442 protein-coding genes, 17 pseudogenes and 2 riboswitches (2 of these 461 cut by a window edge) are annotated in these 461,373 nt (G+C 45.0%); of the genes and pseudogenes, 321 read left to right on the top strand and 138 right to left on the bottom strand.

Annotated elements, in window-relative coordinates; translation table 11 throughout:
* From K7I13_RS08990 to arfB, 5 genes are all read left to right on the top strand, one after another.
* Positions 1-2,009: the 3' portion of an efflux RND transporter permease subunit gene (locus K7I13_RS08990; RefSeq protein WP_255944932.1), read on the top strand. The gene continues 163 nt to the left of window position 1, outside the view; 2,009 of the gene's 2,172 nt are visible here — the last part of the coding sequence; its start codon lies beyond the left edge, outside the window; its stop codon occupies positions 2,007-2,009.
* A 37-nt stretch (positions 2,010-2,046) separates the two neighbouring features.
* Positions 2,047-2,859 (top strand): TolC family protein, encoded by an 813-nt coding sequence (locus tag K7I13_RS08985; protein WP_255944931.1) that lies wholly within the window; start codon positions 2,047-2,049, stop codon positions 2,857-2,859.
* A 62-nt stretch (positions 2,860-2,921) separates the two neighbouring features.
* Complete coding sequence (locus tag K7I13_RS08980) at positions 2,922-3,614, top strand: TolC family protein (protein ID WP_255944930.1); 693 nt, start codon at positions 2,922-2,924, stop codon at positions 3,612-3,614.
* Between the two features lie 166 nt (positions 3,615-3,780).
* Positions 3,781-4,476 carry an SGNH/GDSL hydrolase family protein gene (locus K7I13_RS08975; protein ID WP_255944929.1) on the top strand — a complete coding sequence of 232 codons (696 nt, stop codon included), beginning with the start codon at positions 3,781-3,783 and terminating at the stop codon, positions 4,474-4,476.
* 3 nt (positions 4,477-4,479) lie between these two features.
* Entirely contained in the window at positions 4,480-4,902 is a 423-nt protein-coding gene (gene arfB, locus K7I13_RS08970; RefSeq protein ID WP_255944928.1) for an alternative ribosome rescue aminoacyl-tRNA hydrolase ArfB, read from the top strand.
* A 37-nt stretch (positions 4,903-4,939) separates the two neighbouring features.
* On the opposite strand, the gene K7I13_RS08965 is transcribed toward arfB, so the two are convergent.
* The 8 genes and pseudogenes from K7I13_RS08965 to K7I13_RS08930 form a co-directional block, all read right to left on the bottom strand.
* Positions 4,940-5,278, bottom strand: coding sequence for a hypothetical protein (locus K7I13_RS08965; protein ID WP_255944927.1), 339 nt, complete (start codon positions 5,276-5,278; stop codon positions 4,940-4,942).
* The gene (locus K7I13_RS08960; protein ID WP_255944926.1) at positions 5,275-5,634 is read right to left on the bottom strand and encodes a hypothetical protein; all 360 of its coding nucleotides are present in this window, start codon (positions 5,632-5,634) and stop codon (positions 5,275-5,277) included. The genes K7I13_RS08965 and K7I13_RS08960 overlap by 4 nt, the downstream gene beginning before the upstream one ends.
* Positions 5,635-5,930: 296 nt before the next feature.
* A complete protein-coding gene (locus K7I13_RS08955) occupies positions 5,931-6,839 on the bottom strand; it encodes a hypothetical protein (RefSeq protein WP_255944925.1) in 909 nt (302 codons plus the stop codon).
* Positions 6,840-7,081: 242 nt separating this feature from the next.
* Complete coding sequence (locus K7I13_RS08950) at positions 7,082-7,705, bottom strand: class I SAM-dependent methyltransferase (protein WP_255944924.1); 624 nt, start codon at positions 7,703-7,705, stop codon at positions 7,082-7,084.
* Between the two features lie 118 nt (positions 7,706-7,823).
* Entirely contained in the window at positions 7,824-8,345 is a 522-nt protein-coding gene (locus K7I13_RS08945) for a DUF998 domain-containing protein (RefSeq protein ID WP_255944923.1), read from the bottom strand.
* Between the two features lie 63 nt (positions 8,346-8,408).
* A complete protein-coding gene (locus K7I13_RS08940) occupies positions 8,409-9,944 on the bottom strand; it encodes a GGDEF domain-containing protein (protein ID WP_255944922.1) in 1,536 nt (511 codons plus the stop codon).
* On the bottom strand, positions 9,941-10,609 hold the full coding sequence (locus K7I13_RS08935; RefSeq protein WP_255944921.1) for a hypothetical protein: 669 nt from the start codon (positions 10,607-10,609) through the stop codon (positions 9,941-9,943). Before K7I13_RS08935 ends, K7I13_RS08940 begins: the two co-directional genes overlap by 4 nt.
* Before the next feature lie 176 nt (positions 10,610-10,785).
* Positions 10,786-12,047 (bottom strand): annotated as a pseudogene (locus tag K7I13_RS08930) (MFS transporter).
* Positions 12,048-12,405: 358 nt separating this feature from the next.
* Here K7I13_RS08930 and K7I13_RS15905 point away from each other — a divergent pair.
* Together K7I13_RS15905 and K7I13_RS15900 are read left to right on the top strand one after the other, a co-directional pair.
* Positions 12,406-12,951, top strand: a complete 546-nt coding sequence (locus K7I13_RS15905) for an alpha/beta hydrolase (RefSeq protein WP_439647427.1) — start codon at positions 12,406-12,408, stop codon at positions 12,949-12,951.
* On the top strand, positions 12,918-13,310 hold the full coding sequence (locus K7I13_RS15900; RefSeq protein ID WP_439647426.1) for an alpha/beta hydrolase-fold protein: 393 nt from the start codon (positions 12,918-12,920) through the stop codon (positions 13,308-13,310). Before K7I13_RS15905 ends, K7I13_RS15900 begins: the two co-directional genes overlap by 34 nt.
* A gap of 70 nt (positions 13,311-13,380) precedes the next feature.
* On the opposite strand, the gene K7I13_RS08920 is transcribed toward K7I13_RS15900, so the two are convergent.
* Together K7I13_RS08920 and K7I13_RS08915 are read right to left on the bottom strand one after the other, a co-directional pair.
* Entirely contained in the window at positions 13,381-13,980 is a 600-nt protein-coding gene (locus tag K7I13_RS08920) for a DUF308 domain-containing protein (protein ID WP_255944920.1), read from the bottom strand.
* A gap of 13 nt (positions 13,981-13,993) precedes the next feature.
* Positions 13,994-14,410, bottom strand: coding sequence for a secondary thiamine-phosphate synthase enzyme YjbQ (locus tag K7I13_RS08915; RefSeq protein WP_255944919.1), 417 nt, complete (start codon positions 14,408-14,410; stop codon positions 13,994-13,996).
* A 155-nt stretch (positions 14,411-14,565) separates the two neighbouring features.
* Here K7I13_RS08915 and K7I13_RS08910 point away from each other — a divergent pair, with 155 nt between their 5' ends.
* Positions 14,566-14,991, top strand: coding sequence for a MarR family winged helix-turn-helix transcriptional regulator (locus tag K7I13_RS08910; protein ID WP_255944918.1), 426 nt, complete (start codon positions 14,566-14,568; stop codon positions 14,989-14,991).
* A 906-nt stretch (positions 14,992-15,897) separates the two neighbouring features.
* Here the strand turns inward: K7I13_RS08910 and K7I13_RS08905 are convergent.
* Positions 15,898-16,260 (bottom strand): type II toxin-antitoxin system VapC family toxin, encoded by a 363-nt coding sequence (locus K7I13_RS08905; RefSeq protein ID WP_255944917.1) that lies wholly within the window; start codon positions 16,258-16,260, stop codon positions 15,898-15,900.
* A complete protein-coding gene (locus K7I13_RS08900) occupies positions 16,247-16,549 on the bottom strand; it encodes a FitA-like ribbon-helix-helix domain-containing protein (RefSeq protein ID WP_255944916.1) in 303 nt (100 codons plus the stop codon). The genes K7I13_RS08905 and K7I13_RS08900 overlap by 14 nt, the downstream gene beginning before the upstream one ends.
* A gap of 457 nt (positions 16,550-17,006) precedes the next feature.
* Here K7I13_RS08900 and K7I13_RS08895 point away from each other — a divergent pair, with 457 nt between their 5' ends.
* The 45 genes from K7I13_RS08895 to K7I13_RS08680 all read left to right on the top strand — a co-directional run bounded on the left by K7I13_RS08895 (position 17,007) and on the right by K7I13_RS08680 (position 45,769).
* Complete coding sequence (locus K7I13_RS08895) at positions 17,007-17,495, top strand: hypothetical protein (protein WP_255944915.1); 489 nt, start codon at positions 17,007-17,009, stop codon at positions 17,493-17,495.
* Positions 17,496-17,566: 71 nt separating this feature from the next.
* Entirely contained in the window at positions 17,567-18,400 is an 834-nt protein-coding gene (locus tag K7I13_RS08890) for an OmpH/Skp family outer membrane protein (RefSeq protein ID WP_255944914.1), read from the top strand.
* Positions 18,401-18,460: 60 nt separating this feature from the next.
* Entirely contained in the window at positions 18,461-19,048 is a 588-nt protein-coding gene (locus K7I13_RS08885) for a hypothetical protein (protein WP_255944913.1), read from the top strand.
* Positions 19,049-19,072: 24 nt separating this feature from the next.
* Positions 19,073-19,510, top strand: coding sequence for a hypothetical protein (locus K7I13_RS08880; protein ID WP_255944912.1), 438 nt, complete (start codon positions 19,073-19,075; stop codon positions 19,508-19,510).
* Between the two features lie 33 nt (positions 19,511-19,543).
* Positions 19,544-20,074, top strand: coding sequence for a hypothetical protein (locus K7I13_RS08875; protein ID WP_255944911.1), 531 nt, complete (start codon positions 19,544-19,546; stop codon positions 20,072-20,074).
* A 107-nt stretch (positions 20,075-20,181) separates the two neighbouring features.
* Complete coding sequence (gene yidD, locus K7I13_RS08870; RefSeq protein WP_255944910.1) at positions 20,182-20,646, top strand: membrane protein insertion efficiency factor YidD; 465 nt, start codon at positions 20,182-20,184, stop codon at positions 20,644-20,646.
* A 14-nt stretch (positions 20,647-20,660) separates the two neighbouring features.
* On the top strand, positions 20,661-21,389 hold the full coding sequence (locus K7I13_RS08865) for a CFI-box-CTERM domain-containing protein (protein WP_255944909.1): 729 nt from the start codon (positions 20,661-20,663) through the stop codon (positions 21,387-21,389).
* 55 nt (positions 21,390-21,444) lie between these two features.
* Positions 21,445-21,705 carry a hypothetical protein gene (locus tag K7I13_RS08860; protein ID WP_255944908.1) on the top strand — a complete coding sequence of 87 codons (261 nt, stop codon included), beginning with the start codon at positions 21,445-21,447 and terminating at the stop codon, positions 21,703-21,705.
* Between the two features lie 191 nt (positions 21,706-21,896).
* Positions 21,897-22,784: an SPFH domain-containing protein gene (locus K7I13_RS08855; protein WP_439647425.1), complete on the top strand. Its 888-nt coding sequence runs from the start codon at positions 21,897-21,899 to the stop codon at positions 22,782-22,784.
* Positions 22,766-22,837 (top strand): hypothetical protein, encoded by a 72-nt coding sequence (locus K7I13_RS15665; protein ID WP_369413744.1) that lies wholly within the window; start codon positions 22,766-22,768, stop codon positions 22,835-22,837. Before K7I13_RS08855 ends, K7I13_RS15665 begins: the two co-directional genes overlap by 19 nt.
* A gap of 12 nt (positions 22,838-22,849) precedes the next feature.
* Positions 22,850-23,527, top strand: coding sequence for a hypothetical protein (locus tag K7I13_RS08850; protein ID WP_255944907.1), 678 nt, complete (start codon positions 22,850-22,852; stop codon positions 23,525-23,527).
* 180 nt (positions 23,528-23,707) lie between these two features.
* Positions 23,708-24,661: a hypothetical protein gene (locus K7I13_RS08845; protein ID WP_255944906.1), complete on the top strand. Its 954-nt coding sequence runs from the start codon at positions 23,708-23,710 to the stop codon at positions 24,659-24,661.
* A 167-nt stretch (positions 24,662-24,828) separates the two neighbouring features.
* Positions 24,829-25,563, top strand: a complete 735-nt coding sequence (locus K7I13_RS08840) for a leucine-rich repeat domain-containing protein (RefSeq protein WP_255944905.1) — start codon at positions 24,829-24,831, stop codon at positions 25,561-25,563.
* A gap of 128 nt (positions 25,564-25,691) precedes the next feature.
* Positions 25,692-26,465 carry a DUF3788 domain-containing protein gene (locus tag K7I13_RS08835; RefSeq protein WP_255944904.1) on the top strand — a complete coding sequence of 258 codons (774 nt, stop codon included), beginning with the start codon at positions 25,692-25,694 and terminating at the stop codon, positions 26,463-26,465.
* Positions 26,466-26,504: 39 nt separating this feature from the next.
* Positions 26,505-27,068, top strand: a complete 564-nt coding sequence (locus tag K7I13_RS08830) for an epoxide hydrolase family protein (protein WP_255944903.1) — start codon at positions 26,505-26,507, stop codon at positions 27,066-27,068.
* 39 nt (positions 27,069-27,107) lie between these two features.
* Positions 27,108-27,641, top strand: a complete 534-nt coding sequence (locus tag K7I13_RS08825; RefSeq protein ID WP_255944902.1) for an alpha/beta fold hydrolase — start codon at positions 27,108-27,110, stop codon at positions 27,639-27,641.
* 127 nt (positions 27,642-27,768) lie between these two features.
* Entirely contained in the window at positions 27,769-28,221 is a 453-nt protein-coding gene (locus K7I13_RS08820; RefSeq protein WP_255944901.1) for a GNAT family N-acetyltransferase, read from the top strand.
* A gap of 122 nt (positions 28,222-28,343) precedes the next feature.
* Positions 28,344-28,835: a pyridoxamine 5'-phosphate oxidase family protein gene (locus K7I13_RS08815; protein WP_255944900.1), complete on the top strand. Its 492-nt coding sequence runs from the start codon at positions 28,344-28,346 to the stop codon at positions 28,833-28,835.
* A 222-nt stretch (positions 28,836-29,057) separates the two neighbouring features.
* Positions 29,058-29,447, top strand: coding sequence for a hypothetical protein (locus K7I13_RS08810; protein WP_255944899.1), 390 nt, complete (start codon positions 29,058-29,060; stop codon positions 29,445-29,447).
* A gap of 144 nt (positions 29,448-29,591) precedes the next feature.
* Positions 29,592-30,539 (top strand): helix-turn-helix transcriptional regulator, encoded by a 948-nt coding sequence (locus K7I13_RS08805; RefSeq protein ID WP_255944898.1) that lies wholly within the window; start codon positions 29,592-29,594, stop codon positions 30,537-30,539.
* 119 nt (positions 30,540-30,658) lie between these two features.
* Positions 30,659-31,261, top strand: coding sequence for an outer membrane beta-barrel protein (locus tag K7I13_RS08800; protein ID WP_255944897.1), 603 nt, complete (start codon positions 30,659-30,661; stop codon positions 31,259-31,261).
* 118 nt (positions 31,262-31,379) lie between these two features.
* Entirely contained in the window at positions 31,380-31,871 is a 492-nt protein-coding gene (locus tag K7I13_RS08795) for a GNAT family N-acetyltransferase (protein ID WP_255944896.1), read from the top strand.
* A 35-nt stretch (positions 31,872-31,906) separates the two neighbouring features.
* The gene (locus K7I13_RS08790) at positions 31,907-32,335 is read left to right on the top strand and encodes a GNAT family N-acetyltransferase (RefSeq protein ID WP_255944895.1); all 429 of its coding nucleotides are present in this window, start codon (positions 31,907-31,909) and stop codon (positions 32,333-32,335) included.
* 57 nt (positions 32,336-32,392) lie between these two features.
* Positions 32,393-32,935, top strand: coding sequence for an AAA family ATPase (locus K7I13_RS08785; protein ID WP_255944894.1), 543 nt, complete (start codon positions 32,393-32,395; stop codon positions 32,933-32,935).
* Between the two features lie 52 nt (positions 32,936-32,987).
* On the top strand, positions 32,988-33,734 hold the full coding sequence (locus K7I13_RS08780) for a hypothetical protein (RefSeq protein WP_255944893.1): 747 nt from the start codon (positions 32,988-32,990) through the stop codon (positions 33,732-33,734).
* A 27-nt stretch (positions 33,735-33,761) separates the two neighbouring features.
* Positions 33,762-34,166: a hypothetical protein gene (locus K7I13_RS08775; RefSeq protein ID WP_255944892.1), complete on the top strand. Its 405-nt coding sequence runs from the start codon at positions 33,762-33,764 to the stop codon at positions 34,164-34,166.
* 11 nt (positions 34,167-34,177) lie between these two features.
* Complete coding sequence (locus K7I13_RS08770; protein WP_255944891.1) at positions 34,178-34,636, top strand: hypothetical protein; 459 nt, start codon at positions 34,178-34,180, stop codon at positions 34,634-34,636.
* 32 nt (positions 34,637-34,668) lie between these two features.
* On the top strand, positions 34,669-34,854 hold the full coding sequence (locus K7I13_RS08765) for a nitroreductase family protein (protein WP_255944890.1): 186 nt from the start codon (positions 34,669-34,671) through the stop codon (positions 34,852-34,854).
* 394 nt (positions 34,855-35,248) lie between these two features.
* Entirely contained in the window at positions 35,249-35,776 is a 528-nt protein-coding gene (locus tag K7I13_RS08760; protein WP_255944889.1) for a CPBP family intramembrane glutamic endopeptidase, read from the top strand.
* Between the two features lie 118 nt (positions 35,777-35,894).
* Positions 35,895-36,068 (top strand): hypothetical protein, encoded by a 174-nt coding sequence (locus K7I13_RS08755; protein ID WP_255944888.1) that lies wholly within the window; start codon positions 35,895-35,897, stop codon positions 36,066-36,068.
* Positions 36,065-36,394, top strand: coding sequence for a hypothetical protein (locus tag K7I13_RS08750; protein WP_255944887.1), 330 nt, complete (start codon positions 36,065-36,067; stop codon positions 36,392-36,394). The genes K7I13_RS08755 and K7I13_RS08750 overlap by 4 nt, the downstream gene beginning before the upstream one ends.
* Before the next feature lie 61 nt (positions 36,395-36,455).
* A complete protein-coding gene (locus tag K7I13_RS08745) occupies positions 36,456-36,701 on the top strand; it encodes a hypothetical protein (protein WP_255944886.1) in 246 nt (81 codons plus the stop codon).
* Positions 36,692-36,943 carry a GNAT family N-acetyltransferase gene (locus tag K7I13_RS08740; RefSeq protein WP_369413743.1) on the top strand — a complete coding sequence of 84 codons (252 nt, stop codon included), beginning with the start codon at positions 36,692-36,694 and terminating at the stop codon, positions 36,941-36,943. The genes K7I13_RS08745 and K7I13_RS08740 overlap by 10 nt, the downstream gene beginning before the upstream one ends.
* Positions 36,944-37,414: 471 nt before the next feature.
* The gene (locus K7I13_RS08735) at positions 37,415-37,654 is read left to right on the top strand and encodes a dihydrofolate reductase family protein (protein WP_439647424.1); all 240 of its coding nucleotides are present in this window, start codon (positions 37,415-37,417) and stop codon (positions 37,652-37,654) included.
* 54 nt (positions 37,655-37,708) lie between these two features.
* Complete coding sequence (locus tag K7I13_RS08730) at positions 37,709-38,266, top strand: DUF1697 domain-containing protein (RefSeq protein ID WP_255944885.1); 558 nt, start codon at positions 37,709-37,711, stop codon at positions 38,264-38,266.
* 485 nt (positions 38,267-38,751) lie between these two features.
* Positions 38,752-39,252: a tetratricopeptide repeat protein gene (locus K7I13_RS08725; RefSeq protein ID WP_255944884.1), complete on the top strand. Its 501-nt coding sequence runs from the start codon at positions 38,752-38,754 to the stop codon at positions 39,250-39,252.
* 29 nt (positions 39,253-39,281) lie between these two features.
* A complete protein-coding gene (locus K7I13_RS08720; RefSeq protein WP_255944883.1) occupies positions 39,282-39,884 on the top strand; it encodes a type 1 glutamine amidotransferase family protein in 603 nt (200 codons plus the stop codon).
* Between the two features lie 126 nt (positions 39,885-40,010).
* Positions 40,011-40,361: a hypothetical protein gene (locus tag K7I13_RS08715; RefSeq protein WP_255944882.1), complete on the top strand. Its 351-nt coding sequence runs from the start codon at positions 40,011-40,013 to the stop codon at positions 40,359-40,361.
* A 209-nt stretch (positions 40,362-40,570) separates the two neighbouring features.
* Positions 40,571-41,464: a hypothetical protein gene (locus K7I13_RS08710; protein ID WP_255944881.1), complete on the top strand. Its 894-nt coding sequence runs from the start codon at positions 40,571-40,573 to the stop codon at positions 41,462-41,464.
* Between the two features lie 41 nt (positions 41,465-41,505).
* Positions 41,506-42,009 (top strand): GNAT family N-acetyltransferase, encoded by a 504-nt coding sequence (locus K7I13_RS08705; protein ID WP_255944880.1) that lies wholly within the window; start codon positions 41,506-41,508, stop codon positions 42,007-42,009.
* A gap of 20 nt (positions 42,010-42,029) precedes the next feature.
* Complete coding sequence (locus K7I13_RS08700; RefSeq protein WP_255944879.1) at positions 42,030-42,680, top strand: hypothetical protein; 651 nt, start codon at positions 42,030-42,032, stop codon at positions 42,678-42,680.
* A 41-nt stretch (positions 42,681-42,721) separates the two neighbouring features.
* On the top strand, positions 42,722-43,222 hold the full coding sequence (locus K7I13_RS08695; RefSeq protein WP_255944878.1) for a hypothetical protein: 501 nt from the start codon (positions 42,722-42,724) through the stop codon (positions 43,220-43,222).
* 300 nt (positions 43,223-43,522) lie between these two features.
* On the top strand, positions 43,523-44,182 hold the full coding sequence (locus K7I13_RS08690; RefSeq protein ID WP_255944877.1) for a CPBP family intramembrane glutamic endopeptidase: 660 nt from the start codon (positions 43,523-43,525) through the stop codon (positions 44,180-44,182).
* Between the two features lie 50 nt (positions 44,183-44,232).
* Positions 44,233-44,742 carry a YcxB family protein gene (locus K7I13_RS08685; RefSeq protein WP_255944876.1) on the top strand — a complete coding sequence of 170 codons (510 nt, stop codon included), beginning with the start codon at positions 44,233-44,235 and terminating at the stop codon, positions 44,740-44,742.
* Between the two features lie 34 nt (positions 44,743-44,776).
* Positions 44,777-45,769 (top strand): serine hydrolase domain-containing protein, encoded by a 993-nt coding sequence (locus tag K7I13_RS08680; RefSeq protein ID WP_255944875.1) that lies wholly within the window; start codon positions 44,777-44,779, stop codon positions 45,767-45,769.
* Between the two features lie 44 nt (positions 45,770-45,813).
* Here the strand turns inward: K7I13_RS08680 and K7I13_RS08675 are convergent, their stop codons facing one another.
* Positions 45,814-47,001, bottom strand: coding sequence for a winged helix-turn-helix domain-containing protein (locus tag K7I13_RS08675; protein ID WP_255944874.1), 1,188 nt, complete (start codon positions 46,999-47,001; stop codon positions 45,814-45,816).
* A 106-nt stretch (positions 47,002-47,107) separates the two neighbouring features.
* Between K7I13_RS08675 and K7I13_RS08670 the strand changes: the two genes are divergently transcribed.
* Positions 47,108-47,380 carry a hypothetical protein gene (locus K7I13_RS08670; RefSeq protein WP_255944873.1) on the top strand — a complete coding sequence of 91 codons (273 nt, stop codon included), beginning with the start codon at positions 47,108-47,110 and terminating at the stop codon, positions 47,378-47,380.
* A gap of 234 nt (positions 47,381-47,614) precedes the next feature.
* On the opposite strand, the gene K7I13_RS08665 is transcribed toward K7I13_RS08670, so the two are convergent.
* The 5 genes and pseudogenes from K7I13_RS08665 to gyrB form a co-directional block, all read right to left on the bottom strand.
* On the bottom strand, positions 47,615-48,499 hold the full coding sequence (locus tag K7I13_RS08665; RefSeq protein ID WP_255944872.1) for a carbon-nitrogen hydrolase family protein: 885 nt from the start codon (positions 48,497-48,499) through the stop codon (positions 47,615-47,617).
* A gap of 66 nt (positions 48,500-48,565) precedes the next feature.
* On the bottom strand, positions 48,566-49,081 hold the full coding sequence (locus tag K7I13_RS08660; protein ID WP_255944871.1) for an EXPERA domain-containing protein: 516 nt from the start codon (positions 49,079-49,081) through the stop codon (positions 48,566-48,568).
* Positions 49,082-49,210: 129 nt separating this feature from the next.
* Positions 49,211-49,567, bottom strand: a complete 357-nt coding sequence (locus K7I13_RS08655; protein WP_255944870.1) for a VOC family protein — start codon at positions 49,565-49,567, stop codon at positions 49,211-49,213.
* An 80-nt stretch (positions 49,568-49,647) separates the two neighbouring features.
* A pseudogene (gene gyrA / locus K7I13_RS08650) lies at positions 49,648-52,234 on the bottom strand (DNA topoisomerase (ATP-hydrolyzing) subunit A).
* Positions 52,235-52,315: 81 nt separating this feature from the next.
* Complete coding sequence (gene gyrB / locus K7I13_RS08645; protein ID WP_255944869.1) at positions 52,316-54,226, bottom strand: DNA topoisomerase (ATP-hydrolyzing) subunit B; 1,911 nt, start codon at positions 54,224-54,226, stop codon at positions 52,316-52,318.
* 155 nt (positions 54,227-54,381) lie between these two features.
* On the opposite strand from gyrB, the pseudogene dnaA reads away from it, so the two are divergent.
* From dnaA to K7I13_RS08530, 23 genes and pseudogenes are all read left to right on the top strand, one after another.
* Positions 54,382-55,784, top strand: a pseudogene (gene dnaA / locus K7I13_RS08640) (chromosomal replication initiator protein DnaA).
* A 287-nt stretch (positions 55,785-56,071) separates the two neighbouring features.
* Positions 56,072-57,175, top strand: coding sequence for a DNA polymerase III subunit beta (dnaN, locus tag K7I13_RS08635; RefSeq protein ID WP_255944868.1), 1,104 nt, complete (start codon positions 56,072-56,074; stop codon positions 57,173-57,175).
* Positions 57,176-57,184: 9 nt separating this feature from the next.
* Positions 57,185-57,490: an AAA family ATPase gene (locus K7I13_RS08630; protein WP_255944867.1), complete on the top strand. Its 306-nt coding sequence runs from the start codon at positions 57,185-57,187 to the stop codon at positions 57,488-57,490.
* Positions 57,385-58,278, top strand: coding sequence for a DNA replication/repair protein RecF (gene recF, locus K7I13_RS08625; RefSeq protein WP_369413742.1), 894 nt, complete (start codon positions 57,385-57,387; stop codon positions 58,276-58,278). The genes K7I13_RS08630 and recF overlap by 106 nt, the downstream gene beginning before the upstream one ends.
* Complete coding sequence (locus K7I13_RS08620; RefSeq protein WP_255944866.1) at positions 58,268-58,747, top strand: DciA family protein; 480 nt, start codon at positions 58,268-58,270, stop codon at positions 58,745-58,747. Before recF ends, K7I13_RS08620 begins: the two co-directional genes overlap by 11 nt.
* A gap of 103 nt (positions 58,748-58,850) precedes the next feature.
* Positions 58,851-59,006: a 50S ribosomal protein L34 gene (gene rpmH / locus K7I13_RS08615; protein ID WP_255944865.1), complete on the top strand. Its 156-nt coding sequence runs from the start codon at positions 58,851-58,853 to the stop codon at positions 59,004-59,006.
* A gap of 19 nt (positions 59,007-59,025) precedes the next feature.
* Positions 59,026-59,373 carry a ribonuclease P protein component gene (rnpA, locus tag K7I13_RS08610; protein WP_255944864.1) on the top strand — a complete coding sequence of 116 codons (348 nt, stop codon included), beginning with the start codon at positions 59,026-59,028 and terminating at the stop codon, positions 59,371-59,373.
* Positions 59,374-59,377: 4 nt separating this feature from the next.
* Complete coding sequence (yidD, locus tag K7I13_RS08605) at positions 59,378-59,596, top strand: membrane protein insertion efficiency factor YidD (protein ID WP_255944863.1); 219 nt, start codon at positions 59,378-59,380, stop codon at positions 59,594-59,596.
* 19 nt (positions 59,597-59,615) lie between these two features.
* Positions 59,616-61,382, top strand: a complete 1,767-nt coding sequence (gene yidC, locus K7I13_RS08600) for a membrane protein insertase YidC (RefSeq protein WP_255944862.1) — start codon at positions 59,616-59,618, stop codon at positions 61,380-61,382.
* A 24-nt stretch (positions 61,383-61,406) separates the two neighbouring features.
* Positions 61,407-62,117, top strand: a complete 711-nt coding sequence (gene jag / locus K7I13_RS08595) for an RNA-binding cell elongation regulator Jag/EloR (protein ID WP_255944861.1) — start codon at positions 61,407-61,409, stop codon at positions 62,115-62,117.
* Complete coding sequence (locus K7I13_RS08590; protein ID WP_255944860.1) at positions 62,118-62,927, top strand: DUF6675 family protein; 810 nt, start codon at positions 62,118-62,120, stop codon at positions 62,925-62,927.
* Positions 62,911-64,337, top strand: a pseudogene (glpK, locus tag K7I13_RS08585) (glycerol kinase GlpK); the annotation flags it as partial. The gene K7I13_RS08590 and the pseudogene glpK, both read left to right, overlap by 17 nt.
* Before the next feature lie 121 nt (positions 64,338-64,458).
* Positions 64,459-65,550: a peptidylprolyl isomerase gene (locus tag K7I13_RS08580; protein ID WP_255944859.1), complete on the top strand. Its 1,092-nt coding sequence runs from the start codon at positions 64,459-64,461 to the stop codon at positions 65,548-65,550.
* Positions 65,551-66,170: 620 nt separating this feature from the next.
* Positions 66,171-68,021 carry a SpvB/TcaC N-terminal domain-containing protein gene (locus K7I13_RS08575; RefSeq protein WP_255944858.1) on the top strand — a complete coding sequence of 617 codons (1,851 nt, stop codon included), beginning with the start codon at positions 66,171-66,173 and terminating at the stop codon, positions 68,019-68,021.
* Positions 67,975-72,036 (top strand): autotransporter outer membrane beta-barrel domain-containing protein, encoded by a 4,062-nt coding sequence (locus K7I13_RS08570; RefSeq protein ID WP_255944857.1) that lies wholly within the window; start codon positions 67,975-67,977, stop codon positions 72,034-72,036. Before K7I13_RS08575 ends, K7I13_RS08570 begins: the two co-directional genes overlap by 47 nt.
* Positions 72,033-76,058 (top strand): RHS repeat-associated core domain-containing protein, encoded by a 4,026-nt coding sequence (locus K7I13_RS08565; protein ID WP_369413741.1) that lies wholly within the window; start codon positions 72,033-72,035, stop codon positions 76,056-76,058. The genes K7I13_RS08570 and K7I13_RS08565 overlap by 4 nt, the downstream gene beginning before the upstream one ends.
* 65 nt (positions 76,059-76,123) lie before the next feature.
* The gene (locus tag K7I13_RS08560) at positions 76,124-76,873 is read left to right on the top strand and encodes a hypothetical protein (RefSeq protein WP_255944856.1); all 750 of its coding nucleotides are present in this window, start codon (positions 76,124-76,126) and stop codon (positions 76,871-76,873) included.
* 41 nt (positions 76,874-76,914) lie between these two features.
* A pseudogene (locus K7I13_RS15895) lies at positions 76,915-77,110 on the top strand (RHS repeat-associated core domain-containing protein); the annotation flags it as partial.
* Between the two features lie 468 nt (positions 77,111-77,578).
* Positions 77,579-78,013 (top strand): hypothetical protein, encoded by a 435-nt coding sequence (locus tag K7I13_RS08550; protein WP_255944854.1) that lies wholly within the window; start codon positions 77,579-77,581, stop codon positions 78,011-78,013.
* A gap of 335 nt (positions 78,014-78,348) precedes the next feature.
* The gene (locus tag K7I13_RS08545; RefSeq protein WP_255944853.1) at positions 78,349-79,488 is read left to right on the top strand and encodes an RHS repeat domain-containing protein; all 1,140 of its coding nucleotides are present in this window, start codon (positions 78,349-78,351) and stop codon (positions 79,486-79,488) included.
* 158 nt (positions 79,489-79,646) lie between these two features.
* On the top strand, positions 79,647-79,868 hold the full coding sequence (locus K7I13_RS08540) for a hypothetical protein (RefSeq protein ID WP_255944852.1): 222 nt from the start codon (positions 79,647-79,649) through the stop codon (positions 79,866-79,868).
* 510 nt (positions 79,869-80,378) lie between these two features.
* On the top strand, positions 80,379-80,921 hold the full coding sequence (locus K7I13_RS08535) for an IS110 family transposase (protein ID WP_255944851.1): 543 nt from the start codon (positions 80,379-80,381) through the stop codon (positions 80,919-80,921).
* A gap of 12 nt (positions 80,922-80,933) precedes the next feature.
* On the top strand, positions 80,934-81,488 hold the full coding sequence (locus K7I13_RS08530) for a transposase (protein ID WP_255944850.1): 555 nt from the start codon (positions 80,934-80,936) through the stop codon (positions 81,486-81,488).
* A gap of 102 nt (positions 81,489-81,590) precedes the next feature.
* Here K7I13_RS08530 and K7I13_RS08525 read toward each other — a convergent pair whose 3' ends face one another.
* The 3 genes and pseudogenes from K7I13_RS08525 to K7I13_RS15890 all read right to left on the bottom strand — a co-directional run.
* A complete protein-coding gene (locus K7I13_RS08525) occupies positions 81,591-85,433 on the bottom strand; it encodes a transglutaminase domain-containing protein (RefSeq protein ID WP_255944849.1) in 3,843 nt (1,280 codons plus the stop codon).
* Positions 85,417-87,036, bottom strand: a complete 1,620-nt coding sequence (locus K7I13_RS15660) for a hypothetical protein (protein WP_439647487.1) — start codon at positions 87,034-87,036, stop codon at positions 85,417-85,419. Before K7I13_RS15660 ends, K7I13_RS08525 begins: the two co-directional genes overlap by 17 nt.
* A gap of 228 nt (positions 87,037-87,264) precedes the next feature.
* Positions 87,265-87,731 (bottom strand): annotated as a pseudogene (locus K7I13_RS15890) (AAA family ATPase); the annotation flags it as partial.
* Positions 87,732-88,011: 280 nt separating this feature from the next.
* On the opposite strand from K7I13_RS15890, the gene K7I13_RS08510 reads away from it, so the two are divergent.
* The gene (locus K7I13_RS08510; RefSeq protein ID WP_255944848.1) at positions 88,012-88,548 is read left to right on the top strand and encodes a GNAT family N-acetyltransferase; all 537 of its coding nucleotides are present in this window, start codon (positions 88,012-88,014) and stop codon (positions 88,546-88,548) included.
* 42 nt (positions 88,549-88,590) lie between these two features.
* Here the strand turns inward: K7I13_RS08510 and K7I13_RS08505 are convergent.
* Positions 88,591-89,204 (bottom strand): annotated as a pseudogene (locus tag K7I13_RS08505) (zinc metallopeptidase).
* Positions 89,205-89,321: 117 nt separating this feature from the next.
* Here K7I13_RS08505 and K7I13_RS08500 point away from each other — a divergent pair.
* Genes K7I13_RS08500 through K7I13_RS08490 form a run of 3 tightly spaced genes read left to right on the top strand, consistent with a single transcriptional unit; the run spans position 89,322 to position 92,376 of the window.
* Positions 89,322-90,308: a hypothetical protein gene (locus K7I13_RS08500; protein WP_255944847.1), complete on the top strand. Its 987-nt coding sequence runs from the start codon at positions 89,322-89,324 to the stop codon at positions 90,306-90,308.
* Entirely contained in the window at positions 90,305-91,621 is a 1,317-nt protein-coding gene (locus K7I13_RS08495; protein ID WP_255944846.1) for a hypothetical protein, read from the top strand. The genes K7I13_RS08500 and K7I13_RS08495 overlap by 4 nt, the downstream gene beginning before the upstream one ends.
* Positions 91,570-92,376: a DUF4139 domain-containing protein gene (locus tag K7I13_RS08490; RefSeq protein WP_255944845.1), complete on the top strand. Its 807-nt coding sequence runs from the start codon at positions 91,570-91,572 to the stop codon at positions 92,374-92,376. Before K7I13_RS08495 ends, K7I13_RS08490 begins: the two co-directional genes overlap by 52 nt.
* Positions 92,377-92,562: 186 nt before the next feature.
* On the opposite strand, the gene K7I13_RS08485 is transcribed toward K7I13_RS08490, so the two are convergent.
* The gene (locus K7I13_RS08485) at positions 92,563-93,381 is read right to left on the bottom strand and encodes an acetate and sugar kinases/Hsc70/actin family protein (protein WP_255944844.1); all 819 of its coding nucleotides are present in this window, start codon (positions 93,379-93,381) and stop codon (positions 92,563-92,565) included.
* 354 nt (positions 93,382-93,735) lie between these two features.
* Between K7I13_RS08485 and K7I13_RS08480 the strand changes: the two genes are divergently transcribed.
* The 3 genes from K7I13_RS08480 (at position 93,736) to thrH (ending at position 98,084) form a co-directional block, all read left to right on the top strand.
* Positions 93,736-95,100, top strand: a complete 1,365-nt coding sequence (locus tag K7I13_RS08480) for an extracellular solute-binding protein (RefSeq protein WP_255944843.1) — start codon at positions 93,736-93,738, stop codon at positions 95,098-95,100.
* A 141-nt stretch (positions 95,101-95,241) separates the two neighbouring features.
* Positions 95,242-97,404: a sensor domain-containing diguanylate cyclase gene (locus tag K7I13_RS08475; protein WP_255944842.1), complete on the top strand. Its 2,163-nt coding sequence runs from the start codon at positions 95,242-95,244 to the stop codon at positions 97,402-97,404.
* A gap of 77 nt (positions 97,405-97,481) precedes the next feature.
* The gene (gene thrH, locus K7I13_RS08470) at positions 97,482-98,084 is read left to right on the top strand and encodes a bifunctional phosphoserine phosphatase/homoserine phosphotransferase ThrH (protein WP_255944841.1); all 603 of its coding nucleotides are present in this window, start codon (positions 97,482-97,484) and stop codon (positions 98,082-98,084) included.
* Between the two features lie 7 nt (positions 98,085-98,091).
* Here the strand turns inward: thrH and K7I13_RS08465 are convergent, their stop codons facing one another.
* Together K7I13_RS08465 and K7I13_RS08460 are read right to left on the bottom strand one after the other, a co-directional pair.
* Positions 98,092-99,660, bottom strand: a complete 1,569-nt coding sequence (locus tag K7I13_RS08465; protein ID WP_255944840.1) for an ATP-binding cassette domain-containing protein — start codon at positions 99,658-99,660, stop codon at positions 98,092-98,094.
* Positions 99,661-100,161: 501 nt separating this feature from the next.
* Positions 100,162-100,491, bottom strand: coding sequence for a carcinine hydrolase/isopenicillin-N N-acyltransferase family protein (locus K7I13_RS08460; protein ID WP_439647423.1), 330 nt, complete (start codon positions 100,489-100,491; stop codon positions 100,162-100,164).
* Positions 100,492-100,785: 294 nt separating this feature from the next.
* Between K7I13_RS08460 and K7I13_RS08455 the strand changes: the two genes are divergently transcribed.
* Positions 100,786-100,998, top strand: a complete 213-nt coding sequence (locus K7I13_RS08455) for a hypothetical protein (protein WP_255944839.1) — start codon at positions 100,786-100,788, stop codon at positions 100,996-100,998.
* Between the two features lie 373 nt (positions 100,999-101,371).
* The gene (locus tag K7I13_RS08450; protein ID WP_255944838.1) at positions 101,372-103,066 is read left to right on the top strand and encodes a S1C family serine protease; all 1,695 of its coding nucleotides are present in this window, start codon (positions 101,372-101,374) and stop codon (positions 103,064-103,066) included.
* 63 nt (positions 103,067-103,129) lie between these two features.
* On the opposite strand, the gene K7I13_RS08445 is transcribed toward K7I13_RS08450, so the two are convergent.
* Together K7I13_RS08445 and K7I13_RS08440 are read right to left on the bottom strand one after the other, a co-directional pair.
* Positions 103,130-104,017 (bottom strand): MBL fold metallo-hydrolase, encoded by an 888-nt coding sequence (locus K7I13_RS08445; RefSeq protein WP_255944837.1) that lies wholly within the window; start codon positions 104,015-104,017, stop codon positions 103,130-103,132.
* A 27-nt stretch (positions 104,018-104,044) separates the two neighbouring features.
* Positions 104,045-105,646 (bottom strand): ATP-binding cassette domain-containing protein, encoded by a 1,602-nt coding sequence (locus K7I13_RS08440; protein WP_255944836.1) that lies wholly within the window; start codon positions 105,644-105,646, stop codon positions 104,045-104,047.
* 197 nt (positions 105,647-105,843) lie between these two features.
* Here K7I13_RS08440 and aspS point away from each other — a divergent pair, with 197 nt between their 5' ends.
* Positions 105,844-107,616, top strand: coding sequence for an aspartate--tRNA ligase (aspS, locus tag K7I13_RS08435; RefSeq protein ID WP_255944835.1), 1,773 nt, complete (start codon positions 105,844-105,846; stop codon positions 107,614-107,616).
* Positions 107,617-107,667: 51 nt separating this feature from the next.
* On the opposite strand, the gene K7I13_RS08430 is transcribed toward aspS, so the two are convergent.
* A complete protein-coding gene (locus K7I13_RS08430; RefSeq protein WP_255944834.1) occupies positions 107,668-108,366 on the bottom strand; it encodes a CDGSH iron-sulfur domain-containing protein in 699 nt (232 codons plus the stop codon).
* Positions 108,367-108,703: 337 nt separating this feature from the next.
* Here K7I13_RS08430 and K7I13_RS08425 point away from each other — a divergent pair, with 337 nt between their 5' ends.
* Positions 108,704-109,642, top strand: coding sequence for an FAD:protein FMN transferase (locus K7I13_RS08425; protein WP_255944833.1), 939 nt, complete (start codon positions 108,704-108,706; stop codon positions 109,640-109,642).
* Here K7I13_RS08425 and K7I13_RS08420 read toward each other — a convergent pair.
* Positions 109,626-110,399, bottom strand: coding sequence for an SAM-dependent methyltransferase (locus tag K7I13_RS08420; protein ID WP_255944832.1), 774 nt, complete (start codon positions 110,397-110,399; stop codon positions 109,626-109,628). The genes K7I13_RS08425 and K7I13_RS08420 overlap by 17 nt on opposite strands.
* Before the next feature lie 363 nt (positions 110,400-110,762).
* On the opposite strand from K7I13_RS08420, the gene K7I13_RS08415 reads away from it, so the two are divergent.
* The 12 genes from K7I13_RS08415 (at position 110,763) to K7I13_RS08360 (ending at position 122,038) form a co-directional block, all read left to right on the top strand.
* Positions 110,763-111,770, top strand: coding sequence for a suppressor of fused domain protein (locus K7I13_RS08415; protein WP_255944831.1), 1,008 nt, complete (start codon positions 110,763-110,765; stop codon positions 111,768-111,770).
* A gap of 23 nt (positions 111,771-111,793) precedes the next feature.
* Positions 111,794-112,369, top strand: coding sequence for an HD domain-containing protein (locus K7I13_RS08410; RefSeq protein WP_255944830.1), 576 nt, complete (start codon positions 111,794-111,796; stop codon positions 112,367-112,369).
* Positions 112,370-112,471: 102 nt separating this feature from the next.
* Positions 112,472-112,627, top strand: a riboswitch (M-box (ykoK) riboswitch).
* A gap of 276 nt (positions 112,628-112,903) precedes the next feature.
* A complete protein-coding gene (gene mgtA, locus K7I13_RS08405; RefSeq protein ID WP_255944829.1) occupies positions 112,904-115,645 on the top strand; it encodes a magnesium-translocating P-type ATPase in 2,742 nt (913 codons plus the stop codon).
* A 160-nt stretch (positions 115,646-115,805) separates the two neighbouring features.
* Entirely contained in the window at positions 115,806-116,045 is a 240-nt protein-coding gene (locus K7I13_RS08400) for a CopG family transcriptional regulator (RefSeq protein ID WP_255944828.1), read from the top strand.
* 16 nt (positions 116,046-116,061) lie between these two features.
* Entirely contained in the window at positions 116,062-116,298 is a 237-nt protein-coding gene (locus K7I13_RS08395) for a type II toxin-antitoxin system RelE family toxin (protein ID WP_255944827.1), read from the top strand.
* Between the two features lie 96 nt (positions 116,299-116,394).
* A complete protein-coding gene (locus tag K7I13_RS08390; protein ID WP_255944826.1) occupies positions 116,395-117,351 on the top strand; it encodes an MrcB family domain-containing protein in 957 nt (318 codons plus the stop codon).
* A 179-nt stretch (positions 117,352-117,530) separates the two neighbouring features.
* The gene (locus K7I13_RS08385) at positions 117,531-118,115 is read left to right on the top strand and encodes a DJ-1/PfpI family protein (protein ID WP_255944825.1); all 585 of its coding nucleotides are present in this window, start codon (positions 117,531-117,533) and stop codon (positions 118,113-118,115) included.
* 36 nt (positions 118,116-118,151) lie between these two features.
* A complete protein-coding gene (locus K7I13_RS08380; RefSeq protein WP_255944824.1) occupies positions 118,152-118,901 on the top strand; it encodes an aminoglycoside phosphotransferase family protein in 750 nt (249 codons plus the stop codon).
* 80 nt (positions 118,902-118,981) lie between these two features.
* Positions 118,982-119,557 carry a transglutaminase-like domain-containing protein gene (locus K7I13_RS08375; protein ID WP_255944823.1) on the top strand — a complete coding sequence of 192 codons (576 nt, stop codon included), beginning with the start codon at positions 118,982-118,984 and terminating at the stop codon, positions 119,555-119,557.
* Positions 119,558-119,597: 40 nt separating this feature from the next.
* Complete coding sequence (locus K7I13_RS08370; protein ID WP_255944822.1) at positions 119,598-120,152, top strand: dihydrofolate reductase family protein; 555 nt, start codon at positions 119,598-119,600, stop codon at positions 120,150-120,152.
* Between the two features lie 348 nt (positions 120,153-120,500).
* Entirely contained in the window at positions 120,501-121,523 is a 1,023-nt protein-coding gene (locus K7I13_RS08365; RefSeq protein ID WP_255944821.1) for a mechanosensitive ion channel family protein, read from the top strand.
* A gap of 26 nt (positions 121,524-121,549) precedes the next feature.
* Positions 121,550-122,038, top strand: coding sequence for a hypothetical protein (locus K7I13_RS08360; RefSeq protein WP_255944820.1), 489 nt, complete (start codon positions 121,550-121,552; stop codon positions 122,036-122,038).
* Positions 122,039-122,438: 400 nt separating this feature from the next.
* Here the strand turns inward: K7I13_RS08360 and K7I13_RS08355 are convergent, their stop codons facing one another.
* From K7I13_RS08355 to K7I13_RS15655, 7 genes are all read right to left on the bottom strand, one after another.
* Complete coding sequence (locus tag K7I13_RS08355; protein WP_255944819.1) at positions 122,439-123,797, bottom strand: TolC family protein; 1,359 nt, start codon at positions 123,795-123,797, stop codon at positions 122,439-122,441.
* Positions 123,794-125,512, bottom strand: coding sequence for an efflux RND transporter permease subunit (locus K7I13_RS08350; RefSeq protein WP_255944818.1), 1,719 nt, complete (start codon positions 125,510-125,512; stop codon positions 123,794-123,796). The genes K7I13_RS08355 and K7I13_RS08350 overlap by 4 nt, the downstream gene beginning before the upstream one ends.
* Positions 125,485-126,879 carry an efflux RND transporter permease subunit gene (locus K7I13_RS08345; protein WP_255944817.1) on the bottom strand — a complete coding sequence of 465 codons (1,395 nt, stop codon included), beginning with the start codon at positions 126,877-126,879 and terminating at the stop codon, positions 125,485-125,487. The genes K7I13_RS08350 and K7I13_RS08345 overlap by 28 nt, the downstream gene beginning before the upstream one ends.
* Before the next feature lie 3 nt (positions 126,880-126,882).
* Positions 126,883-127,941 (bottom strand): efflux RND transporter periplasmic adaptor subunit, encoded by a 1,059-nt coding sequence (locus K7I13_RS08340; RefSeq protein ID WP_255944816.1) that lies wholly within the window; start codon positions 127,939-127,941, stop codon positions 126,883-126,885.
* A 75-nt stretch (positions 127,942-128,016) separates the two neighbouring features.
* Positions 128,017-128,901 (bottom strand): efflux RND transporter periplasmic adaptor subunit, encoded by an 885-nt coding sequence (locus K7I13_RS08335; RefSeq protein ID WP_255949266.1) that lies wholly within the window; start codon positions 128,899-128,901, stop codon positions 128,017-128,019.
* The gene (locus K7I13_RS08330) at positions 128,835-129,095 is read right to left on the bottom strand and encodes a hypothetical protein (RefSeq protein WP_255944815.1); all 261 of its coding nucleotides are present in this window, start codon (positions 129,093-129,095) and stop codon (positions 128,835-128,837) included. Before K7I13_RS08330 ends, K7I13_RS08335 begins: the two co-directional genes overlap by 67 nt.
* A gap of 366 nt (positions 129,096-129,461) precedes the next feature.
* On the bottom strand, positions 129,462-129,545 hold the full coding sequence (locus K7I13_RS15655; protein ID WP_369413739.1) for a hypothetical protein: 84 nt from the start codon (positions 129,543-129,545) through the stop codon (positions 129,462-129,464).
* Between K7I13_RS15655 and K7I13_RS08325 the strand changes: the two genes are divergently transcribed.
* The 3 genes from K7I13_RS08325 (at position 129,506) to K7I13_RS08315 (ending at position 133,135) form a co-directional block, all read left to right on the top strand.
* The gene (locus K7I13_RS08325) at positions 129,506-130,345 is read left to right on the top strand and encodes a prenyltransferase/squalene oxidase repeat-containing protein (RefSeq protein WP_255944814.1); all 840 of its coding nucleotides are present in this window, start codon (positions 129,506-129,508) and stop codon (positions 130,343-130,345) included. The two genes, K7I13_RS15655 and K7I13_RS08325, sit on opposite strands and share 40 nt — an antisense overlap.
* Before the next feature lie 634 nt (positions 130,346-130,979).
* Entirely contained in the window at positions 130,980-132,005 is a 1,026-nt protein-coding gene (locus K7I13_RS08320; RefSeq protein ID WP_255944813.1) for an SPFH domain-containing protein, read from the top strand.
* Positions 132,005-133,135, top strand: coding sequence for a diacylglycerol kinase catalytic domain-containing protein (locus K7I13_RS08315; RefSeq protein ID WP_255944812.1), 1,131 nt, complete (start codon positions 132,005-132,007; stop codon positions 133,133-133,135). Before K7I13_RS08320 ends, K7I13_RS08315 begins: the two co-directional genes overlap by 1 nt.
* A gap of 30 nt (positions 133,136-133,165) precedes the next feature.
* On the opposite strand, the gene K7I13_RS08310 is transcribed toward K7I13_RS08315, so the two are convergent.
* Positions 133,166-134,623 carry a glutamate synthase subunit beta gene (locus tag K7I13_RS08310; RefSeq protein WP_255944811.1) on the bottom strand — a complete coding sequence of 486 codons (1,458 nt, stop codon included), beginning with the start codon at positions 134,621-134,623 and terminating at the stop codon, positions 133,166-133,168.
* Positions 134,623-139,166: pseudogene (gene gltB, locus K7I13_RS08305) on the bottom strand (glutamate synthase large subunit). The gene K7I13_RS08310 and the pseudogene gltB overlap by 1 nt, the downstream one beginning before the upstream one ends.
* 631 nt (positions 139,167-139,797) lie before the next feature.
* Here gltB and K7I13_RS08300 point away from each other — a divergent pair.
* Together K7I13_RS08300 and K7I13_RS08295 are read left to right on the top strand one after the other, a co-directional pair.
* Complete coding sequence (locus K7I13_RS08300; RefSeq protein ID WP_255944810.1) at positions 139,798-140,490, top strand: amino acid ABC transporter permease; 693 nt, start codon at positions 139,798-139,800, stop codon at positions 140,488-140,490.
* The gene (locus K7I13_RS08295) at positions 140,483-141,235 is read left to right on the top strand and encodes an amino acid ABC transporter ATP-binding protein (RefSeq protein ID WP_255944809.1); all 753 of its coding nucleotides are present in this window, start codon (positions 140,483-140,485) and stop codon (positions 141,233-141,235) included. The genes K7I13_RS08300 and K7I13_RS08295 overlap by 8 nt, the downstream gene beginning before the upstream one ends.
* Before the next feature lie 19 nt (positions 141,236-141,254).
* On the opposite strand, the gene K7I13_RS08290 is transcribed toward K7I13_RS08295, so the two are convergent.
* Positions 141,255-142,106 (bottom strand): GRP family sugar transporter, encoded by an 852-nt coding sequence (locus K7I13_RS08290; RefSeq protein WP_255944808.1) that lies wholly within the window; start codon positions 142,104-142,106, stop codon positions 141,255-141,257.
* A gap of 399 nt (positions 142,107-142,505) precedes the next feature.
* Between K7I13_RS08290 and K7I13_RS08285 the strand changes: the two genes are divergently transcribed.
* The 11 genes from K7I13_RS08285 to ilvC all read left to right on the top strand — a co-directional run bounded on the left by K7I13_RS08285 (position 142,506) and on the right by ilvC (position 153,988).
* On the top strand, positions 142,506-142,913 hold the full coding sequence (locus K7I13_RS08285) for a hypothetical protein (protein ID WP_255944807.1): 408 nt from the start codon (positions 142,506-142,508) through the stop codon (positions 142,911-142,913).
* Positions 142,838-143,086, top strand: a complete 249-nt coding sequence (locus K7I13_RS08280) for a hypothetical protein (protein WP_255944806.1) — start codon at positions 142,838-142,840, stop codon at positions 143,084-143,086. The genes K7I13_RS08285 and K7I13_RS08280 overlap by 76 nt, the downstream gene beginning before the upstream one ends.
* Before the next feature lie 243 nt (positions 143,087-143,329).
* Positions 143,330-144,211: a sulfide/dihydroorotate dehydrogenase-like FAD/NAD-binding protein gene (locus tag K7I13_RS08275; RefSeq protein WP_255944805.1), complete on the top strand. Its 882-nt coding sequence runs from the start codon at positions 143,330-143,332 to the stop codon at positions 144,209-144,211.
* A complete protein-coding gene (gltA, locus tag K7I13_RS08270; protein WP_255944804.1) occupies positions 144,208-145,695 on the top strand; it encodes an NADPH-dependent glutamate synthase in 1,488 nt (495 codons plus the stop codon). Before K7I13_RS08275 ends, gltA begins: the two co-directional genes overlap by 4 nt.
* Positions 145,696-146,227: 532 nt before the next feature.
* On the top strand, positions 146,228-147,331 hold the full coding sequence (gene rsgA, locus K7I13_RS08265; protein ID WP_255944803.1) for a ribosome small subunit-dependent GTPase A: 1,104 nt from the start codon (positions 146,228-146,230) through the stop codon (positions 147,329-147,331).
* 185 nt (positions 147,332-147,516) lie between these two features.
* Complete coding sequence (locus tag K7I13_RS08260) at positions 147,517-148,017, top strand: COG1470 family protein (RefSeq protein ID WP_255944802.1); 501 nt, start codon at positions 147,517-147,519, stop codon at positions 148,015-148,017.
* Positions 147,998-148,393: a hypothetical protein gene (locus K7I13_RS08255; protein WP_255944801.1), complete on the top strand. Its 396-nt coding sequence runs from the start codon at positions 147,998-148,000 to the stop codon at positions 148,391-148,393. Before K7I13_RS08260 ends, K7I13_RS08255 begins: the two co-directional genes overlap by 20 nt.
* Positions 148,394-148,541: 148 nt before the next feature.
* A complete protein-coding gene (locus K7I13_RS08250; RefSeq protein WP_255944800.1) occupies positions 148,542-149,270 on the top strand; it encodes an SIMPL domain-containing protein in 729 nt (242 codons plus the stop codon).
* Positions 149,271-149,552: 282 nt separating this feature from the next.
* Positions 149,553-151,424 (top strand): methyl-accepting chemotaxis protein, encoded by a 1,872-nt coding sequence (locus K7I13_RS08245; RefSeq protein ID WP_255944799.1) that lies wholly within the window; start codon positions 149,553-149,555, stop codon positions 151,422-151,424.
* 115 nt (positions 151,425-151,539) lie between these two features.
* Positions 151,540-152,364, top strand: a complete 825-nt coding sequence (locus tag K7I13_RS08240; RefSeq protein ID WP_255944798.1) for a hypothetical protein — start codon at positions 151,540-151,542, stop codon at positions 152,362-152,364.
* Between the two features lie 154 nt (positions 152,365-152,518).
* The gene (ilvC, locus tag K7I13_RS08235; protein WP_255944797.1) at positions 152,519-153,988 is read left to right on the top strand and encodes a ketol-acid reductoisomerase; all 1,470 of its coding nucleotides are present in this window, start codon (positions 152,519-152,521) and stop codon (positions 153,986-153,988) included.
* A 105-nt stretch (positions 153,989-154,093) separates the two neighbouring features.
* Here the strand turns inward: ilvC and metK are convergent, their stop codons facing one another.
* Positions 154,094-155,263, bottom strand: coding sequence for a methionine adenosyltransferase (gene metK, locus K7I13_RS08230; RefSeq protein WP_255944796.1), 1,170 nt, complete (start codon positions 155,261-155,263; stop codon positions 154,094-154,096).
* Positions 155,264-155,348: 85 nt separating this feature from the next.
* Between metK and K7I13_RS08225 the strand changes: the two genes are divergently transcribed.
* Positions 155,349-155,657, top strand: coding sequence for an isoamylase early set domain-containing protein (locus tag K7I13_RS08225; RefSeq protein WP_255944795.1), 309 nt, complete (start codon positions 155,349-155,351; stop codon positions 155,655-155,657).
* Between the two features lie 98 nt (positions 155,658-155,755).
* On the opposite strand, the gene K7I13_RS08220 is transcribed toward K7I13_RS08225, so the two are convergent.
* Together K7I13_RS08220 and K7I13_RS08215 are read right to left on the bottom strand one after the other, a co-directional pair.
* Positions 155,756-157,624 (bottom strand): methyl-accepting chemotaxis protein, encoded by a 1,869-nt coding sequence (locus K7I13_RS08220; RefSeq protein WP_255944794.1) that lies wholly within the window; start codon positions 157,622-157,624, stop codon positions 155,756-155,758.
* Positions 157,625-157,729: 105 nt separating this feature from the next.
* Entirely contained in the window at positions 157,730-158,260 is a 531-nt protein-coding gene (locus K7I13_RS08215; protein ID WP_255944793.1) for a flavodoxin domain-containing protein, read from the bottom strand.
* Between the two features lie 303 nt (positions 158,261-158,563).
* On the opposite strand from K7I13_RS08215, the gene K7I13_RS08210 reads away from it, so the two are divergent.
* The gene (locus tag K7I13_RS08210; protein WP_255944792.1) at positions 158,564-159,301 is read left to right on the top strand and encodes a tRNA threonylcarbamoyladenosine dehydratase; all 738 of its coding nucleotides are present in this window, start codon (positions 158,564-158,566) and stop codon (positions 159,299-159,301) included.
* 55 nt (positions 159,302-159,356) lie between these two features.
* Positions 159,357-160,610 carry a mechanosensitive ion channel family protein gene (locus K7I13_RS08205; RefSeq protein WP_255944791.1) on the top strand — a complete coding sequence of 418 codons (1,254 nt, stop codon included), beginning with the start codon at positions 159,357-159,359 and terminating at the stop codon, positions 160,608-160,610.
* A gap of 22 nt (positions 160,611-160,632) precedes the next feature.
* Here the strand turns inward: K7I13_RS08205 and K7I13_RS08200 are convergent, their stop codons facing one another.
* The 5 genes from K7I13_RS08200 to K7I13_RS08180 form a co-directional block, all read right to left on the bottom strand.
* A complete protein-coding gene (locus K7I13_RS08200; RefSeq protein ID WP_255944790.1) occupies positions 160,633-161,421 on the bottom strand; it encodes an oxygen-binding di-iron domain-containing protein in 789 nt (262 codons plus the stop codon).
* A 149-nt stretch (positions 161,422-161,570) separates the two neighbouring features.
* Positions 161,571-162,620, bottom strand: a complete 1,050-nt coding sequence (gene mnmA / locus K7I13_RS08195) for a tRNA 2-thiouridine(34) synthase MnmA (protein ID WP_255944789.1) — start codon at positions 162,618-162,620, stop codon at positions 161,571-161,573.
* Positions 162,621-162,748: 128 nt separating this feature from the next.
* The gene (locus K7I13_RS08190) at positions 162,749-164,152 is read right to left on the bottom strand and encodes an MATE family efflux transporter (RefSeq protein WP_255944788.1); all 1,404 of its coding nucleotides are present in this window, start codon (positions 164,150-164,152) and stop codon (positions 162,749-162,751) included.
* Positions 164,145-164,996 carry a GNAT family N-acetyltransferase gene (locus K7I13_RS08185; RefSeq protein ID WP_255944787.1) on the bottom strand — a complete coding sequence of 284 codons (852 nt, stop codon included), beginning with the start codon at positions 164,994-164,996 and terminating at the stop codon, positions 164,145-164,147. Before K7I13_RS08185 ends, K7I13_RS08190 begins: the two co-directional genes overlap by 8 nt.
* A 248-nt stretch (positions 164,997-165,244) precedes the next feature.
* Positions 165,245-165,712 (bottom strand): TetR/AcrR family transcriptional regulator, encoded by a 468-nt coding sequence (locus tag K7I13_RS08180; protein ID WP_255944786.1) that lies wholly within the window; start codon positions 165,710-165,712, stop codon positions 165,245-165,247.
* A gap of 132 nt (positions 165,713-165,844) precedes the next feature.
* Here K7I13_RS08180 and K7I13_RS08175 point away from each other — a divergent pair, with 132 nt between their 5' ends.
* On the top strand, positions 165,845-166,900 hold the full coding sequence (locus K7I13_RS08175) for an acyltransferase family protein (RefSeq protein ID WP_255944785.1): 1,056 nt from the start codon (positions 165,845-165,847) through the stop codon (positions 166,898-166,900).
* Positions 166,901-167,031: 131 nt separating this feature from the next.
* On the opposite strand, the gene K7I13_RS15650 is transcribed toward K7I13_RS08175, so the two are convergent.
* Positions 167,032-167,319: a PIN domain-containing protein gene (locus K7I13_RS15650; RefSeq protein ID WP_439647486.1), complete on the bottom strand. Its 288-nt coding sequence runs from the start codon at positions 167,317-167,319 to the stop codon at positions 167,032-167,034.
* A gap of 90 nt (positions 167,320-167,409) precedes the next feature.
* Positions 167,410-167,682 (bottom strand): FitA-like ribbon-helix-helix domain-containing protein, encoded by a 273-nt coding sequence (locus K7I13_RS08170; protein WP_255944784.1) that lies wholly within the window; start codon positions 167,680-167,682, stop codon positions 167,410-167,412.
* A 363-nt stretch (positions 167,683-168,045) separates the two neighbouring features.
* Between K7I13_RS08170 and K7I13_RS08165 the strand changes: the two genes are divergently transcribed.
* Positions 168,046-168,534 (top strand): TspO/MBR family protein, encoded by a 489-nt coding sequence (locus K7I13_RS08165; RefSeq protein ID WP_255944783.1) that lies wholly within the window; start codon positions 168,046-168,048, stop codon positions 168,532-168,534.
* Between the two features lie 138 nt (positions 168,535-168,672).
* Here K7I13_RS08165 and K7I13_RS08160 read toward each other — a convergent pair whose 3' ends face one another.
* Positions 168,673-168,969, bottom strand: coding sequence for a helix-turn-helix domain-containing protein (locus tag K7I13_RS08160; protein WP_255944782.1), 297 nt, complete (start codon positions 168,967-168,969; stop codon positions 168,673-168,675).
* 110 nt (positions 168,970-169,079) lie between these two features.
* Between K7I13_RS08160 and K7I13_RS08155 the strand changes: the two genes are divergently transcribed.
* Positions 169,080-169,307 carry a hypothetical protein gene (locus K7I13_RS08155; RefSeq protein WP_255944781.1) on the top strand — a complete coding sequence of 76 codons (228 nt, stop codon included), beginning with the start codon at positions 169,080-169,082 and terminating at the stop codon, positions 169,305-169,307.
* Positions 169,308-169,310: 3 nt separating this feature from the next.
* Here the strand turns inward: K7I13_RS08155 and K7I13_RS08150 are convergent, their stop codons facing one another.
* A complete protein-coding gene (locus tag K7I13_RS08150) occupies positions 169,311-169,886 on the bottom strand; it encodes a hypothetical protein (protein WP_255944780.1) in 576 nt (191 codons plus the stop codon).
* Positions 169,876-170,382: a hypothetical protein gene (locus K7I13_RS08145; RefSeq protein WP_255944779.1), complete on the bottom strand. Its 507-nt coding sequence runs from the start codon at positions 170,380-170,382 to the stop codon at positions 169,876-169,878. The genes K7I13_RS08150 and K7I13_RS08145 overlap by 11 nt, the downstream gene beginning before the upstream one ends.
* A gap of 423 nt (positions 170,383-170,805) precedes the next feature.
* Between K7I13_RS08145 and K7I13_RS08140 the strand changes: the two genes are divergently transcribed.
* The 5 genes from K7I13_RS08140 to K7I13_RS08120 all read left to right on the top strand — a co-directional run bounded on the left by K7I13_RS08140 (position 170,806) and on the right by K7I13_RS08120 (position 177,751).
* Entirely contained in the window at positions 170,806-172,287 is a 1,482-nt protein-coding gene (locus tag K7I13_RS08140; RefSeq protein WP_255944778.1) for a type I restriction-modification system subunit M, read from the top strand.
* 4 nt (positions 172,288-172,291) lie between these two features.
* Positions 172,292-173,188, top strand: a complete 897-nt coding sequence (locus K7I13_RS08135; protein WP_255944777.1) for a restriction endonuclease subunit S — start codon at positions 172,292-172,294, stop codon at positions 173,186-173,188.
* Entirely contained in the window at positions 173,182-173,469 is a 288-nt protein-coding gene (locus K7I13_RS08130; RefSeq protein ID WP_369413659.1) for a restriction endonuclease subunit S, read from the top strand. Before K7I13_RS08135 ends, K7I13_RS08130 begins: the two co-directional genes overlap by 7 nt.
* Positions 173,466-176,573: a type I restriction endonuclease subunit R gene (locus tag K7I13_RS08125; RefSeq protein WP_255944775.1), complete on the top strand. Its 3,108-nt coding sequence runs from the start codon at positions 173,466-173,468 to the stop codon at positions 176,571-176,573. Before K7I13_RS08130 ends, K7I13_RS08125 begins: the two co-directional genes overlap by 4 nt.
* A 239-nt stretch (positions 176,574-176,812) precedes the next feature.
* Positions 176,813-177,751: a hypothetical protein gene (locus tag K7I13_RS08120; protein WP_255944774.1), complete on the top strand. Its 939-nt coding sequence runs from the start codon at positions 176,813-176,815 to the stop codon at positions 177,749-177,751.
* Between the two features lie 22 nt (positions 177,752-177,773).
* Here the strand turns inward: K7I13_RS08120 and K7I13_RS08115 are convergent, their stop codons facing one another.
* The 3 genes from K7I13_RS08115 to K7I13_RS08105 form a co-directional block, all read right to left on the bottom strand.
* A complete protein-coding gene (locus K7I13_RS08115; RefSeq protein ID WP_255944773.1) occupies positions 177,774-178,046 on the bottom strand; it encodes a YARHG domain-containing protein in 273 nt (90 codons plus the stop codon).
* Positions 178,047-178,170: 124 nt separating this feature from the next.
* Positions 178,171-178,929 carry a hypothetical protein gene (locus K7I13_RS08110; RefSeq protein WP_255944772.1) on the bottom strand — a complete coding sequence of 253 codons (759 nt, stop codon included), beginning with the start codon at positions 178,927-178,929 and terminating at the stop codon, positions 178,171-178,173.
* A 32-nt stretch (positions 178,930-178,961) separates the two neighbouring features.
* Positions 178,962-179,198, bottom strand: a complete 237-nt coding sequence (locus K7I13_RS08105; protein ID WP_255944771.1) for a hypothetical protein — start codon at positions 179,196-179,198, stop codon at positions 178,962-178,964.
* A gap of 177 nt (positions 179,199-179,375) precedes the next feature.
* On the opposite strand from K7I13_RS08105, the gene K7I13_RS08100 reads away from it, so the two are divergent.
* From K7I13_RS08100 to K7I13_RS08090, 3 genes are all read left to right on the top strand, one after another.
* The gene (locus tag K7I13_RS08100) at positions 179,376-179,552 is read left to right on the top strand and encodes a hypothetical protein (protein WP_255944770.1); all 177 of its coding nucleotides are present in this window, start codon (positions 179,376-179,378) and stop codon (positions 179,550-179,552) included.
* A 283-nt stretch (positions 179,553-179,835) separates the two neighbouring features.
* Complete coding sequence (locus K7I13_RS08095; protein WP_255944769.1) at positions 179,836-180,456, top strand: superoxide dismutase; 621 nt, start codon at positions 179,836-179,838, stop codon at positions 180,454-180,456.
* A gap of 25 nt (positions 180,457-180,481) precedes the next feature.
* A complete protein-coding gene (locus K7I13_RS08090; protein ID WP_255944768.1) occupies positions 180,482-180,919 on the top strand; it encodes a Dps family protein in 438 nt (145 codons plus the stop codon).
* 37 nt (positions 180,920-180,956) lie between these two features.
* Here K7I13_RS08090 and K7I13_RS08085 read toward each other — a convergent pair whose 3' ends face one another.
* Positions 180,957-181,286 carry a hypothetical protein gene (locus K7I13_RS08085; RefSeq protein WP_255944767.1) on the bottom strand — a complete coding sequence of 110 codons (330 nt, stop codon included), beginning with the start codon at positions 181,284-181,286 and terminating at the stop codon, positions 180,957-180,959.
* A 14-nt stretch (positions 181,287-181,300) separates the two neighbouring features.
* Positions 181,301-181,783, bottom strand: a complete 483-nt coding sequence (locus tag K7I13_RS08080; RefSeq protein ID WP_255944766.1) for a MerR family transcriptional regulator — start codon at positions 181,781-181,783, stop codon at positions 181,301-181,303.
* Positions 181,784-181,867: 84 nt separating this feature from the next.
* Between K7I13_RS08080 and K7I13_RS15645 the strand changes: the two are divergent.
* From K7I13_RS15645 to K7I13_RS08065, 3 genes and pseudogenes are all read left to right on the top strand, one after another.
* Positions 181,868-182,337 (top strand): annotated as a pseudogene (locus K7I13_RS15645) (MATE family efflux transporter); the annotation flags it as partial.
* An 18-nt stretch (positions 182,338-182,355) separates the two neighbouring features.
* Positions 182,356-183,192, top strand: a complete 837-nt coding sequence (locus K7I13_RS15640; protein WP_439647485.1) for an MATE family efflux transporter — start codon at positions 182,356-182,358, stop codon at positions 183,190-183,192.
* 98 nt (positions 183,193-183,290) lie between these two features.
* Positions 183,291-185,879, top strand: coding sequence for a response regulator (locus K7I13_RS08065; RefSeq protein ID WP_255944763.1), 2,589 nt, complete (start codon positions 183,291-183,293; stop codon positions 185,877-185,879).
* A 15-nt stretch (positions 185,880-185,894) separates the two neighbouring features.
* On the opposite strand, the gene K7I13_RS08060 is transcribed toward K7I13_RS08065, so the two are convergent.
* Both K7I13_RS08060 and K7I13_RS08055 read right to left on the bottom strand, forming a co-directional pair.
* The gene (locus tag K7I13_RS08060) at positions 185,895-186,719 is read right to left on the bottom strand and encodes a hypothetical protein (protein WP_255944762.1); all 825 of its coding nucleotides are present in this window, start codon (positions 186,717-186,719) and stop codon (positions 185,895-185,897) included.
* Between the two features lie 62 nt (positions 186,720-186,781).
* Positions 186,782-187,615, bottom strand: a complete 834-nt coding sequence (locus K7I13_RS08055; protein WP_255944761.1) for an arginase family protein — start codon at positions 187,613-187,615, stop codon at positions 186,782-186,784.
* 199 nt (positions 187,616-187,814) lie between these two features.
* Between K7I13_RS08055 and K7I13_RS08050 the strand changes: the two genes are divergently transcribed.
* Both K7I13_RS08050 and K7I13_RS08045 read left to right on the top strand, forming a co-directional pair.
* Complete coding sequence (locus K7I13_RS08050) at positions 187,815-187,958, top strand: hypothetical protein (RefSeq protein ID WP_255944760.1); 144 nt, start codon at positions 187,815-187,817, stop codon at positions 187,956-187,958.
* 41 nt (positions 187,959-187,999) lie between these two features.
* A complete protein-coding gene (locus tag K7I13_RS08045; RefSeq protein WP_255944759.1) occupies positions 188,000-188,962 on the top strand; it encodes a metallophosphoesterase in 963 nt (320 codons plus the stop codon).
* A 36-nt stretch (positions 188,963-188,998) separates the two neighbouring features.
* Here the strand turns inward: K7I13_RS08045 and K7I13_RS08040 are convergent, their stop codons facing one another.
* Both K7I13_RS08040 and K7I13_RS08035 read right to left on the bottom strand, forming a co-directional pair.
* Positions 188,999-189,925: a DUF1848 domain-containing protein gene (locus K7I13_RS08040; protein ID WP_255944758.1), complete on the bottom strand. Its 927-nt coding sequence runs from the start codon at positions 189,923-189,925 to the stop codon at positions 188,999-189,001.
* Complete coding sequence (locus tag K7I13_RS08035; RefSeq protein ID WP_255944757.1) at positions 189,922-190,389, bottom strand: Rrf2 family transcriptional regulator; 468 nt, start codon at positions 190,387-190,389, stop codon at positions 189,922-189,924. Before K7I13_RS08035 ends, K7I13_RS08040 begins: the two co-directional genes overlap by 4 nt.
* Before the next feature lie 202 nt (positions 190,390-190,591).
* Here K7I13_RS08035 and K7I13_RS08030 point away from each other — a divergent pair, with 202 nt between their 5' ends.
* The gene (locus K7I13_RS08030; RefSeq protein ID WP_255944756.1) at positions 190,592-191,026 is read left to right on the top strand and encodes a flavodoxin family protein; all 435 of its coding nucleotides are present in this window, start codon (positions 190,592-190,594) and stop codon (positions 191,024-191,026) included.
* Between the two features lie 51 nt (positions 191,027-191,077).
* Here K7I13_RS08030 and K7I13_RS08025 read toward each other — a convergent pair whose 3' ends face one another.
* Complete coding sequence (locus tag K7I13_RS08025; RefSeq protein ID WP_255944755.1) at positions 191,078-191,527, bottom strand: UCP014422 family protein; 450 nt, start codon at positions 191,525-191,527, stop codon at positions 191,078-191,080.
* Between the two features lie 485 nt (positions 191,528-192,012).
* Between K7I13_RS08025 and K7I13_RS08020 the strand changes: the two genes are divergently transcribed.
* The 11 genes from K7I13_RS08020 (at position 192,013) to K7I13_RS07970 (ending at position 201,393) form a co-directional block, all read left to right on the top strand.
* Positions 192,013-193,266, top strand: a complete 1,254-nt coding sequence (locus K7I13_RS08020) for a TolC family protein (protein ID WP_255944754.1) — start codon at positions 192,013-192,015, stop codon at positions 193,264-193,266.
* 14 nt (positions 193,267-193,280) lie between these two features.
* The gene (locus K7I13_RS08015; protein ID WP_255944753.1) at positions 193,281-194,183 is read left to right on the top strand and encodes an HlyD family secretion protein; all 903 of its coding nucleotides are present in this window, start codon (positions 193,281-193,283) and stop codon (positions 194,181-194,183) included.
* Positions 194,184-194,195: 12 nt separating this feature from the next.
* On the top strand, positions 194,196-195,089 hold the full coding sequence (locus K7I13_RS08010; RefSeq protein ID WP_255944752.1) for an ABC transporter ATP-binding protein: 894 nt from the start codon (positions 194,196-194,198) through the stop codon (positions 195,087-195,089).
* The gene (locus tag K7I13_RS08005; protein ID WP_255944751.1) at positions 195,077-195,823 is read left to right on the top strand and encodes an ABC transporter ATP-binding protein; all 747 of its coding nucleotides are present in this window, start codon (positions 195,077-195,079) and stop codon (positions 195,821-195,823) included. Before K7I13_RS08010 ends, K7I13_RS08005 begins: the two co-directional genes overlap by 13 nt.
* Positions 195,820-196,926, top strand: a complete 1,107-nt coding sequence (locus tag K7I13_RS08000; RefSeq protein WP_255944750.1) for an ABC transporter permease — start codon at positions 195,820-195,822, stop codon at positions 196,924-196,926. The genes K7I13_RS08005 and K7I13_RS08000 overlap by 4 nt, the downstream gene beginning before the upstream one ends.
* 3 nt (positions 196,927-196,929) lie before the next feature.
* Positions 196,930-198,039: an ABC transporter permease gene (locus tag K7I13_RS07995; protein ID WP_255944749.1), complete on the top strand. Its 1,110-nt coding sequence runs from the start codon at positions 196,930-196,932 to the stop codon at positions 198,037-198,039.
* 71 nt (positions 198,040-198,110) lie between these two features.
* Complete coding sequence (locus K7I13_RS07990; RefSeq protein ID WP_255944748.1) at positions 198,111-198,863, top strand: exodeoxyribonuclease III; 753 nt, start codon at positions 198,111-198,113, stop codon at positions 198,861-198,863.
* A 7-nt stretch (positions 198,864-198,870) separates the two neighbouring features.
* Positions 198,871-199,227, top strand: a complete 357-nt coding sequence (locus K7I13_RS07985; protein ID WP_255944747.1) for an MGMT family protein — start codon at positions 198,871-198,873, stop codon at positions 199,225-199,227.
* A gap of 282 nt (positions 199,228-199,509) precedes the next feature.
* On the top strand, positions 199,510-200,133 hold the full coding sequence (locus K7I13_RS07980) for a DUF4004 family protein (RefSeq protein ID WP_255944746.1): 624 nt from the start codon (positions 199,510-199,512) through the stop codon (positions 200,131-200,133).
* A gap of 76 nt (positions 200,134-200,209) precedes the next feature.
* Positions 200,210-200,761 (top strand): hypothetical protein, encoded by a 552-nt coding sequence (locus tag K7I13_RS07975; protein ID WP_255944745.1) that lies wholly within the window; start codon positions 200,210-200,212, stop codon positions 200,759-200,761.
* A complete protein-coding gene (locus tag K7I13_RS07970) occupies positions 200,758-201,393 on the top strand; it encodes a hypothetical protein (RefSeq protein WP_255944744.1) in 636 nt (211 codons plus the stop codon). The genes K7I13_RS07975 and K7I13_RS07970 overlap by 4 nt, the downstream gene beginning before the upstream one ends.
* Before the next feature lie 114 nt (positions 201,394-201,507).
* Here the strand turns inward: K7I13_RS07970 and K7I13_RS07965 are convergent, their stop codons facing one another.
* On the bottom strand, positions 201,508-202,242 hold the full coding sequence (locus tag K7I13_RS07965) for a nuclear transport factor 2 family protein (protein WP_255944743.1): 735 nt from the start codon (positions 202,240-202,242) through the stop codon (positions 201,508-201,510).
* Positions 202,243-202,499: 257 nt separating this feature from the next.
* Here K7I13_RS07965 and K7I13_RS07960 point away from each other — a divergent pair, with 257 nt between their 5' ends.
* Positions 202,500-202,955, top strand: coding sequence for a hypothetical protein (locus tag K7I13_RS07960; protein WP_255944742.1), 456 nt, complete (start codon positions 202,500-202,502; stop codon positions 202,953-202,955).
* A gap of 6 nt (positions 202,956-202,961) precedes the next feature.
* Here K7I13_RS07960 and K7I13_RS07955 read toward each other — a convergent pair whose 3' ends face one another.
* The 6 genes from K7I13_RS07955 to K7I13_RS07930 are packed head-to-tail and all read right to left on the bottom strand — an operon-like array spanning position 202,962 to position 207,824.
* A complete protein-coding gene (locus K7I13_RS07955) occupies positions 202,962-204,203 on the bottom strand; it encodes a class I SAM-dependent methyltransferase (protein ID WP_255944741.1) in 1,242 nt (413 codons plus the stop codon).
* Positions 204,178-204,531, bottom strand: coding sequence for a hypothetical protein (locus tag K7I13_RS07950; protein WP_255944740.1), 354 nt, complete (start codon positions 204,529-204,531; stop codon positions 204,178-204,180). The genes K7I13_RS07955 and K7I13_RS07950 overlap by 26 nt, the downstream gene beginning before the upstream one ends.
* On the bottom strand, positions 204,528-205,082 hold the full coding sequence (locus K7I13_RS07945) for a gamma carbonic anhydrase family protein (RefSeq protein WP_255944739.1): 555 nt from the start codon (positions 205,080-205,082) through the stop codon (positions 204,528-204,530). The genes K7I13_RS07950 and K7I13_RS07945 overlap by 4 nt, the downstream gene beginning before the upstream one ends.
* Positions 205,076-205,981, bottom strand: coding sequence for an ABC transporter ATP-binding protein (locus tag K7I13_RS07940; protein ID WP_255944738.1), 906 nt, complete (start codon positions 205,979-205,981; stop codon positions 205,076-205,078). The genes K7I13_RS07945 and K7I13_RS07940 overlap by 7 nt, the downstream gene beginning before the upstream one ends.
* On the bottom strand, positions 205,978-207,030 hold the full coding sequence (locus K7I13_RS07935) for a FecCD family ABC transporter permease (RefSeq protein ID WP_255944737.1): 1,053 nt from the start codon (positions 207,028-207,030) through the stop codon (positions 205,978-205,980). The genes K7I13_RS07940 and K7I13_RS07935 overlap by 4 nt, the downstream gene beginning before the upstream one ends.
* Positions 207,027-207,824, bottom strand: coding sequence for an ABC transporter substrate-binding protein (locus K7I13_RS07930; protein ID WP_255944736.1), 798 nt, complete (start codon positions 207,822-207,824; stop codon positions 207,027-207,029). The genes K7I13_RS07935 and K7I13_RS07930 overlap by 4 nt, the downstream gene beginning before the upstream one ends.
* 773 nt (positions 207,825-208,597) lie before the next feature.
* Here K7I13_RS07930 and K7I13_RS07925 point away from each other — a divergent pair.
* From K7I13_RS07925 to K7I13_RS07915, 3 genes are all read left to right on the top strand, one after another.
* Complete coding sequence (locus K7I13_RS07925) at positions 208,598-211,939, top strand: PAS domain-containing hybrid sensor histidine kinase/response regulator (protein WP_255944735.1); 3,342 nt, start codon at positions 208,598-208,600, stop codon at positions 211,937-211,939.
* A 157-nt stretch (positions 211,940-212,096) separates the two neighbouring features.
* Positions 212,097-212,450, top strand: coding sequence for a PadR family transcriptional regulator (locus K7I13_RS07920; protein WP_255944734.1), 354 nt, complete (start codon positions 212,097-212,099; stop codon positions 212,448-212,450).
* Entirely contained in the window at positions 212,434-213,348 is a 915-nt protein-coding gene (locus K7I13_RS07915) for a permease prefix domain 1-containing protein (RefSeq protein WP_255944733.1), read from the top strand. Before K7I13_RS07920 ends, K7I13_RS07915 begins: the two co-directional genes overlap by 17 nt.
* A gap of 100 nt (positions 213,349-213,448) precedes the next feature.
* Here the strand turns inward: K7I13_RS07915 and K7I13_RS07910 are convergent, their stop codons facing one another.
* Positions 213,449-216,349: an ATP-binding protein gene (locus tag K7I13_RS07910; RefSeq protein ID WP_255944732.1), complete on the bottom strand. Its 2,901-nt coding sequence runs from the start codon at positions 216,347-216,349 to the stop codon at positions 213,449-213,451.
* 236 nt (positions 216,350-216,585) lie between these two features.
* On the opposite strand from K7I13_RS07910, the gene K7I13_RS07905 reads away from it, so the two are divergent.
* The 4 genes from K7I13_RS07905 (at position 216,586) to K7I13_RS07890 (ending at position 219,228) form a co-directional block, all read left to right on the top strand.
* Complete coding sequence (locus K7I13_RS07905) at positions 216,586-217,446, top strand: TraB/GumN family protein (RefSeq protein ID WP_255944731.1); 861 nt, start codon at positions 216,586-216,588, stop codon at positions 217,444-217,446.
* Positions 217,447-217,644: 198 nt separating this feature from the next.
* On the top strand, positions 217,645-218,373 hold the full coding sequence (locus K7I13_RS07900; protein ID WP_255944730.1) for a metallophosphoesterase family protein: 729 nt from the start codon (positions 217,645-217,647) through the stop codon (positions 218,371-218,373).
* Positions 218,366-218,854 carry a YmdB family metallophosphoesterase gene (locus K7I13_RS07895; RefSeq protein ID WP_255944729.1) on the top strand — a complete coding sequence of 163 codons (489 nt, stop codon included), beginning with the start codon at positions 218,366-218,368 and terminating at the stop codon, positions 218,852-218,854. The genes K7I13_RS07900 and K7I13_RS07895 overlap by 8 nt, the downstream gene beginning before the upstream one ends.
* Complete coding sequence (locus K7I13_RS07890; protein WP_255944728.1) at positions 218,851-219,228, top strand: YmdB family metallophosphoesterase; 378 nt, start codon at positions 218,851-218,853, stop codon at positions 219,226-219,228. The genes K7I13_RS07895 and K7I13_RS07890 overlap by 4 nt, the downstream gene beginning before the upstream one ends.
* Before the next feature lie 109 nt (positions 219,229-219,337).
* On the opposite strand, the gene K7I13_RS07885 is transcribed toward K7I13_RS07890, so the two are convergent.
* The 4 genes from K7I13_RS07885 to K7I13_RS07870 all read right to left on the bottom strand — a co-directional run bounded on the left by K7I13_RS07885 (position 219,338) and on the right by K7I13_RS07870 (position 221,517).
* Positions 219,338-220,423 (bottom strand): alpha/beta hydrolase, encoded by a 1,086-nt coding sequence (locus tag K7I13_RS07885; RefSeq protein ID WP_255944727.1) that lies wholly within the window; start codon positions 220,421-220,423, stop codon positions 219,338-219,340.
* A gap of 52 nt (positions 220,424-220,475) precedes the next feature.
* The gene (locus tag K7I13_RS07880; RefSeq protein ID WP_255944726.1) at positions 220,476-221,123 is read right to left on the bottom strand and encodes a flavodoxin; all 648 of its coding nucleotides are present in this window, start codon (positions 221,121-221,123) and stop codon (positions 220,476-220,478) included.
* A gap of 63 nt (positions 221,124-221,186) precedes the next feature.
* Positions 221,187-221,324, bottom strand: a complete 138-nt coding sequence (locus K7I13_RS07875) for a hypothetical protein (protein WP_255944725.1) — start codon at positions 221,322-221,324, stop codon at positions 221,187-221,189.
* 37 nt (positions 221,325-221,361) lie between these two features.
* On the bottom strand, positions 221,362-221,517 hold the full coding sequence (locus tag K7I13_RS07870) for a cyclophilin-like fold protein (protein WP_439647422.1): 156 nt from the start codon (positions 221,515-221,517) through the stop codon (positions 221,362-221,364).
* A gap of 632 nt (positions 221,518-222,149) precedes the next feature.
* On the opposite strand from K7I13_RS07870, the gene K7I13_RS07865 reads away from it, so the two are divergent.
* Positions 222,150-222,824 (top strand): response regulator transcription factor, encoded by a 675-nt coding sequence (locus K7I13_RS07865; protein WP_255944724.1) that lies wholly within the window; start codon positions 222,150-222,152, stop codon positions 222,822-222,824.
* Positions 222,802-224,274 carry a sensor histidine kinase gene (locus K7I13_RS07860; protein WP_255944723.1) on the top strand — a complete coding sequence of 491 codons (1,473 nt, stop codon included), beginning with the start codon at positions 222,802-222,804 and terminating at the stop codon, positions 224,272-224,274. Before K7I13_RS07865 ends, K7I13_RS07860 begins: the two co-directional genes overlap by 23 nt.
* Before the next feature lie 47 nt (positions 224,275-224,321).
* Here the strand turns inward: K7I13_RS07860 and vapC are convergent, their stop codons facing one another.
* The 4 genes from vapC to K7I13_RS07840 all read right to left on the bottom strand — a co-directional run bounded on the left by vapC (position 224,322) and on the right by K7I13_RS07840 (position 227,757).
* Entirely contained in the window at positions 224,322-224,669 is a 348-nt protein-coding gene (vapC, locus tag K7I13_RS07855; RefSeq protein ID WP_439647421.1) for a type II toxin-antitoxin system VapC family toxin, read from the bottom strand.
* 50 nt (positions 224,670-224,719) lie between these two features.
* Positions 224,720-224,923, bottom strand: coding sequence for a type II toxin-antitoxin system VapB family antitoxin (locus K7I13_RS07850; RefSeq protein WP_255944721.1), 204 nt, complete (start codon positions 224,921-224,923; stop codon positions 224,720-224,722).
* A gap of 116 nt (positions 224,924-225,039) precedes the next feature.
* The gene (locus tag K7I13_RS07845) at positions 225,040-226,638 is read right to left on the bottom strand and encodes a (R)-mandelonitrile lyase (RefSeq protein ID WP_255944720.1); all 1,599 of its coding nucleotides are present in this window, start codon (positions 226,636-226,638) and stop codon (positions 225,040-225,042) included.
* Between the two features lie 78 nt (positions 226,639-226,716).
* On the bottom strand, positions 226,717-227,757 hold the full coding sequence (locus K7I13_RS07840; RefSeq protein WP_255944719.1) for an alpha/beta hydrolase: 1,041 nt from the start codon (positions 227,755-227,757) through the stop codon (positions 226,717-226,719).
* A gap of 294 nt (positions 227,758-228,051) precedes the next feature.
* Between K7I13_RS07840 and K7I13_RS07835 the strand changes: the two genes are divergently transcribed.
* Positions 228,052-228,195, top strand: a complete 144-nt coding sequence (locus tag K7I13_RS07835; protein ID WP_255944718.1) for a hypothetical protein — start codon at positions 228,052-228,054, stop codon at positions 228,193-228,195.
* A gap of 292 nt (positions 228,196-228,487) precedes the next feature.
* The gene (locus K7I13_RS07830; protein ID WP_255944717.1) at positions 228,488-229,354 is read left to right on the top strand and encodes a hypothetical protein; all 867 of its coding nucleotides are present in this window, start codon (positions 228,488-228,490) and stop codon (positions 229,352-229,354) included.
* Between the two features lie 206 nt (positions 229,355-229,560).
* Here K7I13_RS07830 and K7I13_RS07825 read toward each other — a convergent pair whose 3' ends face one another.
* Positions 229,561-230,349 carry a GerMN domain-containing protein gene (locus tag K7I13_RS07825; RefSeq protein WP_255944716.1) on the bottom strand — a complete coding sequence of 263 codons (789 nt, stop codon included), beginning with the start codon at positions 230,347-230,349 and terminating at the stop codon, positions 229,561-229,563.
* Positions 230,350-230,453: 104 nt separating this feature from the next.
* Here K7I13_RS07825 and ptsP point away from each other — a divergent pair, with 104 nt between their 5' ends.
* The 5 genes and pseudogenes from ptsP to K7I13_RS07800 all read left to right on the top strand — a co-directional run bounded on the left by ptsP (position 230,454) and on the right by K7I13_RS07800 (position 235,384).
* Entirely contained in the window at positions 230,454-232,205 is a 1,752-nt protein-coding gene (gene ptsP, locus K7I13_RS07820; RefSeq protein WP_255944715.1) for a phosphoenolpyruvate--protein phosphotransferase, read from the top strand.
* Positions 232,198-233,617 (top strand): annotated as a pseudogene (gene der / locus K7I13_RS07815) (ribosome biogenesis GTPase Der). The gene ptsP and the pseudogene der overlap by 8 nt, the downstream one beginning before the upstream one ends.
* A 132-nt stretch (positions 233,618-233,749) precedes the next feature.
* On the top strand, positions 233,750-234,097 hold the full coding sequence (locus K7I13_RS07810) for a MerR family transcriptional regulator (RefSeq protein ID WP_255944714.1): 348 nt from the start codon (positions 233,750-233,752) through the stop codon (positions 234,095-234,097).
* A gap of 70 nt (positions 234,098-234,167) precedes the next feature.
* On the top strand, positions 234,168-235,166 hold the full coding sequence (locus K7I13_RS07805) for a small ribosomal subunit Rsm22 family protein (protein ID WP_255944713.1): 999 nt from the start codon (positions 234,168-234,170) through the stop codon (positions 235,164-235,166).
* Between the two features lie 20 nt (positions 235,167-235,186).
* On the top strand, positions 235,187-235,384 hold the full coding sequence (locus K7I13_RS07800; protein ID WP_255944712.1) for a hypothetical protein: 198 nt from the start codon (positions 235,187-235,189) through the stop codon (positions 235,382-235,384).
* Positions 235,385-235,427: 43 nt separating this feature from the next.
* Here the strand turns inward: K7I13_RS07800 and K7I13_RS07795 are convergent, their stop codons facing one another.
* Positions 235,428-236,189 (bottom strand): RluA family pseudouridine synthase, encoded by a 762-nt coding sequence (locus K7I13_RS07795; protein ID WP_255944711.1) that lies wholly within the window; start codon positions 236,187-236,189, stop codon positions 235,428-235,430.
* 198 nt (positions 236,190-236,387) lie between these two features.
* Here K7I13_RS07795 and K7I13_RS07790 point away from each other — a divergent pair, with 198 nt between their 5' ends.
* Positions 236,388-237,194, top strand: coding sequence for a histidinol-phosphatase (locus K7I13_RS07790; protein ID WP_255944710.1), 807 nt, complete (start codon positions 236,388-236,390; stop codon positions 237,192-237,194).
* Positions 237,195-237,238: 44 nt separating this feature from the next.
* On the opposite strand, the gene K7I13_RS07785 is transcribed toward K7I13_RS07790, so the two are convergent.
* Positions 237,239-237,646 carry an acyl-CoA thioesterase gene (locus K7I13_RS07785; protein ID WP_255944709.1) on the bottom strand — a complete coding sequence of 136 codons (408 nt, stop codon included), beginning with the start codon at positions 237,644-237,646 and terminating at the stop codon, positions 237,239-237,241.
* 65 nt (positions 237,647-237,711) lie between these two features.
* Here K7I13_RS07785 and mutT point away from each other — a divergent pair, with 65 nt between their 5' ends.
* The gene (gene mutT, locus K7I13_RS07780; RefSeq protein WP_255944708.1) at positions 237,712-238,116 is read left to right on the top strand and encodes an 8-oxo-dGTP diphosphatase MutT; all 405 of its coding nucleotides are present in this window, start codon (positions 237,712-237,714) and stop codon (positions 238,114-238,116) included.
* Positions 238,117-238,187: 71 nt separating this feature from the next.
* Here mutT and K7I13_RS07775 read toward each other — a convergent pair whose 3' ends face one another.
* Positions 238,188-238,790: a hypothetical protein gene (locus K7I13_RS07775; RefSeq protein ID WP_255944707.1), complete on the bottom strand. Its 603-nt coding sequence runs from the start codon at positions 238,788-238,790 to the stop codon at positions 238,188-238,190.
* Between the two features lie 216 nt (positions 238,791-239,006).
* On the opposite strand from K7I13_RS07775, the gene K7I13_RS07770 reads away from it, so the two are divergent.
* The 15 genes and pseudogenes from K7I13_RS07770 to K7I13_RS07700 all read left to right on the top strand — a co-directional run bounded on the left by K7I13_RS07770 (position 239,007) and on the right by K7I13_RS07700 (position 252,339).
* Positions 239,007-239,201 (top strand): hypothetical protein, encoded by a 195-nt coding sequence (locus tag K7I13_RS07770; protein ID WP_255944706.1) that lies wholly within the window; start codon positions 239,007-239,009, stop codon positions 239,199-239,201.
* Between the two features lie 79 nt (positions 239,202-239,280).
* Positions 239,281-239,523 (top strand): hypothetical protein, encoded by a 243-nt coding sequence (locus K7I13_RS07765; protein ID WP_255944705.1) that lies wholly within the window; start codon positions 239,281-239,283, stop codon positions 239,521-239,523.
* Between the two features lie 186 nt (positions 239,524-239,709).
* Positions 239,710-241,284 carry a hypothetical protein gene (locus K7I13_RS07760; protein ID WP_255944704.1) on the top strand — a complete coding sequence of 525 codons (1,575 nt, stop codon included), beginning with the start codon at positions 239,710-239,712 and terminating at the stop codon, positions 241,282-241,284.
* 172 nt (positions 241,285-241,456) lie between these two features.
* The gene (locus K7I13_RS07755; protein ID WP_255944703.1) at positions 241,457-242,041 is read left to right on the top strand and encodes an NfeD family protein; all 585 of its coding nucleotides are present in this window, start codon (positions 241,457-241,459) and stop codon (positions 242,039-242,041) included.
* Positions 241,932-242,855 carry an SPFH domain-containing protein gene (locus tag K7I13_RS07750; protein ID WP_255944702.1) on the top strand — a complete coding sequence of 308 codons (924 nt, stop codon included), beginning with the start codon at positions 241,932-241,934 and terminating at the stop codon, positions 242,853-242,855. Before K7I13_RS07755 ends, K7I13_RS07750 begins: the two co-directional genes overlap by 110 nt.
* Complete coding sequence (locus K7I13_RS07745; RefSeq protein WP_255944701.1) at positions 242,852-243,772, top strand: SPFH domain-containing protein; 921 nt, start codon at positions 242,852-242,854, stop codon at positions 243,770-243,772. The genes K7I13_RS07750 and K7I13_RS07745 overlap by 4 nt, the downstream gene beginning before the upstream one ends.
* Positions 243,773-244,291: 519 nt before the next feature.
* Complete coding sequence (locus K7I13_RS07740; protein WP_255944700.1) at positions 244,292-246,127, top strand: ABC transporter ATP-binding protein; 1,836 nt, start codon at positions 244,292-244,294, stop codon at positions 246,125-246,127.
* A pseudogene (locus K7I13_RS07735) lies at positions 246,127-246,923 on the top strand (ABC transporter transmembrane domain-containing protein); the annotation flags it as partial. The gene K7I13_RS07740 and the pseudogene K7I13_RS07735, both read left to right, overlap by 1 nt.
* The gene (locus K7I13_RS07730) at positions 246,900-247,865 is read left to right on the top strand and encodes an ABC transporter ATP-binding protein (protein ID WP_369413736.1); all 966 of its coding nucleotides are present in this window, start codon (positions 246,900-246,902) and stop codon (positions 247,863-247,865) included. The pseudogene K7I13_RS07735 and the gene K7I13_RS07730, both read left to right, overlap by 24 nt.
* A 302-nt stretch (positions 247,866-248,167) precedes the next feature.
* Positions 248,168-248,419, top strand: a complete 252-nt coding sequence (locus K7I13_RS07725) for a TM1266 family iron-only hydrogenase system putative regulator (RefSeq protein ID WP_255944697.1) — start codon at positions 248,168-248,170, stop codon at positions 248,417-248,419.
* A gap of 8 nt (positions 248,420-248,427) precedes the next feature.
* The gene (gene hydG / locus K7I13_RS07720) at positions 248,428-249,960 is read left to right on the top strand and encodes a [FeFe] hydrogenase H-cluster radical SAM maturase HydG (RefSeq protein WP_255944696.1); all 1,533 of its coding nucleotides are present in this window, start codon (positions 248,428-248,430) and stop codon (positions 249,958-249,960) included.
* 37 nt (positions 249,961-249,997) lie between these two features.
* On the top strand, positions 249,998-250,981 hold the full coding sequence (gene hydF / locus K7I13_RS07715) for a [FeFe] hydrogenase H-cluster maturation GTPase HydF (RefSeq protein ID WP_255944695.1): 984 nt from the start codon (positions 249,998-250,000) through the stop codon (positions 250,979-250,981).
* Positions 250,982-251,018: 37 nt separating this feature from the next.
* Complete coding sequence (locus tag K7I13_RS07710) at positions 251,019-251,273, top strand: hypothetical protein (protein ID WP_255944694.1); 255 nt, start codon at positions 251,019-251,021, stop codon at positions 251,271-251,273.
* A gap of 183 nt (positions 251,274-251,456) precedes the next feature.
* Entirely contained in the window at positions 251,457-251,987 is a 531-nt protein-coding gene (locus K7I13_RS07705) for a radical SAM protein (protein ID WP_255944693.1), read from the top strand.
* A 64-nt stretch (positions 251,988-252,051) separates the two neighbouring features.
* Complete coding sequence (locus K7I13_RS07700; RefSeq protein ID WP_369413658.1) at positions 252,052-252,339, top strand: hypothetical protein; 288 nt, start codon at positions 252,052-252,054, stop codon at positions 252,337-252,339.
* 271 nt (positions 252,340-252,610) lie between these two features.
* Here K7I13_RS07700 and K7I13_RS15635 read toward each other — a convergent pair whose 3' ends face one another.
* The 8 genes and pseudogenes from K7I13_RS15635 to K7I13_RS07665 form a co-directional block, all read right to left on the bottom strand.
* The gene (locus K7I13_RS15635; RefSeq protein WP_369413657.1) at positions 252,611-252,739 is read right to left on the bottom strand and encodes a hypothetical protein; all 129 of its coding nucleotides are present in this window, start codon (positions 252,737-252,739) and stop codon (positions 252,611-252,613) included.
* 37 nt (positions 252,740-252,776) lie between these two features.
* Positions 252,777-252,965 carry a hypothetical protein gene (locus K7I13_RS07695; RefSeq protein ID WP_255944692.1) on the bottom strand — a complete coding sequence of 63 codons (189 nt, stop codon included), beginning with the start codon at positions 252,963-252,965 and terminating at the stop codon, positions 252,777-252,779.
* Positions 252,935-253,141: an HAD hydrolase-like protein gene (locus tag K7I13_RS07690; RefSeq protein WP_255944691.1), complete on the bottom strand. Its 207-nt coding sequence runs from the start codon at positions 253,139-253,141 to the stop codon at positions 252,935-252,937. Before K7I13_RS07690 ends, K7I13_RS07695 begins: the two co-directional genes overlap by 31 nt.
* Positions 253,141-253,320, bottom strand: a complete 180-nt coding sequence (locus K7I13_RS07685; protein ID WP_255944690.1) for a manganese efflux pump — start codon at positions 253,318-253,320, stop codon at positions 253,141-253,143. The genes K7I13_RS07690 and K7I13_RS07685 overlap by 1 nt, the downstream gene beginning before the upstream one ends.
* Before the next feature lie 79 nt (positions 253,321-253,399).
* Positions 253,400-253,554 (bottom strand): annotated as a pseudogene (locus tag K7I13_RS07680) (manganese efflux pump).
* A complete protein-coding gene (locus K7I13_RS07675) occupies positions 253,554-253,694 on the bottom strand; it encodes a hypothetical protein (RefSeq protein WP_255944689.1) in 141 nt (46 codons plus the stop codon). Before K7I13_RS07675 ends, K7I13_RS07680 begins: the two are co-directional and overlap by 1 nt.
* A gap of 394 nt (positions 253,695-254,088) precedes the next feature.
* A complete protein-coding gene (locus tag K7I13_RS07670; RefSeq protein ID WP_255944688.1) occupies positions 254,089-254,241 on the bottom strand; it encodes a hypothetical protein in 153 nt (50 codons plus the stop codon).
* Positions 254,242-254,629: 388 nt separating this feature from the next.
* Positions 254,630-254,860, bottom strand: coding sequence for a hypothetical protein (locus K7I13_RS07665; RefSeq protein ID WP_255944687.1), 231 nt, complete (start codon positions 254,858-254,860; stop codon positions 254,630-254,632).
* A gap of 483 nt (positions 254,861-255,343) precedes the next feature.
* Positions 255,344-255,422, bottom strand: a riboswitch (Fluoride riboswitch).
* A gap of 709 nt (positions 255,423-256,131) precedes the next feature.
* On the opposite strand from K7I13_RS07665, the gene K7I13_RS07660 reads away from it, so the two are divergent.
* From K7I13_RS07660 to K7I13_RS07650, 3 genes are all read left to right on the top strand, one after another.
* A complete protein-coding gene (locus tag K7I13_RS07660) occupies positions 256,132-256,320 on the top strand; it encodes a hypothetical protein (RefSeq protein ID WP_255944686.1) in 189 nt (62 codons plus the stop codon).
* Positions 256,321-257,175: 855 nt separating this feature from the next.
* On the top strand, positions 257,176-257,340 hold the full coding sequence (locus K7I13_RS07655) for a DNA methyltransferase (RefSeq protein ID WP_369413656.1): 165 nt from the start codon (positions 257,176-257,178) through the stop codon (positions 257,338-257,340).
* The gene (locus K7I13_RS07650; protein WP_255944685.1) at positions 257,261-257,506 is read left to right on the top strand and encodes a DNA methyltransferase; all 246 of its coding nucleotides are present in this window, start codon (positions 257,261-257,263) and stop codon (positions 257,504-257,506) included. Before K7I13_RS07655 ends, K7I13_RS07650 begins: the two co-directional genes overlap by 80 nt.
* A 21-nt stretch (positions 257,507-257,527) precedes the next feature.
* Here K7I13_RS07650 and K7I13_RS07645 read toward each other — a convergent pair whose 3' ends face one another.
* Entirely contained in the window at positions 257,528-257,872 is a 345-nt protein-coding gene (locus tag K7I13_RS07645) for a secondary thiamine-phosphate synthase enzyme YjbQ (RefSeq protein ID WP_255944684.1), read from the bottom strand.
* A gap of 217 nt (positions 257,873-258,089) precedes the next feature.
* Between K7I13_RS07645 and K7I13_RS07640 the strand changes: the two genes are divergently transcribed.
* The 5 genes and pseudogenes from K7I13_RS07640 (at position 258,090) to K7I13_RS07620 (ending at position 261,737) form a co-directional block, all read left to right on the top strand.
* Positions 258,090-258,440 carry a hypothetical protein gene (locus K7I13_RS07640; protein WP_255944683.1) on the top strand — a complete coding sequence of 117 codons (351 nt, stop codon included), beginning with the start codon at positions 258,090-258,092 and terminating at the stop codon, positions 258,438-258,440.
* Positions 258,440-259,218 (top strand): annotated as a pseudogene (locus tag K7I13_RS07635) (PTS transporter subunit EIIC). The gene K7I13_RS07640 and the pseudogene K7I13_RS07635 overlap by 1 nt, the downstream one beginning before the upstream one ends.
* Entirely contained in the window at positions 259,179-260,210 is a 1,032-nt protein-coding gene (locus tag K7I13_RS07630; RefSeq protein ID WP_255949178.1) for an EAL domain-containing protein, read from the top strand. Before K7I13_RS07635 ends, K7I13_RS07630 begins: the two are co-directional and overlap by 40 nt.
* Before the next feature lie 52 nt (positions 260,211-260,262).
* Entirely contained in the window at positions 260,263-260,973 is a 711-nt protein-coding gene (locus K7I13_RS07625; RefSeq protein WP_255949177.1) for a CASTOR/POLLUX-related putative ion channel, read from the top strand.
* Positions 260,910-261,737, top strand: a complete 828-nt coding sequence (locus K7I13_RS07620) for a hypothetical protein (protein ID WP_255949176.1) — start codon at positions 260,910-260,912, stop codon at positions 261,735-261,737. The genes K7I13_RS07625 and K7I13_RS07620 overlap by 64 nt, the downstream gene beginning before the upstream one ends.
* Positions 261,738-261,853: 116 nt before the next feature.
* Here K7I13_RS07620 and K7I13_RS07615 read toward each other — a convergent pair whose 3' ends face one another.
* Both K7I13_RS07615 and K7I13_RS07610 read right to left on the bottom strand, forming a co-directional pair.
* Positions 261,854-262,612 (bottom strand): M23 family metallopeptidase, encoded by a 759-nt coding sequence (locus tag K7I13_RS07615; protein ID WP_255949175.1) that lies wholly within the window; start codon positions 262,610-262,612, stop codon positions 261,854-261,856.
* A gap of 250 nt (positions 262,613-262,862) precedes the next feature.
* Positions 262,863-263,458 (bottom strand): annotated as a pseudogene (locus tag K7I13_RS07610) (SAM-dependent methyltransferase).
* A 25-nt stretch (positions 263,459-263,483) separates the two neighbouring features.
* Here K7I13_RS07610 and K7I13_RS07605 point away from each other — a divergent pair.
* The 6 genes from K7I13_RS07605 (at position 263,484) to K7I13_RS07580 (ending at position 268,097) form a co-directional block, all read left to right on the top strand.
* On the top strand, positions 263,484-264,548 hold the full coding sequence (locus K7I13_RS07605) for a polyprenyl synthetase family protein (protein ID WP_255949174.1): 1,065 nt from the start codon (positions 263,484-263,486) through the stop codon (positions 264,546-264,548).
* Positions 264,545-265,066, top strand: coding sequence for a tetratricopeptide repeat protein (locus K7I13_RS07600; protein ID WP_255949173.1), 522 nt, complete (start codon positions 264,545-264,547; stop codon positions 265,064-265,066). The genes K7I13_RS07605 and K7I13_RS07600 overlap by 4 nt, the downstream gene beginning before the upstream one ends.
* Positions 265,067-265,273: 207 nt before the next feature.
* The gene (locus tag K7I13_RS07595; RefSeq protein WP_255949172.1) at positions 265,274-266,083 is read left to right on the top strand and encodes a TIGR00282 family metallophosphoesterase; all 810 of its coding nucleotides are present in this window, start codon (positions 265,274-265,276) and stop codon (positions 266,081-266,083) included.
* A gap of 3 nt (positions 266,084-266,086) precedes the next feature.
* Positions 266,087-266,485 (top strand): SoxR reducing system RseC family protein, encoded by a 399-nt coding sequence (locus tag K7I13_RS07590; RefSeq protein WP_255949171.1) that lies wholly within the window; start codon positions 266,087-266,089, stop codon positions 266,483-266,485.
* Positions 266,486-266,794: 309 nt separating this feature from the next.
* Complete coding sequence (locus tag K7I13_RS07585; RefSeq protein ID WP_255949169.1) at positions 266,795-267,070, top strand: hypothetical protein; 276 nt, start codon at positions 266,795-266,797, stop codon at positions 267,068-267,070.
* A 34-nt stretch (positions 267,071-267,104) separates the two neighbouring features.
* Positions 267,105-268,097, top strand: a complete 993-nt coding sequence (locus K7I13_RS07580; protein WP_255949168.1) for a hypothetical protein — start codon at positions 267,105-267,107, stop codon at positions 268,095-268,097.
* A 197-nt stretch (positions 268,098-268,294) separates the two neighbouring features.
* On the opposite strand, the gene K7I13_RS07575 is transcribed toward K7I13_RS07580, so the two are convergent.
* Entirely contained in the window at positions 268,295-269,527 is a 1,233-nt protein-coding gene (locus K7I13_RS07575; protein WP_255949167.1) for a protein-glutamate methylesterase/protein-glutamine glutaminase, read from the bottom strand.
* An 18-nt stretch (positions 269,528-269,545) separates the two neighbouring features.
* Positions 269,546-270,361: a CheR family methyltransferase gene (locus K7I13_RS07570; RefSeq protein ID WP_255949166.1), complete on the bottom strand. Its 816-nt coding sequence runs from the start codon at positions 270,359-270,361 to the stop codon at positions 269,546-269,548.
* A gap of 117 nt (positions 270,362-270,478) precedes the next feature.
* On the opposite strand from K7I13_RS07570, the gene K7I13_RS07565 reads away from it, so the two are divergent.
* The 5 genes from K7I13_RS07565 (at position 270,479) to K7I13_RS07545 (ending at position 275,333) form a co-directional block, all read left to right on the top strand.
* A complete protein-coding gene (locus K7I13_RS07565; RefSeq protein ID WP_255949165.1) occupies positions 270,479-271,117 on the top strand; it encodes a hypothetical protein in 639 nt (212 codons plus the stop codon).
* Between the two features lie 30 nt (positions 271,118-271,147).
* Positions 271,148-271,972, top strand: coding sequence for an LptA/OstA family protein (locus K7I13_RS07560; RefSeq protein ID WP_255949164.1), 825 nt, complete (start codon positions 271,148-271,150; stop codon positions 271,970-271,972).
* Positions 271,965-272,693, top strand: a complete 729-nt coding sequence (gene lptB, locus K7I13_RS07555; RefSeq protein WP_255949163.1) for an LPS export ABC transporter ATP-binding protein — start codon at positions 271,965-271,967, stop codon at positions 272,691-272,693. The genes K7I13_RS07560 and lptB overlap by 8 nt, the downstream gene beginning before the upstream one ends.
* A 252-nt stretch (positions 272,694-272,945) precedes the next feature.
* Entirely contained in the window at positions 272,946-274,472 is a 1,527-nt protein-coding gene (gene rny / locus K7I13_RS07550; RefSeq protein ID WP_255949162.1) for a ribonuclease Y, read from the top strand.
* 534 nt (positions 274,473-275,006) lie between these two features.
* The gene (locus K7I13_RS07545) at positions 275,007-275,333 is read left to right on the top strand and encodes a hypothetical protein (protein ID WP_255949161.1); all 327 of its coding nucleotides are present in this window, start codon (positions 275,007-275,009) and stop codon (positions 275,331-275,333) included.
* Positions 275,334-275,350: 17 nt separating this feature from the next.
* Here the strand turns inward: K7I13_RS07545 and K7I13_RS07540 are convergent, their stop codons facing one another.
* Complete coding sequence (locus K7I13_RS07540) at positions 275,351-276,256, bottom strand: PfkB family carbohydrate kinase (protein WP_255949160.1); 906 nt, start codon at positions 276,254-276,256, stop codon at positions 275,351-275,353.
* A 127-nt stretch (positions 276,257-276,383) separates the two neighbouring features.
* Between K7I13_RS07540 and K7I13_RS07535 the strand changes: the two genes are divergently transcribed.
* From K7I13_RS07535 to mnmG, 5 genes are all read left to right on the top strand, one after another.
* On the top strand, positions 276,384-277,049 hold the full coding sequence (locus tag K7I13_RS07535) for a type 2 periplasmic-binding domain-containing protein (RefSeq protein ID WP_255949159.1): 666 nt from the start codon (positions 276,384-276,386) through the stop codon (positions 277,047-277,049).
* Positions 277,046-277,645 carry a thiamine ABC transporter substrate-binding protein gene (locus K7I13_RS07530; protein WP_255949157.1) on the top strand — a complete coding sequence of 200 codons (600 nt, stop codon included), beginning with the start codon at positions 277,046-277,048 and terminating at the stop codon, positions 277,643-277,645. Before K7I13_RS07535 ends, K7I13_RS07530 begins: the two co-directional genes overlap by 4 nt.
* A gap of 235 nt (positions 277,646-277,880) precedes the next feature.
* Positions 277,881-279,329, top strand: coding sequence for an ABC transporter permease (locus tag K7I13_RS07525; RefSeq protein ID WP_255949155.1), 1,449 nt, complete (start codon positions 277,881-277,883; stop codon positions 279,327-279,329).
* Positions 279,326-279,949 carry an ABC transporter ATP-binding protein gene (locus K7I13_RS07520; RefSeq protein ID WP_255949153.1) on the top strand — a complete coding sequence of 208 codons (624 nt, stop codon included), beginning with the start codon at positions 279,326-279,328 and terminating at the stop codon, positions 279,947-279,949. The genes K7I13_RS07525 and K7I13_RS07520 overlap by 4 nt, the downstream gene beginning before the upstream one ends.
* Positions 279,950-280,246: 297 nt before the next feature.
* The gene (mnmG, locus tag K7I13_RS07515; protein WP_255949152.1) at positions 280,247-282,157 is read left to right on the top strand and encodes a tRNA uridine-5-carboxymethylaminomethyl(34) synthesis enzyme MnmG; all 1,911 of its coding nucleotides are present in this window, start codon (positions 280,247-280,249) and stop codon (positions 282,155-282,157) included.
* Positions 282,158-282,264: 107 nt separating this feature from the next.
* On the opposite strand, the gene K7I13_RS07510 is transcribed toward mnmG, so the two are convergent.
* The 3 genes from K7I13_RS07510 to K7I13_RS07500 form a co-directional block, all read right to left on the bottom strand.
* Positions 282,265-282,405 (bottom strand): hypothetical protein, encoded by a 141-nt coding sequence (locus tag K7I13_RS07510; protein ID WP_255949151.1) that lies wholly within the window; start codon positions 282,403-282,405, stop codon positions 282,265-282,267.
* A 219-nt stretch (positions 282,406-282,624) separates the two neighbouring features.
* On the bottom strand, positions 282,625-284,040 hold the full coding sequence (locus K7I13_RS07505) for a helix-turn-helix domain-containing protein (RefSeq protein WP_255949150.1): 1,416 nt from the start codon (positions 284,038-284,040) through the stop codon (positions 282,625-282,627).
* 367 nt (positions 284,041-284,407) lie between these two features.
* Entirely contained in the window at positions 284,408-284,761 is a 354-nt protein-coding gene (locus tag K7I13_RS07500) for a helix-turn-helix domain-containing protein (RefSeq protein WP_255949149.1), read from the bottom strand.
* A gap of 133 nt (positions 284,762-284,894) precedes the next feature.
* Between K7I13_RS07500 and K7I13_RS07495 the strand changes: the two genes are divergently transcribed.
* The 4 genes from K7I13_RS07495 to K7I13_RS07480 all read left to right on the top strand — a co-directional run bounded on the left by K7I13_RS07495 (position 284,895) and on the right by K7I13_RS07480 (position 287,519).
* On the top strand, positions 284,895-285,080 hold the full coding sequence (locus tag K7I13_RS07495) for a hypothetical protein (RefSeq protein WP_255949148.1): 186 nt from the start codon (positions 284,895-284,897) through the stop codon (positions 285,078-285,080).
* A gap of 285 nt (positions 285,081-285,365) precedes the next feature.
* Entirely contained in the window at positions 285,366-286,229 is an 864-nt protein-coding gene (locus K7I13_RS07490; protein ID WP_255949147.1) for a zinc ribbon domain-containing protein, read from the top strand.
* Between the two features lie 121 nt (positions 286,230-286,350).
* Positions 286,351-286,815 (top strand): hypothetical protein, encoded by a 465-nt coding sequence (locus K7I13_RS07485; RefSeq protein WP_255949146.1) that lies wholly within the window; start codon positions 286,351-286,353, stop codon positions 286,813-286,815.
* Positions 286,816-286,949: 134 nt separating this feature from the next.
* Positions 286,950-287,519, top strand: a complete 570-nt coding sequence (locus tag K7I13_RS07480; RefSeq protein ID WP_255949145.1) for a hypothetical protein — start codon at positions 286,950-286,952, stop codon at positions 287,517-287,519.
* Between the two features lie 110 nt (positions 287,520-287,629).
* Here the strand turns inward: K7I13_RS07480 and K7I13_RS07475 are convergent, their stop codons facing one another.
* On the bottom strand, positions 287,630-288,127 hold the full coding sequence (locus K7I13_RS07475) for a hypothetical protein (RefSeq protein ID WP_255949144.1): 498 nt from the start codon (positions 288,125-288,127) through the stop codon (positions 287,630-287,632).
* A 266-nt stretch (positions 288,128-288,393) separates the two neighbouring features.
* Here K7I13_RS07475 and K7I13_RS07470 point away from each other — a divergent pair, with 266 nt between their 5' ends.
* From K7I13_RS07470 to K7I13_RS07460, 3 genes are all read left to right on the top strand, one after another.
* Positions 288,394-288,999: a TetR/AcrR family transcriptional regulator gene (locus tag K7I13_RS07470; protein WP_255949142.1), complete on the top strand. Its 606-nt coding sequence runs from the start codon at positions 288,394-288,396 to the stop codon at positions 288,997-288,999.
* An 87-nt stretch (positions 289,000-289,086) separates the two neighbouring features.
* Positions 289,087-289,443, top strand: coding sequence for a hypothetical protein (locus K7I13_RS07465; RefSeq protein WP_255949141.1), 357 nt, complete (start codon positions 289,087-289,089; stop codon positions 289,441-289,443).
* Complete coding sequence (locus K7I13_RS07460) at positions 289,440-290,348, top strand: hypothetical protein (RefSeq protein ID WP_255949140.1); 909 nt, start codon at positions 289,440-289,442, stop codon at positions 290,346-290,348. Before K7I13_RS07465 ends, K7I13_RS07460 begins: the two co-directional genes overlap by 4 nt.
* Positions 290,349-290,528: 180 nt before the next feature.
* Here the strand turns inward: K7I13_RS07460 and K7I13_RS07455 are convergent, their stop codons facing one another.
* From K7I13_RS07455 to K7I13_RS07440, 4 genes are all read right to left on the bottom strand, one after another.
* Positions 290,529-291,437: an amidohydrolase family protein gene (locus K7I13_RS07455; protein ID WP_255949139.1), complete on the bottom strand. Its 909-nt coding sequence runs from the start codon at positions 291,435-291,437 to the stop codon at positions 290,529-290,531.
* Between the two features lie 100 nt (positions 291,438-291,537).
* The gene (locus K7I13_RS07450; RefSeq protein WP_255949138.1) at positions 291,538-291,972 is read right to left on the bottom strand and encodes a PD-(D/E)XK nuclease family protein; all 435 of its coding nucleotides are present in this window, start codon (positions 291,970-291,972) and stop codon (positions 291,538-291,540) included.
* A 284-nt stretch (positions 291,973-292,256) separates the two neighbouring features.
* Positions 292,257-294,920, bottom strand: coding sequence for a UvrD-helicase domain-containing protein (locus tag K7I13_RS07445; protein WP_255949137.1), 2,664 nt, complete (start codon positions 294,918-294,920; stop codon positions 292,257-292,259).
* Complete coding sequence (locus tag K7I13_RS07440; RefSeq protein ID WP_255949136.1) at positions 294,917-297,703, bottom strand: PD-(D/E)XK nuclease family protein; 2,787 nt, start codon at positions 297,701-297,703, stop codon at positions 294,917-294,919. The genes K7I13_RS07445 and K7I13_RS07440 overlap by 4 nt, the downstream gene beginning before the upstream one ends.
* A 91-nt stretch (positions 297,704-297,794) precedes the next feature.
* Between K7I13_RS07440 and glgX the strand changes: the two genes are divergently transcribed.
* The 76 genes and pseudogenes from glgX to K7I13_RS07060 all read left to right on the top strand — a co-directional run bounded on the left by glgX (position 297,795) and on the right by K7I13_RS07060 (position 370,085).
* On the top strand, positions 297,795-299,945 hold the full coding sequence (gene glgX, locus K7I13_RS07435) for a glycogen debranching protein GlgX (RefSeq protein ID WP_255949135.1): 2,151 nt from the start codon (positions 297,795-297,797) through the stop codon (positions 299,943-299,945).
* 46 nt (positions 299,946-299,991) lie between these two features.
* Positions 299,992-302,445 (top strand): glycogen/starch/alpha-glucan phosphorylase, encoded by a 2,454-nt coding sequence (locus K7I13_RS07430; RefSeq protein WP_255949133.1) that lies wholly within the window; start codon positions 299,992-299,994, stop codon positions 302,443-302,445.
* 126 nt (positions 302,446-302,571) lie between these two features.
* A complete protein-coding gene (locus tag K7I13_RS07425) occupies positions 302,572-303,090 on the top strand; it encodes a hypothetical protein (RefSeq protein ID WP_255949132.1) in 519 nt (172 codons plus the stop codon).
* 225 nt (positions 303,091-303,315) lie between these two features.
* A complete protein-coding gene (gene gdhA / locus K7I13_RS07420) occupies positions 303,316-304,662 on the top strand; it encodes an NADP-specific glutamate dehydrogenase (protein WP_255949131.1) in 1,347 nt (448 codons plus the stop codon).
* Positions 304,663-304,944: 282 nt separating this feature from the next.
* Entirely contained in the window at positions 304,945-306,099 is a 1,155-nt protein-coding gene (locus tag K7I13_RS07415) for a tyrosine-type recombinase/integrase (RefSeq protein WP_255949130.1), read from the top strand.
* Positions 306,100-306,335: 236 nt separating this feature from the next.
* On the top strand, positions 306,336-306,569 hold the full coding sequence (locus K7I13_RS07410; RefSeq protein WP_255949128.1) for a C2H2-type zinc finger protein: 234 nt from the start codon (positions 306,336-306,338) through the stop codon (positions 306,567-306,569).
* Positions 306,570-306,633: 64 nt separating this feature from the next.
* A complete protein-coding gene (locus K7I13_RS07405) occupies positions 306,634-307,182 on the top strand; it encodes a DUF262 domain-containing protein (protein ID WP_255949126.1) in 549 nt (182 codons plus the stop codon).
* Positions 307,167-308,330, top strand: coding sequence for an HNH endonuclease family protein (locus K7I13_RS07400; protein ID WP_255949125.1), 1,164 nt, complete (start codon positions 307,167-307,169; stop codon positions 308,328-308,330). The genes K7I13_RS07405 and K7I13_RS07400 overlap by 16 nt, the downstream gene beginning before the upstream one ends.
* Before the next feature lie 264 nt (positions 308,331-308,594).
* Complete coding sequence (locus K7I13_RS07395) at positions 308,595-309,482, top strand: hypothetical protein (RefSeq protein WP_255949124.1); 888 nt, start codon at positions 308,595-308,597, stop codon at positions 309,480-309,482.
* 233 nt (positions 309,483-309,715) lie between these two features.
* On the top strand, positions 309,716-310,036 hold the full coding sequence (locus K7I13_RS07390; protein WP_255949123.1) for a hypothetical protein: 321 nt from the start codon (positions 309,716-309,718) through the stop codon (positions 310,034-310,036).
* Between the two features lie 706 nt (positions 310,037-310,742).
* Positions 310,743-311,207: a DUF1643 domain-containing protein gene (locus K7I13_RS07385; RefSeq protein ID WP_255949122.1), complete on the top strand. Its 465-nt coding sequence runs from the start codon at positions 310,743-310,745 to the stop codon at positions 311,205-311,207.
* Positions 311,208-311,628: 421 nt separating this feature from the next.
* Positions 311,629-312,282, top strand: coding sequence for a three-Cys-motif partner protein TcmP (tcmP, locus tag K7I13_RS07380; protein ID WP_255949121.1), 654 nt, complete (start codon positions 311,629-311,631; stop codon positions 312,280-312,282).
* Complete coding sequence (locus tag K7I13_RS07375; RefSeq protein WP_255949120.1) at positions 312,273-312,743, top strand: class I SAM-dependent methyltransferase; 471 nt, start codon at positions 312,273-312,275, stop codon at positions 312,741-312,743. The genes tcmP and K7I13_RS07375 overlap by 10 nt, the downstream gene beginning before the upstream one ends.
* Positions 312,744-312,747: 4 nt before the next feature.
* On the top strand, positions 312,748-313,458 hold the full coding sequence (locus K7I13_RS07370; RefSeq protein ID WP_255949119.1) for a DUF5131 family protein: 711 nt from the start codon (positions 312,748-312,750) through the stop codon (positions 313,456-313,458).
* 213 nt (positions 313,459-313,671) lie between these two features.
* A complete protein-coding gene (locus K7I13_RS07365) occupies positions 313,672-315,474 on the top strand; it encodes a DUF4365 domain-containing protein (protein WP_255949118.1) in 1,803 nt (600 codons plus the stop codon).
* A 212-nt stretch (positions 315,475-315,686) separates the two neighbouring features.
* A complete protein-coding gene (locus K7I13_RS07360; protein WP_255949116.1) occupies positions 315,687-316,394 on the top strand; it encodes a hypothetical protein in 708 nt (235 codons plus the stop codon).
* Positions 316,395-316,623: 229 nt separating this feature from the next.
* Positions 316,624-317,565, top strand: coding sequence for a PD-(D/E)XK nuclease domain-containing protein (locus tag K7I13_RS07355; RefSeq protein WP_255949114.1), 942 nt, complete (start codon positions 316,624-316,626; stop codon positions 317,563-317,565).
* Entirely contained in the window at positions 317,558-318,649 is a 1,092-nt protein-coding gene (locus tag K7I13_RS07350; RefSeq protein ID WP_255949113.1) for a hypothetical protein, read from the top strand. Before K7I13_RS07355 ends, K7I13_RS07350 begins: the two co-directional genes overlap by 8 nt.
* A 294-nt stretch (positions 318,650-318,943) precedes the next feature.
* Entirely contained in the window at positions 318,944-321,007 is a 2,064-nt protein-coding gene (hsdR, locus tag K7I13_RS07345; protein ID WP_255949112.1) for an EcoAI/FtnUII family type I restriction enzme subunit R, read from the top strand.
* Complete coding sequence (locus K7I13_RS07340; protein ID WP_255949258.1) at positions 320,893-321,342, top strand: type I restriction-modification enzyme R subunit C-terminal domain-containing protein; 450 nt, start codon at positions 320,893-320,895, stop codon at positions 321,340-321,342. The genes hsdR and K7I13_RS07340 overlap by 115 nt, the downstream gene beginning before the upstream one ends.
* Positions 321,343-322,776, top strand: a complete 1,434-nt coding sequence (locus tag K7I13_RS07335) for a class I SAM-dependent DNA methyltransferase (RefSeq protein WP_255949111.1) — start codon at positions 321,343-321,345, stop codon at positions 322,774-322,776.
* Positions 322,769-324,670, top strand: coding sequence for a restriction endonuclease subunit S (locus tag K7I13_RS07330; RefSeq protein WP_255949110.1), 1,902 nt, complete (start codon positions 322,769-322,771; stop codon positions 324,668-324,670). The genes K7I13_RS07335 and K7I13_RS07330 overlap by 8 nt, the downstream gene beginning before the upstream one ends.
* A 562-nt stretch (positions 324,671-325,232) precedes the next feature.
* Entirely contained in the window at positions 325,233-325,517 is a 285-nt protein-coding gene (locus K7I13_RS07325; RefSeq protein WP_255949109.1) for a hypothetical protein, read from the top strand.
* Positions 325,490-325,930: a hypothetical protein gene (locus K7I13_RS07320; protein ID WP_255949108.1), complete on the top strand. Its 441-nt coding sequence runs from the start codon at positions 325,490-325,492 to the stop codon at positions 325,928-325,930. Before K7I13_RS07325 ends, K7I13_RS07320 begins: the two co-directional genes overlap by 28 nt.
* Positions 325,931-326,169: 239 nt before the next feature.
* The gene (locus tag K7I13_RS07315; RefSeq protein WP_255949107.1) at positions 326,170-326,589 is read left to right on the top strand and encodes a hypothetical protein; all 420 of its coding nucleotides are present in this window, start codon (positions 326,170-326,172) and stop codon (positions 326,587-326,589) included.
* 4 nt (positions 326,590-326,593) lie between these two features.
* Positions 326,594-327,001: a hypothetical protein gene (locus K7I13_RS07310; protein ID WP_255949106.1), complete on the top strand. Its 408-nt coding sequence runs from the start codon at positions 326,594-326,596 to the stop codon at positions 326,999-327,001.
* A 315-nt stretch (positions 327,002-327,316) separates the two neighbouring features.
* Positions 327,317-327,871: a toll/interleukin-1 receptor domain-containing protein gene (locus tag K7I13_RS07305; protein ID WP_255949104.1), complete on the top strand. Its 555-nt coding sequence runs from the start codon at positions 327,317-327,319 to the stop codon at positions 327,869-327,871.
* A gap of 564 nt (positions 327,872-328,435) precedes the next feature.
* On the top strand, positions 328,436-328,747 hold the full coding sequence (locus K7I13_RS07300; RefSeq protein WP_255949102.1) for a DUF4317 domain-containing protein: 312 nt from the start codon (positions 328,436-328,438) through the stop codon (positions 328,745-328,747).
* A complete protein-coding gene (locus K7I13_RS07295) occupies positions 328,708-329,397 on the top strand; it encodes a hypothetical protein (protein WP_255949100.1) in 690 nt (229 codons plus the stop codon). The genes K7I13_RS07300 and K7I13_RS07295 overlap by 40 nt, the downstream gene beginning before the upstream one ends.
* Positions 329,398-329,612: 215 nt before the next feature.
* Positions 329,613-330,152, top strand: a complete 540-nt coding sequence (locus tag K7I13_RS07290; protein WP_255949098.1) for a hypothetical protein — start codon at positions 329,613-329,615, stop codon at positions 330,150-330,152.
* Entirely contained in the window at positions 330,149-330,934 is a 786-nt protein-coding gene (locus K7I13_RS07285; protein ID WP_255949096.1) for a PLP-dependent cysteine synthase family protein, read from the top strand. Before K7I13_RS07290 ends, K7I13_RS07285 begins: the two co-directional genes overlap by 4 nt.
* On the top strand, positions 330,889-331,146 hold the full coding sequence (locus K7I13_RS07280; protein WP_255949094.1) for a hypothetical protein: 258 nt from the start codon (positions 330,889-330,891) through the stop codon (positions 331,144-331,146). Before K7I13_RS07285 ends, K7I13_RS07280 begins: the two co-directional genes overlap by 46 nt.
* Positions 331,147-331,444: 298 nt before the next feature.
* Positions 331,445-331,729, top strand: a complete 285-nt coding sequence (locus K7I13_RS07275) for a hypothetical protein (RefSeq protein ID WP_255949092.1) — start codon at positions 331,445-331,447, stop codon at positions 331,727-331,729.
* A gap of 8 nt (positions 331,730-331,737) precedes the next feature.
* Positions 331,738-332,202 (top strand): hypothetical protein, encoded by a 465-nt coding sequence (locus K7I13_RS07270; protein ID WP_255949090.1) that lies wholly within the window; start codon positions 331,738-331,740, stop codon positions 332,200-332,202.
* A gap of 224 nt (positions 332,203-332,426) precedes the next feature.
* The gene (locus tag K7I13_RS07265; RefSeq protein WP_255949256.1) at positions 332,427-332,846 is read left to right on the top strand and encodes a DUF262 domain-containing protein; all 420 of its coding nucleotides are present in this window, start codon (positions 332,427-332,429) and stop codon (positions 332,844-332,846) included.
* 170 nt (positions 332,847-333,016) lie between these two features.
* A complete protein-coding gene (locus K7I13_RS07260; RefSeq protein WP_255949089.1) occupies positions 333,017-334,099 on the top strand; it encodes a DUF262 domain-containing protein in 1,083 nt (360 codons plus the stop codon).
* Positions 334,100-334,313: 214 nt separating this feature from the next.
* Entirely contained in the window at positions 334,314-335,171 is an 858-nt protein-coding gene (locus K7I13_RS07255) for a DUF4238 domain-containing protein (RefSeq protein ID WP_255949088.1), read from the top strand.
* A gap of 222 nt (positions 335,172-335,393) precedes the next feature.
* Positions 335,394-336,083, top strand: coding sequence for an HNH endonuclease (locus tag K7I13_RS07250; protein ID WP_255949087.1), 690 nt, complete (start codon positions 335,394-335,396; stop codon positions 336,081-336,083).
* A 222-nt stretch (positions 336,084-336,305) separates the two neighbouring features.
* Complete coding sequence (locus K7I13_RS07245; protein ID WP_255949086.1) at positions 336,306-336,542, top strand: hypothetical protein; 237 nt, start codon at positions 336,306-336,308, stop codon at positions 336,540-336,542.
* A gap of 32 nt (positions 336,543-336,574) precedes the next feature.
* Complete coding sequence (locus K7I13_RS07240; RefSeq protein WP_255949085.1) at positions 336,575-337,120, top strand: hypothetical protein; 546 nt, start codon at positions 336,575-336,577, stop codon at positions 337,118-337,120.
* Between the two features lie 51 nt (positions 337,121-337,171).
* Positions 337,172-338,464: an HNH endonuclease gene (locus K7I13_RS07235; protein WP_255949084.1), complete on the top strand. Its 1,293-nt coding sequence runs from the start codon at positions 337,172-337,174 to the stop codon at positions 338,462-338,464.
* A gap of 251 nt (positions 338,465-338,715) precedes the next feature.
* Positions 338,716-339,693 carry a Fic family protein gene (locus K7I13_RS07230; protein ID WP_255949083.1) on the top strand — a complete coding sequence of 326 codons (978 nt, stop codon included), beginning with the start codon at positions 338,716-338,718 and terminating at the stop codon, positions 339,691-339,693.
* A 202-nt stretch (positions 339,694-339,895) separates the two neighbouring features.
* On the top strand, positions 339,896-340,822 hold the full coding sequence (locus tag K7I13_RS07225; protein WP_255949082.1) for a hypothetical protein: 927 nt from the start codon (positions 339,896-339,898) through the stop codon (positions 340,820-340,822).
* Positions 340,823-341,064: 242 nt separating this feature from the next.
* Positions 341,065-341,217: a hypothetical protein gene (locus tag K7I13_RS07220; RefSeq protein ID WP_255949081.1), complete on the top strand. Its 153-nt coding sequence runs from the start codon at positions 341,065-341,067 to the stop codon at positions 341,215-341,217.
* A gap of 165 nt (positions 341,218-341,382) precedes the next feature.
* Positions 341,383-341,901 (top strand): DUF4145 domain-containing protein, encoded by a 519-nt coding sequence (locus K7I13_RS07215; protein WP_255949079.1) that lies wholly within the window; start codon positions 341,383-341,385, stop codon positions 341,899-341,901.
* Positions 341,902-342,174: 273 nt separating this feature from the next.
* Positions 342,175-343,218, top strand: coding sequence for a nuclease-related domain-containing protein (locus K7I13_RS07210; RefSeq protein ID WP_255949078.1), 1,044 nt, complete (start codon positions 342,175-342,177; stop codon positions 343,216-343,218).
* 254 nt (positions 343,219-343,472) lie between these two features.
* Positions 343,473-344,408 (top strand): GNAT family N-acetyltransferase, encoded by a 936-nt coding sequence (locus K7I13_RS07205; protein WP_255949077.1) that lies wholly within the window; start codon positions 343,473-343,475, stop codon positions 344,406-344,408.
* A 228-nt stretch (positions 344,409-344,636) separates the two neighbouring features.
* A complete protein-coding gene (locus K7I13_RS07200; RefSeq protein WP_255949076.1) occupies positions 344,637-344,951 on the top strand; it encodes a hypothetical protein in 315 nt (104 codons plus the stop codon).
* A gap of 23 nt (positions 344,952-344,974) precedes the next feature.
* Entirely contained in the window at positions 344,975-345,319 is a 345-nt protein-coding gene (locus tag K7I13_RS07195) for a hypothetical protein (RefSeq protein WP_255949075.1), read from the top strand.
* A gap of 379 nt (positions 345,320-345,698) precedes the next feature.
* The gene (locus tag K7I13_RS07190; protein WP_255949074.1) at positions 345,699-346,394 is read left to right on the top strand and encodes a nucleotidyltransferase domain-containing protein; all 696 of its coding nucleotides are present in this window, start codon (positions 345,699-345,701) and stop codon (positions 346,392-346,394) included.
* A 289-nt stretch (positions 346,395-346,683) separates the two neighbouring features.
* Positions 346,684-347,073, top strand: a complete 390-nt coding sequence (locus K7I13_RS07185) for a hypothetical protein (protein ID WP_255949073.1) — start codon at positions 346,684-346,686, stop codon at positions 347,071-347,073.
* Between the two features lie 378 nt (positions 347,074-347,451).
* Positions 347,452-348,081, top strand: coding sequence for a DUF6273 domain-containing protein (locus K7I13_RS07180; protein WP_255949072.1), 630 nt, complete (start codon positions 347,452-347,454; stop codon positions 348,079-348,081).
* 174 nt (positions 348,082-348,255) lie between these two features.
* Positions 348,256-348,612: a DUF6713 family protein gene (locus tag K7I13_RS07175; protein WP_255949070.1), complete on the top strand. Its 357-nt coding sequence runs from the start codon at positions 348,256-348,258 to the stop codon at positions 348,610-348,612.
* A 119-nt stretch (positions 348,613-348,731) separates the two neighbouring features.
* Complete coding sequence (locus K7I13_RS07170; protein WP_369413732.1) at positions 348,732-349,241, top strand: class I SAM-dependent methyltransferase; 510 nt, start codon at positions 348,732-348,734, stop codon at positions 349,239-349,241.
* A 288-nt stretch (positions 349,242-349,529) separates the two neighbouring features.
* Positions 349,530-349,943 carry a VOC family protein gene (locus tag K7I13_RS07165; protein ID WP_255949068.1) on the top strand — a complete coding sequence of 138 codons (414 nt, stop codon included), beginning with the start codon at positions 349,530-349,532 and terminating at the stop codon, positions 349,941-349,943.
* A gap of 345 nt (positions 349,944-350,288) precedes the next feature.
* Positions 350,289-351,044 carry an NERD domain-containing protein gene (locus K7I13_RS07160; protein ID WP_255949066.1) on the top strand — a complete coding sequence of 252 codons (756 nt, stop codon included), beginning with the start codon at positions 350,289-350,291 and terminating at the stop codon, positions 351,042-351,044.
* A gap of 229 nt (positions 351,045-351,273) precedes the next feature.
* On the top strand, positions 351,274-352,020 hold the full coding sequence (locus tag K7I13_RS07155) for an alpha/beta hydrolase (RefSeq protein ID WP_255949064.1): 747 nt from the start codon (positions 351,274-351,276) through the stop codon (positions 352,018-352,020).
* Between the two features lie 74 nt (positions 352,021-352,094).
* Positions 352,095-352,406, top strand: coding sequence for a DUF1905 domain-containing protein (locus K7I13_RS07150; protein ID WP_255949062.1), 312 nt, complete (start codon positions 352,095-352,097; stop codon positions 352,404-352,406).
* A gap of 379 nt (positions 352,407-352,785) precedes the next feature.
* Positions 352,786-353,397: a hypothetical protein gene (locus tag K7I13_RS07145; RefSeq protein WP_255949060.1), complete on the top strand. Its 612-nt coding sequence runs from the start codon at positions 352,786-352,788 to the stop codon at positions 353,395-353,397.
* Between the two features lie 220 nt (positions 353,398-353,617).
* Positions 353,618-353,974: a hypothetical protein gene (locus K7I13_RS07140; protein WP_255949058.1), complete on the top strand. Its 357-nt coding sequence runs from the start codon at positions 353,618-353,620 to the stop codon at positions 353,972-353,974.
* A gap of 5 nt (positions 353,975-353,979) precedes the next feature.
* Positions 353,980-355,443: a leucine-rich repeat protein gene (locus K7I13_RS07135; RefSeq protein ID WP_255949056.1), complete on the top strand. Its 1,464-nt coding sequence runs from the start codon at positions 353,980-353,982 to the stop codon at positions 355,441-355,443.
* Between the two features lie 348 nt (positions 355,444-355,791).
* On the top strand, positions 355,792-356,316 hold the full coding sequence (locus K7I13_RS07130; RefSeq protein WP_255949054.1) for a pyridoxamine 5-phosphate oxidase: 525 nt from the start codon (positions 355,792-355,794) through the stop codon (positions 356,314-356,316).
* Positions 356,317-356,717: 401 nt separating this feature from the next.
* On the top strand, positions 356,718-357,521 hold the full coding sequence (locus K7I13_RS07125; RefSeq protein WP_255949052.1) for a hypothetical protein: 804 nt from the start codon (positions 356,718-356,720) through the stop codon (positions 357,519-357,521).
* 79 nt (positions 357,522-357,600) lie between these two features.
* Positions 357,601-358,926, top strand: a pseudogene (locus K7I13_RS07120) (methyl-accepting chemotaxis protein); the annotation flags it as partial.
* A 720-nt stretch (positions 358,927-359,646) separates the two neighbouring features.
* Positions 359,647-360,048 (top strand): GNAT family N-acetyltransferase, encoded by a 402-nt coding sequence (locus tag K7I13_RS07115; protein ID WP_255949050.1) that lies wholly within the window; start codon positions 359,647-359,649, stop codon positions 360,046-360,048.
* 47 nt (positions 360,049-360,095) lie between these two features.
* Positions 360,096-360,866 (top strand): class I SAM-dependent methyltransferase, encoded by a 771-nt coding sequence (locus K7I13_RS07110; protein ID WP_255949048.1) that lies wholly within the window; start codon positions 360,096-360,098, stop codon positions 360,864-360,866.
* 351 nt (positions 360,867-361,217) lie between these two features.
* On the top strand, positions 361,218-362,156 hold the full coding sequence (locus tag K7I13_RS07105) for a GNAT family N-acetyltransferase (protein ID WP_255949046.1): 939 nt from the start codon (positions 361,218-361,220) through the stop codon (positions 362,154-362,156).
* Between the two features lie 213 nt (positions 362,157-362,369).
* Positions 362,370-363,266, top strand: coding sequence for a class A beta-lactamase, subclass A2 (gene bla, locus K7I13_RS07100; protein WP_255949044.1), 897 nt, complete (start codon positions 362,370-362,372; stop codon positions 363,264-363,266).
* 15 nt (positions 363,267-363,281) lie between these two features.
* Positions 363,282-363,968, top strand: a complete 687-nt coding sequence (locus K7I13_RS07095; protein ID WP_255949042.1) for a hypothetical protein — start codon at positions 363,282-363,284, stop codon at positions 363,966-363,968.
* Positions 363,969-364,079: 111 nt separating this feature from the next.
* The gene (locus K7I13_RS07090; protein ID WP_255949040.1) at positions 364,080-365,297 is read left to right on the top strand and encodes a GNAT family N-acetyltransferase; all 1,218 of its coding nucleotides are present in this window, start codon (positions 364,080-364,082) and stop codon (positions 365,295-365,297) included.
* A 603-nt stretch (positions 365,298-365,900) separates the two neighbouring features.
* Positions 365,901-366,161 (top strand): GNAT family N-acetyltransferase, encoded by a 261-nt coding sequence (locus K7I13_RS07085; protein WP_255949038.1) that lies wholly within the window; start codon positions 365,901-365,903, stop codon positions 366,159-366,161.
* Complete coding sequence (locus K7I13_RS07080) at positions 366,158-366,295, top strand: hypothetical protein (protein ID WP_255949036.1); 138 nt, start codon at positions 366,158-366,160, stop codon at positions 366,293-366,295. Before K7I13_RS07085 ends, K7I13_RS07080 begins: the two co-directional genes overlap by 4 nt.
* Positions 366,296-366,340: 45 nt before the next feature.
* Entirely contained in the window at positions 366,341-366,964 is a 624-nt protein-coding gene (locus K7I13_RS07075) for an adenylate/guanylate cyclase domain-containing protein (protein WP_255949034.1), read from the top strand.
* Between the two features lie 95 nt (positions 366,965-367,059).
* Positions 367,060-367,458, top strand: a complete 399-nt coding sequence (locus K7I13_RS15885) for a DUF4105 domain-containing protein (RefSeq protein WP_255949032.1) — start codon at positions 367,060-367,062, stop codon at positions 367,456-367,458.
* 14 nt (positions 367,459-367,472) lie between these two features.
* Complete coding sequence (locus K7I13_RS07065; protein ID WP_255949030.1) at positions 367,473-368,339, top strand: DUF4105 domain-containing protein; 867 nt, start codon at positions 367,473-367,475, stop codon at positions 368,337-368,339.
* 282 nt (positions 368,340-368,621) lie between these two features.
* The gene (locus tag K7I13_RS07060) at positions 368,622-370,085 is read left to right on the top strand and encodes an alpha-amylase (RefSeq protein WP_255949028.1); all 1,464 of its coding nucleotides are present in this window, start codon (positions 368,622-368,624) and stop codon (positions 370,083-370,085) included.
* Positions 370,086-370,254: 169 nt separating this feature from the next.
* Here the strand turns inward: K7I13_RS07060 and lysS are convergent, their stop codons facing one another.
* Positions 370,255-371,844 carry a lysine--tRNA ligase gene (lysS, locus tag K7I13_RS07055; protein ID WP_255949252.1) on the bottom strand — a complete coding sequence of 530 codons (1,590 nt, stop codon included), beginning with the start codon at positions 371,842-371,844 and terminating at the stop codon, positions 370,255-370,257.
* Between the two features lie 248 nt (positions 371,845-372,092).
* A complete protein-coding gene (locus tag K7I13_RS07050; protein WP_255949026.1) occupies positions 372,093-372,929 on the bottom strand; it encodes an MBL fold metallo-hydrolase in 837 nt (278 codons plus the stop codon).
* Between the two features lie 145 nt (positions 372,930-373,074).
* Here K7I13_RS07050 and K7I13_RS07045 point away from each other — a divergent pair, with 145 nt between their 5' ends.
* From K7I13_RS07045 to K7I13_RS07020, 6 genes are all read left to right on the top strand, one after another.
* Positions 373,075-375,852, top strand: coding sequence for a CHASE2 domain-containing protein (locus tag K7I13_RS07045; RefSeq protein ID WP_255949025.1), 2,778 nt, complete (start codon positions 373,075-373,077; stop codon positions 375,850-375,852).
* 188 nt (positions 375,853-376,040) lie between these two features.
* Entirely contained in the window at positions 376,041-376,202 is a 162-nt protein-coding gene (locus K7I13_RS07040; RefSeq protein WP_255949024.1) for a hypothetical protein, read from the top strand.
* A gap of 125 nt (positions 376,203-376,327) precedes the next feature.
* Positions 376,328-376,513 (top strand): hypothetical protein, encoded by a 186-nt coding sequence (locus K7I13_RS07035; protein WP_255949023.1) that lies wholly within the window; start codon positions 376,328-376,330, stop codon positions 376,511-376,513.
* A gap of 453 nt (positions 376,514-376,966) precedes the next feature.
* Positions 376,967-377,422, top strand: a complete 456-nt coding sequence (locus K7I13_RS07030; RefSeq protein WP_255949022.1) for a MarR family winged helix-turn-helix transcriptional regulator — start codon at positions 376,967-376,969, stop codon at positions 377,420-377,422.
* A 40-nt stretch (positions 377,423-377,462) separates the two neighbouring features.
* The gene (locus K7I13_RS07025) at positions 377,463-378,800 is read left to right on the top strand and encodes an MATE family efflux transporter (RefSeq protein ID WP_255949021.1); all 1,338 of its coding nucleotides are present in this window, start codon (positions 377,463-377,465) and stop codon (positions 378,798-378,800) included.
* Between the two features lie 100 nt (positions 378,801-378,900).
* Positions 378,901-379,215: an ArsR/SmtB family transcription factor gene (locus K7I13_RS07020; protein ID WP_255949020.1), complete on the top strand. Its 315-nt coding sequence runs from the start codon at positions 378,901-378,903 to the stop codon at positions 379,213-379,215.
* A gap of 37 nt (positions 379,216-379,252) precedes the next feature.
* Here the strand turns inward: K7I13_RS07020 and K7I13_RS07015 are convergent, their stop codons facing one another.
* From K7I13_RS07015 to K7I13_RS06945, 15 genes are all read right to left on the bottom strand, one after another.
* A complete protein-coding gene (locus K7I13_RS07015; RefSeq protein WP_255949019.1) occupies positions 379,253-379,486 on the bottom strand; it encodes a thioredoxin family protein in 234 nt (77 codons plus the stop codon).
* Positions 379,487-379,498: 12 nt separating this feature from the next.
* A complete protein-coding gene (locus K7I13_RS07010) occupies positions 379,499-380,503 on the bottom strand; it encodes a permease (protein WP_255949018.1) in 1,005 nt (334 codons plus the stop codon).
* 243 nt (positions 380,504-380,746) lie between these two features.
* Positions 380,747-381,235 carry a flavodoxin family protein gene (locus K7I13_RS07005; protein WP_255949017.1) on the bottom strand — a complete coding sequence of 163 codons (489 nt, stop codon included), beginning with the start codon at positions 381,233-381,235 and terminating at the stop codon, positions 380,747-380,749.
* Positions 381,236-381,345: 110 nt separating this feature from the next.
* Positions 381,346-381,705: an FMN-binding protein gene (locus K7I13_RS07000; protein ID WP_255949016.1), complete on the bottom strand. Its 360-nt coding sequence runs from the start codon at positions 381,703-381,705 to the stop codon at positions 381,346-381,348.
* A gap of 96 nt (positions 381,706-381,801) precedes the next feature.
* Positions 381,802-382,383, bottom strand: coding sequence for a TetR/AcrR family transcriptional regulator (locus K7I13_RS06995; protein WP_255949006.1), 582 nt, complete (start codon positions 382,381-382,383; stop codon positions 381,802-381,804).
* 214 nt (positions 382,384-382,597) lie between these two features.
* A complete protein-coding gene (locus tag K7I13_RS06990) occupies positions 382,598-383,020 on the bottom strand; it encodes an Rrf2 family transcriptional regulator (RefSeq protein ID WP_255949005.1) in 423 nt (140 codons plus the stop codon).
* Positions 383,021-383,190: 170 nt separating this feature from the next.
* Positions 383,191-383,364: a hypothetical protein gene (locus tag K7I13_RS06985; protein ID WP_255949004.1), complete on the bottom strand. Its 174-nt coding sequence runs from the start codon at positions 383,362-383,364 to the stop codon at positions 383,191-383,193.
* The gene (locus K7I13_RS06980) at positions 383,313-383,993 is read right to left on the bottom strand and encodes an MBL fold metallo-hydrolase (protein ID WP_255949003.1); all 681 of its coding nucleotides are present in this window, start codon (positions 383,991-383,993) and stop codon (positions 383,313-383,315) included. The genes K7I13_RS06985 and K7I13_RS06980 overlap by 52 nt, the downstream gene beginning before the upstream one ends.
* Positions 383,994-384,119: 126 nt before the next feature.
* Positions 384,120-385,013, bottom strand: a complete 894-nt coding sequence (locus tag K7I13_RS06975) for an SIR2 family NAD-dependent protein deacylase (RefSeq protein ID WP_255949002.1) — start codon at positions 385,011-385,013, stop codon at positions 384,120-384,122.
* Positions 385,014-385,049: 36 nt separating this feature from the next.
* Positions 385,050-385,454: a pyridoxamine 5'-phosphate oxidase family protein gene (locus K7I13_RS06970; RefSeq protein ID WP_255949001.1), complete on the bottom strand. Its 405-nt coding sequence runs from the start codon at positions 385,452-385,454 to the stop codon at positions 385,050-385,052.
* 103 nt (positions 385,455-385,557) lie between these two features.
* Positions 385,558-386,442 (bottom strand): protein-ADP-ribose hydrolase, encoded by an 885-nt coding sequence (locus K7I13_RS06965; RefSeq protein ID WP_255949000.1) that lies wholly within the window; start codon positions 386,440-386,442, stop codon positions 385,558-385,560.
* Between the two features lie 154 nt (positions 386,443-386,596).
* Complete coding sequence (locus K7I13_RS06960) at positions 386,597-387,661, bottom strand: tetratricopeptide repeat protein (protein WP_255948999.1); 1,065 nt, start codon at positions 387,659-387,661, stop codon at positions 386,597-386,599.
* Between the two features lie 23 nt (positions 387,662-387,684).
* Positions 387,685-390,231 carry a LuxR C-terminal-related transcriptional regulator gene (locus tag K7I13_RS06955; protein ID WP_255948997.1) on the bottom strand — a complete coding sequence of 849 codons (2,547 nt, stop codon included), beginning with the start codon at positions 390,229-390,231 and terminating at the stop codon, positions 387,685-387,687.
* Positions 390,232-390,400: 169 nt separating this feature from the next.
* Positions 390,401-391,780 (bottom strand): MFS transporter, encoded by a 1,380-nt coding sequence (locus K7I13_RS06950; RefSeq protein ID WP_255948995.1) that lies wholly within the window; start codon positions 391,778-391,780, stop codon positions 390,401-390,403.
* Between the two features lie 420 nt (positions 391,781-392,200).
* Positions 392,201-392,650, bottom strand: coding sequence for an Hsp20/alpha crystallin family protein (locus K7I13_RS06945; protein ID WP_255948993.1), 450 nt, complete (start codon positions 392,648-392,650; stop codon positions 392,201-392,203).
* Between the two features lie 399 nt (positions 392,651-393,049).
* On the opposite strand from K7I13_RS06945, the gene K7I13_RS06940 reads away from it, so the two are divergent.
* From K7I13_RS06940 to K7I13_RS06925, 4 genes are all read left to right on the top strand, one after another.
* A complete protein-coding gene (locus K7I13_RS06940; RefSeq protein WP_255948991.1) occupies positions 393,050-405,487 on the top strand; it encodes an Ig-like domain-containing protein in 12,438 nt (4,145 codons plus the stop codon).
* Positions 405,488-405,681: 194 nt separating this feature from the next.
* Positions 405,682-406,677, top strand: coding sequence for an aminopeptidase (locus K7I13_RS06935; RefSeq protein ID WP_255948989.1), 996 nt, complete (start codon positions 405,682-405,684; stop codon positions 406,675-406,677).
* Positions 406,678-407,150: 473 nt separating this feature from the next.
* Positions 407,151-407,693, top strand: a complete 543-nt coding sequence (locus K7I13_RS06930) for an NAD(P)H-binding protein (RefSeq protein WP_255948987.1) — start codon at positions 407,151-407,153, stop codon at positions 407,691-407,693.
* Between the two features lie 125 nt (positions 407,694-407,818).
* A complete protein-coding gene (locus K7I13_RS06925; protein WP_255948985.1) occupies positions 407,819-408,445 on the top strand; it encodes an Rrf2 family transcriptional regulator in 627 nt (208 codons plus the stop codon).
* Between the two features lie 27 nt (positions 408,446-408,472).
* Here the strand turns inward: K7I13_RS06925 and K7I13_RS06920 are convergent.
* Positions 408,473-410,133, bottom strand: a pseudogene (locus K7I13_RS06920) (Na/Pi cotransporter family protein).
* 167 nt (positions 410,134-410,300) lie between these two features.
* Between K7I13_RS06920 and K7I13_RS06915 the strand changes: the two are divergent.
* Positions 410,301-411,110 (top strand): DUF3798 domain-containing protein, encoded by an 810-nt coding sequence (locus tag K7I13_RS06915; RefSeq protein ID WP_255948983.1) that lies wholly within the window; start codon positions 410,301-410,303, stop codon positions 411,108-411,110.
* The gene (locus tag K7I13_RS06910; protein ID WP_255948981.1) at positions 411,107-411,775 is read left to right on the top strand and encodes a YfcE family phosphodiesterase; all 669 of its coding nucleotides are present in this window, start codon (positions 411,107-411,109) and stop codon (positions 411,773-411,775) included. The genes K7I13_RS06915 and K7I13_RS06910 overlap by 4 nt, the downstream gene beginning before the upstream one ends.
* Here K7I13_RS06910 and mazG read toward each other — a convergent pair.
* The 3 genes from mazG to pth form a co-directional block, all read right to left on the bottom strand.
* Entirely contained in the window at positions 411,772-412,596 is an 825-nt protein-coding gene (gene mazG / locus K7I13_RS06905) for a nucleoside triphosphate pyrophosphohydrolase (RefSeq protein ID WP_255948979.1), read from the bottom strand. The genes K7I13_RS06910 and mazG overlap by 4 nt on opposite strands.
* A 175-nt stretch (positions 412,597-412,771) precedes the next feature.
* Entirely contained in the window at positions 412,772-413,107 is a 336-nt protein-coding gene (locus K7I13_RS06900) for a helix-turn-helix domain-containing protein (RefSeq protein WP_255948977.1), read from the bottom strand.
* 149 nt (positions 413,108-413,256) lie between these two features.
* Positions 413,257-413,841 (bottom strand): aminoacyl-tRNA hydrolase, encoded by a 585-nt coding sequence (gene pth / locus K7I13_RS06895; RefSeq protein ID WP_255948975.1) that lies wholly within the window; start codon positions 413,839-413,841, stop codon positions 413,257-413,259.
* A 149-nt stretch (positions 413,842-413,990) separates the two neighbouring features.
* Here pth and K7I13_RS06890 point away from each other — a divergent pair, with 149 nt between their 5' ends.
* The gene (locus tag K7I13_RS06890; protein ID WP_255948973.1) at positions 413,991-414,779 is read left to right on the top strand and encodes an RluA family pseudouridine synthase; all 789 of its coding nucleotides are present in this window, start codon (positions 413,991-413,993) and stop codon (positions 414,777-414,779) included.
* Between the two features lie 6 nt (positions 414,780-414,785).
* Here the strand turns inward: K7I13_RS06890 and K7I13_RS06885 are convergent, their stop codons facing one another.
* The 5 genes from K7I13_RS06885 to K7I13_RS06865 form a co-directional block, all read right to left on the bottom strand.
* A complete protein-coding gene (locus K7I13_RS06885) occupies positions 414,786-415,973 on the bottom strand; it encodes an ABC transporter permease (protein WP_255948971.1) in 1,188 nt (395 codons plus the stop codon).
* Positions 415,966-416,658, bottom strand: a complete 693-nt coding sequence (locus K7I13_RS06880) for an ABC transporter ATP-binding protein (RefSeq protein WP_255949250.1) — start codon at positions 416,656-416,658, stop codon at positions 415,966-415,968. The genes K7I13_RS06885 and K7I13_RS06880 overlap by 8 nt, the downstream gene beginning before the upstream one ends.
* Positions 416,659-416,663: 5 nt before the next feature.
* Positions 416,664-416,858 carry a hypothetical protein gene (locus K7I13_RS06875; protein ID WP_255948969.1) on the bottom strand — a complete coding sequence of 65 codons (195 nt, stop codon included), beginning with the start codon at positions 416,856-416,858 and terminating at the stop codon, positions 416,664-416,666.
* Between the two features lie 80 nt (positions 416,859-416,938).
* The gene (locus tag K7I13_RS06870; protein WP_255948968.1) at positions 416,939-417,526 is read right to left on the bottom strand and encodes an efflux RND transporter periplasmic adaptor subunit; all 588 of its coding nucleotides are present in this window, start codon (positions 417,524-417,526) and stop codon (positions 416,939-416,941) included.
* A gap of 112 nt (positions 417,527-417,638) precedes the next feature.
* Complete coding sequence (locus K7I13_RS06865; protein ID WP_255948967.1) at positions 417,639-419,048, bottom strand: TolC family protein; 1,410 nt, start codon at positions 419,046-419,048, stop codon at positions 417,639-417,641.
* A 43-nt stretch (positions 419,049-419,091) separates the two neighbouring features.
* Between K7I13_RS06865 and K7I13_RS06860 the strand changes: the two genes are divergently transcribed.
* Both K7I13_RS06860 and K7I13_RS06855 read left to right on the top strand, forming a co-directional pair.
* On the top strand, positions 419,092-419,289 hold the full coding sequence (locus tag K7I13_RS06860; RefSeq protein WP_255948966.1) for a hypothetical protein: 198 nt from the start codon (positions 419,092-419,094) through the stop codon (positions 419,287-419,289).
* A 182-nt stretch (positions 419,290-419,471) separates the two neighbouring features.
* Positions 419,472-420,830, top strand: a complete 1,359-nt coding sequence (locus tag K7I13_RS06855; RefSeq protein ID WP_255948965.1) for an MATE family efflux transporter — start codon at positions 419,472-419,474, stop codon at positions 420,828-420,830.
* A gap of 40 nt (positions 420,831-420,870) precedes the next feature.
* On the opposite strand, the gene K7I13_RS06850 is transcribed toward K7I13_RS06855, so the two are convergent.
* Positions 420,871-421,335, bottom strand: coding sequence for a bacteriohemerythrin (locus K7I13_RS06850; protein WP_255948964.1), 465 nt, complete (start codon positions 421,333-421,335; stop codon positions 420,871-420,873).
* Positions 421,336-421,676: 341 nt separating this feature from the next.
* Positions 421,677-422,519: a transporter substrate-binding domain-containing protein gene (locus K7I13_RS06845; RefSeq protein WP_255948963.1), complete on the bottom strand. Its 843-nt coding sequence runs from the start codon at positions 422,517-422,519 to the stop codon at positions 421,677-421,679.
* Between the two features lie 380 nt (positions 422,520-422,899).
* Here K7I13_RS06845 and K7I13_RS06840 point away from each other — a divergent pair, with 380 nt between their 5' ends.
* On the top strand, positions 422,900-428,560 hold the full coding sequence (locus K7I13_RS06840; protein WP_255948962.1) for an Ig-like domain-containing protein: 5,661 nt from the start codon (positions 422,900-422,902) through the stop codon (positions 428,558-428,560).
* 78 nt (positions 428,561-428,638) lie between these two features.
* Here K7I13_RS06840 and rpiA read toward each other — a convergent pair whose 3' ends face one another.
* Entirely contained in the window at positions 428,639-429,352 is a 714-nt protein-coding gene (rpiA, locus tag K7I13_RS06835; protein WP_255949248.1) for a ribose-5-phosphate isomerase RpiA, read from the bottom strand.
* The gene (locus K7I13_RS06830; protein ID WP_255948961.1) at positions 429,348-430,835 is read right to left on the bottom strand and encodes a type I 3-dehydroquinate dehydratase; all 1,488 of its coding nucleotides are present in this window, start codon (positions 430,833-430,835) and stop codon (positions 429,348-429,350) included. The genes rpiA and K7I13_RS06830 overlap by 5 nt, the downstream gene beginning before the upstream one ends.
* 278 nt (positions 430,836-431,113) lie before the next feature.
* Between K7I13_RS06830 and K7I13_RS06825 the strand changes: the two genes are divergently transcribed.
* The 8 genes from K7I13_RS06825 to K7I13_RS06790 all read left to right on the top strand — a co-directional run bounded on the left by K7I13_RS06825 (position 431,114) and on the right by K7I13_RS06790 (position 443,410).
* The gene (locus K7I13_RS06825; protein ID WP_255948960.1) at positions 431,114-432,760 is read left to right on the top strand and encodes an alpha-amylase family glycosyl hydrolase; all 1,647 of its coding nucleotides are present in this window, start codon (positions 431,114-431,116) and stop codon (positions 432,758-432,760) included.
* A 539-nt stretch (positions 432,761-433,299) separates the two neighbouring features.
* Complete coding sequence (locus tag K7I13_RS06820) at positions 433,300-436,104, top strand: alpha-amylase family glycosyl hydrolase (protein ID WP_255948959.1); 2,805 nt, start codon at positions 433,300-433,302, stop codon at positions 436,102-436,104.
* A gap of 77 nt (positions 436,105-436,181) precedes the next feature.
* Positions 436,182-437,186 (top strand): sugar ABC transporter substrate-binding protein, encoded by a 1,005-nt coding sequence (locus K7I13_RS06815; protein ID WP_255948958.1) that lies wholly within the window; start codon positions 436,182-436,184, stop codon positions 437,184-437,186.
* Positions 437,187-437,215: 29 nt separating this feature from the next.
* Positions 437,216-437,371: a hypothetical protein gene (locus tag K7I13_RS06810; RefSeq protein ID WP_255948956.1), complete on the top strand. Its 156-nt coding sequence runs from the start codon at positions 437,216-437,218 to the stop codon at positions 437,369-437,371.
* A 93-nt stretch (positions 437,372-437,464) separates the two neighbouring features.
* Positions 437,465-438,853: a carbohydrate ABC transporter permease gene (locus K7I13_RS06805; RefSeq protein WP_255948955.1), complete on the top strand. Its 1,389-nt coding sequence runs from the start codon at positions 437,465-437,467 to the stop codon at positions 438,851-438,853.
* Between the two features lie 44 nt (positions 438,854-438,897).
* Positions 438,898-439,758, top strand: coding sequence for a sugar ABC transporter permease (locus tag K7I13_RS06800; protein WP_439647483.1), 861 nt, complete (start codon positions 438,898-438,900; stop codon positions 439,756-439,758).
* A gap of 209 nt (positions 439,759-439,967) precedes the next feature.
* Positions 439,968-441,596 carry an alpha-amylase family glycosyl hydrolase gene (locus K7I13_RS06795; RefSeq protein WP_255948953.1) on the top strand — a complete coding sequence of 543 codons (1,629 nt, stop codon included), beginning with the start codon at positions 439,968-439,970 and terminating at the stop codon, positions 441,594-441,596.
* 206 nt (positions 441,597-441,802) lie between these two features.
* On the top strand, positions 441,803-443,410 hold the full coding sequence (locus K7I13_RS06790) for a putative ABC transporter permease (protein ID WP_255948952.1): 1,608 nt from the start codon (positions 441,803-441,805) through the stop codon (positions 443,408-443,410).
* Here K7I13_RS06790 and metA read toward each other — a convergent pair.
* On the bottom strand, positions 443,403-444,320 hold the full coding sequence (gene metA / locus K7I13_RS06785) for a homoserine O-acetyltransferase MetA (RefSeq protein ID WP_255948951.1): 918 nt from the start codon (positions 444,318-444,320) through the stop codon (positions 443,403-443,405). The genes K7I13_RS06790 and metA overlap by 8 nt on opposite strands.
* Positions 444,321-444,507: 187 nt before the next feature.
* Here metA and K7I13_RS06780 point away from each other — a divergent pair.
* Both K7I13_RS06780 and rsmG read left to right on the top strand, forming a co-directional pair.
* Positions 444,508-446,879 (top strand): annotated as a pseudogene (locus tag K7I13_RS06780) (helix-hairpin-helix domain-containing protein).
* Between the two features lie 2 nt (positions 446,880-446,881).
* Complete coding sequence (gene rsmG / locus K7I13_RS06775) at positions 446,882-447,670, top strand: 16S rRNA (guanine(527)-N(7))-methyltransferase RsmG (protein WP_255948950.1); 789 nt, start codon at positions 446,882-446,884, stop codon at positions 447,668-447,670.
* Between the two features lie 30 nt (positions 447,671-447,700).
* Here rsmG and K7I13_RS06770 read toward each other — a convergent pair whose 3' ends face one another.
* Positions 447,701-449,044: a tetratricopeptide repeat protein gene (locus K7I13_RS06770; protein ID WP_255948949.1), complete on the bottom strand. Its 1,344-nt coding sequence runs from the start codon at positions 449,042-449,044 to the stop codon at positions 447,701-447,703.
* Positions 449,045-449,155: 111 nt separating this feature from the next.
* Between K7I13_RS06770 and K7I13_RS06765 the strand changes: the two genes are divergently transcribed.
* From K7I13_RS06765 to K7I13_RS06750, 4 genes are read left to right on the top strand one after another with little or no spacing between them, the layout of a single operon-like run.
* Positions 449,156-450,139 (top strand): LysM peptidoglycan-binding domain-containing protein, encoded by a 984-nt coding sequence (locus tag K7I13_RS06765; protein ID WP_255948948.1) that lies wholly within the window; start codon positions 449,156-449,158, stop codon positions 450,137-450,139.
* A gap of 1 nt (position 450,140) precedes the next feature.
* Positions 450,141-452,294, top strand: coding sequence for a flagellar assembly lytic transglycosylase (locus K7I13_RS06760; protein ID WP_255948947.1), 2,154 nt, complete (start codon positions 450,141-450,143; stop codon positions 452,292-452,294).
* A 17-nt stretch (positions 452,295-452,311) separates the two neighbouring features.
* Positions 452,312-453,115 (top strand): undecaprenyl-diphosphatase UppP, encoded by an 804-nt coding sequence (gene uppP / locus K7I13_RS06755; protein ID WP_255948945.1) that lies wholly within the window; start codon positions 452,312-452,314, stop codon positions 453,113-453,115.
* A 31-nt stretch (positions 453,116-453,146) separates the two neighbouring features.
* Positions 453,147-455,864 carry an FtsK/SpoIIIE family DNA translocase gene (locus K7I13_RS06750; RefSeq protein ID WP_255948943.1) on the top strand — a complete coding sequence of 906 codons (2,718 nt, stop codon included), beginning with the start codon at positions 453,147-453,149 and terminating at the stop codon, positions 455,862-455,864.
* 83 nt (positions 455,865-455,947) lie between these two features.
* Here the strand turns inward: K7I13_RS06750 and K7I13_RS06745 are convergent, their stop codons facing one another.
* On the bottom strand, positions 455,948-457,177 hold the full coding sequence (locus K7I13_RS06745) for a dicarboxylate/amino acid:cation symporter (protein WP_255948942.1): 1,230 nt from the start codon (positions 457,175-457,177) through the stop codon (positions 455,948-455,950).
* A 123-nt stretch (positions 457,178-457,300) separates the two neighbouring features.
* Between K7I13_RS06745 and K7I13_RS06740 the strand changes: the two genes are divergently transcribed.
* The gene (locus K7I13_RS06740; protein WP_255948941.1) at positions 457,301-458,002 is read left to right on the top strand and encodes a hypothetical protein; all 702 of its coding nucleotides are present in this window, start codon (positions 457,301-457,303) and stop codon (positions 458,000-458,002) included.
* A gap of 51 nt (positions 458,003-458,053) precedes the next feature.
* On the opposite strand, the gene mnmE is transcribed toward K7I13_RS06740, so the two are convergent.
* On the bottom strand, positions 458,054-459,478 hold the full coding sequence (mnmE, locus tag K7I13_RS06735; protein WP_255949246.1) for a tRNA uridine-5-carboxymethylaminomethyl(34) synthesis GTPase MnmE: 1,425 nt from the start codon (positions 459,476-459,478) through the stop codon (positions 458,054-458,056).
* An 84-nt stretch (positions 459,479-459,562) separates the two neighbouring features.
* Here mnmE and K7I13_RS06730 point away from each other — a divergent pair, with 84 nt between their 5' ends.
* Positions 459,563-460,432, top strand: a complete 870-nt coding sequence (locus K7I13_RS06730; RefSeq protein ID WP_255948940.1) for a UTP--glucose-1-phosphate uridylyltransferase — start codon at positions 459,563-459,565, stop codon at positions 460,430-460,432.
* 185 nt (positions 460,433-460,617) lie between these two features.
* Positions 460,618-461,373, top strand: partial view of a hypothetical protein gene (locus K7I13_RS06725; RefSeq protein WP_255948939.1) — the 5' portion only. The gene runs 48 nt beyond the window's last position; only the first 756 of its 804 coding nucleotides appear in the window; it begins with the start codon at positions 460,618-460,620; the stop codon falls past the right edge of the window.

Here is a 461,373-nt window from a genome sequence, read left to right as displayed (position 1 = left end):
CAACTCTCATTATCGGTATATCAATTCCCTTTTCAGTTCTCTTTTCCTTTGTTCTGATGAGCATAAAAGGACAGGGGCTGAACCTGATGACTCTGGGCGGCCTGACGGTCGCGATCGGAATGATTGTCGACAATTCCATTGTCGTGCTTGAAAATATACATAAACAGTATCTTCTTTTGGGTGACGCAAAAAAAGCCGCCTCAAAAGGAACGGCGGAAGTCGGCGGCTCGATTGTTGCTTCAACAACGACAACGCTTGTCGTATTCATTCCCATTTTATTTGTCCGGGGGTTTGCCGGAGTAATCCTTTCGGATGTAGCGCTTACCATAGTATGGGCAATTGGGGCGTCAATGATAGTCGCGCTGGTTGTTGTCCCGATGCTCTGCGCCTATCTCCTGAAACCGGACGATAAGAGCAGATATTTGCTGCAGCAGCGCGCAGCGGATACATGGGAACGCGGATACGGAAAAGTCGAAAACTTTTACCGGAAAACGCTTAATCTGGCATTAAAAAACAGGGGCTTTGTATTAACGCTCACCATCCTTTTGCTTGGAATCAGTGTTTTATCCGTACGTTTTCTCGGTTTTGAATTTTTAAGTGAAACGGATATGAATGAGATAAATCTATCCATGGACTTTCCATCAACATATACCATAGAAGACACAAGAAATAAAATGATGGAAATTGACCAGTTTTGCAGGGCGCTGATTCCCGATGAAATTGAAACCTCCGCCTTTTATGCAGGGGTCGGAGATTCCTTTGCCATATCCACAAAACCGAACATAGGATACGCAAGGATCAGGCTGGTTCCGAACCGGCAGAGAAAGCGGACTGTTTTTGAACTTATACCTCTGCTGCGAAGGGAAATAGCCGCGAATATAACCGATATAGACTTTTCAATCGAAAACGGAGGGCTGGCCCAGCTCGTAAATGTAGCGACCGGCGGCGCCGGTTTCCGGCTGGAAGTTTTCGGGTCAAACCTTGATGATATATACCAGTCGGCGCAGGCTATCGCGGCAGTAATGAAACAGGACCCCAGCGTTGAAACGGTTAATCTGAATATCAATTTCAATGAGAGGGAACTTGTTTCAACTCTGAGTACGGACTATATGGGTTCGCTCGGCGTCACCGCACAGGAAGCTGCGATAACTTCCCGCGTCATTTTTAACGGAATTGAAACAGGTATTTTCAGATACAATGATAAAACGTATGACATGGTTCTCCGCTCAACTCTCGCGGGCGAGGAAATAACCGACGATATCCTGAACACCATTACATTACAGTCCCAGACCGGAAACATGATTTCCTACGCGAATTTTTCCGACCTGAGTCTGCAGAATGCGGTAAATGTTATTTCCAAAGAAAACAAAATGAAAACGATTACCGTTACGGCAAGTCTTAACAATCCGGATTTGCGCGGCATCCAGAACAGGGTCCTTCCCCAGATTGAAAAACTCGATTTTCCATTTGGCGTGAACTGGATGGTTGCGGGAAGCGCGGCCTCAATGCAGGAATCATTTTCTTCCCTTTTTTCCATGCTGCTGATAGGGGCTTTCCTGGTATATATGGTAATGGTTATCCAGTTTGAACGCTTTATCCAGCCTCTGATTATCATGGCGTCCATTCCGTTCGCGGCGATAGGTATTGTTGCGGCCCTGATGGCGTTCGGCTCAACGCTTTCAATAGTTTCAATCATGGGAATCATTACGCTCGCGGGGACCGTTGTAAATACGGCCATTGTTCTCATTGACTATACAAATCTGCTCCGCTCGCCCGAATATAACCAGTCGCTGGAAGACGCGGTAGTAAATGGCGGGGTAAGCCGCCTTAAACCGATATTGATGAGTGTTCTGACCACCCTTATAGGACTTTTGCCTATGGCTATCGGTATAGGCGAAGGAAGTGAAATTTACGCTCCGCTCGGACAGGCAATATTCGGGGACTTATTTCATCAACCTTTATTACACTGTATATTATTCCCGTTCTGTATTATAAAATTGAGTCAATGACTTTGAAAAGGCGTAAAAAACCAGAGGCTGTTCAGACATGAAAAAATATGTTTCGGTTCTGATTTTCATAACTGTATTTCTCGCCTGGCCTGTTTCTGTTTTCTGTGAGGAACTGTCCGCGGCCGGAAAAATACTGCCGGACCAGGTTATGCAGTCAATCAGCCGGTATAACGCTTCTGCGGCGGAAGCCCTCTCAAAAAAAGTATACGGAGAAACGCAAAGCGCGGCGGAAACCAATCAGCAGGCGATAAGCATTTATGAGCTGCAGAATATTTCCGGTTTATCCAACGCAGATTTGCAGATACTCCGGTTTGAAAAAAGAGCTGCCGAACAGCAGAAAAAAGCGGCCTTTGGAAATTTTCTGCCGACGATCAAAGGTTCATACGGCCTTGCCTATCTCGCAAATCCGACAACTTTCAATTCCCTTCTGGAAGACCTCGGCGTTGATTTATCGCCGATTACCTTTCCCCCGCCATATGATTTTATTACGATAGATCCGGCGCAGCTTTTTAGTGAGACGGGAGAACCGTATTACTGGATGAACAGTTTTTCCCTTTCCGCGATGCAGCCTGTTTTTACCTGGGGAAAAATCACAAACGGATACCGGATGAGCAAAAAAGCCCTGGACGCAAAGGCTTTGCAGTATGACATGTCCTCACGCCAGATTGAAGCCCAGATTGCGGCCAATTATATCGCATTGCATTATCTGTCCCAGCTGGAAACCGCTCTTGAAATCCAGCAGATAATCGGGTCCCGTCTGGTACACCTGTCGGATGACGGAATGAGGACAGGAATGATGATCGCCGTGGAAGCCGGAAAAACCCGCCTGGAAGTAAAAAAATTGACGTAGCAGTCCAGAAGCTATATGAGGAAAAAAACAAGGTCCTGTTTTCCCTGAGGGAACTGACCGGCTTGCCTGATCTCGCGGTCGAAGATATTGATTTTTCGTGGATACCGGAAAACCCCGGAAACAGACACCTGCCGCCGCCGGGAGAAATCATCGCATATGTACATACGGCGGGCAGGGAACAGCAGCTTTTGACAATTATGGATGAAATTGCCGATCTGCAGTTCCGCATCGCTCGCGGAAGCGCTTTTGCCAATCCTGATATAGGACTTTCCGTGGATGTCAGTTTTACCACACCCTATCTTCCGGGGACATCGGGCTTCGGAAACAACTGGCAGTGGAATGTTACGACCGCAATCGGAATATCATCCACCTTTTTTGACGGCGGGAAATCATACCGGGAAATGAAAATCCAAAAAGAAAAGCAGAATATCTCCCGCGCCGAGCACCGGAAAAAAATGGAAGAAATAGACCGGACCATTTATTCCCTGCATAATTCCCTTATAACATTGTGCGCGGAACTCGAATTTTCGGACCTGCAGCTGGCCCATACCCTGCAGGAAATCGAACAGAAAAAAAATGAATGGGAAACCGGGTATACAGGCGAAACGGAATATTTAATGAAACAGCTTGATTATTATTCCGCGCTTACCGGAAATATTCAGCAGCAGATATCTTTTTATGCAAATTACTGTTCCCTTCTCTACCTAAGCGGAAAAAACATTCTCGATCAATTAACCGGCATACCAGAAATGTAGCCGATCTTATACTGAAATCCGGTATCATTCCGCATTTTTTGCCCCTGAAACCGCCTTTTTTCCGGGCCGCGGAATTTTTAAAAATAATGCAACCATTTTAACTTCTGTTTGTCCCTTATAATATAGGACATTCCTATAATGATTTTCAGAATTTACAGGGAAATTTATGAATATAAGAAACCGGCATATAAGTATTTGGGGAGACTCTATTCTTAAAGGAGTCGTCCTGGACGACGCAACCACCAGATATTGCGTTCTTGAAAATAACTGCGTATCCAGGTTTGCGCAGGAAACAGGCGCCAGCATTTCAAATCACGCCTGCTTCGGCATGACAACAGGAAAAGCATACGAACGTATCCGGAAATCAATAGAAAGAAACCCGCCGTCAAAAGATGATATTGTATTGATCGAATACGGGGGCAATGACTGCGATTACAAGTGGTCAGAAATCGCCGAAAACCCGGAAGCGCACCATGAGCCGAAAACCCCCATTCACAGATTTATCGGACAGCTCCAGGGAATTATAGATATATTCAAATCCTTTTCCATCTCGCCGATCCTTATGTCGCTTCCTCCGCTTGAACCATTCAGATATTTTGAATGGCTTTCCCGGGGCCTGAATAAAGAGAATATTATGAAATGGCTGAATGATATCAATAAAATTTACCGCTGGCAGGAAGCCTATAATGATATTGTTACCGATACCGCGATAAAAAACGATCTCCGTCTCATAAACGTAAGAAGGAATTTTCTTGTTTCCGATCATTATACTTCAAAAATCTGTTCCGACGGGATTCATCCGAACCAGGCCGGACATGAAAGTATTTTCAATTCCTGCCTGTCCTATCTTCAAAGCGTTTAATGCATGAATTACAGGACGCTGCACGCATCCATACTCCGTGAAACAACGTTCACCTTTGCCCGCTCCGGCGGGCCGGGCGGACAGAATGTAAACAAGGTCAATACAAAGGTTTTTGCTTCCGTTAATATCCAGAATCTGGCCGGCCTTTCCGGTGAAGAAAAACAGTGGATTATTTCCCGTCTCGCGAATAAAATCCATGACGAGTCTGTTTTATCCGTTTCCTCGGAAAAAGAACGGTCCCAGCTGCGTAACAGGGAAATAGCTTTGGCTCAGCTGGAAAAAATAATAATCCAGGCCGGCAGAAAGCCGAAAAAAAGGCTGCCGACGAAGCCCGGAAAAAAAGCGGTTATGGAACGTCTTCAGACAAAAAAACGCCATTCCGAGGTAAAAAAGGGGCGGGGGCGTTTTACGGGCGATGAGGAATAAATTCCTGTTCCTGAAAAGCAGCTTTCATTATTGTTTGCTATACATGTGCATTCATATATTTTATTGTCCAGGGACAGAATATCATACATTTCATACAGGTCGTGCAGTTATATACATCCAGCATTTCCTCCCTTTGAAGGGAAGGATTCCATTCGCGGCCTCTTAATACCCCGGGGCCGCAAACATCCGCACAGACACAGCAGTTTCCGCATTTTGCTTTTTTGTATGTATATGCTGTTATTTCCAGCGTGGCATCGGTTAAAACAACCCCCAGGCAGAGGCCGCTTCCATATTCGTCAGTGACTAACAGATTGTTTTTCCCTATCCATCCTATCCCGGCCAGTACGGCTATTGTTTTATGCGGCAGCGGGGTCAAGCCATAAACACCGTCAAAAAACCTGTTTCAATCTGGTTTTTATCGGAATGGGAGTACGCGCTGAATCCTTCATGCTTAAAAAAATCCGATAGTGAATCGGATACCCGGTCTGTTTTGAGTTCGGTCAAATACAATTCATCATCCGAAAAGTCCGGGCTATTATGTATTTTTTCCTGCACATAATCCGGGCAGCCGGTTACTTTCCGGATATACTGAGGGCTTAATGGTATAGTAAAGATAACAGCCCGGGAAAATCCTTTATTCTGTTCTTCCGGCAAACCGCTGATATCGGTAAAATAAACAGACGCCGCTCCGTTTGCTTTCAGACAGGAGGTGATGCTTTCTTCAAGGTTCATGCAAATCTCTTTCCCAAAATTGGTTTCCGGATGGATTTTCCCCTGATTCATTATTTTACGCAAGACCAGTATAAACACGCGGGAAGTATATTTTACATATTTCCCGCCGCATAAACTGAAAAGGCATGTTATTTTTCTGTCTTACCGCGAAAAGGCTGCTTTAAGCACGACCCCGTGTCTGAATAAATACGGAAATGCCTGCGGCGATATTTCAGTCAGTGAGGGCTGGCCGCCGCCGAATGTCACCATGGCCCGGCCCGAAATATTATATCCGACCCCTATTCCAAGCATGGAATTCAGTATTTTTTTGACCAGCCGAGACCGACTGTTAAATCATACTGCACGCCGGCCAGAAACAGATTCGTCGAGGTTATGGTTTTCCCCGGATTTGCCTCATTCAGCCGTCGGACACCTTCATCGGTCAAATGCAGCGGACTTCCGAAAAAAGTATCCTGGGTATATATCCAGAGAAAAAATCCTTCACGCCTTGTCAGGATCTGCCAGTTAAGCGTTTCAAAACCAATAATAAGACCATACGAATGAAATGCGATACTGTCTTCATAAGCGGGATAGGCCCACCGGTCTTTTGCAAGCGCCTGAAATTCCAGAGGCATTTCGTATCTCGCATATGACAAACCAAAGTACCGGCCGAGGTTATACACCCCTTCAGATTCATTATCTTTAATCCACCACATGGGAATAAGCAAATCGATACTTAAATACTTTGTATCCACACGCGCGTCATCAGGCTGTCCGAGGATATTGGCCCGGTCCCAATGGGCGTCTCCGGTAACCTTTCCTCCCGATACCCTGATAGCGATATTTTTATATCCTATTCTGCCGAGAAAACTGTACAGGTTTCCGATAAAGTTATTATCAAGATCAAGACTCAATCCAATATTGATTCCCGATTTATGCCAGAGTTCGCCTTCATAAGTTGTAAAACTGTTCGGGTCCAGCTCATAAATCAGACCGTCCTTATCAGAGAAATATTCGTAGGAGTTATCCGTATAATGGCGAACCCATTGGCCTGAATGCCAAAAGGCATATGGCTGAAAGGAAATTCCGATAAGGCCCTTTAACGAGGCCTGTTTTGACGGGGCGCCTGTTTTTTCAGCTGTTACTGCTTCATCCGCTGTCTGGGAAAATATATTAAGACTGACAATGAAAAAAAATGCGATTATAAAAATTGTTGGTTTATGCATAAAACCCGCCTTTTCATAACGGTCACTGGTTTATGACAGTTTGAATAACTATGCCCGGCTTTCTCTTGCTATTCTGACTCCGCCGTCCGCACGGAATATATACTTTATTATTTACCATTTTATTTTACCACACCTATTCGCTTTTTTCAGTATTATTTCCGTAAATAATTGGTTAATCCTGCCTTTAGGCATATAAAAACACAGAGAATTTGGGGAACGTTATCCGGACGCGGGACGGGCGTTTATTTTTTTCCAATTAGTATTATATCCTTGGTTATTTCTCCGTCCGGTTCCGTATAATCCAGAATAAATTCTTTTATTACCATTATGCCGTTTTTACGCAATAGTTCTGTTACTTCTGTTTTGGTATGATAATACAGGTAAAAATCATTATTTCCGCCGAATGATGTTTTTTCAAATCCTTCATTTTTTCCTTCCATAAAACTTACATATATATGACCGTCGTCCGCTAATAAGGAAACACTGTTTTCAATGCATTCCCTGACTTCTTCTTTTTTTAAATAGGGTATCCCGAATCCGATAACTACTGCATTAAATCTTTTTCCCGGCTGAAACCGTATTATCGAGTCTTCAATAAAAGTACCGCCGGGTATATTTTCCCGGGCGAGCCTCAGCATTTCCGACGACAGGTCCACGCCCGTAATATGTACCTTTATTCTTTCGGCAATATATTTGCTTATCTGGCCGGGACCGCAGGCGAGATCAAGGATGTCATCATTTTTATTTATTTTTGATATAAGATAATCATATGTAGAATTATAATTGTTCAGCGTTCCGATTTTTTTCATAAAATCTTCCGCTGTTTTATTGTATGATTCAATTGTTCTTATCTGGTTTTCATTCATAAACAGATTCCTGTCTTATTCTCCGGTTAATTATTTGCCAGGTTTTTTACCGCTATAAGCAGCAAGGGGAAATACATACTTCCCAGTAAGATTCTCTGCCATAACCCGGTCTTTCCTATTATGGTCCCCTTAAAAGATTCTTTTTCCGACATAACAAATACTGCAAAAAACAGTATGCCTGCCGCAAAAAAATTAATGAGATAACTCCGGTCAAAAGAGACTGCCTCTTTATGCTTATTAATCCGATTATCAGGGGCATAAAGGCCAATGCCATAAAACCTGTTCCGGCGCTTATCCCATGAATTTTTTCCGGCAGGCTTTCAAGTTCCTTTGTTTCATTTACGCTGAATATGCCGGAAAGAATACATCCCCCGATGCCGTACATAATACATATAACCGCTCCGGCCGCGGCCAGAATTCCGGACGTTTCATAATAGGTTTTATAAAACAGGATTCCTGAAAGGATCATCAATACGCCAAGGATAACCAGCCAGATATTATAAATAATACGGACAGGGCTTTTTACACAGCCCAATACACTCATGCTCATTTCCATATGACTGTATCCCGGATAAAACAATGCGAGAAAAAATGCCGCGAGAAAATCTACCACGACCGCTATTATCAGTAATGTCCACATGTATTTCACCTCTTATACGCCGGAATAAATTGTAACAACTATTTCCGCGCCGGGAAAGAAAACCTAATCGGAGTCTCTGCCTTCAAGATAATGCTTGCTCTTCAGATATTCCTCCCTGTTGAATTCCTGGATTTCAGGGGTTCCGCTGTATTTGGCGTTGTACATGGCAAAGTCGGCGTAATTGAGCCAGTCGCTTATTTTTGTCGTATCTTCAGGATACCAGGAAAGTCCGCCGGATGCGCTTATCGGATGTGAGGTGCCGTCGGGCATTTTAAGATACATATGCAGAATATTTTTAAAGACCTTATCAATTATGGTATGGATCTGTTCCTTGGTATCAAAATTCATAAAAACAACAAAGAACTCGTCACCGGAGCGGCGGACAATAGTCGCGTTATACTTTTCAAATTCCCTCAGCCCGTCCGCAAAGGCGACAATATATTTATCGCCTATCTCATGTCCGTAAGTATCATTAACATGTTTGAGATTATCCAGATCAAACATCAGCAAAGCGGAGACCTTAGTAACATCAATAGCGGGGAAAAAAACATCATCAATAAAATTCCGGAAACCTCTTCTGTTGTATATGCAGGTCAGCTGGTCATAATCCCTTTCATACGTGATCTTCTGCTTTTCTTCCATTTCATTCGTAATATCAGTAACAGTCCCGTATGTCCGGAGACCTTCTTTTAAATCAACCAGCTGGAGCCACCTTGACGCCGTCCCCTGCCCGTCCGGAATTTTATAAATCTTCTTGTTGTCGTCCGCTGAAAAAATATGCCCTTCTATTTTTTCAAGATGATTCAGGAAATCCTGTTTCGCTACCTGCCCGCTGTTATCGGTCTGGATACTGCTATCCAGGATACGGTATAAATTTGAACTGCATTGGACGGTCCCGCTCCTGTCGTCCATCATGAAAACGGCTATGGGAATTTTTGTCATGCTTATTACATTGGAAAAAACGGACGCACAATCCGCAACGGCATGGCTTAAATCCTCTATTGACTGGCTGAGTTCATCAATTTCCGCAATATCTGTCCGCTGTAAAACCACGGACCCGTACGGATCAATATGATTAAGATTGTTGACAACCGATTTAATCGGATCAGTAATTTTCCTGCTGGCAAAGGCAATAACAAATAAACCCCACACAAGACAGATGGCGGCAACAATATAAACAGCCAGCTGCATCCGGTCAGAAAATGCCAGTAAATCTTTTTCAGCGTCAAGACCAATCAGGACCCATTGCCGGCCGGCATAGGGCGTATCGGAAGCATACAGGGAAAGGGGCTGAATACTCCCGAAATAAACGCCCAGGCCGGTGTCAAAGGAAAACACATTTTCATCAACCTGTTTTCTTTCACCGAACACATTCCGGATACTCTCAGCGGTATCATCATTTGAAAGGGTATTCGCGCAAACGATTTCTATTTCAGACAGCGCCGCGTCGGTCAGGGCAAGAATATATAATTCCTTTTTATCTGTTTCCGTTTCCGAATAATTCAAATCCGGCAGGAGCGCGGTTACGGCAATATCCACGCCAAGTACTCCAAACACATATCCGTCCGTATGAATGAGCGGAACGGAATATGTTATCACGGGGTATCATCTCCGGAAATCAGAAAAGGCGGAGACCAGTAGCCGAGCCTGAAAAGACTGCTGTCCTGGTTCAGCAAAGCGGCGTTAAGCGGTTTATAATAAAAAAACTCGTCGGGTGTTTTTCCTCCTGCCGGAAATTCAAAAACCGTTTTCCGGTACAAAGCGGGATACGGATTGAATTCTTTCAGCAGTCCGGATATTCCTCTTTCGGGAAACCATCCGGCGCCGGCATTGACGGGATCGGAGGAACCAAAGTCCCTGATATATATGCCGGGGAAGGCGGTAACGGATTCTTTTTCCGGAGGACTTTTTCCGTTTAAAATGCAGAACGCGCCTGTTACATCATTTTTCCGCAAAAGATACATAACCGCTGGAGTAATTCTGGAAATGATACTGTCAACAAGCCTGTCATTAACTGCCATATCCGGAATGACCGCGTCCTGCTCCGCCAGAACGGCGTCAACCTGGCGGCTGATCAGAATAACTCCATCCTCAAGATTTCCCCACCGGTCTGACATTTCATTTTCAAGGTGCTGACTTCTGTTTTTGACCCGCCCGGTCAGTATATCAAAAGAATTTTTTTTCGCCTGGGGCAAAATAAAACCGTATAATAATACCACCGAAAAAAGAACTATCTGGAAAAATATTACAACAAGCAGGGCCATAATAATTTGAAAAAGATGCTCTTTTTCCTGTCAGCTTTGTCTTTCAAAGAAGCCTCGGTACCGGTATAGTTTAACGCGGACCGGAGGCCGCTTTCCCGGATATCCGGTATAATAGCATAATTCAAATAGTTTTTTCAAACCGCCGGCTGTATACGGCGGCGGGTCCGGGACCTTTTTTATCCGGAAATATGGTCCTTTTTTTCCATCATTTCCAGATATACCTTTTCCGAAATGGGATAAGCAAACAGAAGTATAATGCCGCACAGCAATACCGCGGCCGGGACCGGACCGAAAAACAGCCGGATAACCTGTATTGTTTCAGGCCCCTGCGGGACATCGGCAATGTATCCGCTGAAACCGAGAAAAAGTCCGGAAAGGCCTATGGATACCGCCTGCCCGCATTTCGAGAGAAAGGTCCAGAAACCATAGTAAACGCCCTCTTTTCTGATCCCTGAAGTAACCGTGTCCCATTCTATCGCGTCCGCAAGCATAGACCAGGGGACCGCATAAGTAAAGCCAAGGCCGATCCCCGCGAAAGGAATGGCGGCAAAAAAGAAAGTGCTGCCCAGCCTGTGCGCAAAAAAATACATTACCAGACAGGTAAGCGCGAGGACCCCGAAGCCGGTCTGATAGGTAAGCCTTTTTCCGAACCTTTTGAGAAAACCAGCGAAACAGGTATAAATATCATTGAAATAACTAGCATGACAATCATGGCTATCCCGGCTTTGTTTTCTTCGTTATAAATATATTTAAAATAATATACCAGAAAAGTCTGCAGAAAATTGAGGGCAAGAATATTAAATGTATAGCCCAGCAGAATTACAATATAGGCCCTGTTTTTAAAAATCGGAAAAAAGCTTTTAAAAAACCCCTTGCCGCGGCCGGACTCCTCCGGGCAGGCCGGTTCTTTTACCGAAAAAAAGGTTATGAGTATGGTAAAAGCCATAATAAAGCCGAGAACCAGTCCCGCGGCGGAATAGCCCCGCGAAGGGTCACGGAAGGCCTGAACAATGGGCTGGACAGCTCCCGCGCCAATAATCGTTCCGCAGAGAGCAAAACCGAACCGGTAACCGTTCAGGACGGTCCGTTCATTGTAATCCCTGGTCAATTCAGGCGTCAGGGAAGAGTAGGGAATATTTACCACGGTATACACGGTATTCAGAAGGCACAGGGAAATACCAGCCCAGACAGCGAGACTGGTCTGGCTTTCAAAACCGGGTTTTGAAAAAAACTGCCACATGGCGAGCCCGAGCGGAACCGCGCCGAACAGCAGATAGGGCCGGCGCCGGCCCCACCGGGACTTTGTCCTGTCGGAGATATACCCCATGGCAGGATCGGTCACCGCGTCCCAGAGTTTACCGATCATTATAACAAAGCCGGCCAGAGCGGGCGCAATCATCACAATATCGGTCAGATAATGAAGCGCCCAGAATCCCATCACGGTAAAAAAGAGATTTCCGCCTAAATCTCCTACACCGAAACCCAGTTTGACGCGTAACGGCAGCTTCGAAGAATCCATTGAACTCCTCCGTTACAGTATTATACCAACACCTTTCCTGTTTTGTATATTTTTATTTACGGGAATCTTTTCCGGTTCCAGGATTGTTTTTTTATGGAAAAATTATTACACTTAAGTTATTGCAGTATAAAAAATGCAGGAGCAGAGAGGGTTATAAGCGACAGTTGGTTTCTTAAAGAAACAAATTGCCTTTCAGGACCATCCAAACCGGGAGTAGCGCAGCCCGGCCCTTCATAAAAGATATTTTGCCGCAGCCGGAGTTTATACAGAAAAAACCATGCAAGATAATCATCCAGTATATGACGCAGTCAGCAGATTCACAAACAATAGGGGATCATCGACCCTGACAAGAGGCCGCCTGGACATACTGACATTTGACATGCCGCAATTCGGAGACAACAGAAAACGTAAAGTCAGGGTATGGCTTCCGGATAATTACAGACAGGAAGACACCGGAACAAAATATCCGGTGATGTACATGCATGACGCGCAGAATCTGTTTGACGCATATACTTCCTTCATGGGCGAATGGGAGGTGGATGAGTCCCTGGGAAAAATGATGGACGCGGGATACAGCGGAGCTATCGTGGTAGGCATAGATAACGGCGAGAGTCTCCGGTTTAATGAATTGTCTCCGCCCTGGGAAAGAAATTCCATGGGCGCTACCTATATCGGAGATCCCGCGGGAAATAAATACGCGTCTTTTATTATCGAAACGGTCAAGCCGTATATTGACGGACATTATAATACAAAAAGCGAAGCCCGCTTTACGGGAATCGGGGGAGTTCAATGGGCGGGGTTATGTCGCTGTATATGGCGCTGAGCCGCCCTGACCTGTTCGGCTACGCAATGATTTTTTCTCCGGCCCTCCATCTGTTTACGGACAAAGCCATGGATACTTTTATCAGGGAAAAACTGGCGCAGGCCCTTCCATCCTATCCGAGATTCTTCCTCTATTCAGGAGGGACCTATAACTGGCCGGAGGCCTATGTTCCCTACAATGAAACCCTGATAAAAAACTTTCCGGAAAAAATGTACGAAGCGCTTGCCTCCCACGGATATCCTGAAACACATATCAGAGTGCATGTAGATAAATCAAAAGAACATTCCGAATCGGCCTGGGCTGAATATTTTCCGATAGCTTATTCCTGGCTGATCGCGGACAGCCATAATCCGGCGTAAAATATCCCCCTGCAGCGAATAAAAAAACGCACCCGGCGGGGGTGCGTTTATATTAACAGGCGCGGAAAAGTTATTCTTCTTTTTTGCTGCCGCTGTCGTCGGCTTCTTTCGCCTCATCCGTTTCGCCGCTGCCCCTTGTTTCAAGGATAACCGTCGCTTCGGATTTCCAGTCCCAGATAATGCTGGCGATTCCGCCCAGAATAATAATGATTCCGGCTATGCGCACCAGAACGGTTCCGACTTTTGCCGGCATGGCAAAGAGCAGAATGGCGAGGACAATCGAAACAACCACTTCGCCGATATACAGATTGACCGGCATTCCGGCGGCCCGCAGCTTTATTGTTCCGTATATCTCGATACCCGCGGAAATGATGAGCTCAATAGCCAGGATATAGGCCATAATAACCCACAGGGTCCCGGCAAGAATAAGAGGAAGGAAAACGGCGGCAAGCCCGACCGCAATGCTCAGAATTGCCCGGATGGTAAAGGCCCTTTTAAAACTCTCATCGGCAATCAGATTTCGGACCGACAGAAGATTCAGAATACCATTTACTATAGCGGCGACACCGATAACAATAACGGCAACCTTGATAAAGCCTTCGGGTACAAAGGCCATCATGAGGCCCAATACAATAAAAAGAATCCCTATCAGGGTATATGTTCTTTTCATTTTTATTCTCTCCTTATTCTCCAATTATTTTTACCAGCACCCGCTTTCTGCGGGCGCCGTCAAATTCACCGTAAAATATCTGTTCCCAGGGGCCGAAATGCAGTTGGCCTCCGGTTATGGCGACTACCGCTTCCCGCCCCATAATCTGGCGTTTCATATGGGCATCGGCGTTTTCCTCCCCCACATTATGCCTGTATCCCGATACGGGTTCGTGCGGCGCAAGTTTTTCGAGCCATACATCAAAATCATGATGAAGACCGCTCTCGTCATCATTGATGAAAATACTTGAAGTTATATGCATGGCATTAACCAGGCACAGCCCTTCCATAACGCCCGATTCGGCAACCAGTTCTTCCACCACGGGAGTAATGTTGATAAACTCCCGCCTTTTTTTTGTATTGAACCACAATTCCCGGGTGAGACTTTTCATAATATAAATATACACCACAGAAGGAAAAAAGGAAACGAAAAAAAACGGGAGGGCAGGACCAGCCGTCCCGGCGCCCGTAACAGCCTGATTTTTTCTTGCCAATATATAATTAAATGATTATAATTATATTAGCTTAACTATTTAAGGATAATTCCGTGACGCTGTCTGACTCCGTAAATGAATTTTATTTTTGCCTTGTCCTGAAAAATCTCCGGTCCATGAACAGAGACAGAACCTCAGGAGGCCTGACCTACAACAGTTTTTTGTATCTGGAAGTTATCAGGCACAATAAAAACTGCACGCCCAGCTATCTTGCCGAAACGCTCCGGGTAGCGCGCCCGGCTGTAACAGTAAAAATAAATGAACTCGCCGCAAAAGGCCTGGTAATCAAAACGCAGGGGGTTTCGGATAAGCGGGTCTGCTTTCTGAAAATAAGCCCCAAAGCAGCCAGAATATGCAAAAGCTTTGACGCTTCACTGGCGGGCGCAATAAAGGAAGTCCGGAAGAAGTTCGGCAAAGAAGAAATAAACGCCTGCATCAATATGCTGGACATTATAATAAATTACCGCGAAGAAATATAAATCCGGACCGGTCCCGGTAAACAGTCGGTCCTGAAACCGGCGGGACAGCGGCACCAGGGCCACCAGCTTTTACCCCCCAGATTGAAACATTGCGCCTGCTGTATAAGCAGGCGCAACCCGTACTATATAATCCGAAAGACAGAATTCCTGCATACGCATACTCCCACGCAGATTTTCCGCGGCAGAAAACCAGCCGGAGATATATTTTAAACGCAACTTTCCGCCCGGATCTGAAACGGCCCTGTATTCTCCGCCGCGCCGGTTTTTAAGGGTTCCGGGTCCGGTTACAATGGCTCCGGCCGGAAGGAATCTTCCTGAACACAGGGAAGCAGCGAGAAACAAATTCACCCTGGCTGTTTTACCGGAAAGAACTTTTCCATTTCGGGATATTTCCCGGAATACGTTTTCGGAAGCTGGTAATTCCGCTTTTTTATAAAATATTCCGGGAAAACTGTTTTTCCGGAATATCCCGCCGGGCGGCTGCGGAACAGTTTTTTGCCGGTTCCACAGGCAGGATATCTTTCCGGAAAATGTTTCACGTGGCTGGACAAGAACTGTTCCATGGCCTTTATATTTTCTTTCTGACAGCAGTACAGGACAAATCCCGGGCAAAAAAGCCGGAACAAAAAGGATTAATCCGCCGGGAACTGATTTAACGGCTGTTTGTCCGGAATAAACCCGGACATATACGGGCGGCACATGAGTGCGCGGCAAATACTTTTGAGCATTGCGCAGCCTTTTCTTCAGGGAAGAATACGGCAGGGGAGGGTGCCGGAAAATGGAAAAACGGCTTTTTCCGTCCTGAAAACCGTGTCCGGCGCCGGACCTTTTATGGCATAAAAAAGCTGCCGGATTTTCATCCGGCAGCCCGCCTGACAGGAACCGCATCCCCCTGCGGTCAGTGTTTCACGTGAAACAATATCTGGACTTTTTGGTTGTCACGAGGGTCGCCGCATATACCCTGGAAAGGCTGTATAAAAGAATGTCGGTGTAATTGGCCCGTATCCGTTTCTTTTTCAGTCTGGCCTGCAGATCAGCCGCGTATTTAAGCACTCTGACATCCGGGTGCAGAATCCGGACAGTCAGCAAAAACTGCTCCGCCAGCACCCGGTTATCGGCGGCCGCGTCCGATATATTGGCCGCGTAAAACAGCTCCTGTACCGTGACGGATGATACGCATATCTGTTCCGCGCTATCGGCGTACAGCTGTATGGCTTTTTTATTTCCGCCCAGAAGCGACAGGCAGACGTCCGTATCAAAAATGATCATTTCGGGCCCCGGGAGCGCCGCCGTCACGGCCCGCGTATACTTCGGAGATAATCCCGTCAAGCGGGCGGACACCCTTCCATCCGCCGCTTAACTCATTCCATATCTTTTCCCTTCCTGCCGGTGACAGAAGCCCGGCGGGGTCTTCTGTTTCTTTAGAAGAATGGGAAACCAGACCTTCCTCAATTACTATGAGCAGTTCGCTGTTGAGACTTCTCCGTTCGCGTTCGGCGCATATTCTGACGCGTTTGAGGATTTCTTCAGGAATGTTACGGACAGTAAGATTAACCATTTTATAACCGCTATGATTATATTATAGTTACATCAACATGGTTTCGTCAATCGATGGGAATGGATGAACAGATGAATTTGCCTGAAATAACGCGAAAACGCGGAGATGGCGGATAGATGAATGTTCCGGGCGGAAGAGGAGACTGAGGACCTGCGCGGGGAAGGCGAGTGTCAGGCATAATAACACCGGAGACCAGCTTCCGTGCAGGGGAAAATATAGAAGGGAAAGTGGGCTTTAACCGGAAGAAAAAGTTTTCATGGCAGCTTTGTAAGCCTCATATAACATCCAGGCCTGGAGAATAAAAAATTTATTGTCCGGACCTGAATATTGTTAAAAAAAGTTGTGGGGGAAAAGGCGTAGTATAGTGGAAGGAAAGGATGCATTTGTGCGGATATATGACGTTAGGCGTCATTTAGAAAATACTGTTACATTAATACTTTTGATATAGAGTATTTGTATGATAGCTGAACAAATAATGGATACCTTAAAAGAGATTATTGAAACCAATAAAACTGAAGGAAATGTATATAATGTTTTCTTTCATGCTGATAAAGCCATTCGAAATAAAGAAGTAATTGTCGAAAGTAGTCCCAATATTAATCAAGAAATAAATCAAAGAACAGCAACTTCCATATTTTGGGGTCTGTATTTTCGTAAAAATGAATCAGAAAAAATATGTCTTACATTTGGACATAGATATTTAGATACATATCAACAAAACAGTTGTGTTCACTATACAATGTTGATGCACGAATATAGGCATTTATATGATTATTATTCAAATCCCGAAACATTTTTTAAATCAAATGAAAAAGAGCGATTCCATTTTGAATTAAAAGCAAGGAAAATTGAAGTAGATATTGGTCTTATTTTTTACCAAAGCAAATTATGGGTATTTAAAGAATTTAAACAAAAAAATGAATTTTACCCCCTGTTTGGGTGGTGACATTTTATAAAATTATATTAATAAATATAGCTGGTTTTAATAGCGGGACAAAATGCCAAAAGGAGCATTTTATGAAAAAGACTTTATTGGTAGCTGCGTTAGCGGTAATGGTATTGGCGAAAGCGGTACAGGCGCAGGCGGTGGACATTGATCAGCTGGTAAAGGATTTTCAGGCCGGAAATATCACTATGGAAGAATATATAAAAGGAATCCAGGAGCATACCGCGGAATTTCAGCGGCAGCAGCTTCAAGGCGCCCTTGATGAAGCAAAACAAAACCAGACTGCCATCGATGCCTCTGACGCCAGCGTCTTCCCCAGCGACAGGTTTGTCCAGCTCCACGACGAACTCTATACACTCGCCGCTGCCCGCAATGACGGCAGAATGAACACAGCTGACTATGAAACCAGGGCAAAGCCGCTATCCGATGAAATAGAACGAATCATAAACAACGACGGCCGACCGATGTCCCAGGCAAACGGCGCCAGATACCTCGAAGCCGGGGAAGCTGTGAGGAAACTCTGGCCCGGACAACAGCCGGGCTGGCCCCCCGCAGAAGGAAGGAACAGCATAAGGGAAGTCTGTGACCTTGGCCCTTTTACTCAACCTTCCGGGACAAGGGCGTCATACAGCTATTCCTTCCCCGGCGCCGGCAGTGAGCTCGGTTCGATCCGCATCTACATCACAGGAAATACGAACGCCATCTACCGCGAAATGCGAAGTCAAATAGAACGGATATCCGGCAGAAAAATGGAAAGCAAACCTGACGACAGCTACGGAACACAAAATCTCGAAATCTATATGCCAAAAGGGTCTTTTCCCCTTGACCGGTACATTTACCTTGGGATAACCAAAGACAATGCCGTTCTTGTAGAGTTTCAAAGACGATTTTCAAGCCGCCATTAATACCGGTAACGCCGCGGTATTGAGGATCAGCAAACTGCATGATTAAAGAGGAGTGAAAGAATGAAGAAAAGAAAAGCAATCATGGTAACAGCCCTCCTGGCTTTCGTTTCGGGGGCGGTCTTTGCACAGAGTATAGCATATAACTATACGCCGCCCCAAAACAACTTCTATATCAAGTGGAAGGATTATGATGGCGATGTCCATTTCCGGGGATACATCAACGGTGATTTGTGGCAAGGGGATTCTGAGGGTGAAGAGAATTTCTCTACATCCACGGGTAAGTTTTATCGGCGCGACGGTAATAAATGGTATCATGATGACAATTATTTTTCTGATGATGTGAAAGAGTTGATCACCTATTACCTTGCGGAACCTGAAATACTGAGTCTCTACTATGAAAATTTCTGGAAGCGATACAATGCCGCGGCGGGAGGGAATTTACGAGCCGATTTGTATCACAAAGGCCGGGAGCGTTTTCTGGGTATCGACTGTGATATTTTTGCTGATAATCTGGGCAGAAGATATTGGATAGACCCATCCAACGGCTGCACTCTGAAAATGGCAAGCGACAGTGGCAGCGTAGGGTATGAAATACTTGAATACAATCTGAACTTTACCCGCTGGCCTGCCGGATTGCCGCTAAAATAACAGAAGAAAAGTATGGAGGTTTGTATGAAGAAAGGATTTTTTATTTTTATGGTCCTGCTGTTGACCACGGCGGGTACGGCTTTTGCCCAGAGCGACACGGAAGCCTATGTGCAAAAATTGCTGGCCTACGCGGGAAACCTGAAGACCGTTGAGGACCAAACGCTGGTGTATTATAACATCAGCATGGATTATATGAGCGGCGGCGATTCTGTAACGCTGATCGTGTGTAAAATCATCCCCAATTCAAGGGGGCCCGCCTGCGACGTAACCATATACACCGGCTTTGCTGCAAAATCTTCGTATGACTTTTACAAGAACAGCAAAACCATGTTTTCCGATGATCAAAGGGCCGAAATGACCTTTGTGGATGAAATGCAGTGTTATTTTATCAACTCCCCCGGTGAATCCTTTCCGATGCGCCAGAATCTCGCCAACAGCGGCGGCAGGGTTATTGTAAGGTAAGGAGGTTTATATGCTAAAGAAAAGTATTTTTTCATGTGCCGTTTTTTTGTCATCGGCCTGACAGTTGTACAGGCCCAGAATTCAGGGGACGGCTGGCCGAATTCCGCGAGATTGATGAGGTATGGTTTTGGCGGAATGTCACAGCCCGCCGGCATGGGTGATATTGAATGGCAGGGCATATCTGCCAATGACCCTATTTGGAGTATGATCTACAATAACACGTATGAAATATTGCGCATAACCTTCAGTTCCGGTACATCCGCAACACACAGTGCTGTTCTTGCATGGTTCAACAATAACGGCTGGGCGTTTAAGGATACTCCTGTCGACTACTATGGTGCTACATATACGGCTGTCTTAGTAAAAGGAACCTATGAGGTGAGCTATTACATTAGCGGGCAAAAAACTGGTAATGCCAGCGGCTGGATTATCGCCGGAAACACCGGGGTCGAGGCGCCAACAGCCAAAGACCTTACTACACCCGAGGGTAAGGCCTGGGTCATTCAGGACTGGACAATAAATTTTTTTTGTCCGGACGGAGTCAATAAAAAACTTGTGCGATAAAAAAAGGCGTAGTATAGTGGAAGGAACGGATAACGTTTGTGCGGATACATGTCAGTGAGCGCAAGTTGAGCTAAATTTCCCAAAGTAGTATTTGAAGGAATAAGTATATGGAGCATGAATTTTCTGAAAACACTATAGCTTGCTCTCGAACGGCAAGTATTGAAAAAGCAATTTCAATACTCAATAATAAATCTATTCCAAAAGAAATAATCAGACCAAATGTATCATTGACAAAAGGTATATTAAAATGTTTAGCCTTCTTGTCAGTATATACAGCTATAATAATTATAAAAAAATTGGTTTTTTCAAATAATCAATTATATAATATATGTATTGTTTTATCGGCATTGGTATTTATATCCGTTAATATCAGAAAAATATTAATTTGGCTTGTCAAAATTTACCAAAAATATGCATCTGCTGAATTACGCTCATGTTGTGTTTTTACGCCATCATGTTCCGAGTATATGATTTTATCATTAGAAAAATATGGCACAATAAAAGGTTTGGCTAAAGGAATTAAGCGACTTTTTAGATGCCGTTTTCCAAATAGTGGAATTGACAATCCGTAAAAAGAGGTAGAAAAGTGTCATTACAACCTGCGGTATGTACAAGCTGTGGCGGGAAAATTGATGTCGATGACATTGATTTAAATGGGTTTGGCGAGTGTGAATTTTGTCACACTTCTTATAAAGTAATTGATGTAATTACTATTGATGGTTTACCCACAGCCAAAACGTTATATATTGCCGCGACCCACTCTATTGAAGATGGTAATTATGAAAAAGCCGTTAAGCAGCTTAAAGAAATCATTAAAATAAAACCTAATTGCCATGAGTCATGGTGGGCTTTGTATGTTTGTCATAATTATTTTGATCAATACTACGAGTATAAAGATAAATATGGTAATAGCGGTCCCATAACTAAAGCCCAAATAATGTCAAATTCAATTAATAAATTCGCAAACCGGGCTATTGAGTACGCACCGAAAGATATTTCTGAACAGTATAAACAAAACATTAAAGAATCAGTTGATTTTATAGAAGCAGTAACACGCGGTGATTTTGATCAAAAACAGAAAGGAAAATCAGGGTGTTATATTGCAACCGCAGTATATGGGTCATATGAATGTCATCAGGTCATGAAATTGCGTGAATATCGTGATAATACTTTAGCAAAAAACGCAGCCGGGAGATTCTTCATAAGAATATATTATACGATTAGTCCGCATTTATTATGGATTTTCGAAAGAAATAAAAACGTGACATTTACCATTAGGAAAGTTTTAGATCATTTTGTTAAAACGAGATTATAATTGTGACACAGACCGCATTAGTCACTTTGTAATATAAAAATTATGGGGGTGTTTTATGACTCAGTACAAGACAGTGGCGGGGCCGGTTGGCTTAACAATTTCAAACAAAGAAACATATGCGGATGCAGTTAAGCAGTATGCCTCGATTATTGATAAAGAAGTAGTTGGCGGGTGGAAACTCGACTGTATTCAGCAAATACCTGTTACACAAACAGCCGGTTGTTTCTCTGCTTTGTTTGGAAAAAAAGCGAAACTGTATATTTTAATATGCTTATTTTTGTTAAAGAAGACTAAATTTTATTTTAGCCAATTATGATACGGTCTGCATAATTGGCTTTTTTTACGACAGGAGATACATATGGCACTTTTCCGTAAAAACCCAAATGAAACCGCTTATACCGGCGGAAAAAACATTGGGCAGATGTTATTAAGAATTCAGGCGGTGGAGAATTATTAATCTGGAGACAACCCGAAGAAGATTTTAATACCAATTCAACTCTAATTGTTATGCCGGGAGAAGAAGCCATATTTATTAAAGGCGGTAATATTGAACAAACTTTTGATAATGGAACTTATAAATTATCAACAGAAAATTACCCGTTTATAAGCCGTTTACGCAACGCTTTTACAGGCGGCATTAGTACATTTAATGCTGTTGTGTACTTTGTAAGAAAAGCTCATAGCATGGAAATACTATGGGGTACGACATCGCCGATTCAGGTTCGTGATAAATTATTGGGAATTGCAACAGAACTTCGAGGAAGAGGGGCATATAAAATTCAAATTGAAAACCCAAGTATTTTTTTAACGAAATTACTTGGAAGCGGAATTCCTTTTGAAGGACAGAAGGAATTGATCAATGAATATTTTATTAATGAATTTCAAAGTAAAATAAAAGAAACTATAACGCAGTGTTTAAATGAAACACAAACAGAATTATTGGGAATTGAATCAAAGATCGGTGAATTATCGAAATTAATCAGCCCTTCTATTGATGCAATGCTCAACGATTATGGTATTAGATTACAAACATTTTCAATAGCCGCATTAACAATTTCAGATGACCAACTTCGCAGAAAGTATGATGAAATTGGAATGGATGCCATAGCGAAACTTAGAATGGCTCAGGCGGACAAAGGTGTTATGGATGTTTTGGGAGACGATTGGGGTAAACAACAAGCCGCTGATATACTTAGTAAAGTTGCTGAAAATCCTGGCGCCGGAGGTATGGCTTCCGCCGGCGCCGGTATTGGTATGGGCCTGGCGGCCGGCGGTGAATTGGCTGGTATGGCACAACAAATGTTTAATCCGGTAAATAATAATAAACAATCAGAAAGTGCAAATGATCCTGTTGCAGCATTAAAAAACTTAAAGAAATGCTTGACATGGGCTTAATTGAAAAAGCCGAATATGATGCCAAGAAAAATGAAATTATAAGCAGAATATAGGTAGGTGGCTTTATGAAAAAAGCACAGGTCTTTTGGATTATCCTTGATTTGATATTTATTATTCTTTTTAATGCCTTTTACTTCGTGTTTGTATACCAAAAAGCCACCGCGGCTTCATGGGTGTCATACGCATTTATTCATTTTTCATATTTGATGTTAATTTTTACACCATTTTTTATAACGAAAAGTAAAAATACTGATATTTTCGGATTTTCTCTTTACACAATATCATCTTTGTATTTTCTAATAGAATTAATAACCGGCATTGTGTTTATATTCAATACAATAAATTATATATATTCATTAATTGTACAATTATGTTTAGCAGGGTTATATGGGATTTTACTTTTATCACATATGATCGCAAATGAGCATACCGCAACCTCAACGGAAGAAAGAATATCGCAAATTAATTTTGTAAAGTATGGTTCCGGAATATTAAATGAATTATTGAATAATTGTGAAAATGTAAATTATAAAAAACAGATTGAGAAAATCTATGATTTGTTCTATTCAAGCCAGGTAAAATCAAACCCTGAATTAAGTAAGCTTGAATCAGAAATTATTAATAAAATTGAAAATCTAAGTTCTTTAATCGAGAAGAAGAATGATGAGCTTTTTAATAATGAGTGTATTGAACTCACAAAATTGATAAATGAAAGGACTAAAAAATTAAGATTATTAAATTAATTTTTCTGTAAACACTCCAACCTCGCCTACGAGCATGTATCCGGTGAACATCAGACGAAAGGTTATGTACTTATTGTAAAAAAAATACAGTTATAGCCTTACCCTGAAAAATATGTTGTATAATCATATGCAATAATGATTCTCTAAGTATGTACACATCAGAAATACAGGAGTTTTACTATGAAAAAAACAGCTCTTGCGGCACTTTGCATCTTTTTGTTGCTTTCTCTGTCTACCTGCACGAGTTCCGCGCCGGCAGCCCAGGACGATGCTTCTTCCGGTACGCAGCAGGTATCAGGAAGCCCTTTTTTCACCGGGGACGGCGGCAGGGGAAGCAGTATCGCTATTCTCGCGCCCAAGGCAACCGGTCTTCCCGAAAATCAGGACTATATCCCCGCGCTGGTGCAGGGGGAATTTGTCAGTAATTTTTCCGGGTTCTCAGCCATATCAGTTCTGGACCGCCAGCGGCTTGACGACCAGTACACCGAACTCTTGTCCGGCTACTATTCTGAAGATGCCCGGGAAGGTTGGGATTTAGGACATCTGGCCCCCACCGATTATATCATGGGCGGAAACATTACCAGAACCGGTACCGGGTACGCCCTGCAGGTCAGCATTACAAAATCCGCCGACAAAATGACCGCAGCCTCATATTCGGGAACATTCACCTTTGCGGAACTTGACAACTTGAGCGGTGTGCGGCGGGCGTCTCTGGACCTGCTGCAAAAATTGGGCGTTACGCCAACGGACCAGGCACGGATTGAACTGACCGGGGCGGCTCCGGAAAACCACGCAAGTGCCCAGATAGCCACTGCCCGGGGTATTACCGCCCGCACCGAAGTCGCGGCGCTGAGTTACTTCATCCAGGCCGCCACCCTCGATTCCTCGCTTACCGAAGCGGCGAACCGTTCTTTGGTGATTTCCGCCAATATCTCGAGCGGAAATGTTGGTATGGATACCCGCAATGATATTGCGTGGCGCAGGGAGTGGCTTGCCCGGCTTACTGAAACCGAGGATTTTTTCCGTAGTATGATCATTGACGCTGACCCGCCGTACTCGCTGTTTTATTCTTCCGGTATAGAACGGGGGCTATCAATTATCAAACGGAAACCACCAGTTTCAGCTTTCCCATAAACCTGCGCGCTAACTGGGTCTGGCTTAACTCGGTTGCGCGGGCGGTAAACACGGTTTATGCCGGATTAACCGCTACCGGGAAACAAAACGAGTGGGGGTTCGGAAGCTGGCCCCGGCAAAGCTTGAGCAGTCCAAACCCCTTTAGTTCGCGGTATGATCTTTCAATTGTGTTTGAACTGGTAAATGACGAAAACAAGGTCATTGGGCGGCAGACGGTCAGGTTAACGCCGTCTTATAGTTTTGTCCAAAGGAATAACGAGATTGTGAGTAATTATGATGAAAACAACTTTAATACGGTGACGTTCAATAATGTCAAGGCAGATGATATAAGTGACATGATTACCATCCGTATTGCTTCGGTGAATGGAGCCGCGCCGGAAAACGCACGGGTAAGGATAGCCGCCTTACCGGACGCTAAGTGGAAGGAATATCGTGATGGCTATAGTTACCTGAGAGTAGAGGACCGTGTTGTACTGGGATTTAGCAGGAATTATTCGGGCAGCCAGCAAGGGGAAAACCACAATCTTGTTTTGCCGGCGGATCTTTGGGGGGCACCCTTTATCACTTCCATTGGACAGGAAGCTTTTTCAGATACATCACTTACTAATGTAACTATCCCTGATGGTGTAACTTCCATTAAGAGAGGGGCATTTAGAAAAAACTCACTCACCAACATAACCATACCCAATAGTGTTACATTTATTGGGCATATGGCATTTGAACTTAATCAAATCAGCAGAATAACCATTGGTGCGGATGTAAAATTAGAAGAATACGCAATTGGCTGGCAATCGGTGGGCATTCTAAGCAAACAGTCAGGATTTGAGAAATTCTATGAAAGTAACGGACGGCAGGCAGGGACTTATGCCTACAATGGTCTCCGCTGGAATTATAGCCCCTGATTAATCCAGGTAAAAAATTAGAAGCAAATCGTATAGACGGAACCGTCGTCTGACAGCGTATACCCGCGGACGTCAGGCGACATTCTACCTCAACTTGATTGAATAAAAATGAAGCAAAAGGAATACATATGAATAACAGAACTGAATTGGAAAAAGTCAGTGAAGAAATCATGCGCTTCATGCGGGGCAAGTATGTTCTCGACGAGGTGCCGGGCAAGTATTACGACATTGATTGCCTGAAGTTCCGTCAGGGAAAGAAAACCATTCTTTCAATTAATATACACGAGACTCACTATGATTTTCAGATTATCCTGGGCAAAGCCGAGCGGGAAAAATTCGAAGCACAGCGCAGCGATTTCCCAAAAGAGATACAGGACCTTTATGACAGGGAGCGGACGCTTCACGACGGGAAATGGCTGTTAATCCGTGTGGAAGACCTGGCTTCTTTAGAAGCCGTGAAACAGCTCATCCTGATTAAAAAGAAACCCAACCGCAAGCCGTTCCCGAAAAAACAGGCTGTTTACGCCAGCTGCGGGCACCGCTGTGATCTGTGTGCGCATTATACCGGCGGAACAATCAGCGAGGAGTTTCGGGCGGAGCTGAAAAAGAGGCTGATACGTGTATATGCCGGCGGCGCGGACGATGGAGGATATTGGGGCGATGATATGAAGCTTTGTGATGGCTGCCATACAGGCGGATTAGATAAAAGTTTTAACTGTGATTCATTGAAATGCGCCGCTGAAAATGGTGTTACTAAATGTCAGAATTGTCATACATACCCATGCGATCAGGCACGTCATATGTATCAGGGATTAAAACCAAAAATCCACACAAATACCATTACTGCTGATGATGTTACTTGTGTGATTTTGCCCTATGTTGATGGGCAATATGGAAATTAAGTATTCCGTGATATATAAATAAAAGATGGAGTAAAAACTATGGGAACGTATAGAGACTTTACTATCTCAGTAAGTGACAAAGAATTGAGTGAACTCAGGACAAAATTAACATCTGCGAAATTTCCCCGAAAAGACTATTTTAAGGAAAATTGGGACCTGGGAATTTATTCTTCCGAGTTTGATAAGCTGATAAACTACTGGTTAAATGAGTATGACTGGAAAAAACATGAAGCACAGTTGAATCAATTTCATCAGTACCTGGTAACAATTGACGGAATTGATATTCATTTTATTCTGGAAAAAGGAGAAACCAAAAATTCAATTCCGGTCATTTTTTCTCACGGCTGGCCTGATAGTTTTTTAAGATATACTAAAGTAATCCGTTCATTAACACAGAAACATATATTGGCAGATAAATCAGAAATATCTTTTGATGTCATAATCCCCTCGGTAATTGGCTTCGGCTTTTCCGGTTATTCAAACGATTTTTCCATTAATAATGAGTCAATCGCTGATTTTTGGTTCAAACTGATGGTTGACGAACTGGGGTATAAAAAATTTATCGCAGCGGGAGGAGATGTGGGTTCCGGAATAACACGGTAACTTGCCAAAAATTATCCGCAGCATTTATACGGAATTTATTTGAACGATGTCGGATTAATACGCGATTTGACGGTGTATCGGGATAATTTAACAGAAGAAGAAAAACGGTATTATGAATTTATTTCAAAATGGCTAAAAGAAGAATCGGGATACATGAGCATCCAATCTACAAAGCCTCAAACTCTTGCATTTGCATTATCAGATTCGCCAGTTGGTTTGGCAGCATGGATTTTTGAGAAATTTTATTCATGGGGAGATTGGCAGTCAGGCCTTTCCTATGAAGACGTAATCACTAACATAATGGTTTACTGGATTACAAATACCATTTATACGGCGTGCCGGGTTTATCATGAAAACAGCAATTATCTTACTCCTGTTGGTTATATAGAGGTTCCGACCGGAGTTTCTCTTTTCTCAAACGATATTCTTATGCCGCCAAAATCATGGGTAGAGAAACATTTAAACGCAGTTTATTTTTCACTCATTGAAAGCGGCGGACATTTTACAGCTATGGAAAACCCAAATGCCTTTTGCGAGGATTTTGTGAAGTTTGTGCAGCTGATTAAAGGATAAAATAAAAGACTACACGTCTGCTTCGCTTGCAGCGTGTATACGCAGATGTTAGGCGCAAGGTTTTTGAATTGGCTGTATAATATTGCCAATACAAAATATGAATGTGAAATAATTAAAGAGGATATTTATGGAAATAAAAACAATCAGTGAAAATAAAGAAGATTTTATGGATTTATTATTATTGGGTGATGAACAGGAAAATATGGTAAAAAAATATCTCGAAAGAGGTGAATTATTTGCCCTATATGATAATGATTTAAAAACCGCAGCTGTTGTAACCCAGGAGGCAGAAAGTATTTTTGAATTAAAAAATATCGCCACGTATGAAAAATATCGGGGTAATGGATATGGAAGTTTTATGATAAAATATATAATTGAAAAGTATAGAGAAAAATGCAGTCAATTATTGGTTGGTACAGGAGATGATGAGAAAATATTGTCGTTCTATAAAAAATTCGGATTTACATATTCCCATACAATAAAGGACTTTTTTGTAAATAATTGTGATCATAAAATATTTGAAAATGGAAAACAATTAAAAGATATGGTTTATCTAAAAATAGCCTTTGTTAATGAATAATGGCATGCCTTCTGCATAAAATTATTGGGAAGGATCAAAAATGTTAATTTATTTGTGTTTTTATAGTATAATTTACATTATACTTTTATACGCATAAGACACCAGCGAATCAGGAGAATACGATGACTAATTATGAAGAAGGGATAAAACTACTTGAAGAGATGTTTGGCAATGGGAAAGACAATGTTATCTCGCTTGCTACTATCGCCCGGGAACCAAACGCTGACGGAGCGCCCCGGCCTGTCGTTCGTGGTGTGGACGCATATTATGAGGACGGCGCCTTTTATGTTACGACACATGGAAAATCAAATAAAATGCAGCAAATTGCGAAGAACCCCGAAGTTTCAATTGCTTCCAGCGCCGAGATGTTTACCGCCAGCGGAATAGGGGAAAACCTCGGTTGGGTGTTGGACCCAAAAAATGCTGATTTAAGAACTAAACTCCGTAAAGCTTTTGCCCCATGGTACGACCAGGCAAACAATGAAAAAGATGAAAATTGCTGTATTTTGGCAATTCGGCTCACAAAGGGAACGTTAAATATAAATCATTGGGAAAAATTGTACTACATGGATTTTGTAAAAAAGACGGATATGGAGAATGGCGGAGTTTTCTAAACCTGTGAACACACCGCTATTACTATGGATGCCGGCAGGATGAGCTGCCGGCTGACTCGGAGGCATCCAAGGGAAGGGTCCTTTAGACAGTAATCCAGGACGGCTTTTTTCCAGTTCTATCATCAGCATCATCAAACTATAAAACATAATTTTAAACTTGCCCGCATCCAAAAAGCACTGCTATACTAATAGAATATCGGATAATGTGAATTAGGAGGCCCTATGGCGGAATGGAATGAAGTCAAGGATTATCTCAAAACCAATTTTGATCTGCAAAAAGATGATGATGATTTTTTAAAGATAGCTGTTGAGCTTGGGGAAGACTGGTATCAGCCTGTTTTCATCCAGAAAACAACGGCGCAAAGCGGCGATGTCTGGGTGCAAATTGTTTCACCCGTCGGCGCCATTGATGAGAATGATCTGAACAAGGCGCTCGAAATGCTGAATACCAGAATATGCGGCGGCCTCATCAAAATCGGGAAAAAGCACTATATACGGCATTCGATGCTGATTAACTCATTATCCCCGGAATATATCGGAACCATAACACATATTGTGTCTGATGTCGCAGATGAAATGGAAGGGGAATTTATAGACGACGAGGATAATTAAAAACGCCGTTTTATACGCCCTGGAGCCGAAACCCAGCGCTTGACAGCGGACGTTCTCATGCATACCCGCCGGAATGCATGAGAACATCCGCAAAAAATTAACCTGTATAAAAACATGATTTTATAGTATAATTCACGGGACGATATGTACTATAAAATAAACATTCCTCTTGAGTTTATGCTTACGGGAATTCAAGCTGTTACACTCTGGCTGCTTTTTTACCTGCTTTACCGGCCTGAATCAAAAGCCCGGCGGATATTGCTTGCCTGCTTTATTATACTCTGGCGTCCCCTGCATATCATAGTAAACCTTGCTTTCACCCTTGGAACCCCAACCAAAATTATACTGCAGGCAGCCGCTTTTCTGGGTTTGATACTTTTATCGGAAGGGAAAAGACGGAACAAGTTTATTACCGCCATATACCTGTGGAACATCGGGCTGTTTATGGATGTCGGTTTTTCCTGTCTGTTTGCCGGTGTAACAGGCAGGCTCGCTTTAACGGATATGAATACTTTATATCTCGAAATGACAGTCACCCAGACGGCCATGCTGCTCTGGGCCGTATTTTACTATTTGATGATGCGGACAATACCGCAGGAAGCCTTTGACCGTATATCCTTACGCTTCTGGCTTATTGCCATCCTTACTCCATTTCTGGGCGCCGCCCTGCTTTTTGCGAGTATCAATCCCCTGAAAGTCCAGCTGGAAGCAGGTTTTAACAATTTTCTTCTTCTGGGGATTTTCAGTTTTGTTATTCTGATACTTGATCTTTGTATTTTCTATCTGTATTTAAAACTCATCACCAGTTACCATTCCCGTCTCCTTGCCGGAGAACTTGCCAAAACTCCTCCTGTGTATACCATAGCGGACGGGTTATCCCCGGCGTTCATTGAGAAATACGATCTGTCAAAACGCCAGATTGAAATTGTCGAAGCGTTATTGCAGGGAAAGTCAAATAAAGAAATTGCTGTAGCTCTCAAAATAGAAGTTAATACAGTCCAGGTACATCTACAGAATGTATACCGTAAAACAGGCGCGCCGGGTCGATACGCCATTATGGCTCTGGTTGGCCAAAGCGGCAATAAAGCATAGAAAAACATAAACTAACTGAAAACAGTTATCCCAATTACCCCAAACTAACTGGAAAGTGGAATTGTGAAGCCCTTTTAAAAGCCGTACGCTGAAAGTATCAGACTTTCAGGAGGGTTACTATGATAACTTGGACGAAAAAAACAGTATGCGTTTTCTTTTGCGGTTTACTGGTATCGGTTTCAGTCTTTGCCATGAATATTAAAGGCAATATTTTTGTAAATGGAGGTTTCAGCCTTGGGACGCTCAATCCCAGTCTGGGCGTGATAGACAACACCCTGTTTATGGGCGGGCGGATTCAGGCTGATTATGCGATAAATCAATATCTGAGCGTTGGTTTGGAAACAGGTTTTAACAGCGCGCAAATCGGAGATTCGGATTTTTCTATCGGCGTTGTTCCCATACTTGCCCGTATCGCTTGGCATCCTTTTTCATTGGAAAAACTTGATCCTTACCTCGTCGGGAAAGCGGGTTATGGTGTAGGTTTCTGGACAAACGAAGGCAATGACTATAATTGGTCGGATCCCTGCGGGGGTTTTGTCTGGGGAGTTAACCTGGGAACCCGTTTTTTCTTTACTAAAAATATCGGCTGCTTTGTTGAAGCCGGATATGAATGCCAGTGTTTCGAATGGGACCATCCCGGTATGGAAATCGGTAAATGGGAAGACAGTGCCAATGGACGGACATATATAACAATAGGTATTGCCCTGAAATTTGGTAATTGAAACGTATCCTCGGCCGTCGGGCGGCATGCCGCCTGATCGTTTTTCCGCTTGATCGGTATTGGCCTTGTGTATACAATAACAGCAGAAGAACAGCCATGATAAAAAAACTGATTCAGCAATGAAATTAACTACTGACAGAACAATTCTGTTTCCAATAGATATGAAAATAACTGACGCAATTTTGAATGGTACTTTAAATGAACTCAGTGAATACCATCACAATGAAGAATGGCCGGAAAAGGATTTACAGGAAGCTTTTCCCGTTTTCAAGGAATTGCTGGAGAAAAACGGGAACGATGGATTCAATTTGTGGTTAATAACTGAAAAGAAAGATAATCAGATAATAGGAAGCGCCGGATATATCGGGGAGCCGGACAATGACGGAAATATTGAAATAGGATTTGGTATTATACCAAGCAAGAGGGGAAAAGGTTTTTGTACTGAAGCTGTAAAAGCTTTACTAACATGGGGGCTTCGCCAGGATGAAGTCGCATGTATTACAGCCCGGTGCGATAAGTCAAATATGGTTTCACGAAGGACAATTATCAAGCTGGGTTTTGAATATACTGGTGACGAAGACAATGTAATGAACTGGAAAATAGACCGGTAGCGCAATTTGCGCAGCTTGTTTGGAGAATTATGAATATGAAAATCAAACGCGCTGACAGTAATGATTATTCCGAAATAATGAAGGTATGGGAAAGTTCCGTAAAAGCGACCCATCATTTTCTGAAAACTGAAGATTTTGAATATTATAAACGGATAATAGCCGCTGAATTTTTCCCGAAGGTCAATTTATATATTCTTTTTGCCGGAAAAAAAATTATCGGATTTATGGGGGTTTCCGGAGAAAACCTTGAAATGTTATTTATAGAAAAAGATTCAATAGGCAAGGGATACGGAAAGAAACTATTACAGTATGCAATTGAAAACCTGAATGTAAAAAGAGTAGATGTAAATGAACAGAATAAACAGGCCCTGGGATTTTATGAAAAATCCGGATTCAAAATTACCGGGCGTTCAGAAAAGGATTCCATGAACAAAGATTATCCTGTGCTGCATCTGAGCCTGTGAATACATTACAGGCAATGGGTGAAAGGAACCAATAACACGTGAGCAATATTTTTTGGAATGATTCCTTCTATAATAATAACCGGCGGTCCGGGAGCAGGAAAAACCACCCTGATAAATGAACTGTCGCTTCGCGGGTATAAAACGGTTCCGGAAACAGCCCGTGAAATAATAAGGCACCAAATGGAAACAGGCGGAGAGGGGCTTCCCTGGAAAAACAGGGAACTATATACACAGCTTATGCTGGAATGCTCGATCCGCAGTTATACGGAAACATATAATAAAGAATCAGAAGAAGCAATCTTTTTTGACAGAGGCATATTGGATACATTCTGTTACGCAAAAATGATTGCCATGACCATTTCCGGAGAAATGAACGCCTCGGCATATCAATATAAATATAACCGGCAGGTATTTTTACTTCCGGCATGGAAAGAAATATATGGAACGGACACCGAAAGAAAGCAGTCTTGGGAAGAAGCCGTTTTTACATATGAAATGATGAAGAAAACATATATGGAATATGATTATGATATTATAGAAGTACCAAAAGTAACAGCGGAAAAAAGAGCTGATTTTATTCTGGATACTATAACTCGGTAAACGGGAAAGGAACCGTTTTGGTATATTCCATCCCGCGGCTTTTCGTGATAAAATGCAATTCAGGCAAGGATGGCGCGGGGCGGGTGTTGCAGTTCTATCATTCAATGTAAAAGAGAGACAACAGAATATGCATGAGAATGAACCGGAAAATAAGAATTTTGTATCAGATTTTGTAACATTGGGAATAAAAGCGGTAAAGTATTTTTCCCTCATCCTTATTGTTTTTGTTATTCCAAATATAGCATACACAATCATTGTAATTCTAAACACGTTTAAAACGCGTTTAGGAAAATACGAAATCCTCTATATGATCCTGACATTAATTGCTGCCGTATTATGTATTATAGAGGCATGTTATGTTACGTATATTTTTCTTTTAAAAAGTGCATCGAAAAAGGTTTATGGATATATATCGCCCGTTATAGAAAAACTATGCGGCACTATTTCTAAAGAAATGATTCAGGATAAAGACAGTTCAATACTGGGAAAAAGATATGATTTTTCAGCCTATGTCATTAATGGTTATAACGAAAGCTACCAGAAAAAAATTCCCGGATTTGTAAAAATCTGTATACGTTTTATTGTAAAGAAAATACCGTTTGCTGATATAATCTATCACATATCGATAGATCCATCCGTTCAAAATGAAGAAGAAATAAAGAATTCCCTTTATACTCAAATAAATGAATATGTAAGTAAAAAATTCTTCGGGAAGGCTTCCCTGAAGTGGCTTATTGCGGTGTTACTACTGAATATTGTTTTTCACCTTACGCTGTATATATTATTGGGCAGAATATAAAACTCTGACTGTTTGACAGGAGGACGTATGAAAACATTCCTATCAATATTTCTTTTATTAAATATCATACTCTTCGGAATATTTCCGGATGAACCGGATCTAGACAGAAGTCCATATAGAAAAGTAACGGAAACGTTTTTTTATAACGGGTTAGAAAATAAAATAAATTCGCCAACATATTATTATGACAGCAATAATAACCTGATAATGCGTGTCCTACATAATGAGAAAGGGGAAGAACGGTTCAGGGGCATTTTTAAGTATAATGACGAAAATGAAATGACGGAATATGCTTACTGGTCCAGAACGCCCGGAATAACCCAATGGAACAGATGGGATTATGGTATAGTTGAGAAAACAGTAAGCGGAGATGTAATTACATATATAAAAAAGACAATAGCTATAACACAGGATTTAAAGTCACAGAAATAATTATAAAAGATTTGTCCGGGAAGTTACTTTCCGAGGAATTATCAGGAACAGACGGGTCTTATTCATATAAGGAATTTAACGAATATGGTGATGTGGTTTTTCATAAATATGAGCATGAAAAATCAAACGGATTAAAAACAGAAATATATAATATAGAATACGATAATAACCGGAATAAAGTCCGTATAGAAACTTTTGACAAAGGTATACTAATACACGAAAGAATAAATATATTTAATGACCGGAATTTATTGACAGAATCGCTGATAATTAATCATGAAAATAATATAGAAAGAAAACACTTATATGAATATAATGAAAATGAAAAACTACTGGAAGAAAAATATCTGAATAGTGATGGCATTGAAACGTTTGCGTATTATTTTGAATATGATGAAGAGGGAAGAATTACAAAAAAAGGCGAAAGAACTTCTACGTATAATAGATATTGGACGTATGAATATTATTAGACAAAAATTGTCATAATATTTACAAAGACAGCATGAATTTTTTTGAGCTGGCTAAACACCACTGTACGACAAGAGGATTCAAAGACGAAAAAATCAAACCGGATGAACTGGAGCAGATTTTATCCGCCGGGCTTGCGGCACCAACGGCGTGCAACCAGCCGTTTCAGCGAATTATAGTTGTCCGGGAACCGGAAAATAAAGAATATAAAGGAAACTGAAACAAGCGAAACTAACGGAGGATATGATGAAAAAATCAATTCAATTTATTGTTTTAACCTGCGCTGTAAGCTGGACAGCAGCCGGACTTGCTGTTCTGTTTGGGCTGCGTTCTGTAAATGGACCGGCCTACACGGTTTTTGCGTCAGCCTATATGCTGCTGCCTGCAGTCTGTGCAATAATTCTTCAGATAGTCCACAAGGAAAAACCGTTCAGAAATTTAAATATTTCATTCCGGTTTAACCGATGGTTTCTTATCGCGGGGATAGTCCCTGTTGTTTGTGCATTCCTGACATTGGGCATAAATGTTCTATTCCCGAATGTTTCATTTTCCATTGCGTATGAAGGATTTCTTTCATCTCTGCCCCAGAAAACGCGGAACTTGTCGCGCAGCAGATGTCGCAATTTTCGCCTCTTGTTTATCTGGCTATACAGGTGGTCAGCGCTCTGGCCGCCGGTTACACAATAAACGCTCTTTTCGCCTTCGGAGAAGAAGCCGGCTGGCGCGGGTATCTCCTAAAAGCATTGGAAAATAAAAAATTTCTGTCTGTTTCGCTGATTACCGGTACCGTGTGGGGATTATGGCATTTCCCCCTGATTCTTCTCGGGCATAATTATCCACAGCACCCCATACCCGGCGTAGGAATGATGATTGTCTGGTGTATTTTACTTTCGCCTGTGATGACCTATATTGTAATAAAATCGAAATCGGTAATCTCGGCAGCCATTTTTCATGGAACTTTAAACGCCATCGGCGGACTCAGTAGATTGTACCTTGTAGGCGGCAATGACCTTACAAACGGAATAGCCGGAATCGCAGGATTTATTGCCCTGCTGCTGATAACTATTGCTTTTTTTTTGTATGATAAATACGCATCTAAAGAAAACATTTTCACTACAGTAATAGAGGAGCATTATTCATAAATTAATAAACAGAGTGCCTGAACATGTGTGTCCGCAGGCACATTCTCTAGAGCCTGTGTTTGACCTTATTTTTTTATTATATCTGCGCTTTCTTTAAAGTACGGAAAAGATAACGAATATGGAAAATGAAGATGTATTGAATGAATTTTATCTTAACCTCTCCTCCAGTGAAAAAGAACTGTATGCTGAACTGGCAAAAGCGGCCATATGTCTCGGGTACAGGCCTAAAAAGATAAGCAAAAAACTTTATCAATATCATTCAGCAAAAACAAAGTTAAAAAGACTATATTGAAGTTTTATGGCGGAGAAGATGGTATTTGCTGGAAACTGAAATTTTACGCAAATAAAGAATATTCAGGAATATATGATAAAAGTATAAAAGATGTAATAGAAAGATTTAACTATAAATATGTCGGATGTTATGGCTGCGGAAAATGTAAAAAAGAAAAAGCCGGCTATAATATAGAATATGATGACGGAAGAAAATATTTCAGATGCGGGTTTGAATTAATTCCAATAAAAACAATTTCAAAAGATATAGTAGAAGAAGCTGTAAAAATGATGGAAATACAAGACAGGAAATTTATTGAAGAAATAAAACAAACACTGATAAAATAAGCCGTACCTTTATTCCGGGCTGAACTATCCTGAAAACTATAAAATGAAAGGGCAAAAGATAATGGATAATAATATCGAAAAAGAAAAGCTGGTATTCAGAAAATTAAATAAAAATGACAAAAATCTGTTCGTTGAATTGCGGTTTGCATATTTTTCAATGAGTGATTTTGTTATATCTGAAATTGAAAAAAATAAAATCAAAAACAATTTGATAACATACTTTGATGAAAACATTGAAAATGGAAATTTTCTTGGCATGATTTGTGAATATAAAAAGAAGCTGTCGCTGCCGCCTATCTGGCAATAGGCAAAAAACCGCCCAATCCGAATTTTGTTAATGGCAAGACCGGAACTTTATTAAATGTTTTTACATACCCGGAATACAGGAATCAAGGCATAGCGGCAACGTTAATGAAAAAATTAATTGAAGAAGCCAAAAAAGAAAATATAAGTGAAATAGAACTCAGCGCTACAAAAGACGGAGAAAAACTGTATAAAAAACTGGGATTTAAAGAATCAGAGTATACAGAAATGAATATATTATTATGATTCCGGGTATGCTGAAATCTCTATTCTTTTGTATTTGTGGTCGGAGCATACAAAATTTCAGGAACGGATATAGAGATGAAAACAACTGACCATATCTGGCAATTAAAGCAGGTCAAAAAATTAATAGCTATATTTTATATTCTGAAAGGTAATACTTCATCAGACAAAATTTATCCTGAAACATGTCAGGATTAACCTTTCTTTACATCATGCGCTGTATTATGTTATAGGAAGGAGAACAGACAATGCGTAACCAATTTACTGGAACCAGTTGATACAATTATTCTGGGCAGAAAACTGGCGGAAGAGTTTATTCCGCATTGAACAGGCGTTGCTGCGGACAGCAGCGATCCCGAGCAGGCAGCAGGAAAAAAATATACAGACACACACAAAGTAGTTTTTACCGGAACGCTTGATAAGGCCGAATGGGAAAATACGGTTTTAGCAAAAGGCGGTATTCTTGATGAGGTCATGAAACTCAAAAACCAGGTTGGAAAAGATATCATTACTTATGGTGGCGCATCATTCGCTTCGGCTCTCGTCAAATACGGGCTTATAGACGAATATCATTTATTCATCAATCAGGCCGCAATAGGGAAGGGGCAATCCATTTTCAAAGAGATTTCCGGAAAGCTGAACTTAAAATTAATACAAGCTATTCATTTTGAGTGCGGTATTGCAGTATTACATTGCGAACCGGACAAAAGCTGAATAACAAAAACAATTAAAGGCAGTATCGGAATAAAAACCGGAAGGATTGTTTTTATGGAAACATATGTATATGCGGCATTGCTGAGGGGAATAAATGCAGGCGGAAATAATATTATTAAAATGGTTGAGCTAAAACGGATATTTGAGGAAATGGATTTCTCTAATATTAAAACATATATCCAAACCGGGAATGTGATTTTCAATGACATTGAAGCTGACAAGACAAAAATTACAGATAAGATAGAAACGGCAATATCCAAAAAGTTAAACAACACAGTAACTGCTTTAGTATTATCAAAACCTGAAATTGCAGCTGTCATACATGATAAGCCGGCAGGATTTGGAGATGATAAAGACAATTACAAATATGATATAATATTTTTGATGAAACAGCTGGGTATAAAAGAAGCGAGGGCGGCCTTTGATCCACGGGAAGGAGTTGATCAAATATATGAAGGCGGCAATGTGCTGTATATTTCAAGAGCAAAAAAACACCTGACAAAAAGCCGGCTCTCAAAAATAGTCGGATCAGAGATATATCCAAAAATAACAATACGGAATTGGGTTACAACAGAAAAAATATATGAACTGATACAAAAAAATATATTATAATTCCAATAACTCTCGACAGCGCTGCGGCCTGCCAGGGTATTCGATAATTCCGGTACTTCGATATTTTTTTATTATTGACCGATGCATAAAAAAGAGATATGTTACAGAAAAGATGCGGATAATAAAAAGGCGTTTCGTTTTGAAAACGAAACGCCGCCAAGCCTTATTGGCGGTTATACAATGGGGAATATCTTATGAACCGGAAGCCGTCATTATCGGTCTTTTTTATAGCCGGTTTTTTTCGTCAGTATCGCGTCACTGTCCCTTATCTTCTATACAAGTAACCGCGCCAATTACTAGACGGATGTCCGTTTAGTAATCCGGGAAGGAACAGACAAATAAGGGGCTCTTTTGCCCGGCAGAGCAATCTGCAAACAGGATTTTTCCCGACCGTCCAAAATACCTGATACCCGGGGGTTGCCGGGCAGGCTTAATATAGCTGATAATAGTTTTATACGCAGGTTTAGAAAGGATGGGAAATAAAAATGAGTAAAATAAAGTCTGATACTCCGATAGTAAGGTCAGTAGCCTGGATATCATTAATTCCTCAATTACTTGTATTGGGATTATTTATACTATTGTTTTATTTTTTAAACACCCCGAATCCATTGATTTTTGGTTCATTGGCATATTTGCTTGTTTCATTTTCCTTAAGAAACTTCCTTGCTAAGGATCACAGGGAAGGAATGAAATTAACCAGAATGGAAAAATATGATGAAGCAATTCCGGTTTTTGAAAAGAGTGTCAATTTTTTTACGACATATAACTGGATAGATAAATACCGCTATCTGGTAATGCTCAATTCATCAAAATATTCATTTAAGGAAATGGGATTGTGCAATATTGCTTTTTGCTATAGCCAAACCGGAAATGCTGAAATGACAAAAAAATACTATGAAATAATTCTTGAACAATACCCGAATAATGGTATTGCTCAAGCCGGATTAAACCTGATTAATTCTATTCAGGATGATAAAAATAAATAACTTGGTTTCAGGGATAAAGGAGAAAATATATGACTGTTTTTTTATATGTATTGGATACTCTTGCTGATTGGGAAATATCATTTTTAACGGCTGAGATTAACAGCGGAAGATATCTGAAGAAAAATATTACCAAACCAAAAACAATAAAAGTTGGAAATAGTCTGACTCCCATTAAAACAATGGGCGGAATTGAAATTACACCGGATATTGATATAACTGATATGGCTTTGCAGAATGAAGATTTGATTATATTGCCCGGAGCGGATACCTGGCAAAGTGAAAATAATCAGAAAATTATTGACATAGTATATGAAAGTTTAAATAAGAATATTATTGTCGCCGCAATCTGCGGAGCGACTTTTGCTCTGGCTCAAAAGGGAATATTGGATACAAAAAAGCATACCAGTAATGATAAGGATTATTTAAAAATGATATGTAAAAATTATAAAGGTGAAATATTTTATGAAAACAAACCGGCCGTTGCAGACAATAATCTAATAACAGCCAGCGGCATTGCGCCACTGGAATTTACTTATGAAGTAATAAAAAAAATAAACATTATGGAAAATAATACACTGGAAGCATGGTATAATTTATATAAAACCAAAGAACCAAAATATTTTTTGAGCTAATGAAATCAATTGAATAATTGACGGAATAAAATAATAAAGCGTGCGGCCGGATATAACGTTTCCAGTAATTATGATATTGGCAAACCATATGTTTATGGTTTTAAAAATAATCATGGGAGAAACAAAATGAAAAAGGTCTTTATCTTATCATTATTCTATGGCTGCATTGTATTGCAGATTTTTGCGGGCGGACAGGCGGAATCGGGAAGAGATTCGAATATGGATATTATTGAATCAGGTCAGTTTATCGATCCTTCCAAAATAGATGCCTATTCATATATTAATGATTATACTTTCCCGTATGATATTAACGGGAATGAAGATCTGTCAATATTCACAAAACTGGAAAAGAAAGGGTTCTTACAGCTGGGGATAAATTTAATTTATTTGTCGGACTTCATGTTAATAACAAGGATTTCTTTAAAAGAAACGAGGGAAATTATATACTCTTTATACATAATCCCGAAATATTATTAAGAACTGAATGGAAAAAATCTGTCATATCTGCATTAACAGAAATACTGCAGTCAAAACAGTCGGATGCCATTACAGGTATATTTGATCCGGTAGAAAATGAAATTATTACTGTAACAGGGGTTGCTTCAATTAATGATGCTTTATCAAAAATCGAAAGCAGCAGGAAAATTTATGCACTAGATACTATCTTATATGAATCATTTACTTGCATGGACGAAATCGACAATGATTATGGCACCAGGTTTTTATGGATCACTGATTCGGATTTACTGAAAAGCAGCGAAAGGCAAACCGAGTATTTTGATTTTCTGATGAAACTGCAATCGCAGAATAATATCAGTTTTTCTTATCTTGGATACGGAGAAATCCCTAACTGGGCTATTATGAACCAGTCATTAAAAAATGTCGGCGGAAATTCATATTACGCGGATACAAATGATGAACTGGAAACTAAAATCCGGGATGATTATGACAGATTTGTATATCCCGCAATAGGGAATATAAAAATTAATATATCATTAATGCCGTGGATAGGAGAAGATCGTACCGACTACCGCACGTCATGGTATTCCGTTAATAATTTTCTGCCGACGAATAATTATTATACACATACGAGAAAAAATGAAATAAAAAATATGGATCCCGGTGAACATAAAATATTTTTATATTATCTGAACATTGATGCTGTTAATAGGATTTTAAGGGATCAATATCTCAGGGAAATATATTCAAACGGAACAATTCCGGTAGGTTTTTGCAGCGTTGAATATTATTCATATGACCAGGATAAAATAATTTACAGAACCTTTCCTCTGGAAGTAAAATATACAGCCGACTATGATGAATATCATGATTATACGGATAAAACGGTTCAGAAGTATACAATATTGCAGAATACGGGATTTATTCTGAAGGAATTAAGCCAGCTGGTAAGTAAGCGGCAGTATTATACTGCTATATTACTAGCGGACAGCCAAATCAAATTATTGGAAAAATATGCGGATGAAAACCCGGAAGAGGAAATTATGACGGATATCGGGGTACTAAAGAAAACCAAAGAATTATTAATGGAACAGGCAAAGAGCCTGAATTATATCCGGTAAGAGGCGGCCGCCGGATACCGGAAAAATACGGAGAAAGCATTATGAATATTTCAATGGCGCCTGTTTCAAAGGATGAGAAAGAAATCCTGAAAAACTTATTGGAAAAATATGAATATGAATTTTCCCAGTATAATAATTGTGATGTAAACAGTCTTGGACTGTACGGATATGATTATCTGGATTATTACTGGACGGAAGAAAACAGGTTCATATACTTTATAAAAGCTGATGACAAACTGGCCGGATTTGTTATGATTAGTGATTATCCAGAAATAAATATTGAAACAAATTATTCTGTCTCGGAATTTTTTGTAATGCATAAGTACAGAAAATCAGGCATCGGAACCTTTGCCGCAAAATATATTTTTGATAAATACAAGGGCGCCTGGCAGTTAAGATATCATCCGGAAAACAGAACCTCAAAATTGTTCTGGAATAAAGTTGTAAGAGAATACACAAACGGAAATTATAAAATAATAGAAAACAATGCTGAAGCGGAATATGAAGACGGGACAATAGGAGAGGTACTTATTTTCAAAACATAATAAAAGGCGGGGCGGTTCTCATGAAGTTTTTATGCCCAATAGTATTACTGATTACTATTTCCTTGTCTGTTTTTTCCCAGACAGAATTATACGGAAACTGGCGGTTAGAAACTGTCAATGGAGAAATTCAGAGCGGCGTTATAAACGAATATATTTTTTACGAAAATGGTTTATTATTGCAGGTTGCTAATAGAGTTGATGAAAACGGAATACAAATATCGGATATATATGGGATGGAAATGTATATTGATCTTTTCGGTTATACATTTTCTGATGAAACATTAATTCTGAATAATACTTTACATTTAAAAGCTGTAATTGAAAATGACAGGCTGCAGCTTACTGATAAATATACCGTTTTTTTGTTCAAACGGATAAACGATGAAAACATTCAGGGTACATGGATAAGTTATAATTTTTCCGGCAATAACCCGGCTGAATATATTATTGATAATAATTTAAAAGGTACCTGTACAATAGGAAATACAAACAACACAGAGCCAATCAGTGTTGTAATAGAAAAAATTACTGCCAGTAATATTATTTTTCATGGAAAGTTTTTATTTCATGATTATATGACAGAATATTATTTCATTATGGACGGAGACCGGTTATTATTATTTCCGAAAGACAATGAACATATACATTTAATCCTATCGCGGAAAGAATAAGCTGATCCGGATGAAAATGTATATTATACGCCGGAGAAAATATGAATCTTGATGAACTGATGAATAATAAACAATTAAAAACAAAAGAAAAAACGGAAATATTGAGCCGGTATATTCTTAACAGGGAAATAAAAGTCGGTGATATAATAGATTTTGCTGAAACCGCAAAAGACCCGGTTAAAGCAGCGTGTATAGAATCACTGGAATATGCAAGCGAAAAAGAACCCGCCGTAATCAATAAAGCCTGTTTTGCCTTTGCCGTCAAAAACCTGAAAGCAAAAGCCCCGAGAATAAAATGGGAAAGCGCGAGGATAATCGGAAATACCGCGTATTTATTTACCGATGATTTAAAAGACGCGATAAAAAACTTATTGGAAAACACCGGTCATGAAGGAACGGTTGTACGGTGGAGTTCCGCGTTTGCCCTGGGGGAAATTATAAAATTGAAAACAAACTATAACAAAGAATTAACAGATGAAATAAAGAAAATATGTGTAAAAGAAGAAAAGAACAGCATTAAAAAATATATGCCGACGCAATAAAAAAGCGGAAATTTGATCGGCTCGCTGGTATTGACTGCCGGAGATTCACAGCCGGCGGTCTGTATGCAGACCGGTTGACATATTCCTGAATCGTGTATATTAAGAATATATGGAGGCCGGAATGCAACTAAAAAATACAACCATCCTATTCTGTTTTATAGCATAGCTGTTCTTGTTCCATGGATATGCTGGTTTGCATGGGCATGGATAAGCAACAGCAAATGGCAGGAAAACCCCAGTGCTATTCTCACGGGAAGTCTTCTCGGAATAATAGGCCTCTGCGGGCCATTCATTATTGCCATGATATTAATACTTCCCGATCAGGAAATGAGAAAAGAACTGTTTTCTTCTGTTTTCAATTTTAAAGGAATTCGTCCTGTCTTCTGGGTTTTAACCTTTGCTCTGTTTCCTGTAAGCATACTTGCGGCACAGGCAATCTCTCTGCTTTTTGGTTATAGTGTTTCACAATTCAGGCTTGTCGAGCACATGTCTTTCTCCGCCGGAATATTCCCCGCATGGTTCCTGCTAATTCTGGCCCCTATTCTGGAAGAGCTGGGATGGCATACGTATGGAATTCACTGCCTGAGAAACCGGTTTAACCTTTTTGTAACATGTATTATTTTTGGCGTTATCTGGGGCCTTTGGCATATGCCGTTATCCTATGTAAAAGGATATTACCAGAATGTATTGGCGGAAACCGGAATTATATATTCAATAAACTTTCTGGTAAGCCTTATCCCGTATTTAATTATAAATAACTGGCTGTATTATAAAACCAACAGAAATCTGGTACTGGTAATAATATTTCATTTTCTGGCAGGTTTTTCAAATGAAATATTCCGGACACATCCTGACAGTAAAATAATACAGACCGTTTTGCTGCTGATCTTTTCAGTAATTATTATTTGCAAAGAAAAGTCCTTTTTCTTCAGTAAATCACCTGAAGAAATATTTACCTGAAAAAGGCGGCGCTCCCCGAACCTAAAAGCGCGGAAAGGAGAAAGAGAAAAATGAAAGAATTTACTTTCAGCGGAAAAATAAGTTTTGATGATTATGTTCAGATGAACCGGTTTTATATGAAAGAACACATTTTGCGGCAAAAAGTATTGCTGATTGTTCTCATAGTATGCGCGGCTGTTATTGTAGGTTTTTCCATATATGGCAGCATAGTATATAAAGAAACCAGCCTTTTTGAAGACCTTTTACCGCTGTTAATTATCGTCGTGGTAATTTTCCTTGTTATCAGACGTCCGAAAATTCTATACAAAAAGTATTATTACAGCAGCAAAATGCTCCAGGAAGAAAGGACGTTTATAATAAATGAAACCGCTATAATCCAGAAGACGGAAAGCAGTGACGTAAAATTAACCAAAAATGAAATAAACCGCATACGCTTTGATAAAGATTCCATTTATATTTTTACGGGTGAAAACAGTGTCTTTATAATAAAAGAAGCATATTTTGAAAACAGGCAGGAATATAATGAACTCAAGGAGTTTATCAGAAAAAATTTCATGTAATGGGATATTTACTTGTTATTAAGGAGGTACATGCGTGAATATTGAAAACCTGATAGGGGCTGATTTCAGCGGAATCGTTTCGGTCAGAAAGAATAAAGAGGTGTTATTTGAAAAAGCATTCGGATATGCTGATTTAGCAAATAAGAACCCGAATACAGTTGAAACAAAATTTCCGACAGCATCAGCGGGAAAAGTATTTGTCGCAACCAGGATTTTACAATTAATAGAAAAAGGACATTTATCTTTTGATACAGAAATCGGAGCCATACTATCATTTGACTTGGACAGGCTGGACCAAAAAGTAACAGTAGAGCAGCTATTAACACATACGTCAGGCGTCCCCGATTATTTTGATGAATCCGAGCTGGATAATTATGCGGACTTATGGAAAGATTTTCCGAATTATAAAATTCGAAAATCAACCGACTTACTGCCATTGTTCATACATAAACCAATGATGTACAGGCCCGGAGAAAAATTTCAATATAACAATTCGGGATTTGTTTTATTGGGAATAATAATTGAAGAAATCAGTAAAAAAGCATTTGATACATACCTTGATGAAGAAATATTTCAAAAATGCAATATGAACAGCACAGGATATTATGAATTGGACAGACTGCCCGGAAAATGCGCCAGCGCTTATATATATGATACGGAAAAAAAGGAATACTATTCAAATATATATAGTGTGGACGCAAAGGGAAGCGGGGCCGGAGGAGCATACACGACAATACCGGACATACATAATTTCTGGAAAGGATTGTTGAGCGAAAAATTAATATCGGAAAAATTCGTAAAGAATATGCTAAGCGTGCACATCCACGATGGAACATCCGATTACGGATACGGAATATGGCTTAACAAAGAATCGGAAGAATTGTATACGCCATATTTTCAGGGCAGTGATCCCGGGGTCAGTTTTATATCAAGCTATAATATGAAAAAAGAAACAGAAATAACGCTTGTAAGTAACATGGAAAATAATGTCTGGGAAATTAAAACCAATATAGAGCAGATACTGTAAAAAGCGTTATACCAATCCGAAAAAAATTCTCTAATGCGGCGGGGTTACGGCAGGGCGCCTTCTATGGCGGTGCTGCCGTTAAAAGCCGCGAGCCGGCGGAAACCGGAGGTCATGGCGGTACGCAGTTTTCCGGTCATGGTCACGCCGGGTTCAAGCCAGATATTTTTTACCGACAGAGTCTTTTCTTTTCTGTTATTGACCGCTTCCACCCGGCCAACCAAACGGTCCCTGTATAACACAGGCAGAACATAATATCCGTATTTTCTCTGGTCCTGGGGCGTGTAAATTTCCCATTTATAGTCAAAACCGAAAAGCGCCTGTATAAGTTTCCGGTCCCAGAGCATATTATCAAGCGGCGCAAGAAACTCGCAGCGCTCCTTCAGCGGAGGGTTCTGCAGGATACTTTCCATAAGCGGTAAATCGCCTGAATTATAATACAGAATGTCGGAAAGCCCTTCCACTTCCACGGGAAGGATTTTCTTTTCGTCAATAAGCCGGCTGAATATCTCTTTCCTGTCGGGAGCTTTCAAATCATAAATGTTCAGCCAGGCATCCGAAGGCCTGCTCCACAGAAGTCCGACAGAACTGATACGGCGGAGGACCCTCCATTTGTTATGTTCAAAAGTATCGGGACAGGGATCGTCCGCGTGCAGCAGATTTTCAGGTATGTGTCGTTCGGCAAGATCATAATATTTTCCCGTGCCTTTCTTATGATGAATCACCAGATCTCCGGTAAAATACAGCTGCTCAAGCGCGGCGCGGGAAAGTTTCGTATCGCTCCAGTACCATGAAATCTTTTCATCAAGGCCGAGGTCGCGTGAGCAGAGCGGTCCTTTTTCACGGATATTGTTTTTTACCTGGTCCCCGACTTTTTCAACCGCGGCGCTGCTTTTTCCGTATGTACGGTATGAGTCGCGGTAACGCCTGAAATAGGGCCAGTCAGATACATGCATAATAGCGAGGTTCTTGTCAAAATAATCTATTAATTTTCTGTCTTCATACAGCAGATCATAGAGCATTTTCTTTTCAAAATTCCGGACGCGGGACTGCAGTACCAGTTCCGGGTTTTTTCCGCAAACATCTATGGGATCAAATTGAATACAGCCGGCCTGACTGATATAGTCAAGAACGCCCTGCGGGCCCTCAAAAATGTGCTCATTCAGCAGGCCATGTTTGGCGAGAAGAAACTGGCGGGCCTGCTGATTTGTAATAACCATGTGACTCATTACCATTCATTATTGCCTATTTTTCCGTATTTGAATAGGGCCGGCGCAGTCTTTAAAACATACACAATATTGGTTATTATTTTCAGAAGAGACCTTCCGGAGAAAAAGATTGATGAAAAAATTCGACGTGACTATTATTGAGAATCAGCCGGAAAAAACCATTTACGGTTTATGGAAAAACTCAAATGATAAAACAATCTCAAAAGATATTCCCAGACTGAGTAAACAATACGGGAGTATTCCGGGCCGGAAGCCGGGGATCCCTTTTTATGTGCTTACAAAAATTACTGTCCAGAAACAGGGGATTTTGAACTCTTTACGGGCGGAGAAGAAAATCACGCCGGACTGGACTGCGCGCTTCTTCCTGAAGGGACCTATGGTGTAATCACGGTGAAACCCCTGTACGGTTTTTTGTGGGGGCCTGCCATTGGCAGGGTAAAGCAGCATTTTTACCGGACCTGGATTGCGGAAAACAGGTATATTCCGGGAAATTTTGAATATGAATTGCATACGGAAAAATCTACCGGGAAAAATCCGTCCATCGAAATATGGTTTTATATAAGTACATGATACAAAAACAGACCTGTCTGTTCTTTATTTCGAAATTTTCTGCTGCGCACTACCGCCTTGAATCTTTTCTGATAAAGGGAGGCTCAACGGATTCAGAAACCAGCATTCCGTATTTTTTCGGCTTCCGGTACGCGTTTCCGAAAGCTTCATATTCCCTGTATCTGCGGATTTCTTCAATATCAAATTCAGCAATATAGATCCCTTCTTCTTCTCCGGCTTCAACCAGCAGCATATCCCGGTATCCGAACGGATCGGTTCCGTCAAACGCTATACCGTCATAGGCCTGGGAATGACCGTTACAGTCCGGCATTTCCTTCGGATAATTTGCCATCGCAATTCCCGTCATATTTTCAAAGGCCCTGGTTTTCAGCTGGCTTATTCTGTGCTCTTCAATGGGACATGCATTGGGCACCAGAATGATTTCCGCGCCTTTCAGCATGAGGATCCTCGCGCTTTCGGGAAACTCCCTGTCATAGCAGATCATTGCGCCGATTTTTATCGTTCCTGCTTCCGTATTCAATTCGCATACATGAAAATCATCTCCCGGCGCGCAGTATTTTTCACTGCCGAAATCACAGGTATGGACTTTTGCGTAAGTGAGCATTTCATTTCCGGACCGGTCAAAAACTGTTACGGTGTTTCTCGGCAGGCCGGGCCATTTTTCAAGATAAGTGATTGCTATGGCCATATGCAGCTGTTTCGCCTGGCCTTTTACGGCAGCCAGAAAATCGCTGTTTATACCTATTGCCTTTTCGGCCCACGCGCTGAAACCTGAATCATCCTGGGGAAAGGAGTATCCGATGTTCCACATTTCAGGAAACAGCGCCAGATCGGCGCCCATCTCCTTTGCCTGTTTGCAGAACAGAAGTCCTTTTTCCAGATTGCCTTTCCGGCTTCCTGTGGGGGCCATCTGGAGCATTGCTACTTTAAACATAGAAACCTCCGAAAAATGTACCGGATAACTATTCCGGAAAAATACGTTCCCCTCTCCGTATAACTTTCAGAACTTTCTGGTAAAGGGCAGCGGCTTGCGCATCCGCACAAGAAGGAGCAGCGGCAGCAATACGTAAGGCAGATTGAATGAAAGAAATTTTACGGGGTTGGGTGTTCTCCATTCCTGTTCGCCGAAAAATTCCACGCCGAACACAATAATCCCGGTAATTGCTGAAATCATCGTCGCATAAATCACGGAAGGGAGCTGGATTTTGTTCCAGCCGCGGGCGAACGCTATAACCAGTATTATATAGAATGGCATATACACAAAGGCGGAAAGCCCTGTCACAATCCGCATCCACACGGGCGGATTCTGGAAGAGCGGGTCTGTTCCTTCAGCATACCAGTAGTTTGCGTTGACAATAAAATTTGAAGATGGTTCATTAAAATCAATACCCAGCGTGGGAACCATATCGGCGATACATGAAGTAACAATAAAAACCGAAAATACAATCATAAAAAAAATATCAATCGGCCTTTCCCGGAGGGGCAGATTTTCTACAGTGACGGTTTCTTTTTGCATTTGATTAACTCTCCTTAATTATGACGGCAAAACCGGCTTTAGCATGAATATGTTTTAAAACCGGTCCGGCACATATAATACCACCATTCCGGAGAATTGGAAACCTCACTTCCAAACAGGCAATTCTTTTCACGTGATATATTCGACAAACTCCAGCCTGATACCGTTACTGTCCCGCCATTCTATCCATTTGTAATTTCTGTAATCAAATGCGTTGAATATGCCTTTTTCATAGTCGGTGATTCCGCACTCCGCAAGAATCTTTTCAGCTTTTTCAATACTTTCAATTTCTATGGAAAGATGCTGTTCCCGTATAAATTGGTCCGGGGCGTCCGTTTCCATAATGAAAAAATGAATGTCCCTGTTTTCAAGCATATATACTGAAGCGTCCGCGGGGTGTCTTTTTCCGGACAGGGAAAATACTGTTTCATAATAAGTTTTCGATTTATCCAGATTTTTTACAAGCAGGCAGATATGGTCTATCATGGGATCCCTCCACGCATAAAAAAACCGTCCGGTAAATTTATACCGGACGGCATATATAAACGGCTCCTTTCTAAGACCGCTTACTCCTGATCATCCGGAGATTCTCCCGGAGAAACATCATCAGAAATAGTTTCCTCTTCCGTATCCGGTTCCGGATCGCTGCCGTCAAGATCGAGTTCGCCGGCGATTGATTTTACACCGCCTTTGGTTTCAGGTTTCTTTTCTTCCTCGTCCTCTTTGGCAACGGAATCAATGCCTATTAACATATCGGGCGGTTCAATATTCAGTATCCTGACACCCTGGGCTGAACGTCCCATTGTGGAAATCGTGTTCGCGCACACCCTCAGGGTTTTTCCCTGACTTGTAATGCACACAACTTCATCACTGTCCTGTACTGTAATCAGGCCGACAATTTCACCGGTCCTTTCATTGATTGTATAAATACGCTGCCCGCCGGTCGCACGCCCGTGGGGAGAAAACTCCGAGAATTCCACCCGTTTGCCGTACCCGCATTCAGTCATTATCAGCATCCTGCAGTCGCCGGCGATCCGGAGCGCGCCGGCCAGCTCATCACTGGAGGAAAGCTTGATACCGGTGACGCCGCGTGAAGCCCGACCGAGCGGCCTGATATCTTTTTCGCTCATACGGAGAGCCTGGCCCCGCCGGGTAATAAGCATAATTTCATCTTCACCGCTGGTCAAAATAGCGCTGATCAGCTTATCTCCGTCATCAAGTTTTATTGCAATGATACCCCGCGTCTTTGCATTCCGGAAGTTATCGGTTGTTACTTTTTGACAACACCGCCGGCCGTAGCCATCAGCAGATATTCAGTATCACTGAAATCCTTAAGAGCAACGACAGTGGTAATTTCCTCTTCTGAAGAAACAGTTAGCAGGGATTTTATATGGGAGCCCCTGCTTGTCCGGGAAGCTTCAGGAATCTCGTGAACCTTTACCCAGTAAGCCTTTCCTTCACTGGTTATGAACATTACATGGTCATGGGTCGAGGCGGTAAATATCTGGTGGACAAAATCATCCTCCGTCAGTTTTGTGCTTGTTGAACCCTTGCCTCCGCGTTTCTGGCTCCTGTACGAAGAAACGGGTATGCGTTTTATGTATCCCAGATTGGAAATAAGAACGACCATTTCTTCTTTCTGAATCAGGTCTTCAATATTTATTTCCTCGATTTCATCCGTGACAATATCCGTCCTGCGTTCGTCCCCGAAATTTTCCGCCAGTTCAGTCGTTTCCTGTTTAATGAGCTGGAGTATCTTTTCGGGATGCGCGAGAAGGTCTTTCAGGCGCTCGATAAGTATTTCGAGTTCCTTCAGTTCGTTTTCAAGTTTTTCAATTTCAAGACTGGTCAGCCTTCCGAGCCTCATATCCACAATTGCCTGTGACTGGACTTCACTCAGGTCAAAGCGCTTCATGAGGGCGGCTTTCGCGTCGTCAATATTCCGGGACGCTTTTATGATTCTTACAACCTCATCTATGTTCTGGATCGCGATAATCAGTCCCTGCAGAATATGGGCGCGTTCTTCAGCCTTGCGGAGGTCAAATTTTGTACGGCGTGTTACTACCTCATTCCGGTGTTCAACAAAATAATGAATGAGCTCTTTCAGATTCAGCGTTTGGGGCCGGCCTTTTACAAGGGCAAGGTTAATCACTCCGAAAGAAGACTGCAGCGCGGTCCGGGAAAAAAGCTGATTCAGAACGACTTTGGCAATAGCCCCTCTTTTCAGTTCAATCAGAATGCGCATGCCTTCCCGGTCGGATTCATCGTTTATATAGGAAATACCGTCAATAACCTTGTCCCGGACAAGTTCGCCTATTCTGGCAACCAGATTAGCCTTGTTCACCTGATAGGGAATTTCAGTAAAGATTATTGATTCCCTGCCTTTTTTATCAACTTCAATGGTAAACCGGCCCCGGACAATTATTTTTCCCCTGCCTGTTTTGTAGGCGTGGCGGATCCCTTTGCGCCCGAAAATAACGCCGCCGGTCGGAAAATCCGGCCCCTTAACATATTTGCATAATTCTTCAATTGAAATGTCCGGATTATCTATATATGCGGAAATAGCCTGGGCAATTTCATTCAGATTATGGGGAGGCATATTGGTTGCCATACCGACCGCAATACCTGAAGTCCCGTTTGCCAGAAGAAAGGGAAATGCGCCGGGTAAAACCAGCGGCTCTTTCATAGAGTCATCATAGTTTGGTCCGAAATCAACGGTGTCTTTTTTTATATCATTAATTATGGCGTCAGAAATTTTAGCGAGTTTTGCTTCCGTATAACGCATAGCGGCGGGCGGATCCCCGTCAACGGACCCGAAATTTCCCTGCACGTATATTATCGGATAGCGGAGGGAAAAATCCTGACCCAGCCTGACCAGCGCGTCATAAACAGAGGCGTCTCCGTGCGGGTGATATTTACCAAGTACATCACCGACTATACGGGCGCATTTTTTGTCTGGGTGTTATACCGGATACCCATTTCTTCCATCGAATACAGGATACGCCGGTGAACGGGTTTTAATCCGTCCCTGACATCGGGCAGAGCGCGGCTAACGATAACGGACATTGAATAGTCTATATAGGCCCGTTTAACTTCATCTTCTACGGAAATCGGTATCAGAACACCGCCTTCCGGGGTTTGTATCTCTTCCATACTTATGCAAAAACCTCAACTCGTATTGCTCACAGACATCCGCCGGATAACCATATCCGGAAATTTTCCGCGGCCTTCTTGTTAAATATCCAGATTTGCGTATACTGCGTTTTCTTCAATAAACTTTCGCCTGGGTTCGACCTGTTCGCCCATCAGCGTACTGAAAATCCGGTCGGCCTCAACAGCGTCCGAAAGATGGACGCGCATCATCCGCCTGCGGGAGGGATCCATGGTTGTTTCCCACAGCTGATCGCCGTTCATTTCACCCAACCCCTTATAACGCTGGACCTTTATTTTATCAGGATCGCGTCCGATTTCTTCAAAGATTTTATCGCGCTCGGCGTCATTGTAGGCATACCATTCCTTGCGGTCAAAGCTGACCTTATAGAGCGGAGGCATGGCAAGATATACATAGCCCTGCTCGACCATATCGTTCATATACCGGTAAAAAAAGGTAAGGAGCAGCGTACGGATATGGGAACCGTCAACATCGGCATCGGCCATTATTATTACTTTATGATAGCGGAGTTTTTCCACCTTGAAATCCTGTCCGACGCCGGCGCCGAGGGTCGCGATAACAGGCTGGAGTTTTTCGTTTGAAATAACCTTATCAATGCGCGTCTTTTCAACGTTCAGCATCTTCCCCCACAGCGGCAGAATAGCCTGGATCTTGCTGTTTCTGCCCTTTTTGGCGGAACCGCCCGCGGAATCTCCCTCAACAATATATACTTCGCATTTTGACGGGTCTTTTTCCGAACAGTCAAACAGCTTGCCCGGGAGGCCTGCTCCGTCCAGAACATTTTTCCGCCGGGTCGCGTCACGGGCCTGCCGGGCGGCGATCCTTGCCTTCGCGGCCAGAACACTTTTTTCGAGAATCGCTTCGACCACGGAGGGGTTCTGTTCAAGATACAGGGTCAGCTGGTCATTTACAAAACCTTCAACTATTCCCTTGACCTCGGTATTTCCCAGCTTCGTTTTTGTCTGCCCTTCAAACTGGGGCTCAGGGACCTTTATTGAAAGAACGGCGGTTAATCCTTCCCGGACATCATCACCGGAAAGCGTTTCGTCCATTTTTTTGGAAAGTTTGGAATTCTTCAGAAATTCGTTCAGAACGCGGGTAAGGGCGCTTTTGAAGCCGACAAGATGTGTACCTCCCTCGCGCGTATTTATGTCATTTACGAAACTGAACATTATTTCACTGAAGGAGTCATTATACTGGAGCGCGATTTCAACAATAACATCATCCCGTTCACCGGAAATGTATATAGGCTCCTTGTGCATAACATTTTTGTTTTCATTCAGATATGAAACAAACTCCCTGATTCCCCCGTCGAATTTAAATACGCTTTCCTTCGGGGTCGTCAGCCGTTCATCCCGCAGAATGATAGTCAGCCCGCTGTTGAGGAAGGCCAGTTCCCTGAGCCGGTTTGCAAGCGCGTCAAAATTATAGGTTGTTGTTTCAGTAAAAATTGTTTTATCGGCCTGCCAGCGAATGGTAGTACCGCTGTTTTCCGTTTCTCCCAGGCGTTTTACCGGGGCAAGGGGAATGCCCGTTTCATATTTCTGGAAATGATCATAGCCTTCACGGGCAACATAGGCTTCCAGCCAGGTTGAAAGCGCGTTTACACAGGAAACACCAACCCCGTGCAGACCGCCGGACACCTTATAGGAACCCTTGTCAAATTTACCGCCGGCGTGGAGCCGGGTAAGGACAAGTTCCAGGGCGCTGACGCCTTCAGAGGCATGGATACCAATAGGTATACCCCGTCCGTTGTCTTCAACACGGACAATATCATTCTTTTCAAGAACTACCAGTATACGGTCACAAAAACCGGCCATAGCCTCGTCGATACTGTTGTCCACCACCTCATATACAAGATGAAGGAGGCCTTCCGGCCCGGTAGAACCTATATACATACCGGGGCGTTTTCGTACAGCTTCGAGACCGTTTAAAACGGTTATATTGTTTGCGGAATAAGAGGGCAAATTCATTTTTGGTCCTTGCATATTATAGAAGAAAGTCGATAAATACACTATATCTGAAATCATAAATAAAGTAAAGACGGTGCTTTTCCAGGGAGAATCCCTGAAAAAAACACCTTTTGGACGCCTGACAAACTCGGATATGTAGTATATACTGTATTCTTATGGGTAAATGGGATTACAGCATATTCTGGAAAGAAACACTCAACGAGCTGAAAAAAGAGCTTGATGAGCAGGAATTTTCCATGTGGTTTAATATTGAATATGAAACTTCGGGCGAACAGTCCATAGTTGTTTCAGTTCCTTCCGCATTTTACCGGGACCAGGTAAAACAGCGCTACCAAAAGCTCATAGAATCAAAACTGTTTGAATTATCCGGGCAGCATATCTCTCTTGAATTTGAAATCAAACATAAAAAAAAGGACAGGCCGGAAGAATCCGGACGGACTGAAGAGGGAGAAAAAACGGTAAAAAAGGCCGGCCCCGGGAATTCTTCCCCGCCAAAAGCGAAAACCGGCGATATTCCGGTCCGGGGGAACCATCCTGACCTTAAACCTGAATATACCTTTGATAATTTTGTTATCGGCGACAATAATTCCTTTGCCGCGAACGCGGCCATGGCCATCGCGAAAAACCCCGGAACCGCATACAACCCTTTTCTGATTTACGGAGGGGTAGGTCTTGGTAAAACCCACCTTATGGAAGCAATCGGAAACATGGTCTGGAAGGAAAAAGGCGGGAAAATCGTATATGTTACCGCGGAAACCTTCCTGAATGAATATGTAAAATCCATCTTTGACAAAAAGACCTCGGAATTTAAAAACAAATACCGGAATGTGGACATTCTTTTAATTGACGACATCCATTTTTTCCAGGGCAAAGAAGGCGTCCAGGAAGAACTCTTTCATACATTCAATACACTGTATAACGCGAACAAACAGATCATATTTACCTGCGACCGGCACATTTCGGAGCTGAAAAAGCTCCCTGAACGGCTCAGATCACGCTGTGAACTGGGGCTGAATATAGATCTGCAGCCACCGAATTACGAAACCCGCTGCGCCATTCTGAAAAAGAAAATAGAAAACCGCGAAGTCCATATTCCCGAAGACGTTATTGCTCTTATTGCGAAAAATGTATCGTCAAATGTCCGGGACCTGGAAGGTTCTCTTTTGAAACTCATCGCCTATGCTGAAATAACCAAAAAAATATTACCCTGGAAATTGCCCAGCAGCAGCTCAGGGACACTTTCGGCTCACCAAAGCAGAATAATGTTACGGTAGAAACCATACTTAAAGTCGTTGCCGAATATTTTTCCCTTTCTTACAACGATTTGAAAGGGAAAAAAAGAACCAAGGCCGTGGCCTTTCCGCGGCAGGTCGCGATGTATATAGCACGGGAAATAACCGAGTATTCTACTTCGGAAATAGGCATGGAATGCGGAGGCCGGGACCATACCACCATTATGCACGGCTGTCAGAAAATCGAAGAGCGCCTGAAAATTGAACCGACTCTGGAAACAACAATCCAAAAATTAAAAAAACTGATAAAAGAATATAATACATAAAAAATTCCGTATTTTCAGCAAAGCAGATAATTACTGTTTTTTTTGTGAATAATATGCTAAACTACAGTGCATAATCTGTGTATAATCAGGATCGCTGTGGATAAGTGGATAAAGTATCCCGGAAGAGCTTAAAAAAGCGGGGTCCATAAATTCTTATCTGATAAGGAAAAAACCGGGTTATTCAGGTTTAATACGGCCTTATTATTATTGTTATTAATATATATATATAATATTATTTAGAAGTTCGTAATTTTTTGAACTTTTATGTAAAAGGACTGGAGGAAAATATGAAGTTTACCTTTGACCGGGACGCGCTTTTAAAAGAAATATCGATTGCCCAGGAAATAATTGCGACAAAAAACGCAATATCAATTCTTTCCAATGTGCTTCTGGACGCGCAGAACGGAAAACTGACTATAAAAGCAACCGACATAAAAGTCAGCTTTGAAACAAGCTTACCGGTCGATGTGCAGGAACCGGGATCAACGACTGTTTTCTGCGACAAATTTGCGGGCATTATTTCTTCACTTCCCCAGGGCGAAATAGAATTTGAACAGAATGACATAAAAATAACGATAAAACCTTTTGCGAAAAAGGCAAAATTCCAGCTGAAAAGCATTACCAGTGATAAATTCCCCGAATTTACTTCATCGGGGACCCTTTCATTCTTTGATATACCGGCCAAGGAATTCAGGGAAATGATAAACCAGACCATTTTCTCCGTATCTGATGATGAAACACGGTATTTTATGAACGGTGTTTTTATGGAAAAACAGAATGATGAGCTGAAAATGGTGGCGACAGACGGCAGACGGCTTGCCTTTATTTCAAAACCGGTCGGAGCGGCTGTTCCCGATTTCAAGGGGATTATTATTCCGCCGAAAATCCTGAATATCGTCAATAAGCGACTTTCAGATGAAGGTCCGGTATCCGTAGCGGTCGGTGAAAAAAACGTATTTTTCAGGTTCGGCAATTATGAATTTTCTTCGGCATTAATTGAAGGCCAGTTTCCGAACTATGAAAGAGTTATTCCGGCTTCACAGACCAGTTCTTTTGAAGTTGACGCAAAGGAACTGCTTGACGCGTTAAAACGCGTTTCCCTTCTTGTAGAGCAGAAATCCCGCAGGATTTCCTTTACCATTACGCCTGGTGTATTGATAATCAATTCCCAGGAATCGGAAATCGGCAACGCAAAGGAAGAAATCCCCTGCAGATATGACGGTCCGGAACAGACAATGGCGCTTAATTATGTCTATATTGAGGATCCGGTGAAAGTAATCGGAACGGAGCGGGTAAAGATAGAGTTTACCGAGCCCATGAAGGCAATTACGATAAAACCGCAGCCGGAAAAAGATTTCTTCCACATTGTTATGCCCATGCAAATGGAGTAAAAACAGAAGGTGCCTTTTTTATCGGTCGCATATACCAATTTCAGAAATATAGCCAATAATACCATAGACCTCCTTTCAAAGGAGGTCTATTTTGTAGGCAAAAACGGACAGGGAAAAAGCAATATTCTTGAAAGCCTGTATATGTCGGCCTACGGCGTTTCATTCAGGACAAGAAATGAGGCTGAAATCCCGCTCGACGGGCAGACAGAATACAGTATAAGGGCCATATTCCGGGACAGCAAAGAACGGACAAACAGCATTCATATCATATATCAGGACGGGAAAAAAAGGTTGAAAAGAACGCCCGGACCATAACCGACCGGAAAGAACTTGTTGATACAATTCCCTGCGTCCTTTTTAACCATGATGATCTTGACTTTGTAACGGGTTCACCCGAACGCAAACGTTTTTTTATTGACCAGTCTCTTTCAATGTTTAATCCTTCCTATATCGATCTTATGAGGCAATACAAAAAAATTCTGAAAAACAGAAATATGCTGCTCAAAAAGAAACAGTCAATGCAGAAAGAAGATATATCGCTTCTGGATGTTTTTGATATACAGCTCGCGGAATCCGGCGCGGAAGTGGTAAAGCACAGGGAAAAAACAATATGGGAATTCAATCAGGTTTTTGCCGTGCTGTATCAGGAAGTAAGCGGGATTTCCGGCGTAAATATTGACTATTCTCCTTCATGGAAGGAGAATGATACTGAAAAAATAATGATCCATCTGTCTGAAAAGCGAAAAATGGATATACTGATGGGAACCAGCATGTCGGGCCCGCACCGTGACCGGATACGGTTTATGCAGGGAAAGAATAATTTTGTTCTCACCGCATCGACAGGGCAGAAAAGGCTCCTCTCGCTTATTTTACGGACCGCTCAGGCCCTGTTTTATACAAAACTGACCGGGAGATATCCTGTTTTGCTTATGGATGACGTTCTTCTGGAGCTTGATATGGAAAAAAGGCAGCGGTTTACAGCCGTACTTCCGGAATATGACCAGCTGTTTTGTACTTTTTTACCTGATGAACCCTATGGCATGTATAAAAAAACGTCAACATGTATTTATACTATTCAGAACGGGAGCTGGCATGAGCAGTGATTTTAAAAATGCGGCGGATCTTGTAAACCGGTTTTTTGAAAATATAAGTACTCCTGAAATGAAACAGGCCGGCGACTTTATGAAAAGCTGGAGCCGGGCCGTTATTCTGAATGAAGACGACGCAATGGGATCAAAAATTGATTCCCACAGCAGGGTCCTTGACGTTAATAAGGGCAGTATTATTGTGGAAGTGGACCACCCCGGCTGGAGCCAGCAGATTTTACTGCGGAAAAAGCATATACTGGGCATGCTGTCAAAACAGTTTCCCGATCTCGGCATCCGGAATATATCAATCAGAGTAAAGGATGAGTATATCGAACCATATAAACGCTCCGACGAAACAATAGGAAAAGATATTCCGAGGAGTGAACCCGAACAGCTGGTAATAAGTGAAGATACGGATGAAGAACTCAAAAAAGCGCTGCTAAGCCTCAAAAACACGATTTCAGGCGATAAATCCCGCTCTTGACCTCAAAGTTATTCCTATTGTAATATAACCCAATTGTTTTAATATTTGAATCAGGTCCGGATATAGCCGGACAAGGTTCTTCATATAAAGGAGTCATAAATCCATGAAACGAACATATCAGCCCAGTAAAGTTAAACGCAACCGGAAATTCGGTTTCCGCGCCCGTATGGCAACACCAGGCGGCCGGCTTATTCTTAAACGCAGAAGGGCAAAAGGCCGGAGCAAACTTACAGTTTCCGACGAGAAAAAACCCTATTAATCGCGATTAGTGTTGAGCAGTGAAAAGCTCAAAATTTTCTAAAACGGAGCGGATACAGAATTCCTCCGTTATCCAAGCTGTTTTCAGGAAGGGAAAAAAATATAGCTGCAATGGGGCGAAATTATTCGTCCTTGCAAATGGGATGGAGCGGAACAGGATACTTTTTACTTTTCCGCGCAAATACGGAAATGCTGTTGAACGAAATCGTTCCCGCCGTTTAAGCCGGGAAGTATACCGCCTGCATAAATGGCATATTGTAACCGGCTATGATTTTATTGTTCTGGTTTTTCCGGGAATGGATACATTTTCCGGGAGAAAGGAACAGTTAACAGGCCTTTTTAAAAAAGCCGGGCTCTGGTTGGAATAGTATAATGAAATCGTTTCAGAAACTGATATGTAAGTCTATCCGCTTTTACCAGCGGTATATATCTCCGCTCTTTCCGGCCTCCTGCAGATATTATCCGACATGTTCTGCGTATGCCTACGAAGCAATAGTTCGATACGGTGTTGTCAAAGGATTATTTCTTTCTATAAAGCGTATTTTACGCTGCCATCCTTTCCATGAAGGCGGATTCGATCCAGTACCATAATTGAAAGGAGCCAATGGCAATGGAAAAAAATACTATAATAGCGATAGTTCTTTCAACTATTATAATTGTCATTTCATTTACCCTCTTCGGTCCGAAATCTCAGCCTATAGCGGAGCAGCCTGTCGAACAGGTAGAGCCGGAATTTGTGAATACCGCCGGCCAGACAACCGGCCCCGCGGAGCCTGTGATTCTGACTCCGGAAATCCCGGCGGAAACCGACCCGGTCCGGGAAGAGATTTCGGTTATTGAGACACCCTTAATGAGGGTTGAATTTACCAACCGGGGCGGAGATATCATTTCCTTTAAACTCAAGGAACATTCCGACAAGGAAGAATTCGTTGAAATGGCCGACAATGTTACCGAAAAATCCCGGGCTTTTTCCGTTTTTCTCGGCGATGACACAGGCATTCTTGTGGACCAGCTGTTTAATGTAAAGCGTATCAGCGACACCGCGATAGGTTTTTATCAGACGCTGACAATAAAAAACCAGGACGGAACGAACAGCAACTTTACGCTTGCCAAACAATATACCTTTGTGCCTAACGATTACATGTTTGAGCTGAAAATCAGCATTGACGGGGACCCCTCTTTCCGGGGCCTCCAGTTCGGACAGTCATCATATACCGTTAAAACGTCTCCCCAGATCGGTCCGGAATGGAGAAAAGAAGACAGATATGAGTACCGCAGATTCTATTATTTCCAGAATGGGAGCAAAAAGAAAGACGCGAAAGTAGGCAACAATCAGACAAAAACAGTAACCGATTCTTTTACCTGGGCAGGCGTTGCCGGAAAATATTTTACCCTGGTTGCGATGCCCCTTTCCCCGATTCAAAAGGCTACTTTTACAACGGTTCCCGATACACCGGGACTTACAACCGCCGAAATGTTTTTGACCCGCGCCCCGATTACGGCAAACACAAATACCGATGTCTGGTATTTTTACGCGGGTCCGCGCGAAGAAAAGGCCCTCGCAAAATACAATGCAGCGGGAAACAATTTCTTTGGCCTGAACAATACAAAGCTGAATCAGATTGTTGAGAGCTCCGGTATTCTGGCGCCGATCGAGTTTTTGCTTAAGTGGATCATGGAGCTGTTTTACAAGGTTATCCCGAACTGGGGCGTGGCGATCATTCTGATGACGATTCTCATGAGGGCCATCATATTTCCATTGACCAAAAAAAGCTCCGAAGCAACAAAAAAAATGCAGGCCATGCAGCCAAAAATACAGGAAATCCAGCAGAAATATAAAGACAATCCGCAGAAAATGAATGAGGAAATGGCGAAATTCTATAAAACGGTCGGATATAATCCGATGTCAGGCTGTCTGCCCATGCTTATACAGTTTCCCCTGATTATTGCCATGTTCAATCTGTTCAATAATTATTTTGAATTCCGCGGCGCAATGTTTATTCCGGGCTGGATCCCTGATCTATCCGTGCCGGATACCGTATATACGCTTCCGTTTACCATTCCGCTGGTAAACTGGTCGGAAGTCCATCTGCTGCCTGTTATTTATGTTTTTTCACAGTTACTTTCCCAGAAACTCATGCAGACGCCATCGGCAACACCCCAGAATAATTCCATGAAATTTATGATGTACGGTTTGCCTTTAATCTTCTTCTTTATTTTTTATAACGCGCCGTCAGGACTGCTTATATACTGGATTTTCTCGAATATACTCGCGCTGGTCCAGCAGGTAATTGTTAACCGGATGATGAAAAACAAAGAACCGGAAGTAAGTCTGGAAGAGGTAAAAACAACAAAGAAAAAAACTGCTAAAAAATAATTTTATTTTATCAGGAGTGATATTATGATACATGAATTTGAAGGAAAAACCGAAAAAGAAGCTATAGAATTAGCCGCGGCAGAACTTGGATTGGAAAAGGATCAGTTTGATGTGGAAATCATCGAAACACAGAAAACAGGACTTTTTAAAAAAGGGCATGTCCGTATTTGTGTGCATACCGATAATGATGTAATGCCGAAAAAGGCTGAGTCAAACGAATCGGAATTTGACAATTCCATGCCAAAGGGGAAGCCCCTGTTTCAGGACCCGCTGCCCAGGGACGATTTTGAAAAAGCGCTTGTTGATTTTGTCGCTTCCGTAATACGGAAAATGGGTTATGATGTAAATGTGGAAATTATGTTCAGGGAAGAAAGAAAAATCGGACTCCGCCTCGATTCCAACAGTTCTTCCATACTTATTGGGCGCAAGGGAAAAAATCTTGACAGCCTTCAGTTACTGGCCAATGTATTCGCGGGACGGCAGGGCCGGGAAGATGTCAGAGTGATTCTTGATACCGAGAATTACCGCATCCGCCGCGAAGAATCCCTGGTCCGGCTTGCCTATACAACCGCCGACCGGGTGAGAATTTCAAAGAATTCCATTCTTCTTGAACCGATGAATCCTTTTGAACGCAGATTAATCCATACCACGCTGAATGATATTGCGGATGTTGAAACCAAAAGCGAGGGCGAGGGTTTATATAAACAGGTACGCGTTTTATTCAAGGGAAGGTAAATGAAGAAACTTTTTTATATACCGTTTATTGTATTTCTTTGTACTTTGTCCGTTTTTGCCCAGGAAAGCACTGAAACGGACATCAGGGCCAAACTGGAAAATATATTTTCATCAGATGAAATTATTACCGAACTGCTTGCTGCAGGCGTAATACAAAGATATACATATAAAGAAAACACCCCCCTGGTATTGACCCCGGACACGGAGCTGGGGAGAGACGCGGTGGCATACTGGCAGGGCGAAGAACCGATGTATGTTAACGAGCAGGTGTATTTATATAAAAAAGGTTCCGGCCACAGCACGGTCCCCGGAGATGAAATCGGGAGAATATCCGTAATACTCCGGTCCGTATCAAAGATAGAAGGCATAACATATTATTCCAATTCAAAAAAGAGAGAAGAAGTATTATATGACAAGTCTTTTGTTGTTGATAATTCCGACACCGGCAGAAAAATCGCCGATCCCGTAGAAGGAAACGCCGACGGGCTGGTTCTTACTGTCCGTCAGAGGGACACCACTTTCGGCGAATATCTGTATCAGTATTCTTACAGGCAGACCGAAGATACTGTAGCCCTGTTCTATTCAAATATTGATACCATGAAATACGGTTTTATAAAACTGATTGCTCCGGGAGAACTGAAAGTGGTTTTATCCGTTCAGGACCTGGGTGATTATCTGCTCATATACGGGTTAATGAGAGGCCGGTTTGCCTCAATACCCGGAATAAAAGATACGGTCCATAAGTCCTTTTCAAGCAGGGTAGAAGCGATCTATAATTGGTTTATAGTACAGTATGAACAGCAGCAATAAGGGATATATCCTTTCCTTTGATCAGGGAACAACCTCCTCTCGGGCAATTCTGTTTAATCATGCCGGGCAGATTGTGTCCCAGGCGCAAAAGGAATTTACGCAGTATTTTCCCTCCCGGGATGGGTGGAACATGACGCCCGTGAAATCTGGGAAACCCAGATTTCAGCCGCGAAACAGGCTGTTATCAGCGCGGGCGTTCAGCCGGAAGAAATTGTTTCAATAGGTATTACCAACCAGCGGGAAACCGTTGTTATGTGGGACAAGGACACGGGAAAGCCCGTATATAAAGCTATTGTCTGGCAGTGCAGAAGATCGACGGAAATCTGTGAAGAACTGATTTCCGCGGGGGTTGATACGCTTTTTCATGAGCGGACAGGACTCAGGCTTGACCCCTATTTTTCAGGAACAAAACTGTGCTGGCTTTTCCGCGAAATCCCAGGACTGAAAGCCCTGGCGGAAAATGGGGAGATCCTTTTCGGTACGGTGGACAGCTGGCTGCTGTGGAATTTAACCGGCCGGCATGTGACTGACATAACCAATGCATCCAGAACACTTCTTTTTAATATTCAGAATGAATCATGGGACGATGACCTCCTTACTATTCTGGGCATCCCTTCCGAAATACTGCCCGAGGTTCTTTCCTGTTCCGATGATTTCGGAAAAACAAAAAAAGAATTTTTCGGCGCGGAAATACCTGTTACCGGAGTTGCGGGCGACCAGCAGGCGGCCCTTTTCGGGCATACCTGTTTTTACCCCGGGATGGCAAAGAATACCTATGGCACCGGCTGTTTTACGCTTTTAAATACAGGGGATACGCCGGTACAATCCAAAAATAACCTGCTGACAACAGTTGCGTGGCGGCTGGGTAAGAAAACAACATTTGCCCTGGAGGGTTCAGTTTTTATAGCAGGCGCCGTTATCCAGTGGCTCCGTGATGAGATGCAGCTTATCAATGCCGCTTCGGAGTCTGAAGAGCTGGCTGTTTCCGTGCCGGATTCAAACGGCGTGTATCTGGTACCGGCCTTTGTCGGTCTGGGCGCTCCGTATTGGGATCCTGACGTGCGCGGCGCGATTTTCGGTATAACGCGGGGAGTTACGCGCGCGCATATTGTCCGCGCGGCCCTTGAAAGCATAGCCTATCAGTCCGACGATCTGTTTACCGCAATGAGCGGGGACTGCGGGACCCCCATTGAAATGCTGAAGGCCGACGGCGGCGCGACGGCGAATTCTTTTTTAATGCAGTTCCAGGCTGACATTTCGGGAATTCCGGTGCAGATACCCCAGGTTTCCGAAATCACGGCCCTCGGGGCCGCGTATTTTGCCGGACTGTATTGCGGGTTCTGGTCGGATATGAAAGAAATAGAAAAAAACTGGCAGATGAAATGCCATTACGCGGCGAATATGAATAACAAGGAAAGGCAGAAACGTATTGATTTATGGCATCAGGCCGTTTCAGCCTCAAGGAGCTATGTAGTCAAATAATTTCAATTATTTGACTATTTCCGATTATAAACGTATAGGAGTATAAAACATGAAAAAGAAATCGTTTATGGTCATTATGATAATAATGCTAGTTGTTATTGCGGGAACCGCAACGGCCGCCGTGCTTATTATAAATAATCAATCCGAATCCATTACAACAGGAGAACTTATTACAATGGACGAAATCCAGGACCCCTCTCAACTCGACAAAGACGGGATGTATGCGACAATCGATACAAACAAGGGAAAAATAGTTCTTGAATTGTATTATAAAAAGACCCCCTTAACGGTTGCCAATTTTGTAGGCCTTTCGGAAGGAACGCTTGACGCGGCCGGAGGAAAGCCTTTTTATGACGGACTGACCTTCCACCGGGTAATTGAAAACTTCATGATCCAGGGCGGAGATCCGAGGGGAAACGGTACCGGCGGTCCCGGTTATAAATTTCCTGATGAATTTGATTCTTCTCTGAAACATGACGGTCCCGGTGTTCTTTCCATGGCAAATTCCGGACCGGGTACGAACGGCAGCCAGTTTTTTATTACCCATGTCGCGACCCCCTGGCTGGACGGGAAGCATACGGTGTTCGGGCGGGTAGTTTCCGGACAGGATGTGGTTGATAAAATCCAGCAGGGTGATAAAATCAATTCCATTACAATTGAACGCAAAGGCCCGGAAGCAAAAGCCTTTACCGCGGCTCAGGCCGATTTCGACAAGTACCTTGCAGGATCAGGATCCCGTGAACGGGCGCGTCTCGAAAACGAACGGAAAGGTACAATAGACTTCATCATGGAAAAATGGCCGAAGGCCGTCAGGGCCGATTCCGGCGTATATTATGTTATTACAAAACAGGGGAGCGGTCCTGCCCTGCGTCCGGGGCAGACCCTGACAATGAAATATAAGGGGACCCTTCTGGATGGAACTGTTTTTGACGATTCCGATATGCACGCGCCAATAGACTTTCAGGTTTCCCGTGGCCAGCTGATTCCCGGGTTTGATTCCCAGGCTCTTGAAATGAAGGTGGGCGAAAAGCGGACAATAATTATTCCGCCTGAACTGGGCTACGGCGCGTCAGGCGTACCCGGCGCAATCCCGGGCAATTCGTTTATTGTTTTTGATCTGGAATTGCTTTCCGCAAAATAGGCGGAAAAAAAATATAGAAGGAAACGGCCCGGTTTATCCGGGCTGTTTTTTTATGGAATGCAATAACATGATTTTTGCCGGTTTATGTTATACTTTTTGCGATTTATTATAGGCTTCATGCAAAAAACCAGCGCATTCCCTGGGCATATAGGATTCTTTGTTATTATAGTCTTTCTCATTTTAAAGAACCCAAGAAAACCTTTCAGGATAGGGTTTTGAACCCCCGGATCTATTTTTTAGCGAATTCCAATACCGTGGCAGCCGGATACAAGTGAACGTTTTACGGAAGGATTTTTTGTTTTCCGGGCGGTTTTTCTTTGAAAACTGTCTTCGGACCGGAAAATGTAAAAATTTATGTTGTGAAAATAAAAAAAGGGCCATATACTGTCTGAAGGAAAAAAAGGACAATTATAAACATTGAGCACCAGACTCGCAGAAAAAACAGTCAGGCAGAATCCTACATACTGTTGGAATAATAACAGTATGTTTATTACTTCAGAATACATGCAAGCCTATCCGCCTTTTCCATATTGCAATTAAAGTTCCAAAAATAAAAGATGGCGCCAGTATTGTTTCCTCAATATGAAGAGACGAACTGGCACATAAAAAAGGTGAAACCTATGACAAGGCACCGGTTTTTCGCGTCATTAATGGGAATCATATATCTGGGGACCCTGAATCCGGTCATTCTGTACGGAGCCGAGCCGGCGGTCTCGCCGTCCGCTCCCGCCATAGCCGAACAGAGCCATGGAGAAGCCATCCGCGCTGAAGCGGGCGGGACCGTCAGCCTCAGCGGCGCCCGGATAGTGATACCCGCCGGGGCCCTTGAGGAAGACACCGTAATCCGGATAACAAAACTGCGGGAAACGGCGGACACCGGTGAAAGCATGATCAATGTGACTTCCGGGGGCGGCGGGTACCGGTTTGAACCGGCCGGCACCCAGTTTCTGAAAGAAGTAACGATAGAGCTGCCGTATGACGTGAAGCTGAACGGAAAGGAAGGCAGTCTTGACGATGTCCGCAGTTACTATTATGACGTAAAGGAAGAACGGTGGATCGTTCTCGAGAAAAAAGGATATGACAAAGAACGAGGTGTCATAGAAAGCGTGACAACACATTTTACTGACATGATAAACGGGACCTTGAGCTTACCTGAGAGCGCGGGACCGATAGATGTGAACCTGAACAGTATCAAGGGGCTTGAGGCGGCGAACGCGTCTGTTGGGGTCGCGAAGCTGGAAGGGCTGGAGGGTACGAGCGACGGGAGCGCGGGATTTTCGCTGAAGCTTGACCTGCCCGGGGGTCGGCGTGGAATGCGGCCCGCGGTGGCTATACAGTATTCGAGCGGCGGGGGAATTGGGATAACGGGGAAGGGATTTGACGTACAGTACGGGAGCCGGATAGAGATAGACACGAGGTATGGGGCGGCGCGGTATGACGGGAGTGACAGCTATACGCTTGACGGAGTGAGGCTGAAGGTCCGATTGACCCGGGTCGGAGAGACGGAGTATGAACGGCTTCGGGAACAGTCATTCAGCCGGATAGTGCATATAAAAACGGAGAGTGAGAATTACTGGGAAGTAACGGAGCGTGACGGGAGTAAGAAGACATACGGGAAGGGAGATGAGAGCTGGGGCGGGAAGGGCTCTACGGAAAAGAACATCTGGTACCTTGAGAAGGAAGAGGACGTATACGGGAACACGATAGTATATGAGTATATAAAAGATGGAGGCTATGTATATCCGTTGGCGATATGGTACACGGGGAAGGGAACTGACAAAGGCCCGTACGTGGTGCGGTTTGAGTATGGGACCGGGCGTCCTGACAAACGGGTGGATATGCGCGGCGGGTATACGCAGGAGCTGGGGTGTCTGCTTGAACGGATAGTGGTAACGGGAGCTGACGGGAATGAGCTGCGGAGTTACGGATTTGAGTATAAAGGCGGGGTTGCTGAAGAACAGTATGTGACAGCGCTGGTCGGCTTTGACCGGGATAGCGTTGAATGGTGGCGGTACGGGTTTGAGTATAACGAGATAGAGCGGGACAAAAACGGCGCGCTTAAATATTTTGCTGATCCGGAGTTTTATGGAAACAGTCCGCTGTGGGTGACGAGTAATGAACAGAGCGGGTCGCAGTTTTCAGCGGGAGCCGGGGTAGGGATCGGCGGTCCTGATGGAATCTATGATTTACGGGTGACGGGCGGGTACCAGTATTCGAATACCAGCAGTACGACGTACAGCCAGTATACGATGGCTGACATAAACGGAGACGGCCTGATAGACACGGTGTGGCAGGAAGGGAACGCATTGTACGCGCGGCTAAATACGGGAAACGGGTTTGAGGAAGCAAAGAGAGTAATAGAAATAACGGGCGGGCTTGACAGCAGTATAGATATAGAGAAGGAAAAGGGAAGCAGCACATCGCATGGGGGAATGTATACGCCGGAGCGGGCGGTCCACTGGCAGCAGTGAATCTTGGCGGGGGCCGAGCTGGTCAAACCAGGAAGGGACAAGCCGGTTAACGAGCAGCCTGATGGACATGGACGGTGACGGACTTGTGGACATAGCGGTAAGCAATGCGGCGTATTATTACAAGAATGTCAGCCGCGGCAATGAGATCAAGTTTGAAAAACGGCGGATAGGGATAGCTGCGGGCGGAAATACGAGTGAAGACACAAGCGATGAGAAAGCGAAGGAAACATATCATGGCGTATATTACATCCAGCGGCCGTTCCGCGCGTGGAAGGCTCCGTACAGCGGAGCGGTAGAAGTCAGCCAGAGCGTAAAGAACAGCGGAACGGGCGAAGTAACAGCCGGGATGTACGCGGACTCCGCGGGTACCCCCGGAGTCAGTATACGGGTGCGCGGAGCGGAAAGCGCGGGACGAAGCGACAGGGTCAGCGTGAACGCAAACGGGCGGCTGTATTACATCCACGATGTGAAAGGTCCTGAAGACGATAAGCGCGATATAAAGGGAAATGACATAGAATGGAACATAGGGATCGCCTACACTCTGATACGGCCGTTCCGTGGGACTGAAGAACTGATACAGTATGCGCCGCCGGAGCGGCTGGAAGTAAGTGAGTATAATGGAACTGATGAAACGGTCCAGGCCGGTCTTGATGAACTGTATATCTACTACAGCCGTGATCCTGATACCGGTATAGCGGACAGCCCTGTGTATAAGCTGCGGGGCTGGAGTGCGGCGGAGGGGCTGCTGAAAGAAACGGGGCGGCCGCGGATACGCGCGGTGCGGAAGTGGCTGTACGGCAAAGGATATTACATCCCGAAGGTGATAGCGAAGAGTACCTTTGAGGTGCTGTACTATTCCGGGGTAATACGGTACGAGAACGAGGCATCGTTCAGCAGCTATTATATATATGACGCGGTGCGGAAGGAATATCGTGCGGCAAACCGGCAGAGTGTGAAGAGTGAGGTAGACCAGATCAGAGCCGCGCTGAGCAGCACCCAGAAAGAATCGATTGTAAAAGGCGTAAAAGAAGAAGGGTTCTCCGCGAGCGAAGAGGGCGGCGAACTTATATATGCGGTCAGCGGCGCTGGTATCCTAAACGGAGAGCGGAGCCGCGGCAGCGAAGGGAGTGTGTATGAGCGCGGATCGTACATAGCGCTGGGAAGCCATGAGGGACAGGCCGTGTATGTAGACAACGGGATACATTACATAGGAGAGACCACGAGCGGATATCCTGTGGAAGTGACTGAAGAGGATGAATTTGTTGAAGTAAAGGTCACGCAGAGGAAAGAGGGGAGAAAAGAAGGAGAAATCACATGGCGGTTCAGCGGATATGCCGGGCAGGCGGAGAAGATAGAAAAAAAAGAGATGGAAGAGCTGTGGAGGGATGAACTGTTTGCCCCGCTGTTTACCCCTGCGCGGAGCGTGTACCGGATAGAAAACAGTTACTGGACAAAGCGAAGCGCAAGAGAAATGAAAGCCCTGTTTGACGAATATGAAGCGCAGGGACTTATAAGTGAGGCGGAGCGGGCAGATTTTACGGGTGTGAATTTTGACTATGAGGCGGCGACATATAAAAGGAAGACACTCACTCCTGAACAGAATTCTGCCGCGAATCAGATTCTGGTGAAGATGGCAGGAGAGAACCCGCTGTTTCCCTGTGTCATAGAGACGCCATACTGGGCGGAAGTCAGCGAGACAGCAGCTGAGAGCATATTCAGCGCGTATCTGCCTGGGGAAGGAGGGCAGATTACCGAGGCAGAAAAGGACACCTTTTTTAATGAATATTTCAGTTATGAAGAAGCGGCATACCTGATTAACAGTGATTTGAGTGAAGAAGCGAAGGAAGAAGCGAATGAACTGCTTGGCCGGATCGAGCGGGAGTATTTTTTCACGATAGCGTTTCCGTGTTATGAAGAGAAAGACGGCTGGTATGAACTGAAAGAAGCGTACAAGGAAGCCGGAAATGAGTATGAAGCGTATCTTAAAAAGATATTAGAAACGTATAAGCTAAAAAAATACCTGCACGTAAGTAAAACGATCCGTTATGACAGCGAATGTGTATACAGCGTGACAGGCGGACGGTATAGCTATCCCGCGCTGGGAAGCGACGGACTATCGGTGATACAGAAAGAATCAGCGGCGAAACTTGAGTGGGACAGCGGATCAGATTACAGCAGAGAAAATGAAGCAGAGCCGAAGCGGTTACAGACAGGAAGCCGGACACTCACCATCAACAGCGACGACCTGTTGTATGGAGGCGTTAAGAATTGGTATTACGGGATGTGGGCCGGAGATGAAGATGTAAACGCGTTCAGTGAAGGCGCCCTGATGAAGCAGCTTGAGGCGGGGGAATTGTATGCAGAAGAAATGAAAAAAAATGACATGAATGAAGAAGAGCGGAACGCGTACATGGAAGCGAAGGGGAAAGAGGCTGAAGAAGAAGCGGAAGAAAAAGAGGCAGCATCGTTCAGCCTGGTGTATACCCTGCCGCAGAAATATGAGGATATAAATGAAGACTATGACGGAAAAATGGGAGAATTAGAAGGGGAAAGCAGACAGGAAATAACGGGGGCCTTGCTGGGGGAGGTATCGATAGAGAGCGAACAGATTGTGAGCTGGGAAAATGGAGAACGGAAGATCGAAACGGAAATAACAACGTACTTCCCGTTTATAAAGGGCGACTATATTCATACGAACCGTGTGGGAGGGCTGGCTTATTACAGCCTGCCTGCGGTGAAGGGCATAGAAGAAGTCATTGGGATAGGGTATCTGAGGAAGAGTACAAATGAGAGTAAAGACAAGGGAGCAACATTCAGCGCGGTAGTGGTGAACGCAAATACGGGTACAAATGTCGGGGAAGGAAGCATGGTGCGGAATTTTCAGGACCTCAACGGGGACGGGATAGCGGACCTGGTGTATATTGAAGGCGGCCGCATGAAAGTGAGATACGGGAGCCGGAGTGAAGACGGACTTGAAAACGGAATAATAAAAGAAAAAGTTACGTATGGAGAGGCACACATTCTGAGCGGGGGCGGAAGCGTATTAAGCCTGACGGAGAATGACATAACAACAAGCGGAGTCGGGTTCAGCGCGGGTCCGAGCATAATTCCGACGCGTGATGAAAAGAGCGGAAAAATAACGGGGCTGAGCGTACCGGGAAACCCCGGGCTGAGCGGAGGGACAACCTCTGCCGAGGGATCAAACAGCCAGAAAACAGGGATGCTGGACATCAACGGAGACGGAATAAGCGATTATATAATAAACGGGACAGCAAGGCTTGGGACCGGAGACGGGTACACCTCCTATACAATAAGCGGGCTGCCGTCCCTGATAAGTGAGAGTACGGTAAAAACGGAAGGAAGTAATTTTGGCATAGGGATAGGAGATGGACGGTCGACCACAACGGCGGCCGTCACCGCAGGCGTGAGCGTGGGAGTAAACACGAGCAGTTCGAAGAGCTTCAATACGAGCATGTTCCTTGATATCAACGGGGACGGGCTGCCTGACCGGGTAGAGAAGGGAGAAGGAAATACCCTGAAGGTGCGGTATAACACGGGAGCAGGCTTTACGGAGGAAAAAAGGATTGCCATGCCAACCTGGAAGAGTGTCCTTCCGTCCTCTATTGGAAGTGCGAGCGACGTCGTGCTTGACCAGGGGAGCCTGATGAGTATGCCGGTCATCGGGGGCCAGTATGGCCGCAATGTCCAGTCGTTTACCGCGGCCCTGGGAGACTTTCTCGAAGCTCACGCCAATGAAATGGACTATTCGGCGACAACAACAATCGGTATAAACGGAGGTGTGAACTCCGGAGGGACAGTCTCGATAAAAGTCTGGGTAATATCAATTAATATCAGCGCGAACGCCAACGCGGGTGTGAACGGGAGTACCGGTACAACAAACGTGACAGTGAAGATGCTGGACATCAACGGGGACGGGTATGTGGACCAGGTCCTGCGCATCCCCAGTATCGGCACGTATGTAAAACTGAATCTGGGGCCCAGGCCGGGCTCCTGAAGAAAATCACGCTGCCGCAGGGCGGGAGCTATGAACTCGCGTATACGGCCGCCGGTAATACGACCGACATGCCGCAAAGCAGGCAGGTGTTAAGCCGGGTAACGCTCCGTGACGGTCTTGAGGATTCAAGCATAAACAGCGGGCGGGAATACATCCGCCGCTTTACATATAAGGACGGCTACTATGACCGGCTTGTCAAGGAATTCTACGGCTTCGGAACGGTCACGACCCGGTACGGCGCGGAAGACAGCGATGATGATCAAAGCCGCACGGAAGTCCGGTATTACAATGACGCGTATTACTCGAAAGGCATGGAAAAAGTCAGGAACAGCTACAATGAAAACGGCGTGCTGATACAAAGCCAGACACAAATAGTTGACCTCGCCCCCTACGCACGGGTAACCAAAACCACTGCCCTCGTCTATGATAAAACTGAAACTGGAGCCTCTATTGAAACAAGACAGCGCTACGCCTATAACAGCTACGGCAATGTGGAATGGCTGTACGATGACGGCGATACAGAGGACACATCGGACGATCTTGAGGCGCGTATCCGCTACTGGCATGATGACTCGAAGTATCTCCACAGCCACCCGTCCCGGATAGAAATCACTGACGCCGACGGGCGGATCATCCGCGTCAGGGAGGGCGACTATAACGAATACGGTTCCCTTGAAACACTCCGGCAGTTCTGGGCCGAGGGGAAACACCTCACACATAAGTTCACCTATGACGGGTACGGGAACATGAGCGGCCTGACCGACAGCGCGGGCGTATACATCGGCTATGTGTATGATAATGTGTATAACCAGTACCTTGAGGAAATCACCCAGACCGGCGGCGGCGAGTCATACGTGAGCAGGATAGCCTGGGACACCTCACGCGGACTCAAGGAAATGGAAACGGACCCGAACGGAAACACGATACGGTACAAATATGACGGGCGCGGGCGGCTCATTGAAGTGCGGACCGCCTATGACACGGGAGCGGTCCCCGCGGTCTCCTATGAATATCACACGCCGACGGGTGCGCGGTGGTACGCGGTTACCTCGAACAAGATAACGACGGACGGCGGCGACGACCAGGTCATGCTCACGGTAGCGGAACTTGACGGAGTCGGGCGGGTCAGGCGGACGGCGAAGGCAGGGGAAGTGTATGACCCGGGGACAAAAAGCGGCCTGCGCGGATGGAATGTCTCGGGTGCGATAGAATACGACGGACGGGGCCGGACAGTCAAAGAAGGCCAGACCTGGTTTGAGGCGGGGAATGAAGGGACAGCCGGGATACCCGCGCTGCTTGAGAAACCCCTTATCCTGAAGCTCCCCACGGAGACAGACTATGACGGGCTTGACCGGCCGGTGAAGGTAACCCTCCCTGATGGAAGCGTGAGTGAAACCCGCTACGGAGTACGTTCTCTTGACGGAGTGAACCGTTCGTACACGGAATCGGTCGACCCGCTGGGTAACACCTCCGTACAGTACCTTGACGGCCGGGATAACATCCTTCGGGTGGAACGGTGGGAAGGAGACAAGACAAAGCTCCTCACAAAGGCGACGTACCTCTACAATGCTCTGGGAGAACTCCTCGAGGCCCGGGACGCGGAAGGAAACCCGGTGACGGTCGAATATGACCTTCTGGGCCGGCGGACCGTCATTGAAAGTATTGACTCGGGACGTGAGGAAAGCGAATACAACGAAAAGGGCCAGCTGTGGAAGGTGACGACCAGTGTGCTCCGGGAAAAGGGAAGGCATGTGCTGTATGAGTATGACGCCTTCGGCCGGATGGTGAGGATCGACTACCCCGAAAGCGAGGACGTATACTACACCTATGGAGGCCCTGAAGCGGCGGGTGAGAACCGGGCGGGCCGGGTTATCAGGGTGGAGGACGAGAGCGGAAGCATCGAGTATGAGTACGGAAGCCTGGGCGAAGTGACGGTTGAGACGCGGACGCTGGGAAGGCGGAGCCATGACCGCACGGGCACGGTGAAGACGGCCGAGATGCGGTACCGGAGCGACTATCTGGGACGCATGGAAGAGATCACGTACCCTGACGGGGAAGTGGTGAAATACGAGTACAACTACGGCGGCGAAGTGGAACGTGTGACGGGCGAGAAGCAGGGCGAGACGTTCACGTACGTTGACAAGATAGGGTATGACGAATGGGGCCAGCGGGTGTATCTGAGGCTGGGGAACGGGGTTGAGACTACCTATGAATATGACGAGAACCGGCGGTGGCTGAGCGGAATAGAGACCGGGAAGGCCGGGACTGTGCTCCAGAACATGAGCTATAGCTTTGACCGGGTGGGAAATGTCTCCGGGTATGAAAACAACGCCGGGACCTATATGACGAAGCAGGACTATACCTACGACAGCCTGTACCAGCTGACGGGAGTGACGGGAGAAAGCCGGGCGTCCGGGGCTAATGAATACCAGGCGGCCTACAGCCAGAGTTACCGCTTTGACGAGGGCGGACTCGGGAATATGATGGAGAAGGTGAGTTCCTCGAGCCAGAGCGACGGGCGGATGCTGGGAGACGACCTAAACTATAGTCTTGACTATGAGTATGAGACCGGTTTTGTGCACCGGGTGGGCCGTATCGGGGGGAGGTATTACCGGTATGACGCGAGCGGGAACCTGACGGCCGAGCAGGACGGGCCGTTCACCGCCGGAGATCCGGTGAACCGGAACTACACGGTGACGGGACTCGGGAACGAGGTCTATGTGACCGACCACGGGTGGGGAATGAGCGAAGACCCCGGCGGAGGAACCGGTACCGGAGGCGCGCAGAGTCCGTGGAAGCGGGAGTATACATGGAACGAGCGGAACCTGTTGAAGCGGAGCCGGGACAGCCGGTATACTGTGGTGTACACGTATGGAGCTGACGGAGAGCGGAGCGGGAAGTACAGTGTGGGAGGAAGCGGGTCGACTGAAAGCGAGACGCTGTACTTCAATAAACTGTGGACGTGGCGGTATGACGGACAGGTGAGCAATGCGGCCGGTCAGAACAGCAAGCACATATATGTGGGAGAGAGCCGGCTGGTAACCAAGATAGGGCGGGCTGACGGGAGCTTTACGGGAGAGGAGCGTGTCAAACAGTACTGGTACCACAGCGACCATCTGGGGAGCGCGCAGTTAATCACGAACGCTGAGGGCGAGGAATACGAGAGGATAGAGTACACGCCGTATGGGGAATTGTGGATAGAGAAGGCGAGTACTGCGAGCAATATAGATATCCCGTATAGGTTTACGGGGAAGGAGAAGGACGAAGAGACGGGGTTATATTATTATGGCGCGAGGTACCTTGACCCGAAGACGAGCCGGTGGCTGAGCACGGACCCTGCGTTGGGCGAGTACATACCGGGCGCGCCGGTAAACGAGGAGGCCAGAAAACGGAACGGGAACCTGCCTGGGCTGGGCGGTGTGTATAACACGGTGAACCTGCATTTGTATCACTACGCAGGGAATAACCCTGTAAAGTATACGGATCCGACGGGACGGAATTCGGAAGATAAAAGGACAAAGGCACGTGACTGGATACAAAAAAATGTTGTCAGTAACACGTCTCTTAATATACCAGTATCACGTCAAATGTATGCTAGAGCACTTCAGAATGTTAATACTCCGTATGTTCAGGGGAAAGGATCAATAGTTGCTCAAAAAATGAGCAATGATACAGATAATTATGCATATAGAACAATAAAAAGCCGTTTATCGGATGGTATTATGTCAGGTTCAGGCGGTAGAACGAAATGGTCTGATATGGATCTTACTTTAGCTATAAATTCTTGTGAATTTTCTTGGTCATTGGATAACTATGATGAAAAAACAAATATAGCTACTGTGACAGTTACTGTTACTGATCATTTTGATTTTAATGAGGATAAAAAAGGTACTCGTAGTTTTTTTGCAGAAAAATTAACAAAAATAGGAAGGGATGCGGAGCTTCCTGAGTATGAAGTAAAAATCACATATGAGCTTAAAATTGAAGTAGTAATGCCAAAAGCAGAGGAGAATAATAATTGATAAAAAAGATAATAATACTTTTAGGTTCATGTTTTTTTCTAATAGGGTGTCAAAAGCATTTTTTTATGGAAGATTTACTTAATGGAGAAATACTTAAACTTTCAAAAGGGAGATATTTTTTACAAAATGACTTGTTTATGGATAGGTTTTATATTTCTTCAGATTATTATATTGAGCTTCCATTTTTGCCTTATGGTTTTTATTTGGTATATGAAGAAAATGACCATTACCCAAGGTTAAAAACTGTACAATCTTTTGAAGATATGCTTTTATATTCCAGACTGGAAATAACAGAACTTTATCTTTATAGTGACGCTATAATAATAAAATCCGAAAAAGAAAAATATACTAAAATTCTTTTTTCCGACCCATTTACAGGATTAGAGATAGTTGATTTTCCAAAAGAGCATACTTCAAAAATAGTTTTTGAAAAACGTGATAAAAGTTTTTTTGGAAAAAACAATTTGATTACTACTGGCCTATGGGGTCTTCAAGATAAAGAATATCTTAAAAAATACAAAACTGATTATGCTACACCATTTATCGATGCGATAATTTCAGTAGGCATATATAAAAATGATAACGTGCCATATTTGATTGGAAAATCACTTTATGCTTTTTTTTGCTGTGATCTCCTTTCTGGAACTGTTACATATTTTAGAGATGAAGAAGATTTCTATAGTTCTCTTAATAGTAGATATACAAATATAAATATGGTTAATACTAGCTATGAGTTCAATTTGTATAAAAAAATAAGTAATAAAGAAAAATATAATATATACTCTATTGAAAACTCCGTAGTGTCAGAAAATTAAAAGTTAAGAATGAGCCTAGAGCATGCAAGTAAAAAAACAGCGACCCGAAGACGAGCCGGTGGCTGAGCACGGACCCGGCGCTGGACGAGTACATACCGGGCGCGCCCATAAACGAGGAGGCCAAAAAGAGAAACCAGAACCTGCCTGGGCTGGGGGGTGTGTATAACACGGTGAAGCTGCATCTGTATCACTATGCAGGGAATAACCCTGTAAAGTATACGGATCCAGATGGAAAAGTGGCAATAGAAGCAGTAATGGCTGGTTTGACTGTTGATTTATCTACTCCAGAGCCTACTGATCTAGTGCCGCAAAAATGGATCGGTTGGGCTGGTGCGATCCTTATTGCTGCATTAATTGATTTAGGAATATATTTGGCCTCAAATAATGCTGAGGCAGATGCTCCCAGTGCTGATGCGGGACCGGAAGATAAGCCAAGAGAAGATCCCGTTAATGGAGTTCTTGAGGGCGCAACCCCTGGGGAAAAAACTAAAGGGCGTACAAAACAATATGAAAAGCCAGGCGGTGCAGAAGGAGCCAATGAAGATTTTGATTCATTAAATCCTCAGAATGTTCAAAATATTAATGATGGTGGACGTACAGGAGAATTACCTGATGGTAGAAAAGTTAATGTTCGAGATAAAAGTTCTGATGGACGTCCTACATTGGAAATTCAAGATGGGAAGAATAGGATAAAGATTAGATATAATGAATAACATGAAAAACAAAGATGCAGATCAAATATCAATTGTTTCTGCTTTTCCTCAAGGGAAATTTGAAATAACTAAGATCATTGATGATGAAAATCTAATGGTATACCTTGAGAATAAAAATGCAGAATTAATAATATCATTTGGAATGGGGGTACTTAGTTACCATAAAATTGAAGAAGAATGTGATTATGATCGTGTAGAGAATTTAATGACTTATCTAAAAGAGAAGAATATTGAATTGAATACTCTCTACCAGATAAGCAATTCATCTATGATAAAAAAAATCACAAGTCAGCCATTAAATCTACTTGATGAAGATCTTATAAAACATTATTTGATCATATCATGTAATTATTTGATGGACATAATAACTATGGATGAATATTCCCTTATCGAAAGTCAGGGTGTCAAACATTCTGAGGACGGGTAAACCAAAAGACGAGGAATGATGACAGGAAAAGCTGTAAGAGGGAGGAAATCTTCAGATACAGCTTTTCTGTTAGAGACGTGAGAAAGGAAATGAGTAGAGCATCGTATACTCTATTATTATAGTATAACATTAGAGTATAAGGCATCCGAAAAGCTAAGTACCCGGACGAGGGGGTAGCGTAAGACCCCTGACTTTGGCTATTAGCCAAAGTCAGGAGGCTGGAGCGAGGGGGAGCCGCGACAGGGAAGCGGTAATCCGAGCGGGCAACGCAGAAAGACTGCCGCACGAGGCGTTCCCCCCTTTACAATAAAAAGAGCCGGGACAGCCGGTATACTGTGGTGTACACGTATGGGGCTGACGGGGAACGGAGCGGGAAGTACAGTGTGGGAGGAAGCGGGTCGACTGAGAGCGAGACGCTGTACTTCAACAAACTGTGGACGTGGCGGTATGACGGACAGGTGAGCAACGCGGCCGGGCAGAACAGCAAGCACATATATGTGGGCGAGAGCCGCCTCGTAACCAAGATAGGGAGGTCTGACGGGAGCTTTTCGGGAGAGGAGCGTGTCAAGCAGTACTGGTATCATAGTGACCATCTGGGGAGCGCGCAGTTAATCACGAACGCTGAGGGTGAGGAGTACGAAAGAATAGAATACACGCCGTATGGGGAATTGTGGATAGAGAAGGCGAGTACTGCGAGCAATATAGATATCCCGTATAGGTTTACGGGGAAGGAGAAGGACGAGGAGACCGGGTTATATTACTATGGTGCGAGGTACCTTGACCCGAAGACGAGCCGGTGGCTGAGCACTGACCCGGCATTGGGCGAGTACATACCGGGCGCGCCGGTGAATGATGAGGCCAGAAAGCGGAACGGGAACCTGCCTGGGCTGGGAGGCATCTTCAACACGGTGAACCTGCATCTGTACCACTATGCGGGAAATAACCCGGTGAGGTACCTGGATCCTGATGGGAGAAGCTCTGAATCAATGCTTCTTGAAACAATGGGAACTGGAGCGGTTGCTGTCCTCGGTGCTGCCGCTGAAGGGATAATCGCGGCGTTAGGAACAGCTATTGGCTGGTTTTCATTAATTGGAGCTGCGATTATAGGTTTGACTTCCTTTTACCCGGTTCCTGAAGATGTTTATAACCAAATGCTTGAAAACTCTGCAAATAATAATCAAGAAGGGGAAAGTTCAAGTGATTCTGCTGGTACCGCTACAAGTGCGGGTGCCGCAGCTGGGGGTACAGCGCAGCCTCCTGATCCAGATCAAAACAATCAAGATAAAGAGCCTACGAAGCGTGAAATAAATGAAGCAAAACGAGAGCTTCAACAGAATAAGAAATTTAGGGACTATTTTCATCGTGAGTATAAACCAGGTCAAAAGAATCCAACGCATAATAGACATAATCCTGATTTGAATCCTAAGCAAATATGGGAAGCATATCAGGAATGGAAACAATTTTTTGGTGATTAGGAGAAGTTCATGTATTCTATATTTAAGGCTATTAAAAATGATATTTCTATTAATTTTATTAACAAAATAGGAATGGAAATGAATAAAAAGAAAGAAAATATTTTTAGGGGGTAAGGAAAGCGCAGGACGGGTTTGCTTGTGAAATATCAGAGTCATATTTGTGGGATGAACAGGTAAAAGAAATAAGCTTTTTTTTAAATACGTTTGATGAAATAATTAAAGAGTTACGAATAAATAAATATGAAGTAATTATTGATATTGCAATTGACAAAGAAGATATTTTGTCACAAGACTTTGGGCTTTTTTTATTTCATAGTTCTGATTTTTTACAAATTTTAAAAAAAGCTAAGGTAGACTATGAAATTTCAATATATAAATAGATGTACGCCTGAACCGAACAAACCGGCAGGGTAAACTGACAGAGAAAAACGAAGAACGATTTCATACAGTACTGGTGAAGACAGTAAAGATTTTTCTATGATAGAATATCATTTAATCCGTCGTATCATAATGCAAGGGATTAGTGAAAATGCATATATAGAAGCTCTATAATTAGAGTGTAAGCCGTCCGAAGGGTTACCTTCGGACGAGGGGGTAGCGTAGAATCCTTGAGTAATGCAAAAGCATTACTCAAGATTCGAAGACTTTATGATTATTGAAGGAAAGGGTAATCTGAATCCGACGGGAATTGGAAGCCGGGACCGGTTGGCCCCTCGCGGAGAGGGAACATTCTGAAAAGAAAGACCTCGGTTCGGAGAGAAACAATACCGGCCGCCGAATAAACGAATGCGAAATAGTTTTTATGGCTATTATCGCGAATAGGAGCTCGGTGTACCCCGAAAAAGCAGGGAAGACTTCCATCCCTTATTTTATAAGAATGGGAGAAAAGTATGAAAGAAGAGGCAAAACGGTATGTTGGTTTAGATTTAGCCAAACGAACAATGGAAGTATGTATTCTTAATGACTGCGGAAAAACAGAGCTGAGTAAAAGCGGGGTAAAGACTGACGAAACCGGAAGGAGCCAATTGGCAAACATCTTGAAACAAACAGATATTGTGGGAATGGAAGCCTGTGCGTATGCATTTGTACTGGGGAGATATATAGAACAAGCTGTTGGGTGTACGGTATATATTCTAAACCCAGGGAAGTTACAAATGATATGGCGCTCGACACGAAAAACAGACAAGGAAGACGCACGTAAAATAGCTTCATTTATTCAAAGATATCCGAAAGAAGAATTACCGATAGTAGTAATGCCAAGTGAAGAAGAGGAAATGCTGCGGAAATACGTATCAATGAAAAGTTATTTGACCAAACTGCGGACCAGTGTCCTTAATCGGTTACATGTAGTATATGTCCAAGCAGGAATAACGACCATAAAAAAGAGTCATTTACATACACCCGAAGGAAGAATGAAACAAAAGGAAGGATGACCGGAAATACTGGTGATATTTGCGGAACTATTAGAAAAAGAATTAAAAACGACCGAAGAGCAATTAAAAGAGTTAGAGAGAATCATAGAAAATAACGTAAAAGGCCATGAATTGGCGCCGTATGTGATGTCGATTCCTGGGGTAGGAATTGGTGTAGCGGCAGCATTTCTTGCCTATGTGGGGGATGGGAGTCGGTTTTCAAAAGCAAGTGAAATAGCCAATTATGTAGGACTGGTGCCCCGAATAGATTGTTCGGGAGAAACGAATCGGTATGGCAATATTACTAAAGAAGGATGCCGGGCCTTACGAAGGGTGATATTACAATCGGTATGGTCATTAGTACGATGTAAAGAAGGCGGCGGCCGATTACAAGCAAAATTTTTCGCGCTTAATGAACGGATGGGAAAGACGAAAAGTGCTGTTGCGATTGCGCGAAGGATGGTTACCCTTATGTGGATATTGGTACGGCGGAAAGAATTCTATGCAGATATATCAACGGAACAACTCAAACGGAAGTTTCGTTATTATCACATACATTATGAGGGATGGGAGTCAAAAATCGCTTGACAATAATCATAGGAGCGAGGGGGTGCCGCGACAGGGAAGCGGTAATCCGAGCGGGCAGCGCAGAGTTCCTGCCGCACGAGGCGTTCCCCCTTATCCCCCTATTTATAGACCAAGGGGTGACCTGAAAACGGCCGCTGTAAATCGGTTAACAAATCCGCTGAGGTCCGCCTTGCTTCCGGCGGGGCGTAACAGCCGGTCTTCGTGAATGGTTTTATTCTGTATGCTGTCAATCAGGGAAAGCCGGATAGTATCTTCATGTATTTCAATGGAAAGGCTTAAGCCGGTTTGCGCGTTCCCGGTAAACCCTGAGGAACGGAGAAGATTGACCAGCTGTTTTTCTTCCTTCCTGAAGCGGGAAGACTGTTCCGTCTCAATGCTGACCGGGAGATCAAGATCATATATTATAAAGGCCGCCGGATGCAGCAGGTACAGATTCCTGTAATATTCCCCAAGCGCCGGCCTTTGCTTTTTTCCCGTAATTTTAATCCGCTCGGCAAGCGCGCGCGCAATATAATTTTTTTCCCATTCAGGGTCCAGGGTCCGGATTGCGGTATCAAGCAGGCCCGTGTCTTTTTTCTGTTTTCCCTGTTCGTAATAATACACTGGTTCCGCGGCCGGAATATGCGCTGTTTCAATTGTCTGCGCCCGGTTCAAATACGGCGCGGCTATGCTCCACCATTTATCAAACGCGGAATAATAAAACACGTTAATCATTATTCCCTGTTCAGTAATAACATTGTGTTTTTTTTCGCTTGTTTCATAATAACGGGCGACATTTTTTGAAATAATTCTGACGTTCGCGTCATGGTACCATTTCATTACGGTATATTTCGTTATGTTCCATAAGCGTGTGAAAGCCGAGGAAAGGGATTTACAGGTTTTTCTTTTTTCCAGATTCAGCCGCAGCGAGTAAAGGCTTCTTTTCATTTTATGAAGGTCCGCGTTGTACTGTTCCATGGTGGTCCCGTAATTTGCGAGCCAGGCCAGGTCCTTTCTCTTTTCCGCGGCGGACAGATACTCGGCGGCTTCATTGATATAGCCTGCCTGTATGAGCGTTTCCGCGAGCGCCATGGTTGCGAGCGGCGACGAGTCTATGTTATACGCTTTCAGGTACTGGGCGACCGCGTTCGGGAAGGCCAGTTTTCTCATTTCCAGCTCTCCCTGCATAAGGTAGCCTGATGATCTGGGCATTGCCTCCAGGGAGTTAATGGTATCCTGATACGCGTCTTCAAAATTATAAAAAATCTCTTCAAGTATGGAACGGTTATAATAATAAATTGCCAAAAGATATTTCTGGTACCGTTCAGTCGCGATATGGATCGCCAGAGAATAATATTTTTTTGCTTCCGGATAATTGAAGGCCGCGGTATACAGGTTTCCCAGACCCATGTACAGGTTTCCGTCAGGTCCGTACAAGTCAATGGTCCGGTGCAGGGCCTGTATGCCTTCGTCAATGCGGTTTGTTTTGTAGCACAGCCATCCGTAGTTAGACCAGGAATATAGATCGTGCGGATATATTTCCAGATATTTATTTATATAATAATAGGCGTCTTCATCCCTGTTTAAATAACCCGCTGTTTCGGAAAGAAGGGAAAAAATTTCAGGATCAGTATAGCCCAGTTTTTCGGCGTTCTGAAATTCGGTATATGCCAGCAGGTACAGATTTTGCTGGTAATAAATTCCTCCCAGGCTGAAAGGAATAGCGGGGTTTTCGGGATATTTTTTTCCGGCTTCAGTTAAAAACGAAAGCGCCCGGTCCCAGTTTTCAGCTCCCGCCGCGATCCTGGATTCTTCCAGATAGTATTCCGGGCTTCCGGCTTCCGGCGCGGCTGCGGGTTCCTGCGTGATATCATCATAGTCCTGCGGACAAACATAAAAGGACGCGCCAAGAAAGATGCACAAAAACAGTATGCCGCTTTTTGTTTTTGTGTTCCGGTATCTGTTTTTTATTTTCCTGAAGAGCTGTTTTGCTTCTTCCGCGTCCTGCATTGAAACATCGGGCGCGAATTTTGCTTTTTGCTCAAGCCTGAACAGTTCCGAAATATCATCGTCTCCCGCCGTCTGGACAAGCGCTTTTTTTGAGACCGCGGCCTGTTCCGGTTTTGCGCGCCGTTTCAGTTTTGCATATACTGTTTTTGAAATGCACAGAATGATTTTTCTCGGATTGCGGGAAAAATATATCGCGAGGCGGTCGCGGAAAAGGAGCCAGAGACAGAGACACAGAAGAAGAACACCTCCGATTACCGCAAACGGTTTTTTTGCCGTCCTCCACAGGCCGGACAGGAACTGGCTGATTCCCGGTTCCTGTTCCTGCTGAAAGTCCTCATCATTTATGGTCAGTCTGCCTCGGTTCGCGATTATCTCGTTCAGGAGTGAAATAAATTCATCCCCGCCCGGATTCATATCAAAAAGAATATCTTCGCCTTCCGCTACCTGCTGTGTTGTAGGATCAAAGGATATCCATCCGTAACGCGGAAAAAAAACTTCGACCCACGCATGGGCCATATTAGCGCGCACGGGATAATAATCGAGTGTTCCTGAATCCGGCTGAACAAAAAAACCGGCCGCGACTCTGGACGGTATGCCGAGGCTCCTGAGCATCAGGCACATGGAAAACGCGAAATAAGTACAGTATCCTTTTTTTGGTCCGGTCAGAAAATATTTCAGCTGGTTTCCGTCAGGGGCTATTCCCGGTTTTAATGAATAACGGAAATCGCCGTCGCGCAGATAAAAAAGCAGGGCCAGAATTTTGTCATAATATCCGTGGATGTCAGACGTTACGGATTCCGCAATGGGCTGTACCAGAGTTCTGGTCTGATCATCAATAAGCGTATACAGTTCAATGTCTTCAGCTGTCATTCCCTCTTCTTCCTTTCCGGAAGGAATGGCGCTGTCGGATAATTCAAAAGGCATAAATCCTATTGTGTGGCTTGTGACACTATACGCTCCGTTAAACGCGGAGGAATTCCATAACTTGTAGGGAACCACTTCCACCGGGTAATCCATCGCGATAAATGAAGAGGGGTCAAAATTTACTATGAAATATTCCTGCTCCGCCGGATACCGCAGACTGAATTCCGTATATGGTATTTTTTCCGGAAGACGCGGAACTTTTTTCAGCGGCGCGAATTCGCCTGGAGCCTGTAATTCATAAAAGCCTTTTTTTTCACTCCAGCCGGAGAGATACAGTCTGCGCAAAAATGAATACGTATTTTCCTGGGCTGTTTTTACAATCAGAACCAAGGAATCTGTCTGTTTTATTTCAGGCTGCAGGGTCAAATAGGGTGAAAAATCAAACTGGAAAAGTGTCGGCTGCAGCAGTCCTCCGTTATTTGATATGGAGAGGGTATTGTATGTCCGCAGTATAAAGAAAACGCTGAAAAAAAGCAGCGGTAAAAAAAGCAGCGCCGATATCAGGGATTTTCGGTTTCCGGACGCCAGAAGAAGCAGAACAATCTGAATAAGTATAAAAACAAAAAGGAAAAGCGAAGCGTAGACCGGATGGTTGAAGAGGGTCAGGGAAAAATTGTTCTGGCTCCAGAAAAGAGCGGCAAGTATCAGTATCATAATGAGCGGTTCAATTACTTTCCATTTGCCGGAACGGAGCCACAGGAAAGTAAAAAGAACCGAGACAAGGACCGTAATAAGAATAATCGTAAAACTGACACCAAAGTACAGAAAAATCCTGTTCAGAAATGAAACTTTCAGAACCGTACAAAGCAGCAAAAACAGTCCGTACAGGACACTTAATAGCAGTGCCGACAGCAGCAAAATAAACGGAGTCCGTATCCTGGTTTTTTCAAGACGGGCCGCAAGAAAAATGGTCAGTACGGAAGCGCACGGGAGGAAAAACAGGGGCAGTATCTGTCTGAGATACAGCCCCGGAATACAGAACAGGAGGAAGAAGGAAGCAAGCCGTATAATAAACTCAGATTTTTTCAGCATGCATACTTCCTTTGCCGGATTCCGCAAGTATTCTGTCAATTTCATGACTGCCGGTCAGCCGGTATTTTTTTTCCGTTTTATCTTCGCTTCCGGAAAGATAAAATATTTTTCTGATTTTTTCCGCAGAGGTTTCCTCTTCAGGCATTGCCGCGGACGGACCGATAAACAGATGGACTTTTTTTTCCGGTAGCGCGGCAAAATCTTTCAGGACCGCGTTGTTGTAATTTTTGTCCGCGCAGGGCATAAAGAAAATAAGCAGCCCGGCATTTTCCGGCAGCAGTCCCGGTATTTTCTGAAGATCCATATTGTTTCCCCGGAAAGAGGGCGCGGCGAATGCTTCGGAAATTTTCCGGTCGGCGAACGGGTCATCGGGTGCGACAGAAACGCTTTCCGGCCGCGCCGGAGTTTTTTCTGTTATTACCGAGACAATTTTATTCTGCCCGGACAGGGCAAGGGCAATATAAAGCGCCCGTCTGATCAGCAGGTCATAATTACGGCTGAAAAAGGCAGTGTTTTTTCCGGGAGATATGATTTTTTTATGTTCGGGTGAATACAAGAGAAAAAAATATTCGGACGAGGGCGGGGGAAGTAGCTCGCCTTTCCGTATGGATATATCCCCGATATGCGCAAAGACTTTCCAGTTTATTTTTCTCGGATCGTCGCCGGGAAAATAAGGCCGTATTTCATACAGCTCTTCGGATTCTTTTAAGGTGCTTTTGCCGGTAGTGGCCCCGCTGATTCCCGGGGGAAGCCTTGTTTTTCCCGGGTTTTCCGGGATGGGAGGTACGGAAAGCTGTTCCGGATAATACCTGTCCGGCTGCATAAAGTAAAAAGAAAAAAAACCGGAAAAATCACTCACCCGAACAAAGACTGATTCCGCTTTGTATATTCCCCGCTCCGGCAATTTAATGGAGTAATCGGTTGACCGCCTCTGTACGGGAATACCCAATAACCAGGTCCTTGAATAATCAGTTTTGGGAGAGGTGGTATAACGTACTGAATAGATTATTCCTGCCAGAAAAAATATTCCGGTTTTTGCTTTCCCGGAATCAGGGGTTATTGAAAGAACGACATTCTCTCCGGAGATCCATTCGAGATTGAATTCTGTTTTCCGCCAATTCAGAAAGGTTATTAATACGGAAAGAAAGGCAAACAGGGCATATATTAAAAGGGCGAACCCGCAGGCAGCGGCCGCCAGCTCTCCCCGGAGAATTCCGAAAAAGGAAAGAAAAAGCCCCGCGCATATATATGCTATACCGGCCCCGGAAACAGGTTTTCCGCATCCTGGGATTTTCTTTTTACGATCATCTGCTTTCATCCGCGGCGATACCTTTCGACCAGTCCGTATTTTTTCGGCTTTTTTCATTATACTCGCGGCAATATCGGAAAGTACTGAAGCTGTATCTGTTCTGCTGTCCTTCGGTATAATCCGGTGGCACAGGACAGGAACAGTTAAATCATATACTTCCGAATCTTCTATCCAGTTGCGGCCCCGCATAAGCGCGAGCGTTCTGCCCGCGTGAAGAAAATGAAGAAGGCCGCGCGGCGAAACCCCCAGCCTGAAGGCGGGATGTTCCCTTGTTTTTCTTACAATGGAAACCATGGCCTTTTCCAGCGCGGGATGGCAGAAAACGTCTTTCTGCTCTTCTCGGGACGCTGTAATATGTTCTGTTGTTATTACCGGTTTGATTTCCGGAAGAATGGATTCTGCCGGATCACTGTGAAGGATAGTCCGTTCGGAATCTTCATCAGGATAACCGATGGAAAGCCTCATCATAAAGCGGTCAAGCTGCGCCGCGGGCAAAGGGTAGGTTCCTTCATGTTCTATGGGGTTCTGGGTTGCCACCACAAAAAAAAGGGAGGAAACCGGTCTGGTAACGCCTCCGGAAGAAACCTGTTTTTCACCCATTACTTCAAGGAGGGCGGACTGGACCTTGGGGTTGTTCTGTTTATTTCATCCGCGAGCAGAATATCACAGAATACCGGTCCGGGCACAAAATCAAAACGGTTATCTCTGGGATTGAAAATATCCACTCCCGTTATGTCATAGGGCAGCAGATCAGGCGTAAACTGGATACGCTTGAAGCTGGCGGGAACAATCCCGGTTTCCGAGCCTGTGCCTATCAGATGGGAAAGTGTTTTTGCAAGGGTTGTTTTTCCGAGTCCGGGAGCGTCTTCCAGCAATATGTGGCCTGAAGAAAGGTATGAAGCGGTGAAAAGTTCCAGCTGTTCCGTCTTTCCCTGTATTACGGAAGAAAGTCCGGCAATCAGTCTCGTTGCGGTTTCTTTTGTGCTCATTATCTGAACAGTATACCATAATATGCGGAGAATTATAGTCAAATAATTTAAATTATTTGACTATTTCCGATTGTACGTGTTTCTGCTGTAAAGAATTGGTTAATTCTTTACAGCAGAAACTTACGTTAGGGAGTATATCTGGCCTGTTTTTTAAAGCGCATCCTGATCCGGATAATTGTTTTTTCCGTGATTATCAGTTAATACTATTATAACCGGAAGCTTTTTTAAAATATCAAATTCTGGAAAAGCTCGTTTTATAATCTGCGGCAGGAGTTTTGCAATGAGAATACGGAAACTGACAGGAGAAAAATGTTTTTTATCGCCCATGGATACGGAAGACGCGGATCTCTATGCGCAATGGCTGAATGATTTGTCTGTTGTAAGGAATACCTCAATGTCCTCAAAAGTGATTACAAAAGAAAATGAAAAAGACATACTCAGACAGCTTTCTCAGGAACATAATTACGGGATAATTGATATGGAAACTGACGAGCTTATCGGTTCCTGCGGGTTAATGGATATTGACTCCATAAACCGGACCTGCGAAACAGGAATAATGATCGGGAATTCCCGGTATTGGGACCGGGGTTACGGGACCGAATCCCTGTATTTGCTTATTGATTACGCGTTCAAATACCTTACGATAAACAATATTCTGCTGCGGGTATTTTCATTTAATGAACGTGCCGTACGCTGCTATAAAAAACTCGGGTTCCGCGAAATCGGAAAAAGAAGGAACGCCGTTATACTGGAAATGAAATACCATGATATTATTTTTATGGACCTCCTGCCGGAGGATTTTTACCGGGAACAGTAAAAAAGAGGACCGGTTTTGGATGTACAAAACCGGCACAACAGGTTACCGCTTTCTGTTCCGTGAAAGGAGTATGAGGCGGAGGAAGCTGGCCACCGCTGTTAATGCCGAGGCAACATAGGTCATTGCCGCCGCGGTCAGCACTTTTTTGCTCCCGTAAGTTCTTCTCCGGAAAGAATATTGTTTTCGCGGAGCATTGCGATTGCCCTGTTTGAAGCATTGAACTCAACGGGAAGGGTTATAAGATAAAAAATCACCGCCGCGCCGAAAAGAATAATTCCTACATTAATCAATACGGGATAATTGAAAATAAGGCCGGCCAGGGCAATATAGGGTCCCAGAGATGAACCTATATTCGCCGCGGGAACTAGTGTGCTCCTGAGCCCGAGCGGCCCGTATTTTACCGCGTGCTGGATGGCGTGTCCTGTTTCGTGCGCCGCGACGCCTATTGCTGCAATAGATGTGTTTGAATATACCGGGTCGGAAAGCCGTAAAACCTTTGAAGACGGGTCATAATGATCGGTCAGCGAACCTGATACTTTTTCAATGGAAACATCGGTAATACCGTTCATTGCCATCAGTTTTTCCGCTGTTTGCGCGCCCGTTATATTTTTTGCGGATAAAACCTTTGAATACCGCGAAAATGTTGTTTTAACCATAATCTGGGCAATAATTGATATGATCAGGGTTGGGACAACAAGAATTAAGTAATAATAATCAAAGTACATTCCTGACGAACTCCTTTATTTCTGTAATAATATAACCGGAACGCAATTATGACAATATTATTTTTATCTCTGATGGCAGTTTTCGGATGGTTTATTTTTTCACTTGCGGCCGGAATAAAGATGTATTTTATTTCAAGGCCGGCTGTCCATCCGAAATACCGAACCAGGCCCGGAGAAAAGGATTTTTCCGCGGGAAAGCCGCGGGAAAAAATAAAAAAGGGCCCCGCGCTGGAGACCATCCCGGTTGTTTTACACAATGGTATTACAATAGGCGGTTATTATTATCCTTCGGCAGATAAAAACGGCGGAGAATATGAAAATACGGCCGTTTTTGTCGTTCCCGCTCCCGGCGATTCACTTCCGGATCTGACCGGTCTTCTTGAAGAGTACCATAAAAGAGGAATTTCCGTATATGTCCCCGATTTCGCGGCGCGGGCGGCCGAACGCAAAAGCGGAACTTTTCCGGAAATGTATACATTGTCCGATAAATGGCAGTGGTATGAACACGTTTTTTCGGAATATAAACCTGAACGCGTTTTTTTCCATACATTTTCCTCTTCCGGCCAGGATACTCTTGAACTGATAAGCCGGAACAGGTTTCCCCTGATAAAGGGTTTTGTTGCTGACAGCCCTTTTTTTTCTTACAGGAAAATTCTTGACCACTATTTGCGCCCGGTACTGTATAATAGAATACTGCGGTACAGTATTATTTTGGGGGCCCGCATTGCCGATTATCTGTTTTCCGGCCGGCATTTCAGCTATTCGCGGGCGCTCAGAAAACTGAAAAGACATCAGCTTCCGGCTGTTTTTCTTTGTCCGGAAAAAGAAGCCCGGATTCTGGAAAAAAGAACCGGGAAAATAAAATACTCCGCCGCGGCGCAGCGGAGTATTAAGCCCTCGCCTCGAATAAACAGGAATGGATTGAAACTTGATGTACAGATGATTGTTATACCAGAAGTAATGTATTCAGGATGTTATGAACATTCCTGCGCGCATATGCAGGAAATTGAAGAGTTTATCAGGAGGAGCAAATGAAATCATTCTTTAAGAAACGTCCGGCAGAGCGGAAAAAAGTTCCACAGGTTAAAAAAGAGGCGGTTTTTGTTTTTTTTATGCTGATTATCGCTGTTTTTACTGCCGGGGCCGAAGAAATCCCGGTTAAAAAAATATCCCTGTTTTCTTCCGGCGTCGGATACTTTGAACACAGGGGCCAGATATCCGGCGACAGCTCGGCGGTTCTTGCTTTTGAGCCTGATGCAATAAATGATGTTCTGAAATCCCTGGTTATAAATGATCCGGGATCAACAAATCCTTCCGTTTCCTACGCGACGGAGGGAACACTGTATAATACGCTCCGGAGCCTTAAAATAGATCTTTCCGGAAATCCGAGCGTGGCCCAGATCTTTGATTCATTAAGAGGAAATGAAATACAGGTATATGCTCCGGATCTTGTAACCGGAAAAATTATCGGTGTTGAGTACCGGCAGGCCAAATCTGATGACAGCAGGGCAAAGGACGCATACCTCACCCTGTTCACCTCTCAGGGAATCAAGGTTTTTGCCCTGTCGGAAATTACCGCCTTTAACTTCACTGATCAAAGAATAACCGATGATCTCAACCGGGCACTGGATTTAATTCTTGCGTCAAAGGATTCCAAAACAAGGAATTTGACCGTTTCCCTGCCCGGGTCGGGCACGCGTAGTATTACACTTGGGTATGTTATTCCGGTCCCGGTCTGGAAGGTTTCCTACCGGCTTGATCTGGCACAAAAAACACCTCTTCTCCAGGGATGGGCCATTATTGATAATGAGGGCGATATGGACTGGGAAAATGTGGAACTTTCTCTGGTTACCGGCAGTCCCGTTTCCTTTATACAGAACCTGTATCCGCCGTTTTATGTGGCCAGGCCTGAAGTCCCCCTGTCCATTGCCGGCATTGCGCAGCCTGAAGTGTATGACTCGGGATATGGACCGTCCGGTGCAGCCGGAGTAGCGCCGGCCGCTCCCGCTCCGATGATGCAAATGAATAAACTGTCGACCTCCCGGGTTTCGGAATCGGCTATGTATGATATGGCTTATGAGGTGGCTGAGGAAGCATCCCTCGCGGGCGGAACAATGGAAACCGCGGCCGGAAGGGCCGCCGGAGAACTGTTTGAATTTACGGTTAAAAAACCGGTTACGCTTGCCCGGCGCCAGAGCGCCATGATTCCCCTTGTGGAAACCGATGTAATCGCGGAAAAGGTTTCCGTTTTTTCAGGAAGCAAGGCCCTGGCGGGAGGAATGATTAATCCCATGCTTTGCGCCGAACTTACCAATACGACCGGAATGAAGCTCCCGCGGGACCGATAACCGTTTTTGACGGCGGGTCCTATGCCGGAGACGCCCTGATCAAATTCTTTCCTGAAAATGATAAACGGTTTATAGCATACGGAGAAGATTTATCCGTTACGGGAAGCATAACAGCCAATACAACCCAGGAAACCCTGTCGGTGAAGGTCGCGCAGGGAGTCATGACTATTACCCGCAGAAATACGCTTACAAGAAAATATACCTTCAAAAATACCGCGGCCGAACCTCGTAAAGTTATTGTGGAGCATCCAATCCAGAGCGGTTCCGAGCTTGCCCTCCCCGCAAAATATGACGAGCGGACAGATTCATTATACCGCTTTACCATATCGGTTCCCGCGAACGGGGAAACCGTTTTTGAAGTCAAGGAACAGACGCCTTCCTATGAAACGGTACGGCTTTCCCAGCTCAGGCTTGAAACTATTGTGTATTACAGCTCGAACCATAATATTCCCGAAAAAATACAGTCCGCGCTCCAGAAAGCCATTGAGTTTAAAAAGGCAGCGGACAATGCCCAGACGGCGCTGACTGAGCTTGAAACAAAACGGACCGAAAAAATTTCGGAACAGGACCGTATCAGGAAAAACCTGCAGGCGGCCGGAAATGAAACCCAGCAGGGAAGGGAATACCTGCGGCGTATGTTTGAAGTGGATACTGAAATAGATTCTCTGAACACGCAGATTGCGGCAGCCAGAAAAAATGTTCAGGATTCAAAGACGCTGTATGATCAGTATATTTCAGGATTAACACTGGAATAATATAGTCAAATAATTTAAATTATTTGACTATTTCCGACCGTAAGTGTTTCTGATATAAAGAATAGATCAATTCTTTATATCAGAAATGTAAATTAAAGGTGTATATTTACAGCTGCCGAACAAGGCTATTTGATATGGCTCCGGAAAATATGCTTTCCGGGGCCATTTTTTTTCGTGGCGTTTTTTTTATTTAAAGCCGGTCTGGGACAGGGCCGCACCGATGGCTGTTGTATATTCGGCGTCGTTCGGATAGTTAAAATCCACTGCATACATGCCGGAAATAATATTAAGGATCTCCTGTCCGATAGCTATATTGCTGGCATTTCCGGTCACAATAACCGTATCGAGGTTTCTGCTTTTCGCGGCAAAGACTGAAACCATGCCGATAACTTCATACACCATATTCAGAATACCGCGCGCAATATCTTCGGGAGTGGCGGTGTCCTTAAGTTTTCCGAAATTGGCCGCGGTCATTTCCCTTTCCAGAAAGCTCAGATTGGAGTTAAAGACATCTCCGATTTTCAGATCGATATTTTCTATATGGCCTTTTTCTGCCATTTGTATAATCAGACCGATATCGGTAATTTTCAGTATTGCCTTTGCAAGACCGGTGATTGTTCCGCCTCCGACTCCGGTTCCCCCGATATGTCTGGTACTGTTTTCTTTCGCCTCAACCAGCGCTGTTCCGGTGCCTATATTTGCTATCAGCACATTTTTCTTTCCCGATAAATACATTCCGCCAAGCCCGATGGCTGTAATTTCTTCTATTTTTGAGGTTGGTATGCCGAATAAATTTCCGTTAATGGACGAAGCGCCGACGCCTGTCAAAGCAATGTGTTTTATATCAGTTATCTGGACCCCCGCCTCAAACATGATTTTGCCCAGCGCGCCTGTTGCAGAAGTGACAGCATCACAGGCGGTTGTTGTGAGTTTTTTTATTGTGGAATCAGGATATATCGCGACCGTTTTTGTCGTTGTACTCCCTATATCAATTCCGATAACCATGGTAACCCCCTGTACAATATCCTCTCTTACAGTGTATGAAATTTTCCCGATAAGGTCACTATAGTCAAATAGTTTAAATTAAAGGACTATACATATTTAAAAAATAAAAGGACGGTAAAGTTTTACCGGATTTTGCCGATAATATAAAAGATAGATATTTTTTCAAAAAGTTTTAAACGCATGAAGTTTCCGGAATAAAAGAGCATATAGTAATAATACATTCCTCTAAGTTTGGATAAAAATATTTAAAAAAAATATTGTTGTGTTTGAGGTTGTATTATGAGGTTTCGCTGGTGCGCAGTAACAGTATTATGTATTATTTTATGTTCCGGATGTTCTGACCACAAATTCGGTTTGGACGCAAAAAATCCGGTAACGGTAACTATTTGGCACTTTTATAACAGTGTTCAGCAAACCGCTTTTGATATTCTCGTTGAAAAATTCAATGAAACCGAGGGTCAGAAACGCGGTATTGTAATAGAGTCTATAAGTCAGGGTTCTTTTAATGAGCTTTCCAAAAAAATTGCGGCCGCCGCCGAAAAAAAGTCCGGCGCGGAACCGCTGCCGGATGTGTTTGTCGCGTATCCGGACTCCGCTTATCCATTATACAAACAGGGGCTGCTTGTCAATTTTTCCAGATATCTGGCCAAGGAAGAAACAGACCAGTATGCCCGCGGCTATTTTTCCGAAGGAGAATTCTATACAAAAAAATTCTTCCTGTTTCCTTTCGCGGATTCCACGGAACTCTTTATTCTGAATAAAACCGAATGGGATCTGTTCTCCGGAGCAACGGGGGTTTCCCTTGATGATCTGGCGACCTGGGAAGGCGTTGCAAAGACCGCGGCGCGTTATTATAACTGGACCGACAGCCTGACTCCGGAACCTGATGACGGCCGGCCTTTTTTCGGCAGGGATTCTTTATCGAATTATTTTATTGTTGGCTGTCGGCAGCTCGGTTCGAAGATACCTGACTCGATAGCAACCTTTTCCGTGGAAAATTTTGTAGATGAAAATATACTGTATACTCTTTGGGAAAACCATTACCTTCCGTATATTCAGGGGCATTTCGGCGCTGTCTGTAAATTCAGGAATGATGATTTCAGAACAGGTGAATTGATTGCTTTCTGCAGTTCTTCCGAGGGCAGTCCCTATTTTTCTCCCTATGTTGTTAAACCGGACGGAAGTTCGGAACTGGTTGATGTCCTGATACTGCCGATGCCGAATTTCGCGGACGCGGAATATAAATTTGCTGTCGCCCAGAAAGTGGGAATGGCTATAACAAAATCCACGCCCGAAAAAGAATACGCTTCAACCGTTTTCCTGAAATGGTTTACCGAGGTAGAAAATAATACAATATTCTGTGTTACAGCCGGATATCTTCCGTCGCGTGAAGCTGCCCATACCATTCAGAATATCCAGAATTATATTGCGCTGCCGCAGGCAGGCATATCCGATATACAGACTCAGGCGCTTTTTACCGCGCTTGATACCATTCAGACCTATCAGCGGCATACTTCACATGCTTTTGATAACAGTTATAACATACGGGTTTTTCTGGAAGAGTCGCTTCAGGAAAAAGCCCGGAAAGACAGGGATGCTGTAATACGTCTCATGGACCTTGGCGTTCCGCGCGAAGAGGCCCTATCGTATTATGTATCAAAACAGAATTATCTTAACTGGAGGGATTCTTTCAGAAAGGACTTATATTCCATGCTCTAGGGCGATTAAAAGGGATTGATTATTTTCAGGGACGAAAATTATGAAACAGCACAGCAGAAGTATTTTCAGTAAACTCTTGGTTCCAATTTTTCTGGTTTCCTTTGTCCAGATTGTGGTTTATTCACTTTTTTACTATATGTATTGATTTTACCGCAGATAAAAATCAACGCCTATAATGATTTAAACGAAAAAGTATATACCAGAAAAGACTTCATCGAAAGTGAAATGAAAAACCGCTGGAGCAATTTTGATGAAAGCATACCTATCATGCTCCGGAAAGTTAATGGCATTCTGTATAAGCAGGGAAAGCCGGTTAATGCCATCGAATATGATGATGACCTGAATAATCGAATTCTTGAAGAACTTACGCCTGAAGTAATATATCTCCTGAGAAAAAATAATGTAACCGGAGCGTTTTTTATTCTCAACCAGCAGCGCGTCATCAATGACGGCGGCCTGCTTCAATGTCCGGGTATCTACCTGCGGGATCACGATCCATCGACCATACTCAATAATAATGAAGACATTGTTATGGAACGTGGAAACGCCGCAATACTGAAACAGTATAATCTTTCACTCGATACCGGCTGGATGGCAAATTTCCAGTTCACAGGTGATGGGGCCGTCAATGAAGAATTCTATTTTGCGCCAGTTAACGCAGCGAAGAATACCAACGACTGGAATCCCGGAAATCTCGGGTTCTGGTCTTCACGTTTCAAACTGGCAGGTGATATGCAAGCCATTGTAACATACTCCATTCCCCTCATACATGAAAGCGGATATGTATATGGAGTTTTGGGTGTTGATGTTACAGTAAATTATTTGCGCAAATTTCTGAAGTATGAAGAGCTGGGCGCAAATAAAAGCGGCGCGTATGTTCTCGCTGTTACAGATGAGCAGCTCAGCAATTTTGAAAGAATCTGTATTAACACGTTCTCGCATGAAATAAATCAGAAAAAAAATTTTCTTTTTGAACTGAAAAAACATGTGTACCAGAATATTTTTTCATTTGCCAGCGGTGATGAAATACTGTATGGAAGCATACAGCCGGTAAAACTGTATTCAGCCAATTCTCCCTTTAATAACCAGAAATGGGTGCTGATCGGACTTATGAATACAACAGAGCTGTTCCGCTTCTCTCGGTGGATACAGTTAACAGTGTTTATCGCGATGATAATTTCCCTTATATGCTGTTTTCTGATAATTGTTTTCGCAAGCAAAAATGTAACCAGGCCTATTCAGGTTGTTCTCGATAATCTGAAGACTGTTGATCCGTATGATAATGTAATTCTTGAAAGAACAAGAATCAGCGAAATTGACGACCTTACCCAGTCTATTGAAGATCTCAGCAAAGCGGTCGCGGACTCCGCTTCCATATTTTCGAAGATAATAGACATGACCGGGGCCCCGATCGCTGTTTTTGAAATACATGAATGGAATGATACGGTATACTGCAGTTCGAATATATTTAAAATAGTCGATTATTTTTTCAGCGCGCCTCATGGACTGCCGTCAAGTTCGATGAAAAAAGATGATTTTTACAGAAAAATTAATGAACTTGAAGAGTATCTTGTTTCTTTTAAGGAAAACAGAAAAATATATAAAATCACGAAAACCATGAACGGTCAGCCGAAATGGCTGCAGATTGTCAATCTGGAAGATTCAGGCCGTATTTTCGGGACTATTACCGACATTTCAAACGAGATGAAGGAAAGACAGAAAATAGCATATGAAAGGGATTATGACCAGTTAACAGGTATTCTGAACAGCAGGGGATTCAGGTCCTATATCGATGATCAATTCCTGAAGGAAGCGGATGTGGAAAAAATTTCCGCATTGCTCATGTTTGATCTGGATAATCTGAAACGTGTAAATGATACGTACGGCCATGAACTGGGAGATACATATATTCTGTGTTTTGCCGAAGGATTGCGGCTGTTTGAACAGTACAATGCTACTATTGCCAGGCGCTCCGGCGACGAGTTTTATGTTATTCTGCTGAACCATGAAAACAAAAACAGCATACGGGGAATAGTCCGGTATGTCTTCAAAAAAATACTTGAACGTTCCATTATACTCCCGGACGGAACACTGTTTCCCCTCAGCGCTTCGGGCGGACTTGCCTGGTTTCCCGGTGATGAAAAGATGATAACCGAATGGGTCCATTACGCTGACTTTGCGATGTACTCCGCGAAACGCACAAAAAAGGGAAGCTTTCAGGAGTTTAATGAAAAAGAGTATCTGAAAAATATTCAGGAATCAAAAACTGATTCCCGGTCTTCACGTCAGGATACCGTTTTATAAATACTCCTTTCCGGTATTTTCCGCATTGAGCGAAATATTTTTTTCTGCTAAGATGGAAATCAGGGAGAATATAGTTTATGCATGTTATTTGCCTTGATCTTGAGGGCGTTCTGGTCCCGGAAATATGGATTGCATTCGCAGAGAAAACAGGGTTGCCTGAATTAAAACGTACAACCCGCGATGAACCTGATTATGACAAACTGATGAAATACCGGATTGATATTCTGAACCATAACGGACTAAAACTGAAAGATATTCAGGAAGTAATAGGCAGTATGGAGCCCCTCCCCGGGGCAAAGGAATTTGCGGCGGCAGTCCGGTCAATAACACAGCTTGTTATTCTTTCCGATACATTTACCCAATTCGCGAAACCTCTGATGGAAAAACTTGATTATCCTACACTCTTTTGCAACACTCTTGAAATTGACTCCGGCGGAGCGGTCGCTGGATACACGCTGCGGCAAAAAGACGGCAAGAAAAAAGCAGTTGCTGCGTTCAAGGAAATGAACCTGAAAGTAATGGCGGCCGGCGATTCCTATAATGATCTCGGGATGATTACTACAGCCGATACCGGGGCTTTTTTCCGTGCCCCTGAATCAATAAAAAACAGCTATGCCGATATACCGGCGTATGAAACATACCCGGAACTTCTGGAACATATCCGGAATTTTATCGCCTGACCATTTTTCAGAGGATCTGAAGTTGGCCCTGCCGGCCGTTCCGTTCAATATGCCATTCCGTCCCGGTAAGATTATCGAGAAAAGCCTGATCATGACTGACCATAAGAAGCGCGCAGGATATGTCCCTGAGCGCGGTTTCAATCGCGAGAATTGAAGTAATGTCCATATGGTTGGTTGGCTCATCCATAATAATAAAATTAACCGGCATGTATAAGGCCAGTGCAATCAGCAGCTTGCGTAATTCTCCGGGACTCAGCAGGGAAGTATTGCCGGTATCCGCATCCTCCCTGATATTCAGCAGGGCTTTCGGTTCACTGCCCAGCCTGTAGAGTACGGAAAGCACCGCACCCTGTTCCGCATTATCCATCTTTTTAAAAGCCGCCAGAATTTTGCGTTCTTCATTTTCCGGAATTTCCTGGGGCAGATACAGTATGCCCTGCGGCAGATTAAAGAACAGGAATTCTTTTCCTGTATCGCCGGCCGCTTTTTCCCTGAGTGAATCCAGAATAAAATGTATGAGAGTTGTTTTTCCGCTGCCGTTTGAGCCGGTCAGCGCGATACGGTCATTTTGCGCGACGCATAATTCGGGAATATGCAGACAGTATTCTCCTGCATACAGGTCCTGTTCTTCACAGGTAAATACCGTTTTTCCCGCCGCCGTTCCCGAAGAAATACTGATTCCTGTTTTTCTGAATTCGGGTTTTTTCAGGGCATCCAGTCTTTGTTCGGACTGTGACAGGCGGGTATGAAAGCGGCTTTTTGCGTCACCGGCAATCCTGTCTTTTCCTGATAAACGGGCCAGATCAATTTTGCTCTGCGCGTCATGGTCCTTAGGATCAATTCTTTTTTTGCTTTTTCTGTTTTCACTGTGAATTGCTTCGGCCGTCCAGGTCTGGACTGTCTTTTTATTTTTTTTCACTTCATTCTGCGCGTCGCGCCAGGAATTGAACCTGCTTTTGTTTTCGTTCTGCTGCAATTCAAGCGTGGCGGTTAACCCGCCGGGATACATTTTGCCGGTACCGTTTTTTAAAAAAAAGGAATTACTGCAAAGCCTGTCGGTGAATGACCGGTCATGGCTGACCACAAGACCGATACCGTCATACTGCAGAAGGGCATTCAGAATAATTTCTCCCGATTCCGAATCCAGATGATTTGTCGGTTCATCCAGCATAAGAATTTCCGGGGAGGCGGCCAGGGCGGAAGCAACCTGGATCCGCTTTTTTTCTCCGCCTGATAATGTTTCCCAGCGGTATATCTGTTCGTCTTCAATATGCAGAAGTGAAAAAAACTTCCTGAGACTGCCGTCTCCACTCCACAGGATTTCTTCCAGATCATGCGGCGGAATGTCACTGTTCTGTTCACAGTATAATGCTGATGACTGAGGTGTAATTATTCCGCCGTCGGGCGTAAAATCTCCCGCAAGAATTTTCAAAAGCGTTGTTTTGCCGCCGCCGTTTGCGCCGGCAATGGCAGTCCAGCCCTTCGGAAAGGTTACTGTCAAATCGGTAAAAACCGGGTTGATTGAAGAGGGATAGGAAAATGAAAGATTTTTTATGGAAAGAAAGGATATGCTCAATTAACAACTCCTATTATAACTGTCTTGAATATTCAGATGCGGCAGCCGCACCTGAAAAACCAAACCTGTAAACAGAAAAATATAGAAGTTAGTTAATCATTGTATAGTGAGTATACAGAAAACTAATAATACTGTCAACATATTGCCGTATTGCGAAAAGATATTTATCAATGTGTATAAATTTATGAATTCATACACATTGATAAATATAATTGGATTAAGCGGTATTATTCTCCGAACGGACTGAATGCAATATCGTCAAGATTAAACAGGTTTTTTCCCCCGGGTTCCATCTGCGCAAATTCATTGTGTAAATCAAATAATGTATATTTGGTAAAATCCCCGCGTTTAAAAACATACACTTCCTGTTTTTCAGATCATACACATTTGAATATTTTGTCCCGCCGTTTCCCCAGTGCTGTTTTGTTTTTCAAAAATCTCAGCAAAAAATACAGGTGTTATTGTTTCCACTGATTCAAGTATTTGCGCCGCAGTTTTATATCAGCCGCATGGATATCCGCCCCGTTCAGGCTTTGACAAAAAGAAATTGGTTGCAACCTGATATGCTCCGCGTTTATACCGCACAACCATTTCATTATCAATCCATTCGACAACTGCCGAATTTCCGCCGGCATCGGCGAACATAATATGGTCTGAAAAACTGTGCGGGATATTATACTTTTCAAGAAAAGCAATAGCTTCATCTACGGTTGCGCACTTTGACAGGACTGGTTCCCCGAAATCTGCCGCCAGACTTTCCTTTTCCCCATCAAAGGGTATCGTTACAGCAGGGCAGATCGCACCGTCATAAAACAGCCCTTTTTTATTCATTCCGCCCTGTACAATATCTATTGAGGACTTACCTGTGCCAAAAAATATCTTTTGCTGTTTTTTTTATAACACTCTGTACCGGCGGATACGCTTCCGGTTCGGGAGAATTCGAGGAACTGCTTTATCAGATTGGAGAAAACGTCCTGAATTACGCAAGTGAAGAAACCCAGATAGAGCAGGAGTTTTCGCGGATAAAATAGACAATGCCGTCCTACAGAATTGAGTCATTTACTTGAAAAATCCGTCAGCTTTGAATCGTCTACTTCATTTTTATTTAAATTCGCTCATGCAAATATGAATCCTGCGCTTAACAGTATCTCCGTTTCCTTATACCGGCCCGTTAATGGCTTGTTCAGTACAACCTGGTATGAATATACGGAAAGCTCCGGCGCTGAACATCTTACCGGTACCTCATCCCGGTATAGTAATGCCGTGACAATAAATCTGGATTTAAAAAGAAATAATGACACCTTCAGGGTCCTTATCAATCTTACTCTCATAAAATAGATTATATTTCTTTGGATAAGTTTTTCCTCCGCATACATGCTGTTTCCGCTTTCAGGAAATAGCGTGTATGTACAGATCTTTGTGTTCATTGACAAAAAACCGAATCCGCATTTCTTCCTTTCTGAAAATTAACGAAAAAAAATTGTTCGACAGGCAAATAACATAAACCGGAGGCGTATATCCGGCTCGGCTAAAGGAATATAAAGCACAAAAAGTATATCAGCATAGCTTGTGCTGGTTGTAAGAAATACAGTATTATCTTGAAACCAAGACGCTGTTTGTGCCGCCGATTGAAAAAAGCAATATGTATCCGCCAGAGTTGCCTAAACAGTCAGTACCCCATTTGTTTTCTGTATTAAAGTTAGGAGGAAAAATGTTTAAACGCAGTATTTTATGTACTATTTGTATGCTTATCGGTTTTTCCGCGATAGCACAAAGCGGCAGCCTGAGAGATTATGTAGGGCTGATAAACCAGACATATCATCCGGATATTGCGGACTTCATGAATAAATTCAAAGAAGAATTTGAGAAAGAAGGAAAAACCGATGCGGCCAAAGGTATAGAAAACTTTCTGAAAGGCGGATACGGATCAGGATTTGTGTATGTCGATTCCAAGGGTGATAATTATATAATTACTAATTACCATGTTGTTTCTCAGTCATACACGCTGACAATAACCTTTGAAGCCAGAGACGGTACAAAAACTAAATATGAAGATTTAAGAATAATTGCAGTTGATGAGGATACCGATATAGCAATTCTTGGCTTTCCTGATGGCAAAAAACCTTTTTCCCAGGGATTGCGTTTTCTTACCCGGCCGTTGGATGAGGGCGAGGATGTTTATTCCGCAGGATTTCCCGGAATCGGTGGCTATCCTCTATGGCAATTGGGAAAAGGGATTGTTTCAAATGCTTTCGTAAAAATCCCCATAAATGACGATGAAACAATAGGACCTTTTATTCAGCATACCGCGCAAATTGATGCGGGCAACTCCGGAGGACCTCTTTTGGTACAGGCCCCAGGAGTTCCCACCGGTTATGTGGTTGCGGGAATAAACACATTGAGCGCAAGATGGCGGCAGGCGACAAATTATTCAATACCCATTGATGAAGCTGAAGCGTTTATAAAAAAAGCGTTAAACCCTGATTCCGACAATCCGGAAAATGATTTGAAAAAAAGAATCGACGCCTTTATTGAGGACGCGTCTTTATCCGAAGATATATATATTCATATTGCAAAATATCTTTCAAATGCCTGTATAGCGCAAAACGCTGAATACGCTCTGGTAGAAGTGATTGAGAAGGCTCCCAAGGATACACGTGAAGCAATTATTGTTGAATTTGCTTATTTTCCTGTAGACGGTATGCACTATGCGGTTGCCTGGCTGATAGAAAATTCTCTCCGCGCAAAGAAAGGAGGAGGCATCGCAATTTCCTTCGACAGTCTTTCAGAAACGGATGACGGAACATATACAGTTAACTTTACTGTAAACGGAAACAGCGTAACTTCCAATTGGAAAAATGAATACGGGCTTTGGCGAATAAATACATTTGGTACCGTTGCAAGCGGCGACAAAGCCCTGATGGCCGCAAAGGAAAAAGAATGGGAACAGAGTTCTCGTCTGAAAACAAAATACTGGATTATGGCTTCCCTTGGATATACTCAGGTTTTGGATCGCGGTCCCGCGCTTAACGCCGCACTGAAACTTAATGTGATTTTTACGGATTTGGGAATAGGGCTTTATTATGGGGGAAAGGATTTCAGTATCTGGCAATTTACATTCGGATACCGGCTTCCGATACGGCTCGGGTCTTTTGCTTTAATGCCTTTTATCGATGCAGGCTTTGGTGTTTTGGGTACAAGGGATGAAGATGGGGATAAAGGTCAATATTTCGGCTTCGTGGCTCACGGCGGTTTGTACGCAACCTTATCCGCGGTTCCCGGTCTGTTTTTCGGCGCTTCATTTCAATTTAATGCCTTTGACTTACTGAGCCGCTATGACAGTAATGATATAAATAAAACATATGACAGATATTTAATAAATATAAGTATTGGTTACGGATTCTGACAAATTCCTTTTACGGCATCCGGAAATTACCAGCAGTATATTTCCGGATGCCGGTTCCCTTCATTATTCCGTCCGCTTCCATATCATTTTATTTTCTTCGAACCTGAAGAAGGCCCGTCCGTCATTATAGAATAATGACAGGAACGCGCGGACTGTACTGCCTATAAGCATATATGAAGCCGCGCCGAGTTCAATACTGAAAATGTCCGCAGTTTCTTTCAGGATATTTTCAAACGTTTTTCCGGAACCCAGAATTTCCAGAAGATTTTTTTCAATGGAAAAAGCAGCTTCGAAATTTGCCTGAATCAGATCGCCGCATTCTTTTCCGACAGGTCCGTGGGAAGGTACATATTGCACGGCCGGTGTTTGTCTGATCCGCTCAAGACTTTTTCTGAATTCCGCAATATCATAGATATACGGAATTTTGTGTTTGCTGATTGTTTCGCTGCCGAAGATACTGTCGCCGAGAAAAAATACACCGTCGGATGTCAGGATACCGATGCAGTCAAAAAAATGTCCGCCAAGCGGGATGACAGTAAAATTTTCAAAACTTTCTCCGGGACCGAGAAGCTGCGTCACTGTTGATGGTTTTGCCTCAAAAAATTTTGTCCGTATATCCTTATAAGGCGCGGCTCCCCATAAAAAGGAAGGTTCCAGTACGGGAGATTCTATAAATCCCCGCTCCCCTTTTGAAGCAAGAACCGCGCATCCTGTTTTTTCCTGCAGATAGGCGTTTCCCCCGATATGGTCCGCATGTGAATGTGTATTAATAATACCCTTCAGTTTCCATTCCCGTTCATTCAGCAATTTCAGTATTTTCCGTCCGGCTTCTTTATCATTTCCGCTGTCGACGAGATATACTCCGTCGTCTGATTTGATTATTCCGATATTTGTCGGACCCTGAATTACCAGAACAGAGTCGGACAGCTGTATACAATTATCTTTTTCCATAAAAAAATCTCCATTATTTTTTACACATTACCGTGTGTAAACACGGTACATGGGAATTTCACCCGGCCTCAGTTCAAGAACATTTTTTTCACATTCCAGAACTTCCTCCGGATCATGTGTAATATGCAGAATTGTTACAGTATTGCTTTCCGCAATAATCCGGATCAGATCAAGAATCCGTGCCCGGCCTGATCTGTCAAGTTCATGGCAGGGTTCGTCCAGTATCAGCAGATCGGGATATTTGACAACAGCGCGGAGAATAAGAACGGCGCGCTGTTCTCCGTAAGACAGGGCGCTGAAAAAATCATTTTCTCTGTTTTCAAATCCGCTAATCCGGAGCCACTTGAGGACAATTTTTTCTTCGGATGCGGACCATTCCCGGTACAATCCTATTGAATCATGAAATCCCGAAAGCAGAACATGCTTGATGCTCATGCCTCCGATCATCCGGTATTCCAGATGCAGGCGGTAAGATACAATGCCCATTTTTTCTTTCAGTTCCCAGATGGTTTCTCCTGTGCCGCGGCGCTTGCCGAATATTGAAACCTCATTCCGGAAAACCTGGGGATTATCTCCCGTTATCAGTTCCATCAAGGTCGTTTTTCCCGATCCATTCGGACCCCTGATATGCCAGTGTTCTCCCCGCCGGACGGTCCAGTTTATATTATCCAGGACCCTTGTTTCTCCCCAGCCAACCGTTACATTTTTCATATCGACCAGAATGTCAGAAGACGAAGGGATACCGGCATTGTCTGTTCCGGACTGTTTAAAATCAAAGGTTTCCCTTTTCATTTCCGATAATTCATCGGCCAGCATTTTCTTTTCTTCCCGCTTATCTGTTTTTTCTTTTGCCGTCCTTGCGGCAAGCCATGTTTCATATTCACGGCGTTCCCCGCAAAAAGAGACCGTGTTACTTGAAATTTCCAGCACCCGGTTAAAAACCGGAGGAATATATTCGAGCCGGTCGGAAAAAAGAAGGACATAAGGTTTTTCTTTTTCACGAGAAGCGGACTTTTTTCCGGCAACACTTTCTTCCGCCATTTTCTGCAAAACTGCCTGCGTAATTTCTCTTGACTTTGTGTCCAGGCCTTCAAGGGGCGATGAAAAAAGCAGTAATTTTTTTCCGGACATAAGGGCCCGGCATAAAAGGGTCCGCCTGATTTCCCCTGTGGAGAGATATTTGAGGCCGCGGTCAAGCAAATGTTCTATGCCGCATAACCGGATTATACTTTCATATTCCTGCTTATCCGGTTTATTTTTTCCGCCGGTTGATCCGTCCAGAAATACTTTTACGCTGCGGCCGGGATCAATGCCTCCATCGACATAATCCGAATCATCGTTTTTACGTTCTTCTTCAATAAGACGCGCGGCGGCTTCAAATGAAATCATTTCTACTGAAGTCCCGAAAATACTGAAGTATCCTTCCTGCGGGAAAATATCCATCCGGTGGGAAGACGCAAAATGGTTTCCGGGGGGAGCCCCCTGCCCGGACAGGAAATGGGCAAGGTAGTGACTTCCTCCGTTTCCCGGTCCCGTTATTATCCAGGCTTCTCCTTCGTTCATTTCCCATGAAAAAGAAGGAAGCCCAATATGTGAATCTTCGGTAATGGTACAGCCGGTAAATTTCAAAAAGGTTTTTCCATCTGAAAAATGTGCCGGGCTGTTTCCTCCGTTATGTTTATCCATGCATCTACTGTAATACAAAAACATAATGTGATAAAGAAGCCGCCTTCCGGAAAGATATTACGGTTAAGAGGTATTGCAAAGGCGGAAAAATACTTGATTACTCTCTTTTTTCCTTCTATAGTAATGACATTATGGAAAACATGAAACGGACTGTGACCTGCGGAGATCTCCGCAAGGCTGATGAGGGAAAAACGGTTGTTCTGAATGGATGGGTCCACCGGAAACGCGACCACGGCGGTATTTCATTTATCAATCTGCGTGACCGCTATGGAATAACGCAGGTGGTCGTTGATGAGGATTCCTCCTCCGAACTGCTGTCAGCCACAGGCGAACTTAAAATGGAGTACTGTATAGCGGTGGAAGGCCGCGTCCGCGCCAGACCGGATACCATGATCAATCCGGCCATGCCGACCGGCGAAGTCGAAGTCGTTGCGGTAAAGCTGGAAATACTTTCACGGTCTGAAGTGCCTCCGTTTGTCATAGATGAAAAAACAAATGCGAGTGAGGAACTGCGGCTGAAATACCGGTATCTGGATTTGCGTTCACAGCAAATGCAGCGCCACCTTGCGCTGCGTTCAAAAGTAACATACGCGGTCAGACAGTATTTAACCGGCCTGAATTTTTATGAAATTGAAACCCCGACTTTTATAAAATCGACTCCTGAAGGTGCCCGGGATTATCTGGTTCCTTCCCGCCTGTATCCGGGGCAGTTTTACGCCCTGCCGCAGTCGCCCCAGCTGTATAAACAGCTTTTAATGGTTTCCGGTTTTGACCGGTATTTTCAGATAGCCCGCTGTTACCGTGACGAAGATGCGCGGGGCGACCGGCAGCCCGAATTTACGCAGATTGACCTTGAAATGAGCTTTGTTTCCCGCGATGATGTTCTGTCCCTGATTGAGGGGATGATGGGATATGTGTTCAGGGAAACACTTGGTAAAGAGCTTCCTTCCGAATTCCGCAGAATTTCTTTTGATGACGCCATGAATTTATACGGGAGCGACAAGCCGGAACTCCGTTTTGAAATGCAGATGCAGGACGGAGCTTTTCTTGCCGAGCTTGGGACTTTCCAGGCTTTCAGGGACGCCCTGTCGGGCGGAGGCAAAATCAAATGTCTGGTGGTCCCCGGCGCGGCTGAAAAATACAGCCGCAAAATGATAGAAGATCTGGAAGGAACCGCAAAAATTTACAAGGCAAAGGGACTCGGCTGGATGAAGGCTTCTGCGGGTGAAAACGGCGTAAGCCTTGAAGGCGGTATCAGTAAATTTTTTGAAGGAAAGGCCCCGGAAATCTGCGAAGCGCTGGGCGCAAAGGCAGGGGATTTACTGCTTTTTGTCGCTGACTCAAACGGAACCGCCGCCTGTACAGCCCTTGGGGCTGTCCGTACACGGTTGGGCCGGGACCTGAATCTGTGCGACCCTTCCGCTTTTGCTTTTGCGTGGATTGTTGATTTCCCCATGTTTGAATGGAATGAAGAAGAAAACAAGTGGGACACCGCGCATCATATGTTTACCATGCCCCAGGAAAAATATCTTGACACCCTGGAATCCGATCCGGGAAGTGTTAAGGGCGATTTATATGATCTGGTTTTAAACGGTTACGAACTTGCCTCCGGGTCAATTCGTATTCATGACCCCGAATTGCAGAAACGCGTTTTCAAAATTGTGGGATTCAGCGAAGAAGAGGGGCAGAAAAAATTCGGATTTCTCACCGAGGCTTTCAGATATGGAGCGCCCCCTCACGGAGGAATTGCTCCCGGACTTGACCGTCTGGTCATGCTCATGTCCGGAGAAACTTCGATAAAGGAAGTTATCGCCTTTCCGAAAAACAGTTTTGCCCAGAGTCCGATGGACGACTGTCCCTCACCGGTTGATCAGCAGCAGCTGGACGAACTGCATATAAAAATTATTGAATAAGGCTGCTCTCCGGTATGTGTAATACAGTACCGGAGAAAGGCAGGCCGGTGGTCAGGAATCGGTTCCCATCATGTGCGTGCAGTTATAATGGGATGCGTCACAGAACGGCATGTTCTGTGATTCCCCGCAGCGGCAGAGTGTAACCCGGTTCCGTACTTCATATGATTCCCCGTCCGCACCTTCTATTTCTATTCCTCCCTTTACCCAGATGGGGCCGCGGTAATTATTGAATACATCCTGGATCAGGCTGATTTCCTGAGGAAGCTCGGGTTCGATTTTTGTCCCGTCTTTTTCAACAATGGTCAGCCTTCCGGCCGGACAATTGCAGGCTTCCCTGATAGCCAGCTTTTCATGTGCGGGATCTTCCGATCTGGTTGCCAGCACCCAGACTCCGCCTTCAGGATCACAAAAACGGGCTCCGGCGCACAGTGATTCATTATCAAGCAGGTCCATCTTTTTCCCGCGGTAATGCTTTGCCCCGTCTTCATAGGGTTCCTTGTCCGCGGTTTCCTTCCCCTTGAAGCCTATGTCCTCATGGGTCCCGTCACAGTAAGGTTTCGTTTTTGACTGGCCGCACCGGCACAGGTGGTAATCTTCTTCCTGGGCCTGATAGGTTTTTCCTTCCTGCCAGTCTTTTGATTCACCCTCTGCATTTGTTTTAATAATGGCCTGATTCAAAGGAATATTTTTTGTTACTTCATAAGGTCCGTTTTTCAGGATCTTTATTTTTAAATTTTCGTTTCTTTTCATATTTATTCTCCTCATCATAAATATAATATACTCCGATAAGTTACGTTTCTGATATAAAGAATCAGCTGATTTTTTATATCAGAAACAGTTCCAATCGGAAATAGTCAAATAATACAGATTATTTGACTATAATTCACCACATGAAGCTTCCTATAAGTTATTGCTGAAATATGAAAAAGTACAGCAAAATATTCTGCTTCTTCCTGTGCGGCTTTTTTCATATTGATTTTTCCGGATAATTCCGTATACTGGCTATATGTGTTCCCGCCGTCTTATAGTACCTGTTATTTTCCTTTTTTTGTGCCTCCTGACTTCCTGTACAAAAGCGCCCTCTCCGGTGACCCGCTTTGTATTCGGGACTGTCTGCACTGTCAATCTGTATGAAAAGGGCAGCGAAGCCCTGTATAACAGGGTCTTTGACCGTCTGCAAACAATAGAAGAAGTACTGAGCGCGAATCTGGATTCTTCAAACATATCTGAAATCAATAATGCCGCGGGCATCAGCCCGGTCCGCGCCGCCCCTGAAACCATGTATGTTCTGCAAAGGGCTATTGAATTCAGTAAAAAAAGCGGAGGCGCTTTTGATCCCTCTATCGGGGCCGTGACAAAGCTCTGGAGTATCGGATTTGAAGAGGAAACTGTGCCGGATAATACGGTTCTGCGTGAAAAAACCGCTCTGGTTGATTACCGCGATATCATTATAAATGATGATGAACAGACTGTATTTCTGGCCAGACCGGGGATGAGGCTTGATCTTGGCGGCATTGCGAAAGGTTATGCCGCAGATGAAGCCGCGGCCCTTCTTGTTTCTTCGGGCATAAAAAAGGCCATTATTGATCTGGGCGGAAACATTCTTGCCCTCGGAGAAAAAGACGGCCATACTCCCTGGACAATAGGTATCAGGAACCCGGAATGGGGGAGCCGCACCGCCGTGTTCACTATTCCGGTAATCAATAAATCGGTTGTTACTTCAGGTATATATGAACGGTTTTTTGAAGAAGACGGTGTCCACTACCATCATATTCTCGATCCGGCCACAGGATATCCGGTAGATAACGAACTTTTATCGGTGACCATTATTACCCCTGTTTCCCTGGACGCGGACGCCCTTTCAACGGCGGCTTTTGTGCTTGGCCCGGAAAAAGGATTTCATCTTATTGAATCCCTTTCCGGAGCCGAGGCGGTTTTTATAAACAGAGACCGGGAGATCAGAATTACACCCGGCTTGTCCGGTACAATACAGATGCTCGATTCTTCTTTTACGCTGGCCGAATAACAAAGGTCCCGCACACCAGTTCCGTATCCAGTACTTCATATTCCCTTTTCTGGACGGCAATATACTCTTCAAACAGGAAAGCTTTTTCCGGCTGCTGTTTTATCAGCTCATTGCAGCGGGCTGTTATAAGACAGAGTTCCCTGTCATATTCTTCCCTTATTTCCGTGGGACTGCTGGCAGGAACTTCTTCGGCCAGTTCCATTCCTGCCTCTTTTATCTGCCTCAGAAAAACGGTTTTTTTCAGCGCGGCGGGATAAACAAAGGAACTGTCATCATCAATATAACAGTCATCAATAATGATAATACCTTCAGGTTTCAGATGACCGGATAAACAGGAGAGCGTTTCAGAATAATTTCCGAAAACCGGGCCGATCGCGCCGAGAATAATTACATCAAAAAGACCCAGGCCGGAAAGCCTTGTGCGTATATCATTCTGCTCAAAGGTACAGATACTTTCCACTCCGAATTCTTCCGCTTTTTTTTCCGCGAACTGTACGAATTCACGGATAGCGTCTATTCCGAAACAGCGGCAGCCAAGAGCGGCTGAAAGCTTTACAGATACCGCTCCCTTTCCGGAGCCCAGATCAAGGACCGTCAGATCCGCGTAATCCGGCCGGTATTTTTTTACCAGCTGTATGATGGTTTCCGGATCAGCCCCGATTTCCCAGAAATCCTGCAGAATATAGGGAAGAAAGGCGTTAATTTCCGTATTTGAACAGTCCATTGCGCCGGCAATACTTTCTTCAAGCGATTTCATTATATGCGGTTTCCTCCGTCTGCTGAATAACCGATAATACCAGATTCAGGGACCGGAGAAAAGCAGGGGATTCAGCCCGACTGATGTATACAAATACAGTAAATCATGTGTATAAAAAACCGGGTGGGCCATATTTCCCGGCAGAATCCGGAATATATTTTCCGCAAAAAAAGCAGAAAAAACTTGTGAAAGCGGAATTGTATGTTATACTGAACCGGAAATAGGCATAGTCCGCCGGGGAACGGTAATGAAAAAGTTGTTTGCGGTTATCAGTTTTATAATAAATTTTTCTTTTTTATATATCAAAGCTCACTGTCAAACAGTACATACCCGGCCTATAACAGACACACAGGAGATTGCGCCATGGATCCCATACAGGAATTACTGAGTAAAATACAGCTCTGGCACGAAAACGATGAACACCAGAAAATTGTTGATGTTATAGAAGTGGTCCCGGATGACAAACGGACATATGAGCTGATAAGCGTTTATGCGAGGGCCCTCAATAATCTTGAAAGATATGAAGAAGCTTTCAATCTGCTTATGGCAATACAGGAGCAGGGCAAGGAAGACGCTCTCTGGCATTTCCGGACCGGATACGCGTTGTATTATCTTGAACGTGAAGCGGAAGCTGCCGGACATTTCCAGCGGGCAATAGACCTCGGAGATGAAGAAGAAGATACAATCACATTTCTTAACGCCAGCCTTGAAGAGGCCGAAGCAAGGAACAGCGGACAGCAGGATACGCCGGAATTATATACCGAAGAAGAAGTTGACTGCATTGAAAGTCATGTTGAAGAGTATTTTGGCATAAATGAAAATGTCTTTCATGAGCTTGTTTCTCCCGATATCCATGTTGACATACTGATTATTGAGCCGGTGCCGGAACGCAACTATTATGTTCTGGTAACTATGGGAATGGGCGCCCACCGGATGAATGTTCCTGAAGAACTGGAAGACTATCAGCTTGACCGCGCTGAACTTGTTATATGCCTGCCTCCGGACTGGAAATTCGACTCGGAAGATGAAAAGTGGTACTGGCCCCTTCGGTGGCTCAAAATACTGGCCCGGCTCCCCGGGGAATATGATACCTGGCTTGGCTGGGGCCATACGGTCCCCAATGACGGTCCCTTTGCGGAAAACACGCGGCTGAGTTCTATTTTACTTATTAATCCGTGGTCCTTTGGTGAAGAATCATATGAATGTAAAATGCCCGATGGAAGTATTGTAAATTTTTACCAGCTGATACCCTTATATGAAGAGGAAATGCAGTATAAAATAGATAACGACGCTGAAAAACTTCTGGAGCTGTTTGACGGCGAAGACATGGAATATGTGAATATTCACCGGGAAAATGTCTGTAAAGACTAGGGGCGGACAATACCGGTAATCCCATGACAGAAAAACTGATTAACGAATTATGCCTGCTTGTAGAAACAGCCTGTAAATCTGAAAACAACATATACGGATATGGGATATGGACGCATCATATAAAGCCCATGATTCCGCTGGGTCTGGAACTTGCTGAGGAATATGGCGCTGATAAGGAAATAGTGACGGTAGCAATACTATTGCATGATCTTGCCGCGATTGAAGACGAAAAAAATTCCAAGGCCCATCACCGTATCGGTGCGGAAATGGCGGAAAAAATATTATCTTCCCATAATTATCCCCCGGAAAAACGGGAAAAAGTAAAAGCCTGCATTCTCAATCACCGGTCCAGCGTAAATAATGAAAAAACAAGCATTGAAGAAATATGTGTTGCCGATGCCGATGCGATTATCCATCTGAAAGAATGTCCGTCATTATTTTATTCCGCGTACAGGGAAATGGGTATGACTATTGGGGAAGGAAAAAAATGGGTCAGGGAAAAGCTTCTGCGGGATTACCGCAAACTGAGTGAAAGAAGCAGAGAAAAATACCGGACTGAATTTGAGGTTCTGACCGGTCTGCTAAATTCCGTTCAATAAGATAAGGCCCTATTCGAGGCGATTGTTCATAAGCATATACAAATCATTGCTTTTTTGAAATAACTATTGACAATAAAAAACCGTCTGGCTAATATACAGGAAATACTGCATCGGTAGGTGAGGCTACCGCAGGGATACGGATTGCTGCCGCGAAATGGTGGAGACACTATGAGCTGGCCAACAGTCTATGTCGTTCAAGGCATAGAATAATGTAATTTCATGCCCTGCGGAGTTAAAGCTTGAACGGTAGCGTACATTGAGAATGAGTCTGATTATGGATTAAAGTTCCCGCGCTGCCGTTATGGCTGTGCGGGATTTTTTTTGAACATAACTAAAAAAGGAGGTGGAAAAACATGGAAGATGGAAGTAGCAGTGATATAAAAACCGGTGACCGGAACAGTTTGAAGGAAGACCCATATTTATACCGCTGCAATACTGCTGACAGGTATTTTGCCGCCTCCTTCAGACCATAGTAATTCCGCCCGGATTTTTCTCTGCATTCCTTTTTGTACACAAAAGCAGGAGGTATGACTGATGAAAAAAGAAATCAAAAAAAACAATTCGGGAAAAGCCGCCGCAAAAAAAGTTCTCCGTGACAGGATTATTCAGCGGCTTATTTTTACAGCCACTAATGAACCGGAAGATATTTTTTCTCTTCTCTCGACAGCAGCCGGAGGGCTGAACGAAAAAGATGTGTCCGACCAGAGGGACAAATTCGGGACGAACAGGGTAACGCACCAGAAAAAAAAGACGCTTCTGCAGAGGATTATAAGCGCTTTTGTTAACCCGTTTACCTGTATTCTTTTCTGTCTTGTACTGGTGTCCGTTATAACCGATATTGTGCTGCCGCTCAATCACGGAAAAGAAACGGAACCTATTACTATTTTTATTATTCTCATTATGATCCTTTTCTCCGGAATTCTCCGTTTTGTCCAGGAAACCAGATCGGATAACGCGGCGGACAAACTCCTGGACATGATTACCACAACAGTCGCGGTTGAAAGGGTTGAATCAGGTGAACAGGAAATTCCCCTTGGTGATGTTGTGGTCGGAGACATTGTTCGTCTTGCCGCGGGGGATATGGTCCCCGCTGATGTACGGATACTTGAAGCAAAGGATTTATTCATAAGCCAGGCGGCCCTTACCGGAGAAAGTGATCCTCTTGAAAAAGACCCCCTCATGTCAAAGGACGGTACGCTTTCCATTACCGATTATACGAACCTGGCCTTTATGGGCAGCAATGTTGTCAGCGGTTCCGCCAAAGCTGTTGTTGTCGCGACCGGTGATGATACCCTGTTTGGTACTATAGCGGAATCGATAGCCCAGGAACCTGTTGTTACCAGTTTTGAAAAGGGCGTTAACTCCGTATCCTGGGTTCTGATCCGGTTTATGCTGATAATGGTCCCGGTCGTTTTTTTCATTAACGGTATTACCAAGGGCGACTGGATTTCCGCCCTTCTTTTCGCGATTTCAATTGCTGTAGGATTAACGCCGGAAATGCTGCCGATGATTGTAACCACCTGCCTCGCCAAGGGCGCGGTTTCCATGTCAAAGGAAAAAACGATTATCAAAAAACTTAACTCGATCCAGGACTTTGGCGCTATGGATATTCTGTGTACGGACAAGACAGGAACGATTACGCAGGACAAGGTTGTTCTCGAATATCACATGGACGTATACGGCAAGGAAGATTCCTCGGTTCTTCTTCACGCTTTTTTGAACAGTTATTATCAGACCGGTCTGAAAAATCTGCTGGATATTGCCGTTATCAGACGGACACAGGAAGAGAGTGAAAAAGACGAATCCCTGAAAAACCTTTCGAGCCAGTATCACAAGGTTGACGAGATTCCCTTTGATTTCAGCAGGCGCAGAATGAGTGTTGTTGTCGCCGATAAAGCAGGCACCACCCAAATGATCACCAAGGGAGCGGTTGAGGAAATGCTTTCTATCTGCTCGTTTGTGCAATATGACGGATCGGTTAAACCACTCACTGATGAAATACGGGAGACGGTCCTCAAAACAGTAGACGACTATAACGACGACGGTCTCCGCGTTATCGCTGTTGCCCAGAAAACCGATCTGCTTCCCGCCGGGGTTCTCTCCGTCGGCGATGAAAAAGATATGACTTTAATAGGATATCTGGCCTTTCTTGATCCGCCGAAAGAAAGCACAGCTCTCGCGATCAAAACCCTGGCTGAATACGGCGTAACCACAAAAATCCTGACCGGGGATAATGATAAGGTTACCCGCAGTATCTGCAAACAGGTCGGGATGCGCGTTGACAATCTTCTCCTCGGGTCCGACATAGAAAAAATGTCGGATGATGAACTCGGAAACGCCGCTGATAAAACCAATGTTTTCGCCAAACTTTCTCCGGACCAAAAAGCCCGGATTGTCCATGTCCTCAGGGACAAGGGGCATATCGTAGGCTTTATGGGTGATGGTATCAATGACGCGGCCGCGATGAAAGCATCGGACGTAGGCATTTCCGTGGATACCGCGGTTGATATCGCAAAAGAATCGGCGGATGTAATTCTTCTTGAAAAAGACTTAATGGTCCTCGAGAAGGGGATTGTTGAAGGCCGGAAAACATACGCCAATATGATCAAGTATATCAAAATGACTGCTTCTTCAAACTTCGGGAATATGTTTTCAGTCCTCGCCGCGAGCGCCTTTCTCCCGTTCCTGCCCATGCTCAGCGTACATTTGATTATCCTGAATCTCATTTATGATTTTTCCTGTACGGCTATCCCCTGGGACAATGTAGATGTTGAATTTCTCAGGGTTCCCCGGAAATGGGACGCGTCGTCCGTTGGCAGTTTTATGCTATGGATAGGACCGGTAAGTTCCATCTTTGATATTACAACATATCTGGTTATGTATTTTATCATCTGTCCCCATTTTGTATCCGGAGGGACACTGTATAATGCGATTCCGGCTTCGGATACCGTGACCCGCGGAATGTATGAGGGAATGTTCCAGGCCGGCTGGTTCATTGAGTCCATGTGGACACAGACCCTTGTCATCCATATGATCAGGACGCCGAAAATTCCATTCATACAAAGCCACGCGTCTTTCCCCGTGACAACGCTGACATGCTGCGGTATAGCCCTCCTTTCAGTTATACCCTTTACCGGGTTGGGAAAAGTTCTTGACTTTGTTCCGCCTCCCGCGGTGTACTGGCCCTTCCTTGTCTGTACAATTCTGCTGTACATGGTTCTTATAACCTTTGTTAAAAAATTGTACATCAGAAGACATAACGGTGAACTGCTGTAGTTTTATACTGCTGGCGGAAAAGGGCCTGCGCCTTTTTCCGCCAGCATGGTTTATACGCCTCCGTACCCGGGGGAATTCCTGTAAAACTTGCGGAAAATGAGCATTTACCGGTATTGCCAAATAGAATAAATATGAATAAAATTGAAGCAGGAGAGAAGAAATGGCAAAAACTATAACCGTAAGACTTGACGATTCCGTTTATGAAATTATAAAAATGGCGGCCGACGGGGACAAAAGAACGATCTCGAATTTTATGGAATATGCGACAGTGCAGTATATTATTAATACAAATATTGCGGATGATGAAGAAATGAATGAAATCAAAAGTTTTGAAAAAGATATAAAAAGAGGTTTGACGGATATTGAAAGAGGAAGGTATAAAATTGTCGGACGGATATAAAATAGCGGAAACAGAAATGTTCCGGCAGCAAACAGCGGCAAAAAAATATGTTTCCCTGTATAAACGGATATCGGAATATATATATCCCATTTTAAAAAAGAACCCTGTTTTCGGGCCATCAATAAAAAAACTGAAAGGCGGGCTGAATGATGTATACCGGTTCAAAACAGGCGGCGCCAGGCTGTTTTATAAAATAGAAAAAAAGAAAGTAATAGTATTTCTGATCAGTATGGAAAAGCGAAACGGTGTCTGAGAATACTTTAAGATCAATAGTGATTACTTACTGCTTGTAAAGAAAAAAGAGATTTTCCGTTTTTACGAAAAATTATGTATAATGAGGTGAGAGGAAATGATGAATTTAACTAACTTTTTAAATCTGATATTACAAAACTATTCCAAAGATAGTCTTTATGACATAAAAAAAAGTAATTTAGGAAATATTTTTAGGGTTGAAATTGTCGAATATCTTAAAGAAAAGATTATAAATAATGAACGATATATCATAGAAGGTAGTATTGGCAAAGGAAACTGGGCTAAAGTTCCATGGGTGAGTATTTTTGATAGGTTCGTTACGGAAAGTGCGACTCAAGGGTTTTATATTGTTTATTTATTTAAAGCAGATATGTCTGGGGTATTTTTATCATTAAATCAAGGGGTAACAACCTTTAAAAAACACTATAAATCTAATCCTGAAAAAGCTTTACAGCAAAAAGCAAATGATTACATAGCACAACTGGGATTCATACAAAATGATTTCTCTACAGGATATATTAATCTAGAAATTAATAGTAAAGCTAGTATTGGAAATTTATATCAGTATGGTTCTATACTTTCAAAAGAATATATAAAAGATTGTATTCCAACAGAAAAAGCATTATGGGATGATCTTAATTGTTTATTAGATATTTACAATAATCTATCTACTAAACAATCCAATATTTCCTTTGAGTATGTAAAAGAAGATGATGAAGAGTATTATGAATATGAGTATCTAAATAAAATTAGAGAACATAAAGTAATTGAAAGAAATCAAAAGTTAACGAGGCAAGTAAAAGAAATTCATGGATATAAATGTCAAGCTTGTGGATTTTCATTTAGTGATCTTTATAAAGAAATAGGCGATACTTATATAGAAGCTCATCACTTAACGCCTTTATCAAAAATAAATGAAGACAATGTTAAATTAAATCCCAAAACGGATTTTGCTGTGTTATGTTCAAATTGTCATAGAATGATTCATCGAACAGAATATTTTGATAATGTAGAATTGTTTAAAGAAAAATATCTTAAACACATAATAATTTGATTTTTCCTAACGGAGTGTATCTCCAGACATGTATAGACTTGTGTTCGGTTCGATAACGTTTTTTATTTTGTAATCCTTATCAGTAGTGATCTGACACAGCGGACATCCAGGACTACAGACTTTATACACAAAGACTTCGAAATATCTGACAGGATATTCAGAAAAAAGGAATGATGACTATGAATGTAAATTGCCTGCTCTTTAATGACTTTGAAACACTGGACCTGTTCGGACCTGTTGAAGTGTTTGGAAAAGTTGAAGGATATAATATAAACTATTATTCAATAAATGGCGGGAATATAATAAGCGCGCAAAACGCGCAAATAAATACGGAAAATGTAAATGCAATTGGGGCAGGCGGTATTTTGATAATACCAGGCGGAAAAGGAACAAGAAAACTGGTACATGATAATGAGTTTATTCAAAAATTAAAATATGCCGCGGAAAAATCCGAATGGTGCTTAACCGTGTGTACGGGATCGGCCTTGCTGGCAAAAACAGGATTGCTGGATAACCGCAACGCGACATCAAATAAAATCGCGTTTGAATGGGTAAAAAGTAACGGAAAGAATGTAAACTGGAAATACACAGCCCGGTGGGTCGCGGATAAAAAATATTACACATCGTCCGGAATATCCGCCGGAATAGATATGAGCCTGGGATTTATATTTGACCGCTTTGGAGAAGAAAAGGTAAATCAAATATCAAACATGATGGAATATGAATGGAAAAATGATAAAGACCATGATCCTTTTGCCGTATAAAAAAGGACAGAAATTATGGACATGCCGGAAAAAAATATGGAAAAGAAACTATTATCGGAAGAAAAAAAGGTATATACCAAAGACAATATGGTTATACGACCATTGGGTCCGTGGTCAAAAAACATACATTTACTGCTGAAGCATTTATATGACAAAGGCCTGCCTGTTCCCGGAATTATAAAAACCGACGCAGACTATGAATATCTGGAATATATAGAAGGAGAACAGGTCCATCCGCATAAATGGACTGACGAAGGATTATATGAAATAGGAAAACTGGTAAGAGCTATACATGATAGCGTAACCGACTTTAAAAATGAAAGTACAATGGAATGGAAGCCCTGGTACTTAAGGGAATTGGGACGTCCGGAAATATGCAGTCATGGAGATATAGCTCCATGGAATATAATTACAAAAAACGGAAAGCCTATTGGAATAATTGATTGGGAATTTGCCGGACCCATAGATCCCGTAATAGAATTGGCCCGGGTCTGCTGGCTTTTTCCCCAGCTGCATGATGATGATCTTGGAGAATTGTATGAATTGCCGTCACCATCCGAAAGGGGAAAACAGGTAAAAATAATACTGGATGCTTACGGGTTGGATACGGATAAAAGAAAAGGGTTTGTAGAAAAAATAATGGAAACCATAATATGCGAAACAGCCCATGAGGCGATAGACAGCGGAATAACGTTTGACAGTGAAGGAAACCTATGGGAATGGCCTGGAGGAACAGGAGCTTATACTGGATACTGCGGAATAAAAAAATGCTGGAAAAAGCCATAGAATAAAAATGAAGCAGATTGCACATAATTAAGGCAAAGCGGCCGGCCGGTGCTTACGAATTATTTTAGAAGGAAAATAAAATGGATAAATATCTGCTTCCATCAGAGGTTATTGATTATAATAATCCCGAAGTTTTTAAAAAAGCAAAGGAACTGGAATCACCATCAAAGGACGAATATGAAACAGTTAAAAACTGCTTTGAATTCGTAAGGGACAATATATTTCATATTATTGACTACAGAATGAATCCTGTCACACTGAAAGCTTCAGATGTTTTCAAATTTAAAACAGGTTATTGCTATTCCAAAAGCCATCTTCTGGCCGCGCTGCTCCGGGCCAATTCAATTCCCGCGGGATTTTGTTATCAGCGGCTTGTTTTTGACGATACGCGTTTTTGCCTGCACGGTTTAAATGCCGTTTATCTGAAGGAGTACGGATGGTACAGGCTGGATTCCAGAGGTAATAAAAACGGAATAAATGCCTGCTTTACGCCGCCGAAAGAACAGCTGGCATTTAAGGTTTTATCCGAAGGCGAAGCTGATTTACCGGAAATATGGCACGAACCTCCGGAGATTATAAAAACTTTTTTATCAAAATATACGGACCGGGAAGAATCAATAAAATATCTGCCTGATATTGAAATAGTAAAAATATAAATACAGCGGACGTATTTGATATAACAAACCGGAGGAAAAAATGGCAAATATTATTTATATCGCCTGCTCGATTGACGGATTTATTGCCCGGGAAGACGGCGATATTGACTGGCTCGTAAATATTCCGAATAAAAGTAACAGTGATTACGGGTTTGAAGAATTTATGAACCGGATTGATGGAATTATTATGGGCAGAAAAACCTTTGAAAAAGTATTGGAAATCAATTTTTGGCCATATACAAAACCGGTCTTTGTATTGAGTGGTACCCTGAAAAAACTACCTGAAGAGCTGGAAAAGAAAGCGGAAATAGTCAGCGGCAGTCCGGAAGATATAATAAAAAGATTAAATGCAAAAGGAATTAAAAATATCTATATTGACGGCGGTACAACAATCCGAAATTTCTTAAAAGAAGGTTTAATAGACGAAATGATAATAACAACGGCGTCAATTATTTTAGGGGCCGGCATACCTCTTTTTGCGGGCATCGGAACAGAAAAGAAATTCGCAATAGAAAAAACGGAACAGTTAAATGAATATCTTGTAAAAATTTATTACAAGAAAAAAGATGAAAATGCGGACACATTGGAATCATAAATACGCCGGCAGCATCACCCGGTTCATATAGAAGGATTTTTTATCTGCTTCCGGACAATGAACCGCTCAGTCTGAAAACAGACGGGATGGCTGAAATCCTGATCCGGAACTTATTGTTCTGCTTTCTGGAATGTTTCAGGCGGAAAAAAGATAAAAAGTAAGCAGAGAAAGCTATTTACTGCTTGATTTATTCATAATTTCCTTTGCCGGCTGTTCCGCTTTCTCAGTATGCTCAAATCAGTTTGCATTATTCCATAATGCTTTGTATATTATAAAATATCGCAACTGTACAGTATTTTTAAAAGTCGGGAAATGTTTTTCCTTTATTTTCAGTCCGGAGGCGATATTATGGAAGCGGTGTTGGAATATGTATTTCTCGGTAATTCCGTAAAACAGTGGATAATTGCGGTTTCCTGTATTATCGGGGGCCTGGTTCTCGGGAAAATCCTTGCGGCAATTTTCCGGGGACTGCATAAGAAGATTTCCGCAAAAATCCGGATATATCTGGATGAGAAATTTCTGGCTTCATATCAAAAGGCCATAACAATTCTTATGCTGCTTCTCGGTACATGGACCGGACTGCGCTTTCTTCATATCGATGATAAAATCAAGATATGGGTTGACAGGGGATTATCGGTAATAGTTATCTGCGCTGTATGCTGGACTGTATTTAAAATCCTCGATTCCATAATTGCCGAACGGATATATACACGCAAAAACGCTTCCGGAAATCTGGAAGATATCCAGTTTTTACAGGTACTCAGAAGGCTTACCAATTCACTCGCATGGATCATAGCTCTTGTTTTAGTACTGAAAACCCTTGGATATAATATCGGCGCGATTCTTGCCGGTCTGGGGCTTGGTGGCGTCGCCGTAGCGCTGGCCGCTAAGGATACTCTTTCAAATCTTTTCGGGTCGGTAACTGTCTTCGTGGATAAACCATTTAAAGTAAATGACCGCATAAAGTTTTCAGGATTTGACGGTACAATTACCGAAATGAATTTGCGTACGTCACGGCTGAGAACGCAGGACAATCATATTGTTACTATTCCCAACGGTATGTTTGCTTCCGCTCCCATTGAAAATGTAAGTCTTGAACCGAATACAAAGGTCTTTCAGTCCGTCAATATTTCAAAAGCGGGGGGCTATGAAAAACTGACAGCGGCCATGGAAATTCTGCGTGCTGTAAGTAACGGGCTTGATGAATTTGACACTCCCTCCGAGGTTCTTCTGACTTCTGTTAACGGCGCGGCGTATACACTCCAGTTTGCCGTATTCATAAAAAAAGACGCCGGCTATTCAGCCGCATTGAACGCGGTTAATCTGAAACTGATCCAGCAGTTCCGGGAGGCGGGAATAGATCTTGTCTGAAAAAATAGAGGTACGGATTTTTATTTATGAAGCATGACAGGAACAGTTTTGAACAATATCTGGAAGCAATGAGGAACATCCATTCCGAAATTCTGGAGGAACTGCTGTGCAATCATGTAATTGATAAAACGACCACAGCTGTCAGGATTGAGCAATATCGTTTTTCCTCATGCATTTCTGCACAGCGCGGTTCCATGTATACACATTATCTTTGCAGATTTATTCTTGGTAATTCCGAAAACCCTGTTCTACTTTCAGCAAATGATATTGTTTCCTTTTTTTCCGCCGCCCGTATGATTGAAATCATTGATTCCGTCTGGAACGCCTGTACACCGGCGCATATAGTCTTTGACAGCAAAATCAGGCTTGTTTCAGAAATGGAAGTGGATCATGACGAACCTGTTCTCGTTGTCAGCTATATGTACCAGAATGATCCCAGGCAGCCCGGTCCCTTATTTGATATTGTGTATCCTTACGGTAGTGTTTCTTCTGTTCTTGATTTGCTGTCCGACTGAACTGTGTAAATGGTTCCGGTCAATTAATACCGGCGTTTTTTAGTTTTCTGTTCTGACTGGCATAGGAAAATATGCATACTGATCCGGTTTCGCGGCAGAATAGTACCCGAAATAGATATAGTGTATCTTTTCTGCTGCATTTTCAAAACAGTGAATTCTGAATAACGGTTTTGCCAATTGCTATCTTGCTTTTAGAAGTTTCTATTTTCGGGAAACATGTGACGCAATTATCAGACTCATTTGATCAGCATTTCCGGATACAAATTCTGTGCTAAAAGCAGCCAATGGAAAGGTTTCATGGATATAATTAATTTCTATTTTAGAAATTAACATATACTCAATTCAATACGACCCCGTATTGGACAACTGAAAATTGTCCAATATGGGCCTTTCCTTATATTTACTCCACCATACCTGTTGCCAGATCCCAGTCGTACCAGGCAACCAGATATTCATAGATGGCATTCTGGAAACCGAGGCTTGCCTGGCTCAGGTTGTCGATAGCCTGGTTCACCGAAAGCTGGGTCACCAGCCCATTGGCATAGGCATTCCGGGAAAGGGACACCGCCCGCTGGGCCATGCTTTCGGTGAGGGTGGCGGTCTTAACGCGTTCCGCCGCCTCGTCAAGCCGGAGCCGGATTTCCAGAAGTTCGCTTTCAATACTATCCTTCTTTCTGGCCAGGGAAAGTTCGGCCTTTTCCTGTTCCAGTTTGGCTTCCTGAACCTTAGAGAGGCGGTAGCCTCCGGTGAAGAGGGGGACATTCACCGACAGGTTGAGCTTCAGGGCCTGATAATCATAGTCTCCGATGAGGGAGCTGCCGTTTCCCATTCCGGCGAGGGCATAGGAGAGACCGCCGGTCAGTTTGGGAAGAAACGCGCCCAGGGCGGCTTTCTTTTCTATATCAACCAGTTCCCGTGAAAGGACCAGTGCCCGGTAATCCGGACGCATAGACAATGTCTGATCAAGGCTCTGGTCATCCGGAAGGGCAGGAAGGCGCTCCCGGTTTTCCGTCAGGTTTACGCTTTCAGAAGCGGGAATGCCAGCCAGTTTTTTGAAGGCAATCATGGCCATGTCGGCGTTTTTCCGGGCCTCCATAGTCTGGGGAATTCTATTCTTCCAGTCCACTTCCGCCATGAGCAGATCCAGTTCCGTGACCGCCCCGGCTTTATATTTCCGTTCGGTACTCTGGTATATTTCCATGCTGGTATGTTCCGAGTTTTCCAGTATGGCCGCCAGGTTCTGGGCCAGCTGGGTCTGGAGATACATTTTTTTCGCGATGGTCATGATATGCCGCCGGTTGGTTTCAAAGGCCTGTTCCTGGATAGACTGTCCTTTCTTTGCCTGACTGTACCCCGCGATGGCTCCCGCGTCAAAAATCGTCTGGGTGAGGCCGACCCCGAAAGAAAGTTCATTATCATAGTTGTTAACCACATCATCAAAAATGAGGGGACCGCCGCCGGGAAGGGATGCCACCGCCATAGTCTGGGTGGTGTCCAGGAAATTCCGGGTATAACCTCCCTGGGCGGCGATGACCGGGAAAAAGGCCGACCGGGCCTGGTTAACGTACTGCTTGGCGAGTTCCAGTTCCTTGGCCGCCACGGCAAGGTCGAGGTTATTTCCTCTGACCCTCGCCAGATATTTTTCCAGATCATAATCTTCCGCATGGACAGAGAGTGAAGCCCCCAGAATAAAAAGTATCATCAGGCAGAAGCATGTCCCCTGACGGACAGTATTTACTAAAGATTGTACATATTTCATATTTTCCTTCCTTCAAGCCGGCTGCGGCAGCTTACAAAATATTCCAGCGCGGGGATAAACCAGAGAGTCAGGACAGTGGAGGAGATAATTCCGCCGATGACGATAACCCCCATGGGCTGGCGCATCTCCGCCAGGGACGCGCCGATTCCCATGGCCATGGGAACCATACCAAGGATGATGGCAATATTGCTCATCAGAATTGCCTTGAGTTTTACGGGACAGGCCTTGACCAGAGCATCAACCACCCCGAGGCCTTCTTTTTTGAGCTGGTTGTAATAGTCCAGAATCAGGATGGCGTTGTTCACTACAATACCTACCAGCATGACAATGCCGATCATGGCGATATTGTTGATCTTGGTTCCGGTTAAAAGGCACGCCGCCACGACCCCGATTATGGAAAGGGGAATGGTCAGCAGGATAAACAGGGGCTGCGCCAGATTTTCCAGTACAGCGGCGAGGAGCATATAGACCAGGAGGATGGCGGTCAGAAAGACAATGGCCATGCTGTGGTTTGATTCGTCCATGGCGTCCGAAAGCCCGGCCTGTTTGAGGGTATAACCCGAAGGGAGTTCAACTTCTTTTACCGCCTTCATTACCTCCGCCATTACGGGTCCCTGAGTATAGTCGGGCAGCAGTTCCGCGCTGATTTCCACGGTTCTGAATTTGTTGGACCGCATGATTTTGTTGTAGCCGCTTTCAAAATGCACATCCGCGTAACGGGACAGGGGATACACGCCCCGGGGAGACGCGATGGGAATGTTTCTTAAATCTTCAATATCCATCAGGGCCGAATCCTTCATCTTTACCCGGATGTCAAATTCTTCTCCCCCTTCCCGGTAGGTGGTGGCCACGATGCCATCCACCGCCGCGCGAAGGGATACCGCGATGGACTGGACAGTGAGGCCGTCCTGGGATATCTGCTTCCGGTTGGGTTCAAAGACCAGTTCGTTTTTTCCCGCCTTGGTGTTGATGGCGGTACTCATGATGCCCGGTACGTTCTGGATCCGGTTTTTGATCTCGGTCCCCAGTTCCTGCAGAACCTGGTTGTCCGCGCCCTGGAGGTACAGGTCTATGGGCGCGCCCTGGGCGATGGCCAGTTCCGCCGGGGCGGTAACCTGGATGATCGCGCCGGGAATATCCGAAAGCGTCCGGGTCATATCGGCGGCGAGCTGTGAATTGCTGAGTTTGCGCTGTGCCTTGGGTACCAGGGCTATTTCCATCATGGCTACGCTTACGTCGATATCCATGGAGCCCATGAGTCCCAGAGCGGTCTGCAGGGTTTTGACTTCTTTATAATCTGCCAGGCGTCCTTCGATTTCCGCGAGGACCGCGGCGGTAGTATCCAGGCTGCTTCCCAGAGGGAGCTCCACGCTCACCCGGATTTTGCCGCCGTCGCTCTGGGGTACCAGTTCCATAGGGATTTTGGTAAAGCCCATAATGGACAGTATAAAGAGCGCGATTACCGCTACGCCCACCAGGGCGCTACGCCATTTCCGCTTCAGAATTACCGCAAGGCTTCTGCGGTACAGATTTTCCAGGCTGTTAAAAAACCTGTCCAGCGCCCTGCCGATTTTCCCGGGTTCCTTCATTTGTTCCGGCAGCATCCGGGACGCCAGGAGAGGTGTTACCGTAAAGGAAACGACAATGGAGAATACGGTGGAAATGACCACGGTATAGGCAAAGTGGCTCAGGATCTGTCCCATGGCTCCGGCCATTCCCCCAGAGGCACGAAGACGGCCACGTTGGTAAGGGTTGAGGCGAGGACCGCCATCATGACGCCCTTGGTTCCTCTGGAAGCCGCTTCAACCCTGGAAAGTCCCTGGGCCTTGTAGCGGAAAATATTTTCCAGTACTACCACGGAGTTCGCCACCAGGGTCCCGACGGCGCAGGAAAGGCCCATCAGGGACAGGACGTTCACGCTGATATTCATGACCTGCATTATGAGGAAGGTGGAAATGATGGAAAGCGGCATGGCAAGGCTGAGGATGAGGGTCGAACGCACATCATGGAGGAATACCAGAAGTACCAGCCCCGTGAGAATGATCCCCAGGATAAGATTGCTCAGAGTATCGTTTACCGAGTCCCGGATAAAGCCCGCGTCCTCGCGGATGACCTTGAGGGATACGCCGCCGCCGACACCGGCTTCAATTCTGGGTATCTGCTTTGTGACTCCGTCGACAACCGCCACTGTATTTGCCGTGGGATTTTTCATAACCTGTAAAAGCAGCGCCCCTTCTTTCCGGGTCCCTTCATCCTTGTCCCGGAAGATAACCCGCTCCCGTACATTGACATGGGTGTCTTCAATGCTTCCCAATTGCCGGAGTTTAAAGGTCCCCGCGCCGGTAGGAATGTCCAGGTCGCCTATGGCTTCCAGAGAATCAAGCTCGCCCTTGAAACGGACAGGTATATCCTGATTGTCCACTTCAATGTTTCCGCTGGGAAGTTCGATGTTGGCGGAAGCCAGAATGGCCGCAACGTGTTCTACCGGCATATAGCGCTCAAATACCGCGCCCCGGTCAAGTTCAACCCGGATCTCCCGTTCCACTCCGCCGAATGTCCGGATGTTTCCCACTCCGGGAACCTGGGCAAGCTGGTCCTGGATGACCGTGGAGCCCAGAGTATACAGTTCCGTGGCGTCCATGTTTCCTTCCAGGAGGATGTTCATGACGGGAGAAGATGTAGCCATATCAACTTTGGATATGGAAGGTTTTTCTATATCCTTGGGCAGCTGTGACATTATGGCATCGATCTTATCCTTTACTTCCTGAAGGGCCATGTTTTCATCCTTGCCGTCCTTGAAAGTAACGGTCACAAGGGAAAGGCTGTCCAGGGAGTAGGATGTAACCGAATCAAGTTCCCCGATGGAAAAAACCTGATCTTCGATTTTCTTGCTTACCTGTTCTTCAATTACCTGGGGACTCGCCCCGGGATAAATAGTTTGTATGGTAACAATGGGGACTTTGGTATCAGGGAGGAGGCTTACCGGCAGCGCCATATAGGCCATAATTCCGAAAACAACCAGGGCCAGCATCACCATGAGAACGGTTATCGGCCGTTTAATGGAAATATCAATAATATTCATTTCTTATTCCGCCTTTATGGTATTTTTTTGTACGATATTCAGGGTTACATCGGGGGAAACGCGCTGGTTTCCCTGGGTAATAAGCAAATCCCCTTCATTAAGACCGCCGAGCACTTCAAAGGAGAGACCGTGTTCCTGTCCCAGACGTACCTGTACAGGCCGGGCCTTCCCGTCAAGCGCCACATATGCCTTATAGCCGTTAGCGTCCCGGATCAATTCCTTCCGTTCTACTACCAGAGCGTGTTCATTCCGGTAGGTCTCCACCGACAGATCCGCGCCCATGCCGCTGACCAGTTTCCTGCTCTGCACATCAAAGAAGGCGGTGACCGGGAACGCCTGTTTGGTCACATCCATTACCAGCGAAACCTGGGTAATCCGCCCTTCGATAGTATCGCCGTCTTTATAGATAAAAACCCGTTCACCGTTCTTTATAAGATCGATTTCATTGGCTTCCACGAAGAACCGGCCTTCATAGCCGTTCCGGTTGGAAACCGTAAAGAGGGGACTGCCGGGCCGGACATTCGCGGTGGTATGGACGTTCAACTGGGTAATGGTTCCTCCGATGGGAGCCTTTATATTGATCATATCCGCCGCCGCGTCCAGATTTGTACGGGCCAGATCATACTGCATTTTGGCGTTATCAAAATCCTGCCGGGAAATATCGCCGTTGCCGAAGAGAACCAGGCTCCTGTCGTAAGTACTTCTGGCGTTCTCATAGGACAGCCGGGCATGCTGGTAGGTCTGATTGTCCTGGGACAGGGACAGTATTACCTGGTCCTGTACTACCCTGTCGCCTACTTTTACATTGATACTTCTTACAACATCGCTGATGGATGCATAAGCCGTAGACTCAGACCGGGCATACAGCACCGTGGGGTATTTCCTGTATGCTGAAAAATCTTCATAGGCCATTTCCCTCACAGTGACGGGAATTCCTTTTTCGGCATATATCTGCTCCATACTGGCTGCCTTCACCGCCGACTCTTCCTTTTTCCCTCCGCATCCTGTGACGGTAAGCGCCATCAGGATGCATAAAGGCAATAAAAAACCTTTTCCGTTCATTCTGCTCCTCCAAAAAACACAGTCGGCGCCGAAACCGGGCATCCTGTTTTAGTATTACTTTAAGGGAATATCCCATTATTCCTGATTAACAAAAGCCAGGGCCACGCCGGTTGTGTTTGCTTTTTCCCCGGCGAAAGCAAGCTCGTGCCTTCCGTCAAAAATCAGCATATCTCCGTATTCCAGTCCCCGGACTACCTCATATTTTGAACCCTGGACTTGCCCGACTTCCACGGCTACCGCCTCCGCCTTGTTGCCCTGGGCTATATAGGCGTGAAACCCCTCTTCCGTCCTGGTTAATTCGGAGCGGGAAACTACAATAGCCTTCTCATTCCGGTAGGTCTCCACCGCCAGATCCACTCCCATGCCGCCGGCGAGTTTTCTGTTGGTCATATCAAAGGAAGCCGTTACCGGGAATGCCTGTTTTGCGCTGTCCATCATGAGAGAAACCTGGGTAACACGGCCTTCGATGCTGAAACCGCCGTTATTTCTGCCAAGGTCTATACTGACCCGGGAACCGGAATGGATCCGGTCAATTTCATCCGCGCCTACATAAAAACAGGCTTCATAACCGTTCCTGCCGGAAACGGTGAAAAGGGCTGTACCGGCCGTCACATTTGAAGTGGGATGTACATTGAGCTGGGTAATGGTTCCGGATATGGGAGCCTTGATATTAATCATGTCGCAGGCCGCGCGGTAGTTTGCCCCGGCAAGTTCATACTGCATGGTGATGTTGTCGAAGTTCTGCCGGGAGATGTCCCCGTTGTTATACAGAAGACGGTTCCGTTCATAGGCTTTCTGTGCGTTTTCCCAGGCAAGGGACGCCTGGCGGTAAACCTGGTTGTCCGCAGAAAGGGACAGAACCACCTGGTCCTGTTCAACATGATCTCCCACGTTTACATTGACATGCCGGACCACATCGCCGATGGCCGCGTACGCCGTGGATTCAGACCGGGCATAGATGACGCTGGGATATTTGAGATAAACAGAAAAGTTCTCGGGTCTGAGGATGCGGACATTGACTGCCTGCTCCTGTACGCCATTGAGCTGTTCAATGCCGGTGTCTGTCTGAACAGCGGTTTCTTTTTCCCCGCGCAGCCGCTTGCCAATAAAACCGCTATGAGCGCCATTGCCATTACATACATATTCCGTTTCATAAGTTCCTCCAAAAATGGGATATCCAAGTACCCATCATGTATAACGTTGTTTTACTCCCCTATGGGATATACAGAATATGAGGGACAGGTATTTCCGAATTGTAAATGAAAGGTAAAAAGAATATTAAATCACCTGTTCTCTCAAGGAAAATGTCTTTTTCCAGTAACTGTTGGGTAATAAAATATAGGCAGGTACACTATGCCCGGAACCTTCTATTCCCTTCCGGGATTCTTTTCTGGATCTCAGAGTCATGACCAGTATGAATTTGAAAAACTGCGGACCTTGAACTTGACCTGAAGCTTTCCGGCCGGTATGTTATCACTATATCTATGTTTTATGGCAGGGAACAAAGCTTATGCACAAAATCAGGTTGCGGTTTTGATAAAGCAGGCTGACTGGAGATGCCGGAATGGCTGTAGACAAACAATATATATCTGATGTCTCCGCAATATTATCCCACAGGCACGACAACGGCGCCGATTACTGGACCACGCCGGACAACCGCCTGTTTAAAGGAGCGCCGTTCTCAACTCTGGAAAGCGCTCTGTTTTTGCTGGAACTTGGCATGGATCCCTCCGATCCCGTCCTGCAGGAAGTCGCAGCTTTGTTTTTCAGTGCCTGGCAGGAAGACGGCCGTTTCAGGGTATACCCTAAAGGCGGTATTTATCCGTGCCAGACGATTTCATCCGCTGACCTACTTTGCCGTATGGGCTGCGCCTCAGACGCCAGGTTGCGGAAAACATTCCGCCACCTTCTTGATATTCAATATAATGACGGCGGCTGGCGCTGTAATAAATTCAGTTTCGGCCGGGGTCCGGAAACCGAATGTTCCAATCCTTTCCCTACGCTTACCGCCCTAAGCGCTTTCCGTTTCAGTGAATACTTTAACAGGGATTCCGCTCTTGACCGGGCTGTTGAATTTTTACTGGAACACTGGACAATCCGAAAGCCGATAGGCCCCTGTCATTATGGAATAGGAACCTTATTCATGCAAATCGAATATCCGTTCCGCAACTATAATCTTTTTGTATATACGTATGTGCTGTCATTTTATAACCGGGCAAAAAAAGATAAACGTTTTCTTGAAGCCCTGAAAATCCTGCAATCAAAACTGGTTAACGGCCAAATTGTTGTTGAACGTGTTGTTCCGAAAATGGCGGATTTTTCTTTTTGCAGAAAAGGCGAACCAAGCGTTCTTGCGACAAAACGGTATCATGAAATTCTGGAAAATATCGCGGCAGGAAAATAGGGAGGCTGTTCAGAAAATGTAAGTCTTGGTCCGTCTGTTGTTACTGAACATGATTTTGTGCTCTCCGTAAAAAATATGAATGCTTATTTATATGCGTCAAATGTGTCCGTTCTATTTCCGGGGTAATGCTGAAAAATATATCTGCTTGTTTTCGGTAATAAAATATTTCCTGTCTTCAAAGCTGCTCCTAAAAGTTCATCCTGTTTACTTCGGTTAAAGTGAGGTAAGGATTTTTTTTGGTTATCCAGATATTTATTTTCGCAAAATTTTTTTCTTCATTTTTTTCCCGATACTATTTTTTTGTGAAACAAGAAACCTGAAGAGACACATATACTAACTGATATTCTGTCAGTGTCTAATTTTAATGTTGTAAACCCCGGGGTCCCGTGTTACACTGGTTTTGATATCCGGCCTCTCCTGCGGATATTACCAGATATGAAAAGGTTCGACTCTTTTCACACAATCAATGTGCAGTGATTTTATCGAAGAAAATGAAGCGCTTGCGCGGCTCAAGGAGCTTGAACATATAACAAGTGAACAGATTAACCGGGTAACTCTTTCAGGGGATCGCAGATAATAGATCAGATGGGGCAGTGTTTTTGAAACATTGCGTAAAATAAAGCAGGAGGAATATATGTTTGGATTTCGGTTTGCAAAATTTGAACCCGGTTTATATGTATTCAAATATAAAAAGGGAAAAATAATCCAGGAAGGGGAAGGCCTTTCTTTTCATTATTATGCCCGTACCACATCACTGGTAGCGGTGCCGGTAGGCAGCAGTGACGCCCCGTTTATGTTCAGCGAAACATCAGTCGATTTTCAGGAACTCACCATACAGGGACAGCTTATGTTCCGCGTTTCCGAGCCGGCAAAAACCGCGCAGATGCTTAATTTTACAATAAACAGTTCCACTTTGTACTATGTTTCCGATGATCCGCAGAAACTTTCGGAGCGGCTCATAAACCTTGCCCTTATAGCGACAAAAAGCGCCGTAAAAAACCTCACGCTCAAGGAGGCAATAGTTTCTTCGGACAGCATTGCCCGTCAGGTACATGAAACTCTTGCCGGCGATATGATGGTAAAGGCCCTTGGCGTTGAAATCCTTGGTGTTTCAATAGCGGCAATAAAACCTAATCCTGAAACCGCAAAAGCCCTCGAAGCGGAAACAAGGGAGCAGATTCTCAAGGAATCCGATCAGGCTATTTTTCTGCGCAGAAACTATGCGATTGAACAGGAACGCATTATAAAAGAAAGTGAACTGAATACTGAAATAGCCGTGGAGCGGAAAAACCGCGAGATCCAGGAAAAAAAGATGGAATCCCAGCGGCTGATGATGCAAAAAAAGCTCGAAATGGAAGAAGAACATATGCGTTTCGAGATCCAGCAGGAAGAAAAAAGAAAAGAGCTTGTTGATCTCCGGACTAATAATGAAAAAAAGGAAGCGGATGCCAGAGCGTACGCACTGTCCAGTGTAATGAATGTATATGAAAAAATGAACCCGGAGGTTCTCAAAGCGCTCGCGAATGCGAATATGGATTCAAAACGGCTTATGGCTATGGCTTTTCAGGGACTGGCGGACCGGGCGGAAAAAATAGGCAATCTGAATATTACCCCTGATCTGCTTGCGTCAATAATTGAAAACCAGACTATGGAAGACTGATGAAAAAATATGAAAACCGCGTAATTATAGTAACAAGGGCGACCCGGCTTGAGCGTGTTCTTTCAGCGCAGAATACGGTTTCCCAGGCGCGGTTTTATATTAAACAGCTCGGCGGCGATTTCGACGAGTATGAACAGGAACACAATCAGTATGGCGTTTCAGTAAAAAATGTCAGGCAGCAGCTGGATGGTCTCGCAAATATCCAGATACTTGACAGGAATTATTTGCCGAATTTCATTTTTGCTCCCGATGATATAATAGTAGTAATCGGGCAGGATGGTCTTGTTGCAAACACTATAAAGTATTTACAGGACCAGCCTGTTATCGGTATAAACCCCGACGCTTCCCGGTGGGACGGAATTCTTTTACCTTTTACTCCGGTTGACGCGGCCTGTATTGTCGATGAAACAATAAGCGGAAAACGGAAAACAGAGGCCGTTACCATGGCAAAGGCAAGAGTTCAAAACGGGCAGGAATTATATGCGGTTAATGATTTTTTTATCGGACAGAGGACCCATATATCCGCGCGCTATATTCTTAAATATAACGGATACAGGGAACCGCAGTCTTCAAGCGGTATTATTGTTTCAACCGGACTCGGTTCAACAGGCTGGATGAAAAGTATTATTGCGGGAGCGAAACGGATTTCTTCGTCAGTGATAGGAAGTCCGTACGGAAGCGGTCAGGAAAATGAAGCTGTCTGTCAGATTGATGAAGAATTGGCTGAAGAGGAAGAAGTTTTAATGCAGGACAGTTATGCGGAAGCCGCTATGCCTTCCGCTGTCCGTGCCTCTCCTGCTCCGGAAAGAAAACAGATGGTCGAAAAAGTTTTTATGAAAAATATGAGAAAGAAAAAAGAATACGGACCTTCCGAATTAACTCAGGTTATTGGAAAGTGGGGAAGCCGGGAACTCGTTTTTGCTGTCCGAGAACCCTTCCCAAGTAAAACAACAGGAACGACCCTTGTATTCGGAAAAATATCGGAAAGTGAACCGCTCCGGATTGAATCGCTCATGGGTGAAAACGGAGTCATTTTCAGCGACGGTATCGAGAACGACTATATTGCTTTTAATTCGGGAACTGAAGCAGTTATAAGTCTGGCGGATAAAAAAGGCTGCCTGGTAATTTAACCCGGACAGCCTTTTGGGACGACAGTCTTTTTACGGAAGTCTTGTCTTTCCCATAAGAAAGCAGTCAATCTCCCGCGCGGCCCCTTTTCCTTCCGCTATTGCGCGGACAACGAGAGACTGTCCTCTCCGGGCATCGCCTGCGGCGAAGACCTTATCAACACCGGTACGGTAACTGAACTCCTCCGCCTTGATATTTGAGCGCGTGTCGGTTTCAACGCCGAGTTCGGCAAGAATCCTTTCTTCCGGGCCAAGAAACCCGAGCGCAAGGAAAACCCTGTCCGCTTCAAAAAATTCCTCTGTCCCGGGAATTTCTTCCATCACGAATCTGCCTTCGGTGTTTTTTTTCCAGCCGACCCTGACTGTCCGCACCCCTTTGACCGCCCCGTTAGCATCCCCGACAAACTCTTTTGTCAGAATGCCATATTCACGCGGGTCCCGCCCGGAAACAGCAAGCGCTTCCTCGTGTCCGTAATCGGATTTATACAGCCGTGGAAACTGGGGCCAGGGCATTGAGCTGTCGCGTTCAGCAGGCGGTTTCGGCAATAATTCAAAATTCTGTACGGACGAACAACCCTGCCGGATTGAAGTCCCTATACAGTCATTTCCCGTATCGCCTCCTCCTATAACAATAACATTCTCCTTTTCAGTATTGATATAACCGGCTTGCTGCCCATCAAGAATGTATTGTGTATTCGGGACAAGAAAATCGAGAGCGAAATGAATTCCCTTCAATTCCCTGCCGGGGACCGGAAGATCGCGGGGCCGGGTCGAGCCGGTTGCGAGAAGAACAGCGTCAAAATCCTCGCAGAGTTTTTTTGCCGGTATGTCAGTTCCGACTTCCGCGGAGGTTCTGAAAACAACACCTTCTTTCTTCATTATTTCCAGCCGCCGTTCCACCAGTTTTTTGTCGAGTTTCATGTTCGGGATTCCATACATAAGCAGCCCTCCTGGACGGTCGGCCCGTTCGAAAACAGTGACCGAATGACCGGCCTTGTTCAGCTGATCAGCGGCCGCAAGCCCGGCAGGCCCGCTGCCGACAATGGCGACAGTTTTTCCGGTACGTTTTGAAACCGGAACAGGCCCGATCCATCCCTGTTCATATGCCATATCTGTTATCCAGCGTTCATTGTCTTTTATTGTTACCGGCTGGTCTTCTTTCCCGAGAACACAGGCCCCTTCACAGGGTGCGGGACAGACCCGCCCTGTAAATTCGGGAAAGGTATTTGTCTTCATCAGACGTATCCAGGCCTCTTTTGTTTTCCCCTGAAAAATCAGATCGTTCCACTCAGGAATAAGATTCCCCAGCGGGCAGCCGTAGTTTGACTGGCAAAAAGGCACGCCGCAGTCCATGCAGCGGGCTCCCTGTTCACGGCGTTCGTCTTCCGTGAGCGGCAAAACAAATTCATTAAAATCAGAACTCCGTACTTCAGGCCTTCGGTAACAGATATGTTTTTGCGTGTATTCCAAAAATCCGGTTGGCTTTCCCATCAGACAGCCTCCTTTTGCGCCGCGCCCAGGTTTTCTTCACCCGATAAGGCCATGACCTTTTTATAATCTTCAGGTATTATTTTTCTGAATAACTTTTTCTGTACCTCCCAGTTCCCGAGAATTGTTTCCGCAACACCGGATCCTGTATGAAGATAATGCGCTTCAAGCATCTCCCTTATTTCGTACAAATCGGAACCGTCAGCCGGTTCCGGCACGACCTGGCCGGAATTGCAGCATGACTCAAGGTGGCTGCCGGGATCATATACATAGGCGATACCTCCGCTCATACCGGCGGCAAAATTTCTTCCGACCGGTCCCAGAATAAGCGCTCTTCCTCCGGTCATATATTCACAGCCATGGTCGCCAACCCCTTCCACAACCAGCCGCGCACCGCTGTTCCGGACCGCGAAGCGTTCCGCGGCAATTCCACTGATATAGGCTTCGCCGCCTGTCGCGCCATAGAAGGCAACATTACCGGCTATTATATTTTCCTGAGGGATATAGGCTGCTTCATCGGGCGGGGTAATAATGATACGCCCGCCGCACAGTCCTTTTCCCGCATAATCGTTCGCGTCTCCCTTCAGGGAAAAGGTAATGCCGCATGTGAGCCAAGCGCCGAAACTCTGGCCTGCCGATCCATTGAAATTGACGCGGATGGTATTATCGGCGAGTCCGGCGTTTCCCTTTTTCAGGGATATAGTGTGGCTCAGCATTGTTCCCGTCGCCCGGTCCGTATTGATAATTGTTTCCTGCAATTCAACCGGCGTTTCTTTTTCAATCGCATCCTTACAGGCCAGGATAAGCTTCCGGTCCAGCACTTTTTCAAGCCCGTGATCCTGCGCGACCGTATTGAAAACTGCCGTATCAGGGTGCGGTTTTTTTACGGAGACAAGAAGGGCTGAAAGATCGATATTCCGGGATTTTTCCGTCAGAACACCTGCATCCTGTTCAAGCAAATCTGTTCTGCCTATTAACTCCTTCCATGTGCGGATCCCCAACGAAGCCATAATAGTCCGCATTTCTTCAGCAACAAAATAAAAAAAGTTTTCAACATATTCCGGCTTTCCGCTGAATCTCGCGCGCAGACGGGGGGCCTGGGTCGCAACGCCGAACGGGCAGGTGTTCTTCTGACACTTCCGCATCATGACGCAGCCCAGTGTAATAAGAGGAGCTGTCGCGAATCCGCATTCTTCTGCGCCGAGGATTGCGGCAATAACCGCGTCGCGTCCCGTCTTGAGCTGGCCGTCAGTCTGCAGCACAACCCGTGAGCGCAGATCATTCATTACCAGCGTCTGGTGGGCTTCCGCGATCCCGAGTTCCCAGGGAAGTCCGGCGTTTTTTATGCCGGTGTACGGGGACGCGCCGGTCCCTCCGTCATGCCCTGAAACCAGAATATGATCGGCGTGGCCTTTGGCTACGCCGGCCGCGACAGTACCGACTCCGCTTTCGGAAACAAGTTTAACCGATATGCGCGCGGAGGGATTGGCGTTTTTCAGATCAAAAATAAGCTGGGCCAGATCTTCAATCGAATAAATATCGTGATGGGGCGGCGGACTGATAAGACCTACACCGGGAGTGGAATGTCTGGTTTTCGCTATGAACTCATCAACTTTGTCACCGGGAAGTTCTCCTCCTTCTCCGGGTTTCGCGCCCTGGGCCATCTTGATTTGTATTTCATCAGCATTGGTCAAATATTCAATGGTAACACCGAAACGTCCCGAGGCTACCTGCTTTATCGCGCTTCGTTTTGAATCTCCGTTCGGAAGCGGTTTAAACCGCTCGGGGTCTTCGCCCCCTTCTCCGGTATTTGATTTTCCTCCGAGCCGGTTCATGGCAATTGCCAGAGTTTCATGAGCCTCTTTTGATATTGAACCGAAACTCATTGCCCCGGTCGCAAAACGTTTTACAATTTCACTCGCGGGTTCAACCTCTGACAGCGGAACGGTCCTGGTCTTACGGAAAGCAAGCAGGCCGCGGATAGTAGCCTGTTCCTTTGACCGGTTGTTCTGCCGGCCGGAAAATCTTTCCCATGCCTCCCGGTCGTTATACCGGCAGGCAAGCTGAAGATCGGTGATTGATTCGGGATCCCACATATGTTTTTCCCCGCCTTTCCTGACTTGGTAATCTCCCGCCGTTATATACTCATCATAGGGCGTTTCTGTCCGTTCGGGATAGGCACCTCTGTGGCGTTCGGCTATTTCAGCGGAAAGTTCAGTGAATCCCGCTCCCTGTATTCTGCTGGCAGTTCCTGCGAAGCATCGGTCTATTACCTCATCCGCGAGTCCTATCGCCTCAAAAATCTGGGCTCCCTTATATGATTCCAGAGTTGAAATTCCCATCTTTCCGAAAACCTTTCGCATGCCTTTTGAAAGCGCTTCAATATAACGGCCTTCAATATCTTTTGGGGAATAGTTCCCGCTGATAAAACCTTCAATCTTCATTCTGTTAATAGCTTCAAAGGCAAGATACGGATTAACCGCGTCACAGCCATACCCGAGCAGCATACAAAAATGATGGACTTCACGGGGTTCTCCCGATTCCAGAATAATACCTATACGGGTACGTTTTGAAATCCGTATCAAATGCTGATGCACCGCGCCTGCCGCGAGCAGGGCGGGAACCGCGGCCCGGTCCGCCCCTTCATTTCTGTCCGTGAGAATTATCAGCTGGTAACCGGAATCAATAGCTGCTTCCGCTTCCTTTTCAAGCCGCTCAAGAGCCTTCTTCAGACCTTCCCCATTCCCGGCGGGATCAAAGGTTATATCAAGTGTTTTTGCCTTCCATCCATGCAGGGCTATCGCTTTTATGGATGCGAGACGGCTGTTTGTAAGAACCGGATTGTCCAGATAGAGTCTGTTGCAGTGTTTTTCCGAAGACGTAAGCAGGTTCCGCTCCGGACCGATAAAGGAGCCGAGGCTCATAATGATTTCTTCCCGGATGGAATCAATGGGAGGATTGGTTACCTGGGCAAAAAGCTGCTTGAAATATTCGTATACCAGTTTCGGTTTCAGGGAAAGGACCGCGAGCGGAGTATCATTCCCCATTGAACCCAGGGGTTCCTTGCCGTCTTCCGCCATCGGCTGGAGCAGCAGCTTGAGCGTTTCTTCCGAATATCCGAAGGACCGGAGTTTCTGCCTGAGGACCCCGGCGGAATACGCTTTTTCCGTTTTCCCCGGAGGGAGCGCGTCAGAGGCTATCACCTGTTTTTCCAGCCAGGCGGCATAGGGGCGGGCCGAAGCAATATTCCGTTTTATATCGGCGTCCCCGATGATTTTTCCGGCCATGAAATCCACAAGAAACATTTTTCCCGGCTGCAGTCTTCCTTTTCTGACTATCCTGGCCGGGTCAATTTCAAGGACGCCGACCTCACTTGCCATAATTACCATATCATCATCAGTGATATAAAAGCGGCTCGGGCGGAGGCCGTTCCGGTCAAGCGTCGCTCCAATGTATGTTCCGTCCGTAAATACTATGGACGCGGGGCCGTCCCAGGGTTCCATCATGCAGCTGTGATACCGGTAAAAAGCCTTTTTTGTTTCTTCCATTCCGGAATGATTTTCCCAGGCTTCGGGGATCATCATCATCATGGCTTCCGGAAGGGGCCGCCCGCCCATCCTGAGAAGTTCAAGGACATTATCAAAAGTCCCGGAATCTGAAAGATCGGGTTCCGTTACCGGAAGTATTTTTTTATATCCTCACCGAAGAGGTCGCTTTCCAGACTCCCCTGTCTGGCAAACATCTTGTTTTTGTTTCCCCTGAGCGTGTTTATTTCACCGTTATGGGCCATCATTCTTAAAGGCTGGGCCCGGTCCCAGGACGGAAATGTATTTGTTGAAAAACGGGAATGGACCATTGCCAGATGGGACACATACTCCGGATTACTGAGATCAGGAAAATATAGGAGCAGCTGGTCAGGTGAAAGCATTCCCTTATACACCAGGACCCGCGGGGAGAGACTGCAGATATAAAAATGGCTGACCCGGTCATGCGCCCCGTTCCTGAGTTCATGCGTAGCCTGCTTGCGGGCAATAAAAAGTCTGCGGTCAAAAGTTCCGGGCGGCATACCCTCCGGGGCTCCTGCGAAAAACATTTCCATTGCAGGCTCGCTTGCCAGAGCGGAAGGACCGAGTCCCTCATTGCAGACCGGGACTTTTCTCCAGCCCAGCGGCAAAAGACCGTTTTCTTCGGCAATATGTTCGAGGCTCATTTTGCAGGCAAGGCGGTCGGCCCCGTTCCGGGGCAAAAAAACAATACCGGCCGCGTATGTCCCCTCGGCAGGCAGATCGATACCGGCTTCTGTTTTTGCGGCTTTTCTCAGGAATGCGTCGGGAATTGCTGTCAGTATACCAGCGCCGTCTCCGGTGTTCGGTTCCGCGCCCCGGGCGCCCCGGTGGTCCATTCTCCGCAGAATATGGTCGGCGTCCGTAATTATTGAATGGCTTTTCTGTCCTTTGATATTTGCGATAAAACCGACCCCGCAGTTTTCCTTTTCATAGGCGGGATCATACAGTCCATATTTTCCGGGTCGTTTTGCAAAAGGCATCTTTGTCTCCTCATAACTGGTATCCGGAATACCGGAATTTATTCACCAATACCGAGAAAGAACGCCTTTGCCCTTTTCAATATAGTATAGCCTGCAGTCTTTATAATTATGTTCTGGTAATCACTTTCGGGTGATTTTTCACCATACCTCATATATACTTCTTTGTTCCTGGTCTGTCCAGCCCTTTTGTGCATAAATATGCATATTTTATGCATTTTTTTGTAAATTAAACAGAGCCAACTACAAATTCGGTCATACAATCAGTTATACGCATAGGCAGTGTATAAATTAAGGATGTTATCTTAAAAAGGGGGAACACCTGTCCCCGGCGTCCTCAGGGTCTCCGGCAAAAATCTGAACCGATGCAGACGCGGCTCCCCTTGCTCCAGCCTCCTCGCCGCTTCGCAGCTGCGGGGTCTTCTTGAGTTGCATCACAACTCATACCCCTCGTCCTCATTCCCGTTAACCAGGTTTTCCTGCGTATTGATGCCGCCTTTATTTACTGTTGCATTACATCAATCTTCCCCTATCATGGTTTTTCTTTCTTTTCAGAGAAAATACCGAAAGAAAACCCGGTTCTTTTTTAAAGAATTCTTCCAAAAGAGTCTGTCATAGAGTATACTTGTGCAATATGAACTTTTCATTTCTCCAGAAATACTGGTCCTATTACCTGATAGGAGCAAAAAATACTGTTCTGCTGGCCATTCTCGCGGTAATATTCGGTGTTTTTCTCGGGATGATACTGGCGGTTTTACGCATCAGCAAAAACCGGGGACTCCGGTTTTTCGGGACAGCCTATGTTGAATTTATCCGGGGCACGCCTCTCCTCGTGCAGCTTTTTATCATTTATTACGGATTGCAGGCTATAGGTATCCGTATTCCGGATGTTCCTTTTATGTCGAAGCTGCTGGGAATCAATTTTGCCGATTTCATGGCCGGCGTTATTACCATGGGCATAAATTCAGCGGCCTATGTCTGTGAAATTTTCCGTTCCGGCATCCAGTCAATCGATAAGGGGCAAAGCGAAGCCGCGCGTTCCCTCGGACTTTCCTACCCGAAAACGCTCGTTTATATCATAATTCCCCAGGCTGTGAGGAATGTGCTTCCCGCGCTGGGAAATGAATTTGTAGTTGTAATCAAAGAGTCATCAATCGTATCGATAATAGGGATTGCGGACCTAATGTATAAGGCGAACACAGTACGGGGAAATACCTTTCAGCCCTTTGAGCCCCTGCTTGTTGCCGCCCTGGTATATTTCATGCTTACTTTCCCGCTTTCAAAATTACTTGCCCATGTGGAACGGAGGATGCGGAGCCATGACTGAAGCAGAAATTCTTGTTACCGTCCGGGGGCTGAAAAAAAGTTTCGGCAAGCTTGACGTCCTGCGCGGAATCGATACCGATATCCGCAAAAGTGAAGTGATGGTTATCATAGGGCCTTCAGGGTCCGGTAAAAGCACCTTTCTCCGCTGCCTCAATCTTCTTGAGATCCCGGATGAGGGCCGGATTTTTTTTGAAGGTACCGAAATAACGGACCGCAAAACCATAAAAAAAAGCGGGCTGGACGCTCACCGCCGCGATATGGGAATGGTGTTCCAGCATTTCAATCTGTTCCCCCATATGGATGTTCTCGAAAATATTGTACTCGCTCCCATGAAAGTAAAAAAACTTCCAAGGGGCGAAGCCGAAGCTATAGCCGAGGAATTGCTCGAACAGGTTGACCTGCTCGATAAAATCCATGCGCATCCCGCCCAGCTTTCAGGCGGTCAAAAACAGCGCATCGCAATTGTCCGGGCCCTTGCGATGCATCCGACCGTTATGCTGTTTGATGAACCGACCAGCGCCCTTGATCCCGAGATGGTTGGGGAAGTTCTGGGGGTAATGAAAAATCTCGCGCAGCAGGGAATGACCATGGCCGTGGTTACCCACGAAATGCGTTTCGCGCGGGAAGTCGGTACACGGGTTCTGTTTATGGACAATGGCCTGATTCTCGAAGAAGGCAATCCCGAAAAAATATTCGGCAATCCCGAACACCAGCGGACAAAAGAGTTTCTCGCAAAAGTAATGTGAAACGGTCCCGGTCCTGCTGTTACAGAAACGCCGTGGCGGCGCTTCCGAGAATAATCAGGCCAAGACCAATGCCGGCCGCGGCCAGCTCAACCCTGGTTTTTTGTTCCCTGAGAATTACAATTCCCCCGATTGTTGAAACAACAACGCATAACTGCGAAAGAACAAACCCCGTCGCGATGCCATTCAGATGGGCCGAAAGAATATAGGCGAGTGCCCCTATTGAAAACAGTACGCCGGACAGCATATTTTTCCAGGAGACAGCGGCCCTGTAAACCGGGGTCTGCCTGCTGAATAGGATATAGATATTGGCCGCTATAAACATTCCCAGAGCCTGGGGAAAAAATATGGCGGTCCCGGCCCTGTCCGTGATTTTGGGAATCGAGCTGTACGCGAGATATCCGAGTGTAGTTAAAACAAGGATCAGTAAGGACTTTTTATCAACTTTACTGACCGGGGTTTTTCTTTTAAGTGAAGTCAGATATATTCCGATGATTACAATCGCCAGCGCGGAAAAGCCTATCAGCTTTTCCTGAATGCCGGGCCATTCGCCGAATACAAACACGCCGATCAGCGAAGTTCCGGTAAGCTGAAGGCCGGTAGATACAGGCATTGTCCCGGATACTCCGAGTCTTGTATAGGCCTGGTATTGTCCCAGCTGTCCGACAACCCACAGGGCTCCGGACAAAAAACTCAGAATAAAAGTCCGCGCTGAAATTACGTGTCTGGTAAAAACAAGCAGCGCGAGCGCAATAATAAGGGTCCCTGCCGTCGTGCCCAGAATTTGATTGGCAGGTTTGCCGCCGGTTTTTGCTATTGAGATCGGAAGGAGCCCCCACGCGAGGGCGGGAATTAAACCTATCAGGATAGCCACAGGATTTCTCCTCACATAAAACTGTTCAGCTTATACAAATATTACTAAATCCTTCCGCCGCTTTCAAGCAATGCGGGCCATCGAGCCTGAATTTCCATAATTTTTATACAGGCTTTTACTGCCGGAATGTGCCTTCAAAACAGCGGCCGGCTTTCCCTGAAGAAATAATGCTGACCGGGTTGGTTTTTTCCGGCTGATACAATACGCCATCGGCTCAGTGTTTTTTTTACCGGAACAATCATATCCTGATACGATAGTGAATACGATAGTCCATCGTATCACCCGGCAGTATCTGCCGAAGATGCCGGAATCAGCTGATAACCTTTCCCACTGCCGTGTCATTGCAAAAACAGCCAAATTCTGCTAGAACGTAGGTATCCTGATTTCTGGAGGATACAGATGAAAAAAATTATCGCGGGATTTGCGGTCCTGTTTTTGTTCTTCTCCTGCGCGACCGTTAAAGAAACCGAGCCGGAAAAAGTTTTTAAATCGGAAAACAAGCGGTCAAACAGGCTCATATATTATTTTGCCGAAAAAAATCCCGGAGAAGAAAAATTCTGCGCCTATATTATTACAAACAGGGATGATATTTCCAGGGTAGAGGAAAGCATGCATGGACTGTTTGTGAATGAGGAGTCCTGGCTTGACGATTTCTGCCCTGTAGCAATTTACGCCGACGGGCAAACCTCAGCAATGGCTGTGTTCAGTCTTCCGGAAGATATAACCGAGGTATGTGTTCTGTTTCACTCGGTAAAAAAACACCGCAGCGGTCCGAAACCAGCCTTTCCTACGCGATTACCCCATTAAATGAAAACAGGGAACAATACTACCTGCTTTCATCCGAGTCAAAAGTTACGGAAATCCCCTATGACGAGATGAAGTCCCTCCTGGAAAAGACCTCCGCGTACGGACAGCCTGCGGGGGGCGGAGGAAAAAGCCAGACCGGGTTTATCGAGGCTCCGTCTGAAATTTTTCCGTAATTCTGTAAATATAGATAAAAGCGCCCTGCGGGCGCCATTGAAAGAATATGGAATTATTTGTAGTATGAGGCGATTTCAAAATGTCAGATTTTGAAATTGGCTCGTATCACAAAAGCGAATAAATACCGGGGAGAATAATAGTCAAATAATCTGAATTATTTGACTATTTCTGATTGTACGTGTTTCTGATATAAAGAATCAGTCAATTTTTTTATATCAGAAACATAAATTAAAGGTGTATATATGCACACTATACTTGAGAAAAAACAATTTTCGGAAGAAGTCTTCTATATGAAAGTAACCGCGCCGGAAATTGCGCGGAACCGAAAGGCCGGACAGTTTGTTCTTGTCCAGATTGATATTGATTACGGAGAACGCATCCCTCTTACCATCGCGGACGCGAACGCGGAGGAAGGGTGGATCGCGCTTGTTTTTCAGACTGTAGGCGCGACAACCCATAAACTTGCCCTGAAAAATCCCGGAGATACCATTGAAGCCATACTCGGGCCGCTGGGAAAGCCGACCCATATTTCGAAAGTCGGAACAGTTGTCTGCGTCGGCGGAGGGATCGGTGTCGCTCCGCTGTATCCCATTGTTCAGGCCTACAAACAGGCCGGCAACCGGGTAATAGTTATCATAGGCGCGAGAACAAAAGACCTGGTAATTTTTGAAGATGAAATGAAGGCAGCCGCGGATGAGGTTATTGTAATGACTGATGACGGTTCTTATGGAAGAAAGGGCCTTGTTACGGAACCCCTGAAGGAAGAGTGCGAAAAAACGCCGAAGCCTGACGAGGTTGTAGTAATAGGACCTCCGGTCATGATGAAATTCTGCGCCGCGACAACAAAGCCTTACGGCATACACACGCTTGCCTCTCTCAATACCATTATGATAGACGGGACCGGCATGTGCGGCGGCTGCCGGGTTACCATAGGCGGAAAAACAAAATTTGTCTGCGTGGATGGTCCAGAATTTGATGCCCATCAGGTTGACTTTGATAATATGATAATGCGCATGAAAGCCTATAAAGACCGTGAAGATATGGAGCACCATAAATGCCATGTCCTGATGCAGGCTGAAAAACTGGGCGACAAAGACGCTACCTCCGCAGGAGCCGGAAAATGAGTCATAAAACGGAATCAGAACTGAAAGAAGAAGCTGAAGCGCTGTGGGCGGACCTGAAGGGAAAAGACCTTACGGTAAAGGAACGTTTGGCCATTCCTCCCCAGGAAATGCCCGCCCGCGATCCCCTCAAACGGGCCCGCGAAATGGGTGAAGTCGCGCTCGGCTACAGTGAGGCTCAAACTCAGGTAGAAGCGGCCCGCTGCCTCGGGTGCAAAAACAGGCCCTGTGTCGCGGGCTGTCCGGTTTCGGTTCCCATTCCTGAATTTATCGCCTGCATCCAGAAGGGAGATTACAAGCAGGCCATTGATACCATTAAAACAACAAATCTTCTTCCCGCGATCTGCGGCCGGGTCTGTCCCCAGGAAAAACAATGCCAGAGTCAGTGTACGGTAGGAAAGTCCCTGAAAGATATGGAAAAGGCCGTCGCCATAGGACGGCTCGAACGCTATGTCGCGGACTGGGAACGTGAACATAATAAAATCACCCAGCCTGAAATAGCGCCGGCCACGGGAAAAAAAGTCGCCGTAATCGGCTCCGGGCCTGCCGGGCTTACCGTTGCGGCCGATGTCCGCCGCAACGGTCATGAGGTCACGGTGTTTGAGGCCTTTCACAAAACCGGCGGCGTTATGGTATACGGGATTCCTGAATTCCGACTTCCGAAAGCGATTGTGGCGAAGGAAGTCGATAATCTTAAAAAAATGGGCGTCAGCTTCCGCACAAACTTCCTTGTGGGAAGAACTGAAACCATAGAAGAATTGCTTGACCGCGAAAATTTTGACGCTGTTTTTATAGGGACCGGCGCAGGTCTGCCGAAATTCCTGAATATTGAAGGTGAAAACCTTATAGGGGTTTTCAGCGCGAATGAATATCTGACGCGGGCAAATCTGATGAAAGCCTATGATACCGAGCGGGCCGCGACGCCGCTGTATCCCGCGAAAACGGTAGCCGTTGTCGGCGGCGGAAATGTCGCCATGGACGCAGCCCGGATGGCGCTGCGTTTGGGCGCGGAAAAAGTATACTGCATTTACCGCCGGACTCGCGCGGAAATGCCCGCGCGCAGGGAAGAAGTTGTCCACGCGGAAGAAGAAGGCGTTGACTTCCTCTATCTCAGAAACCCCACGCGCGTTCTCGGCGGAGAAGACGGCAAAGTTACCGCGATCGAACTCCTTGAGTATGAACTTGGCGAGCCTGACGCATCCGGGCGGCGCAGCCCCGTGGAAAAACCGGGAACCGAATATCAAATCCCTGTTGACGCTGTTATTGTTGCTCTGGGGAATGAGTCAAACCCGCTTATGGCGGCCACAACCGCCGGGCTCGAAGTTACCAAGCGCGGAAATATTGTTGTCGATGAAAACCAGAAAACCAGTCTGAAAAAAGTTTGGGCCGGCGGCGATATTGTGCTTGGCGCTGCAACGGTTATTCTGGCCATGGGCGAGGGCCGTATCGCGGCCGCGAACATCAACAGGTTTCTGGCCGGCGAATAAATCTGCTCTGTTTATTAAAGAAATATATCCATTTTCCCGGACCGCTAACAGCTGGTCCGGCGAAGACGCAAGTCTCTCATTTCTATCACCATAAACACTATATTCCGGAGCTGGCGTTTACACATGATAATGTGTAAACATTCGTGTTTTCACACATTGCTATGTGTAAGAATTACAGCTTTTACACAATACCATGTGTGAAAATACCGGGCAAAACCGGGAAGAGCCGGCAGTCATAATAAGTCGGTTCCGTCCGGGTTTCCCGTTTGACATTCTCCGATAAACACTTTATACTAAGGCTTATTGAAAAATACATTCTGCTTTTATTAAGGAGGAAATTATGACGGCCATTGTGGTGGTTCTCGGTTAAAACCGCATATTGCGGCGGAATTTCTCCTTGTTATTTTTTCCTGTACCGGGAAATTTTCAAACAGAGTAAAATCTCTCGAATATGCGGTTTCTCTTTTCTGCAAAGCCTTTAGCGTAAAGGCCCATCCATGCCCGCGCGGCATGAAAAAAACAGGGGAACACTATGTGTATAGAATTACGGGACTACGGATTTACTCATGAGGAATTTTTCGCGGCTGAAAATTTCCTGAATCAAATAAAATCTGACAATGAAAATTTTATTCCGGGCAGGGTAATTGAAATCCGCAGGAATATGTATAAGGTTATCAGCCGGTACGGAGAAGTCCCGGCGGAACTCGGCGGCGGTTTTTATCACAGCCTCAGGTCCGGCGAGGAATTTCCGGTAACCGGAGATTTTGTTATTCTCAAATATAATCCGGACGGCAGTTCTCTCATCAGCGGTCTTTTACCCAGGCGGTCCAAATTTTCCCGGACCGATTTCGGAGGCCATGCCGAAGGATATGTGAAAAACATCCGGGAACAGGTAACCGCGGCGAATTTCGATTATGTATTTATTCTTTCATCGCTGAACCACGATTTCAATATTAACCGTATTGCCAGATATCTGACCGCTTCGTGGCAGAGCGGGGCTTTTCCGGTAGTGGTCCTGAGCAAACGGGACCTTTGCGATGACCCGGGATCAAAGGAGGCGGAGACAAGGAAGATCGCGAAGAATGTGCCGGTAATTTCCGTGAGCGCCAAAACGGGAGACGGCCTTGATGCCCTGGCGCCTTTTCTTGAGCCGGGGAAAACTATAGTATTTCTCGGCTCTTCGGGCGTTGGAAAATCTTCCCTGCTCAATACCCTTGCGGGAGAGACAGTAATGGATGTGAAGAATATCCGGGGGAATGACAGCAAAGGCCGGCATACCACAACCCACCGGCAGCTTTTCCGGCTGCCGTCCGGTACGCTTGTCATAGACACGCCCGGCCTCCGGGAACTTGGACTCTGGGATTCCCGCGAAGGAATGAGTCTTGCCTTCGCTGAGCTGGAAGAGCTTTTTTCCCGGTGCCGTTTTTCCGACTGCACTCACAGAAGTGAACCGGGCTGCGCCGTTCTTGCGGCGCTCGCGGACGGGAGCCTTTCACCGGAGCAATGGAAAAACTATCAGATACAGCGGAAGGAAACCGCTTTTGTTGAACAGCATTCGTCTTATCTCAAACAAAAGAAGGAAATCCAGAAAACGATAGCCAGGAACGTCCGGCAGATAATGAAAAAAGAAACATAAGAATAGGCCTATTCCCGCCGGACCCCGGCGGGAATTTAATTTCCAGCAATTCGGAAACCAGGTCCGTTTATTTTCTGCTTGAAAATATACCGGTTACCCATTACCATATTAGTTGTAAAGACTGTCCCCGGTAATTGAGGTGACAGCAAACAGCGGATTTTTAAATGAGAACAGGGGTGAAAGTTATGAAACGACTGTTTATACTGCTGGTTTTTGTATCCCTGTGTTTTTCAGCCGGCGCGTCGGAAGAAACCAGGCTGATTATCAACCTGAGTTATCCGAGGACGATCCGGTCAGCAAAACTGGAAGTATTGCAGCTTACCGTCACCAATGACGGAGATACCGCTATAAATAATCTTGAACTGACCGTATCGGAAAATGATGTTTTAAACATCACTCTGGATAATACACGGATAGACAGAATCGGCCCCAGAAAAAGCGCTGTTATAAATATGGAAATATCGGATACGGACCCCCGTTATTTTCCAACAGATAGTATTATAACAATCCGGGCGGCAAGCGGGGAATTTGAAAAAGACCAGACATTCCGGATAACAATCAAGCCCGTGGAATATTTCTGGTTCAGAATAATTATATGTGTTGTTATCGCCCTGGTAATTCTGCTGGCAATAGTATTTATCAGACTGAACAGAGAGGAAACTGAAAATGATAGAGAAAGTACATGAACACATTCTGGACGAATTGAGAATAAACGCCAGGACAGATACAATATTTGTACTGACGGCAATAATAATAAATTTTATAACGCTTGCCATAAATTCGTCGATATCCCACTCAACCGGAAAAGATATTGTTATAATGTTTACGTTTGTATTATTAACGATAGTGGTATGTATTGTTTCGGAGATAGGCCTCATACGGGGAAGACAGGCAAGCAAAAAACTGATTACCGGCCTGATAGAAATGTATGAAGACAATGGCGTTGATAAATATTATAACAGGACTTTGCTGGATAATTACAAATTGCGGTATAATCTGTTTATTATAGTAATACTGGTGACCGGAATACTGTCAATAACAGTCCCTTTTATTGAGCTGTAATAAAAACTGCCGCTTTATCTGTTTTTTATAATTCCGCCACAGGCAAAACATCTGTGTCTGCGGTCCGGCTGAAAAATACAAATAATTACAGGGAATTCCGTGTTAATATAATCATTCAGGATGTATAATACTATCTGTGGAGGATTTTATGAAAAATAACTGTAAGATTTTTGCTGCGGGGATACTGTTTTTTTCACTGCTGTTGGCGGGCTGCGATAAAGCAGCGTCAAATGTAAGTACTGTTTCAGTCTCCGGGACGGGAACGGTATTTGCCCAGCCCGATATGGTCCAAATGCTGGTAACCTTTTCATACGTGGCGCCTACGACCAGAGAAGCGAAACAGGTGGTCGATGGAAAAGTCAAACAGGTTCTGGACATATTAAAAGAATCAAATATAGATGATACAAACATCAAAACAGTAAGCCTGAATTATGATACTGAAACCGAATACCAGAACGGGCGGTCTGTCTGGGTAGGCCAGCGGGCGAGCCAGAGTATTTCAGTAACAGTTAATGATATAAATGCCGATACCGACAGGCTCCCTGCCTTACTGGACAGAATATCCGCTGTTGATACGGTCAGAATAAGCAATGTTTCTTTTGATGTAAAAGAAAAAACCGAATTATTCGAAAAAGCCAGGGAACTGGCTTACCAGAAAGCCTATGAGAAAGCGGTCCAATTCGCGCGGCTTTCCGGCCTCGGTATCGTAAAGGTCCTGACCATTAATGAAGACGCCAATACCAATATATTTTACGGGACCCAGAGCAATATCCAGTATGAAAGGCTTGTAGCGCAGGACGCGGTTCCTTCCAGTCATGTACCGACAGGAGAACAGGAAATAACAACAAAAGTAGCGGTCCAGTTTTTACTGAAATAAAAACCCGCGGAAAGGTATGCGCGGGTCATCTGAATAAACCGCGCATACAGTGTTTCATATTGCACCGGAACCGTCCGGTTCCGGCAATAGTACCCGGAATACATAAATTTGTATAACAACACTTTGTTTTACATTACGCTGTGCCTCTGCGTATTTGAGGCGAATTCCGGTCCGGAGATGCCCGCCGGCTTAAAAAACGCTGGACACCGTTAGAAAAAGGGCATAGACTTAACAATATCCGTTTTAACATGGAAATAATCTTATAGAAGAGGTCTTTTTTTTATGTATAATTCTGTATTTTTGTTTCATCTTGTTATTGCCTTAACCAATATCAGTATTGTACTGATAAATATAGCAACCTTTACGATCTTCCGGAATTTTCAGTCCTTTGACGGGCGGCTCCTGCTTGCGATTGCCGTAAATGGATTATTGTTTCTGGCAGTATCTTTTGTGACCGGCCGTTTTTTTGTAAAAAGGTTTTCAGTCAACTATTCCGAACTGCAGAATAAGCCGGGTGAATATGAGACTGCCCTGAAAAAACTTTCTTCAGTCCCTATAAAAATTTTTCTTCTGATGATACCTTTAACCGCGCTGTATGTCCTGCTTGTTTTTCTTGGCGGGAACCTGTTTTCGATTTATAAATGGATCGGGCTGGCTTTTTTTGGGTTTATTTTTACCTGCAGCATGGTAATCACAACAAATATGTATGCGTTTCTGCAGCAGCTTGTGATGAAAACGCTGCTGAAAAGCAAACTGACTCAATATCCGGCTTCACTGCGTACAAACGGACAGGTGAATTCTTCTGCCTTAACGACCATTTTTATCATGGTTGATACCCTCGTCTTTGCTTTTTCATACGTTTTTCTGCTCATAGATATTGTAGGCGGAAATATCAGCAACATGGATATGACGACCTGGCGGAACTGTTTCGCTCTGGTAACGGTTTTTACTGGGCTTGCAATTATAGCCGTTTTTTCGTTGAGAAAAATGAACAAAATGAATTATGACGCGGTGCTGTCCCAATTCGACGGGCTGACCGAATCTGAAAAAGACCTGACAAAGCGTATTCACATTTCTTCCGTGGATGAACTCGGGAATATTTCCGGAATGATGAATACCTTCTGTGAAAACCTTCAGGCCGGTCTCTCGGAACTGAAAGAAGGACAGGTTCTTTTAAAGGAATCGGGCGTAAAACTGGATGACAGTTCAAAAAATACTGTCGGAAGTCTTGATGATATGTCGGTCCGGGTGAATAAAATCGGGCAGATGTCGCAGCAGCAGCTGCAGAATGTCGCCGATTCATCCGAGGCTATTAGCGTTGTGAGCAACAATATCAATGAGCTGGATACATTAATCGGGCTGCAGTCGGAAAGTATCAGCACGGCGTCCGCGTCCATAGAAGAAATGGTAGAAAATATCAATTCAATAGATAAATCAATTGATGTTATGTATAACGAATTTGAGGCCTTAAACAAGGCTGCCGAATCGGGAAAAACCAAACAGTCGGAAAGCAGCCAGAGTGTCGCGGAAATTGTTGAAAGATCCAAAGCCCTCCAGCAGGCGAACAAGATTATTTCGACTATCGCGGCCCAGACAAATCTTCTGGCAATGAACGCCGCTATTGAAGCGGCCCATGCCGGTGAGGCCGGGAGCGGATTTTCCGTTGTCGCCGACGAAATCAGAAATCTCGCGGAGAATTCTTCCCGTGAATCCCAGAAAATCAACAGTGAACTGAAACTTGTGGAGCAGATAATCCAGAAGATAGTGTCCGCTTCTTCCCTTTCCGTGGAATCTTTTTCCCTTGTTGCCGAAAAAATCGATAGTACCAAGAATCTTGTACTCGAAGTAACCAAGGCCATAGATGAACAGCAAACCGGCGCGAGACAGACTATGGAATCCCTGAAAGATATGAATGATATTACGGGCAGGGTAAAAACCAGCGCGGCGGGTATGAATGCCGGAAGCACCACAATACTTAAGGAAATCGAGCAGCTTACCGCAGCGTCAAATGAGGTGCATTCCAGCGTTGACGGAATCGTAAGCCGAATCGGGGATATACATAATACGGCTCATGGCGTGTCAGAGCTTGCCGCGGAAAACCAGAAAACAATAGATAAAATGGACAGGGCTATAAACGAATTTACGATAGAGTAAAAAACGCGCAGTGTTGTCCTATAATCAAGGTCTCTTTTAAAAGGTAAAGCCCTTTATAATGTAAAAATATATATAAAGCATTGGGTTTTTGCCGAAAACATGGTAAATTTTCCTTATGAAAAGAAAAGTAATACTGATATTTACTGTTATTTTCTTTTGCGCAAATACGGGCATCTATGCCCAGCTCGGCAAATTCAAGGAAGATGTGGAAGCGGCTGAAAGCAAGAGTGAAAGTAAAAAAGAAGACAAGGACGAAAAAGAGGCGACAAAAAGCAGTTCTTCAGACAGCAGCTCATCTTCGGGAATGTTTGAGTTATTCTTTTCTCTCTGGTTTTTAACTAACGGAGGGGTAACCTATGGCGAATATCCCCACCATTCAAATAAATTTGTGTATATGGGCCTGCCGGAAACCTATAATATATCCGCGCAGGGAACCATGCAAAAGAAAAAAAATCACTGGTTTTCCACTGAAATTCAGGGTTTTTATATGAATAATCTGGGATATGGCCCCTGGGCTTCATTTCAGGGAAGTATTTTCAGGTTTTTCGGACCCTATCTTGAGGCCGCAATGGTGATGGACGGCGAAGACTATCTCGGCATATTCCGTCTCGGAGGAACCCTTTCCCTTCTCCAGACCAATCCCTTCAGTCTGAGCGTGTACGGCGAATGGCTGGTCTGGCGCGGCATTATGGAGAGGAGCGGCGGAGCCTTCGGCCTTAAAATGCGTTCATATCTGATTAAATACATCGTGCTGGACGCCAGGCTGGGTATACAGATATTTGAATATTTTTATATAAATGAAATGGAATTTAAAATCGGGGTTATGCTGAACCGGTGGGAAATTTCTGCCGGCTGGCGCTTCTGGAATATGTATACAGACGGGAATGATCTGGTCGAGAGATATAACGGACCTTTTGTGGGTGTGGGAGTCTATTTCTGACAAACTGGTCCGGCTGCCTGTTTTCCGGTAAAAATACATCTTTTCCTCACTATTGCCCGCGGACATTGCTTTAAAGGCCGCGAATGTTTATTATAACTATCTGGTTTTATTTCTGAAATTGTTCAAAATATATATGTACAGGAGATGATAATAAATGAATTATTTTAACTCGATTCCCTGGCGGGAAGCCTTAATGCAGCTCGGCCATTGCAGATTTATGGATAAGAATGAATTTTCTGACGGAACAGCCGCCCTCAAGGGGAAAAAGATTGTTATTATAGGCTGCGGCGCGCAGGGCCTCAATCAGGGGCTGAATCTCCGCGATTCAGGCCTGGATGTCAGCTACGCGCTCCGGAGCGAAGCCATATCGGAAAAACGCGCCAGCTGGAAAAACGCAACCGAAAGCGGGTTTAAAGTAGGGACCTATGAAGAACTGATACCTTCAGCCGATCTGGTCGGGAATCTTACGCCCGATAAACAGCATACCAATGTTATAGAATCGGTTATGCCCCTTATGAAAAAGGGTTCTTCACTCTGGTACAGTCACGGATTCAATATTGTCGAGGAAGGCATGCAAATCCGCAAGGATATTACCGTAGTAATGATGGCTCCCAAAGGGCCGGGTTCCGAGGTAAGGGTAGAATACAGCCGAGGTTTCGGAATACCTACGCTTATAGCGGTCCATCCGGAAAATGATCCCGAAGGAAAGGGCTGGGCCATCGCGAAGGCTCTTGCAGTCGGTACGGGCGGAAGCCGGGCCGGTGTTCTTGAATCAAGCTTTATCGCCGAAGTAAAATCGGACCTTATGGGTGAACAGACCATTCTGTGCGGAATGCTCCAGACCGGTTCTCTTCTGTGCTTTGATAAAATGGTTGAAAAAGGCGTGGATAAAAACTATGCAGCAAAATTCATCCAGTATGGCTGGGAAACCATTACCGAGGCCCTGAAATGGGGCGGTATTACAGGCATGATGGACCGGCTCGCGAACCCCGCCAAACTGAGAGCCCACGCGCTGTCTGTTGAACTTAAAAAAATAATGACACCCCTGTATCAGAAACACCAGGATGATATTATCTCGGGTGAATTCAGCAGGGTTATGATGGAAGACTGGAAAAATAATGATATCAATCTTCTGACCTGGCGCGAGGAAACGGGAAAAACAGCCTTCGAACAGACGCCCGCCGGGGATATGTCCATTTCCGAACAGGAATATTTTGACAATGGCATTCTGATGGCAGCCATGGTAAAGGCCGGCGTCGAACTCGCGTTTGAAACCATGGTTTCCGCGGGAATCAAGGCCGAATCAGCTTATTATGAATCCCTGCACGAAGTGCCTCTTATCGCAAATCTTATCAGCCGGAAAAAGCTGTATGAAATGAACAAGGTTATTTCCGATACCGCGGAATACGGCTGCTATCTTTTTGATAATGCCTGCCGGCCCCTTCTCGCGGATTTTATGAAAACCGTTGATACCGATATTATCGGAAAAGGCCTCGCACAGAAGGATTTTTCAGTTTCAAACCAGGAACTTGTCCGGGTGAATGAGGAAATCCGCACCCATCCGGTTGAAATTGTCGGGAAAAAACTGCGGGCTTATATGACCGCAATGAAAGCCGTTATCTGATAAATCCATACGATGGAGTATCGTATATACGATGCGCCATCGTATTAAGCCCGCGAACAATTCCGCGGAAGAACGAAATACCCTGCTGCTTTGCGGCGGGGTATTTTATTTTACCGCTTTTTTCAGGGCTTCAGCCATGTCGGTTTTTTCCCACGGAAACTGGGACCGGCCGAAATGACCGTAGGCCGCCGTTTCCTGATATATGGGTCTGCATAAATCAAGCTTTTTGATAATCCCCGCGGGGGAAAGATCAAATACTTCGGTTACTGCCGCGGTTATGGCCTCTTCTTCAATTGTTCCTGTTCCGAAAGTATCAACCATAACGGAAACAGGGTAGGGAACGCCGATGGCATAGGCGACCTGAATTTCGCAGCGTTCGGCGAAACCGGCGGCCACAATATTTTTTGCTACGTACCGCGCCATATAAGCCGCGGACCGGTCTACCTTGGAAGGGTCTTTTCCGGAAAACGCCCCGCCGCCGTGCCTGCCCATGCCTCCGTAGGTGTCCACAATAATTTTCCGTCCGGTAAGGCCGGTGTCCCCGAAGGGCCCTCCGATAACAAAACGTCCTGTAGGATTTATAAAGAATTTTGTTTTTTCATCCAGAAGTCCGGACGGTTCAAGGACCGGTTTTATGATTTGCCCTATAAGACTTTCCCTTATTGTTTCATAGGGAATGTCGTCGTCATGCTGATGTGAAATAACTACGGTATCAATGCGCAGGGGCCGGTGTCCCTCATATTCAACGGTAACCTGACTTTTTGCGTCGGGCCGGAGCCATTCCAGTTTTTTTGTTTTTCGCAGGGCTGCCGCCTCCCTGAGAAGGGCGTGGGCAAACATAATCGGGGCGGGCATAAGTTCGGGAGTTTCAGTACAGGCAAAGCCGAACATCATCCCCTGGTCGCCCGCGCCCTGCATGCCCTTGAATTCCTGGAGGCCGGTGCCGCTGACCCCCTGGTTTATGTCGGGAGACTGAGCATGGATCATATTCAGAACAGCCATGGAATTATAATCAAGTCCGTATTCCGAGTCGGTATATCCTATGTCCCGGGCAATGTTCCGGGCGACTCCCAGAACATCGACAAAAGTTGAGGTGGTAATCTCTCCGCCTATGAGTACCAGCGCTGTTGATGCGTAGGTTTCACAGGCGACATGACTCGCGGGATCATCGCGGAGGCACGCGTCAAGAATTGCGTCCGAGATCTGATCGCATAGTTTGTCCGGATGGCCTTCTCCGACGGACTCTGATGTAAAAAAATGGCGTCCAGTATTCATTTATTTTGCTCCATCTATTGAACGTTGTTATAATATATAATACATTATACTAATAATATAATAAGAAAAAAACAGAGGAGAGACAATGGCACTCTATAAAACATATTCGAAGAAGAAAGACACCTGTACGGTGACGTTTGAATTACCGTCCGAGGCTACCATGGGCGTAAAAAAAGTCGCCCTTGTAGGCGATTTCAATAACTGGGACAATACCTCGGATATCCTTACGCAGAATAAGGACGGCTTGTATTCAATTACCCTGAAACTTGAAGCCGGCAGGGAATATCAGTTCCGTTATCTGATGGATGAATCCCGCTGGGAAAACGATTGGGCCGCCGACAAGTACCTGCCTTCATCTTACGGAAACGCGGACAACTCTGTAGTTATCGTATAAGCCTGGGGCGGAAAACTCCGGAAATAAGGCACTCATTGGTTACAAAAAAACCCCGGATAAATTCCGGGGTTTTTTATTATAAAACAGGCTGTTCCGTATTAATCAATCTTAAAGCTGTTAATTGTTTTTGCCAGCTGCGCGATCGCGTCCTGGTTCTTTTCAGCCTGGGAAGAAACCTTTTGGGCTTCGGTATTGATATTATGCAGCCCGCCGAGCATCTCGTCCATGTTGGTATAAATGTCCTGGGCGGAACTCTGCAGGTTATTCATTTCAGTCATTATTGTGGTATTTCCCGTACTCATTTCCTTTGATCCGGTTTGCACCTGTGACGTGATTTCATTCATCTGCTTCAGGGCGTCCAGTATCTGCGAAGCCCCGTCACTCTGTTCGGAGACCGCGTTCTGGACTTCCAGCACCAGAGAATCGGTGGCGGTAATCAGCTCGGTAACCAGCTTGTTGGCGTTTTCCGAAGTTTTCGCGTTCTGCACTACTTCATCAATTGCTTTTTCAACCTGTTTCAGTTCGGTGCTGATTGCCTTGGATTCGTCCGCGGAGGTTTCCGCGAGCCGGCGGATTTCGTCCGCGACAACGGAAAATCCCTTTCCCGCCTCTCCGGCATGGGCCGCTTCGATGGCCGCGTTCATGGCAAGCAGATTTGTCTGTCCTGCAATGGTAGTGATTATTTTATTTGCTTCCTGCAGGGCCTTTGAACGTTCAGCTATATTATTAATGCGCTTGGAATTTTCCGCCTGCATGCTGCTGCTCTGCTGGACTGACGAATTAAGCTCCATAAACTGTTCTGTCATTTTTTTCATGACATTGCTGATTGATCTGATATTGCCGACCATTTGCTCGACCGAAGCGGACGCTTCCGTTACGCTCGCGGACTGGTTCATAATAACCCGATCCATGGATTCGATGTTCTGGGTAATTTCGGTCACCGCGGTTGAAGACTCCGCGACGCTGTTGAGCTGGTTTTTCGTTTTTATCCGGACTGTATCCACACCCGAAGAAATCTGCTGCAGGGTGGTAGACATTCCGCCGGCACTCTGTTTGAGTTCATCTCCGGAATTTATCAGAAACTGCTGCGCGTCTTTGGTTTCGCGCAGGCCGTCCGCGAGGTTGATACAGAACGCGTTAACCATACCGCCCATAGTTCCCAATTCGTCAACCGATCCGATATAAACCCGGTTCGAGATATCCTTTTCGGCTGCGGACAAGCCCTCAAGCTGTACAATGATTGAAGAAAAAAGTATGCCGGTACTGTGCCTCAGAAAGTATGAAAGACTCTGGCTTAAAAAATAAAACAATCCCAGGAATACAATGATAAATACCCAGGCTTTGGTGTCCATATTCTGGACATCGCCGCCGTTTTTGGTAATTATCAGGAAGGGAAGCGAAAATCCGAATAATATGGCGGTCAGCGTTGTGGAAACCGGATATATGAACTGCTTTGTCGCCTGCCTGCCTTCCCTGAGGTCCCGGGGATAATGGGTAAGTTTTTGCGCAAGCAGGGTTTTTGTTACAAGCCGGTCCGTGATTATGTATACGAAGTTGGCCGCGAGCAGTCCGTATGACAGATTCGCGAAAAACAGGGGCAGATCAATATACAGTTTTCTTTCCCCCGCGCCCATCAGGAAGTATACAATTACCAGATACAGAAGGGTAAAAACGAGAAAATATATAACAGCCTTGAAGGGAACATTTCCGAGGGCTTTGAGCTCGGCGGCGTATTCTTCATCGGAAATTCCGGGCTTTTTAAAATCAAAATTATAGTGTTTGGCTGATAGTCCGAGCAGAAAGTTCAGCGATACAATAAAAATAATACTTCCGATTATAATACTCGGCATTAATCTGGTTGTTTGTCCTTCATACTCAAATAATACGAAAAAAATACTGCTCGTTATTATAACAAGCAGACTTCCGATAAGTACAAAAATGCGAAATTCGATGTCCTTGCGTTTCACTTGTCTTCTCCTGGGAATCATTACGTAATAATGGGAAATACCTGTTTTGGTATACCCCGGAATATATGTGTTTAAAATCTTAAATAAAGATTTATAGTATTATACTCAGTTTTTCGCGGCCTCTACTATAGGTTTGATAAAGTCCCTGTTCAGGGAAATGGTATTTTGCCCGAATGTATCAATCATATACTGCATTTGTGCGTTCCGTTCTTCCGGCGGCTTTTTTTTGAAGGAAGAAACCAGTATTTTCATGAGGGTCCGGTCAAAAAAATTCATCGCGGAATAGTTCAAGGCCCCGTGAAGATGGAAAAAGGTTATTGAATTCCACATTTCCGGCGGGAAGTTTTCTTTTTTCATTTTTTCGACCGTTTCTTCATTATCAAAAGAGGCGCCCACTGAAAAAACGATCAGTTTTTTTGTTTTTAACGCCTCAAAGTTTTTTTTCAGAAATGAAATACCCGAAACCTGTCCCGCGTACAGCCCTCCGCCAATTATTAGTGTTTCATAATCAGCCAGCTGCGCCGCTGTCACTTTGGGGAGTACGAAAAGGTCTCCCTGTGTTTCTTCCGCTATCCATTCCGCGTATTGTCTGGTGCTTCCGTATTTTGACTTGTAAAGAATCGCACACTTTGCCATATTGTATCCCCCATTCCAATATTTTTTTATATATATAAGAAAATATAATGTACAAAAAAAGTGAGGTCAATGTTTATTTGATTATAATTGCAATAAAAGCCCCCGCGGCAAAGCAGCGGGGGCTTTTGTTCTCCCGTGGAATTGGTCTCGGCTTTAATACCATGAAGCCTATAAAAACTAAATTTTTATAGGCTTTTATAAAAAATGCCGCGGGACAGCGGGTACTAAACCCTCGCCACGAATAAATGGAATTTCATTGAAAAACCTGCGTTTTAATAGTATTTTATTTTCGGAGCAGATAATATGGATAACCAATTTTCACGCAGTGAATTACTTCTCGGGCCTGAATCCACCGGGATTCTTGCCGGCAAAACCGTCGCGGTTTTCGGCATAGGCGGGGTCGGGTCATTTGCGGCCGAGGCCCTTGCCAGGAGCGGTATCGGAAATTTTGTACTGGTTGACAATGATATTGTCAGCCTGAGCAATATAAACAGGCAGATAATTGCCCTTCACAGTACGCTGGACAGGCCCAAAGTTGATGTAATGCGTGAACGGATTCTTGATATTAACCCCGCCGCACAGGTAACGGCGCTCCAGCTTTTTTATAAAGAGGAAACAGCGAATGCTTTTGATTTTTCCGGCTTTTCATATATACTTGACTGTATAGATACTGTCTCTTCAAAGCTCCTTCTGATCCAGGAGGCTGAACGGTATAATATTCCCCTGATCAGCACTATGGGGACCGGCAATAAACTGGATCCGACCCGGCTTGAATTTGCCGATATCAAGGAAACCGGGACCTGTCCTCTGGCCAGGATAATGAGACGGGAACTGAAAAAACGGGGAATAAAAAAGCTGACCGTGCTTTATTCGCGCGAAGATCCGCTGCGGCCCCACCAGGACGGGGATGTGCAGGAAGCTGACTGTGATATGTCTATGGTTCCGGGGAAAAGGACAATTCCGGGCAGTGTACCCTTTGTTCCGCCGGCCGCCGGGTTAATGATTGCCGGAAAGGTTGTCACGGACTTGCTGAAAAAATAAAATACCTCGCCGCGAATAAGACAGGCCGTATTTTACTGGAGGTTTCCGCAAAGTTATGGTTCAGGCCCTTGAGCAGTTATTTTTACGCTGGAATCTCGATAGCACATGGGCAAGCGTCCTGGCTTACGGCATAAATTCCGTATTAATTGCCGGGATAAGTTCTCTCATTCTTTTTCTGATTTATCTGTTCATTCTTAAACCGTCCCTCCGTCATGTAAAAGACGGGAAGCACCACTGGATCAGTATTCTGCGCGAAAGCAAGGTCTTTCACTATTTATTCTGGCTGGTACCCATCCTTATTCTGCGTATTTATGCGAATTCCTTTCCGGTTTATGCCGAGCAGGTCCAGAAAGTCCTGTTTATCTGCATTGAGGTAATGATTCTCCTGACCCTGAACGCGATAATCAATGCGGTAGATTCCCTGTATCTGACTTTTGAAATTTCAAAAAAGAAGCCTATCAAGGGACTTCTTCAGGTTATGAAAATTATTCTGGCCATTGTGGGGACCATTCTTATTCTGGCGGAAGTTCTTGATAAAAGTCCGGCCATTCTTCTCGGCGGTCTCGGCGCACTGACCGCCTTTTTGACTATTGTTTTTAAGGATACGCTTCTCGGCTTTGTCGCGGGGGTCCAGATCGCGACAAATGATATTGTCCGTATCGGCGATTGGATAGAAATGCCGAAATACGAAGCCAATGGCGATGTTATCGAAATTGCCCTGAATATCGTAAAAGTCCGGAATTTTGACCGGACCATAACAACAATCCCGGCCTATGCCCTTATTTCCGAGTCTTTTAAAAACTGGCGCGGAATGGAGTCTTCCGGAGGCCGGCGGATCAAGAGGGTGTTATATCTTGATATAAACAGCGTTTCGTTCTGTACGGATGAAATGCTTGACAGCTTTGAGCATATTGCCCTTATACGGGATTATGTCCGGAGCAAACGGCAGGAGATTGCCGAATATAACCTGAGTATCCAGGCGGACGCCGCGAGCCCGGTAAACGGCAGGCACTTAACCAATATTGGTACTTTCCGCATGTATATTAAGACATATCTGCAGCAGCACCCGGGAATCCATCAGGGCATGACGCTTCTTGTCCGCCAGCTGCCTACCGAAGGAAGGGGCGTTCCGCTTGAGGTATATGCCTTTACCAATGATACCCGCTGGGTGCGGTACGAAGATATTCAGTCGGATATTTTCGACCATCTTTTTGCCGTCGCGCCGCAATTCGGACTCCGCATTTTCCAGGAATTGACCGGATTTGATGTCCGTGATGGAAGCGATGCGCTTATACACCGGGAAAACTGAAAACGTTTACAAGTTCTGATTTTCAGAAATAGTATTCGTACAGGCCGAGATCGGAACCGCACTTCAGTTCTGACAGCCAGTCAAGAAAACGCCCTACCGTATCGCCGCGGTATATCGGACTGTGCAGGGGAGCGATCATTTCAGGCTCGATATGCCGGATTTTTTCGCACCAGTTCCTGACAACCGTATTCGAAGCCATATACCGGGTATGAAATGGTTCAATGTATTTGAGATGGTCCTGGAAATTTTCCACAAAAAGGGGCCGTGAACAGTCATCAACAAGCGCGGTCCCTACGTCAGTGCTGTACAGGATTTTTGATCTTTTGTCATACAGGCTGAACTGTCCCGGCGAGTGCATAAAGTGGGTCGGTATACAGAGCAATTCATTGCCTGATTCCTGTCTGATGGCCAGACCGTTGTCCGGAATAGTAATAACCCGGTCGCTGTCAAAAATCCCGAAATGCGGTAAAAACCGCACCCATAATGCCGAAATATATACTTTCGCGTCCGTAGCCTTAAGCCAGCGGCTTATTCCAGACAATACATCAGGGTCCTGATGGGAAAAGAAAATGGAATTTATCTGTTTAATGGGAATATATTGTTCTATTGCCGCGGAAATTTGCGGAAAATACCGTGTGTCTCCCGGATCGAGCAGCATTCCCTCATCATTGTCTATGATAAGATACAGAATCGTTTTAACCGAACCGTCACAGTTTTTTGATTCGGTCCCGAACCAGATAAAAGAATGTTCCTGGTCGGCATAGAGAATTTTAGTTAAAACGACTTCTTTTTTGCGAGAAATTTGCTTCATTATCTTAGAATGTAAGAAAATGTTGACGAATAGTCAAATTTTCATAAAATTATCATAAATAGGTATTAATTGTAGAAAATTGAGCCATTTCGCAGAGTTTTTTGGTTATCTGCGGTGTTTCGCGAAAATCCGGCGGATATACTGATACTTCAGATTGTTCCGCCGCCGACAACAATATCGCCGTCATAGAAAACTACCGCCTGTCCGGGAGCAATGGCCCGCTGGGGTTCATCAAAATCAACCCTGACAGTTCCGTTTTGGCCGGGAGTGATGCATGCCTTCTGTTCTTTCTGGTTATAGCGTATTTTCGCGCTTACGCGCAGGGGCTCTTCGAGCCGGTCAATGGATATAAAGTTGACGTCGCGGGCAATTAATGAAGACGCGAACAGATCGCTGTTTTCGGCAAGCGTAACCGTATTATCCGCCGCGTTTTTATCCGCCACATACATCGGTTTCCCGAAAGAAACCGCTATTCCCCTGCGCTGCCCTATGGTGTAATGAATTATGCCGCGGTGCCGGCCTATGGTATTTCCGTTCAGATCAATAAAATTTCCGGGACCCGGGATCCCGGGGGTTTTCCGTTCTATGAAGGCGGGATAATCCCCGTCGGGTACAAAACAGATATCCTGGCTGTCGGGTTTTCCGGCGTTAATCAGGCCTTCCCCTGCCGCGATTTCCCTGACTTCCGTTTTGTTCATTGCACCGAGAGGGAAAAGTGAACGGGAAATCTGTTCCTGAGTCAAAGAGTATAAAACATAGCTCTGATCTTTTGAAAGGTCGGAAGCTTTTCTTATTTGAAAGCGGCCTGTTTCCGCGTTTTTATCAATAAGAGCGTAATGTCCGGTAGCCACAAAATCATAGCCTTCGAGGACAGCCCGCTCAATCAGCTTTCCGAATTTGATATGACGGTTGCAGTCAATACAGGGGTTCGGAGTTTTTCCGTCAAGATATGATTGTATGAATTTCCGTACAACCTTTTCATCAAACAGTTCTTCAAAGTTATATACAAAATGCCTGATGCCAAGTTTGTCCGCGACTTTTTTTGCGTCCTGAACGGCGGTATCGGCGCAGCGGTTCCGGTTTTCCGGCGAAAACAACTCCAGAGTCACTCCGCTGACTTCGTGTCCCTGGTCCAAAAGGATTCTGGCCGCTACCGAACTGTCTACGCCTCCGCTCATTGCCACAAGTACTTTTGCCATGTAAAAATCCTCTTTGCAGATACAGGTACTATACCCTGAATAGCGGAGGATATGCAAACCTGTGTTTCTCTAAGGATATCAGAGAGATAGTGTTCCAATACCGGGCTGCCGCCTGATACTCTGTTTCATTATCCGGAAGGTATTATACGATTATCTCTGTCTGGATCACACATCAGTCCGCGGGGTTTTCCGTATTTCCGCAGAAAGAATACCGAAACCACCAGGGTTCCTGCCTCCGCCAGAGGGACTGCCAGCCATATGCCGTCCACTCCCAGAAATATTGGCAGCGTCAGAATACCGGCAGTCAGGAATACAAAGGTTCTGAGAAAGGAGACCGCGGCGGAAACCTTTCCATTGGACAATGCTGTGAAGAATGCGGAGGTAAATATGTTTATTCCGCAGAACAGAAAACTGAAGGGGAAGATTACAAATCCACGCCGGGCGATAGTGAAAACTCTCATGCTGTTTCCGGCAAACATACCCGCCAGGAACGGACCGCACAATTCCGAGAGGGCGAATATAATGACGGACACCGCCGCTATAAAACCAAGACAGATTTTTAATAACCGTTTTATTTGGGCCGTGCTGCCGCTGCCGTAGTTGTAACCGAATATTGGGGCGACCCCCATGGAAAACCCTATGTAAAAAGTGGTCAGCAGGAACTGGGAGTAAATGATAATAGTGATGGCCGCAACCCCGTCCTCACCAAGGAGGCTCATCATCGCCCTGTTGAAAAGGAAGGTTGTTACCGCGGCGGAAAGCTGGGACACCATTTCGGAAGAGCCGTTGAAACAACTTTCTCCCAGCACCCTGAACCGCAGCCGGGGCCTGGTAAAGCGCAGACCTCCTGTCCGGTTATGGAAAAAAAAGAGGATGCCTCCTGCGGCCGGGACCAGGTATCCCAGCCCGGTAGCCAGGGCCGCGCCGCGGATGCCCATTCCCAGGGGAACAATGAAGATAAAATCTAGCAGGGCGTTGGTCAGACCAGCCGCAAGGCCAAGCCCCATGCCGAGTCCGGGTTTCCCTGCGGTGACAAAAAAGTTGGCAAAAAGTACCTGCAGCATATTTGCCGGGGCAAAGAGAAAAAGGATCGCAAGATAATCCTTTGCATATGGGAGCAGTACCTCGCTTGCCCCCAGCGCCCGTATAACCGGTTCCAGAAACATCAGTCCCATAATGGTAATCACCGCGCCGGTAATGACCCCGGCCAGGACAATCAGGGAAAAGTTTTCTCCGGCTTCCCGGTTCCTCCTGCTGCCCATATTCCGGGCTACCACGGCGCTGCCTCCGGCGGATAACATGGTTCCCAGGCCTACGATGATGTTAATTACAGGGGTAACAATGTTGATAGCGGAAAGGGCATTGGTACCTACAAACCGGGCGACAAACACTGTATCAACAATAGTGTACAGCCCGGAGAACATCATCATAAATATGGTAGGAAAGGCAAACCGGAGCAGGGCGGAAAGTGAAAAGCGCCGGCCCAGGGGATGGATTTCCGGCGCGCCGGTTTCTGCGGCGGCTTCACCCATGGATCAAACTCCTCCGGTTCGGAAGGATAAACCGCTGGGTGGGATAACCGAACTCAACAAGTGGTTCCGCTTCCCCGAAGCCCAGAGAGATCAACGCCTTCCGGTGTCCCGGGTCGGCCTGATCGCCCGACCGGTAGGTGGTAATACTGAAGGCAGTTTTTTCGGGCAGCAGTTCATCTGTCAGTTTATCAAGAAATGCCCGGGCAATGCCCTGTCTGCGGCAGAGAGGGTGGACTCCGAGAAACCCGATGGTTCCGGTATCATAAGAAAAGAGCATGGTCCCCAAAGCACGCTGACCGTCCGTGATGATTAGGGCTTCCTTTTGTTTCATGCACTGCCGGACGGTCCGGATATGCTCGGCTTCATCCAGACAGGGAAAGCCGTCCACTACCAGCCGGGTAAGTTCCATCCAGAAAGGAAGGTCTTCCTCAAAGGCAAAGCGGATAGGAAACAGGGGCCTGTCTGTCTGCGTCATGGGGAACTCTCCGGCGAATTCGTACCTGAGCTGCAGGGGATAGAAAACTTCCCGTTCCCTGAACCGGTTGGGGGATTGTTTGTACATGGCCTTAAAAACGGCGGAAAATGACTGCTGCCCCTCATAGCCGGCCAGAAGGGCGATATCAAGGATAGGCCTGTCCGAGAATACCAGCAGTTTGGCCGCCTCGGTAAGCTGCCTTCGCTTTACATAGTCGTGGATTGTCAGGCCCACAGTCCGGGAAAAAAGCCTGTGCAGATGATACTTTGAATAATGGACAGCCCCGGCGATATCATCAAGATCCAGCTTTTGGGTCAGCCGGGTTTCAATGTATTCAATGGCCGTTTTCATCTTTTCAAGGTAATTCACTTTTTCCTCCTCACACAACCAGTATATTATACCGTAAAAATTGTGTTTTATTAATTCTTGCTAAATTATCTTTACGCCTGAAAAAATTATCCGGCGGGGTTCCCGAAGCTTTGCCGGATAATTTGAAAGTCCGGTTTTTTGTCAAAATCAGCCCGGAGAGTGGCGCCTGCTTTCGGCGTTATTGCTTTTTACCACCGTTCTCGCCAGGGTCCGCTCGGACAGGACACAGCCATTCATGATCCAGTAGGTTAGGAGGCTCCAAAGGCCGCCGGAATGATACGCCAGCGCGCAGAAATATTCCTCCTGATTGGAATGAGCCGCGCCATGGGGCGGAAACAGCCAGGGCAGTTCCCCAGGGAAACTAAGTAGGGGGTGAATATCACATAGGTCAGGTTGTTTTGATTGAGCAGGGTCAGAAGGGGGGCGTGGGGTTTCCAGAAGGCAAAGTAGGCCTCAATGACCGCCTCATAGGGCCGTTTTTTTTGTTCCTTCATGACCGCGGTAAATTCATCGATGATGCCCTTGGTCTGATAGGCCACCACCTGGCTGGTGTTATCAAAGTGGCGGTAGAAGGTGCGGCGGGAAACCTGGGAGGTCTCGCACAGTTCCATGATGGTAATATCCGCAAAGGGCTTTTTTTCCATCAGCGAAAACAGGCCCTTTGCCAGCAGGTTTTTTGATAGGGTGGCCGCGGGATGGAGCTGTCCCTTTTGCATGTCCTTGCCTCCTGTCACATATCCGCCAATTATGAAGCACTATCCGCGGATGTATTGCTTGCCGCCGGTTCCTGCCGTATATTTTGATTGTGGCGCAGATGAGACACAATGTCAATGTACGGAGGAAGGAACATGCGTAAGGTTTATTTGGATAACATCCGCTGGTTTGTGATACTGATGGTACTGGTGTTTCATACGGTGAGTACATTCTGCAGCAATGGCTCGCTGATGAGTTATAATTACCCCGGTATTCCGGCGCTGGATACCATCGGATACCTGCTGTACCCCTGGTTTATGCCGTGTATGTTTGTGGTGGCCGGAATCTCCGCGCGGTACTCCCTGGCGAAGAAAACGAGTTCCCAGTTCTTCAAAGACCGGACCCTGCGGCTGCTGCTCCCCTTTGTCAGCTACCTGGTGCTGATTGGGCCCTTTGCGGCCAATTTGTCCTTTGAGGTAAATAACCTGAATGAAGTATTTTCGGCGCTGCCCCCGGTGGCCTTGTTTTTTGTCCGGGTGGTGAACGGAATGGGGCCGTCGTGGTTTCTGCTGCAGCTCTTTGTGGTATCCCTGGTGTTGGTGCTGGTGAGGCAACTGGACCGGAGGGACCGTCTTTCGGCCTGGGCCGGGAAGTGTAACTTAGGTCTTTTGCTGCTGCTCTTTATTCCGGTATGGGGCGCCGCCCAGGTTCTGTACATCGCCTATACCTTCCGGGTTGGGCTGTATCTCCTGCTGTTCCTGCTGGGGTACTACCTCTTTTCCCAGGATAACATCCAGCGGACGCTGCAAAAATACAGCCCTCTATTTTTGGCTGGAGGAATTGTTCTGGGGATTGTGCAAACCTATGTGTCCTGGGGCCGGCCCTTTCAGCAGGTGGTCAACCACTGGCTTGTAATGCTGTATACCTGGGTTATGATATTGGCCGTATTGGGCGCGGCCGGACGCTGGTTTAACAAGAGCAATACATTTACCGCCTATATGACAAAGCGGAGCTACGGGCTGTATTATTTTCACTATGTCCCCATGACTTACATTGCCTACTGGCTGACCACGGGGCTGGCGCTGCCCTCTATCTGGAATTATGTTTTGGTGCTGGTTCTTTCTCTGATTGCCTCAATTGTCCTCTATGAGATTTTCAGCCGGATTCCGGTGGTTAATGTGTTGTTTGGGTTAAAGAAAGTCAAAGGGTGATTTGATTTGCCCGGTGGTATTTGGAAGAAGGTGTTTTGGTAAATCAATAGGGTTGTTCAATAATTGAGGGTATCGAACAACTCTAATTTATCTGTTCGCGGATACACGCTGCTACGCGCGGAAGTCCCTCTTTATACCCAATTCTCTATTTTTAATTCTTTTATCTTATTAAAGTGCTTTACATTATTCGTTACTAATATTTGATTATGGGTTAATGCGGTTGAGGCAATCAGTAAATCAAAATCATCTATAACTATTCCTTTTTTATCATACTTTGATTTTAATTCACTAAATATTTCGATTATTGATATATCGATAGGAATAATGGGAAATAAATCCCTAATCCGGTACACCTCCGCCATATTTCGTTCAACATGCTTTGATTTCTTCGCTCCATATAATAACTCGCCATAGGTTATTATGGAAAGATGCTTTGGAATCGTTTCATTTTTAAAAAGTTTTCCTGAACTTTTTCATGGCCTTTCATGCTGTAAATAATAATATTTGTATCAATTAAGTAGGCCATCAAAATCTCCAAAGGATTGTTTATTTCTCCTGGATGTTCTCAATTCCTTAATTATTTCATCGGCTTCCCTATCATCTTCCCATGAGAGATTCAAAAATTCCATTGTTGGGTTTTCTTTAATTCTATTAGGATTTGCCAAATATTTTTCTAATATCGAGATTACTTCCTGGCTTATAGAACGGTTTTCCTTTTGAGCCTTTTGCTTAAGAGAAGCGTATAATCTGTCGTCAATATCGCGGACTTGTAAAATTGCCATAATTGTACCTCAGTATAAGAATATACACGAGTTCATGAAAAGTCAATATATTTTCATGAATATATTCATTAATAAAACTGGGTACAAAATATTCAACCAAGCCTATAAAGGCGCTATTTTTTTAAATCAACTGGGACTATTGCACCAATCAAACGCAATACGCCGTGCCCGCTCTTTGGCCACTGCCTAGGGTGCGTTGCGGATAGGCCCCTATTCGGTGTTGATAAGGCGGTAAAGGACGCCCATTTTTGCGGGCATGATTTTTTATGCTTATTGATTACTGTATTTTTTTGACCGATAATTATTTGATGTAAAGACCATGTGTTTTTTAGGACAAATTATTTATTTAAAAAAGGATGAACCATGCAAAACAAGACCTATTTGAAAACCGTAATTCCTGCTTCTTTTGTCAGTGTGCTTCTCGCGGAAGCGCTGGGCTTCCTGTCCGCCGTTCTGGCCGGGGATATCCGCGGAAAGTTTGAACTTCTGGCTAAGCCGCCCCTTACCCCTCCGGGCTGGGTTTTCGGTCCCGTATGGATTATTCTCTATGCCCTGATGGGAATTGCGGCAGCCATGGTATTCTCCGCCATGGCTTCGGGCACGGAAAAACGGAGGGCCTTGGTTTTTTACGGAATCCAGCTGGCCCTTAATTTTATCTGGTCCATCGTGTTTTTCGGTACCGCGAATTATCTGGCCGGATGTTTTGTCATAGCGGCCCTGGCTGTTTTTCTGGTCCTTACGTTTATTGAATTCCGGAAGGTTAGTCCCGCCGCCTCTTTTTTGCTTATTCCCTACATGGCCTGGATTTGTTTTGCCGCATACCTTACTGTTGGGGTGACTATGCTTAATTAGGATAGGGCTGATTTTTCAACGTCATCCCGGACCTGAAACCTATGTTTGTTTCCGGTATAAGAGTACTCCGGTGTCTAAGAAGATAGGTCTATTCCCTATATACATAAAAAGTTGTACTTTCGGCAGAAGGCCGTATTATTAGTTATTGCTCAGAATATCCGAAATGGCATCCGTTATCTGGGGCAAAACTTTCTTGATATAGGCTTCCCGTTTGAAGAGGTTGTCGTCTTCCACAAATAATTGATAAGGACGGATTTTGAATAGCTTGAGCATTTTCTCCAGGGTTTCGTGTCTTGGATATCTTTGACCGCTTTCAATCTTGTTGATAGAATCCACGCTGATTTGAAGTTTTTCCGCAAGTGCCGCTTGAGATAAACCCAATTGTTTTCTGTATTTCTTGATGTTTTGAATTAAGACCCGTTTCAATTCGCTCATAAATATTATGTATAGCGGAAATGTCCGGTTGACAACGTACATTATGGGTGTTATTATTGCGTACTTTAAGTGCGTGATATTTTGGTACAAAATGTATAAGGATATGACTTATGGAAAAGGTTCTTTCTTCCGAGCAGTTCCAGGAGGTGCTTGACCTGGCGGGTAAGCTTGAGGCGGGGTATGTGTTTCTGGCTTCGGTGGTGGGTGATTTGGGGGATAATGTGATTAACAGCGGGGAGCGGGTTGAAAGCTTTCAGTATTATAATGGGTTGTCCTTTGTGTTGGAGATGATGGCCGGGAAAATGGGGGAGCTGTATAGGCTGGTGAACGGGGAGTGAGTATCAGGATTTGCGTAATATTACTATGGGTATGCGCTTTTCTTCCGGAATAGAAAGTCCCTTTTCGCAGGCCATAATATCCATCATAAAACCCCGTCGATATGCTTCCGGTAGAAGGTCATGGAAATCGGCTATATAATTTTTGTAATCCAGTTTAATAATGATTTGATTATGGGCAACATGATTTCGTAAATCTTGAACGGAAGCCAATTTTTCTCTTGTATTTTCTGTATCAAAATAGTGGCTGATTATTTCTTGATTTAAGCCGCTTAACTTATTCGATAGCGGACCAAATGTTACTCCCTTCTTATTGATACTTTCATAGGTTTCGTTTTTATCTTCCCGCAGGATAATTGCCCGCAGGTATTCTTCAAAGAAAGCAAAATATTCAAAGCAGTTTACCAAGAGCCGTTTATCATAGCGGTATAAGTCGGAAATATTTTTCCAGGTTGTTGGAAGTTGGCATTCTTTGATAATTTTCAAAAACTCTGCATATTTATCTTCCCCTTTGACAAAGAGCCATTTTTCGATTTCCTCTTTGTTTTTATCATAATCAATTATTTCTTCTCTAATGCTCATTTTTATACCTCGCTATGGCGGAACGGAAGATTTCTACAGATGCTCTTTTCTTTGGATGGTTATCAGGCAATTTATTATTTTCGAATTTTTCCGGGATAACGATCTGTTCAATTATATATTTTCTTTGTTCAGGTGAGCATTTCTTAAAATATGTGTACAGTTCATGATGGGAGTTATCCAATTTATTCCAGGTAAACTCAATGACGGATGATGTTTCTCTCTTAATGTTCCGCCGGATAATTTCGTTATAATCTGGATTTACCCTTAGAATGGCAAAGTCAATAGAGTAGGGTTTATCGTCCTTATTCACAAGGGTGATTGTGGTGGTTGAGTTTTCGAATTCCTCGCTTTCCGTTCCGTGCTTCTTAAAGCATTCACGAAAGGTGTTTTTGATTTCTGTTGGACTACCGGATTTCTTTTCCTTAAAGGCTTTGGAGTTTTTAGTCAGCAAGATTTGATAATCCACATCATAATGACCTTCTTTATCGTACATCATAGTTCCCCAACTACCGGAGCCGACCAGACGAAATTCAAATGTATAGAGATGTTTGAGGTCTTTCTGTACTTTGTCGATTAGCTTTGCCGCCCGATTTCTGGCTTCTTTTGATTTCTTTTTGTTACTCTTTTAGGTTCCAACATTATCCTCCGGTGTTCAGGTGATACATGGATGATAATAATTTTACCATGAAATTGATCAAAAAACCGATTAATACGTGTTTTTATTCATAGTTTTAGAGGAGGATGGTTATACAATATAATTCTCTTTCTGTACAAAACACTGCGCTATGGTATAATAATACCTGAATAAATATCACATTAACGAATAATAGGGACAAACCATGGCGGACAATAAAAAGAGCAGGAACGGTCGGAACTTCATCGTACAATCTGGAGTATTGCCAACGACCTGCGGGGCAGCGTGGATGGTTGGGATTTTAAGCAGTACGTCCTGGGAATGCTGTTTTACCGGTATATATCGGAAAATCTGGCCCAGTATATCAATGCGGACGAACACGAAGCCGGGGATGTTTCTTTTGATTATACAAAGTTAACAGACAAAAAGGCGGAAAAGGCCCGCCATGACCTAGTTACGACTAAGGGGTTTTTTATCCTGCCCAGCGAGCTTTTTGAGAATGTCCATAGCAGGGCTAAGGAAGACGATAATCTGAATGAAACATTGGAAAAGGTGTTTAAGAATATTGAAGCCTCTGCCCAGGGGACCCGGAGTGAAGACAGTTTTAAAGGGCTTTTCGACGATTTTGATGTGAACAGCAATAAACTTGGGGGGACTGTTGCCAAGCGCAACGAGCGTCTGGTTAAGCTGATGGACGGCGTGGCTAAGATGCAATTGGGGGATTATCAGGATAACACCATTGACGCCTTTGGCGACGCCTATGAGTTTTTGATGGGCATGTATGCGGGAAACGCAGGCAAAAGCGGGGGCGAGTATTACACCCCCCAGGAAGTGTCCGAGCTTCTTACCCGTATTGCCCTGGTGGGAAAAACCGAGGTGAATAAGGTCTATGACCCCGCCTGCGGCTCCGGCTCTCTTTTGCTGAAATTTGCCAAGATATTGGGAAAGGATAATGTACGCCTGGGCTTTTTCGGTCAGGAGGTTAATATTACCACCTATAACCTCTGCCGCATCAATATGTTTCTCCATGATATTGATTACGACAAGTTTGACATTGGACACGGTGATACTTTAACTGAACCCCTCCATGGGGATGATGAACCCTTTGAGGCCATTGTCTCTAATCCGCCCTATTCAATTAGATGGGAAGGGGACAGCAATACGATTTTAATCAACGACCCCCGTTTTTCTCCGGCCGGAATACTCGCCCCCAAATCAAAGGCGGACCTGGCTTTTATCATGCACAGCCTGTCCTGGCTGGCCACCAGCGGTACGGCGGCCATTGTATGTTTTCCCGGTGTTCTTTACCGTAGCGGCGCGGAGCAGAAGATACGCCAATACTTGATTAATAACAACTATGTGGACTGTGTTATCCAACTGCCGACAAACCTTTTTTACGGCACCTCAATTGCCACCTGCATCATGGTGCTTAAAAAATCCAAGCATGACAACAGCACCCTGTTCATTGATGCCTCCCGGGAGTTTGTAAAGATAACAAACAATAATAAGCTGACTGATAAAAACATCGAACATATTGTCTCGGCGTATACGAAACGGAAGAATAAAGACCACTTTGCCCGTTTGGTAAAGAATGAAGACATTGAAGCCCAGGGCTGCAACCTGTCGGTGTCCACCTATGTTGAGCAGGAGGACACCCGGGAAGTTGTTGATATTGCTAAACTTAACGCCGAAATTGAGGAAATCGTTATCCGGGAGGATACGCTGCGCAGGGAAATTAAAAAGATTATTGCCGAGATTGAAGGATAGCGGTATGGGCAAACTGGAAAAGCTGATACAGAAACTTTGCCCGGATGGGGTGGAGTATGTGCCACTCTGGCAGGTGACAATTTGGGATAAAAAGTTCAATGCTGTTGAGAGAGCCAAACAGCCCAATGTTATAAACTATCCCTATTTACTTGCGGCAGATCTGTTTGCTCTAGAAAAAAAGGGAGGAGATGTTTTTCTTCTTTCAACCGGCGAACGTACAGGATGGACAACGTCTGATCTTGTTGGCAATAATATATGTGAAGGTGAAGTTGTAACAATTCCTTGGGGTAAATCTCGACCGGTTAGAGATGTGGTAAAATATTATAAAGGCAAATTTGTAACTGCAGATAATCGTATTGCAACGTCTGCCAATACAGAAGTTCTTTCAAATAAGTATTTATATTATTGGATACTTACCCAAGGCGATTTGATAGATACGTTTTACCGTGGTTCAGGCATTAAGCATCCGAGCATGAAAGATATTCTTGATCTTAGAATCCCTATTCCTCCAATACCCATACAACAGGAGATCGTACGAATCCTTGATACTTTTACGGAGTTGGAAAAGGAGTTGGAAAAGGAGTTGGAAAAGCGGAATATTCAATATGAATATTATAGAGACAATCTACTATCCTTGCGATATGGTGAAGTGACATGGATGCCGTTTAATGAATGTTGCATTATGTCACGCGGAGATTATATCACTAAGAAAACAACTACCGAGGGAAATATTCCGGTTATTTTAGGAGGCCAGGAACCTGCATACTATATTGATAAATCAAATCACAATGGAAAAGCTATTGTGATTTCGAGAAGCGGCGTATCAGCAGGTTTTGTATCCTATTGGGATGAACCAATATTTGTTACAGATGGTTTTATAATTGAGACAAAAAAATGTTGAATATGAGGTTCCTTTATTTTTTCTTTAAAAACTTGCAGCCAATGTTGAATGCAATGAAAAAGGGTGGAGGCGTTCCACATATCACAGGAGAAAATATTGCAAAACTTACCATCCCCGTCCCACCCTTAGAAGAACAGGAACGCATCGTCGCCATCCTGGACCGCTTCGACGCCCTGGTCAATGATATTACCACAGGTTTGCCTGCGGAAATCGCGGCTAGGCGTAAACAGTACGAATATTACCGGGACAAACTCCTGACCTTTAAGGAGAAAGTTCAATGAATACCTACAATATTATCGCATCCACAAACGAGTCCACCGTTGTTGCCGAGTACGTATCCGATTATAAAGGGGCGGCCGATTACCAGAGCGAGGCGGAACTGGAAAAGGAGTTCATCCAACAACTTACGACCCAGGGGTACGAGTATATCCAGGTCAGGGATGAGGTCGCGTTGATTGCCAATCTGCGTTTCCAGCTTGAACAGCTTAACAATTACACCTTTTCGGACAATGAATGGCAGCGTTTTTTTACCGAGAATCTGGCCAGTGATAACGAAGGTATTGTTGAAAAGACCCGGAAGATACAGGATGACCATGTGCAAATCCTAAAACGGGACGATGGCAGTACCAAGAATATCTATCTGCTTGATAAAAATAAAATCCATAATAATCGGTTGCAGGTCATCAACCAGTACGAATCCGGCGGTGGTACCCATAAGACCCGGTATGATGTAACCATTCTGGTAAATGGTTTCCCTCTGGTTCATAGTGAGTTAAAACGCCGGGGAGTGCCCATCCGGGAGGCCTTTAATCAAATTAAACGCTATGACCGGGACAGCTTTTGGGCGGCCAGTGGTTTGTACCAGTATGTGCAGATATTTGTCATCAGTAACGGGACCAATACGAAATATTATTCCAATACAACCCGAAATCAGCACATTGAAGAATCCTCCGGTGCGAAGTCACGCAACAGCAAGAAGACCAGTAACAGCTTTGAGTTTACCAGCTTTTGGGCGGACGCCAACAATAAAATCATCCCGGACCTGGTGGATTTTACCAAGACCTTCTTTGCCAAGCATACTATTCTGAATATTTTAACCCGTTATTGTGTTTTTACATCAGAAGAAATTCTTATGGTGATGCGTCCCTATCAAATTGCCGCAACCGAATGTATTCTAAGCCGTATTGAGATTTCCACAAACTATAAAAAAATAGGAACCCTGGCGGCAGGCGGTTATATCTGGCACACCACCGGGTCCGGTAAAACCTTGACCAGCTTTAAGACCGCCCAAATCGCCACTGGGTTTCCCTTTATTGAGAAAGTGCTCTTTGTGGTGGACCGGAAAGACCTGGATTATCAGACCATGAAAGAGTATGACCGGTTTGAGAAGGGAGCCGCCAATGGTAACACTTCGACAAAGATACTCCAAAAGCAGTTGGAAGATCCCAACACTAAAATCATTATAACCACTATTCAGAAGCTCGATAAATTCATTTCCAGAAACAAGGTGCATCCAATTTACCAGCAGCATTTTGTCCTGATTTTTGACGAGTGCCATCGTTCCCAATTCGGGAATATGCATTTGCGGATTACCAAGGTATTCAAAAATTACCATATTTTTGGTTTTACCGGGACGCCGATATTTGCCAAAAACGCGGCAAAAGGAGCTAATCCGCTTCTCAGAACAACCGAGCAGGCCTTCGGGGATAAACTGCATACCTATACTATTGTGGATGCCATCAACGACAAGAATGTATTGCCCTTCCGTATTGATTATATCAATACCATGAAAAAGCCCGGGGAAATCGACGATAAGAAAGTGTCCGCCATAGATACAGAAAGCGCCCTGTTGGCACAGGAACGGATTGGCAAGGTTGTAACATATATTCTGGAGCACTTTAATCAAAAAACCTACCGGAATCAGAACCGCTCTAACTATGACTATCGCATAATTGGCAACGTGGCTGATGTGGCAAAATCGAAACACGGCAAGGTGGATGAAATACGTGAAAAAAAACCAGTAAACGGATTCAATGCACTATTTGCCACTTCTTCCATAGAGGCGGCAAAAAAATACTATGCTGAATTTAATACGCAGCAGACGGAACTGCCGGAAGGGCAGAGGCTGAAAGTTGGACTGATTTACTCTTTTGCCCAGAATGAGGATCTGGATGGTATCTATGACGAAAACAATGAGAGCGTGGAAGACTTAGATCAAAGCAGCCGTGATTTTCTTGATAGCGCAATTAAGGATTACAATAGTTATTTTAAGACAAACTATGATTGTTCGGCGGACAAGTTCCAGAACTACTACAAGGATTTATCCATGCGGGTAAAAAACCGGGAACTTGATTTGCTGATTGTGGTCAATATGTTCTTAACCGGATTTGACGCCACCACTTTAAATACCCTCTGGGTGGATAAAAATTTAAGGCAGCATGGCCTGATACAGGCTTTTTCCCGGACCAACCGGATATTGAACTCCATTAAAACCTTTGGAAATATCGTTTGCTTCCGTGATTTGAGACAGGAAACCGACGATGCCGTTGCCCTGTTTGGCGATAAAGAAGCGGGTGGAATAGTTCTGCTAAAGACCTATAACGATTATTACTATGGCTATGAAGAAGATGGTAAGCAGAAGCCGGGGTATAAAACCCTTGTTGAACAACTGTTGGCTACCTATCCTGCGGGGGAAAGAATTGAGGGTGAAAATGCCCAAAAGGAGTTTATCCGTTTATTTGGTGCAATCCTTCGCTTAAGAAATATCCTGACTTCCTTTGATGAATTTGCCGGACAGGAAATTCTATCCAGCCGTGAGTTCCAGGATTACCAAAGTATGTATATTGACTTGTACCAGGAAATCACCAGGGATAAGGAAACGGAAAAAGAAAACATCAACGATGATATAGTATTTGAAATTGAGTTGGTAAAACAAATCGAAGTTAATATCGATTACATCATCATGCTGGTGGCAAAATACCATGACTCTAATTGCAGTGATAAGGAAATCCTGGTTACCATCGATAAGGCTGTTAATTCCAGTATTGAATTGCGCAGTAAAAAAGTTCTTATTGAAGGTTTTATTGATAGAGTCAATGTAAAGAACCCAGCTCATGTTGATGCGGATTGGCTTGCTTTCATCAAAGAACAAAAAGAAAAGGATCTAACTGCCATTATTGAAGAAGAAAAATTAAAGCCTGCTGAAACAGAAAAGTTTATTTCCGGCGCTTTCCGGGATGGCACGTTAAAAACCACAGGAACGGATATTGATAAGATCCTGCCTCCGGTATCGCGATTTTCCGGTGATGGCGGCCGGATTGAGAAAAAGAAAGAGGTCATCAGGAAATTGCTGGTCTTTTTTGAGAAGTATTCAGGGTTGATTTGATATGATGGAAGACGCCATCAAAACCGTCATGGCCCAGTGCGAGCAGTGGGCGGACCAGATGTAATAATAGTTAAACACAAAAAGGAGTGTAAGGCATGGATACAAAACGGCTTCAATCCGCCATCGATGAGTACAAAAAGAAGAGTCAGAAGAACCCCGCCTAGTATGAGGACAACTGGCAGGAACGGAAAGAGCGTCAGGGGTATTACGCTTCCTTTACCGAATCCAGGCTCCTGGCCATGACCGGAGACGACTTCTACGAGTATATCAGCAAGCTCTGGTCCATGCTCATCTGGGGCAACAAGAAGTATATCGTCGATAAGATTATTGCGGACAACGGTTTTGAGAGGGTAAAAAAACTGCTGGCGGAACTGCTATTCGGCAGAAAGCCCATTGAAGAACGGTGGGGTTGTTTCCTGAAGGATGTAAAAGGCCTTGGTCCTGCCACCATCAGCGAACTGCTCTCCTATATGTACCCCGATGAGTATATCATTTTCAATAAGAATACTATCCTGTGTTTTACCTATTTTGGTATTGAGGGGATGCCCAAGTACAACTACCAGTATACGGGGAAAAAGTACGTCGAAGTCTGCGGCCATGCCAAGGAGATTTCCCGGTTCATGCAGAAAAGCGGTTTACCCGATACAAATCTCCTGGCGGTGGATTATTTTCTCTGGGATGAAATCCTCCCCCTGACGGAAAAAAATAATATCATCGGGGATGCCGAACTACCGGATATGGAAGCCGTTTCCGGAAAGGAATATAAATCCCTCCATGATGAAATCAAGGAAAAGCTTGTGGTCATCGGCAGGCTCCTGGGGTTTGAAAGCAATTCCGAAATCAAGATTGCTACCGGAGCAAAGGTTGATGCAGTGTGGGAGGCGAAGATTGGCAACATGGGAAAGGCCATTTATGTTTTCGAGGTACAGTCCAAGGGTGCTATTGACAGCCTTATCCTTAACCTGAAAAAGGCCCAGAGCAACCCTGCGGTTCAGGCGGTGGTGGCTGTGGCGGATGAAGTCCAGATAGAAAAAATCAAAGCCGAGAGCAAGGGCGTCATCGATGAAAAGGCCCTGCGGACCTGGGACTTCAAGGATGTGGTGGTGGTCCACGACTCCCTGGTCCGGGCACACGAATCCATCAACACCCTAGCCCTGGTTCCCGATAGTTTTTGTTAATCCCTATCGGCTAGGCTTTCACTTATCTCCCCACCATATCCTCAAGGAGCCGTATGGTCTCAACATTCTTTTTCTCCACGGGGTTCATCAGATCCATGGAAAAATTGTGGTTTACCGGTACCTGGGATTTTTCATCATAACCTTCGCAGTAAATGTAAAAATACGTGAACAGTTCCTCATCCTTAAAGGGATAGCGGTAAAACGCAAAGAACATATTCCGGGCAAACCGGAGCTGCCATTGATTCAGGAATATGAGCTCATAGGGGGAAAGCTCCCGTTTGCTTATGTTATCCATTTGCATGCTCCGGGGGTTGAGAAACACCCCGGTGTCCCAGTCGGATATTCCATAGAAATCAAAAAGTGGTTGTTTGGTGAACCCCGGGAAGGTATTACGCTCCGGAACGAAATATACAGCCCCTTCATTCCGGTAAAATATCCGGGGTATACTCAATGGTAAAACTGTTCTTGTCCAGCCGTTCTAATTTCCAATCCTCCGTTGTTAATGTGTCCCGGGGTTGGCATCCTGTTATATTACTGATGAACGCGTCGTTTCTACGGTTTTCGATAGTAAACCGTACCTTGGCATCTTCCGAAAGGTCCAGCCAGTAGGGAGGGCTATTGTACCGGATAAAATCATCGTCATAGGTAAGGAAGGATGAATAGGTTATGTCTATTTCAACCTCTCTGGCCTCATCAAAATCAACATCAAAATAATACCAGCCGGTATAGAATTGGGAGAATATCATGATCCAATAATCATCCATAGTTTCTTCATTCAGGTCCGCTTTCTGTATAATTTCCCCCGTATCCCGGTACGCGTAGGCTGCTTTTTGGAAGGTATAGTCGACGGGTTTTCCGTTTACCAGTATTACCAGGTCATCCACCTTCTTGTCCTCGGAACCCCCGCCGTGAATCTGTCCCCGGGTTCTCAGGGATAACCCGAAGGTCTTCCGAGTCCCGGCCCTGGTATTCCTGACAATATACGTATAGGCCGCCCGTATCTCCCTGTCCGCTCCGATGGAAAAAGCAATATCCTCGGAGCGTATAAGGCAGGAATCTCCGTTTTCCTCCGCGTCTGGGTACAGGCAGAGCCTGCTTAACTGGGTGTTGTTTTTATATTCCCCAAAACAGGGGAGGGTGATGGTGATAACAATTAACAGCAGTAGTATGTTCTTCATTGGGAGCCTCCCGGTCCTGATATTTCCTCTCCCTACACAAAGTTAGAAAGAATCGTTACACCGATAAAATATATAATAAACGCAATAATCCTGCCCAATACCATGGCAAGCAGTATCAGCACAAGAAAGACTATTGTCCTGACCCGCACCTTCCCGTGTACGGTCTTATCCTTCCCGAACTGGATAAGCACAAGAACCAGAAGCACGACTAAAACCAGATAGTAGAAAAGTATAACCATGTCAAAGCCAATAAACTCAATATTATGCACTATTCAAAACTCCAATCCCGTATGCCGCCCGGTGAGCGCGGGGTACCGCGCCTGTTATTATAAGGGCCGTATCATAAAAAAGGAAATAGGCAGCCCGTAGGCCTGGTCATAGAGCTTCCGGTAAAAGGAAAGCCAGTCCATGCCGGGCAGGGGCACATTGGACATCACCTGCATACGGTGGTCGCTGTTGCCGATGAGGCCCAAATTGAGAAAATAAAAGTTGAGAGTAAGGGCGTTATCGATGAAAAATCATTGAGGACATGGGATTTTGACGATGTTCTGGCGGTCCATGATTCCCTTGTGCGGGCGCATGAATCAATCAATAAACTGGCGCTGGTTCCCGAAAGTCTTTAATTAGGCAGCAAAGGATGGCATGAAAAGTAATTACAGAACTTTCCTTGCTGATAATACGTCAGTTGATTGTATTTTTTAGATATGATTAAGCCGTGGATACCTGACCGGTTTTCCCCTGCTCATCCATAAAAATCCATACAGAAAATAAAGAATAATCCTGTTTCCTTCACCCATTGTATTTTTTCTTGCTTTTTTACTTCCTTGTGAGTATTGTATAAACAATAGGTTAGCTATAACTAACCTTCTGGAAAAAATAATTATTTCTAAATACGGAGGAGACCCCATGTTTATCCAGTACAAACTGCCCTATGAGTATGACGCCCTGGAACCGCATATTGATGAACTGACTATGGAAACCCACTATTCCAAGCATCACGCCGCATACACAAAAAATCTGAACGAAGCCGCCGAAAAGGCAAATGTTTCCGGTTTTGATATTACTGAACTGCTTTCATCTCTGGCGGATATCCCGGATGCCGCCCTGCGTCAAACCATACGCAACAACGGCGGAGGATTTTATAACCATAACCTGTATTTTTCCGTAATGTCGCCGGACGGCGGCGGCGAACCCGGCGGCGCGTTTGGGGCTTTACTGAAAAAAGAATTCGGGAGTTTTTCCGGTTTTCAGGAGCGGCTCAGCGGGCTTGCCATGGGACAGTTCGGTTCAGGATGGGCCTGGCTTTCAGCGGATACAGAGGGCCGCCTTTTCCTTTCCGCCAGCCCTAACCAGGACAACCCGCTCATCGAAGGTAGCGGCAATATACCGGTATTGGGCATCGATGTGTGGGAACACGCCTATTATCTGAAGTATAAAAATCTCAGGGCCGACTACGTAAAAGCTTTTTATAATGTCATCAACTGGAAGGCCGTAGCTGATAACTACGCCAGGGTGACGGAAAAATAATATTTTTTATTGAAGGAGTATCGGAATGAAATTACATGAAAAAATGAACCAGTATCTGGCTAACCAGCAGGTTATGTATATGAAGCTGCACAATCTGCACTGGTATGTTAAAGGACACAGCTTCTTTACCCTCCACGCCAAACTTGAGGAATTGTACGATCAGGCCGCGGATATCATGGATGAGGTTGCCGAGCGCCTGCTTGCCCTCGGGGCCTCTCCGGTGGCCAATTTAAAAGGCGCGCTGGCCATTGCCCGGGTGGAGGAACTGGAGGATAAACCCATTTCTTCTACGGACACCGTACAGAAGCTGATTAAGGACACGGAATTCTGGATCAGGGATACACAGGAAATTGTCTCACTGGCCGATGAGGCCGGCGACGGGGCTACAGCGGACCAGTTTAACGGCTATCTCGCGGAGTACCAGAAGCTGTTATGGATGCTGAAATCCTATATCGCTTCATAAGCCGGAAACTGACCGCAGATCATTTGAAAACCGGCGTTTATTGACGCCGGTTTTCCACCCTCACGCTAATTTTCAGCAGATACTCCTCCGGATTGGACACGGAAATTTCATCGAGCAGAAATTCTTCGAAGGCCTCTCTGGCTGGTTTTAGATTCTGGCGTTTCATAAAGGAAAACAGTTTTTTATACAGTCCCGCTGTGAAGGCGTAATCCGTCCGGGCGTAGCCGATGAGATAGAGTCCTGCAGGCTTAACCCCGTTGGGAGTGTAACGTCCCCGGGGCAGCCGGCAAAAATACCGGGAGGGCCGGTGCCAGTCGCCGCGTTCCAGACTCTTCCGGGAGACCAGAGTTCCCACGGGAAAGCCCATGGGAATTCCGTTCTTTACGCAGGCCCGGTAAAAATCCGGGAGATAGTCCCAGCCCTTTGCCAGATCGTAAGACGCAGACAGCCTGGGCCCCAGAAACAGGGCCTCTTTTTTCTCCCGGACCAGTACCGGTTTTGCCGTGTCCGCGTCCTGCCCTCTTCGGCTAGGGCCAGCCGTACGTCAATAATATCCTGAGTTTTCCGGAGTCCGGCAATCTGCGCCTCCAGTCGGTCCTTCTGGTTTTTAAAGGTTGATTCCAGTTTTTCAGGAGTCCGGGCAGCCAGATATGCCCTGATCTCCTTTAAAGGCATGCCGAGTTCCCTCAGCGCGTTTATCACACTGGCCGTGTCAATCTGCCGGTAAGAATAGTAGCGGTAACCGTTTGCAGGGTCCGTTCTGGCCGGGTGAAGAAGACCTATCTTATCAAAAAACAGGAGAGTGTCCCGGGATATCCCCGAAAGAGCGGCGAATTCGCTTATTTTGAGGTCCTTTTTCAGCATAATTCTCTTTCCTTTCTTGACTATGGAGTTACTCCATAGTTTACACTCCCAGGAATACCCGGTCAATCCGGACAGGGAGAAAATATGACATTGGAAGCGAACAAAAAGACAATTCTGAGCTATGTACTGCCTTCCATCTGCGCCATGATAGTATCCTTTACCTATAATGTGGTGGACGGCATTTTCGTGGGACGCGGCGTGGGAGAATACGCTCTGGGGGCGGTGAATCTGGCGGTCCCGTTTACGGAAATCATGACTGCCCTGGCTTCGATGCTTACTATCGGAGGCGGCACTGTGATGGCAATCCGCAAAGGCCGGGGGAGTACGAAAAGGCTAACGAAGCTTTTATGACCAGCATCTTCCTCCTGTCTCTTGTGGCCGCGGGACTCACAATAATCGGCGCTGTTTTTCCAAGACAGGCGGCCCTGGCCTTCGGCGCTACAGATGTTCTTCTGGAAGATACCGCCGTGTATATCCGCTGGTATTTCCTTTTTGCCATTTTCTTTACCATCTCCATTCTGGGCTGTACTTTTGTGAGGAATGACGGCAGTCCGGGGCTTGCATTCTGGGGCATGGTCAGCGGCGCTGTCGCCAATATTTTCCTGGACTGGCTTTTTATCTTTCCCTTTGGAATGGGCATCAAGGGAGCCGCCATCGCATCCGGTCTGGGGCAGATAATTTCCTGCCTGGTCCTGTCGATTCACTTTATCAGAAAAAAGGGGATACTGCGGTTCAGGCTCATCCGGCCGGGCCAGGACCTCTGCCGCAAAGTAGCTGTACGGGGACTTCCGGAATTCGTGGTACAGCTCAGCCAGCCGATAACCATTTTCTGCTATAACCAGGTAATTCTGAAGCTCTCCGGAGAATCGGGTCTCGCGGCTTTCTCAGCCATTTCCTATCTTATCACCATTATGATGGGACTGTTTTTTGGAATTTCCCAGGGCCTCCAGCCCCTGATCGGAAACAGCTACGGCGCGGGGAACCGCTCCCATGTGGCGTACTTTTTCCGTTCCGGACTCAAAATCAACCTGACCTGTTCAACCCTTTTGTACCTGGTTTACTTTTTTCTGGGGGACAAGGCCCTGTCGCTCTTTCTGGATAATCCCGTCCTGGTTCAAAGCGCCCATAGTTCCCTGAAAGTTTACGGCTTGGCTTTTATCATTGCTTCGGTGAGTATCATCTATATGACTTACTTTCTCTCCACCAAACGGACCGCCCAGGCCCTGATAATTTCCGTGTCCCGGGGTTTTGTTTTCAATTCAATCTTAATCTTTACTCTGCCGGTAATCTTCGGCGCCGGATGGCTCTGGTATCCGCTTATTATCTCTGAAGCCCTGACCATGCTCATTGCCGTGGGACTCAAGCAGTATTACACTGCCGCCGGAAGGAGTTTAGTGACAGTCAAATAGGGGCTTCCTTTGTTATGCCGGAAGAGGTATAGTACAGATGGTTCGCGGAAATGACACGGACCGGAATATACTGGAAGGGAAAACGGATTTGCCGAAAGATGAGTAAATTTACCCTTGACGATTACTTTGCCTCCAGCCCCGGCCTGTCCGTAGAAGCCATGGAAACCCTGGCCGACTATGCCGGTATAGGCCTTTTAAACTGGCATATTCCTTCCGGGAAGATCAGTCTGAACCGGAATATCACACTCCTTGCCGGCTATGAACCGGGAGACCTGCCCCATACGGGCAATACCCGCGAAATGCTTACCTATGAGCCGGACCGGGCCATGGTGTCGGAAAGCATCCGCGCTGTGTTAGCCGGAGAAAAAGACCGCTACAGGATTGAATACCGGATGCGGCGGGCTGACGGGAGTCTGGTCTGGGTATCGGAAACAGGCATAGTCTATGAGCGGGACAAAAGCGGAAAGCCGGTCCGGCTGGCCGGCTTGTCCGTGGAGCTTACCCGGCTCAAATGGGCCGAGGAAAAGGCCCGGGACATGGAGCTTGAAGTCAAGCGTCTGTCGGCCGGGACCGGTGACGCCGGTCTGGCCGAGCAGAACCGGATGCTCCGGGCCGCCAATGCGGCCTCCGCAACAATCATAGGCGGTTTTCACCAGGACTACGAAACCGTGGTCCGCCAGTCTTTGCAGATTCTCGCCGAGAGTATCCAGACCCAGAGGGCCTATATTTTCCGGAATATTACCGTGGACGGACGGCTCTGCTGTTATCCTCGGACCGAGTGGTATCTCGATCACCCGTCGGGCCGGGCGCAGGGTCCGGAATACGCCATGGTCTACGATGAGTTTTTGCCCAACTGGCGGGAAATCACCAATAAATATGCCAGTATGCGGCTTTCCATGGAAAATCCTGACAGGGAACTGGTAAACCTGCCCCATACGGAAGACGTCAAATCTATCATGCTGATTCCTCTTTTTCTGCAGGGAGAGTTCTGGGGGTTTATCGGTTTTGACGATACCCTGACCGGCCGGGAATTTACCCGGGACGAGGCGGACATCATGCGGGCCGGCGCTATGGTAGTGGCGTCGTCTCTGACCCGCAACGAAACCTTTTCCAAGCTGAATGAGGCCCGGGAAGAGGCCATGGCCAGTACTAAGGCCAAGGGGGAATTCCTCTCCCGGATGAGCCATGAAATACGGACTCCCATGAACGCAATTATCGGCATGGCGGCCATTGCCCGGAAAACCACGGATCCCGAGAAGATACAGTACTGTCTGGAGAAGGTTGACGCTTCGTCACGCCAATTGCTGGGCATTATCAACGATGTGCTGGACATGTCGAAAATCGATTCCGGTAAATTCGAAATTACCCTCCATCCCTTTGATTTTGAACAAATGATGCAGGATGTTTTCAATGTTATCCAGGTCAGGCTGGAGGAAAAGAAACAGACCATTCATTACGATTTCACCACAGTGTTCAAGAATAAAATCATCAGCGATGAACTCCGGCTCTCCCAGGTGCTGATCAATTTATTGAATAACGCCGTTAAATTCACGCCGGAGCGGGGAGATATTACTCTGATGGTGCGGGAACAGCCCGGCGAAACCGGGGGAAGCCTTCTCCATGTGGAAGTCATTGACAATGGTATAGGCATATCCCATGAACAGCAGGAACGGCTCTTCCAGTCTTTTGAACAGGCTGACGGCAGTATTACCCGCCGGTACGGAGGTACCGGGCTGGGCCTGGCTATCTGCAAAAAGATCATCAACCTTATGGACGGCGATATCTGGGTGGAAAGCGAAGAAGGCAAGGGTTCCCGGTTTATCTTCGAGTTTCCCGTTTCCTGGGGCGATCCCATTCCCGCCGCCAGTATTCTCCGGAAAGCCGCGCCGACTTCCAGGATTCTGGTAGTTGACGACGCCGAAGATGTCAGGATGTATTTTAAAAATATTCTGGACACTTTTTCCCTTTCCTGTGACGCGGCTGACTCCGGAGAAGAAGCCCTGGCCCTGGTCAGGCAGAGCCTCCGGGACAAAAAGCCCTACAGCATGGTGTTTATCGACTGGAATATGCCCGGCATGAACGGCGGGGATACGGCCATGGAATTGAGGCATCTTCTGGGAGAAGACCTTCTGGTAGTGATGATTTCCGTCTCCGACTGGACCGATATAGAGCAGAGCGCCAAAAATTACGGCATTACCCACTTCCTGCCCAAGCCGGTTCTTCCGAGTACTCTGTATAATACCATCGTGGAACTTGCCGATGACACCCTGATTCAGGAAGGCCGCCAGACCACGGATACTCCGGACTGGAAGGGCAGAACAATCCTGCTTGCCGAGGATATCGCGATTAATCAGGAAATAGTCATCGCCTTACTGGAGGGGACAGGCGCTTCAGTTATCTGCGCGGATAACGGGGAGATCGCTCTGGACCTCTTCCGGGAAGATCCCGAAAGATACGATCTCATTCTCATGGACATGCAGATGCCTGTCATGGACGGTATCTGCGCCGCGGAACAAATACGTTCCCTTGACGATCCGGCAGCAAAAACCGTTCCCATTGTGGCTATGACCGCCAATGCGTTTAAAGAAGATGAACAGCGCTGTTTCGACGCGGGCATGAACGGCCACCTGGCAAAGCCTCTGGAGATTGACAGCTTTTTCCGTGTTCTTGACAAGTATCTGCGTTAAAGAGTATCAGCCCCGTTATGGTTCGTTCCGTTTGCCGGCATAGTAGTTTATTATAAACAATATAACCACAGGAACCGCATTAATCGCCAGAGTAAGCCAGGAAGCAAATACAGAGCCTGTCAGATAATTATATACAGTAGGAGCCGCGGCAAGAACTAAATAGAAGCAGAGAGGCAGAATAATATTTTTTTGACGGAACTCTGTTTCCCTGTACCATTTACAGACAAAGAAGACAGCAATGATGGCGGCAAACATTACGATAAATGCTCCGGCATCGGTCATTCCTGCCATCACATCCGCTTTAAGAATAAGGGCGGTAACAACTCCGGAAAGGGAAAACATGACTCCCGCTAAAACAGCGGAAAGCAAGGGAATTTTGTTCTTTTCAAAAAAAGGCATACCTTTGAGTTTAATGGGATTGGCGACAAGACAGGAAAAAAGCAGGGTTTGGACCAGTATTTCGGGCGCGCCTTTTATATGAATTTCCAGAGGAAGCTGCGTATAGACAATTCCCTCGATAGAGGAAAATCCCGGCCCCGGCGTATTGATTATCCCAATTACGACGATTATTGCCCACAGCTTTAGCCAGCCGCGCTTCGTTTCTATCACGCTTTCTTTGAGCCGCAGCAGGACCAGGCCGAAAAGGAGTCCTCGTACAATCTGGATTACAGGACCTATTAAGCTGGAAATACTGTCAAAAGGCCTCATGAAGTATTCTGCGTTCCCAAGCTGAAACAGTTCTTTATAATTGAATACGAGTGAAAAAACCATTCCGCAAAGAATGTAGGTTACAATATGGATTACTGTTACCCGTAAAACAAATTTGAAATTCTCTTTCATTGCTTTTCTCCCGTTCTTATTATATTACTTCTTCCTCTGCCGGAACTATGTTTTACCGGCAGTTATCCGCCGAAAATAGGCAGGGACCCCAGGAAATCACTGAGATTCAGGGCGTCCCAGGGAAGGTGCTCGGCGATGGACAGCCCCACCACATCCGTTTTATCCGAAATATCCTGAATGAGCCGGGCTATCTGCGGCAGGGTCATCTTTCCGCTGGGCGCGTCTATGGCTTCTCCACCGGGTTGGGAAAACAGCAAAGAGCGGAACAGAGCGGGATCAAGCACATCCAGATCAAGGTGGCTAGCAAGCTGCCGGATATTCCGGTCCCTGATCCATTCGAGTACCGGCTCACTGTTTTTGGCCAGGGCTTCGGCCGTGGCGTTGGGGAGTTTCAGCCTGTTTATAATGTCCGCTTCCGCCGGAGACGGTTCCTGCAGTCCGGCGTACAGCACCAGTTCAGGTTTCAGGGGGACCGCAACCTTCGCGGAAAAGAGAGGGTCTCCTTCACCGAGGAGGTTTCCCAGGACCATAGCATGTTCATGTTTGTGCATCTTTGGGGTGGACACATCGGGATGGGCGTCGATCCAGAGAACGCCCAGATTTCCCCCGTACCGTTCATTGAGATAGGCAAAGGGGGCCTGGGACACCAGGCAGTCCCCTCCGAACATGATGATTCTTTTGGGGCTGAAGGCGTCAATGATGTTCCGGGCAGACTCAAGCTGCCTCAGCAGAACGGAGCGGGCGACGACGCCTTCTTCATCGGAAAGAGCTGTCCCGTCAGAGGGTTGTACCGGTACTTCAATCTGGGGCGTGTCTCCTGCGGGAGGGGCCAGCCAGGCCAGCAGTTTCGCGCCGAAATAATAGGGAGGATTGTTTCCTCCCTGCCACTGGGGCATCGCCAGGCGTAAGGTTTCCGATATCTTTTTCCTCGCTATATTAGACTTGTTATAATTTACAATGATGACGCCGCTGAAACAAGTACGTGTATCATAAATTGGCGCCGTCCCCAATTTATGTCCGGCCTGGAACAGAGAAGATAATCCGGAAATATCAGGCTGTATGAAATTCCGGCTGGAAAATGAGTATATTGTTTAAATGAATAAAGACATTGTAAAAGAACAGAAAAAAACAATTGTAACCATGGTAGTTGCCTACACTGTTATGGCCGGTTTCGTTGCGTGGAGGTTCTTTCCGCCCTCAGAATTATTCTGCCCGATTTTTCAGTCCCTGTTTATCTAACCATGTATCTGTTATTCTGTATGACTTTGCCGGCGGGTTTTTTGCTGCCCCGTTCAAAGGGGGCTAAACTGCTCATGATCTTCGGGAGTTACTGGGTCAGCTTCCAGATAACATTTTTCTTTGCCTGCCTTGTAGAATGGCCCGCGAATATTCTTTTGGTATGGCTGCTGAAAATACTAAGACCGGAACAATTCGCTTTTCTTTCGCTGATCCTGTTCGGAATAACCGCGCTGCTGACTGTATACGGTATTATCCATACGCGGAATATTCGTATTACCCGGTATACCTGTGAAGTATCCAAGCCTGCTTTTCGCGGTCAATGGATGCGTATTGCCCAGCTCAGTGATATGCATTTGGGAAGTATCAACGATCTGAAGGCTGTACGGAAAATTGTACGGAAAACAAATGCCCTGCGTCCCGATCTGATCTGCATCACCGGCGATACGTTTACCGAAAATGTCCGGGAAGTGTTCGAGCTGGATGACATTGCGCTGGAATTCCGGAACCTGCAAAGCCGGTATGGTGTTTTCGCCTGTCTGGGTAATCACGATTCGGGGGTTGAACTTCCTGATATGCTGTCCTTCTTTGAAAAGGCGAATATTCATCTTCTGGAGGACCAGGCTGTCCAGCAGGACGGGGTTGTCCTGCTGGGACGTTCCGACATGACGCCCGGCGAAAATTTCCGGCATATCCGAAAAAGCATTCCCCAGTGTCTGGAACCCGAGGACAAGGATCATCTGATTATTGTGCTGGACCACCAGCCCGGCGATATCGAATCTTCAAGGGACGCCGGAGTGGACCTTTTGCTGAGCGGGCATACCCATGGCGGCCAGTTTTATCCTCTTAACCGGATTATCCGCCGGTTTTTCCCTCACTATCAGGGATGCAGGCAATACGGGAATATGTACGCTATTGTCAGCGCAGGCACATGCACGCCGATTCCCTATGTCCGCGTCGGAAGCAAGTCTGAAATAGTCGAGATTCTGATTCTCGGCGATAGATAATTTAATCAGCCGATATGGGGCGCCGCCTTGGGCCTCTCAATATTCCATAAACTCAAGCTGTCCGGTTTTATGCGAGGGCCCTGTCCGGTCAAAAATCTCCGCGCCCGGCGGAGGCTCTCCCGCAAGCATTCGCGCTCCGGGCCGGTGAGCCGCCAGGTTTTGCTCAAGCCGCTTTCGGCTGGCTATAGCGTAGCAATAGGTACAGCCGTGGGCGCAGGTGTCATACATGCCGATATCTATGCTTTGTACGCAGCGGCATACCGCGGGCTGTCCGGGGTCTTTTTTTACGTCGATTGAATAACCGCAGATTTCCTCGATTTTTGCCCGGTCAATACAGGCGCTGAAACTGATGTCCAAATCCCGGAGGTCCCATACATCGGTGCAGTTATAAATGGGTACTTCATGTTCTTTGGCTATTGCTGCCATTCCGGCTGCCAGCTCCCGGATGACTGCAATATCCAGTTCCCGTATATGGGGCAGATGGCGGTAGGGTTTTATAAAGTTGATGATGCACCGTTCGGTGGCCCCCCTCAGCTTCCGGCACATTTCACCGAAGGTATCAAGCTGCCATTGCACCGTATATGTACTGTCTACCAGAACGGGGTCAAACCGCCAGTCCACCCTCTTGGGTCCGATCCGTTCGCTGAGGCGTAAAAAAGTTTCTATGACTTCCTGTTTCGGCGGAAGATTCCTCTCAATATCATTTCCGTAGCCCGTGACCGTAAAAGAAAAATAATATCGGAATCCCAGGCTGTCAATGTGGTCCAGCTTGTCCAGCATGGGCGCGGGATTTTTTGTCCAGAACATGATGCAGTCTGTATTGTCCGGAGAAAGACCTGCCCGCCCCAGACGTTCCGGGTTCCGCGGGTAGGGCACCAGGACTTCTCCAGCTTTAAGGCGGGCGAGCATCCATTCGGAATAAAACGCCGGGATATCAGTTCTCCGGCTGGCGCTGATAATCATGGAGAATCCCTCCGCTCGGGTAAAGGCGGCAGTTCCGGCAAGAGGTCCCGCAGTTCATCCACCATCATGGCTATAGTCGTCCCGGATAGTTTATTTTTCAAGGCATCCACAGCGTCATCCAGATGGGTTTTCAGGAGCCCGTAAATATTACCGCCTACGGGGCAATGGTCCGACGGGTTCTGATGAATTGGAAACAGGTCCTCCGTATTCATAGGCTCTACCGCAATGAAAATATCCCAAAGTGTTATGCTGTCCGGGCTGCGGGCCAGCCGGGCGCCGCCGGGACCGGGAGAAACGAGAATCATGTCCGCCTGCTTCAAGGCAGTGAATATATTCCGGATAGTCACCGCGTTTACTCCGGTGCTTTCCGCGATGATATCACTGTTGATTTTCCGCATATCCGACAGAGCGGCTATGATTATCATGGTATGGACCGCTACCGGAAATTTCGTACTGACCCGCATTTCAATTACTCCCGTGAAAACCTTACCATAAATATGAGCATAAATCAATTCGTAACTGTTGACATTACAGACTTGAAGGTGTAGTTTGTAGCTAGCCTGATTACAGACTTTAAGAAAGTGGCTGCGGCAAATGCTATCTGCCGCTTCTCCGGAAGAAAGGATTTTCGGGCTTACAGCTTTTGTATGTTAAGGAGAGGTTAGTATGAATGTGAAGGTTATGTATCATTCGTCTACAGGCAATACGGAAAAACTTGCCCGGACCATTGCGGAAGCCCTGAACACAACGGCGGAGGCCATAACAAAGGACCCGGCGCCGCTTTCCGGTTCAGTGGACCTCCTCTTTATCGGGGACGGGGTGTATGCCGGTAAGCCCAATAAAAGAACAGAGGCGTTTATTAAACAGCTGGACCCCGCAAATGTAAAAAATGTGGCCGTATTTGCTACCTACGGCGGTCAGAAGAAAATAGGGCAGGATATACAACAGCTGCTGCGGGATAGAGGGTTTAAAGTTCTCGGAGAACCCTTTGTCTGCAAGGGCCAGGCCTGGTTCTTCATGAACCGCAAACATCCTGATGAAACTGATTTGAGCGGGGCTGCCGAGTATGCCAAGCAAATTGCCGCTCAAGTAAATGCTTAAAAAAGGCGGTACGGCTCGTAAGCAGTCCGTACCGGTTCCGCTTCATCAGCATTAGGACTGTTTGTCCGAAGCCCGTCCTACGGTAATCTCCAGATTTTCCAGGGCCGCATAGGCCCCAGCTGCCGCGGCGCGCACTGCTTCGACATTGGCCCCTTTTTCTGAGAGATCATTTATTACCTCTGCCGCAGCGGAGGCGTAATCTCTTTTGTGCTTTTTGTTCAGCTCTGTCCAGTTGATCCCGGCAAACAGTTTTACAACAACGCTGTCACAGGGCAGCCGCCCCTGGAGCATCAGCACGGCGATGACCGGATATCCCGGATAACCCTGCCAGTAGGTGGCGCTGTCGCTGGACCGGTACAGATCTCCTTCCCACTGAACCGTATACGTTTTTGCGCCGTTAGAGGAACGGACAGCAGCGCTGGTTTCTTCCATCTTAACCCGTCCGTCCGCAAGGGCGCTGAAGGCTTCATATATCTTTTCCACCGGAGGCATCTTTTTCATTCCGGTCCTCCACACAGCAATAATTTTCAGAAATTCTGGCTTATACAGCAAACCTTCTGTTAAGATGATTTGTTCAATAATATAATCAATTTTATTGACTATATTATTAGTTAGCATAATTACTATAATTTGCGCATACAGGTTTGTCAAATGCTGATACAAAAAAGAAGACATTCACTATTTCTCTATAGTATCTGATAAAAAACATACAGGATTGTTTTATTATAGATGCGATTTTTTTGAAAAAGATAGAAAAATTACGCAGCATGATTCATAATAAGGGAGATAACACTGCACTGCCGAAATCGAACTGGCGCATTGTCCCGTTTTAAGACCAAATAACAAAAAATTATCTTGCTTTTTGTCCACGTAATTATTTTATTAAATATATCAGTTAAGTAATTATGGAAAATGCGGTTCTGATGTTTGGTCTGTATAGCGCGGACGCGGCCCTGCCAAAGCATTCACAGCCAGAGGATTAAGAAATGGTTAGAAAACCACTGCCGGTATTCGGTTTTATCCTGTTCGCGCTTTTTGCTGTCCCGGCGGCGGCCCAGATTACCATTGAGGAATGCCGGGAGCAGGCCCGGCTGAATTATCCTCTTGTAAAAAAACTGGATCTTATCGCGAAAGCATCCGACTATACCGTATCCAATGCAAACAGGCGGTATCTTCCCGTGGTTACCGTATCCGGGCGTGCAACCTACCAGTCCGAGGTAACGGAATTTTCCACATATCTTCCGGGCTTCGAATCGCTCAGCAAGGATCAGTATCTGGTTACGGTGGACGTCGCGCAGGTACTCTGGGACGGCGGACGCGTCAGAGCCCAGAAAAAACAATCCAGGGCAAACGAAGAAATAGATATTCTTCAGCTTGAAGTTGAACTGTACAAACTGAATGACCGGGTGGATCAGCTTTTTTTCGGAATCCTTTTACTGGACGGACAGCTCAGGCAAAATGAACTGTATGCAGCGGAGCTTGAAAACAGCTATAAAACCATAACCGCCCATGTGGAAAACGGGATCGCGGGCAGCGCCGATCTGGATTCGGTCAGGCTGGAACAGATTAAATCTTTCCAGGACAGGATACAGCTGCTGTCCTCCCGTGAAGCCTATGTCCTTATGCTGGAAACCATGACCGGCCTTGACCTCGGCGCCGGTCTTGTAACTCCCATGGTGGATATTCCCATTGCCTTTGAAATCAACAGGCCGGAACTGAAACTCTTTGACGCCCAGGTCGCCCTGTATGAATCGCAGAAGAGTTCTATTCTGGCGGACAATATGCCGGAAATCAGCCTTTTTTTCTCGGGCAACTACGGAAAACCCGGTCTGGATATGCTGAACAATGACTTTCATCCCTATTTCCAGGGCGGTTTAAAGCTGTCATGGACTTTCAGCAATCTGTATACAATCGGCAACAGCAAAAGATTAATAGAAGTAAACAGGCAGTCTGTCGAGACGGACAGGGAAACATTCCTGCTTAATACAAATCTTGACATAAAACAGCAGTTTTCCAATCTTGAACGGCTGATGGAAACCATGAAATATGATGATGAAATCATAGCTCTCAGGCGGAATGTGAGAAAGTCGGCGGAAGCAAAGGTTGCCGGAGGAATCATGACAGTTGCCGACTATATGCGGGAAGTTATCGAGGAAAACCTCGCGTACCAGAATAAGATGCTTCATGAAATTGAATTTCTGGAAGCGGTATATAAGTTTAGAAACACGGTTAATAATTGACCATCGGCGGACCAATGAAAACAAAGCTACTAAATATTATAGTACTGGCACTGCTTTTCACATCCTGCGGCGGCAAGAAAAACGGCCCTGACGCCTCGGGGGTGTTCGAAGCCGCGGAAGTGATTGTGTCCGCGCAGGCGAACGGGCAGCTTGTCTCTTTTACGCTTGAGGAGGGGACAGAGCTTGAAGCCGGGGCCGTTGTCGGGCAGATCGACAAAACCCAGCAGGAACTGTCAAAAGCCCAGCTGGAAGCCAGCATAAAAACCTCCGAAAGCCGCAAGGTCGACGTGGCCGTTCAGCTTGCGCCGCTCCAGCAGGATATCGCCACCCAGAAAAAAGAACTTGAACGGTACCAGAACCTTCTGAAATCCGACGCGGCAACGACCAAACAGGTGGACGATATACGTTCCCAACTTGTGTCCCTGGAAAAACAGCTGGACGCGCAGAGAACCACCCTGACCGGTAACAACGCGGCTACCCAGAACGAAATCGCTTCCCTGGAGATTCAGGTCGCGCAGATTGAAGATCAGATAAACAAAAGTACCATAACAGCGCCACTGAGCGGTACCGTACTGGCCAAGTATGCCCAGGAAGGAGAGTACGTTCAGTCAGGAAAAGCCCTGTTCAGGATTGCCGACCTGCGCCGCATGACCCTCAGGGCGTATATCACCTCTGACCAGCTTACCAAACTCAAACTGGGGCAAAAGGTCACCGTATCCGCCGATTTCGGAGAAAAGGACATGCGGGAATATACAGGCACACTGACCTGGATATCGGACAAGGCCGAATTCACGCCCAAGACTATTCCCACCAGGAATGAACGGGCAAATCTCGTGTATGCCATAAAGATCGCGGTCGACAACGACGGTTACCTGAAAAAAGGGATGTACGGAGAAGTTACGTTTACGGGACTATAACAGAGGAGCCTTATGGTACGGGTCAGCAATATAAGCAAGTCCTTCGGTGCTGTGAAAGCCCTTGACAATATAAGTTTCAATGTGAAGAAAGGGGAACTGTATGGAATTACCGGTCCTGACGGCGCCGGTAAGACAACTCTTTTCCGTATCCTCTCAACCCTGACCCTGGCGGACAAAGGCGGCGCGGAAGTGGACGGCCTTGATCTGGTTAAGGATTATATGAAAATCAGGAACCGTATCGGCTATATGCCGGGGCGGTTCTCTCTGTATACGGATCTCACGGTTGAGGAAAACCTCACCTTTTTCGCTACGGTTTTCAACACTACCGTGGAGGAAAATTACGATCTCATAAAGGATATTTACCACCATATCGAACCCTTCAAAAAAAGGAGGGCGGGAAAACTGTCCGGCGGTATGAAACAGAAACTGGCCCTGAGCTGCGCCCTGATCCATAAACCTGTTGTTCTGTTTCTGGATGAACCCACCACGGGAGTCGATCCGGTTTCCCGTACCGAGTTCTGGGACATGCTGAATAATCTGAAGGAACAGGGTATAACGATTATCGTTTCAACCCCCTATATGGATGAGGCCGCCCGGTGTGACCGGGTGGCCCTTATCAAAAACGGCGTCTTCCTTAAGGAAGATACACCCGCAAACATTGTGAACAGTTTTAATCAGACTCTCTGGGCAATAAAAAGCGACCACATGCGCCGGCTTCTGGCGGATGTCAGGCAGTATGCCTTTACCAAAGGGGCGTTCGCTTTCGGGGAAGAACTGCACGCCGTTATGAATGACGGGGCTGACATGGGTGACCTTCGTGACAGGCTGGCTGCCTCCGGTCATGGACAGGTTTCCGTGCGGGATATCGAACCTACTATTGAGGACTGTTTTATATGGGCCCGGTAATTGTAACGGAAAACCTGACAAAGATATTCGGCGACTTTACGGCAGTGGACAATATTTCGTTCACCGTGAACGAAGGGGAAATATTCGGTTTTCTCGGAGCAAACGGCGCGGGAAAAACCACCGCCATGCGGATGCTCTGCGGTATCTCCAAACCTACCTCCGGGGCAGGGACTGTCGCGGGCTATGATATTTCCCGGCATCCCGAGAAAGTGAAAAAGAATATCGGGTATATGAGCCAGAAATTCTCCCTCTATAGCAATCTGAACATCCGGGAAAATATCAGACTTTTCGCGGGGATCTATGGAATGAAAAGCAGGGATATCTCGGTAAAAACAGAGGAAATGCTGACCCGGCTTGATCTGATGCATGAGCGGGACACTCTTGTGAAAAACCTTCCCGCGGGCTGGAAACAGAGATTGGCCTTTTCCGTGGCGATTTTTCACACTCCGCGGATTGTTTTTCTGGATGAACCTACCGGCGGTGTTGACCCCGCCGCCCGCCGCCAGTTCTGGGAAATGATTTACGAAGCCGCCGAAAACGGGATAACCGTCTTTGTAACGACCCATTATATGGACGAAGCGGAATACTGCGACCGTGTATCAATTATGGTGGACGGCAGAATCGCGGCCATGGATTCTCCGGAAAAACTTAAAACCCTGTACGGTGCCGCAAGTATGGATGAGGTATTCAGACAGCTCGCCCGGAAAGCGACCCGGAAGGAAGATCAGCCATGAAACAGCAGCTGCGGGCGTTTATAAAAAAAGAATTTCTGCATATATTACGGGACGCGCGTACCGCAATGATTCTTCTTATCATGCCAGTTTCGCAGATTATCCTGTTCGGCTTTGCCATATCCACGGAAGTAAAGAATTCGCGGGTGGCCGTATATGACCCGTCCCGGGACACTGTTACCGAACATATTGCCAACAGGATGAATGCCAGCGGCTATTTTGAAATCAGCAGTTATCTCCGGCACCCCGATGAAATCAACGATATTTTCAAGCATGAAGCGGTAAATCTGGTGATGGTGTTCAGCGAGAATTTCAGTGACAATCTCCTGAACGGAGAGTCCTCCATACAGCTCATTGCCGACGGTACCGATCCCAACCAGGCTACTACGGTAATCAGTTACGCCTCCGGGGTCATCTCGTCCTATCAGCAGGAACTGATGGAAGGCTACAACATTCCCATAATGATAAACACGGAATCGAAAATGCTGTACAACCCCCAGCTCAAAAGTTCCTATAGTTTTGTACCCGGAGTCATGGGACTCATCATGATACTGATATGCGCCATGATGACATCCATCTCCATTGTGCGGGAAAAGGAAACCGGCACCATGGAATTGCTGCTGGTTTCCCCGATAAAACCCCTGTATATCATTATCGCGAAGCTGACTCCCTATTTTGTAATATCCATTGTCAACCTGACCACAATTCTGCTTCTGTCTGTCTTTGTGCTCAAAGTTCCCGTAGAGGGAAACCTGTTTGTCCTGATAGGGATTTCGCTGATATATATTGTTCTGTCTCTGGCCGTCGGACTGCTCATATCGACCCTCACCAATTCCCAGGCCGCGGCAATGATTATTTCCGCGGTGGTCCTGATGGCGCCGGTGATGATGCTCTCGGGCATGATGTTTCCCGTGGAGAATCTGCCCGTGGTGCTGCGCGTACTCTCCTATATTATACCGGCGTCGTGGTATCTCAACGCGGTTAAAAAGGTTATGATTGAAGGTCTGGGCCTTGGCGCGGTATTGCTGGAATTTTCGGTTCTGATCGGAATGGCCGCGGTGTTTCTCACCATAAGCCTGAAAAAATTCAAGACAAGACTGGGATAAGCCATGCTTAAGTTTTTGCTGGAAAAAGAATTTAAGGTACTTCTCCGCGACCGCCTGATGATCGGTCTCGTTATCGGTATGCCGATCCTGATGATGGTCATATTCCCCTGGGTCGCGACTCAGGAAATTAAAAATATAAAAATCAGTATTGTTGATAATGACCGGAGCAGTTATTCGGAGCGGCTGACGCAGAAAATTATTTCAGGCGGATACTTTGTTTCAGCCGGTTTCCCCGGCTCCTATGAACATGCCCTCAGGACAATTGAAAAGGGGCAGGCCGATATGATCCTGGAGATCAGGCCTGAATTTGAAAAAGACCTCATCCGTGAAGGCGCGTCCGCGGTTATGGTTTCGGCCAATGCCGTGAATACTTCCAAGGGTGTTCTGGGGATAAACTACCTGATGGAGATCCTGAATGATTTCGCGGATGAATTGCGTTCCGAACTCCAGCCGGTTGTGCGGGGAAGCGCGCCGCAGATACGGATAACTTCTCAGAACAGGTTTAATCCCCAGCTTAACTACAAAATGTACATGATCCCTGCCATTATGGTAATGCTTCTTACAATATTAAACTGCTTTCTGCCTGCCCTGAGTATCGTTGGGGAAAAGGAAGCCGGAACCATGGAACAGCTCAATGTCTCGCCGGTGAATAAATTTATTTTTATTCTGTCCAAGCTCACCCCGTACTGGATTATCGGGATAATCGCCCTGAGTCTCTCTATAGGAGTCGCCGTTTTAATGTACGGGATTACCCCCGTGGGAAATCTTTTCACCATCTATTTTTCCGCGATGATTTATATCATTGTCTGCTCCGGTCTGGGACTCGTTATTTCAAATTATTCAAACACCATGCAGCAGGCGATGTTTGTAATGTTTTTCTTTGTTATGATCCTCATTCTCATGAGCGGGCTTTTTACGCCTGTGGCCAGCATGCCGGAATGGGGGCAGATTATCGCTGCCTTTAATCCGCTTAAATACTTTATCCAGATTATGCGTCAGGTCTATCTGAAGGGAAGCGGCATTTCTGATCTGAGTTCCCAGCTTATTCCTCTGAGTGTCTTTGCTGCAGTGTTCAGTCTCTGGGCCGTGCTGAGCTACAGAAAGAATAGCTGAAATCCAAAGTCTGATATATAATAGGAAACAGCAAAGACTCTTACCAATAAACGGAAGCGGAGGACTGAATTATGAAACTGGTATCCTGGAATGTAAACGGACTGCGGGCGGCCCTGAACAGGGGCTTTATAGACGCGGTGAACGGACTCAATGCGGACATCATCTGCCTGCAGGAAACAAAGATGGAACAGGGGCAGGCGGTCATTGATCTTGTGGGGTACCATGAGTACTGGAACAGCGCCGACAAAAAGGGCTATTCCGGCACGGCGGTATTTTCCCGTTCCGGGCCGGTCAGAGTACAGTATGATATGGGCCTGCCGGAACACGATACCGAGGGCCGGATTATTCAGGCGGAATACGAAGACTTCATTCTGGTCAACGTATATACTCCCAATTCCAAGCGGGGACTGCTCCGGCTTCCGTACCGTATGGAATGGGAGGATGCTTTCCGGAACTATCTCGTGAAACTCGACAAACAAAAGCCGGTGGTTATCTGCGGTGACCTGAATGTGGCCCATGAGGAAATCGACATCAAAAATGTTGCGTCCAACCGGAAGAACGCGGGTTTCACCGATGAGGAGCGGGCCAGGATGACCGAGCTCCTTTCCGCCGGTTTCTCCGATACTTTCAGAACCCTTCATCCCGATACCGTGGCCTATTCCTGGTGGAGTTACATGGGAAACGCGCGCGCCAACAATGTAGGGTGGCGCCTGGATTATTTCCTGGTTTCCAACCGGCTGATGCCCAAAGTAAAGGCCGCCGAGATTTACAATACGGTTGAGGGAAGTGATCATTGTCCCGTGGGTCTTGTGCTGGATGTGTAACACAGGCATGTTCGACATGGATGAACAGTTTTATGAGCGGGTCTATGCCCGGGTAGCGGAGATTCCTTCAGGCAGGGTGTGTACTTACGGGAAAATCGCGGAACTGGCCGGATATGCCGGGGCGTCCCGGGAAGTGGGAATCGCAATGAGCCGGGTGCAAAACGGGATGAATCTTCCCTGCCACCGGGTAGTGAACAGGAAAGGTACTCTTGCTCCTGACTACGCCTTCGGCGGCCGGGAACAGCAGAGGGTTCTGCTGGAACAGGAAGGCGTGGGCTTTCTGCAGGACGGCAGCATCGACATGAAAAAGTACCAGTGGCCCGATGAACAGCCGCCGGGCGGACAGCTGGCCTTTGATATGTAGGGGGAGGGGAATGCAGCCTCCCAGCATCAGTGCCGGCCCGGTGTCCGGAGGTTACATTTGCATTCGATGTAGTGAGCTTCGGAAGGCGGATACCCCTTAAAACTGTTTTCCATCTTTGACAATATTGAATAAGTATTTTATCCGCACATCGTATCACGAAAGCGTTTTTTCAGAATTTTTCACCAAAAAAACATTTTCCTCTTGACAGTGTAACATTGTTATGTTACGTTAGTATCAGAAAGAATGAGTAACATAGCAATATTGCATTAAACGGGAGGCCGCATGGAAGAAAACCTGATATCCAAAAAAGAACTGCTGGCGCTGACAGGGATATCCTATGGAGCCCTGTACCGCTGGAAACGGAAGCAGCTGATTCCCGAAGACTGGTTTATAAAAAAATCGACCTTTACGGGGCCGGAAACATTTTTCCCCAGGGAAAAAATACTGGAACGGATCGCCAAAATTCAGGAGATGAAGGAAAAACTTTCCCTGGACGATCTGGCCCAAACCTTTTCCGGGGCGCCTCTGGAAATACAGACTACTCCGGAAGAATTAATCCGGGAGGGGTTTATTTCAAAGGCGGTAACGGGACTCAGCCAATTCGTTCCCGGGCAGGTTCTGGATTTTTACGGGGTCCTATACCTGGGAATCTGCGACCGGCTACTCAGGGATGGAACCCTGAACCTTTCAGAAACCGGCGAAATCCTGGAACAGCTCCTGTCGGATTTCAAAAGTTTTGAACCGGCGCCTGTATTATCGGTGTACCGGAAAATGGGGGTCACCTTCAGTATTCTCCGGGATGAAAAATCCGGGGTAAAGGTTGACCGCGGGTCAAACGAGATAGCCAGTCTCCCTACGGCGGAGATCTGGGAAACCATAAAGACGAAATGGAGGATAGGGCAGTGAATACATTAAAACTCAGCGGGGTCACCCACACGAATGGGGGACCTATGAGAATGTCAGGATAGAAGGGGTTGCCAATGTGAACGGCGATATCACATGTAATGAAGTCCAGGTAGAGGGGGTCGCCAGTTTCAGCGGTGATATGGTGTGTACCGGTATCCATGTGGAAGGCACCTGTAAAATTGCGGGAAACCTGAAAAGCGGTTCCTGCTGGCTGGCGGGCCTGCTCAATGTGGGCAAGGACCTTGAGGCGGAAAGTTTTACCGGATCCGGGTCTTTCCAGGTTGGAGGGACCCTGAACGCGGAAAATATTGATATAAAATTCGTATACGGTTCCGGGGCCAGTGAGGTCTGCGGAAAGGATATTACTATTTATAAGGAACATCATAATGCGGCCGCGGAATTTATCATGGACCTTATTCCCTGGCGGCATAAGGGAAAGAATTTCACCTGTACTTTAATTGAAGGCGACCGGATCGATATTTCCCAGGTTCAGGCAACCACTGTCCGGGGCGCAAAAGTAAAGATAGGTCCCGAATGCACTATTGATTTGGTAGAATACCATGAAGCCTTTGAGGCCCATCCCTCGGCAAAGATTGGAAAAACAATCCATTTAGGAGCGGAAGAATGAATGAACCTGGAAAAATGAATATTATGGGAGAGTCGTCCCTGGCCGGCGGCACATACAGTCAGGTCCGTGTGATGGGAAGCCTTTCTCTTTCGGGAAAACTGGAATCCCGGGAACTCAAGGTTATGGGAACCCTGGATTCGGAAGATGATATCCTCTGCAATGTCATGGAAGTAATGGGGACCGCGAAACTCAGGAAGCTGGAGGTCAAGGATAATCTGTCCGTGATGGGGACTGTCACGGCGCGGGACGTTGCCGCGGAAAGAGTATCGGTCCTCGGGGAACTTATGGCCGAAGGCAGCATAGAATGCGCCAGCCTGGAAGTGAACGGAGCGGTAACCGCGGGAAATTTTCTGGGCGCGGATAGTTTCCATATAAAATCAAGATATTCCAGCAAGGTAAAGGATGCCGGCGGAAAGGAAATCCGGGTCAGGGGCAGATTATTCGGCAGGAAAACAGTCCTTTCTGCTGAAACAATCGAATTCGATACCGTGGATATCGAAAAGACCGAGGCCAGGGTTGTACGGGGAAAAAATGTTATTATAGGCACGGACTGCTCTATTGATCTGGTCGAATACTCGGATACTTTGGAACAGCATCCCCGGGCCCGGATCGGAAAAGCCGTAAAAATATGATTCCCCGTCTGGACAGCTAGCCGCTGAATAGCGGCGGCGCCATTATTTCCGGCCTGTGCCGGCCAATGGTGTAGGCAGTTTTTGTTTTTCTATTGTTTGCATTATCATACCTCCTTAAAACATCGGATGGGCGTTCGCCGCCTGCGCGGGAACCGGCTGGATAATATCCCAGTGTTCCACGATTTTCCCGCCGGCTACCCGGAAAATATCCATACCCGCGTTTCCGGGATCGCCGGGGTGCGGCCGCTTGTGGTTGTGCAGATATACCAGGTCTCCCGAAGAAGCTGAGCGCACGATTTCCGCGGTGAACTCCCTGTATTCATTCCTGAACATCGGTGCAAACCTTTCCTTGAATGCTTCCACGCCGTCCGCCACGCCGGGGTTGTGCTGGGTGTATGGCGCGGCTAAATATTTGTCGGCGTATCCTATGTCGTGACGGTTGAAGAATCCTTCCCAGAAATCCGTCACGATCTGCAGGTTGGTCAGCGGAACCTTGTCGGGGTTTCCGTCGGCATGGATGAGGGTGTAAGTGCCGCTGAAAAAACATGCTTCCCTGCCGCCGCAGGCGGACAGTTTGTCCGCGGAACGGAATCCCTGAACGTGCCCTTCATTGATGTTGATGGAATGGGTGACCGCCGCTCCTGTACTTTCAATCCAGCTGACGGTGAATATCCCGTCTTCCTGCTGATATACATGGACAGTTTCGGTTTCACTGTCCCCGGGACTTTTGGGATTCATGTCCGTCCATTTCAGGCGGTTTCCGGGCAGGTACTCGCTGCGATAATGATAGCCGTTATCGAAAACCAGATCGGCGATGCGGCCTTCAAGGGGATTGCTTTTTGTGTTCATAGGGTTCTCCTTATGTGTATGTCCGGAACAAACTGCTTCTTATCGGGAAGATTTTATGTATAACGTGTTGATTTGGGTTTTCTTTTTGTAATAGCTGTTACTTAAAAGTAAGGATAATACCAGTGTCAAAGTCAAGTTTTTCGTGAAATTTTTATTATTGGTAAAAACCGAGCGGAATGTTTTTCCAACATTCTGCCGTCAAATCTGTATATATAATATGCGGGTACAATTTACTTTACCGGTATAAAGGAGCTGACATGATTTTTCTTGGTTTTCTTATCATTACAGGGATTTTTCTGCTTTATTCCTGGTTCAGCGGTAATGCGGGCTTTTTCATTAATCCGGATTCCATGCCTATAAGCCTTGCCGCGGTACTGGTCTTTTCGGTTTTTACCTTTCACTGGAAGGATTTTGTCCGGGGCGTAAAGACTATGTTTGTTTTTAAAGCGGAAAAAATCGAAGGCTCCGCAAGTACGGCCCGCCATTATCTGTCTCTGATCTGGGTGTCTGTCGCGGCCGGTGTAGTGTCAACCTTTCAGGGCCTTTTGTCATATTTTCTCACCGTGAGGGATTATCCCGAAGCGGCTCTGGAAATAAGTCCGGCTACGGCTTTCTGTTATGCCATTTTCAGTACGGTATACGGGATTATGTACAGTGTCTTTTTGTTTTATCCGGTGTATCTTGTGCACAGGGAAAAGAGCGCCGACAGATAGCGGCAATCAGGAAAGCAGGCCTTCAAGAGCCGGATGCACGCCCATGAAATCCCGCAGGGTTTCGTATTCGGTATTCTGGTTGGTGTTTTCCCGGGTTTCGGAAAACACCGCGCGGATGAGCAGGTTTTTCGGTGTGTGGACCATATCGATAAACTCCATAACCTGTACCGTATACCCGGCTTTTTCCAGTAATGACGCACGAAGCGCATCGGTGAGCAGAGAAGAAAACTGTTCCCGGACAATACCATGCCTGAGAAGGGGCGCCAGAATAAACCGGCCGGGCTGCGAAGCAGAATCATTATTCTGTTTTGAAAGCTGGCCGTTTATTTCATGCTGGCAGCAGGGTACGGAAAAAATGATCTTTGCATTTTTTCGTACAGCCTGGGCAAGGGCTTCGTCCGTAGCCGTGTCGCAGGCATGAAGCGAAATAACCATATCGGGACTGTCATTCTCCGCATATCCGGCAATATCGCCCGCAATAAATGAAAGTCCGTCATATCCGTATTTTTGCGCGAGTGTCCCGCATTTCTGTATCACATCTTTTTTCAGATCAAGACCTGTAATATGGACCGGAAGTTTTTGCAGTACGGCAAGGTAATAATATACCGCAAAGGTAAGATATGATTTGCCGCAGCCGAAGTCAATTATTGAAAGGGTTTTCTTTTCTTCCGACAGATGCCGGCGCAGTTCCGGAACTATATCCTCAATAAACTCGAGGAATCTGTTTATCTGGCGGAATTTATCATATTTTGCTTTTAAAACCGTTCCGGAAGAATTCATGATGCCCAAATCCATAAGAAAGGGAACCGGAACGCCTTCTTCCAGGATGTATTTTTTTTTCCTGTCATGGGTCTGTCCGGCGGAAAGATGAACGGCTCCGGCTGTATCCGGATTATTTTTCCGCAATACGGAAAGTCTGCCGCGTTTATTTGACAGAGCCTGAATGGTTTCCCCATTCTGCACGGAAAAAGAAGCTTTTGCATACACAGTTCCCAGTGATTCAGTTATAAAAGCATCGAGTTCAGGCCCTGTTTTATTCCGGTGAAAAACCTGTTTCCCCTGAAAATATTCCAGATGGAAAACCTCTTCAGTTCCCTGTGTTATTTTACGTATGCGGATTTTTTGTGCTGTTTGAGTTTGATTGCCGGTCCTGCGCGGCGCTGACAAAACCCCTGAAACAAGGCCCTTTTTCAGAACTTCCCGGGCCAGATCAGGCGCTGTTTCAGCGCATTCCATCTTTGAATTCACGAATAATCCCCAGAGCTGCACAGGATTCAAACATGGGCATCGGCGTAGCAAGCAGGGTAATGCCGAATTCCTCCGCAAGCGATTTCATTCCCGGCGGGGGAAGTTTATCATTTACCAGAAGAATGGTTGATATTCCCATTATATCGGCGCTGCGGACGGCCTGTTCATTTGTGAGTCCCGTGATAAGAAGCGCCTCATCTTCAACGGATACAAGAATATCACTCATTAGATCGCCTGCCAGAATTTTCCCGACAAAGAAATCCTGAAATCCGGGTACCCCGTAAACGACATGGGCCGGCAGTTCTTCAATAATATCTTTAATTGTCACTGTACCTCCACTTCCTGATAATCCGTTCGGGCCGAGGAAGCGAGCTGTACATAATGCTGTGCATTTTCCCGGTTGTGGGCCAGTTCTTCAGGCGTAAGCTCTCTGACAGCCTTTGCGGGACTGCCAAGGATCATTGACTTCGGCGGAAAAGTTTTTCCGCCGGTTACAAGAGCGCCGGCTCCGACTATACTGTCTTCACCGATTACCGCCTGGTTTAAAATAATTGCACCCATACCAATAATTGTGTTGTTTCCGATTTCCGCAGAATGTACAATAGCTCCATGCCCGATCGTGACACCGTCGCCTATTCTGCAGGGCTGGCCCGTATCGCAATGAATTACCGCGCCGTCCTGTACACTGGTGTCTTTTCCTATAGTAATAGGGGCTATATCCCCGCGTACCGATGCGGAGAACCAAACAGAAGAACTTTCGCCGATAAACACCTCTCCGGCAACTTCTGCAGTTTGCGCGACAAAAACGGACGAATGAATGTCCGGAACCGAGTCTTTTATTTTGTGTACCACATTCTTAAGCATAACAGATTTTACCATTTTTGTAAAATTTTCCGCATTATGTCCGGAATATCCATATTATATACGGTCCGGATTGTATTTCCGTGAATTACGGCACGCGGCGGGCCATAATCAGCTATGCATCCTTCATTCATCAGTATAAGGGTATCAGCAAAATAAAGAGCAAGTGAAAGATCATGAAACACGCCTATGGCTGCCCGGGGTCTGCCGGACGGAGTTCCGCATTCATTTCCTCCCCTGACCCAGGTATTTATATGATTCAGCAATTCAATCTGATAAAAAAGGTCGAGATGGTTCGCGGGTTCATCCATAAGAAGTACGGCCGGTTCCTGAACCAGCGTCCGGGCAAAAAACACCCTCTGGAGCTGTCCGCCGGACAGGGAATCAAGGGTTTTATCATATATCTGTTCAATACCGCAGAGTTTGAGCGCGTCGGCTACTGTCCTGCTGAAGTATTCCGATCTGTTGCCTGATTTTATTTTTCTCTGCTGTTTTAGTCCGGCATACAGGCCCATCCAGACTGTTTCTCCGACCGTATAGGAGAATTCCGGGAAGGAAAGCTGCTGCAAAAAAGCTGTTTCGCGGGCTGCCATATCGGGGGGCAGCGCCGCCCTTTCCAGCGCCCTGCCGCAGTCCGGGGAAAAAGGGTCGGTTATAGCAAGCTCACAGGAACCGGAATATGGCAGAATTCCGGCCAGAACGCGGAGAAGCGTTGTCTTGCCCGATCCGTTTGGCCCGATTATGCACAGACGCTCCCCCTTATGCAAAGAGAAAGTTATATTTTTCAGAAAACTGTTTTCGCGGCTGTCTTTACCTTTTCTATGACGGCGTCCGGAATATCCTGCGTAAAGATTTTCCGCCTTCAGCAGAACCTCCGCCTGTTTTTTTTCTCCGGGCAGATCATCCGGCTTTTTCATGCATACCTCTTGCGCGAGCTGATATAAATCCATGCAAAAAGCGGGGTCCCCAAAACAGCCGTTATCGCCCCAACCGGCAGCTCCAGCGAAGGGATAATGACTCTTGCCAGAATATCGGCGAGCACCATAAAGAAACCCCCGAACAGGGCGGAAAAGGGAATGAGGGTCCGGTGTCCCGGCCCGAAGATTCTCCGGACTACATGGGGCACGGCCAGATCAAGGAACCCTATAACACCGACAAATGAAATAGTAAAGCCTGTTAACAGGGACGCGAGTATGATCAGGATCTTTTTTATTTTCCCCGCCGGCACACCGATCGCAATAGCGTCATCGTCGCTGAATGATAAAATATCCATCTCCCGGCGAAAATAAAAAACAGCAAGAATTCCCGCCGTTACAACAGGAAACAAAAGAACAACAGGGGACCAGCCTTTCAGCGCGAAACTCCCCATCTGCCAGAAAAGAAGCCTGCTCATTTCCTGGCGGGAAAGGGCGGAGAGAAGCGTCAGAACAGCGTTTATAAAAAGGGAAAAAACCATCCCCGAAAGAATAACCGTTGTATTGCTGAAACGAGGGTCTACGGCTCCCGAAAACCCCATAACAACAGCGATTGCCAGCATGCTGAATAAAAACCCTGCCAGCGGAACCGGCACGGAAGAAACAATTTCCGCGGGAAGAAAAGCCAGAAAAGGAACAGCGCTGCCGAAAAACAGGACAAGTCCCGCCCCCAGCGATGCGCCCGAGGAAACTCCGAGAGTAAAAGAAGAGGCCAGAGGGTTTTTTAAGACCGACTGCATGACAGCTCCGCTTACGGAGAGGGCGGCCCCGGTAATCCAGGCCAGCAAAACTCTCGGCAGCCGGAGGGACCAGACAATTCCTGCAAATGTCCCGGGAATTGACTCCGGCAAGTCTTTCCCGGCAAGTTTATGCAACAGTATCGCCGCTGTCTGTCCCGGAGAAATAAAAACCGAACCGATCCCTATTCCTGCGAGTATAATCAACACGGTCAGGAGAGGTGAAAAAATAAGAAAACACCGTTTTAAAGTCATTCTATGGTTATGCTGTTATCGTCAAAATGGAAATACTCCGGGTATACTGCCCCGGCAATTTCTTTCAGCGTCCCGATAACTGCGGGCGCAGGCTGCGAGCTTTTGATATTATCAATATAATATACCCGGTTATTTTTTACGGCCCTGAGGCTTTTCCAGCCCGGCCTGCTTTTTATTTCCGGAATGGGATCCAGAAGATAACTGACATTTGTCAGAATGACTTCCGGGTCGCGGCTGAAAACAGTTTCGGCGTTAACGGCTGCCCAGCCGGTTTCATCCTTCAGAATATTATCCGTCCCGGCAAGTTCAAGCAATTCATTCAGGTATACCCCCTGTCCGAAACTGTAAATAAAAGGAGCCGCTGAAATTTCAAAAAAAACCGTTTTTCTGTCCGTTTCGGGAATGGTCTGCGCCACCGAGGCAATTTCTTCTATTGTTGCTTCCATATCCGCAACAATTTTTTCACCCTGGTCCTTTGTTCCTGTAATATCCGCTATACGCCGCACATCCCGTTTTATATCGGCAAGACTTTCACTGGTAGGGAAGTATATCACCTGTATTCCCATATCCGACAAAGGTTTGAATGGGTCCCTGTTTGCCCCGGCCTGGGTCATTGTGGAAACAAGCAGTATGTCCGGGGCCAGCGCCGCTATCTGCTCGATATCCGGATCCATCATATCAAAACTGGGCAGATCCCGCAGGTGGCCGTACTGCCTCGCTGACCATGAATCAACTGCAACCAGAGATCCGGGCAGTCCCAGATCCGTAAGGATAACCGTACACGAAGGCGCCATGGATATTATTCTCAGAGTATCCTGCTGCTCCTGGTTTTCTTTTTGAGAAGAATTACAGCCTGTAAACAGGATAAAGGAAAAAATCAAAACAAATAAAGTGAAAAAAACAAGGAAGGGTTTCCACAGAATCCCGTACCCGGAAAAAACAGACCTTCTTTTTTTGCGGCTTCCGGCTCCCGTGCAGATTTTTCCGTATCATTTTCAAAATCCCAGGAGGAAAACTGAAAATGATTTATTACATATTTATTTTTCGGTTTCATGGGAATACTATAATGTCCATTATCGGAATTGTGCAATGCTTCAGGCCAAAATAAACGGTCCTGTTTTACTTTTGTTAACCAGGCTTGGCTTTTCTTTATCCTGGGAATCTCTGAAAACCCGGTCAGTTTTTAGAAGTCCTGTCCTGTTAATTGCCGCATAAATCGTTTTAATTGGTTTTAATTGATTGAAGATATGCGAAAGCACTGTTATAATAAAATACTCCGCCGCAGAGCAAGGCAGACCTTCGGTCTGGAGTATTTTTCTCTCCCGAGGAATTGGTCTCGGGTTTAATACCAGAAAACCTGCAAAAACTAACGTTTTTATAGGTTGTTATAAAAACCGTCGGCGGGTAGCGGGGTATTAAACTCTCGCCTCGAATAAAATACCGGAATTATCTTGAATTATGGACGGGAAGGGAATGCTGAAGAAAAACTATGACACCTGACAGCAGTAATAATAAACAAAACAATTCAAATCAAAGAATTTCCCCAACAGACTACTTTGCCGGTTCTATGGACGTTATAATAAACGCCGCCGGTATCGGCTTGTGGGACCTCCATATTCCTTCCCGTAGAGTTGTTTTCAGTGAACAGTGGGAACATATAACAGGATATGAAACAGGCGAACTGCCTCAGGACGCCTCAACCTGGGAAAAAATGGTTCTCCCGGAAGATTTTGCCGCCGGAAATCAGGAAATAAAAGATTATATTGCGGGAAAAACAGATACATATGAATCCGAATTCCGTATAGCGCGCAAAGACGGAACCGTTATATGGGCCCAGAACCGGGGAAGTATTATCGAACGGGATGAAAACGGCTCGCCTGTGAGGATGGTGGGCGTCGTTCAGGACGTAAGCAGAATAAAAAACGCCGAAGCCCAGCTCAAACTCAAAACCGATCAGCTCGATTTTATAGCAAAGATAGCGGGCCTGGCTTCCTGGGAATGGAATATACCCGCCGCCATGCTCACATATAATCAGGACTTTCTCGATATAATGGGATATGAAGCCGGTGAACTTACCGGGGCTTTTTCCGAGCTGAGGGAGCTTATTCATCCTGATGATTTACCCGGCGCGCTTGAGGCAATGAAAGATTTCCTGAGCGAAAAAACGGACCATTTTTCCCGGGAGATCAGACTGCGCCGGAAAAACGGCCATTATTTATGGGCGCTTGATATAGGCAGGATTATAGAGTGGACCCCGGAGAAAAAACCGCTGCGAGCGGTCGGCGGATTTTTAAATATTGACAAACTCAAAGAGACCGAAAAGGGACTTCAGGATGCGCTTGAAGAAAACGAGCGCTATAACGAACGGCTCCAGGCTGAAATTCAAAAAGCCGTTAAGGAGCTTGAAGAAACCCAGCAGGTCAATCAGGTAATGTTTGAAACTAATCCCCATGTCAATATTATTGTCGATGCCCATTTCCATGTCATCGACAGCAATCCTGCCGCGGTAGAATATTTTGGGTTCAGGTCAAAAGACGAACTGGTGGAAAATCTCATGCCGCTGATTAACAGCAGTGTTCCCAGATATCAGCCCAACGGCCGGACTTCAATCAGTCTGGCTGACCGGATAAAAACCGCTTTTGAAAAAGGATACAGCGAATTTGAAACGGAGCTTGAACTTAACGGTGCCCGGGTTCCGATGCGGGTTATTCTTAAACGTATTTCCTACAAAGGTTCGCATGCCCTTGCCGCTTATGCGATTGATCTCCGTTCCCTGAAAGAAGCAAAAAATGAACTCATCCGGCAGGACCGCCTCCTGAAAGCGGTCAACTCGGTTGCGTCCCTGTTAATGGCAAACAGCAGGGACGACTTTTACGATGTCCTTATGGAGTCTCTGAAAATACTCGGAAAAAGTGTGGACGTGGACCGGACCTATATATGGAAAAACAGCACCATCAATGGCAGGGTCTGCTGTTCCCAGATTGCTGAATGGGCAAGAAGCTATGCCCATATATCACCTCACCAGGACGTTCCCGCCGTAAATATTCCCTATGATGATTTTGTACCGAATTGGCGTTATCTGGTGGAAACCGGGACCCCAATCAATTCCCTGGTCAAGGATCTTGACGGTAATCTCGTCAATTTTCCCGGTATGGACGGGTGCAAGTCCCTGCTTGTTATCCCTATTTCTCTTCACGGTGAATTCTGGGGCTTTATGGGCTTTGAAGATTGCACTAAGGAACGTTCTTTTACCAACCATGAACAGGACATATTAAAATCCGGCGGGCTTTTAATTGCCTCCGCCATTTACCGGGATGAAACAACCCAAAACCTGATCCAGGCAAAGGAAGACGCGCTCGCCAGTACAAGGGCAAAAAGTGAATTCCTGTCCCGCATGAGTCATGAAATCCGGACTCCCATGAACGCTATTATCGGTATGACCACCATTGCCAAAAAAACCGATGAACAGTCAAAAATACAATACTGCCTCGGTAAAATCGAAGACGCGTCGCAGCAGCTTTTGGGGCTGATAAACGATATTCTGGACATGTCGAAAATAGAGGCCAACAAGCTCGAAATTATTCCGAAAGAATTCAATTTCGAAAAAATGATACAGAATATTTTCAATGTTATTCAGGTAAGGGTGGCTGAAAAAGAGCAGAACTTTACCTTTGATTTTGAAAGTCTCTTTACGCACTATGTCATTGCCGATGAGCTCCGGCTTTCCCAGGTTATAATGAACCTTTTGAGTAATGCGGTAAAATTCACGCCGGATGGGGGAGCCATTTCACTGAAGGTGCGGCATCTTCCGAAAACCGGAAACACATCAGTTTTGCATGTGGAAGTAAAAGACAACGGAATCGGCATCAGTCCTACCCAAAAAAGCATTCTGTTCAATTCGTTTGAACAGGCCGACGGAGGCATTACCAGAAAATTCGGCGGAACAGGACTTGGCCTCGCGATATGCAAGAAAATTGTCAATCTCATGGGCGGGGAAATATGGGTGGACAGCGAGCTGGGCAAAGGCTCGAATTTCATTTTCGAAGTGGACATTGATTGGGGGCCGGAACTCAGGGAAGACCTTCCGCAAAAACAGCCGAGGAATGACCTGCGGATACTCGTTGTTGATGACAGTGAGGATGTGCGCATCTATTTCAATAATATACTGACCGGGTTTTCAATGGCCTGCGATACGGCGTCAAGCGGAGCCGAAGCGATTGATAAAGTCAGGACAAATCTCGGAAATTCCATTCCCTATGATATTATTTTTCTCGACTGGAAAATGCCCGGAATGAGCGGAGCTGAAACTGCCAGGGAAATAAAGAAAATCATGAATGATGATGTCATTGTGATAATGATTTCCGTTGCCGACTGGTCAGAGGTCGAAGGCGATGTCAAACAGCTCGGAATTACCAATTTCCTTCCGAAACCGGTACTCCCGTCCGTAATGTATAATACGATAGTCCAGCTGACTGAAAAAACTTTTGTCGCGGAACCGAACGAAGCTGAAAAAAAAGTATATGACTGGCGAGGAAAAACCATTCTGCTGGTTGAGGATATAGAAATCAACCGTGAAATTATAATGAACATTCTTGAAGAAACCGGCGTCACAATAGATACGGCAACGGACGGTCTCGTAGGCGTTGAAAAATTCCGCAGCAACGGCCGGAACTATGATCTCATTCTCATGGATGTGCAAATGCCCGGTCTCGACGGCCTGAGCGCAACCTGGCAAATCCGTGTTTCCGGGCTGGAAAACGCGCAGACAATCCCGATCATTGCGATGACCGCAAATGCCTTTACCGAAGATGTTGATGAGTGTATAGCGGCCGGAATGAACGGGCATATTGCCAAACCTATAGATGTAAATACCTTAATGGAAAAACTCGCCGAGTATCTGGACGCGTAAAAGTCCTTTCTTCACAAATGAAAAGCCCCTCATCTGTCTTAAACCTGATTTAATACTTAATCTGTTATAAAACTCTTTCAAGTATAGTACTAAAACTGGAAAAGTATATTGACAGATATAGTACTTTGTCTTATATTGTACTTAAGGGGGTATGAAAATGAAAGGAAAAGTATCATCCGATATGCTCCGGGGCCATACTGATACTATTGTTTTAAGCCTTTTAAAACAGGGTGACAGTTACGGGTATGAAATCTACAAAAAAATACTGGAAAAAACCGGCGACCGGTTTGAAATGAAAGAAGCAACACTGTATGCGTCCTTTCGCCGGCTGGAAACAGACGGCTGTATCACTTCATACTGGGGCGCGGAGACACACGGAGGCCGGCGGAAATATTATAAAATAACCCAGAAAGGGACTTTACTGCTTAACCGCAATATTGATGACTGGCAGTTTACCAACCGGGTTTTAGCTGAACTATTCAGGAGGAATGACAATGCAGGAAGAAATTGAAAAAGCTGTAGAAAAAATATTCGCGGACTATGAAGAGACAGCGGAACTGAAAGAATTGAAGGAAGAGATTGTTTCAAACCTGTCGGACAGGGTTTCCGATATGACAGGAAAGGGTATGAACGAAAAAGAAGCTCTGGACAAAGCTCTGGACGAACTGGGCGATATTACCGAAGTTGCCGATACGGTGAGCAGGCAAAAACGCACTGAAATTATTAGCCATGCCTATATGCGCTCGATTCCGCTAGACAAAGTCCATCTGATCGGTTACCCGGCAGCCGGAGTTATTTTCATTTTCGGACTGATAGTAGGCGCAATTACGGGATTTTCTACAGACGGTATAATGGAAACAATAGCTTCGTTTATGCCATTTGGCGTTGTTTCATTAGGCGCTTTTGTTTTTCTTGGTCTGACTCAGGAGACAAGGGTCCGTTACGCAATGAGCTGGAAGCGCAGTTTGTGGTATACCCTTGCGTCGGCGCTGCTCCTGTTCGGCCTGTTTGTGGCCGCGATAGTCTATTTCAGTGATATGCAAATTGCTTCTGAAGAGGCGGTGCGTGCCGGTTATCCGGCGGGGAATATATCAATGGTTGCTGCGCTCGGCACTCTGATAGCCTTTGTAATTCCGGGCGCCGCGCTCCTCGCATTTCTGGTACTCAGCGAAAAAGACAGAAAAAAAACCTGGGTCCGCCGGCTTGCGGAAGAACAGAGTCAGGTCTGTGCCGAGAAATTCGGACTTCTGTCCGGCGCGATATGGATTGCGGCCTTTGCCTTTTTCTGCCTGTTCGGGTTTCTTGCCGGCTGGCATATATCATGGGTAAGCTTTCTTTTTGCGATCGCGGCCCAGTGTGTTCTGCGGTATTTCCTGCTGAAAAAGGAAAACGCCGGGCAGCCGTCATGACTTAATCAGCGCTGCCTTAGTACTGTCCGGCGGAAGCTTTGTTTCGCGGCCGGAAATAGAATACGTTTGTGTAACGAAACAGGCGGCCCGGTGCCGCCTGTTATTGTTTCAGGGTTTCGGCAAGTATGGTTCTCAGCTTGCTTATGTCAACAGGTTTTGCGACATGGCCGTTCATTCCCGCGGCCCTTGCGCGTTCAACATCTTCGCGGTAAGCATTTGCAGTCATCGCAACAATGGGAACAGTGGCGGCGTCGCTGCGGTTCATGGACCGGATTAAGCGGGCCGCTTCATACCCATCCATGCGGGGCATTTGAATATCCATAAAAATAAGATCAAAATAACCTTCAGGCGATTCTTCAAATTTTTTTATTGCCTCGACTCCATCCGCGGCCTCCCGGATCTCGATATTTGTTTCGCCCAGCATTTCTTTAAGAATCAGCCGGTTTATTTCAATATCCTCAACCAGCAGAAGATGCTTTCCTGAAAGGTCAAGCGAACGTAACAGCGGCTGGGATATTTCTTCCTGCACGGATTCCGTTTTTTCAAAATGCAGGGTAAAGAAAAAGGCTGAACCCTCTTCAGGAATACTTTCTACTTTTATTTTTCCGCCCATGAGGCTGATCAGGTTCTGGCTTATAGCGAGTCCGAGACCTGTCCCGCCGAACCGTTCCGAAATGGACTTGTCTGTCTGTTCAAAGGGAATAAAGAGCTTTTCAATTTGTCCGGGCGTCATTCCGATCCCGTTATCGGTGATGGTAAACGTCAGCGTGATATTTCGGCTGTCTTCACAATCCGCTGTGACCGAAAATTCTATATGTCCGTTTTCTCCGGTAAATTTAACGGCGTTTCCCAGAAGATTAATGAGGACCTGTTTAAGCCTGAGTTTATCGCCCGCAACATACAGATTATCCTGCTTCGGCAAATCGGTTTTCAGGGTTATGTTTTTTTCAATGCAGCGCTGGATGATGATTTTTTCGACTTCTTCCATTGCCGTCTGAAAACTGAAGGGAGTGCAGGAGAGTAGAAATTTTCCTGATTCTATTTTTGACATATCCAGAATATCATTCAGAATTCCGAGAAGATGCGAAGAAGCCGCGAGAATTTCATTTATTGAAGACTGGACCCTTTCCGCTTCCTGGGTATACGGATTTATTATCTGCGCCATTCCTATAATGGCATTAAGCGGGGTTCTGATTTCATGGCTCATACGCGCAAGAAAATCGCTCTTCGCGCGGGAAGCAACCTGGGCCGCGTGGGTCTGGATTTCCAGTTCCGCTGTCCGCTGCCTGACTGTTACTTCAAGTTTCTTTTTCATTTGTCTGTTCCTGTGGAACAGGGAAAGGACCAGCAGCAGTATAAAAAAGAGCAGGACGGAGGAGCCTCCGAGGTATGAGTTATGCAGTCTGGAGAGTTTTCTTCTGTAGTCAAATACTCTGCGTATCCAGCGTTCGGTAATAGTTTCGGTATCCACAAGGTCCTGGGCTTTGCCCATGATTGAACAGAGGATTTCCTGGTTTTTGTTAAAACCGAAATGGGAACCGAAGGAGCGGTTGAAAATCAGATTTGCCTTGAAGCCCGGCTGCTCGAGATAATTGGTAATGCTGAGCAGAAGGTTTCTGGTTGCCATAAAAAGGTCAATTTCTCCCTTTTCAAGACCGGCAAAAGCTTCTTCAACGGAGTGATACATTACAACATCGGTATGCGCCGGGAACCATTCCCGGAATACCTCCGTGTACGCGGTTTCTTCCGCAAGTCCGATTTTTGAATAGAGGACCTGATTAATGGTAATATCTTCGTGGTCCGTTCTGGAAAGCAGAGCGTAATAATCCGTGGAATAGGCTTCATCTGTCCAGAGGAACCTTCCCTCGCGTTCGTTGGAACGGATAAGTTCGGTTATGATTGACGCTTTTCCCGATTCAAGCATGTCGAGGAGTTCGGGCCATTCATCGTGTTTGCCGTTGACCGGCTGGAATTCAAGCCCGGTCAGTCTGCCGATTTCATCCAGAACATCAATAGCGATCCCCTGCCAGGCTTTCTCTCTTGTGTTATAAAAGCTTATCGGATAATTGTCATATTCCGCGGCCAGCATTACGGGCCGGTTTTCCGCCTGGCTCACTGCCAGAAAATTCCGTTCCACATCATCAAGCCGCATAAACAGTTTATGCCGCAGGTATTCTTCTTCACCCTGATTATATAAACCGATAAGCTGGTGAATGGCCCCCAATTGCAGATATTTCTGGACTATACTGATTACCGGAGCGAGAGCGGCTTCCGCTGTCGAGAGTGACACAGGCGTATAAATAAGCGGAAAAAAGATCTGATCATCTATAAAAGGATATATGTCAAACGCCGCTTCCGCAGGGCCGTCCTCAAAAAACGCGTCGATAGTCCCTGCGGTAAGCTGATCCACGGCCTCTTCATAGGATTCAACAAATACCGGGTCAAAGGCGTCGGCGGAGGCTGCCGCGACCAGATTATACGTAAAAGCCCCTTTAAGAAAGGCAAACCTGAGAGTGCGTTCTTTTGCAATAACGGAAAGTTTTTCGCTTCCTTTTACAAAAAAGTATTTGATGGTCCGTTCGGCTATTGGGTCTGTCATATAGTATTTATCAAGCCGTTCGGGATTTGAAGTAAGTTCTCCGGTAAAGTGTATGGCCCCTGAATCAAGGCCCGCTATAAGTTCTTCCCATTCACAAATATATGGCCGGAAGGGAATCCCGAAAAGCGCGCTCAGCCAGCGTGAAAAAAGATCGGCATATCCGCCCGTGGTTCCGTCCTGACGGTAAAAGGCCTCCGCCGTGTGGTTCATGCCATATAAAAAGTAATCGTGTTTTGCCCGGAGGTTTTCTATCGCAAGAATTTCTTCTTCCGTAACTCCCGGAATATTGCGGTAACTCAGATATACAGGATGTTTTTCCGTTTTCCGGGGAGCGCCGCATGATAAAAGAAAAAGCAGAGGGAGAAGAAAAATACAAAATAATACGGTTTCTTCTTTTTTCATATTTCCCCTGTAATTCCGTATAAAATGCGAACAGCAATCACATTTCACAGTATAGCACAGGAATGTTCCCCGGAGAAAGGGCTTTTACGGGCTTTTTTACAGGGAACACAAACAGGAATAATTCCGTAAACAAGTATGCGGAATCAGAAAAATGGTGTAAACTGTTATAAAATACTGCGGAAAGCATGCCTGCCCGGAAGCGGCGGTGTTTTCCCGATAAACCGGGAGAGATTTAAATGAAAAGACTGATAGCATTTCTTTTGACAGGGCTGTTAATAGCCGCCTCGCTTGGCGCCCAGACTTCCGTGTGGGAAATAAGCAGGGACGGCAAAATTCTGTATCTGGGCGGCAGTCTCCATATTCTCCGCGAGGAAGATTACCCGCTTCCCGCCGCTTTTGACAGGGCTCTTGAAAGGGCCGATATAGCTGTGTTTGAGGCTGATATCGGGGAAATGGAAACTCCCGAATTCGCGGAAAAAATGATGTACGAAATGATTCTGCCCGAAGAAGACACGCTTTATGATCTGCTTTCACCTGAAACATTTGAACAGCTGGCCTTGCTGTGCGAATCATTCGAAATACCTATTGACCAGCTGATATATTTCAAACCCCCGCTCGTTACAAATATCCTGACCCTCTTTCAAATGGAAAGCGCCGGCCTGGATGCTCCCGGGGTTGACCTTTATGTGTTTGCCGCCGCGGAAATGGAAGAAAAACAGCTTGGTTATCTGGAAAGTACGGATTTCCAGATTGATTTGCTGGCAAACGAAGGTATGGGCTTTGAAGATGAGTATATTTCATCTTTTATCGCGGAATGGGACACCGCTCTGGACGATACCTTTTCCCTGCTTTCGGCATGGGAAACCGGAGACGGAAAAGCTGTTGACAGTATGCTCAGGAAAATGTATCAGCAGTCCCCCCAATCTTATGAAACCATGATCGCGGAGAGAAACCGGAACTGGCTTCCTCTTATTGAAGAATATCTGAATGGGGAAGAAACAGCCTTTGTGGTTGTCGGGCTGGCCCATATGTACGGTCCCGACGGTCTGCTTGCGGAATTGAATTCGCTCGGATATCATATCCGGCAGGCACGGTAGGCTGTTCCGCCGGTATCAGCTCAGATAATGTATCCGGCTTACGGTACCTTGGTTTCCGGGCAATGCCCGGAAACAGGACCTTAAAATATACGCAGTTTCCCGGTAGTATTTTCTATTTTGCTGAAACTTTCCGAAAATACTGCCGTAAATAAAAAAGATGTTTCCAATCATCAAAATTTACGTTATACTGGGACAATAATGAAATTCATTCTGGCATCGGACATTCACGCAAATCTCCCCGCCCTCGAAGCTTTTTTTCATTACCTAGAAAAGGAAAATTTATCCTCTCTGCCTGTATACTTTCTCGGTGATTATGTTAATCTGGGCCCGTACCCCGAGGAAACGGTGGAGTTACTGCGGAAGTTCGACGGAAAAATATATTTATGCGGTAATCATGACCGGTATATGAACAGTGAATACGCGCTCGAGCATAACCCCTATTTCAGCAGTACTGACGGAGTCCGTCACAGCCACTGGACCCGCACACAGCTGTCTCCTGAAAGTTTAAAATGGCTTGAAGCTCTGCCCGCCCGACACCAGTTTGACGCCGGAGGCTGGCATATTGATATGGTCCACGGCAGGCATAACTCTGATGAGGAAACGCTTCGCGCGGCTGATCTTGAAACAGATAAAAACATTATATACATCTGCGGGCATACCCATTTTACGCGTAACGAAACAGCCGGAAAGGCCCGCATACTGAACCCCGGCAGTCTAGGCAAACCCCTGGACAGCGACAGCAGGGCTTCTTTCGGAATTGTGACGATAGAGGAAAATTCCCCGGAAAACCCGGGTCCTGTTACCTTTGATATAATCCGTATTCCCTATGATATAGACCGTACGGTGGCTGCCCTCGAACAGAGAAATGTTCCGTGGCGGAATGGAATGATGACCAGTCTCCGCACTGCCGTATATACCGATGACTAATGATCTGACACGCGTTTTTTTCATTGGAGACGTAGTTGGCCCCGCGGGGCTGCGCTGTATTGCTTCCCTGCTGCCCGGGTTCCTTAAAGAGGAGCGCGTTCATTTTTGTATTATAAACGGCGAAAACGCTACCGGAGGGACCGGAATATCGGCTTCCGATACCCAAAAACTTTTTGCGGCGGGCGCTGATGTTATTACCGGCGGGAACCATTCATTTGAAAAACGGGAATTCTGGAACGTCTTCACCGATTTCCCCAGAGTTTTGCGTCCCGCGAATTTTCCCGAATACACGCTGTCCGCCGGCCAAGATGAAGCCGCGGTTTTTGCTCCCGGACAGGGAGCGGGTATTTTTGAAAAAGACGGCATAAGATATGCGGTCCTCAATGTGCAGGGGAGGGAAAACATGACCCCTCTCGATTGTCCTTTCCGGTGTGCTGACCGGCAAATAAACAGCTGGCTGGAGGACACGGAGCCCCCTTGATTTTTGTCGATTTTCACGCGGAAGCTCCCGGTGAAAAAGAAGCCTTTGGGCTGTATTTTGACGGGCGGGCCTCGGCCGTTATCGGTACCCATACCCATGTACAGACAGCGGATGAACGGATACTCCCGGGCGGGACTGCCTATATGACTGACGCCGGCATGACCGGCCCCATCCACTCAGTTATCGGTGTGGACCCGGAGGGCGCTGTCAAAAGAGGAATCACCCAGGTTCTGTATAAAATGGATTTGCCTGAAACCGCGGCGGCCATACACGGTCTTATTATGGATATTGACCGTAGAACCCGCCGCGCAGCGTCTGTCCGGCGGATCAGAATTGAGGAACCCCGCCCGGAGTTACGGAATTCAAAAAAATAAAACTGTCAACTGGAAATGACTCTTTCACCCAAAAAAGAAGAAAAAGCTTTCTTCTTTTTTAGGTAAAATTATGGAAAAATAGTTCACATTGGCAAAAACTATAAACTTATCAATACAGTTTCTTTTCGGACAAGAAGTTTGTAAGAAGATCCGCGATCTCCAGGCTGTTCAGGTCGGAAAAGGGGAAATGGGTGTTGCCGCGGATTCCGATTTCCGGGAGGTGCACCAGCACCGCATCGCCGCCGTGCCGGTTAACGGCCTCCACCCAGAGCCGCGCCATATCCAGGCGGATACGCCAGTTTTCCTGGCCGGGAATATCCGTCACTTCGGAGGGGATATTGTCGCCGTAATAAATGACGATGGGAAACCGGGTCAGTTTCAGGAATTCATCCAGGGGTATCTCCTCTGCTGAGAGGGTTCCGGCGATGCTGGGCATGGGGGCCGGGACTTCTCCCGGGGGGAACACATAGCCGCTTCCTGGTTCATAGGAGGCCACCGCCCGGACATTGGTGTTCTGCATTGCAATCAGCCATCCCGGACCGCCTCCCTGAGAATGGGTTACCAGAATGCCCGGACCGGTCCGGGCAAACAGTGCAGATACGGCATCGGCGATTACCCCGGCGTTGTAGGCACCGGTGTTGGGGGTCATCTGCCGGAAATACTGGTTCAGGCTTTCTTCATCCCGGGGAAACTGGACACCGGGGTAGAAGTCGGGCCACACCCTCAGGCGGAACTGGCCGAAGAGGAGCTGCTCATCCGGGGTGGGGTTCACCGTCCCCTCCACCATGGTCCGGCCCGCCTGTCCGCGCCGAGGCTGGTCAACCAGATAGACGCTGAATCCCCGGCGGAGAAAGATATTAGCAAACCCTTCCCGTCCGTCCGGGGTGGTTTCCCAAACCCGGGCGGATGACCCCGCACCATGAAGAAAAACCAACGGAAGCTGTTTGGAGTTTTCAGGGATTTGGTAGGATACGGAAGCGTGGTCGCCGCGGTAGGTCTGGCCCGCCGGCGCGAGGGGACTCCGGGGATCAAAGGGTCCCGGTGCGGTAATCATGGTTCCGCCTACAGCGAAACTCCCCTGTTCCGCGATACGCAGGGAAGTTCCGCCGGATTCGCCTTCCGGAGCGGAAGCACAGGAAGCCAAGGCAAGGCCAAGTACGGCAATTGCCATAATGTGTTTTAGCAGTGTTTTCATAGTAACTCCTTATAAAATTGATATATTTCAGCGATACCGCGCAGGGCACCGGTTAATGTTGTACAAATCCCAGACTTTCCAGCCGACGGGTTACATCCCGTTCCGCCCTGCCCGCGGAATTCCGGGACACCGTAAAGCCGTTGCGGGTTACGCTGGCGTTGGGCTGGAGCCGGACAATGGTATTGATGGTGCTGGAAAACTGGCTGCCTCCGTGGGTGGAAAAGGGTATGAGGGTTTTCCCGGAAAAATCGGTCTGCTCAAGAAATGAGTACAGGGGCATGGGCAGGTCCGCGTACCAGACAGGAAAGCCCAGAAAGATGGTGTCGTACTGGTCCAGGTTTTCAACTGACGCGGCCAGGGCGGGCCGGGTATTGGCGGTACGTTCTTGCCGGGCGAAATCCAGAAGGGGCTGATGGGCGCCCGGATAGGTCTGGACGGTTCTGATAACGAACATATCGCCCCCGGTGTGCCGCTGGATAAGCTGGGCCACGTACTGGGTGTTGCCCAGAACCTGGCCGTTTACCGCCAGCCGGCTTGCCCCGGCCACGGTATCCACCCCATCGGTTTCGGGCATGGTAAAATAGGCCACCAGAATCCGGGACCCGCCTCCACCGGCAGAGGTTTGGGCGTTTGCGGATTCATTCAAGCAGGCGGCCATCAGGATGGCGCCTATGATTACCATTGTACAGATTTTCTTCATTATGTTTCTCCTTACTATTTTTCAGATAACTGCCCGGAATACCGGGCGTGGTTATCGAACAAGTCAATTCACCGATTCAATGGTGACCCGCACAGGTCCCGGATAGGAGGCACGGGCGGCAATACCATCCCGGTCAAGCCGGGCCAGTACCGCATCCCCGGCCCTGATGCTCCGTCCGTCGTGGGAATGGAAAATCCCCATGATGGGACCGGGATGCCAGTAGACGATATCCCCGATTTCATAGACCGGCTTTAATCCCGGTCATATTATCCCGGCTGAGGGCAGGCATGGGTCCGTACTTTTCCCGGGAGCTGTAGGCGGTCATAGCCAGCGTCAGGGGAAGCAGGGAGAGGAACTCCCGGGATGCCGGACTTTCAATAAGTTCGGCCCTCATTGAAGCGCCGTTTACCGTGATGGTAAGGTGCGGTTCCGCCGGAGCTCCGTTGGTATTGCCCGCCGGTACGGCATCGCCAGCGGTCTGGCCGGAGGCGGTGTCCGGTACAGCCGAAGCCGCAGGAACCCAACAGGACAGACCGCAGCAGCATAAAACAGAAAGATTTGTATTTCACACTATCTCCTTTGTTCAAAAGCGGTTTAATACCCCGCGGATTGCCACAGGGAAGTTCATGGAAAATCCCGGAACCGGCGGGCCGCGGCTCTCCGCTTCCCCGTTATGATAAAAGCTAACAGGCATTTATGATAATTCTGTGATAAGAGAGGGAAAGATTTGTGTAAAAACCGGGGCTGCCCCTCAATCTAACCGGCTTTAGGCACACACCTTCATCCGGCGTGTTCCGGGAGAACCGGGTTTTGCGGTTCCGTCGCGGGCCATTGGGGAGTCCCCTTTGTGAGGGAATTGTGAAAAAAGCGGCAATCTTCTGTGAGGATTAGGGGTAAAACCTTGCCCGATGGAAGGAGATATCCTACTATAGGATAGAGTTTTTTGGAAACCTCAGTTTCCGAAAACTCCACTTATGGCCTGTTTGACAGCCCGCCGGGTTATCAAGCAGGTCCAAGGAGCATTGGATGAAAAAACTGTTGGTAGTGGATGATGATAACCATTTGCGGGCGCTGGTAAAAACCTACGCCGAGCTGGACGGGTTCCACTGCCGGGAGGCGGAAAACGGCGCCCAGGCGCTGGAGGCGGCGGAGCAGTCCTCCTTTGATATTATCGTGCTGGATGTGATGATGCCCGGCAAGGACGGCTTTGAGACCCTGGCGGAACTGCGCCGCTTCACCGGGACGCCGGTGATAATGCTTACCGCCAAAAAAGAAGAATACGATAAACTCATGGGATTCAACCTCGGGGCGGACGACTACCTGGCAAAGCCCTTCAGCCCCAAGGAACTCATGGCCCGGATTAAGGCGGTCCTTAAGCGGGCCGGGTCTGTGCCCGGGGGTTCTTTGAAATTCGGGGAGCTTGAGATACAGGAAGGTTCCCACACGGTCCTGCTGGACGGGGCGGCGGTTTCCCTGACGCCCAAGGAATTCGACCTGCTGCTGTTCTTCGCCAAGAACAAGGACGTGCTGCTTACCAGGGATGTGCTGCTTAAGAATGTCTGGGGATACAACTATTTTGACGATATGCGTACCGTGGATACCCACGTTAAGTCCCTGCGCAAACAGCTCGGGGAATACCGGAATTATATAGCCACCGTATGGGGAGTGGGGTACAAATTTGAGTACAAGAAAGAAAGCTGAAAAGAAGGCCAATCTGTGGGCCTATCTTAAAAGCAAACTGATGCTGCGCCTGTGGGCGGGCAATATGCTTCTGGCGGCTATAGCGATTCTCTTTTTATGGGTGGTACAGATTCTCCTGTTTGAACCCAACTACGTGAACACCACCAGGGAGGAACTGTTTACCCGGGTGCAGACCAACGCGGTGGAGCTGGAGTACGTCGAGCAGATTGATCCCTACAATTCCAACAATCCCCTCCACTTCCTGAGCAAGATGGTCATCGGTACGGTGTTCCTGGTGGACCGGAACGGTGAAATCCTCTTTGCCTACAACGGCGGCAGGATGAACAATCCCGTGGGCATGGAAGGGCCCTACGCCTGGCTGATTAACCACTACGCCGATGTTATCGCCGGCAATACCTATACCGATGTGGTGCAGCTCTCCAGCTCCCGGGCCATAACGGCAGGGGTGCCGGCCATCTACCAGGACGAGCCCGTGGCTATCCTTCTGTACCACTCCATGACCCAGATTTACGCCATGCAGCGCCTCAACCGGCAGCAGCTCCTAACCCTCAGTATTATCCTCACCCTGGTGGCTTCGTTAATTTCCTTTATCCTGGCCCGGCATTTCTCACGGCCGATTCAGAATATCAAGGGTACGGTTAAACGGCTTACCCAGGGCGACCTCACCGCGGTGCCCCAGGTGCGGCGCAGCGACGAGCTGGGGGAGCTTTCCGATTCCGTGGAAGAACTGGGACAGGAACTCCAGCGGGTGGACGTGCTGCGCAAGGAGGTTATCTCCAACATCTCCCATGAACTGCGGGCGCCCCTGGCGCTGATAACCGGGTACAGTGAAATGGTCCGGGACGTTACCGGGCCGGACGAGGCGCAGCGGAACAGGAACATGGATATTATCATTTCCGAGGCGAACCGCCTGAGCGAGATGGTAGACGATATCATGGATTACTCCCAGATGCAGGCGGGTTATTCGGAACTCAAGCTGGAACTGTGCAACCTCTTTGATCTGGTTGAATCCGCGGTGGGCTACGGCCGGGAAGCCGCCCGGCAGTACCATATCGGGATGCTTCTGGAAAGCTACTCCCGGAACATTCCCATGCGCCTGGACGCCTTAAAAATAAGCCAGGTCCTGCGCAACCTGCTCAACAACGCCATCAACCATACGGAGAACGGCAGGACTATTGAAGTGGGAATCACGAAAAACGAGACCGCGGTCTGCGTGGCGGTGACCAATCCGGGAGAGGAGATTCCCCCGGAACAGCTGGATGAAATCTGGGAACGCTACCGCCGGGTCCAGCATCAGGGAGGCCACCGGGAAGGCACCGGCATAGGACTTGCGATTGTCTCCACCATCCTTACGGCCCACAACATGGACTACGGCGTGGAATCCGGGAACGGGGTGAACTGTTTCTGGTTCAGCGCCGCCAATGAGCGGATAGAAGATGACGGGAAATAAATGCCGGGGTTAAGACCCGGGCGGCCCAGGAATGCAGTCAGCCACGATTATTTATATAACCGCAAATCCTTAATCACTTTAGCTATATGGATAAAATCATTGTCATCGTGGAGTAGGTACAAATTATTTTCTATTGCCGTCCGCGCAATTATCAAATCAACACTGCTCCGGACGGTGACGCCGGCTTTTCTGCATTTATAATACATATAAGCGGCCTCTTCATAGGAATGGTTTCCATCGCGGACATCGTAAAACAGCACCGTCCGCAAGTACTCTTTTAATGTATCAAATTCTTTTTCCGTTCTTGAACCCTGGAGTACTTCCTGATAGATAACATTGTTTATCCCAAAGGGAATGTTGTTTTCGATGATGTTATCAAATTTTTTATACGGCAAACCCGGGGCTCCTTTAAAATAGCCAATCAATACGGAGGTGTCCACAAGGATCATTTCTTTTCCCTCATGGATTTATAATCGTAATCATCACGGAATTGGATTTTTCCCCGTAAATCCTTCAGGTTTTTCCGTTTTCTGTTATTTACATATTCCTGCAAAGCTGTCTCGACCAGCTCTTTTTTCGTTGTGATATTCTCAGAATATTTAAACGCCTCTTCCACAAGCTCATCATTTAATACAATATTTGTTCGCATAAAATTCCTCTATACACATTATAATACACATTTATTGAGCAATCAAGCGGTTCTTTTGGAATTCATCATAAAAAAGGACTGTCCATGGATCATCCGGAACAGTCCTTTTTTCATACTCAGTTCCGCGCGGCCAGTACCTGCTCCAGGACTTCCGCGGCGGCCCGTCCCTGCCTGCGGTCCACATCCCGGCGGATAATTGATACCAGTTCCCGGAGCTGGGTCTCGGTGACGCCGGTATTCATGGCAAGTCCCATGTGGCCGCGGAGCTGTCCCTGGGTTCCTTCCAGTGACGAGAGGGCGCTTACGGTGATCAGCTCCCTGGTCCGGTAATCCAGAATACTCCGGGCAAAGATATCCGCAAAGAGGTGCTCCTTAAGAAAGGTATTAATGGCGGGGGCAAACTCCGCGTAGGTTCCGGCTGTGGGAAAAGGCCTGCCCGAAAGGCCGTCCCGGACATACCGCCCGAAGGCTTCCTTATCCGCGCCGGCCGGAAGCGGCACAGCCTCAGGGCCCACTTCATCGGCAATGCCCCGGCTTCTCCGGTCTTCCATAACACCCATAAAGGTGATAAGCCCATTGAGGCTCCGGGGAAATCCGGTATAGGCATACAGATGAATGAGCTCTTCTTTTATCTCGTTTACCGTAAGTCCCGCGTCAAGTCCGGCGTTCAGGGCTGCGGAGAGTTTATCCAGTTCACCCCGTGCGGTGTACGCCGAAATAGCCACCGCCGCCCGCTGCCTGCCGCTCAGGCCCTGTTTATAATCCGCTGCTCCATATACGGCGGCCTGGTATTCCGCGCCGCTTACCTTCTCCCGCCATACCACTGCGGGAAGGTCCGGCAGGGCTTCACCCAGCACCGCGTGGGTCATGGCCCCATCGGGGGAAGCGCCGTGCCAGTGGAGGACTCCCGCGGGACAGCGGATTACCTCCCCTGTCCTGGCCTCATGGACCTGCCCGCCTTGCTCCTGGGTCCAGCAGATACCTGATAGTACAACCAGGGTCTGTCCCGAGCCGTGGCTGTGCCACGCGGTCCGGGCGCCCGGATCAAAGGAGACGAAAGCTCCGTACATTGCGGCCGGTGAAGTTGGGGAAAAGATATTTTCAACCATGGCTCTGCCGGTAAAGTTGCCGGGAGCTCCTTGAGTTTGCGCGCCGGAACCGGGGCGGGTTATTATCTGCCGGGCCCGACTTCCGGAAGGTCCGGCGGGGCTCATATATTCGGCGCCGCTTACTTTTTCGTGCCACCGGACACCCAGGCCGGGCAGTCTTTCACCGAATGCCGCGTGGGTCATGGCTCCGTCAGGGGAAGCGCCGTGCCAGTGGGGCACTCCGGGAGGGCAGCGGACCACGTCTCCGGGACGGGCTTCCTGCTTAACCCCGCCCCGCTCCTGGGTCCAGCAGACGCCGGAGGTTACTATCAGGGTCTGCCCCGTGTCATGGGTATGCCAGGAGGTGCGGGCTCCGGGCTGGAATGTAACATAGGCGCCATACACAGCCGAAGGTGCCTCCGGCGGGAAGAGGTTTTCCACAAAAACAGTTCCGGTAAAATTCTCTTCCGCGCCTACAGTGATAGGCTGCAGACCCTGCCGGGCAATAATCTGGCGTTCTGTAAAACCGGAATGTGCCGCCTCCTGTTTTTCAGAACCACCGCCTGCATAAAGAAACGCGGCGGAAAATGTGCAGCAAAGCAGCGCCGCGCAGGTAATTATTCTCATTGGTAAACTCCTTGGGGTTTCATAATTTTTAATGCCCACTTCCGGAAGCCGGTCCCGGGACTGGGCATTTGTTGTGTTTTATCTCAGATACTGTTTAAAGAAAGAGTCCATCTTGGGAATAGAAACAGCCATATACTGGGGAACGTCATACAGGTCCACATGGGAAGCCCCGGGCACCACAAAAAGTTCCTTTGGTTCCGCAGCCTTGCTGTAAGCATCCTCACTGAAATATGCTGACACTGCCCGCTCTCCCACAATAAAAAGAAGCGGTCTGGGAGAGATAGTTTCAATCTGTACAAACGGAAAGAAGTTCATCATTGGCGCAAGGCTGGTAAAAGAATAGCCGGTGGGTGATAAGTTCGGGTGATAGCCTCTGGGTGTGCGGTAATAATCGAAAAACTCCCGGGTATTCTCTGTGTCGCCGGGAGAGAGTTTTTCAGGAATAGCTACAATGTCCCGCCTGGGTTCGCCCCTGAATTCCCTGGTACGCTGTTCGCCTATCTCATCCAGAGTTTTCATGCGCTGATCATAGGTAATCACATCGCCCAGTCCCTGCCTGCGTGCCCGGCCCATGTCGTACATGCTGACCGTGGCCGCGGCTTTAATGCGGTGGTCAATTGCCGCCGCGCTGACCGAATAGCCGCCCCCGCCGCAGATACCGATAACCCCGATGCGGCCGGGGTCCACCAGGGGATGGTTGCTCAGGAAATCCACCGCGGCGCTGAAATCCTCCACCCTGATTTCCGGGACTTCAATGTGCCGAGGTTCGCCGCCGCTGTCACCATAAAAAGACGCGTCGAACGCCAAGGTGATATAACCCAGTTCAGCCATTTTCTGAGCGTGAAGGCCGGAGGTCTGTTCCTTGACGCCGCCGAAGGGATGGCCCACGGCAATGGCCGGGTGCCGCGCGGACCGGACAATTTGCTTGGGGATATACAGGTCCCCGGCCACATCAATGTTAATTCTGTTCTTGAAGGTGACCCGTTCGACGGTCACGATACCGCTGGGCGGGAATGTCGCTGATGACATGGGTTTCTCCTCTGCTCTTCCTGAGCCGAATACTGCTGCGGATACCACGGCAAGAAAAGCCGTAGCTGTGGCAATCATTCGTAAATTCATACTCTGCTCCTGATTCATTAGATTTCCGGATTAGCGGCGGTCCTTGCTTTCCTCCGCTTATCCATTTGTGTACAGGATAAATATCCCATAGAGTCATGAGGGAATTGTGATAAAAACAGCAGACTTTTGTGAGGATCATTTTTATAGTGTGCATGGAGTCATAGCTTTTTTGATTTTTATGTAATAGCCAGCCGGCAAGACAACAGAAGTCATCGGAGTAATTGTATCCGTTGTACATAAGATGCCGCCGGTCAAATACATCCGAATTAAACCTGTCGCTTGCCGGACAGAAACATGCTGGTAGTGAAATTGAAATGGGAGCGTAGCGCAGGCGCCGGAATTATCCGCAAGCTGCATCTTGAGCCGGTTTGTACGGATGGAGCAAAGGTCCGCCAGATAGAGTCTCCTGCGGATCAGGTCAATATTTGCGGTATTTGAGGTGATAACGGAGTCAAAAGGATCACAGCTTTTCAGTGCGTCCGCGGTATGTTTTCATCCAAGGGGATCAGGTTCGGCGGGGAAAAGAAAATGTGTTGTAAGGTCCTTGGATGCATCAATATATTGGCGCCCTTGTAGTCCGCAAGGGCGATAAACAGGGGTGAAACACTCCCTTTTAGCTTATAGGGTGAAATTATCTCTTTTGCCCGGCATCAAAAAAATAAAACTTGACAAAGCCCAATTATATGCAACTATATTAAGAAGATGTTGTACCTGTTAAGGAGTTTATTGTATGTCATCAGGAAAAGAAATTTTTAAGGCATTGAATAAGCAGCTTAAATTTGCCCCTGAGGGAATGAATAAAAAAGCGACTTATAGAGTATTGATTCCGGGACAGGTATGGCTTTATTTCGGTCTTGCCGATAAAAGCGGTGGGCCGTATCTTGGGTTCTGGGTAAAAGAAATACCGAAAGACCTTGAAAAAACCCTGGTAAAAACCCTGGCCGCCTGTACGGATGGTATTGCCTCCTCCGATGTTGTTGTTGATATGTCATGGATATATGTCAGTGTGGAAGAAGGCTCGGTCTCCGCCGATGCGATCCTCCAGGTAATGAAAGAACTGGAAAGCAGTATGGAGGCGAATCCGGATTATGCCGAAGAGGTCAGTCCTGCGGCGGGCGGTAAATCCGTATTCTCCAGGATTTTCTTCTGGTTTAAGACCGTTGTTATTCTGGCGGTTCTGGTCTTTCTTTTTGCGGCTTTTTTCCCCGAGTTTACTATCAGGAACATAGAGCTGGAAGAGATGCTTCAGGATCCTGAAATCAGCCAGATGTATGAAGAAATACTTGAAGCTCACCGGGCAAAATATGGCGCGGGCAGGCTGCTTTCAGACGAAGCGAGTGAAGGTATTTACAACCTTAGATGGCTGACATATGAAAAGAAACATCCTGTAATGGGGACTATTGTAAATTATCCGCCCATTAACCGCTTTATACGGACCATAAATGAAGGCTTCCGGTTCGTCGTTCTGATTGTCAGTGTCTTTATCGGAATAAGCCTTGTATTTAGCAGCGGCCTGGGGGACGCCTGGGCAAAACAGCGCAAGGTAGTGGGAAAACAGTATCATTCCAATGGAAGAGTAGACGATATTCATGAGTAGAAAGGCAGAAATTCAGGATGAAATAGTAAGCCGGGTTTTGTATTAATCCCGGCTGTAAAAATTCTTTCACGCCGCAGATAGTACAGGTAACTCCGGTTCATATTATCCGGATAAATAAAAGGACAACTTCTTAAAGAACCGGCGGAAACAGAAATATTTACCGCCGTCCTTCAGGATGTTTTGCTCCGGAATGTTATATCTCCCGTCTAAAATTTGTCCCTGGTAAGCGGCGTCCCGATCCAGACCCCTTCTGCTCCGAGGTATTCCCGCTGCTGGCCTTCAATCAGAAACTGAACGGAATTAACCGTCGGGAACGCAGTGGCCGTATATACAATCTGGGCAAGCTGCCCGAGATACCCTTCAATGCCGAACTGGTTAAACTGAAACTCCTCGCTCACATTCAGCCTTGCTACACCGTCCCTGACCGAGGCGGAGAGGAGTCTTGTTCCCTGCGGAATGAGGGAGCGCAGTCCCCTTTTTGCTTCGGCGGCGTTGGTCCCCTGAAAGAGGACCCGGAGGGTTTCGGTCAGAGGTGAATCCGTTTGAGGAATTTCCCGCGTAACTTCATGGCGGACAACTCTGCCGTCAGCATCTATTGAGACAAAAAACAGCGTTGTTTTCCGGGTCGCCTGCGGAACTTCCTGCGGCGGCTTTACCTGCGGCTGAACGGGGGCGGCAGTTTGCGGCTGTTCCGCCGGAGCTTGTGTGTTTGTTCCCTGCGAGGCCGGCTGTTCCGGCTGCGAAACCACCGTAATATCGCCGGATGGTGCCGGCTGTTCCGGCGCCGCTCCGCTGCCGTCGCCTCCGGCGGGCACAAGAGTTATATCATCATTAGTCTGTATCGGAGGGATCCGGGGACCGGTATCCGTCGCTTCCGTGTGTTTTTTGCCGAAGAGCATGTCCCCGGCTCCTGTTTTTTCAAGCACAGTGCTGATATTTTTTCTGTTAAGTAAAAAAAGAACGAGAACAAGCAGAATAAACGCTATCCAGAACAAACAGCCCAGAGGTGCCGATTTTTTTTCTTTTTCTCTGCCATGCGGTTATGATACGATTATTTCGGGCTGTATGCAAGGCTGTTTTTTTTCTTTATAATATTACTGTGAGAAAATTAGAAGGCCTGTCGGCATCTCCCGGTATTGCTGTGGCTCCGGTTTTTTGTTTCCGGGAAGAAAAAACAGCCGCAATTCCCAAATACCGCATAGATTCCGCAGATATAGAGACACAGTGGAAACGGTTTCAGACCGCGCTTGAACAATCGCGTGAGGAAATTCTGCTTCTCAAGGATGACAGGAATAAATTCCAGTCCGAGATTCTGGAAGCGCACCTGATGATGCTATCCGATCCCGAATTTATACCCCAGATTCACGCTGATCTGAAATCGAAAAAACTGAATGTTGAAAACATTCTTAAAAACAAGATAGACGAAACTACCGCCGTCCTCAGGGCAAGCGGCGATACCTATCTTGCCGAGCGGGCCGTTGATATTGAAGATGCTTTCGGGCGGGTAATGAATCACCTCCTGCAGGATGGTACGGCAAAAACAGCTGTGGATTCGATAGACCGCTTTGTTCCTCCGGGAACAATTCTGGCGGCAAAAAACCTTAAGCCCTCGGAAGCCCTTGCCCTGAAAGACGCTGAAATAGCAGGTATCCTGCTTGAAGAAGGCGGCGCCACAAGCCACGTAGCAATCCTGGCGCGGACATGGCGTATCCCCGCCGTTATGGGCCTGCGGGGAATACTGGGCCTTTTATCGGATGGAATGGAAATTGTTCTTGACGCCGATGACGGTCTTGTAATAATTGACCCGCCTGCCGACGTTCTGTCTTTTTACCGGTCCCGCAGCGATGCAAAAAGAAAAAAGGATACGGGAGAGAAAACAGGGTCCGGGCCGAAACGGAAAAAACTGCCTGCCGTAACAACGGACGGGGCCGCTATTTCTCTTCGCGCCAATATTGCGCTTGCCGATGAAGTCCGGGACGCAAAGGAAAAAGGAGCGGAAGGAGTCGGCCTTTTCAGATCGGAATATCTTTTTCTCGGTTCGGACGTCCTTCCCGATGAAGAAACCCAGTTCGCGGTATATCGTGAGGTAGTGAAAAATCTTGACGGATACCCTGCGGTAATAAGGACCCTTGATGCGGGCGCCGACAAGATGCTGCACGAACAGGCTGTTCTTGAAGAAAAAAATCCCCTGCTCGGATGGCGGGCTATCCGCTACAGCATTGATCACCGCGACATGTTTTCCGCGCAGCTGAGGGCTCTCCTGAGGGCAAGCAATTATGGTGATCTCCGCATTATGTTCCCCATGATTTCAAACATGGAAGAGCTGGATATTGTGCTGGAAATATTTGAAGACGTAAAAGCCTCCTGTGTAAAAAACAGAATCCCTTTTAATAAAAACGTAAAAACCGGTATTATGATTGAAGTCCCGTCAGCCGCGACCTGCGCTGACCTTTTCGCGAAAAAAGTCGACTTCATGTCCATAGGAACAAATGATCTGATACAGTATACCATGGCAGTTGACCGTGAAAATCCCAAAGTCGCCTATCTCTACGATTATTATAACCCGGCCGTTCTGCGGCTGATAAAGAGGACAATCACCGCGGGGAAACGTTCCGGGGTCGAAGTGTCAATGTGCGGGGAAATGGCCGGAGACCCCGGCGCGGTTTTTCTGCTGATAGGAATGGGCCTCCGTACCTTCAGCATGGCCCCTGTTTTTATCAGCGCCGTAAGGGATCTGATCCGCAAGGTTTCCGTGGAGGAAGCCGCCGAGCTGGCCGAAGCCGCCATGGAAATGTCGGCGGCGCGTGAAATTAAAAAACTGATACAGGGAAAAATAAAAAGCTATGAATGACAATAACATCCCGCCGGAAAGATCTGAAAGCGCCTCCAGCCGGGTATTTGATGAAACCGCGGTATACCATAACCTTCCTCTGATAGTAATTGTCGGAAGGCCGAATGTCGGCAAATCCACCCTTTTTAACCGGTTCCTTCATACCCGGCGCGCGATAACCGATCCGACCCCGGGGTAACCCGGGACCCCATAGAAGCTGAGGCTTTTATAAACGGAAAGCCGGTCCGGATTATGGATACCGGCGGTTTTAAACTTGACCGGGAAGCCGGAACTGACGGCGCGGTAATGGATGAGCTTGTTGTTGAAAAAACCCTTGCTTCCCTGAAAAAAGCCGATGAGATTCTGCTCCTTCTTGAGGCCGGGTCCCCTACAGCCGAGGATGAGGAATTCATTGAATTGCTTCGTCCCTATAATAAAAAGCTGGTTGTTGCGGTAAATAAAACAGAGGGCGGCAGAAAGGAATCTGACGCGTGGAATTTTTTTCGCTACGGTTTTAAGGAAGTATATTTTATCAGCGCCGAACACGGCGACAATATTCTTGAACTTGAAGAAGCCCTCACCGCGCCTCTTGATTTTTCCGGTGTTCTGGAAGGTGAAGAAGAAAAACGGATACGGATTGCCATTGTCGGAAAACCGAATACCGGCAAGTCGACCCTGGCCAACCGGTTAACCGGGACCGACGCTTCAATCGTTTCCGACATCGCGGGAACAACAAGAGACGTTGTCGAAGGTGAATTTACATACAGGGGACAGAAATTCCAGGTGCTCGATACGGCCGGAATCCGGCGCAAGAGCAGGGTAAAGGAAAACATAGAATACTATTCCGTTAACAGGGCCATAAAAACCCTTAAAGGCGCGGACATTGTTTTTCATATGATAGATGCCCGGGAAGGTCTGGCTGATCAGGACAAAAAGATTATTGCGCACGCGACGCAGGAAGGGCTGGGTGTTATTTTTATCCTCAATAAATGGGACCTGATGAATCAGGAAAAGAAAACCTTCCGGGAAACTGTTAAAAACATGAGAATTATGTTCGGGCATATGGAATTTGCCCCGGTCCTCGCGCTTTCGGCCCTTCAGGGGGAAGGAATAAAGGACCTGCTGAATACCGCCATTGAATTGTATGGAGAACTTTCAAAAAAATTGAAACTTCAGCGCTTAACATTGCCCTTAATGACTGGATACAGGCGTCTCCGCCCCCGCAGGGACGTACCAATAAATTCAAACTCAGGTATATAGTCCAGACCCAGACAAACCCGGTGAAGTTTCTGGTTTTTGCTACCCGCCCGGACGCCGTTACGGAATCCTATATCGCGTACATCAGAAACCGCATACGGAAGGATTTAGGCTTCACACATATACCTGTCGTTGTCGAGGTAAAGGGGAGCCGGAAAAAATGGGAAGCCCGGTAAATCACTTATTACAGGACTTATTATAATACTTATAATAAGTCCTGTAATAAGTATCGTGTTTCCGGTTGTTCGTATTTCTGATACAAAAAATCAGCTGATTCTTTGTATCAGAAACGTCACTTAAAGGAGTATATGGCAGAATTTTCCATAGGGCAGGTTGAAAAAATCACCGGCGTAAAAGCCCACGTTCTCCGCTACTGGGAGGAAGTCATACCTCTTATCCGTCCCCGCAAGGACGGGCAGGGGAGGCGGTTTTATTCCCGCCGAACAGTTGAACTTATTTCACGCATACAGTTTCTCGTGCAGAAAAAAAAATACACAATTGAAGGGGCCGGAGAGCAGCTTCTCACGGAGCTTACCGATTCCCGCGCCCTGCAGATACGCGAAGGCATAGACGCCATCAGATCGGAACTTCTCGACATGTACGCTATTGCGCACAAATGGAATACGGAAAATGAACCGGAACCCGAAATACAGTAATTCCCGTCCGGGGGAAAAATCCGGAAAAACAGACCGGCCTATAAAAAGAAAAGCGGAACAGGGGCGGAGTATGGTCCGCCTGGGCTTCATCCGCCCTGAAGAAGGCCCCGCCGTTTTTCCGCCGCTGACCTCCGGCTCCGGAAATCTGCTCGAACAGTTTCCGTCAATAGTCCAGGAAGTTATGCCTCTGGACAGTAAAAAACGCCGGCAGCTGAACGATGATATACGGCAGCTGTCCCGCAGCCTGACGGATGAACGGAATACAAGACGGGTCGGGTATATGAATGACCCTTCCGTTCTTTCAGCCTATATCCGTTATTATATGTGGTGGAACCTTGTCAGGCTTGTCCGCCTTTTTACATCCCTGCCTCTTGAACTTGAAGACGGAGACTTTGCCCTTGATCTCGGTTCGGGTCCGCTTACCTTGCCGGTTGCCCTCTGGATAGCCCGCCCCGATTTACGGGACAAAAAGATTTCATGGTACTGTGTTGATGTTTCCCAGAACGCGCTTTCCGCCGGCGAGGAAATTTTCCTGCATTTCGCCGCCAGGACCGGAAATACTCCCTGGCATATTACACGGGTAAAAGGTGAGGCGGGCGTGCCCCTGCACAGAAAAGTCAGGTTCGCCGCGAGCGCGAATATGTTTAATGAATTATTCTGGAATAACCCGCGCTCTCTTGAACGGCAGATACAATTGTACGCCGGAATAATCGAAAACTATGTTCAGCCTCAGGCTTCCGTTTTGCTGGTAGAGCCGGGAATTCCCGCCGCCGGCAGGTTTATTTCCCTGATGCGTGAGGCCCTCGGCCGGCTGGATTTTCTCCCGGTATTTCCCTGTCCCCATACTGAACTCTGTCCGCTTGCCGGCAAAAACAGCAGAAAATGGTGTCATTTTGTTTTTGATACGGCCTCCGCTCCGGCTCAGCTGCACAAACTTTCCGGGGATTCCGGCCTCTCAAAAGACCGGGCCGCGTTGACTTTTCTCTATGCGGCGCGGGACCCCGATGACCGTCCGGAAAAAAGAAAGCGCCGCATACGGGAGAAAGCCGGGACGCCGGAAAGGTTTTAAATATACGGATTTTTTCGGATATGATTCAGCTCCCCGATTTTCATTCGGGAAGATACGGCTGCTCGGAAATAGGGCTGGTTCTTGTTTCGGGAAAATATCAGGCGGCGGATTACCTTAAGAGTTGCGAGTCAGGCTCTCTTATTTCCGTCCCGTTTTCCGGGAAAAACCTGATGAGGGATAAAAAATCCGGAGCAATTATAATCGACCTCCGGTCTTAACCCCCGGATATAATGAGCAGCCCGGAGTTATTGTACGGGCAGACTATTCTTCACCGAGGGGGTCTGTTCTGTACAGTTTCGCGAGCTGTTTTCTGGTACTGTTCAAATCACGGGGGTAGGGTGCGGTAAATTCCACCGGTTCTCCCGTCGCTGGATGGGCGAACCGCATTTTCCAGGCGTGAAGGCCAAGCCGGTTAAGCAGGGGCCTTTCGGAAAGTTCATCACCATGCCAGGAACGTTTTATATTCGACAGATATAACGGAGCCGGATTTCCGTAAAGCGGATCACATACAATAGGCAGCCCTGAAATTGTCAAATGGACACGGATCTGGTGTGTGCGGCCTGTTATTGGCCTTGCTTCAATCCAGCTGTATTGTCCGCAGGGTCCGATAAACCGCAGTCCTGTCTTTGCGTCTTTTCCCCGGCGGGTATCCTTTATTGTCCGGTGTTTCTGGTCACCGTCCGCCCGCAGTGGTATGTTTATTTCTGTTTCTTCCCACACCGGCCGGCCGTATACCAGCGCGTGGTAGGTTTTTTCTATTTCACGTTTTTCAAACGCCATACTGAGCGCGCGGTGCGCTTCGTCCGTCCGGGCATACATAACAAGCCCGGAGGTATCCTTATCGATCCGGTGGACCGCATACAGGCGTTCCCCGTCTCCGCAGAGCTGCCGGGAAGCCAGAATATCAAGCCTCGGCGCGTCCGGATCCCAGCGGTCTGACGCGACAAGCAGACCTGAGCTTTTATTTAAAACAGCGATATGTTCATCCTGGTATAGCAGGGTAAAAAGTTCGGACGATTTCATGACCAGTACTATACCAGAAACGGGAAGCCTTCACAACGGGAGACGAAACGCCGCTGATTGTACAATTTTCCGCAGTTCAGTATATTTATAGTCAAATAATTTAAATTATTTGACTACTTCCGATTGTAAGTGTTTTTGATACAAAGAATCAGCTGATTTTTTGTATCAAAAACGTAACTTATAGGAGTATAAAATACAATGAATATAAGTAACCTCCATACCCATACATCGCTCTGCAAACATGCCCTTGGAGATCCCGCAGATTATGTCCGCCAGGCCAATGTTGACGGCTGTTCGGCGCTCGGCTTTTCCGACCATTGTCCGCTTCCGGACAATACCTGGCCGGGAAGCCGGATGTACCGGGAGGAACTGCCGAAATACCGTGAACTGGTTAATGCCGCTAAAAAGGAGGCAGACTTTCCCGTTTTTTTCGGATTTGAATGCGACTGGTATCCTTCCTATACAAACTGGATACGGGACCGCCTTCGGTATGAGGAAAAGGCAGACTATCTCATATACGGATCACACTGGGTAAACGAGAACGGCGAATTTCTTTTTTGCGGGGAAATATCCGGGGTACGGTTTTTACGCAAGTACGCCGACTTAACTGTAGGCGGTATACAGAGCGGGCTGTTTGACTTTATCGCCCATCCCGATATTTTTATGATGGCCTACACGAATATTGATGAAAACATCAGATCGGCCTGGCAGGATATTATTGAAGCGGCGATAGGCATGAATATGCCGCTTGAGATAAACGGGAATGGTTTGAACAGGCAGAAAATATATTCGGATACCGGCATGAGAGCTCCGTATCCTGTCCGCGAATTCTGGGAAATGGCGGCGGCTTCGGGCGCAAGAATTATCTGCAGCTCCGACGCCCATTCCCCCTCGGCTGTAATCAGTTATGCCAGAGACGCGGTCCGCTTTGCGGAGGAACTGGGGATAACTCCCGAAGATCCTGTCTCGGCCATTGGATTAACCGCGGACAAAACCGGAACCTGACCGGAAAAATTTCCCGTCGCGGATTTTATTCGCGGCGAGGTGTTTTATTTTGCCGGTTCGGGCCTCAGCCCTTCAACAAAAAATTCATCCGGAATTTTTGACGGCCTTCCGTTACTGTCCACGCAGCCCCATGATACATCGGCTTCGGCACAGACTTCGTTCCGCTGGTTTGTAATTACCTGGTGAAAGGTGCCTGAAACCCGGCCCAGTTTTACCGGCTCTACCTGAATGGAAAGCTCATCTCCAAGGCGGGCTGAAAACTTGTAGCGTATATCAATATGAGTAACATACAGAAAGTATCCCGCGGCGATAAGTCCTTCATAGTCAAATCCTATGGCCCGCAGATATGCCATACGGCCGTATTCAAGATAATTCAGGTATACGGCATTGTTTACGTGATTATATGCATCGAGTTCATAGGTCCGTACCGTTGTTTTTGCAGTATGTTTCATGCCCCAAAGCATAGCACAGTAACAGTTTTTTTGACAATGCGCCTCTGGCGGCTTATACTTTCAGTATGATAGATGTTGCTGCCGCTGTTATTGAAAACCGTGAAGGGCGTATTCTGATCGCCCGCAGAAAGCCTGAAATCTCGCTCGGCGGATACTGGGAATTTCCCGGCGGAAAAATAGAAGCCGGGGAAACCGCTCCCGAATGTATTGTCCGTGAATTGCGTGAGGAAATGGATGCTCATGTGGAGGCCGGGGATATTATTACGGAAGTAGTGCATGATTACGGAACAAAAATTGTCCATCTGATTGCTGTCCGGGCCGTACTGATCGACGGGCATATCAGTCTCCGCGACCATGACGAAATCCGCTGGGTTACGACAAGGGAAATGGCCGACTATTTATTCGCCCCGGCGGATGAGGAAATTGTTTCCGTCCTGGTTCATTTGCATCACGGGAAAAAACAGCATTAACGGATTTTTGCGATTAAACTCTTTTATGAGGCCGGTTTCAAAATGTCAGATTTTGAAACCGGCTCATGAGATCAGGGGCTGTATACGTACAGCGTTTTCCTGTCCTGGTCTCTTATGCCTTTTAAAAGGTTCATTTCCTGTACAGGGACTTTTTTCTCTATGGCAGGGAGGCCTTTTTTATCCATCAGGGTTTTATTGATTATCAGCTCGTCTTTTTTTGCCAGAGTCTGCAGTCTGCACGCAAGGTTTATTCCGTATCCTACATAATCCCGGTATTTCAGATCGGATGCTTCCGCGGAAATTTCATATTTGAAAATCTTTTCCAGAACAAGCGCGCCCGCAAGTCCGAGTTTGGGAAAGGACTGAAACAGATACTCGTTCAGGAATTCCGTAAAAGTGGAAAAAACTTCCAGCGCTTCGCGTAAATGCTCATCGCTGGCTTCATCCCAGATAACGATCGCGCCGTCTCCGACAAGTTTATAATATGAACAGTTATAGCCGAACTGGTTTACGCAGGAAAGAAAATTGGAGGTAAACTGCTTTATCAGGGTAAAAACAGCCGTTTCATCATTTTCACACAGAAAATCACTGAAATTCCGCACATCAATACAGAGGCTGAGAGAATCATCTTTTGTTTCGCCTACGTATATATTATCAAATATATCGACAGGCATTTTTTTAACGCCGCCAGAGTGGATGAATCCAGGACAACAGAAGGACACGGCTTTATCGGCAAATCCTCATCTGTAATAGTCATTCGTAGATAATACCATAGCTACAGGGAAAATATAAGTAGTTTGAGTAAAAATTATGTAACAAAGCAAATTTTTTATGTTTTAAAGACTGGTTTGTGATATAGTTTGCTGAAAGAACCGGAAATGGAGGCCATTTTGAAAAAAGAACATTTCAGTATTATCGCGATTATTCTTTTGGTATGTATGACTGTACTGTCCTGCGGCTCAACGCCTGCCGCGGTAGAGACCGTTCCCGAACCCGAGCCGGCTCCCGTTGTTGTGCAGGAACCCGCGCCGGTTGTGGAAACACCTCCGCCGCCCCCTCCTCCCCGGCTCCGCCCGCGGAAGTGAAAAAACAGCTGGTTATGGAAGGTTCCGTGAATCACAAGGTAATATACCATGAAACCCTTTCGGAACTTGCGGCCCGTGTATGGGGAAGGAGTATGCGTACTGGTTCCCGGTTATTATGACAGCCTCGGAAGGCGTGGTTATTAATCCGGAACGGATTATCCCCGGCATGAACCTGGTTATTCCCGACCTTCAGAAAAACATCAATGATGAAGGGGCCCGCGCTGTCATGAAAGAAAGCTTCCTCACTGTAGCGGAAGACTACCGGCGTATAGGCAAGGGCGGCGTCGCTGAAAAGCTGGTTAAAATAGCCGATACCCTGTAAATCCTCTTATTTTTCATCCAACTTCCCGCGGAAATAATTTTTGCTTATATATTCCGCGGGGAATCCCCTCTGAAAGGCCTTTTTATCCTATTTTCTTTCAATATATATATTTATGTACTATAATTTGAGAATGACAGAGGGTTTTCTGTTCTTAGTATTTTAAGTCCATTTTAATAAGGAGTACTTATGAAAAAGCTGAATCACTTTGCCGCGGCGTGTATGGCCCTGGCTCTGATCATGTTTTTTTCGGGTTGTCCGAATGCGGCAGACGGACCCGATCCGGAAACGCCAAAAACGCTGTCAATTACCGGAAAGTTTTCCAGCGGCGGCAATACGTCGTATTTTACCGCCGGCACTGAATCAGGGGCAAGGCATATTTACGGAAGGGCCTCGGGCGATGATACCGCAATTCCCCTGACCGGCGTCCTGGATGACGGAGATATAACGTTCCGCCTTAAAGGGTTTTATAACTCCCAGGCGGAATATTACACCCTTTCTGCGGCAAGCAGCATTATTAAATATTCGATAAGCGGAGATACCGGCGGAAACGCGACCGTTTCCATAGCTACCAGGACCGGTTCCGACCAGCCCTTCGGCAGTCCCGTTTTCGCAGTGGTAGATACTACAATTACGGGCGCCGAGGCCTCCCAGAACATGACCTCCACAGGAGAGGCGGCCCTCGTTTCCGGACTTGACAAGTCGGAATGGCAGGGCGTGTGGGATGAACGGTATCCTGATACGGGCTGGAAAATCCAGTATATCGTGGATGAATGGGGCATAAAAACCATGGCAAAGCATTCTGTTGAAACGGAAGGCGAATGGGCCGAGGACTCGTTTTTCGGGTTTGCGGATATAGGCGGCCAGCAGCCGGACGGCAGCTATAATGTGGTGGCCGATTTTGTTACTTTTGCATGGAGTGAGCCGGCACAGCCCACCGAAGAAGGCTTTATCGCGGCCTGGGAAGCGGACGGAGGAAAAATTCTTTCCAATAATATTTTTATAATCCCCTATGTAAATGACGGAAGCCCGGTGATCATGGGAACCTATTTTGATTATGAGGGCGAAATGTATTATAACGGCATTTTTTCATCTCCGTATCATGTGAATATTATATATGATCCCTCTGACAGTTCAGGTCTGGGAAGTTCTCCTGCGTCTCCCCTTGTCCTTACCGTCGAGGACCTTTCCGTTGCCTATGGTTTGCCCGGAAGGCTGGTCTTTTCCGGCGTTTATGCGGGTTTTGAAGAAGCTCTTCAGGCGGCTGAAAGTCCCGCCGGTATCAACGCCGCTGATTACATCACTGAATATATGTGTGATGACGGGTTTAAGGCGGGGCTTGACATGTATAACTGGGAAAAGGTGAATCCCCTGCCGGCAACCGGAGAGGAAGAAATCGCCCAGTGGTATGATTCCCGTGATATAGAGTTCAGGAAAGCTCTCATAGCCAATATCCCGGGCCTTTCTTCCTATCAGGAAGAAGATATTTTGTTCAAAGGAACACTGGAATATTCCGCCAAAATGTCGGAATGGTGGGAAGCCCAGGTGAATTCCGCGGTTACCGTAACAACCAACTATATCGCGGTTAAAGTCTCTTCTTCCTCAAACGGATTAACTATTAAAGTTTACGCCGACGCCGGGGCAACCTGGGACGACTATGAAGACGGCACCTCGAGGGTTTTCAAAGCAGACTTTACGGACGCCAAAAATTTAATAACGGGCGGAATTCTTATTTCCGATCCCATCGCCGATATGAAGAGGTAAACCTGTAAATTTCCCTTCCTCCATCATGCGGAGGAAGGGCGGTTACCCTGGTTGAACCTTATGGCACCCATAAAATTAAAAAAACTATTTAAATCCGGCTTTTTCCACAAAACATCAATAACAATACAAAAAACCATCATTCTGTGGTATAGTCTTATTATTGGAGGCGAGTATGCTTGATCCCTGGGTTTACTGGGCCATTATCGGTGTCGTGTGTATAGGACTCGAAATGCTGCTGCCCGGATTTGTGATTTTCTTTTTTGGAATGGGAGGTATCGCGACCGCTTTGCTCAGCCTTATTCCCTTTGTTTCCCAATGGCTGTGGCTGCAGGTGCTGATTTTCATTGTAACATCCCTGCTTTCACTCATTTTTTTCCGCAGACATTTTAAACGGATTTTCAGCGGGACTGTTTTTAATCCTTCCAAAAAGAACCCTGAAGAAGTAGGGGCGGGTGAAACCGCGGAGGTCCTTGAAACAGTCGGGCCGGTGCAGGAAGGAAGGATCCGTTTCCAGGGCACTACCTGGAGCGCGCAAAGCAGCAGCGGGACTATTCCAGCCGGCTCTTCCGCCCGGATTGTTGACCGGAAAGGCCTGGTTTATATTGTTGAACCTATTAATTCTGAAATAACGCAGGAAGGAGAAAAGAATGCCCGTAGTTCTGGTATATATTGCTATTGTAGTTTTTGTAATTATCCTGTTCAAAATTGCCGTTGTGGTTCCCGAGCAGGAAAGCTATATCGTGGAACGGCTCGGTAAGTATACCGGGACCCTTACCGCTGGGTTCCATCTGCTTGTTCCGTTTATAGACCGCATAGCGTACAAACAGAACCTGAAGGAAGAGGCTCTGGATGTCGATCCCCAGATATGTATTACTTCGGATAACGTTCAGGTAAAGGTTGACGGGATTCTGTATCTGAGGGTGCTTGACCCGGTAAAAGCGAGTTACGGAATAGAAAATTACCGGTTCGCGGTTACCCAGCTTGCGAAGACCACCATGCGGAGTGAAATCGGAAAAATCGAGCTGGACAAAACCTTCAGCGGACGCGATACGCTGAACATAAATATTGTAAAAGCCCTGGACGAGGCTTCGGACAGCTGGGGAATAAAAGTCACCCGTTATGAAATCCGCGACATTACGCCGACCGATACCATTATTGAGGCAATGGAAAGCCAGATGCGCGCGGAACGGGTAAAACGCGCGAACATCCTTTCGAGCGAGGGGAAAAAACAGTCTCTTATAAATGTCTCTCTGGGTGAAAAACAGGACGCCATAAACCGTTCAATGGGTGAGAAGGAACGCAGAATCAATATTGCGGACGGACGGGCGCAGGCCATTGAAATCACCAGCAAGGCGACCGCGGAAGGCCTGCAGCTTGTTGCCAAAGCCCTTTCACTTCCCGGCGGAAAGACCGCCATGGGGATCCGCCTTGCGGAAAATTATATAGCCCGGTTTTCTGAAACGCTTGCGCAGTGCGATGTTTCCGTATATCCGGAAGAACTCGCGGCTATCGCTTCAATCGCGGATATTTTCCAGAACGCCCAGAAAAATGCTCCCGGAGGTAAAAAATGAACCCGTTTTTTCCGCTTCTTATTGTAGTTGCGATACTCGCGCTTGTATTTATCATAGCGATTTTTAAAAGTATCAGGGTCGTCCCGAACCGGGTGGCCCTTGTCGTTGAACGCCTCGGAAAATATCATAACACCCTTGAGGCAGGCTTCCATATGCTTTTTCCTTTTATTGACCGGGTCCGCTACAAGCAGAACCTGAAGGAGCAGGCCATTGATGTTCCCGCGCAGGACTGTTTTACAAAAGACAATGTCCGCGTCCGGGTTGACGGCGTCCTCTACCTCCAGGTTATGGACCCGAAAAAGGCAAGCTACGGAATCAGGAATTATTCCTACGCGACAGTACTGCTTGCCCAGACAACCATGCGCTCCGTTGTGGGACAGCTCGAGCTCGATAATACCTTTGAGGCCCGTGAGCAGATAAATGCTTTAGTCGTAAAGGCTGTTGATGAGGCGTCCGATCCCTGGGGAATAAAAGTTACCAGGTACGAAATCCAGAACATCAGCGTTTCCCAGTCGATTATGGACGCGATGGAAGCCCAGATGAAGGCTGAACGGGAAAAGCGCGCGGAAATAGCCCGCTCGGTCGGAGAGATGGAAACAAAGATAAATCTTTCCATGGCCGCTTATGAAGAAGCCGTTAACCTGAGTGAGGGTGAAAAAGAACGGATGATTAATGAGGCTGAAGGAAAGGCGAAAGAAATCGTTTCTGTCGCGCGCGCGACCGCCGAAGGTATCCGCAATGTTGCTTCCGCCGTTACCATGGAAGGAGGCGAGGCCGCGGCCAATCTCAGTCTGTCAGAAAACTGGATAGACGCCGTCGGAGGAATTGCCAAAAAGGGGTCCAGAGTTATCCTCAGCGCCGATCTTACCAACCTTACGGAAATTACCGCGAAAGCCGCAAAGATGATAAAAGAGTAAAAAACTCTGTTTATACATATGCCGGGCGCGGACCAAGCTGCCCGGCATATGTATTTTAAAAACCATTCGCAATCTGTATAAATATATTTACTAATACTATTAGATTCTCGCAGGGCGAGATAAATGTGGTAACCTCATGTCTTTTACCTGAATTCATACATAATTGCTCCGGTATCGCATAGCAAATTCAGGGACAGCGGCATAATCTCGGCGGTTCCGGAGCCGGGTTTGCTCCAGAAGTAAAATCACAGAAACAAAAAATCAGTGAAAACGGCAAATCTTAAAACTCACCGCAGTTAATTCCTAAAGCCTGTTATGCGAAGTTTTACCCGGCCTTGTTTAGAAAAACGTTCAGGCTCAAAATGCAATTACATACTTGCATAAAAAACAGGAAGGTGCTATAACTGCTTTAAGTTAGCAAATGCTAACTTAATATACAAAAAGATTCTTATATAGACCGGCCATGCTTCTAATATTACTCCAGATTACGTTTTGGATTATGACCGGCAGGAGGTAATTATGGATACAAAAAAGGAACCTGCCGGCAGGACAGGTTTTTCCCGGCTTATGGAAATTGCCGGAACAAAAAGGGGTCTTCTTACTCTTTCAGGAATTCTGTCTGTTGTAAGCACTGTATTGCAGTTTATTCCTTTTGTGGCGGTATACTTTATTGTTGCCGAGCTGTTCAGGAACGCGGCGTCTCCCGCTTTGATTGATTATGCTGTTATCCGGACCTGGGGCCTGCGGGCAATTATTTCGCTGGCAGCTTCGCTTGTGTTTCTGTATGCCAGTAACATGGCCTCGCATATTTCTGCGTTTAATATTTTATACGAGCTGAGGGTAAAACTTGCCGAACATCTGGCAAAACTTCCTCTGGGATACCATACCCGTCAGTCGACCGGAACAATCAAAAAGATTCTGGAAGTAAGTGTTGAAAAGATCGAAAATTTTGTCGCCCATCAAATTCCTGATCTTGTCGGCGCGGTCGCCCTTCCGGTGATTTTGCTGGCGGCTATGTTTTCACTGGACTGGCGGCTTGCCCTGAGCTGCGGCGTCCCCATTTTATTCGCCTTCTTTTTGCAGAGCTTTGTCTTTCTCGGAAAAAAAGGCCGGCAGATTTATTCACAGTATCATGATTCACTCGAACAGATGAACGCGGCCGGCATCGAGTATGTACGCGGCATGCCCGCCGTAAAGGTGTTCGGACTGTCGGTCCGGAGTTTTCTCAGTTTTCATAACGCAATAATTGAATATAAAGATCTGGCCCTTATGATAACCAAGTGTTACAAAAAATCGTATGTTGTTTTTTTTGTAATGCTGTCTTCCTTGCTCACCTTTATTCTTCCCGTCGGTTTATTTATTCTGAGCGGTAATCCGGAAAACCAGGCCTTTGCCTTTATCCTGCTTCTTTTTCTTGTACTTGCTCCCGGACTTTCCGTTCCCGTGCTTAAACTTTTATATGTGGGCGGAAACATGCGGAATATTTCCGAAGGCGTAGAAAGAATCGACGCCATTTTTTCCCAGCCGCCGGTAAAGGAACCCGCCGTCCCGGTGACGCCGGAAAAATATCCGGTCCGTTTTGACTCAGTCTCTTTTTCCTACGCGGGGAATGATGAGGCGGACAGGGTTGAGGCCCTGTCGGATGTTTCCTTTACTGCTGAGGAAAAAGCAATTACCGCGCTGGTCGGCCCTTCCGGGAGCGGAAAGTCAACTGTCGCGAATCTTATCCCCCGCTTCTGGGATGTCGCATCCGGGGCCATACGCATAGGCGGTGTCGACATCAGGGATATGAAAACCGAAACGCTTATGGACACGGTTTCTTTTGTTTTCCAGGATGTTCATTTGTTCTATGACAGCATTGAGGAAAATATTCGCATGGGTCGCGCATCAGCAGGCAGGGAAGATGTTATTGCGGCGGCCAGGGCGGCATGCTGTCATGAATTCATTGAACAGCTTCCGCAGGGATACCGGACAAAAATCGGCGAAGGCGGAACGTATCTCTCCGGAGGCGAGGCCCAGCGGATTTCAATTGCGCGGGCCATTTTAAAAAACGCGCCTATTCTTGTTCTTGATGAGGCGACCGCTTATGCCGACCCCGAGAATGAGACAAAAATACAGGAAGCGCTGGGCGCTCTTATAAAAGACAAAACGGTTATTATTATCGCCCACCGGCTTTCGACAATCAAAAATGCGGGCAGGATTCTGGTACTGAATAAAGGCCGGATAGTTGAACGCGGTACCCATGAAGAACTTTTGCGGAAAAAAGAACTGTACAGCCGTATGTGGGCCGCCCATATAGATGCGGGCGCGTGGACCCTCAATCAGGGTGAAAAAGACATGGAGGTAACAGCATAATGAAAAAAATGTTTTACAATCTTTCAGGCGGCGATCCAAAAATGCTCTATACAGCCTGCGCCGCTTCAATACTGGACGGAATAGTAAAAATCATTCCGGCCGCCCTTGTTTTTGATATTTTCAATACCATCTATCAGTATTTTGCTGATCCGGCGGTGCCTCTCAATATGACCCGTCTCTGGACTGTATGCGGCCTTCTTTTTCTGCTTTTTGCAGTCCAGCTTTTTACCTATTCTTTTGCCTATGATAAAACATATCTCGCCGCCTATACGGTTTCCGCAAGCGGCCGCATTTCACTTGCGGAACATTTACGCAGACTTTCGCTCGGATTTCTCGGAAGCCGCGACCCCGGCGATCTGACCACAATGATGCTGGGTGATTATGCGAATGTCGAAACATCCATTTCCCATTATGTGCCCCAGATTGTTACCGCTATAGTTTTGCCAGTCGTGGCTTTTGTTTCACTTTTTTTGTCAGCTGGCAAATGGCACTCGCAATGTTTGCCGCCCTTCCGCTCGGTCTTTTAATTGTATGGCTTTCCCAGGGCATTCAGCGCCGTCTCGGGAAAAAGCATATAAAAGCAAAGGTTGACAGCGCGAGCCGGCTGCAGGAATATCTGCTCGGCATGCGTGAAATAAAGGCATACAATTTGAGCGGGGAACGTTTTGTCCGGCTTAAGGAAGCTTTTAAACGCCTGAAAAAAGAGTCCATCCGCATTGAAGGGTTAATAGGTCCTATTTTGATGGTTGCCATAGCAATCCTCCGGTCAGGCATGACCTTTATGATTTTTACCGGGACCTATCTTTTAGCCGGCGGACAGCTGACTCTCCCTGTGTTTCTTCTTTTCCTGCTTATGGGCAACAGAGTGTTTGAACCTCTTACGGTCGCTCTCGTAAACTATGCGGAACTTAATTACTCCGTACTCAGTTCTGAAAGAATTATGGAGATACGCCGGGAAAAACCCCTCCCCGGAGAAAAGAACGCGCCCCCGGGAGCCGGGATAGTTTTCCAGGACGTTACCTTTGCGTATAATTCCGCAGAAGTAATCAGGAACGTGTCCTTCAGTATTCCGGAAAAAAGTATCACCGCCCTTGTGGGGCCGTCCGGAAGCGGAAAATCAACTATTACTCGTCTTATCGCGAGGTTCTGGGATGTCCGGAACGGAAAGATTCTGATGGATAATGAAGATATCAGAGAGATTGATCCTGAAAAACTGCTTTCCAGAATTTCGATGGTTTTCCAGGATGTATATCTTTTCAGGGACACTATCCGCAACAATATCAGAGTCGGAAAGATGAACGCCACTCAGGAAGAAATTGAATGGGCCGCAAAACAGGCCTGCTGTCATGAATTTATTACCGCGCTTCCCCAGGGCTATGACACGCCGGTCGGCGAGGGCGGCTGTACTCTTTCCGGAGGGGAAAAACAGCGTATTTCCATTGCGCGCGCGCTTTTGAAGGATGCCCCGATTGTCCTGCTGGATGAAGCGACCGCTTCTCTTGATCCTGAAAATGAAGTCCAGGTCCAGAAGGCCATAAACGCGCTGGTAAGCCGGAAAACAGTAGTAATTATAGCCCATCGCCTCAAAACCATAAAAGAGGCGGACAATATTATCGTCCTTGATGAGGGCCGCGTTGCCGAGCAGGGAACGCATGAAGCTCTTTTGAAAAACAGGGGACTCTACAGAAACCTCTGGGACCTCCAGCAGGAGTCCGCGGGCTGGACAATGACGGCCTGAAAAAGCTTTTACCGGGAGGAGACATGCGCTCCTCCCTCTTTTTTCAAAAACACTTGATACTTTGGTTTTCCGGCAGTACTATATTAGGGAAGACGTTTCTGCGGTCAGGATCACAGATTCCAAAAACCTGTGTGTCTGAAGCCAAGGGTAAAAAGTTTTTTTAATTTTCAGTTTCCGGATAATATCCGTTTTGACTGAGAGGTCCCGCCTTTTTTTCAGGAAAAACCGGGCTTGCCCTGAAAGACTTTTGGTTTCCCTCCGCAGTTACGCGTATTTCAGCGTATCCGTTAAGGAGGAAACAGATGGAAGAAAGGGCAGTCGGAGTTATCGCGATTATCATCAAAGACAGATCAGAAACCGCCTCAAATGTTAATGAAGTGCTTGCTGCGTTCGGCGATATTATTATCGGCAGAATGGGTATCCCGTACCATGAGCGGGATCTTAATATTATAACGCTGATAGTTGATGCGACAACAGATCAGATAGGCGCCTTTACCGGGAAACTGGGAATGATTCCCGGAGTGACGGCAAAATCAACCCTTGCAAAAATATAGGAGGCAGTATGAAAGATGGCACAGGGACCGGGACTGTTTCGGTAAAGGACTGGGTTAAAGCCCAGATTAAACAGGATGAAATTACTCCCTATCTTGAAAACGGCAGGGATTTTATTGATGATGAAAAAATAGAAACTTCTATCCGTGAAAATGCCGGCGCTGAGGCTGAGCGCATACGCGCTATAATACGAAAAGCCTATGATATAAAACTGATGGACGACGCTGATGTTGCCGCTCTGGTTGGAGTAACGGATCCGGGTCTCAGAAATGAAGTCTTTGAAGCCGCAAAGGAAATCAAGAAGAAGGTATATGATTCCCGCATTGTAACATTCGCTCCACTATATTGCGGCAGCAAATGCGTGAACTCCTGCCGGTACTGCGGGTTCCGTTCCGGAAACGAGGCTATTACCAGGCGGGTTTTAACAATGGACGAAATTGAATCCGAGGCAAGGGTGCTTGCGTCCAGGATCGGACACAAACGGCTTGTTGTCGTATACGGCGAGCATCCCGAAACTGACGCCGACTACATAGCGGAAAGCATGCGCCGCATTTATTCCATAAAGGACAGAGTCCGTAATGGCGTGGGAGAAATCCGCCGGGTAAATGTTAACGCGGCGCCCATGTCCATTGCCGATCTGAAAAAACTCCATGAGGCCGGTATCGGTACCTATCAGGTTTTTCAGGAAACCTACCATCACGATACATACCGGAAAGTCCATCCCGAAAAAACACTTAAGGGAAATTTCCAGTGGCGGCTGTATGCCCTTCACCGGGCAATGGATGCGGGAATAGATGATGTTGCGGTCGGGGCCCTGTTCGGTTTGTCCGACTGGAAATTTGAAGTAATGGGACTGGTCGCCCATGCCCGCGATCTGGAAAAACGTTTCGGGCTCGGGCCCCATACGGTTTCCGTACCCCGACTTGAACCTGCGGCCGACACCGATTTTTCCTGGGTCGAGAACAGGGTCAGCGATGATGATTTCCACTATCTTGTTGCCGTGCTCAGGCTCGCAATTCCATATGCCGGCCTTATAGTCACAAACCGTGAATCTCCGGAAATGATCCGTTCTCTTATGGATATTATTACCCAGCGGGACGCGGACACCCGGGTAGGAATAGGTTCCTATACCGACGCCTTCTCTGATGAAAATTCCGATATGCAGGAAGAAGAAAGACAGCAGTTTATCCTTGGCGATACCAGGAGTCTGGACGCGATAATCCGCGAGCTTGCCGAACATGGACATATTGTTTCTTTTTGTACCGCAGGATACCGGTGCGGCCGGACAGGCAAGAAAATAATGACCCTGCTTGAAAGCGGAAGGGAAGGGTGTTTCTGCAAACTGAACGCTGTTCTTACCTTTCAGGAATGGCTTGAAGATTTCGCTTCTCCGGAAACAAAAAAAATCGGCGACGAAATGATCCGCACTGAAATTGATGAAATAAAGGCCCGGGTTCCCGCTGACTTTTCGCAGGCTGTTTTCGATCATTTTACGGCGGCCTATGAAAAAATAAAGGCCGGAGAACGGGACCTGTATTTTTAATACGGGCGGGTGAATTTACAAGGACGGGATACTGACAATGATGACTGCACCAAAAGCGCTGCGTCTGCACATAGGCCTCTTCGGCCGGGCAAATACCGGCAAGTCAAGTTTTCTCAATATGGTGACAGGACAGGACACTTCAATTGTTTCTCCGGTTCCGGGGACAACGACCGATTCGGTTATCAAAAGCATGGAACTCCTGCCGCTGGGGCCGGTTACCTTTCTTGATACCGCCGGCATTGATGATGAATCCGAACTGGGAGAACAGCGTATCGCAAAAACATTCAGGGCCCTGGCGTCTTCCGATATTGCCCTGCTGATACTTGAAAGCGGAATCTGGACAGAATATGAACAGACTATAGCGGATGAATGCGGCCGCACAAAAACCCCTCTGATTCTGGTTATAAACAAAACCGATATACATCCTGTCCAAACGGACTGGTCTGACAGCCTGGCCTATCCGTATATGCAGTGCTCGGCTTCCCGCTGTATGCGGTATCATGATGAGCGGGAAGCCTGTATGCTGGAACTCAAACGCCTGCTCCTTTCAGCCTGCCCCGAAAATTTTCTGGACCCGCCGGCAATTCTCGGCGACCTGATTCCGCGGACAGGTTCTCTGCCTGTTGTTGTCATGATTGTGCCGATTGATATTCAGGCCCCGAAGGGAAGACTTATTCTTCCGCAGGTCCAGGCCATACGGGACGCGCTTGATTATAACGCTTCGGTCTGTGTAGTCAGGGAAACGGACTATCCCGCCTTTCTCGGCCGGCTTGCGTCGCCGCCTGATCTGGTTATCTGTGATTCACAGGCCGCCGGTCTGATGGTTCAAAATACCCCGGCGGATATTCCCTGTACGACCTTTTCAATTCTTTTTTCGCGCTACAAGGGTGATATTACCGCGATGGCCAGGGGCGCGGCAGTTTTGACCTCTCTGCGGCCCGGCGACAGAATTCTTATTGCAGAAGCCTGCACACATCACGCCCTTGAAGATGATATAGGACGCGTTAAAATTCCCGGCTGATCAGACAGTTTACCGGATATGATCTTTCCATTGATCATTGCGCCGGAAAGATTACCCCTCAGACCTCTCCGGCTACCGGCTCATCATTCATTGCGGCGCCTGTACCCTGACCCGCCGCGAAATGCTCTGGCGTATTGAGCGGGCTGCCGCGGCAGGGATACCCGTTACAAATTACGGAATGGCTATTTCAGTTCTGAAAGGGGTCGCGGAGAGAACTCTTTCACCCTTTCCTTCGGCTCTGGAAGCCTACAGGACTGAAACATCCTGTAAAAACCGGGAAGCGGTTACATGATACGTGCAGAATACCGTGACACGCTGGACCGCATAACCGGATATGGACTGTTCCGAAAAAAAACAGGTTCTCCTTATCCGACAGGGAACAGATAATCCGGGACCTTACCTTTATTCTCGGTTCGGACAGCCAAGAGGAAATGGAACAGCTTTTTTCCGAAGCGGCAAAAACAAGGGATGAAGAATGCGGAAAACGTCTGATCGTGCGGGGCTGGTTGAATTTTCCAGCCGGTGCGGAAATACCTGCCGGTATTGCGGACTCACCGGGGCAATAAAAAGCACAGCGTTACCGGCTGGCCTGGATGAATTACTCGGGAGCGTCGCTGATATTTACCGGGCCGGACTCCGTTCCGTTGTTCTCCAGTCAGGCGAAGACGGCCTTGCCCCTGAATGGCTTGCCGAAATTATACAATACATAAAACGCAATTATGAAATGGCGGTCACGCTTTCAGTCGGGGAAAGAAGCCCTGAAGATTATCTGCTATGGAAAAATGCGGGCGCGGACCGGTATCTTCTGAGAATCGAAAGCTCCGATGCTTTCCTGTATGAATCACTGCACAGCGGGAGGCGTGTTGAAACGAGAATACGCTGTCTTGAAGATCTCAGAAGGCTGGGGTATCAGACCGGCAGCGGAATGATGGTTGGTGTAAAGAACCAGAATATTATACACATAGCAAAAGATATATTTTTTTCTCCGATTTTGATTTTGACATGATAGGAATAGGACCTTTATTCCTCATCCCGATACTCCTCTCGGAAAGGAACTTCCCGGAGATGTAATGCTTACGCTCAGGACTGTGGCCCTTACGCGCCTGATGAACAGGAATGCCCTGATGCCCGCGACCACCGCTCTCGGAAGTATGGACAGGGATTACAGGGCCGACGCGCTCGCCGCCGGCGCGAATGTTATAATGCCGAATTTTACTCCGGTACAGTTCAGGGAAAAATATGAAATATATCCTGACAAGCATTGTTTTTCGGAAAGCGTTTCCTCAGGGATCCCGGAATGGATGAACTCGCGCCCTGTCCGGGCTGGTTCCCGATACTTCCCGCGCCGACTCGTTTAAAACAAAAAAAGTTATTCGAGGCGAGGGTTTAACACCTCGCTGCTCTGCGGCGGTTTTTATAACAACCTATAAAAACGTTAGTTATTATAGGTTCCATGATATTAAACCCGTGACCAACTCCACGGGAGAGAAAAATACCCCGCTGCTCTGCGGCGAGGGTATTTTATTCCGAAACAAATCATAAAGTCCTGCAATTGTTTTGCAGATAAAAGTGGGCTTTCATTTTCCAGCTCGGTTATGCTCCCGTAGCCATATTCCACCGCGATGGAATCTATACGTTTTCCCGCGCTCCGATAATATCATATTTCCGGTCGCCTACCATAACTGTTTCGGTTTTGAAAGTGTATAGGTACTTAACACATAACTGATAACATCTTCTTTTTGCTTCTTGAACCGTCAAGATTGCTCCGGTTACCCCGTCAAAATATTTCAGGATTTCAAAATGTTCCAGAATTTTCCGGCGTAAACTTCCGGTTTTGAAGTTGCAAGTATAATGGTTTTATTCCGGTCTTTGAGCAGTCTGAGAATATCTTCAATGCCGTCATATAATTTATTTTCAAAATACCCCGGTCTGAAAAATATTCCCGGTAGTAGCTTACTGCCTTTTTTGTTGCGTCTTCATCCATTCCGTACATTTCCGAAAAGAATTTTCCAGCGGCGGTCCGATCACGAGAGACAGTTTTTCCCTGTCTGTTTCCGTTATTCCGAATTTTCCGAGCGCATATGTAAATGAATTTGTGATACCCGTATAGGGATCAGTCAGTGTGCCGTCAAGGTCAAAAAGTATATTTTCGTATTTCATCAAACCTCCCTCAGATGGTCAAAAAGAATTTTCAGTCCAACCAGAATCAGAATTATTCCTCCCGCGAATTCCGCCTTTGATTTAAAGCGTGTGCCGAACAGGTTGCCGATTTTTACTCCGGCCATTGAAAAGACAAGCGTTGTAATGCCGATGCAGGCCACGGCAAAAACAATATTCACTTTCAGAAACGCGAAGGATATACCATTGCCAGCGCGTCAATACTGGTCGCTACTGCCAAAGTGAGCATGTTGGTAAATTTCATTGATACCGCGGCGCTGTTGCAGTCCTCTTTGAAAAACTTTCAAAAATCATTTTTCCGCCGATAATGGCAAGAAGTAAAAATGCAATCCAGTGGTCATAGGCTGTAATCATATCAGCGAAGTGCGACCCGAGAAAAAACCGATAAGAGGCATCAGCATCTGGAAGACTCCGAAGTATAACCCGCAGTCAGTGATTTTCCGAAACCGGCTTTTTCGTGCGACAGACCTATACAAATTGATACGGCGAAGGCATCCATTGATAATCCCATAGCGATAACAATTAATTCGATCAATCCCATTTGTATCCTTAACATAAAAACCATAGCCAACTATATGCGGGTAAAATAAAAAAACCGCATATACCTTAATTGAACGGCATACACGGTTTGTTTCAGAACCCATGTATACGCTTTTGCAAGTGATACATGAGTCTCGCCTTTTAATCCAAGCCAGGTCACACAGAAAATTCCGCCGGACCAGTATGTTGACTTGTTACGCAGTTTCGCGCTGACTACTCCCTCATTTCTGTAATGATTTTATCATACTACCTGAGGTTTTTGTCAAGTAAAATATGTCAGGAGTTTCATTTAAAATGATACAAGAGCGATTCAAAATGTCAGATTTTGAGTCGGCTCTTGTCAAAAAAGATAGCGCTGCTTCCATGTTCCGCTGAATACGGGTGTCATGTTATTCAGCGGGAACTTCAACAGTTAATAGATGTCGGCCGAAAAAACGTATTCCCAACAGTCCCAGAGGAGCGGTAAAAATAATGGCGACCACCGCTATGGCAAGAATAGTCTTTCCTTCGGCAAGCCCTGCTGAAAGGGCGGCGCCGCCCAAGGCGGCTTGTACGGTCGCTTTGGGATATAGGCAATCATGCAGAATATTCTCTCTTTCAGTGTGAAGCCGGAGAATGCCGTTGCAATAAAAACTCCCGCAGCCCGGGCGAGCAGACCGAGGCTGATAACAGCGACCCCCTTCAGCCCGCGCCCATAATCACTGAAACATCCATGGAATATCCTATCAGCACAAAAAGGATAATCTCTGTAAATATCCAGAGTTTGGACATTTTCCTGACAATTCGCGGGCCGCGGTTTCATTCCGCTCCAGAATGATAAAGCCGGCAGCCATAACTCCCAGGAGGGCCGCGAAATGCAGCGCACCCCCAAGCTGAACCAGAAGAATTCCGGAAACAAGTGTAATCAGCATCTTGTCCGTGGCCCGGATATTACGGGAGCAGCGGGAGAAAGGAAAGAAAGGATAAATCCCAGTACAATACCACTTCCGCTCCCGCCAGCAGGGAACGGGATAGCCGCAACTGCAGAAACAATGTCGGCGGGCCCGGCCTGAGCCATATAAGAAAACTGAAAGAATGTGATTGCGAACACATCATCGATAGAAGCCCGGCGATAATCAGGGAAGAAACTTCATGATACCCTTTTTCTTTCAGGTCCAGCATGGAGGAACTACAATGGCCGGGGATACCGCGGCCAGCATAAACCCTGTAAGTCCGGCGACAGTCCGGCTGAACCCGAAGAATATCCGGATCAGTCCATCAGAGCAAGCCTTCTGTCAGGCAGGAACAAAACCATCAGCAAAGCGCCGGGACCGATCTTTTTCAAGGTTTTCTTTTCGACACCAAGACCGGCGCGGAGGAGAATAACAATAAGCGCGAAGATTTCAGAAAAGGTGCAAGCTCCCACAGTATGGGGGATGTGCGGCGGCCCAGAAAAGCTGAGCAAAAATCCCGAAAGCGACCATTCCTAAAAGCGGGGGCAGGCGCATCTTGGAAAAATTTTTCCCGAGGCCCAGCCTCCGCCAGAATAACAGCGAAAACCAGATTAATTCCCAATTCCATACAATTTCTCCCATGATCAAGATGGGGATTGATTGAGAAGTAATTCTTTTGTGTTAATTGATTGCACATATTACCCCTGCAATAATCCTTGCAGGAGTCATCAGCTTCAGACAGGCAGTTGGAATAATGTGTATTCCGGGCGAACTCCATCGCCTGAGTAAATGTATCAAAAGAAATTTTACTGTCAACAGAAAGGGGCAGAAAAAATCCGGAAAGCGGGGTAGTTCATGCGGCAGGAAATATATACGCCCTGATTTGTTCTATCTTCTTCTGCTGTCTCTGCCTGATGAAATGACCCGTCCAGCCGACTGCCGCGCAGCGGTCGTACAATTGTTCAGGGGTTGCTTCGCCAAGAGAATATTTTCTCCAGGTTCCTTTCCGGAAAGGACCTGATAAGCCTTTTTACAGCTTCCGCTTCGGCCCTGTTGACTGACGACCATCTCTGAATGGTTTGGTACTTACACCCGCCCTTCTTGCGAGTGTTTCATGTGTTTCACCCGGATAAATTAATTTATACTCCTGATAACATCTCCGCGTTTGAGCAGATTCTCTCTGATTCCTCACCGCAAAAATAGGGTTGAAAGTAACTTTCATTCCAGATCCTCCATACATATACATATACTATGTACTATATATGTAATATTGTCAAGAGGCTGTTTTATCAAACCGGAGAATACTTTTGTTTGGGCCGCTATTATTATAGTATACTGTATAACAAAGGAGATTCATATCGTGATGAAAATTCCTGCCGGAACAATACTTTATCAGCTTTTCTGTTTCTTTTCCTGCGCTTCCTCATCTGATCCTGTTTCAAAGCCCGAGCCCGGCCGCTTGATCTTTCCGGAATACACCGGAAAATCCCGGTTTCTTCGGTGACCGTTCTGGTCAGCTCCGCGGTTGACAGTGAAAAAAACGGAGAGGATTTCATGAGGCCGTTTTTCAGGAATGATCTGTCCGCGATAAACAGGGTGATTTATGACAGGCATGCTATCAGACTTGACGAGGAACAGTTTATAAAGGATTTTACTTCAGACAGTTCTGATATTACATTTCCACATTGATTCAGGAAGCGGCGGCAAAATGCATAAATACTCATGGGATCCGGTTCCCATACGGAATCCGGGCCCGGCTGAATTGCCTTTTGCGGCCCGGGAAGACGGCAGCATTCCACTTTTAGTTACCATAGAAAAGATGATCCAGAATACGAACCGGGTTATTCGGCGTATTTTATAATACCATTATGGTTCGGAAGAGAATAAAGCAGGACCCCTGATATGCCATGGAACGGGCCCCACGTAACCGGACGCTGACCGTTTCCGGTCAGGAATATAACTGTATAAAAAGAAACTCGTAACCCTGACCGCTCTGGCAGGATTTGAAGATATTGTAAATACTACCATACACGCGGATATTACCTCCGCCGCGGAATTGCTGCCTCCGGCTGTACTGATCTGCTTATCGCGGATCCTCCTTATAATCTTTCAAAAAATTTCAGCGGTCTGCAGTTTTCAGAAAAACAGGATGAAGAATATTTCCGGTATACAGAGGACTGGCTTCTGAAGTCCTTCCCTTACTCAAACAAACTGCCTCCGTGTATATCTGCTGTGACTGGAAATCTTCACCGGTCATTTATGCAGTCATGAAAAAACATCTGAAAATCAGGAACCGAATAACCTGGCAGCGGGAAAAGGGCCGGGGTGCAAAAAACAACTGGAAAACGGGATGGAAGATATATGGTTTGCTACAGTAGGCAATGACTATTATTTTGATATCGAGGCGGTAAAAATGAAACGGCGGGTCCTGGCCCCATACAGAGACAATGGCGTTCCAGAGACTGGGAAGAATCCGGCGGCGGAAAATACCGGCTTACCTGTCCGTCAAATTTCTGGGATGATATTTCCATTCCCTACTGGTCCATGCCTGAAAATACCGATCATCCGACCCAGAAGCCGGAAAAGCTGCTGGCAAAACTGATACTTGCCAGTTCACCTCCCGGAGGCCATGTGTTTGATCCGTTTCTTCGGCTCCGGTTCAACTTCGGTAACAGCAAAAAAGCTGGGACGGACTTATACCGGTGTTGAACTAAACGAAGATTATTGTATCTGGGCTGAAAAGAGGCTTGCCCTTGCCGATCAGTGTCCCGATATTCAGGGATATGCGGGAGGTGTTTTCTGGGAACGGAACACCGCCGGCGCCCAGCAGGCTGCCAGGCAGAATATCCGCCCCGAATGTTCCGGCCCTTCCTGAACCAGAGTAAGAGTATCCTGCTCAAAAAAGAAAACAGTCCCTGAAAATTATCCCATTACCTTTACATAAAAACGCCGCGAGCGGGTCCGTCAAATTCACAGAAATAAATGCCCTGCCATGTTCGAGTACAAGCTGTCCGTTCTCGATTATAACTGTTGTGCTTGCGCCCATACAGCTCGATTTGAGGTGCGCCGCCGAATTCCCCTCCATATGCCTGAATTCCGGCCTGTCAGGAAAGACCTTACTCAGGCCCAGCAGTAAATCATGCTGTACCGCCGGGTCGGCGTTTTCATTTATGGTAATACCGGCAGTAGTGTGCGGGCAAAAAACCACACACAGGCCGTCCTGTATTTCGCTTTTTTTCACGGCTTCCTTGTTTGGGCCGTTATATCGCTGAAACCTTCCCTTCCTGTCTGCAAACCGAATTCATAAACCATGGACCCCTCCAATATTTGATAAAACTACTGCATTTTTTTTAAATCGGTGTATAATTTGTTATATTAGTATCAGAGATTTTAAGTATTTTGAATATATGAAACGTTAAGCCAACTTAACAGCTTCTGAAACTTCTTTGGAGAGATATATGAACAGGCGAGAGAAAATCCTAGGGGTTGTTGCCAATATAACTAATAACAGTATTATTTCTTCAGTAACATATGGGCTGGTTACAACAGTCCCCCTGATGGTTGCAGGAGCGTTTGCGGTATTAATAAATAATTTCCCGGTTCCGGGCTACAGCGATTTTATGGCCGGTATTTTCGGTCCCAATTGGCGCAACTTCGGTAGTTTTTTATGGGACGGAACTTTCGGTATAATGTCCATTGCTATTCTGCTGTCAATCAGCTATTCCCTGTCCAGAGAAATCAGCCTAACCAAGAGAAACAATGTTAACCCAGTATTCCCGCCCTGGTTTCCCTGGCCTGTTTTATTATAATGAATGAATTCAATAATCCTTTTTCGGCCAATAATTTCGGCCCTAACGGGATATTTTTCGCCATTCTCATTTCTATAGCTTCTACCTTTGTTTTGTCTTTCTTTTATGAACACCGGCTTGTGCGGCGGAAATTTATTACGGACGATGCGGACCCTACTGTCGCACAAAACCTGTCGGCCGTCGAACCCGCCGTTTTGACTCTCCTCTTTTTTGTTCTGATCAGGATTCTGCTTACACTGATCGGAGTGACCGACATAAACCAGATTTTCATTAACCTCTTTGTCGATTTATTCAATAAATTCAACAGCGGATTTATTTCCGGCATCATGTTTAATCTTATAGTCCATATTTTGTGGTTTTTTGGCATTCATGGAAGCAATGTACTTGAACCGGTTGCCCAGAATATATTTGCGGCTAATCTGGTTGAAAATATGGATGCAGTTGCCCAGGGTCTGCAGCCCCAGTTTATCCTTACCAAGCCGTTTTTCGATATTTTCGTTTTTCAGGGGGGAGCGGAGCCGCGATCTGTCTTCTTGCCGCCATTCTTCTCGGCGCGCAGAGCAATGTCGCCGATATAGCGAAACTCTCCCTGTTTACCTGTATATTTAATATCAATGATCTTCTGATTTTCGGTATTCCGATTGTTCTTAATCCGGTCCTCCTTATTCCCTTTATTCTCGTTCCGATAACACTGACGACTACGACCTTTCTCGCCATGAAATTGCATCTGGTGCCTCTGTGTACCCAGGCAGTGGGGTGGACGACCCCTCGATTATAGGGGGATATATAACAACAGGTGCGATCAGCGGATCTGTGCTGGTTTTTGTCAATTTTCTTATCGGAGTCGCGATATATTATCCCTTTGTGAGAATGCTCGAATATCTGAAAGACGCGCGGAACAAGAAAAACCTGAAAGCTTTGAATGAAGAAGTTCTTTCAATAGAAACAAAATTCAAAACCAGAATAATAGACCGGTATGATATTGTGGGAAATCTTGCCCGTATTCTGTCAAAGGATATGATGTACGACCTGCATTATACAAACAATTTTTTCCTTGAATATCAGCCCCAGGTTAGCAGCGAAGGAAAGGTCGTCGGCGCGGAGGCTCTTTTGCGCTGGAGGCATTCAAAATTCGGCCTGATAATACCGCCTGTAACCATCCTTATTGCCGAGGAATCCAATTTTATAGAGGAACTCGGAAACTGGGTCATTAAAAATTCCTGCGCCCAGCTGGCGCGTCTGCGGAATATTGTCGACGATGACTTTGTCCTGTCATTCAACTTGTCTGCGGAGCAGCTTAAAAAGCCGAAGCTGGTCACCGTTATTGAAAGGAATATATCCGAATACGGACTGCGTCCGACCATGCTGAAAGCTGAATTTACCGAAACTGCGGCTATTGATAATTCGATGGTAACCCAGGAAACAATATCCAACATTCATAAGCTGGGCGTAAAACTGGCTATTGATGATTTCGGAATGGGCCATAGCTCCCTGCTGTATATCAAGGAATATGCCATTGATACCCTGAAATTTGACGGCGCGCTGGTAAAGGATATAACTTACAACAAAGATTCCCAGGATATAATAGGCTCAATAGTGAAATTGTGCGATACACTCAATATTGATACGATTGCGGAATTCGTCGAAACACAGGAACAGCGGGATGTTCTCCGGAGCCTGGGATGTAATATCTATCAGGGATATTATTTCAGCAAAGCCGTGCCGGAAAAAGAATTAATTGATTTTTTGAAGAAGGACCATTATAATTAAGCGGTGTATGAACTTCTTTCAGCGGGGAGCGGTGCATTACCTGTGAGGACTTATGTTTAAACGGCATTTCTCGGGTGTTAATCATATTTTGCTGCTCGGCTGGTCTTTTTCAACGCCTATTATTCTCGAAGAATTGGCGCAGACTGATCTGTTGAAAAAAAAGAAAATAGTTCTGATCGCCCCGAAAAAGGATATTCCCGGCAATCTGCCGGCGTCCGCAAAAAAACTGGGGCTCAAAATAATTTCCGGCGATCCTGAAAACCCTGACGATTTGCGTCTGGGTATGCCTGACAAAGCTTCTTCCATTCTGATAAACCTGTATGGCCGGCCTGACAATGATGAAAAGGCCATTATTATAGCCGGGCAGCTTAATGCCCTTATCAGTCAAAACGGGGACATCCCGAAAATAACCGCCGTTGTCGAAGATACGTCTGCTGCGCAGCGCATTACCGAAAAATACAATAGCCGCGTAAATCCGCTGTGCATTAAAATTCTGTTTCCTGCGATTATTGCCCAGATCAGCCGCCAGCGCTGTCTTTCACAGGTGTATGATGAAATTCTTTCCTTCCGGGGAAATGAAATATATTTTTATCCGGCGGCCCAATATGAAGGCGCAACATACAGCCAGATCCTCAGGGCTTTTGAAAACGCCTGTACGGTAGGTCTTTTGCACCGGGGGCAGGTTACGCTTAATCCCCCATGGCAACTGTTGTCGAAAAAGATGACCAGATCATTGTGCTTGCGTCATCCTCTTCAGGAATAAAGCCCTGCCAGAACCTGCAGCCTGCCCCGAAATATCATGATATTTCAGACTTTCAGATCAGCCCCCAGGCTGATGAAACGTTTTTATTCCTGGGCTGGAGCCCGGACTGCATTTATATGCTGAAAGCGCTCGCAAGCTATACCCAGAAACATTCCAGGGTCCGCATAATCTGTGAGGATATAAGCCAGCTTTCTTCCGGCGAGTTTGAAAAAATCCCCATAGAAATTACTGTCGAGCAGGGAAATATCTTTGACAAAAAAACGCTGTCCGACATCGACTGGCAGTTTTATGAAAATATTGTGATTCCGGGCTATGGCCCCGGCAATGATATGCTCGTCGCCAGAATGTACATCCTGTTAAAAGACGCCCTTGCGGACCGCGGTTTTATAAATAATATTACGGTTGTCTTTGATAACCTGCTCAGGAATATCGCGGAGGAAATTTCCGGCGTAAATATAGTTTCAGTTGATATTATTTTCCGTATTGCGGCCCAGATACTTGCCCATCCGGATGTAATGTACGCTATCCTTGAAATGATTTCCCCGGAAGGAGTGGAAGTATATTTGAAACCGGTTGAAAATTATATCGTACTTGAACGGGAAGTCGATTTTTTCACGATTATAGAATCTGCCCGCCGTTATAATGAAACGGCAATCGGATATATAACCGAGCAAACCAGCAAAATATCGCTTAATCCCCCGAAATTTGAAAAAAAACGTTTTTACCACTTTGACAAGATAATCGTTTTTTCGGACCATCTCTGACCGCACCCGGCGGTTTTATTCTGTAACAGAAATTTTATCTAATACCGTCCGCTTTTTCAGTCTGTTATGTATTATACGGAGAAATCAGCAAAATAAAGAAAGATTATACAGCGGAACTAATTCCACAGGGTCGCCGGGTTTATGGTCGCCCGGTTTTTGTATACGGTAAAATGGAGGTGGGGACCCGTACTTTGTCCGGTATTTCCGACCGTTCCGATTCTTGTGGAAGTTGTAACCCGTTTGCCCTTTGAAGTCAGGATAGTATTCATATGGGCATACATGGTCTGATAGCCGGAATGATGTGAAATAATGACATAATTTCCGTATGTTACATCAAAGCCGGTTGACGTAACGGTCCCGTCCAGCGCTGCGTATATGGGAGTCCCGCGGGAGCAGGCCATATCAATCCCGTTATGAAAGGTCCGTTTGCCGCTGAATGGGTTATCTCTCCAGCCATACCGGGATGAAATATAATACCCTCCGCGCAGCGGTTTGACAAAAAGGTCCCCATTTATTTCCTGAATGGTTACCCAGTCGAGCTTTGCGTCAGGAAGAAAGATCATCGAACCCGGAGTAACAATGTTGTCGGTAATATTGTTAACGACAGCTATTTTTTCCAGAGAAATGCGGTATTTATCCGCAATGGATTCCGGGGTATCGCCTTTTTTTGTAGTATAAATAATGCCATTCATCGAGGGTATTTTCAAAAGCTGGCCGATCTGGATATTTCTCGTATTGCGCAGGTTATTAAGGCTTATTATTGCATCCTGAGAAACCCCGAATTCTTCGGCGATTTTGCCTACAATATCACCTTTTTGGACTGTATAGATTACATAATACAGATCCGGGATTTTTTCGGTCTCTCCGGTTTCCATATCCGGCCGTTCCGAAGGTAGTCCCGTGTCCGCGCCCCCATACCCGTAAACTGTTCAGTATGGAATTCTTCTGTGATATTTTCGTTCTGCGTTTTATTGCAGGAAAATAATGTACATATAGCTAACAGTATGAAGAAACTGTGTATTAATTTTTGCGGAAAATGCCCCATGATTCACCCATTATAACATCAAAATGATTTTCTGTCTAAATTATCGGCTGAAAACAGCTTATTTTTTACAAATTTGCGGTTTATTTTTTTCCCGTCCCTATCAGATAGGTTTCAAAGCTCCCCTGGCGGCAGGCCTCCGGTTTAAAAGCCCTTGCAGCTGTGAACAGTGTCCTGAGTTTTTTCAAAAGCTGCTGCTCCTCACCGCCCTGAAACACTTTTACCGCAAAGCTTCCGCCTTCAAGAAGATATTCTCCGGCGTAATAAATAGCAAGTTCCGCGATTCCCGCCGAACGCGCGGTATCTACAGTACGGTTCCCGGTTGTCGGCGGCGCCGCGTCGCAGATTACCGTGTTATAGGGACCGTTTTCCCTGACTGCTTTCCGGATTTCCGGAGAAAACATATCACCCTGAAAAAAGAAAGGTTTACACCTTTTACATCCTTTGCAAGGGGGTTGAGGTCTACCGCTGTAATATGCCCGGTTCCGTCCAGCTTCCTCAGAACATAGACTGTCCAGCTCCCCGGCGCGGCCCCCAGATCAAGGATCCGCTGGTCTTTTTTTACCAGTGAGAATTTTTCATCCATTTCCTTCAGTTTGTATACGGACCGGGCGGGGTATCCTTCGGAAAATGCCTTCTGTGTCCAATAATCCGGTTTTTCATAGTTTCTGGGCGGCATGGGTTCCCCTTGCAAGAATACATAAATGCGTTACAATATTATTATGAATATAGAGTATACGCGCCGTCTTGAAAAGATAGAAGCTGTTCTTCTTGCCAATCTTCCGCGCCAGGCAGACCGGGACTGGATTGCCAGTTCCTTTTTTGCGGTCCCTGATGCGGTGCGTATTAATCATATTGATATTCTCCTTGATCCGTGCCGGGATTTGCTGGCAAGAGGCGGAAAACGCTGGCGTCCCCTGCTTATGGTGCTGGCCTGCGAACTGGCGGGAGGAGGCGAAAGGGCCTACGCTTTAACGCCGATTATTGAATTTTCCCATACAGCCAGTCTGATTCATGATGATATCGAAGATCATGCTGAAACCCGAAGGGGGAAACCGGCAATCCATCTCATCTACGGTGAAGATGTTGCCATTAACAGCGCTTCCTGGCTTTATTTTCATGCTCTTTCCGTTATTGATGTGTTTCCCTGTTCAGAATCCTTCAAGCTGATTTTATTCAAAATCGCGACCAGAGAGATACGCAAGCTGCATCTGGGGCAGGCAATGGATATAAAATGGCACAGGGATCCCGGTTTTTTGCCGGTCCGCGCAGAGTATGAGGCCATGGTAATGCTGAAAACAGGAACCCTCCCGTATATGGCCGGTGAAATAGGAATGCTTACCGGCGGAAAAGATGCGGCGGAGGCCCGTTCTTTTGGAGAGCTTTCCGCTAAAATAGGCGTAGGCTTTCAGGTTCTGGATGATGTAAGAAATCTGACAACAGGGAATCCGGGCAAAAAGAGGGGAGACGATATTGTTGAAGGAAAAAAGAGCCTTCCTGTGATCATGCACCTTGAAAAACACCCCGAAGACAATGCTTTTTTCTCACAGGCTTTTATCGAAGCCCGTCAGGAAGGTATCGATTCTCCGTATGTAGAGAAGATTATTGAACGGCTTTCCGCTTCGGGTGCCATCGAGCAGGCCCGGCAGTACGGAAACCAGCTTATTGAGCGCTCATGCCTTTCCCTTCGGGGCCGATACCCCGGAAAGGAGGAAGCCGACCTTATTGCCGATTTATTTGATTCAATGCGTGACGGGTTACGCGAATGAAAGAAACAGCGGAATATTTTAATTCAACAGCCCTCCTGCTCGCCTCGGAAGGAAAACACGCCGAGGCGGTTGCCTGTCTCAGGCAGGCAATACGTATTGATAAAGAGAATTATGTTCTGTGGTATAATCTTGCCCTGAGTTACCGGGCAATGGGGCAGTATGACGATGCCCGCAATGCTCTTTTACAGGCCCTTGAAATAAATCCTTTTGATGTTGATATTTTTGATACCCTTGGGGTTCTTTTGCACGAACTGGGCGAGGATACCATAGCGGAAGATGCTTATCAGGCCGCATTAGGAATTGCCCCCCAGAATGGACGCGTATGGAATAATTACGGAGTTCTGCAATTCAGCCAGAAACGGTATGAGGCTGCCTGCAAGTCTTTTGAAACGGCCGTGACCCTGCTTCCCGAATTCAATGATGCCCTGTATAATCTTCGTGATACCTACGAAGAATTGGGAAAAACGGATAAAATGAAAAAATGTTCGGCAATTCTTGCCGAGAGGGGTATCAGCTGATTCCCGTAATTTTCAGAAATTTTTAATAAAATACCCTGCCGCAGAACAGCGGAGTATTTTTCTCTCCCGAGGAATAGGTCTCGGGCTTAAAACCATGGAACCTACAAAAACTAACGTTTTTATAGGTTATTATATAAAGCGCCGCAGAGCAGGGCAGACCTTTGGTCTGGGGCATTAAACCCTCGCCTCGAATAAAACGGAGTTTTTGTGGGTATCCGGATACTATATGTTAGTGAAGTTGTCGGCAAAAGCGGACTCTGGTGTATAAAAAAACAGCTCCCCTCCCTGAAAAAAGAGATGAAGCCCGATCTTGTTATTGTTAACGGGGACGGGACCACCGGTTCTTACGGTCTGGGCCGCCAGCATGCGGGATACCTGCGCAAACTCGGGGCCGATGTAATAACCGGCGGCGACTGTATTTTTTTTAAAAAGGATATGGTTGCGGAAATTGACGCCCTTCCCTATGTTCTCCGCCCCGTAAACTATCCTCCAGAAAGTCCGGGCCGGGGCTGGCATTTTGCCAATGCCGGCGGCAGGAAAATAGCGGTAGTATCAATGCTGGGACATGCCGGGTTTTCCAGGGTACACAGCGAAAATCCCTTTACTTCCCTTAATGCGGTAGCTGCCCGCTTGTCCGAAGAGACGGATTTTATAATTGTCGATTTCCATTCCGGCGCAACGGCGGAAAAACAGGCCTTTTTTTACCACGCGGACGGAAAAGTTTCCGCGGTAATCGGTTCCCACGCCCGGGTTCAGACCGCCGACGAAAGGATCCTTCCGGGCGGCTGCGGCGTAATAACGGACGCGGGAAGAACAGGAAGCAGAAATTCGGTCGGCGGGACCGCCGCGGAACCGAAAATACGCGAATATCTGACCTGCATCCCGGACTGGTCCAAAGATGCCTGGGAGGCCCTGCAGCTGCAGGGAGTTCTGCTGGACCTTGACGATTCCGGAAAAACAAAGGCAATTTCCCGCATCGGGATTGAGTGCGCTGATCCGCCGCAGCAGGAAATATGATACATGAAAGAAAAAGTCAGAATAATAGCTATTGAAAAAGATACTATATCAGCTGTTCCGCTGGATAATTCCGCCTGCGGTAACTGCGGCAATACCGGCTGCGGCGGAAAAGGCGGTATTTTAAAAGTAAAAAACAGCAACAAGCTTGACATATATCCCGGAGCTGAAGTTTTTGTTCATATCCCGGCCGGCTTGCCTGTTTTTCAGGTTTTCAGCGCGATAGGCCTTCCTGTTTTCCTCGCGGCAGCGGCGCTTATACTGACGGCAGTCCTGCTGCCTTCTTCAGGCGAGCCTGTCCGGATTATAATTGCTTTCGCTGCCTTTCTCGCGGGCTGTGCGGCGGCAGTAGGCCTGTCCCGGCTGTTCAAAAATTCAACGCCTGAAATAATCAGTATATTATAGCGGGTGCCCGGTCTGTTTTTTAAATGATTAATTTTAAAACAGGCATAACTGTGGTACAATTTCCGAAAGGGGCGTGTTTATGAAAAAACCGGTACTATTGCCCGTACTCATACTATTATTGCAGATGGCGTCAGTACAGGCGAGCGGTACGGCTGACAAGGATTATGCTTTTTATCCGGGGTTTGGGATTTTCTGCTTACCGCAAGCACTGCGGAACGGGAATTTTCCTGGGGAAAAGCCCAGGTTGTTCCGAACCATTCCCTGGTTCTTGATTTATACGCGCTTTCGCCCTTTGTTGAATTCGGCGGTATGGGCCGCTGTGATGTTGAAAATATTGTTTCAAACGACAATGTTGTTGTCCTGACCGTTTTTTATGAACCGGAAAAACGTGAATATGATATGATCATCCATCTGATTAATGACACAAGCTTCTGGATTGAAGAGTTTTTCTTCTGCTGGCCTCAGGAGAGAACAGTATTTATTACAGGATATCCGGTCCTTCGCTGTAAAGACAGCTTTTTCCGCATAATATATTACTTTTCTGGTGGAATTTGCCTTCTCCTCATTTTTCTTTCCGTGATATAGTTGCCTTTCAAATAAAGAAGTGAGGAGTTTTAGAATGAAAAAGTCCGTTGTTCTCGGTCCGGCGCTTGTCTGCGCATTATTTATTTCCTGCGCAACCAGGCAGGCTGTAACAATTACAACAGCTGAATACCCGGCGATAGCCTCGTCTGTACAGGACGCGAGCCTGTCCCTGCAGGATGTAGAAGTTGAACTGAGTTCATCCCGTTTTGACTTGATTGATCTCAGGGACGCAACTCTTTCCGTAAACGGGGTGGATGTTCCGCTTGCCGGAAAATTCATGGAAGAAGAAAGAAAGAGCGGAATCGGGCAGGTCGGAGTCCTGGATACCAACATTTTTGCCAAATCAGGCCTCAAAGATGCTTATCTTACCGATTATTTTTTCAAAAAAATGGAAAACCTGCTTTCAACGCAGGAAGATTATGTTATTCCCATTTCACGTTCCCAGCGGACATATGGTGATTATGCGACCCGGCCTCTTATATATGACCTGAGCGATTATACGCTTCAGTATGCAAACAAACCGTACCCGTATTCCTTCGACCCTGAAGGAGAAACGCTTACACCCGTTTTTACGAAAATTCTGACCGGCGGGGCCGCTGATTATATCCTTACCATCAGTGTAGATGTTGAAAGTGAGGTGTATGAGATCCTTGAACCCGATTCAAACCCCAATCTCGCGCCAAAGGATCACAAGCCGGTAACAGGTGATTATTTTCTGTACCGCGCCGCCAGCGCTAAATTTTCGCTTAAAAATTCACAAACCGGTGAAATCCTCATATCGCAAAAGACAAAGCAGCCTTTTTCCCTCAAAGGACCTTCCCCTATAGGATATATGGTGCAGAATTATGTATATCTTCCTGTGGCGAACAAGGACGCCGCGGCATACGCGAAATATTTCAGGAATTACAATTTTACCGACAGCGCCAATGAGATTCTGGATATGCTTGCGGAGGAACTGATCCGGCTGTTCCGGCCCTTCTATGTAAATGTAAATGATTATGTAAAAGTTGAAAAAACGGAAGAATAATAAAATACCTCGCCGCAGAGCAGGGCAGACCTTCGGTCTGGAGTATTTTTCTCTCCCGTGGAATTGGTCTCAGGTTTAATACCATGGAACCTACAAAAACTAACGTTTTTATAGGTTGTTATTAAACCCTCGCCTCGAATAAACGGGAATCATATGCAGGTTAAGTCCTGCATATGACCAATTGCGATACCCGCCTGTTATTTCCTGAATTCCATGCCATAGCGGTTAATCGCGGAAGCAATTTCGGACAGCGGCAATTGTTCCATTATGCCTCCCATCTCGTATGCGACCCGGGGCATACCGTATACAATACTCGAATTCTGGTCCTGCCCGATTGTTCTGGCTCCCTCTTTATACAGTTCCGTAATCTGCGCCGCCCCGTCCCGTCCCATTCCTGTCATAATAATTGCGAGCGCATGGTTCTGGTAGTTCTTTTTAATCGATTCAAAAAGGACATCAACTGAAGGGCGATGACCGTTTTGAGGCGGGTCATCCGTAATCCGGACCGTTGTCGCCAGAGGTTTTCTTTCAACTATCATATGAAAATCCCCGGGCGCAATCAGAATTCTTCCCGCTTTGACAATATCGCCGTCCTTTGCCTCTTTTACTTCCAGCGGACATATCCTGTTTAAGCTATTGGCGAATTCTTCGGTGAAACTGGGCGGCATGTGCTGAACGACAACAATAGGCTGCGGCAAATCGGGTGACAAATGGGGAAAAACTTCTCTCAGAGCATTCGGCCCGCCGGTTGAAATGCCTATTGCGATTATTTCAATATTGCCTGGACTGCGTACCGGCACCGGTTTGGCCTGCGTCCTGTCCTTTCCGGGGAAAGAAATATGGGAAACATGCGGAGTTCTCGGCCGCTGAGGTATCTCGGGAACCGCCGGTACCGCGGTATTGTCAAGCTCAGGCTCAATATCAATTTTTGAAAAGCTTCTTTCCATATCTCCCAGCGAGGTCCCGAATGAACGGAGCTGGTCAACCGGCAATGGTTTTATCAGGCCTGACTGCTTTTTAATGTGGTATCTGCTGCCGTAACCGTACAGAAGCTCAATAATCTGGTTCGCTACGGTATGAAGATCGAGGGATTCCGATCCTGATGGTTTTGTTACAAAGTCGCTTGCCCCGAGTTCCAGACACTGCATGGTAACATGGGCTCTGGCTTTTGCAATACTTGATAATATCACAACAGGAATTTCTATGCCGAGTTTTCTTCTCGCCTCAAGAAATTCAATGCCATTCATTTCAGGCATTTCAATGTCAAGAATAATAACATCAGGGTGAATCTGGGCAAGTTTTTTCAGCGCGAAACGCCCGTTCATAGCTTTGTCAACTACATACAGATCCGGGGAGCTTGAGATTATGTTACCAATTAAACTGCGCATGAGCGCAGAGTCATCGACTACTAAAACGCCTATTTTATCCATATTTTGTTATTCCTGAATTTAGATATTCTTTTGATAGAGACAAGCCCAATCGGTCTTGAGGAATTCAAACCGCGTATTCATGCCAAACAGTGATTCCGAATGTCCGATAAAAAGATAGGATTTCGGAGCCATCGCGTCCCAGAAACGGTCAATTACCGCTTTCTGGGCGGCTTCATCAAAGTAGATTAAGACGTTTCGGCAAAACACAATGTCAATATTGCGCAGCCCTGAATCATGTTTCAGGTTATGGTAGTCAAAACGGATCATTTTTATGAGTTCGTCACGTACCTGATACCCGTCATTTTTATGGTCAAAGAATCTGCCCAGATAATTATCGGGAATACCCACAATCCTGCTGTCGGTATAAAACCCCATTTTTCCAACCATCAGACTTTTAAGGGATATATCGGAGGCGACAATTTCGGCGGTAAAAGCCGGAGGAAGTTTGTCCTTGAGGATCATTGCTATGGTGTAGGGTTCTTCCCCTGTTGAACATCCTGCGCTCCAAACCCTGATTTTGTTATCGCCGGAAACTTTTTTCAGGTTAATGAGCGCGGGAAGTACATAATTAATCAGAGCGTCAAAATGGGGCTGGTTACGGAAGAATCTTGTCAGATTCGTGGTGACGGAATCCAGCATAACCTTGAGTTCTTCCTTGTCTTTGCGGACAAGATTATAGTACTCCGCAGGAGTCGCGAGATTGGTTTCCCGGAGCCTGTCTTTAAGGCGGCTTTCAAGAATAGTCCGATTCATTGACGAAAAAGTTATACCGCTTTCATCATAAATTAATTTGCGATATAGTTCAAAATCGGTGTCGCTGAGAAATTCAGACATAATAACTCCATATCGACTTTTTTGGACGATTACTTGAAATTTAAAACTTCTTACATATAGTGTCAATGCGATAAAGCACATTTTGACGAAAATAGAGAATAACTGTATAGTAAATATATGTATATTTTTGAAAAAAAGCCGTTTTTTATCGGTATTTTTCTCTTTTCTGCCTTTTTATCCGGCTGTTCATTTAATTACAATGACGGGTTGGACTATGAACGGGCCGTCCCTGATATGGTCTTTATGGAAGCCTCCGCCGGGAGGTATGAAAACGCGCAGCTGTCCATGCTTTTCAGCGCGCGGCTCCTCGAAATATATGATACGGACAGAATCTGGGCGGGTGAAGGCGTTTTTTTTACGGAATATTCAGGCAATGGAGCTGAGACAATAGAGGCTGAGGGTTCCGCAGGGGTTATGCTTATTAACGATGAGGCTGAAATCTATTCCCTTGGGATGGGTGCTTCCTTTTATGTTGTTTCTGACAGTATATATCTGAGGGCGCCGGATTTGCGCTGGCAAAAAAAACAGCACCATTTAAGCGCGCCCCATGCCGGATTGGTTGAAATCGAAAAGGATGACGGCTCCATTATCCGGGGAACAGGGTTTTTTGCCGATACATTAAGCCATTCCTATAGCTTTGAAAACGAAGTTTCAGGTATTTTATCCCGGGAAACCGGTGAAAGTGATGAAAATTCCGGCCAGGTTCCGGAAAATGATACCAATCAGGACGGAACTGAAAATGAACAGATACCGTAACATTATGCCTGCAGGGACATTTAAACATATATGGATATAACAAAAAAGTTGTTCTGCATATTGGGAGCCTTTCTTTCCTTCAGCATTCTGGCTGCTGATACGAATGATATCAGTTTTTCCGCGGACCGTATGTCCGGTTCGACCTCGAAAAAGAGCAGCGTTACGGTACTGGACGGAAACGCCAATGTTACTGTCGGAACACTTCAGATAAACGGCGATATAATTGAATTATCGGGCAAGGATTTCCGATATGTAAACGCGCGGGGAAATGTCGCCGGACGGGATGAGGAAAAGGGCTATACCTTTCATGCCGAAGAGCTTTCCTATGACCGGGACACTGAAGTTGCTTCTTTCCGGGGCAGTGCCAGACTTTCCGATTCGAAAAACAATGTTGAAGCCTCCGCTGTACTCATTACCTATAACCAGAAAACCGAAACCGCGCTTTTGCAGATTAATGTAAATCTGGTAAAGAATAATATTGAATGCAAGGCGAATTTTGTTCTGTACAGGCGGGGACTGTCCCTGCTTGATCTTTCCGGTTCTCCGCTGGTTATCCGTGACGGAGATGAATTCCGGGCGGACCGTATTTCGGTCAATCTTGATACCGAGCAGATCATTCTTGACGGTTCCGTCAGCGGAACTTTAAAGGATACCAAGCAGCCTTCCGGACCTCCCGCGTCATCCGGGGCACCTTCTCCGTCCCCCGCGGACCCCGTGCAGCGTACGGTTTCGGAAACGCCGCCGCAGATTGTTCCTCCGCCAGTTCCCGAGGAAGTTTCAGACGGACAGGAAGAAGCCGGAAGCGGGACGGACGGCGATGAAATAACTTCCCTGGAGGAAGCAGATAATGATTGATACCTTACGGGCCGAGGGGCTCAATAAATTTTTCCGCAAAAAGCACGCGGTCCGGGATGTTACTTTTTCAATGCAGTCGGGAGAAATCCTTGGACTGCTTGGCCCGAACGGGGCAGGAAAAACCACGACTTTTTATATGATTGTAGGCTTTTACAAGCCGTACAGCGGAAATATATATATGAATGACAGGTCTGTTACCGATCTTCCCATGTACAAGCGGGCACATGTCGGACTTTCATACCTTCCGCAGGAAGCTTCCGCCTTCAGAAAACTTTCAGTCGAGCAGAATATTCTTGCTGTCCTTGAAACCAGAAAGGATTTATCAAAGGCGGAACGCATGCAAAAACTGGATTCGCTTATTGACGAGTTCGGCATACAGGCTGTCAGAAAACAGGCCGCCTATACTCTTTCCGGGGGCGAGCGCAGAAGGACTGAAATAGCCCGTTCTCTCGCAATAGAACCGAGGTTTCTTCTTCTTGACGAACCCTTTGCCGGCATCGATCCCATTGCGGTTCATGATATAAAGGCAATAATCCGGCACCTTGCCGCCCAGAATATAGGAATTCTCATTACCGACCATAATGTCCGCGACACTCTCGAAATAACGGACCGCGCCTGTATTATCAATAAGGGAGAAATAGTGGAAGAAGGCCCCCGTGAATATATTCTCAATTCCGAAGTCGCCCGGCAGGTGTATCTGGGCGAGGAATTCAGAATGTAATGCCGGGGTTCTTTTTCAGAAAACAGGAGCCATGAAAATGGCCGGTTTAAGAAAAAAGGATTTTGACGGATATTTATACGCGAAAAAAGCAGATTTTTATTGTCTGAACAGGAAAAAGAGGAAAAAAAATAAAAACACTGAATAGTAAAGGCACATTTCGGCCCAGTTTTTTATTTTCCTTGACAACGTACTTTTTTCAGTGATAAATTAACAATGAACAGCATACTATAATATTGGAAGGAGCATACCTATATGACTACTTTGTATGTAATCCTGCCGATTGCTGGACTAATTCTTGGATGGTCTATTCGCTGGCTGTACGCCAGATTTCAACTTTCTGCATCTGAACAGCGTGCGGAACGTGTAAAACAGGATGCAATAAAAGAAGCAGAGGCTCAAAAGAAGGAAATACTTCTAGAAGCAAAAGAACAGCTTATTCGGGAAAGAAATCAGCAGGAGCGGGAGAATCGTGAACGCCGAAGTGAACTTCAGCGGTATGAGAAGCGTTTAACTCAAAAAGAGGAAACGCTTGATAAAAGGACCGAGACGGTTGACAAGCAGGAATTGCTGTTTGCCGAGCAGGAAAAAAGTTTTGTTGAACGTGAAAAACTTCTTCAGAATGAAGAAGAGCGTTACAGAAAAGAACTTGAGCAGATATCCGGGCTGACCGCGGAAGAAGCAAAAGCCCTTATTATTAAAAATCTGGAAAACGAAGCAAGACATGACGCCCAATCGATGATAAACAAGATTGAGCAGGAAGCCCAGCTTTCTTCGGAAAAGAAAGCCAGGGAATTGCTTGTTGCTACAATCCAGCGTATCGCGACGGAAACAACCAGTGACGTCACAGTCGCTACAGTCTCTCTTCCCAGCGATGAAATGAAGGGACGGATTATCGGCCGGGAGGGACGGAATATCCGGACCCTGGAAACGCTTACCGGCGTTGATGTTATTATTGACGATACTCCGGAGGCCGTCGTTATTTCCTGCTTTGATCCGGTCCGGAAGGAAATTGCCAGGGTCTCTCTGGAACGGCTTATCCTTGACGGGCGGATACATCCCGCGCGGATTGAGGAAATTGTCCAGAAAGTTACCCGGGAAATTACCCAGAAGATATATGAAGAGGGAGAAAAAGTCCTTTTTGATCTGGGAATTCATAATATGAGCCAGGAAGGCGTACGGGCTCTCGGACGGCTGTATTTCCGTACCAGTTACGGACAGAATGTTCTTAACCATTCAAAAGAAGTGGCCATGATAGCCGGGATGCTTGCCGCCGAAGTCGGCGCAAACCGGGAGATTGCCCGCCGGGCGGCCCTTCTTCATGACATCGGTAAGGGCGTTGAGAATGATTCCGACCAGAACCATGCCGAAGTCGGTATGGAGATGGCCCGTAAAATGAATGAGGACCCGCGTATTATTAATGCGATCGGTTCCCATCATAATGATATTGAACCAACCAGTATTGAGGCTATTCTGGTCCAGATTGCCGATGCCATTTCGGCGGCAAGACCGGGAGCAAGGCGTGAAACAATCGATAATTATGTTAAGCGGCTTGAAAACCTTGAACAGATTGCAGAGAGCTTTGATGGTGTGGAAAAAGCCTACGCCATCCAGGCAGGCCGGGAGCTCAGGGTTCTGGTAAATAATGAAAAAATTCCGGACGGGGACGTTAAGGACCTCGGCCGTGAAATTGCGAAGAAAATTGAAAGCGATCTGCGGTATCCGGGACGTATCAGGGTGACCCTTATCAGGGAAACCAGGATTGTGGAATACGCGCGGTAAGCCATAACAAAAAACAATAAAAAAGCTCCGGTAATATCACCGGAGCTTTTTTATTGCCACTGTATTTCAGCACTAAGAAATACTCTTAACCTTCGGATATTTCGCTTTAAGTCTGTTAAACATAATTCAAACACGCATTTTCCGTCCTGTCAAATATTTTTTCCGGAGAAAAACAGTAACAAAACAGAATATCTCAAAGACCCTGTACATTTCCGGCAAGTGTTTATACTATTGAAACACGTACAGGATCTATCGCCTCCGGCGGGATTAACCATGGACCTTTCCAAACAGACTGGAAAAAAATTATATGGACAATAAATTTATTCAAAACAGGCAGCCGGTGAATACTATCCGGCTTAATCTGTCAGACGATAGTCTGATATTTGATTCATTTTCATTATCACAAAAAAAGGACCGGAGGAAAAAGCCATAGCGCTTGATGATGATACACGAATAAATAATGAAATAATCGAATATCTGAAACGGGAAATACATTACAGCCCGATTACAGGCAAAATAATTATAGAAATAGAATTGCTGCCGGAAAAAACCGGAAAGATAGAAATTATAAAAGAATTAATCAACAAAAATATAAAACGTGAAATTGATAATACCCTGAAAGAAAACAGGCGGAATAAAAGGGCGGCAGGTATCCTGACCCTTTTGGGAATGGCGGTATTTTCGGTAAGCAATATCTTTCCGTATTTTAAGGACAACAGGGCTCTTAATGAACTGTTTGTAATTGTCACCTGGGTGTTGGTATGGCGCGCCGTGGAATTATTCTTTTTTAACAGAAACAGCCTTAAAACAAGAAGACTGGTACAAATATATACCGCGGAATATAAAGTAAAGAAAGTATAAAAAGAACCTCTTCCCTTTCACAGTGAATTAAATACATCCGGGGACAATGTGGCTTCTTTTACGCTTACGACTTTTGACGCGATGAGATTTGCCCGGGCAACAGCTTCCTCCAGCGTTTTTCCCTGTTTGAGTCCTGCGATGACCGCGCCCATATGGCTGTCCCCGGCGCCTATCGTGTTAACGATCCGGGCAGGAAATCCCGGGCTGTGAAATACCCTTTGACCGTCCGGTTTTTGCGCGTCAAGACAGAAGGCCCCCTTTTCCGAAAGCGTAATGATGACGGAATTGCGGGCCATACAATATAACTGCTCCGCCGCTTCTTCAACTGTTTCCGTTCGGGTAAAGGTCAGGGCTTCCGTTTCATTCAGATGGAGAAGGGGACTGAACGCGAGAATGCGTTTTATTTTTTCAGGATCTATCAGATGTATCCGCGGACCGGGCGCAAAGAAAACGGGCAGGCCGGGATAGGTTTCCAGCCAGTCAATAATAACTCCTCCGGTTGTTTCTTCAATTTCGATTCCGCATAAAAAAACCCCGTCGAATTCATTGGCATCAAGCGCCGCGAGCCAGTCCGGCTTGAAAAAGTATTCCGCGCCATGATCGCAGAGAAAGGTCCGTTCCCCATCCGGTTCAACCAGGCAGTAACAGCAGCCGTTGTCCATGTCCGTTACCTGAATGGCCGGAACAATGTCCCGCTTTGAAAGTTCCCGTTTAACGAAATCACCGTATATACCGGTCCCGACCGGTGACAGCAGAAAGTATGGCAGTCCCGACAGACGGAGTATCTCTGAAACATTGAACGCGCAGCCGCCCGGCGCGGCGCTCTGGGCTTCAACATTTACATCCTCGCCTGTTTTCGGAATATGTCCGACTGAAATAATTATGTCCGCAACGGTTGAACCGATGATAAGAGTTGGTTTCATGTTTCAGTCTGTAAATAATACCGTTTATTCTCAGGGAGGAAAAGCCTGGGTTTCACGCTTTAAATTAACTTATTACAACACTTATTATAAGTATTATGATAAGTGTTGTAATAATCGGTCCGACGGTTTGTCCGGAAGAATTATTGCGTCCCTGCTTGAAGCAATTTTTCCATTCTGGTATGATCGGTTTATAACGACTCCTTCTATGGAGTTTCTGCGTACATTTTCAGGGGTGCTGTCCGGAAGCGGACGGCTGAGATTATACCCTTACGCGCCGGGACAGTCATCCCTGTCCGGCGGTGAGGCCGAAAGGCTTCAAGCGATTTCCGTATGGAAAACGCCAACCTGTATCCGGGTAATACCGGCGGAGGGAGAGATGAAAACACGTCTGGTTTCATTTTTCTGCGTATTTCTGTTTGTTTCTCTTGGCGCTGTCTTTGCGGGCGGAAAGTCCGATAAGGCGGCTGATCTTGTTATTTACGCCTATGATTCATGGGTTGCCGACTGGGGACCCGGTCCCGAGATTGTAAGGCTGTTTGAGGCTGAGACCGGTTATAAGGTGAGTCTCATTTCCTGCGGGGACGCCGCCCAGGTCCTGTCCCGGGCCGTCCTCGAAAGGAAAAATCCCGGTTCGGATATTCTCATCGGCATTGACAATAACCAGGAGGAAACAGCCCGGCGGGCAGGGGTCCTCCGGGCGTACAAACCGGCAAATGCTGCTCTTGTGGCTGATGAGCTGGTGATGGCCGATGACTGGCTGGTAACCCCTATGACTGGGGATTTTTTGCTATGATCTATGATACGGCCTCCGGGATAACAAAGCCGGAAAGTCTTGAGGACTTGCTGAATCCCGCGTACGCAAAAAAAATAATCCTGATGGACCCGCGGACCAGTACGCCGGGTGCCGGGTTTCTCGCCTGGACAATTGCCGTATACGGCGACGCCTATCCCGAATACTGGTCGGCGTTGAAGCCCAATATTCTCACGCTCGCTCCCGGATGGGACACGGGATACGGGCTCTTTACCGCGGGCGAGGCCCCTCTGGTAATCAGCTATACTACCAGTCCTCCCTATCATGTTGAATATGATAATACCTCCCGGTTCCAGGCCCTGATATTTGAAGAGGGCCATGTTATGCAGATCGAGGGGATGGGTATTACCGCCAACGCCAGGCATCCTGAGGCCGCCGAAGCCTTTATCGAATTTATGCTGACTGATGAAGCCCAGTCCGTTATTCCGCAGACACAGTGGATGTATCCTGTTTCGGAGACAGTTACGCTGCCTGCTTCTTTTGACGCCGCGCCCGCCGCCCGGACCATCCTTTCGGTCCCCGCCGGAGAAGTACAGTCTGCGGTGGATAGGGTTATTTCCATTCTGGCGGAACGGTGAGAACCGCAGGTTTGTCAGCCGGGCCGCGCCAGCCGGTATATGGGATATTGTCCGCCTGTACTTTGGTTCTGCTTTTGCTGGTCCTTGCCTCCTTTGTGCTGCCGGCAGTGTTCGCGGTTATTCCTGCTTTCGGATATGGGGAAGGAATTCCTTCCGATATCCGGAGCCTGCTGCCCCGCATTTTTTCAGCTTTCAGGTTTACTCTGCTTGAGGCTTTTTATCCGCTCTCGCGGCGGTGGCCATTGGCCTTCCTGCCGCCTTTTTCACGGCACGGAGAACTTTTCCGGGGCGGCGGGTTCTGCTTGCCTTTTCCGGAATTCCCCTTTGCGTACCTCCGGTAATTATCGCGCTTGCCTTTGTGCTGTTTTACGGCAGGCAGGGATATATCAATACTTTTCTCATGCGGGTGACCGGAGCAGGGGAGCCTCCCCTGAATTTCCTGTATTCGCTCGCGGGCGTGGTCATTGCCCATGGTTTTTATAATTTTCCTGTTGTGCTGCGTACCGTTTCGCAGGTATGGGAGAGGCTTCCTGAAGCGGAGGAAGACGCGGCCCGGCTGCTGGGCGCCGGCCGGTTCCGGATTTTCCGGACTATTACCCTGCCGAGGCTTGCCCCCGCAATTCTTTCCGCGGCTGTGCTGGTTTTTCTGTACTGTTTTTTCAGTTTTATTATTGTCCTGCTCTTCGGCGGTGTAGGCGGAACAACCCTTGAAGTTGAATTGTATCAGGCGGCCCGGTCTTCGCTGAATTTCCGTTTTGCCGGAATTATCGCCCTGACTGAAACCGCTGCAGCGGTATGCGTTGTCGTATTTTACACCCATCTCCAGAAAAAGCTCCGCGACGGGAATAGCGGTTTGCAGGTTCTGCGTACCCGTCCCCGCTTCCGCAAGGCGGGGGAAAAAACGGTGTTTGCCCTGTATGCGGTTTTTCTCCTGTTTTTTTTTGTAGGACCGCTGGCATCAATTCTGTTCCGGTCTTTTACGGTGTATACGAATGACGCCTACTCGGGCTCCGTCCGGTTCGGGCTTCAGGCCTGGAAAACTTTTTTTTCGCGTCCCGGATTTTTTCCTGCCCTGGCGAATACCTGCATAGCCGGTTTAAGCGCGGCTCTCATTTCAACCGCCGCCGCCCTGTTTCTCTCTTTTTATGAATGCCTTCATGTATCCTCCCGAAAGGGCTTAAAAACCGCATTCCGTATTATACCCCTGATGCCTCTCGCGGTTTCATCCGTTATGCTCGGGTTCGGCTGGACCCTGCTTGTTCCGCGCGGGAATATGTTTGTATTGATACTTGCGCAGGCAGCTCTTGCCTGGCCGTTTGCGTGGACCCAGATACAGGCGTCACTGGGCAGGGTGCCTCCGGGCATCCTGGATTCAGCCCGGCTGCTGTCCGCGGGTCTTCCGGACATTGCGTTCAGGACCCTGCTGCCGCTGGTAAAAAAGGGTATCTTTTCCGGGGCTGCCTTTGTTTTTGCAATAAGCGCCGGAGACGCTTCGCTGCCCCTTGTTCTATCGATCGGCGGTTTTGAAAACCTGGGACTTATGCTGTACCGGCTTATGGGGTCTTACCGTTTTTCGGAGGCATGTGTCTGCGCCGTTGTGCTTACCCTGCTGACCGGTTTTGTATTCCTGCTCCAGGACAGGGAGCGTGTTCCTGTCCGCTCTGATTGGGGAAATAAAGAATGAAAAATTATTTTGAAGTTATCTGTCTCAGAAAATCCTGGCCTATGAAAGATGTGGAAATTTCCCTTGAAATGGAAAAAGGTGAAGCCCTTGCCCTTCTCGGACCTTCCGGCTGCGGAAAATCTTCGGCGCTGCGTATGATAGCCGGGCTCCTGACTCCTGACTCCGGCAGTATTATGCTGGACGGAATTGATATTACCTCTCTTTCTCCGGGAAAGCGGAAAACAGGCATGGTGTTTCAGGAACACGCGCTGTTCCCGCACCTGTCGGTGGAAGACAATATCGGGTATGGACTTGTCGCCGGCGGGGCAGGCAGGAAAGAAAGCAGAAAAAAGGCAGCGGAGTGGCTTGAACTTATGGGACTTGAGGGCTTCGCGAAACGGCGCCCCGAATCCCTGTCGGGCGGAGAAAAACAGCGGGTTTCTCTTGCCCGTACGCTGGCAGTGGAACCTCTGCTGGTACTGTTCGATGAACCCTTATCTTCGCTTGACGCAGGACTCCGCGCAAGGCTGCAGGAGGAACTGCGCTCCCGCCAGCGGGAAGCAGGATATACCGCCCTCTATGTTACCCATGATGAACAGGAAGCGGAAATTCTTGCCGACCGTATAATCAGGATGGTATAAGAAAACAGGGATTGAAGCGCCGGGGTTTTACCGGGCGTTCCGTATTAGTATAACATCCTGCCGGCGCAAAGTTACACATAGTATTGTGTAAAACGCTGAAAACCTACACATAGATATGTGTAGGTTTTCAGCGGTCAGATATGCCCGCTGGTTTTCCGGCAGCATCCCTTAAAAACCGGACATACCCAAAGGCAAAGTGCGGGTAAAAAGTATGGGCAGCTCCGCGAGAAACTTTACCGATAAAAGGACGCATACATTCTTGCCCAGTTTCATTATGCCGGGTATAATTTCATTCTTATGGGATTTCGTTTTTCCGACTATGATGTCATTGTAATAGGAGGCGGCCACGCGGGGATTGAAGCCGCTCTCGCTTCCGCGCGCATGGATATGCAAACCCTTTTAATAACCCAGTCCCTGGATACTATAGGACGGCTGTCCTGTAATCCGTCTATCGGAGGAATATCCAAGGGGAACATTGTCCGGGAAATAGACGCCCTGGGCGGAGAAATGGGCAGGCTGGCTGACGCCACCATGATACAGTACCGGCTTTTAAATCAGAGCAAGGGGCCCGCGGTCCAGGCACCCCGTATCCAGGCCGATAAATATAAATACGCCCAGCTCGCAAAGCAGACGCTTGAACTCGAAAAAAATCTTCATCTGTATCAGGACACCGTAGTTGATATCATTGCCACAAACAGACAGGCCGGCGGTCATATTCACTCTGGTGTTATACAGGCTGTTCTCACTTCCCGGGGCAGGGAAATTTCAGCGAAGGCCATTGTGCTGACTACCGGCACTTTTATGGAAGGCCGGGTTTTTATCGGTGAGTATGAGGCTTCCTCGGGACGGCTCGGCGAACCGGCCGCGAACGGGCTTGGTCCTGCGCTGGGTTCCGCCGGATTCACTATAGGCAGACTTAAAACAGGAACACCTCCCCGGGTCCTCCGCCAGTCAATAGATTTCAGTGTTCTCGAGGAGCAGCAGGGCGACGCGGAAATGCGGCCGTTTTCATTTTCAGCGTCAGCTGCCGACCGGCCCGCGGTTTCCTGTTATCTCACATATACAAATGAAAAAACACATGCCATAATACGCGACAATATTCACCGGTCTCCGCTGTATGCCGGCAGGATACAGGGCGTGGGACCCCGTTACTGTCCATCAATAGAAGACAAGGTCGTCCGTTTTTCAGAACGGGAACGGCACCAGATTTTTCTCGAACCTGAAGGAATTGATACCGAAGAATTTTATGTTAACGGTCTTTCTTCTTCCCTGCCTGAAGAGATCCAGGATGAATATATGCGGACAGTCCCTGGTCTTGAAAACGCCGTTATTACGCGGCCGGGATATGCGGTGGAATATGATTATCTTGATCCTACCCAGCTTTCCCCCACGCTTGAAACAAAACGCATCAGGGGCCTCTTTACGGCGGGCCAGACAAACGGGACCTCCGGCTATGAGGAGGCAGGAGGTCAGGGGCTTGTCGCAGGGATCAATGCCGCGCTGTATGCCAGGGCCGTGCGGGACGGGAAAACCGACGCGTCGGGCGCCGGGATATATGAGCCCTTTGTACTTGGACGTTCCGAGGCTTATATAGGTGTTCTTATTGATGATCTTGTTACTTTAGGGACAAAGGAACCGTACCGGATGTTTACGGCCCGCGCCGAATACCGTCTCCGCCTCCGCCATGATACTGCGGACGAACGGCTAACAGAGAAGGCCTGGAAAGTCGGGCTGCAGCGTGATGAGGCAGTTGCCCGGCTCACGGAAAAGCTTGCCGCCCGCAGTGAATTAACAAGTCTGTGGAAGGCTCAGAAAGTAACTACTGAAAACGCGGCCGCATACAGTTCTCTCGAAAAGCATGTCGGCAAAAGCTGTGCCGATGCATTGCGAGACCCGCATGTTCCGCTGGAAGATATTCTGGCCCTGAATGAATCCTTCCGCTCGTATTCTCCCGGCGTTGCGACGGCGGCCGAACTTGAAATCAGGTATGAACATTATATAGAAGCCCAGGACAGAAGAATCGACCGGCTGAAAAAAATGGAAGGCACTAAAATTCCTTCCGGCTTTGACTATGATGCCGTCTCGGGTTTGTCAATGGAATCAAAAACCAAATTAAAACAGATCCTGCCCGCTACGCTCGGGCAGGCCTCAAGAATATCAGGCCTCCGAACATCGGATATTATGCTGCTTATGATATATTTGCGGTAACAGGATTTTCTTCCCCACGCCGGCGAAGAATGCGGCAGCGCGGTCCGTCAGACTGGAGTCCAGACCCCTTCGATAGGCGGTATGCAGGCCAACCGCGCCGCCGGTTTTTACGCAGGCTGTTCTTCGCTGATCAGCGTGGCCCTATTTTTCCCGGGCATCAGTTTTCTGCTTGCCGCAAAGTACAATCCCGCCGCTAAAAACAGGGAAATATAATCCGCCACGGGCTGGGTCAATACGAGTCCGGTCATTCCGAATAATTCTCCCAGGAGAAAGAGCAGGGGAATATATACAATTCCCTGGCGGCAAATGGATAATATAAAGGACGGCGTTGCAACGCTCACTGACTGGAGGGTGTTGGTCAGTATAAAAAGGATTCCCAGAACAGGACCTGAAATCAGCTGGATTCAGGCAGAATCTGATATATTTCACATACTATTCCGTAAATAAAAAACCATGAAATCCTGCATTTACATTTTTTCTCCCAATGCGAACAGCTCTCTTCTGGAATGGATTTGCAGTTTAGAGTAAAGTGTCTTCCGGTAGCTTTTGAGCGTGTTTTCAGTGATGTTCAGAATTACTCTCATCTCTGAATTGCTGTATCCCTGCATTATAAGTTCCGCCACCCTGATCTCTTGGCCGGACAAGGAGTCAAAGGCGTGAGCGCGCAAGTTTTCCGCTTTTCCTGTGTCCGGTACTGTAAGGGCGGCGTTATTGCCGCTGGAGGTCTTTTCATCTGTCCTGCCTGGCGTCCCCTGAAATGCGTAAATCAGGAAGGGCCGCAGCATCAGGTATAAGATAGTTATGGCCACCGTAATGGTCAGGTAAACTATATACAGTATCTGCAGATTATTCCTGAATGTTTCCAGCAGCGCTGAATGCACAAGGACTGTCGCAAAGGCTATTCCTATGAGTCCCGGAGCAATAAATCTGGATGGATAACGTTTTGCCAGAATAACCCCGTAAAATGGGTTCAGACCAAGAGACATAAAACTGGCCCCGATGAGAATACAGGATACAAGAGATAAGGCTGGTATATATAAAGATGCAATAGCCGCAACAAACCCGAGGGTCCCAAGGCTTACAAGAACAGACACGATTCGCAGGGGTGTTATGTTAAAGCGTTTCCATAAAACAAAAGCAATAAGGCCATAAACAGCGGCGGAGGCATAATAGACGGAAACACCATGAGGAGTATTCTCAGCTACGGCATTTCCGAATAATGTCATAAAGCAATTCAGCGCGACCAGTACAAAACATCCTACGAAAAGCAGCTTGGGCCGGATGAGACTGTCTTTCTTTTTTACGTACACCGGCCAAACCCTTGCCGGCAGTCTGCAGAAGAAGAACAGCAGTAATATGAGAGAGCTCGCGGCGAAAAGCCGGTACAGCGGAAAGGACACCGGAAAAAAATCATTCTGTAAAATGGCAACGAGACCATAGGCAAAGGCATAGGCGATAAGCAGATGCCTGATAGCAGTCTCCTCGGTGAATAAATTGACGATAATGGCCGTTTCAAATACGATCATAAAAACACAGCAGAATGACTGGAAGTAATACAGAGTTGCAAGTGTTTCCGCCGGCAGCGGTAAATAAAGGCTGAGTACCGAAATGAGTGCCGCAGCGGTTGCGATCCGTTCCGCCAGGACGGTAAATCTCGGCAGAATAATCATAAAGATGATGCCCAGAGTATAACCGGCGACAATTACCATCGTCATGTTATCAACTGATACCGGCAGAGGCGTTCTCCCGTCAATTGAAAGGGCCGTTCCGGAAAAATAAATAATTCCCATCTGCCACGCGGCATAAAGCGCGAAGCACAATAACAGGGGCAGCCGTATGTTCAGCCGAATATTCTGGTTCTCCGTAAGAATGGGCGTATCCACGGTTTTATTCTCCTTTTCCGGTTAATGCACGATATTGGCCGCCTGGCATTTTTCCGTGCGGGCAAAAAAAGGCAGATATAATTCAATGCCCTTCCGGACATATGGTCCGGTCAATTATTCCTTTTTTGCCGGATGAGATTCCTCTATTCGATCGCGTGGATGTTATTTCTGACTTTTTTTATCTGTTTGCCGGCCATGTACATACTATATGGCAAAATATTCTGTAAACCAAAATTTTCCTGAAAAATTTTACTGAAAAACCGAAATTCCCCCCTGACAGGGGGTAACACGAACCGGGTATTGATACATAGAATAAAAGCCCATGAAAAAAAGTACAAATCCGGAAGGGCAGCAGAATCCTGCTCCTTTATATCGTGTCCGCCTGTTTTGCCATGCTTTTGAACAGCATGGCGTCTACGATTTCATCAATAATTTTTTGCTCTGAAGGAGGCAGGAGCCGGTATTTTGCCAGGAGGGAGGCATCTGATGCCGATATATCCAGGTCCGGAAAAGCAAACACTTCTCCGGATCCGTCGCGCAGCCAGCCGGAATTGACATGGAACTCACGGGATACCGAATCATAAAACCGGGGGCTGGGATTGTGTTTTTTTCCGCTCAGGATCATGGATATATATGCCTGGGTAAAGCCGATTCTATCAGCGAATTCACTTTTTTTCATTCCCAAACTGGTAATCAGGTATTCAAGTCTCGCGCTCAGCATATAAGTCCACCTCAGTTAAATATTAATATATTCTGTTAACCAGGTCAATAATATTTAACTGGGATAATTTGTTGACAGAAATAACTGGGTGTCATATACTTTAACTGGGTTAATATTGAAAAGGATGAAAAATATGCCGGAAAACGGATCAGAAGTGCCCGCTGATATCGGGCGCCTGTCATTTGGAGAAAAACTGAAATTACTGACAGAGGCAGATAAATGCTATCTGAAAGGATATATAGACAGGGCTCTGATAGCCAGGTCAAAAAACGGGAGACGGAAACAGAAGGGAGAACGGGCAGAGAAAAAAACATTATAAAAATTCTGTATTACCGGTTTGCAATTGTATTATCAGGGCCGGGAACCTGAAAGATACATACAATTCAGATGAACCGGGACGGTGAGCTTGAACAGATCAAATGCAATAAAACGGTCAGAATTTGCAGAATTCCCCCCAAAGCGGGGGTAACACTTTTGCAATACTGATATGTAAAATAAACAGGAAAAACGGAAAATTGCTGTGATTAAAATAAGGATGACGAAAATTTTCCGGCTTCAGGAATCCGTGTAATTACAGGACTGATTAACATCAGGAGGGAGCGGAATGGATTTTTTAAAGAAAGCTGTGCAGCGGGGCTTGAACAAGGCAATCGGGGAAACTGTTGAGCGGAGTGTAAAGAATGCCGTTCAGCCGACGGCGGAACAGGCCGCCGGGACACTTATTAATCAGGCTGCGGAAGCCGTCAGTATGTCCGCCGGAAAGCCTCCGCAAAGGGAACAGCCTTCGGGTACGGATCAAAACATCTTTCTTGCGGGCCTTGCGGGAAAGATGCGGGGTTTCGCCAATGAGGCCGCAAAAAATATGAAAATCTGTTCTTCCTGCGGGGAGCCGGCGGGCGCGGATAAACAGTTCTGTCCCTCCTGCGGCGCGGAACTTCCCGTACATACTGCGGCGCAGGGTGCCGTCTGCTCTTCCTGCGGCATACAGAATGATATCGGGACAAAATTCTGTTCCGGCTGCGGAAACAAACTGCCCGCGGTTATTGCGGAAGAAGCTTCCGCTAAAGCCAAAGATGAAGCAGTCCTCGCGGGCTGGGACAGTCTTCTTTCCCAGTATCCGAAATGGAGTTTCGGTGGCTACGGAATTTCTATTGAGGACAGCGGCATAAATGACAGCGGGACGCCGGCTTACTTCCTGAGTATCAATGGAGTGGATACCAGCGCTTTGCAAAGTTACCGCAGGCTTCTCAGGGAAAACGGATTTACTCCGGCCGGCGAGTTTCCTTCTGAAGATATGCTCTACAAAATGATAGAAGGGACCTGTTATTACTTTGAAAGCTGCGAACCTTTCGGTTCCGGCCCCGGTCGGATGGGGGTGAGCTTCGGCACCGGCGAACCAAGAGGCGGCTTCTATTATAAAAAACCGGAACGGAAACAGGGCGGCGGACTGTTCGGATTATTCAAATAAAGAAAAAATCCGGAAAAAATGGAAATAAGGATTGTGCCGCGCTATAGTAAATATGAATCCTGCAAAAGTTTGCAGATTATCATTTCCACGTATTACTGAAATTTTATGCAAAGGAGTTTTTATGTATAAGGGAAAAGTTTTTTTAATGCTGGCTTTAGTTTCAGTGGTTGCGCTGAATTTTACCGGCTGCGATCTGAACGCACTGGCTGAAGATCTTTTTGGAGTTAGCTCTGGAACTGTCAATTTCAGCAATGTTCCGGATTCGGTGTTTGTAATCAACGGACTGGTTTTTACGGGAGTAATCGTAGACGCCGATACTTCCCAGAGTTCTTCGGATGCTATCGGGGTATTCTCAGCCGGTGACGCTGACGCGGACAATCTGGGAACAGGCGCTTCTGCGGCAGCGGTTTATACCTCAACCCTTACTGAGGGAGTTTCCACGGTGAGTATACTTGTGATTTACTCTTACCGTAATCCGGACATTGACAATTCCGCGTCAGGGAAATGGTACATAAACAATGTCCCGTTTAATAACGGAAATCCCAGCCTCAACTGGGCCAGCGGAGAGGATACGGTAATTCATTAATTCTGCGCAGCTCCAGGCTCCGGAAGCCGCTCTTTTTTAACTGAAGCAGTCCGGCTCTTGAACAGCATAGTATATAAAAACACTGGTAACAGGTGTTTTAGAGTGTCGGCGGACGTTAAACGCGGAGGTTTTTTATGTTCAGGAAACATACAGTTTTGCCTGTATTCTTTTCAATCTGTTTTGTTCTGGTATGTGCCGGATGTACTACCGTACAGGATAAAGCCGCTGATGGTGTCCGTGACGGAGTGCGCGACGGTGTAATGGAAGGCATTTCCGGACTTTTCGGAGGGAGCAAGACAACTTCAGCTTCCGGGACAAACTCAACTGCTTCTTCTGTAAGCACGAATACCGGAGGAACAAGTACGGCCCCTGAACGGAATTATTCGGGCGCTTCCCAGACTGTTCCCTGGCCTTCGGATACCGAGTGGGCAAGATACGGCCTCTCCGGACTGCGCCAGCCTTCCGGCACATCGGTTACCGGGGCCGCGCTGTATATGGGTAATTATATTGTAGGTCTTATTAACGGCGGTAAACCCGCTTTTGATGATCTTGTTTCCCAGATCGAAAAAATGAGCGGAGCCGAACTTATGACCAATATGACTATGTCTGACGGACAGTATGTCGGCTACCAGCTGTCCGGCGGGAGTGTCCAGATTACGGTTGATTATATTGAGGGCGATATAACCATTACGGCGACAAAATAACACTCACAATAAAAAGGCCTGAAATATTCCCGGACTTTCCGTATCTGTCTGATTCTGGAAAAACCGGGAGTATTATAAGGTTTGATAAAAAGATTTACACAGCCAAAGATTCAGAATGTAAAACCAAGCAATACCTTTATGCCTAATACCGGTGACCATATTTTCGGATGATACACCGGCTCCGCTCCGGCTGTCTGGTTTTCGGAATCATTGGTAAGCCTGAATATCCAATCAGAACACAGGCCTATATCCAGAATAAATCCGCCTTTTTTACCTATATCTATTTTCCATCCGGCTCCGGGCGATAATAAGACTCCATGTGTCCACAAAGAAATTCCCGCTGAATATCCGTATCCGATACCCATATCCATATAAAAGGAACCCGCGAACGGATAAAACCCGCCGCGGACTGTTCCGAACAATACCGATGTCATGAATCCGTAAAACATGGACGCATCTATTTCAGAAGCAATGGAAATTTTTTCCGAAACAGCCCGTTCATAGACCGCGGTCACGCCATAACCGTTTATGCCCAAAAGAAGTATATTATTTTCCGCAAAAACACCGGGTCCGAAAAGAATAAGTACTAATAAAAATATTTTCTTCATAATGATTGCTTATGCAGTAATTACCGGACTGCCGCCGGGAGAAATTGCAGAGACTGTACACACCGGAACACGTACTAACCTCCGGTTTTCCGCAGCCTCTTTATCAATTATACCATAATAATCCGGACGATTGGTTGCTGCGCGGTAAAAAAAACAGCAGAAGGAAACAATAAACCGGAGGTTTTCAGGAAACTGATTGACAAAACGCAAAAGGCACGGTATACTTATACTGACCGTTCGGTATAAATAATAAGAAAGCAGATTATATGGCGAATACCAGGCAAAAGAACCCGGCAAAGAAGAAACTCATTCTGCAGTCCGCAAAGAAACTGTTTTCCGAAAAGGGTTATGATGCGACAGGCATGGAAGAAATCGCATCCGGGGCCGGCGTTCCGAAATCACTGATTTATTATCATTTTAAAAGCAAAGAGGAACTTCTCGATACAATCACCTCAATATTTTTTGACGAATATGACCGGATTTTGCGTGACGCTTCGGACCGGGGCATCGAAAAAATATCACGGTATATATCCTTTCTGAAAACGGAAAAGGAATGTATCCGGATCATACTTGCGGAGTCGCTGAAAAACACCGGCAATAATACGCTGTTTTTCAAAGTGATGAAACCGTTAATCGACTATGATAATGAACTGTCCGGGACCCCCGAGCCGGGAACGGGCAGGGAAAACCAGGCCCATTGGGTAACGGAATTTTTTACCAGTATTGTCCCGACGGTCCTTTTTGTCTGCTATGAAGACAACTGGTGCAGCTATTTCGGGGTACGGAAAAAAGATCTGGAAAAGGATTTTGCCCGCGCCTACAAATTGACCCACGGCGCCTATCATCGGCACATAGAAAAGGAAAGTCTGTAGGCCTGCTGTTTTTTGAAAATGGATAAATGTCTGATTCAGGCATTAGTATACGTGCGGTAATGTTCCGGAATATTCAGGAGATATTATATGAAAACCAAAATGAAACTTCTTTTTTTAGCTGTACTCTGTATTTCGGTCAGTGCCCAGGACGGAGAAAAAATACGGCCTTTTCAGTTCAGCCTTATAACACCTCTGGGCACAAACGGAATCCAGTCCCAGTCAATCGCGAATGTTTTTTCTCTCAATCTTCTCGGTGGATACAGCAGGGGCAATACCGGGTTTGAGTTAGGCGGGATGTATAATATTAATTTCGGTTTTACCAGGGGATTCCAGTTCGGAGGTCTTTTTAACTATTCCGGCAGCAGTGAACGCGCCTTCCAGATCGCGGGTATTGCAAATATCAACCGCAGGCAGGCGGGGGCGTCCAGCTTGCCGGTCTGGTGAACCTTGCTCTCGAAGGGACGCTGCCTTTTCAAAACGCGGCAATCCTGAATTACGCGGAAAACGCCGGCTTCCAGCTCAGCGGCCTGCTGAGTATTGCAGGAACAGCTCCTGTCCAGTTCAGCGGTATTTTGAATTATTCAGGGGCCACTGAAAAAACCGTTCAGCTTGCCGGCCTTGTGAATATAAGCAGAAACCAGACGCGCGGCGCCCAGCTTGCCGGTCTTGTAAATTTTGCCCATGGGGGAACTCTCCCTTTCCAGGCCGGCGTAATTCTGAATTATGCGGAAAATGCCGGTTTCCAGCTCGGCGGTATCCTGAATATAGTCGGAAATACATCCGTCCAGATTGGCACTGTGCTGAATATTGCGAAGAATGTATCCGGCCTTCAGCTGGGCCTTATTAATATCGCGGAAAACAATGAAGGGGTGGCAATTGGTCTTATCAATATTGTAAAAAACGGCGGCAAGAGGGAATTCGAAATAGCCGGGTCGGAAACAGTCAATACGGAACTGAGTTTCAGACTTGGAACAAACCGGTTTTATAGCGTTTTCATTGTCGGGGCGATTTTTCTCGACCTGTCGTTTGATTTTACCTATGGGGCCGGATTCGGGACCCATATCGGTATCGCCGATACCTGGAGTACCCAGGTGGAAGTCCGCACGTACTCGTTTCTTGACAGTTCCATTTCAATGCTGCATCAGCTGAGAATAACTGTTGAAAAAAGCTTTCTGTCTTCGAAACTCAAAGTTTTCGCGGGACCTGTCCTGAATGTGGCGGTATCGGATGATAAGAATTCCGACGGCGAATATGAATTCAGGTTTACTCCTTATTCGATCTGGAGCGGCGGCAACAGCCATGTCGGTGTTAATATATGGGTAGGGGCGGTCGCGGGCCTGAGGTTTTAATCCATGCGCCGGAGGATACTATTCCGGCTTTGAAATTCCTGCCGGTATATTTTCAAAATCAGCGGAAGCGACAGAACCGGTTTGAAATACCATAAAGTGAAAGACACATTTTCCGGAAAAGAAGAGACGTTTTTACACATAGTATTGTGTAAGAATTTCTGTCACCGGCAGGGAAGCGTTTCAGTTTTTGATTGAATCGCCGAGAAGTTTTTCCGCGTCATCCTCAGAGATAACACCTTCAGTAACAAGATTGCATATCTGCTGGCCTACCGTATGATCGAAAAAGAGAAGATCATCGGTCGCCACGGTTACGGGAATGCCCGCGTCCATCATTTTTTTTATGGGATGTTCTTTCAGGCTGGAAACAGCTCCGAGTACCACATTGCTCTGGGGACAGACATTGCACTGGACCTTGCGGTCGGCAAGGAACTGCATGATTTTTTCGTCCTGGGCAGCGCCTATGCCGTGCTGCACTTCTTCGAGGTCGAAAAACTCGACAAAGTCCCTGACTGATTTTGCGTCGGAGAATTCCCCTACATGGGCTTTTTTCTTGATGCCCAGTTTTTCAGCCAGTGTATACAGGTATTTGAACCCTTCTATGCCGTCTTCAACTTCCGGGCCGTAAAGGTCTATACTTTTGAAGACCCCGCTTTTCATCAGTTCAGGCGCCCATTCGTCGATCTTTTCCTTATTAAAGGTTTTTCCCATGCCCAGTTCGGGGCGGAATTCTATTTTCCCTGCATAGGTTGTGACAAAAGACTGGGCCATTTCAATGAATTTGTCGAGGTTTTCCTCAAAATGAATCATAAAACCTATGTCTATGGATCCTTCAAGGATGACTATGTTGTCGGCAATGGCGTCCGTTATGGACATATCGATAAGTTTGATAACGTCTTCACTGGTTTTCGAGCGCGGGCGGGTGTATTTGGCTATGATATCATGCATATCATCGAGCCCGTTCAGCTTTCTTGGAAAATTGGGGATGGTAATACCGGACCACTGCTTATATGTATTATAATGCATTCCGAGGTTGAGATGGTTGTGTTTATCCGCTTTCGGACGTGATGTATAGTATTGTAAATCCTTCATTCGTATTCCTTTTATTTTATCACAACAAAAGTATTTTTCCAAGAAACTTATAAGAAATCTTTTCAGTTATCGGTAAAAAAAAGCGAAATCTTGAGTTGTTTTACCCTAATTTTACAGTCCGGCCGCTGCGGAGGTAGTAAAGCCAGGTTTCAACCGGCTTATTGTACAAGTCTCCGGCAGCTTTCCGGTATACGGCCATCTGTTCCGCGTGCAGTTCAGGCTGTTCAGTCCGGTCGGTTTTGTAATCGACAATATAAATACGGTTTTCATATTCAAATATCAGGTCAATCTGTCCCGTTATGGTGAGCATCCGGTCCCTGTGCGGATAGCGGGTGATTATTCCGTATTCATTCAGCCGCCATACCGCTTTTTGGGCTTTCCCGCCAATATCGGAAGCGAGAAAGGCCGCCGCCATTTCCTCCGCAATGCCCCTGATTTCCTCCGGAAGAAATACCGGTATTCCGGTAAAACGGGATTCAATTACCCGGTGTGTATATGTTCCGAAATCCGCCGGTAAAATACCGGTCTGTTTCAAAAGCGGGTCAAGAACATCGTCCCATTTCCCCGCAAAGGGAGGTTTTCCTGCCGGAAGTATGTCCCCGGCCGTTCCCGTATCCGCTTCCGGCGCGAAAAGCGTATGGAGGTCAGTTGCGGCGTAGCGGCTGCGCGGGGAAGAGGTAAAACCTGTTCTGGAAATACCGGTATACAGTTTTTTCCGTTCTTCACTGGTTTCCGAGCCCTGCAGGGCCCGGACCGTCTTCGTTTTCCGTTTTTGCGGAAATATTTCGGTAAGGGTGAGTCCGGGGATTTCGTCAGCGATCAGGGCGGGAAACAGCAGATCAAAAAAGCTTCTTTTTGCCGCTGATTTTTTTTGTCAAGTTTTTCCGACAGCAGTTCCCTGATTTCAAGCGGGCCGCGGGGAATCGCGGGATTTTCCGCCGGGAGCTCGGTAACACCGCTTATAAAAAGAAGGGTTTCGGCCCTGGTCATTGCCACATACAGGAGCCTGCGCAGTTCGGCTTCCGTTTTTCTGATTTCTTCTTCTTTTGTTATTTCGTAAAAATAATTTGTATCGGCGTCCTCGGCGTCTTCAGCGCCTCCGGTATTTACTGATATGCCTGTTTCCGGTGAAAAATATACCGGTTCCCTGTTTGATGTTCGTCGTCCCGGATTTCCCGCGTCCGCGAGGAAAACAACCGGGAATTCAAGACCCTTGCTCTTGTGGACTGTCATCAGATGCACTCCGCCGTTCCGTTCCACCGGAATATCAAGGCCTTCTATTTTTTCTTCGCCGCTCATCAGTTTTGCTATGGCATCGAGAAATTCCGAAAGGGTTTTGTTCTCCGCATCAGCCTGCCTGGCGAGTTCAAAAAAGTAATCATACAGCTCGGCAAACCGGTGAGAGTCCGCGTCACAGAGCAGGGTGTAGCGGTAACCTTCGCTGTACCAGATACGGCTTATCAGTTCGGCAGCCGGAATCCGGTCGGCCAGCCCCCGTATGCTCCGGTATAATTCTCTCCCGTTGCGGAAAAGAAGCTTATCATCTTCGGGTAATTGTTCTTCTATTTCTGCGGGAAAGGGAATAATCACGGAGGCATCGTTGTCCGGGGTTCCGGCTGCATGAATCAGGGCGAGTGTGAAACATATATCGCTTGTTCCGACAAGCGGAGACCTGAGCAGGGTGGCATAGGCGTTTATATCGGAGGGCTGGACCGCGAGGCGGAGCAGGGCGTAAATATCATTAACCGGAGCGTCATTAAACAGTCCCCGGAGTGTTTCGGTCTGATATGGGATGCCATTTTCACGAAGGAAGCGTTCGTACAGATACTGACGGCTTCCCGATTTAAACAGTATCGCAATATCGTTCCAGCGGCAGGCCCGGCTGCCGTCTTCTCCGCGTATTTCAAATCCTGAATCCACCAGATAGCGGATTCTGTCCGCGATAACCGCGGCTTCCGTTTCTTCAGGCGTCCTGCTGTTTTCTCCGGCTTCCGCAGAAGCTTTATTAATGAGCAGCAGTTCCAGCCCCGGAGTTATATCTTCAGTGTGGCGGAAGGATTTTATTGAGGAAAAGGTTGCCTCATACAGGGGAAACGAGCTTTCTTCGTACAGTGCCTGATTAAGAAAAATATGGGGAAAGAGACTGTTAAAGATAGAAATGAGTTTTTTTTCAGTCCGGTAGTTTGATTCGAGGACCGGCGTGTTGCTGCCGCCGAGGTCCAGGGCAAGTTTTCTGAAGACGGAAACATCGGCCCCTCTGAAACGGTATATAGACTGCTTTTCATCACCCACAAAAAAAAGCTTGTCCGGACAGAGTCCGTCCGCTTCCGGAACAGAGGGATGTCCGTCTTCAGCTTTTTCCGCAAGTAAAAACAGGAGGTCCCGCTGCAAATCATTATCATCCTGGAATTCGTCAATCATAATGGCCCGGATGGTTTTTTTCAGGGAATTCCGGAGAGATATGTCGGTTTTCAGCGCGTCAACAGCGAGGCGGGAAACATCGGTAAAAGTGAGTATGCCGGCTTCCCTTTTTTTCCGGTTAAACAAATCCTGGAACCCGGCAAGCAGCGAGGCTGTTTCCTCTATAACAGTTTCATTCAGAACATAGTTGCAGACCGACAGAAAAAGAGGAAAGACTTCTGTTTTGAATTCCGCTGTCAGTTCTTTCATTGCGAGCAAATCGGGATCGGAAACCCTGCCGGGAAGGGAAAGGGCTTTGAGTTTTTTTCCGAAAGCAATGGCTTCTCGGATACTCCCGGGGTCGGAAATATCGGGCATTATAAAGTCGGCGGATAAAACCGATGTGAGCGCGTCGCGGAACTTTCCCCTGCCGCCTGTTATCTGCCGCAGGCCTGAAATAATCTCCGCCATTTTACCGGCGGTAATGTCAAACTGCTTTTTTATTTCCTGTTTCTGGAGGAATATAAAACGGTCAAAATCTATGGGTGATGAGAGCGGCGCGTATTGTATCATGGTGTCCGCGAACAGTTTTCCGGGCAGTTCACTGAGGGGATAGCTTTTAAGAAGCTGCTGCAGCGCCGGAGAGGAACGGTGTTCAAGAAAGTAGGGGAGCGCAAGCTGTTCCGCCAGCGCCTGCGCCCGGTCATTGTCTATTTCAAAGTCCGGGGCAATTCCGTAGGCCCGGCAGGCCTGCCGGGCAATGGTGTTGCAGAAGGAATCTATGGTCGCTATCCTCGCCAGATGGAAATTTCTGACGGCCTCGCGGGCCTCATCCGCGTCAATGTTGCACAGCGTCGTATATATCCGCGAATACATTTCCACCGCGGCCTTTTGCGTAAATGTGAGGGCCACGATTTCATCTATCCGGTATTTTTTTTCGATTATAAGGTGTACATACCGGGCCGCAAGAACCCTCGTTTTACCCGAACCGGCCCCGGCCGCTATTACCGCGTTTGCTGAAATACAGGCGGCCTGCCTCTGGTTTTCATCCAGTTCAAGGATAAGTTCCTGATATGTTTTCATCTTTTCCCCGCCGAATAGGTAAATCTGCATATTTTTCTGAAATCGCAGGCCTGGCAGACCGACCAGTCCAGATCCTTCGGGCGTGTAAAATTGTTTATTTTGAAGGCCTCTATAAACCGTTCTGTTTCACGGTGAAAAGACTGCAAGGCGGGTTCGAATTCTTCCCGGGAAACGGCACCCTGTTTTCTGTTATGGCTGAAAAGACTGCTGTCATTAATTATCGGACGGTATTCTCTGCCGGAAATCGAAGCGAACCAGGCCTGTTCGATTTTCTGTCCGTGGAAAGGACTTTCAGGCGATTCTTCCGCGAGAAAAACATACATGGGTATCTGGAAGTCTGAAATAAGTCCGTCTTCGCCCGGAACGTAATCTTTCGGCATGGGGGTCCTGCCGCTTTTATAATCGATCAGTACCAGCGTATTGTCCGCCGGGTGGCGGGAAATACGGTCGATTTTTCCGTAGTATCTGATACCATTTTTGGAAAAAGCGATGTCCTCTTCAAGAAAATCCGGAATGTAATTGTCAAGATATTCGGCGTCGCATTCCAGCATCCCGGTAATTCCGTCTGTTATGCGTTTTACCAGGGCTGAAATGAGAGGCGCCGCGAGCGGCCCTCTGAATTCAGCGTGCGCCGCTGTGGCGTTTTTCGCCAGTTCCTGTGTCCAGAAAATATATGCCGGTATTTCTGATGACAGGAATACAGAGTTTTCTTTCCGGATCCGGTCATACAGTTTTTTGAGTACATCGTGATACAGCAGGCCCAGATTCCGCTCGTTCATCAGTCCGGCTTCGGTTTCGTCCGTTTCTATCCGGAATATCCTGGACAGAAGCCAGCGTGTATTGCATACCGCGAAAACAACAAGATCGGACTGGCTGACTCTGATATCCTGTCCGTTCATCTGTTTTTCACGGAGAAAATCCGTAAATCCGGGGATTGTCCCCGCAAAGGGGGTTTTCAGCATTGAAAAATCCCGCTTTTTTTCCCTTGAAAGAAATTTGAAAAATCCTTCTTTTTGTATGGGATACAGTCTGTCAGGAATATCCGCCGCTCCGCTGTACCAGTCTCTTTCGGTCCTGAAAGGATCGGCCGTCTGAAGGGGAAGCGGGGCTTGGCGGTTAAAGGACGCCAGCGGCGTCGCGTAGCCGGAGAATGTCCGGTATGAAGCTGAAAACCGGGCGCCCTTTCCTGTCCCCGCCTTATTCTGGCTGTCTTCATGCAGAGGGCTGCTGTTATATAAATAAACAAAGTCTTCAGAGGCATTGGTTTCTTTGATATTGTATTCCGACCTCTTGTCCTGGCGCAGAAAAGGCAGCTGCCGGTATAAAACAGTAGCGCTGCTCTGGTTCATATTCAGTATAAAATGGTGCGGATAAGGCGTTCCTGCCGCAACCCGATAGGGAAAAATATTTACGCCTGTTTTATTCTGCTGGGGGACATAGAGGGTTTCTCCCAGTATTTTTATAAAAAAAGCGTAGGGCTGTTCCGGTGTAATACCCCGGATGCTTTCTTCACAGGCAATGAGCGCATTCAGCTCTTCAATACAGCGGGCAATTACGGCGTCATCCTCCGGCTGAAGCAGACTGCGGTCGAGGAACTGTTCCCTGAAGCTGAAATAGCGGCTTCTGAGCTGTGAAAAAGTTCCTGATCCTGCCAGGGATTCCAGGGTCCTGCGGAATTTACGGTACCACGTCTGCAGCTGATAGATGTTGCCGTTGTCCCGGACCGGAGTCCGGAAAGCTTCTTCCCATACGTCTGTGAATTTTCCGTTTTCCTTCCAGGAAGAAACACAGTGGTTATATATCCCGAAGCGAATAAGTTCATCCGCGATGTCCTGTTCCTTCCAGGGGATGAGCCGGTCCAGCAGCAGTGACTTCATCGCTTTGAAGGAAAAATTGCCGGAAATACAGTTCCGTATGAGGGAAAACATTCTGCCGGCGGGGTGTTTTCCCAACGGGGACCCCAGACGGAACTGTACAGGAATTCCTCGAAGGGAAAATTCCCTCAGAATATACGGAGAAAGGGTTTCCGCGTCCGGCACGCTGACCGCTATATCTTCGGCGAGGCATCCTTCCGCAAGCAATGATTCTATTTCAAGGGCAGCCGCGGTAATTTCATCCCTGCTTGTTTCATAAACAGTAAGTCCGGGTATGTTTTCTTCGGATTTTCCGGGAACATGAATCAGGCGTATGTTTTTTGATCCGGCAAGAAGGTCCTTATATTCGCTGAAATCTTCCATTGCTTCGGGAAAAAAGATGCAGTATTTCCGCCCTGTGTCCCTGAGCGGAGGGCGCTGCCATGAAGGTTCGAACAGTCTGTGTTCTTCAAGAAAGGAGGAATAATCTTTTTTCAGAAAAACAAGGTCATTATCTTCCGGATTCCGGACATGCTGTTTGTGAAGTATTTTGTGTTCCCAAAGGCCCAATTGCGGCAGAAGTCCGGCGATCCATCCGGCGAATATACTGCTTTCCCCGGCGTAAGCCGGCGGAACAAGGACAGCGAAAAAAGGCTGTTTAGCGGATGTATTCCGGGCGGCAAGGTCCCGGGCATATAATTTTCTTATAACTGAAGATACCGGCCGCCTTCCCGGGAGGGTCGCCTGGACAGCCTCTTCCTTAAAACGGTCCCAGGCAATAAACCGGTCCGCCGGAAGCGTTGCCGTTCCTGTGATGTCCAGCGCTTTTTCCATCCAGAGGGCGGCCGCAATACTGGAGGGGAACACAAATGAGGTAAGGGGATCGCCGCCGTTTTTTCTTATTTCCGCTTCAATCAGGTTAAAATTCACGGTATTTTTGCCTTTTTCGAAAAATGCTTGTGTAAAAAGCTGTATTGATTCTAGCATAAATTCGATTCACACACTATACTTTCATGATATCATGAAAAATCTGACTTTTTTGCCAGGAAAACCCCTCCCCCTTGGAGCAACAGTAGTAACCGGAGGCGTCAATTTCAGTGTTTTCACGCGGAATGGTACTGATGTAATTCTCGAACTTTTTGAAAATCCGGAAGATGGGGAATCAAGTTATACGTATCAGTTTGATCCTGATTTAAATAAAACCGGCGATATCTGGCATGTTTTTGTTTCCGGCCTGGAAAAAAACGCACTGTATTTATATCGTGTTGACGGTCCGTTCAGGCCCAACGAGGGGCTGCGGTTTAATCAGCATAAATTTCTGCTGGACCCGTACGCGAAGGCCCTGACTCCCTGTTCCATATTTAAAAATATGGACAAGCCTTACCAGCGCCCGCCCCATATTGACCCTGATCTGGCCTATTCCAGTTCCCATACTGCTCTGGATTTCCCGAAGTGTATTGTTATTGACGATGATGAGTTCGACTGGCAGGGAGACCGTCCGCTGAATTATCCTTTACAGCACTGTGTTGTATATGAGGCTCATGTTAAGGGCCTTACTGTTGATAAAAGCTCAGGGCTGCCTTACGGCGGTACGTACCGGGGTGTTATTGAAGCCATTCCCTACCTGAAAGAACTCGGGATAACCAGCCTCGAACTGCTCCCTATCAATGAATTTGACGAGTATGAGAATACCCGGAAAAATCCCCGCACGGGAGAACGGCTTGAAAATTACTGGGGATACAGCACTATCGCATTTTTTGCCCCAAAGGCCACCTATGCTTTCAATCAGGAAGGCCCGGGGCCTGTTCATGAATTCAAGGAAATGGTCCGCGAGCTTCATAAGGCGGGAATTGAGGTAATTCTTGATATTGTTTTCAATCATACTGCCGAGGGAAATGAACGCGGCGTTACCATGAGCTTCCGCGGATTTGATAACCCCATCTATTACATGCTTGAAGACAACAAGCGTTATTACCGCAATTATTCAGGCTGCGGCAATACCGTAAACTGCAATCATCCTGTTGTAAGAACGCTTATTCTGGACTGCCTCAGATATTGGGTAACCGAAATGCACATTGACGGTTTCCGATTTGATCTGGGTTCGATACTCGGAAGAGGTCCCAGGGGAGAACTTCTGGATAATCCTCCCATGCTGGAACGCATAGCGGAAGATCCGGTGCTCAGGCAAACCAAAATCATTGCCGAAGCCTGGGACGCGGGCGGGGCTTACCAGGTCGGCTGGTTTCCGGGAGGCCGGTGGGCTGAATGGAATGACCGGTTCCGGGACGAGGTGAGGATGTTCTGGCGCGGTGACAGCGGAGCGCTGCATAATTTTGCCACCAGAATAACAGGTTCCGCCGATCTGTATCTGAGAGACGGGCGAAAACCCTTCCATTCGATCAATTTCCTGTCCAGTCATGACGGTTTTACCCTGAATGACCTGGTAACCTATAACGGAAAGCACAATGAGGAAAATGGTGAAGAAAACAGAGACGGACAGGACCGTAACTGCAGTTATAATTACGGGTTTGAAGGCCCATCAGTAAATCCTGAAATCGAGGATATCCGTAACCGGCAGGTAAAAAACCTCATGCTTTCACTGCTTATTTCTCTGGGAACGCCGATGCTCCAAATGGGTGATGAAATAAGACGTACCCAGGGAGGGAATAATAACGCCTACTGTCAGGACAACGAAATTTCCTGGATGAACTGGGATTTCTGTGAAAAATATGCCGATGTTTTCCGCTTTGTAAGGGAAGTTATCCGGTTCAGACGGAACCATCCTGTGTTTTTGCGTACTGATTTTTTAACCGGAAGAAACACGGGAACAAACGCCGCTCCTGATATAAGCTGGTTCGGGACAAACGGACAGCCCGCAGACTGGCTCAAACAGGATCAGTTTATAGCCTTCCGGCTGATGGGAAACCGGGCCAGCACCTTTGCCGACTCTGACGACAATGATTTTTATGTAATTTATAATGCGTCCGTACGGGACATTACGGTAACAATTCCGCCCTCTCCGCCGGGGAAAAAGTGGTTCCGGGCAATTGATACTTCCCGCATGTCCCCCGAAGACATTCTCGAACCGGGGAGGGAAGAAATGCTCCCGAATCAGGAAAAATATGTTATTCTTGCGAGATGCAGTGTTGTCCTCATATCGAGAATAGTTTAATATTATCAATAACAACTGAAGTTTAAGCTAAGGAGTGATCTTTATTATGAAACTCAATAAGGAAGAATTTAAAGAGGCAATCCGCGCCCGTCTTAAACGGCATTACGGGAAAGATCTCGAAGAAGCCAATAAACATGATATTTATGATGCTGTTTCCACTGTTGTAATGGATCATGTCCAGACCAACTGGATGGCAACCAGAAAAATGTACGGAAAAAATCAGGTAAAGCAGATGTATTATATGTCCGCGGAATTCCTGATGGGCCGGGCAATGAGCAATAATCTGGTAAATTTCGGCATCAAGGAAGGTGTAACTGAAGTTCTGAAAGAACTGAATTTTGACTATACTTCCATTGAAGACGAAGAGCCGGATGCGGGACTCGGAAACGGAGGACTCGGACGCCTTGCGGCCTGTTTTCTTGATTCGCTTGCTACTCTTGATTATCCGGGGCATGGCTATGGCATCCGCTATCAGTATGGCATGTTCGAACAGCATATCGAGAACGGCTACCAGGTGGAATATCCGGATAACTGGCTGAAGCACCGCGACCCGTGGGAAATCAAACGTTCCGACCTGGCTGTTAAAGTCCTGTTCGGAGGAACAGCAGTCGCCGAAACGGGGGAAGACGGCAATCTGAGATATAAGGTAATTGGGGCAGAAGAAATAACAGCGGTTCCCTATGATGTTCCGGTTGTCGGATTTGATACGCCCAGCGTTAACCGCCTCCGCCTGTGGGAAGCCATTTCAGAAAACGGTTTCGACCTGCAGCTCTTTAATGATATGCAGTATATGAGGGCGGTTGAACGCCAGAACAATGCGGAGAATATTTCCCGCGTATTATATCCGAATGATTCAGGCCCTTCAGGAAAGACCCTCCGCCTGAAACAGCAGTATTTCTTTACTTCCGCAAGTCTGCAGGACCTTGTCGCGAAATTCAAACGGGACCACGGGACTGATTTCAGCAAATTCCCCGATTACAATGTTATCCAGCTGAATGATACCCATCCCGTTGTCGCCATTCCTGAAATGATGCGTCTGCTCATGGACGAAAACGACATGGGTTGGGAAGAGGCCTGGGACGTTGTAACCCGGACTTTTGCTTATACTAATCATACCATTCTCGCCGAAGCGCTTGAGAAATGGCCGATTGATATTTTTGAGGGACTTCTGCCCCGCATTTACCAGATTGTTGAGGAAATAAACCGCCGGTTCATGACCGAGCTGCGTGAAAAATTCCCCGGCAACTGGGAAAAACAGAACCGTATGTCTATTATTGGCGACGGCATGATCCGGATGGCCTGGCTTGCCATCGTAGCCTGCTTTTCCGTCAATGGCGTTGCCGCCCTTCATACCGAGATCCTTAAAACCGTTGAACTGGTTGACTGGGTTGAAATATATCCCGAAAAATTCAATAACAAGACAAACGGTGTAACCCAGCGCCGCTGGCTCCTCTGCGCGAATCCGAAGCTTGCGGAATTCATTACAAACAAGATAGGGCCCGGCTGGGAAAAAGACCTGGTCCAGCTGAGGAAGCTTGAAAAGTTTGCCGATGATCCGAAGGTCCTTGATGAATTCATGGAGATAAAGCACCAGAACAAGGTTGCGCTTGCGGCATATCTCAAAGAAACACAGAACGTTATTATTGATCCCGATTCAATTTTTGACGTACAGATCAAGCGCCTGCATGAGTATAAAAGGCAGCTGATGAATATTCTGCATATTATGTATATGTATAACCGGATTCTGGAAGACCCTTCCTATGATCCGGTTCCCCGTACTTTTATTTTCGGAGCCAAAGCGGCTTCGGGCTACCGCCGCGCAAAGAGCATTATTAAATTAATCAATACAGTCGCGGACCGGGTTAATAATGACCATAGGGTAAAAGACAGAATCAAGATAGTCTTTGCTGAAAATTACAGGGTATCGCTTGCCGAAAAGCTCTTCCCCGCATCCGATGTTTCGGAGCAGATCTCAACGGCGGGAAAAGAAGCTTCCGGAACCGGAAACATGAAATTCATGATGAACGGCGCGGTGACCATCGGTACGATGGACGGGGCCAACGTTGAAATTGTCGAGGAAGTCGGCGCCGAAAACGCCTTTATTTTCGGTCTGACCGCGGACGAAATCCAGAAAATCGACGCCGCCCATTCATACAACCCCCAGGAATATCTTGAAAAGAACCCGAAGCTGGCTGCCGTGCTGAACCAGCTGGTTGACGGCACCTATAATTCCGGGGCGCTCAGCCTTTTCCGGGAGTTGTATGATTCGCTGGTCTTCGGTGTGGAAGGACAGCGCCCTGACGTTTATTATATTCTTGCCGATTTTGATTCCTATGTTGAAGCACAGGAAAAACTGGCAAAAGCATATTCCGATAAACGGGCATGGGCAAAAATGGCCTTCCTCAATGTTGCCGCCTCGGGAAAATTCAGTTCAGACCGTACTATTGAGGATTATGTCAGCGGTATATGGCATCTTAAAAAGATAGTCGTAGAACCATAAGCTGACGGAGTTATTATATAGTCAAATAATTTAAATTATTTGACTATTTCCGATTGTACATGTTTCTGATATTAAAGAATTAGTTAATTCTTTAATATCAGAAACTTACATCAAAGGACTATACCAATGAAGAGAATAGCCGGAGCTTTATTTTTATCTGTTTTCTGTGTACTGCTGTTTGCCCAGTCCGCGCCCAAGAAGATACTGACAAAGAAAATCCTGGATTCCTTTATCCAGAATTATGATGCAATCGATGAAATAATACGCGATAATGAGCGTACTTTTGCGCTGGTACTTGAGCAGGCCATGTCAAATCCTTCACGGGATATTTCAAGCATTGTAGCCACGCAGAATATTTCAAAGGAAACACAGAACGCGTTAAAAAAACAGGGCCTGGGTGATAACGGATTTGAAAAGACATTTGCGATATCAGTCGGCTTTACAGCTTTAACGCTTGATATGCTGCTGACCGAACAGTACGCATATTATGATCAGTTCCCCCCTGACTATCAGCTTTATCTGGATGACACGAATACCCAGATACAGACAATGAAAAAAATGCTCAACTCGGAAGACCTTTCGCTGATTTTTTCGCGGTATGATGAACTGGCAGAGCTGTTTGAATTTTCGGAAGAAGAAATGTAACCAGTCCGGAAGATAGCAGGAAAAACAGGCGGCCGCCGCATTATGCCGGACCCGCCTGTTTTTTTATGCCCGGTGCAGTTTTTAAATTTTGCTAAAGTACAAGTATATACAAAAATCCTGAAAATAAGTAAAATCTGCCTGAAAACAGAGAGCTGTAGGTATCAAAAAAATGATACGTAAGTTACAAAGGCGTAATTTAGTGATTGCTCAACGAGGAGTAAGTGTATGGCTGATACGTATATTCAGGATGTTTTGTCCCAGGTAAAAGCACGGAACGCGCATGAGGCGGAGTATTTACAGGCTGTCGCGGAAGTTCTGGACACGCTTGATCCGGTTATAACCCAGATGCCTGAAATAAAAAAATATTCCATTCTCGAGAGGATGGTGGAGCCGGAGCGCATCATTATGTTCCGCGTTCCCTGGGTGGATGATTCGGGGAAGATCGCTGTAAACCGGGGATACCGGGTGGAATTCAACAGCGCGATCGGACCCTATAAGGGCGGACTCCGTTTCCATCCTTCGGTAAATCTTTCCATTCTGAAGTTTCTCGGTTTCGAACAGGTGTTTAAAAACAGTCTAACTACGCTTCCGCTCGGCGGAGGAAAGGGAGGCAGTGATTTTGATCCCCACGGAAAATCCGATGGCGAGGTAATGCGTTTTTGCCAGAGTTTCATGACCGAGTTATACCGGCATATCGGTCCGGATACTGATGTTCCCGCGGGCGATATCGGAGTCGGCGGCCGTGAAATCGGCTATATGTTCGGACAATACAAGCGGATTACAAATACCTTTACCGGTGTTCTTACCGGAAAGGGCCTGAATTACGGAGGCTCCCTGATCCGGCCGGAAGCGACCGGCTACGGGCTTATCTATTTTGCAGCGAACATGCTTGCGGTCCGGGGTGAGGACTTCAAGGGAAAAATCTGTACCGTTTCAGGATCAGGCAATGTCGCCCAGTATGCCATTGAAAAACTGAATGAGCTCGGAGCAAAGGTTGTCACCTGTTCAGACTCGGGCGGCTTTATATATGACGCTGATGGAATAGACGCTGAAAAACTGGCTTACATTATGGAACTCAAAAATGTTAAGCGGGGGCGCATCAGCGAGTATGTGTCAAAATATCCCAAGGCAGCGTATACCGCGGGCCAGCGCCCCTGGTCTGTCAAGGCCGACTGCGCGTTCCCCTGCGCGACCCAGAATGAAATAAGCGGAGAAGAAGCAAAAGTGCTGGTAAATAACGGCTGCCGCCTTGTGGGAGAAGGAGCAAATATGCCTTCGACCCCGGAAGCCATAGAAGTTTTCCTGAAAAACAGCGTGCTGTATTCACCCGGAAAAGCTTCAAACGCCGGCGGTGTGGCTACCTCAGGGCTGGAAATGACCCAGAATTCGATGAGGCTTTCCTGGTCACGGAAAGAAGTTGATGAAAAACTTCAGGGAATTATGAAGGCAATTCATGACAATGCCTATAACGCTGCAAAACAGTTTGGTATGGAAGGCAATTATGTTGCCGGCGCTAATATAGCAGGCTTCCTTAAAGTAGCCAATGCAATGATAGCGCAGGGAGTTATCTGATTTTTTACTGATTATTATTCCAGTTTCTGGATAATTGAAGAGGCCGGCCCTTCCTGGGGCGGCTTTTTTTATTTGTTTCCGCTTATTTTTCCGGATTTCATAAAAAAAGTGGTAAAGTCAGGATTTCTGATGTAGAATGAAAGCTGGATTTTGTGATAAAAAGTCCAGCTACCGGAGCATGTTCCGGCTGCCCGGTAAGTTATCGAAATTGGTTCTCGATTTAAAATTAACAGGCCATTTACTCATTTCCGGTATACAAATAATACAGGAGGATGTAGATGGATGGTCATGTATCTGCTTTATACCCTGAGTCATATTCAAATACCCTTTTATGGGGCTGATCCGGCCTTTTTCCGGCTGCTTCAGGAAGCCCTGCACGGGATATGGGATCCCGGCAAAAAGTCGCTGATTATCCGGAAAAATGATGAAACGGAATCAGTCCTGAAAAAAATACTGGCGGAAAGGGCTTTTTATGCAAAGATGGACCGGGCCGGTGCAATACGGTTTTTCCGCAATGGGCATTGTATTTATCCTTCCGGAACATATTTAAAGGCATGGGGTTCAGATACTCAATGTCTCGAAAAGGCAAAGACGCGGGATACATTTTTCAGCGAAGCAGATGAAAAAAGGCTTTCAGATGAACTTTACGCCAGAAAATACAGTCAGGGTACCATAAAGTCATATATTGCGCAGAATAAAGCGCTGTGCAGAACCCTCGGGAAAAATCCTGAAAACATTAACCGGGAGGATATCCGGCAATATCTGGCTATGCGAAGCAAAACGCGCAACCTTTCGGCTTCATCAATGAATCTCGCGATAAGCGCTTTCCGGTTCTTTTTTCAACAGATTCATAACAGGGATATCCTTGCTGACCGGCAGCGGCCTAAAAAGGATAAACAGCTCCCGGCTGTTTTCAGTATCGCAGAAATCAGAAAGCTTCTTGAATGCGAGAACAATCCGAAACACCGTCTGCTCCTGATGCTGGCATATTCTTCAGGCTTGAGGGTCAGCGAAATTGTCTCTCTCCGGCCTGATGATATTGATACGGACCGCATGACGGTATTTGTCCGATCAGGAAAGGGAAGGAAAGACAGGTATACCATATTGTCGGAACGCGCCGCGCGGTTTATGCGGGATTATTGCAGGATATATGGCCCCGGCAGATGGCTTTTTCCGGGGCAAAACCCGGCCGGACATTTATCAATCCGTTCCGCGCAAAAAATTTTTGAAAATGCGCTGCGAAAAAGCAATATACAAAAACAGGCTTCAATACATGCCCTGAGACATTCTTTTGCGACCCATCTCCTTGAATCCGGCACAGATGTAAGATACATACAGGAATTGCTTGGGCATATGTCAATTAAAACAACCCAGCGATATACTCATGTCGCGAAAAAAAGCTCTTTAAAAATAAAAAGTCCTCTGGATTCCGAATAGAAATATTATGGTATTACTGGTAATATGCAGCATGTATTAGTATATGTGAATTTTCATGCGTAATATGCCGCCGGCAATGTGTTTTTATGAATTCGCTGTATACTTGAAGAGAAGGGTAATAAGCGAAATTCGGGTAAGGGACGTTAAACGCAATACCCGAAAAAATATCATGGAAGGGATTGCCGCGCCGCCCTCCTTGGCGGCGCAAAAATTATAATTTGCCATAGGAGGTTATTATGGCTGAAAAATTTTATTGCAAATGGTGTGGACAAAACTTCTCTAATGTTAGCAGTCTTACTGCGAATTCTTGTTCTAGAAATCCAGAAGGTAAAAAGCATGAACTTTATGAAGGAAGTGAAAAATCGCAATATACTTGTAAGTATTGTGGTCAAAAGTTTTCTTCTATAAGCAGCTTAACCGCCAATTCTTGCTCAAAAAGTCCACATAAGAAGCATTCACCAGCTTTATAATTTTAAATTTACCCTGCTATTTTGTATTATTATGGCAGGGTAAATATTTTTTGGAGGAATTTATATGGATGCTTCAACTACAGTAAAAGGAATATTTTACGGTAACAAAATACGTGTTCCAAATTATCAAAGGGCTTATTCTTGGGATACGCCTTCTGCTAATTTTAATGGAAAAACCCACACAGATGTTTTTCTTGAAGATTTAGAAAATCATATTAATAGTGGTATTTCTACCCCATACTATTTTGGGCATTTTCTTTTTGCTGAGAAAGACGATGGTATATTTGATGTAATTGATGGGCAACAACGCCTTACAACTATTGTAATATTTCTCTCTGCTCTTTTTTCTAAAATAAAGTCAAATCGTAAATTAACTGACGATGAAGAGGGCTTTTTTGAAAATATGATACACCGTGGTGTAAATTACGCTTTTTCAACGGTAGATTATGACGATCAGTTTTTTAAAGATTATGTCATTAACCAATCCTCAAGAAGCAAAGCAAAACTAGATACTGATTCTTCAAAAAGAATTGCAGACGCATTTGACTACTTTACAAAAAAACTATTAAAAAGGAAAATGATTATCTCAATAAAATATTGCAAACGGTTATAAAAGCCACTTGCACCACGCATCTAGTAAAACATGAATCAGAAGCAATACAAATGTTCATTTTTCAAAATAATCGTGGTAAAAAACCAACAAATCTTGAAATAATTAAAGCCCAGTTTATGTATATTATACATCTTCACGGTGGGAGTGATACAGAACAACTTATATTGGAAGTAAAAAATCGTTTTGAAAAAATATATAAATCTATTGCTTCAATCGAACATCGTATAGATGAGGATAGTGTTTTATTATATACACTTCGTGTTTATTATAATTCTCTTTGGGAAACAAATTCAATTGAGAAAATCAATGAAGAATTAAATGGAAAAAAAACTATTCAATTTATAAGAGATTTTTCACAATCACTTGAAGATAGTTTTAATGCACTTATGTTCTTTTTTGGTGAAGATGAGAAAAAATATTTTGAAATACATTCTCTTATAGTTTTGGGTCGGCTTGCAGAAGTAATGCCTTTTATAATTAAAATGTATATATTTTCAATACCTAAGACTGATATTTGTAAATTTTGCTCAATTGCAGAAATCCTTGTTTTGCGACATAGAATTATTGGAACAAGGGCAAATATAGTTTCCCGCCTAAATGATGTTTACCAGAAATTTACTGAAAAAAATCTAAGCATTGAACCAATAATTAAAAGGATAGAATGGATGAGGAATGTAAAAAATTGGTGGTGGTCATATTGGAATGATAAGCATCTTAAAGAAGCAATTAATGGTTGGATTGAACCCTCAACAGCTAAATATATCCTATGGAAATATGAAAATTTTCTTGCAGGAAAAGGACATGAAGGTTACGAACCTATCCGCTATGATGCAATTGTTTCACCAGAATTGGAGCATATAGCACCAAAAACGCCAACTAATGGACAACCTGTAAAAGCAGGCTATGCAAATTATGATGAAGAATTTGTTAATGAATATATAGATTGTTTAGGAAATTATTTATTAATATCAAAATCCCAAAATTGCTCTATAGGTAATAAACCTTTTTCTGAAAAATTGGCTTCTTATACGCATTTGTTTCAACAAAGAGAAGTACAAGAAATCGTAAAAGGCAAAGAAATTTGGGATAAAGATAAAATTAATGATAGGCATACAAAAATTGTAGGTTATATATTAAATAATCTATAATATGTCCGCCCGCGTCCATGCGGGCGGCTGACGTAAAAAGTTCGGGTACTGCGTTTAACAGCGTGTATCCGCGGACGCTCACTACGTTCGCTGGCCTGCGTTCGGCTAGGTCAATCGCTGACGCTCTTTCCCACGCCTCACTCCGGCACATTGGACAGCAGCGGCCTTGCTGCGCAAGTCCTTATTAGCTGCTGTCCAACGTCGGATACACCCGGGACGTTAGACGTAATGGCCAGACATTTTTCAAAAATAAAAAGAGGAATTATGGAATCGAAAATTGATATACAAATTGGAAATTTTGAGCAGAAAAAACAAATTGAAAAAGAACTTATTACTGTCTTTGGGCAGAATTTAGAATATATTCCAGCAGTAACTAAAATAATTGTCCCAATTAATTTTGATGAAACTATAAGTAACTTATCGAATAAAGAATATAATTCTCAAAGAGATAACTTAAATGTTGAAGCAGTCGCAAGAGGTATAAAATTAGACGAAGAAATTATTCTCGTAATATCAAGCGGCATATTTACTAGTGATTTCGATAATATAATCAGATCGGTTTATTTTTTACATGAACGAATCCATATTTTAAATAATAGACCAGGACAAAAAACATTTGATCATATAGGATTTCTTACCAATGATACAAATTGGTTATATGATGAGTTTTTGGCAAATCATATTTCATGGAATACTATAATTAATGGTTTTGAAAAACCTATCAAAAGCTTAGAATTGCATTATAATCATATCATCAAGCAATTTGAAAAAGACGTGAAAAATATTAGTGGATATATTAATCGTATAAATTCTTTACAGAATGAGATAATCAATAATCATATCTCTTTTGATAATGGATTTTTTAAAATAAAGGAAATTTTATATGATTATTTATTAAAATCAATATATATAATTGCCTTAGAAATGGTAAAAACTAATGACAAGGATATGCTGGTTAAAAAATATGCTTTTCCTGAACCCTTGAGAATCTTATTTAACGAATTTTTTGAGAGAATAATTAATTATCCAATATGGTTTAATAATCATTCATTCCTTGAAAATATATATAATATTTTTCAGATTCATTTTGATAATACTGGAACTACCAATGAGCAAATATCTTTTTGTACTAAAACTGGCCACTACGTCTAACAGCGTGTATCCGCGGACGCGCCTATCGGCGCTGGCCTGCGTTCGGCTAGGTCATGTTCATTCCCACGCCTCACTTCGGCACATTGGACAGCAGCGGCCTTGCTACGCAAGTCCTTATTAGCTGCTGTCCAACGTCGGATACACCCGGGACGTTAGGCGAAATGCCCTAACTTTTCTGAGAAATATTATTATTTCTCCTTGACATTGATAATAAATACATGTATAGTGTATGTATGAATAAGATAATTCAACCAGTATATATAATACAAAGAAACAAGGAAATTTGTTCAAATGCAAAAGAGGTACTTAGAAGTATTAAGAGTATTTTCCCTGATGAGACATATGAATCAATAGCCTCTCGAGCAAATGTTCATATGCAAACAATACAGCGATGGTCATCAATTGGCCGATCTGAAGCAAAAGCAATGAAACTATTGATTAGCACTTTTGAAGCAGAAGAAAATATGGATAATATTTTGCTTAAAAAGGCAACTCCAAAACAATTAAGAAAACAATGTGAGATAATTGGGTGGGATAAAATAATTAATTCTTGAGAAGAAATGATTTAATATATTTTAAAACCCAATATGAATTCTTAATAAATATTGGGGAGGCAAGATATTGATAACTGGCATCGATAGAAAATCCACAACAAAGGAATTAAACAGAGAAACGCTACCAGATTATTGGGGGCAATATTTTTCTTATGAAAAGGATATAGAATTATTTCAAATAACAAAAAACGAGTTTATTAATGAGATCGAAGTTATAAAAATAAAAAGAAAAAATATATTGATTCACAAATAATGATTAATAATATTCTTAAAAAATTAAGCGAAAAACATAATTTTCATAGGCAATTTAATGAAAGACATCCGAATTTGCATAGAGAACAAGTACTTGGAATGCAATTATATAAGTTATTAGTAGAAGAAACTGACCCAAATCCATGGATTTATTGTGAAATACAACATGATGGGCATAAATATCCCCATGCAACATATTTTAAAGAGGAAATAGGGCACTTCGCCTAACATAGTGTATACGCTGCGTCGCTACGCTCCTTGGGGTTCCGGCTGGCTAGGTCATTTCATTCCCACGCCAGCCTTCACCCACATTTGCTTCGGCCTGCAAAGCTACGCTTTGCTTATTCGGCCTCAGCAAACGTCGTATACACCCGGGACGTTATGTGAAATACGGGCAAGCATGATTTAATTATTGAATTCATTATTGGCAAATGTTATATAAGGCTTAGTGGCTATGAATGAAAAGATTGGTTATCCACAATTTGTAGACAAAAGAAATATAGATATTTTACTTAATGAGGAAAATGATCTTCGTTATTACATAAAAATACCTATTAATTATAATGAAGCTGTACCCATAAAAAAAGTATTAGTAATATTAAAAAATCCAAGCAAAGCAAAAGTAAATCATGAAGAATTTTTATATGAAAGTGATAAAACTCTGAATAGGGTTATATCATACTTTTATAAAAATCATTACACGGAAGTGGTAATAGTTAATTTATTTGCAAGATATTTTACCGAATCTGATAGATTGAATGATTATATTACTGAAGAAGATAAAATAGTTGGAGAATTAAATGATGTATATATTAATGATTTTATACTATCAAATATATTTGAACGCATTGTAGTTGGCTGGGGAGGCTATCCAAAAAACTCGAAAAAAGAGATGAAGAATTTATATAAAAAAGAATAGCAGAAATAGAAATATTGATAAAAAATAAAAATACATATTATGTAGAAAAGATGGTGGAAAATGAATGTTTTCCTAAACATGGAATGCTTTGGCCAATTGAAGCAACAATGGAAAAATATACTACAAAATTTGTTTAACATATATATTTTATGGTTAGAAACATTATAGTAAAATATGCCCGTACTTCACATAACAGCGTGTATCCGCGGGCGCTCACTTCGTTCGCTGGCCTGCGTTCGGCTAGGTCAGCTAGCGCTTCCCACGCCTCACTCCGGCACATTGTGCAGTGGCGGTCTTTGCTTCGCAAATCCCTATTAGCCACTGCACAACGTCGGATACACCCGGGACGTTATGTGCAATACGAATATTGCCTTTCTCACAATATAAAACCAAATTTTGATTATTAAAAGGAGTTTATTAAATGCCTGATAACTCATTCTTTTCAGAACAATCTGAGGCATCATTGGTTAAAGCTACAATCATATCAAAGTATTTCTTTACATGGGCAAAAGTAATTATGGGTGCACAAGATAGATATTCATTCAAAAGCGAAAATAAAATTGCATATATTGATTTGTTTGCAGGTCCTGGTAGGTATGAGGATGGAAGTGCATCAACACCATGTATGATTCTTGAAAAAGCTATAGAAGATGAGAAAATATGTAACCGTTTAGTGGCAATATTTAATGATCGAGACATAGATAATGTAAAATCATTAGAAACTACAATCAATTCAATTCCAGGTATTGAACGATTGAAATATAAACCTGGAATAAACAATGAAGAAGTTGGGGAAGAGATTGTAAAGATGTTTGAAGAAATGAATCTTGTCCCTACGTTCTTTTTTGTTGATCCTTGGGGATATAAAGGATTATCGTTAAGATTAATTAATTCTGTATTGAAGGATTGGGGAAGTGATTGTGTATTCTTTTTTAATTACTCAAGAATCAATATGGGATTATCAAATCCATTTGTTGAAGAACATATGAGCGCATTGTTTGGAAATGAAAAAGTATTGGAACTAAGAGAGCAGTTAAAAATAAATCTGCCGAAGATCGAGAGTTATTGGTTGTAGAGGAACTATGTCAGGCATTAAAAAGATATGGAAATAAATTTACTTTGCCTTTCCGGTTTAAGAACAAAACTGGTGTTCGTACAAGTCATCATTTAATTTTTGTTAGTAAAGATTTTAAAGGGTATGAAATAATGAAAGAGATTATGTGGAAAGAAAGCTCTTCATGTGATGAAGATGATATTGGATCTTTTGAATACAATCCAGCAGATAATTTACCACAACAATCATTGCTTTTTCAGTTGTCGCGGCCATTAGATGATTTAAAGGAGCAATTAGTTGTTGATTTTCACGGTAAAACTTTGAAAATGCAAGAAATTTATAGGAATCATTGTGTTGATCGGCCTTTTATAAAAAGGAATTATAAAACAGCATTGCTTGAACTTGAGCATGAGCATAGAATAGATGTACCGAAGCATAGAGCAAACTCATTCGGTGATGATATATTAGTAACATTTAGGTAAGTTAATGGCATACTCTTCTTCTATAGAATGGACAGACGCAACTTGGAACCCAATTACTGGCTGTTCAAAAATAAGCGACGGCTGTAAGCATTGTTATGCTGAAAGGCTCTCAAAACGACTAAAAGCTATGGGCTCTCAAAAATATATCAATGGTTTTGAAGTAACTACACATAAAGAGGTGTTATCAGAACCTTTAATGTGGAAAAAACCAAGAAATGTTTTTGTAAATTCAATGAGCGATACATTTCATGAGAATATCTCTGATGAGTACATTTTAGAAATGTTCAAGGTTATGAATAATGCAGCACATCATAAGTTTCAAGTATTAACTAAACGTAGCTCTCGATTATTAGATTTAAATAAAAGAATAAATTGGACTAATAATATCTGGTTGGGTGTAACCGTTGAGGATTCAAATTCTTTATTCAGAATAAAGGACCTAAAAAAAACTGGAGCAATAGTTAAGTTTATTTCATTCGAACCACTACTTGATAATTTAAAAAAACTCAACTTAGATGGAATTCATTGGGTTATTGTTGGTGGTGAAAGTGGCGCCGGAGCTCGGATTATGGAGAAAGAATGGGTAGATACTATTTTTCACGAAGCAAGAGAAAAAAAAATACCATTTTTCTTTAAACAGTGGGGCGGAGTAAATAAAAAGAAAAAAGGGCGTCTTTACAATGGACAAGAATATAGTGAATATCCAATATTTTAACGCATTTCAATATTCGTACTGCACATAACAGCGTGTATCCGCTGACGCGCCTTCGGCGCTGGCCTGCGTTCGGCTAGGTCCGCTTGCGCTTCCCACGCCTCACTTCGGCACATTGGCCAGCAGCGGCCTTGCTTCGCAAGTCCTTATTAGCTGCTGTCCAACGTCGGATACACCCGGGACGTTAAGCGCAATTGTCCACATATAGGTTGAAAAATGGAAAGACCAATACAGCATATAATAGACAGTGAAGCAAAGAAAATATTTGAGAATTCTATTCCTTCTGAGTGGGTTTGCCGTTTTCAAGATTCTGACTATGGAATTGATTATGAAATAGAAATTTTTGAAAAGAATAAATCTACAGGAGTAATATTTAAAATTCAATTAAAAGGGACACAAAATATAAAAAAAATAAATAAAAATGAATTTGTTTCATTTTCTCTTGATATTGAAAATGTAGATTATTATTTGAACCAAATTAAGATTCCTTTATTTATAGTAGTTGTTGATGTCAGCAATAAAGATATATTCTGGCATAATCCAATTTTAGATAATAATTTAAAGGATAAGTATTATAAAGCTGATAATAAAAAACAAAAAACGATATCAATAAATATAAATACAAATAATCAACTGCCGAAAGATATTGGAAAATTACAAATCGAATACTCAAAAATATTTGAGGTCATTTCAACAAAATGCTATTTTGAGAAAACTTCCAATACTGAAGTCCTTGATTATATCAATGTTAATCAGGATTCTATAACATTAATACAAGAAAAAGCTGATATGGCTAAATTAAAAATGGTTGATGAGCTTATAAGTAAAGGAAATCTTGATAAAGCGGTTAGCTATCTATCATCAATTAATAATTCAAATGAAAGTACTATTGTGACAAAGTTTAAAAGTTTATTGCTCTCAGAACATATCGCTATTATGAAATGGATTCGGCATGGTAATTTAGATGAAGATAAAAGCACATCCATTACTAATAATTATGTAAAACAAATGACTTTTTTAACAAAAAATGGACCAGAATATTTAAGGCTATATTCTAAGGCCGTTGAAAATATTAATAATATGGAAATTGAAATCAATAAAGGTTTCTTTTCATATGTTACTTGGAAGATACATGAAGATAACTCTTTATGGAAAATTAAATTAATTAATCAAAGACTTTCTTTAACTGGAAGAATAATGGAATATTATAATAATATAAAAAATATTATTAGCAATATTATGGAAATAAAACAATATCAAATAATTCCGGAAATATTTAGACGATTTCAAAAAGCCATATATGGTTATTTAATTCAATTATATGATGAAAAATCATTAATTTTATTAAACAGTTTTATGGCTGACGTAAAAAAATATTATGAAATATCAATGAAAATACTTGATGTTTACAATATTGATGATTTTGATTTAATAACATCTCAAATGTTAACGTTTTTTGGTTTTTATGATGGTGAAGAATATAATAAATATTTAGATTATATTAAATCTGTGGTGAAACAGATAACTGACAAAAAAGTTAGTAAAAGAGTTGAGGACAATTTCAATCATTTATCAGTTAAATATGACTTAACAAAAAAGAATATGAATAATATATCAATTGATGATGAAATTATGTTACATAAAAATATAATTGCATCGTTAGATATTAATTTGAATGAGCAAAATAGAACTACGGAAATAATAAATATAGGATTGAATGATTTAAATCCAGAGAGGGTTTTGAAAAATTGTATTCATCTATATGTAAAAATAGGTCGCCTTAACGAATTAAGTGAAAGGCTACACTTGCCTACTACCGGAACAAAAATATTGTTTTGTACAAAAAAATTATATTTTGCTCATAAGTCAACTTTGGACAAGGCATATTCATCTTTAAAAGTAAAATATTGTGATAATTGTTTAGAAAAAGAGTCACATATAAAAGATTGGAAATGGAATAGAGACTGGCAAGCGGAGCAAGATAAATTATATTTTAGTAAAATTGGAATTAATACATAGCTGGACAACTGCGCTTAACAGCGTGTATCCGCGGACGCGCCTTCGGCGCTGGCTTGCGTTCGCCTAGGTCAGCTACGCTTCCCACGGCTTACTCCAGCACATTTTGCCAGCCCTGGTCTTGCTGCGCAAGCCCTCATTCGGGCTGTCAAAACATCGGATACACCCGGGACGTTAGATGCAATACCCAAGAAATAAAAACAGGAATAAATGAAATGATTGATCCACAAGATTATAAGGAAATTTATAAAGATCTATTAGATAACAATCTGCGAGATTATAATACTAAAGTAACAACCTTTTTCCCGCAAGTAGGTGAAAAATATTTTGAAAATAAACCCAGAATATTATTTGTAGGAAAAGCTACAAATGGGTGGATTCCAGATGATAGAAATGTGGAGAATTTATTTAATTTAAAAAACCCAAATAGAATTGTAAATAGAGATGATCAAATGAAATGGGTTAATAATCTTGAAGGAAAAAGAAGCGATCATCATTACAATACTAAGAAGTCTTCTTTTTGGAGAGTTATTAAAGGAATTACATTATCAACTATTAATAAAAATGATTGGTACAATTATATTGCATGGTCAAATCTATATAAGATAGCCCCATGTGAAGGAGGAAATCCTTCTTCTCATCTTATTAAATTACAATATAATAATTCTCGAAAATTACTAGAATTGGATTTAAAAACTTTAGACCCTGATATAGTTATTTTTCTTACAAGTGGTTGGGAAAATAATTTATTAAAAGAAATGGAAATTAAGAATGACAAGAAATCATTTGAAGAATGGAAAAAGTATAAAACATTTTATAAAAAAATAGAGGATAAAATATATATTTATTCATATCATCCACAAGGAAAAAATGAAAGAGCGCATATTAATGCAGTAAAATCAATTATAAATAAAAGCATGTAGCATGGGTACTGCATCTAACAGCGTGTATCCGCGGGCGTTCGCTTCGCTCACTGGCCTACGCTCGGCTAGGTCAGCTACGCTTCCCACGCCTCACTTCGGCACATTGGACAGCAGCGGCCTTGCTGCGCAAGTCCTATTAGCTGCTGTCCAACGTCGGATACACCCGGGACGTTAGGCGAAATGCTCTGAGATTTTTTAAATAATATAAAGAAATATATTTGGAGGAAAAATGGCAGCTGAAAAATCATTGGAAATTGGAAAATATGGCGAAAAAGTTATTTATAGATTGTTAGAGTATTTTGGTTGGACTCCAATAATCAATAATGTTGATATTGAATGTATTCGCCCAGAGCTTCATAATCGAAAATTAAAAACCCATGGCATTGATTATATCAAGCATTATATCTGCCCGGTCCAAAGTGATGCTCAAAAAACAGTCGTTATTTCTGCAAAATATTACGAAAAATATCCTTTTGATCCAACAAAACAGCTAAAAGAGTTCTTGACTGATATTGGCCAATGGTTGTTTTGTATAAAGCCGAATGCTGAATATGGCCGGAAAAAAATAAAACGAGAAATAAAAGATTTGCAATTACGGGGATTATTATTTTATTTGAATCATAATGAAGGATTTAGGGATACAATTCGAAATAAAATAAAGCAATTTCGATTTTCTGGAAATATATCATTTGAACCAATTTATATCATTGATAATTTGCGAGCGACATTTTTTTATAGTATTGTAGAATATTTTCATCGTAATTACCCAGGAAAAGAATTAACATATGCATATGCTGAAACCGAATATAATTTAGCAACCTTTGATAATATTTCATATGGAAACATTCTCCCAATAGAATATATGGTATCTGATATTATTCCAATCAGAGTCGATATAGATGACGAAAGAAAAATATTACTTGTCTTTTCGAATAATAACTATTCTGATGATTCATGTACTAAAATCATTAGCTTTTGTAAAAGTTTTACTAAAGGCGGATGGAATAGTAAAACAATTATTTTATATCCTGATTATAGAGAATTAAAGCATGGTAAAAAAGTTTCAAAGATATTAAGTACTTTAAGTGATGTAAGCTATGCAAAGCAAATAAGTTTAGAATCATATCCATTATTAGATTTTAGGAAATTAGAGGAAGGAAAAGATGAATAATATTTTACCATACGGAACACAATTAAAACCTCTGTTAATTTATTCAAATTTATCAGATAGTTCTCTCCGAAAGTTTATTAACAAAAAGGGAATATTTTTATCAACCTATGATAGAGAAACAATAATTCCATTATTAGTTTCATCTCTAATTTCACCAGAAGAATTTGAATATTTGCGAAAATTACATAAAAACAGAGAGGAAAAAATAAAAAGGTCTACTAAAAGGCTTGTTACAAATAATGATGTTGATATAGTTGACGCTTTGAATGATTATTCCTTTGATGCTGAAAGTGACTCTTGTTTTGAATGCTATAAATATGATATTTCACCTCAATTTACTATTGAAGATAATGTATATTGTTTCCCTTATACAATTACACGAATTGATAGGTTGCAAGACTGGACTGATTATGAAACACAGCATTCCGGCAATATAAAAATTAGTAAGAGGAAAAATACATTAGAAATAGAACTGGAGTCAAACTATACATCACCAGAAACACAGGATATAAATACAAAAATTGTAAATGATATAACAAAACATTTAAGAAAGAAAAAGCTTATTGATGAAAAAGAAAAGCCAACATTCATTAAATATGAAGATTTTTCAAATAAAAATAGGTTTTATTTCTTACTTAATTTTAAGAAACTATCAAAGGATATAAATTTTATTGGTATCAACGACATTGAATTCGGACCTGATGAAACAAAAAATAATCATCCTGAAGAAATTGAGTGGATCAAGGATCATGTTAAGAAACTAATATTAAAAGGGAAAAAACTTGAAGATATTCCCTTTCTTACAAAAGATGAAAATTTTGAGTTTTTGATAATTGAAAAAATTACATATCATTATTCATTTAATATTGATGGCCATACCGGAGAGTGTTTAGTTTCAATGGGATTTCCAAATATTTTAAAAAAGTTAGATCCAATGAATCCTTTTACGTATTCTTATGATAATTTAAAAATTAATTGGGATGAAAATGGTGTAAATAAATCATTAGAAAAACAGATTAATAATTTTTTATCACAATTTATTGGAAATGTAAGAGATACAAACTACGAAAAATACAAATCATAAACTGTCGCAGAGCACTTCGCCTAACAGCGTGTATCCGCAGACGCGCACTTCGTGCGCTGGCCTACGTTCGGCTAGGTCACGTTCGTTCCCACGCCTCACTCCGGCACATTGTGCAGTGGCGGTCTTTGCTACGCAAAGCCCTATTAGCCACTGCACAACGTCGGATACACCCGGGACGTTGTACGCAATACCACGCAAAAGTTGTAGTTGGAAAATAAAAATTATTATAATATAAAATCTACATACGTTTACAAATGTCTGCCATTCATGGTGGGTTAAATAAGAGAAGAACTAATGACAGATAAAAAGAAATTGTCAGAAAGAGATATTATCAGCCAATATATTATTCCTGCTATCTCAAAAGCTGGTTGGCACATAGAAACTCAGGTAAGAGAAGAAGTCTTTTTTACTGATGGTCGTATATTTGTAAAGGGAAAAAAGACTGCAAGAGGCAGCAGAAAACGGGCCGATATCATACTCTACTATAAACCGAATATTCCAATAGCAATAATTGAAGCAAAAGACAATAACCATTCTGTTGGATCCGGCCTTCAACAGGGGCTGGAGTATGCCAAAATCCTTGATATTCCGGTTGTTTTTAGTTCCAATGGTGACGGCTTTTTACAGCATGACCGTTCAGGGTACTCTAATAGCATTGAACAACCGATTAACATTGATGATTTCCCCTCTCCAGAGCAGCTGTGGAAAATGTATAAAAAATATAAGGGCATTGAAACAGCAGAACAGGAATCTATAGTATCTTTCGACTACTTTTTTGATGGCTCAGGCAGAAAACCACGATACTATCAGCAAATAGCAATCAACCGGACAGTAGAAGCAATTGCCAAAGGACGAAACCGGGTTTTACTGGTAATGGCAACAGGAACAGGAAAAACTTATACCGCATTTCAAATAATTTATAGGCTATGGAAAAGTGGTACTAAAAAAAGAATATTGTTTCTCGCTGATCGAAATGCGCTCATAGACCAGACTAAACGCGGAGATTTTAAGCATTTTAAAGATAAAATGACCGTTATTCGCAAAAAGGTAATTGATAAAGCTTTTGAAATATATCTTGCTCTTTACCAGGGACTTACAAACTATAATGAAGACAAAGATGCTTATAAGGAATTCAGCCCTGATTTTTTTGACTTGATCGTTGTTGATGAGTGTCACAGAGGCAGTGCTGCAGAAGACAGTGCATGGCATGGCATCCTGCAATATTTCTCAAAAGCGACTCATATTGGATTGACTGCAACACCGAAAGAGACTGATGAGGTTTCGAATATCGAATATTTTGGAGATCCAATTTATACCTACTCTTTGAAACAAGGTATTGAGGATGGCTTTCTCGCTCCCTATAAAGTAATCCGGGTAGGAATCAATATTGATCTTGAAGGATGGCGGCCCGATTCTACAGTACAGGATAGTAACGGTAATCCTATTGTTGATAGAATCTATAATATTAAAGATTATGACCGTAACCTGGTTATTGATGAACGAACAAAAACTGTTGCAGCCAGAATTACGGATTTTTTGAAAAAAACTAATCCCTATGATAAAACAATTGTATTCTGTATTGATATTGAACACGCAGAGCGGATGCGCCAGGCTCTGGTAAATGAAAACCCTGAAGAAGTTAGAAAATCACCTAAGTACGTTATGCGAATAACTGGAGATGATGAAATTGGTAAGAGGGAGTTGGATAATTTTATTAACCCTGAAGAGATTTATCCGGTCATTGCAACAACATCAAAGCTGATGACTACCGGCGTAGATGCGCAGACATGTAAATTAATTATACTTGATTCAAATATCAATTCTATGACCGAGTTTAAACAGATTATTGGCAGAGGAACCCGGATTAACGAAGAATATGGCAAACAGTATTTTACTATTATGGATTTTCGTAATGTTACTGATCTGTTTGCAGACCCGGATTTTGATGGTGATCCGGTAATGATAAAAGAAATTTGCGAAAATAAAGAATTTTCCGAAAGTGATATTAATTCAGAAGAGGATGTGATCGATCCTGAAACTGGCATGGAAATAGACTTTGATGATGGCGAAACAGATAATCCTTCGATTCCTGTTATAATTGAAGGAGGGGAAATAACAGATACACCAAGAGGAAAAGTGTATGTTGCTGGTGTAGATGTTTCGATATTAAACGAACGTGTTCAGCATCTTGATGAAAATGGTAAACTGATTACAGAGAGTTTAAAAGAATATACAAAAAAGGAATTCTACGAGAATACCGAAGCCTTGAAGAATTTCTTTCCAAATGGAATCAGACAGAAAAGAAGCAATCAATTATTGATGAATTGGAAAACCATGGTGTTATACTGGAAAACCTGAAAGAAGAAGTTAAAAAGGACCTAGATATTTTCGACCTTATCTGTCATGTTGCTTGGGATATGCCTGCATTAACCAGAAGAGAGCGGGCTGAACAGGTAAGAAAACGAAACTATTTTACTAAATACGGTGAAAAAGCAAGAGCTATATTAAACGCTCTTTTAGATAAGTACGCTGATGAAGGAATTGAAAACATAGAAGAACTTTCTGTATTAAAAGTAGAGCCCTTTTCTGGAATAGGAACTCCTTCAGAAATCATCAGTGTTTTTGGCGGAAAAGAAAACTATTTAAAGGCAATAAAAGAACTTGAACAGGAATTATACAAGGTTGCGGCATAAATGAAAAACATTGGTAATATAATCAAGACACTGCAGAATATCATGCGTAAAGATCAGGGTGTATCTGGGGATGCACAGAGAATCGAGCAGCTTGGCTGGCTCATTACCCTGAAAATTATCGATGATAAAGATATTGAATTGGAACTTCTCAAAGACAGTTATAAATCATCCATTCCTTCAAAACTTCAATGGCGCAATTGGGCGGCAGACCCTGAAGGCTTGACTGGAGATAAGCTTAAGGAGTTTATTGATAGGGAACTTTTTCCAGGACTAGAAAATCTCAATGTTTCATCTGGAAATAAACGAACTTTGCTTATTCGTGAAATTTTTGAAGGCACGAATAACTACATGAAAAATGGCACAATTATCCGGCAGGTGCTTAACCAGCTCAATCAAATTGATTTTAATGCCTCAGAAGACCGCCACCTATTTGGCGATATCTATGAAACTATTCTTAAAGACCTTCAAAGTGCAGGGAATTACGGAGAATTTTATACGCCACGGGCAATTACCGAGTTTATGACAGAGATAATAAATCCTCGTCTTGGTGAAAAGGTTCTTGATCCGGCTTGCGGTACTGGAGGGTTTCTAACTTCGGCAATTGAAAATATACGTAAACAAGATGTAAAAGGGGTTGAAGACCTGAAGCCGCTGGAAAGTACTATCCATGGTATGGAATTTAAACCCCTTCCATTTATGCTTTGTGTTACTAATCTGATTCTCCATGATATTGAAATTCCTAATATTGATTATACAGACAGTCTTAACCGCGAATATACCAGTATAGGTACAAAAGATAGAGTTGATGTTATTCTCGCCAACCCGCCGTTTGGAGCTTCAGTTACTGATGGAGTGCAGACAAATTTTCCTTTAAATTATCGGACAACAGAAAGTGCAGATTTGTTTCTGCTTTTAATGATCCGTTATCTAAATAATGGAGGCCGGGCCGCCATAGTGCTGCCGGATGGTTCTCTTACCGGAGATGGGGTTAAAGCCAGGATTCGTCAGCACTGGCTCGAAAGCTGTAATCTGCATACCATCGTGAGGCTGCCTAATTCAGTGTTTCAGCCCTATGCCAGTGTTGCCACAAATCTTTTATTTTTTACCAAAGGGGAGCCAACAAAAGAAATATGGTATTGGGAACATAAACTGCCGGAAGGTGTAAAAGCATATTCCAAAACCAAATCAATCCGTAAAGATGAATTTGAAAGCCTAAAAAAATGGTGGAAAAAGCGTAAGGAAAATGAACAGGCGTGGAAAGTCCCTATTAAAACATTGCAGGAGAATGGGTTTAATCTTGATATAAAAAACCCACATATAAAGGAAGAAGAAAAAACCTATACCAGTAAAGAGCTACTTGATTTACTTCATGAATCATTTCAAAAAAGTGATGAGTTATTGATACAGTTGAAGAAGGAACTTATTAATGAATAAGCTTCAGAAAGTACCTATATCTTCATTTTTAACTGAGCGTGAAGGGCGATATAAACCCACTGATGAAAAACTAAAAAGAATCAAACGATTAGATAAGATTGATTTTTCGGGAAAAATATATTTATCAAATAAATCAACAAAGACAGATATGATAATCGTGAAACCTGGGGATTTGGTTATTTCAGGTATAAATGTAGCCAAAGGCGCTATTGCAGTTTATGAAGGAACTGAACCTATAACGGCGACAATTCACTATTCGTCTTATATTTTTGATAAAGAAAAAATAAATATAAACTATTTTAAGCGTTATCTCAAAAGCCCCATGTTTATCAAGGAGCTCCAACAGAAAGTTAAAGGCGGAATAAAAACAGAAATAAAGTCAAAACATCTGCTTCAAATAGAAATGGATCTACCTGATATTGTTAAACAAAAGAAGGTTAATGAATATTTTGAATCAGTTGAAAATGAACTTTCTCAATTAAAAAATGAAATGTTGCTGCAATCAACTTATTTTATTAAACTCCGCCAAACTATTCTTCAGGAAGCTATTGAAGGCAAATTGACAAAGGCATGGCGAAATGCAAACCCTGTTAAAAAAGGTAATCCGGATTATGATGCAGAGACTTTACTTGCTAAGATTAATCAGGAAAAAGAAAAACTGATTGCAGAAGGAAAGATTAAAAAGCAAAAAACTCTGGTTCCTATTAAACCAGAGGAAGTGCCATTTGATTTGCCTGATGGGTGGGTGTGGACAAAATTAGGGAAAATTGCTTCAATCGTAAGAGGAGGATCACCACGACCTGCCGGAAGCAAACAATATTATGATGGTAATATTCCCTTTCTTAAAGTTGCTGATTTGACAGCAGATCAAAATATTTTCTTGAATACTCATACATATACAATCAAAGAAACAGGTTTATTCAAGACAAGATATATTGAAGCTGATACACTCCTCCTGACTAATAGTGGTGCAACATTAGGAATACCCAAAATATGTACTTTTCCAACAACATTTAATGATGGTATTGCCGCATTTATAGATATGATTCCTGAATTGAACAAATTATTTTTGTATTATTTTTTAAAAGAAAAATCGAATTGGTTTTTAACAGAAGCAGCCAGAGGACAAGGTCAGCCTAATCTTAATACTGACATTATAGGAAATACCCATATTCCACTACCCCCTCTTGCAGAGCAAAAAGCTATTGTAGATCGGGTTGAAAAACTTCTTGCTTTTGTAGATGAATTGGAAAAACAAGCATCAACGCGAAAATTACAGGCAGAAGAGTTAATGCAGGCAGTTTTAAGAGAAGCCTTTGAAGAAAAAGTAGCAATAACGCCGTTTCAACAAATGCAGCTTATTGCAACTGTAATTGATACTCTTGAAAATCATAATCAACATCAGGGTGAAATGATAATCGCTAAGTATCTATATATCTTATCCTTTGTTTCCCACATAAAAACTGGATTCAAATTTCAGAAGTGGCATTTTGGTCCTTATGATCCCAATATCAAGAAATTAATAAATAACCGAACATATTTTTCCAGGCAAGGAAAAGCAGGTCTTGAAACATACAGAGTTTCCCAAAAAGAAACACTGTTTAAGTATCCTAATCCCATTGTAGCAGAAGCAAATAATAAATTACCGGAGATTATAAAAATATTTTCAAGTACAAAAAATATTGAAAAGCGGGACCATAAGATTGAGCTATTAGCTACTGTATTGAAAACCATAGAAGATTCCAAAAAAACAAATCCTAAAGATATTTATTATGAAATGGCGAAATGGCAGACCGATCAGAAATTAACAGGATTTATTTCAAAGGCAGAGAAATTCTCGGAACAGGAAGTAAGTGATTGTATAAAGTTTGTTACGAATAAAGGCTGGGTATAGATTTAGTAATTATGTGAAGAATACATAAAATAGCTCTATCCTTTATTATTAAGTCTATATTGTAATTTTTGAAAATAATTTTTGTGATCTATAAAAAGCGTGGTACTGCGTACAACAGCGTGTATCCGCAGACGCGCACTTTGTGCGCTGGCCTGCGTTCGGCTAGGTCAGCTCGACAACTGCGTTGCCGCCGCTTCCCACGCCTCACTCCGGCACATTGGACAGCAGCGGCCTTGCTGCGCAAGTCCTTATAAGCTACTGTCCAACGTCGGATACACCCGGGACGTTAGACGACATTTCTTGAAGTTGTTTTTATGAGTCTATAAATACTAATTGGTCATAGTATTCTTATAACAAAGAGTTTTGGTAACGACGGGTTATTTAATTTATATTAAAAGAGAAAGCTGAAAAAGATTCAAGAATATGTTGTCTTATGTTTTCTATAATATATGTTCTACTTTCAATATCTAAGAAAATATCATGTTTATGTATGATGAGAAAATTTGAGTGAATAAAATTTTGTAGAGTATTATTTTATAATTAATTAGATGGAATAGGAATAATGGACAATGATGTAAATATCTTATTAAAAGAAGAGTCTTGGCCTAATCTTGATAATATCGATTCAATTAATAGATTTGAGGATATTGCGAGGAAAGCCTTTTCACGTAACGAAGAAGATGGGCTAATTGCCAGTATACTTTTGTATCATCAAATTATAGAAAAATTGCTTTTTGTATTAATTATGGATTCTCAATTTATTATGGCCGTTCAATTAGTAGGAAGTTTTTCGTATAATATAAGAAGATTTAAATTAAAATGTTTGGTGAATATATTGAAGAATTAGAAAAAGGCATAAACTTTGATGAGAAAGAAGAAATTATCGAATTAGCTAGAGTAATAAATAAGAATAGAATCAAGATTGTTCATGAAATATTGTATTATGATTCTATTGAAAAAATAAAAAATGCAGCAAAAACTGTAAAGGAATCTTATGAGAAAATAAAAATTCTTTTTAATATAAGTCATGAAAATTTTATTGATGAACTTAGAAAAGAGAAAGAAGAATTAGAAAGTGTCATTGATATGGATTTAAATAATAAATATTATGAATATATTGAATTGAAATATAAAGACATTAATACCCATAAAAGATATAAAAAATACAAAGAAGAACGTGAATCATGGATGATTGAATTTGGAGAAGATGAAAAAAGAAAATCATTGAATATTATTCATAGAAAGAAAAATCATTTCTAGCAAGAAACGTCGCCTAACAGCGTGTATCCGCGGGCGCGCCTATCGGCGCTGGCCTGCGTTCGGCTAGGTCACATTCGTTCCCACGCCTCACTTCGGCACATTGGACAGCAGCGGCCTTGCTACGCAAGTCCTTATTAGCTGCTGTCCAACGTCGGATACACCCGGGACGTTAGGCGAAATCCAGATCAGAGCAATTTAAGAATTATATAAACATAGTATTGTTTTTTGGAGGAAAACAAATGGGTAGATTTGAAGACGGGATGATGCATTTAGAGATGGTAAGAAAATTAAATAAAAATAATGATTTTCTTGGAACAAGAATGGAATATCTTAAAGCTGTTGAATCTTTTAAACAAGCAAATTCTCAAATAGAATTGGAAAAAGTTACTGCTGAATATGAAGAATTTGTAAAAGATGACCCTATTTTTAAAGAACTTATTTCATTTCTCATGTTAGGTATTAAAGGAAATCCTGGAATTTTACAGTCAGAAATTACAAATAAAGCAGTTGAAATGAATTGGTCTGAAATTTATAAATATAATCGACCTCTTGCGAAAGATGATTTATATTATGCATTGTATTTCGGTGATAAATTTGGCTTAATAAAGCGTAATAAAAAGGTCGAACTTATGAATTATTTGTTAACAAGTAATGAGTGAAAATATGACTACAGAAAAATATTTTGAGTTAACTGAAAAAGCAGGAAATTTCTATCGTTCGAATAATTATGAGAAATCATTAGATTGTTGTATTAAAATAATTGACGAAATTTCGTCGATAAAAAAGCAGATTCCTGATTTCAAAGAGTTAAATAAAGATTTTATTTTATATTCAATATTTAATCTGTTTAAATTAGGTGCGACAGATGATGTTAGAAAATTATTTCAGGGAATTATTTCTGCAAATATTATCGAAATTGAAAAAATAAAAGACGATATAAATTTTGAATTAGATAATTTGGACAATATTGAATTTGCTGAGAATATATTAGCATTTCTAAAAAGTGTTTCTATCTTTTCAGAATCAGAAGTAGAAGATATTTTGGCAAGTATAAAAGATTCATTGGAATAATAAAAAGACAGATCTGGACTTCGCATAACAGCGTGTATCCGCGGACGCGCACTACGTGCGCTGGCCTACGTTCGGCTAGGTCACATTCGTTCCCACGCCTCACTTCGGCACATTGGACAGCAGCGGCCTTGCTACACAAGTCCTTATAAGCTGCTGTCCAACGTCGGATACACCCGGGACGTTAGGCGAAATGCCTTTTGCACCTTTAATTCAAGTATACTATCTTTATATTTAGGAGACTAAATTTGTGAATAATCCAAGAGTTTTTCTTTCTCATTCAAAAACTGATATTAGTTTTATTCAAAAATTGATTCTATGTTTAGAAAGTGTAAAATTGAAACTTGGCTAGATGAGATAGATATTCAACATGGTGATAGCTGGTTAAAAGCAATCTTTGAAGATGGCATATCAAAGTGTGATTTCGTCTTCGTTTATATTTCTGAAAACTCTCTCAAATCTTCAATGGTTGAAAAGGAAATCGATGCAAGTATTATCATGCAGCTAAAACAAAATGATATTAAACTTTTGCCTTATGTTTCAGATAGTGAAATTCGAGGATTATTAAGAGTTGATTTACAAGCGATTCAAATGCCTGTTCTGGATGAAAATAATTTTGATTCAACTTTTCCTATTATAATTTCTAACATTTGGAATCATTATTATAAACAAAAAATTTCAAAAATTATAAGAGAAAAAGATTTAGAAATTGAAAATCTTGAATTAAAAATGAAAATGAAAAAAAATGAGAAAGAAATCGTACTAGCAGATGATAAAGAATTTGGTGTAATATTCACTAGGCTTAATAAGGATATAAAAATAGAATTTTCCTATTCTGAAAATTCAGATGATAGTATCAAAAAGAAGAAATAAGTTTAAATCAAATATATTTTATAATGCTTCTATATTATGGAATTAATGGTAAAATATCTCAATTAGAAATTAATTCAATTGTTAGTAAATATATATTCTATACTAAATTTAGCAAATCAGATAAAGACAAAATAAAGGAACAAGATATAAATCTAGAGTTCAATATAATTCGTGTGCTTTTAGTATATGGATTCCTTAAAAGAAACTTTAATCCATTACAACTGAAAGAATCAAGACGTGACATTTTATTTCAGTTTTCAGAAATGCAGCATGAATATGAAGTATATACATTTTCTGAAAAGATGGACCGATTTATTTTGTGGCTAGAGATAAACGAAAAAATGAGTTTATCATAGTGAACTATAAAAGGCACTTCGCCTAACAGCGTGTATCCGCGGGCGCTCGCTTCGCTCACTGGCCTACGTTCGGCTAGGTCAGCTTCGCTTCCCACGCCTCACTTCGGCACATTGGACAGCAGCGGCCTTGCTGCGCAAGTCCTTATAAGCTGCTGTCCAACGTCGGATACACCCGGGACGTTAGGCGTCATTTCTTTTGTGAGGTTTTATGTTAGTTGAAAAACTTGAAATCCTTTATGAGAAGTCAAATAAAGGTCCAACTGTAAAAGATACTGTATCTTTTACTACAATAAAAGAAATTTATGAAAATCTAAATGGCTTTATTCAAGAAAAAAAGAATGAAAATTCAAAAGTAATTAATGAAGAATTAAAGAATCTTCTTGAGTATTTTGATTACTATTTGACGCTGTATTTTTCATTTTGGTTGATGATAAATGAGAAGGACGGATTTTCTGATTCTGCTAAAAATATGGAAAAGAAATGCCACGTTTATTTTTTATTTTGGATACTTTTTATATAAATATCATCAATATTTTAATATGCATAAAAGATTTAATTATTTCAGCGCAAGAACCATCTGCAAGAATCTTATTCAGAAGTTTTATAGAATATTCAGATCAACTCATTTATTTATTATTAAATCATGAATCGTGGAAAGATTTTTTTATTGACTCATCAGATGATAATGAATTATCAAAAAATTGGTTTAAAAATTTTAAACCCTCTATAATTTCACAATACATGTTTAATCAAATAAATAAAATATATGGAAAAGAAATGGAAAAAATATATAAAGATATACGAACAGCTTATTATAAAAGAAACTCACAGTACACACATGTTTCAATAAATGCAATTTATCATTCTGCATTTGTTTTAGATGATGACAATTTTCAGAAGAAACTTGGTGGATGTTATGATAGTAGTATGAAAGACTTCTTATTTAATGTCATATTTTATATATATCTTAACCAATTTATAATAATTCACATTATTGTTAGTGATTATTCTTTACCGTTGAGGCATTTCAATCAAAATGGGAATATTTCTGCATTTTTATTTGGCATAGGAAATGACCTAATATATGAATTACTAAAATTAGTATTTGGTGAATCTGATTTTAATAAGGCTAAAGAAAAGTATGAACAACAGAAAAGAAACGACGCCTAACAGCGTGTATCCGCGGACGCGCCTGGCGGCGCTGGCTTCCGTTCGCCTAGGTCAGCTACGCTTCCCACGGCTCACTCCAGCACATTGGACAGCAGCGGCCTTGCTACGCAAGTCCTTATTAGCTGCTGTCCAACGTCGGATACACCCGGGACGTTAGCTGCAATACACAATGCCCTTGTTAATAACAAACATCTAAATTTGTAAAGGAGAAGAAGATGGAAAAGATACTGCAAGAAGGATATCAAATTGGCTTATTACTTACACTTCTTGGGATTGTAATATCAATATTACAGCTGAAGATCTATCGAGAAAATAACAAACACAATGTTTCCACAATTATTGGAACATTAAAAATAGAATATGAGGCTGTCATTTGCTGTATAAAAAAGGCCAATGATGAGATAAAAGATTTATTAATGGAATTAAAGGAAACACCAGTCAATTCTTTAAAAGGAAATATTGATGCAATATTTTTTGATGAAGGAAAATATGTCTATTATAAAAAAGTGCAACAATTTTATGAAGCGTTAGGAGCTTATGTATATCTTAATAAAAAATTGTTTAGACCTGCTTTTATGCTTTTTATATTTAATGATGAATTTTGGGAAAAAAATCAGGAAGTAATAAATTTTGTTAAGACACATCATTTGATTGAAGATTTTTGTACTAATTCATATTATTTGTATGATAAATATGAGAAAGAAAGAAAACGTTCATTATTAGCAAGAAAAATTAGATATTTGGGACTAAAATGAATTTTATCAATAAAATAGGCAATACTCCATTAGTTCTATTTCCATTAAATCTTAATGGAAATAGATTTTATTTGAAATTGGAAAATCAAAATCCAACGTTAAGTTTAAAAGATCGTGGTGCTTTAAGTATTATTCAGGAACTGGAAAAAAAATATGGCGACGAATTAGTAAAAAAGGAAATTATCGAATCATCATCCGGAAATATGGCAATATCATTAGCTATGATTTGCTGGATTAAAGGATATAACTTCACAGCAATAATGGATCATCATTCTTCTATAATAAAGAAGCTAGAAATCGAATCTTATGCTGGGAAAATTGATATTGTAGATTCTTCCAAGTTAAAAGAAAACCAAGTCGGAACAGTAGAAAGACAAAATTATGCTAGGATGTTAGTTGAAGAAGGCAACGGAAAGGTTGTATTTTGCGATCAATTAAATAATAAAGCAAACTTTTTAGCTAATACTGTATTGGGGAAAGAAATCTGGGAACAAGCAGATGGAAAACTTGATTACCTCTTTGGTCCGATAGGAAGTGGTGCTTCCCTGGGGGGAGCGGCAAAGTTTTTAAGTGGTAAAAAAGAAAAAATAAAAATTATAGCTTCAGAACCAGTAGGTTCTGTAATTTTTGGAAGAAAAGCAGAGCCGTACTATCAATCTGGATCTGGTATGCCTTCTAAAGAGACCATTGGAAATAATTTGAAAAGAGCAAAAAATATATTCGAAAAGATGATAGTATGGCTGTTTCAGATATTAATGCATTTACAACAGCAATTTTCATGAGAAAAGCAGGATATTTTATTGGCGGTGCAGCAGGGTCTGCTATTTATGCAGCAATTGAATATGCAAAAAAAATAGAAAATAAAAAAATTGTAATAATTATTAGTGATTCTGGAATAAGATATTTAGATACAATATTCAATCCACAATGGATGAAAGAAAAGAAATTGTTTTCCATTGATTTAATGAAATATTTAGAGACATTACTTTGTTAAATATTGTCACAAACAATAGAATTGTGCACTGCAGCTAACAGCGTGTATCCGCAGACGCGCACTTCGTGCGCTGGCCTGCGTTCGGCTAGGTCAGCTTGCGCTTCCCACGCCTCACTCCGGCACATTGGCCAGCAGCGGCCTTGCTTCGCAAGTCCTTATTAGCTGCTGTCCAACGTCGGATACACCCGGGACGTTATGCGACATTTTTGAACTTATTAACATATGTGAGGATTGTTCAAGTGAAAAATAATATAGCACATGATTTAAAGAAAGGAGTTAAAAAAGGATATTGTAGAATATGCGGAGAATATGCGGAGAATATAAAAAACTTACTTCTGATCACATTCCTCCGAAGTCTTGTGGTAATGGAAAAAAGGTAAATGTGATGATTAATGAAGAAAAGTTTATTTCACAAAATGGTTTTAATTGTAAGACCATATGTGAAAAATGTAATAATGAATTATTAGGTAGCAATTATGATAAAGAATTTAAGGGTTTATATGATAGAATAGATTCATTTAAAAATTCGAGAATAATTCTTGCCGATAATATACTAATAGATGTTGATATAAAAAAATTCTAAGATGTTTGTTGGGGCATTTACTTGCAGTTGATGTCTTAGGAAGAGGTTCTGTTGAAAATGTCCTATTAAATAAAATTGATAATTATTTTATTCTTGATCAATATAGAAAATTTGTAGTAGGTGAAATAGAAGAGATAGATAGTATTGATGTTTATTATTGGTATTATCCTTTTGATGATATCATTTTAATACCGCATTTTATGAAAGTTGTTAACTTCCTTAACGATGAAATGCCAAAGATAAATGGTTCTTTAATAAAGATATTCCCAATTTCTTTATATATTATTAAAAAGGAAAGCGATGTTAGATTACAACAAGTATCAAAGTTATCATTTACTGATACCAGTATTTCTCTCAATACAAATCAAAATTTAGCAAATAGATTAAGATATTTCCCTGAACATGTCGGGACAACTTTTGGGCTTGTTTTATATAGTCCTGAAAATTTAATAAATGTTGAACGAAACAAATAAAGAGGCAAAAACGTCGTCTAACAGCGTGTATCCGCGGGCGCTCACTTCGTTCGCTGGCCTGCGTTCGGCTAGGTCAGCTACGCTTCCCACACCTCACTTTGGCACGTTGGACAGCAGCGGCCTTGCTACGCAAGTCCTTATAAGCTGCTGTCCAACGTCGGATACACCCGGGACGTTAGGTGCAATGCTGTTGAAAAATTTAAGGAGAAACAATAGTGGCTAATATGATTGATGACAAATTAACAATATTTGAAGTATTACAAAAGATAAAAGACGGCAAATTTGTGATGCCAGCATTTCAAGGGCAATTTGTCTGGAATATGGAACAGATAGAAAAACTCTGGGATTCAATATTATTAGATTATCCTATTGCTACATTTTTATTTTGGCATATAGATGATTCAAATGTAACCTGGGATACTTATTTTTGCAGTTTTTTGTCTGAAGTAACATTTGACAGCAGAAAGACAGCTGATAGTGTGAATTACGATTTAGAAAACATAAATATTAAACATACCGATACTGCTATTTTAGATGGTCAGCAACGTTTAACATCTCTTTATTTATCTTTATTCGGAGAGGCTTTCATACGACCAAATTATGCTAGAAAAAATCCGGTGATAAAATTCTCACAAAGCTATTAATTGAATTAAATAAAAGTAAAATTCTTATTGATGAAGAAGAATATAATAGTAAAAAGTACGACATCAGATTTAGTGACAAGATTGGCAAGTTAAGTCCAACTCAATTTGAAGTAAAAAGTATAGTAAAAAATGAAAAATACCAAGAAAAAAATACGAGAGATGAAGCAATAATGAATGTTCCTGCTGACAGCAAAGATTATGCAAGAAATATTTTGGGAATATTATGTAAGAAAGTATTTGATGAAAAAATAATAAGGTATACAGAAATAACTGATATGAAACAAGATGACGCTCTTGAAATGTTTGTCAGATTCAACAGCGGAGGTAAACCATTAAAGAAATCAGAAATAACTATGTCAATCCTAGAAGCATATTGGCCTAGTGCTAAAGTTGAATTTGGAAAGATATTAACAGATTCGTATACTGGATTTGAGGCTGATTTTATTATTCGTTCAGCGTTAATGTTGTATGGTGATGTTGTAAAGTCAAATATAAATAGAAGTATTGTTGATACATTGAAAAAAGATTGGAGTAAATTTAGGAAAGCATTAATAGACTTGGAAAAACTGTTGATGCAAATGAAAATAGATATAAATCGGTTTTCAAATAGCTGGAACGTTCTTTTACCGATAATATACTATATCTATTATAATTCTGAATACTCTAAAAATATAAAAGCAATTCAAGCCTATTTACTTAGAGCAATATTTTTTACATATTTTCAATCTGGAACCACGGGCAAACTCCAGCAAATGAAAAGTAACATTAATAGTTTTGATTATGAAATTACTATAGAAATGCTAAATCAGATGAATGAATTGAGAGTCACAGACGGGAAGATAGAAGACGTTCTTAATTCTGAAAAAGGAAGTAGAGTAGCTGGGGAAGTCCTTTATTATTTAGGCCTTAAATGGATAAATAAAAGTTTCAAATACGAACAAGACCATCTTCACCCAGAAAGTAGATTTGATGCAGCTAAACCTGTTTCAATAACAATGGATCAATGGAAAATATGGCGTGGAATGCGTAATAGACTTCCCAACCTCTATTATCTTGAAGGCCGAAGTAATGGTAGTAAGAATGATATGCGTCTTATAGACTATTTTGATGAAATGAATGATGAGCAAAAAGCATTGTTCATTTCCCAGGCAATGATACCAAATGATATTTCGCTTGAATTTGAAGATTTTAGTAAATTTTATGAAGCACGTAAAAATTTATTGGTAAATAAAATAAAAGAATTACTTGGATAATGGTGGGTAATACAACAGCACTGCACATAACAGCGTGTATCCGCGGACGCGCCTTCGGCGCTGGCCTACGTTCGGCTAGGTCAGCTACGCTTCCCACGCCTCACTCCGGCACATTGTGCAGTGGCGATCTTTGCTACGCAAAGCCCTATTAGCCACTGCACAACGTCGGATACACGCGGGACGTTATATGCAATGCACCCAAAAAGGAAAACAAATGAAGAAAAGTCAACATTATATATGGCGGAATTATTTAAAACCTTGGACAGACAAAGATAAAATATGGTGTTTAAGGGAAAATAAACTTTTCTTCACTGCGTTAGAGAATATAGGACAGGAGAACTATTTTTATGAAGCGTTACCATTAAATAGTGATGAGTTGAATTTATTAAATATTTATATTAGTAAATTACATCCAACAGCACATAGAACAATAAAAGATATGCTAAATCTTTATATCTTTTCTTCTGGCGTTTCAATAGAATCAAGAAAGCAAGGGATAGAAGATTATCATACAAAAATTGAAGAAAGGGCTATTTTCTCAATTAATAAATTATATCAAAAAGATTGCACATTTTTTGACCAAGAAGCTGAAAGATTGAATTTTAGTACTTATTTAGGATTTCAATATTCTAGAACAAATAAAATTAGAAATAATATAATGAGATTATTTGAAATTCAGGATTTCCGGAAAAATATCCCTGATACTGTTCGACCGGATGTTTTTGCACGAGCAATGTCATTATTAACCGCTGATACAATTGGGAATTGGGCATATTCTAAGTCAAAAATATTCTTATTAGAAAATAATACACAAGAGAGTTTTATCACCGGTGATCAGCCAATTATAAATCTAAAATCGAATTTCTTCGATACTGGAGAGCCGGCAAAGGAACTCGTGCTTTATTATCCAGTTACACCGAATATTGCTATTATTATTGCAGAGACGGATAAAGAAGTTATACCAATAAATATTGATAGGGCAAATTACTTGAACAATAAGGTTTATGAAATATCTCAAAACCAAATTTATTCAAATAAAGAAAACCTGATAAAGAAATTTATCACAAAATAGGGTGCACTGCATATAACAGCGTGTATCCGCGGGCGCGCACTCCGTGCGCTGGCCTACGTTCGGCGAGGTCAGTCGCTACGCTCTTTCCCACGCCTCACTTCGGCACATTGGCCAGCAGCGGCCTTGCTTCGCAAGTCCTTATTAGCTGCTGTCCAACGTCGGATACACCCGGGACGTTAGACGACATGGACAACTTTTCTGTAAAAAATGAGAGGGCATTAAATGGCAGTAACCACAGGGCATGGGAATCCTCATTGGACAAAAGACGAGACAATATTGGTTTTAAATCTATATTTTCAATTAGATGGAAAAATTCGCTCGGCAAATGATGAAAGAATAGTTAATTTTTCAAATGAACTCCGGAGTTATCCATTTCATATAAATGAAGCAAAGAATCCTTCTTTTAGAAATCCTGACGGGGTTGTATTTAAGCTTCAAAATATTCGACAGGTTGCAACTGGAAAAGGTTTAGACCATACATCCAAAATGGATAAAGCTATTTGGAATGAATATGGAAATAATAAACACCTAGTCGAGAAACTTGCTGAAGATATTAGAAAAGGAATTGTTATAATCCAGAATGAAACAGAAATTATTGAAGATGATGAATATTTTAATGAAGGACGAATAATAACAGAATTACATAAACGAAGAGAACGATCTCCTAAGTTGCGTGAGAAAAAAATAGAATATTTATTAAAACATGATTCTGTAATGTGTGAGATATGTGGTTTAAGGCCTGTAAGTAATGACAAAGATATAATGTATTCAATTTATGAATGTCATCATATAGAACCACTTTCTGCTTTTAAAGAAAAGCTTACATCAATATCTGATATAGCATTTTTATGCGCAAATTGTCATAAGATGATACACAAATTGATTGTTAAAAAAATAAATGGTTTAGTATAGAAGACGTGAGAAAAATAATATACGGGAGCTAAATGTCCACGTCGTCTAACAGCGTGTATCCGCGGACGCGCCTATCGGCGCTGGCCTACGTTCGGCTAGGTCGCCTAAAGGCTCCCACGCCTCACTGCGGCACATTGGCCTTGCTGCGCAAGTCCTCATTAGCTGCTGTCCAACGTCGGATACACCCGGGACGTTAGGTGCAATTGGCAAGAGAGGTTTTAAATGTATAATGATGTTTTTGATGCTTTATTAAAAGAAGCCCAATTTACTTGTGAAATGCTTTGTGCAGGATATACCCAAATTAGAAAAGCGAATTATGCAAGACGAGGTATATACTTTCAAGCTTTTACTAGCATATCAACAGGTTTAGAAAGAATAGGGAAGTTATCACTTATTCTTGATTATGGAATTAAGAACAATTCATCTTTTCCAAACTTGGAATATATGAAAAAAATATAGGGCATGATATCATTACAATTTATGAAAAAATAATGGATATAAAAGAAGAATATTCTTTCAAATATAATTATATGCAAGACTTAAATAAAGAATTGTATCAAAATATTTTAAATATCTTATCAAGATTTGCTAAAGGAGATAGATACTCAAATATAGATTTAATTGTTAATTCTCGTACATATGATGACCCAATAAATATGTGGTATAAAGATGTAGATATGTATTTATATAATAATAGTGTTTCTGAAAGAAAAAAGGAAACAATTGAAAACAATGCTAGGTTAATCGATATGATGACTTCATCTTTTACAGTGGTTAGACATACTGCGGAAGATGGCAGTGATATTAATACTGTATTAGATGGAAGTATGCGAACTGGAATTAATGATGCCGTTGCTCCGTATAGACAATTATATGTATTTCGTATAATGCGCTTTTTTATTGAATCATTGAAAAAATTACAAAATAAAATAATGCATGAAAATTTATTTGATATTCCCTATTTCTCAGAAATATTTGCAGTCTTTAATAATGATGACCAGTATATGAAGACTAGAAAAACATTGGAGCCAATGTAAAAGCATGCCAACTGCACCTAACAGCGCTGGCTTCCGTTCGCCTAGGTCAGCTTGCGCTTCCCACGGCTCACTCCAGCACATTTTGCCAGCCCTGGTCTTGCTGCGCAAGCCCTTATTTGGGCTGTCAAAACGTCGGATACACCCGGGACGTTATGTGCAATGCCCAAGCCTGTTTTACTATGGACAAAAATAATGAATACCCTAACTCAAAAGAAATGCATTTATTGTAATAAGCGTAAAGATAGAACAGAATTTTCTAAAGAACATATAATACCAGAGACATTAATTAAAAATTTATTAATAGACTTAAATATTACTCATGATGTATGCAAAAAATGTAATAACAATCTTGGGCTTCATGTCGACTCTCGATTTGCTAGAAGTTGGATTTATAAATTTTATTGTGCATTAGGTAGTTATGAATATTTAAGAATAGATAAAACAAATGATGCTCCGTTAATTTATTGGGGAAAAATAGATAATCTAAACATTGGAAATGAATATATTTGCGAACTATGGGGTAGCCCATGCGGTAGTAGAATATTACATATTCATAATAAATCTTCTTTTGAATTTGATGATTTAGCAGGAGGCGATCCAAAACAATTGCGAAAAAGACCAGGAATAGCAATATTCATAAATATGCAGAAAAGCCAAGATAAACTTTTATTAGGATTAAGGGCTTTTGTACGACATTTCAAAAAGGCTAAAAGATATATAAATAATATAACCTTTCGTGATGAAGAAAATTATTCAATTGTTGGAGACAAACCAAATACTTATATTCAAAATATCGTTGATGATTTTTTTATAAAATACCCAATTAAGGAAGATGGCCAATTAATTAGTCAAAAATTTTTTGTAAATATTGATTTTGAAAATCGACTCCTTGCAAAAATAGGTATTGGTTTAGCCTATAATATTTTAGGCCCTTCTTTTTTAGAAACAGATTCATATAAAGATCTATATAATACATTATGGAATAAAAGTTCTGATAATAATTTATTTATACTTAACTTTTTTAAATCATTTGAAATAGCACCTTTGGATCAATTTTCATGGAAAGGTGGAATTGTAATATCTTTTCATTCAACTAACAATAAAATTATTTTATGTTTAAGTATTTATAATAATATAATTGGAATAGAATTAGTTAATAACTTTGATGGAGATATTTATAAGAAATTTACAAAGTATCTAAATACAGTTTATATTGTAATACCTATAATTAAATATTGTGTTGAAATTTCATATTATGATTTTTTGCTTTATAAAACCGGAAATAAAAGTAGTAGACTATTAGTTCAATTGGATGAAATGAGAACGAACTTTAGGCCTTACTGATAAAAATTGGGCACTGCACATAACACAGTATATACGCTTCGTCGCTTCGCTCCTTGGCTTGCGTTCGCCTAGGTCGGCTTTGCCTCCCACGGCTCACTCAAGCACATTTTGCCAGCCCTGGTCTTTGCTGTGCAAAGCCCTTATTCGGGCTGTCAAAACGTCGTATATACTCGGGACGTTAGACGTAATGCCCAGACGTTTCTGTAAAATAATGACTTGATGATAGTATCATTTGATGCTATCATGTGCATATGAAACCACCGTATGAAATTACCAACACGATTTTATATTTATATGGTCAGATTACTGAAGCTCTTGGAATGAGTAAAAGTCTTTTACTTGTGAAGCCCGAAGCTAAATTAAGGAGACAAAATCGTATAAAAACGATTTATTCCTCATTAGCCATTGAAGGCAATACTCTAGGAATAGAGCATGTTTCAGCTTTGATAGATAATAAACGGATTGTTGGACCAAAAAAAGATATTTTAGAAGTCCAAAACGCTATAAAAGCCTATCAACACTTAAATGAATTGAAGCCTTATTCCATGAAGGATTTTTTAAAAGCTCATGGAATATTGATGGAAGGATTAGTAGATAATCCTGGAAAGTTCAGAAACTCCCAAGTTGGAATTATTAAAGAAAAGGAAGTTACTCACATAGCTCCCGGCTATAATATGGTTCCGGATCTCATGAAGGATTTATTTGAATACATAAAAAAAGATAAAGATTTAGATATAATAAAAAGCTGTGTTTTTCATTATGAAATGGAATTTATTCATCCATTTGAAGATGGAAATGGACGAATGGGAAGATTTTGGCAAACACGGCTTTTAATGGATGCAAATCCTATATTTGAATATGTACCAGTAGAAGAAACGATAAAAAATCATCAGGAAGAATATTATAAATCATTAGAAAAATCAGATAACAGTGGTTCATCGACAATATTTATTGAATTTATGCTAGATGCTATAAATAAATCATTGCGAGAAACTATTGAAGAAACAAATGTTCCAAATATAGATTATTCAAAGCGGATTGAGTATGCGCTTTCCCAGCTGACTGATTGGTTTGACAGAAAAGAGTATATGAAAATTAACAAAGGAATATCTACAGCAACGGCAAGTAGGGATTTAAAGCAATTATTGGAAGATGAGATAATAGAATCTACTGGAACGGGTAGAATGACAAAATATAGAAAAGTAAATAAGAAGAAGGCCGATACGTAAACTGGGCACTACGTCTAACAGCGTGTATCCGCGGACACGCCTTCGGCGCTGGCCTACGTTCGGCTAGGTCGTCTAAAGGCTCCCACGCCTCACTCTGGCACATTTAGCAGCAGCGGCCTTGCTGCGCAAGTCCTTATTAGCTGCTGCCAAACGTCGGATACACCCGGGACGTTAGATGCAATTGTGCTGACGGAGAAAAAAGATGAATGATAAAATGGAAATACCAGTTGATATCCCACTTGATGATAATGGATTTATCGGAAGAGAATGTTTGGAATGTGAACGCTATTTTAAATTAAAACCCGGAACTGGCTTGCCGACAAAACATTGCCATTGTCCATATTGTGATTATGAAGGAGATGGTAATACCTTTTGGACAAAAGCTCAAATTGAATATGCTCAAAGTGTTGCATTAAATCAGGTTATTAATAAATATTTACAACCTTCATTTGATAAATTAAACAAAACATTCAAAGATTTGGAACGAAAATCAAGAAATAGTTTAATTAAATTTAAATTCAAAGTATCTAATGAAAAACTTGAATTACCTATTAAATATTATAATGAAAAAGAATTAGAAACATATATTGTGTGCGATTCTTGTGGATTAGAATTTGCTGTTTATGGAGTCTTTGCACGTTGTCCTGATTGTGCAGAATTAAATGCTTTTTTAATATATGATAAATCATTAGATATTACAGAGAAAAAATTATTTATTTTTTTGAAGCCAGAAATACCAAACGATATTCGTATGGATTCATATAAATTTATTCTTTTTGATTGTATTTCGGCCTTTGATGGTTTAGGTAAAGAATTAAGAAAGAAAGTTCAAAATATTTTTCCAGAACGCCCTAAAAATATATTTCAAAACTTAAATGCTCTTGACGATTGCACAGGAAACATTATTAGTAACAGTCATTCAAATTACCAATTTATTTTTAAAATGTTTCAAGTGAGACATATTTATGAACATAATATGGGCGTTATTGATGAAGATTTTATAAAGAAACTAGATGGATATTCTGATAAGCTTGGAATGAGATATAATCTGTCAGAAGACGAGATAAAAATATTTATACAAGGAATGAGAGAACTTGGATTAATAATAAAAAAGTATTTAAAACCGTAAAACAGCACAACTGCATCTAACAGCGTGTATCCGCGGGCGCTCACTTCGTTCGCTAGCTTCCGTTCGCCTAGGTCAGCTTGCGCTTCCCACGGCTCACTCCAGCACATTGGACAGCAGCGGCCTTGCTTGCGCAAGTCCTATTAGCTGCTGTCCAACGTCAGATACGCCCGGGACGTTAGACGAAATGCGAAAACAGCATGGTTAATTTATATTGATGAATATAAGTTAAAGAAGGAAATAAAATGAATAATTTTGAAAAAATGAAACAACAAATAATTGAACTGATTAGAAATGCTGAACTTATGATAAATAGTATTTATATTCAATTTGATCCAGAAAAAAATAGAAAATATAATGATGAAGTTATTAATGAATTAAAAAAATATGATATATAAACTTATTATCAAACATGGTATTCACAAGCAGTAGCTTTGGTTAGACAATTGATTCCTGATAGATTGGATGAATTTATGTAATATTATTTATCCAATCAAAATAGAAAAAGTATAGATGCTACTTCATATACAATTCAAGATTGGTTAAGTGGTTTAAATTCATCGATGCTTATTGAACGTTCATATAATACCTATATGGATATTTTCGATAAAATGAATATTATGAATAGCGTTTTCGATCAAATTGATGTAATTAGTAAAAAGTTAAATTTACAAATAAGAATATTGGAATCGTCTCTTACAAGATTCGATAACATAATATTTGATATTAGAAAAGTTGCACAGGCAGATCTTTTTGATTCTGAGATAGATGAAGCAAAGGAATTATTAAAAAATAGTTATTTTAGAGCAGCTGGGGTAATTGTAGGAGTTTTATTAGAAAAGCACTTAAAAACTGTTTGTATAGATCATAATATACCTTTTGAAAAAAAGAATATATGTATTTCAGATGTAAATGATTTACTTAAGAAGAACGATGTTATTGATGTGCCTACTTGGAGGAAAATACAACACTTAACTGATTTGAGAAATCTTTGTAGCCATAATAAAGAAAAAGAACCATCATCTGATGAAATAGATGAAATGATTTTTGGAGTCGAAAAAGTAATAAAAACTGTATACTAAGTTTTCGCACTTCGTCTAACAGCGTGTATCCGCAGACGTTCGCTGCGCTCACTGGCCTGCGTTCGCCTGGGTCAGCTTCGCTTCCCACGGCTCACTTCGGCACATTGGACAGCAGTGGCCTTGCTACGCAAGTCCTTATAAGCTGCTGTCCAACGTCGGATACACCCGGGACGTTATGTGCAATGCGGACCGGTACGACGGATGTTTTCGGCAGTACTTTTCTGATTGAATAAATTATTGATGTCTCAAGCTTATACTGATTGGAGAACACTAATGAATCAAAATGTTTTTAATGATTCAGGTTCGGTAACAGATCTATTTGAAACATTAAGAGATAAATCTATTCTCAGGTTCAAGTCAATTCATGAGATAATAGATTATAAGAGAAATTATCATAGTGAAATTGAGAGTATTAAAAATAAAAAAACAATTGAAATTATTGAGGAAATAGAGAATTTAAACAATGAAAGTAAGACCCTTCAAGATGAATATAATAAACAAAAAATAGAACAACATACTCTTATCCTAGATCAGATTGGAGAATTAAATTCAATACTTAAAAGTACGCATAATAATTTATTTTCTAAGATCCGAAAATATTTCACAAAGAAAAAATTAACCTATTTAGAATCAAGCATTAATAAAATAGTTAAAGAAGCAATAAAAAAATATTCGGATAAGATTAAAGAGTGCGAAGGTAGAATTGTATATTTAACAAATAACCAAAATGACGAAATACATCAAAGATCAAAGCCTCTTATAGAAGAAGTTGAATATACCGTTACTGAATTAGACAATCTTGCCCCTTTGATTTATGGAAGTATTGGTGAAATAAAAGCTATTAACGTAATGCAAAGATTACCAGATCAATACTATATTATTAATGACTTCCGTAAATCTTTCTACCCACCACTATTCAATAGAAGGGAGAATGACAAAATATTCTCGATTCAGTTAGACCATATAGTAATTGGCCCTACTGGAATATATGTCATCGAAACAAAGTATTGGAGTCAAAAATCAATAGAAAATAGGGATTTATTTTCTCCAATTAAACAATTAAAGCGTGGTAGTTTTGCGTTATTTGTTATTCTAAATAATATTATTCGAGAAGAGGAACCAGCAGTATTTTCAAATAATTGGGGAGAAACAAAATTATCTGTATCAAATATATTATTAATGATGAATTCAACGACAAGCGAACAATTTCAATTTGTAAAAATATTAACGGAATCAAACTTCATAAACTATATTATTAAACGACCAATAGTCCTTAATGATCGTCAAATAAAATTTCTTGTTAATAGAATAACATAGTACCGCACTGCACATAACAGCGTGTATCCGCGGACGCGTCTTTGGCGCTGGCTTCCGTTCGTCTAGGTCAGCTTGCGCTTCCCACGCCTCACTCCGGCACATTGGATAGCAGCGGCCTTGCTTCGCAAGTCCTTATTAGCTGCTGTCCAACGTCGGATACACCCGGGACGTTAGGCGCAATAAATCCTAAACGTGGTTAACAAAATATTAAGCAGCAATCAACGGAGAAACTTGAGACAATGATGATTTTTCAAATGAATAAAGGAGATATACATGAATCAATAGATTTATGGTATGAAAATTATCTGGATTATTATAATGAAGACAAAATGCCAAATTTTTTCCCAGGTGGAAAAGAAAGTATAGAAAATTATCTAAATGACCGAGTGAGAAATAAAAGTGCAGTTGTCCTCAAAGATAATGCTAATAATATTCTGGGTTATTTTTCTTGGCTTTATTTTAACTTTCATAACGAAAAAACAGCATTCTGCCCTATAATTGGACATTGTGGAAAAGGAATTGATAAAGAGAACATTTATTCAGCATTATACAATTATGTCTCAAAACAGTGGGTCAAGAATGATACATATAATCATCAGTGGATGATTTATTATAAAGATAGTATATTGCAGAATTTGAGTTACAATATGGGATTTGGAGCATATGTTGGAAACGCATGTCTGAGGATTGGTTCATTTGAAACTGTTAATAATCCATATAAAATAACACAAGCAACAATAAAGGAATGTGGTTTATTATATGACCTCGTTGAAGAATCACGATCTTTTTATCAAGATTCACCTATCTTTTTAAAAAGAGAAATAATTACAAAGGATGAAATAAGTGATTTAATAAAAAACGCCCCAATATTTATTGCGTGGGATAAAGATAAACCTATTGGATTTATAAACATTAATATAAATAAAAAATATGATGTTGAGGAGTTATCAATCCCGGAAACTGGTTCTATTAGTCCATTAGGAATATTTATAGATTCAAGATACCGGAATAAAGGTATAGGGAAAGCATTATTAAATAAAATAAGAAATTATTGTATTAAGAATTCAATAGAATATGTTTTTGTTACATTTGAGACTGCAAATATGTATGCAAATAGATTTTGGAATAAAAATTTTAATCCATTAATTTTGTCGGTAAGGCGAACAGTAAATAAAGATGCAAATACATAAAAACGGATTTACTGCGCCTGACAAACGCTATACGCTGCGCCCTCCCTACGGTCGGTGCTCGGGTTTCGCTACGGCTAGGTCACGTTCGTTCCCACGCCTCCGCTCAACCACATAGCCTTCGCGCCGGTTGCGCTCAGGCAACGTTGTATAGCTGTAACATTAGGCGACATAGGAACCGGGATAGATTAAACAGTAAAAAAATGTTAATATCGAATGAGAGGTTATAGTATGGATAGGCTTTTGTTATCAGTTTTAATTGGACTTGCAGCTGGAATGATTGACATCATTCCAATGATAGTAAAAAAACTAGATAGAAGGGCGACAATTTCCGCTTTCTTACAATATCTGTTTTTATCAATCATTATTCTAAACATAGATCTGCCATATGTAATCTGGTGGTTGCAAGGAGGATTAATCTCATTAGCATTTTCGTTGCCAATAGTATTAATCGTATCAATAAATGACAAAAAATCAGTTGCAATAATAACTGCAAATTCAATAATTTTAGGAACATTAATTGGAATAGCCGGACATTTTCTGTAAAAAATATATTCAAAGGGCAAATTATGTTTCATGAAATTTGTATTTACGAAGCAAAGATAGATAAACAGGACGAAATTGAACAATTAATGAAAGAAGTAAAGGAATTTTATAAAAGCCAAGATGGTGTTATTGATGTATTTTATATAAAAAGAAATCATCGTCAAAAAGACTTTAATGCCGTAAAAGCAGGGGACCCAATATTAAAATTAACCCGTTATGTTGGTAAAGTTACATATATGCTTCATCTTATAATGGATAGTCCGGAAGCACATTCAAAGTTAGGGAAAATTGGACTGGAAAAATATTATAAAAGATGGACAAAATGCTTAATAACGATGCCAAAAATATTACTTGGTGAAGAAATATAGAATAGTATAAAAATACCATCAAAAAATAAATGGTAAATATTTCTACGGCGCCTAACAGCGTGTATCCGCAGACGCACACTACGTTTGCTGGCCAGTGTTCGCCTAGGTCAGCTGCGCTTCTCACGGCTCACTCCAGCAGATTGGCCAGCAGAGGCCTTGCTTGCGCAAGTCCTTATTAGCTGCTGTCAAACGTCGGATGCACCCGGGACGTTAAGCGAAATAGTTCCTAAGCTTGGTTTGAATATATTGGATAAAATTATTGATAATAAATTTGACATGATGAAAATGATAAAGTATGAGAAACTAAAACCAATTGTGCTAAGTAAAAATGCGCGATAAGGTGAATAGTATTTATTTTTTGCATTATTAGAGGATTATTTTGAATCAGTTAATATTGGAATGCCAAAAATTTCTTGATGATTTCAAATATACGTACGCCTTTTGTGGTGGATATGCACTTGAGTTATTTACAAAAACACAAAACCGGCCTCACTCCGATATCGACATAACTGTATTTAATGAAGACAGAAAAAGCATCATCGCTTATATATTATCTAAAGGCTGGAATGTTTACGAGCCGACGCATAATCCTGATAACCTGTTGCTCATAACTGACCCAAATGATGAAAAAGTATTAAATGCTCTCTGTTTATGGGTAATTAAACCTGATAGTACGCTTGTTAATGTAAGGCGAAAACGTGGTGCAGATCAGGTTTTTAATTTTGAAATTACCAATAAAGAACAATTAAATTTTGATTTTTTCGAAATAATATTTAATACAGAAAAAGACGGGAGTTTTGTGTGTGATAAAGAGAAAAATATACTAAGGGACCTTGGGAAAGCAATTTTATATGCTGGAGATATACCATATCTTGCCCCAGAAATAATACTTTTCATAACCGCAAATCCGGCATATATTGAATCCGATTATCACAGAGAGAAAACAAACATTGATTGGAAAATCACCACACCATTTCTATCAAAAGAGAGTTTAAAATGGTTGATACATGCTCTTAAAGCTGCATACCCTGATGGAAACAGGCGGATTGATGAATTAATGATTTTGAATGAATAGATAGTTATTGTAATAAAAACTAAAAATGAAAACATATTCATAAAATCTGTAAAAAAATAGAGTACGGGGTGCTTCGCTTAACAGCGTGTGTCCGCGGGCGCTCACCTTGTTCGCTGTCCTGCGTTCGGCTAGGTCGCATTCGTTCCCACGCCTCACTTCGGAATATTGGACAGCAGCGGCCTTGCTGTTCAAGTCCTTATTAGCTGCTGTCAAACGTCTTATACACGCGAGACGGTATGTGAAATTTTTTGAACATAGTTAAAAATAGGAAACAAAAGGTATTTATCTGGTGATAAAAAAATCATTGTTAATTTGGTTATCAATTATTCCATTGGCCATTATCAATGGTGCTTTACGGCAATTAGTTATTGAACCATTGATTGGAATTAAATACGCCAATCCTATTAGTGGTTTAATTCTTTGTTGTCTTATTTTCATCGTTTCCTTTATTTTTATTCCAAAGCTAGGAAAAGGAACATCAAAAACATATTTATATATAGGACTATTATGGATTGTATTAACCATTACTTTTGAAACAGTTTTAGATTTAGTAATGGGAAACACAATTACTGAAATAATAAGCGCCTATAATATAACAACCGGAAATTTATGGTTAATGGTTGTGATTTTTATTGGATTTGCCCCTTGGATAGCGGCAAAGATTAAACGGATTATATAAATAAAAAAGGGGAAGGTCGTTCTATTTGTTCGCAGAAACACATAACGGAATGATTTCTTAAAAATGACAGTTTCATTTTATGAAAGCATAAGAAAAATCTTTTGATATTTTAATTAAAGCGGATTGTTTGTATTTATGAAAATAAAACGGCAGCCATTTTCTGTTGAGTTTATTAAACCGGATTGTGAGATTTTGTAAAAACTAAAAAAACTGATTCTGGAATATTCTATCTCGTATTTTTCGCTGTTGCCCAACGTCGAATACACCCGGGACGTTAGACGCAATATATGCTAAATTGAGTGGTAAGTTTATGATAAAATGTTAAGAAATAATAGTATAAATCGATTCAGAATATGTTTATGATTTAAGGGTAAATTCATGGATGAATATAAAATTGGCTCAATAATCTCATTCGGTGGTTATAATTGGCGTGTGCTTGACAGACAAAAAGACACAGCTTTGATTATAACCGAAGAGATAGTAGAACTACGCGCTTATCATGATGTTTATAAAGATACAACATGGGCTGACTGTGAATTAAGAAAATATCTTAACGGTGAATTTTATGATAAATTCAGCGAAACTGATAAATCAAAAATAATTTCGGTATTGAATAAAAATCCTGGTAATCCTTGGTATGGTACAAAAGGCGGGAAAGATACGAAAGATAATATATTTTTATTATCCATTGAGGATGTTGTATGTAAATATTTCGGTGATAGCAGCAAGAAACTGCAAAATCGAGGTAAAAATCAAAAATATTGGTTTCAGAGAAAAGATGAAAACAACAGCAAGCGAATATCAATATTTGATGGTTATATATGGTGGTGGTGGCTTCGGTCACCCGGCCGCGTTAATGTGAAAGCCGTATATGTCCATGGTGATGGTAACATAGGTATCCAAGGCAACAATATTTTCTTATGCAACATCACCTCTGTTTTTCATCCTTCAAACGGCGATAATAGGGGCGGCGTTCGACCCGCTTTGTGGCTGAAGCTGGACTTGTAAAATATATAATAAAAATTAGATATAGTGTACGCTCATGCTTCGCCTAACAGGACTGTTTAACGCAGCGCCGCCCAAACGTTGGATACACCCGGGACGTTAGGTGAAATACCACAAAATGTCCGAAAAAATGTTCTGACATATTGGTGAAATACAAAGTTTAATATAGGAGCTGTTATGTTGATATATATCTATATATTAAATGCCACCTTCTTGATTTTACATGAAATAGAATCTGGTTATGAAAAAGAATGGGAAATACTTAAATTGCCGGGAAAAATAACTGGATTTTTACTTTTTCATATTCCCATAATATTTGCTTTTTTCTATGGCGCGTATAGTATCATTCAATATCCACAAACAAGATTCATAGTATCAATAATAGCTGGAATATCTGGTTTTATTCCCTTTGTGATACATAAGATTATAATTAATAAAAAAGAATCTTTTAACAAACCAATTTCAAATGTAATTATCATCGGAAATATGGTTTCTGGGCTTCTGCTAATTATCATGGGAATTATTGGAATATAAATAATGTTTAAAAGATTCATAAAATATGTTGGAGATAATTTTGCACAGCCTAATGGGATTGGTGGAAAAATATCGACCAAAATAATGAATATTATGAATCAAAAACAATATAAAACGATATTAAAAATATAAATCTGGAACCAAATAATGTTATTTTAGATATTGGTTTTGGTAATGGATATTTATTAAAAAAACTATATAAGCTGAATATTCCAATAAAAATGTATGGGATAGAAGTATCAAAAGATATGTTCGATAGAGTTTTCTTAAAGAATGAGCAACTGATACGCAATCGTGATTTAAGAATATCATTGGAAAGCATCCAAGAAACGGAATTTGAATCAAATACATTTGACAGAATATACACAATAAATACGATATATTTTTGGAATGAATTGGGAAAGAGTTTTTCTGAAATAAAACGGATTTTGAAACCTGATGGTATATTCCTAAATATAATATACACAAAGGAATTTCTGGATAAAATAATATATACAAAATATGGATTTCAAAAATATACTATTGAAGAAATAGGAAAAATCACCGAAGAAAATGGAATGAGAATACTTGATATTGTAGAAATAACAAAAAAGAAATCATACTGTATAATAGCAGGAAATAAGAAATAAACGTTATAAAAGTGGTACATCACATAACAGCGTATAGTCGCGGGCGCGGCTGCCGGTGCTAGCTTCCCTTCGCCTGGGTCAGCTAGCACTCCCCATGCCACACTTTGCCGGCTCTGGTCTTGCTACGCAAGACCTTATTCGGGTTGCCAAAACGGCTGATACACCCGGAACGTTATGCGCAATGGTGACTGAATTTGTATCAACATAAAAGAATAATAAAAAACTATAGTCAAAATAATAGAATAACAATATTAAAAACAAAAAATTATGATTTCTGGAGGAACGCTCATGAATGGAATGAATGTTAATGTTGGTATAGGTCTGTTTGTTCAAAATATCGAAAAGATGGTTTCGTTTTATAGAGACATCATGGAATTTGAAGCCGACTGGGATGGTGGATTATTTGCTGAGTTTAAAACAAACAGTGGTCCGTTATCATTATTTATGTATGACCGAAAAGCTTTTGCAGAAGCAGTAGGTGTGTCCTATTACCCACCGGAGGGAATTAACCTGACAATGGAAATAGGCATTTGGCTTCCAAAATTTTCGGATGTTGACAGAGAATACGAGCGATTAACAACACTTGGAGTAAAGTCATTTACAGGTGACCCTGTAACCTTTCCGTTTGGCATACGAAATTTTTATGTTGCTGATCCTGAAGGTAATCTGCTTGAAATTGGAAGCAGAGGGCAGGGAGAATAAATTTAGGGTGTAGGCAAAATTGGCTTAATATACTACTAGTTAATAAGCATGCTCTGCACTATTTTAATGGGCGGATAACTCATTTTACAATTGCTTGAAAAATAAAATGGTAAGATACTCCACCACTACGCACCGCAGCGTGGATACGCTTCGTCACTGGGCTGCGTTTGGCTAGGTCGACTGGCGCCGCCCACGCCTCACACCGGCACATTTTGTCAGCTCTGGTCTTGCTGCGCAAGCCCTATTAGCCGCCGACAAACGGCGGATACGCCCGGGATGTTATGCGACATTGCACTTTAAATGGCTTTTAAGAAATAACCCTTGACGGCCATTATGGAAATATTCATGATTGTCATACTAATAGTTATTATATTAACTATAATATTTGCTTCAAAATATATTAGAAGAATATCTACTCCAGAATACAAAGGTTTACTTGGAGAATCAAAAGTTGCAAAAAGATTAAGAGAATTACCGGATGAAGAATACAGAGTTTTTAACAATATTTATTTAAAAATAAAAGATAGCAGCATTCAGATTGATCATATAGTCGTTTCTCTTTATGGAATATATATTATTGAGACTAAAAACTTTAGTGGATGGATTTTTGGAAGAGAAAATCAAGAATATTGGACTCAGGTAATATATAAAAATAAAGAAAAATTCAGAAATCCAATAAAGCAAAATTTAGCACATATAAAATCGTTAAAATATATACTTTCAAATTTTGAAAATATTAAATATTACTCAATTATTGTTTTTGCTGGAACAGCCGAATTAAAAAATATAGTTTCAGAGACACCTGTAATATATGATCATCAAATTGTCCGAATAATTTCGCTCTATAGAGATGAAAAAATCATTTCAAGAATGGAATTTGAAGATATTATTTCAATTATCAATGAGAATATAATACAGGAAGAAGACATAGAATCAAAACATATTCAGAATATATACGGAAAGAAGTATGAAAAAGAACAAAAGATTAATAATAAAATATGTCCGAAATGTGGCGGGGTATTAGTAATACGAGAAGGTCCTTATGGAAAGTTTTATGGATGCTCAAATTATCCAAATTGTAGATTTACATTAAATGAATAACAATACGAAGCAACGGCGCATAACAACGTGTTTACGCAACGGATAGGTCAGCTTGCGCTTCCCGTGTCTTCGCTCAACTACATTAGCTTCGCGCCCATTGTGCTCGGCAAATGTTGTAAACACCCGGAACGTTATGTGAAATTGGGGTAAGAAAACATAAAATAAAAATATTGATAGAATAATGAATTTGCACTTAAATAACTCTTAAAAAAGCAAGGAGAAAAATTAAATGGAATTTATTAATCCTCCAAAAGAATTACCCCAAAATGTAATTCATAAAACATTTTATAGCGAAGTTATTAATCATGAACTTGGTTATAATATATTTTTACCATCGGGTTATGGAAATGATGAAAAAAAATATCCTGTACATTATCACCTGCACGGATGGACTGATAATGAATCAAGTGATATATGGATATTAAATGATATCTATAAAAATAAACAGGCTATAACTGTTTTTCCAAATAATTCACCGCATATTGAAAATGATGAAAATATACCTGTTGAGAACATAATCATAAATGAGTTTATACCGTTTATTGAAAATCAATATAGGGCAGATAAAAACCAACCCAATAGATCTATTTCAGGTTTTTCCATGGGCGGCGGAATGGCGTTTTATTATGCTGTAAAATATCCCGGACTTTTTGGTTCAGTAACTGCGTGTGCAGGCACGTACCACCTTTATTATCATAAAGATTATAAAGGTGTTGGAGAGCCGCCAAGTAAAGCGGTTGAGTTGTATAATATGCTGAACGAAGAAAGATATTTTAAAGAAGATGGCATTCTGAATCTGGTCAATAAAAATAAAGAAAAAATAAAAGGTACATTGCGGATAAAAATGCATGTAGGGTCAGAGGATGTACTTTTTTGTGATAATGAGATAATGCATTTATATCTGGATTCATTGCATATTCCACATGAATACAGAATAATTGAAAAAGCCGGACATGAATTAACTAAAATAATATAGAAAGTTGAATATTGATAAAATATTCCATTTGATTAATTAATAATCATTGTGGGATATTTAAAGGATTTATCAAAATGAAAAGCAAAAGAATACAATATGAATTTTCAGCAAAAGTTTTGCACTATTCGTCATCCGGCGATATGTGTGGCTGGTATGTTGTTTTTCTTCCGAAGGAATTAGCAAAAGATATAAGAAAAAATTTTAAGTTTTTGGAAGAAGGCTGGGGGCGGATGAAAACAATAGTAAAAATCGGAAACAGTGAATGGGAAACTGCGATATGGTTTGACACAAAGCATGATACTTATTTGCTTCCTCTCAAAGCAGAAATCAGGAAAAAGGAGAAAATTGAAATTGATAAAGAGATAGAGATTATTATTTGGGTTTAACAGAATTAATGAAAGTGTTTTCCAAAAATTAATTATAGCAATAGGATTAAAAAATCTCGATGTACTATATTTTAATATATACTTAAAGAGTTAATATTAAACTACCTTTCTTGGTAAATTATCATTATGAAAATAAATATAAACTAGAATAAAAAATGAAGAATGGGGTGCTGCATATATCCGCGAGCGTCCGCTGTACTCACTGGTCTGCAAAGCTAGGCTTTGCTTAGTAGACCTCACTCAAAGTCGGATACACCCAGGACGGTTGATATAATAAAATTTGGAATTTTGAGAAAATTATTTTCTCAAAATAATCCAAGAAAAGGTTTTATAAATTTATACACATAAAACATTGGCTGCCAATGTGAAGGAGAAAAAGATGGCAAAGAAATTTTTTTGGTTTGGGATATTGGTATTTGGGCTATCAATTGTTGTTTTTGGGCAAGATACCCTTATTAATGGGACATGGGTTGATGAAAATGGTTTTATGCGCGTATTCAATAATGGCCGTTATCGATATATAACAATAACGGGTACGGCTGGTAGCACTGAAGGTAGTTATACCATAAGCGGAAATAACATAACAATAATAACAGCACGCTATGGTTCTGAGACTTTTGCTTTCAGCATAAATAATAATACACTTACACTTAATAATGAATTTGGTAAAATTATATTTACTAAAAAAGGCAGCTCAAGAATAATAGAAAAAAACCTCGTAGGAAGATGGCGATTGAGTACACATAGTACTATTATTTCAGAAAGTGATGTTACAGATAGGTATGAATTTTTTGATGATGGGACTGGTATAATGTCAAAAGGAAACAAAAATGTGTCATTTACATGGCGGCTGAGAGATGGTAATCGCTTACAGATGAATGCTGGTAGAATAATGGGAACACAAACACCTGACATTGATATATTTGATAATGGTACAACGCTTATATTTTATGAAGGGTCTGCTGGAATAATATCGTATATAAAAAACTAAACAAGGTTTTTAGATAAAATATTAGAGTGTTTTATAATGCAGCTTTAGTAGCGAGATTTTACCTCGCCTAACAGCATGTATCCGGTGAACATCAGACGAAAGGTTATGTACTTATTGTAAAAAAAATACAGTTATAGCCTTACCCTGAAAAATATGTTGTATAATCATTTCAATAATGGTTCTCTAAGTATGTACACATCAGAAATACAGGAGTTTTACTATGAAAAAAACAGCTCTTGCGGCACTTTGTATCTTTTTGTTGCTTTCTCTGTCTACCTGCACGAGTTCCGCGCCGGCAGCCCAGGACGATGCTTCTTCCGGTACGCAGCAGGTATCAGGAAGCCCTTTTTTCACCGGGGACGGCGGCAGGGGAAGCAGTATCGCTATTCTCGCGCCCAAGGCAACCGGTCTTCCCGAAAATCAGGACTATATCCCGCACTGGTGCAGGGGGAATTTGTCAGTAATTTTTCCGGGTTCTCAGCCATATCAGTTCTGGACCGCCAGCGGCTTGACGACCAGTACACCGAACTCTTGTCCGGCTACTATTCTGAAGATGCCCGGGAAGGTTGGGATTTAGGACATTTGGCCCCCACTGATTATATCATGGGCGGGAACATTACCAGAACCGGTACCGGGTACGCCCTGCAGGTCAGCATTACAAAATCCGCCGACAAAATGACCGCAGCCTCATATTCGGGAACCTTTACCTTTGCGGAACTTGACAACTTGAGCGGTGTGCGGCGGGCGTCTCTGGACCTGCTGCAAAAATTGGGCGTTACGCCAACGGACCAGGCACGGATTGAACTGACCGGGGCGGCTCCGGAAAACCACGCAAGTGCCCAGATAGCCACTGCCCGGGGTATTACCGCCCGCACCGAAGTCGCGGCGCTGAGTTACTTCATCCAGGCCGCCACCCTCGATTCCTCGCTTACCGAAGCGGCGAACCGTTCTTTGGTGATTTCCGCCAATATCTCGAGCGGAAATGTTGGTATGGATACCCGCAATGATATTGCGTGGCGCAGGGAGTGGCTTGCCCGGCTTACTGAAACCGAGGATTTTTTCCGTAGTATGATCATTGACGCTGACCCGCCGTACTCGCTGTTTTATTCTTCCGGTATAGAACGGGGGGCTATCAATTATCAAACGGAAACCACCAGTTTCAGCTTTCCCATAAACCTGCGCGCTAACTGGGTCTGGCTTAACTCGGTTGCGCGGGCGGTAAACACGGTTTATGCCGGATTAACCGCTACCGGGAAACAAAACGAGTGGGGGTTCGGAAGCTGGCCCCGGCAAAGCTTGAGCAGTCCAAACCCCTTTAGTTCGCGGTATGATCTTTCAATTGTGTTTGAACTGGTAAATGACGAAAACAAGGTCATTGGGCGGCAGACGGTCAGGTTAACGCCGTCTTATAGTTTTGTCCAAAGGAATAACGAGATTGTGAGTAATTATGATGAAAACAACTTTAATACGGTGACGTTCAATAATGTCAAGGCAGATGATATAAGTGACATGATTACCATCCGTATTGCTTCGGTGAATGGAGCCGCGCCGGAAAACGCACGGGTAAGGATAGCCGCCTTACCGGACGCTAAGTGGAAAGAATACACACAGCCAGTATTGGAAATAAAAAATGGTCTTGTGCAGGGATTTACCAGATCACATAGAAATCAAATTCAGCAATTACTTAATCTTGTAATTCCTGCCGAATTCTGGGGAGAACCAGTGACTTCCATTGGAAAAGAAGCCTTTATAAATAATCAGTTCACCTCTGTAACTATCCCCGATAGTATTAAATCTATAGGCGACAGGGCCTTTTATAATAATGTGCCTCAACGAAATGGACTTACTACAATTTCTATTGGCAGTGATGTCTTGATAGGGCATGAATCATTTATAATAAGAACTTCCGAAGGATATCCATTTAAGCCTGAACTTAATTTTAAAGGAGCCTACTATGATAACAATAGTTTAGCAGGAATCTATGCTTTTGCGCCTCTTCCTTCTATTTTGGGAGGGTTAAGCCGCTGGAATTATAGTCCCAGATAAATGCCGGAAAACAAGTGAAAAGAATACCGTATTAACACAGCTTCGTTTAAAAAAACGTATATGCGCTGCTGCGGCACTTTGGGCCTCCTCGGGTGTCGCTACGGCCTGGTCACGTTTGTTTCCAGGCCTTTCCTCAGTACATTGTGCAGTGACGGTCTTTGCCCCGCAAAGTTCTATTAATCACTGCCAAACGCCTGATGCACCCGAGATGTTAGATGCAATATACTTGCGTCCAAAATGATCGCTGTTTATGAAGATGTGATGCGGTTTCAACCGGACAGATTAAAATAAGATCTTGATAAAACTGAACTTATCTGTTATTAAGAGATAATAAAAAGGATGGTCATGATGAATAGTAAAAGAAAAATGCAGGGCATAATAGGAATTATTGCTATTGTATTATTTTCAATTATGGGATGCACAGCAAAACAGGGTGTTATCGCAGAAGAGAATTTGGAAAAAAAGAATTTGAGCGAGTTTGTCCCTATTCTTGAAGGTTATCGAAATGGTGTTTTGGCAAACCATTATGGCGAAGGGTTGCGGACGCAAATAATGACGTTTTCATTTGCTGAAGGAAACCGGGTCTATTTCTGTACAACAAATGACAAGCCATTATACACGCAGCTTCTTGTTAATCCATATGTTTCGTATTGTACATTTCCGGAAGATTTCGAACCGGTATTATCCTTGAACGGGAAAGTTGTTTTTGTTGAAGACAGAGCTCTTATAGAACAAGCTCTGGAAACTAACTATTATGCAAAAAGAAATTTCCAAAACGCTGACAATCCTCTCTTAAGGGTTTTTTACATTGATGTGGATATTATTGAAACATATAGTTTTGAAGGGGTAAGGATTTACGCCGCAGCTAAATAAATATTAATCCGCGGCAGGAAATGCCTGCGGCGTAAACAGGACGCTACGGGTCCATGTTTTCACAGTATTAATGGCTCCGCTGAGATTTTTGCTTTGTTTTTCTGATTTTTTATGAAATAACCAGGAATAGCCTTATAAGGAGAATATTAAAACAGCGGCGGGATCGGTAGAATTACCGTTGAATGCCTGCAGCTCAGTCACTTTGTTAGTTTTTGGTTAAAAATGTTGGCAGCCCGCTCATATATTGTGAATCCATCTTGACAAGGCAAAATAGAGATATCAGAATACCACCCAGAATAATATTATCTATGATAAAACCCCGGCGCAAGGATGCCGGGGTTTTTACTGTTATCAATTTTATCATAGCTATGAAACCTTACAAAGGATATGGGGGTATACAAATGAAATTGAAATTCAAACTCAGCCTTATTGTAATCGTAATTATGGTGGCGCTAGTTTTTGGAATTTCTTTTACGCTTTTACAAACAGCTTCCGGTATAAGCCTTAGGCAAAGCAAAACCGCGATCAGATATCTGACCGCAGTACAGGCGGAGCACTGGAAGGGGAGGGAAGACGCCTTCATTCGGGTATTGCGTACGGTGGCGAGCGTCATGGAGGACTATGAGACCGTTGAGCCGGAACTCAGACGGAACCGCTACGACACGCTGCTTCACGGTGTTCTTGCGGGCGAGCCTGCGATGACTTCAATATATACGGTATGGCGGGTCAACGGTGTCGACGGCATGGACCGCCAATATACAGGCAGGCAAGGTTCGTCCCCTACGGGGCAGTATGCCATACGTTATACAAAGGAAGGATCGGTAATACAAGGCGACGCAGTACCCAAGGATGAAATTGATACCGCGGTAGCTAATATGGACGGCGCGACTGCGCAGATGGATATGGTGTTTGAGCCTGTCCCCGCGAAAGTAAACGGCAAAGATACGTATCTTGTTAAAATGGCGATTCCTGTTGTCAACACCGAAACCGGACAGACGGTGGCACGGGTTGGCTGTCTCCTGTCTATAGACGCGGTGCAGCCCTCGGTGACGGAATTATTGCAAGGCCATGGGGATGAAATTGCCGCGATGTCGATCTACAGCCAGAGCGGATTTATTCTGGGCAGTTATCAGCCCGATCGGGTGGGAAAGAACCTTGCCGAGGTTGATACTATCTACGGTGAATTATATACATGCCGCGGCTGAAGCCGTGCGTGAAGGAAAGCCGTTTGAATGCAGTTCCTACGCGCCTGTCCTTGATACCAACGTGGAGATGGTAATAACTCCGTTCCAGATCGGCAATTCCTCCATGTCATGGGCGGTCATGGTCGCCGCCACGGAATCGTACATTCTTGCCGACGTAAAGGACCTTACCCGCTTTACCCTGATCGTGGCAGGAATAGCGATACTGGCTGTGGCGGTCATTATTTTCCTCGTGCTTCAGAGTATGACCAACCCGATTGTCAGGGTAACGGAAAACCTGAAAGACATAGCCGAAGGTGAAAGTGATCTGACGCGGACGCTCAACATCAATTCAAAGGACGAAGTGGGGAGCCTTGCGCATTATTTTAACCAGACACTGGAAAAAATAAAGAACCTTGTCATAACGATAGAACACCAGACGGGAGCGCTGTTTGACATCGGCAGCGAACTGTCAAGCAACATGACGGAAACTGCGGCAGCGATAAATCAGATAACAGAGAATGTCCTGAATATCAAGGGGCGGGTCACCAGCCAGAGCGCAAGTGTAACGGAAACGAACACGGCTATGGGACAGATCACGGTGAATATCGATAAGCTGAACGGTCATGTGGAAAACCAGAGCGCGAGTGTCGTGCAATCGTCATCAGCGATAGAAGAAATGCTCGCCAATATCCATTCTGTAACACAGACACTGGTAAACAACGGGGCGAATGTGAAGGAACTGATAGAATCGTCGGAAGTTGGCCGGGGCGGGCTTGAGGATGTTGTGTCGGATATTCAGGAAATAGCCCGGGAATCGGAGGGGCTGCTTGAAATCAACTCGGTAATGGAAAACATAGCAAGTCAGACAAATCTATTGTCGATGAACGCGGCCATAGAAGCGGCGCACGCCGGAGATGTGGGAAAAGGCTTTGCGGTAGTGGCGGATGAAATACGGAAACTGGCGGAGAACTCCGGGGAACAGTCAAAGACGATCAGCACAGTGCTGAAGAAGATTAAGGCTTCGATAGACAAAATAACAGCGTCCACAGACAACGTACTGAAGAAGTTCGAGCTGATCGACAGCGGTGTAAAGACGGTGGCGCAGCAGGAAGAGAACATCCGGAACGCGATGGAAGAACAGGGTCAGGGGAGCAAACAGATTCTGGAAGCGATAGCGCGGCTCAATGAGATAACACAGCAGGTGAAAGAGGGTTCGACGGAAATGTTTGATGGCAGCAAGGAAGTGATCCAGGAAAGCAAGAATCTTGAGATGATGACGAAGGAGATAAGCGGAGGAATGAATGAGATGGCGGCAGGAGCGGATCAGATAAACATAGCGGTAACCCGCGTAAATGCGATAAGTGTGAAGAACCGTGAAAACATAGAGCTGCTGGTAAAGGAAGTATCGCGGTTTAAGGTTGAATAAAACCGCCGCTCTGTGAATTCCTTTTTTTCCTGTTAAAATTCCCTTCAATAATTTGGGAGCCTCTAAAAACACAGTTGGATTTTTAGAGGTTTTCATTTGTTATATATAATCTGAATTTTGATTTTTATTCCCGTCACCTCCGATGCTGCCGGATTCGGCATCAGCCTGTACATAGAAAGAGCCGGTAAAGTGGCAGGCAATTTTTTGGGCAATACAGGAAACCGGGAAATCTTAGTTTGATTTTGTTTCAGCGCGGAGGTAAAGACTTGTCCGGATATAAGAAACATGAATCATAACAAAAACGGTCCGGTTCCGCATTTTTTAAGGTACAGACCGGAGGTTCCTTTGGGGCAGAATTAAAATTCGGGTTCCTGACAAGATTCTCCTCAATCAAATTAGAATTAAAACCAATAAGAAATAATCAAGTGATTATTGTAAAAGAAAAATCAGTAGAAATACTGACAAAAGAAACCAGGGTAAAAAACAAAATATAGAATTACTGTATGACCTGCAAAGCAGCGCTTTGCTTATTCGGCACCTCCCAATGTCCAAGAAACCTGAGACATTAAGCGAATTTTGGTCTGAATTATTGTGAAAACCCTTGCATAAGTATAAAAAGGCTTTTATAAATATGAATGAAAATAAAATTGTATTACAACCTTTGTCGGATAGCGATATAGCTATTTTCAGTAAATGGCTGGATAAAGAATATATAAAAAAATGGCTGTGTCCGAATGGAGATGGAGAAAAGAGGATTGGCTGGAAGAAATTAAGAACAGGAATGGGAAATTTAATTTTATAAAACATTTTATTGTATATTGTAATGATATACAAATTGGTTTTTGCCAGTATGAAGATTGCTATTTTTTGCAGGAAGTATATGGAGAAGTTTTTGATAAAAATCATACCTATGGAATAGGATATTTGATAGGCGAAGAAGAATATCTGAATAAAGGAATCGGAAAAATAATTGTAAAGAAACTGGAAGAAAAAATAATCGAAATAGGCGGAAAAGAATTATTTGCTGATCCTCTTTCTGAAAATATAGCATCTATAAAAACATTATTGAGCAATGGGTTTGTAAAAATAAAAGAAGGGGATTACAGGAAAAAATTATTATAGAAACTGAAAAAAGAAAAGCAAACCAAACTGAAATAGAAGGAGTTGAAATGGAAGAAGAGGCTGCGCACGAATTTGATTTTACCCTCATCAATGAATATTTTGCAGGGATGGAACGGCAGGGTCCGGGTTGTCCCGAAGAAACCATAAGGGCGTTAAGTTTTATCAGCAATCTGTCAAAGGAATCAAAAATAGCCGATTTAGGCTGCGGCTCGGGCAGTCAGACCATGGTTCTTGCGCAAAATACGGAAGGAACTATTGCTGCCCTCGACCTTTACCCGGGTTCGATTGATAGACTGAACGCAGCTGCCGGAAAACTCGGTTTGCATAACAGGGTAAAAGGTATTGTCGGTTCAATGGATAGTTTACCGTTCCGGAATGACGAACTTGATCTTATATGGTCCGAGGGCGCTATTGCCAATATCGGTTTTGAAAAAGGTCTGAATTACTGGAAGGGCTTTCTCAAAACAGGCGGTTATGTTGCCGTAACCTATGAGTCATGGTTTACCGATGAGCGTCCGACTGAAATTGAAAAGTGGTGGATTGATGCTGTTCCTGAAATTGGCACAATAGGACATAATATTTTGAAAATGCAAAAAGCAGGTTATATTCCTGTTGCCGCATTTACGCTGCCTGAAACCTGTTGGATAGATAATTATTTTATTCCGCAGAAAATGCACCAAGAGGAATTTTTGAAAGCACATGAAGGAGACAAAACTGCGGAAGCTCTTGTATCCTCTATGAGGTATGAAGAAGAGTTGTATTCAAAATATAAACAGTATTATGGATATGTGTTTTATATTGGAAAAAAATATAAATAGAATAATTGGTGTATGTCGCTTTTCCCGCAGCTTGCCGGCTTTTGTCTTTATTCGGGCAGGCAAGCTGTTGCGTACAGTGGCATCAGGCAAAATAAAAATATGAACCCTTAATAATGTCCCGCATCCATCCAGGCATTATGACGTATTGATATAATAAGAAAAATAATGTAATCTCAAAAAAGAGGTTGCGAACAGACAAAATGGAGCAGTAAAATCTTTCTAATAAATCCCTGTACTAATATTCCCCATAATTATTTTTAAGGGATACCATGACTTCCTCACAAAGTGTATTTATTGCAAATGTGAGAAGTATATATTTATTTGAAGATTCTACTTTACCAAGGAGCAAATATGTCTGTTAATAAGGAAAACAGCAAAAAACCTGCATTTTCGTTTTATACATCCGCCGATTTTGGCCGTATATATCAATTTCTGAGAAACAAAGAACAAAATGATTATCTTCCCTACGAAAGAGTCCGCTTTCAGTTTTGCCTCAGTCTGCATATTCCTTTTGTTGATAATGGATTAGAAGGAGGATTTGAGCGTACATGCGGCTTGTGGGAAGATCAGTCCGGTATTGTCTCATTGGTTTTAACGGAGGGAGCTACTCGCTGGGGAGAAGCATTTTTTCTCTTCCGCTCCGATGATGTCAAGACAGACGATTTAATCGGACGAATGTGCGATTTTGCTGAACATTTCGCCAGCAAAGTATCAGATGATCATAAGAGCAATAATTACAAACTGTGCGTTCCGAAAGATGATTTGATTTTATCCGCTTTTTTATCCAAACGCGGCTACAAAAAAACTGATGACCGTTCCCGCATAATGATTAAATCCTATCCAGCGGAGCCTGAAACACCTGTTTTACCGGATGGCTTTACAATCAGAGACGCCCGGACAGTCTCCCCATTTTATACAGCTTTGGCACACAACCATTCTTTCAGATATTATCAAGGTAATGATGGCTGTGAAAAAGGATTTGCCAAATTGCGCACAATGCCAGATTACCGGCCTGATCTTGACTTAATTCTGTTTGACTCAGAAGGACAACCCGCCGGGCTTGCAAATTTCTGGGTCAGCGAAAGATCCAAAACAGCAATCTTAGAACCTCTTGGAACAGTTTGGTGGTATAGGCGAATGGGATTAGGTAAGGCCTTGTTAATAGAAGGCATCAACCGGACACGTAAATACGGGTGTACTCAAATAATAGGCGGTGATCAGCCATTTTATTGGGATTTGGGGTTTGAACCAAAAGAAGAACATTCCTTTTGGTTTTGGTCATCAGTATAAATCGGTGAAGAATTAGTAAAGTAAAAAACCGCAAAAAACATACATACTGGCAAATTTATTTTTTGCCAGTATTTTAAAAATTAATTCTGCTTAAATAAACTCAACAAGAAAAAACAGATCAGTTGGCGTTATTAATGAATAGTGATATTATCAGTATAAATTAGTTTTAAACAGAATACCATTCGGGATTATTTTTTTAATCGGGGAGAAAAGATGAAAACAAAGTTTACAATGTATATTTTACTATTATTGATTACATCTTCAGTTTTTGCGCAGACAGAGAATTTACAGAAAAATATTGAACAGATTCTTTCCGGCAAAAAGGCAACTGTCGGGATTGCGATTTATGGAGAGGAAAGCAAGGATATTTTGAACATTAACGGAAATGCGCATTTCCCTATGCAGAGTGTTTTTAAATTTCACATAGCCTTAGCTGTATTGAACGAAGTTGATAAAGGCAATTTGAAATTAAATCAGAAAATATTTATTCCCAAAGAACAGCTTCTGCCTGATACATGGAGTCCTATCCGTGACAAATATCCAAACGGCAATTGTAAAGTGAAATTATCTGAGATAATAAAATATACAGTTGCGGACAGTGATAACAATGGCTGCGATATTTTATTAAGGCTGATTGGCGGCACAAAAACGGTGAATGATTATATTCATTCTATAGGAGTTTCCGATGTTGCGATTCAGGTTAACGAGGAAGAAATGCACCTTGACTGGGATGCCCAATTTAAAAATTGGACAACGCCTCTTGCCGCTATAGGTTTACTGGAAATTTTTTATTCGGGAAAATTACTAACAAAAGAAAGTTATAATTTTCTATGGACAATAATGGCGGAAACATCCACAGGCGGAAACCGGATTAAGGGACAGCTCCCAAAAGGAACTGTAGTCGCCCATAAAACGGGAACATCCGGCACGAGTAAAGACGGCGTAACAGCCGCGATCAATGATATTGGAATTGTGGTTTTACCAAATGGAAAACATTTTACGATAAGTGTTTTTGTTTCTGACTCGAAAGAAAATAATGCCGTAAACGAGAAAATAATATCGGATGTTTCAAAATTAGCCTGGGATTATTGTGTTCAGCGGGAAAAATAAAAACCGGAAAAGGAAATGGAATATTATTTAGGCGGTTATTATGTTATGGCATTGGTTCCGCAGGAATATGAAAACTATAAAAACAAATTGATTTGTTCATGCAGTCATTGCATTAATAAAAATCTTGTTAAATTATTTTCAGGGATTTTTTATTTGGATGAACAGGATAATAATTATGCCGTAAAATATGGTCGTAATAATAAAAATTCAAAGATGATTGAAAAATGGGTTGAGGATAATTATACAAACAGCATAAGATGGCCGGATGTATTTCTCAGAAAAGAATATGCGGAAGATTTTAATTTTTTTTTTGATTCATTTAGTGAAGTAAAAAGATTTTCTATTTACTTTGATGAAAACGAAACTAATCGGTTAATAAAATACTTCAAGCCAAAGAATAAAAGTGAAAATGAAATAGGTATTTATCAGATACTGGATAAAAAAATAAAAGAAAACAATGATGAACTATTACTCGGATACGATCTGATAGGCATGGAAATAAGCGGAGACTTTCACAGTTTTCATTGCCACAGTATTGAGGAAGAATTATCAAATAAGTTCGGGATCAGAATAAATGAATATGGGCTATTTGATGAATGTTCTGATTGGGATCCTGTTTTAAAAGCCTTAAACAATCAGGAAATAGGCTGTGAACCGGTGCCATGGTTTGTTGTAAAAGTAAAGACGTCCGCTACGGAATGATAAAAGTAACAGCAGACTATACAGTGAACCGCGCCTATAAAACATCAGTTTTTTCAAAACCGTTCTTTTCAAACAGCTCAATATTTTTTTTGCAATAGCAGGAGGTGTACTATGTCAAAAAATACTTTACAAAATATGCATATACGGAAACTCGGACCTGAAGATCTGGAACAGTATGATGGACTTTTGCGTTACGCTTTTCAGGTTACTGAAAAAACGCTTCTCGATTATGGCTGGGATAACAATGATATCCTGCAATCAAAGTTTCCGGTTCTGGAGAAAGCCCAGGTGCTGGGTTTTTTTGATGGAGATAAACTCGTTTCTCAATTTGCTGTTTATCCCTTAAAAATGAACATCCATGGGAATATCCTTGATATGGGATTTATAACCAGTGTCGCTACTTATCCTGAATATACAGGAATGGGATTTATGTCCCGTTTAATGAAGCGAAGCCTCGAAGAAATGAAAGAGCGGGGCCAGAGCATTTCCCTGCTTTATCCGTATTCAATTCCGCTTTACAGGCACAAAGGCTGGGAGATAATTTCCGATAAAATGACTTTTCATATTAAGGATACCCAACTGCCAAAAAATATCTCCGCGCCCGGTTATGTACGGAGGGTTGCAGAAGACAGTTCTGATTTTATGAAACTCTATCGGAATTTTGCCTTGAAAACACACGGAAGCATATTACGAAATGATCTGGCCTGGGAAGAATACTGGCGATGGGATACGGATGATACTGAAATTGCTGTATATTATACTGCAGACTCCCGTCCGACAGGTTATATGGTTTATATGCTCAAAGACGATATTATGCATATTAAGGAAATAGTGTACCTGGATGTCGAAGCATGGAAGGGCCTGTGGAAGTATATCGGCGCTCATGATTCCATGGTTGACACTGTAGAAGGCAACAATTATTCCGGTGAATCAATCGCTTTCTGGCTGGAAGACAGCGATATTAAGGAAACCATCCGTCCCTATATTATGGGGCGAATTATTGATGTTGAAAAATTTCTGGAGCAATATCATTTTATCACGGGAAATCTGAGTGAAACAATTTCATTTATTGTTAAAGATGATTTCCTGGAATGGAATAATCGTGTATTTACAGTCCGATTTGATTCCGGCGCTGTTTCAGTTACACGCAAGGAAGGTGCAGGGAAAACAGTGTCTCTTGGTATTGGAACTCTCACCACCTTGCTCCTTGGGTATAAGCGGCCGGAATATCTTTATACTATGGAACGGATCAAAACTGATAACGAAACAATAGCATTGCTGGAGCAGATTATCCCCAGAGAAAAACCCAATATTTCTGATTATTTTTAACTTTTTCCGGAAATAAAAAATTGAGTAAGTGAATAAAAAACATTATTCTCGGACAGTTTCTGTTTAGGTACTATACACTGTACTCTGCTGCTGGTTACGCCGAAATATGGGAATGGATATAACCGATAATTCCATTTATTCGTGCAAAATACATATAGAAGACAAAATCCGTTATTGTGACTTGGCGTTTTCGAAATATAACCTGTCTGCTGTATACAAAATAATTGGATGCAATGAGCATAAGGAACTTGAAAAGAAGCTGGAAGCATTTCATTATCAGCAAATTCACATTACATCAGTACAAACCTGTAATCAGCTGAAAATCCTGAAAAAGATTATGACGGAATTATTATAAAAGATCATTTTGATAATAATTGGATAGAAGCTGTTATTAAATAAAATAAATAAAATAAATAAAAAAGCATATATCCGCATTTAAAACAATAATAAAAAAAGCAGCGTAGAAAAAATGGTCATATACAAAAATTGCGGATCAGTTTTAAATTACTTGCAGGGAATATGATACGAAAAGCTCATTATAACGATATTCAGACTATCACGGAAATAAATGTAAATGCATGGAAAATATCTTACAAAGGGATTGTGGCTGATGAATTTCTGGAAAAAAGAAACGTAGAAAAACAAAAAGAAAAATTCATAAACAGTATGGGTAAGGAAGATATTTTTGTATATGAAAAACAGAATATCGTAAAAGGATTTGTTATTGGAAGTCTGAATAATGAAAAATATGACTGCGAAATATTGGCGTTATATGTAGCTGTTGAACAGCAGGGGAAAGGTATAGGAAAGGAATTGCTGGAGCATATGAAATTATTTTATAAAAAAAAGAATGCCGAACTATGATAATCTGGACAATAGAAGGATTGCCGAATAATGGTTTTTATCAAAAGAATGGCGGCATAATTAAAGAAAGAAAAGATTTTGATCTTGATGAAAAAATATATCCGGGAGTCGGTTATGTATTTCACATGCAATAAAAAAAACATCTGTGTAAGGCAAAATGAAAACTATAAAGGGACATTATGAGCAATAAATCACCAAAAATCCAAAGCTTTGAGACCAGACAGGCTTTTTATCTTTTTGCAGACATTCGAGGATTCACTAATTGGGCCGGTAAATATCAATTGGAAGTACGGGATCTTATTTCCTATATTTATGAATTGGCATATACTATTTTCGGATCTCCAAAACAGGAAGTTTTATTAAACAGGGTTGTTAAATTTCTTGGCGATGGTTTTTTTGCTGTAAAAGAGTATACTCCGAAAACCTTTGGGACCGCACTCGAAGACCTGATGGAAAAATGTATATTGTTTAACAAAACATTCAATGAGTACATAGAAAGCAGTCAATTCCATGAACCGAAAAAAATAAAATTCAGCTATGGTATTTCTTTCGGAAAAACGGAACGTTTTAATATTAAGGGTATGTCCTTTGATTACATAGGCGATAGAATCAATTTTACCGCAAGATTATGCAGTTATGGCAATAATGAACAAATTATTATAGATCATGATTTGATAGATAATATTGAAAGCTTTATAAAAAAAAGCAATCTGAAAAACAAACTGCATTTTGATCAAATTGAATTAAAAGGTTTTTCCGACAATAAGGATATAATAATATTTGAGTTAGGAAATGCAAAATAATTGAAAAGCGGATATTACGCTCCAGTAATTTTTTTTATAATGATGCCAATAACATTGCCTGTGCCGGGAAAATATATACAACACCGGAGAATAAAATGATCCATGCTTTCCGATCTCTGTTTTATAAACCAGCCATTTTATCCGTTATACTGGTTTTTTCCATATGCTTAACTGCGCAGGCCTCGGAAAAGGACTTATATGAAGATCTTGTTTTCAAGATACTGGTAACGGGGCCAAGTGATGAAATTTTTATCTGGTGGGGGCATGCCGCCTTAATTATAGAGAATACCTCGCTTGATTTTTCGCGGATATATGACTGGGGGATTTTTTCATACCGGAGCGATTCTTTTTTATATGACTGGGTTCGAAACAAGGTACGGTACAGATGCGCCGTGTCTTCTGCGCAGGCTGATATATATCTGTTTGCTGAAGATGACAGAGATGTTCTTCTCTATGTGCTTGATCTTGAACCAGAAAAAAAGAACTTATTCTGACTTATGCCGACACTATGGTACTCCCCGAGAACAGCTACTATACATATCATCCCTTCCGGGATAACTGCGCAACAAGCATACGGGATATTATTGATATGGGTACCGGCGGGCAGTTAAAGGCCCGCTTCGGTGATTCTGAAGGCCGGTTTTCATTGAGGGACCATTTGAGGAGGTTCACATGGTTCAGGCCTTTTTCCGACGGGTTCCTTTTTTTTCTGATGGGGAAGGAACTTGATAAACCTCTGACTGTTTGGGATGAAATGTTTTTGCCCGCAGAAATAGGACGGGTTATTTCGGATTTCTCATATACTGACAGTTTCGGAGCGGAACGCAGCTTGGTATCCGGGGTTGAACTTCTCAACGCCTCAAAAAACCGGCCCCCTGTTCTCAATAACCCGCGCAGCCAGTGGGTTATGATCGTTCCCGCTGGGGCGATCCTTGCGGTCTTTATGATTTTTATTTTACGGTTCAGAAAAAAGCACCCTTTTCCAGGCAGAGTTCTGTGGGGACTTTTACAGAGCCTTTTCGGTCTGTTTTTTGGCGGCGCCGGCTTGATCCTGTTCTTTGTTGCATTTTTCATGAATCATGATTATTTCCGGAGCAATTATAATTTGCTGTTTATAAACCCGCTCATTCTTGCCGCACTGCCGCTTGGCATTTGTGTTATCGCAGGCATGCGCCGCGCCGAAAAGGTTCTCGGTATATTATGGTCCTGCATTATTGTATCGGACCTGATCACCGCAGTTCTCGGGTTATTCCCTCCGCTTTATCAGCAGAATCAGTCTCTGCAATTGGTAATGCTTTTCATCGCTATTATTTTGAGCTGGGATTTTGAAAAAAACAGGCCTTTTCTTCAGAATTATTTTCAGCGGAAAAAATAATCCCGGCTATTTTTCCGGCAGTTCCATAAAAATATATTTACAGGCCCGCCCATTCTTTTCACCTCCCTTCTTTCCTTTCACACATAACTGCTTTTTTCCAATAAATACCTTAAAATACTGTCCTGTGTTATTTCTTTTATTTCCGTCGCCTTTACCGGGTCTGTTTACGCAAAAAAGATAGCATAAAATTTGCCTCCCCGCCCATCATGAATTATCTTGAATTTATCCGGATATGTTTCTGCAGGGAACAGTCCATTTCAAAACATTATATAAGGAAAACTTATGGGAACAAATGGAACAATGATTCAGTTTTTCGAGTGGTATTTAAAGCCCGGCCACCACTGGAACCAGCTCAGGGACAGATCAAAACAGCTTGCCCGGGACGGCTTCACCGGGGTCTGGATACCTCCCGCATATAAGGGGAGCTCAGGAAAATATGATGTCGGCTACGGCGTCTATGACCTGTTCGACCTGGGCGAATTCCGGCAAAAGGGTACCGTCAAAACAAAATACGGCACAAAAAAAGAGCTGCATGCCGCTATCAGGGAAGCCCACCGTCACGGCCTGCAGATATATGCTGATGTAGTACTCAACCATAAGATGGGTGCGGACAGTACGGAAACTGTAACAGTAAAGGAAGTAAACCCGGACAACAGGAATGAAGAAGAAGGCGGCGAAAAAAAAATAGTAGCCTGGACTCATTTTACTTTTCCCGGGAGACACCGCCGGTATTCGGCTTTTGAATGGCACTGGTATCATTTTACCGGTATAGACTGGGATGAAAAAAAAGACCAGTCGGGCATATATAAATTCAAGGGGAAACACTGGGGCAGTGATGTTGATGCGGAAAAAGGAAATTTCGATTACCTTATGGGAGCTGATATTGACCTTGAAAACGCTGATGTCCAGAAAGAACTGATACGCTGGGGTTTGTGGTTTATTGAAGAAACCGGAGTAGACGGATTCAGGTTTGACGCAGTTAAGCATATGCAGTTTACCTTTGTTCATGACTGGCTGAAAGAAGTCCGTAAAAAAAAGAAGGAAGAACTGTTTACTGTCGGTGAATACTGGAACGCTGACTATGCCGCTCTCAAAAACTATGTAGATACAACTGAAGGCGCGCTTTCGCTTTTTGATGTTCCGCTGCACTATAATTTTGTCAACGCTTCGCAGAGCAACGGAAGCTTTGATATGAGAAAAATATTTGACGGAACCCTGACCCAGGACAATCCGTATAATTCCGTTACCTTTGTTGATAATCATGACACACAGCCGGGCCAGGCCCTTCAGTCATGGGTACAGGAATGGTTTAAGCCGCTTGCATACGCCCTGATACTTCTAAGGGAAGGCGGATACCCCTGTGTATTTTACGGTGACTATTATGGAATTCCTCATGACAAGATAAAACCGATGAGGAAAAAAATAGCGCCCATGGTACATGCAAGAAAACATTTCGCCTACGGAAAGCAGAACGACTATTTTGATCATCCGAATACCATCGGCTGGACAAGGGAAGGCGATGATGAACATAAGGACTCGGGGCTTGCGGTAGTCATGACAGACGGCAGCGAGGGATCAAAGCGGATGTATGTGGGACAGAAATTTGCCGGAACAAAATTCTATGACTGCACCGGCAACCGGATGGATAGTATCACAATTGAAGCTGATGGAAACGCTACCTTCCCGGTAAACGGCGGTTCGGTTTCCGTATGGATTGCCGACAGGCGTGAAAAGAAAGGGAAATAGCGTATAGAAATACATGCTGTATCTGTTCCGGAAAACGGATACAGCATACACATTATTTCCTTCTCTTATGTGTATAGCATATATACACATAAAAACTGTATTTAAGCTAAATGACCTGCAAAATTCCATACACCTGGATATTGCAATTCAGGTGTATGGGGTTCCGGTATTAATATGCGGAAAGAATTTTTTCCAGTCTGTCTTTTCCTATAATCTTCATAAAGCTCGCGAGCCGGGGGCCCTGGTCTTTGCCAATCAGGGCCTGGTAGGTCGCGGTAAAAAGCTCTTTCGGCTCAATACCGCAGGCCGCAGCAATATCATATGTCACCTGCGAAACCGCCTTTTCATCAAGTTCATCAAGCCGGGGCAGAAGATCGTTTCTGATTTTCATAAGGGCGTTCAGAGCTGCGCCGGAAATACCGGCTTTTTCGCCTTCCGGCCGGAGTGAAAAACGGAAGTCATCGGGAGCGCATTCAGTAATCCAGTACCATGCGCAGGCGGCCCTTGTTTTGAGCCGCTCGATCTGCCCTGCCTGAACATCAGGCAGGCCGGAAATTACGGCTTCAATGTTTCCGTCGTTTATCTGGAGCAGATTGCACAGATGCCTGAAAGGAATCTGGTAGGAAATACACTCGGGCATTCCTGAAACCTGTGAGAGTTCATAAATTCTCTTTTCCTTTTCAAGAACCTCATCATTTTTTGCCCTTTCGGCGCCCCAGGCGATCCGTTCCGTTTTGTCATAATCTTCATATATCTTTATTACATCAAGATCAAAACTGATAACAAATTCGGTATTCGGCCGTGTTCCCGCAAAGAGATAGCGGGTAATTTCCGGCTGATATACTCTCAGAACATCCTGGAGTGCAATAACCTCTCCGGATGATGAGGATATTTTTCCTGCCGACCCCTTAATTCCGATAAAGTCATACCTGAAAGTAACAGGGGCTTCCCAGTTATAAATTTCTTTGGCAACAAGCCGGGCCGTATCAAAGGATCCGCCCTGGGAATGATGGTCTTTTCCCGCAGGCTCGAACATTACTTTTTCCCGTTCCCACCTCATCGGCCAGTCAATGCGCCAGCCCAGCTTGACTCCATTCGGTTTTCGCAAATCGACTGTTTCGCTGTATCCGCAGTCGCAGCTGTAGGAAAGGTTCCAGTCTCCGTCCCAGCTTTCTATCCTGGTGGTGTCTCTGTTGCAGTTCGCGCAAAATACGGAAACAGGCCAGTATTCTTCGCTGTCCGGTATTTTGTGCTGCTCATCGCGGTGTACATTCAGACATTCTTTTATTTTTTCCTTTTTATTCAGGGCTGTTTTAATACCTTCCGCGTACATCCCTGAACGGTAACGGTCAGCCTGATACAGAAATTCCGGGAAAATCCCGACAACAGGCAAAATGGATTCAACATCAACTTCATGGTGCCTCGCATAACTTTCATCCCTTCCGTAAGGGTCCGGTACCATGGTGATGGGAAACCGCAGATATTTTTCAAGAAGTTCGGGCTGGGGCATGTTTTTCGGGACTTTCCGGAACACATCATAATCGTCCCATGAATAGATAAAACGTACATTCTTACCGCGAGCCTTCAGCGCCCGCACTACCAGTTCAACGGAAATAATTTCCCGGAAATTTCCGATATGTACTACTCCCGAAGGAGTAATTCCTGAAGCGCAGGTGTAAAGATCAAGGTCACCCCGCTCACGGATTATTTTTTCGGCAGTCTGGTCTGCCCAGTGTGCAAGTTTCTGATTATTCATAATACCAGCAGTATAGCCAAAATATGTATTATAGTCCATTAATTTAAGTTTCTGACACAAGGAATTAACTAGTTCCTTGTGTCAGAACCACCTATAACCGGAAATAGTCGAATAATTTAAATTATTTGACTATAGTAACAAGGGAAGGACAGAGGCCTCATCCGCCGCCCTTCCGGGGCAGCGGAATGTCCGGGTGAATTATTCTGCGGGAGTAAAAGAATACCCTGTTTCGCTTTCAGTCTGCAGGGTCCCTATTGCCGGATATATAAGGTGCATTCCGCCAACCGGAATATTCCGCTCAGCAGCGTATGCGAATATTTTTTTTCTGGTCTCCGCCGCCGTTTTCGGATCAACATCGTAGGTAACCGATACATCAGGGACCGGAATCTGAATAACCATTGCATGGACCAGGTCCCCCAGATCAAAAGCTGTTCACCGTCCGAAGTCACCAGAAAAGCCGTATGTCCCGGCGTATGGCCGAAAGCCGCAATCGGTGTAATCCCGGGGAGTATTTCTTTTATTTTAGCACCCAGTTCGCCGGGAACAAAGGTTGAAACTTTTCTGCCATAGGGAGCCAGCGCCTGCTGCGCATTTCTGAAATTGCGCTGCTGGGCCTCGGGAAGGGCAGCTATCTTTTTTTCATCGGTCCAGTAATCCTTTTCCTGCCGGGACACATAGATTTTTGCCTTCGGGAAATTCATTTTCCCGTCCTTTTGCAGCCCGCCGATATGATCGCCGTGCATATGCGTAATTAACACAGTATCAATTGTGTCCGGACTGATTCCCAGTATTTTCAGATTGTCAAAAAGAGTGGTCCCGAACCCGGTATCTACCAGAATGGTCTGTTTGGGTGTTTTTATCAAAAAGGTATTTACTTCTGAGGGGTAAGTCCCGTCCGGTACATATTCTTTCAGCATTTCTTCATCGGCCCCGATTAACAATGAGCTGCTGCTCTGGGAACGGTTTTCCACCAGCATATGGACCTCATATTTTCCCACCTTATAGGAAAAAATATTCACCGGGTCATCCGAAAAAATCTGTCCTGTCAGGCACCCCAACAGAATAACACTGAATACAATTTTCTTCATTTTAATCCTCCTGAATTGCGGGCGGAATTTTTTCCGCTGCAGCTTTAAATATACCTTTCAAATTAATCCAAAAACAAGTATATAATTTTTTTGCTGAATAATTCTGCGGCAATTACTGTTTCGTGATATAATACATGGAAAACATATGGCAGCCCGAAAAAAACAGAAAAATAAAAGCCTGTCCCATTACGATATATTTATAACAATCGGTATTGTATTTCTTTTTGGATTTTTCTTTCTTTTTAATGTGTTTTCAGGTTTGGATCTGAAGGTGTACGATTTGATGCTCAGAATAAAACCTGATACCCCTCGGTGTCAGTCTGTTCTTCTGGTCAATATTGATGACCTTGCCCTTGAAATGATAGGTGTGTGGCCCTGGAGCAGAAGCATTATGGCCGATATCCTGATTCGTATGAAAGAACTTGGCGCGTCACAGATTGTTGTCGATATTGAATATCTTTCTCCGGCGCCGCCCGGAATCAATTACAGTTTCATAAATGAACTAACAGGGGAATTCGAGTCGCTCAAAACCGGCCTTTCACAGCAGATAGATACGCTTACCGGAGCAATCGGACAGGGGGAATTGTCTCCTGAATCGGCACCGGAATCCGGCAGGAAACTTGTCGCGCATATGTCTCCCCTGTTTGATGAACTTTCCAATGCAATTTTTTCCGGTATTTTCCAAAATACCGATGATTATTTCGGCAAGGCAATCAGATTTGCCGGAGATGTATATCTCACTATTAATGCGTCTCAGGTTAATAGAATATCCGATGAAGTTCTGGAAAACTTTGCTGTGGAGCGTTTTCTTCTCCACCCTGAAGAGGTGAATGATCCTTCAGGAACAATACAGGCTGATACACTCTCTTATTACAGAAAACAGCGTATAGCTCCCGGTATTGGTCCCGCAATCTATCCGGTCCTCGAGCACGCCCGGGGCGCGGGGTTTACCAATATTGTTGTTGATCCTGACGGAAGCCGCCGCCGTGTCGGACTATTATATGAATATAAAGGCAATTATGTATGCCAGCTTGTCCTTGCGCCATTACTGGATATCTTTGATACACGCTCTGTCGCGCGTACTCGTTCCAGTCTTGTCATCCGGAACGCGCTTGTCCCCGGAGAGAGTTTCCGCAGGAATATTACAATACCGCTGGATGAAAACGGTAATATGCTCATTAACTGGCTGCCTGTCACATATATCGAAAGTTTCCGCTACCAATCAATCTATTTTCTCAGTTCAATCGATTATATTGAGGAGGGTTTGATAAGATGTCTCCAGGCATTATCTGATATACGCATTTATGATGCGGACGGCAAAGCCCTTGCCTATTGCGATATGGCTGAATCTCTTCTCAACCATTATACTGAGCTTACGACATGGAAAGCCCGGCTTCTGGAAGGAGAAAGGACTGACTATGATGCGTATTTCAGCGAACGCTCTGTGTTTTTCGCTGAAACCGGCCGCCTCCTGGCGCCGGATTTTGAGAAAGAAGTAACTGACATTGTAGAAACGTATACCGGCGGGGCTGCTCTTTTGCAGGTTTTTGAATATGCAGCCGATACTTTCAGGCTTTTCCGGGAATGGTATGAAGCATATCAGATGGATTTTCAGGAATTACAGGATATCTATAACGGTTCATTCTGCCTTATTGGGAATAACGCGTCCGGAACTACCGACTTAGGGGTAATGCCTTTTTCAGAAGCCTATCCGGGGGTAGGAATCCATGCGAATGTGTTCAATACCATTATGCTGGAGCAATTCATAATTCCCGTGAACGGCCGGATTGCCTTTGCGACTGCGGTCATACTTGCCCTGCTCTGGACCCTGTTCAGCCGCAGGCGGTCAATGCTGGTCCAAAATGTTTCAGGCGGTACCGGAATTTTTCTGTTTCTCATAATACCTTTCCTGCTGTTTATGGTTTTCAGATTATATACTCCCTTTCTCGCTCCGGCAATAATGCTTTTTATAATCTTTCTTTTTCAGGCCGCTTTCCGTTTTGCTCTCTCGGAAAAAGACAAGAGGTTCCTCCGCCGTGCTTTTTCTACATACCTTTCCCCTGAACTGGTAAATGAAATCGTTGCAGACCCGGGCAAACTTTCTCTCGGCGGTGAGGAAAAACGGATCACCGCACTTTTTTCCGATATCAAAAGTTTTTCGACACTTTCAGAAAAAGTTACCCCAAAGCAGTTGGTTGCTATTCTGAACGAATATCTGACTCTTCTGACCGACCGTGTGATTGAAAATAAGGGAACGGTTGATAAATATATTGGGGATGCTATTGTAGCTTTTTTCGGCGCGCCCATAACTTCCGCTGATCATGCCTGGCTGGCCTGTATTTCGGCCGTCAGGATGAAACAGGTTGAAGCGGACCTCAACAGGACCCTTCTTCAAAGCGGCGGTTCGCCGATGCCGCTTCTCACCCGGATAGGTTTGAATACCGGAGATATGGTTGTGGGAAATATGGGTACAGAGATGAAAATGAATTATACCATGATGGGTAATGATGTCAATCTTGCTGCTCGTCTTGAAGGTGTCAATAAGGTATATGGCACATGGATCCTTGTTTCCGAATCCACATGGCGGGAGGCGGACAGTGGTGAACACAAGGGCACGCTTGTCAGCAGGAGACTGGATCGGGTGCGCGTAGTGGGTATAGAACAACCGGTACAGCTTTATAATATTCTGGGTATCCGGGATGAACTTTCCTCCCGGGATATCCGGATGGCGGACAGCTTTAACAAAGTAATGGACCTGTATTTAAAGGGAAAGTTTACGGAAGCGAAAACAGGTTTTACTGACATCCTTGAAAATTTTCCTGAAGATGCGGCCTCAAGAGTATTTGCCGAACGGTGCGGAGAATTTCTTCTGTCCGGTACGCCTGAAAACTGGGATGGCGTTATTAACCTGACCAATAAATAATCTCTTGTTTTTGGAATAACGCTATATCCCGGATTAATTATGTGTATTTCAGAACAGCAGACGCGGACAAACCAGTTTTTTTCTCTCGGCAAAGAAGGATATCATAAGGTGCGCCCCGAACCCTCGCAAAAACGGCAGTCACCGGAACCGGCGCAGTCGGCGCAATCCGGGTAAAAATCCTTCCCGTTATGGCGGACATAGTAATAGCCCACGCCGTCACATTGGGCGCATCTGCCGGACCCGTCACATTCGGAGCAGAAAAGCAGGGAACAGGCGCTGCAAAGCAGGGCAACGAGAATGCATATAAAAAGAAAAGCAAAGCGGTTTCGGGTGACCATCATAATCTCTAATACATAATACACCTGTTTTTTGAAAAATAAAAGCTGCAACGGATTTTATAGTAATAATTCTTTCCACGGATTAAGGTATGTCTTTTCAGTGAATTGTTCATAATATCCATTATCAGGAAACAGATATGGTGAGTTTTTTTAAAAACGAATTCAGGTATCTGGACAAGAAGCAGGCTGAGAAAGTGATGAGCGCCGCAATCGCTCCAATCCATTACCTGGCCTTTGGTACTGGTTTATGCCTGCAAAAAACTCCTGCGGCTTACGCCTCCGCAGAAAATTTCCGCCTATGGCAGGGTAGAAATTACGTTTAGTGTATCCGGTGTTCTTGAGGAATGGCTAAAACAGGGAAAGGTTACCCCGAAAAAACAGATATCAGCAACGCTGCAGCAAATATTGCTGAAATTCGGGCCCTGATAAAAACCAGGGAATTGACCTCTGGTATGTATCGATTTCCCTCGCTCTGTAAAATGATGGTTTCCGCAGATTCAGAACCTGGAATATGGATTCCGGCGGATACTGGACTCCGATGTCCTGTGTCCTCCGGCCGGCAAATACTTCTGATGAAAAAACACCTCCGGAATTATGCTTCCCGATTTGTATAAGCATTACCAGCGGCTATTCCGTGAAACACGATAGGCGGTGTAAAAGTATTTCAGTCTGGAATTTAAAAGACATATTGACATTAGTCCCAAATAAGACTATATTGGTCCTGTATAAGACTATTTTTATTATAGACTGTTTATACAAATCAAGGGAGAGAAGAAATGATACCGGAATTTAAAGCGCAAATCACGGCCATCAATTCGGCCACGAGCAGAATAAACGGGCTGTATGGTAAATGGGCCCAAAAACGGAAAGTCAATCATTATGCTATGGATATCCTGTATCTCCTTCTTACCGAGGGTCCCCTTACCCAGAAGAAGTTCCGCGAAGAATTCGAAATACCGAAGCAGTCTGTGAACAATGTAATCACATCATTAAAGAATGCCGGATACATCATTCTTGAAGCAAGCCCGGAAGACAGACGGGAGAAAATTATTCTTCTGACTAAAAAGGGCCTGCGGTATTCGGAAAAACTGCTCGCCCCGCTTTTTGAAATCGAGGAGGCGGTCATCCGGCGGATGGGTCCGCGGATGATGCGCCAGATGATTGAGGCAACGGCAGTATATGGAAATTTCCTGGAGCAGGAAATGGAAAAAAAGGCCGGCGCTCTTATCTGAATCCGTCCTGATTACCAAAAACTATGGAGAGTCAGTTTTTATGAATCGAACCCAAGTATTGGACAAAAATATCTCGTTTGGCATGCTGATTAGATTTTCACTGCCGACTATTGCTTCCATGATTTTTATGAGCATCTATTCATCTGTAGACGGTGTGTTTGTATCCCGGCTGGTTGGAACCAGTGCCCTGTCGGCAGTCAATCTTATTATGCCTCTCATTATGTTTTCCATGGCTATTGGTACTATGTTCGGTTCCGGCGGAAATGCCCTTGTGGCAAAACTGATCGGAGAGGGCCGGGAGCAGCGGGCGCGGCAGATTTTCTCCCTGCTCATCGCTGTGGCCTTTGGCGTGAGCCTGCTGCTGTCCGTTTTCGGCCTCATATTCATTAACCCGCTTTTGCGCTTTCTCGGCGCTGATGAATCCCTGTTTGTTTACTGCGCCGACTACGCCCGCCCTGTACTGATTCTCATGCCTTTTTCCGTCTTCGGAATGATATTTCAGATGTCATTCATTACTGTGGGGAAACCCCACCTTGGTCTCATTGTCTCTGTTCTGGGCGGAGTGACAAATATCATACTGGATTATGTTTTTATCGCCCTGTTTGGTATGGGTGTGCGTGGAGCCGCTATCGCGACCGGGATCGGATATTCCATTCCGGCTCTTATAGGACTCCTCTACTTTGCCGTAAACCGGAAGGACAGCCTGTATCTCGTAAAGCCGGTTCCTGATCTCCGGGCTGTCTGGAAAAGCTGTTCAAACGGCGCCTCTGAAATGGTGACCAGTCTTTCCGCCAGCGTTGTGGCTTTGCTTCTTAATAATATTCTGATGCGCATGGCCGGCTCAGACGGGGTAGCATCCATCACTATCATTATGTATGCCCAGGGAATACTATCGGCTGCCTACATGGGTTATTCCATTGGCATATCTCCCCTCATCAGTTACAACTATGGTAAGCAGGATAGTTTCCGTCTTAAAAAGATTTACAGTCTGAGTCTCAATACGATACTGGCAGCATCGGTCATTACCTTTGCGCTGAGTCTGCTGCTGGCTGACATCCTGGTCGGCATTTTTGTTCCCCGGGGAACGGCAGTCTATGACATGGCGGTCCGGGGTTACCGGATATTCGCCGTCGCTTTTCTGTTCATGGGCTTTAACGGATTTTCTTCCGCCCTTTTCACGGCGCTCAATAACGGAAAGGTTTCGGCAATCCTATCTTTTTTCCGGACCCTTATTTTCATTGTGGCGGCCGTTCTGACTCTGCCTCTTATTCTGGGTGTGACCGGTGTCTGGCTGGCCATACCCCTTGCCGAGGTACTGGGAGTTGTAATGACAATTTATTATTTCAGGAAAATGAAACCTGTGTACCAATATGCATGATAGCTGGCATGGCGGGGCAAAAGGTATGGGAAAAACTGTTGACAGTTTTAAACCTTATTAAGTATATTGATAATTATCTATGTATCTCGGAGATAAATTTATGGAAAAAGCCTTTGGCGAATACGCCCTGCTGTTTAAAGTTTTATCAGATGAAACAAGACTGAAAATATTCTCATTGCTTTCCAATGATGAACGCTGCGCCTGCAATATTCTGGAAGAAGTCAATATAAGCCAGCCGACCCTGTCCTATCACATGAAAATGCTTACTGACTGCGGGCTGGTTGAAGGCCGCAAAGACGGACAGTGGATGCGGTATACAATGAATGAAAGCCGGGTAAAGCAGCTGGAACAATTCCTTGGTGAATTAACTCCTCTTCCCGGTAAGAAGAAAACGGACAAGGGCAAGGCTTGTTGAGCTGCACAAAATATGTTCTTCCTCCGGATCATTTTTATCAATGCTGAAGCAGCTTTTCAATTTCCGCAGGTTTCAGCACCTTGCCGGATGAGACAAGCTTTTCGTCTATCACCAGTCCGGGGGTGGACATGATTCCGTATCCCGCCATTTCCTCAAAGCTGGTTACTTTAACAACATCAGCCTCCAGTCCAAGATTCTTTAAAGCCTTCTTTGCATTTTCTTCCAGTGTCACGCAGTTTCTGCATCCGGAACCTAAAATCTTTATAGTCATTTCTCTTTCTCCTTAATATAAAAGATAGGCAAAGGCGTTAAACAAATACCCGATAATAATAATTCCCGCAGTTACAATACCGATAAATGTCCACAGCAGTTTTGACTTCACCACCTTTTTCAGCATAATAATTGACGGGAGGGAAAGGGCCGTAACTCCCATCATAAAAGACAGTACCGTTCCCAATCCCGCTCCCTTGGCGACCAGAGCCTCGGCGATAGGCAGGATCCCGAAAATATCGGCATAGATAGGTATCCCGATAATACTGGCCAGGGGGACCGAATACCACTTATCATCCCCAAGAACAGCGGTTATTACGGACTCGGGAATCCAGTTATGTATAACCGCGCCTATACCTACGCCGATGAGAATATAAAGCCAGACTTTTTTGATGATGTCCAGGACCTGGTCTTTCGCAAATTCAAGCCGTTCTTTTACTGAAAGTTTTTCCTGCTGTATATCATGTATTTTATTGCCGTAAACAAAGGGCTCGACATATTTTTCCAGTTTAAGCCTGCTGATTATGGTTCCCCCCGCGACAGCAAGGATCAGGCCGACAGCCACATACGCGATGGCAATCTTCCAGTTAAAAATGCTGGCAAGAAGGATGATGGACGCTATATCGACTAGGGGAGAAGATATGAGAAAGGAGAAGGTCACTCCGATCGGAAGCCCCGCGCCGGTAAAGCCGATAAAAAGCGGGATTGATGAACAGGAACAGAACGGCGTAACAGTTCCCAGCAGGGCGGCGATAATATTGGCGGTAATTCCGTTAAACCGGCCCATGAGCTTTTTCGTGCGTTCGGGCGGAAAAAAACTCTGGATATAGGAGATGCCGAATATCAGTACCGACAGGAGGATGAATATCTTAATCACATCATATATAAAAAAATGAATGCTCCCGCCTAACTGGCTCTCTATGCTCAGTCCAAAGACATTCTCCACCAAAAGGCGGACGAGGTCATCCAGCCACTGCATCTTAAGCAGCTGGGAATTCATCCATTCAAATACAATCATTGTTTTTCCTTGTATATAGATATATATCTATATGATGAATATAATTTGTATATAGATAGTTGTCAATATATTTATGTATTAAATGATATATTTACAAGAAATGTTCTTTATAATCAGGGGATAAAAAAGGATTTTTGGTATAATTCATAGCAGGACTTAAGTATTTTTTATTCAAAAAAAATTCCGGCCAAAACAAAAAAAGCGCATCCCCGCTGCGAGGCGCGCTTTTTCTTTTAACGAAGTTTATTTAAATAATTCTATTGTCATTTTAGACATACGCTGTCCGTATATTCTGAACGCTTCCAGGTTTTCTTCCAGATGATTGGCCCAACCAACCGGTCCCAAATGGACAACCGGCTTTCCGAGAACTCCGCCGCCGGAATAGGTAAGCATTCCGAATACCATCATGTGATCCAGTATTGTCCGTAGCCCCAGTTCCCCGCCGCCATGTATATAGTCCGCTGTTGCGAAAGCTCCGCCGATCTTTCCCATCGGTCCGTATTTCATAAAGGCGTTTTCAAGCCAGTTCTTAATTTCACTGCTTATATCAGCCATATAAATAGGAGAGCCCACAACTATGCATTTGCTTTCCTTAATCCAGTTTTCATCTATATCGTCTATGCCCATTGCTTTCGCTTCGGCCCCGTCCGCAGTCAGCATCCCTGATACGATTTCCTCAGCCATTTTTTTTGTGTTGCCGGTTTTTGAATAATATACGGCAGTCATTTTCATGGCACGTCCCTCCAAAATAAATATATTACCCGGCTTTCCGCCGGTACAATTCCGTTCAGGCAGTTTCAGAAACTTGCACAGCTTGCGGATAATTAATTACGCGCCGGTATTTATTCAGTAGTTTTTGTGTCTTGTGTTAACGCGTTTTCAATTGCTTCCAGAATAGTTCTGCTGCTCAGTGTTGCTGAAGAAATAACGTCAACATCCAGTGATTGTTCCCTGATAACATCTGCGGTGATTGCCTCGGCTTTTTTTCCTTTTCCGTTAACGTGTTTAAGTATTTCTATATCCGTTACTTCCCCGTCCTTTACATCCACAGACACTGTCGCCCGTACTACAAATTTTTTTGCCGACCCTGTATAATTACCGTCCGGTATTTGGGAAAAATCAACGGACTCAATACCTTGCTGTCCGTCATTGGCCGGCTGCGCGTCATTATTGCTGGCGCAGGATACAAAGCTAATGATCAATAAGAATGCAAGAATCACGCCGTTTTTTTTGTTTTCATTTCTGCTTCCTCCGTAATATAGATATTCAATTTCAATATTCAGGAACCCGTTTTAAACTTATTTCCGCTTTCCCGCTCCGGTTTGTTCTTTCAATGAGGAATCAAACTGTTTTCTGATGGATTGCAGCGAAGTGACAAAAAACTTCTGGCCGAGTATACGGCGGTACAGCAATGCGCCTTTTATGCCCAGAAAAGCTGTCACAACAAAGTCCTCATTCCTGAGCCGGGGTGCGTATTCCCGTACCAGCGAACGGAACAATTCAAGCTGGAGCTCACTGAGTTCCCTTATTTTTTCCTGCAAACGGGCCGGAAGATTTTCGTAATCAGCCTGCAGACTGGATATGGGACAATTGTCGCCCGGACCTATTGTGCTGATAATATTTTCAATAAAATTCCACGGATGTTCCCGCCGTGTACGTATCCCGTTAAGGCTCTGTTCATACCGGTCCTGCATTGCTTTTTTGATCCGCTCGCATAAAGCCATACCCAGGTCAGCTTTGCTCTCAAAATGGTAATGTATGGCCGCTTTGGTTACTCCAAGCTTCCTTGAAATATCATCATAACTAAAAGAGGAAAAACTTCGCCGCTGAATCATTGATAAAGACAGCTTCAAAGTTTTTTCTTTTGTATCGGTTGGCATGTTTATCACATCCTTATAATACCGCCGGTTATTTACTTACTGGTAGGTAAGTAACGTAATATTTTCAATGATGTCAATAGCAATAGAAAAAAATTGATAAAAGAAAGAGAAATTTTTAATGACTCCCGGAATGGTATTTTCATTGATAAATACCCGAATAGCCCTGGACAAAAATGCGAAGGAATGTACGTCCGGTAATAAGTAATCAGCGATACTATTGTTTCAGATCATCCAGAAGGTTTTTCAGATTGTATTTGCCCAGTTCGTTTTCCATGGCATTCTGGGCTTTGAAAAAATAGGGGTTAAGGATACGCTCGATGTTGCCGCCGACAGGACAGTTTGGTTCTGTATTCTGATGAATTTTGAATAACCGGCCATCCTTAACCGGATCAATGGCAAGATAAATGTCCTTAAGTGATATATCTTTTGGTTTCCGGGTCAGGGTAATGCCTCCGGTCCCCGCTGCTACTTCAATGATACCTGCTTCTTTAAGCATCCCCATGATATTCCGTATAATAACCGGATTTGTATTGGCGCTGGAAGCGATAAAATCACTGGTTACTTTGTGGGTTTCTTTGAAGACCTCGGCGCTGAGAAGAATGTGAATGGCTATGGAAAATTTTGTCCCTATCTGCATAATAATTTCCTTTAAAGAAATTATACCACTATTTATGGTTGAGTGTAAGACGCCAGGAAAATTAAAAAGCGGCCTTTGGAAAAATCTTTTCTGCGAGGCCGCTTGCTGTTGCTAAAATATACCGGTTTCCGGAAACATTCCGAAAACCGGGGTATGAAATCTGCGGCGCTTCAATTTCCGTAAAACAGGGGGAGGAAGATATCCAGAAGATAGTCTCCGCCCCAGTCAGGATATTGGGCTGTAATGGCTGCCTTGGCTTCCGCGGGAGTTTTATAGGCCGCCACGGCATTCTTTACGAAGTTATTATATTCTTCGACCTGGGAAATGAATTTCCCGGCTGCCATGGGTGTGCCATGCCCCCGATAAACCAGGTATAGCCTTCTTTTTCAAGGCCTTTCAGAATGTCCAGGCGGGTATCCAGAGGGGGCAGGGGAACATGGAATTCCGCATACCCCAGGTGGTGAACCATGGCGATTTTCTGGGCGGGAAGTTTGATAACCCAGGAACCCAGGTCCCGGTAAGTGACAAACTCGTATGTTACGCCATCCACGGTAAGGTTACCGTCAGCCAGACCGATTACAGGGAGCGCCGCGCCCTGGGGATTCTGTTTGATTGCCGCCGCGTCCACACTGTAAAGATCGGTATTGGGAAACAGCTCGTCAATTCCTAACCAGTGGTGGTCATCACTGTGGCTTATGAAAACCCGGTCAATGGGTTTGTTCAGGGAAGTCACAAAAGCCTTAAAGCCGGTGTTGGCATCAGATCCGCCGAAACTATCGAAAATAACGAGTTTGGTGTTTTCCACCACTACCGCGTTGGCTCCGCCGGCGGAATAGGTGTGGACTTTTACATTCCCGGTTTGCCGGGTACTGACGTTTTTGTCTGCGACACCATTTTTTCCGGCGCCGGCGCAGGAAGCCAGAAGGACCGCGCAGTATACTGCGCCAAGAAACAGAAAAGTTTTGATTTTCATCGTAATCTCCTTGGGATTTCCGGCCGATGGTCTCCGGAAATCATGTATGTATTTGTGCTGCCGCCGACGGCGGCTTTATTGCGCCTTGATGTAATAATTATTATTACATCAAGGCTTAAAAAAATATCACCTTTTCCCATATACTGAAGGTTCTTCGCAGACCAGTGTATCAAGGAGATGCAGTAAATCATCCTTGATAATCTTTGTGCGTTCACTTGCCTGAGGGATACTCAATCCGGCATCGTCCCGGTTTATCCGTATGAGCCGGGCATTTTTCCATTTGGCCGCGATCTGCTCAAAGGGATACCGGATAATTCCGGGAGTATTGAATCCCGCTCCCAGTTCCAGGAGAAGCAGAGAATCCTGTTTTGCTCCATTGATGAAATCAAGAAAGGCTGTATGCTTTTCCATCCATGGAGTTTCCACAAAGTTGTCTCCCTTCCGGATATTCGGTTCCAGAAGGCTGCCGCAGTGCGGACAGCGGGGAACATCTTCCGTACGGATGGAAAATGAATCTTTTTCCATGTTTGCCAGCATTTCCCTGACCATAAGTTCGTTTCCATATAATTCAGTACTGCAGGGTCTGGAGCATTGAAAGAAAGCGTAATCCCCCTGGGGCGTCCATATCCGCTCTTTGTCAAATCCGGCTTTATAAAACTGACTGTCCACATTGGTGGTGAGGACAAAGTAGTTTTTTTCCTTTATCAGGCTAAGCAAATCCAGATAAGGCTTTCCCGCCGGAAACTCAAAACGGACCTTGTTTATATGCCGGGCCCAAAAGGCAAAATTTTCTTCAGGAGTGGAAAAAGGGTAGAACGTCGCTTCGTAGATATACCGGATGCCGTATTTTTCGTGATACCCCGGGAACCAGGCCCTGAATGTGGAAAAATCCATATACAGCAGCCCTGCCGCCGCCGAGAGTCCGGACCCCGCGCCAATGATGATTCTGTCAGCTGTTTGTATGGCTTCCTGTACCTCGTCTGTTTCCAGTGTTGAAATAACGCTGCCGGTCGTTTTCATTTTCTTCCTCCGATACTCTGATGTTTTACGCGTTTCTCACAGCCTGAATGTCCTGGCAGGATTTCCGCTGAAGTCCGCTATAGTTGCTTCCGCCTCATCAAGATAGAAAATCTCAAAATCGGGATTATCCGGCGTTTTATAGATGGATTTTACCAGGGGACTTGCGTCCTGGATTTTTCCTTTAAGTGCCATGTCCCGGGAAAAAACAACCTTCCCTTTCAGACGGAGCCAGGAAAAGTCAGGACTGGAACAGCAGACTTCAACATAGGGCTGTTTTTTGATTTCTTCGAAAACCGGTTTTTTGTTGGATGTGCAGAAATAATACTTTCCATCCTCCTCCAGCATAAACTGGAAAGGCCGGACCTTGGGCTTTCCGTCCAGTCCAACAGTGGCGAAAAACTGGACATCGTTCTTTGAAAGAAACTCTTTTACTTCATTCATACGAAATCTCCTCATTGATTAGTTGTAATATTATTTATTACAACTATAATTTATACCACGTTTGTTGTAATGTCAAGTGTTACAACAGAAAAAATAAAAAAAATTACGCTTTCAGATACGTTTTATACAGATCATAATCTGAATTGGTGAATACATTGAAAATAACCTTTTCAAAAGTATAGGGATTCTGTTCCAGCCAGGCGGAAACGGTTTCCACGGCTATGGGTACTGCTTCTTTTGCGGGGAAACCGTAAACCCCGGTGGATATGCAGCAAAAAGCGATGGTTTTTATTCGTCCTGAGTCAGCTGCCAGGTCAAGGCAGGCGCGGTAACAGGAAGCAAGTAAAACCCTGTGGAATTGTTCAAGTTCCGTATTTACTATGGGACCAACGGTATGTATCACAAAACGGGAGGGCAGGTTATATGCCCGGGTTATTTTTGCCTGGCCCGGAGGTTCATCGCAGTCCTGAAGTTTCATGATTATGTCGCAGTCGGCTCTCAGCTGTGGTCCGGCTGCGGAATGGATGGCATTATCGATACAAGAATGGAGGGGCTGGAAACAGCCCAGAAGTTTTCCATTGGCCGCGTTGACTATGGCGTCGGTATCCAGTCTGCAAATGTCTCCCTGCCAGAGGGCAATTGTATCAGCGGACTTTCGTCCGCTTCCCGGACTGTCCCGGATTACGGGGATTTTATCAGTTTCCGCGATACCCGCTTCAAGCCGTTCCGTCCAGAGAAAGCGGTCAAGCAGCGCCAATATTTCAGCAGGTACCGGGCGGGGGTCCCGGATATTCAGCAAAGCCCGGAGGAGCCGCCGTTGATCCCCATAATTATCGGGAACCGGAACATATAATTGGGCGTCTTCAGTAAAATACCTGAAGATTTGAGAGAAAACAGATTTTTCTTCTGATACCGGTATGGGCGCCGGGCGTTCTTTTACAGCATATAAATGTGTTTCTCTTGCATAGGGCATTGCCTTTGAGTTCATAAGCGGCTCCATAAATACTGTATATTTTAGTTGTAACACAAAACATTACAACTAAAATATACAGTATCCATGAATCATTGTCAAGAATTTCCGCCTGCAAATTTTAAACGCTCCGGAATATAGTCAATTCTCTTACTGTTCAGGTGTACAATCTTCAGCCCCGGTAAGCTTCGGTGTTTTCTTCATATTGTTCAGCCAGGGATAAAATTCTGCCAATCAGTTCAGGTGAACAGACCTGACTGGTGTCTCTGATATGCTGCAAAAGCGGTATAATGTGGCCGCCTACTTCCGCGAGCGGCATAATTAATCCGCTGGCCGCAGCTATATTATAGACTGTAAGAAAATGGGATTCTGTCTGCTGAAAATCGCTTGTCTGAAACCAGTATAAGGCATGAAAAATATCCATATAATACTGCCGCATGGTATAGGGCTGATCATAGCTGTGTTCAGCATATTCTATAAAAGGCGTCTCCAGGACGGTTATTTGATCAAAACCCATCCGGATGGCTTCCTGGCGGTCATCCAGAACAGGGTATGTCTTTCCCTGAAAATCATTGCAAAAACGAGGACTGTCCCCGCTCCAGCCTGTAGTCAGGTTCGCCCAGGTACGGATGGACTGGTATGATTTCCGGCATTCGGGATAGGCTTCGGATAACCGGATCATGTTCAGCATGTTCTGTTCCGCTTTTTCCGTGTTTCCCGTGGCTAAATGACAGCGGAACAGCACGCATTGCAGCAGGATCTCATCCGTGTGGTTTCCGCTGTCCATGATTTGCTGTTCCTCCGCCAGGTTAATCGCCTCGGTGAAGCGGCCGGTGAAATAGAAAATTTCACTCTGGATCTGGCGGACCATATTTCCGCCCGGCTTACCGAACCAGTGCTCCATCTTATCTTTGGCTTCCGGGAGTCTCTGCAAAAAACGCTGTAAGGCATCCGGTTTTTTGCTAAAAACAATAAACCGGTTGGGGCTGTCAGACAGCCATTGACTGTTAAGACAGGGAAACCGGGATTTCGCGTGTATTCTGCCGGCAGTTTCCAGATCTTCCAGGAATGTTTCGTCGGCCGCAAAGAGTTTTATTTGCGCCCGCATTAAATAGGCGTCCGGGAACTCATTATCCGGGCCCCCGGATACCGCTTTTGCCCATAGCTCATTGAAAGCCTTAAACCGGCGTTCCGCCGCATAATGATATAAAACTTCCAGGTCTTTACTTTTATCCATTGCTATTACTCCGCTGTCCGGTACTATTCAGGCCCGGGAACTTCAATATATCCATTCAGAATCGCGATAGAAACCGCCTCGGCCCGGTTTGCCGCGTTTAACTTACTGTAAATGGTCTTGATAAATGATTTTATTGTATTAATGGAAATCCTGTGTTTTATGGCTATTTCTTCCCGGGTTAATCCCCGGGAGAGTTCCTGGAGAATTTCTACCTCCCTCAGTGTCAGGGGATTCTCCTTTACGGTTTTGGGATTTCCCTGTTTCTTATAAGAACTCCGGACAGCAGCGGCCCTTCTGGTAAAGCCTGCGGCCTGCCTGGCTATAAGATCCAGCCATTGAGGATCAAAGGCATGCTCCTGCTGCCGCCTGGCCAGGTCAATGAGCGCTTCCATATGCTTCTCTCCCTCAATGAACAGGGTGACAAGCCCGTTGTTATATGACATATCATACGCGGTCCACAGGGCCGCCATGGCGGAATCGGGATTTCCCAGATGAAAATGGCTGATGGCAAGCATGATAAACAGGCATATCCTGTCCGGCCAGATCCCTCTTGTCAGAAACAGCCCTTTCGGATATTCCAGCAGCCCTGCCAGCTTGGCATATTCCCCTGTATTGATCAGGTAATTGGCGTACACAAGCTGCACTCTGCCGTAAGAGAGAAGCGACTGTTCCGAGTCGTTGATAGCCAGAATAGTTCCGGGAACTTTGCTGAAGTCCCGCAGTTTGATATAGTACCAGGCCAGGGCCGTATCGCGGATTTCCCTGAGTACGGTAAACGCATATCTTTCGGCATAGTCTGCCACACTCCGGATATGTTTTGACATTTCCTCAAGATTTCCCCGCATAAAACCGGTCCGGGCCAGTATACAGAAACCATTGCATACCAGATCGTGCTGGGCATTTGCCTCAGCCTTATATATTCCCCGGTAGGCATACTGTTCCGCACGGTCAAGTTCATAGGCCAAATAAGCGCCCTCCGCGGAATAAAGATAGTCCAGGCCGCTCATGCCTCCGGCCAGGGCCCGGTTTGCCCATGAGACCCCGTAATGAACGGCCTTTTCCATCCGTTCCCTGGCCCCGGGCAGATTATCAGGCAGAGAAAAGCTGTTGTGGTTCCCTGTTAGCAGCGTATTTTTGGTTTTGTATTTCGAGTCTTCACGGAGATAAACAGCGGCCTTTTTATAATAGTCGCCGAAATTTTCCTCGTTCCTCATCATGTGTATCGCCCCCAGCGACGCGTACACATCTCCCAAAAGTTTGAGGGCAGCCGCCGAGCCATCGGAAAGAAGCCTTTGTTCCAGATCAAGCAGAAGCACCTCGGATTTTTCTATCTCTATGGTATTCAGATAGACCAGGGCCCGCAGGTAATCTGCCATCGGATACTCTTCCGCTTCTTCAGGAGTCAGCAGGTCGAGGTGCTCTAAAAAATATGCTGCGTTTGCCACTGTGATGCCATAGTGGAATTTGGGAGAGTCGCAGATTACTGCGAGCATACTGATATGGTCTTTGCATTTCCGGTAACAGACAATAGCTTCTATGGTATCGCCCGCTGTTTTATACTGTTCTGCGGCTTTTCTCCATATCTCCAGTTCTTCTTCCGCGGACAGAAGGCGTTTTTTTTCCTGCAGAAAAAGACGGTACAAATGGTGGAAGAAAAAGCGGTCCGTTCCGGGTTCATTTTTAATAAACACATGATTGTTAAATACGTCCAGGTCTGCCGGATCTTTTCCATGCAGGGTAAAAACAAGCTCTTTGGTAAAATAATGGAACAGGGAAAGGCCCGCAAGGAGCTTTTGCTGTTCCGCCGGATATCCGGAAAAAAATTGTTCGTCGAACAGATGGAAAATTCCGTTCTCGGCGATCCCTCCGGGGCCTACCATCAGTTCAGGTATTCTGTTATGCTGCAAGGCCATGAGGTGCAAGGCGAGGGGCCAGCCTTCAGTATAGTCCCGGACACGGCTCACTTCTTCCGGTTCCAGCGACATGCCATACATGCCGTACAGACCGGAAATTTCCTCATCGGTAAACCTCAGATCATCCCCTGATATAAGAAAGCGCCGATCGGTTTTATTGAAAAGGGCTTCTGTGCCGGAGGTTGCATTTGACAGCAGAACCAGTCTGAAGTTTTCCTTATCCAGTTTTGCCAGCATTCTGAAGAAATTCCGGGTGCTTTCATCAGTGATTTCACCGAAATCATCGAATACCCATATAACCTGTTTTCCTCTTTCAAGTTCCTTTATGAGGGCGTGCATAAAGGGGATAAATTTGACCGGAGTTTCCGGAAATTCAAGGGTCGCCAGGTTTTTCGAAAGCCTGGGGAACTCCCGTTCCAGACTATGACAGAAATGCTCCCGGAAATTGGGGTAAGGGTTGTCCAGACTGCCCATGCGGACCCAGAGGCTCCTGGCATCGGATTGACTCAGATAATCAGCCATAGCCTGGGTTTTGCCGAATCCGGGTCCGGCCAGCAGCACGAGAAACGGATACTCCAGGCCCTTTTCTATCAGAGCCTGAAGCCTCGGACGGCGAAGCATTCCCTGGTGCAAAGGCAGATTGCTTTGGCCCGGCATAGCGATTACCCCTTTTGGGAACAGTCTAGCACGTTCTTCCGCCTGCCGCAATTTATTTTTTTGTTTCCGGCCAATATCCGAAAAGATTTTTATCTGTGACCTGTTTCGGAGGTTATTCCATGTCCGCGAGGGCAGGGCCGCTGCCGGGTGTATGCCTGATGGTTTCATTTTACGGATAAGGCTCCGCCTCTGCGCCTGCCTTGCCAGGGAAAAGCCTGATGGATGCCCGGATGGCTTTCCGGTCAAAAGGATCAAAGGACAGCATGGCGAAAAGACCTCCCAGTATCAGGACTATGACAGGCAGTATGACAAAGCCAATCGATATGCCCGTAAGGGTCCTGCCTGTCTGGACCGCGTTTGGTACATAACCCGTAATAAAAAGAATAAAAGCAAACAGGCCGCTCGCGAAAGAACTCCCGAGCCGGGACGCCAGGCCAAGAAAAGAGTTGACTACGCCGCCGAAGGGTTTTCCGTGTTTTACCGCGAGCCGGTCGGAAAGCTCCGCCATACGGGAAAAAACCAGGTTCGCCGGAAAAGCGCTGGCCATTCCGAAAAGACAGTTAGCCCCTATAAGGAGCGCCGCAGAACTGCCGGACAGGCCGATAAGCAGCATTGCCAGGGCGGACACGGCATTGCCAAAAAACAGCAGGGTACAGAGCCGGAAGCGTTTTGCGAGATAAAAAACCGCCGGCTGCATCAAAAGCGAGGCCAAAATAGGACTTACCAGGAACAAGGGGATCATATCCTGCCGCTCTATGGTATATTTCAGGTAATAAATTCCAGCCTGCATCTTAAACGCCGAGGCCGCGTCCATGCAAAGGTGCATACAGAGCAGGAATACAATTCTTTTTTCCTTCAGGGCTGTAAGAATAGCTTTGAGGCCGGAAAAATCCCGGTCCTGATCACCTGCGTCAGGCGCGGCGTATTTTCCCTCTCTGAGGCTGAAACCCCCGATTATTACCGCCAGGAGTACGGTAAGAGCGAATAGCAGGGCCATCCGGAAATATCCCCGCAGTTCAGACCCCTGTCCCAGAACCCGGACCAGTTTCAGCGAGAAAAAAACCGCAATCAGGGTTGCAATAATACATCCGAATACTTTCCATGTATTGCAGGCAGTCCGGCTTCCATGATTCCCGAAGGACGCCAGCATGGGCAGACTTGCTATTTCAACAAAACTGAACGACAGTGTGAACGCCAGATAAATCAGCAGACACCATATTATCCGCACTGTCCCTGTGAGAGGGACAGCCGCAAACATCAGCACAAAGGTAATGCACATGGGGATTGCCCAGTAGAGGATATAGCCGCGGTACTTGCCGAATTTAGTGGAACGTCTGTCCATGTAGTGGCCCAGAAAAGGGTCAACAAGACCGTCAAACAGACGTACCGCAAACAGAATTCCGCTCACCGCCATTACCGGTAACACCAGGACATCAGTATAGTAGTACATCATGAGCGTGCTGACAGTCATGGCCAAGAGGCTGAAGCCGAAGTTAATGGAAGAATAAGCCAAACGGTTCTTCCAACCAATATGTAACGCCTCGGGCATAACATATTCCTCCTGAACCAGGTATTTATTGACATTATAGGAGGGTTATTACGGGATTAAACCACCCGAACGGGTAAAAATGGGGAAAAAAGCAATACTCCCGGCCGGATAATCATAAATATAGAAGGATATTTCCACGATTTTTCTGCCTGATCAGGAAACAGCCGCAAAAACCCTGCGGCGCCGTGTATGGCGCTGCAAAACGCGGTAAAAACAGATTTTATAGTGGGGATAAAACTTTACACAATACTATGTGTAAGATTCCATTTTTTTACACATAGTATTGTGTAAAAAATAATTGACCATATCCGGAAGGTGCGAACCGGTATCCGGCCGGATAAAACGAAAGTCTAATATGGGGCGTGCGCCTTTACCGCATATCAGACTTTGTTTTTTTTACATGATGAACTTGGGTTTTACCTAATTATTGTTTTTTTTAATTTCAACCATTCGTTTTTTACTTGCATGCTTTTTCTTTATTTCAATAGTCAGAAGTCCGTTTTTAAAATTTGCGGAAACAGAATCAGGGTCCGCGTTTTCGGGTAATGTGAAAAACCGGTTGAATGATTCGCTTGTCCGTTCCCTGCGGATATATTTTTTTTCCTTCTTTTCATCTGTTTCTTCTTTTGTTGATGAAATGCCCAGGGTGTTTCCATCCACAAAAACCTCTACATTTTTTTCATCATAACCGGTCAGTTCCGCTTCAAGGATATAGCTGTTTTCTGTTTCCGTTATGTCCACCGCCGGAAGCGATCCGTGCCGCATATAATCCGCCAGAGAAGGGTCATCGAAAAAGGCCCCGACTAAACTGTCAAAATCATCAATCGCTTTGTCAATAGATTTTGGCTTGTAAACCGCTACTGATTTCATACAATACCTCCATATTGTTTATTTTTTGTTCCGCCGGAACTTCTTCTCCGGCAGGATTTATTTTTAAATTAATTCCTCCGGTTTTGCGGTCCATCACCCGAATGGGTAAAATACATCATAAATTGATACTTTTGCGCCGAAGCTTCTTTCCTTTCCCGGATGGATTCAGCTCAAGTTTCCGCTATAGCCTGCCGATAATGTAGGGCATATATTTTACTTTGTAAAATGGTGCCTTTTTGCTTTTTCATCAGTATTATTGTACTATCACTATTTGTATATTGGGATAGGTCCCTCTTGAACTCCAGAATGATAGCAGAACCCAAGGGTTGCATATTCCTATTTGAAAATACAGTAAATATATTGAAATATCTTTAGACCGGCTGTTTCGCGGGGGCGAATATGTCAAAAGAACGGAAAGTATACAAAAAAAGCAGAATTCTTTCCTTTTGTCTCAGCATACCATTGCTGATAATTGTTCTCAGTACCTGTGAAATAGGTCTCGGCGATTCCGTTGACACCAAGCCGCCGACACTGTCCGTTGATTATCCTCCCTCATCCGCCGTAATACGGGGTACCTTTGTAATTGCCGGAAACGCGTCGGATGAAACCAGGGTAGACAGTATTAAGGTCAATCTGTATGAGGGCACCGAGGCCAAGACCAGCGCTCTTATTGATTCATGGAATACTACCGCGGACAGGACCAGCGGATCCTGGCGGGTCACTATCCCGAATGAGAGAGTATATAATGAAATAACGGGCGGTTTTACCGCGCCCATAGCTGACGGATCATATCTTGTTACTGTTACCGCTATAGATACGGCGGAACGGAAAACTACCGCAAAAATTTCCTATTTTATAGATAATACGCCTCCTATACTGAAAATCGCGCAGCCGTCCACAACCGGGACAACCAGTGTGACCGGCTCCCGTTTTGGAACAGCCATAACCTTTAAGGGCGACCTCTGGGACGCGGGATACGGCGGAAAAATATGTGAACGTATTGAATTCAGCTTTTATGATCCCGCGACGGGAACGTTTCTCGGAAGCGATTCCCAGTCAAACCCCGGAAGCGTCATAAATTATACTATCCGGGATGAGGTTTTCCAGCTGCTTATAGCAGGAATGTCCTCAAATCCGCTGACAGAGGACGAAAAAATCCGGACACTGTCCTATACCATTACCGCCTATGACCATGCCAGAATATATATGGACCCGGCTGATAAAACCGGCCAGGGGAACGGCAATGCGAATGAATATATATTCCTGTCATCGGATATTAACAGCCTTCTGTATAATACGAGCCTGAATCCCAACCTTGAAGAATTGTGCAACTGGCACAATGATCCTGATTGTATTCCCTCCGAAGTCGCCAAAGCTGATTTTATAAATACGCGTATTCCCTCGACAGTCAGTGAATCGTTTGACAGCGCCGAGTACGGAAATTTCTCGGTAAGTCCCTATGATAAATCACCCGTTATCGATATCGCGGGCCTTACTCCGGGGCATGATGATTATACCGTTAATGTTATTGCCTCCCAGTCCATTCTGCCCATAAAAATAACACCCGGACCTGACGCAACCCCGATCAGTGTGGGGTCATCGGGTCAGCCCTATTCTGTCCGGATCCGGCTTACCGGCGAAGGAGCAAGCCCGGGGCTGTGGGATACGCTTCCGGGGCCCCAGAACGCAAATTCGCCGATCCAGGAATTAAGCGGGACCATTCTTATCAATTATGAAGTCGCCGCTGATTCCGGAAATTATGAACTCGAAATAGACGCCCTCGATACAGCGGGACTCCAGGCTTCAAATGCCGTCTGGAGGTTTTCAATTAATGCCGGGGCTCCCATACTCGAATCGGTTATTCCCCAGAACCTGACGGATAAAAATGCAACGGTAAAAATACGGCCGCAGAACAATCAGTTCAATGTAATCATTAAGGGCCGCGATGACCAGAATTTAAGCCTGACCGTTCAGGAAGTAACGGAAACAGGCGACCTTATCAGCACCCTGTTTGCCAACGATACCAGTTATTCAGCTTCTCCTGAAACTGTCGATGGACGGCTGTCCTTTACCTGGGAAAAAACAATATCAGCTCCCGCGGCGGGAGAGAAAAAATATGTTTCATTCCAGCTGAGCGATGGTAAATTCTCTTCGGGAAAGATAACCCGTTCCTTTATAACAGACCTGCAGAGTCCCGTTCTTTCATGGGCCGCCGTTAATGCGGTTCCTGTAACACCGTCCGTGACAGTCTTTGCCCAGGAAAGTATTATAAGTATTGAAGGGTGGGCCGATGAAGACCTTACCTATGCCCGGGTCGCCTATACGGCGTCTGCCGATACAGTTCCCGGCGATTCTGACTGGACAGCTGTGGAAATACTCACCTCTTCGGAAAATGCTCCCGCGGGTTCGGGATTAAGCGGGCTTTATAAAAAATTCAGCATCCGGCTTCCTATCGGGACCGATGAACAGCTGTATCATATCTGGTATGGCCTTGCTGACGACGCCCTCGACGAATCAGGCGGATACGCCTATACGCCATCCGCGAAGTTTTGCATTGTCGGCCTTGACAAGTCATCGCCCCAAATCGCCGGCACAAAACTGATACTTCATGCTGACCCTCCTGATCCCCTGGCGGATGAGGAAAGCCCGATTGCCGAGCAGCCGTTAACGGTTAACCGGCTGTTCAGTCTGACCGGAACTGTTTCGGATTCCTACGGCATCGCTTCCGTCAGCATAGAAAAAAACGGGACCGCTGTTTCTTCCGGAGCCATAGTCCTGACTGATATTGACAGTGCGTCCAAAACATTTACATATAAAGAAACAGATACTGCGAGCGGAACATACACGTATAAAATAATAGTCACGGATATGGCCGGAAAGATTACCTCCGCCGAGCGTACGGTCATTCTCGATACTGACGGGCCGGATATTGAAGTAATAAACCTTACGGATGGTATGGCCATTACTTCGACCAGTTACCGGATTACGGGGACGGCTTCCGATACTAGCGGACTCGCTTCCGAACACAGTGTCCAGTACTCGCTGAACTGCGGGGCCTGGGCCGATGTTGATACCATGGGTGTAAGCTGGAGCCATACAGTTTCCGGCCTGACCGAAGGCCCTGGACAAAAAATACAATTCAGGGCAACCGATAAGGGCGGAAATGTAAGCATAACGAGTGAATTCGCTTTTGGTCTTGACTTGTACGCGCCGGTTTTGACTGTTACGGATTATGATACCCTGAATAATTCCATTAAAAAGGCCGATTTTTCCATAAGCGGCACAGCCCGGGATACCAGCGGCATTAAAACCCTTTCCATAAGTTACGACGCTGGTACAACATGGAATACTATATCTTTTACGCCGCCCTCGTCCGAAGGCGATACAATCAGCTGGAATGTAACAGTACCTGTTCCTTCTGATGGTTCCGGCGACGGACAGAAGGCTGTCCGGGTGCGGGCCGCCGATAATTATGATAAGGAAACAATTGTTTCCCTTTCCGTATTGTTTGACAGCAGCGCCCCCACCTTTATTGTACAGAATCTGGTGGACGGGCAGCTTATTACATCAGCTTCCTTTCTGGTTAAGGGAACCTGGAGCGATAACGGCGGTTCGGGAACCGGAAGTCCGGCGACAGTTGAATACCGTATCGGCAGCGGCAGCTGGACTTCCTTTGCTGCCCTGACCGCAAGTACCTGGCAGGACACGATTACCTTCAGCGAAGGTCTGCGCCAGACCTTCGCTGTCCGCGCGGCTGACGCTGCCGGAAATGTCAGCGCGGCGGAAGTCTTTACCCTTAATGTGGACACCGCGGTTCCCTCCGTCACGCTTTTGCACGACGGAAGCTCCGACTGGTCGGGAAACGTATATAAAAAGAACACGTCAGGATTTATCCTGAGCGGACAGGGACAGGACAGTCTCAATATCGACAGGGTAGAGCTGAGCGTAAACCCGGCCATTGTCGGCATCAACCTGACTCAGACCCCGACAGGTACAACCATAATAGACTGGGCAACAGATGCCATAATTCCGTCTGACGGGACCTATGTTTTTACCGCCATTGCTACTGATATGGCCGCGAGAACAGCGTCCCTGTCCGGTACTATAATATATGATAAAACGCCGCCGGAAATTACGGTAGCAAACCTCAGCAATAATGACTCGATAGAAACCGCAAATTTTGTAATCCGCGGATCGGTTACCGACGCTACAAGCGGACTTGCCGATGGAAGCATGCAGTATAGTCTTAACGGCGGTTCCTGGACCGGCATTGCCAATATGCAGGGGGTAACCTGGTCCCAGGAAGTTACCGGACTTACCGAGGGCGCCGGGCAGGCAATAAAATTCAAGGTGGAAGACAAGGCGGGCAATGTCAGGGAAACCGACGCCATCAGCTTTGGTCTGGACCTGAATCCGCCGTCATTAACTATTGATTCCATTGATACCCTGAATAATTCAATCAGGCGGGCCGACTTCGGAATAAGCGGGACCGCGCAGGACGGCAATGGCATTACAAAGCTTGAAATAAGTTATGACGCCGGTTCCACCTGGACGGCCATTTCCTTTACGCCGCCGAACCCGAACGGCGAAACGGTTAACTGGACCCACACTGTACCTGTCGCCGCAAATGGCGCCAATGACGGACAGAAAACAATCCGTGTCCGCGCGACCGACGCGTATAACAAGGAAACAACCCTTCAGTTCTCCGTACTCTTTGACAGCAGTGCGCCGACATTTATTGTACAGAATCTCGTTGCAGCCTCCCAGCTTATAACGGAGGCGCCCTATCTGGTAAAGGGCACCTGGAGCGATAACGGTGGTTCAGGTACCGGAAGTCCGGCAAAAGTTGAATACAGTTTCGATAACAGTGACTGGGTTTCTTTCAGCACACTGAACGCCGCTACTTGGGAAGGGAATGTTTCCTTTACCGAGGGAATGGGCCAGACCCTGTATATACGGGCGACAGACGCCATAGGCAATGTCAGCGCTTCCGAATTATTTACTCTTAATGTGGATACGGATCTCCCGTACAGCACCTTCCTGCATGACGGCAGCGGCGACTGGACAGGGACCGTATATAAAAACAGCGCTGCTGGTTTTGTCCTGAACGGAAAGGCGCAGGACAGTCATAAACTTAAAGAACTCAGCCTCGCCGCGAGTCCCGCGATAAGCGGACTTCAGATATCTTCGGTTTACGGTAATAATGACCGGGAGGCTGACTGGACGACCGGTTCTGTCAGTCCTGCGGATGGGACCTATCTGTTTACTCTTACTGTCACTGATATAGCAAACCGTACTTCGACAATTTCCAATACAGTTGTGTATGACAAAACCGCGCCCTCTCTGGAAATTATCTCGGTATCGCCAATGATTACCGACGGAACGCAAAATACCGTGAACGGAAAGGTAACGCTTTCACTGAACGTTTCGGACTCGGGCGGTCTTGACGGTGTAAAATATTTCCTCCGCAATGACGGCATAACTCCCTCCTATTCTGATAACCCCGCATCCTATTATGGAGCCGCCCTTGCGTCCGCTCCCTGGCAGGCCGGTATTGATACCAGAAGCATAAGTGACGGAAACTGGATTCTCTGGGTTATTGCCCGCGATCGCGCCGGAAACGAGACGGTCAGATCAATGGACCTTCATATCGATCAGGATTCCGATAAGCCGACAGCCGCCATAACAAGTCCGGGTGCGGGCGAGCAGATTTCGGCGGACATGAAAATCCGGGGAACCGTCAGTGATGACGACGGCATAACCGCGGCCGGCGCGGTTCTCTATATAAAGAAGCAGAGCGACGCTTCCTATACGTCTCTCAGTCTCGGAAGGGAAGTTGCGGCGGGTCAGGTATACGCCTTTGCCTATGATCTCAGTTCTTATCTGGCGCAGAGCGGAAACGGAGAAGGTATCTATTCCATGTATCTGTCCGTAACGGATGACGCGTCCAAAAAGAACGGGCTTGCCGCGGTCATTGCAGCAACAGATGTCCAGACGTTTGTATATGATATTACGTCCCCTGTAATAGGCCCTGTTTCCGTAAGTCCTTCCAAGTCTGCCTTCAAGGGCGGCGACACCATAGAGTTCAGCTGGACAACCACCGATGCGACGGCTATAACCCACACGGTTGATATAGACGGAACCGTCCTTGCCGTGACCGAAACCGGCGGAACCTATAAGGCTTCATATACTGTGCCGGACAATGGTGCTTCAGGTACTGTTGTGCTCACGGTATCGGCGGCGGACAGCGTAGGCCGCACCGCGACAAAGACCGCCGCGGTGAAAATTGATACGGTAAAACCGACAGTTGAAAATAACATCACACTTGACCCTGTCTTTATCGGTGTAAGTCCGAATGGAACCTTCACGGTAAAACTGATAGCCTATGACGACACAGGCATAGACAATGTCCAGATCGCTTTCTCGACGGACGACAGTACCTATGGAAGCTGGATTAATACACAGCTTTTACAGGGTTCATACATATATGAAATTGACTCGACAGATTATTTCCCCGTAAATGACGCCATTCTTCCGAACGGCGGCATTCTGTACTGTAAAGCCCAGGCCTTTGATACCGCGGGAAATGTCAGTTCATCCCAGAGTACTCCATGGGAAATAACCGTAAACCAGGATGATGATAAACCGGTAGTAAATATAATCAGTCCGGTTTCTGATACTGCATACGGGTCCACCGTGCAGATTTCAGGGACCGCTACCGATGACGATAATCTCCTGAAGGATCTAAACAATGCAATTCTGGCTGCCGCTATTGAAATAGTATACCGGGGATCTTCTCTTTCGAATCCGGTAACCGTGAACCCGGCTACAATAAACGGTTCCGGAAAAAATGCGACCTGGAATTATACGCTCACTCTTGATGACGGAACTTATTACGTTAAGGCCCGCGCCCAGGATGAAAACGGACTCTGGGGTGATTATACTGCGGAGGTTTCATTTACTGTCAGTACGACGGCCCCGAACCTTACCGTTAATGAGATGCCTCTTTCCGAATACAGACAGGACAAGGAACTTACCCTTACCGGACGTGTTACCAGTTCTCTCGCGAATATCCAGTATGTCTATGTTCAGGTCAACGGACAAACCTATAATGCCGTAACCACAAACAGTACGACGTGGAACGGTTCTATGGACATTGAATGGGAATGTGAAATTCCCGACCTGGGAACTGACGGGCTGAAGACAATACAGGTCTTTGCCGCCGATGTGAATAACTATGTTGTATCGAGGCAGCTCAGTACCACTCTGGATAATACCGAACCCATTGCTGCCTTTGACGAAGAATTCAGGGACAATCCGAGCGGATCATTCCTTGATACAGACCTGCTTAACGGTGTTGTGCGGGTAAGCGGTACCGTGACCGAACTGAATTTGCGTGACACAAATCCCATTGAGATCAGCATGGGCGATGGCGTATGGAAGACAGTGACCGGAACCTATATCTGGACATATGTATGGGATACAACAAAAGATTTCAGCGGAAACTCCATTGCTGACGGTACATATACTCTTTCCATCCGGGCGACCGATAAGGCGGGCAATACAAAAACCGAGACAAAAACAGTCACTGTTGATCAGTCCGCCGATATTCCGCAGCTTACAACGAGCTTTACTGATGCTCCGTCCGCGGCGGATGCCCACCTGAATTCGCTCAGTTCACTGCTGCGCATAAGCGGAACCCTCAGCGATGACGACGGATTTATCAAGGATTCGGCCGTAAAGATTTACCTTGACGGCGGAACTACGCCGGTGCAGGCCGATAACAGTTCAGGCAAGGACGCTTCCTGGACGTATACCTGGTCCAGCGGGTCTCTTTCAAGCGGTGTCCATTACCTTGTCATTCAGGTAACTGACAGGAACGGCGCTTCCGTAACAACCGATCCTGTTTATTTCCTTGTGGATTACCAGAATCCGGTTATCACGCTGAACACCCCGGTTATCGGTCTGGTCACAAAAACCGGGACCCTGTCCATAAGCGGAACGGTAACCGATGACGGCGGTTTTGGAACATCTCCGGTAACTATCAGCCTCACGCATTCCAATACGGAAAGCAATCTGCACGGCGCCAATATAACGGCTGTCTATAATTCCGCTACGGGAGCCTTTGAGGCGGCTTCTTCCATAACAAATGATTCAAAAGACGGGACTCTCTTTATCAATGTGATCGCAACGGACCGCTCGGGAAAACAGGGCACGCTTACCAGACCGATTACGGTTGACATAACAGCTCCCGGTCTGACTCTCACTTATCCGACTCCTCCCGCGATAGTAAACGGACTCATCAGGATAACAGGAATATCCGACGACCTTAACGGCATAGACGAGACCTATCTTGCGCTGCTTGACCCGGTTACAAAACAGACCGTTTCACAGATAATGCGCGCCGGAGGGTCCAGCGCGACCAACTGGCAGTTTGAATTCAATTCGGCAAGTTATACCAATTCCGCTTCCGCCGAGCAGCTTGACGCGGAAGGAAAACTCTGGAAGGTATATCTTAAACTTTATACGATCGACAAGGCGGGCAACCAGACCACCTATCAGATGGGCGGAGAAGATTATCTGTATCTGACCATCAATACCGACGCTGACAAACCGACCATTTCCGTAACCCAGCCCAAAGACGGAGAAACCCTCGGCGGGCTGATAAACATGTTCGGATCGGCAACCGACGATGACGGGCCGGTCATGTGGGTGGAAATCCAGCTTGACTTTGACGGTGACGGCCTGTTTGATAAAACCAGGGACCTCAACAAAAACGGCGTTACGGGTTCAGGTACGGAATTTGCCATGGCAAGCGGGCAGACTGTCCGCGTCGGAAACCGCGGGACCAATAACAGCGGCTATGCGGACGATGATCTGTGGGAAGATGAATCGGCCTGGTATGTTTTCCCGGTAAACAATAATGTCTGGGCCCTTGAAATGAACACACTCGGCGAACTGTATAAGGACAACACCGGAGGTACCGGAACAATAAATATGCGCGTCCGCAGCCGTGACATAAACGGCCTCGAAGGCGATTATCTCCAGATACAGGTAACCCTTGACGAAACCTTCCCGCGTATTGAGGATATATCTCCGGGCGATCAGTCTTACCAGAATGGAGTCTTTAACCTTACCGCCTCATTCAGGGACAATACAAGCCTTGACCTGGGCTCCACTTCATCCATCATTCGCATAAACGTGAACAATCAGGGATATACGAATCTGGCGGCAGGAACAAACAGCGGAGCAGGCTGGACGGGAACCCTGACAAAGGATTTAAATGATGATTACGATCTTGATCTGACCGTAAACACAAATACGATTTTCCCGAACGCTTCAGGCATTCTGTATGTGACTCTGTATGTAAAGGACAGCACAAACTATGTGAACCAGAAAAACATTGAATACCGTATAGACAATCAGCCGCCTGACGGTTCCTGGTCTACAAGGGTAGGCGCGCCTGACGGACTGAATATCTATAACGGACAGATTCTCCTCAACGCATCGCAGGACGTTTCCTTTATCGAAGGCGATTACAGCGATACCGGCGCGGTATCCGGCGTTGACCGTGTCGAAGTGTATTTTGTAAAGGACGGAGAGCTCCGCAATATCCGTTCATATGGCAGTCAGCCGGTTTCATCTTCTGCCGAGGCCGCCACTGAAATTGACATATTCAGCAACGGGGCATGGACCGTGCAGACACAAAACCTGCCTCTGATACAGCACTCGGCGGCGCTCGATGATTATGTAATCAGTATTAATACTCCGCATGAAATGAGCTCCCTCACGACCGGAACTGATCTTGACGGCGACGGGTATTATGAATACATGGGGGCCGTATCCGGCGCCGAACGCTGGCGGCTTTTCTTTGACAGCAGCAATCTGCCTGACGGTGAAGTTGATATCCACTATGTCATATATGATCTCGCCGGAAACAGTATTCACAAGGCAAGGCGGGGATTTATTTCCAACTTCGGGCCGAAGCTTGAACGCATATATACCGGTTCGGATTACAATATGGACGGTACTGTTGTGAATACCGCGGACGGAATCACCGAAGTTTTTGACTATTATAATCCGTCAACCTCTGTCGACCGCTGGACCGCGAACAAGCCTGTGGTCGTTAAAAATGGAAAACTTTTCCTGGGCGTAGATGCAAGCGATAAGACCGGAAACAATCAGGGTATTGCTTCCATAGAGATATACGAGCTTACCGGAAATACGCTCATAGAAACTATCGACGCGAACGGTTCAAGCCAGGTCAGCGTGGCGGAGACTATAGACATAGCATTGCCTGCCGGCTTGCATACCCTGGAAATTGTGGCAAAGGACAATGACGGTATTCCCGCATCGCATTATGTGAGAATAAATGTATATGAAAGCACTGGTGCAAACAAACCGGTTATTACTCCTCTGCCGCATACGGTCGCGAACAGCATTCCGGTCGGCACCGGAGGAAGTGCCCTCGGACACATCGAGCTTGCGGCTGAAAATGAAACAGGCGCGTGGAATTCACTGAAAGCGGCATACGGAAATGATGATGATCCCAAGGTATCAGGCTCAATTTTACTGAAGGGTTCCATTGCTGAGGAAACCGTTATCGGGGATATTTCGATAACGGCTCCCGGTTTCGGGACCGTGCAGGTAGCGTCCCTCCAGGGAGGCCGCCTGGTCAGTTCCCATACTACCTTTGCGATTGATACTCAGACCATTGATGAAACTGGCCACCATATAACCTATATCTGGACCTGGGACAGCAGTACTATTCCGGGAACAGCCGGTCTTGATAAGACTGTGGTTTTCAACGCCGGAAACATTGAATCAAAAACAGCCGATCCGGTTTCTCTCCGCTATGATGTTGTCCCCTATATAACCGCGATGGAACGGAATATGGAAATATTCAGCGATACTCCCCGGTCAAAACAGGGCCGCTATCTGTTCTTCCGGAGCGGGACAGCCTCGACCCAGGATGATCTTGATATGATCACCGTAGGAGTACAAGGCTTCAATGTATATGAAACCGGCAGCACGTCGGTCAGTTTCGGCGGAACTAATATTCCTCTGGCGCAGAATCCTCCCCAGACGCCCGCGGTGGGCCATTTCTATGTCACCATCCCCGCTGACGCAAAGAGCGGAGAAGTTGTGCTAACCGTAAACGGGACCGAAGCAGTCAACAATAAAAACGACAATACTAAAGCCTGGAATATCGAGGCAACGGCTGCCGCGTCCCTTGACGGATCGGACCTCTGGACCGATGACAGGTACGTGCATATATGGCAGTCGGACAACAAGAATACCGGTACCGATACAGCAGCAAACAGGGGATACTTCGCCAACAGCAATTCTCCGATGTACCCCGCGATGACTATTGATCCTGAAACAGGAGAACTGTACGCCTCCTGGAGCAATTATGCCTCGGCCAATGTATATTTTGGTAAAAACAATAACGCGAATTCCAATACTGCCAGAATAACGGCCTCCGGCTCAAACAATAATACGCCGGGCGCCATTTTTACCGGATATGATCCCTCGGAACATACCGATATACATTTCAGTACACGTCCCGCGGTTGTCTGGAACGCGAATCTCCATGGTGGCGGCACCTGGTCCAGGACAGGAGCCGGCGGAGTATTTGCCTGGGACCAAAACACCCCCAATAGAACAATACTGAACAGCGCAAGTGCACAGGGTTTTGTACATCATGTGGAGCTCCTGTATCATGACGCAATGCTCTGGCAGTTTACCAACCAGCGCATTGTAACCAGGGGCGATGATATGCATATTACCTACTATGATACCGATACCAAGTCTCTGAAATACTGGCACAATACATCCGGCGATCCAATCCCTTATGATATGTCATGGATAAATATAGACGGCGGTGATGACGCAGACGATACTACAGAGTCCACCCAGATATACACCCATACAGGAACTAATCGGTCTGTCGAAGCTGTACGAAAATCTGTAGGGGATTTTATAGGCGCTGGTGATGATCTTATCAGGAGAAACGGGGCAACGGCAGATATAACATCAACGGTAACCGGTATAATAGAATATATTGTAGCGGTAGGGGACCCGCTGGTACAGAATGAAACTGTGCTTGTGAGGGTGTCCGCTCTCGACAGAATTGTGAATGAGGATGGCAGCGCCGCTGTCCCGCGTGTTGCAGCGGCCGGCGAATTCAGCGCGGTTGATGTTCACCCGGTGACAGGGTACCCGGTAATCGCGTACTACGATGTTACCAACCAGACTGTCAGGCTTGCTCACGCGAAAGCTGTTAATCCTTCCGCGCCTGACTGGAAGGTCCAGACCGTTATGGGTACCGGTGATCCGAACCGGCGTTACGCGGGCAAGTATATGACTATGCGCGTAGATTCCGAAGGCTATGTCCATCTCGCCTTTTACCGGAACAGCTCGGGCGATCTGATTTATATGCGTTCGACAAATAATCCCTCCGACGGCGTAACGGATTATACTTTTGATACCAGCGTCAGTGTCGACAGTATCGGCTCGGTGGGAGTCTGGGCGGACCTTTCCCTGGACAGCAATAATAATCCTCATATTTCATATCTGGATTCCTCGATGGTAAATTCTTTTGACGGACTCAAAATGGCCTTCTATAATCCCGGCTATGATGCCGCCGCCCAGAAAAGCCCGAACAATCCTGGCGGCTGGGAAACAATGAGCGTCCCTGTCGGATATGAAGTTATAAACGCCCGTACCAGCATTGAAAATTACACGGACAACGGCGGATATACCCAATTCTGGTCTGCCGCCATAGGATATGCTTCTGATGACTTCTACCGGATAGCCTATTACATAAAAGAGTAGTCTGTCAGGGGCCGGTTTTCTCCGGCTGCCGTCAGCCGGGGTAGATGAACTTTTTTAAATTTTGTATAATTGATAAATGGGGTATACTTCTTTTCGTTTTCAGAAGATACCCCGTATTAATAATGGCCGGAATAATATCATATATAGAAATACCGAAAAGTGACGTTTTATAAAAAGGAATACAGATAAATTGTATGAGTGACATAGTATTCTCAAAAAACAGAAAGTTTTTGCTTCTGCTCAGTTTTGCTGTTGTACAATTTATTACCGCCGGATGCGGTAATAATTCTGTAAATGAGGCGGAACGGCACATGTTTTCCGCGGCCATACCGGTTTCCGAAATGAGCCTCAGGGAAAATCTTGACAGCCCTACAAAACAGATGCTGGAAATTGTAAATCACGCCCAGCAGTTTTTGTCCGACCGCCTCGACCTGAAAAAAAATGAAATAATGTATTATGCGCCCCTGACCTGTCCCGCCCTGTGCTGGGAACTGGTCTCGGTAAAAGCGGCCTCGCTGGAGGTTCTTTCCCGCCAGTATTTTTACAGTGAACAAACCGCTGTCACGGCCGCTGAAGAAGCTGCGGCGCAGGGAAAAGAAACGGTGATTATTCCCCATAAATCCATTTATATGATATCGGAAAGACCTTCGCCGGTTTTTCCCGCGCTGCGTACCCTTAAATATGAGGAACTTGCCGAATGGACAATCCGCGAAATCCTCGACGCCTATTTTTCACGGACACTGAAAAATTATACCGATGACGGACTTCTGATTTTTGCGACTGAACAGGCGACCCTTGCCTTTCTCAGACATTCGGTAAACCCCTCATCTTCCGTAATATCGGCGTATATGTCAAAAATGCACGATGACCGCACTTTCGCGATCCTTTTTCAGGAATACCAGAACCGTATCAAAACCCTCTATTCCCTTAATCTTGGGGAAGAGGAGTTCAGCCGGCAGAAAAACTACCTGATAAAGGTCTGGATTGATAATTATACCTTCCTGTATCCTGAACGGTTTATCACAAGCGCATATTCGGATTTTCCGAAACGGACAATGAGTGCCGCAGAACTCGCGGCATGGAAAAACCCCTATACGTTCTACGGCGACTGGGAAGAATTATATATTCCTTACAGGAATATATTTGTGTTTATCGCTGACCTTCCCGAAGTATACGGCAGAAAAAACTGAAGCAGCTCTTTTTACACATAGTATTGTGTAAAAAAATAATTTCTTACACAATACTATGTGTAAGAAATTATTTTCCGACGGAAGAGGAAAGTTTTTAATACCTGACCGTCAGAACCCCTGTGCGCGGATATGCCGGACAATCCTTTTCTGTTATCACACCCCTGAAATCGTCCCATTTGGCGGATTTCACAGAACACAGCCCGTTGTTTTCTCCGTCAATTATTCCGACAACCGGATTGAGAAAAAAAACAGTAAAGCCCCGAAAAAAACCGCAGTTTTGAGGCCCTGCTCCGGCAACAACCCTCGCCGGGAATCAGGTTGTTTTTCATCCTGTTACAGTTTGCCGCTTGCCATGTCATCGAAAACTGTCCCTGGCGAATCTTCTTTGTAATAATTGACATTACAAAGAAGATGATTTATATTAGGTTTGTAATTATAATTATTACAAACGTTATTTTACGGAGGATACTGAAATGACAACAATCGTATTAGTTGGAGGCAATGGTTATATTGGCCGCGAAGTCACAAGACAATGGCTGAAAAGAGATACGGATGCGCAGCTTTATGTAACCAGCCGGAGCGTGCGGCAGGAAATCAAGGACAGCCGTGTCCATCACATTCAAGCTGATGTCAACGACGACGCTGCCTTCGAAAAGGCTTTGCCGGGAAAAGTTGATTACATCGTAAACTTTACTGTGGGAAGTATGGACGCGCTGAAAACCATTCGCGATTTTGCAGAGAAACACGGAGCGAAAGCCATTGGTAATATCAATTTTAATGCAGCTGTTCCAGGGCTTGAAGACTTTGCTGAAATGAAGGGAAATGAACTGGAGTTTCTCCGGGAAGGCAAGGTTCGTGTTGCAAACTATGACCTGACAATCGCATATGGCGCGGACAGAAACGATGACCTTTTGAAAACGATTCAATCCGGCGCTCTTGATGAACTTCCGCCTGTTCATGTTGAAGTAGTTGCCCGCCTTTTAATTGACCGGCTGACCAGAGACTGGTTAGCATAATAATCCTATATCCACAGCAGGTAAATGGGGATAGCTCAAAAAAATTGGCGGGCTATCCCCTGCCGGCAGCATTGCTTTTTGTAATATAAGTTATTACAATGTATGCGAGGTAACTTCCTGTGAGAGTGAGTACACAATTTACAAATGCAGTCCATGCGCTTATCATGATTGCGTATTTACCGGATATTCGTGTTACCAGTGAAATGGTCGCGGAAAGCGTGGGCAATAATCCTGTCATTATCAGAAACATATATGGAAAGCTGAAACAAGCCGGTATTCTGTCCGTTCAGCGGGGGACCGGCGTTACCGAACTGGCAAAGCCAGCCAATAAAATTACGTTATGGGAAGTTTATCAGGCGGTGGAAACAGATGCTGCCGGTGAAATATTTAAATTTTCTGATACGCTATCGGAAATATGTCCGGTAGGCAGCTCTATTCGTGAATTACTGCTTATTCATTTGCAGAACGCCGTCACAGCGCTAAAGGATTCCCTGTCAAAAACAACGATTGAAGAACTCCGGTATGAAATTGAAGCGTACAACGAACAAAAGATTGATTTCCCGTCCATTGTAGCCTGGTACAAAGAAAATGGCTTTGATAAAGGTGATTCATTAACTGGTTATACCTCAAAATCAGCGGAAGAAATTCATGGTACAGAACCGGACGAGGATAAAAATCTGAATGAGAAGCAGAATTCAATCAGACCAGGCTTGATAAAAGAGGTGTTTGCCGTTTACAGGGTTCCGCAATAAATTGGATAATGATGCGGAAAACGCTTTTTACTTTTCTTCCGCGAGCGCGGCGGAAATGCTGAAAGCGTGGTCTCCTATATGCTCAATGTTCCGGACAATATCAATATACAGAAGCTCGGCCTTTACATTGGCTCCCTTTTCAAGACGTTTCCTTGCTATTTTTTTCAGATTTTTCCTGAACCCGTCTATCTGTGTTTCCATGCTGTTTGCGATCTCCAGGTCTTCCTTTGACAGAGGTTTGTTCAGGTTGTTGTGTACAAACAGAAGAAACTTATCAACTATTTCAACATAGGGTTTAAGACGCTCAATATCTTCTTTTTGAAGGTCATTTTCTTTTCCCTGCTCCGGCGTATCAGCATGGCAATGGTATAGATATCGTCCGTCATGCTTTCAAGATCATCAACGATTCTGAGCATCCGGCTTATATGCGCGGATGTTTTTGCTGACAGCGGCAGCTGCAGGGTTTTTACAAGATAAGCGGAAAGTTCTTCCTGCATTTGGTCGGCATAGGTTTCACCATTTGCAAGGTCCTGTATTTGTCCTTCAAAATTCCCGTTTTCACTGTATTCGAGAAGCTCCTTGAGCGTCACGAACATTCCCCGCACCATATCGGACATGGCGACAATTTCTTTTTCAGCGTAGAAAACATAGGATTCCGCGTTTTCTATGGCCCCGGTGCTGGGGAAGGGCAGTTTGTAAACCGGCGGCGGCTCATGGGCGCCCGGTTTGATAAGGAATTCGACAAGCTTCGCGATCTGTTTAATAAAGGGCAGGAAGATAAGGGTATTGATACAGTTGAATACCGTATGCAGGGTCGCGATCCGGGTTGTAATGGTTGCCGGGGACAACTCGCCCGGAACAATGAACTCGATCAATGCCAGGAACTGTTTAAAGAATATCATTGCGAGAACAGTTCCGGTAACGTTAAACAATACATGCACGGCGGCCGCCCGGCGGGCGTTTACCTTTGTTCCGATAGCTGCCAGAACAGCGTCTATGGTTGATCCTATATTGCTTCCGAGAACAACGGCCGCCGAAAATTCCCATGAAAGTATTCCGTTATGGGCCATGGTCAGCAGAATTGCCGTCGCGGCGCTTGAGGAATGCAAAAGCATGGTAATAATCATTCCGGCAAAAACACCGACAAAGAGGCCGAGGACACCCTTGTCCGCAAAAAAGGTAATAAATCTGACCTGGTCGTAGGAAACGGAGGGAATAGTCTCTGTCAGGAATCCGAGCCCTATAAAAAGAAGGCCGAAACCCATCAGCGCTTCGCCAAGCCCGTCTTTGTTCAGTCTTTTAAAGAAAGTTAAGAAAAAACCCATTCCGAAAATGGGTACCGCGAGGGCCGTTAATTTGAAATTAAAGCCGAACAGCGCTACTATCCAGGCCGTTACGGTTGTTCCTATGTTTGCCCCGAAAATAACACCGATTGCCTGGGTCAGTGTCAGTAAGCCCGCGTTGACAAATGATACTACCATGACAGTGGTAGCGCCCGAGGACTGGACTATCGCGGTGATAACCAGCCCGGTCAATACCGCCAGAAAACGGTTTCCTGTCATAAAATTCAGAATTTTGTGCAGGCTTTCACCCGCGCTTTTCTGAATTCCGTCGCTCATCATTTTCATTCCGAACAATAAAAGGCCGAGGCTTCCAATTATCTGGAAAACAGTACTGACAATTTGCATTTTCTGAATATATCAAATTGTCCGGCCCTTTTCAATGGAGGAATAAACAGGTATTATATAGTTAAATAATTTAAATTATTTGACTATTACCGGTTCTAAGTGTTTCTGATATAAAGAATTGACTGATTTTTTATATCAGAAACTTAAATTAAAGGTGTATAGATATAATGAAACAGAACAAAATAATGATGTTCATTCGCAAAATATTTCTGCTTGTGTGTATTCCGGTTTTCCTGTGCTGTACGGAAAGCAGGGAAAACAGGAATGAAACCGAGCCGGGAACCGAGGCCGCTCAGAGAATCATAAAACCGAGACGCCAGCCGGCGGACCATCAGGTTATCGTTATGCTGGGAGCCGGTTATGCCGCGCGTCCCGCAATTCTTGATGAACTGCTTGCCGAATACGGTCTTGCCGGCACCGGCGGGATGCTTATTCCCCTTTTTTATCCCGAATCATTTATGCGGGAAGGGAATGTCCGGCTGTGGGTCCTTTCCGATACTGTTGACGCTTCCCAGGCCAGTATTCTGCTTACGGCGGGAGCGCCGGAAAATACGCTGCGGGAACTGAAAAAAATCCGCAGCCTGCATCCTGATATACATATTATCAGTCTTTTTTCCGAGGATGATACATTTCAGGTAGAGGCTGTTTCCGATCTGATGATTGATTTTCCCGTTCCGGCAGATCTGCTTGCGGATGAGAGTGAAACACCTTCCCTTTCCGATACCGATCTGGGTGTTCTGCTGCTTGCAGCGGCCCTCACGGCTGAGGAAAATGATCCCTCTCTTACGCCCCAGCTCAGACTGGCCGCCGCCATGACTCAGGCAAAGCAGCTTTCAAAAAAGAAAAATGCCTGCGCGGGGTGGACCTTCCCTTCGGCTGTTGATTCCGCTACCGGCCTCCGCTCACGGGACCGTCTCATACTGCAGCTACCGGCTAAATCTTCCGCTGAAACAGCGGCAAACGGGGCTGCTTTGTGAATGAACTTGTCCAGCAGGAGTCCGGATTACTCGGTTCGGAAGAAGCTATTGAAAGACTTGCCGGCGCCGATACAGCCGTGATTCTGATTGTGTCCGATACGCACGGCGACTACGAAGCCTTCGAATATATAGTACGCAAATACGGCTCCGAATCAGACGCCCTCCTTTTTGCGGGCGATGGAATATGGGATATTGTCCAGTATATTGAAAACGCGCAGATTTCGGAAAAACTTTATGAAGCCCTGCCTCCCGTCGTTGCCTTTGTCGCAGGAAACGGAGACGCCGACCAGTACCGTGTACGCATACCTGTCGGAAGAAATCTCCCTCTTCCTGAAGAAGCCGCCGGATTCACCCTGACAGTTCCGGCCAGACAAAAGCTGTCCGCCTGCGGATACGGCATTTTTCTGGTCCATGGTCACAGACATTCGGTTGATTTCGGGCTTGAAATGCTGATAGACGCGGCCCGTGCCATGGACAGCGATATTGCTGTTTTCGGACACACCCATGTTCCCTTTATTGAACAGGCTTCACACATTCTGCTATTGAATCCGGGCAGTCCTTCCCGGCCCCGGAGCGACAGCGACTGTTCTTTTGCCCTTCTTGAACTGGACGCCGCTTCCATCACTCCCGAGGTTAAACTGGTAACAATGCCCGGAAGGTTTTAGCGTTTTTCCTGCGCCTTCGCTTCCTGCCAGAACAGCTCCATTTTTTCCTGGGTTTCTTTATTCATAGGCAAACCTGCCGCTTTCATTTCTTTTTCCACATGTTTAAACCGGCGGGTAAATTTGAGGTTCGATCTGGTGAGTGCCGTCCCCGGATCAATATTGAGATGGCGTGCGATATTTACCATAACGAACAGCATGTCGCCGAATTCGTCTTCCATTTTGTCCGCGTCCCCGGCGGCTATGGCTTCCCTGAATTCGGCGGTTTCTTCATCAAGCTTTGGCCAAACCGAGTCCGCGCTGTCCCAGTCAAAACCGCATTTTGAAGCTTTTTTCTGAAGTTTTTTTGCCCGCTCAAGAGACGGGAGTCCCGCGGATACGCCATCCAGAACCGAGTCCCCGGTGCGGCCCTCGAGTTTCTGTTTGATATGGTCCCACTGCGAAATTACCTTGTCAGCCGTATCGGTACGGTCCCTGCTGTCCGGGCCTGCAAATCCTTCGGTCTGGCCGAAGACATGGGGGTGCCTGCGGATGAGTTTATCGGAGACTTTGTCCAGTACGGTTTCAAGTGTAAAGTCATTCTGCTGCTCATAAATATATGAAAGCATTATAACATTCAGAAAAACGTCTCCCAGTTCTTCGCAGATATGACTGGTATCACCGTCTGTTATTGCTTCAACAGTCTCATAACATTCTTCGATCAGCGTTTCCCTTAAGGTGAGCGGGGTTTGCTCTATATCCCAGGGGCAGCCGCCCGGGCCTCTCAGCTTTATTATAATCTGATACAGCCTTTCAAAGGCCTCCTGAACTTTTGTGGGTTCCATAGAAATAACTCCGTGATTTAAAGCGGAGTCTATTTCAAAATGGCGGATTTTGAAATAGACTCGGCGATGCACCCGGCAGTAGGTTTGGTTTTGCGGGTGTTTTTGAGTATGCCATGAATATAGAATAATTGCTATGCGGATATCACGTCCGCCGGAGATTTACCTGTGAGGGATTTTATTCGCCCTGATTTCCTATACGGTATTTTGCAAGAACTTCTTCAAGTTCAAAAATCAGATTTGATTGCTGGGCAATCAGAATATATTTTGAATTTGAATCAAGGAGTTCCGGATCCAGGAAAAACTCGAAAGGATAGGCGTGCAATTCCCTGCAGAGAGCTTCAAGGGTTTTGGGAGAAATCCATTTTTTCCCATTTTCAATATTATTTATAAATGTGTGAGAAAGACCCGATCGTGCCGAAAGTTCAAGCTGTGAAAGCTTTTGTTTGTGTCTGAGCCTCCGAAGGTTGTCACCAAAAATTTCCGAGACATTCAATAACTTTTCTTTATCCATGCAATTATTAAACTGTTGGCTTAATAATAATGCAAACATCTTAAGGAAAGTAATTTATTGAACTAATAGAAGATTTTCTGTGAACTTTTCGTTTTCCATGTGTTTGATAACTGACCGCCAGTCGGTTTTGCCGGTACTTTTACGGAAAACTAAACCAGTTTCTTTTTTGACCATTCTTTCAGAAATGATTCCGGGCCACGGGCCAGGATGTTTTCCATGAGTTCGCCGAGAGGAGGGAATATCTGGCTTAAAAGTATCCGCTCGTCATCTGAAAAGTCGGAAAGGACATATCCCGCAACATCAGGATTACCCGGCCGTCCGATTCCGATACGCAACCGCCAGAAGTCCGCAGTCCCGAGTTCCTCTTTCGCCGAACGCAGTCCGTTATGTCCGCCCAGCCCGCCGGACCATTTGAGGCTGACTGTTCCCGGAGGAAGTTCCAGTTCATCATGGACGACCAGCATTTCTTCCGGTTTTATTTTATAAAAGACCGCGAGTTCCCGTATGCTTGTGCCTGACAGATTCATATATGTTTCAGGTTTTAAAAAAAACACCTGTCTGTTCTCTTCCGTTTCTCCCCTTATTGCAAGAGTACAGTATTCGCCCTTGAATTTTTTCTGCCATACGGTTCCGACAAACATATCAAGCGAATCCGCAAAAAGCCATCCCGCATTATGCCGGTTGCCTGCGAATTTTTTCCCGTAATTTCCGAGAAACACAACAAGGGATATCATGAAGCCATTCTATCTGAAAATCCTGAAATAGTGTACAATATAGTCAAATAATTTAAATTATTTGACTATTTCCGATTCTACGTGTTTCTGATGTAAAGAATTAACCAAGTCTTTGCATCAGAAACTTACATTAAAGGACTATAATTCTGATGGGAAAAAATAATGGGATCAGGATTCTGTTCCAGGATGAATATATTATTGTTGTAAATAAGCCGGCGGGTATTCTTTCCACCGGCCATCCGGGCGCGGGCCAAAGGAATATGCAGGATATGCTCAAGACATTATTCCGCAATAAACGGAATATACGGATTTGTTCTGTCCACCGTCTTGACCGTGAGACCTCGGGAGTAATGATGTTTGCCTGCACGCCTCAGGCAAAGAAAATTATTATGGACGGCTGGAATAAAATTGTTACCGAGCGGATGTACCGCTGTGTGTGCCTTAGTTCTCCCGGCTCAAAACCGCTTCCCGAATCAGGGACTATCAATGCTCCTATTACCTATAACCGTTATGGCGTGGGGTTTGTCCCCGGTCCGGAACAAACGGAACAATTCAAACACGCGGAAAAAGCTGTAACCCATTTTACGGTTCTTGAAAGAGACCGGTTTTCCGATCTGGTTGAATGCCGCCTTGAAACCGGCCGGAAAAACCAGATCAGGATTCATTTGTCGCATCTCGGTCATCCTCTTGCCGGCGACCCGGTATACGGGCAGAGGAACGCGGATTCGGACCGCCTTTTTCTTCATGCCCGGACACTGGCATTTGTCCATCCCTTTTCCGGAGAAGTAATGCGCTTTGAAGAGCCTGAGCCCCCGTCATTTCATGCCAGGCAGGAGAGGATGTCCGGTCACGAAAAAAGAAACACTTCCGAAAAACCCTTGACCTCCCGGAAAACCGGAAATCCGGGGCCTCGGAAAAAGAAAGACCGCGGGAAATAATAGCCGCTATTCTCCCGCGAGCGCCTCCACCGGATCAAGTTTTGCTGCGCGTATGGCAGGCTGCATACCGAAAAATATTCCGACCAGAGCCGAAAACAGAAACGCAATTATACAATTCATCCACTGTATGCTGAATTTCCAGTTAAAAAACGATACCACAAGATAACTCAGAAAAAGTCCTATCAGTATGCCGATAAAGCCCCCGAAAAGGGTCAGAGTTGCCGACTCCACAAGAAATTGATTGCGGATAGCCGCCGGACTGGCGCCGAGTGCCTTTCGGATTCCGATTTCTTTTTTCCGCTCGGTAACGGAGACAATCATGATATTCATTATTCCGATACCGCCGACAAGCAGGGAAATGGCGGCAATTCCGGAAAGCAGCAGATTCATTGACAGGGTGATTCTGTCATACTGCTCAAGAATTGATTGCATGGAGAATACATGAAGGGCCTGGGGATTATTGGTTTTTGTAGCCGCGAGCATTTCAATCGCCTGATGGACCCGGGGCGCCTGCTCCTGGGAGAATACTTGAATCATTATTTCTGAAGCCGTCGCGTTGGGCAGTATTTTTCTCCGGTAAAAACCCCGTGTCACATAGGCTGAATAATTGGGATCCTCGAACCCGATCGCGTCGGAATATTCAAGGACTCCGATAACCTCAAAGCCGAGGCGGTAGCCGTCTGCCTGCAGTATAACCGTTTTTCCTATTGGTTCGCCTTCAGGGAAAAGGAACCGGATTATTTCCGCGCCCAGAATTACTTTCTGGGCTCCCGTTACATCTTCCGAAAGGGTAAAACTTCTGCCGTAGTCAATATTCAGGGATGTCGCCCCGAAATATCCGGGTTCCAGGGCTTTCAGCTGCATATTAACATCGAGTCCGCCGTTTCTCAGTGTCCCGCTGAACGAATTTGTATAGTAAATATTTTTTATACCGGGGATTTCCGCGTATAATTCTTCGCGGAAGGCTTCATTAAAATCGATCCGCTCGTTTCTTCTCGCCCATCCTGTTGAGACACTCACCAGATCGAGGCCCGATGAACCGAATGAAGACTTTACATCTTCCGTCGCGCTTTGGCCAATACTTGTAACCATAATTACGGAAGCGACTCCGATAATAATACCCAGCAGAGAAAGGATAGTCCTTGTTTTGCTTGTTTTGAAATTCCTGACGGCGTTCAGAAAATCTTCAAACACAGCTGTCCTCCGTAATTTTCCCGTCGCGCAAATGTATCCGGCGGGGGGCGGTATTACCTATATCCTGATCGTGGGTAACAATTAGTATAGTGGTACCGTTTTTATTTATATCGTGAAAAAGATCAATAACGGAATTTCCTGTTTCGCTGTCAAGCGCACCTGTCGGTTCATCCGCAAGTATCAGTTCCGGGTTGGTTACTGTAGCCCGGGCAATGGCTGTCCGCTGTTTTTGCCCTCCAGATAATTCACCCGGCGTATGCTTTAATCTGTCTGAAAGCCCTATCCTCTCCAGCACTTCCACGGCTCTGGCTTTCCGTTCCGAAATGGACAGGCCCTGATACCGGAGGGGCAGCATAACATTTTCAAGAACAGTCATATTACTGATAAGATTGTACTGCTGGAATACAAACCCAACCGTTTTATTGCGGAGTACGGCGAGTTCCTTCGCGTTCATCTGTGAAGTATTTTTTCCGCTTATAAAAATATCTCCCGAGGTTGGATGATCAAGGCAGCCTATTATATGCATGCAGGTTGACTTTCCGGATCCGGAAGGTCCCATTATTGATACAAATTCGCCTTTTTCGATAGTCAGGGAAATACCGTTAAGCGCAAAAACTTCCGATTCTCCCATTGTATATATTTTATATATATCGCGAAGCGAAAGAAGCGGACCGGTCTCAGGCATATTCATCAGAAACGTACCGTAACATTCGGATTATTGTCCTGCTGGGCTTTGAGGACATCGCCTTCTTCAAGGACGGAAATGACCCTGGCAAAGCCCCTTGCGTAGGGTTTGAATTCAACCTCCACCCGTTCTATTGTATCGCCCACGAATTTTTCCGCAAAGGGTTTTCCGTTTTCGTAACCGATAGCGGCGATTTCCACCAGCAGAACGGTTTCTTCTTCCCCAACCTGTATTTCCCCTGTAAAGGAGTAGCCCGGAAGGATTTCATCAGGCGGGTTTTCTATGCGTATTTCCGTATCCAGAACTGTCGCCCCCGGGTTGTGATGCGGCCCACTGCCGGATATGAAACCACCGTTCCTTCAACATTGAGATTCGGGTAAGCGGGGAATGAAAGAAAAACCTTTTGCCCGGCTTTGAGGCGTGATGAATCGGTTTCCACAATTTCAACAGTGGCTTTCATATGACTCCGGTCAATCAGATATCCGAAAGAATCCTGGGCTTTTGCATAATCGCCGTCAGCTATTTTAAGCTGGCCTATAACACCGTCAAACCGGGCGATTATTTTTCTGTCTTCGATGTTTTTCAGCAAAACTTCGCGCTGCTTTTCCATGAGTTCAAGCTTTCCCAGGGCCCCGGTTATCCTGTCCTGGTTCATCTGGTAGTCATGACTGGCAAGATTATACTGCTGCTGGGTATCATCCAGCACAACCAGAACGGTCCCCGTTTTTACCCGGTCACCCTCTTTAACAAAGACCTGTTCGACCGTTCCGTCTCCCGCCGCCTGAAGGTTCTGCTGCTGGGCGGCTTCAATGTTTCCCGATATTTCTATGATATTCTTAAACGTCTCTCTTCGTACTGTGTAACGCATTTCTTCCCGGGGCGCGGCGTTCTTTCTCCCGATAAAAAAAATAATGCCTCCGGCTATCAGTATAATAACAAGTGTTATTATCAGAGGTTTGAGTTTTTTTTCTTTTTGGTTTTCATAGCAAATCCTCCGGGGAAAGTTCGGGAATAAACAGAAGCGCGACATCAAGATTATAGAGGATACAGTCAATGTACAGGGCCTGTAAACGATATTCGGCAAGTTTGTATTCCGTCTGGGACTGGAGATAATCTGTTTCGCTGATTATGCCCGCCCTGTACCATTGTTCCTGTTCACCGGCGTGAGTTTTGTATACTTCAAATTCTTCCGTATATACTTCCTGCTGCCATTCGAGATCTTCTTTTTTTCTGTCATATTCGAGTACCGTATCGTAATAGTTCTTTTTTGCAATATGTATGTTCAGCAATTCCTTTTTGCCTGATATTTCCCGTATTTCATTATCGATTCTGTGCGTCCTTATTCCGTTCGGCTTCCATTCCAGGGAAATCGAGAGGGCGGGGTTCTGTGAAGAGTCAAGCGGAAACGAAAGCGCCGAGGAAAGAGTGACGCCTGGCAGACTTATTCCGACACCGCCCGATACGCTCGAGGTCTGTGTAATGCGGTCCAGAGAATAACCCGCAAGACCGTTCAGGGAAAAACTCCGTCCCGAAGCGCTTCTGCTCATCGTATTTATATAATGATTCCACTCAGCGGACTCAAGCTCGGAAAATCCGGCCTGGGGAAAGGCTGAAATATCAGCCAGTTCCTGGCCGGGAATTACCTCGGGGAGAACCACAACGGGGATGCCGCAGCTGCGGGCAAATTCCTCCAGTGACCGGGCATATGTCCGTTCCGCCTCGGTAAGCTCACGCTGTCGGCTGCGGAGCTTGAGTTCGGTAGTCCTCCACACGGTGCTGGAAGCCGTATATCCCGCAGCTTCCCTTGTTTCCATATCCTGCCGCGCAAGAACAATAGCTTCCTGCGCTTTATAAATATCATTCCTGTAACCGTATATTTCCCGGACATCTTCCCAGAATTCCTTCTGCAGCTGCAGTTTGTGTGATTCAAGCTGCCTTGCTGCAACAATATACTGCCGCTCTTTTTCTTCAAGTCCGGTCTGCCGGGATTTTGCGTTTCCGGAAAAAATATCGGTCCTTGCCGTTACATTCACGCCTGCCCTTGGCGGATCATTTCCGTTATACTCCAGAGGCACTTCAGCGCTTATTGAAGTATTCCGGAGCTGAGGCAGTCCGACTGTAATGCCGGGCCTTGCGGAAATCTGTGCGCCGCTGTCGGGAAATTCTATAACTGTCTGGCCTGTCGAAATGGTAAAGGCGGTTCCGGCTTCAATATTGTACCGCTGCATGGAAAGAAAGGCGCTCCGCTTGTCCAGCTCAAGGCTCTGTCGCGTAGTATCATTTGACGCATAGCCTTCCAGCAGTACCGCAAAATCGGATAATGACTGAGATACCGCAACAGCGGAAATGAAAAATGAAAACAGGCAGATAAAAAATTTTTTCAGCTTCATATAAAACTCTCCGCCGCAGAGCAGCGGAGAGTTTTTCTCTCCCGTGGAATTGGTCTCGGGTTTTAACCCTCGCCTCGAATCAACCCTTGCGCTCCGTACTCCTGAGAATAATTGTACATGGCATAACCGCCGGTTTATATTAGAAACCAGTGTAATGGAAAATCAGGGGACTGTCCATGTATGCTCCCTGAAAAATGCCTGCGCATTGCTTACGATATTGAAGATTGGAATTTCATATTGAAAAAAATCCGCTGGTTTTGAACATTCTCGCTTGACAGTTTTTTTTTTTTTGAATAAAGTACCTTCAATAATTACGCATATTTCTCTTATCGCCGGATAGGAGAAATAAAAAGTGCCGTGTAAGCTTATCTCGTTAGGCCTTTGGAGATAAGTTCGCACGGCTTTTTTTTTGGAGAAATAACCATGAACGATACCGGTAGTCTTTACAAACAGTTTGCGAAATATGTTTCACTCAATATTCTCAGCATGATTGGTCTGTCATGTTACATTTTTGTTGATACTTTTTTTATTTCCTTTAAAATGGGAAGCGACGGACTTGCCGCGCTGAACATTGTTTTGCCGGTTTACGGAATTATAAACGGACTTGGTTTGATGCTCGGGATAGGCGCGGCAACTCTCTTTACAATCCTTCAGGGCAGGGGCCGTCCCGGGGAAGCTGATTCGGTTTTTTCGCACGCCCTGATGATAGCCGCTGTTCTGGGCCTGGTGATCACCTGCTGCGGATTTTATTTTATCGGACCCATTGCGAAATTTCTCGGCGCGAGCGGTGCGACTGCTCCTCTTTCCGAAGAATATGCCCGGGTCATATTTGCATTTACCCTGCCTTTTATTCTGAATAACATTCTGGTGGCTTTCGTGAGAAATGACCACGGGCCCCGGCTTGCTATGACCGCAATGCTGGCGGGGAGCCTTGGTAATATTATATTGGATTATGTATTCATGTTTCCGCTTGATATGGGGATGTTCGGCGCTGCCCTCGCGACCGGCTTCGCTCCCCTGATCAGCATGCTGATTCTGTCTGTCCATTTTATCAGAAAAAACAACAGCTTCAGAATTGCCAGAACTCCGGTCATAATACAGCGGTTCGCTTCCATCTGTTCGCTTGGGGTACCTTCTTTTGTCCTGGAATTTTCTTCCGGCATTATTCTCTTTTCTTTCAATCAGGTATTATTACGGATCAGCGGAAACAGCGCTGTCGCCGCTTACGGTATTGTCGCAAATCTTGCCATAATTGTGGTAGCGATTTTTACTGGAATAGGGCAGGGAGTCCAGCCCCTTATCAGCAGAAATTTCGGGATAAACAACATGCGCAATGTATACAGATTATACGGCGCAGCGGTCGGCCTTGCTTTTATCCTTGGGACGGTTTTTTACCTGATAGGATTTTTCTTTCCGGGGCCGATCAGTTCTATTTTCAATACCCGGCATGACGAACAGCTCGGCCGTATGGCAGCTACCGGCATCAGGCTATATTTTCTCGCCTTTTTTGTTATGGGTTTCAATAACGTGACAATTTCTTTCTTTTCTTCCATTTCACAGCCCGCGCCTTCATTTATTATGTCCATCTCCAAGGGTATAATTATAACCGTACCCGTATTGCTGCTGTTCTCGCAGCTTTTCGGAATAACCGGCGTCTGGCTGACTGTTCCTGCCGCGGAATTTCTTACCATGCTGATGGGTGTTATTTTTCTGCTTACAAATAAGGAAAGGCGGGGGACCCGGCTTTTCAGGATCCGTGCGGAAAGAAACGCCGGGACATGAAGTCCGGGCTGCTGATTGTTCCCGGTTTATCGCGGGTAATTCATTTCCGGTTCAGGTAGCGTTCTATATAAGATTTGTATTTGGCATCGGTCAGGGCCACATGGCTCAGGACCCAGTCCCGGATTCTCCGAGCGAACCGGTTTGGGGCAAGCTTTTCACCATTTTCAAATTCTTTTACCAGCGTTAGAATATCCGCCGTAAAATCGTCATATTCCTTTTTGAGTTCTTTCTGCTCCGGATAATTTGTTGCGGTGAGAATTTTTTCTTCAGCGGCAAAATGATCTTTTATATATCCGACAACCTGTTCAACTATATCTTTAAAGAAAGCAGGGTCGTCCGCGCCGCCGTTTATGCATTTTTCCCATAGCCTGTTTGCGGTGTCTACCAATTCCATATTTTCTTTATCGATCAGCTTTATTCCGGTGACGTATTCGTCCCTCCACTCCACCACCTTCGCATCGGTTTCCGGATTATCAAGTTCTTCGTCCTGAAAAATTTCATCCATACAAATAACTCCTTCAGGCTGTTTTTAAGATCCGTCCTGCTCCGAACGTTTTTCAACAGATTCGTGAGCTGATTTCAAAATCTGACATTTTGAAATCGCTTCCCATTATAATCAAATATATTTCTTTTCGGCGGATTATCCAAATAAAATCCCCGCCGTAGAGGGGGATTTTATTCTCCCATGGAACCTATAAAAACCAAGGTTTTTATAGGTTTTTCATAAAAAACGCCGCAGAGCAGGGCAGACCTTCGGTCTGGAGTATTAACCCTCGCCGCGAATAAAAGACAAAAAAAACACCGGAAACTTTTCCGGTGTTTTCTGTTTCAGAAAAACGGTTTGTATCAGTATTCCACAAGCTCGTTTGCTTCGCTGACAAACTGATCGATTTTGCCTTCAGCGGTGAGACGGGCTATCGTTTTGTTAATCTGTTCAAGGAAGGCTGTTTCACCTTTTTTTACGGCAATGGCTGAACCGCCGTCATCATCCTTGAAGGTATAGGCCGCGAGCATTAAATCGGAGTTCGCACCCACATAGGCTTTCGCAACAGGAAGTTCCGCCACTACGGCGTCAATCTTCGAGTTTTTTACTTCCATAATAAGATCAGGGAGTTTCCCGAGCTCTTTAACCTGGGAATGCGGGTTTTCCGCTTCTTCTTCGCTCATGCCTTTTATATTAACCTTTGCGAGCCCGACCTGGATTGCGCCCCGCTGGGCTCCGACCATTCTGTCTTTCAGACTATCGGCAGACGCCGCGTATTTAGCTTCATCAACCTTCCTTATAATAACTCCGTGCTCCGCGAGATAGTAAATATCGGAAAAATCAACATTCTTTCTGCGTTCGTCCGTCGGGGTCATTCCGGAAATGACGAAATCGACATTGCCTGAAACAAGGGCCGCAAGCAGACCGTCAAAGTCCATATCCTTGATTTCAAGTTTTACGCCTAAATCTTTTGCGATTTCTTCGGCAATTGCGACATCAAACCCGACAATAGTGTCTTTGCCATTAATTTGGGCATGAAATTCATAGGGCGGATAGTCTGCCGATGTTCCCAGAATAACTTTTCCGGATTTTTTTATTGTATCGAGACGCGACTCCTTTTCCTTTGAACCGCCGGCAAAGATAAGGGCGGGAGCTGCAATGGCCAGAAACATACCGGCACATAACAGTTTTACGAGTTTTTTCATCTGGTACCTCCATAGAATTATACAAAAAAATGTATGCCTTAATTATACGGAATAAACGCGCTAATGCAATAAAAATAATGAGCCATTTTTTCAATATTTCAGCTTTTTAAGAAAAACAGGGTCCTTCTGTCCCGTGCGGGCCGATTTAGACAGGCGGTATTTGCGGAAAAAGAGTGTTTTTCCTTCTGAATTGTTACAAGATTGTAACAATTTTTTTTTTATTTGCCGCTTTTAAAAAACGCCCCTATACTAGAATGGGTTTTTTCAGTTTCTCAAAGAAACGAAAACCTCCAAAGGACCTTTTCGGTCCGGCGGGATCATGTAAAAGCATAAAAATTGAATGGCGCTAGTATGGCGGATGAACAAAAAGGAGAAGCAAAGTGAAGAGTTTGCGAAAAAATGTATTTATCGGCGGTTTGTTCCTGCTGATAATAGCTGTGTCCTGCAAGAGTCCCTTGGATGATTCATCAGGAAAATCATCAGTTGCGGTAAAAAAAGTCGAATTAAATAAGACAGAAACTACGCTTACCGTAGGCGGAAGCGACCAGTTAACTGCGACTATTACACCCGGTAACGCTTCAAATAAGAAACTGTTATGGGAGTCAAGCGATGAAACCATCGCAACGGTAGATGAAAACGGCGTTATCAGCGGTATAAGCGAGGGGCCTGCCATAATTACGGTAACCACGGCCAGCGGCGGAAAAACAGCCGAATGCCAGATCCAGGTTAACGCGGCCCATATACCGGTTTCCGGCGTAAGTCTGAGTCCGGTTACGCTCGGCGTCAGCGATGAATTAAAAATAACTCCAAGCATAGTTCCGTCAAGCGCGACGAATAAATCGGTTGAATGGCTTTCCCTGAATCCGAACGTTGCCATAATCGATGAAGAAGGAAATATCCGGGGAATGACTCCCGGAACAGTAACAATCCATGTGAAAACTTCCGACGGCGGACATACGGCAACCTGTACTATTACGGTTACCGCCGCTTCGCTTGAAACAATCACTATTACCTTTGATTCCGCGAGCGGCAGTTCGGTCAGTTCCCAGAGCGGAATAAAAGGTACCCAGATAGCAAAACCCGCCGATCCCACAAGAAGCGGATATACATTCGACGGTTGGTTTGAAAACAATGATTACAGCGGCAGCCCTGTATCCTTCCCCTATACATTAACTGTCAGCAGGACCCTGTATGCGAAATGGACTGAGACAGCTTCCACCATAAGCGTTACCGGCGTTACCCTGAACAAAAACAGCCATGCGATGGGAACGGGGGAAACCCTGACTCTGACGGCATCTATTGTTCCCGATACGGCTACCAATAAACAGATAACATGGAGCAGCAGCAATACCGGCGTCGCAACTGTAGCGTCAAGCGGCAGCGGCAAGGCTCTGGTGACCGGTCTGTCCGGAGGTTCGGCGGTTATTACCGTAACGACGGCCGACGGCGGCTTTACCGCCTCCTGCACTGTAACAGTAACCGCTCTGATAACGGTAACCTTCAACAGCAAGGGAGGATCGGCTGTTCAGCCCCAGACTGTCTCCCCGGGTTCGTCCGTGACAAAGCCGTCGGATCCTGCTAAATCCGACTACCGTTTTGCCGGATGGTATACAACCGATACCTACAGCGGAGCCGCGGTAACGTTCCCCTATATTGTTAACGCAGACATAACGCTATATGCAAAATGGGAAATCCCGGTTACAGGTGTGACCCTGAATAAAGCAACCGCCGCCATAGCAGTCGGGGAGAAGGAAACCCTTGCCGCTACCATCGCGCCGGCGGACGCGACAAACAAGACTCTGCAATGGACTTCATCGGCGCCGGCAGTTGCCAGTGTTTCAAACGGCGAAGTGACCGGTAAAACAGCCGGTTCTGCCGTTATTACCGTACAAACCGCGGACGGAAGCTACGAAGCTTCCTGCACGGTGACGGTAAGCGCGGCGTCTGTGCCTGTGACTATTACTTTCAATTCAAAAGAAGGCAGCGCAGTTACCGCATGGAATGGAAACGCGGGGGATGAAATGGCAAAACCTGCCGATCCCACAAGAAGCGGATATACATTTGACGGATGGTATATTGCTGAAGATTACAGCGGCAATCCGGTATCCTTCCCCTATGTAGTAACAGCCAGTGCGACACTGTACGCAAAATGGACGGAAACCATCTCCGTAATATCAGTAACAGGCGTTGTTCTCGATATTGAAACACATACAATGGCAGTCGGCGAGACGCTCACCCTGACAGCGACGGTCGCCCCGGCCGATGCCACGAACAAGCAGATAAGCTGGACCAGTTCCAATACTTCCGCCGCCACGGTCGCGGACGGGCTTGTAACGGGAATGGGTTCGGGCGCTTCAACGATAACAGTTACAACAGCCGACGGCAGTTTTACCGCAAGCTGTACAATAACGGTAAAAACCAAGTCGACCCTTACATTTAATTCAAAAGGCGGGTCCAGTGTTGCTTCGCAGACAGTCTTCACCGGCGAATCCGTGAACAGGCCTTCCGATCCGGCCAGGTCCGGCTATGCTTTCAGCGGCTGGTATACAACTGAGGCTTATACAGGCAGTGCAGTCAGTTTCCCGTATACGGTGTCCGCAAATACCACACTGTATGCGAAATGGATCCTCAAAGTCAGCGGCGTAAGCCTTGACAGGGCAACGCTCGGAATCGGAGCCGGAGAGACTGAAATCCTGACCGCAACAGTTATTCCCTCTAATGCGGATGATACAAGTGTTGTCTGGACTTCGGGAAATACGTCAGTCGCCACAGTCATTAACGGTACAGTTCTCGGGAAGGCCGCGGGGACCGCGGTTATAACGGTAAGAACAGTTGACGGAAACTTCGAGGCAAACTGTACGGTCACTGTTACAGCAGTCCTGACCCAGTGCGCGACGCCGGTTATCAATACAAATACCGGAACCGCGACTACTCAGTTTACTCTGACCACCGCGACTGTGGGCGCCGATATATATTACACGACCAACGGAACTACCCCGACAACCGCCAGTACAAAATATACGGCAGCTTTCACTCTTGCGTCCGGCAGTCACACCATTAAAGCCATCGCGGTGAAAACAGGCATGGCGAACAGCGAGTTATACAGCACGACTGTGACTGTCTCAGGGACCGTTACGGACAGAATAATTCTGCATGTCAAGGATTACGCCTGGGTATATGTCTGGGAAACAACAGATACCTCGATCAATAAACTGCGCTTCCAGATGGCTGCCGAAGGCAACGGATGGTACGGATATACATTTACCGTAACAAGCGCAAGCCTGATATTTACACCGAATGACAGCTGGTCCGGGCAGTCAGCAGACCTTACGCGGACGGCAGGCGAATGGTGGTATAAAAACGGTTCCTGGACCGACTATAATCCTGAAAGGCCGGCCACCCCCGCTATAACCGCATCTCCGTCAGCCGGACTGTATCTGAGCGCCCAGAGCGTTACGCTTTCTTCAAGCAACGCCTCCGGTGATGTTATCTACTATACCTCTGACGGTTCCACACCCACGCTGAGTTCACCGATTTACAGCGCGGCCATTTCCGCAGGCGTCGGCACGACCACCATTAAGGCTATCGGATATAATCCGGAAGCCGTACCGACAACAGGAAGCGTCGCGACCTTTACCTATACCGTAGATCCGGACGCGGACATTGTGCCGCCGACTATTACGGCGAATCCGGCCCCGGGCATGTATGACAATCCAATCACGGCCATCTTTACCCTGGCCGATAACAAGGGGACCACCGGTCTCCGGGCGTATTACACAACGGACGGGACGGAACCGACCGAAAGCTCTGTTTCGTACACATCGGGAACAGGTATTTCCATCGGACAGGATGAGGTAAAACGTTTCCGCTTCCTGGTTATAGACGCGGCCGGCAACAGGACTACAGAAACCTTCTATTATCGTGTCGGTCAGGTTACCACTTCGCGCTTTGACCCCAGACAGGAAACAATTTACTTCCTGCTGACCACACGCTGGTTTGACGGTGATACATCGAACAGCGTCGGAGATGATTGGTGTTCATACACTCCTGAACGCGTAAGCGGCAGTATAGCGAATCACGGATTTACCGGCCCCGAAGATGTTACCTGGCGCGGAGACTTTAAGGGCCTCGTGGATAAAATGGATTATATTAAGGCCCTCGGATTTACCACAATCTGGATTACTCCCATTGTGCAGAACCGGAGCCCGCTTGCGTACCACGGCTATCACGCCTGGGATATGACACGGGAAGACGCGCGGCTCGAGTCCCCCGGATATGATTTCCAGCGGGTAATAGACGAAGCGCATGCCAGGGACATGAAAATATGTCTCGATATAGTCATTAACCACTCCGGACGGTTCGGTCTGAAAGATTTTGCCGAAGTCAAATACAACCGGGACGCAGGACTCTATCCTGTGCCTACCGGCTGGGAAAGCTTTACCTTCGATGAGTCAGCATACCAGAGCGGAAATTCCCAGAATTATCCCAACGGATGGCAGTATGACGGTCTGGCTTCACCCGGTAACTATCCTGCGGGACACGCCAAAGCCGGCCAGCGAATTCCGGCCTATGCGACATTTACACAGGATTCTCGTCCGTTTACAGCTGCGGATATCGCGCAGTATCCGGCGCTCGCGACCGACAAGGCCAACGGATATCTGAAATATCAGTGGCCGTCAACAGAATCCTATGTCAAGACAATAGACGGAAAACCCTACAGCGAGCCGAACAGTCTGGATTACAGCGGCTATAAAAACAGCGCAAGAAGACTCCGGGGACACAATACCGGTTTCCCGACCGGGTCAGGATCTTTTGACAATTTCCCTGACGCGCACTTTGATTCGCTGCATGAGGACTGCCCTGACTTGAACGTTGAAAACCCCGAGGTCCAGCAGTATATCCTTAACGCCTATTTCCGCTACATTGACATGGGCGTTGACATGTTCCGCGTCGATACGGTCATGCACATGCATAAACAGACTCTGAACGAAATGTACTGGCCCCAGATGATGGCGCGCGCGGAATCCGCAAGCGCAGCGCGCGGCGGCGCAGACTTCTTTATCTTCGGTGAGGTCGCGAACTTCGTAAACAATCTGGACGACAGGCCGGCACAGCTCCAGCAGAGCAACTATACCTGGGATATGACTGTAGAGGGTAAGGGAAACAGTTCCAATCATCTGCTTAACGGCAACAATTACCGGACCCCAGATTATTCGCACAAAACAGTGCCGAGCAGCCCCTATCATGTGTCTGTCATCGATATCATAAGCCACAACGGCTTCTGTGACGGTGTCGGCGGCGCGTACGGACGCGCTCTCGGAAACAGCTATGCGTATAATGACGCGACCTATCTTACCTGGTATACGGATTCCCATGACTATGGACCGAACAAGGGTGAGACAAGATGGCAGGGTGATTTTGCCGCCGCATGGTCAATGCTGTTTACCTTCCGGGGCATCCCGGTAGTTTATTACGGCTCGGAAATCAGATTCGCGGCAGGCCTGCCGAATGACTGGCCGGGCGGCGGTTCCGCCGGAGCGGATATGTCGCTTGAAAAGACAGGCCGTTCATATTATGGACCTAATCTTGAGGGGAACGTAACTGCGACAGGCTTTGGCGAATACTCCGCTTCCGGACAGGTGGCAACCACATTGTCCCATGAACTTGCAAAACATTTGCAGGGTCTGAATAAAATACGCCACGCGGTTCCCGCTCTGCAGATGGGCCAGTATTCAACCGACGGACACAGCGGCGGCTGGGCAGGATACAAACGGCGCTACACCGGAACAAATAAAATAACCGGCGCGGCGATCGATTCCTATGTCCTGGTCGGAGTAGGGCAGGGTACCCATACCTGGACCGGTGTGCTGAACGGTACTTACATAGACTGTGTTACGGGAAACAGCATTACCGTAACTAATGGTAATACATCCTTTACCGTTTCCAACGGCGGCGATGCCGGACTTGGTGTATATGTTCTTACAGGACTCACTACACCGGCCCCCGGAAAAATCGATCAGCCGAGTCCCTATCTGAAATAGGGAGCTTCTGAAAAATGTTAAGGCCTCTGCAGCTTTTGCTGCAGAGGCCTTTTTTGTTTGAAAAAAAATTATTGGAACTCAGTATTTTTTTACGCTGCCTTCCCTGTCAGCCATATACACTGCGGGTATTTTCTTTGTAAAGAAACCGTTTTCAACAACGCCGACTATGGAATTAATGAAATTTTCAAATTCCGCCGGATTAACCGGTTCTTTCCATTTGCAGTCAATAATAAAATTTCCGTTATCCGTTACAACCGGCCCGGCCTTTTTAACAGCCTCACGCAGGACAACCGAAGCCCCCGTAGCCATGAGAGCCCTGATTACACTGGTTCTGGCTTCCGGAACAATTTCGACCGGCAGCGGAAAGCTGGTGCCGAGGGAATGTACTATTTTTGATTCGTCGGCAATGATAACATATGAACCGGAGTTATAAGCGGCTATTTTTTCAAGCAGCAGCGCGGCGCCTCCGCCCTTAACAAGAAATTTCTCCGGACTTATTTCATCGGCCCCGTCAATTGTCAAATCCAGTTCACCTGAAATTTCCTTCGAATTCAGGGAATAAACCGGTATTCCGTAATCTTCACAGGCCAGGGTTGTCTGAAAGCTGGTTGAAACGGCGCGTATTCCGGCAAGGCCGCCGTCCGCGATGCATTCTGCGAGCCTTTTTACCGCGACCATGGCGGTAGAGCCGGTCCCGAGTCCGATTTTCATGCCGGAAAAAATACTGCCGCTTTCAATAAGGCTGTCGATGGCATAGCGCGCGGCCAGCATTTTCTGTTCAGTCTGATCAATTGTTTTCATAGTCAATACCTGTAAAAAGTTTATATTGGAGATACGCCTGATACTGAAGCATGGAATAGCCGTTTGATATCCGGCATCCGGCATGCTCGGCCCGTCTAAGCATTCTGGTTTTTTCTGGATGGTATATTACATCATACACGGCCTCTGACCCGGAAAAGGCATAAAAGTCTATGGGGTCTTCGTCCGGCTGCGGACTCATACCCACATTTGTTGTCTGGATGATAACATCCGAATATGATTCAAGGATTGACCGGCTTCCCGCATCGAGTACCGCCCATTTAAAGTTATACAGCCGGGCCAGATCTCTCGCCTTTTCCGGCGTGCGGTTAAAGATACAGGCCTTCCCCTTCATTTCCTTTACGGCATGGGCAACTGCCCGGGCAACGCCGCCCGCGCCGATAATGGAAACCCGGAGTTTTTTCAGGTCCTTCCTGTTCAGAAACCCGAGGAGGGCCCGTTCAAATCCCTTTGCGTCGGTATTGTAACCCTGCCAGGCGCCTTCTGTTTTTATAATAGTATTGCAGGCCCCGATTTCCCCGGCTTCCGCCGAAATCTGATCGAGGTTAGGCAAAACAGTTTCCTTGAACGGAAAGGTAACGGAGAGACCCGGTATATCGGTTTCTTCCGCGAAACTTATGGCTTCTTCTATACTTTCCGCCCTGAGCGGTACATATACCGCGTCTATATGCTGCCTGACATAGCCTGAATTGTGTATCTGCGGGCTGAGAGTCGCGGAAAGAGGGTTCCCTGTTACTCCGAAAATTTTTGTTTCACTGGTATTCTGCCGGATGTGATAAATTTCGTTTATTGAAACAGGATCAAGCTGCCCAAGACTGTTTTCCTGTCCGCTTTTTGACGGCGCGAGCACATATGTAATGCAGGAACCCAGATGGGACGCAAGTATCCTGCTGGGCAGACCGTACGGCCCCATTGCGAGCAGTGTATATTCTTCTCCATAACATTTTTTTGCTTCACGAAAGAGCTGGGTAACATCGGAAAGATTCCGGGGCATAAAGGCTATTTTTGCTATTTCATCTTTGGTCCTTCGCAGTCTTTTTACCATTTGCGGAATACCCGTGAGCGGGCCGTTCATATTGTGAACGCTCCGTATTATTTTTGTGCCGAAGGCCCGCGCCGCTTCCTCAATGGACGGAAGCTCCAGGTCTTCCTCAAGGTCGATATATGCGAAGTTTTTCTTCGGATCGGTATCGGCAAAGGCAAGTCCCTGGGCAAAAATTGTAGTGCGGGAGCCTTCCCCTTCAAGAAAACGCCCTCCGTCTGATTTCCTCCTGACCGTCAGAATACACGGGAGCTTTGCCATTTCCGGAAAATGCCTGAAATGGATGCGTTCTTCGGGAAGCAGACAATCGGCGCGTAATTCAACCATATCTATGAATTGCCGGTATTGTTCAACCAGCGCCAGATCTTCCTTCAGACTGGGTTCGGTCAAAACAAGACAAATCTTTGTTCGCATATAGTAAGTATACAAAAACAATCCGGCAGTTGGAAGAGCTTTTCTGCAGTCACCGGTCCAAGACCGGCATATATAGTCAAATAATCTCGCATTATTTGACTATTTCCGATTGTACGTGTTTTTGATATAAAGAATCAGCTAATTTTTTATATCAAAAACACATAAACTAAAGGAGTATATTTATCAATTCCTTGACAATTCTCGAACCTCGCAGTACCGTCTTAAATAGGTATTCCTGAATTATGGAATTCCGAAATTCACCGGTTCTGGAGGTTTGTGTGAAGAAAAGATTCCATATCGTTGTTTCCATTGCTGTTTTCTGTCTGATCGGAGCTTTTGTATCCTGTTCATCAGGCGCGAAAACCAAGACGCTCCCGGGCGAAAGTCCGCGGCTGTATGAATGGCTTGGGGATGAAAATTACCAAAGCCCGAATCATGTAACAATAGATAAAAATTCCCTTTCCAATCAGATAGACGGACTTGCGGATGAATGGTGGAAAGACGCGGTATTTTACCATATATGGGTGAAATCCTTTAATGATTATGACGGCGATGGAGTAGGCGATTTCCGCGGAATAACGGAAAAACTGGACTATATAAAAAATGATGTCGGCTGTGATGCCATCTGGCTTTCTCCGGTTTTTGACTGTGCGGGAAAAGGCACTGCGGAAGGTTATAATATGCACGGCTACGACACAATAAACTATTATGATGTTAACGACTATTTTGGAAACGTTGAGCAGCTTGAAAACCTTCTCAGGGAAGCCCACAAACGGGGCATAAAAGTAATATTCGATCTTGTCCCCAACCATACGTCAAGCCAGCACCCCTGGTTTTTGAACTCAGCGTCCAGGCGGGACGGAAAGGCAAACTGGTATCTCTGGAACAACGTGCGTCTCAGCTGGAACCCGATGGGAAGCAATGCGACCTGGCATTTTAATGTAGACAGGCAGGCCTATTATTATGGCGCCTTCTGGTCGGGAATGCCTGATTTAAACTTCCGCAATTATGAAGTCAGGGAAGAGATGAAAAATATCGCAAGATACTGGCTGAACAAGGGATTTGACGGTATCAGAATGGATGCTGTCCGCTATCTGGTGGAAGATCCGGGCGTTGTTATGGATACGGATGAAACACACGCCTTTTTCAGTGAAGTCAGGACCGAAGTAATTGACAAATATGCCGAACTTGGCGCCCCGAAATTTATGGTCGGCGAGGCCTGGATTGTCGGCGACCAGAACCGTTTCTTCCGGTATTTCGGGAGTGAAGAAAATCCTGAATTCAATATGCTGTTTGATTTTGATTTCTCCAACCAAATGCCTATGGCCGTCCGGTACAGAAATTTGGGAGTTTTTGATTTCCCGAACGCAGACCATCTCGCCGTCTTTTTGAGCAATCATGACAATGCTGCCGGCCGGCCCGGGACCATGTACAAGGCGGATGAGGATATAAAGCTTGCGACAGCCATATCCCTGCTTCTTCCGGCAACTCCCTTCGTATATTACGGGAATGAGGTGGGCCAGCCTGAAGAACCTAATCTTGGCAGCCAGGATATCCGTCACCGTTATAAACTGCAGTGGGACCGTGTTGAAGCACAAAAGTCGGACCCTGACTCTCTCCTTATGCTCCATAAAAAACTGATAACTCTCAGAAGTTCCCATCCCGCGCTTCGCCGCGGTTCCTATTTAAGGGTTCCCGTCGCGCGTCCTGCCGCCGCGTACAGACTCATTCATGAAACTGAAGAAATAGTGTGCGTATACAACCTGGGTACGGAAACTGAAGAAATAGTGCTTTCGGTTAATGCTTCTGACCTTGAACCCCTGTTTCTGTCGTCGCCCTCTGAAGCCAATTTATTGATGATGAATGAAAAAGTAACGGTAACGCTGCCGGCGAAGGGATTTGCCGTATACCTGGTAAAAAAATAAACAGGTTCCGGCGGACAGTTCTCAGCCTGCGGATTGACGCAATTATATGAAATGTTTTGAAAATAATGCTATTATATAGAAGATTTTAGAAGCTGCCCGGTCAGGGCAGCTTTTTTTGTTACTTTCTAAAAGCCACAGCTGCCTTAAGGATTAATTTCAGCTGGACAATGTTTATCTGTAAGCGTTTTCCGGGATATATTCCGCTTTCCGCGACCTTGCTGTAATATATCCGGCTGACATGACCGGGTTTCACGCGCTTCGTCTCTGAATCCAGCTGGGTATCCGCTCAACAGCAGCGTTTATTCATAATATTTCGCATGGAAAAATCCATTATCATATGAAAAATCTGTGAAAAACTGCGAAAAAACATTTTTTTTCCGAATTCCTGTCACTAAAAAATGATTCTTGTTGTTATCATTGTGTGTTTCATGAGGGCTTGCCGTATTTCTTCTCCGGTTTTATTCAAAAAAACATTGCGTGAAACGCCCGACTGCTGTTATACTGAAACTTACAGTTATTAGTTATCAGGAGGCTTCATTTTGAAGAAAGCTAAATGGTTGTCAGTTATCGGACTGATCTCATTTGTACTGTTTGTTTCCGGTTCATGCGCTACCGGCAGTACCAGCGGGGCTGATCTGCTATCGGCAGCGCCAGGAACCTATGAAAATGCTGCTCCTGCGGGACTTGCGAGTGTTATAGCATTAAATGAAAAACTTGCTCCGACAGAAGACGAGCTTGTTATATATTATGTCAGAGCGGACAAAAATTACGCCCCCTGGGCCCTGTGGATGTGGGCCCTTCCCGATGGGGACGGGGCCGCGGCCTGGCCGAAAACACAGAACTGGACTGTTGAAGACGGAATCGGATATATGCGGTTTAAAATGGACGGTTCCGATCTGGGGGTGAAACCCGTTGGTTCGGACGGACAGCTTGGACTTATAGTCCGCCAGAAAGATGACTGGATAAAAGACGGCCAGGATGACCGTTTCTGGGATACCAAGGTATCAAAATCCATCGCGATTTTTTCCGGCAACATGAATACCTATGCGGCGGAAGACTATAAACCAAAGGCCCTGACCGCAGTTCTTACTTCGGAAACGGAAATCCAGGTTATGCTGAGCGGCCGGTACGGACTTGATACGGACGGCGGACCTTCCGGTTTCACAGTAGAAACAAAAGATGGCGGAAAGGTATATAAAATTGCAAAAGTGTTTAATACAGACAGCCCGAAAGATTATTCATACAACTATACCCGGACGGTAACAATAGAACTTGCGGAACCTGCCGGAATTTCAGAGGCAATTATCTTGAAAAATCCTGTTTTTGAAGGCGACAAGCAGATTGACGGATCAAAACTCGCAATTTCGCTCGCCGAATCGTCAGTCCCCGGCAAGGATATAACCCTGGGCGCTGTGTACGACGCGGCAAAAAAATCAGTCACATTTAATTTATGGGCGCCGACATCATCGGCGGCAACAGTACAGCTGTACCGGCGGGACACGGCCGCGTCTCCCGATTTTACCGTGCCCATGACCCTGGACAAAAAGACCGGCGTCTGGACAGCCGCTTTCTCCCAGACTGACCCTGACGGGCTGTTTTATGACATCCTGCTGACCAATTCCGGCGGTACAAAGGCCGTACTCGATCCTTATGCCCGCTCAATGGCGGCATACCGGAACACCGGCGGTTCCGGCCGCGCGGCGGTCGTGAATCTTGCGGACAGCCGCGCTCTCCCCGCGGGCGGCATGTCTGCGCCCTATGTCAAACTTGAAAAACGCGAAAACGCCATTATTTATGAAATGTCGGTCCGCGATTTCACTATCAGCCCGGACGCAAATGTTAAAGCCCCTCCTGGAACCTATAATGCTTTTATTGAAAAAATCCCCTATCTGAAATCGCTGGGAGTAACCCATATACAGCTTATGCCCGTCCTTAATTTTTACTTTACGGATGAAACCGACCGGAAATATGAAAACAGCGGGACTGTAAGTGATAATAATTATAACTGGGGCTATGATCCCCATAACTATTTTACTCCTGAAGGGTGGTATGCCACAGACGCTTCCAATCCCTATTCGCGTGTAGCCGAGCTCAGAAATCTTATAAATGAATGCCATAAGGCTGGCCTCGGGGTTCTTCTGGATGTTGTATATAACCACATGGCAAATACTACTTTCCTGGAAGACATAGTCCCCGGATATTTTTTCCGGATGAATGCCGACGGAAAATTCACATCCAATTCCGGCTGCGGAAATGATGTCGCGACCGAACGGGCTATGGCCAGACGGCTGATCGTCGATTCGGTGGCATACTGGGTAAAAGAATATAAGGTAGACGGATTCCGCTTTGATCTTATGGGGCTTATGGACACAAAAACCGTTCTGGACGCCTATGCCGCTGCAAAGGCAATCAATCCTGATGTGCTTTTTGAGGGCGAAGGCTGGAAAATGTATAACGGTCCGGCCGGAACAGTCGGTATGGACCAGAATTATATGACAAAAACAGATTCGGTCGCCGTATTCAATGACGAATTCCGGGATCTTCTTAAGGCTGGGGGCTTCAATGAGGCCGGCAGGGGTTTCCTGACAAAGCGCGGCCCGGATACGGAACGTCTGTACAAGAATATTCTGGGACAGCCCCAGGTGAATTACAAGGCGGACAGCCCCGGTGATAACATGCAGTACATTGCCGCCCATGACGGACTTACCCTGCATGACACCATTTCGCATAACGCCCAGCTTGATGACAGCGTTCCCGAACAGCGCGCGGAAATCGCAAAACGCATAAAACTCGGAAATTTCTTTGTTATGACAAGTCAGGGAATCGCTTTTATGCACGGCGGTCAGGAAAGGGGCCGGACAAAACCGAATCTCAGGAGTTCCCGGAATGAAACCATCGGAAATTTTGTGCGGAACAGCTATGATTCTTCTGATAATATAAATCAGGTTGTATGGACCCTGAACGCCGATTATCAGTCTGTACTGGATTATACCGCCAGCATGATAAATCTGCGGAAAACCCGCGATGTTTTCCGGATAGGCGATATGGCGACAATCAACAAAGCCGCTGCCCTTTTGCCGAATCCGGAAGACAGCCGTCTGACAATCGGATATACGCTGGACTGGACTGACGGGAAATGGTTTGTTCTCGTCAATGCAGAATTAAAACCCATGACTTTTGATGTTGGCTCTGATGTATCATCCGCAACAGTATTTGCGGATGCCGGCGGCGGTATTTCCGCCGGGAAAAAACTGGAAAACGGGAGTTCTGCCGGGGTAAGCGTGCAGAAAAACCAGGTAACTATTGAACCATTGACCGCAATTATTCTCCGTACTGCAAAGTAATATTTGACAGAACGGAAAAACAGGTCAATAATAGAGTATCCGGTTTAGCACAACGGATATTTGAATAGGAGGAAAGAATGAAAAAGATTATTTTCGTGCTTCTTGGTGTTATGCTGCTGACTGGTGCAGTATTTGCTGGCGGTACTGGCGAAGGAAAGGTCCAGCTTAAAGTTTGGGAATCCGAAGGTGCTGAAAAAGATTTCATGCTGTGGGCAGCAGGTGAATTCAAGAAAATTCATCCTGAAGTAAACATCATCTATGAACCGGTCGGATCCGTTGATTCCCGCTCAAAAATCGAGCTTGACGGTCCTGCTGGCGTAGGCGCAGATATTTTTGTAGCCCCTCACGACCATCTTGGCGCCCTTGTAAATGGCGGACACGTATTGCCTATAGATGATCCTTCATTCATCAAGAATGAATTCATTGACGCTGCTGTTTTCGGGTCCCAGTACAATGGTGTAACATACGGATATCCCCTTGCAATCGAAACCTATGCGCTGTTCTATAACAAGGATGCTATCAAGAATCCTCCCAAAACATGGGCAGAAGTTGAAGAATTTGCAAAGACATGGAACAACAAAGCCCAGAACAAGTTCGCTATTGTATGGGAAGTTGCGAATGCCTATTATGACTATATCTTCATGGGCGGCTTCGGCGCTCCCCTGTTCGGTCCGAGCGGAAGCGACCGCAAACAGCACAACCTGAACAGCCCCAAGGCTGTTGAAGGCGCGAAATACTTCCAGACTCTCCGCAAGACAATTCTTGATGTTCCGGCTTCCGACATGAGCGGCGACTTCTGCAGTTCTTCTTTCACTGAAGGAAAGGCCGCAATGGTAATCGTAGGTCCCTGGAAAATAAACGAATACAAGAAACTGAAGATCAATTTCGGTGTAGCCGCTATTCCGGTATTCCCCGGACAGTCAACACCTCCCGCATCTTTCTCAGGAATCCGCCTGGCGTTTGTAAGCGCCTATTCAAACTATCCTGAAATCGCGAAGGAATTTGCACGCTTCCTCATGTCAAAAGAAGTCCTGCAGAAACGGTATGAGTATACTGACCAGATCCCCCGAGAAAAGACGTAACAGTTACTGATGAATACAGCAAAGGCATAATGGCCCAGGCCGCTTATGCAACTCCGATGCCGACCATTCCTCAGATGGGTACTTACTGGTCATCAATGAATGCTGCCTTTGCCAGTATCTGGGACGGCGCAGATGTCGTAAAAGAGTTGAATGCTGCAGCTGCCGCAATGGAAGCCGCAAAATAAACTCTGAAAAACGGGATGATAGATCCTGTTGCGCAGGAGGCACTGTTTAACGGTGCCTCCGCCTTTTCATAAACTGTGATGGAGTGAGTTAATATGAGTAAACAGGACACTGTTGTCAATGATAAGATAATTACAAGAGCTCCTATTGCATCTGCATGTTTTGCGGGATTGGGACAGATCCTGTTTTTAAAACAGTATTTGCGTGGTGCACTATACGCATTAGCCGAATTCCTGATGATTTTTTTCGTTGTTTTTGACGTAAAAAATCTTGCTTTCAATTTCAAAGGTCCCATTGTTAACTCTCTTGTAGGGCTGATTACCCTTGGCGATGCCAAGCCCCATTTGCCTATAAAGGAGAGGGACCATTCAATCTTTATGATGATTACGGGACTTATCGTTCTGATAATCGTCCTTTTGTACATATGTGTATATGTATTTAACATTTACGATGCGAAAAAATCTGCAAAACAAATTGTAGAGAAAAACAAGTATCCGACCTTTGCCGAAACAAAGAAAATGATCCATGAACGGGCCTTCCCCTATATCGGGCTGACTCCGGTCGTGATTCTGATGGCCTTTTTTACCATAGTGCCGCTTCTTTTTTCCGCGCTGGTCGCTTTTACCAATTATTCTTCACCGGATCATATACCGCCGAATAACCTTGTCGACTGGGTTGGTCTTGAAAATTTCAGAACAATGTTTTCTTCAAGAGCAGCAGGCTCAACAGGAATGAACCCTTGGTTTGTTTCCTTTGTAAGGGCCGCAATATGGACCGTGGTGTGGGCGTTCCTGTCCACCATTACCTGTTATATGATTGGTATGCTCTTTGCGGTTATTCTGGTTGACAAACGGATAAAATTTTCGAAAGTTTTCCGGACTATATTTATTCTGCCATACGCGATTCCGACCATGCTGTCGCTGTTTATCTGGAACAACCTGCTGAACGGTACGTTCGGACCAATAAACCGTACGCTGATTGCGCTGGGGTTGATTGAACACGGGATACCCTGGCTTTCCGACCCAAATATGGCAAAAGTTACGCTGATTTTGGTTAATATCTGGATTGGCTTTCCCTATAGTATGATTCTTATTACCAGTAATATGACTGCTATTCCGGGACAGCTGTACGAAGCCGCAACAATAGACGGCGCGAATAAATTCCAGCAGTATAAATCAATTACTTTCCCGCTTGTTCTGTATCAGACAATGCCTATTCTCATTATGCAGTTTGCAAGCAATATAAATAACTTCGGTGCAGTCTTCTTCCTCACCGGTGGAGGTCCGCCCTACCAGGGCCTGACGGTTACTACAAACGCGGGTGCGACAGATCTGTTGATATCATGGATTTATAAACTGACCATGAATACGCCGAATATGTATAACCTTGCGTCTGTACTGTCGATTCTGGTATTTATTGTTCTTGTACCATTTGCTCTGTACAATTTCACACGGACCAAATCGTTCAAGGAAGGAGAGTTCTAATGGCAGATGTAGCAACAAAAAACAAAAGTTACCGGGCGGGCAACATGGTCGTCATGTTCTTCCTGTACGCATTTTTGATTATTACTGTTGTATGGGTATTATATCCTGTTGCCTTTACAATCAGCTCCGCTTTTACGGAGTCGAATTCCTTGGCGTCAACCAGTATTGTTCCTTTCCCGACGAAACCGTCCCTGTACCAGTTTCAGCGGCTGCTGACTCCGTCACAGGAAATTGTCAAGGGAACGACCAACATACGCGGAACAAACTACCTGCTGTGGTACCGGAATACAATCAAGATTGCTATTCTGAATACACTGCTGACATTGGCTATCTGTGTTACTTCAGGATATATCTTCTCGCGGTTCCGTTTCGGTCTCCGCAAGCCGTTTATGGCAGGAATGATTGTACTTCAGATGTTTCCAAGTTTTATTGGTATGGTTGCGACGTATGTTATATTGTGGCGTATAAACGGACTCAATACCCACTGGGGGTTGGTTCTGGTATATGCCACGGGGAGTATCCCGTATAATACATGGCTAATGAAGGGCTATTTCGATACTGTTTCAAAGAGTATCGAAGAGGCCGCCCGTGTTGACGGGGCAAGCCAGTTGACGACATACCTGCGTATTATTATTCCTATGGTAAAGCCCATGATAGCGTTCCTGGCTCTTACCAGCTTTACCGGTCCGTGGATGGACTTCATTTTCCCGAGATTGGTATTGCGGAGTGATGATATGAAAACACTGGCAGTCGGTTTGTATGAAATGATCAGCGGCCGCGCAAATGATAACTTTACCATGTTTGCAGCCGGCGCCCTGCTGGTAGCCATACCCTTTGCCATACTGTTTATGGCAGGTCAGAAATTCATGCTTAAGTCCATGGCAGGCGATGCTGTCAAGGAATAAAAGGCTGATTACTGTCCGCAACTGAATTGAACCCCGTTTCTTTTTCGGAAGCGGGGTTTTTTAAATAACGGCGCCTGCGCCGGAATATATTGACGGAGATGTTGTAAAAGTTTGTTTATGTGCTTTTTATTATAAGTGCATCCATAAGTAATGGGGTTCAGCGGCCGGAAACTCCGGCTGTACTCCGATCGGTTTTAGAGGAGGGTCGTGTGAGAAAAACAAAAATACCTGCAATATTTTTATGTTTTTTTGTTTCATTTTTTATCTTTTCGTGTGCGTCCAACAAGGAACAGCCCATTGATCCGGAGAAGGCCGTTTACGAACTTGCTCCGATCACTCGGACGGTCCGGACGCCTGGTGAAGGTGTGTATTACTGTGTTTTTGTACGGGCCTTTGCTGATTCGGACGGAGACGGTACCGGCGATTTTAAAGGTCTGACCGCCAGACTTGACTATCTCAATGACGGAAATGACAATACAGTCAGTGATCTGGGGATTACCGGTATCTGGCTGATGCCCATTTTCCCTTCACAGTCCTACCACGGGTATGACGTTGATGATTATTATAATGTAAATCCTGATTATGGGACCATGGAAGATTTTGAAATCTTTCTTGCCGAGGCGGAAAAACGGGGTATTTCAGTTATTATTGATATGACCTGCAATCATTCATCGGTCTATACGGACTGGTTTATTGCGTCCAAGGACCCAAGCAGTCCCTACCGCAACTGGTACCGCTGGGCGGATGAGGGTGATCCCCGGTATAACCTGAATCAGCGGATATGGGGCCATCCTCTCTGGAACAAGGTTGGAAATTCCTACTATTCCGGTCTCTTTGTTCCCTCCATGCCTGATTTCAATCTTGCTAACCCTGAAGTCCGGGAGGAATTCAAAAAGATTTCAAAATTCTGGATGGACAAGGGCGTTGACGGGTTCAGGTTTGACGCGGCCGGGCATGTATTCAATGCGGCGAAAATTCCTGCCGGAGAATCGTCCGAACAACAGGCTGTGGCCTGGTGGACGGAACTGGTCGGCTATATCAAAACGGAGAACCCTGAAGCCTATACTGTCGGTGAAGTATGGGAGCCGCCGTCAACACGCGCGGTTTATATGCGGGGCCTGGATTCATCTTTCCATTTTGACCTCGGTACGAAGATTATCGACGCCATACGGAGCGGAGACGGCGGACAGAATAACCTGGCGAATGCCATGTACGCTGTCTACGAGCGCTACGCGGAGGAAAACCCGAATTATACTGACGCCCCGTTCCTCACAAACCATGACCAGAACCGTATTTCAGGCATGCTGAGAGGTGATGTTGCGCAGCTTAAACTGGCGGCTTCCCTGTATATTCTTACGGAAGGAGTGCCGTTTATTTATTACGGTGAGGAAATCGGTATGATGGGAGCAAAACCAGATGAGCAGATTCGTACGCCGATGATGTGGAAAGCCGCGGGAAAAGATTCCCTTCAGACAACATGGATAGACTCCAAGTATAATAAAAATACCATTCCGGTTGACCAGCAGGAAAAGAACAAAGATTCGCTTTTAAATTATTACAAACGGGTTATCCGGATAAAGACTGCCCATCCCGCATTGTATGAAGGGCGCATGACCCCGCTTGCGACTGAAAGATCCGAAATTATTTCCTGGGTTATGGAATCGGAAACGGAAAAAGCCTTTGTTATGCATAATCTGTCACCCGAGGCGGTAGTTGTGGATCTTCCTGAGGGAATTGATATGTCCCTTATCTTTACTACCTATCCGGATATTGCTGTGGATGGATCAGCTGTTACCATGCCTCCCAGAGGTTCAGCTGTTTTTGCGGCATATAAGTAAAAATGAAATTTTAATTTGAAATGTTCTGTACATTTCAAAATATAAAATTTTGAAAAACTTTTTTGAACTCCGGCAGGATGTATGTTCCGCCGGAGTTTTTTATTCGCTGCAATCCATACCTTGCAGAACCGACAATCCCGCCGAAAAGGGCGGGATTGTTGATTGAGTTTTTGCGATTTCTTATTATTATATAAGAAGGAGCTTATATGACCCTCTCTTATCTGTTTATTTTATTTATCCTGTACAGTGTGATTGGCTGGCTATGTGAAGTTGTATATGTATTGATTACCCAGCGCAAATTTGTGAATAGGGGAATCCTCCGCGGTCCTGTTTGTCCCATTTTCGGTTTCGGAGCATTAATCATTGTTTTCTGTCTTGAACCGTTCAAATCCAATATTATTTTTCTTTTTGTCATGGCGGTCATTGTTTCGGCGGTTCTGGAATATATAACTTCCTGGATACTGGAAATGATTTTCGCGGCGAAATGGTGGGATTATACAAATTCAAAATTCAGCCTTAACGGCCGCATCAGTCTGCTTAATTCTGTCATCATAGGTGTTCTGGGGACATTGTGCATTCTGTTTGTCCAGCCGGCATTTGAATATGTGCTGAATCTTTTTCCCGAGGAGTCACTCAATGTTATTGCTTTTATTCTTGCCCTTATTCTTTTTGTCGATATTGTCCTGACCCTCCGGACGCTGGTCCATTTTTCCGCCAGACTTACTGATTTCAAAATACTGATACGGGCGGCAAAAAAGGCGCCTGACAAGTTTGAATGGTTTGACCGTGAGGATTTGCCGGGAAGTATTGCACGTCTCAGGCATTTGCAAAAAACCGATACGACCGGTATTTATAAACAATTTGAACAACTGCTCGATACGTTTGTGAAACCGCCTTCCGGGGTCCCCCGGCTGCTTATGGCCTTTCCGGGACTCAAGCTCAGCAGGGAAGTCCCGGATTATGAACTTCTCAAGGACGCCCATCTGACTGATTTACGGCAGGTTTTGCAGGCCCCATCCGCGCCGGCTGATACGGAAACGGAAAGGACTGTCCCTGCGCAGAAAAAAGAAAAAAAACAGACTGCCGAACGGACTATTATCAAACCAAAAATATATGAATATGTATGGATCTTTGCCGCGGCCGGATATATAGGGCTTATTGTGGAAACCCTGTGGATGTATATTACAACGGGTGAATTTTACAGCCGGATCGGTTTTATGCATATATGGGTTAAACCCATTTACGGGGCCGGCGGCGTTCTCATGACTATGCTTTTACTGCCCCAGCAAAAACGGCGGGATTTGTTTATTTTTGTATATGGCGTTGTTATCGGCGGCGCCTTTGAGTATCTGTGCAGTGTCATACAGCAGCTCATGTTCAATTCTGTTTCATGGGAATATCATGATACTCCGCTTAATCTCCACGGCAGAACCAACCTCTTTTTTTCATTTTGCTGGGGGTTCCTGGCATTATTGTGGATACGGTTTGCCTTTCCAGGGTTTATGCATCTTATACGGAAAATCCCGCCGAAGATCAGCAAAATCCTTGCCATTATTTTTGCGGTTCTGCTTGTCTCTGACGCGGCATATACTGCCGCCGTTGTCCGGCGCTGGTCCGAGCGGAGAGACGGGATCGCCGCGAAAACAGCTGTCGGCCGTTTCTTTGATGAATACTATCCGAACGAAAAGATGGAACGGTTATATTCCAATATGAAATTTCTGGATAAATCCGATCCGGAACATCAGGGGCCTGAACCGGCAAAATCCGACGCGGACAGCGGTGCTCCGGCTGGACAGCCGGAGCCGCTTAATTAATAGCTGCAATATCAAAAGGCGTTTCCTGATATACGAAATAGTTCAGCCAGTTGACAAAAAGGAGGTTCGCGTGCGCCCTCCAGCTCACAGGGGGCAGTTTTTCCGGGCTGTTATCAGGAAAATAATCATGGGGTATACTGATAGAGAGGCCTCTTGCAAGATCCCTCTGGTATTCTTTTGCGAGCGTATCGGCGTCATATTCCGCATGGCCAGTGATAAAAATGGACCGGCCGTCCCGGCTAGCCACAAGAAATACTCCTGCTTCGTCCGATTCCGCAAGAATTTCAAGGTCCGAGAATTTTTCTATATCTTCCCTCCGGATAGCCGTATGCCGGCTGTGAGGGGCCCGGAATGTGTCGTCAAAACCCCGGACAAGTTTATGTACCGGATTAAGAACACGGTGTTCGAAAATGCCGAAAACCTTTGAATCAAGCAGCTGCTTATCAATGCTGTAAAAATAATACAGGGCTGCCTGTGCGCCCCAGCAGATATACAGTGTGCTGTACACATGGGTTTTACTCCATTCAAGGATTTCCGAAAGTTCATTCCAGTAATCCACCTGTTCAAAGGAAAGATGCTCGACAGGCGCTCCTGTAATTACGAGTCCGTCGAATTTCTGGTCTTTTACACTTTCAAATGTCCGGTAAAACATATTCAGATATTCCGCGCTGGTATTCGCCGATTTATGGGAAGCCATTGTCAGCAGGGTTATTTCTATCTGCAGAGGCGTATTTCCGAGCAGGCGCAAAAGCTGTGTTTCGGTGACTTCCTTTGCCGGCATGAGGTTCAAAATCGCGATTTTGAGGGGACGGATATCCTGATGACTCGCACGCTGGTCATCCATTATAAAGATATTTTCGCTGGTCAGAATTTTCGCTGCCGGCAGCGCAGCTGGTATTTTAACGGGCATCGTTCCTCCGGAATACTTTTATACTTCCCTGACTTACAAACACTTGCAATCGGAATTCCCGTCATTTCTGGTGAAGACGGGAATAAAACACTGAAATAATAGTAACTGATTTCAGCCTTTCTGTGAATATGAGTTTTTTTGTTTTCAGTCTTGCGGGGGCCTTTTTTTTCCGGTATTATACCTTTCTATGGAATATACTCAGGAACAAATTGACGCGCTTTCAATAAATGAAGTCGCTATTTTAAAACGCATTGCCGATGAGCTGCAAATACAGCCCGGTCAGGTTTCCGCGGTGGTATCGCTCGTCAGCGAAGGCTGTACCATCCCTTTTATTTCCCGTTACCGGAAAGAACAGCACGGGTCTCTGGATGAAGTGCAGGTGCGTGACAGTGATCATCTGTATAAAAGCTATAATAACCTTGAAACCAGACGCTTGGAGATTATAAGGGGTATTTTCGGGCAGGGAAAGCTGACTGAAAATCTGTATAACAATGTAATGAACGCAAATACACTCACCGAGCTTGAAGATTTGTGGGCGCCGTTCAAGAAAAAAAAGAAGACAAGAGGAATGCTTGCCGTTGAACGCGGCCTGGAGCCGCTTGCCGAGGCTATGCAGGAACTTGACAAGGACTCTGTCGAAGCAAAAGCGAAGGATTTTATCCGGGTTGATGAAGAAAATACCGAATTATCGGTACATTCTGCTGAAGAGGCCCTGAACGGCGCAATGGATATTATAGCCGAACAGGTCGCGCAGACGCCGGAAACCCGCGCTGAAGTGCGTGATTTTTACACGAAAAGCGGACAGTTTGTGGTTACGGGCATCGGTGATGAAGCTGCCCAGAAATCCTCTGTTTACCAAATGTATTGGGATTACAAAGAACCGCTTAACCAGATTAAGCCCCACAGGGTTTTGGCTATAAACCGGGGAGAACGGGACGGCGCCCTTGATGTAAAAATAGATGTGGATGTTGACGGCGCCATAGAACTCCTTGAGCGCAAATATACGATACATAATACCTACCACAAAGAAGCAATTGAAGACGGCGTTGTCCGCCTGCTTTCTCCGGCGGTTGTCAGGGAAATCCGTTCCGATCTGTCGGAAAATGCGGATTCCCATGGTATTGGGGTTTTCAGTGAAAATCTTAAAAATCTTCTGATGCAGCAGCCAATAAAGGGGACCAGAATTCTGGGAATTGATCCGGGAATCCGAACCGGTACAAAGTGCGCTGCCCTCGATGAGACCGGCAAGTACCTCGGGTCTTTCATTATTTACCAGCAAAAAGCCGAGCCTTCGAAAGCTGCGGTTCTTGCCGCAATAAAAGATTACAATATTCAGCTGATAGCAGTCGGAGGAGGGACCGGGACAAAGGAAGTCCAGGAAATAGTCTCGCAGGTCATTAACGAATTCTGTCCCAATGTACTCTATACCGTTGTTGATGAAGACGGCGCTTCCGTTTATTCGGCGAGTGATATTGCCCGGGAAGAATTCCCTGACCTTGATCTGACAATTCGCGGGGCAATTTCAATCGGCAGACGGCTGCAGGACCCCCTGGCCGAACTGGTCAAAATTGACCCTAAATCCATAGGCGTCGGACTCTATCAGCATGATGTAAACCAGAAAAAACTGTCCGAAACCCTTGATGAGGTTGTCGGTTCCGTAGTCAATAATGTGGGCGTTAATCTCAATACGGCCAGCGCTTCACTGCTGAAATATGTATCCGGTATAAACAGTACCCTGGCTAAAAAAATTGTTTCTTACCGTGAATCTTCAGGCAAGATTACCAGCAGGGACGCCCTTATGAGCGTTCCCGGAATGGGCCCGAAAAGTTTTGAACAGTGCGCCGGCTTTCTTAAAATCCCGGAAAGCACGGACCCTCTTGATAACAGCTGGGTCCATCCCGAGAATTATCCCGCGGCCAGAGTCGTATATGAAGTAGTGCACAGGGGGCTGAGGTCGACCGCGAGACCCGCAGTGAAATAAAGGTAAAATATGAACTGGGCGAAACTACCATAAATGACATAATTGAAGAACTGAAAAAGCCGAACCGCGATCCCCGCGACGGATACCCGAAGCCCATCATGCAAAAGGGCGTTCTTTCTTTTGAGGATCTTAAGGAAGGCATGGTTGTGACCGGAAAGATCAAGAATGTCGTTGATTTCGGCGCCTTCGTTGATATCGGAATAAAAGAAACGGCCCTTCTGCATCTGAGCGAAATGAGCGATTCCTTTGTAAAAGACCCGATGGATGTCGTTAAGGTCGGAGATGTAAAAGAATGCCGTATTATCGGCCTTGATATTGACCGCAGGAGAATCAGCCTGAGCTGCAAGTCAGCCTCTTCCGCGCCTGGCCCGAAACGGGACGGCGCTGAAAAAAAACGTACCGCAGTCGTCCGTACTTCGGATGAAAAGAAAACTCCCGGCAGGCCCGCGAACAGCCATGAGAAGAGGGCTGATAACCGGCCCCGGAAGGACGGCGGCAATGACCGAGGCCGCTCTTCCCGCGATGATGACGGCCTGACCTATAATCCGTTTGCGGAACTCCTGAAAAACAGGAAATAGAGGTGAAAAAAAAGGCCGGTGAAAGAGTCGGCGCGGGCGGGAAAAAGACAGCGGTTCCCATAAACTTTCCCCTCCCGCCGGAAGACCTTCTTTCAGAAGGCCTGAAAAAACTGGAGATACCCGAACACAACCAGGACTTCGGAAAAATCACCGTAAACGGACGCGAAACCCTTGGTTCCCTTTTTGAAGCCTACCTGAAGGAACTCGTCCTGTTTAATTCAGTCTTTAACCTTATCGGCGCGGATACGGATTCCGCGCAGGGCCGGAGCGACCTTGTTGTCCGGCACATACTTGATGCGCTTTCACCCTGGCGGATTCTGGCGGAGAAGGCCAATGATATGTATACAGACGCTTCATTCAGCGATCCGGTCCGGATCGCTGACGCCGGGTCCGGAGCCGGCATCCCCGGTATTCCTCTCGCGATCCTGTTTCCCGGCATCCGGTTTACATTGATTGAGCGGATGAGCAGGCGCTGTACCTTTCTTGAAAACTGCGCGGCTCTGCTTGGTCTTGAAAATGTCACCGTTCTGAACACTGAACTGGAAAAAGCCCCCGGAAAAATGTTCGATTTTACGGTATTCCGGGCCTTCAGGCCCCTTGACGCTTCCATGCTGAAAATACTGACAGCAACAATAAAACCACGAGGAATGCTGGCCGCTTACAAGGCGAGGATAAACGCGATCAGGGAAGAAATGAGCGGCGTTGAAGCCCTGCTGAAAGAATGGAACGCAGTACCTTTGCAGGTACCCTTTCTTGAACATGAAGAAAGATTTCTTGTGCTTATGAGATGATTTCCTTGAAAAAACTATCAGGATTTCCGTCTATTCAATCTTATTGAGAAGCTTGTTCAGCTGGTCTTTGTCATAAATGTAAACCGGCCGGCCGTCAATAAACCTCTTGGCTTCATCCGTGAAGACCCCTGCCGCAACACAGATGCCCTTTCCTGCCTTAATATCCTTTATTCTGGCATGGAAATCGCGGAGCGGAATTTCACCGATTGATCCCTGTCCCCTGTAAAAGCGGAAAAGAACGATATCTGTCCATTTTGATGTGTCAACTTTGGCAACAATATCCGAATAATCCGCATACATTTCAATATCAGTAATTTTAACTCTGGCGCCCGGAAAAAACTCCGTGACCATTTTTTTGCAGAGTTCGGTGAATTCACTTTGAACCGACAGCAGATATGTCTTCAGGTTCTTGTTCTGGTTCAATTCCCGGTAGCGCACAATAAGGGACGGAACATCTTTATATCCAGGTGTTGTTTTCTGTATTTCCTTGAGGACCGACAATGCCCTTCCGAGGTCCTGGTTTTTAATAAGCACAGCCGCCAGTTTATAATTAATGTCATTGCTGAGTTCTTTCGGCAGATTGTCGTGTTTCAGTCCGGTCTCAAATTCCGTTATTGCCTTTTCAAACTGTCCGTTCTGGGTATAAATTATACCGGAATACAGTGCCGCGTGCGGACCAAGGGTCGGATGCGAGCTGAGGGCTGAAAATATTTTCAGGGCCTGTTCCTGAGCGCCCGTTTCATACAGACATTCAGCCATGGCAAACAGAATTTCCCTGTCTTCCGGCTCCGCCTCAAGGGCCCGTTTGAGATATTTCAGGGCTTCCCTGAAATGATGGGCCTTGTGCATACTGAAACCCATATATTTCTGGGCCGGAATGCTCTCGGGGTCAATAACCAGGGCCTGTTTGAGAAAGGTAATGGCCTTTTCATACTCTTTCTGGATATAACAAATATACCCCAGATTGTAATTTGCCTCGAAACTGTCTCTTCGCAGTTTTCTCGCTTCGACAAAAGCCTTGGTAGCTTCCGGTATTTTATTCAATTTTATTGCCGCAATACCATAACGGAGCGCATTTTCAAAGGGATCGATTTTCGGGGTTGATGATGCAAGACAGAATAGAATTTCATAGGCGGTATAAGCTTTTTCCCAGTTCTGATCCTGAAAATAAATATTTCCCATTACCGTGAGACCTTCCGGATCACGGGGATTCTGAGCCAGTCTTCTGTTAGCTTCGCGAATGATAACAGCCCTGTCTTTTTGCTTCTTTTGCTTTGGAGACTTTCCTGCCCGACTCCTTCCGAGGAAGGTAAGCAAGAGAATAGCTGCCGCTGCAATAAGAATTACAATAATAACAGTAAAACTTGCATTCATAGTGATTATTATGAGCGGAACGTGAATCTGTGTCAATAATTAACATTGACAATAGTCACATCCCATACTAAATTATAATAAGAGACTAGTTAATAGTAAAGAGGTATAGTTATGGACGGTGCTTCAATTGGCATCAAACTTGCAGATAGTACGTTTTTTCCCGTTTTGCAGGATAAAGTCCCCGGCAGCAAGGTACTTGATTTAACAACAGTCCGCGATGATCAGACAAGCGTTCAGATAAATCTGTACCGCAGCGAGAATAATACCATGCATAACGCCGAATATGTCGGTACTTTAATAATAGAAGATATTGCAAAAAAGCCTTCAGGAGATCCTACGATAGAACTCACGCTTACGCTCGATGAATTCAATGAATTATCGGCGGAAGCGGTTGATCTTGACTCCGGTTCCCGGGAATTATTAAAAGCGTCTTTGGCAACACTGGATCAGGAAGATCTTAATATCCTTCCTGATTTCGATTTGAATTCCACTATGGAAGATGAAGATGTCATTCTGGGCGAAGATCCCCTGCATGAAAATGTGGCCGATGATTTTGCCTATGAAAATACTCCGGGAGAATTGTATACCATGAATACGGACGATGAGAAAAAAAGCGGAGTTTTAATGCCCGCATGGTTGTGTGTAACAATACTGATTTTCGGAATTGCTGCACTTGTTATAGCGCTGATTATATCTGCTCGGACGATGGTTCTGAACCGGTCCATTCAGGAAATTGCCTCAAATCCTGTTATTATTGAGGTTCCTGTTGTTCCCGTTGTTGAACCGGAACCCATTCCTGAAGCCGAACCAATTCCGGAAGAAATAACCCCTCCGCCGGTTGAAACACCCGCGGAAGAAGCTCCTCAGGTCGTAGTTATTGAAGAACCGGAGGAACCCGTGGTTCCTGTCCAGCCCGAACCGGTCCCGGATGCCCAGAATGTGCGTTACAAGATAATATGGGGCGACACCCTGTGGGATCTTTCCGCGACATATTACCGCGATCCCTGGCAGTATATGCGAATAGCCCGGTTTAATAATATTAAAAATCCTGATCTGATTATTGCCGGAACCTATATTACGATTCCTGCAAAGTAAGTTGAGTCTTTCATATTCCCGGTTCCGGATGCTGCTATCCGGAACCTGTTTTCTGCTGTTTTTATTTTCCGGTACGTCCTGCGGCGCTTCTTCCCTGAAAAAACTTTCACGGGCTGAGTTATTATCCGCGCTGCAGGCGGGTAATTATCATTTTACGGATACTCTTTCTCCAAAAAAATACGGTGATGCGCTGAAATTCGGACCGGAAGCTCCCTATTATATCGGAATGCATCTTTTAAAAGCCGGAAAAACTGCCGAAGCCAGAAGGATGTTTGAAGCGGGCGCAGGTACCGGCGGGCAGAACAGAAAAAATGACACAAAAGAACCTTTCCGGACCCTGTGCATGCAGCAGCTCTGTCTTTACGGACCGGCCTCGGAAAGACTCAGGTCCGTCGGGCAGCGTTTAAATCAGATACAAAAGGACGGCGCCTTCAAATTTCCCGAAAATGAAGATGAAACACTGCGGGATTTGCATGCGGAACTCCTTATTGAGCTTGGCCGCTTTGATGAAGTTCCCGGCGGAGTTCCCCAGTGGTATAGCCGCCATCCGCTTTCCGCGCTTCTGGCCGGACGGTTTGAGTCGCTTCCGGAGAATTATCCGCCGGAATTTTATGCTGTCACCGCGGCCCGGATAAGCATGTATAAGCGGGATTACCAGCGGGCCTGGACCCAGGTTGAGCCTCTGCTCGAAAATACAGACATCCGCGATTTTCTGTACCGGGCCGTTTTTTCGGACTTCGGCAGGGCCGCCCTTTATGGATCGCCGAATTACGCGGCCTCGGCCGTATACTTTGACAGGCTTTTTGACCGGCTTTACGCGGATCCGGACGTTTCGCGCGAAATACTGTATATGCTTGCTTTTTACTCTTCCCGCCTGTACGGACGTGAAGCCGAGCGTTTCGGCCAAAAGGGGTATGCGGCTTCATCCGGTTATCTGGAACTTGCGCGTACAAAAATGGAAACCGCCCTCTCTTTCGCTGATGTCGATGAAGATACTGATACCGCAATCTGGTATCTGCTGAACACGGCTTTCGCCGAAGGGCAGCTGTTCGAGGGTATACAGAAATACCGTACTGTATGGAAAAATCCCGATTTCTTTTCGGATATTATTGACTCGTATCTTGTTGACCGGCTTACCGCCAAAGACTTTGCGGGGATTTACCGTCTGAGTGAAATTCTCCCCGATTCAATGGACCGGGATATTCTTGCCAGAATTGATTATCTGAAGGCCCGGTCAGGGCTTTCGTCCGCCGAAGAAACAAAACGCCTGTTTGAACGGGCCTTTGATGAAGATCACAGCGCCCTGTATTACCGGGTTTTGTCGGCCGCCGCTTTGGATATCCGCCTGGGCGCGCCCCATTCATTTGCCCCGAAAATCAGTACCCCGGCTGAAAAGCCTTCTTTCCCGGTCGGCGCGGAAGCCATATTGCGGGGTTACGCGGAATACCATCTTCCTGAACAGGTATACCCGGCGGCGGTCAGAATGTATCCTTCCCTGCCTCTTTCCCTTGCCCGGGACCTTGCCGCCAAACTGACCGGGGCCGGGCTTCACAGCCAGGCTTTACGCTTATCAATATTGTCCCTCCGGTCCTCTTCCGAACCCATAACAGACCTTGAACTTGGTTTTTTGTATCCGAGACCCTGGCGGGATGAAATTTCGGCCGCATCCATCCGCTTCGATGTGCCTGAATACCTGCTCTACGCGCTGATCCGGACGGAAAGTTTTTTTCAGGCGGACGCTGTTTCCCACGCAGGAGCCATGGGCTTGACCCAGATGATGAGGCCGACTGCGGGCGATGTTGCCCGTAAACTCCGGTACAGTGAATATGATTTAACCGATCCGGAAACCAATATCACTTTTGGGGCCTTTTATCTCGCCGAACTGATAGGCAGGCTTGACGGAAAGATTATGCCTGCCCTTTTTGCATATAACGCCGGTATAACGAGGATCAGGAACTGGCAGCGCACCGCCGGAGGTGTTAACGGCATAACCGGCTGGAACGCCGCCGGCCCGATGGCGGGAGATCTTTTTCTTGAAACAATTCCCATTGCGGAAACCCGCGATTACGGCAGGAAAGTGCTTGCAGCGGCCGCGGTTTACGGGTATCTTTACTATCAAAAAACAACCGGACAGATTGTCCGCGAGTTATTCTGATCTTTTGCGGGGTTGTAATGAACATTGCAGAATCTGTTCTTCTCGGGTTTGTTCAGGGATTGGCTGAATTTCTGCCAGTTTCCAGTTCAGGACATCTGGCCATTATTTCCTATTTTATCGGACAAACGGAAGTCCCACTTCTTTTTGATATTATGCTGCATCTGGCCACGCTTGCCGCTGTCTGCATAGTTTTCCGCCGGCGCATATGGGAATTGCTGTGTGTAGTCGGACGGTTTATCATACGAAAACCTCTTGAATCTGACCGCCCTGATCAGAAAACCATTATTGCCCTGATCGCGGCCACGGCCATGACCGGAATAATAGGGTTTATCCTGAAAGATTTTGTCAGGGAGATTTCTCCTTTTGTAATTTCCTGCTGTTTTGTAGTAACCGGGATTCTTTTGTTCATATCGGGCCGGTTTACGCCAAAGCAGACTGTAGAAGCCCCGAATCTGGTCCGGGGCCTTATTATCGGAACAGTCCAGGGAATAGGCGTTATCCCCGGTATTTCCCGCTCGGGAAGCACAATATCGGCTTCGCTTTTTACCGGACTGGACCGCAGGGTGGCCGGTGAATTTTCTTTTTTACTTTCTATTCCCGCGATACTTGCAGCATTTATTCTTGAGCTCAAAGATGCCGATACTCTAACTGGATCTGTATCGGCAATTTCGCTTATTGCAGGGATGCTGACCGCTTTTATTGTCGGTTTGCTGTCTCTGAAATTCCTGATAACCCTTATTAATAAGGGAAAACTCGGATATTTTGCATTTTATCTGGTGCCTGTCGGAATTTCCCTTGCGATATACTTTGCCGTAAAATAGATCCCTATTTGCATCCGGGGAGTTTTATATCATGAAACACGAATTTTCAGGTGAAAACCCTGATAATACACATTCAGAAAGTCAGCGTATTGTATCAATTGTAATCGGCGCGGTTTTTTCTATTCTGGCCGTTTTTCTGGCCATCTCACTGTTTTCAGCTGTTTTTTCATTCTCGTATAAAAAACCTCCGCTGGCCATGCCCGGAGACCTTTTGCTTTCAGTTTACGGGATTTCTTCTTTCCTTGTTCCCTGTTTTTTGTTTCTGGCCGCGATTATTCTGGTAATACCGGGCTGGTCGTTCCGTTCCGCTGTTATTCTGGCCGGATCAATTATTCCGTTCTTTACCGCTGTCGGCGGGGAGAAACTCCTCAAGGTATTTAATTCAGCCGTAGGCACGGGAATTGCCTCCAGAATTATTTCCGGCGGACTGATAATTTCAATTTTCCTGGCTGTTTTTCTCGAATATCTCCTGCTAATTCAATTGGCGGACTGGATACAGAATAAAAGGAATCTCCCGCGAAATGGGGAAGAAGATTTCCCTTCCGGAGAATCAGATGAGCTTCAGGAAGAAGCACCTGTTTCATTTGAAGATGAGTTTTCCGAGCCGGAACGGGAAGAACTTCAGGAAGAAACGGACGCTGTTTCAGGAGAGGCCCTCGCAGCCGGAGAGGTCCCTGACCTGAATGTAAATGAAAATTCCGGGACAGAAGAGACGGATCCGGATGAAGCGGATATGCTGTCCGGCGGTACGGACTTAATAGAAGGGACATATCAGGAAAAAAACGAGGCCGGAAACAGCCTTTTGTGGAATTCAGATAACGGGGAGCTTTCCCTCCCGCATGAACAGGATAATAATGCAACGGATGCGGTTCCTTCCTCGGAAACCGGCCCCATTTATATAGAATTTGATTCGGAGGAAAAACCTTCTTCCGGAGATACCCCGCCGCAGAACAGCGCCGGGCAAATTGATCCGGACGTTTCGTATGATGATATACCGCCGGAAGAAACACAGGATTCTTATGAGCAGGATGATCCTGATTATTTTGATGACGGTGAAGAAGAATATGACGAACCCGATGAATCAGACGGGGATGACGATGAAGACGGGTATGATGATCTGTCCGAAGACGGAGATACCGGCGGCGAAGTCCTGGATGTATTTCAGGATACCGATGCATTTCCCCTGTTTGACAGCATTGAAGAAGAATCCGGTCAGTTGACCGAAACGCCTGCCAATGGCGGAAAGGACAGTGCCGGCAAGTCTGAAGTCGCTTCTTTTGAAGCCCTCGATAAGGAGCCTGTCCGGCCCGGGAAAAAAAGACGGCGACTGTACTCTGTTCCTTATGAAATTCTGAACAGCTATCCTGACGGCGAATACTGGGTTATTGATGACGCGACCCGCCGTTCCGCTGCCGCGCTCAAGGAAACCCTGAATGAATTTCATATTCAGGCTGACGTCACCGGCATCAGGAAGGGGCCGGTTATTACCATGTTTGAAATACTTCCGGCTCCTGGTGTCAAGCTGTCAAAAATAGTCGGCCTGCAGGATAATATAGCGCTCCGGCTCGCGGCTTCAAGTGTCCGTATTGTTGCGCCGATTCCGGGCAAACATGCCGTTGGCATTGAAGTCCCGAACCAGAAACGGTCAATTGTCAGTTTCCGGGAACTTATTGAAACGGAGCCCCAAACCGGGAAAAAAATGGAAATACCGGTGGTCCTCGGCAAAGATATTACCGGAGAGGCCCAGATAATCGATCTGACTACAACACCCCATCTGCTTATTGCGGGCGCGACCGGTTCGGGAAAATCGGTCTGCGTTAATTCAATAATTCTTTCTGTTTTATACAAGCGTTCTCCTGATGAAGTGAGACTGCTTCTGATTGATCCGAAGGTTGTAGAACTGAAGCTGTATAATGATATAGCCCATCTTCTTTCACCCGTTATTACGGAACCGAAAAAGGCCTTTCAGGCGCTCCAGTACTGTCTGTGTGAAATGGAACGGCGTTATGCGCTGCTTGATGGCATGGGGGTCCGGGACATACGGAGTTATAACCGGCGCATCAAAGAACGGAATATGGCCACCGAAAAAATACCGTATATTGTGGTAATTATTGACGAATTCGCCGATCTTATGGCGACCACTGGTAAAGAGCTTGAATCGACAGTTGCCCGCCTGTGCGCGATGAGCCGGGCAGTCGGGATCCATCTTGTTCTGGCCACCCAGCGGCCTTCCATTGATGTTATTACCGGACTTATCAAGGCAAATATCCCAAGCCGTATAGCTTTTATGGTCGCTTCGAAAATGGACAGCCGGATTATTATTGACCAGGTAGGCGCGGAAAAACTCCTTGGCCGCGGGGACATGCTCTATTCAAGCGTAACGGATCCCTTCCCGGTGCGTATCCAGGGCGCATTTGTCTCCGATGAAGAGGTTGAAAAAGTTGTTGAATATGTTAAAACTTTCGGGGAGCCTGAATATATTGATGAGGAAATCTTCTTTGATGAGGAAGATGACAGCGGAATTGACGCTTCGCTTTTTTCCGATGGGGAAGATCCTCTGTATGACAAGGCCCTTGAAATAGTTCTGCTGGCGGGAAAAGCCTCCGCCTCATATATTCAGCGGAGACTCAAAATAGGATACAACAGGGCCGCCCGGCTTGTGGAAGATATGGAGGCCCGCGGTATTGTGGGTCCCGCAAACGGATCAAAGCCGAGGGATGTTGTCCACTATCCTTCGGGAAAAGACTGAAAGTGTATAGTACCTATACACTTTCAGTCTGAAGCCTCTCCGAGCGTTTAGCTGCTATACACTCTCTGGTACCTACCGAAAACCTAAATGAAAAAGCGGAGGTCCCGGTGGGAGGTCAGATTCCATTTGTGCGCAATAATATAGGTTCCGGTAATTGAAGTCAGCGCGTCTATGGCGGCGGCTATGGCGCAGATAAAAAACGCCGCGGGCTTCAGAATCAGATAACCCGCTTCAAAGCCCCTTCCGTACAGCATACAAATTGTTGCGAGCTGTATATACGCGCCTCCTGCCGGAAAACGTCCAAGGAAAAATGACAGGAGGATTGCCATGCCCACAAGCCAGAGCATATCACTGAAGGCAATGCCCAGACTTGAATAGGATTTCAGAATAACAATAAAACTGACCGTAACTGTCAAAGCGCTTCCCGCCCTTCCGAAAATTGAAAAGACGGGCATGGTTACCGAAGAAACGCGGCGTTTGACGCCGAGACTTTCATTAACATGGCGGATCAGAACAGGGAGCGTCATATTTGTATCCCCGGAAAAAAAGGCGGCAACAATCGGGGCGATCCCGGCATACAGAATCCGGTACGGATTTACCTTTCCGCACACAAGTCTGATAATCAGAGGATACACAACAAGGGCAAGCAGAAAAAAGTCGAAAAGCAGCAGCCCGATAAAACTTCCGAATACCTTCGAGGAGATAATCGTACGGAACTGGAACACCCAGTTTACAGATATCGCGATCATCCCAATCGCCAGCATATCAACAAAAAAGCACATAACCGCATAGGAAACGCGTGAAAGGGAATCAAAAAGATTCAGGGTCGCTTTTGAAGCGTTTTTATCAACCGCGCAGCCCGCTCCCGCGAACCCGCCGAAAATACAGAGCGGCAAAATAAACAGTCCGTTTGAAAAAACCTCAAACGCGCTCGACGGAAAGAGCTGCCTGAGGGATTCTTTTATTCCCAATTGGGGAATTTCACTTGTTCCTTCGACAAAAATGGGAATACGGGTGGGGTTGCGTATAAGCACCGAAATAAGACCAATGACTGCGAGCAGGACAGCGGCCAGAACAATAATGCCCACCGTGACCAGCCCAAGCCGGAACAGGGATCTGTTTTCCCTGAGTTCATATACTGCTATCGTGAAGCTGAAAAACAGAACAGGGTATAAGGCATATCTGCCGATTTGAACAACCAGATCGGAGATAAATTGTACGGTTTCCCTGAAAGCAGGATTCTGCTGGGGGAAAAAAAGTGCAAAAGCAGTTCCGATAACGATACCGAGAAGATATTTTATCCAGATTTTCATATGAGGAAGAATACCTCAAGGTTTTATTCCAGTCAATCGGAACGCAGTCCGTTTCATTTTTCCAGGCAAACTTGCCCGAATCACTTGTTTATATAGCCGGTTTACCGATATATTATATGTATCATGGGTTCTTGTATACTGATTGCCGACAAATCTGTCCCGCTTGGAGTTATACTCGCGTCTGCACTCCGGAGCAGAGATGCTTCCGTAGCAATTATTTCCGATGTGCCTGAAAGCAATCAGAAAAAGGGTGAAAAAAAGAAAGAAGGTCCCGCTGATAAAAATATCAATCTGGCTGATATTCCATGGAACCGTTCTTCATCGCTTTCCGCCAGAACAATTTTACTTGAAATAAAAAACACATTTTCATCCTGCTCCCAGGCGGTCCTTTTTTTTGATATAGCTTCCTTTTTTGAAAACACCATACAGAAAAACAAATATCCGCTTGAACTGACGGCCGAGTATGCGGCAGGTTATATTCTCCTTGTCCAGGAAATTGTTTCCTGCTTTAAAACCCAGGGTTCCGGGCGGATTGTTTTCGCCGTCAGGGATTCTTCTTTTTCCGCAGTGCAAAACGGATGGCATGGCATTGCTCTTTCTGCCGCGGAAGCAGCTTTTATCAAACTTGCGGAAGAAACAGCGGCTTTGTTTACGCCTCCCTACAATACGAATCCAGCGCTTCAGACAATGCTTGTCCGCTTTGAATCCGGAGATGACGCCGGCAACGCTGCCTGGCTTGCTGATTCGCTTATGCAGGCGGCTCCTTCCCGGCATCCCGGACGCTGGATAAAGGGCGGCTCCCGGGGATTTTTCGGCAAACTCTAGGTTTTATTCACTGCGAGGGTTTAATATCCCGCCGCTCTGACGCGGAGTATTTTATTTCCCCACACAGAATTGTGAAAAAACAGTATCAAGTATATCATCCGGGGTGACTTCTCCTGTTATCTCTCCGAGCGCATGCAAAGCTTCTTCCATATCCTGTGAAACGGCATCCATCGGATACCCCTGTTCAGCTGCCTTTACGGCATGGTTCAGTGAAATCCTTGCCAGGCAGACCGCATTTTTCTGACGCCCACTTCCGAGCCGGGGTCCTCCCTCCTGAACTGAAACTTCATTAATGGAGCAGAGAAGCATTTCCGCTATACCTTCCACCATTTCTCTGAGGCCTTCTCCTGTTTTTGCGCTTAGCGTATATACGGCCCGGGGCACGTCCCCTGTTTCAGCAAGTGAGGGCTTTTCGCCTGCCTGCGGACTGTCGGCCTTGTTCCAGATCAGAATAACGGGAGGAAAATCCTGCGAAGCCTGTTTCAGAAAAGCCCTGTCCGCGTCGGTCAATCCCAGTGTACTGTCTGCAAGATACAGGACTATATCTGCCGCCGCGCTCAGGGTTCTTGACCGCTCGACACCTTCCGTTTCTATCAGGTCTTCCGATTCCCTCAGCCCCGCGGTGTCATACAGCCGGACCGGGATGCCCGCGAAATCAACAGACGATTCGATCCAGTCCCGCGTTGTTCCATGAATATCCGATACTATGGATCTGTCTTCTTTGAGCAGAGCGTTAAAAAGGCTGGACTTTCCCGCGTTTGTGCTGCCGGCCAGAACAATCCGCACGCCTTCCTGATACAGTTTTTCAGCTTTCCAGGATGATTCGAGCCGTTCGAGCCGCTTTTCCGCCTCTTTTGCGAGGCTTATATCGAAGGCCCCGCCCGTAGTCTCTTCATCTTCAGGATATTCAATTTCAACTTCAATAGCTGCAAGTATACGGAGGACCATGTCCTTTATTTCAGAGATTTCCTTTTCAACCGAACCGGCAAGTCTCTTTGCTGCCCGTGCACGGGCGCTGTCTGTTTTTGCTTCAATAATTTCCCGGACAGCCTCCGAGCGCGAAAGATCGGCTTTTCCCGAAGCAAAGGCCCTGAAGGTAAATTCACCTTTTTCCGCAGGGCGGAACCCGGCGTTTATGAGAAGCCGGTAAATGGCAAAGATAACCGCGGTACCTCCGTGTCCGGTAATTTCCACGGAGTCTTCGCCCGTAAAACTCTTTGGTCCGCGGTAAACAGTTAGCACAACCTCATCGACGGCCCGCCTTTGCTCCGTACTTTCCCTGGGAGCATCATAGAGCCATCCGTGCAGCGCTGTATTTCCTGCCGCGGAAAGGAGCTGTTCCGGCCGTGAAAAATAGGGCGCGATTAATTCGATACACCCCCTGCCCGAAGTCCGGACAATACCAAGGGCGGACGGGACAAGGGCCGTTGCGATTGCGGCTATTGGTTCATGTAAAACAAATTCCGACGCTTTCATTCCAGTGAGTATAACAGGTTTCATGCCTTAAAAACAGGGCCGGTACACTTGCCGGAGCCGGGGATTGAATGATACACTGCGGACATGAAAGGTATCATTGTAGCCGCGGGCTACGGAACAAGATTTTTGCCCGTAACTAAAACAATCCCGAAAGAAATGCTCCCCCTGATTTCCGTCCCTTCGATCCAGTTTATTGTTGATGAATTTGTATCTTCGGGTATCAGTGATATAATTATTATTACGTCCCGCCGCAAGAAAGCGCTGGAAGATTATTTTGACCGCGAGCTTGAACTGGAACAGATTTTCCGGAATGAGGGGAAAACCCGCCAGCTTGAACTGATTTCACCCCAAAACGCGAATATTGCCTTTATCCGCCAGCAGAAAATGATGGGGACCGGCCATGCTCTTTTGCAGGCAAAAAACTGGCTCGGAGATGAGCCCTGCGTTGTCGCTTATCCTGATGATCTCCATTTCGGTGAAGTCCCTCTGGCTTCGCAGCTTATTGCGGTATACCAAAAGACAGGGTGTTCGGTTATGGCTTCTATTACCGAACCCGGAGATGTGTCCCGTTACGGCGTTCTCGATCTTGACGGTGACGGTATGCATGTCAGAGGCATTGTGGAAAAACCTTCTCAGGGGACTGAACCCGGTCACGATGTTTCAATAGGAAGATATCTGTATACACCGGATTTTTTTGCTCTTCTTGAGGAAGGATGGGAAATCCATCTTGAGGACGCGAAAAAAAATAATACTGAACCCGGCGAGTATTTTCATATCTATGCTCTGAACAGGCTCATGGAACAGGGCAGGGTCGCCAATTGTTCCCTTGAAGGGACCCGCCTGGATACCGGTGATCCTGCCGGTTATCTTGAGGCTGTTCTCAGATACGCGGATTCCATTCCGGAATACCGCGTCATTATCGACAGCTTTCTGAAAAACAGAAACAGTCCCTGATTTTTCCTCGGTGCCGGTTCCTCTGATAATACTGAAAAAACCCATCAGTCTCGCTGTCCGTCTTATTCCTTTTTACTGAAAATTTTCATTTTTCGCGAAAAAAGTTTTTTATTTTCCGGTTTCGCGAAAAAAGTTTTTTATTTTCCGGAAATCTATACTATACTGGGATGAAATGGAGGTGTTTTATGTATTGTAAGTTATGTTTCAGAACGATGGGGGCAATACTGCTTTTGACTCTTTTTACATCCTGTCTTTCCGTTTCTTCGTCCACCGCGAGTACGTCGCTGGACGGACTCAAGGCAACGGCAACAGCCGAACTTGCCTCAATGGTAGGACTGACCGGGCTTACCCAGAAAGCGCGGTTTAAGGTTTTATACACACAGGTTATGTATGTCGGCGGATACGGCGGCGGAACGTTTGCTCTTGAAGAAGGCCAGGGACTGGTATGGAAAACCGTTACAACTGACGAAGACGGTAATACCACCTCGGTAACCGCGGAAAGGGCCCTGCTGAAAAACCTGCCGGACGGCGATGAGTGGTGGTACCTCGGCTGGGACAACGGCACGGATAAATGGGAATATGAGGTTTTGATGGATGCAAACCAGAAATCAAAGAAAATCCGTTTTTATAATTCCGATCTCCAGCGTGTTGAAGAAGCGGAATTCAATTCCAAACTTTCTCTGGGGTCGGGATCGGACGATGCCGCTCCGGCGTCAGGAGCCATCGCCGGTATAAACTGGAAAGACCTCACCAGCTACATACAGGGAACGGAAAAAATTACTGTCGGTGCGGGAACCTATCAGGCTCAAAAACTGGATTATACCGTTAAAACCAGTTCTTCCGAGACATCATATACCTGGTGGACAAACAGCGATGTCCCCGGCGAACTCATAAAATACGCATGGATAAAAACAGGCACAAAGTCTGTGAACAGCGGCGAG

The organism is Brucepastera parasyntrophica (genome assembly GCF_022376835.1).
GTDB classification, from domain to species: Bacteria; Spirochaetota; Spirochaetia; order Treponematales; family Treponemataceae; genus Brucepastera; species Brucepastera parasyntrophica.
Note: the sequence above shows the minus strand (reverse complement) of the source record. Positions and strands in the feature narration are given on the sequence as shown.

Coding starts and splice junctions, on each gene's coding strand:
- K7I13_RS08055 (WP_255944761.1), bottom strand. CDS start 187,615: ATGCCCCAGTGGCAGGGAGGAAACAATCCTCCCTATTATTTCGGCGCG.
- metK (WP_255944796.1), bottom strand. CDS start 155,263: ATGAATACTGGACGCCATTTTTTTACATCAGAGTCCGTCGGAGAAGGC.
- K7I13_RS07695 (WP_255944692.1), bottom strand. CDS start 252,965: ATGGATGAAGACGCAACAAAAAAGGCAGTAAGCTACTACCGGGAATAT.
- K7I13_RS08170 (WP_255944784.1), bottom strand. CDS start 167,682: ATGGCAATTTTACAAGTCCGCGATATTGACGACAGATTATACGCTTCT.
- K7I13_RS07945 (WP_255944739.1), bottom strand. CDS start 205,082: ATGGTAAAATCTGTTATGCTTAAGAATGTGGTACACAAAATAAAAGAC.
- K7I13_RS08240 (WP_255944798.1), top strand. CDS start 151,540: ATGAAAAGAAAAGTAATACTGATATTTACTGTTATTTTCTTTTGCGCA.
- K7I13_RS08560 (WP_255944856.1), top strand. CDS start 76,124: ATGGAAGATTTACTTAATGGAGAAATACTTAAACTTTCAAAAGGGAGA.
- K7I13_RS08010 (WP_255944752.1), top strand. CDS start 194,196: ATGGTACGGGTCAGCAATATAAGCAAGTCCTTCGGTGCTGTGAAAGCC.
- mnmE (WP_255949246.1), bottom strand. CDS start 459,478: ATGAAAGCGTCGGAATTTGTTTTACATGAACCAATAGCCGCAATCGCA.
- K7I13_RS07410 (WP_255949128.1), top strand. CDS start 306,336: ATGGCTGAAAAATTTTATTGCAAATGGTGTGGACAAAACTTCTCTAAT.
- K7I13_RS07885 (WP_255944727.1), bottom strand. CDS start 220,423: ATGAAAACACTGCTAAAACACATTATGGCAATTGCCGTACTTGGCCTT.
- K7I13_RS08815 (WP_255944900.1), top strand. CDS start 28,344: ATGACTAATTATGAAGAAGGGATAAAACTACTTGAAGAGATGTTTGGC.
- K7I13_RS08790 (WP_255944895.1), top strand. CDS start 31,907: ATGAAAATCAAACGCGCTGACAGTAATGATTATTCCGAAATAATGAAG.
- K7I13_RS07930 (WP_255944736.1), bottom strand. CDS start 207,824: ATGGCGCCTTCGTGTACGGTTATCCTTACGGATCTGGGACTGCCCGGA.
- K7I13_RS07290 (WP_255949098.1), top strand. CDS start 329,613: ATGGAAAAGATACTGCAAGAAGGATATCAAATTGGCTTATTACTTACA.
- K7I13_RS08260 (WP_255944802.1), top strand. CDS start 147,517: ATGAAACGACTGTTTATACTGCTGGTTTTTGTATCCCTGTGTTTTTCA.
- K7I13_RS07225 (WP_255949082.1), top strand. CDS start 339,896: ATGAATGATAAAATGGAAATACCAGTTGATATCCCACTTGATGATAAT.
- K7I13_RS08345 (WP_255944817.1), bottom strand. CDS start 126,879: ATGAATATTATTGATATTTCCATTAAACGGCCGATAACCGTTCTCATG.
- K7I13_RS07165 (WP_255949068.1), top strand. CDS start 349,530: ATGAATGGAATGAATGTTAATGTTGGTATAGGTCTGTTTGTTCAAAAT.
- K7I13_RS08955 (WP_255944925.1), bottom strand. CDS start 6,839: ATGCATAAACCAACAATTTTTATAATCGCATTTTTTTTCATTGTCAGT.
- K7I13_RS07875 (WP_255944725.1), bottom strand. CDS start 221,324: ATGGGGATTTTCCATTCCCACGACGGACGGAGCATCAGGGCCGGGGAT.
- K7I13_RS08375 (WP_255944823.1), top strand. CDS start 118,982: ATGGATAAATATCTGCTTCCATCAGAGGTTATTGATTATAATAATCCC.
- K7I13_RS08765 (WP_255944890.1), top strand. CDS start 34,669: ATGAATTTTTTTGAGCTGGCTAAACACCACTGTACGACAAGAGGATTC.
- K7I13_RS07640 (WP_255944683.1), top strand. CDS start 258,090: ATGAACAGGCGAGAGAAAATCCTAGGGGTTGTTGCCAATATAACTAAT.
- K7I13_RS07370 (WP_255949119.1), top strand. CDS start 312,748: ATGGCATACTCTTCTTCTATAGAATGGACAGACGCAACTTGGAACCCA.
- K7I13_RS07405 (WP_255949126.1), top strand. CDS start 306,634: ATGGATGCTTCAACTACAGTAAAAGGAATATTTTACGGTAACAAAATA.
- K7I13_RS07470 (WP_255949142.1), top strand. CDS start 288,394: ATGGCGAATACCAGGCAAAAGAACCCGGCAAAGAAGAAACTCATTCTG.
- K7I13_RS08035 (WP_255944757.1), bottom strand. CDS start 190,389: ATGCGGGTCAGTACGAAATTTCCGGTAGCGGTCCATACCATGATAATC.
- K7I13_RS06955 (WP_255948997.1), bottom strand. CDS start 390,231: ATGCCGGGCCAAAGCAATCTGCCTTTGCACCAGGGAATGCTTCGCCGT.
- K7I13_RS08690 (WP_255944877.1), top strand. CDS start 43,523: ATGATATTAATACTTCCCGATCAGGAAATGAGAAAAGAACTGTTTTCT.
- K7I13_RS08150 (WP_255944780.1), bottom strand. CDS start 169,886: ATGAGCATTAGAGAAGAAATAATTGATTATGATAAAAACAAAGAGGAA.
- K7I13_RS08535 (WP_255944851.1), top strand. CDS start 80,379: ATGAAAGAAGAGGCAAAACGGTATGTTGGTTTAGATTTAGCCAAACGA.
- K7I13_RS07615 (WP_255949175.1), bottom strand. CDS start 262,612: ATGGAAACCGGAGAGACCGAAAAAATCCCGGATCTGTATTATGTAATC.
- K7I13_RS08460 (WP_439647423.1), bottom strand. CDS start 100,491: ATGAATAAAAAAGGGCTGTTTTATGACGGTGCGATCTGCCCTGCTGTA.
- K7I13_RS07115 (WP_255949050.1), top strand. CDS start 359,647: ATGGCTGTGTCCGAATGGAGATGGAGAAAAGAGGATTGGCTGGAAGAA.
- lptB (WP_255949163.1), top strand. CDS start 271,965: ATGATTGATACCTTACGGGCCGAGGGGCTCAATAAATTTTTCCGCAAA.
- K7I13_RS08275 (WP_255944805.1), top strand. CDS start 143,330: ATGCACACTATACTTGAGAAAAAACAATTTTCGGAAGAAGTCTTCTAT.
- K7I13_RS08090 (WP_255944768.1), top strand. CDS start 180,482: ATGAAATTACATGAAAAAATGAACCAGTATCTGGCTAACCAGCAGGTT.
- hydG (WP_255944696.1), top strand. CDS start 248,428: ATGAAAGATGGCACAGGGACCGGGACTGTTTCGGTAAAGGACTGGGTT.
- K7I13_RS06855 (WP_255948965.1), top strand. CDS start 419,472: ATGAACGATACCGGTAGTCTTTACAAACAGTTTGCGAAATATGTTTCA.
- K7I13_RS08920 (WP_255944920.1), bottom strand. CDS start 13,980: ATGAAAAGAACATATACCCTGATAGGGATTCTTTTTATTGTATTGGGC.
- K7I13_RS08780 (WP_255944893.1), top strand. CDS start 32,988: ATGCAATTCAGGCAAGGATGGCGCGGGGCGGGTGTTGCAGTTCTATCA.
- K7I13_RS07910 (WP_255944732.1), bottom strand. CDS start 216,349: ATGAAAAAAGAAGAAACCGTATTATTTTGTATTTTTCTTCTCCCTCTG.
- K7I13_RS07730 (WP_369413736.1), top strand. CDS start 246,900: ATGACCTTTATGATTTTTACCGGGACCTATCTTTTAGCCGGCGGACAG.
- K7I13_RS08660 (WP_255944871.1), bottom strand. CDS start 49,081: ATGCAAAAAGAAACCGTCACTGTAGAAAATCTGCCCCTCCGGGAAAGG.
- K7I13_RS07240 (WP_255949085.1), top strand. CDS start 336,575: ATGGATATAAAAGAAGAATATTCTTTCAAATATAATTATATGCAAGAC.
- K7I13_RS07985 (WP_255944747.1), top strand. CDS start 198,871: ATGTTCGACATGGATGAACAGTTTTATGAGCGGGTCTATGCCCGGGTA.
- K7I13_RS15900 (WP_439647426.1), top strand. CDS start 12,918: ATGGGCGGGGTTATGTCGCTGTATATGGCGCTGAGCCGCCCTGACCTG.
- K7I13_RS07065 (WP_255949030.1), top strand. CDS start 367,473: ATGGTACTCCCCGAGAACAGCTACTATACATATCATCCCTTCCGGGAT.
- K7I13_RS08190 (WP_255944788.1), bottom strand. CDS start 164,152: ATGGGTGAAGCCGCCGCAGAAACCGGCGCGCCGGAAATCCATCCCCTG.
- K7I13_RS07180 (WP_255949072.1), top strand. CDS start 347,452: ATGGATGAATATAAAATTGGCTCAATAATCTCATTCGGTGGTTATAAT.
- K7I13_RS15905 (WP_439647427.1), top strand. CDS start 12,406: ATGCAAGATAATCATCCAGTATATGACGCAGTCAGCAGATTCACAAAC.
- K7I13_RS08985 (WP_255944931.1), top strand. CDS start 2,047: ATGAAAAAATATGTTTCGGTTCTGATTTTCATAACTGTATTTCTCGCC.
- K7I13_RS07095 (WP_255949042.1), top strand. CDS start 363,282: ATGGAATATTATTTAGGCGGTTATTATGTTATGGCATTGGTTCCGCAG.
- K7I13_RS07850 (WP_255944721.1), bottom strand. CDS start 224,923: ATGCGAACAAATATTGTATTAAATGATGAGCTTGTGGAAGAGGCGTTT.
- K7I13_RS07620 (WP_255949176.1), top strand. CDS start 260,910: ATGGCAACTGTTGTCGAAAAAGATGACCAGATCATTGTGCTTGCGTCA.
- K7I13_RS08805 (WP_255944898.1), top strand. CDS start 29,592: ATGTACTATAAAATAAACATTCCTCTTGAGTTTATGCTTACGGGAATT.
- K7I13_RS15885 (WP_255949032.1), top strand. CDS start 367,060: ATGATCCATGCTTTCCGATCTCTGTTTTATAAACCAGCCATTTTATCC.
- pth (WP_255948975.1), bottom strand. CDS start 413,841: ATGATATCCCTTGTTGTGTTTCTCGGAAATTACGGGAAAAAATTCGCA.
- K7I13_RS08785 (WP_255944894.1), top strand. CDS start 32,393: ATGATTCCTTCTATAATAATAACCGGCGGTCCGGGAGCAGGAAAAACC.
- K7I13_RS07250 (WP_255949087.1), top strand. CDS start 335,394: ATGGCAGTAACCACAGGGCATGGGAATCCTCATTGGACAAAAGACGAG.
- K7I13_RS07325 (WP_255949109.1), top strand. CDS start 325,233: ATGGACAATGATGTAAATATCTTATTAAAAGAAGAGTCTTGGCCTAAT.
- K7I13_RS08730 (WP_255944885.1), top strand. CDS start 37,709: ATGGAAACATATGTATATGCGGCATTGCTGAGGGGAATAAATGCAGGC.
- K7I13_RS08860 (WP_255944908.1), top strand. CDS start 21,445: ATGACTCAGTACAAGACAGTGGCGGGGCCGGTTGGCTTAACAATTTCA.
- K7I13_RS06865 (WP_255948967.1), bottom strand. CDS start 419,048: ATGAAGCTGAAAAAATTTTTTATCTGCCTGTTTTCATTTTTCATTTCC.
- K7I13_RS08130 (WP_369413659.1), top strand. CDS start 173,182: ATGTTGAATATGAGGTTCCTTTATTTTTTCTTTAAAAACTTGCAGCCA.
- K7I13_RS07755 (WP_255944703.1), top strand. CDS start 241,457: ATGCTTGATCCCTGGGTTTACTGGGCCATTATCGGTGTCGTGTGTATA.
- K7I13_RS08025 (WP_255944755.1), bottom strand. CDS start 191,527: ATGAAAAAGATGCCTCCGGTGGAAAAGATATATGAAGCCTTCAGCGCC.
- K7I13_RS07880 (WP_255944726.1), bottom strand. CDS start 221,123: ATGAAGAAAATCTGTACAATGGTAATCATAGGCGCCATCCTGATGGCC.
- K7I13_RS08890 (WP_255944914.1), top strand. CDS start 17,567: ATGAAAAAGACTTTATTGGTAGCTGCGTTAGCGGTAATGGTATTGGCG.
- K7I13_RS08695 (WP_255944878.1), top strand. CDS start 42,722: ATGAATCTTGATGAACTGATGAATAATAAACAATTAAAAACAAAAGAA.
- K7I13_RS07560 (WP_255949164.1), top strand. CDS start 271,148: ATGGATATAACAAAAAAGTTGTTCTGCATATTGGGAGCCTTTCTTTCC.
- K7I13_RS07040 (WP_255949024.1), top strand. CDS start 376,041: ATGGCGGACATAGTAATAGCCCACGCCGTCACATTGGGCGCATCTGCC.
- K7I13_RS08355 (WP_255944819.1), bottom strand. CDS start 123,797: ATGAAATATGTACAATCTTTAGTAAATACTGTCCGTCAGGGGACATGC.
- K7I13_RS06915 (WP_255948983.1), top strand. CDS start 410,301: ATGAAACAGAACAAAATAATGATGTTCATTCGCAAAATATTTCTGCTT.
- mgtA (WP_255944829.1), top strand. CDS start 112,904: ATGAAAAAAGAAATCAAAAAAAACAATTCGGGAAAAGCCGCCGCAAAA.
- gyrB (WP_255944869.1), bottom strand. CDS start 54,226: ATGAATTTGCCCTCTTATTCCGCAAACAATATAACCGTTTTAAACGGT.
- K7I13_RS06850 (WP_255948964.1), bottom strand. CDS start 421,335: ATGGATGAAATTTTTCAGGACGAAGAACTTGATAATCCGGAAACCGAT.
- K7I13_RS07600 (WP_255949173.1), top strand. CDS start 264,545: ATGAAAGAAACAGCGGAATATTTTAATTCAACAGCCCTCCTGCTCGCC.
- K7I13_RS08975 (WP_255944929.1), top strand. CDS start 3,781: ATGAATATAAGAAACCGGCATATAAGTATTTGGGGAGACTCTATTCTT.
- K7I13_RS08005 (WP_255944751.1), top strand. CDS start 195,077: ATGGGCCCGGTAATTGTAACGGAAAACCTGACAAAGATATTCGGCGAC.
- K7I13_RS07870 (WP_439647422.1), bottom strand. CDS start 221,517: ATGAGGGCCGAACTTATTGAAAGTCCGGCATCCCGGGAGTTCCTCTCC.
- K7I13_RS07830 (WP_255944717.1), top strand. CDS start 228,488: ATGTCATCAGGAAAAGAAATTTTTAAGGCATTGAATAAGCAGCTTAAA.
- K7I13_RS08385 (WP_255944825.1), top strand. CDS start 117,531: ATGAATGTAAATTGCCTGCTCTTTAATGACTTTGAAACACTGGACCTG.
- K7I13_RS08115 (WP_255944773.1), bottom strand. CDS start 178,046: ATGGATAACATAAGCAAACGGGAGCTTTCCCCCTATGAGCTCATATTC.
- K7I13_RS07580 (WP_255949168.1), top strand. CDS start 267,105: ATGAAAAAGTCCGTTGTTCTCGGTCCGGCGCTTGTCTGCGCATTATTT.
- K7I13_RS07590 (WP_255949171.1), top strand. CDS start 266,087: ATGAAAGAAAAAGTCAGAATAATAGCTATTGAAAAAGATACTATATCA.
- K7I13_RS07075 (WP_255949034.1), top strand. CDS start 366,341: ATGAGCAATAAATCACCAAAAATCCAAAGCTTTGAGACCAGACAGGCT.
- K7I13_RS07500 (WP_255949149.1), bottom strand. CDS start 284,761: ATGCTGAGCGCGAGACTTGAATACCTGATTACCAGTTTGGGAATGAAA.
- K7I13_RS07905 (WP_255944731.1), top strand. CDS start 216,586: ATGAAAAGACTGATAGCATTTCTTTTGACAGGGCTGTTAATAGCCGCC.
- K7I13_RS08200 (WP_255944790.1), bottom strand. CDS start 161,421: ATGAAGCAAATTTCTCGCAAAAAAGAAGTCGTTTTAACTAAAATTCTC.
- K7I13_RS07835 (WP_255944718.1), top strand. CDS start 228,052: ATGCTGGTAGTGAAATTGAAATGGGAGCGTAGCGCAGGCGCCGGAATT.
- K7I13_RS08060 (WP_255944762.1), bottom strand. CDS start 186,719: ATGAAAGAGAATTTCAAATTTGTTTTACGGGTAACAGTAATCCATATT.
- K7I13_RS07125 (WP_255949052.1), top strand. CDS start 356,718: ATGAAATTGAAATTCAAACTCAGCCTTATTGTAATCGTAATTATGGTG.
- yidC (WP_255944862.1), top strand. CDS start 59,616: ATGGAAAAAAATACTATAATAGCGATAGTTCTTTCAACTATTATAATT.
- K7I13_RS08120 (WP_255944774.1), top strand. CDS start 176,813: ATGACCGGAGACGACTTCTACGAGTATATCAGCAAGCTCTGGTCCATG.
- K7I13_RS07475 (WP_255949144.1), bottom strand. CDS start 288,127: ATGAAGAAAATATTTTTATTAGTACTTATTCTTTTCGGACCCGGTGTT.
- K7I13_RS08300 (WP_255944810.1), top strand. CDS start 139,798: ATGAACTTTTCATTTCTCCAGAAATACTGGTCCTATTACCTGATAGGA.
- K7I13_RS08845 (WP_255944906.1), top strand. CDS start 23,708: ATGAAAAAAACAGCTCTTGCGGCACTTTGCATCTTTTTGTTGCTTTCT.
- K7I13_RS07425 (WP_255949132.1), top strand. CDS start 302,572: ATGAAGAGAATAGCCGGAGCTTTATTTTTATCTGTTTTCTGTGTACTG.
- K7I13_RS07585 (WP_255949169.1), top strand. CDS start 266,795: ATGGGCCGCTGTGATGTTGAAAATATTGTTTCAAACGACAATGTTGTT.
- mutT (WP_255944708.1), top strand. CDS start 237,712: ATGATAGATGTTGCTGCCGCTGTTATTGAAAACCGTGAAGGGCGTATT.
- K7I13_RS08310 (WP_255944811.1), bottom strand. CDS start 134,623: ATGGGAAAGCCAACCGGATTTTTGGAATACACGCAAAAACATATCTGT.
- K7I13_RS08855 (WP_439647425.1), top strand. CDS start 21,897: ATGCCGGGAGAAGAAGCCATATTTATTAAAGGCGGTAATATTGAACAA.
- K7I13_RS08675 (WP_255944874.1), bottom strand. CDS start 47,001: ATGGTAATGAGTCACATGGTTATTACAAATCAGCAGGCCCGCCAGTTT.
- K7I13_RS08450 (WP_255944838.1), top strand. CDS start 101,372: ATGTTTAAACGCAGTATTTTATGTACTATTTGTATGCTTATCGGTTTT.
- K7I13_RS07725 (WP_255944697.1), top strand. CDS start 248,168: ATGGAAGAAAGGGCAGTCGGAGTTATCGCGATTATCATCAAAGACAGA.
- K7I13_RS08020 (WP_255944754.1), top strand. CDS start 192,013: ATGGTTAGAAAACCACTGCCGGTATTCGGTTTTATCCTGTTCGCGCTT.
- K7I13_RS07465 (WP_255949141.1), top strand. CDS start 289,087: ATGAAAACCAAAATGAAACTTCTTTTTTTAGCTGTACTCTGTATTTCG.
- K7I13_RS07390 (WP_255949123.1), top strand. CDS start 309,716: ATGAATAAGATAATTCAACCAGTATATATAATACAAAGAAACAAGGAA.
- K7I13_RS07030 (WP_255949022.1), top strand. CDS start 376,967: ATGATACCGGAATTTAAAGCGCAAATCACGGCCATCAATTCGGCCACG.
- K7I13_RS08095 (WP_255944769.1), top strand. CDS start 179,836: ATGTTTATCCAGTACAAACTGCCCTATGAGTATGACGCCCTGGAACCG.
- K7I13_RS08760 (WP_255944889.1), top strand. CDS start 35,249: ATGTCGCAATTTTCGCCTCTTGTTTATCTGGCTATACAGGTGGTCAGC.
- K7I13_RS07785 (WP_255944709.1), bottom strand. CDS start 237,646: ATGAAACATACTGCAAAAACAACGGTACGGACCTATGAACTCGATGCA.
- gltA (WP_255944804.1), top strand. CDS start 144,208: ATGAGTCATAAAACGGAATCAGAACTGAAAGAAGAAGCTGAAGCGCTG.
- K7I13_RS07285 (WP_255949096.1), top strand. CDS start 330,149: ATGAATTTTATCAATAAAATAGGCAATACTCCATTAGTTCTATTTCCA.
- K7I13_RS07300 (WP_255949102.1), top strand. CDS start 328,436: ATGTTAGTTGAAAAACTTGAAATCCTTTATGAGAAGTCAAATAAAGGT.
- dnaN (WP_255944868.1), top strand. CDS start 56,072: ATGAAGTTTACCTTTGACCGGGACGCGCTTTTAAAAGAAATATCGATT.
- K7I13_RS07520 (WP_255949153.1), top strand. CDS start 279,326: ATGAAAAATTATTTTGAAGTTATCTGTCTCAGAAAATCCTGGCCTATG.
- K7I13_RS07360 (WP_255949116.1), top strand. CDS start 315,687: ATGATTGATCCACAAGATTATAAGGAAATTTATAAAGATCTATTAGAT.
- K7I13_RS08415 (WP_255944831.1), top strand. CDS start 110,763: ATGGATCCCATACAGGAATTACTGAGTAAAATACAGCTCTGGCACGAA.
- K7I13_RS07990 (WP_255944748.1), top strand. CDS start 198,111: ATGAAACTGGTATCCTGGAATGTAAACGGACTGCGGGCGGCCCTGAAC.
- K7I13_RS08040 (WP_255944758.1), bottom strand. CDS start 189,925: ATGATTATCAGCGCCAGCCGGAGAACTGATATCCCGGCGTTTTATTCC.
- K7I13_RS08525 (WP_255944849.1), bottom strand. CDS start 85,433: ATGCTGAAAAAATCTGAGTTTATTATACGGCTTGCTTCCTTCTTCCTC.
- K7I13_RS06965 (WP_255949000.1), bottom strand. CDS start 386,442: ATGAACTCAAAGGCAATGCCCTATGCAAGAGAAACACATTTATATGCT.
- K7I13_RS07025 (WP_255949021.1), top strand. CDS start 377,463: ATGAATCGAACCCAAGTATTGGACAAAAATATCTCGTTTGGCATGCTG.
- K7I13_RS07495 (WP_255949148.1), top strand. CDS start 284,895: ATGCCGGAAAACGGATCAGAAGTGCCCGCTGATATCGGGCGCCTGTCA.
- K7I13_RS07605 (WP_255949174.1), top strand. CDS start 263,484: ATGCGTTACAATATTATTATGAATATAGAGTATACGCGCCGTCTTGAA.
- K7I13_RS08050 (WP_255944760.1), top strand. CDS start 187,815: ATGAATAAAGACATTGTAAAAGAACAGAAAAAAACAATTGTAACCATG.
- mnmA (WP_255944789.1), bottom strand. CDS start 162,620: ATGGCAAAAGTACTTGTGGCAATGAGCGGAGGCGTAGACAGTTCGGTA.
- K7I13_RS07790 (WP_255944710.1), top strand. CDS start 236,388: ATGAATATAAGTAACCTCCATACCCATACATCGCTCTGCAAACATGCC.
- K7I13_RS08125 (WP_255944775.1), top strand. CDS start 173,466: ATGAATACCTACAATATTATCGCATCCACAAACGAGTCCACCGTTGTT.
- K7I13_RS08655 (WP_255944870.1), bottom strand. CDS start 49,567: ATGATAGACCATATCTGCCTGCTTGTAAAAAATCTGGATAAATCGAAA.
- K7I13_RS06985 (WP_255949004.1), bottom strand. CDS start 383,364: ATGGCAGCCGGGAAATTCATTTCCCAGGTCGAAGAATATAATAACTTC.
- K7I13_RS07980 (WP_255944746.1), top strand. CDS start 199,510: ATGGAAGAAAACCTGATATCCAAAAAAGAACTGCTGGCGCTGACAGGG.
- K7I13_RS07935 (WP_255944737.1), bottom strand. CDS start 207,030: ATGACTTTAAAACGGTGTTTTCTTATTTTTTCACCTCTCCTGACCGTG.
- K7I13_RS07455 (WP_255949139.1), bottom strand. CDS start 291,437: ATGAAGGATTTACAATACTATACATCACGTCCGAAAGCGGATAAACAC.
- K7I13_RS07205 (WP_255949077.1), top strand. CDS start 343,473: ATGAATAAAGGAGATATACATGAATCAATAGATTTATGGTATGAAAAT.
- K7I13_RS06810 (WP_255948956.1), top strand. CDS start 437,216: ATGGCCCAGGCCGCTTATGCAACTCCGATGCCGACCATTCCTCAGATG.
- K7I13_RS07625 (WP_255949177.1), top strand. CDS start 260,263: ATGTTTAAACGGCATTTCTCGGGTGTTAATCATATTTTGCTGCTCGGC.
- K7I13_RS06995 (WP_255949006.1), bottom strand. CDS start 382,383: ATGCCAACCGATACAAAAGAAAAAACTTTGAAGCTGTCTTTATCAATG.
- thrH (WP_255944841.1), top strand. CDS start 97,482: ATGCATGTTATTTGCCTTGATCTTGAGGGCGTTCTGGTCCCGGAAATA.
- K7I13_RS08580 (WP_255944859.1), top strand. CDS start 64,459: ATGAAAAAGAAATCGTTTATGGTCATTATGATAATAATGCTAGTTGTT.
- K7I13_RS07570 (WP_255949166.1), bottom strand. CDS start 270,361: ATGTCTGAATTTCTCAGCGACACCGATTTTGAACTATATCGCAAATTA.
- K7I13_RS08400 (WP_255944828.1), top strand. CDS start 115,806: ATGGCAAAAACTATAACCGTAAGACTTGACGATTCCGTTTATGAAATT.
- K7I13_RS08360 (WP_255944820.1), top strand. CDS start 121,550: ATGAAGCATGACAGGAACAGTTTTGAACAATATCTGGAAGCAATGAGG.
- K7I13_RS06970 (WP_255949001.1), bottom strand. CDS start 385,454: ATGAATGAAGTAAAAGAGTTTCTTTCAAAGAACGATGTCCAGTTTTTC.
- K7I13_RS06740 (WP_255948941.1), top strand. CDS start 457,301: ATGGGTTCTTGTATACTGATTGCCGACAAATCTGTCCCGCTTGGAGTT.
- K7I13_RS07275 (WP_255949092.1), top strand. CDS start 331,445: ATGCGGAGAATATGCGGAGAATATAAAAAACTTACTTCTGATCACATT.
- K7I13_RS07920 (WP_255944734.1), top strand. CDS start 212,097: ATGAAAGGAAAAGTATCATCCGATATGCTCCGGGGCCATACTGATACT.
- K7I13_RS07130 (WP_255949054.1), top strand. CDS start 355,792: ATGAATAGTAAAAGAAAAATGCAGGGCATAATAGGAATTATTGCTATT.
- K7I13_RS07215 (WP_255949079.1), top strand. CDS start 341,383: ATGCTTATTGAACGTTCATATAATACCTATATGGATATTTTCGATAAA.
- K7I13_RS06890 (WP_255948973.1), top strand. CDS start 413,991: ATGGGAAAAAATAATGGGATCAGGATTCTGTTCCAGGATGAATATATT.
- rny (WP_255949162.1), top strand. CDS start 272,946: ATGACTACTTTGTATGTAATCCTGCCGATTGCTGGACTAATTCTTGGA.
- K7I13_RS08725 (WP_255944884.1), top strand. CDS start 38,752: ATGAGTAAAATAAAGTCTGATACTCCGATAGTAAGGTCAGTAGCCTGG.
- mnmG (WP_255949152.1), top strand. CDS start 280,247: ATGGGATTTCGTTTTTCCGACTATGATGTCATTGTAATAGGAGGCGGC.
- K7I13_RS08110 (WP_255944772.1), bottom strand. CDS start 178,929: ATGAAGAACATACTACTGCTGTTAATTGTTATCACCATCACCCTCCCC.
- K7I13_RS07230 (WP_255949083.1), top strand. CDS start 338,716: ATGAAACCACCGTATGAAATTACCAACACGATTTTATATTTATATGGT.
- K7I13_RS08710 (WP_255944881.1), top strand. CDS start 40,571: ATGGACGAAATCGACAATGATTATGGCACCAGGTTTTTATGGATCACT.
- K7I13_RS07740 (WP_255944700.1), top strand. CDS start 244,292: ATGGATACAAAAAAGGAACCTGCCGGCAGGACAGGTTTTTCCCGGCTT.
- K7I13_RS06745 (WP_255948942.1), bottom strand. CDS start 457,177: ATGAAAATCTGGATAAAATATCTTCTCGGTATCGTTATCGGAACTGCT.
- K7I13_RS08575 (WP_255944858.1), top strand. CDS start 66,171: ATGACAAGGCACCGGTTTTTCGCGTCATTAATGGGAATCATATATCTG.
- K7I13_RS06730 (WP_255948940.1), top strand. CDS start 459,563: ATGAAAGGTATCATTGTAGCCGCGGGCTACGGAACAAGATTTTTGCCC.
- K7I13_RS07490 (WP_255949147.1), top strand. CDS start 285,366: ATGGATTTTTTAAAGAAAGCTGTGCAGCGGGGCTTGAACAAGGCAATC.
- K7I13_RS08430 (WP_255944834.1), bottom strand. CDS start 108,366: ATGAAAAGAAACGAAAATTTAAAAATAAAGATCCTGAAAAACGGACCT.
- K7I13_RS08285 (WP_255944807.1), top strand. CDS start 142,506: ATGAAAAAAATTATCGCGGGATTTGCGGTCCTGTTTTTGTTCTTCTCC.
- K7I13_RS08905 (WP_255944917.1), bottom strand. CDS start 16,260: ATGATCATTTTTGATACGGACGTCTGCCTGTCGCTTCTGGGCGGAAAT.
- K7I13_RS08340 (WP_255944816.1), bottom strand. CDS start 127,941: ATGAACGGAAAAGGTTTTTTATTGCCTTTATGCATCCTGATGGCGCTT.
- K7I13_RS08165 (WP_255944783.1), top strand. CDS start 168,046: ATGCAAAACAAGACCTATTTGAAAACCGTAATTCCTGCTTCTTTTGTC.
- K7I13_RS07795 (WP_255944711.1), bottom strand. CDS start 236,189: ATGAAATCGTCCGAACTTTTTACCCTGCTATACCAGGATGAACATATC.
- K7I13_RS07510 (WP_255949151.1), bottom strand. CDS start 282,405: ATGACCGGACTCGTATTGACCCAGCCCGTGGCGGATTATATTTCCCTG.
- aspS (WP_255944835.1), top strand. CDS start 105,844: ATGAAACGGACTGTGACCTGCGGAGATCTCCGCAAGGCTGATGAGGGA.
- K7I13_RS08620 (WP_255944866.1), top strand. CDS start 58,268: ATGAGCAGTGATTTTAAAAATGCGGCGGATCTTGTAAACCGGTTTTTT.
- K7I13_RS06945 (WP_255948993.1), bottom strand. CDS start 392,650: ATGAAATCAGTAGCGGTTTACAAGCCAAAATCTATTGACAAAGCGATT.
- K7I13_RS07745 (WP_255944701.1), top strand. CDS start 242,852: ATGAACCCGTTTTTTCCGCTTCTTATTGTAGTTGCGATACTCGCGCTT.
- K7I13_RS08380 (WP_255944824.1), top strand. CDS start 118,152: ATGGAAAAGAAACTATTATCGGAAGAAAAAAAGGTATATACCAAAGAC.
- K7I13_RS07260 (WP_255949089.1), top strand. CDS start 333,017: ATGAATGTTCCTGCTGACAGCAAAGATTATGCAAGAAATATTTTGGGA.
- K7I13_RS07775 (WP_255944707.1), bottom strand. CDS start 238,790: ATGCCTGTCGATATATTTGATAATATATACGTAGGCGAAACAAAAGAT.
- K7I13_RS08420 (WP_255944832.1), bottom strand. CDS start 110,399: ATGAAATCGCTTGAAGAAAGTATTGCCGGCGCAATGGACTGTTCAAAT.
- K7I13_RS08085 (WP_255944767.1), bottom strand. CDS start 181,286: ATGGGCTTTCCCGTGGGAACTCTGGTCTCCCGGAAGAGTCTGGAACGC.
- K7I13_RS07385 (WP_255949122.1), top strand. CDS start 310,743: ATGAATGAAAAGATTGGTTATCCACAATTTGTAGACAAAAGAAATATA.
- K7I13_RS06765 (WP_255948948.1), top strand. CDS start 449,156: ATGGACGGTGCTTCAATTGGCATCAAACTTGCAGATAGTACGTTTTTT.
- K7I13_RS08510 (WP_255944848.1), top strand. CDS start 88,012: ATGAGAATACGGAAACTGACAGGAGAAAAATGTTTTTTATCGCCCATG.
- K7I13_RS08315 (WP_255944812.1), top strand. CDS start 132,005: ATGAAAAAATATGAAAACCGCGTAATTATAGTAACAAGGGCGACCCGG.
- K7I13_RS08205 (WP_255944791.1), top strand. CDS start 159,357: ATGGTTCAGGCCCTTGAGCAGTTATTTTTACGCTGGAATCTCGATAGC.
- K7I13_RS08670 (WP_255944873.1), top strand. CDS start 47,108: ATGAAAAAATTCGACGTGACTATTATTGAGAATCAGCCGGAAAAAACC.
- K7I13_RS07480 (WP_255949145.1), top strand. CDS start 286,950: ATGTTCAGGAAACATACAGTTTTGCCTGTATTCTTTTCAATCTGTTTT.
- K7I13_RS08350 (WP_255944818.1), bottom strand. CDS start 125,512: ATGGCCGGAGCCATGGGACAGATCCTGAGCCACTTTGCCTATACCGTG.
- K7I13_RS07140 (WP_255949058.1), top strand. CDS start 353,618: ATGAAAAAAACAGCTCTTGCGGCACTTTGTATCTTTTTGTTGCTTTCT.
- K7I13_RS08820 (WP_255944901.1), top strand. CDS start 27,769: ATGGAAATAAAAACAATCAGTGAAAATAAAGAAGATTTTATGGATTTA.
- rsgA (WP_255944803.1), top strand. CDS start 146,228: ATGTGTATAGAATTACGGGACTACGGATTTACTCATGAGGAATTTTTC.
- K7I13_RS07320 (WP_255949108.1), top strand. CDS start 325,490: ATGTTTGGTGAATATATTGAAGAATTAGAAAAAGGCATAAACTTTGAT.
- K7I13_RS08410 (WP_255944830.1), top strand. CDS start 111,794: ATGACAGAAAAACTGATTAACGAATTATGCCTGCTTGTAGAAACAGCC.
- K7I13_RS06800 (WP_439647483.1), top strand. CDS start 438,898: ATGGTCGTCATGTTCTTCCTGTACGCATTTTTGATTATTACTGTTGTA.
- K7I13_RS08325 (WP_255944814.1), top strand. CDS start 129,506: ATGGCTGTAGACAAACAATATATATCTGATGTCTCCGCAATATTATCC.
- yidD (WP_255944910.1), top strand. CDS start 20,182: ATGGAGCATGAATTTTCTGAAAACACTATAGCTTGCTCTCGAACGGCA.
- K7I13_RS06845 (WP_255948963.1), bottom strand. CDS start 422,519: ATGAAAAAACTCGTAAAACTGTTATGTGCCGGTATGTTTCTGGCCATT.
- K7I13_RS07750 (WP_255944702.1), top strand. CDS start 241,932: ATGCCCGTAGTTCTGGTATATATTGCTATTGTAGTTTTTGTAATTATC.
- K7I13_RS08160 (WP_255944782.1), bottom strand. CDS start 168,969: ATGAGCGAATTGAAACGGGTCTTAATTCAAAACATCAAGAAATACAGA.
- K7I13_RS07415 (WP_255949130.1), top strand. CDS start 304,945: ATGGTCATGTATCTGCTTTATACCCTGAGTCATATTCAAATACCCTTT.
- mazG (WP_255948979.1), bottom strand. CDS start 412,596: ATGGAACCCACAAAAGTTCAGGAGGCCTTTGAAAGGCTGTATCAGATT.
- K7I13_RS08590 (WP_255944860.1), top strand. CDS start 62,118: ATGAAGAAACTTTTTTATATACCGTTTATTGTATTTCTTTGTACTTTG.
- K7I13_RS06960 (WP_255948999.1), bottom strand. CDS start 387,661: ATGGATAAAAGTAAAGACCTGGAAGTTTTATATCATTATGCGGCGGAA.
- K7I13_RS08365 (WP_255944821.1), top strand. CDS start 120,501: ATGGAAGCGGTGTTGGAATATGTATTTCTCGGTAATTCCGTAAAACAG.
- K7I13_RS08755 (WP_255944888.1), top strand. CDS start 35,895: ATGGAAAATGAAGATGTATTGAATGAATTTTATCTTAACCTCTCCTCC.
- K7I13_RS06790 (WP_255948952.1), top strand. CDS start 441,803: ATGACCCTCTCTTATCTGTTTATTTTATTTATCCTGTACAGTGTGATT.
- K7I13_RS08495 (WP_255944846.1), top strand. CDS start 90,305: ATGAAATCATTCTTTAAGAAACGTCCGGCAGAGCGGAAAAAAGTTCCA.
- K7I13_RS06830 (WP_255948961.1), bottom strand. CDS start 430,835: ATGCGAACAAAGATTTGTCTTGTTTTGACCGAACCCAGTCTGAAGGAA.
- K7I13_RS07810 (WP_255944714.1), top strand. CDS start 233,750: ATGGCAGAATTTTCCATAGGGCAGGTTGAAAAAATCACCGGCGTAAAA.
- K7I13_RS08135 (WP_255944777.1), top strand. CDS start 172,292: ATGGGCAAACTGGAAAAGCTGATACAGAAACTTTGCCCGGATGGGGTG.
- K7I13_RS08155 (WP_255944781.1), top strand. CDS start 169,080: ATGGAAAAGGTTCTTTCTTCCGAGCAGTTCCAGGAGGTGCTTGACCTG.
- K7I13_RS08810 (WP_255944899.1), top strand. CDS start 29,058: ATGGCGGAATGGAATGAAGTCAAGGATTATCTCAAAACCAATTTTGAT.
- K7I13_RS08330 (WP_255944815.1), bottom strand. CDS start 129,095: ATGAAACGGAATATGTATGTAATGGCAATGGCGCTCATAGCGGTTTTA.
- K7I13_RS06950 (WP_255948995.1), bottom strand. CDS start 391,780: ATGCCCGAGGCGTTACATATTGGTTGGAAGAACCGTTTGGCTTATTCT.
- K7I13_RS07010 (WP_255949018.1), bottom strand. CDS start 380,503: ATGATTGTATTTGAATGGATGAATTCCCAGCTGCTTAAGATGCAGTGG.
- rpmH (WP_255944865.1), top strand. CDS start 58,851: ATGAAACGAACATATCAGCCCAGTAAAGTTAAACGCAACCGGAAATTC.
- K7I13_RS07080 (WP_255949036.1), top strand. CDS start 366,158: ATGATAATCTGGACAATAGAAGGATTGCCGAATAATGGTTTTTATCAA.
- K7I13_RS07220 (WP_255949081.1), top strand. CDS start 341,065: ATGAATAATTTTGAAAAAATGAAACAACAAATAATTGAACTGATTAGA.
- K7I13_RS07445 (WP_255949137.1), bottom strand. CDS start 294,920: ATGAAAACATATCAGGAACTTATCCTTGAACTGGATGAAAACCAGAGG.
- bla (WP_255949044.1), top strand. CDS start 362,370: ATGAAAACAAAGTTTACAATGTATATTTTACTATTATTGATTACATCT.
- K7I13_RS07970 (WP_255944744.1), top strand. CDS start 200,758: ATGAATGAACCTGGAAAAATGAATATTATGGGAGAGTCGTCCCTGGCC.
- K7I13_RS08895 (WP_255944915.1), top strand. CDS start 17,007: ATGATAGCTGAACAAATAATGGATACCTTAAAAGAGATTATTGAAACC.
- K7I13_RS07035 (WP_255949023.1), top strand. CDS start 376,328: ATGGTGAGTTTTTTTAAAAACGAATTCAGGTATCTGGACAAGAAGCAG.
- K7I13_RS07655 (WP_369413656.1), top strand. CDS start 257,176: ATGCCTGAAAATACCGATCATCCGACCCAGAAGCCGGAAAAGCTGCTG.
- K7I13_RS07915 (WP_255944733.1), top strand. CDS start 212,434: ATGCAGGAAGAAATTGAAAAAGCTGTAGAAAAAATATTCGCGGACTAT.
- K7I13_RS08705 (WP_255944880.1), top strand. CDS start 41,506: ATGAATATTTCAATGGCGCCTGTTTCAAAGGATGAGAAAGAAATCCTG.
- K7I13_RS15660 (WP_439647487.1), bottom strand. CDS start 87,036: ATGGTTTCCATTGTAAGAAAAACAAGGGAACATCCCGCCTTCAGGCTG.
- K7I13_RS07210 (WP_255949078.1), top strand. CDS start 342,175: ATGAATCAAAATGTTTTTAATGATTCAGGTTCGGTAACAGATCTATTT.
- K7I13_RS08320 (WP_255944813.1), top strand. CDS start 130,980: ATGTTTGGATTTCGGTTTGCAAAATTTGAACCCGGTTTATATGTATTC.
- K7I13_RS08455 (WP_255944839.1), top strand. CDS start 100,786: ATGAATCCTGCGCTTAACAGTATCTCCGTTTCCTTATACCGGCCCGTT.
- K7I13_RS06930 (WP_255948987.1), top strand. CDS start 407,151: ATGACAACAATCGTATTAGTTGGAGGCAATGGTTATATTGGCCGCGAA.
- K7I13_RS07110 (WP_255949048.1), top strand. CDS start 360,096: ATGGAAGAAGAGGCTGCGCACGAATTTGATTTTACCCTCATCAATGAA.
- K7I13_RS06880 (WP_255949250.1), bottom strand. CDS start 416,658: ATGCCTGAGACCGGTCCGCTTCTTTCGCTTCGCGATATATATAAAATA.
- K7I13_RS07310 (WP_255949106.1), top strand. CDS start 326,594: ATGACTACAGAAAAATATTTTGAGTTAACTGAAAAAGCAGGAAATTTC.
- glgX (WP_255949135.1), top strand. CDS start 297,795: ATGAAAAATCTGACTTTTTTGCCAGGAAAACCCCTCCCCCTTGGAGCA.
- K7I13_RS07865 (WP_255944724.1), top strand. CDS start 222,150: ATGAAAAAACTGTTGGTAGTGGATGATGATAACCATTTGCGGGCGCTG.
- K7I13_RS07530 (WP_255949157.1), top strand. CDS start 277,046: ATGATCTATGATACGGCCTCCGGGATAACAAAGCCGGAAAGTCTTGAG.
- K7I13_RS08015 (WP_255944753.1), top strand. CDS start 193,281: ATGAAAACAAAGCTACTAAATATTATAGTACTGGCACTGCTTTTCACA.
- K7I13_RS08720 (WP_255944883.1), top strand. CDS start 39,282: ATGACTGTTTTTTTATATGTATTGGATACTCTTGCTGATTGGGAAATA.
- K7I13_RS08915 (WP_255944919.1), bottom strand. CDS start 14,410: ATGAAAAGTCTCACCCGGGAATTGTGGTTCAATACAAAAAAAAGGCGG.
- K7I13_RS08960 (WP_255944926.1), bottom strand. CDS start 5,634: ATGAACCTTGAAGAAAGCATCACCTCCTGTCTGAAAGCAAACGGAGCG.
- K7I13_RS08145 (WP_255944779.1), bottom strand. CDS start 170,382: ATGATGTACGATAAAGAAGGTCATTATGATGTGGATTATCAAATCTTG.
- K7I13_RS08775 (WP_255944892.1), top strand. CDS start 33,762: ATGAAAACATTCCTATCAATATTTCTTTTATTAAATATCATACTCTTC.
- K7I13_RS06750 (WP_255948943.1), top strand. CDS start 453,147: ATGAAACACGAATTTTCAGGTGAAAACCCTGATAATACACATTCAGAA.
- K7I13_RS07690 (WP_255944691.1), bottom strand. CDS start 253,141: ATGAAATACGAAAATATACTTTTTGACCTTGACGGCACACTGACTGAT.
- K7I13_RS07335 (WP_255949111.1), top strand. CDS start 321,343: ATGAAAAACATTGGTAATATAATCAAGACACTGCAGAATATCATGCGT.
- K7I13_RS08715 (WP_255944882.1), top strand. CDS start 40,011: ATGAAAAAGGTCTTTATCTTATCATTATTCTATGGCTGCATTGTATTG.
- arfB (WP_255944928.1), top strand. CDS start 4,480: ATGAATTACAGGACGCTGCACGCATCCATACTCCGTGAAACAACGTTC.
- K7I13_RS08665 (WP_255944872.1), bottom strand. CDS start 48,499: ATGTTTAAAGTAGCAATGCTCCAGATGGCCCCCACAGGAAGCCGGAAA.
- K7I13_RS08945 (WP_255944923.1), bottom strand. CDS start 8,345: ATGTGGACATTACTGATAATAGCGGTCGTGGTAGATTTTCTCGCGGCA.
- K7I13_RS07365 (WP_255949118.1), top strand. CDS start 313,672: ATGGAAAGACCAATACAGCATATAATAGACAGTGAAGCAAAGAAAATA.
- K7I13_RS08245 (WP_255944799.1), top strand. CDS start 149,553: ATGTATAATTCTGTATTTTTGTTTCATCTTGTTATTGCCTTAACCAAT.
- K7I13_RS07395 (WP_255949124.1), top strand. CDS start 308,595: ATGGAATCGAAAATTGATATACAAATTGGAAATTTTGAGCAGAAAAAA.
- K7I13_RS07350 (WP_255949113.1), top strand. CDS start 317,558: ATGAATAATATTTTACCATACGGAACACAATTAAAACCTCTGTTAATT.
- K7I13_RS07430 (WP_255949133.1), top strand. CDS start 299,992: ATGAAACTCAATAAGGAAGAATTTAAAGAGGCAATCCGCGCCCGTCTT.
- K7I13_RS07960 (WP_255944742.1), top strand. CDS start 202,500: ATGATTTTTCTTGGTTTTCTTATCATTACAGGGATTTTTCTGCTTTAT.
- K7I13_RS08885 (WP_255944913.1), top strand. CDS start 18,461: ATGAAGAAAAGAAAAGCAATCATGGTAACAGCCCTCCTGGCTTTCGTT.
- ilvC (WP_255944797.1), top strand. CDS start 152,519: ATGAATTATTTTAACTCGATTCCCTGGCGGGAAGCCTTAATGCAGCTC.
- K7I13_RS07050 (WP_255949026.1), bottom strand. CDS start 372,929: ATGAAGAAAATTGTATTCAGTGTTATTCTGTTGGGGTGCCTGACAGGA.
- K7I13_RS08295 (WP_255944809.1), top strand. CDS start 140,483: ATGACTGAAGCAGAAATTCTTGTTACCGTCCGGGGGCTGAAAAAAAGT.
- hsdR (WP_255949112.1), top strand. CDS start 318,944: ATGACAGATAAAAAGAAATTGTCAGAAAGAGATATTATCAGCCAATAT.
- K7I13_RS08370 (WP_255944822.1), top strand. CDS start 119,598: ATGGCAAATATTATTTATATCGCCTGCTCGATTGACGGATTTATTGCC.
- gdhA (WP_255949131.1), top strand. CDS start 303,316: ATGGCTGATACGTATATTCAGGATGTTTTGTCCCAGGTAAAAGCACGG.
- tcmP (WP_255949121.1), top strand. CDS start 311,629: ATGCCTGATAACTCATTCTTTTCAGAACAATCTGAGGCATCATTGGTT.
- K7I13_RS08500 (WP_255944847.1), top strand. CDS start 89,322: ATGACAATATTATTTTTATCTCTGATGGCAGTTTTCGGATGGTTTATT.
- K7I13_RS08700 (WP_255944879.1), top strand. CDS start 42,030: ATGAAGTTTTTATGCCCAATAGTATTACTGATTACTATTTCCTTGTCT.
- K7I13_RS07765 (WP_255944705.1), top strand. CDS start 239,281: ATGGGGAAGGAGTATGCGTACTGGTTCCCGGTTATTATGACAGCCTCG.
- K7I13_RS07160 (WP_255949066.1), top strand. CDS start 350,289: ATGATTGTCATACTAATAGTTATTATATTAACTATAATATTTGCTTCA.
- K7I13_RS07245 (WP_255949086.1), top strand. CDS start 336,306: ATGTATAATGATGTTTTTGATGCTTTATTAAAAGAAGCCCAATTTACT.
- K7I13_RS08215 (WP_255944793.1), bottom strand. CDS start 158,260: ATGGCAAAGTGTGCGATTCTTTACAAGTCAAAATACGGAAGCACCAGA.
- K7I13_RS08080 (WP_255944766.1), bottom strand. CDS start 181,783: ATGCTGAAAAAGGACCTCAAAATAAGCGAATTCGCCGCTCTTTCGGGG.
- K7I13_RS08875 (WP_255944911.1), top strand. CDS start 19,544: ATGTGCCGTTTTTTTGTCATCGGCCTGACAGTTGTACAGGCCCAGAAT.
- K7I13_RS08280 (WP_255944806.1), top strand. CDS start 142,838: ATGTGTTCTGTTTCACTCGGTAAAAAAACACCGCAGCGGTCCGAAACC.
- K7I13_RS08835 (WP_255944904.1), top strand. CDS start 25,692: ATGAATAACAGAACTGAATTGGAAAAAGTCAGTGAAGAAATCATGCGC.
- uppP (WP_255948945.1), top strand. CDS start 452,312: ATGAACATTGCAGAATCTGTTCTTCTCGGGTTTGTTCAGGGATTGGCT.
- K7I13_RS08445 (WP_255944837.1), bottom strand. CDS start 104,017: ATGGAAAAAGATAATTGTATACAGCTGTCCGACTCTGTTCTGGTAATT.
- K7I13_RS08850 (WP_255944907.1), top strand. CDS start 22,850: ATGAAAAAAGCACAGGTCTTTTGGATTATCCTTGATTTGATATTTATT.
- K7I13_RS08900 (WP_255944916.1), bottom strand. CDS start 16,549: ATGGTTAATCTTACTGTCCGTAACATTCCTGAAGAAATCCTCAAACGC.
- K7I13_RS06805 (WP_255948955.1), top strand. CDS start 437,465: ATGAGTAAACAGGACACTGTTGTCAATGATAAGATAATTACAAGAGCT.
- K7I13_RS07005 (WP_255949017.1), bottom strand. CDS start 381,235: ATGAAAATGACTGCCGTATATTATTCAAAAACCGGCAACACAAAAAAA.
- K7I13_RS08880 (WP_255944912.1), top strand. CDS start 19,073: ATGAAGAAAGGATTTTTTATTTTTATGGTCCTGCTGTTGACCACGGCG.
- K7I13_RS07540 (WP_255949160.1), bottom strand. CDS start 276,256: ATGAAACCAACTCTTATCATCGGTTCAACCGTTGCGGACATAATTATT.
- K7I13_RS07565 (WP_255949165.1), top strand. CDS start 270,479: ATGTATATTTTTGAAAAAAAGCCGTTTTTTATCGGTATTTTTCTCTTT.
- K7I13_RS08180 (WP_255944786.1), bottom strand. CDS start 165,712: ATGCAAAAGGGACAGCTCCATCCCGCGGCCACCCTATCAAAAAACCTG.
- K7I13_RS07900 (WP_255944730.1), top strand. CDS start 217,645: ATGAAATTCATTCTGGCATCGGACATTCACGCAAATCTCCCCGCCCTC.
- K7I13_RS08395 (WP_255944827.1), top strand. CDS start 116,062: ATGTTCCGGCAGCAAACAGCGGCAAAAAAATATGTTTCCCTGTATAAA.
- K7I13_RS07295 (WP_255949100.1), top strand. CDS start 328,708: ATGCCACGTTTATTTTTTATTTTGGATACTTTTTATATAAATATCATC.
- K7I13_RS08255 (WP_255944801.1), top strand. CDS start 147,998: ATGATAGAGAAAGTACATGAACACATTCTGGACGAATTGAGAATAAAC.
- K7I13_RS08800 (WP_255944897.1), top strand. CDS start 30,659: ATGATAACTTGGACGAAAAAAACAGTATGCGTTTTCTTTTGCGGTTTA.
- metA (WP_255948951.1), bottom strand. CDS start 444,320: ATGCCCGTTAAAATACCAGCTGCGCTGCCGGCAGCGAAAATTCTGACC.
- K7I13_RS06770 (WP_255948949.1), bottom strand. CDS start 449,044: ATGAATGCAAGTTTTACTGTTATTATTGTAATTCTTATTGCAGCGGCA.
- K7I13_RS08745 (WP_255944886.1), top strand. CDS start 36,456: ATGGATAATAATATCGAAAAAGAAAAGCTGGTATTCAGAAAATTAAAT.
- K7I13_RS06990 (WP_255949005.1), bottom strand. CDS start 383,020: ATGCAGATAGGGACAAAATTTTCCATAGCCATTCACATTCTTCTCAGC.
- K7I13_RS08000 (WP_255944750.1), top strand. CDS start 195,820: ATGAAACAGCAGCTGCGGGCGTTTATAAAAAAAGAATTTCTGCATATA.
- K7I13_RS07665 (WP_255944687.1), bottom strand. CDS start 254,860: ATGCTGGACCTGAAAGAAAAAGGGTATCATGAAGTTTCTTCCCTGATT.
- K7I13_RS08735 (WP_439647424.1), top strand. CDS start 37,415: ATGAAACTCAAAAACCAGGTTGGAAAAGATATCATTACTTATGGTGGC.
- K7I13_RS08390 (WP_255944826.1), top strand. CDS start 116,395: ATGATGAATTTAACTAACTTTTTAAATCTGATATTACAAAACTATTCC.
- K7I13_RS08550 (WP_255944854.1), top strand. CDS start 77,579: ATGAATAACATGAAAAACAAAGATGCAGATCAAATATCAATTGTTTCT.
- K7I13_RS06870 (WP_255948968.1), bottom strand. CDS start 417,526: ATGCGTTACACAGTACGAAGAGAGACGTTTAAGAATATCATAGAAATA.
- K7I13_RS07200 (WP_255949076.1), top strand. CDS start 344,637: ATGGATAGGCTTTTGTTATCAGTTTTAATTGGACTTGCAGCTGGAATG.
- K7I13_RS07020 (WP_255949020.1), top strand. CDS start 378,901: ATGGAAAAAGCCTTTGGCGAATACGCCCTGCTGTTTAAAGTTTTATCA.
- K7I13_RS07255 (WP_255949088.1), top strand. CDS start 334,314: ATGAAGAAAAGTCAACATTATATATGGCGGAATTATTTAAAACCTTGG.
- K7I13_RS07940 (WP_255944738.1), bottom strand. CDS start 205,981: ATGAAAAAGCCGGATGATCTGCCCGGAGAAAAAAAACAGGCGGAGGTT.
- K7I13_RS07175 (WP_255949070.1), top strand. CDS start 348,256: ATGTTGATATATATCTATATATTAAATGCCACCTTCTTGATTTTACAT.
- K7I13_RS07895 (WP_255944729.1), top strand. CDS start 218,366: ATGACTAATGATCTGACACGCGTTTTTTTCATTGGAGACGTAGTTGGC.
- K7I13_RS07805 (WP_255944713.1), top strand. CDS start 234,168: ATGGTCCGCCTGGGCTTCATCCGCCCTGAAGAAGGCCCCGCCGTTTTT.
- yidD (WP_255944863.1), top strand. CDS start 59,378: ATGAAATCGTTTCAGAAACTGATATGTAAGTCTATCCGCTTTTACCAG.
- K7I13_RS15640 (WP_439647485.1), top strand. CDS start 182,356: ATGGTCAGCGGCGCTGTCGCCAATATTTTCCTGGACTGGCTTTTTATC.
- K7I13_RS07800 (WP_255944712.1), top strand. CDS start 235,187: ATGATTCAGCTCCCCGATTTTCATTCGGGAAGATACGGCTGCTCGGAA.
- K7I13_RS07355 (WP_255949114.1), top strand. CDS start 316,624: ATGGCAGCTGAAAAATCATTGGAAATTGGAAAATATGGCGAAAAAGTT.
- K7I13_RS07090 (WP_255949040.1), top strand. CDS start 364,080: ATGTCAAAAAATACTTTACAAAATATGCATATACGGAAACTCGGACCT.
- K7I13_RS08030 (WP_255944756.1), top strand. CDS start 190,592: ATGAATGTGAAGGTTATGTATCATTCGTCTACAGGCAATACGGAAAAA.
- K7I13_RS08485 (WP_255944844.1), bottom strand. CDS start 93,381: ATGGTTATCGGAATTGATATAGGGAGTACAACGACAAAAACGGTCGCG.
- K7I13_RS07925 (WP_255944735.1), top strand. CDS start 208,598: ATGGACGTTATAATAAACGCCGCCGGTATCGGCTTGTGGGACCTCCAT.
- K7I13_RS08950 (WP_255944924.1), bottom strand. CDS start 7,705: ATGAATGAAAACCAGATAAGAACAATTGAATCATACAATAAAACAGCG.
- K7I13_RS07060 (WP_255949028.1), top strand. CDS start 368,622: ATGGGAACAAATGGAACAATGATTCAGTTTTTCGAGTGGTATTTAAAG.
- K7I13_RS07840 (WP_255944719.1), bottom strand. CDS start 227,757: ATGAATTTACGAATGATTGCCACAGCTACGGCTTTTCTTGCCGTGGTA.
- K7I13_RS08795 (WP_255944896.1), top strand. CDS start 31,380: ATGAAATTAACTACTGACAGAACAATTCTGTTTCCAATAGATATGAAA.
- jag (WP_255944861.1), top strand. CDS start 61,407: ATGATACATGAATTTGAAGGAAAAACCGAAAAAGAAGCTATAGAATTA.
- K7I13_RS07145 (WP_255949060.1), top strand. CDS start 352,786: ATGGCAAAGAAATTTTTTTGGTTTGGGATATTGGTATTTGGGCTATCA.
- K7I13_RS06980 (WP_255949003.1), bottom strand. CDS start 383,993: ATGAAAATCAAAACTTTTCTGTTTCTTGGCGCAGTATACTGCGCGGTC.
- K7I13_RS08210 (WP_255944792.1), top strand. CDS start 158,564: ATGGATAACCAATTTTCACGCAGTGAATTACTTCTCGGGCCTGAATCC.
- K7I13_RS07045 (WP_255949025.1), top strand. CDS start 373,075: ATGGCAGCCCGAAAAAAACAGAAAAATAAAAGCCTGTCCCATTACGAT.
- K7I13_RS07485 (WP_255949146.1), top strand. CDS start 286,351: ATGTATAAGGGAAAAGTTTTTTTAATGCTGGCTTTAGTTTCAGTGGTT.
- K7I13_RS07995 (WP_255944749.1), top strand. CDS start 196,930: ATGCTTAAGTTTTTGCTGGAAAAAGAATTTAAGGTACTTCTCCGCGAC.
- K7I13_RS07315 (WP_255949107.1), top strand. CDS start 326,170: ATGGGTAGATTTGAAGACGGGATGATGCATTTAGAGATGGTAAGAAAA.
- hydF (WP_255944695.1), top strand. CDS start 249,998: ATGATGACTGCACCAAAAGCGCTGCGTCTGCACATAGGCCTCTTCGGC.
- K7I13_RS06900 (WP_255948977.1), bottom strand. CDS start 413,107: ATGGATAAAGAAAAGTTATTGAATGTCTCGGAAATTTTTGGTGACAAC.
- K7I13_RS08935 (WP_255944921.1), bottom strand. CDS start 10,609: ATGGCCCTGCTTGTTGTAATATTTTTCCAGATAGTTCTTTTTTCGGTG.
- K7I13_RS07575 (WP_255949167.1), bottom strand. CDS start 269,527: ATGGATAAAATAGGCGTTTTAGTAGTCGATGACTCTGCGCTCATGCGC.
- K7I13_RS07105 (WP_255949046.1), top strand. CDS start 361,218: ATGTCTGTTAATAAGGAAAACAGCAAAAAACCTGCATTTTCGTTTTAT.
- K7I13_RS07150 (WP_255949062.1), top strand. CDS start 352,095: ATGAAAAGCAAAAGAATACAATATGAATTTTCAGCAAAAGTTTTGCAC.
- K7I13_RS06935 (WP_255948989.1), top strand. CDS start 405,682: ATGAGTGACATAGTATTCTCAAAAAACAGAAAGTTTTTGCTTCTGCTC.
- K7I13_RS06940 (WP_255948991.1), top strand. CDS start 393,050: ATGTCAAAAGAACGGAAAGTATACAAAAAAAGCAGAATTCTTTCCTTT.
- K7I13_RS08830 (WP_255944903.1), top strand. CDS start 26,505: ATGGGAACGTATAGAGACTTTACTATCTCAGTAAGTGACAAAGAATTG.
- K7I13_RS07280 (WP_255949094.1), top strand. CDS start 330,889: ATGGCTGTTTCAGATATTAATGCATTTACAACAGCAATTTTCATGAGA.
- K7I13_RS07705 (WP_255944693.1), top strand. CDS start 251,457: ATGCGGAAAACGTCTGATCGTGCGGGGCTGGTTGAATTTTCCAGCCGG.
- K7I13_RS07760 (WP_255944704.1), top strand. CDS start 239,710: ATGAAAAAGCTGAATCACTTTGCCGCGGCGTGTATGGCCCTGGCTCTG.
- K7I13_RS08570 (WP_255944857.1), top strand. CDS start 67,975: ATGGGGGAATGTATACGCCGGAGCGGGCGGTCCACTGGCAGCAGTGAA.
- K7I13_RS06975 (WP_255949002.1), bottom strand. CDS start 385,013: ATGAAAACGACCGGCAGCGTTATTTCAACACTGGAAACAGACGAGGTA.
- K7I13_RS07265 (WP_255949256.1), top strand. CDS start 332,427: ATGATTGATGACAAATTAACAATATTTGAAGTATTACAAAAGATAAAA.
- K7I13_RS08250 (WP_255944800.1), top strand. CDS start 148,542: ATGAAAAATAACTGTAAGATTTTTGCTGCGGGGATACTGTTTTTTTCA.
- K7I13_RS06815 (WP_255948958.1), top strand. CDS start 436,182: ATGAAAAAGATTATTTTCGTGCTTCTTGGTGTTATGCTGCTGACTGGT.
- K7I13_RS07700 (WP_369413658.1), top strand. CDS start 252,052: ATGCTTACGCTCAGGACTGTGGCCCTTACGCGCCTGATGAACAGGAAT.
- K7I13_RS08175 (WP_255944785.1), top strand. CDS start 165,845: ATGCGTAAGGTTTATTTGGATAACATCCGCTGGTTTGTGATACTGATG.
- K7I13_RS08065 (WP_255944763.1), top strand. CDS start 183,291: ATGAGTAAATTTACCCTTGACGATTACTTTGCCTCCAGCCCCGGCCTG.
- K7I13_RS07330 (WP_255949110.1), top strand. CDS start 322,769: ATGAATAAGCTTCAGAAAGTACCTATATCTTCATTTTTAACTGAGCGT.
- K7I13_RS08685 (WP_255944876.1), top strand. CDS start 44,233: ATGAAAGAATTTACTTTCAGCGGAAAAATAAGTTTTGATGATTATGTT.
- K7I13_RS07845 (WP_255944720.1), bottom strand. CDS start 226,638: ATGAGAATAATTACCTGCGCGGCGCTGCTTTGCTGCACATTTTCCGCC.
- K7I13_RS08225 (WP_255944795.1), top strand. CDS start 155,349: ATGGCACTCTATAAAACATATTCGAAGAAGAAAGACACCTGTACGGTG.
- K7I13_RS07195 (WP_255949075.1), top strand. CDS start 344,975: ATGTTTCATGAAATTTGTATTTACGAAGCAAAGATAGATAAACAGGAC.
- K7I13_RS07650 (WP_255944685.1), top strand. CDS start 257,261: ATGTGTTTGATCCGTTTCTTCGGCTCCGGTTCAACTTCGGTAACAGCA.
- K7I13_RS07155 (WP_255949064.1), top strand. CDS start 351,274: ATGGAATTTATTAATCCTCCAAAAGAATTACCCCAAAATGTAATTCAT.
- K7I13_RS07965 (WP_255944743.1), bottom strand. CDS start 202,242: ATGAACACAAAAAGCAATCCCCTTGAAGGCCGCATCGCCGATCTGGTT.
- K7I13_RS07305 (WP_255949104.1), top strand. CDS start 327,317: ATGTTTAGAAAGTGTAAAATTGAAACTTGGCTAGATGAGATAGATATT.
- K7I13_RS07015 (WP_255949019.1), bottom strand. CDS start 379,486: ATGACTATAAAGATTTTAGGTTCCGGATGCAGAAACTGCGTGACACTG.